419 protein-coding genes, 3 tRNA genes, 2 other RNA genes, 1 pseudogene and 1 riboswitch (1 of these 426 only partly in view) are annotated in these 443,227 nt (G+C 69.2%); of the genes and pseudogenes, 256 read left to right on the top strand and 169 right to left on the bottom strand.

Annotated elements, in window-relative coordinates; translation table 11 throughout:
- Positions 1 to 445 carry the 3' portion of a TetR/AcrR family transcriptional regulator gene (locus ACFPOE_RS09505; RefSeq protein ID WP_376849845.1) on the top strand. It extends 194 nt beyond the left edge of the window, so the window shows 445 of its 639 coding nt (coding positions 195–639); its start codon lies off the left edge, out of view; the stop codon is at positions 443 to 445.
- Between the two features lie 17 nt (positions 446 to 462).
- On the opposite strand, the gene ACFPOE_RS09500 is transcribed toward ACFPOE_RS09505, so the two are convergent.
- A tRNA-Leu gene (locus tag ACFPOE_RS09500) sits at positions 463 to 555 on the bottom strand.
- Between the two features lie 106 nt (positions 556 to 661).
- On the opposite strand from ACFPOE_RS09500, the gene ACFPOE_RS09495 reads away from it, so the two are divergent.
- Positions 662 to 1,294: a DUF6806 family protein gene (locus ACFPOE_RS09495; protein WP_376849844.1), complete on the top strand. Its 633-nt coding sequence runs from the start codon at positions 662 to 664 to the stop codon at positions 1,292 to 1,294.
- 50 nt (positions 1,295 to 1,344) lie between these two features.
- On the opposite strand, the gene murI is transcribed toward ACFPOE_RS09495, so the two are convergent.
- Positions 1,345 to 2,133, bottom strand: a complete 789-nt coding sequence (gene murI / locus ACFPOE_RS09490; RefSeq protein ID WP_376849843.1) for a glutamate racemase — start codon at positions 2,131 to 2,133, stop codon at positions 1,345 to 1,347.
- Between the two features lie 11 nt (positions 2,134 to 2,144).
- Positions 2,145 to 3,686 (bottom strand): fumarate hydratase, encoded by a 1,542-nt coding sequence (locus ACFPOE_RS09485; RefSeq protein ID WP_376849842.1) that lies wholly within the window; start codon positions 3,684 to 3,686, stop codon positions 2,145 to 2,147.
- Between the two features lie 207 nt (positions 3,687 to 3,893).
- Between ACFPOE_RS09485 and ACFPOE_RS09480 the strand changes: the two genes are divergently transcribed.
- On the top strand, positions 3,894 to 5,087 hold the full coding sequence (locus ACFPOE_RS09480) for a TIR domain-containing protein (protein ID WP_376849841.1): 1,194 nt from the start codon (positions 3,894 to 3,896) through the stop codon (positions 5,085 to 5,087).
- Between the two features lie 174 nt (positions 5,088 to 5,261).
- On the opposite strand, the gene ACFPOE_RS09475 is transcribed toward ACFPOE_RS09480, so the two are convergent.
- Both ACFPOE_RS09475 and ACFPOE_RS09470 read right to left on the bottom strand, forming a co-directional pair.
- Positions 5,262 to 5,918 carry a hypothetical protein gene (locus tag ACFPOE_RS09475; protein ID WP_376849840.1) on the bottom strand — a complete coding sequence of 219 codons (657 nt, stop codon included), beginning with the start codon at positions 5,916 to 5,918 and terminating at the stop codon, positions 5,262 to 5,264.
- Positions 5,919 to 6,599: 681 nt separating this feature from the next.
- Positions 6,600 to 8,393, bottom strand: coding sequence for a hypothetical protein (locus tag ACFPOE_RS09470; protein ID WP_376849839.1), 1,794 nt, complete (start codon positions 8,391 to 8,393; stop codon positions 6,600 to 6,602).
- A 38-nt stretch (positions 8,394 to 8,431) separates the two neighbouring features.
- Here ACFPOE_RS09470 and ACFPOE_RS09465 point away from each other — a divergent pair, with 38 nt between their 5' ends.
- From ACFPOE_RS09465 to fumC, 3 genes are all read left to right on the top strand, one after another.
- Positions 8,432 to 9,604 (top strand): methyl-accepting chemotaxis protein, encoded by a 1,173-nt coding sequence (locus ACFPOE_RS09465; RefSeq protein WP_376849838.1) that lies wholly within the window; start codon positions 8,432 to 8,434, stop codon positions 9,602 to 9,604.
- Between the two features lie 115 nt (positions 9,605 to 9,719).
- Positions 9,720 to 10,103: a BLUF domain-containing protein gene (locus tag ACFPOE_RS09460; protein WP_376849837.1), complete on the top strand. Its 384-nt coding sequence runs from the start codon at positions 9,720 to 9,722 to the stop codon at positions 10,101 to 10,103.
- Between the two features lie 282 nt (positions 10,104 to 10,385).
- Complete coding sequence (gene fumC, locus ACFPOE_RS09455; RefSeq protein WP_376849836.1) at positions 10,386 to 11,765, top strand: class II fumarate hydratase; 1,380 nt, start codon at positions 10,386 to 10,388, stop codon at positions 11,763 to 11,765.
- A 26-nt stretch (positions 11,766 to 11,791) separates the two neighbouring features.
- Here fumC and ACFPOE_RS09450 read toward each other — a convergent pair whose 3' ends face one another.
- Positions 11,792 to 12,397, bottom strand: a complete 606-nt coding sequence (locus tag ACFPOE_RS09450) for a YqhA family protein (RefSeq protein ID WP_376849835.1) — start codon at positions 12,395 to 12,397, stop codon at positions 11,792 to 11,794.
- 155 nt (positions 12,398 to 12,552) lie between these two features.
- Between ACFPOE_RS09450 and acs the strand changes: the two genes are divergently transcribed.
- Positions 12,553 to 14,538 carry an acetate--CoA ligase gene (gene acs / locus ACFPOE_RS09445; protein WP_376849834.1) on the top strand — a complete coding sequence of 662 codons (1,986 nt, stop codon included), beginning with the start codon at positions 12,553 to 12,555 and terminating at the stop codon, positions 14,536 to 14,538.
- 146 nt (positions 14,539 to 14,684) lie between these two features.
- On the opposite strand, the gene ACFPOE_RS09440 is transcribed toward acs, so the two are convergent.
- Positions 14,685 to 14,990: a c-type cytochrome gene (locus ACFPOE_RS09440; RefSeq protein ID WP_376849833.1), complete on the bottom strand. Its 306-nt coding sequence runs from the start codon at positions 14,988 to 14,990 to the stop codon at positions 14,685 to 14,687.
- Between the two features lie 105 nt (positions 14,991 to 15,095).
- Between ACFPOE_RS09440 and ACFPOE_RS09435 the strand changes: the two genes are divergently transcribed.
- Both ACFPOE_RS09435 and ACFPOE_RS09430 read left to right on the top strand, forming a co-directional pair.
- Positions 15,096 to 15,338, top strand: a complete 243-nt coding sequence (locus tag ACFPOE_RS09435) for a TIGR04438 family Trp-rich protein (RefSeq protein ID WP_376849832.1) — start codon at positions 15,096 to 15,098, stop codon at positions 15,336 to 15,338.
- A gap of 77 nt (positions 15,339 to 15,415) precedes the next feature.
- Positions 15,416 to 20,230, top strand: coding sequence for an NAD-glutamate dehydrogenase (locus ACFPOE_RS09430; RefSeq protein WP_376849831.1), 4,815 nt, complete (start codon positions 15,416 to 15,418; stop codon positions 20,228 to 20,230).
- A gap of 48 nt (positions 20,231 to 20,278) precedes the next feature.
- Here ACFPOE_RS09430 and ACFPOE_RS09425 read toward each other — a convergent pair whose 3' ends face one another.
- Positions 20,279 to 21,196 (bottom strand): LysR family transcriptional regulator, encoded by a 918-nt coding sequence (locus ACFPOE_RS09425; protein WP_376849830.1) that lies wholly within the window; start codon positions 21,194 to 21,196, stop codon positions 20,279 to 20,281.
- Positions 21,197 to 21,331: 135 nt separating this feature from the next.
- Between ACFPOE_RS09425 and ACFPOE_RS09420 the strand changes: the two genes are divergently transcribed.
- The 12 genes from ACFPOE_RS09420 to ACFPOE_RS09365 are packed head-to-tail and all read left to right on the top strand — an operon-like array spanning position 21,332 to position 34,487.
- Positions 21,332 to 23,515 (top strand): thiamine pyrophosphate-dependent enzyme, encoded by a 2,184-nt coding sequence (locus tag ACFPOE_RS09420; RefSeq protein ID WP_376849829.1) that lies wholly within the window; start codon positions 21,332 to 21,334, stop codon positions 23,513 to 23,515.
- Positions 23,512 to 25,002: an indolepyruvate oxidoreductase subunit beta family protein gene (locus tag ACFPOE_RS09415; RefSeq protein WP_376849828.1), complete on the top strand. Its 1,491-nt coding sequence runs from the start codon at positions 23,512 to 23,514 to the stop codon at positions 25,000 to 25,002. The genes ACFPOE_RS09420 and ACFPOE_RS09415 overlap by 4 nt, the downstream gene beginning before the upstream one ends.
- A gap of 34 nt (positions 25,003 to 25,036) precedes the next feature.
- Complete coding sequence (locus ACFPOE_RS09410) at positions 25,037 to 26,326, top strand: aromatic ring-hydroxylating oxygenase subunit alpha (protein WP_376849827.1); 1,290 nt, start codon at positions 25,037 to 25,039, stop codon at positions 26,324 to 26,326.
- An 11-nt stretch (positions 26,327 to 26,337) separates the two neighbouring features.
- Positions 26,338 to 27,039: an aromatic-ring-hydroxylating dioxygenase subunit beta gene (locus ACFPOE_RS09405; protein ID WP_376849826.1), complete on the top strand. Its 702-nt coding sequence runs from the start codon at positions 26,338 to 26,340 to the stop codon at positions 27,037 to 27,039.
- Between the two features lie 32 nt (positions 27,040 to 27,071).
- A complete protein-coding gene (locus tag ACFPOE_RS09400) occupies positions 27,072 to 28,274 on the top strand; it encodes an ABC transporter substrate-binding protein (RefSeq protein ID WP_376849825.1) in 1,203 nt (400 codons plus the stop codon).
- A gap of 19 nt (positions 28,275 to 28,293) precedes the next feature.
- Complete coding sequence (locus tag ACFPOE_RS09395; RefSeq protein ID WP_376849824.1) at positions 28,294 to 29,211, top strand: branched-chain amino acid ABC transporter permease; 918 nt, start codon at positions 28,294 to 28,296, stop codon at positions 29,209 to 29,211.
- On the top strand, positions 29,211 to 30,158 hold the full coding sequence (locus ACFPOE_RS09390; RefSeq protein ID WP_376849823.1) for a branched-chain amino acid ABC transporter permease: 948 nt from the start codon (positions 29,211 to 29,213) through the stop codon (positions 30,156 to 30,158). Before ACFPOE_RS09395 ends, ACFPOE_RS09390 begins: the two co-directional genes overlap by 1 nt.
- Positions 30,155 to 30,916 (top strand): ABC transporter ATP-binding protein, encoded by a 762-nt coding sequence (locus ACFPOE_RS09385; RefSeq protein WP_376849822.1) that lies wholly within the window; start codon positions 30,155 to 30,157, stop codon positions 30,914 to 30,916. Before ACFPOE_RS09390 ends, ACFPOE_RS09385 begins: the two co-directional genes overlap by 4 nt.
- A gap of 23 nt (positions 30,917 to 30,939) precedes the next feature.
- Positions 30,940 to 31,641 carry an ABC transporter ATP-binding protein gene (locus tag ACFPOE_RS09380; RefSeq protein ID WP_376850630.1) on the top strand — a complete coding sequence of 234 codons (702 nt, stop codon included), beginning with the start codon at positions 30,940 to 30,942 and terminating at the stop codon, positions 31,639 to 31,641.
- A gap of 31 nt (positions 31,642 to 31,672) precedes the next feature.
- Positions 31,673 to 32,641, top strand: coding sequence for a TRAP transporter substrate-binding protein DctP (dctP, locus tag ACFPOE_RS09375; RefSeq protein ID WP_376849821.1), 969 nt, complete (start codon positions 31,673 to 31,675; stop codon positions 32,639 to 32,641).
- Entirely contained in the window at positions 32,638 to 33,168 is a 531-nt protein-coding gene (locus ACFPOE_RS09370) for a TRAP transporter small permease (protein ID WP_376849820.1), read from the top strand. Before dctP ends, ACFPOE_RS09370 begins: the two co-directional genes overlap by 4 nt.
- The gene (locus tag ACFPOE_RS09365; RefSeq protein ID WP_376849819.1) at positions 33,165 to 34,487 is read left to right on the top strand and encodes a TRAP transporter large permease; all 1,323 of its coding nucleotides are present in this window, start codon (positions 33,165 to 33,167) and stop codon (positions 34,485 to 34,487) included. Before ACFPOE_RS09370 ends, ACFPOE_RS09365 begins: the two co-directional genes overlap by 4 nt.
- A gap of 351 nt (positions 34,488 to 34,838) precedes the next feature.
- Here ACFPOE_RS09365 and ilvD read toward each other — a convergent pair whose 3' ends face one another.
- On the bottom strand, positions 34,839 to 36,533 hold the full coding sequence (gene ilvD, locus ACFPOE_RS09360) for a dihydroxy-acid dehydratase (protein ID WP_376849818.1): 1,695 nt from the start codon (positions 36,531 to 36,533) through the stop codon (positions 34,839 to 34,841).
- A gap of 95 nt (positions 36,534 to 36,628) precedes the next feature.
- Here ilvD and ACFPOE_RS09355 point away from each other — a divergent pair, with 95 nt between their 5' ends.
- The 6 genes from ACFPOE_RS09355 (at position 36,629) to ACFPOE_RS09330 (ending at position 43,207) form a co-directional block, all read left to right on the top strand.
- Positions 36,629 to 37,561: a LysR family transcriptional regulator gene (locus tag ACFPOE_RS09355; protein ID WP_376849817.1), complete on the top strand. Its 933-nt coding sequence runs from the start codon at positions 36,629 to 36,631 to the stop codon at positions 37,559 to 37,561.
- Positions 37,562 to 37,582: 21 nt separating this feature from the next.
- Positions 37,583 to 38,395 (top strand): prolipoprotein diacylglyceryl transferase, encoded by an 813-nt coding sequence (gene lgt, locus ACFPOE_RS09350; RefSeq protein WP_376849816.1) that lies wholly within the window; start codon positions 37,583 to 37,585, stop codon positions 38,393 to 38,395.
- 115 nt (positions 38,396 to 38,510) lie between these two features.
- Positions 38,511 to 39,176, top strand: a complete 666-nt coding sequence (locus tag ACFPOE_RS09345) for a GntR family transcriptional regulator (RefSeq protein WP_376849815.1) — start codon at positions 38,511 to 38,513, stop codon at positions 39,174 to 39,176.
- A complete protein-coding gene (locus ACFPOE_RS09340; RefSeq protein WP_376849814.1) occupies positions 39,173 to 40,663 on the top strand; it encodes a malonyl-CoA decarboxylase domain-containing protein in 1,491 nt (496 codons plus the stop codon). The genes ACFPOE_RS09345 and ACFPOE_RS09340 overlap by 4 nt, the downstream gene beginning before the upstream one ends.
- Before the next feature lie 31 nt (positions 40,664 to 40,694).
- A complete protein-coding gene (locus ACFPOE_RS09335) occupies positions 40,695 to 41,681 on the top strand; it encodes a Bug family tripartite tricarboxylate transporter substrate binding protein (RefSeq protein ID WP_376849813.1) in 987 nt (328 codons plus the stop codon).
- Positions 41,681 to 43,207: a malonate--CoA ligase gene (locus ACFPOE_RS09330; protein ID WP_376849812.1), complete on the top strand. Its 1,527-nt coding sequence runs from the start codon at positions 41,681 to 41,683 to the stop codon at positions 43,205 to 43,207. Before ACFPOE_RS09335 ends, ACFPOE_RS09330 begins: the two co-directional genes overlap by 1 nt.
- Before the next feature lie 99 nt (positions 43,208 to 43,306).
- On the opposite strand, the gene ACFPOE_RS09325 is transcribed toward ACFPOE_RS09330, so the two are convergent.
- The 3 genes from ACFPOE_RS09325 to ACFPOE_RS09315 all read right to left on the bottom strand — a co-directional run bounded on the left by ACFPOE_RS09325 (position 43,307) and on the right by ACFPOE_RS09315 (position 45,949).
- The gene (locus tag ACFPOE_RS09325; RefSeq protein ID WP_376849811.1) at positions 43,307 to 43,600 is read right to left on the bottom strand and encodes a DUF4148 domain-containing protein; all 294 of its coding nucleotides are present in this window, start codon (positions 43,598 to 43,600) and stop codon (positions 43,307 to 43,309) included.
- Between the two features lie 205 nt (positions 43,601 to 43,805).
- Positions 43,806 to 44,435 carry a L,D-transpeptidase family protein gene (locus ACFPOE_RS09320; protein WP_376849810.1) on the bottom strand — a complete coding sequence of 210 codons (630 nt, stop codon included), beginning with the start codon at positions 44,433 to 44,435 and terminating at the stop codon, positions 43,806 to 43,808.
- A 242-nt stretch (positions 44,436 to 44,677) separates the two neighbouring features.
- Positions 44,678 to 45,949, bottom strand: coding sequence for an NRAMP family divalent metal transporter (locus ACFPOE_RS09315; protein WP_376849809.1), 1,272 nt, complete (start codon positions 45,947 to 45,949; stop codon positions 44,678 to 44,680).
- A 250-nt stretch (positions 45,950 to 46,199) separates the two neighbouring features.
- On the opposite strand from ACFPOE_RS09315, the gene ACFPOE_RS09310 reads away from it, so the two are divergent.
- Positions 46,200 to 46,385, top strand: a complete 186-nt coding sequence (locus ACFPOE_RS09310; RefSeq protein WP_376849808.1) for a CopG family transcriptional regulator — start codon at positions 46,200 to 46,202, stop codon at positions 46,383 to 46,385.
- A gap of 4 nt (positions 46,386 to 46,389) precedes the next feature.
- Here the strand turns inward: ACFPOE_RS09310 and ACFPOE_RS09305 are convergent, their stop codons facing one another.
- Genes ACFPOE_RS09305 through ACFPOE_RS09295 form a run of 3 tightly spaced genes read right to left on the bottom strand, consistent with a single transcriptional unit; the run spans position 46,390 to position 50,611 of the window.
- A complete protein-coding gene (locus ACFPOE_RS09305) occupies positions 46,390 to 46,839 on the bottom strand; it encodes a GNAT family N-acetyltransferase (protein ID WP_376849807.1) in 450 nt (149 codons plus the stop codon).
- Between the two features lie 20 nt (positions 46,840 to 46,859).
- Positions 46,860 to 49,922: an FAD-binding and (Fe-S)-binding domain-containing protein gene (locus ACFPOE_RS09300; protein WP_376849806.1), complete on the bottom strand. Its 3,063-nt coding sequence runs from the start codon at positions 49,920 to 49,922 to the stop codon at positions 46,860 to 46,862.
- On the bottom strand, positions 49,919 to 50,611 hold the full coding sequence (locus tag ACFPOE_RS09295; protein WP_376849805.1) for a GntR family transcriptional regulator: 693 nt from the start codon (positions 50,609 to 50,611) through the stop codon (positions 49,919 to 49,921). Before ACFPOE_RS09295 ends, ACFPOE_RS09300 begins: the two co-directional genes overlap by 4 nt.
- Positions 50,612 to 50,725: 114 nt before the next feature.
- Between ACFPOE_RS09295 and ACFPOE_RS09290 the strand changes: the two genes are divergently transcribed.
- Together ACFPOE_RS09290 and ACFPOE_RS09285 are read left to right on the top strand one after the other, a co-directional pair.
- The gene (locus ACFPOE_RS09290; RefSeq protein WP_376849804.1) at positions 50,726 to 51,955 is read left to right on the top strand and encodes a pyridoxal-phosphate-dependent aminotransferase family protein; all 1,230 of its coding nucleotides are present in this window, start codon (positions 50,726 to 50,728) and stop codon (positions 51,953 to 51,955) included.
- Between the two features lie 69 nt (positions 51,956 to 52,024).
- Positions 52,025 to 52,243, top strand: coding sequence for a hypothetical protein (locus tag ACFPOE_RS09285; protein ID WP_376849803.1), 219 nt, complete (start codon positions 52,025 to 52,027; stop codon positions 52,241 to 52,243).
- 232 nt (positions 52,244 to 52,475) lie between these two features.
- Here ACFPOE_RS09285 and fdhF read toward each other — a convergent pair whose 3' ends face one another.
- From fdhF to oxc, 6 genes are all read right to left on the bottom strand, one after another.
- Positions 52,476 to 55,307, bottom strand: coding sequence for a formate dehydrogenase subunit alpha (fdhF, locus tag ACFPOE_RS09280; RefSeq protein WP_376849802.1), 2,832 nt, complete (start codon positions 55,305 to 55,307; stop codon positions 52,476 to 52,478).
- Positions 55,308 to 55,320: 13 nt separating this feature from the next.
- A complete protein-coding gene (locus ACFPOE_RS09275) occupies positions 55,321 to 57,018 on the bottom strand; it encodes an NAD(P)H-dependent oxidoreductase subunit E (RefSeq protein WP_376849801.1) in 1,698 nt (565 codons plus the stop codon).
- A gap of 23 nt (positions 57,019 to 57,041) precedes the next feature.
- Positions 57,042 to 58,289: a formyl-CoA transferase gene (frc, locus tag ACFPOE_RS09270; RefSeq protein ID WP_376849800.1), complete on the bottom strand. Its 1,248-nt coding sequence runs from the start codon at positions 58,287 to 58,289 to the stop codon at positions 57,042 to 57,044.
- Between the two features lie 22 nt (positions 58,290 to 58,311).
- A complete protein-coding gene (locus ACFPOE_RS09265) occupies positions 58,312 to 58,764 on the bottom strand; it encodes a PAS domain-containing protein (protein ID WP_376849799.1) in 453 nt (150 codons plus the stop codon).
- A gap of 73 nt (positions 58,765 to 58,837) precedes the next feature.
- Positions 58,838 to 60,106 (bottom strand): formyl-CoA transferase, encoded by a 1,269-nt coding sequence (gene frc / locus ACFPOE_RS09260; RefSeq protein WP_376849798.1) that lies wholly within the window; start codon positions 60,104 to 60,106, stop codon positions 58,838 to 58,840.
- Between the two features lie 41 nt (positions 60,107 to 60,147).
- Positions 60,148 to 61,869 carry an oxalyl-CoA decarboxylase gene (gene oxc, locus ACFPOE_RS09255; RefSeq protein WP_376849797.1) on the bottom strand — a complete coding sequence of 574 codons (1,722 nt, stop codon included), beginning with the start codon at positions 61,867 to 61,869 and terminating at the stop codon, positions 60,148 to 60,150.
- A gap of 172 nt (positions 61,870 to 62,041) precedes the next feature.
- Here oxc and ACFPOE_RS09250 point away from each other — a divergent pair, with 172 nt between their 5' ends.
- Complete coding sequence (locus ACFPOE_RS09250; protein WP_376849796.1) at positions 62,042 to 62,656, top strand: Crp/Fnr family transcriptional regulator; 615 nt, start codon at positions 62,042 to 62,044, stop codon at positions 62,654 to 62,656.
- Positions 62,657 to 62,810: 154 nt separating this feature from the next.
- Here the strand turns inward: ACFPOE_RS09250 and oxlT are convergent, their stop codons facing one another.
- From oxlT to gcl, 8 genes are all read right to left on the bottom strand, one after another.
- The gene (gene oxlT, locus ACFPOE_RS09245) at positions 62,811 to 64,016 is read right to left on the bottom strand and encodes an oxalate/formate MFS antiporter (RefSeq protein WP_376850629.1); all 1,206 of its coding nucleotides are present in this window, start codon (positions 64,014 to 64,016) and stop codon (positions 62,811 to 62,813) included.
- 320 nt (positions 64,017 to 64,336) lie between these two features.
- A complete protein-coding gene (locus ACFPOE_RS09240) occupies positions 64,337 to 65,866 on the bottom strand; it encodes a tripartite tricarboxylate transporter permease (RefSeq protein ID WP_376849795.1) in 1,530 nt (509 codons plus the stop codon).
- 28 nt (positions 65,867 to 65,894) lie between these two features.
- The gene (locus ACFPOE_RS09235) at positions 65,895 to 66,416 is read right to left on the bottom strand and encodes a tripartite tricarboxylate transporter TctB family protein (protein WP_376849794.1); all 522 of its coding nucleotides are present in this window, start codon (positions 66,414 to 66,416) and stop codon (positions 65,895 to 65,897) included.
- Between the two features lie 111 nt (positions 66,417 to 66,527).
- The gene (locus ACFPOE_RS09230; RefSeq protein ID WP_376849793.1) at positions 66,528 to 67,538 is read right to left on the bottom strand and encodes a Bug family tripartite tricarboxylate transporter substrate binding protein; all 1,011 of its coding nucleotides are present in this window, start codon (positions 67,536 to 67,538) and stop codon (positions 66,528 to 66,530) included.
- A gap of 252 nt (positions 67,539 to 67,790) precedes the next feature.
- Positions 67,791 to 68,801 carry a 2-dehydropantoate 2-reductase gene (locus tag ACFPOE_RS09225; RefSeq protein ID WP_376849792.1) on the bottom strand — a complete coding sequence of 337 codons (1,011 nt, stop codon included), beginning with the start codon at positions 68,799 to 68,801 and terminating at the stop codon, positions 67,791 to 67,793.
- Between the two features lie 16 nt (positions 68,802 to 68,817).
- A complete protein-coding gene (locus tag ACFPOE_RS09220) occupies positions 68,818 to 69,603 on the bottom strand; it encodes a fumarylacetoacetate hydrolase family protein (RefSeq protein ID WP_376849791.1) in 786 nt (261 codons plus the stop codon).
- Entirely contained in the window at positions 69,600 to 69,860 is a 261-nt protein-coding gene (locus ACFPOE_RS09215; protein WP_376849790.1) for an HAD family hydrolase, read from the bottom strand. Before ACFPOE_RS09215 ends, ACFPOE_RS09220 begins: the two co-directional genes overlap by 4 nt.
- Positions 69,861 to 69,891: 31 nt before the next feature.
- On the bottom strand, positions 69,892 to 71,688 hold the full coding sequence (gene gcl / locus ACFPOE_RS09210; RefSeq protein ID WP_376849789.1) for a glyoxylate carboligase: 1,797 nt from the start codon (positions 71,686 to 71,688) through the stop codon (positions 69,892 to 69,894).
- A 116-nt stretch (positions 71,689 to 71,804) separates the two neighbouring features.
- Here gcl and ACFPOE_RS09205 point away from each other — a divergent pair, with 116 nt between their 5' ends.
- Positions 71,805 to 72,794, top strand: a complete 990-nt coding sequence (locus ACFPOE_RS09205) for a LysR family transcriptional regulator (protein ID WP_376849788.1) — start codon at positions 71,805 to 71,807, stop codon at positions 72,792 to 72,794.
- 105 nt (positions 72,795 to 72,899) lie between these two features.
- Here ACFPOE_RS09205 and ACFPOE_RS09200 read toward each other — a convergent pair whose 3' ends face one another.
- From ACFPOE_RS09200 to ssrS, 3 genes are all read right to left on the bottom strand, one after another.
- Complete coding sequence (locus ACFPOE_RS09200) at positions 72,900 to 73,829, bottom strand: methionyl-tRNA formyltransferase (RefSeq protein WP_376849787.1); 930 nt, start codon at positions 73,827 to 73,829, stop codon at positions 72,900 to 72,902.
- Between the two features lie 7 nt (positions 73,830 to 73,836).
- A complete protein-coding gene (locus ACFPOE_RS09195; RefSeq protein ID WP_376849786.1) occupies positions 73,837 to 74,634 on the bottom strand; it encodes a sulfite exporter TauE/SafE family protein in 798 nt (265 codons plus the stop codon).
- Between the two features lie 73 nt (positions 74,635 to 74,707).
- Positions 74,708 to 74,887: non-coding RNA, 6S RNA (ssrS, locus tag ACFPOE_RS09190), on the bottom strand.
- A 170-nt stretch (positions 74,888 to 75,057) separates the two neighbouring features.
- On the opposite strand from ssrS, the gene ACFPOE_RS09185 reads away from it, so the two are divergent.
- Genes ACFPOE_RS09185 through ACFPOE_RS09175 form a run of 3 tightly spaced genes read left to right on the top strand, consistent with a single transcriptional unit; the run spans position 75,058 to position 77,306 of the window.
- Positions 75,058 to 75,294 carry a PepSY domain-containing protein gene (locus ACFPOE_RS09185; RefSeq protein ID WP_376849785.1) on the top strand — a complete coding sequence of 79 codons (237 nt, stop codon included), beginning with the start codon at positions 75,058 to 75,060 and terminating at the stop codon, positions 75,292 to 75,294.
- A 9-nt stretch (positions 75,295 to 75,303) separates the two neighbouring features.
- Positions 75,304 to 75,975, top strand: coding sequence for a response regulator transcription factor (locus ACFPOE_RS09180; RefSeq protein ID WP_376849784.1), 672 nt, complete (start codon positions 75,304 to 75,306; stop codon positions 75,973 to 75,975).
- Positions 75,972 to 77,306, top strand: a complete 1,335-nt coding sequence (locus ACFPOE_RS09175; protein WP_376849783.1) for an ATP-binding protein — start codon at positions 75,972 to 75,974, stop codon at positions 77,304 to 77,306. Before ACFPOE_RS09180 ends, ACFPOE_RS09175 begins: the two co-directional genes overlap by 4 nt.
- A 30-nt stretch (positions 77,307 to 77,336) precedes the next feature.
- Here ACFPOE_RS09175 and ACFPOE_RS09170 read toward each other — a convergent pair whose 3' ends face one another.
- The gene (locus tag ACFPOE_RS09170) at positions 77,337 to 77,666 is read right to left on the bottom strand and encodes a cell division protein ZapA (RefSeq protein ID WP_376849782.1); all 330 of its coding nucleotides are present in this window, start codon (positions 77,664 to 77,666) and stop codon (positions 77,337 to 77,339) included.
- Entirely contained in the window at positions 77,663 to 77,866 is a 204-nt protein-coding gene (locus ACFPOE_RS09165) for a DUF904 domain-containing protein (protein WP_376849781.1), read from the bottom strand. The genes ACFPOE_RS09170 and ACFPOE_RS09165 overlap by 4 nt, the downstream gene beginning before the upstream one ends.
- Positions 77,867 to 77,901: 35 nt before the next feature.
- Positions 77,902 to 78,144: riboswitch (cobalamin riboswitch) on the top strand.
- Between the two features lie 76 nt (positions 78,145 to 78,220).
- Between ACFPOE_RS09165 and ACFPOE_RS09160 the strand changes: the two genes are divergently transcribed.
- The 13 genes from ACFPOE_RS09160 to ACFPOE_RS09100 all read left to right on the top strand — a co-directional run bounded on the left by ACFPOE_RS09160 (position 78,221) and on the right by ACFPOE_RS09100 (position 97,642).
- The gene (locus tag ACFPOE_RS09160; RefSeq protein WP_376849780.1) at positions 78,221 to 80,035 is read left to right on the top strand and encodes a TonB-dependent receptor domain-containing protein; all 1,815 of its coding nucleotides are present in this window, start codon (positions 78,221 to 78,223) and stop codon (positions 80,033 to 80,035) included.
- A 9-nt stretch (positions 80,036 to 80,044) separates the two neighbouring features.
- Positions 80,045 to 80,854 carry a cobalamin-binding protein gene (locus tag ACFPOE_RS09155; RefSeq protein ID WP_376849779.1) on the top strand — a complete coding sequence of 270 codons (810 nt, stop codon included), beginning with the start codon at positions 80,045 to 80,047 and terminating at the stop codon, positions 80,852 to 80,854.
- Entirely contained in the window at positions 80,842 to 81,708 is an 867-nt protein-coding gene (locus tag ACFPOE_RS09150; protein WP_376849778.1) for an ABC transporter substrate-binding protein, read from the top strand. The genes ACFPOE_RS09155 and ACFPOE_RS09150 overlap by 13 nt, the downstream gene beginning before the upstream one ends.
- Positions 81,705 to 82,697, top strand: coding sequence for a FecCD family ABC transporter permease (locus ACFPOE_RS09145; protein WP_376849777.1), 993 nt, complete (start codon positions 81,705 to 81,707; stop codon positions 82,695 to 82,697). Before ACFPOE_RS09150 ends, ACFPOE_RS09145 begins: the two co-directional genes overlap by 4 nt.
- Positions 82,694 to 83,476, top strand: coding sequence for an ABC transporter ATP-binding protein (locus ACFPOE_RS09140; RefSeq protein WP_376849776.1), 783 nt, complete (start codon positions 82,694 to 82,696; stop codon positions 83,474 to 83,476). Before ACFPOE_RS09145 ends, ACFPOE_RS09140 begins: the two co-directional genes overlap by 4 nt.
- On the top strand, positions 83,473 to 84,915 hold the full coding sequence (locus ACFPOE_RS09135; protein ID WP_376849775.1) for a cobyric acid synthase: 1,443 nt from the start codon (positions 83,473 to 83,475) through the stop codon (positions 84,913 to 84,915). Before ACFPOE_RS09140 ends, ACFPOE_RS09135 begins: the two co-directional genes overlap by 4 nt.
- 52 nt (positions 84,916 to 84,967) lie before the next feature.
- Positions 84,968 to 86,665 carry an alkaline phosphatase family protein gene (locus ACFPOE_RS09130; protein WP_376849774.1) on the top strand — a complete coding sequence of 566 codons (1,698 nt, stop codon included), beginning with the start codon at positions 84,968 to 84,970 and terminating at the stop codon, positions 86,663 to 86,665.
- A gap of 63 nt (positions 86,666 to 86,728) precedes the next feature.
- Complete coding sequence (locus ACFPOE_RS09125) at positions 86,729 to 87,166, top strand: universal stress protein (RefSeq protein ID WP_376849773.1); 438 nt, start codon at positions 86,729 to 86,731, stop codon at positions 87,164 to 87,166.
- 12 nt (positions 87,167 to 87,178) lie between these two features.
- Positions 87,179 to 87,820 carry a class I SAM-dependent methyltransferase gene (locus ACFPOE_RS09120; RefSeq protein WP_376849772.1) on the top strand — a complete coding sequence of 214 codons (642 nt, stop codon included), beginning with the start codon at positions 87,179 to 87,181 and terminating at the stop codon, positions 87,818 to 87,820.
- 188 nt (positions 87,821 to 88,008) lie between these two features.
- The gene (locus tag ACFPOE_RS09115; protein ID WP_376849771.1) at positions 88,009 to 89,673 is read left to right on the top strand and encodes an efflux RND transporter periplasmic adaptor subunit; all 1,665 of its coding nucleotides are present in this window, start codon (positions 88,009 to 88,011) and stop codon (positions 89,671 to 89,673) included.
- 25 nt (positions 89,674 to 89,698) lie between these two features.
- Positions 89,699 to 92,821, top strand: coding sequence for an efflux RND transporter permease subunit (locus tag ACFPOE_RS09110; protein WP_376849770.1), 3,123 nt, complete (start codon positions 89,699 to 89,701; stop codon positions 92,819 to 92,821).
- A 109-nt stretch (positions 92,822 to 92,930) separates the two neighbouring features.
- The gene (locus tag ACFPOE_RS09105) at positions 92,931 to 96,179 is read left to right on the top strand and encodes an efflux RND transporter permease subunit (protein WP_376849769.1); all 3,249 of its coding nucleotides are present in this window, start codon (positions 92,931 to 92,933) and stop codon (positions 96,177 to 96,179) included.
- A 95-nt stretch (positions 96,180 to 96,274) separates the two neighbouring features.
- Positions 96,275 to 97,642, top strand: a complete 1,368-nt coding sequence (locus ACFPOE_RS09100; protein ID WP_376849768.1) for an efflux transporter outer membrane subunit — start codon at positions 96,275 to 96,277, stop codon at positions 97,640 to 97,642.
- Between the two features lie 196 nt (positions 97,643 to 97,838).
- On the opposite strand, the gene ACFPOE_RS09095 is transcribed toward ACFPOE_RS09100, so the two are convergent.
- The 4 genes from ACFPOE_RS09095 to ACFPOE_RS09080 all read right to left on the bottom strand — a co-directional run bounded on the left by ACFPOE_RS09095 (position 97,839) and on the right by ACFPOE_RS09080 (position 100,614).
- Positions 97,839 to 98,108 (bottom strand): hypothetical protein, encoded by a 270-nt coding sequence (locus ACFPOE_RS09095; RefSeq protein ID WP_376849767.1) that lies wholly within the window; start codon positions 98,106 to 98,108, stop codon positions 97,839 to 97,841.
- 68 nt (positions 98,109 to 98,176) lie between these two features.
- Positions 98,177 to 98,821, bottom strand: coding sequence for a phosphatase PAP2 family protein (locus tag ACFPOE_RS09090; RefSeq protein WP_376849766.1), 645 nt, complete (start codon positions 98,819 to 98,821; stop codon positions 98,177 to 98,179).
- Between the two features lie 80 nt (positions 98,822 to 98,901).
- A complete protein-coding gene (gene nth / locus ACFPOE_RS09085; RefSeq protein WP_376849765.1) occupies positions 98,902 to 99,567 on the bottom strand; it encodes an endonuclease III in 666 nt (221 codons plus the stop codon).
- Positions 99,568 to 99,738: 171 nt separating this feature from the next.
- Positions 99,739 to 100,614 (bottom strand): LysR family transcriptional regulator, encoded by an 876-nt coding sequence (locus ACFPOE_RS09080; protein WP_376849764.1) that lies wholly within the window; start codon positions 100,612 to 100,614, stop codon positions 99,739 to 99,741.
- A 135-nt stretch (positions 100,615 to 100,749) separates the two neighbouring features.
- Here ACFPOE_RS09080 and ACFPOE_RS09075 point away from each other — a divergent pair, with 135 nt between their 5' ends.
- On the top strand, positions 100,750 to 102,360 hold the full coding sequence (locus tag ACFPOE_RS09075; protein ID WP_376849763.1) for a gamma-glutamyltransferase family protein: 1,611 nt from the start codon (positions 100,750 to 100,752) through the stop codon (positions 102,358 to 102,360).
- A gap of 96 nt (positions 102,361 to 102,456) precedes the next feature.
- Positions 102,457 to 103,569: an ABC transporter substrate-binding protein gene (locus tag ACFPOE_RS09070; protein WP_376849762.1), complete on the top strand. Its 1,113-nt coding sequence runs from the start codon at positions 102,457 to 102,459 to the stop codon at positions 103,567 to 103,569.
- A gap of 9 nt (positions 103,570 to 103,578) precedes the next feature.
- On the opposite strand, the gene ACFPOE_RS09065 is transcribed toward ACFPOE_RS09070, so the two are convergent.
- Genes ACFPOE_RS09065 through ACFPOE_RS09055 form a run of 3 tightly spaced genes read right to left on the bottom strand, consistent with a single transcriptional unit; the run spans position 103,579 to position 106,040 of the window.
- Entirely contained in the window at positions 103,579 to 104,397 is an 819-nt protein-coding gene (locus tag ACFPOE_RS09065) for a sugar phosphate isomerase/epimerase family protein (RefSeq protein ID WP_376849761.1), read from the bottom strand.
- Positions 104,398 to 104,399: 2 nt separating this feature from the next.
- Positions 104,400 to 105,542 carry an ABC transporter substrate-binding protein gene (locus ACFPOE_RS09060; RefSeq protein WP_376849760.1) on the bottom strand — a complete coding sequence of 381 codons (1,143 nt, stop codon included), beginning with the start codon at positions 105,540 to 105,542 and terminating at the stop codon, positions 104,400 to 104,402.
- Positions 105,543 to 105,593: 51 nt separating this feature from the next.
- Positions 105,594 to 106,040, bottom strand: coding sequence for a type II 3-dehydroquinate dehydratase (locus tag ACFPOE_RS09055; protein ID WP_376849759.1), 447 nt, complete (start codon positions 106,038 to 106,040; stop codon positions 105,594 to 105,596).
- An 80-nt stretch (positions 106,041 to 106,120) separates the two neighbouring features.
- On the opposite strand from ACFPOE_RS09055, the gene ACFPOE_RS09050 reads away from it, so the two are divergent.
- Entirely contained in the window at positions 106,121 to 106,954 is an 834-nt protein-coding gene (locus ACFPOE_RS09050) for an IclR family transcriptional regulator (protein ID WP_376849758.1), read from the top strand.
- Here ACFPOE_RS09050 and ACFPOE_RS09045 read toward each other — a convergent pair.
- On the bottom strand, positions 106,951 to 107,724 hold the full coding sequence (locus ACFPOE_RS09045) for an IclR family transcriptional regulator domain-containing protein (protein WP_376849757.1): 774 nt from the start codon (positions 107,722 to 107,724) through the stop codon (positions 106,951 to 106,953). The two genes, ACFPOE_RS09050 and ACFPOE_RS09045, sit on opposite strands and share 4 nt — an antisense overlap.
- Positions 107,725 to 107,835: 111 nt before the next feature.
- On the opposite strand from ACFPOE_RS09045, the gene ACFPOE_RS09040 reads away from it, so the two are divergent.
- The 9 genes from ACFPOE_RS09040 to ACFPOE_RS09000 are packed head-to-tail and all read left to right on the top strand — an operon-like array spanning position 107,836 to position 116,190.
- Positions 107,836 to 108,771 carry a shikimate dehydrogenase family protein gene (locus ACFPOE_RS09040; protein ID WP_376849756.1) on the top strand — a complete coding sequence of 312 codons (936 nt, stop codon included), beginning with the start codon at positions 107,836 to 107,838 and terminating at the stop codon, positions 108,769 to 108,771.
- Positions 108,768 to 109,925, top strand: coding sequence for an ABC transporter substrate-binding protein (locus ACFPOE_RS09035; RefSeq protein WP_376849755.1), 1,158 nt, complete (start codon positions 108,768 to 108,770; stop codon positions 109,923 to 109,925). The genes ACFPOE_RS09040 and ACFPOE_RS09035 overlap by 4 nt, the downstream gene beginning before the upstream one ends.
- Before the next feature lie 7 nt (positions 109,926 to 109,932).
- A complete protein-coding gene (locus ACFPOE_RS09030) occupies positions 109,933 to 110,808 on the top strand; it encodes a branched-chain amino acid ABC transporter permease (RefSeq protein ID WP_376849754.1) in 876 nt (291 codons plus the stop codon).
- A gap of 12 nt (positions 110,809 to 110,820) precedes the next feature.
- Positions 110,821 to 111,804 (top strand): branched-chain amino acid ABC transporter permease, encoded by a 984-nt coding sequence (locus tag ACFPOE_RS09025; RefSeq protein ID WP_376849753.1) that lies wholly within the window; start codon positions 110,821 to 110,823, stop codon positions 111,802 to 111,804.
- Entirely contained in the window at positions 111,801 to 112,547 is a 747-nt protein-coding gene (locus ACFPOE_RS09020) for an ABC transporter ATP-binding protein (protein WP_376849752.1), read from the top strand. The genes ACFPOE_RS09025 and ACFPOE_RS09020 overlap by 4 nt, the downstream gene beginning before the upstream one ends.
- 10 nt (positions 112,548 to 112,557) lie before the next feature.
- The gene (locus ACFPOE_RS09015) at positions 112,558 to 113,301 is read left to right on the top strand and encodes an ABC transporter ATP-binding protein (protein WP_376850628.1); all 744 of its coding nucleotides are present in this window, start codon (positions 112,558 to 112,560) and stop codon (positions 113,299 to 113,301) included.
- The gene (locus ACFPOE_RS09010; protein ID WP_376849751.1) at positions 113,301 to 114,389 is read left to right on the top strand and encodes a Gfo/Idh/MocA family protein; all 1,089 of its coding nucleotides are present in this window, start codon (positions 113,301 to 113,303) and stop codon (positions 114,387 to 114,389) included. The genes ACFPOE_RS09015 and ACFPOE_RS09010 overlap by 1 nt, the downstream gene beginning before the upstream one ends.
- The gene (locus ACFPOE_RS09005; RefSeq protein ID WP_376849750.1) at positions 114,386 to 115,270 is read left to right on the top strand and encodes a VOC family protein; all 885 of its coding nucleotides are present in this window, start codon (positions 114,386 to 114,388) and stop codon (positions 115,268 to 115,270) included. The genes ACFPOE_RS09010 and ACFPOE_RS09005 overlap by 4 nt, the downstream gene beginning before the upstream one ends.
- Before the next feature lie 5 nt (positions 115,271 to 115,275).
- Positions 115,276 to 116,190, top strand: a complete 915-nt coding sequence (locus ACFPOE_RS09000) for a sugar phosphate isomerase/epimerase family protein (protein ID WP_376849749.1) — start codon at positions 115,276 to 115,278, stop codon at positions 116,188 to 116,190.
- A gap of 3 nt (positions 116,191 to 116,193) precedes the next feature.
- Here ACFPOE_RS09000 and ACFPOE_RS08995 read toward each other — a convergent pair whose 3' ends face one another.
- From ACFPOE_RS08995 to ACFPOE_RS08970, 6 genes are read right to left on the bottom strand one after another with little or no spacing between them, the layout of a single operon-like run.
- A complete protein-coding gene (locus tag ACFPOE_RS08995) occupies positions 116,194 to 116,928 on the bottom strand; it encodes a dienelactone hydrolase family protein (protein WP_376849748.1) in 735 nt (244 codons plus the stop codon).
- 43 nt (positions 116,929 to 116,971) lie between these two features.
- Positions 116,972 to 117,970 carry a 2Fe-2S iron-sulfur cluster-binding protein gene (locus tag ACFPOE_RS08990; protein WP_376849747.1) on the bottom strand — a complete coding sequence of 333 codons (999 nt, stop codon included), beginning with the start codon at positions 117,968 to 117,970 and terminating at the stop codon, positions 116,972 to 116,974.
- 22 nt (positions 117,971 to 117,992) lie between these two features.
- The gene (locus ACFPOE_RS08985; protein ID WP_376849746.1) at positions 117,993 to 118,934 is read right to left on the bottom strand and encodes a PdxA family dehydrogenase; all 942 of its coding nucleotides are present in this window, start codon (positions 118,932 to 118,934) and stop codon (positions 117,993 to 117,995) included.
- Positions 118,931 to 119,401, bottom strand: coding sequence for an aromatic-ring-hydroxylating dioxygenase subunit beta (locus ACFPOE_RS08980; protein ID WP_465251311.1), 471 nt, complete (start codon positions 119,399 to 119,401; stop codon positions 118,931 to 118,933). Before ACFPOE_RS08980 ends, ACFPOE_RS08985 begins: the two co-directional genes overlap by 4 nt.
- Complete coding sequence (locus tag ACFPOE_RS08975; RefSeq protein WP_376849745.1) at positions 119,398 to 120,639, bottom strand: aromatic ring-hydroxylating dioxygenase subunit alpha; 1,242 nt, start codon at positions 120,637 to 120,639, stop codon at positions 119,398 to 119,400. Before ACFPOE_RS08975 ends, ACFPOE_RS08980 begins: the two co-directional genes overlap by 4 nt.
- Before the next feature lie 2 nt (positions 120,640 to 120,641).
- On the bottom strand, positions 120,642 to 121,610 hold the full coding sequence (locus tag ACFPOE_RS08970) for a Bug family tripartite tricarboxylate transporter substrate binding protein (protein ID WP_376849744.1): 969 nt from the start codon (positions 121,608 to 121,610) through the stop codon (positions 120,642 to 120,644).
- Between the two features lie 91 nt (positions 121,611 to 121,701).
- Between ACFPOE_RS08970 and ACFPOE_RS08965 the strand changes: the two genes are divergently transcribed.
- Positions 121,702 to 122,496: an IclR family transcriptional regulator domain-containing protein gene (locus tag ACFPOE_RS08965; RefSeq protein WP_376849743.1), complete on the top strand. Its 795-nt coding sequence runs from the start codon at positions 121,702 to 121,704 to the stop codon at positions 122,494 to 122,496.
- Positions 122,497 to 122,529: 33 nt separating this feature from the next.
- Here ACFPOE_RS08965 and ACFPOE_RS08960 read toward each other — a convergent pair whose 3' ends face one another.
- Both ACFPOE_RS08960 and ACFPOE_RS08955 read right to left on the bottom strand, forming a co-directional pair.
- Complete coding sequence (locus ACFPOE_RS08960; protein WP_376849742.1) at positions 122,530 to 122,766, bottom strand: hypothetical protein; 237 nt, start codon at positions 122,764 to 122,766, stop codon at positions 122,530 to 122,532.
- Positions 122,767 to 122,864: 98 nt separating this feature from the next.
- On the bottom strand, positions 122,865 to 124,202 hold the full coding sequence (locus ACFPOE_RS08955) for a YihY/virulence factor BrkB family protein (protein ID WP_376849741.1): 1,338 nt from the start codon (positions 124,200 to 124,202) through the stop codon (positions 122,865 to 122,867).
- Positions 124,203 to 124,389: 187 nt separating this feature from the next.
- On the opposite strand from ACFPOE_RS08955, the gene ACFPOE_RS08950 reads away from it, so the two are divergent.
- Positions 124,390 to 125,589 (top strand): aminotransferase-like domain-containing protein, encoded by a 1,200-nt coding sequence (locus tag ACFPOE_RS08950; protein WP_376849740.1) that lies wholly within the window; start codon positions 124,390 to 124,392, stop codon positions 125,587 to 125,589.
- Between the two features lie 101 nt (positions 125,590 to 125,690).
- On the opposite strand, the gene ACFPOE_RS08945 is transcribed toward ACFPOE_RS08950, so the two are convergent.
- Positions 125,691 to 127,046, bottom strand: a complete 1,356-nt coding sequence (locus ACFPOE_RS08945; RefSeq protein ID WP_376849739.1) for a hypothetical protein — start codon at positions 127,044 to 127,046, stop codon at positions 125,691 to 125,693.
- A gap of 25 nt (positions 127,047 to 127,071) precedes the next feature.
- Positions 127,072 to 130,407, bottom strand: a complete 3,336-nt coding sequence (locus tag ACFPOE_RS08940) for an AAA domain-containing protein (protein ID WP_376849738.1) — start codon at positions 130,405 to 130,407, stop codon at positions 127,072 to 127,074.
- A 605-nt stretch (positions 130,408 to 131,012) separates the two neighbouring features.
- On the opposite strand from ACFPOE_RS08940, the gene ACFPOE_RS08935 reads away from it, so the two are divergent.
- On the top strand, positions 131,013 to 131,738 hold the full coding sequence (locus ACFPOE_RS08935) for a class II aldolase/adducin family protein (protein WP_376849737.1): 726 nt from the start codon (positions 131,013 to 131,015) through the stop codon (positions 131,736 to 131,738).
- 16 nt (positions 131,739 to 131,754) lie between these two features.
- The gene (locus tag ACFPOE_RS08930; RefSeq protein ID WP_376849736.1) at positions 131,755 to 132,726 is read left to right on the top strand and encodes a Bug family tripartite tricarboxylate transporter substrate binding protein; all 972 of its coding nucleotides are present in this window, start codon (positions 131,755 to 131,757) and stop codon (positions 132,724 to 132,726) included.
- Between the two features lie 31 nt (positions 132,727 to 132,757).
- Here the strand turns inward: ACFPOE_RS08930 and ACFPOE_RS08925 are convergent, their stop codons facing one another.
- Positions 132,758 to 134,056, bottom strand: a complete 1,299-nt coding sequence (locus ACFPOE_RS08925; protein WP_376849735.1) for a flavin-containing monooxygenase — start codon at positions 134,054 to 134,056, stop codon at positions 132,758 to 132,760.
- Between the two features lie 219 nt (positions 134,057 to 134,275).
- Here ACFPOE_RS08925 and ACFPOE_RS08920 point away from each other — a divergent pair, with 219 nt between their 5' ends.
- Positions 134,276 to 135,220 (top strand): hypothetical protein, encoded by a 945-nt coding sequence (locus ACFPOE_RS08920; protein ID WP_376849734.1) that lies wholly within the window; start codon positions 134,276 to 134,278, stop codon positions 135,218 to 135,220.
- A gap of 84 nt (positions 135,221 to 135,304) precedes the next feature.
- On the opposite strand, the gene ACFPOE_RS08915 is transcribed toward ACFPOE_RS08920, so the two are convergent.
- Positions 135,305 to 137,398 carry a serine hydrolase domain-containing protein gene (locus ACFPOE_RS08915; protein ID WP_376849733.1) on the bottom strand — a complete coding sequence of 698 codons (2,094 nt, stop codon included), beginning with the start codon at positions 137,396 to 137,398 and terminating at the stop codon, positions 135,305 to 135,307.
- Between the two features lie 140 nt (positions 137,399 to 137,538).
- Between ACFPOE_RS08915 and ACFPOE_RS08910 the strand changes: the two genes are divergently transcribed.
- Positions 137,539 to 138,687: an NHL repeat-containing protein gene (locus ACFPOE_RS08910; RefSeq protein ID WP_376849732.1), complete on the top strand. Its 1,149-nt coding sequence runs from the start codon at positions 137,539 to 137,541 to the stop codon at positions 138,685 to 138,687.
- A 27-nt stretch (positions 138,688 to 138,714) separates the two neighbouring features.
- On the opposite strand, the gene ACFPOE_RS08905 is transcribed toward ACFPOE_RS08910, so the two are convergent.
- Positions 138,715 to 138,984: a hypothetical protein gene (locus ACFPOE_RS08905; protein ID WP_376849731.1), complete on the bottom strand. Its 270-nt coding sequence runs from the start codon at positions 138,982 to 138,984 to the stop codon at positions 138,715 to 138,717.
- Positions 138,914 to 140,497 carry a gluzincin family metallopeptidase gene (locus ACFPOE_RS08900; protein WP_376849730.1) on the bottom strand — a complete coding sequence of 528 codons (1,584 nt, stop codon included), beginning with the start codon at positions 140,495 to 140,497 and terminating at the stop codon, positions 138,914 to 138,916. The genes ACFPOE_RS08905 and ACFPOE_RS08900 overlap by 71 nt, the downstream gene beginning before the upstream one ends.
- Before the next feature lie 306 nt (positions 140,498 to 140,803).
- Between ACFPOE_RS08900 and ACFPOE_RS08895 the strand changes: the two genes are divergently transcribed.
- From ACFPOE_RS08895 to lpdA, 4 genes are read left to right on the top strand one after another with little or no spacing between them, the layout of a single operon-like run.
- Complete coding sequence (locus ACFPOE_RS08895) at positions 140,804 to 142,042, top strand: 3-methyl-2-oxobutanoate dehydrogenase (2-methylpropanoyl-transferring) subunit alpha (protein WP_376849729.1); 1,239 nt, start codon at positions 140,804 to 140,806, stop codon at positions 142,040 to 142,042.
- A gap of 2 nt (positions 142,043 to 142,044) precedes the next feature.
- Positions 142,045 to 143,121 carry an alpha-ketoacid dehydrogenase subunit beta gene (locus ACFPOE_RS08890; RefSeq protein ID WP_465251310.1) on the top strand — a complete coding sequence of 359 codons (1,077 nt, stop codon included), beginning with the start codon at positions 142,045 to 142,047 and terminating at the stop codon, positions 143,119 to 143,121.
- 1 nt (position 143,122) lies between these two features.
- Positions 143,123 to 144,433: a dihydrolipoamide acetyltransferase family protein gene (locus tag ACFPOE_RS08885; protein ID WP_376849728.1), complete on the top strand. Its 1,311-nt coding sequence runs from the start codon at positions 143,123 to 143,125 to the stop codon at positions 144,431 to 144,433.
- A 1-nt stretch (position 144,434) separates the two neighbouring features.
- On the top strand, positions 144,435 to 145,832 hold the full coding sequence (gene lpdA, locus ACFPOE_RS08880; RefSeq protein ID WP_376849727.1) for a dihydrolipoyl dehydrogenase: 1,398 nt from the start codon (positions 144,435 to 144,437) through the stop codon (positions 145,830 to 145,832).
- A gap of 20 nt (positions 145,833 to 145,852) precedes the next feature.
- Here the strand turns inward: lpdA and ACFPOE_RS08875 are convergent, their stop codons facing one another.
- The 7 genes from ACFPOE_RS08875 to ACFPOE_RS08845 all read right to left on the bottom strand — a co-directional run bounded on the left by ACFPOE_RS08875 (position 145,853) and on the right by ACFPOE_RS08845 (position 152,298).
- A complete protein-coding gene (locus ACFPOE_RS08875) occupies positions 145,853 to 146,305 on the bottom strand; it encodes a pyridoxamine 5'-phosphate oxidase family protein (protein ID WP_376849726.1) in 453 nt (150 codons plus the stop codon).
- Between the two features lie 111 nt (positions 146,306 to 146,416).
- A complete protein-coding gene (locus tag ACFPOE_RS08870) occupies positions 146,417 to 147,142 on the bottom strand; it encodes an ABC transporter ATP-binding protein (protein WP_376849725.1) in 726 nt (241 codons plus the stop codon).
- Entirely contained in the window at positions 147,139 to 147,888 is a 750-nt protein-coding gene (locus tag ACFPOE_RS08865; RefSeq protein ID WP_376849724.1) for an ABC transporter ATP-binding protein, read from the bottom strand. The genes ACFPOE_RS08870 and ACFPOE_RS08865 overlap by 4 nt, the downstream gene beginning before the upstream one ends.
- Entirely contained in the window at positions 147,885 to 148,835 is a 951-nt protein-coding gene (locus ACFPOE_RS08860; protein WP_376849723.1) for a branched-chain amino acid ABC transporter permease, read from the bottom strand. The genes ACFPOE_RS08865 and ACFPOE_RS08860 overlap by 4 nt, the downstream gene beginning before the upstream one ends.
- On the bottom strand, positions 148,832 to 149,701 hold the full coding sequence (locus tag ACFPOE_RS08855; RefSeq protein WP_376849722.1) for a branched-chain amino acid ABC transporter permease: 870 nt from the start codon (positions 149,699 to 149,701) through the stop codon (positions 148,832 to 148,834). The genes ACFPOE_RS08860 and ACFPOE_RS08855 overlap by 4 nt, the downstream gene beginning before the upstream one ends.
- Positions 149,702 to 149,714: 13 nt before the next feature.
- Positions 149,715 to 151,031, bottom strand: a complete 1,317-nt coding sequence (locus ACFPOE_RS08850; RefSeq protein ID WP_376849721.1) for an ABC transporter substrate-binding protein — start codon at positions 151,029 to 151,031, stop codon at positions 149,715 to 149,717.
- A 160-nt stretch (positions 151,032 to 151,191) separates the two neighbouring features.
- Complete coding sequence (locus tag ACFPOE_RS08845) at positions 151,192 to 152,298, bottom strand: ABC transporter substrate-binding protein (protein WP_376849720.1); 1,107 nt, start codon at positions 152,296 to 152,298, stop codon at positions 151,192 to 151,194.
- Positions 152,299 to 152,468: 170 nt separating this feature from the next.
- Between ACFPOE_RS08845 and ACFPOE_RS08840 the strand changes: the two genes are divergently transcribed.
- The 4 genes from ACFPOE_RS08840 to ACFPOE_RS08825 all read left to right on the top strand — a co-directional run bounded on the left by ACFPOE_RS08840 (position 152,469) and on the right by ACFPOE_RS08825 (position 156,448).
- The gene (locus ACFPOE_RS08840) at positions 152,469 to 153,425 is read left to right on the top strand and encodes a TAXI family TRAP transporter solute-binding subunit (protein WP_376849719.1); all 957 of its coding nucleotides are present in this window, start codon (positions 152,469 to 152,471) and stop codon (positions 153,423 to 153,425) included.
- A gap of 79 nt (positions 153,426 to 153,504) precedes the next feature.
- A complete protein-coding gene (locus tag ACFPOE_RS08835; RefSeq protein WP_376849718.1) occupies positions 153,505 to 155,604 on the top strand; it encodes a TRAP transporter permease in 2,100 nt (699 codons plus the stop codon).
- Position 155,605: 1 nt separating this feature from the next.
- Positions 155,606 to 155,995 (top strand): DUF1850 domain-containing protein, encoded by a 390-nt coding sequence (locus ACFPOE_RS08830; protein WP_376849717.1) that lies wholly within the window; start codon positions 155,606 to 155,608, stop codon positions 155,993 to 155,995.
- A gap of 69 nt (positions 155,996 to 156,064) precedes the next feature.
- Positions 156,065 to 156,448: a hypothetical protein gene (locus tag ACFPOE_RS08825; RefSeq protein ID WP_376849716.1), complete on the top strand. Its 384-nt coding sequence runs from the start codon at positions 156,065 to 156,067 to the stop codon at positions 156,446 to 156,448.
- Between the two features lie 20 nt (positions 156,449 to 156,468).
- Here the strand turns inward: ACFPOE_RS08825 and ACFPOE_RS08820 are convergent, their stop codons facing one another.
- The 3 genes from ACFPOE_RS08820 to ACFPOE_RS08810 are packed head-to-tail and all read right to left on the bottom strand — an operon-like array spanning position 156,469 to position 159,241.
- The gene (locus ACFPOE_RS08820; protein WP_376849715.1) at positions 156,469 to 158,469 is read right to left on the bottom strand and encodes a methyl-accepting chemotaxis protein; all 2,001 of its coding nucleotides are present in this window, start codon (positions 158,467 to 158,469) and stop codon (positions 156,469 to 156,471) included.
- A 23-nt stretch (positions 158,470 to 158,492) separates the two neighbouring features.
- Positions 158,493 to 158,858 carry an MHYT domain-containing protein gene (locus ACFPOE_RS08815; protein WP_376849714.1) on the bottom strand — a complete coding sequence of 122 codons (366 nt, stop codon included), beginning with the start codon at positions 158,856 to 158,858 and terminating at the stop codon, positions 158,493 to 158,495.
- Positions 158,792 to 159,241, bottom strand: a complete 450-nt coding sequence (locus tag ACFPOE_RS08810) for an MHYT domain-containing protein (RefSeq protein WP_376849713.1) — start codon at positions 159,239 to 159,241, stop codon at positions 158,792 to 158,794. Before ACFPOE_RS08810 ends, ACFPOE_RS08815 begins: the two co-directional genes overlap by 67 nt.
- A gap of 279 nt (positions 159,242 to 159,520) precedes the next feature.
- On the opposite strand from ACFPOE_RS08810, the gene ACFPOE_RS08805 reads away from it, so the two are divergent.
- Complete coding sequence (locus tag ACFPOE_RS08805; protein ID WP_376849712.1) at positions 159,521 to 160,492, top strand: Bug family tripartite tricarboxylate transporter substrate binding protein; 972 nt, start codon at positions 159,521 to 159,523, stop codon at positions 160,490 to 160,492.
- Here ACFPOE_RS08805 and ACFPOE_RS08800 read toward each other — a convergent pair.
- The 5 genes from ACFPOE_RS08800 to ACFPOE_RS08780 are packed head-to-tail and all read right to left on the bottom strand — an operon-like array spanning position 160,489 to position 167,211.
- Positions 160,489 to 161,547, bottom strand: coding sequence for an acyltransferase family protein (locus tag ACFPOE_RS08800; RefSeq protein ID WP_376849711.1), 1,059 nt, complete (start codon positions 161,545 to 161,547; stop codon positions 160,489 to 160,491). The two genes, ACFPOE_RS08805 and ACFPOE_RS08800, sit on opposite strands and share 4 nt — an antisense overlap.
- A complete protein-coding gene (locus tag ACFPOE_RS08795; protein WP_376849710.1) occupies positions 161,544 to 162,248 on the bottom strand; it encodes a GDSL-type esterase/lipase family protein in 705 nt (234 codons plus the stop codon). Before ACFPOE_RS08795 ends, ACFPOE_RS08800 begins: the two co-directional genes overlap by 4 nt.
- 56 nt (positions 162,249 to 162,304) lie before the next feature.
- On the bottom strand, positions 162,305 to 163,585 hold the full coding sequence (locus ACFPOE_RS08790; RefSeq protein ID WP_376849709.1) for a phospholipase D-like domain-containing protein: 1,281 nt from the start codon (positions 163,583 to 163,585) through the stop codon (positions 162,305 to 162,307).
- Positions 163,582 to 166,038 (bottom strand): response regulator, encoded by a 2,457-nt coding sequence (locus ACFPOE_RS08785; RefSeq protein ID WP_376849708.1) that lies wholly within the window; start codon positions 166,036 to 166,038, stop codon positions 163,582 to 163,584. Before ACFPOE_RS08785 ends, ACFPOE_RS08790 begins: the two co-directional genes overlap by 4 nt.
- 3 nt (positions 166,039 to 166,041) lie before the next feature.
- Positions 166,042 to 167,211: an acyl-CoA dehydrogenase family protein gene (locus tag ACFPOE_RS08780; protein WP_376849707.1), complete on the bottom strand. Its 1,170-nt coding sequence runs from the start codon at positions 167,209 to 167,211 to the stop codon at positions 166,042 to 166,044.
- A gap of 188 nt (positions 167,212 to 167,399) precedes the next feature.
- Between ACFPOE_RS08780 and ACFPOE_RS08775 the strand changes: the two genes are divergently transcribed.
- Positions 167,400 to 167,654 (top strand): hypothetical protein, encoded by a 255-nt coding sequence (locus tag ACFPOE_RS08775; protein WP_376849706.1) that lies wholly within the window; start codon positions 167,400 to 167,402, stop codon positions 167,652 to 167,654.
- A 29-nt stretch (positions 167,655 to 167,683) separates the two neighbouring features.
- Positions 167,684 to 168,340: a glutathione S-transferase family protein gene (locus tag ACFPOE_RS08770; protein WP_376849705.1), complete on the top strand. Its 657-nt coding sequence runs from the start codon at positions 167,684 to 167,686 to the stop codon at positions 168,338 to 168,340.
- A 109-nt stretch (positions 168,341 to 168,449) separates the two neighbouring features.
- Here the strand turns inward: ACFPOE_RS08770 and ACFPOE_RS08765 are convergent, their stop codons facing one another.
- Complete coding sequence (locus ACFPOE_RS08765; RefSeq protein ID WP_376849704.1) at positions 168,450 to 169,412, bottom strand: Bug family tripartite tricarboxylate transporter substrate binding protein; 963 nt, start codon at positions 169,410 to 169,412, stop codon at positions 168,450 to 168,452.
- Positions 169,413 to 169,498: 86 nt separating this feature from the next.
- Here ACFPOE_RS08765 and ACFPOE_RS08760 point away from each other — a divergent pair, with 86 nt between their 5' ends.
- A complete protein-coding gene (locus ACFPOE_RS08760) occupies positions 169,499 to 170,047 on the top strand; it encodes a cytochrome b (protein ID WP_376849703.1) in 549 nt (182 codons plus the stop codon).
- 80 nt (positions 170,048 to 170,127) lie between these two features.
- Positions 170,128 to 171,207, top strand: coding sequence for a zinc metalloprotease (locus ACFPOE_RS08755; protein WP_376849702.1), 1,080 nt, complete (start codon positions 170,128 to 170,130; stop codon positions 171,205 to 171,207).
- A 4-nt stretch (positions 171,208 to 171,211) separates the two neighbouring features.
- Here the strand turns inward: ACFPOE_RS08755 and ACFPOE_RS08750 are convergent, their stop codons facing one another.
- The gene (locus ACFPOE_RS08750) at positions 171,212 to 172,588 is read right to left on the bottom strand and encodes an LLM class flavin-dependent oxidoreductase (protein WP_376849701.1); all 1,377 of its coding nucleotides are present in this window, start codon (positions 172,586 to 172,588) and stop codon (positions 171,212 to 171,214) included.
- A gap of 63 nt (positions 172,589 to 172,651) precedes the next feature.
- Between ACFPOE_RS08750 and ACFPOE_RS08745 the strand changes: the two genes are divergently transcribed.
- Together ACFPOE_RS08745 and ACFPOE_RS08740 are read left to right on the top strand one after the other, a co-directional pair.
- A complete protein-coding gene (locus tag ACFPOE_RS08745; RefSeq protein ID WP_376849700.1) occupies positions 172,652 to 173,608 on the top strand; it encodes an alpha/beta fold hydrolase in 957 nt (318 codons plus the stop codon).
- Positions 173,605 to 174,801, top strand: a complete 1,197-nt coding sequence (locus ACFPOE_RS08740) for an MFS transporter (protein ID WP_376849699.1) — start codon at positions 173,605 to 173,607, stop codon at positions 174,799 to 174,801. Before ACFPOE_RS08745 ends, ACFPOE_RS08740 begins: the two co-directional genes overlap by 4 nt.
- Positions 174,802 to 174,833: 32 nt before the next feature.
- On the opposite strand, the gene ACFPOE_RS08735 is transcribed toward ACFPOE_RS08740, so the two are convergent.
- Entirely contained in the window at positions 174,834 to 175,271 is a 438-nt protein-coding gene (locus ACFPOE_RS08735) for a VOC family protein (RefSeq protein ID WP_376849698.1), read from the bottom strand.
- Between the two features lie 79 nt (positions 175,272 to 175,350).
- Entirely contained in the window at positions 175,351 to 175,929 is a 579-nt protein-coding gene (locus ACFPOE_RS08730; RefSeq protein ID WP_376849697.1) for a TMEM175 family protein, read from the bottom strand.
- Between the two features lie 61 nt (positions 175,930 to 175,990).
- On the opposite strand from ACFPOE_RS08730, the gene ACFPOE_RS08725 reads away from it, so the two are divergent.
- The 10 genes from ACFPOE_RS08725 to ACFPOE_RS08680 all read left to right on the top strand — a co-directional run bounded on the left by ACFPOE_RS08725 (position 175,991) and on the right by ACFPOE_RS08680 (position 186,561).
- On the top strand, positions 175,991 to 177,577 hold the full coding sequence (locus tag ACFPOE_RS08725) for an MFS transporter (protein WP_376849696.1): 1,587 nt from the start codon (positions 175,991 to 175,993) through the stop codon (positions 177,575 to 177,577).
- 50 nt (positions 177,578 to 177,627) lie between these two features.
- On the top strand, positions 177,628 to 179,676 hold the full coding sequence (locus ACFPOE_RS08720) for a penicillin-binding protein 1A (RefSeq protein ID WP_376849695.1): 2,049 nt from the start codon (positions 177,628 to 177,630) through the stop codon (positions 179,674 to 179,676).
- A gap of 98 nt (positions 179,677 to 179,774) precedes the next feature.
- A complete protein-coding gene (locus ACFPOE_RS08715) occupies positions 179,775 to 179,969 on the top strand; it encodes a hypothetical protein (protein WP_376849694.1) in 195 nt (64 codons plus the stop codon).
- A gap of 12 nt (positions 179,970 to 179,981) precedes the next feature.
- The gene (locus ACFPOE_RS08710) at positions 179,982 to 180,905 is read left to right on the top strand and encodes a FecR family protein (RefSeq protein ID WP_376849693.1); all 924 of its coding nucleotides are present in this window, start codon (positions 179,982 to 179,984) and stop codon (positions 180,903 to 180,905) included.
- 159 nt (positions 180,906 to 181,064) lie between these two features.
- On the top strand, positions 181,065 to 181,421 hold the full coding sequence (locus ACFPOE_RS08705; protein WP_376849692.1) for a hypothetical protein: 357 nt from the start codon (positions 181,065 to 181,067) through the stop codon (positions 181,419 to 181,421).
- Between the two features lie 90 nt (positions 181,422 to 181,511).
- Positions 181,512 to 182,330 carry a DUF6502 family protein gene (locus ACFPOE_RS08700; RefSeq protein WP_376849691.1) on the top strand — a complete coding sequence of 273 codons (819 nt, stop codon included), beginning with the start codon at positions 181,512 to 181,514 and terminating at the stop codon, positions 182,328 to 182,330.
- Between the two features lie 144 nt (positions 182,331 to 182,474).
- Entirely contained in the window at positions 182,475 to 184,169 is a 1,695-nt protein-coding gene (locus ACFPOE_RS08695) for a DUF1800 domain-containing protein (RefSeq protein WP_376849690.1), read from the top strand.
- Positions 184,170 to 184,181: 12 nt separating this feature from the next.
- Positions 184,182 to 185,579 (top strand): DUF1501 domain-containing protein, encoded by a 1,398-nt coding sequence (locus tag ACFPOE_RS08690; RefSeq protein WP_376849689.1) that lies wholly within the window; start codon positions 184,182 to 184,184, stop codon positions 185,577 to 185,579.
- Between the two features lie 42 nt (positions 185,580 to 185,621).
- Positions 185,622 to 185,990, top strand: coding sequence for a glutaredoxin domain-containing protein (locus ACFPOE_RS08685; protein WP_376849688.1), 369 nt, complete (start codon positions 185,622 to 185,624; stop codon positions 185,988 to 185,990).
- A 115-nt stretch (positions 185,991 to 186,105) separates the two neighbouring features.
- On the top strand, positions 186,106 to 186,561 hold the full coding sequence (locus tag ACFPOE_RS08680; RefSeq protein WP_376849687.1) for a hypothetical protein: 456 nt from the start codon (positions 186,106 to 186,108) through the stop codon (positions 186,559 to 186,561).
- A gap of 85 nt (positions 186,562 to 186,646) precedes the next feature.
- Here ACFPOE_RS08680 and ACFPOE_RS08675 read toward each other — a convergent pair whose 3' ends face one another.
- Positions 186,647 to 187,315, bottom strand: coding sequence for a hypothetical protein (locus tag ACFPOE_RS08675; protein ID WP_376849686.1), 669 nt, complete (start codon positions 187,313 to 187,315; stop codon positions 186,647 to 186,649).
- Between the two features lie 365 nt (positions 187,316 to 187,680).
- Here ACFPOE_RS08675 and ACFPOE_RS08670 point away from each other — a divergent pair, with 365 nt between their 5' ends.
- The 4 genes from ACFPOE_RS08670 to ACFPOE_RS08655 are packed head-to-tail and all read left to right on the top strand — an operon-like array spanning position 187,681 to position 191,262.
- Positions 187,681 to 188,475 carry a lysozyme family protein gene (locus ACFPOE_RS08670; RefSeq protein ID WP_376849685.1) on the top strand — a complete coding sequence of 265 codons (795 nt, stop codon included), beginning with the start codon at positions 187,681 to 187,683 and terminating at the stop codon, positions 188,473 to 188,475.
- A gap of 36 nt (positions 188,476 to 188,511) precedes the next feature.
- Complete coding sequence (locus ACFPOE_RS08665) at positions 188,512 to 189,195, top strand: aspartate/glutamate racemase family protein (RefSeq protein WP_376849684.1); 684 nt, start codon at positions 188,512 to 188,514, stop codon at positions 189,193 to 189,195.
- Complete coding sequence (locus tag ACFPOE_RS08660) at positions 189,185 to 190,246, top strand: Ldh family oxidoreductase (protein WP_376849683.1); 1,062 nt, start codon at positions 189,185 to 189,187, stop codon at positions 190,244 to 190,246. The genes ACFPOE_RS08665 and ACFPOE_RS08660 overlap by 11 nt, the downstream gene beginning before the upstream one ends.
- Positions 190,247 to 190,272: 26 nt before the next feature.
- Positions 190,273 to 191,262 carry a Bug family tripartite tricarboxylate transporter substrate binding protein gene (locus ACFPOE_RS08655; RefSeq protein ID WP_376849682.1) on the top strand — a complete coding sequence of 330 codons (990 nt, stop codon included), beginning with the start codon at positions 190,273 to 190,275 and terminating at the stop codon, positions 191,260 to 191,262.
- Here ACFPOE_RS08655 and ACFPOE_RS08650 read toward each other — a convergent pair.
- Positions 191,249 to 192,718, bottom strand: coding sequence for a cytochrome P450 (locus ACFPOE_RS08650; RefSeq protein WP_376849681.1), 1,470 nt, complete (start codon positions 192,716 to 192,718; stop codon positions 191,249 to 191,251). The genes ACFPOE_RS08655 and ACFPOE_RS08650 overlap by 14 nt on opposite strands.
- A 183-nt stretch (positions 192,719 to 192,901) precedes the next feature.
- On the opposite strand from ACFPOE_RS08650, the gene ACFPOE_RS08645 reads away from it, so the two are divergent.
- Positions 192,902 to 193,690 (top strand): SDR family NAD(P)-dependent oxidoreductase, encoded by a 789-nt coding sequence (locus ACFPOE_RS08645; protein ID WP_376849680.1) that lies wholly within the window; start codon positions 192,902 to 192,904, stop codon positions 193,688 to 193,690.
- A gap of 4 nt (positions 193,691 to 193,694) precedes the next feature.
- Here the strand turns inward: ACFPOE_RS08645 and ACFPOE_RS08640 are convergent, their stop codons facing one another.
- On the bottom strand, positions 193,695 to 194,516 hold the full coding sequence (locus ACFPOE_RS08640; protein WP_376849679.1) for an aldo/keto reductase: 822 nt from the start codon (positions 194,514 to 194,516) through the stop codon (positions 193,695 to 193,697).
- A 53-nt stretch (positions 194,517 to 194,569) separates the two neighbouring features.
- Between ACFPOE_RS08640 and ACFPOE_RS08635 the strand changes: the two genes are divergently transcribed.
- Positions 194,570 to 195,139, top strand: coding sequence for a putative pterin-binding protein (locus tag ACFPOE_RS08635; RefSeq protein WP_376849678.1), 570 nt, complete (start codon positions 194,570 to 194,572; stop codon positions 195,137 to 195,139).
- 16 nt (positions 195,140 to 195,155) lie between these two features.
- Here the strand turns inward: ACFPOE_RS08635 and ACFPOE_RS08630 are convergent, their stop codons facing one another.
- Entirely contained in the window at positions 195,156 to 196,028 is an 873-nt protein-coding gene (locus ACFPOE_RS08630; RefSeq protein WP_376849677.1) for an alpha/beta fold hydrolase, read from the bottom strand.
- Positions 196,029 to 196,150: 122 nt separating this feature from the next.
- Here ACFPOE_RS08630 and ACFPOE_RS08625 point away from each other — a divergent pair, with 122 nt between their 5' ends.
- The 6 genes from ACFPOE_RS08625 to ACFPOE_RS08600 all read left to right on the top strand — a co-directional run bounded on the left by ACFPOE_RS08625 (position 196,151) and on the right by ACFPOE_RS08600 (position 198,108).
- Complete coding sequence (locus ACFPOE_RS08625; protein ID WP_376849676.1) at positions 196,151 to 196,357, top strand: hypothetical protein; 207 nt, start codon at positions 196,151 to 196,153, stop codon at positions 196,355 to 196,357.
- A gap of 62 nt (positions 196,358 to 196,419) precedes the next feature.
- Positions 196,420 to 196,863 (top strand): thioredoxin TrxC, encoded by a 444-nt coding sequence (gene trxC, locus ACFPOE_RS08620; RefSeq protein WP_376849675.1) that lies wholly within the window; start codon positions 196,420 to 196,422, stop codon positions 196,861 to 196,863.
- Between the two features lie 28 nt (positions 196,864 to 196,891).
- Positions 196,892 to 197,251 carry a translation initiation factor Sui1 gene (locus tag ACFPOE_RS08615; RefSeq protein WP_376849674.1) on the top strand — a complete coding sequence of 120 codons (360 nt, stop codon included), beginning with the start codon at positions 196,892 to 196,894 and terminating at the stop codon, positions 197,249 to 197,251.
- Positions 197,252 to 197,255: 4 nt separating this feature from the next.
- Positions 197,256 to 197,465 (top strand): DUF3820 family protein, encoded by a 210-nt coding sequence (locus tag ACFPOE_RS08610; protein WP_376849673.1) that lies wholly within the window; start codon positions 197,256 to 197,258, stop codon positions 197,463 to 197,465.
- Between the two features lie 9 nt (positions 197,466 to 197,474).
- Positions 197,475 to 197,777 (top strand): hypothetical protein, encoded by a 303-nt coding sequence (locus ACFPOE_RS08605; RefSeq protein ID WP_376849672.1) that lies wholly within the window; start codon positions 197,475 to 197,477, stop codon positions 197,775 to 197,777.
- A gap of 10 nt (positions 197,778 to 197,787) precedes the next feature.
- Positions 197,788 to 198,108 (top strand): DUF6172 family protein, encoded by a 321-nt coding sequence (locus tag ACFPOE_RS08600; RefSeq protein WP_376849671.1) that lies wholly within the window; start codon positions 197,788 to 197,790, stop codon positions 198,106 to 198,108.
- 15 nt (positions 198,109 to 198,123) lie between these two features.
- Here ACFPOE_RS08600 and ACFPOE_RS08595 read toward each other — a convergent pair whose 3' ends face one another.
- Positions 198,124 to 199,362 carry a DEAD/DEAH box helicase gene (locus ACFPOE_RS08595; protein ID WP_376849670.1) on the bottom strand — a complete coding sequence of 413 codons (1,239 nt, stop codon included), beginning with the start codon at positions 199,360 to 199,362 and terminating at the stop codon, positions 198,124 to 198,126.
- A gap of 175 nt (positions 199,363 to 199,537) precedes the next feature.
- Here ACFPOE_RS08595 and ACFPOE_RS08590 point away from each other — a divergent pair, with 175 nt between their 5' ends.
- Positions 199,538 to 200,227 (top strand): transglutaminase-like domain-containing protein, encoded by a 690-nt coding sequence (locus tag ACFPOE_RS08590; RefSeq protein WP_376849669.1) that lies wholly within the window; start codon positions 199,538 to 199,540, stop codon positions 200,225 to 200,227.
- On the opposite strand, the gene ACFPOE_RS08585 is transcribed toward ACFPOE_RS08590, so the two are convergent.
- From ACFPOE_RS08585 to ACFPOE_RS08560, 6 genes are read right to left on the bottom strand one after another with little or no spacing between them, the layout of a single operon-like run.
- Positions 200,224 to 201,360 carry a fumarylacetoacetate hydrolase family protein gene (locus ACFPOE_RS08585; protein WP_376849668.1) on the bottom strand — a complete coding sequence of 379 codons (1,137 nt, stop codon included), beginning with the start codon at positions 201,358 to 201,360 and terminating at the stop codon, positions 200,224 to 200,226. The two genes, ACFPOE_RS08590 and ACFPOE_RS08585, sit on opposite strands and share 4 nt — an antisense overlap.
- Complete coding sequence (gene kce, locus ACFPOE_RS08580; protein WP_376849667.1) at positions 201,360 to 202,292, bottom strand: 3,5-dioxohexanoate:acetyl-CoA acetone transferase; 933 nt, start codon at positions 202,290 to 202,292, stop codon at positions 201,360 to 201,362. Before kce ends, ACFPOE_RS08585 begins: the two co-directional genes overlap by 1 nt.
- Before the next feature lie 24 nt (positions 202,293 to 202,316).
- Positions 202,317 to 203,066, bottom strand: coding sequence for an SDR family oxidoreductase (locus ACFPOE_RS08575; protein ID WP_376849666.1), 750 nt, complete (start codon positions 203,064 to 203,066; stop codon positions 202,317 to 202,319).
- Positions 203,067 to 203,071: 5 nt separating this feature from the next.
- Complete coding sequence (locus ACFPOE_RS08570) at positions 203,072 to 204,034, bottom strand: Bug family tripartite tricarboxylate transporter substrate binding protein (protein WP_376849665.1); 963 nt, start codon at positions 204,032 to 204,034, stop codon at positions 203,072 to 203,074.
- Positions 204,031 to 204,393: an AtuA-related protein gene (locus ACFPOE_RS08565; protein WP_376849664.1), complete on the bottom strand. Its 363-nt coding sequence runs from the start codon at positions 204,391 to 204,393 to the stop codon at positions 204,031 to 204,033. The genes ACFPOE_RS08570 and ACFPOE_RS08565 overlap by 4 nt, the downstream gene beginning before the upstream one ends.
- A gap of 11 nt (positions 204,394 to 204,404) precedes the next feature.
- Positions 204,405 to 205,751: an acyclic terpene utilization AtuA family protein gene (locus tag ACFPOE_RS08560; protein WP_376849663.1), complete on the bottom strand. Its 1,347-nt coding sequence runs from the start codon at positions 205,749 to 205,751 to the stop codon at positions 204,405 to 204,407.
- Positions 205,752 to 205,944: 193 nt separating this feature from the next.
- Between ACFPOE_RS08560 and ACFPOE_RS08555 the strand changes: the two genes are divergently transcribed.
- Together ACFPOE_RS08555 and ACFPOE_RS08550 are read left to right on the top strand one after the other, a co-directional pair.
- The gene (locus ACFPOE_RS08555; RefSeq protein ID WP_376849662.1) at positions 205,945 to 208,701 is read left to right on the top strand and encodes a response regulator; all 2,757 of its coding nucleotides are present in this window, start codon (positions 205,945 to 205,947) and stop codon (positions 208,699 to 208,701) included.
- Between the two features lie 14 nt (positions 208,702 to 208,715).
- On the top strand, positions 208,716 to 209,828 hold the full coding sequence (locus ACFPOE_RS08550; protein WP_376849661.1) for a response regulator: 1,113 nt from the start codon (positions 208,716 to 208,718) through the stop codon (positions 209,826 to 209,828).
- Positions 209,829 to 209,852: 24 nt separating this feature from the next.
- Here ACFPOE_RS08550 and msrA read toward each other — a convergent pair whose 3' ends face one another.
- The 7 genes from msrA to ACFPOE_RS08515 form a co-directional block, all read right to left on the bottom strand.
- Complete coding sequence (gene msrA, locus ACFPOE_RS08545) at positions 209,853 to 210,560, bottom strand: peptide-methionine (S)-S-oxide reductase MsrA (protein WP_376849660.1); 708 nt, start codon at positions 210,558 to 210,560, stop codon at positions 209,853 to 209,855.
- Positions 210,561 to 210,660: 100 nt separating this feature from the next.
- Positions 210,661 to 211,647 carry an LLM class flavin-dependent oxidoreductase gene (locus ACFPOE_RS08540; RefSeq protein ID WP_376849659.1) on the bottom strand — a complete coding sequence of 329 codons (987 nt, stop codon included), beginning with the start codon at positions 211,645 to 211,647 and terminating at the stop codon, positions 210,661 to 210,663.
- A 183-nt stretch (positions 211,648 to 211,830) separates the two neighbouring features.
- The gene (locus ACFPOE_RS08535; RefSeq protein ID WP_376849658.1) at positions 211,831 to 212,304 is read right to left on the bottom strand and encodes a MarR family winged helix-turn-helix transcriptional regulator; all 474 of its coding nucleotides are present in this window, start codon (positions 212,302 to 212,304) and stop codon (positions 211,831 to 211,833) included.
- The gene (locus ACFPOE_RS08530) at positions 212,304 to 213,269 is read right to left on the bottom strand and encodes a PDR/VanB family oxidoreductase (RefSeq protein ID WP_376849657.1); all 966 of its coding nucleotides are present in this window, start codon (positions 213,267 to 213,269) and stop codon (positions 212,304 to 212,306) included. Before ACFPOE_RS08530 ends, ACFPOE_RS08535 begins: the two co-directional genes overlap by 1 nt.
- A complete protein-coding gene (locus ACFPOE_RS08525; protein ID WP_376849656.1) occupies positions 213,266 to 214,330 on the bottom strand; it encodes a Rieske 2Fe-2S domain-containing protein in 1,065 nt (354 codons plus the stop codon). Before ACFPOE_RS08525 ends, ACFPOE_RS08530 begins: the two co-directional genes overlap by 4 nt.
- 83 nt (positions 214,331 to 214,413) lie before the next feature.
- Positions 214,414 to 215,634 (bottom strand): YbfB/YjiJ family MFS transporter, encoded by a 1,221-nt coding sequence (locus ACFPOE_RS08520; protein WP_376849655.1) that lies wholly within the window; start codon positions 215,632 to 215,634, stop codon positions 214,414 to 214,416.
- Entirely contained in the window at positions 215,631 to 216,227 is a 597-nt protein-coding gene (locus tag ACFPOE_RS08515; protein WP_376849654.1) for a 3'-5' exonuclease, read from the bottom strand. Before ACFPOE_RS08515 ends, ACFPOE_RS08520 begins: the two co-directional genes overlap by 4 nt.
- Positions 216,228 to 216,286: 59 nt before the next feature.
- Between ACFPOE_RS08515 and ACFPOE_RS08510 the strand changes: the two genes are divergently transcribed.
- Complete coding sequence (locus tag ACFPOE_RS08510; protein WP_376849653.1) at positions 216,287 to 216,733, top strand: DUF2721 domain-containing protein; 447 nt, start codon at positions 216,287 to 216,289, stop codon at positions 216,731 to 216,733.
- Between the two features lie 6 nt (positions 216,734 to 216,739).
- Here the strand turns inward: ACFPOE_RS08510 and ACFPOE_RS08505 are convergent, their stop codons facing one another.
- Positions 216,740 to 218,185: a dienelactone hydrolase family protein gene (locus ACFPOE_RS08505; RefSeq protein ID WP_376849652.1), complete on the bottom strand. Its 1,446-nt coding sequence runs from the start codon at positions 218,183 to 218,185 to the stop codon at positions 216,740 to 216,742.
- A 154-nt stretch (positions 218,186 to 218,339) separates the two neighbouring features.
- Here ACFPOE_RS08505 and ACFPOE_RS08500 point away from each other — a divergent pair, with 154 nt between their 5' ends.
- The 5 genes from ACFPOE_RS08500 to ACFPOE_RS08480 all read left to right on the top strand — a co-directional run bounded on the left by ACFPOE_RS08500 (position 218,340) and on the right by ACFPOE_RS08480 (position 221,043).
- Entirely contained in the window at positions 218,340 to 218,957 is a 618-nt protein-coding gene (locus tag ACFPOE_RS08500) for an FHA domain-containing protein (RefSeq protein ID WP_376849651.1), read from the top strand.
- A 124-nt stretch (positions 218,958 to 219,081) separates the two neighbouring features.
- On the top strand, positions 219,082 to 219,411 hold the full coding sequence (locus ACFPOE_RS08495) for a PilZ domain-containing protein (protein WP_376849650.1): 330 nt from the start codon (positions 219,082 to 219,084) through the stop codon (positions 219,409 to 219,411).
- Positions 219,412 to 219,514: 103 nt separating this feature from the next.
- The gene (locus ACFPOE_RS08490; RefSeq protein WP_376849649.1) at positions 219,515 to 219,841 is read left to right on the top strand and encodes a PilZ domain-containing protein; all 327 of its coding nucleotides are present in this window, start codon (positions 219,515 to 219,517) and stop codon (positions 219,839 to 219,841) included.
- Positions 219,842 to 219,900: 59 nt separating this feature from the next.
- Positions 219,901 to 220,653, top strand: coding sequence for a hypothetical protein (locus tag ACFPOE_RS08485; protein WP_376849648.1), 753 nt, complete (start codon positions 219,901 to 219,903; stop codon positions 220,651 to 220,653).
- Positions 220,654 to 220,734: 81 nt separating this feature from the next.
- A complete protein-coding gene (locus ACFPOE_RS08480; RefSeq protein ID WP_376849647.1) occupies positions 220,735 to 221,043 on the top strand; it encodes a hypothetical protein in 309 nt (102 codons plus the stop codon).
- A 6-nt stretch (positions 221,044 to 221,049) separates the two neighbouring features.
- Here ACFPOE_RS08480 and thpR read toward each other — a convergent pair whose 3' ends face one another.
- Positions 221,050 to 221,571, bottom strand: a complete 522-nt coding sequence (thpR, locus tag ACFPOE_RS08475) for an RNA 2',3'-cyclic phosphodiesterase (protein ID WP_376849646.1) — start codon at positions 221,569 to 221,571, stop codon at positions 221,050 to 221,052.
- Positions 221,572 to 221,663: 92 nt separating this feature from the next.
- Between thpR and ACFPOE_RS08470 the strand changes: the two genes are divergently transcribed.
- A complete protein-coding gene (locus ACFPOE_RS08470) occupies positions 221,664 to 222,002 on the top strand; it encodes a PilZ domain-containing protein (protein ID WP_376849645.1) in 339 nt (112 codons plus the stop codon).
- Positions 222,003 to 222,024: 22 nt separating this feature from the next.
- Here the strand turns inward: ACFPOE_RS08470 and ACFPOE_RS08465 are convergent, their stop codons facing one another.
- The gene (locus ACFPOE_RS08465) at positions 222,025 to 222,657 is read right to left on the bottom strand and encodes a CDP-alcohol phosphatidyltransferase family protein (protein ID WP_376849644.1); all 633 of its coding nucleotides are present in this window, start codon (positions 222,655 to 222,657) and stop codon (positions 222,025 to 222,027) included.
- Between the two features lie 119 nt (positions 222,658 to 222,776).
- Here ACFPOE_RS08465 and ACFPOE_RS08460 point away from each other — a divergent pair, with 119 nt between their 5' ends.
- Positions 222,777 to 223,112: a hypothetical protein gene (locus tag ACFPOE_RS08460; protein WP_376849643.1), complete on the top strand. Its 336-nt coding sequence runs from the start codon at positions 222,777 to 222,779 to the stop codon at positions 223,110 to 223,112.
- A 5-nt stretch (positions 223,113 to 223,117) separates the two neighbouring features.
- Entirely contained in the window at positions 223,118 to 224,410 is a 1,293-nt protein-coding gene (locus tag ACFPOE_RS08455) for an MFS transporter (protein WP_376849642.1), read from the top strand.
- Positions 224,411 to 224,439: 29 nt separating this feature from the next.
- On the opposite strand, the pseudogene ACFPOE_RS08450 reads toward ACFPOE_RS08455, so the two are convergent.
- Positions 224,440 to 224,625: pseudogene (locus ACFPOE_RS08450) on the bottom strand (DUF2917 domain-containing protein); the annotation flags it as partial.
- 80 nt (positions 224,626 to 224,705) lie between these two features.
- Here ACFPOE_RS08450 and ACFPOE_RS08445 point away from each other — a divergent pair.
- The gene (locus tag ACFPOE_RS08445) at positions 224,706 to 225,671 is read left to right on the top strand and encodes a LysR substrate-binding domain-containing protein (protein WP_376849641.1); all 966 of its coding nucleotides are present in this window, start codon (positions 224,706 to 224,708) and stop codon (positions 225,669 to 225,671) included.
- Between the two features lie 104 nt (positions 225,672 to 225,775).
- On the top strand, positions 225,776 to 227,488 hold the full coding sequence (locus ACFPOE_RS08440; protein ID WP_376849640.1) for a 7TM diverse intracellular signaling domain-containing protein: 1,713 nt from the start codon (positions 225,776 to 225,778) through the stop codon (positions 227,486 to 227,488).
- A 31-nt stretch (positions 227,489 to 227,519) separates the two neighbouring features.
- On the opposite strand, the gene serB is transcribed toward ACFPOE_RS08440, so the two are convergent.
- Together serB and mfd are read right to left on the bottom strand one after the other, a co-directional pair.
- Positions 227,520 to 228,233 (bottom strand): phosphoserine phosphatase SerB, encoded by a 714-nt coding sequence (serB, locus tag ACFPOE_RS08435; RefSeq protein ID WP_376849639.1) that lies wholly within the window; start codon positions 228,231 to 228,233, stop codon positions 227,520 to 227,522.
- On the bottom strand, positions 228,230 to 231,712 hold the full coding sequence (mfd, locus tag ACFPOE_RS08430; protein ID WP_376849638.1) for a transcription-repair coupling factor: 3,483 nt from the start codon (positions 231,710 to 231,712) through the stop codon (positions 228,230 to 228,232). The genes serB and mfd overlap by 4 nt, the downstream gene beginning before the upstream one ends.
- An 80-nt stretch (positions 231,713 to 231,792) precedes the next feature.
- On the opposite strand from mfd, the gene ispD reads away from it, so the two are divergent.
- Positions 231,793 to 232,488, top strand: a complete 696-nt coding sequence (gene ispD, locus ACFPOE_RS08425) for a 2-C-methyl-D-erythritol 4-phosphate cytidylyltransferase (RefSeq protein WP_376849637.1) — start codon at positions 231,793 to 231,795, stop codon at positions 232,486 to 232,488.
- Positions 232,485 to 232,961: a 2-C-methyl-D-erythritol 2,4-cyclodiphosphate synthase gene (gene ispF, locus ACFPOE_RS08420; RefSeq protein WP_376849636.1), complete on the top strand. Its 477-nt coding sequence runs from the start codon at positions 232,485 to 232,487 to the stop codon at positions 232,959 to 232,961. The genes ispD and ispF overlap by 4 nt, the downstream gene beginning before the upstream one ends.
- A gap of 4 nt (positions 232,962 to 232,965) precedes the next feature.
- On the opposite strand, the gene ACFPOE_RS08415 is transcribed toward ispF, so the two are convergent.
- On the bottom strand, positions 232,966 to 233,310 hold the full coding sequence (locus ACFPOE_RS08415; RefSeq protein WP_376849635.1) for an NIPSNAP family protein: 345 nt from the start codon (positions 233,308 to 233,310) through the stop codon (positions 232,966 to 232,968).
- Between the two features lie 69 nt (positions 233,311 to 233,379).
- Here ACFPOE_RS08415 and ACFPOE_RS08410 point away from each other — a divergent pair, with 69 nt between their 5' ends.
- Positions 233,380 to 234,057, top strand: coding sequence for an ArsR/SmtB family transcription factor (locus tag ACFPOE_RS08410; RefSeq protein ID WP_376849634.1), 678 nt, complete (start codon positions 233,380 to 233,382; stop codon positions 234,055 to 234,057).
- A gap of 94 nt (positions 234,058 to 234,151) precedes the next feature.
- Here ACFPOE_RS08410 and ACFPOE_RS08405 read toward each other — a convergent pair whose 3' ends face one another.
- Positions 234,152 to 235,534 carry a sensor histidine kinase gene (locus ACFPOE_RS08405; protein ID WP_376850625.1) on the bottom strand — a complete coding sequence of 461 codons (1,383 nt, stop codon included), beginning with the start codon at positions 235,532 to 235,534 and terminating at the stop codon, positions 234,152 to 234,154.
- A gap of 151 nt (positions 235,535 to 235,685) precedes the next feature.
- Positions 235,686 to 236,417, bottom strand: a complete 732-nt coding sequence (gene ompR, locus ACFPOE_RS08400; RefSeq protein ID WP_376849633.1) for an osmolarity response regulator transcription factor OmpR — start codon at positions 236,415 to 236,417, stop codon at positions 235,686 to 235,688.
- A 167-nt stretch (positions 236,418 to 236,584) separates the two neighbouring features.
- Here ompR and ACFPOE_RS08395 point away from each other — a divergent pair, with 167 nt between their 5' ends.
- The 3 genes from ACFPOE_RS08395 to ACFPOE_RS08385 are packed head-to-tail and all read left to right on the top strand — an operon-like array spanning position 236,585 to position 239,930.
- On the top strand, positions 236,585 to 238,021 hold the full coding sequence (locus tag ACFPOE_RS08395) for a DUF1800 domain-containing protein (RefSeq protein WP_376849632.1): 1,437 nt from the start codon (positions 236,585 to 236,587) through the stop codon (positions 238,019 to 238,021).
- A gap of 4 nt (positions 238,022 to 238,025) precedes the next feature.
- Positions 238,026 to 239,213, top strand: a complete 1,188-nt coding sequence (locus tag ACFPOE_RS08390) for a DUF1501 domain-containing protein (RefSeq protein ID WP_376849631.1) — start codon at positions 238,026 to 238,028, stop codon at positions 239,211 to 239,213.
- An 18-nt stretch (positions 239,214 to 239,231) separates the two neighbouring features.
- Complete coding sequence (locus ACFPOE_RS08385) at positions 239,232 to 239,930, top strand: SIMPL domain-containing protein (protein ID WP_376849630.1); 699 nt, start codon at positions 239,232 to 239,234, stop codon at positions 239,928 to 239,930.
- Positions 239,931 to 239,937: 7 nt separating this feature from the next.
- Here ACFPOE_RS08385 and ACFPOE_RS08380 read toward each other — a convergent pair whose 3' ends face one another.
- On the bottom strand, positions 239,938 to 240,708 hold the full coding sequence (locus tag ACFPOE_RS08380; protein ID WP_376849629.1) for a 3-hydroxybutyrate dehydrogenase: 771 nt from the start codon (positions 240,706 to 240,708) through the stop codon (positions 239,938 to 239,940).
- A gap of 78 nt (positions 240,709 to 240,786) precedes the next feature.
- Between ACFPOE_RS08380 and ACFPOE_RS08375 the strand changes: the two genes are divergently transcribed.
- The 5 genes from ACFPOE_RS08375 to rimO all read left to right on the top strand — a co-directional run bounded on the left by ACFPOE_RS08375 (position 240,787) and on the right by rimO (position 246,177).
- A complete protein-coding gene (locus ACFPOE_RS08375; protein ID WP_376849628.1) occupies positions 240,787 to 241,728 on the top strand; it encodes an alpha/beta fold hydrolase in 942 nt (313 codons plus the stop codon).
- Complete coding sequence (locus ACFPOE_RS08370; protein WP_376849627.1) at positions 241,700 to 243,901, top strand: RelA/SpoT family protein; 2,202 nt, start codon at positions 241,700 to 241,702, stop codon at positions 243,899 to 243,901. Before ACFPOE_RS08375 ends, ACFPOE_RS08370 begins: the two co-directional genes overlap by 29 nt.
- Positions 243,902 to 243,957: 56 nt before the next feature.
- Positions 243,958 to 244,034 (top strand) — tRNA-Val (locus tag ACFPOE_RS08365).
- Between the two features lie 194 nt (positions 244,035 to 244,228).
- The gene (gene phaR, locus ACFPOE_RS08360) at positions 244,229 to 244,741 is read left to right on the top strand and encodes a polyhydroxyalkanoate synthesis repressor PhaR (RefSeq protein WP_376849626.1); all 513 of its coding nucleotides are present in this window, start codon (positions 244,229 to 244,231) and stop codon (positions 244,739 to 244,741) included.
- A gap of 29 nt (positions 244,742 to 244,770) precedes the next feature.
- Positions 244,771 to 246,177 carry a 30S ribosomal protein S12 methylthiotransferase RimO gene (gene rimO, locus ACFPOE_RS08355; protein ID WP_376849625.1) on the top strand — a complete coding sequence of 469 codons (1,407 nt, stop codon included), beginning with the start codon at positions 244,771 to 244,773 and terminating at the stop codon, positions 246,175 to 246,177.
- 130 nt (positions 246,178 to 246,307) lie between these two features.
- Here the strand turns inward: rimO and ACFPOE_RS08350 are convergent.
- Positions 246,308 to 246,392, bottom strand: a tRNA-Leu gene (locus ACFPOE_RS08350).
- A gap of 55 nt (positions 246,393 to 246,447) precedes the next feature.
- On the opposite strand from ACFPOE_RS08350, the gene rnr reads away from it, so the two are divergent.
- Complete coding sequence (rnr, locus tag ACFPOE_RS08345) at positions 246,448 to 248,691, top strand: ribonuclease R (protein ID WP_376850624.1); 2,244 nt, start codon at positions 246,448 to 246,450, stop codon at positions 248,689 to 248,691.
- Positions 248,692 to 248,712: 21 nt separating this feature from the next.
- Complete coding sequence (locus ACFPOE_RS08340) at positions 248,713 to 249,477, top strand: SDR family oxidoreductase (protein ID WP_376849624.1); 765 nt, start codon at positions 248,713 to 248,715, stop codon at positions 249,475 to 249,477.
- 6 nt (positions 249,478 to 249,483) lie between these two features.
- On the opposite strand, the gene ACFPOE_RS08335 is transcribed toward ACFPOE_RS08340, so the two are convergent.
- The 3 genes from ACFPOE_RS08335 to ACFPOE_RS08325 are packed head-to-tail and all read right to left on the bottom strand — an operon-like array spanning position 249,484 to position 253,587.
- A complete protein-coding gene (locus ACFPOE_RS08335) occupies positions 249,484 to 250,920 on the bottom strand; it encodes an NAD(P)H-hydrate dehydratase (RefSeq protein WP_376849623.1) in 1,437 nt (478 codons plus the stop codon).
- 23 nt (positions 250,921 to 250,943) lie between these two features.
- Positions 250,944 to 252,215 (bottom strand): D-amino acid dehydrogenase, encoded by a 1,272-nt coding sequence (locus tag ACFPOE_RS08330; protein WP_376849622.1) that lies wholly within the window; start codon positions 252,213 to 252,215, stop codon positions 250,944 to 250,946.
- A gap of 28 nt (positions 252,216 to 252,243) precedes the next feature.
- Positions 252,244 to 253,587: an amidase gene (locus ACFPOE_RS08325; protein ID WP_376849621.1), complete on the bottom strand. Its 1,344-nt coding sequence runs from the start codon at positions 253,585 to 253,587 to the stop codon at positions 252,244 to 252,246.
- Positions 253,588 to 253,772: 185 nt separating this feature from the next.
- Between ACFPOE_RS08325 and rpsB the strand changes: the two genes are divergently transcribed.
- The 21 genes from rpsB (at position 253,773) to ACFPOE_RS08220 (ending at position 275,325) form a co-directional block, all read left to right on the top strand.
- Positions 253,773 to 254,525, top strand: a complete 753-nt coding sequence (gene rpsB, locus ACFPOE_RS08320; RefSeq protein WP_376849620.1) for a 30S ribosomal protein S2 — start codon at positions 253,773 to 253,775, stop codon at positions 254,523 to 254,525.
- A gap of 79 nt (positions 254,526 to 254,604) precedes the next feature.
- On the top strand, positions 254,605 to 255,528 hold the full coding sequence (gene tsf / locus ACFPOE_RS08315) for a translation elongation factor Ts (RefSeq protein ID WP_376849619.1): 924 nt from the start codon (positions 254,605 to 254,607) through the stop codon (positions 255,526 to 255,528).
- Positions 255,529 to 255,575: 47 nt separating this feature from the next.
- Positions 255,576 to 256,298, top strand: a complete 723-nt coding sequence (pyrH, locus tag ACFPOE_RS08310) for a UMP kinase (RefSeq protein WP_376849618.1) — start codon at positions 255,576 to 255,578, stop codon at positions 256,296 to 256,298.
- Positions 256,299 to 256,325: 27 nt separating this feature from the next.
- On the top strand, positions 256,326 to 256,886 hold the full coding sequence (frr, locus tag ACFPOE_RS08305; protein ID WP_376849617.1) for a ribosome recycling factor: 561 nt from the start codon (positions 256,326 to 256,328) through the stop codon (positions 256,884 to 256,886).
- 16 nt (positions 256,887 to 256,902) lie between these two features.
- Positions 256,903 to 257,628: a polyprenyl diphosphate synthase gene (gene uppS, locus ACFPOE_RS08300; protein WP_376849616.1), complete on the top strand. Its 726-nt coding sequence runs from the start codon at positions 256,903 to 256,905 to the stop codon at positions 257,626 to 257,628.
- Positions 257,629 to 257,665: 37 nt separating this feature from the next.
- Entirely contained in the window at positions 257,666 to 258,529 is an 864-nt protein-coding gene (locus ACFPOE_RS08295) for a phosphatidate cytidylyltransferase (protein WP_376849615.1), read from the top strand.
- Positions 258,526 to 259,716 (top strand): 1-deoxy-D-xylulose-5-phosphate reductoisomerase, encoded by a 1,191-nt coding sequence (gene ispC / locus ACFPOE_RS08290; RefSeq protein ID WP_376849614.1) that lies wholly within the window; start codon positions 258,526 to 258,528, stop codon positions 259,714 to 259,716. Before ACFPOE_RS08295 ends, ispC begins: the two co-directional genes overlap by 4 nt.
- A 10-nt stretch (positions 259,717 to 259,726) precedes the next feature.
- Positions 259,727 to 261,097, top strand: coding sequence for an RIP metalloprotease RseP (rseP, locus tag ACFPOE_RS08285; protein ID WP_376849613.1), 1,371 nt, complete (start codon positions 259,727 to 259,729; stop codon positions 261,095 to 261,097).
- A 56-nt stretch (positions 261,098 to 261,153) separates the two neighbouring features.
- Positions 261,154 to 263,451: an outer membrane protein assembly factor BamA gene (bamA, locus tag ACFPOE_RS08280; protein ID WP_376849612.1), complete on the top strand. Its 2,298-nt coding sequence runs from the start codon at positions 261,154 to 261,156 to the stop codon at positions 263,449 to 263,451.
- Positions 263,451 to 263,954 carry an OmpH/Skp family outer membrane protein gene (locus tag ACFPOE_RS08275; protein ID WP_376849611.1) on the top strand — a complete coding sequence of 168 codons (504 nt, stop codon included), beginning with the start codon at positions 263,451 to 263,453 and terminating at the stop codon, positions 263,952 to 263,954. Before bamA ends, ACFPOE_RS08275 begins: the two co-directional genes overlap by 1 nt.
- A 16-nt stretch (positions 263,955 to 263,970) precedes the next feature.
- A complete protein-coding gene (lpxD, locus tag ACFPOE_RS08270) occupies positions 263,971 to 264,936 on the top strand; it encodes a UDP-3-O-(3-hydroxymyristoyl)glucosamine N-acyltransferase (protein ID WP_376849610.1) in 966 nt (321 codons plus the stop codon).
- Between the two features lie 5 nt (positions 264,937 to 264,941).
- Entirely contained in the window at positions 264,942 to 265,379 is a 438-nt protein-coding gene (gene fabZ, locus ACFPOE_RS08265; RefSeq protein ID WP_376849609.1) for a 3-hydroxyacyl-ACP dehydratase FabZ, read from the top strand.
- Positions 265,380 to 265,387: 8 nt separating this feature from the next.
- Complete coding sequence (lpxA, locus tag ACFPOE_RS08260) at positions 265,388 to 266,182, top strand: acyl-ACP--UDP-N-acetylglucosamine O-acyltransferase (protein WP_376849608.1); 795 nt, start codon at positions 265,388 to 265,390, stop codon at positions 266,180 to 266,182.
- A 96-nt stretch (positions 266,183 to 266,278) separates the two neighbouring features.
- Complete coding sequence (gene lpxB, locus ACFPOE_RS08255) at positions 266,279 to 267,397, top strand: lipid-A-disaccharide synthase (protein WP_376849607.1); 1,119 nt, start codon at positions 266,279 to 266,281, stop codon at positions 267,395 to 267,397.
- Positions 267,369 to 268,022, top strand: coding sequence for a ribonuclease HII (gene rnhB / locus ACFPOE_RS08250; protein WP_376849606.1), 654 nt, complete (start codon positions 267,369 to 267,371; stop codon positions 268,020 to 268,022). The genes lpxB and rnhB overlap by 29 nt, the downstream gene beginning before the upstream one ends.
- The gene (locus tag ACFPOE_RS08245) at positions 268,019 to 268,795 is read left to right on the top strand and encodes a TrmH family RNA methyltransferase (RefSeq protein WP_376849605.1); all 777 of its coding nucleotides are present in this window, start codon (positions 268,019 to 268,021) and stop codon (positions 268,793 to 268,795) included. The genes rnhB and ACFPOE_RS08245 overlap by 4 nt, the downstream gene beginning before the upstream one ends.
- A gap of 238 nt (positions 268,796 to 269,033) precedes the next feature.
- Positions 269,034 to 270,215: a glutamine-hydrolyzing carbamoyl-phosphate synthase small subunit gene (gene carA, locus ACFPOE_RS08240; RefSeq protein WP_376849604.1), complete on the top strand. Its 1,182-nt coding sequence runs from the start codon at positions 269,034 to 269,036 to the stop codon at positions 270,213 to 270,215.
- Between the two features lie 3 nt (positions 270,216 to 270,218).
- Positions 270,219 to 273,455, top strand: coding sequence for a carbamoyl-phosphate synthase large subunit (gene carB, locus ACFPOE_RS08235; protein ID WP_376849603.1), 3,237 nt, complete (start codon positions 270,219 to 270,221; stop codon positions 273,453 to 273,455).
- Between the two features lie 19 nt (positions 273,456 to 273,474).
- Positions 273,475 to 274,344, top strand: coding sequence for a Kdo hydroxylase family protein (locus tag ACFPOE_RS08230; protein WP_376849602.1), 870 nt, complete (start codon positions 273,475 to 273,477; stop codon positions 274,342 to 274,344).
- 64 nt (positions 274,345 to 274,408) lie between these two features.
- Positions 274,409 to 274,885, top strand: a complete 477-nt coding sequence (gene greA, locus ACFPOE_RS08225) for a transcription elongation factor GreA (RefSeq protein WP_376849601.1) — start codon at positions 274,409 to 274,411, stop codon at positions 274,883 to 274,885.
- Complete coding sequence (locus ACFPOE_RS08220; protein WP_376849600.1) at positions 274,882 to 275,325, top strand: DUF4149 domain-containing protein; 444 nt, start codon at positions 274,882 to 274,884, stop codon at positions 275,323 to 275,325. The genes greA and ACFPOE_RS08220 overlap by 4 nt, the downstream gene beginning before the upstream one ends.
- Here the strand turns inward: ACFPOE_RS08220 and ACFPOE_RS08215 are convergent.
- Entirely contained in the window at positions 275,303 to 275,785 is a 483-nt protein-coding gene (locus ACFPOE_RS08215; protein ID WP_376849599.1) for a YhbY family RNA-binding protein, read from the bottom strand. The genes ACFPOE_RS08220 and ACFPOE_RS08215 overlap by 23 nt on opposite strands.
- A gap of 117 nt (positions 275,786 to 275,902) precedes the next feature.
- Between ACFPOE_RS08215 and ACFPOE_RS08210 the strand changes: the two genes are divergently transcribed.
- Together ACFPOE_RS08210 and ftsH are read left to right on the top strand one after the other, a co-directional pair.
- A complete protein-coding gene (locus tag ACFPOE_RS08210) occupies positions 275,903 to 276,556 on the top strand; it encodes an RlmE family RNA methyltransferase (protein WP_376849598.1) in 654 nt (217 codons plus the stop codon).
- Positions 276,557 to 276,684: 128 nt separating this feature from the next.
- Positions 276,685 to 278,601, top strand: coding sequence for an ATP-dependent zinc metalloprotease FtsH (ftsH, locus tag ACFPOE_RS08205; RefSeq protein WP_376849597.1), 1,917 nt, complete (start codon positions 276,685 to 276,687; stop codon positions 278,599 to 278,601).
- Positions 278,602 to 278,652: 51 nt separating this feature from the next.
- Here the strand turns inward: ftsH and ACFPOE_RS08200 are convergent, their stop codons facing one another.
- Positions 278,653 to 279,924 carry an NRAMP family divalent metal transporter gene (locus ACFPOE_RS08200; protein WP_376849596.1) on the bottom strand — a complete coding sequence of 424 codons (1,272 nt, stop codon included), beginning with the start codon at positions 279,922 to 279,924 and terminating at the stop codon, positions 278,653 to 278,655.
- A gap of 93 nt (positions 279,925 to 280,017) precedes the next feature.
- On the opposite strand from ACFPOE_RS08200, the gene folP reads away from it, so the two are divergent.
- From folP to ACFPOE_RS08185, 3 genes are read left to right on the top strand one after another with little or no spacing between them, the layout of a single operon-like run.
- Positions 280,018 to 280,875, top strand: coding sequence for a dihydropteroate synthase (folP, locus tag ACFPOE_RS08195; RefSeq protein ID WP_376849595.1), 858 nt, complete (start codon positions 280,018 to 280,020; stop codon positions 280,873 to 280,875).
- Positions 280,872 to 282,206: a phosphoglucosamine mutase gene (glmM, locus tag ACFPOE_RS08190; RefSeq protein WP_376849594.1), complete on the top strand. Its 1,335-nt coding sequence runs from the start codon at positions 280,872 to 280,874 to the stop codon at positions 282,204 to 282,206. The genes folP and glmM overlap by 4 nt, the downstream gene beginning before the upstream one ends.
- The gene (locus ACFPOE_RS08185) at positions 282,203 to 282,754 is read left to right on the top strand and encodes an MOSC domain-containing protein (protein WP_376849593.1); all 552 of its coding nucleotides are present in this window, start codon (positions 282,203 to 282,205) and stop codon (positions 282,752 to 282,754) included. Before glmM ends, ACFPOE_RS08185 begins: the two co-directional genes overlap by 4 nt.
- Here ACFPOE_RS08185 and ACFPOE_RS08180 read toward each other — a convergent pair.
- Positions 282,751 to 283,839, bottom strand: coding sequence for an AI-2E family transporter (locus ACFPOE_RS08180; protein ID WP_376849592.1), 1,089 nt, complete (start codon positions 283,837 to 283,839; stop codon positions 282,751 to 282,753). The two genes, ACFPOE_RS08185 and ACFPOE_RS08180, sit on opposite strands and share 4 nt — an antisense overlap.
- Between ACFPOE_RS08180 and ACFPOE_RS08175 the strand changes: the two genes are divergently transcribed.
- Genes ACFPOE_RS08175 through ACFPOE_RS08160 form a run of 4 tightly spaced genes read left to right on the top strand, consistent with a single transcriptional unit; the run spans position 283,807 to position 288,449 of the window.
- Complete coding sequence (locus tag ACFPOE_RS08175) at positions 283,807 to 284,751, top strand: UDP-2,3-diacylglucosamine diphosphatase (protein WP_376850623.1); 945 nt, start codon at positions 283,807 to 283,809, stop codon at positions 284,749 to 284,751. The two genes, ACFPOE_RS08180 and ACFPOE_RS08175, sit on opposite strands and share 33 nt — an antisense overlap.
- Positions 284,748 to 285,848, top strand: coding sequence for a glycosyltransferase family 4 protein (locus tag ACFPOE_RS08170; RefSeq protein ID WP_376849591.1), 1,101 nt, complete (start codon positions 284,748 to 284,750; stop codon positions 285,846 to 285,848). The genes ACFPOE_RS08175 and ACFPOE_RS08170 overlap by 4 nt, the downstream gene beginning before the upstream one ends.
- A 22-nt stretch (positions 285,849 to 285,870) precedes the next feature.
- Complete coding sequence (ppk1, locus tag ACFPOE_RS08165) at positions 285,871 to 287,985, top strand: polyphosphate kinase 1 (RefSeq protein WP_376849590.1); 2,115 nt, start codon at positions 285,871 to 285,873, stop codon at positions 287,983 to 287,985.
- A 2-nt stretch (positions 287,986 to 287,987) separates the two neighbouring features.
- Positions 287,988 to 288,449: a SixA phosphatase family protein gene (locus ACFPOE_RS08160; protein WP_376849589.1), complete on the top strand. Its 462-nt coding sequence runs from the start codon at positions 287,988 to 287,990 to the stop codon at positions 288,447 to 288,449.
- A 6-nt stretch (positions 288,450 to 288,455) separates the two neighbouring features.
- On the opposite strand, the gene ACFPOE_RS08155 is transcribed toward ACFPOE_RS08160, so the two are convergent.
- The 3 genes from ACFPOE_RS08155 to ACFPOE_RS08145 are packed head-to-tail and all read right to left on the bottom strand — an operon-like array spanning position 288,456 to position 290,874.
- On the bottom strand, positions 288,456 to 288,947 hold the full coding sequence (locus tag ACFPOE_RS08155; RefSeq protein WP_376849588.1) for a GFA family protein: 492 nt from the start codon (positions 288,945 to 288,947) through the stop codon (positions 288,456 to 288,458).
- Positions 288,948 to 288,962: 15 nt separating this feature from the next.
- Positions 288,963 to 289,367: a hypothetical protein gene (locus ACFPOE_RS08150; protein WP_376849587.1), complete on the bottom strand. Its 405-nt coding sequence runs from the start codon at positions 289,365 to 289,367 to the stop codon at positions 288,963 to 288,965.
- A gap of 58 nt (positions 289,368 to 289,425) precedes the next feature.
- The gene (locus tag ACFPOE_RS08145; protein ID WP_376849586.1) at positions 289,426 to 290,874 is read right to left on the bottom strand and encodes a carbohydrate porin; all 1,449 of its coding nucleotides are present in this window, start codon (positions 290,872 to 290,874) and stop codon (positions 289,426 to 289,428) included.
- Positions 290,875 to 291,138: 264 nt separating this feature from the next.
- On the opposite strand from ACFPOE_RS08145, the gene ACFPOE_RS08140 reads away from it, so the two are divergent.
- Positions 291,139 to 292,620 (top strand): CYTH and CHAD domain-containing protein, encoded by a 1,482-nt coding sequence (locus ACFPOE_RS08140; protein WP_376849585.1) that lies wholly within the window; start codon positions 291,139 to 291,141, stop codon positions 292,618 to 292,620.
- Positions 292,621 to 292,629: 9 nt separating this feature from the next.
- Here the strand turns inward: ACFPOE_RS08140 and ACFPOE_RS08135 are convergent, their stop codons facing one another.
- From ACFPOE_RS08135 to ACFPOE_RS08125, 3 genes are all read right to left on the bottom strand, one after another.
- Complete coding sequence (locus tag ACFPOE_RS08135; protein WP_376849584.1) at positions 292,630 to 294,114, bottom strand: Ppx/GppA phosphatase family protein; 1,485 nt, start codon at positions 294,112 to 294,114, stop codon at positions 292,630 to 292,632.
- A 70-nt stretch (positions 294,115 to 294,184) separates the two neighbouring features.
- Positions 294,185 to 295,270 (bottom strand): ABC transporter substrate-binding protein, encoded by a 1,086-nt coding sequence (locus tag ACFPOE_RS08130; protein ID WP_376849583.1) that lies wholly within the window; start codon positions 295,268 to 295,270, stop codon positions 294,185 to 294,187.
- A 77-nt stretch (positions 295,271 to 295,347) separates the two neighbouring features.
- Positions 295,348 to 295,824, bottom strand: coding sequence for a fasciclin domain-containing protein (locus ACFPOE_RS08125; protein WP_376849582.1), 477 nt, complete (start codon positions 295,822 to 295,824; stop codon positions 295,348 to 295,350).
- 179 nt (positions 295,825 to 296,003) lie between these two features.
- Between ACFPOE_RS08125 and pstS the strand changes: the two genes are divergently transcribed.
- The 7 genes from pstS to phoR all read left to right on the top strand — a co-directional run bounded on the left by pstS (position 296,004) and on the right by phoR (position 302,658).
- The gene (gene pstS, locus ACFPOE_RS08120) at positions 296,004 to 297,047 is read left to right on the top strand and encodes a phosphate ABC transporter substrate-binding protein PstS (RefSeq protein WP_376849581.1); all 1,044 of its coding nucleotides are present in this window, start codon (positions 296,004 to 296,006) and stop codon (positions 297,045 to 297,047) included.
- Positions 297,048 to 297,157: 110 nt separating this feature from the next.
- Positions 297,158 to 298,123 carry a phosphate ABC transporter permease subunit PstC gene (gene pstC / locus ACFPOE_RS08115; protein WP_376850622.1) on the top strand — a complete coding sequence of 322 codons (966 nt, stop codon included), beginning with the start codon at positions 297,158 to 297,160 and terminating at the stop codon, positions 298,121 to 298,123.
- 38 nt (positions 298,124 to 298,161) lie between these two features.
- Positions 298,162 to 299,028 (top strand): phosphate ABC transporter permease PstA, encoded by an 867-nt coding sequence (gene pstA / locus ACFPOE_RS08110; RefSeq protein WP_376850621.1) that lies wholly within the window; start codon positions 298,162 to 298,164, stop codon positions 299,026 to 299,028.
- 10 nt (positions 299,029 to 299,038) lie between these two features.
- On the top strand, positions 299,039 to 299,875 hold the full coding sequence (gene pstB, locus ACFPOE_RS08105) for a phosphate ABC transporter ATP-binding protein PstB (RefSeq protein ID WP_376849580.1): 837 nt from the start codon (positions 299,039 to 299,041) through the stop codon (positions 299,873 to 299,875).
- A 9-nt stretch (positions 299,876 to 299,884) separates the two neighbouring features.
- Positions 299,885 to 300,589 (top strand): phosphate signaling complex protein PhoU, encoded by a 705-nt coding sequence (gene phoU, locus ACFPOE_RS08100; RefSeq protein ID WP_376849579.1) that lies wholly within the window; start codon positions 299,885 to 299,887, stop codon positions 300,587 to 300,589.
- On the top strand, positions 300,586 to 301,293 hold the full coding sequence (gene phoB / locus ACFPOE_RS08095) for a phosphate regulon transcriptional regulator PhoB (RefSeq protein WP_376849578.1): 708 nt from the start codon (positions 300,586 to 300,588) through the stop codon (positions 301,291 to 301,293). Before phoU ends, phoB begins: the two co-directional genes overlap by 4 nt.
- 15 nt (positions 301,294 to 301,308) lie before the next feature.
- Complete coding sequence (gene phoR / locus ACFPOE_RS08090) at positions 301,309 to 302,658, top strand: phosphate regulon sensor histidine kinase PhoR (protein WP_376849577.1); 1,350 nt, start codon at positions 301,309 to 301,311, stop codon at positions 302,656 to 302,658.
- Here phoR and ACFPOE_RS08085 read toward each other — a convergent pair.
- The 5 genes from ACFPOE_RS08085 to trxA all read right to left on the bottom strand — a co-directional run bounded on the left by ACFPOE_RS08085 (position 302,612) and on the right by trxA (position 307,931).
- On the bottom strand, positions 302,612 to 303,958 hold the full coding sequence (locus ACFPOE_RS08085; protein WP_376849576.1) for an MATE family efflux transporter: 1,347 nt from the start codon (positions 303,956 to 303,958) through the stop codon (positions 302,612 to 302,614). The genes phoR and ACFPOE_RS08085 overlap by 47 nt on opposite strands.
- A gap of 12 nt (positions 303,959 to 303,970) precedes the next feature.
- The gene (locus ACFPOE_RS08080; protein ID WP_376849575.1) at positions 303,971 to 305,656 is read right to left on the bottom strand and encodes a hypothetical protein; all 1,686 of its coding nucleotides are present in this window, start codon (positions 305,654 to 305,656) and stop codon (positions 303,971 to 303,973) included.
- Positions 305,657 to 305,749: 93 nt separating this feature from the next.
- The gene (locus ACFPOE_RS08075; RefSeq protein WP_376849574.1) at positions 305,750 to 306,055 is read right to left on the bottom strand and encodes a type B 50S ribosomal protein L31; all 306 of its coding nucleotides are present in this window, start codon (positions 306,053 to 306,055) and stop codon (positions 305,750 to 305,752) included.
- A gap of 110 nt (positions 306,056 to 306,165) precedes the next feature.
- Positions 306,166 to 307,431 (bottom strand): transcription termination factor Rho, encoded by a 1,266-nt coding sequence (gene rho / locus ACFPOE_RS08070; protein WP_376849573.1) that lies wholly within the window; start codon positions 307,429 to 307,431, stop codon positions 306,166 to 306,168.
- A 164-nt stretch (positions 307,432 to 307,595) separates the two neighbouring features.
- Complete coding sequence (gene trxA, locus ACFPOE_RS08065) at positions 307,596 to 307,931, bottom strand: thioredoxin TrxA (protein WP_376849572.1); 336 nt, start codon at positions 307,929 to 307,931, stop codon at positions 307,596 to 307,598.
- A 143-nt stretch (positions 307,932 to 308,074) separates the two neighbouring features.
- Between trxA and ACFPOE_RS08060 the strand changes: the two genes are divergently transcribed.
- Genes ACFPOE_RS08060 through ACFPOE_RS08050 form a run of 3 tightly spaced genes read left to right on the top strand, consistent with a single transcriptional unit; the run spans position 308,075 to position 315,017 of the window.
- Entirely contained in the window at positions 308,075 to 310,546 is a 2,472-nt protein-coding gene (locus ACFPOE_RS08060; RefSeq protein WP_376849571.1) for a PD-(D/E)XK nuclease family protein, read from the top strand.
- Positions 310,543 to 313,794 (top strand): UvrD-helicase domain-containing protein, encoded by a 3,252-nt coding sequence (locus tag ACFPOE_RS08055; RefSeq protein WP_376849570.1) that lies wholly within the window; start codon positions 310,543 to 310,545, stop codon positions 313,792 to 313,794. The genes ACFPOE_RS08060 and ACFPOE_RS08055 overlap by 4 nt, the downstream gene beginning before the upstream one ends.
- Positions 313,791 to 315,017, top strand: a complete 1,227-nt coding sequence (locus ACFPOE_RS08050; protein ID WP_376849569.1) for a TIGR03862 family flavoprotein — start codon at positions 313,791 to 313,793, stop codon at positions 315,015 to 315,017. The genes ACFPOE_RS08055 and ACFPOE_RS08050 overlap by 4 nt, the downstream gene beginning before the upstream one ends.
- Here ACFPOE_RS08050 and ACFPOE_RS08045 read toward each other — a convergent pair.
- Entirely contained in the window at positions 315,014 to 315,676 is a 663-nt protein-coding gene (locus ACFPOE_RS08045) for a hypothetical protein (RefSeq protein WP_376849568.1), read from the bottom strand. The genes ACFPOE_RS08050 and ACFPOE_RS08045 overlap by 4 nt on opposite strands.
- Before the next feature lie 248 nt (positions 315,677 to 315,924).
- On the opposite strand from ACFPOE_RS08045, the gene ACFPOE_RS08040 reads away from it, so the two are divergent.
- The 3 genes from ACFPOE_RS08040 to ACFPOE_RS08030 all read left to right on the top strand — a co-directional run bounded on the left by ACFPOE_RS08040 (position 315,925) and on the right by ACFPOE_RS08030 (position 318,040).
- Positions 315,925 to 317,040, top strand: a complete 1,116-nt coding sequence (locus ACFPOE_RS08040; protein WP_376849567.1) for an ABC transporter substrate-binding protein — start codon at positions 315,925 to 315,927, stop codon at positions 317,038 to 317,040.
- A 144-nt stretch (positions 317,041 to 317,184) separates the two neighbouring features.
- Positions 317,185 to 317,595, top strand: a complete 411-nt coding sequence (locus ACFPOE_RS08035) for a hypothetical protein (protein ID WP_376849566.1) — start codon at positions 317,185 to 317,187, stop codon at positions 317,593 to 317,595.
- A gap of 70 nt (positions 317,596 to 317,665) precedes the next feature.
- Complete coding sequence (locus tag ACFPOE_RS08030; RefSeq protein WP_376849565.1) at positions 317,666 to 318,040, top strand: hypothetical protein; 375 nt, start codon at positions 317,666 to 317,668, stop codon at positions 318,038 to 318,040.
- Positions 318,041 to 318,056: 16 nt separating this feature from the next.
- Here ACFPOE_RS08030 and ffs read toward each other — a convergent pair.
- Positions 318,057 to 318,153: signal recognition particle sRNA small type (gene ffs / locus ACFPOE_RS08025), an RNA gene on the bottom strand.
- A gap of 88 nt (positions 318,154 to 318,241) precedes the next feature.
- On the opposite strand from ffs, the gene dnaX reads away from it, so the two are divergent.
- From dnaX to ACFPOE_RS07995, 6 genes are all read left to right on the top strand, one after another.
- A complete protein-coding gene (dnaX, locus tag ACFPOE_RS08020; RefSeq protein ID WP_376849564.1) occupies positions 318,242 to 320,101 on the top strand; it encodes a DNA polymerase III subunit gamma/tau in 1,860 nt (619 codons plus the stop codon).
- A 2-nt stretch (positions 320,102 to 320,103) separates the two neighbouring features.
- Entirely contained in the window at positions 320,104 to 320,436 is a 333-nt protein-coding gene (locus ACFPOE_RS08015; protein ID WP_376849563.1) for a YbaB/EbfC family nucleoid-associated protein, read from the top strand.
- Positions 320,437 to 320,448: 12 nt separating this feature from the next.
- Positions 320,449 to 321,039, top strand: coding sequence for a recombination mediator RecR (gene recR, locus ACFPOE_RS08010; protein ID WP_376849562.1), 591 nt, complete (start codon positions 320,449 to 320,451; stop codon positions 321,037 to 321,039).
- Positions 321,040 to 321,168: 129 nt separating this feature from the next.
- On the top strand, positions 321,169 to 322,215 hold the full coding sequence (locus tag ACFPOE_RS08005; RefSeq protein WP_376849561.1) for an ABC transporter substrate-binding protein: 1,047 nt from the start codon (positions 321,169 to 321,171) through the stop codon (positions 322,213 to 322,215).
- An 8-nt stretch (positions 322,216 to 322,223) separates the two neighbouring features.
- Positions 322,224 to 323,063: an ABC transporter ATP-binding protein gene (locus ACFPOE_RS08000; RefSeq protein ID WP_376849560.1), complete on the top strand. Its 840-nt coding sequence runs from the start codon at positions 322,224 to 322,226 to the stop codon at positions 323,061 to 323,063.
- Entirely contained in the window at positions 323,063 to 323,902 is an 840-nt protein-coding gene (locus ACFPOE_RS07995; RefSeq protein ID WP_376849559.1) for an ABC transporter permease, read from the top strand. The genes ACFPOE_RS08000 and ACFPOE_RS07995 overlap by 1 nt, the downstream gene beginning before the upstream one ends.
- Before the next feature lie 27 nt (positions 323,903 to 323,929).
- On the opposite strand, the gene ACFPOE_RS07990 is transcribed toward ACFPOE_RS07995, so the two are convergent.
- Entirely contained in the window at positions 323,930 to 325,492 is a 1,563-nt protein-coding gene (locus ACFPOE_RS07990) for a transglycosylase SLT domain-containing protein (protein ID WP_376849558.1), read from the bottom strand.
- A 228-nt stretch (positions 325,493 to 325,720) separates the two neighbouring features.
- Here ACFPOE_RS07990 and ACFPOE_RS07985 point away from each other — a divergent pair, with 228 nt between their 5' ends.
- The 7 genes from ACFPOE_RS07985 (at position 325,721) to ACFPOE_RS07955 (ending at position 334,208) form a co-directional block, all read left to right on the top strand.
- Positions 325,721 to 326,515: a class I SAM-dependent methyltransferase gene (locus ACFPOE_RS07985; protein WP_376849557.1), complete on the top strand. Its 795-nt coding sequence runs from the start codon at positions 325,721 to 325,723 to the stop codon at positions 326,513 to 326,515.
- Complete coding sequence (rnhA, locus tag ACFPOE_RS07980) at positions 326,512 to 326,964, top strand: ribonuclease HI (protein WP_376849555.1); 453 nt, start codon at positions 326,512 to 326,514, stop codon at positions 326,962 to 326,964. Before ACFPOE_RS07985 ends, rnhA begins: the two co-directional genes overlap by 4 nt.
- 162 nt (positions 326,965 to 327,126) lie before the next feature.
- Positions 327,127 to 328,305, top strand: coding sequence for an efflux RND transporter periplasmic adaptor subunit (locus tag ACFPOE_RS07975; RefSeq protein ID WP_376849553.1), 1,179 nt, complete (start codon positions 327,127 to 327,129; stop codon positions 328,303 to 328,305).
- A complete protein-coding gene (locus tag ACFPOE_RS07970; protein ID WP_376849551.1) occupies positions 328,302 to 331,433 on the top strand; it encodes an efflux RND transporter permease subunit in 3,132 nt (1,043 codons plus the stop codon). The genes ACFPOE_RS07975 and ACFPOE_RS07970 overlap by 4 nt, the downstream gene beginning before the upstream one ends.
- A gap of 25 nt (positions 331,434 to 331,458) precedes the next feature.
- Positions 331,459 to 331,728, top strand: coding sequence for a MoaD/ThiS family protein (locus ACFPOE_RS07965; RefSeq protein ID WP_376849550.1), 270 nt, complete (start codon positions 331,459 to 331,461; stop codon positions 331,726 to 331,728).
- A gap of 2 nt (positions 331,729 to 331,730) precedes the next feature.
- Positions 331,731 to 332,834, top strand: coding sequence for a WD40/YVTN/BNR-like repeat-containing protein (locus ACFPOE_RS07960; RefSeq protein ID WP_376849549.1), 1,104 nt, complete (start codon positions 331,731 to 331,733; stop codon positions 332,832 to 332,834).
- Positions 332,835 to 332,951: 117 nt separating this feature from the next.
- A complete protein-coding gene (locus ACFPOE_RS07955; protein WP_376849547.1) occupies positions 332,952 to 334,208 on the top strand; it encodes a class I SAM-dependent methyltransferase in 1,257 nt (418 codons plus the stop codon).
- 56 nt (positions 334,209 to 334,264) lie between these two features.
- Here ACFPOE_RS07955 and ppsR read toward each other — a convergent pair whose 3' ends face one another.
- Complete coding sequence (ppsR, locus tag ACFPOE_RS07950; protein WP_376849546.1) at positions 334,265 to 335,086, bottom strand: posphoenolpyruvate synthetase regulatory kinase/phosphorylase PpsR; 822 nt, start codon at positions 335,084 to 335,086, stop codon at positions 334,265 to 334,267.
- A 113-nt stretch (positions 335,087 to 335,199) separates the two neighbouring features.
- On the opposite strand from ppsR, the gene ACFPOE_RS07945 reads away from it, so the two are divergent.
- From ACFPOE_RS07945 to dnaB, 12 genes are all read left to right on the top strand, one after another.
- Positions 335,200 to 335,784: a hypothetical protein gene (locus tag ACFPOE_RS07945; RefSeq protein ID WP_376849544.1), complete on the top strand. Its 585-nt coding sequence runs from the start codon at positions 335,200 to 335,202 to the stop codon at positions 335,782 to 335,784.
- A complete protein-coding gene (locus ACFPOE_RS07940; protein WP_376849542.1) occupies positions 335,781 to 336,671 on the top strand; it encodes a hypothetical protein in 891 nt (296 codons plus the stop codon). The genes ACFPOE_RS07945 and ACFPOE_RS07940 overlap by 4 nt, the downstream gene beginning before the upstream one ends.
- 170 nt (positions 336,672 to 336,841) lie before the next feature.
- Positions 336,842 to 339,238, top strand: a complete 2,397-nt coding sequence (gene ppsA, locus ACFPOE_RS07935; protein ID WP_376849541.1) for a phosphoenolpyruvate synthase — start codon at positions 336,842 to 336,844, stop codon at positions 339,236 to 339,238.
- A gap of 89 nt (positions 339,239 to 339,327) precedes the next feature.
- Positions 339,328 to 339,588 (top strand): DUF4212 domain-containing protein, encoded by a 261-nt coding sequence (locus ACFPOE_RS07930; protein WP_376849539.1) that lies wholly within the window; start codon positions 339,328 to 339,330, stop codon positions 339,586 to 339,588.
- A complete protein-coding gene (locus tag ACFPOE_RS07925; RefSeq protein ID WP_376849538.1) occupies positions 339,581 to 341,632 on the top strand; it encodes a VC_2705 family sodium/solute symporter in 2,052 nt (683 codons plus the stop codon). The genes ACFPOE_RS07930 and ACFPOE_RS07925 overlap by 8 nt, the downstream gene beginning before the upstream one ends.
- Positions 341,633 to 341,712: 80 nt before the next feature.
- Complete coding sequence (locus ACFPOE_RS07920; RefSeq protein WP_376849537.1) at positions 341,713 to 343,410, top strand: MFS transporter; 1,698 nt, start codon at positions 341,713 to 341,715, stop codon at positions 343,408 to 343,410.
- A 149-nt stretch (positions 343,411 to 343,559) separates the two neighbouring features.
- Complete coding sequence (locus tag ACFPOE_RS07915) at positions 343,560 to 344,036, top strand: hypothetical protein (protein ID WP_376849535.1); 477 nt, start codon at positions 343,560 to 343,562, stop codon at positions 344,034 to 344,036.
- A gap of 129 nt (positions 344,037 to 344,165) precedes the next feature.
- Positions 344,166 to 344,531, top strand: a complete 366-nt coding sequence (gene rpsF, locus ACFPOE_RS07910; protein ID WP_376849533.1) for a 30S ribosomal protein S6 — start codon at positions 344,166 to 344,168, stop codon at positions 344,529 to 344,531.
- A 17-nt stretch (positions 344,532 to 344,548) separates the two neighbouring features.
- Positions 344,549 to 344,830, top strand: a complete 282-nt coding sequence (gene priB / locus ACFPOE_RS07905; RefSeq protein ID WP_376849531.1) for a primosomal replication protein N — start codon at positions 344,549 to 344,551, stop codon at positions 344,828 to 344,830.
- 22 nt (positions 344,831 to 344,852) lie between these two features.
- Positions 344,853 to 345,134: a 30S ribosomal protein S18 gene (gene rpsR, locus ACFPOE_RS07900; RefSeq protein WP_048438842.1), complete on the top strand. Its 282-nt coding sequence runs from the start codon at positions 344,853 to 344,855 to the stop codon at positions 345,132 to 345,134.
- A gap of 12 nt (positions 345,135 to 345,146) precedes the next feature.
- Complete coding sequence (gene rplI / locus ACFPOE_RS07895) at positions 345,147 to 345,599, top strand: 50S ribosomal protein L9 (protein ID WP_376849529.1); 453 nt, start codon at positions 345,147 to 345,149, stop codon at positions 345,597 to 345,599.
- A 288-nt stretch (positions 345,600 to 345,887) separates the two neighbouring features.
- Positions 345,888 to 347,303: a replicative DNA helicase gene (gene dnaB / locus ACFPOE_RS07890; RefSeq protein ID WP_376849528.1), complete on the top strand. Its 1,416-nt coding sequence runs from the start codon at positions 345,888 to 345,890 to the stop codon at positions 347,301 to 347,303.
- A gap of 228 nt (positions 347,304 to 347,531) precedes the next feature.
- Here the strand turns inward: dnaB and ACFPOE_RS07885 are convergent, their stop codons facing one another.
- From ACFPOE_RS07885 to ACFPOE_RS07875, 3 genes are all read right to left on the bottom strand, one after another.
- Positions 347,532 to 349,247, bottom strand: a complete 1,716-nt coding sequence (locus ACFPOE_RS07885) for a PhoH family protein (RefSeq protein WP_376849527.1) — start codon at positions 349,245 to 349,247, stop codon at positions 347,532 to 347,534.
- 195 nt (positions 349,248 to 349,442) lie between these two features.
- Positions 349,443 to 349,919 carry a peroxiredoxin gene (locus tag ACFPOE_RS07880; protein ID WP_376849525.1) on the bottom strand — a complete coding sequence of 159 codons (477 nt, stop codon included), beginning with the start codon at positions 349,917 to 349,919 and terminating at the stop codon, positions 349,443 to 349,445.
- A 160-nt stretch (positions 349,920 to 350,079) separates the two neighbouring features.
- Entirely contained in the window at positions 350,080 to 350,457 is a 378-nt protein-coding gene (locus tag ACFPOE_RS07875; RefSeq protein ID WP_376849523.1) for an Mth938-like domain-containing protein, read from the bottom strand.
- A 99-nt stretch (positions 350,458 to 350,556) separates the two neighbouring features.
- On the opposite strand from ACFPOE_RS07875, the gene ACFPOE_RS07870 reads away from it, so the two are divergent.
- From ACFPOE_RS07870 to ACFPOE_RS07835, 8 genes are all read left to right on the top strand, one after another.
- Positions 350,557 to 351,783, top strand: coding sequence for a pyridoxal phosphate-dependent aminotransferase (locus ACFPOE_RS07870; protein ID WP_376849521.1), 1,227 nt, complete (start codon positions 350,557 to 350,559; stop codon positions 351,781 to 351,783).
- On the top strand, positions 351,780 to 353,090 hold the full coding sequence (locus ACFPOE_RS07865) for a homoserine dehydrogenase (protein ID WP_376849520.1): 1,311 nt from the start codon (positions 351,780 to 351,782) through the stop codon (positions 353,088 to 353,090). The genes ACFPOE_RS07870 and ACFPOE_RS07865 overlap by 4 nt, the downstream gene beginning before the upstream one ends.
- Positions 353,091 to 353,170: 80 nt before the next feature.
- Entirely contained in the window at positions 353,171 to 354,676 is a 1,506-nt protein-coding gene (gene thrC, locus ACFPOE_RS07860) for a threonine synthase (RefSeq protein WP_376849519.1), read from the top strand.
- An 8-nt stretch (positions 354,677 to 354,684) separates the two neighbouring features.
- Entirely contained in the window at positions 354,685 to 355,218 is a 534-nt protein-coding gene (gene mobB / locus ACFPOE_RS07855) for a molybdopterin-guanine dinucleotide biosynthesis protein B (protein ID WP_376849517.1), read from the top strand.
- A complete protein-coding gene (locus ACFPOE_RS07850; protein ID WP_376849516.1) occupies positions 355,215 to 356,435 on the top strand; it encodes a molybdopterin molybdotransferase MoeA in 1,221 nt (406 codons plus the stop codon). Before mobB ends, ACFPOE_RS07850 begins: the two co-directional genes overlap by 4 nt.
- On the top strand, positions 356,432 to 356,683 hold the full coding sequence (locus ACFPOE_RS07845; protein ID WP_376849515.1) for a MoaD/ThiS family protein: 252 nt from the start codon (positions 356,432 to 356,434) through the stop codon (positions 356,681 to 356,683). The genes ACFPOE_RS07850 and ACFPOE_RS07845 overlap by 4 nt, the downstream gene beginning before the upstream one ends.
- Before the next feature lie 3 nt (positions 356,684 to 356,686).
- Positions 356,687 to 357,160 carry a molybdenum cofactor biosynthesis protein MoaE gene (locus ACFPOE_RS07840; RefSeq protein ID WP_376849513.1) on the top strand — a complete coding sequence of 158 codons (474 nt, stop codon included), beginning with the start codon at positions 356,687 to 356,689 and terminating at the stop codon, positions 357,158 to 357,160.
- A gap of 13 nt (positions 357,161 to 357,173) precedes the next feature.
- Positions 357,174 to 359,369 (top strand): prolyl oligopeptidase family serine peptidase, encoded by a 2,196-nt coding sequence (locus ACFPOE_RS07835; RefSeq protein WP_376849512.1) that lies wholly within the window; start codon positions 357,174 to 357,176, stop codon positions 359,367 to 359,369.
- Positions 359,370 to 359,373: 4 nt separating this feature from the next.
- Here the strand turns inward: ACFPOE_RS07835 and ACFPOE_RS07830 are convergent, their stop codons facing one another.
- Positions 359,374 to 359,862 carry a MarR family winged helix-turn-helix transcriptional regulator gene (locus ACFPOE_RS07830; protein ID WP_376849510.1) on the bottom strand — a complete coding sequence of 163 codons (489 nt, stop codon included), beginning with the start codon at positions 359,860 to 359,862 and terminating at the stop codon, positions 359,374 to 359,376.
- Between the two features lie 92 nt (positions 359,863 to 359,954).
- On the opposite strand from ACFPOE_RS07830, the gene ACFPOE_RS07825 reads away from it, so the two are divergent.
- Positions 359,955 to 360,929, top strand: a complete 975-nt coding sequence (locus ACFPOE_RS07825) for a tripartite tricarboxylate transporter substrate binding protein (protein ID WP_376849509.1) — start codon at positions 359,955 to 359,957, stop codon at positions 360,927 to 360,929.
- A 64-nt stretch (positions 360,930 to 360,993) separates the two neighbouring features.
- Positions 360,994 to 362,253, top strand: coding sequence for a flavin-dependent oxidoreductase (locus tag ACFPOE_RS07820; RefSeq protein ID WP_376849507.1), 1,260 nt, complete (start codon positions 360,994 to 360,996; stop codon positions 362,251 to 362,253).
- 77 nt (positions 362,254 to 362,330) lie between these two features.
- Here ACFPOE_RS07820 and ACFPOE_RS07815 read toward each other — a convergent pair whose 3' ends face one another.
- Complete coding sequence (locus ACFPOE_RS07815; RefSeq protein WP_376849505.1) at positions 362,331 to 362,921, bottom strand: hypothetical protein; 591 nt, start codon at positions 362,919 to 362,921, stop codon at positions 362,331 to 362,333.
- A 106-nt stretch (positions 362,922 to 363,027) separates the two neighbouring features.
- On the opposite strand from ACFPOE_RS07815, the gene clpB reads away from it, so the two are divergent.
- Both clpB and ACFPOE_RS07805 read left to right on the top strand, forming a co-directional pair.
- Entirely contained in the window at positions 363,028 to 365,661 is a 2,634-nt protein-coding gene (gene clpB, locus ACFPOE_RS07810) for an ATP-dependent chaperone ClpB (protein WP_376849504.1), read from the top strand.
- A 6-nt stretch (positions 365,662 to 365,667) separates the two neighbouring features.
- A complete protein-coding gene (locus ACFPOE_RS07805) occupies positions 365,668 to 365,949 on the top strand; it encodes a hypothetical protein (RefSeq protein WP_376849503.1) in 282 nt (93 codons plus the stop codon).
- 16 nt (positions 365,950 to 365,965) lie between these two features.
- Here ACFPOE_RS07805 and ACFPOE_RS07800 read toward each other — a convergent pair whose 3' ends face one another.
- The 3 genes from ACFPOE_RS07800 to ACFPOE_RS07790 are packed head-to-tail and all read right to left on the bottom strand — an operon-like array spanning position 365,966 to position 367,643.
- Entirely contained in the window at positions 365,966 to 366,352 is a 387-nt protein-coding gene (locus ACFPOE_RS07800; protein ID WP_376849501.1) for a cupredoxin domain-containing protein, read from the bottom strand.
- On the bottom strand, positions 366,349 to 367,248 hold the full coding sequence (locus tag ACFPOE_RS07795; protein WP_376849499.1) for a metallophosphoesterase family protein: 900 nt from the start codon (positions 367,246 to 367,248) through the stop codon (positions 366,349 to 366,351). The genes ACFPOE_RS07800 and ACFPOE_RS07795 overlap by 4 nt, the downstream gene beginning before the upstream one ends.
- Positions 367,245 to 367,643 (bottom strand): c-type cytochrome, encoded by a 399-nt coding sequence (locus ACFPOE_RS07790; RefSeq protein WP_376849497.1) that lies wholly within the window; start codon positions 367,641 to 367,643, stop codon positions 367,245 to 367,247. Before ACFPOE_RS07790 ends, ACFPOE_RS07795 begins: the two co-directional genes overlap by 4 nt.
- 121 nt (positions 367,644 to 367,764) lie before the next feature.
- On the opposite strand from ACFPOE_RS07790, the gene ACFPOE_RS07785 reads away from it, so the two are divergent.
- Positions 367,765 to 368,286 carry a sigma-70 family RNA polymerase sigma factor gene (locus tag ACFPOE_RS07785; protein WP_376849496.1) on the top strand — a complete coding sequence of 174 codons (522 nt, stop codon included), beginning with the start codon at positions 367,765 to 367,767 and terminating at the stop codon, positions 368,284 to 368,286.
- Positions 368,287 to 368,296: 10 nt separating this feature from the next.
- Positions 368,297 to 368,956, top strand: a complete 660-nt coding sequence (locus ACFPOE_RS07780; protein ID WP_376849494.1) for an anti-sigma factor family protein — start codon at positions 368,297 to 368,299, stop codon at positions 368,954 to 368,956.
- 6 nt (positions 368,957 to 368,962) lie between these two features.
- On the opposite strand, the gene ACFPOE_RS07775 is transcribed toward ACFPOE_RS07780, so the two are convergent.
- Positions 368,963 to 369,724, bottom strand: coding sequence for a TOBE domain-containing protein (locus ACFPOE_RS07775; RefSeq protein WP_376849493.1), 762 nt, complete (start codon positions 369,722 to 369,724; stop codon positions 368,963 to 368,965).
- Between the two features lie 58 nt (positions 369,725 to 369,782).
- On the opposite strand from ACFPOE_RS07775, the gene modA reads away from it, so the two are divergent.
- The 5 genes from modA to ACFPOE_RS07750 are packed head-to-tail and all read left to right on the top strand — an operon-like array spanning position 369,783 to position 374,260.
- A complete protein-coding gene (gene modA, locus ACFPOE_RS07770; protein WP_376849492.1) occupies positions 369,783 to 370,538 on the top strand; it encodes a molybdate ABC transporter substrate-binding protein in 756 nt (251 codons plus the stop codon).
- Positions 370,539 to 370,545: 7 nt separating this feature from the next.
- Positions 370,546 to 371,232 carry a molybdate ABC transporter permease subunit gene (modB, locus tag ACFPOE_RS07765; RefSeq protein ID WP_376849490.1) on the top strand — a complete coding sequence of 229 codons (687 nt, stop codon included), beginning with the start codon at positions 370,546 to 370,548 and terminating at the stop codon, positions 371,230 to 371,232.
- Positions 371,229 to 372,314 (top strand): molybdenum ABC transporter ATP-binding protein, encoded by a 1,086-nt coding sequence (gene modC, locus ACFPOE_RS07760; RefSeq protein ID WP_376849489.1) that lies wholly within the window; start codon positions 371,229 to 371,231, stop codon positions 372,312 to 372,314. The genes modB and modC overlap by 4 nt, the downstream gene beginning before the upstream one ends.
- Before the next feature lie 44 nt (positions 372,315 to 372,358).
- Positions 372,359 to 373,093 (top strand): ABC transporter substrate-binding protein, encoded by a 735-nt coding sequence (locus ACFPOE_RS07755; protein WP_376849488.1) that lies wholly within the window; start codon positions 372,359 to 372,361, stop codon positions 373,091 to 373,093.
- Between the two features lie 39 nt (positions 373,094 to 373,132).
- Complete coding sequence (locus tag ACFPOE_RS07750; protein WP_376849486.1) at positions 373,133 to 374,260, top strand: amidohydrolase family protein; 1,128 nt, start codon at positions 373,133 to 373,135, stop codon at positions 374,258 to 374,260.
- A gap of 573 nt (positions 374,261 to 374,833) precedes the next feature.
- Here the strand turns inward: ACFPOE_RS07750 and ACFPOE_RS07745 are convergent.
- Together ACFPOE_RS07745 and ACFPOE_RS07740 are read right to left on the bottom strand one after the other, a co-directional pair.
- Complete coding sequence (locus ACFPOE_RS07745; protein WP_376849484.1) at positions 374,834 to 376,384, bottom strand: class I adenylate-forming enzyme family protein; 1,551 nt, start codon at positions 376,382 to 376,384, stop codon at positions 374,834 to 374,836.
- Positions 376,385 to 376,431: 47 nt separating this feature from the next.
- Positions 376,432 to 377,022: a CBS domain-containing protein gene (locus ACFPOE_RS07740; RefSeq protein WP_376849483.1), complete on the bottom strand. Its 591-nt coding sequence runs from the start codon at positions 377,020 to 377,022 to the stop codon at positions 376,432 to 376,434.
- 99 nt (positions 377,023 to 377,121) lie between these two features.
- On the opposite strand from ACFPOE_RS07740, the gene ACFPOE_RS07735 reads away from it, so the two are divergent.
- Positions 377,122 to 377,790 (top strand): DUF1345 domain-containing protein, encoded by a 669-nt coding sequence (locus ACFPOE_RS07735; RefSeq protein WP_376849482.1) that lies wholly within the window; start codon positions 377,122 to 377,124, stop codon positions 377,788 to 377,790.
- Between the two features lie 57 nt (positions 377,791 to 377,847).
- Here ACFPOE_RS07735 and ACFPOE_RS07730 read toward each other — a convergent pair whose 3' ends face one another.
- Genes ACFPOE_RS07730 through ACFPOE_RS07720 form a run of 3 tightly spaced genes read right to left on the bottom strand, consistent with a single transcriptional unit; the run spans position 377,848 to position 383,705 of the window.
- Positions 377,848 to 379,257, bottom strand: a complete 1,410-nt coding sequence (locus ACFPOE_RS07730) for an efflux transporter outer membrane subunit (RefSeq protein WP_376849481.1) — start codon at positions 379,255 to 379,257, stop codon at positions 377,848 to 377,850.
- Positions 379,254 to 382,424 carry an efflux RND transporter permease subunit gene (locus tag ACFPOE_RS07725; protein ID WP_376849479.1) on the bottom strand — a complete coding sequence of 1,057 codons (3,171 nt, stop codon included), beginning with the start codon at positions 382,422 to 382,424 and terminating at the stop codon, positions 379,254 to 379,256. The genes ACFPOE_RS07730 and ACFPOE_RS07725 overlap by 4 nt, the downstream gene beginning before the upstream one ends.
- A gap of 12 nt (positions 382,425 to 382,436) precedes the next feature.
- Positions 382,437 to 383,705 (bottom strand): efflux RND transporter periplasmic adaptor subunit, encoded by a 1,269-nt coding sequence (locus ACFPOE_RS07720; RefSeq protein ID WP_376849478.1) that lies wholly within the window; start codon positions 383,703 to 383,705, stop codon positions 382,437 to 382,439.
- A 132-nt stretch (positions 383,706 to 383,837) separates the two neighbouring features.
- Between ACFPOE_RS07720 and ACFPOE_RS07715 the strand changes: the two genes are divergently transcribed.
- On the top strand, positions 383,838 to 384,452 hold the full coding sequence (locus ACFPOE_RS07715) for a TetR family transcriptional regulator (RefSeq protein WP_376849477.1): 615 nt from the start codon (positions 383,838 to 383,840) through the stop codon (positions 384,450 to 384,452).
- Positions 384,453 to 384,510: 58 nt separating this feature from the next.
- Entirely contained in the window at positions 384,511 to 384,864 is a 354-nt protein-coding gene (locus ACFPOE_RS07710; RefSeq protein WP_376849475.1) for a hypothetical protein, read from the top strand.
- A gap of 192 nt (positions 384,865 to 385,056) precedes the next feature.
- Here ACFPOE_RS07710 and ACFPOE_RS07705 read toward each other — a convergent pair whose 3' ends face one another.
- A complete protein-coding gene (locus tag ACFPOE_RS07705) occupies positions 385,057 to 387,744 on the bottom strand; it encodes an excinuclease ABC subunit UvrA (protein ID WP_376849474.1) in 2,688 nt (895 codons plus the stop codon).
- A 122-nt stretch (positions 387,745 to 387,866) separates the two neighbouring features.
- On the opposite strand from ACFPOE_RS07705, the gene ACFPOE_RS07700 reads away from it, so the two are divergent.
- Genes ACFPOE_RS07700 through ACFPOE_RS07690 form a run of 3 tightly spaced genes read left to right on the top strand, consistent with a single transcriptional unit; the run spans position 387,867 to position 390,134 of the window.
- A complete protein-coding gene (locus ACFPOE_RS07700) occupies positions 387,867 to 388,421 on the top strand; it encodes a phosphatase PAP2 family protein (protein ID WP_376849473.1) in 555 nt (184 codons plus the stop codon).
- Positions 388,414 to 389,325, top strand: a complete 912-nt coding sequence (locus ACFPOE_RS07695; RefSeq protein ID WP_376849471.1) for a diacylglycerol/lipid kinase family protein — start codon at positions 388,414 to 388,416, stop codon at positions 389,323 to 389,325. The genes ACFPOE_RS07700 and ACFPOE_RS07695 overlap by 8 nt, the downstream gene beginning before the upstream one ends.
- Positions 389,322 to 390,134, top strand: a complete 813-nt coding sequence (locus ACFPOE_RS07690) for a metallophosphoesterase family protein (RefSeq protein WP_376849470.1) — start codon at positions 389,322 to 389,324, stop codon at positions 390,132 to 390,134. The genes ACFPOE_RS07695 and ACFPOE_RS07690 overlap by 4 nt, the downstream gene beginning before the upstream one ends.
- Here the strand turns inward: ACFPOE_RS07690 and ACFPOE_RS07685 are convergent.
- From ACFPOE_RS07685 to ACFPOE_RS07670, 4 genes are all read right to left on the bottom strand, one after another.
- Positions 390,131 to 390,595, bottom strand: a complete 465-nt coding sequence (locus ACFPOE_RS07685) for an NUDIX hydrolase (protein ID WP_376849468.1) — start codon at positions 390,593 to 390,595, stop codon at positions 390,131 to 390,133. The genes ACFPOE_RS07690 and ACFPOE_RS07685 overlap by 4 nt on opposite strands.
- A gap of 10 nt (positions 390,596 to 390,605) precedes the next feature.
- A complete protein-coding gene (locus ACFPOE_RS07680) occupies positions 390,606 to 390,806 on the bottom strand; it encodes a hypothetical protein (RefSeq protein ID WP_376849466.1) in 201 nt (66 codons plus the stop codon).
- Positions 390,803 to 390,994, bottom strand: a complete 192-nt coding sequence (locus ACFPOE_RS07675) for a hypothetical protein (protein ID WP_376849465.1) — start codon at positions 390,992 to 390,994, stop codon at positions 390,803 to 390,805. The genes ACFPOE_RS07680 and ACFPOE_RS07675 overlap by 4 nt, the downstream gene beginning before the upstream one ends.
- 135 nt (positions 390,995 to 391,129) lie before the next feature.
- On the bottom strand, positions 391,130 to 391,981 hold the full coding sequence (locus ACFPOE_RS07670; RefSeq protein WP_376849464.1) for an AraC family transcriptional regulator: 852 nt from the start codon (positions 391,979 to 391,981) through the stop codon (positions 391,130 to 391,132).
- Positions 391,982 to 392,051: 70 nt separating this feature from the next.
- On the opposite strand from ACFPOE_RS07670, the gene ACFPOE_RS07665 reads away from it, so the two are divergent.
- From ACFPOE_RS07665 to ACFPOE_RS07650, 4 genes are all read left to right on the top strand, one after another.
- Positions 392,052 to 393,308 (top strand): MFS transporter, encoded by a 1,257-nt coding sequence (locus tag ACFPOE_RS07665; RefSeq protein WP_376849463.1) that lies wholly within the window; start codon positions 392,052 to 392,054, stop codon positions 393,306 to 393,308.
- Between the two features lie 111 nt (positions 393,309 to 393,419).
- Positions 393,420 to 395,039, top strand: a complete 1,620-nt coding sequence (locus ACFPOE_RS07660; RefSeq protein ID WP_376849462.1) for an ExeA family protein — start codon at positions 393,420 to 393,422, stop codon at positions 395,037 to 395,039.
- A 2-nt stretch (positions 395,040 to 395,041) separates the two neighbouring features.
- Positions 395,042 to 395,740, top strand: a complete 699-nt coding sequence (locus ACFPOE_RS07655) for a general secretion pathway protein GspB (protein WP_376849460.1) — start codon at positions 395,042 to 395,044, stop codon at positions 395,738 to 395,740.
- A gap of 147 nt (positions 395,741 to 395,887) precedes the next feature.
- Positions 395,888 to 396,910 carry a hypothetical protein gene (locus ACFPOE_RS07650; protein WP_376849459.1) on the top strand — a complete coding sequence of 341 codons (1,023 nt, stop codon included), beginning with the start codon at positions 395,888 to 395,890 and terminating at the stop codon, positions 396,908 to 396,910.
- Here ACFPOE_RS07650 and ACFPOE_RS07645 read toward each other — a convergent pair.
- Positions 396,907 to 397,134, bottom strand: coding sequence for a hypothetical protein (locus ACFPOE_RS07645; RefSeq protein WP_376849458.1), 228 nt, complete (start codon positions 397,132 to 397,134; stop codon positions 396,907 to 396,909). The two genes, ACFPOE_RS07650 and ACFPOE_RS07645, sit on opposite strands and share 4 nt — an antisense overlap.
- Before the next feature lie 409 nt (positions 397,135 to 397,543).
- On the opposite strand from ACFPOE_RS07645, the gene ACFPOE_RS07640 reads away from it, so the two are divergent.
- Positions 397,544 to 398,023: a DUF4431 domain-containing protein gene (locus tag ACFPOE_RS07640; protein ID WP_376849457.1), complete on the top strand. Its 480-nt coding sequence runs from the start codon at positions 397,544 to 397,546 to the stop codon at positions 398,021 to 398,023.
- A 4-nt stretch (positions 398,024 to 398,027) separates the two neighbouring features.
- Here ACFPOE_RS07640 and ACFPOE_RS07635 read toward each other — a convergent pair whose 3' ends face one another.
- The 5 genes from ACFPOE_RS07635 to ACFPOE_RS07615 all read right to left on the bottom strand — a co-directional run bounded on the left by ACFPOE_RS07635 (position 398,028) and on the right by ACFPOE_RS07615 (position 403,372).
- Positions 398,028 to 400,271 carry a xanthine dehydrogenase family protein molybdopterin-binding subunit gene (locus tag ACFPOE_RS07635; protein WP_376849455.1) on the bottom strand — a complete coding sequence of 748 codons (2,244 nt, stop codon included), beginning with the start codon at positions 400,269 to 400,271 and terminating at the stop codon, positions 398,028 to 398,030.
- Positions 400,268 to 400,759 (bottom strand): (2Fe-2S)-binding protein, encoded by a 492-nt coding sequence (locus ACFPOE_RS07630; RefSeq protein WP_376849453.1) that lies wholly within the window; start codon positions 400,757 to 400,759, stop codon positions 400,268 to 400,270. Before ACFPOE_RS07630 ends, ACFPOE_RS07635 begins: the two co-directional genes overlap by 4 nt.
- Positions 400,756 to 402,063: a c-type cytochrome gene (locus ACFPOE_RS07625; RefSeq protein WP_376849452.1), complete on the bottom strand. Its 1,308-nt coding sequence runs from the start codon at positions 402,061 to 402,063 to the stop codon at positions 400,756 to 400,758. Before ACFPOE_RS07625 ends, ACFPOE_RS07630 begins: the two co-directional genes overlap by 4 nt.
- A gap of 72 nt (positions 402,064 to 402,135) precedes the next feature.
- Complete coding sequence (locus tag ACFPOE_RS07620; RefSeq protein WP_376849450.1) at positions 402,136 to 402,933, bottom strand: alpha/beta hydrolase; 798 nt, start codon at positions 402,931 to 402,933, stop codon at positions 402,136 to 402,138.
- Positions 402,934 to 403,024: 91 nt separating this feature from the next.
- Positions 403,025 to 403,372, bottom strand: a complete 348-nt coding sequence (locus ACFPOE_RS07615; protein WP_376849449.1) for a hypothetical protein — start codon at positions 403,370 to 403,372, stop codon at positions 403,025 to 403,027.
- A gap of 139 nt (positions 403,373 to 403,511) precedes the next feature.
- Here ACFPOE_RS07615 and ACFPOE_RS07610 point away from each other — a divergent pair, with 139 nt between their 5' ends.
- Positions 403,512 to 403,775 carry a hypothetical protein gene (locus ACFPOE_RS07610; RefSeq protein WP_376849447.1) on the top strand — a complete coding sequence of 88 codons (264 nt, stop codon included), beginning with the start codon at positions 403,512 to 403,514 and terminating at the stop codon, positions 403,773 to 403,775.
- Between the two features lie 16 nt (positions 403,776 to 403,791).
- Here the strand turns inward: ACFPOE_RS07610 and ACFPOE_RS07605 are convergent, their stop codons facing one another.
- Positions 403,792 to 404,337, bottom strand: a complete 546-nt coding sequence (locus ACFPOE_RS07605) for an ABC transporter ATP-binding protein (RefSeq protein ID WP_376849446.1) — start codon at positions 404,335 to 404,337, stop codon at positions 403,792 to 403,794.
- Between the two features lie 258 nt (positions 404,338 to 404,595).
- Here ACFPOE_RS07605 and ACFPOE_RS07600 point away from each other — a divergent pair, with 258 nt between their 5' ends.
- Positions 404,596 to 405,894, top strand: coding sequence for an MATE family efflux transporter (locus ACFPOE_RS07600; protein WP_376850620.1), 1,299 nt, complete (start codon positions 404,596 to 404,598; stop codon positions 405,892 to 405,894).
- Between the two features lie 8 nt (positions 405,895 to 405,902).
- On the opposite strand, the gene ACFPOE_RS07595 is transcribed toward ACFPOE_RS07600, so the two are convergent.
- The 5 genes from ACFPOE_RS07595 to ACFPOE_RS07575 form a co-directional block, all read right to left on the bottom strand.
- Complete coding sequence (locus ACFPOE_RS07595; protein WP_376849445.1) at positions 405,903 to 406,160, bottom strand: hypothetical protein; 258 nt, start codon at positions 406,158 to 406,160, stop codon at positions 405,903 to 405,905.
- Positions 406,161 to 406,337: 177 nt separating this feature from the next.
- Positions 406,338 to 406,760, bottom strand: a complete 423-nt coding sequence (locus ACFPOE_RS07590) for a universal stress protein (RefSeq protein WP_376849443.1) — start codon at positions 406,758 to 406,760, stop codon at positions 406,338 to 406,340.
- A gap of 106 nt (positions 406,761 to 406,866) precedes the next feature.
- A complete protein-coding gene (locus tag ACFPOE_RS07585) occupies positions 406,867 to 407,460 on the bottom strand; it encodes an NAD(P)H-dependent oxidoreductase (RefSeq protein WP_376849441.1) in 594 nt (197 codons plus the stop codon).
- Positions 407,457 to 407,909, bottom strand: coding sequence for a universal stress protein (locus ACFPOE_RS07580; RefSeq protein ID WP_376849440.1), 453 nt, complete (start codon positions 407,907 to 407,909; stop codon positions 407,457 to 407,459). Before ACFPOE_RS07580 ends, ACFPOE_RS07585 begins: the two co-directional genes overlap by 4 nt.
- A 136-nt stretch (positions 407,910 to 408,045) precedes the next feature.
- Positions 408,046 to 408,864, bottom strand: coding sequence for a metal-dependent hydrolase (locus tag ACFPOE_RS07575; protein WP_376849439.1), 819 nt, complete (start codon positions 408,862 to 408,864; stop codon positions 408,046 to 408,048).
- Positions 408,865 to 408,968: 104 nt separating this feature from the next.
- On the opposite strand from ACFPOE_RS07575, the gene ACFPOE_RS07570 reads away from it, so the two are divergent.
- From ACFPOE_RS07570 to ACFPOE_RS07560, 3 genes are all read left to right on the top strand, one after another.
- Positions 408,969 to 409,556: a TetR/AcrR family transcriptional regulator gene (locus ACFPOE_RS07570; RefSeq protein WP_376849437.1), complete on the top strand. Its 588-nt coding sequence runs from the start codon at positions 408,969 to 408,971 to the stop codon at positions 409,554 to 409,556.
- 130 nt (positions 409,557 to 409,686) lie between these two features.
- Positions 409,687 to 410,190, top strand: coding sequence for a hemerythrin domain-containing protein (locus ACFPOE_RS07565; protein ID WP_376849435.1), 504 nt, complete (start codon positions 409,687 to 409,689; stop codon positions 410,188 to 410,190).
- Positions 410,187 to 411,347: a glutathione-independent formaldehyde dehydrogenase gene (locus ACFPOE_RS07560; RefSeq protein WP_376849434.1), complete on the top strand. Its 1,161-nt coding sequence runs from the start codon at positions 410,187 to 410,189 to the stop codon at positions 411,345 to 411,347. Before ACFPOE_RS07565 ends, ACFPOE_RS07560 begins: the two co-directional genes overlap by 4 nt.
- Positions 411,348 to 411,405: 58 nt before the next feature.
- On the opposite strand, the gene ACFPOE_RS07555 is transcribed toward ACFPOE_RS07560, so the two are convergent.
- A complete protein-coding gene (locus ACFPOE_RS07555) occupies positions 411,406 to 413,628 on the bottom strand; it encodes a sodium-translocating pyrophosphatase (protein WP_376849433.1) in 2,223 nt (740 codons plus the stop codon).
- A gap of 228 nt (positions 413,629 to 413,856) precedes the next feature.
- Between ACFPOE_RS07555 and ppa the strand changes: the two genes are divergently transcribed.
- The 3 genes from ppa (at position 413,857) to ACFPOE_RS07540 (ending at position 415,477) form a co-directional block, all read left to right on the top strand.
- A complete protein-coding gene (gene ppa / locus ACFPOE_RS07550; RefSeq protein ID WP_376849431.1) occupies positions 413,857 to 414,393 on the top strand; it encodes an inorganic diphosphatase in 537 nt (178 codons plus the stop codon).
- A gap of 14 nt (positions 414,394 to 414,407) precedes the next feature.
- Positions 414,408 to 415,130, top strand: coding sequence for a glutathione S-transferase (locus tag ACFPOE_RS07545; RefSeq protein WP_376849430.1), 723 nt, complete (start codon positions 414,408 to 414,410; stop codon positions 415,128 to 415,130).
- A 92-nt stretch (positions 415,131 to 415,222) separates the two neighbouring features.
- Positions 415,223 to 415,477, top strand: coding sequence for a hypothetical protein (locus tag ACFPOE_RS07540; RefSeq protein WP_376849429.1), 255 nt, complete (start codon positions 415,223 to 415,225; stop codon positions 415,475 to 415,477).
- Positions 415,478 to 415,495: 18 nt separating this feature from the next.
- Here ACFPOE_RS07540 and ACFPOE_RS07535 read toward each other — a convergent pair whose 3' ends face one another.
- A complete protein-coding gene (locus ACFPOE_RS07535) occupies positions 415,496 to 415,735 on the bottom strand; it encodes a DUF6139 family protein (RefSeq protein WP_376849428.1) in 240 nt (79 codons plus the stop codon).
- Positions 415,736 to 415,858: 123 nt separating this feature from the next.
- Between ACFPOE_RS07535 and ACFPOE_RS07530 the strand changes: the two genes are divergently transcribed.
- From ACFPOE_RS07530 to xth, 4 genes are all read left to right on the top strand, one after another.
- Positions 415,859 to 416,080, top strand: coding sequence for a hypothetical protein (locus ACFPOE_RS07530; protein ID WP_376849426.1), 222 nt, complete (start codon positions 415,859 to 415,861; stop codon positions 416,078 to 416,080).
- 204 nt (positions 416,081 to 416,284) lie between these two features.
- The gene (locus tag ACFPOE_RS07525) at positions 416,285 to 416,686 is read left to right on the top strand and encodes a hypothetical protein (RefSeq protein ID WP_376849425.1); all 402 of its coding nucleotides are present in this window, start codon (positions 416,285 to 416,287) and stop codon (positions 416,684 to 416,686) included.
- Between the two features lie 109 nt (positions 416,687 to 416,795).
- On the top strand, positions 416,796 to 417,266 hold the full coding sequence (locus ACFPOE_RS07520) for a response regulator (protein WP_376849424.1): 471 nt from the start codon (positions 416,796 to 416,798) through the stop codon (positions 417,264 to 417,266).
- Positions 417,267 to 417,300: 34 nt separating this feature from the next.
- The gene (gene xth / locus ACFPOE_RS07515; RefSeq protein ID WP_376849423.1) at positions 417,301 to 418,176 is read left to right on the top strand and encodes an exodeoxyribonuclease III; all 876 of its coding nucleotides are present in this window, start codon (positions 417,301 to 417,303) and stop codon (positions 418,174 to 418,176) included.
- Between the two features lie 4 nt (positions 418,177 to 418,180).
- Here the strand turns inward: xth and ACFPOE_RS07510 are convergent, their stop codons facing one another.
- The 3 genes from ACFPOE_RS07510 to ACFPOE_RS07500 form a co-directional block, all read right to left on the bottom strand.
- Positions 418,181 to 418,738, bottom strand: coding sequence for a DUF924 family protein (locus ACFPOE_RS07510; RefSeq protein ID WP_376849422.1), 558 nt, complete (start codon positions 418,736 to 418,738; stop codon positions 418,181 to 418,183).
- 65 nt (positions 418,739 to 418,803) lie between these two features.
- Positions 418,804 to 419,157: a hypothetical protein gene (locus ACFPOE_RS07505; protein WP_376849421.1), complete on the bottom strand. Its 354-nt coding sequence runs from the start codon at positions 419,155 to 419,157 to the stop codon at positions 418,804 to 418,806.
- 156 nt (positions 419,158 to 419,313) lie between these two features.
- Positions 419,314 to 420,231: a crotonase/enoyl-CoA hydratase family protein gene (locus ACFPOE_RS07500; protein ID WP_376849420.1), complete on the bottom strand. Its 918-nt coding sequence runs from the start codon at positions 420,229 to 420,231 to the stop codon at positions 419,314 to 419,316.
- Positions 420,232 to 420,337: 106 nt separating this feature from the next.
- On the opposite strand from ACFPOE_RS07500, the gene ACFPOE_RS07495 reads away from it, so the two are divergent.
- The 7 genes from ACFPOE_RS07495 (at position 420,338) to ACFPOE_RS07465 (ending at position 426,480) form a co-directional block, all read left to right on the top strand.
- A complete protein-coding gene (locus ACFPOE_RS07495) occupies positions 420,338 to 420,532 on the top strand; it encodes a hypothetical protein (RefSeq protein WP_376849418.1) in 195 nt (64 codons plus the stop codon).
- Positions 420,533 to 420,635: 103 nt separating this feature from the next.
- Positions 420,636 to 421,094, top strand: coding sequence for a CHRD domain-containing protein (locus tag ACFPOE_RS07490; RefSeq protein WP_376849417.1), 459 nt, complete (start codon positions 420,636 to 420,638; stop codon positions 421,092 to 421,094).
- 76 nt (positions 421,095 to 421,170) lie between these two features.
- The gene (locus ACFPOE_RS07485) at positions 421,171 to 422,760 is read left to right on the top strand and encodes an FAD-dependent oxidoreductase (RefSeq protein WP_376849415.1); all 1,590 of its coding nucleotides are present in this window, start codon (positions 421,171 to 421,173) and stop codon (positions 422,758 to 422,760) included.
- Positions 422,757 to 422,954 carry a hypothetical protein gene (locus ACFPOE_RS07480; RefSeq protein WP_376849414.1) on the top strand — a complete coding sequence of 66 codons (198 nt, stop codon included), beginning with the start codon at positions 422,757 to 422,759 and terminating at the stop codon, positions 422,952 to 422,954. The genes ACFPOE_RS07485 and ACFPOE_RS07480 overlap by 4 nt, the downstream gene beginning before the upstream one ends.
- Positions 422,941 to 423,384: a MarR family winged helix-turn-helix transcriptional regulator gene (locus ACFPOE_RS07475; protein ID WP_376849412.1), complete on the top strand. Its 444-nt coding sequence runs from the start codon at positions 422,941 to 422,943 to the stop codon at positions 423,382 to 423,384. Before ACFPOE_RS07480 ends, ACFPOE_RS07475 begins: the two co-directional genes overlap by 14 nt.
- 84 nt (positions 423,385 to 423,468) lie before the next feature.
- A complete protein-coding gene (locus ACFPOE_RS07470; protein ID WP_376849410.1) occupies positions 423,469 to 424,077 on the top strand; it encodes an SH3 domain-containing protein in 609 nt (202 codons plus the stop codon).
- Between the two features lie 75 nt (positions 424,078 to 424,152).
- Positions 424,153 to 426,480, top strand: coding sequence for a YgiQ family radical SAM protein (locus ACFPOE_RS07465; protein ID WP_376849409.1), 2,328 nt, complete (start codon positions 424,153 to 424,155; stop codon positions 426,478 to 426,480).
- Between the two features lies 1 nt (position 426,481).
- On the opposite strand, the gene ACFPOE_RS07460 is transcribed toward ACFPOE_RS07465, so the two are convergent.
- The gene (locus ACFPOE_RS07460) at positions 426,482 to 427,669 is read right to left on the bottom strand and encodes a GNAT family N-acetyltransferase (protein WP_376849408.1); all 1,188 of its coding nucleotides are present in this window, start codon (positions 427,667 to 427,669) and stop codon (positions 426,482 to 426,484) included.
- 6 nt (positions 427,670 to 427,675) lie between these two features.
- On the opposite strand from ACFPOE_RS07460, the gene ACFPOE_RS07455 reads away from it, so the two are divergent.
- Together ACFPOE_RS07455 and ACFPOE_RS07450 are read left to right on the top strand one after the other, a co-directional pair.
- Entirely contained in the window at positions 427,676 to 429,343 is a 1,668-nt protein-coding gene (locus ACFPOE_RS07455; RefSeq protein ID WP_376849407.1) for an NAD+ synthase, read from the top strand.
- An 18-nt stretch (positions 429,344 to 429,361) separates the two neighbouring features.
- Positions 429,362 to 429,700, top strand: coding sequence for a P-II family nitrogen regulator (locus tag ACFPOE_RS07450; protein WP_376849406.1), 339 nt, complete (start codon positions 429,362 to 429,364; stop codon positions 429,698 to 429,700).
- Between the two features lie 10 nt (positions 429,701 to 429,710).
- Here ACFPOE_RS07450 and ACFPOE_RS07445 read toward each other — a convergent pair whose 3' ends face one another.
- The 7 genes from ACFPOE_RS07445 to ACFPOE_RS07415 all read right to left on the bottom strand — a co-directional run bounded on the left by ACFPOE_RS07445 (position 429,711) and on the right by ACFPOE_RS07415 (position 435,091).
- The gene (locus ACFPOE_RS07445; protein ID WP_376849405.1) at positions 429,711 to 431,759 is read right to left on the bottom strand and encodes a PAS domain-containing protein; all 2,049 of its coding nucleotides are present in this window, start codon (positions 431,757 to 431,759) and stop codon (positions 429,711 to 429,713) included.
- 91 nt (positions 431,760 to 431,850) lie between these two features.
- Positions 431,851 to 432,438, bottom strand: coding sequence for an LOG family protein (locus ACFPOE_RS07440; RefSeq protein ID WP_376849403.1), 588 nt, complete (start codon positions 432,436 to 432,438; stop codon positions 431,851 to 431,853).
- Positions 432,435 to 432,839 (bottom strand): diacylglycerol kinase, encoded by a 405-nt coding sequence (locus ACFPOE_RS07435; protein WP_376849402.1) that lies wholly within the window; start codon positions 432,837 to 432,839, stop codon positions 432,435 to 432,437. Before ACFPOE_RS07435 ends, ACFPOE_RS07440 begins: the two co-directional genes overlap by 4 nt.
- A gap of 11 nt (positions 432,840 to 432,850) precedes the next feature.
- A complete protein-coding gene (locus ACFPOE_RS07430; RefSeq protein ID WP_376849401.1) occupies positions 432,851 to 433,354 on the bottom strand; it encodes an RDD family protein in 504 nt (167 codons plus the stop codon).
- On the bottom strand, positions 433,351 to 433,998 hold the full coding sequence (locus ACFPOE_RS07425; RefSeq protein WP_376849400.1) for a DUF3106 domain-containing protein: 648 nt from the start codon (positions 433,996 to 433,998) through the stop codon (positions 433,351 to 433,353). The genes ACFPOE_RS07430 and ACFPOE_RS07425 overlap by 4 nt, the downstream gene beginning before the upstream one ends.
- 95 nt (positions 433,999 to 434,093) lie before the next feature.
- Positions 434,094 to 434,528 (bottom strand): DUF3619 family protein, encoded by a 435-nt coding sequence (locus tag ACFPOE_RS07420; protein WP_376849398.1) that lies wholly within the window; start codon positions 434,526 to 434,528, stop codon positions 434,094 to 434,096.
- Complete coding sequence (locus ACFPOE_RS07415; protein ID WP_376850619.1) at positions 434,525 to 435,091, bottom strand: RNA polymerase sigma factor; 567 nt, start codon at positions 435,089 to 435,091, stop codon at positions 434,525 to 434,527. Before ACFPOE_RS07415 ends, ACFPOE_RS07420 begins: the two co-directional genes overlap by 4 nt.
- A 284-nt stretch (positions 435,092 to 435,375) precedes the next feature.
- Between ACFPOE_RS07415 and ACFPOE_RS07410 the strand changes: the two genes are divergently transcribed.
- From ACFPOE_RS07410 to ACFPOE_RS07385, 6 genes are all read left to right on the top strand, one after another.
- The gene (locus ACFPOE_RS07410) at positions 435,376 to 437,151 is read left to right on the top strand and encodes an acetolactate synthase 3 catalytic subunit (RefSeq protein WP_376849396.1); all 1,776 of its coding nucleotides are present in this window, start codon (positions 435,376 to 435,378) and stop codon (positions 437,149 to 437,151) included.
- A 115-nt stretch (positions 437,152 to 437,266) separates the two neighbouring features.
- A complete protein-coding gene (ilvN, locus tag ACFPOE_RS07405; RefSeq protein WP_376849395.1) occupies positions 437,267 to 437,758 on the top strand; it encodes an acetolactate synthase small subunit in 492 nt (163 codons plus the stop codon).
- Between the two features lie 47 nt (positions 437,759 to 437,805).
- A complete protein-coding gene (gene ilvC / locus ACFPOE_RS07400) occupies positions 437,806 to 438,822 on the top strand; it encodes a ketol-acid reductoisomerase (protein ID WP_376849394.1) in 1,017 nt (338 codons plus the stop codon).
- 104 nt (positions 438,823 to 438,926) lie between these two features.
- Positions 438,927 to 439,745 (top strand): CDP-diacylglycerol--serine O-phosphatidyltransferase, encoded by an 819-nt coding sequence (gene pssA / locus ACFPOE_RS07395; protein ID WP_376849392.1) that lies wholly within the window; start codon positions 438,927 to 438,929, stop codon positions 439,743 to 439,745.
- 208 nt (positions 439,746 to 439,953) lie between these two features.
- Positions 439,954 to 441,660, top strand: coding sequence for a 2-isopropylmalate synthase (leuA, locus tag ACFPOE_RS07390; protein WP_376849391.1), 1,707 nt, complete (start codon positions 439,954 to 439,956; stop codon positions 441,658 to 441,660).
- Positions 441,661 to 441,665: 5 nt separating this feature from the next.
- Entirely contained in the window at positions 441,666 to 443,204 is a 1,539-nt protein-coding gene (locus tag ACFPOE_RS07385) for a 2-isopropylmalate synthase (RefSeq protein WP_376849390.1), read from the top strand.
- Positions 443,205 to 443,227 lie beyond the last annotated feature (23 nt).

Genomic DNA, 443,227 nt, shown 5'->3' with positions numbered 1-443,227 from the left:
GGACGACCTGCTGCGCGCCCAGCTGCGCCACGTCTGCACGACGATGCTTCGCTCGGGCCCGGACCAGCCGGCCCTGCTGGACGCGACGCCGCTGTTCGCGCACGTCCGCGACATGCCGATGCTGTATCGCCTGGTCGCCGGCCGCGGCGCCGCGGCCCGTTCGCTGCGGGTGCTGCAGGAGGTGATGGAGGAACGCGCGGCGTCCATCCTGGCCGAGCGCCTGACCGCAGGAGCGTCCTTGTGCGCACCGTTCACGGTGCCGGTCGCCTGCCGCCTGATCGTGGCGAACCTGGCCGCGCTGCTGGCCTGGTGGACCGAGAACGGAATGAAGGAGACCGCGGGCGAGATGCAGGCGCTGTTCCGCTCGTGCGTCGGCGCGATGGTCGACCAGGCTGCGCCCGACCGGGCGATCGCTTCGGCATCGGCCCGTTGCCCGACGACATGACCGCGAACCGGGAAGGTTGGTGCGCGGGACGGGACTCGAACCCGTACGCTCCCTTTCGGGTTGGCGGCGGGTTTTAAGCCCGATGTGTCTACCAATTCCACCACCCGCGCGAGGTCCGATCATAGCGTCGGGCATTCCGGGGCCGGCCGGCCGGAATACACTCGGCTGGTGCCCGCTCGCCGCCGAAACCGGGGGCGGCCAAAGACGGAGAACCCCATGTCACGCTACAACGCCCCCTTTGAAATCCATGTCCATGGCGACGTGCCGCTGCGCGCCGACGTGACATTTGCCCAGCTGCAGGACGCGCTCAAGCCGCTGTGGAAGTACGCGGGCGCCAAGTCGCTGGCCGATGGCGCCGAGAGCGCCTACGAGGAAGAGCCCGGCATCAAGTTCGACGCCCCCGAACACCTGCTGCGGATGTGCTGGACGGTCGCCGGCGACGAGGATTTCCGCCAGTCGCTCGACGAGATGTGCATGAGCTTGAACGAACTGGCCGAGCAGGGCGCCGCCATCGAGATCACCTTCTACGACGCCGAGTTCGACGAGGACGAGGAAGGCGACGACGCCGAGTCGCGCGACGACTTCGTCATCCTGTTCGTCGGCCCGACGCCCGCCGCGATCATGCAGGTGCAGCGCGACCTGCTGGTGCAGGACGTGATCAACCTGATGGAGCGCCATTTCGACGGCTCGGAGCTGTCGGGCGTGGTGGCCGAGATCGACAAGCTGTTCAGCCAGCGCTTCGACGCGCTGGTCAACTCGCTGGAGATCGGCAAGCCGCCGCGCGGCACCGGCGGCTCCGGCAGCTCGGGCCACGGCAGCGGCGGCCGCCGGCCGCGCCACCTGCATTGAGCACGGGCTAGGCTGGAGCGCCGGTCGCGCAGGCGGACCGGGTGCTGGCCTTAGAGCCAGCGTGCCGCAGCCCGCTCCAGCGCCGCCAGCTCGCCGGTCGACTCCAGGCGCAGCGCTCCGGCGCCGGCCGGCGCCCGCAGCCCGGCTGACTCCAGCAGCCTGCGGGTCTGCCGGGCCACCGGCTGGCCGGTTTCCACCAGGTGCACGTCCGCTCCGGCCAGCTGCTGCAGCTGCGGCTGGGCGAACGGGTAGTGCGTGCAACCCAGCACCAGGGTGTCGATGGCGCCGCTGTCGGCGCCCAGGCGCCCCAGGGCCCCGGTGTATTGCGCACAGAGTTCGGCGATGCGCGGGCCGTCGTTCGTCTCGATCGCGTCGGCCAGGCCGTCGCAGGCCTGCAGCACGAACTGCGCCTGCCCCTGGAGCGCCGCCTGCAGCGCCGCGAACTTGGCGCTGGCGAGCGTGGCGCGCGTGGCCAGCACGCCGATGCGGCCGGTGCGGGTGAGGGCAAGCGCCGGCTTGAGTGCCGGCTCCACGCCGACGATGGGCAGCCCGGGCAGCTGCGCGCGCAGCACATGCACCGCTGCCGCCGTCGCGGTGTTGCAGGCGATGACCAGCGCCTTGATCGCATGCTCGTCGAGCAGGCGCTGCGCCACCGCACGGGCGCGCTCCGCCACGAAGGCGTCGTCGCGCTCGCCGTAAGGCGCGAAGCCGGCATCGGCCAGGTAGACGAAGTTCTCCGCCGGCAGCTCCGCGCGCAGCGCGCGCAGGATGCTCAGGCCACCGACGCCGCTGTCGAAGACGCCGATGGGCCGGCTGGCGGAAATGGCGTCGGAGCCCAATGTCGTCCCATTCAGGCGACGGCGACCGGGATGTTCCTGAACTCGCCGGTGGCGATCTTCTTTTTCCACTCGGCCGGGCCGGTCACATGCGCGTTCGTCCCGCCGGCGTCCACTGCAACCGTCACGGGCATGTCGGTGACGTCGAATTCGTAGATCGCTTCCATGCCGAGGTCGGCGAAGCCCAGCACCTTCGCGCTCTTGATCGCGCGGGAGATCAGGTAGGCGGAGCCACCCACAGCCATGAGGTACGCGCTCTTGTGCTGGCGGATCGATTCCACCGTTTCCGGACCGCGTTCGGCCTTGCCGATCATGGCGATCAGGCCGGTCTGGCCCAGCATCATGTCGGTGAACTTGTCCATCCGGGTCGAGGTGGTCGGTCCCGCCGGTCCCACCGCTTCCTTGCCCACCGGATCGACCGGGCCGACGTAGTAGATGACGCGGTTGGTGAAATCCACCGGCAACTTCTCGCCGCGGGCCAGCATCTCCTTGATGCGCTGGTGGGCGGCGTCGCGGCCGGTCAGCATCTTGCCGTTCAGCAGCAGCGTCTCGCCCGACTTCCAGCTGGCCACTTCGGCCGGCGTCAGCGTGTCGAGGTTGACGCGCCGGCTCTTCTTCTCGTCCGGCGCCCAGTTGACGTTCGGCCACAGGTCCAGGCTGGGCGGGTCCAGGTACACCGGGCCGGAGCCGTCCATGGTGAAGTGCGCGTGCCGGGTGGCGGCGCAGTTCGGGATCATCGCCACCGGCTTGCCGGCCGCGTGGGTGGGGTACATCCTGATCTTGACGTCCAGCACCGTGGTCAGGCCGCCCAGGCCCTGCGCACCGATGCCCAGTGCGTTGACCTTCTCGTACAGCTCGACGCGCATTTCCTCGACCTTGTTCGAGGGGCCGCGCTGCAGCAGCTCGTACATGTCGATGTCTTCCATCAGCGATTCCTTGGCCAGCAGCACGGCCTTCTCCGCCGTGCCGCCGATGCCGATGCCCAGCATGCCCGGCGGGCACCAGCCGGCGCCCATCGTCGGCACCGTCTTGAGCACCCAGTCGACGATCGAGTCCGACGGATTGAGCATCGCCAGCTTGCTCTTGTTCTCGCTGCCGCCGCCCTTGGCCGCGACGGTGATCTCCAGCTTGTCGCCGGGCACCAGCTCGGTGAAGATCACGGCCGGCGTGTTGTCTCCGGTGTTCTTGCGGGCGAACTGCGGATCGCCCACCACCGAGGCGCGCAGGGTGTTGTCCGGATGGCTGTAGCCGCGGCGCACGCCGTCGTTGATCGCGTCCTCGAAGCCGGCCGGAAAGCCCTCGAGGCGCACGTCCATGCCGACCTTGGCGAACACGTTGACGATGCCGGTGTCCTGGCAGATCGGCCGGTGGCCGGTGGCGCTCATGCGGCTGTTGGTCAGGATCTGCGCGATCGCGTCCTTGGCGGGCGCGCTCTGCTCGCGCTCGTACGCGCGCGCCAGGTGGGCGATGTAGTCGGCGGGGTGGTAGTAGCTGATGTACTGCAGCGAGGCGGCGATCGATTCGACGAGGTCGTTGTACTTGATGGTGGTTGGCATGGTCTTGAGAGGGTAGTGCAGGGGCTTGGCGGATTATCTCAAACGCTTCTCGGGCGGCATCCTTCACGCTCCGGTGGCACTTAATACGCTTGGGGCGACGCTGCACACCTGTACAAAATCTGCACAAACGCGGCACCCTTGCAGATATATTGCTCAGCTGTGCCCAGAATGGGGGGCGCAAGTGACGGCCAAACCTAAGGAGGGAACATGGCAAAAGAACAGACGAAGTCGCCCAAACAGACACCTGCCCCAAAAGCTGCAGCCAAGAAGGCAACTCCGATTCCGTCTAAAGCGCCCGACAAGCCTCGATCCTACATGTCGCAGGAGGACATTCCTGCATATGGAATCGATGACGCTCTACTTGTCGCTCGGGCTATCCTAGAGCAATACGGTGGCGATGCTTCCACGCCGTTGGATGTTGCTGCTGCGCTGGAGATGCAAACAACAAGCTCCAAGTTCCGAATGCTGTGCGGCGCGTCGATCGCCTACGGCTTGACTACGGGCGGTTACAACGCGCAGTCGATTTCGGTAACTGAACTTGCCAGAAGGATCATCGAACCGACTGAGGAGGGCGACGACCTTGTGGCCAAGCGTGAAGCCGTGCTGAAACCCAGGATCATCCGAGAGTTCCTGTCGAAGTACTCAGGGTCTCAACTGCCGCGCGAAGAGATCGGGTTCAATGTTCTTAAGGGAATGAAAGTTCCGGCAGATCGGGCTCAAGCTGTATGGGAAATGATTATCTCGACTGCAAACAGCGTGGGCTTCATTCGGATCATTAAGGACCGGAAATACGCGGACTTGGGAGGCGTGAAGCCACCGCAGACCAGCGAGCCTACGGCACCAGAGTCAAATGCTTCGGAAAAGGCGAGAGACATACCTGAACCGTTTGATGACGCAGCATCGGAAGGAGCTGTTGCTGTGCCGCCCGCGCCGGCACCTGCAACAACAGACCCGCGCAGCAGGAAAGTGTTCATCACCCACGGGAAGAACACTAGCTTCATCGAGCCAATTAAGAAGCTTCTCGGGTTTGGCGAGATGATTCCGGTGGTTTCCGTTGAGAAGCAATCTGTGGCGCAGCCGGTCCCTGATAAAGTGATGAACGACATGCGAGCCTGCGGCGCAGCGATCATCCACGTAGAGGGTGAGATGGTGCTAATCGACAAGGATGCCAAAGAGCACACGGTGATCAACCCCAACGTACTCATAGAGATCGGCGCTGCCATGGCCTTGTACGGAAGACGGTTCATCTTGTTGGTGCGGGACGGCGTCAAGCTGCCGTCAAACCTACAGGGACTGTACGAAGTGCGATACCAAGGAGATTCGCTTGACGGGAATACGACGATCAAGTTGTTGGAAGCGATTAACGAGATGAAGAGTACCCCGCCTCCAGAGCCCGCGTAAGTTCCGAACGGAGAGGTCCCCACAAATAGTTGATCCAATGTCCACAGCCCGACGTTAATCACCCCCAGCCCCCGCGCAGCCCGATGGTTCGATCCGCAGCGACCGAAGAAGAGGAGGAGGAAGAAGAGGAATAGGTGTTAGATGCAAATCATTTGATCTACTTCGTCGGACAGCCTAGTCCTGCATCATCAGCAAGAACCGGTTCAGGGCTTCGTCCGATTTGAAGGACGCGCTAACCTCGTAAGACCACAGCGGGAAGTGGGTAACGCCAGTCCCATCGTTATCCAAATTCGCCGAGTGCGTGATCTGGATTTGCTTAATGAATCCATCGCTCGTGTGCTCACGGAACCACTTCAGGGCAGCGAGGAGGGCGGGGTCGACGCGCTCCTTCTTGTTCTGCGCCTTTCCGATCAGCTCAAGCTTGTTGGGGCCCCGCTCCCACTTCAACCTGACGATGTAGTGATGGATGTAAGGGGCGCCGTTAGTCTGCACGAGCGCCTCCGGTCGCAGCTCTTCGCCTGGCCCGACGATGTCTTTGATTATTCCCTTGTCGAACCTGACTCGGAAATTGAAGCCTCCATTTGGATTGGGAGCCGCGTGCTCGATGACTCCTGTTCCCATCAAGGAGTGAACGACGCGTGAGCCGAGGCCAAGGTCCCCTTCGCCGACGAAGCGAAGCTCAACGTTTTCCGTCACGCGGAACTCAGGCTCCTTCGCTGCGGCCACGTTCTTCGCTTGCTGCACGGCGTCTTCTTCTGAATCGGCCGGCACTTGGACCGGAACTGCCTTCAACTGAACGACTTCAACCTGCCCGTCGTAGAACTTTGTCATGCTTATCGCCTTGTGTGCAGCCAGAACTATGCCATTGCTGCCCGCTTTGCTCGCTCACTTCGCAGCGCGCCTTCAGCGGCACTGGCCCAGACATTGCCCGGAACGCTTGGGCTGACGCCTTCGCTACGAGCTGCGCCGACATCGGCTCGTTGCTCACCTGAGCGCCGCTAGCACGTGCGCGAGTGACAAGAGGATGGCCGGCGCAATCAGCAGCGCAAGCGCGCACAGTTTCACAAAAGCCTTTTCCTTGGCGAAATGTTTCATGAGATCAGGCAGTTTCGTCATAGCACTCTCGCTGTACGGTGTAGCGGCACATTGGGGCAAAAAAAAAGCCGCCCTGGTGGCCGGGCGGCTTTCGTTTGGTCTGCAGTGATGCGCTTCAAGCGCTACGTTCAATGCATGCGGCGATTGTAGCGCATTGGTGCCGTCGGTGAACGCTGCTGCGCACCATCTGCACGTTGTGCAACACGCTGGCCCACGCCGCTTGTGCTGACGCTTCCACTGACTGCTGACTTAGCTGATGTACCGAATGGGTCCAACACCCATTAAAACCCCATTTTTGCCCTACCTTGCTGCGCTCCACCTGCGCGCAATCTATGTGTTACTGAACGGCTGCCGCGGCACCGGCTTGGCTGAACCGCCCAGCATGTGCAAGGGGCGCATCAGCAACTCGCAATTGCCTCAAGACCGTAAAGAAGCCAGCAGGTCTTCAGCCGATCTCGGTTTTCCGCTTGGGTTGCCGCAGATGGAGTGGTCATCAAAAGTGCTTTGAAGCAGCAAGCCCGCGTACCCAATATTTTTCGTCTCGTCCAGGTCGCGGACTGCCATCCACTCGATCGGCGCATGCAGCGTTGACGGTCCGCCTGCGCCCGAACCGGGTCGCACCACGAGTATGTACGGATGGTTGTTGCCCTTTTCGTTCCTTGTGACCATCGTCATTGCGATGGTGTATTTGCCTCTGGTGTCCACGAAGCCAAAAATGCAGCCAACCTTAACGGGCGCCAGGTCGGCGAAGAATTGCGAGCCTGAAGTCGGCGCCGGATTGGGAGTCGGTAAGGACTTTGGCCACTCCGGCAAAACAGTCCCATCAGGGATTAGGGCCTTGAACTTGTCCGCTCCTCGATCGCTGGAAAGCAAAGCGTCCTTGAAATCCTCGAGATACTCTTCATAGTAGTTATTCCACACTGCTCCCTGGTTCAGAGCCAATTCGGTTTCGCGCTGAACAACCATGTTAGGGAAATAGCTTTGCCCTTGATAGGTTTCGATTCCGGCCTTTATCTCGGGCTTCAGGCATGGCGTGTAGAAGTTAGGTTGCTGATTCCAATCACGCTGAACGCTCTGGAGGGCAGCGTCAAACAGCACGGGAACATCTACCTTTACAGCAAACGCAGCTTTTAAGTCATTGAATAACTTCGAGCATCCCGATGAACGATTCGCCTGGGATGTCGTCTGCGCCAAGGATGAGGGCGAAGCGGCATTTAATAGCTGGTTTACGGTCAGTCCAGCAATTGCGTCTGACACGCCCTTTTTGGGGAAGTTCAGAACATTGTCGACTTGTGTTTCGGTAGTGTTCGGCTTCGGCAGCATCGAATGCGGATCAAGTTGCCCGCGGTCGACCAGGACGGATCGCCTTACCTCAAAATTAAACGTCATGGTCAACAACTCATCCCCTTGAGAGCTGTCACTTCTTATTCTGGCGATGGCTTCATCAACGCGCTCCCGCCTTGGAATATAGTCTCCTGGAGCCGTGTAGCGCCGTGTCTCCGCGCGCTTCAGAATTACGGACACGCTCGGTAGCCCCGTCACGATGTCAGTCCACAACAACCTAATTGGCAGCGTTTGCTCGGTGACGCTGTTTGTGCTTAACGCGTCCAAAAGACTTTTTAAGCCGGGAGCCGTTCCGTACTTCGTCAGACCAGCTACTGTGGTTGCTGCGCCTCCGGTTGCTAGATCGCTACTCAGCGCAAGGGCAACCTGGGCGTAAGTGGTGAGCTGCTGTTTTGACTGCGCCAGACTCTTTACAGAAACGACGATACCCGGTTGCTCCCCGACAAGAGCCCCTGGGTCTTGTGTACTGCGCAGCGGGGTGTACGGCACGAGAACTATCGCAGGTTGAAAGGCCGACTTGCAGTAATTCGTTCCGTTCCAGTTGTAAACGGCGATCGGAATGTCGCGAGAGGAGTCGACATTCGAAAAACCGACAACTCGCGCCGTGATTGCTACGTCGAGCTTATTGTCAAAAAAGAGGTTGTCAAACCCGTGCGTTGCTGTAGGGCTGATGCACGTTTGCCCATTGGCATTGTCCACTTGAACTCGGACTCGAACATAGCCTTGCTCTTCCCAGTCGGCAGCGGATAGAAATGAAATCGGCACCTTAGTAGGCGGCGAGCCCTGAACCAGGGTAACCACCTGCTCGGATGCGTGTGCGAGACCGGTAGCGAGTGCGAGGAGCAGACATATTGAGGGTCTGATCATTGAAGCCTCCCGACTAAGGGGCGACTGTACCCTTTCCTATGCTCAGCGATAAACCCTGTGTTTTCCTTATGCGTCGGTTGCGCGGAGACTGTGGGGCGGCCTCGCTCATGTGGCTGCTGGCGCGATCCATCACGCGGCCCTTGAGCACGGCGCTGGCCTCGGTCGAGTGGGTCGCCACGGGCGACCTGACGCACGAAATCGAAGTGCGGTCCGGCGACGAGGTCGGCCAGCTGCTGGCTTCGCTTCGCACCATGCAGGCCAACCTGCGCTCCCTGGTGGGGGAGGTCGCGTCCGGCGCGCATGCGGTGTCCGACACCAGCGCCCAGATCGCGCAGGGGAACGTCGACCTGTCGCAACGCACCGAGGAACAGGCCAGCACACTGGAAGAGACCGCCAGCTCGATGGAGGAGCTCACCTCCACCGTCACCCAGAATGCACACAACGCGCGGCAAGCCAGCGAACTGGCGGTCGGCGCTTCCGAAGTGGCGCGCAAGGGCGGTGAGGTGGTGGGGCAGGTCGTCAGCACCATGACCGGCATCTCGGAGTCGTCCAGGAAGATCTCCGACATCATCGGCGTGATCGACGGCATCGCGTTCCAGACCAACATCCTGGCGCTGAACGCCGCGGTGGAAGCGGCCCGCGCCGGTGAACAGGGCCGCGGGTTTGCCGTGGTCGCGGCGGAGGTGCGCAACCTGGCGCAGCGCAGCGCCGCCGCCGCCAAGGAAATCAAGACGCTGATCGGCGCCTCCGTCGAACAGGTGGACGCCGGCAGCAAGCCGGTGGACAACGCCGGCAGGACGATGCAGGAGATCGTGTCGTCGGTGGGGAAGGTCAGCGACCTGATCGCGGAGATCGCCGCCGCCAGCCAGGAACAGAGTTCCGGCATCGGGCAGGTCAACACTGCCGTCAATCAGATGGACCAGGTCGTCCAGCAAAACGCGTCGCTGGTCGAGGAGGCGACGGCCGCCACCGAGTCGATGAGGGAGCAGGCTGGCTCGCTGCTGCAGATGGTCTCGCGCTTCAAGCTGGGGACCGAGCAGATCGGATACGCCACGGGGCAGGGATCACCGGCGCGGAACTCCACGATCGGCGGCGCCCCGCCGCCGATCAGGGTCTGGAAGCCTGTCAAGCCTGCGTCGGCTGTTTCGCCGGCGCTGGGAGCACCGGTGATCGGCAAGGCCTCCGCCGACCGCGAATGGAAAGAGTTCTGACGCGGGATCTCACCGGGCAGCAGCGGCAAAGCCCGCTTCGACCGCATGTCCGGACGCGCGGAATTTCTTCCATCGGCCCTGGAGCGCGTGGCTAGAATGACGCGAAGGAATCCAGGTGCCCGATCCCCTTCACAGCTTCGTCTACGCGAGTTCAGCGACCACTCTGTTCACCGACCATGAGCTGGAGGTGCTGCTGGAACAAGCGCGCGAGAACAATCGCGTGCATCAGGTCACCGGCATGCTGCTGTATTGCGACGGCAACTTCTTCCAGGCGCTCGAGGGCACGGAGCCCGCGCTGGAGGCAGTGCTTGCCCGGATCCGCCCGAGCAGCCGCCATCGCGGGCTGATCACGCTGTATTACGAGCCGATCGCGCAGCGTGAGTTCGGCGGGTGGGACATGGCATTCAGGCGCATGGACCGCGCCGAGTTCCAGCGGCTGAACATCGGCTCGACGCCGACCCGCTTGCTGCTTCGGTCCTTCCTGGAGCCCGGTCGCTGAAAGCGCGGCACCCCGGGGCCCACAGGCCCGGAACGGACGTCTTCAGTGCGCCACTGACGGCGCCGGCCGCGCACCCAGTGTCCAGCACGCGGCGCGGCTGGTGGCCGAACAGGCTGCGCACGTTGGTGCGGGGGGCGTCGTCGTATTGCAGTCGTCATCGGATGAGGGAATCGGTGGTCTGCCGGATTATTCCGGACGGGCGCCGGGGCATACACAACCCGTCCCAAGTCTGCTACGGTCGCCAAGGGCAGTCTTCGCCCTGACAGCCCAGCGGAACCCGCCATGAACACACGGATTGAACGAGATACCTTCGGCCCCATCGAGGTGCCGGCCGAGCGGCTCTGGGGCGCGCAGACCCAGCGCTCGCTGGTCAACTTCAACATCTCGGGCGAGCGCCAGCCGCCCGAGCTGATCCGGGCGCTGGCCCAGATCAAGCGCTCCTCGGCGGTGGTGAACAACCTGCTGGGCCTGCTGCCGCAGGACAAGGCGGCCGCCATCATCGCGGCGGCCGACGAGGTGATCGCCGGCCAGCACGCCGGCGAGTTCCCGCTGGTGGTCTGGCAGACCGGCTCCGGCACCCAGACCAACATGAACGTCAACGAGGTGCTGGCCAACCGCGCCAGCGAGCTGCTCGGCGGCCAGCGGGGCGAGGGCCGCCTCATCCATCCCAACGACGACGTCAACAAGAGCCAGTCGTCCAACGACGTCTTTCCCACCGCCATGCACGTGGCGGCGGTGGAGGGCTTGATGCGCAAGCTGGCGCCGGCGGTGATGAAGCTGCGGGCGACGCTGGACGCCAAGGCGCACGAGTTCAAGGACATCGTCAAGATCGGCCGCACCCACCTGCAGGACGCCACGCCGCTGACGCTGGGCCAGGAGTTTTCCGGCTACGCGGCGCAGCTGGAGCAGGGCGACCGCCACCTGCACGGCGCGCTGCCGCACCTGTGCGAGCTGGCGCTGGGCGGCACCGCGGTGGGCACGGGCCTGAACGCGCCTGCGGGCTATGCGGAGAACGTCGCGGCGGAGCTGTCGCGCCTGACCGGCCTGCCCTTCGTCAGCGCGCCGAGCAAGTTCGAGGCGATGGCCAGCTGCGACGCGCTGGTCCACGCCCATGGCGCCCTCAAGACGCTGGCCGCCAGCATGATGAAGATCGCCAACGACATCCGCTGGCTGGCCAGCGGGCCGCGCAGCGGGATCGGGGAGATCAGCATCCCCGAGAACGAGCCCGGCTCGTCGATCATGCCCGGCAAGGTCAACCCGACCCAGAGCGAGGCCGTCACCATGCTGTGCTGCCAGGTGTTCGGCAACGACGTCGCCATCAACTTCGGCGGCGCCTCGGGCAACTTCGAGCTGAACGTGTTCCGGCCGATGATCGCCCACAACTTCCTGCAGAGCGTGCGGCTGCTGGCCGACGGCATGGTCAGCTTCAACGACCACTGCGCGGTGGGCATCGTGCCGAACAGGGAGCGGATCGCCGAGCTGGTCGGCCGCTCGCTGATGCTGGTCACCGCCCTCAATCCGCACATCGGCTACGACAAGGCCGCCGAGATCGCCAAGAAGGCGCACAAGGAGGGAAGCAGCCTGCGCGAGGCGGCGCTGGCCACCGGTTACGTCAGCGGCGAGCAGTTCGACCAGTGGGTGCGGCCCGAGAAGATGGTGTGAGACGCGGTGGGGCAGACCTTCCCTGCTCAGTGGCGCCGCTCGGCGATGCCCGACATGATCTTGTCGGTGAAGGCGATGGCGATCGCCGACAGCAGGAAGGTGATGTGGATCGCCGTCTGCGCCACCAGCACGCGGTCGGTGTAGTTGTCTGCGTTGATGAAGGTCTTGAGCAGGTGGATCGACGAGATGCCGATGATGGCGGTGGCCAGCTTGACCTTGAGCACCGAGGCGTTCACATGGCTGAGCCATTCGGGCTGGTCGCGGTGCCCTTCCAGGTTCATGCGGCTGACGAAGGTCTCGTAGCCGCCCACGATCACCATGATGAGCAGGTTGGAGATCATCACCACGTCGATCAGGGCCAGCACCACGAGCATGATCACCGTCTCGTTGAGCGAGGTGATGGGCGCCGTGGTCTTGTAGCCGATGCTGGCGATCAGCGCCTGCAGGGCAGTCTGGCTGCCGAATGCCGCCTCGATCAGGTGCCACAGCTCCACCAGGAAGTGCAGCACGTACACGCCCTGCGCCGCGATCAGCCCGAGGTACAGCGGCAGCTGCAGCCAGCGGCTGGCGAAAATCAGGTTCGGCAGGGGCCGCAGCGGCGGGGCCGGCTTGAGGGTTGCTTCGTCGTTCATCAGGTTCCAGTCAGGTTTGTGCTCTGCGGCGGATTGTAGAGTCGGGCGCCGCAGCCCGCCGGATGAGGGTAGATTTGTAAGCTTCCAGCTAGTCAGTGCCTTGTAAGTGCAACGCGTGACAGTTGCCCGCAATCGACATCAGTGGAGACAACCTCATGAGCGCCATCGAATCGGTCCTGGTCGAAAACCGCGTGTTCCCGCCGCCCGAGGCAGCCGTCAAAGGCGCCCGCATTTCGGGCATGAAGGCTTACGAGGCGCTGTGCGCCGAGGCGGGCCAGGACTTCGAGGGCTTCTGGGCCCGGCTGGCCCGCGAGAACCTGGCCTGGACCAAGCCCTTCACCAGGACGCTGGACGAGTCGAACGCGCCGTTCTACAAGTGGTTCGCCGACGGCGAGCTCAACGCGTCGGCCAACTGCCTGGACAAGCACCTGGGCACGCCCGTGGAAAACAAGGACGCGATCGTCTTCGAGGCCGACGACGGCGCCGTCACGCGCATCACCTACAAGCAGCTGCTGGCGCGCGTGAGCCAGTTCGCCAATGCGCTGAAGGCGCAGGGCGTGAACAAGGGCGACCGGGTCATCATCTACATGCCGATGACGATCGAGGGCGTGGTGGCGATGCAGGCGTGCGCGCGCATCGGCGCCACCCACAGCGTGGTGTTCGGCGGCTTCTCGGCCAAGGCGCTGCACGAGCGGATCATCGATGCCGGCGCGGTCGCGGTTGTCACCGCCAACTACCAGATGCGCGGCGGCAAGGAACTGCCGCTCAAGGCCATCGTCGACGAAGCCATCGCGATGGGCGGCTGCAACACGCTCAAGCAAGTGCTCGTCTACATGCGCACCGCCACCGCCTGCAACATGGTGGCCGGGCGCGACCAGACCTTCGACGAAGCGCTCGAGGGCCAGTCCACCGAATGCGTGCCGGTGCCGGTGAACGCGGAGCATCCGCTGTTCATCCTCTACACCTCCGGCTCCACCGGCAAGCCCAAGGGCGTGCAGCATTCCACCGCCGGCTACCTGCTGTGGGCCAAGGTGACGATGGACTGGACCTTCGACATCAAGCCGTCGGACGTGTTCTGGTGCACCGCCGACATCGGCTGGGTCACCGGCCACAGCTATGTCGCCTACGGCCCGCTGGCCGCGGGCTGCACCCAGGTGGTGTTCGAAGGCGTGCCCACCTATCCGAACGCCGGCCGCTTCTGGGACATGATCCAGAAGCACAAGGTCACGGTGTTCTACACGGCGCCGACGGCGATCCGGTCGCTGATCAAGGCGGCCGAGGGCGACGAGAAGGTGCACCCGGCGCGCTACGACTTGAGCAGCCTGCGCATCCTGGGCTCGGTGGGCGAGCCGATCAATCCGGAGGCGTGGATGTGGTACCACAAGCACGTGGGCGGCGAGCGCTGCCCGATCGTGGACACCTTCTGGCAGACCGAGACCGGCGGCCACATGATCACGCCGCTGCCGGGCGCGACGCCGCTGGTGCCGGGCTCCTGCACGCTGCCGCTGCCGGGGATCATGGCGGCGATCGTCGACGAGGTCGGCAAGGACGTGCCCAACGGCTCGGGCGGCATGCTGGTGGTCAAGCGCCCTTGGCCGTCGATGATCCGCAACATCTGGGGCGACCCGGAGCGCTACAAGAAGAGCTATTTCCCGGAGGAGATGGGCGGCACCTATTACCTGGCCGGCGACGGCGCGGTGCGCAGCGAAGACCGCGGCTACTTCCGCATCACCGGCCGGATCGACGACGTGCTGAACGTGTCGGGCCACCGGCTGGGCACGATGGAGATCGAGTCGGCGCTGGTCTCGATGACGGAGCTGGTGGCGGAGGCTGCCGTGGTCGGCCGTCCCGACGACATGACGGGCGAGGCGGTGTGCGCCTTCGTCGTGCTCAAGCGCTCGCGTCCCACCGGCGAGGAGGCGCAGAAGATCGCCACGCAGTTGCGCAACTGGGTGGCCAAGGAGATCGGGCCGATCGCCAAGCCCAAGGACATCCGCTTCGGCGACAACCTGCCCAAGACCCGCAGCGGCAAGATCATGCGCCGCCTGCTGCGCTCCATCGCCAGGGGCGAGGCGATCACCCAGGACACCAGCACCCTGGAGAACCCGGCGATCCTGGAGCAGCTGGCGGAAAAGCTGTAACTGTCATGCCGGGCTTGATCCGGCATCCAGACGCCGGCGCGCCGATGGGGCCGCGTCCAGGCCGAGGTCTGGATCCCGGCTCAGGGCCGGGATGACCGCACAAAAAAAAAGCCGCTCGAAGAGCGGCCTTTCTTTTTTTGCTCAGGTCACTTCAGCGTGAGCACCCAGGCGGCGAGCTTCTTGGCTTCGGCTTCGTTCACCTGCGTGTTGGCCGGCATCGGTACCGGGCCCCAGACGCCGGAACCGCCCTTCATGATCTTGGCGGACAGCTTGTCGACAGCGTCCTTCTGGCCGGCGTACTTGGCGGCCACGTCCTTGTAGGCGGGGCCGACCAGCTTCTTGTCGATGGCGTGGCAGGCCATGCAGTTCTTGGAAGTGGCCAGGGCCAGGTCGGCGAAGGCGGGGGCTGCCAGCGTGCCGGCGGCCAGCAATACAAAAAGGGCGCGTTTCATCTTTTCCCCAATAGGTTGAGTTACATTCGTTTAACGCGATTGTAGTGACTGGCGTTGACCTTGCGTGTTGCGCGGCCGGCACCGGCCGTCATTGGAGTGTTAGAGATGCTTTTCCTCATCACCGGCATCATCCTGCTGGTTCTCTGGTACGGTGAGATCGGGCCGGTGGCCACCTGGTCCTGGTACGTCGTCTTCGCCCCCTTCGGGCTGGCTGTGCTGTGGTGGGCGTGGGCCGATGCCACCGGCTACAGCAAGCGCAAGGCGGTCGAGAAGGAAAACGCCAAGAAGAAGGCGCGCATCGACAAGAGCCGGGAAGCCATGGGCATCAGCCCGCGCAAGAAGCGCTGACCCGTCCGCCCGCCGTTGTGGTGAATTGCCCGGCGCGGGACTAGAGTTGCGCTGGGCGAACTGCCCGGAGACCGATCATGGATGCAGCCACAGACGCGCGCCGCGCCGAGCGCATTGAATCCGTCCTGGCGCTGGCCGCCGGCCGGTTGCCGGCGCAGCAGCGACCGGCGATGGAGCTGTTCGTGCGCGAGCAGTTCCGCCAGCTCGACGACGAAGACCTGGCCGAGCGCAGCGCCGAGGACCTGCTGGGGGCGCTGCTGTCGCACTGGCAGTTCGGCGCGGTGCGCGAGCAGGGCCGGGCCAAGGTCCGCGTCTCCAGCCCGGCACTGGCCGAGAACGGCTGGTCCTCGTCCCACAGCGTGGTCGAGATCGTCAACGACGACATGCCCTTCCTGGTGGACAGCGTCACCATGGAGATCAACCGCCAGGGGCTGACGCTGCACCTGATCACCCATCCGATCTACAGCGTCGGGCGCGACGCCGCCGGCCAGCTCACCTCGATCCAGCCGCGCGCCGGCGGCGCCCAGCCGGGCAACGAATCGTGGATGCTGATCGAGGTGGACCGCATGGTCGATCCGCGCCAGCGGGCCGAGCTCGCGGCCGGCCTGGAGCGGGTGCTGGCCGACGTCCGCGCGGCGGTGCAGGACTGGAAGCCGATGGTCGCGAAGCTGCACGACGCCATCGCCGAACTGGAGCAGGCACCGGCCTCGCTGCAGGGCCCCGGCCTGGCCGAGAGCCGCGCCTTCCTGCAATGGCTGGCCAACGACCACATCACGCTGCAGGGCTACCGCTGCCACGACCTGGTGCGCCAGCAGGACCAGATGGCGCTGCAACTGGTGCCGGGCAGCGGGCTGGGCGTGCTGCGCGAGACCGCCCAGGAGCAGCTCTCGGCCAGCTTCTCCGCGCTGCCGCCGCAGGCGCGGGCGCTGGCCAGCCATCCCGAGCCGGTGGTGATCGTCACCAAGGCCAACACCCGTTCCACCGTGCACCGTGCCGGCTACACCGACTACATCGGCGTCAAGCGCTACAACGCCGCCGGCGAGGTGATCGGCGAGCACCGCTTCATCGGCCTGTTCACCTCCACCGCGTACAGCGCCCGGGTGGTGGAAACGCCGCTGCTGCGCGGCAAGGTGGAAGCGATCGCCCGGCGTGCCGGCCTGCCACCCGGCGGCCACCTGGCCAAGGCGCTGCAGCACATCCTGGAAACCTTTCCGCGCGACGACCTGTTCCAGATCCCCGACGACGAGCTTTACGACACCGTGCTCGGCATCCTGGCGCTGGGCGAGCGCCAGCGGCTGCGCCTGTTCACCTGGCGCGACCCGTTCGACCGCTTCGTCTCCTGCCTGGTGTACGTGCCGCGCGATGCCTATTCGACCGACCTGCGGCTGCGGCTGCAGCGCATCCTGATTCCGGCGCTGGGCGGAACGGCCTGCGATTTCGATGTGCTGCTCACCGACACGATCCTGGCGCGCATCCACTTCACCGTGCGCACCACACCGGGCCAGGTGCCGGAGTTCGACCGCAAGGACCTGGAGCGCCGGCTGGCCCAGGCGGCGCGGCGCTGGGACGACGTGCTGCGCGACGCACTGGTCGGTGCCGAGGGCGAGGCGCGCGGCCTGGCGCTGTTCAAGCAGTGGTCCGGCGCCGTGCCGGCCGACTACCGCGAGCGGGTCACCGCCCAAGCCGCCGTGCCCGACCTGCTCAAGATGACCGGGCTGGCGCCGGCCTCGCCGCTGGCGGTGGCGCTGTACCAGCCGCTGGGCGCGGCGCCGGGCCGGCTGGGCTTCAAGGTCTACCGGCTGGGCGATCCGGTGGTGCTGTCCGACAGCCTGCCGATGCTCGAACACATGGGCGTGCGGGTGCTGGGCGAATCCAACTACCGGATCGGCGCCGGCGAGGGCACCGGCCAGATCGCGCTGCACGACTTCGAGCTGGAGGCGCCGCCGGCCGCGGACGGCGACCCGGACGCCGTGGCCCGGCTGTTCGAGGAGGCCTTCGCCCGCGTGTTTCAGGGCGAGGTGGAGAACGACGATTTCAACCGGCTGGTGCTGCTGGCCGGGCTGGCGGCCGACGAGATCGTGGTGCTGCGCGCCTACGCCAAGTACCTCAAGCAGATCGGCTTCGCGCAGTCGCAGGCCACCATCGCCTCGACGCTGGCGGCGCACCCGCGCATCGCGCGCATGCTGGTGGGCCTGTTCCGGCTGCGCTTCGACCCGGACCACCACGACGAGGAGGGCGCGCGGGCGCAGGCCAACGCGATCGGCAAGGCGCTGGAAAAGGTGAGCAACCTGTCGGAAGACCGCGTGCTGCGCCAGCTGCTGGCGCTGGTGCAGGCGACGCTGCGCACCAACTACTGGTGCACCGGCGTCGGCCACTCGGGCGCGCCCGGCCCGCGCCGCAGCTTCCTGAGCTTCAAGCTGGACAGCGCACGGGTGCCCGGGCTGCCCAAGCCGCTGCCGCTGTGCGAGATCTTCGTCTATTCGCCGCGCTTCGAAGGCATCCACCTGCGCGGCGGCAAGGTGGCGCGCGGCGGCCTGCGCTGGTCGGACCGGCCGGACGACTTCCGCACCGAGGTGCTGGGCCTGGTGAAGGCGCAGATGGTGAAGAACACCGTGATCGTGCCGGTCGGCTCCAAGGGCGGCTTCGTGCTGAAGAAGGCGCCGCCGGCCTCGGACCGCGAGGCCTTCATGAAGGAGGGCATCGCCTGCTACCAGGATTACCTGCGCGGCCTGCTGGACATCACCGACAACCTGGTGGCGGACCGGCCGGTGCCGCCGCCGCGGGTGCTGCGCATGGACGGCGACGATCCCTACCTGGTGGTGGCGGCCGACAAGGGCACGGCGACGTTCTCGGATTACGCCAACGCCATCAGCCTGGAATACGGCCACTGGCTGGGCGACGCCTTCGCCTCCGGCGGCAGCGTCGGCTACGACCACAAGGCGATGGCGATCACGGCCCGCGGCGCCTGGGAAAGCGTCAAGCGCCATTTCCGCGAAATGGGCGTGGACACCCAGGCCACCGACTTCACGGTGGTCGGCATCGGCGACATGTCGGGCGACGTGTTCGGCAACGGCATGCTGCTGTCGCCGCACATCAAACTGCTGGCGGCGTTCGACCACCGCCACATCTTCATCGACCCGGCACCCGATCCGGCCGCCAGCCTGGCCGAGCGCCGCCGGCTGTTCGCGCTGCCGCGGTCGTCGTGGGCGGACTACGAGGCCAGGCTGATCTCCGACGGCGGCGGCGTCTGGGCCCGCTCGGAAAAATCGGTCCCGATCTCGCCGCAGGCGCGCGCCGTGCTGGGCATCGTGGAGCAGCAGCTGACGCCGACCGAGCTGGTCTGCGCGCTGCTGAAGGCGCCGGTGGACCTGCTGTACAACGGCGGCATCGGCACCTACGTGAAGGCATCGGGCCAGGCCCATGCCGACGTCGGCGACCGCGCCAACGACGCCCTGCGCATCGACGGCAACCAGCTGCGCTGCAAGGTGGTGGCCGAGGGCGGCAACCTCGGCTTCACCCAGCCGGGGCGGATCGAGGCGGCGCTCAACGGCGTGCGGATCAACACCGATGCGATCGACAACTCCGCCGGCGTGGACACCTCGGACCACGAGGTCAACATCAAGATCCTGCTGGGGCTGGCCGTGGGCGACGGCGAGATGACCGAAAAGCAGCGCAACCAGCTGCTGCCGCAGATGACCGACGACGTCGCCGCGCTGGTGCTGCGCGACAACTATTTCCAGACCCAGGCGCTGTCGGTGGCCGGCCGCCAGGGCGTGGGCCTGATCGACCAGGAGGCGCGCTTCATGCGCTTCCTGGAAAAAGGCGGGCACCTGGACCGCGCAATCGAGTTCCTGCCGACCGACGGCGCGATCGCCGAGCGCAAGGGCAAGGGCCTGGGGTTGACCAGCCCCGAGCGCGCGGTGCTACTGGCGTACAGCAAGATGTGGCTGTCCGAGCAGCTGATGGCCTCGGACCTGCCCGAAGACCCGTGGATCGCCACCGCCCTGCAGCGCTACTTCCCGGCGCTGCTGCGCGAGAAGTTCGGCCCGTTGATCCCGCGCCATCCGCTGCGGCGCGAGATCATCGCCACCCATGTCCTGAACAGCATGGTCAACCGGGTCGGCTCGACCTTCGTGCACCGGCTGATGGAGATGACCAGCGCCACGCCGGCGCAGATCGTGCGCGCCTACCTGGCGACGCGCGAGGTGTTCGGCTATGTCGCGGTCTGGCAGCAGATCGAGGCGCTGGACAACAAGGTGCCGGACGCGGTGCAGTCCGAGATGATCCTGGAGCTGGACCGCCTGACCACCCGCGCCACCACGTGGTTCCTGCGTTCGCGCCGGCTGGCCGAGCCGATGGAGCACATGGTGCAGCGCTTCCGGCCGGCGGTGGACGCGCTGCGGCCGCGGCTCGAAGGCGTGGCCTCGGGATCGCGGCGCGTGGCCGGCTGGGTCGGCGCCGGCGTGCCGCCGGAACTGGCGCGCCGCATCGACGCGACCGACGGCCTGTTCACCGCGCTGGACATCGCCGAGATCGCGGACGGCACCCAGAGCGCGCTGGCGGACACGGCGCAGGTGCATTTCGGCGTCGAGCGCAGCCTGGACCTGCAGCGGCTGCGCCAGCAGATCCGCGCGCTGCCGACCGAAACCTACTGGCAGAACCTGGCGAAGGTGGCGCTGGCCGACGACCTGGCCGACCTGCAGCGCTCGGTCGCCCAGCACGTGGTCAGCCAGGGCAGCGGCGATCCGCAGCATCGGCTGCAGCAATGGGAGGAGCGCAACCGCGTCGAACTCGAGCGCGTCGGCCGCCTGCTGACCGAGCTCGCCGACGGCCCGCCGGCCGACCTGGCGATGCTGTCGGTGGCGCTGCGCGAACTGCGCAATCTCGCTTGAACCTGCAGTCATAGGGGATCGGGGACGGCTGTCTGCTCCCGCTCCCCCTTAGTGTTGCCGCCCGAACAGCTTCTGGACCAGCGCCCGCATCCACTGCTGGGCCGGGTCCTGCGCCGTGCTCGCGTGCCAGACCAGGTGCACGTCGTAGCGGGGCGCCTGCGGCAGCCGCCACATCCGCAGGTCGTAGCGCTCGCCCAGGTTGCGGGCGTACATGTCGGGGACGATCGCCAGCAGGTCGGTGGAGCCCGCCAGTTCCGGCAGCGCGCCGAAGTGCCGGGCCCGCAGCACGATCCGGTCGGCCAGCTTCATCTTCACCAGCATCTGCTCCACGCTGCTGTGGAAGGTTGCCGTCGGCGAGGCGACCACCAGCGAGGCGCCGGCCAGCTGCTGGCCCGACAGCGAGGCGCCGACCCGGCCGCTGGCGGGCCGCCAGCCCGGCGCCGTCAGCGCGACGTACTGCTCCCGGAACAGCAGCGCGGAGCGGATGCCGCGGTGCCGCGGCTGCAGGATGCCGATGGCGCAATCGATGTCGCGCGCCTCCAGCGCGGTCGCCACGTCGGCCGCCGCCACCGAGACGTTGGACAGGTGGCCGTGCGGCGCCTGGGCCCGCAGCGCCGCCGCCAGGGCGGGCAGGAACAGCATCTCGCCCAGGTCCGACAGCGACAGCTTCCAGTGCATGTCGCTGGTGGCCGCAACGAAGTCCTCCTGTCCCGTCACCAGCGCCTCCAGCGCGCGCAGCTGCGACAGCACGGCCGGCGCCACCGTCTCGCACAGGCGGGTCGGCTGCAGTCCGGCCGGCGAGCGCACGAACAGGTCGTCGTTGAAGAAGCGCCGCAGCCGCGCCAATGCGTTGCTGGTGGCCGACTGGGACAGCGCCAGCGAGCGGCCGGCGGCCGTCACCGAGCCGGTGCGGTGGATGGCCGCGAGCACGCGCAACAGGTTGAGATCGAGCTGGCGGAAGTTCATGGCGCTCCAGTGCCTGGCGGCGGCTTCAGGGTTAGTCCCGATCATTCACCACGTCAATGTAGCCCATGGATAGAAACCATTCGCCAGATGGGCGGGCGCTGCGTAAATTCGCGCCAGTGAGACACCCCAATCGCCATGGCTGAACGATCGTTTGCCTCCGAAGTCAAGCTGCTGCGGCTGGGCGAGGGCGAGCAATTCCGCGGCGAGGGCATCCTGGCCGTGACCAAGGCGCTGCTGCAATCGGGCGTCTCCTACGTGGCGGGCTACCAGGGCGCGCCGATCTCGCACCTGATGGACGTGCTGACCGACGCCAACGACATCCTGCAGGAGCTGGGTGTGCGCTTCGAGCACAGCGCCTCGGAGGCCACGGCCACCGCCACGCTCGGCGCCTCGGTCAATTACCCGTTGCGCGGCGCCGTCACCTTCAAGTCCACCGTGGGCACCAACGTCGCCTCCGATGCGCTGGCCAACCTGGCGTCGGGCGGCGTTACCGGCGGCGCGCTGCTGATCGTGGGCGAGGACTACGGCGAGGGCTCGAGCATCATGCAGGAGCGCTCCCACGCGTTCGCCATGAAGTCGCAGGTCTGGCTGCTGGACCCGCGGCCCAACCTGCCCAGCATCGTCAACGCGGTGGAGCAGGGCTTCGAGCTGTCCGAGGCCAGCAACACGCCGGTGATGCTGGAGCTGCGCATCCGCGCCTGCCACGTGCACGGCAGCTTCACCGCCAAGGCCAACAAGCGGCCGGCCTTCACGCTCAAGGACGCGATCGAGGCGCCGCTGCGCGACGTCAACCGCATCGTGCTGCCGCCGGCCAGCTACCTGCACGAGCAGGAGAAGATCTCGCGCCGCTGGCCGGCCGCGGTGAGGTTCATCCAGGAGCGCGGGCTCAACGAGTTCTTCGCGGCCGACGCCCAGGAGTTCGGCATCGTGCTGCAGGGCGGCCTCTACAACGCGGTGCTGCGGGCGCTCGAGCTGCTCGGGCTGGCAGACGCCTTCGGCAATTCGGCCATCCCGCTGTACGTGCTGAACGTCACCTATCCGCTGGTGGACGCCGAGTTCACGCGCTTTTGCGCCGGCAAGCGCGCCATCCTGCTGGTGGAAGAGGGGCAGCCCGACTTCATCGAGCAGGCCGTCAACAGCATGCTGCGCAAGGCCGACGTGCAGACCCGGGTGCACGGCAAGGACCTGCTGCCGATGGCCGGCGAATACACCGGCGCCGTGGTGGTCAAGGCCGTGGCGCGCTTCGTCGAGAGCTACGCGCCGCAACTGCTGGCCGGCCGGGAACTGCCGCTGGCGGCGCGGCCGGCACCGCTGCCTGCCTTGCCCAACGGCGATCCCAAGGTGTTCGCCATCCAGCAGGCGGCGGCCGAAGTGCAGCCGCGGCCGCCCTCGTTCTGCACCGGCTGCCCGGAGCGGCCGATCTTCACCGCCATGAAGCTGATCGAGCGCGAGCTGGGCCAGCACCACGTCAGCTGCGACATCGGCTGCCACCTGTTCTCGATCCTGCCGCCCTTCAACATCGGCGCCACCACCATGGGCTACGGCCTGGGCTGGGCCGGCGCTTCCGCCTTCAACACCCGCGAGACCGACAAGCGCACCATCTCGATCATGGGTGACGGCGGCTTCTGGCACAACGGCCTGACCAGCGGCGTCGGCAACGCGGTGTTCAACCAGACCGACAACCTGCTGCTGGTGGTGGACAACGGCTATTCGGCGGCAACCGGCGGCCAGGACCTGCCGTCGTCGCGGGCGGCGAACACGCTGCGCAACACCAACAACCCGATCGAGAAGGCCGTGCGCGGTGTCGGCGTGGACTGGGTGCGGACGGTCGACAACACCTACAGCCTGGAGCGGATGCGCGATGCGCTGCGCGACGCGCTGACGACCAAGCAGAAGGGCCCCAAGGTCATCGTGGCGCAGAGCGAATGCATGCTGAACAAGCAGCGCCGCATCAGGCCGCTGATCAAAAAGCGGATCGCCGGCGGCGAGCGGGTGGTGCGCGAGCGCTTCGGCATCGACCCCGAGACCTGCACCGGCGACCATTCCTGCATCCGGCTCTCGGGCTGCCCGTCGTTGACGGTGAAGCCCAATCCCGATCCGCTGCGGCGCGACCCCATCGCCACCGTGATCGACAGCTGCGTCGGCTGCGGCCTGTGCGGCGAGGTGGCCCATGCAGCCGTGCTGTGCCCTTCGTTCTACCGGGCCGAGATCATCAACAACCCCAGCCGCTGGGACCGCTTCAAGGCCAGGCTGCGCGGCGCCGTCATCGGATGGCTGCAGGCGCGGATCGAGCGCCGGCTGGAGGGCCTGGCGGCATGACCCCACGGGCTCAGGGCGAACGGAGTAGTGGACGCGCGATCACCATCGCGATCCTCGCCATGGGCGGCGAGGGCGGCGGCGTGCTGGCCGACTGGCTGGTGGACCTGGCCGAAAGCAACGGTTTCGTCGCCCAGACCACCTCGGTGCCCGGCGTCGCCCAGCGCACCGGCGCCACCATCTACTACCTGGAGCTGTTCCCCGCAGCCGCGATTCCCGCCGGGGCGCAGCCGGTGCTGGGGCTGAGCCCGGTGCCGGGCGAAGTCGACATCGTCATCGCCTCCGAGCTGATGGAGGCCGGCCGGGCCCTGCAGCGCGGCCTGGTGACGGCCGACCGCACGACCTTCATCGCCTCCACCCACCGCGTCTATTCGATGACCGAGCGCACCGCGATGGGCGACGGCCGGGTGGACTCGGACAAGCTGCTGGCCGGCGGCCGGGCGGCGGCGCGGCGCTTCGTCAGCGCCGACTTCGGCCTGCTGGCCGAGCGCGCCGGCAGCCTGATCGGGCCGGCCCTGTACGGTGCCCTGGCGGCGTCCGATGCCCTGCCGTTCAGCCGCGCGCAGTTCGAGGACACGGTGCGCCGCGCCGGGGTGGGCGTCAACGCCAGCCTGCAGGCCTTCGGTGCGGGATACGACGCCGCCACGCAGGCCTCGCTGCCGGCCGAACCCGAGAAGCCGGTGCCGGCGGTCGGGCCGCGGCTGGCGGCGCTGGCGCAGCGCATCGCGCTCGAATTCCCGGCGGCCGCCCGGCCGACGCTGCAGGCGGCGATCCTGCGGCTGGCGGATTACCAGGACGTCGCCTACGCGCAGCACTATCTGGAGCTGCTGCAGCCGCTGCGCGCCGCGCGCGCCGACCTGCTGGACGAGACGGCGCGCCACCTGGCGCTGTGGATGTCGTACGAAGACACCATCCGGGTGGCTGACCTCAAGACCCGCCGCTCGCGCTTCCAGCGGGTCGGCGGCGAGGTCAAGCTGGCAGGCGACCAGCAACTGGACATCAACGAGTTCATGCACCCGCGGCTGGAAGAGATCGCCGACACGCTGCCGGCGCCGGTCGGCCGCTGGCTGCTGGCCACCCGCTGGGCCCGTTCCTGCGTCGAGCCGTTCACGCGCAAGGGCCGCATCGTCCGCACCAGCTCGATCCGCGGCTACCTGCTGCTCTATGCGATTGCGTCGCTGCGCGGCATGCGGCGCCGGTCGCTGCGCTTCCAGGTGGAGCACGAGCGCATCGGCCAGTGGCTGGCGACCGTGGCCCGGCTGGCCGGCACCCATCCGGAGCTGGCGCTCGAAGTGGCCCGTTCCCAGCGCCTCATCAAGGGCTATGGCGACACCCATGCGCGCGGCTGGGGCAACTACCAGCGGCTGGTGGCCGTGCTGCCGCGGCTGCAGGCCGCGCCGCACGGCGCGCAGCAGTTGCGCGACCTGAGCCAGGCGGCGCTGGCCGACGACACCGGCCAGGCGCTTGAGAAGCTGCTGGCCGCTGCCTAACATGAACCGAACCCATGACTGACCGGAGAGCAAGATGAATGTCCAGCAACTCGTCGAACCGGACCGCGTCCACAAGAGCGTCTACACCGACCAGGCGATTTTCGATGCGGAGATGGAACGGATCTGGGAGCGCACCTGGGTCTATTGCGGCCATGAATCGCAGGTGCCCGCCCCCGGCGACTATTACGCCGTCACGATCGGGCGCCAGCCGATGATCATGGTGCGGCAGGGCGACGGCAGCATCAAGGTGATCCACAACCGCTGCCCGCACCGCGGCGTCCAGCTGGTGGGCAACCTCAAGGGCAACACCGGCAACGCCTTCGTCTGCTCGTACCACGCCTGGAGCTTCCATCTGGACGGCAAGGTGCGCGCCATCCCGCTGGCCAAGGGCTACGAGAACACGCGCATGACGCGCGACAACCCGGACTGCTCGGTCAAGCCGGCGGTGCGGGTGGACAGCTACCGCGGCTTCGTGTTCGCCAGCCTCTCGGACGAGGGGCCGCCGCTGGCCGACTTCCTGGGCGAGGCCAGGATCGCGTTCGACGACATGTGCGACCGCTCGCCGGTCGGCGAGGTGGAGGTGGTGCCGATCTGCCACCGCGTCATCCAGCATTCGAACTGGAAGTTCTTCATGGAGAACCAGCTCGATTCGCTCCATCCCTCGGTCACCCACCAGTCCACCGGCATCTCCGCCGGCCGGGTGGAAAAGCGCCTGAAGGCGGAGCAGGGCGCCGCGCCGCTGTATTACCACTACCTGTCCACCTTCGCCTCCAGCTTCGAGCAGTGGGACGCGGTGCAGACCATCAACTTCCCGCGCGGCCACGGCATCCTGAAGGCCTACATGGGCCTGCGGCCGCGCGACCCGGACACGCTGGAGCACGAGGCGCAACTGGTCAAGGCCTACGGCGCGGAGAAGGCGGAGGAATACCTCTCGCGCAGCATCCACCACGTGCTGGTCTATCCCTACCTGTCGGTGCAGTCGCCGCTGCAGCAGCTGCGCTGCCTGCGGCCGATCTCGCCGGACAAGACGCTGTCGGAGATCTGGCACTTCCGCCTCAAGGGCGCGCCCGAGGCGATCTACCGGCGCAGCCTCTGGTACTACAACCTGGTCAATTCGCCGGCGACGATGATCAACGCCGACGACCTGGAGAACTGGACCAAGGGCCAGTGGGGCCTGCAGTCCAACGGCGGCGACTGGGTCAGCTTCCACCGCTGGTACGGCGACGACCGGGAGGAAAAGGGCGTCACCTATTCCAACCACGGCACCTCCGAGGCGGTGATGCGCAACCAGTTCCGCGCCTGGACCCAGTACCTCACGGCCTGAAGGAGCACGACATGAGCAAGACAACGTCCAGCCCCGGCGCGGCGATCCCCAGCGCCGGCCCCGACTTCGAGCACCTGCTCGGCCAGGAAGTGGTGATCGAGGCGAAGGAGGGCGCCGACCGCACGGGAGCGCAGGCCGTCGAGCCGGGCCACTCGCCGCGCGCCGCGCAGGCCGGCACCGCACCGGCGGCGCGCCAGCTGCCAACGCCGGGGATGGTGCCCCGCACCGCCGCCCAGATCGAGCTGCAGCGCGAGGTGGAGCAGCTGCTCTACCTGCAGGCGGAACTGCTCGATGGCAAGCACTGGCAGGCCTGGATCGACCTGTTCGACCCGCAGGGCGTGTACTGGATGCCGGCGACGCCGGAGCAGGTGGAGTGGGAGGGATCGCCGTCGATCTTCGCCGAGGACAAGCTGCTGATGGAGATCCGCAAGGGCCGCGTCTCGCACCCCAACGCCTGGTCGCAGGCGCCGATGTGGGAGACCAACCACATCGTCAGCCACGTGGTGCTGGAATCGACCGGCGGCGGCGAGATCCACGTGCGGTCGCGCTTCCACATGATGGAGCTGCGGCGCGACACGGTGCGCCATTTCGGCGGCAGCTACCACCACCGGCTGGTGCGCGGTGCCGACGGCGCGCTGCGCATCCGGCTGCAGCGCGTCGACCTGTTCAACGGCCAGGCGCCGTTTGACTACGTGCTGCAAGTCTGGGTCTAATCCGCCGGTCCATCGAACAACGAGGAGCCACCATGAACGCGAACCGCCCCCGCCGCATCCCGGCCTTGAACAAGACCCTGCTTGGCATGGCGCTGGTGGCGCTCTGCACCGCCTCGCAGGCGGCGGACAAGGTCAAGATCGGCTTCGTCAGCACACTGTCGGGTCCGTCCTCGGCGCTGGGCGTGGACATCCGCGACGGCTTCCTGCTGTCGGTCAAGCTGCATGGCGGCAAGCTCGGCGGCCTGCCGGCGGAGGTGCTGGTCAGCGACGACCAGTTCAAGCCCGAGGTGGCGCGCCAGCTGTTCGAGCGCAACGTCAAGCGCGACCACGTGGACTTCATGACCGGCGTGGTGTTCTCCAACATCATGCTGGCGGCGCTGCCCGAGGCGATCGACAACAAGACGATCTATCTGAGCCCGAACGCGGCGCCCTCGTCGATGGCCGGCAAGGACTGCAATCCGCTGTTCTTCGCGGTGTCCTGGCCGAACGACGCCTACCACGAGGCGGCCGGCGCCTTCGCCAACCAGCGCGGGCTCAAGAGCGTGTACCTGGTGGCGCCGAACTACCAGGCCGGCAAGGATTCGCTGGCCGGCTTCAAGCGCACCTTCAAGGGCCAGGTGATCGGCGAGAACTACACCAAGCTCGGCCAGCTCGATTACGCGGCCGAACTGGCCGAGATCCGCGCCGCCAAGCCGCAGGTGCTGTACGCCTTCCTGCCGGGCGGCATGGGCATCAACTTCATCAAGCAGTTCGTCGGCGCCGGCCTGGGCAAGGAAACGATGCTGCTGCTGCCCGGCTTCAGCGCCGACCAGGACGTGATCGGCCCGGTCGGGCCCGCGATGGCCGGCCTGTTCAACACGGCCCACTGGTCGCCCGACTTCGCCAACCCGGCCAACCAGCGCTTCGTGGCCGAATTCCAGAAGGAATACAAGCGGATGCCGACGCTGTATGCATCGCAGGGCTACGACACCGCCGAATTGATCAATGCCGCCGTGCGCGACACCAAGGGCAAGCTCGAGGACCAGGAGGCGGTGCGCCGTGCGCTGCGCAGCGCGAAGTTCGACTCGGTGCGTGGCCCCTTCAGGTTCAACAAGAACCAGTACCCGATCCAGAGCTACTACGTGCGCACCATCGGCAGCGACGGCAAGGGCGGCCTGGTCAACAAGTCCTTCAACGAGCCGATCCTCAAGGACCACGGCGACGCCTATGTGCAGCAGTGCATGATGCCCAAGTGACGCGGGGCGCGGCGGCGCGATGAGCGGCCTCCTGGTCTTCGAGCAGGCGCTCAACGGCTTCCAGCTGGGGTTCATGCTGTTCCTGCTGGCGGCGGGGCTGACGCTGGTGTTCGGCGTGATGGACATGATCAACCTGGCGCACGGCTCGCTGTACATGGTCGGCGCCTTCCTGGCCGCCTGGCTGACGCGGGTCAGCGGCTCCTTCCTCCTCGGCGCGCTGGGCGCCGTGCTGCTCACCGCGCTGTTCGGCATGCTGCTGGAGTCGTCGCTGTTGCGCACGCTGTACGCGCGCGACCACCTGTCGCAGGTGCTCGCCACCTTCGCGCTGATCCTGATCCTGAACGACGGCGTGAAGATGGTGTTCGGCAACGACCTGCCGCTGTCGGTCCCGGCGGCGCTGGACGGCCCGGTGCAGATCCTGCCGGGGCTGGTGTATTCGTCCTGGCGGCTGCTGATCATCGGCGTCGGGCTGGTGATCGCGCTGCTGCTCTACCTGCTGGTGCAGAAGACGCGCATCGGCGCGCTGGTGCGGGCCGGCGCCGCCAACCGCGAGATGAGTTCCGCGATGGGCGTCAACGTCGGGCGGCTGTTCACGCTGGTGTTCGGCCTGGGCGCGGCGCTGTGCGCGGTGGCCGGCAGCCTGCTGGGGCCGCTGCTGGCGGTGCAGGTGGGGATGGGCGAGAACATCCTGATCCTGGCCTTCGTGGTGGTCGTCATCGGCGGCATCGGCTCGATCCGCGGCGCGCTGATCGGCGCCTTGCTGGTGGGCACCGTCGACACGCTGGGCCGCACGCTGCTGCAGCAGCTGCTGCGCGACGCGCTGCCGCCGCAATGGGCCAGCGCCGCCGGGCCGGCGCTGGCGTCAATCTCGGTCTACCTGCTGATGGTCGTGATGCTGGTGTTCCGTCCGCAGGGACTGTTCCCGGTGCGCAGCTGATGACCGCCGCCCGGGCCGCTGCGATCGGCGCGCTGCTGGCGGCGCTGGCGCTGCCCTGGGCGCTGCAGGCTGCCGGCGCCGACTTCTACCTGGGTGTCGCCAGCCGCATCCTGATCTACGCCGTCGCCGCCACCAGCCTGAACCTGCTGCTCGGTTACGGGGGCATGATTTCCCTGGGCCACGCGGCTTTCTTCGGCCTGGGCGCCTATGCCAGCGCGATTCTGCTGAGCGAAGGCGTGCGGTCCGCGCCGGTCCACCTGCTGGTGATCGCGGTGGCCGTGGGTGTCGTGGCGCTGGCCATCGGCGCCGTCTCGCTGCGCACCCGCGGCGTCTACTTCATCATGATCACGCTGGCTTTCGCGCAGATGCTGTTCTACCTGGCCAATTCGATGAAGGGCTATGGCGGCGACGAAGGGCTGGCAGTGCGCACCCGCGTGCTGTTGCCCGGCGGCTTCGACCTGCACCAACCCGCCACCCTCTACTACTGCGCGCTCGCCGTGCTGGTGCTGGTGATGCTGCTGCTGCACCGGTTCTCCGGGTCGCGATTCGGCCGCGCTGTGCAGGCGCTGCGCGACGACGAGGTGCGGGCCGAGGCCATCGGCCTGCCGGTGTTCGCCAGCAAGCTGGTCGTCTTCGTCGTGGCCGGCGTGCTGTGCGGCGTCGCCGGCGGCCTGAGCGCCAACCTGCAGGGCTACGTGAGCCCCAACCTGCTGCACTGGACCCAGTCCGGCACGCTGCTGGTGATGGTGATCCTGGGCGGGGTGGGCACGCTGTGGGGAGGGGTGCTGGGCGCCGTCGCCTTGCTGCTGATGCAGGAGCTGCTGTCGGCGCACACCGAGTACCACGAGTTCTGGATCGGCTGGGTGCTGCTGGCCGTCGTGCTGTTCGCGCGGCACGGGCTGGGCGGTGCGCTGGCCAGCCTGGCAGGGCGGAGGACAGCCCGATGACGCACGTGCCGCTGCTGCAGGTGACAGGCCTGAACAAGCGCTTCGGCGGCTTGCAGGCGACCGACCGGGTGGACCTGCAGGTGGCCGCCGGCGAGATCCATGCGCTGATCGGCCCCAACGGCGCCGGCAAGACCACGCTGGTGGCGCAGATCGCCGGCCAGCTGGCCAGCGACAGCGGCACCGTCCATTTCGACGGCAGCGACATCACGCGGATGGCGACGCACCTGCGCGCGCGCCGCGGGCTGGTCCGCTCGTTCCAGGTCACCCGCTTGTTCAAGAGCATGACGGTGCTGGAGCACCTGGCGCTGGCGCTGCAAGCCGCGGGCGGGCGCACGTTTTCCGCCTGGCGGCCGGTGCGGGCCGACACGGCGCTGTTCGGGCGCGCCGAAGGCTTGCTGGCGCGACTCGGCCTGGCGGACAAGAGCGGCTGGGGCATCGAGCAGCTGTCGCACGGCGAGCAGCGGGCGCTGGAGGTGGGCATGGCGCTGGCCGGCAGCCCCAAGCTGGTGTTGCTGGACGAACCGCTGGCGGGCATGGGGCTGCAGGAATCCGAAGCCATGAGCAGCCTGATCGACGGCCTGCGCGGCGAGGTCGCCGTGCTGCTGATCGAGCACGATGTCGACGCGGTGTTCCGGCTGGCCGACACGGTGTCGGTGCTGGTCAACGGCCACGTGGTGGCGAGCGGCCGGCCGGAGGATGTGCGGCGCGACTCGGCGGTCGTCGACGCCTACCTCGGCACCGGCCAGGAGGCGCAATGAACGGCGGGGCCGCTGCCGGCGAACTGCTGCAGGTGCGCGGCCTGTGTTGCGGCTACGGCCGCAGCCAGGTGCTGTTCGGGATGGACCTGGACATCGGGCCGGGCGAAATCGTCGGCCTGCTGGGGCGCAACGGCATGGGCAAGACCACGCTGGTGCGCTCGGTGATGGGACTGATCCGGCCGACCGCGGGAGAGATCGTCTTCGGCGGCCGCCCGATCGGTGCCATGGCGCCGCACCGGGTGGCGCGCCAGGGCATCGCGCTGGTGCCCGAGGGCCGCCAGGTGTTCGGCAACCTGAGCGTGCTGGAGCACCTGACGGCATTCCGCCGCGCCGGCGCCGGCGGCGCGCAGCCCTGGACTCCCGAGCGGCTGTTCGAGCTGTTTCCGCGGCTGGCCGAACGGCGCAGCCACATGGGCGGCCAGCTCTCGGGCGGCGAGCAGCAGATGCTGGCGATCGCCCGTGCGCTGGTGACCAATCCGCAGCTGCTGATCCTGGACGAAGCCACCGAAGGGCTGGCGCCGCTGGTGCGCGAGGAAGTCTGGAAGGTGCTGGCGCGGGTGCGGCAGGCTGGCCACGCCATGCTGGTGATCGACAAGTACGTGCAGCGCCTGATCGGCGTCGCCGACCGGCACGTGATCATCGAAAAGGGGCGGCCCGTGTGGAGCGGGACCTCGCAGCAGCTCGATGCGGACCGCGGCCTGTGGGCGCGGTACCTGGGGCTTTGACGATTTCTTTTTGGACACCAGGAGAAAAACCATGAATGCACGAATCCCGAAGACGATACTGGCCCTGCTGGCGGCCGCAGGGCTGTCCGGCGCCGCCTGCGCCCAGGAGGTGACGCTGCGGCTGGTCAGCGCCTTCGCCGAGAACGGCATCTACGTTCAGCGCCTGCTGCCGTGGGTGCACAAGGTCAACGCCGAGGGCAAGGGCGTGCTGCAGATCAACTTCATCGGCGGGCCCAAGGCGATCCCGCCGTTCGAGGCCGGCAACGCCGTCAAGACCGGCGTGGTGGACATGGCGCTGAACACCGGCGCGTTCTACACCAACGTGATGCCCGAGGCCGACTTCCTCAAGCTGACGCAGATCCCGGTGGCGGAGCAGCGCAGGAACGGCGCCTTCGACGCCATCAACAAGGTCTGGAACGAGAAGGCCAACATGCAATACCTGGCGCGGATGGTGGAGAACCAGCCGTTCCACATCTACACCAACAAGAAGGTCGACAAGCCGGACCTGAGCGGCCAGAAGATCCGCATCACGCCGGTGTACCGCGACTTCTTCCAGGCCCTGAACGCCAACGTCATCACCACGCCGCCGGGCGAGGTCTACACCGCGCTGGAGCGCGGCGTGGTCGACGGCTACGGCTGGCCGATCGGCGGCATCTTCGACCTGAACTGGCAGGAAAAGACCAAGTACCGGATCGACCCGGGCTTCTACGACGCCGAGGTCTCGCTGGTGATGAACCTGCCGGCCTACCGCAGGCTCACCGAACCGCAGCGCGCCTACCTGCACAAGCAGCTGCTGGCGCTGGAGGCCGAGAACGGCTTCTGGGTGAAGTACGCCAGCGACGAAGTCGCGCGCCAGGAGAAGGCCGGGATCCAGGCGATCCGCTTCGACGCTGCCACCGCCAAGGCGTTCCGCGACAAGGCCTATGACATCGGCTGGGCCAGTGCCATCAAGCAGAGTCCCGAGATCGCCGGCCGCTTCAAGACGCTGTTCTCCAAGTGATCACCTCGCTCTCCGGCATCTACGGCCGGATGCTGTCGTCGCTGGCGCTGGTGGGCTGCGCGATCCTGATGGCGATGATGTTCATCATCGTGGGTGATGTCGCACTGCGCAACCTGGCCGTCCCCGGCTGGCCGCAGGGGCTGGCCTGGAGCAACGAAATCTCCGAGCTGATGCTGTACCTGATCACGATGTGCGTGGCGCCCTGGCTGCTGCGCCAGGGCCAGCACATCCGGGTCGACATCCTGCTGCAGGCGCTGCCGCCGCGGCTGGCCTGGGCCTTCGAATGGGTGGGCGACGTGATCGGGCTGGCCTGCTGCGCCGTCATCGCCTGGTATGGCACGCAGGCCGCCTGGTCCAGCTATGTCTCCGGCGCCGTCAACATCAAGACCCTGGTCACCCCGGAATGGTGGGCGCTGGCGCCGCTGCCGGTGGTCTTCGTGCTGCTGGGCATCGAAATGCTGTTTCGCATGCTGCGCCTGCTGCGGGGCGTCCGCGGCCCCCGGCACGACGCGGTGAGCGCGTCATGAGCGGCGGCTGGGGATTCGCCGCCTGGCTGATGCTGGGCGGCTCCACCGTGCTGCTGTTCATCGGCATGCCGGTGGCCTTCACCTTCATCACCATCAACATCGTCGGCGCCTGGCTCTACATGGGCGGCGAGCCGGGGCTGGTGCAACTGGCGCGCAGCAGCGTCAGCTCGGTCACGGCGTTCTCGCTGACGCCGATCCCGCTGTTCGTGCTGATGGGAGAGGTGCTGTTCCACACCGGCCTGGCGCTCAAGGTGATCGAGGGCGTGGAGCGGCTGATCCGGCGCCTGCCCGGACGGCTGGCCGTGGTGGCCGTCGTTGCCGGAACGGTGTTCTCGGCGATCTCCGGATCCACCATCGCGACCACCGCGATGCTGGGCTCGCTGATGCTGCCGGTGATGCTCGCGCGCGGCTACCACCCGGTGCTGGCCACCGGCCCGATCATGGCCATCGGCGCGGTCGACATGCTGATCCCGCCGTCGGCGCTGACGGTGCTGCTCGGGTCGCTGTCGGGCATCTCGATCTCCAAGCTGCTGGTCGGGGGCGTGGTGCCCGGCGTGATCCTGTCGATCGCCTTCGTGGTGTGGATCATCGTGCGGGTACGCATCAGCCCCGAACTGGCGCCGAAAGACGACACCGAGGTGCAGTACAGCGGCTGGGCGCGCTGGCAGCCGTTCTTCGCCTATGTGCTGCCCACGCTGTCGATCTTCGCCGTGGTGGTCGGGGCGCTGGCCGACGGCTGGGCCACGCCGACCGAGTGCGCCGCCATCGGCGCCTTCGCCACCATGCTGCTGGCGCTGGCCTACCGCGTGCTGACCCGGGAGGCGGTGCTCAAGGCGCTCAAGGGGACGGCCGGCATCTCGGGGATGATCCTGTTCATCATCCTGGGCGCCACCACCTTCGCGCAGATCCTGTCGTTCTCCGGCGCGAGCAACGGGCTGGTGCAGTTCATCACCGGACAGGGCCTGTCGACCGCGATGATCGTGGTCGGCATGATGCTGATCCTGATCTTCCTGGGGGTGTTCGTCGACCAGGTCAGCATGATGATGATCACGCTGCCGATCTTCATGCCGATCGTGCAGTCGCTGCAGATCGACCCGGTGTGGTTCGGCGTGATGTTCCTGATCTGCATGCAGCTGGGCCTGCTGCTGCCGCCGCACGGACTGCTGCTGATGACCATGCGCGGCGTCGCCCCGCCGCAGGTGACGATGGCACACATCTTCCGCGCCGTCGTGCCCTATGTGGTCATGAGCCTGGTGCTGCTGGCGGCTGTGTTCTGGTTCCCGCCGATCGCGACCTGGTTGCCGGGGTTGATCGGGTAGCGGCTGTCATCCCGGACTTGATCCGGGATCCATCCCTTTTCCCTCCGGGTCCCTGCGTCGTTCGATCCTCCGCCCGGACGGCGAGGCCGGGGAGGGCGCAGCGCATCGGCGCGGCGGCCGGGGCTGTGCCCCGGCTGCCCTGTGTGTTCCCGATTCCATGACGCCGGTGCCGGACCGGATTTCGCAGCGAAGTCGGCGCGCCGCGCCGACCGCCGCAGTGTGAGCCCGCGTCGGGCTCTGCCTGTCGCGCCGCGCGGAGTTGCCGTGGCGGCGTTTCGACAAGCTCAACGCGACCGGGGCGGGGCGCCCGGAGAAGGATGGATCCCCGGGTCGATCCCGGGATGACAGGTGTCAGTAGTCGTCCAGCACCGCGCCCTTGGATGCGCTCGACGCATTGAAGGCGAACTTCGCCTGCACGCCGCGGGTGTAGCGGGGTTTCGGCGCGGTCCAGGCCTGGCGGCGTTTCTCGATTTCGGCGGCGGGGACGTTCAGCTCCAGCACCAGCTTGTGGGCGTCGATGGTGATCGAGTCGCCCTCGTGCACGAAGGCGATCGTGCCGCCGGCCGCCGCTTCCGGCGCGACGTGGCCGACCACCATGCCCCAGGTCCCGCCCGAAAAACGCCCGTCGGTGATCAGGCCGACGCTCTCGCCCAGGCCGGCGCCGATCAGCGCGCCGGTCGGCGCCAGCATCTCCGGCATGCCGGGCCCGCCCTTGGGGCCGAGGTAGCGCAGCACCATCACGTCGCCGGCCTTGATACGGCCGTCGAGGATCGCCTGCAGCGCCGACTGCTCGTCGTCGAACACGCGCGCCGGGCCGGTGATCACCGGGTTCTTCAGGCCGGTGATCTTGGCCACCGCGCCTTCGGGCGACAGGTTGCCCTTGAGGATCGCCAGGTGGCCCTGCTCGTACATCGGCTTGCCGATCGGGCGGATCACGTCCTGGTCGGCGCGCGGCTGGTCCGGCACGTCCTTGAGCACCTCGGCGACGGTCTGGCCGGAGATGGTGATGCAGTCGCCGTGCAGCAGGCCGGCGTTCAGCAGCATCTTCATCACCTGCGGAATGCCGCCGGCCTTGTGCAGGTCCACCGCCAGGTACTTGCCCGAGGGCTTCAGGTCGCACAGCACCGGCGTCTTCTGGCGCACGCGCTCGAAGTCGTCGATGGTCCATTCCACTTCGGCCGCGTGCGCGATCGCCAGGAAGTGCAGCACCGCATTGGTGGAGCCGCCGGTGGCCATGATCACGGCGACGGCGTTCTCGATCGACTTGCGGGTGACGATGTCGCGCGGCTTGATGTCCTTCTTGATCGCCTCGATCAGCACCTTGGCCGATTCGCGGGCCGAATTTACCTTCTCTTCATGCGGGTTGGCCATGGTGGACGAGTAGGGCAGGGAGATGCCCAGCGCCTCGAACGCGCTGGACATGGTGTTGGCCGTGTACATGCCGCCGCAGGAGCCGGTGCCGGGGATGGCGCGCATCTCGATCTCGCGCAGGTCTTCGTCGCTCAGGTTGCCGGCGGCGTTCTGGCCGACCGCCTCGAACACGCTGACGATGTTCAGCTCCTGGCCCTTGTAGTGGCCCGGCAGGATGGTGCCGCCGTACACGTAGATGGCCGGCACGTTGGCGCGCAGCATGCCCATCAGGCCGCCGGGCATGTTCTTGTCGCAGCCGCCGACCACCAGCACGCCGTCCATCCACTGGCCCTGCACGCAGGTCTCCACGCAATCGGAGATCACCTCGCGGCTGACCAGCGAGTACTTCATGCCCTCGGTGCCCATCGCCATGCCGTCGCTGATGGTCGGCGTGCCGAAGATCTGGGCGTTGCCGCCGGCTTCCTCGATGCCGGCGACTGCCGCGTCGGCCAGCTTCTGCAGCCCGCTGTTGCACGGCGTGATGGTGCTGTGGCCGTTGGCGACGCCGACCATCGGCTTCTTGAAGTCGCTTTCCTGGTAGCCCATGGCGTAATACATCGAGCGGTTCGGGGCGCGCGACTTGCCCTCGACGATGTTCTTGCTGCGGCGGTTGATCTGGATGACCTTGGTGTCCATGGCGGGCTCGGGTTGGCTGGGGAAGGCAAGCAGTATGCGCCGCGCTACTGATTCTTTCCAATCGCTTCTTTCGCTTGGTTTAATATGCGGTGCATATGACCGACCCGGTGATCGACCTGCGCCTGTGGCGCCAGTTCGTGGCGGTCGCCGAAGTGCTGCACTTCGGCCGCGCCGCCGCCGGCCTGCACATGACGCAGCCGCCCCTGACCCAGGGCATCGCGCAGCTGGAGCGCCTGCTGGGCGTGAAGCTGTTCGAGCGGACCAAGCGCAGCGTGCAGCTCACTGCCGCCGGCGCGGCGCTGCTGCCGGCGGCGCGCGACCTGCTGGCCCGTGCCCGGGCGCTGCCGGCGCAGGCGCGGGCGGCGCAGGCCGGCGAGATCGGCCGGCTGCGGCTGGGTTTCGTCTCCACCATCGGCTTCGCCCAGCTGCCGCAGTGGGTGCGCGGCTTCCGCGCCCGCTATCCGAACGTGGCGCTGGAACTGATTGAAGCGACGGGAGACGTGCAGCTGCAGGCGCTGGAACGCGGCGAGCTCGACGCCGGCTTCATGCTGCATTCGCCCGGCTTCGTGCCGCCGGGCCTGCAGCACCTGCGCGTCACGCGCGAGCCGCTGGTGCTGGCGCTGCCCGACCCGCATCCGCTGGCGGCAGCGGCCAGCCCCAGGCTGGCGCAGGTGCTGGACCAGCCGCTGGTGATCTTTCCGCGCCGCATCGTCCCTTCGCTGCACGACGCCATCCTGGGCGTCTACCGGGCCGCCGGCCGGGCGCCGCTGGTGGCGCAGGAGGCGATCCAGATGCAGACCATCGTCAACCTGGTGTCGGCCGGCCTGGGCGTGGCCTGGGTGCCCGAGAGCGTGCGCCAGTTCCAGCGCCAAGGCGTGGTGTACCGCAAGGTGAGCGCGCCGCGCGGCAATCCGGTGCCCGGCGCCGAGACCAGCCTGGTCTGGCCGCAGGCCGGGCCGGGCCCGGCGCCGGCGCTGGAACGCTTCGTCGCGTTCGTCAAGGCGGCAGGGGGCGCCGGGCCCGCCTGACAGGTGGGCACAATACCCCGCATGCTGATGTATCCAAAAATCGATCCGGTGGCCCTGCAGCTCGGGCCCTTCGCCATCCACTGGTATGGCCTGACCTACCTGGCGGCCTTCGCCCTCTTTTACTGGCTGGGAACCCGCCGGCTGCGGCATCCGCCGTTCGCCGCGATCACCGGACCGGGCGCCTGGACGCGCAAGGACGTGGAGGACATGCTGTTCTTGGGCGTGATGGGCGTGGTGATCGGCGGCCGGCTGGGCTACTGCCTGTTCTACAAGCCGGCCTACTACGCGTCCCATCCGCTGGAGATCTTCTACGTCTGGCAGGGCGGCATGAGCTTCCACGGCGGCCTGCTGGGGGTGATCGGCTCGCAGGTGTGGTTCGCGCGCTCGCGCGGCAAGCCGTTCTGGCAGGTGATGGACTTCGCGGCGCCGTGCGTGCCGCCGGGCCTGGCGGCCGGTCGGGTGGGCAACTTCATCAACGGCGAGCTGTGGGGGCGCTTCTCGGACCCCAGCCTGCCCTGGGGCATGGTGTTCCCGCAGAGCGGCTCGATGCTGCCGCGCCATCCCTCGCAGGTGTACCAGTTCCTGCTGGAGGGGCTGCTGCTGTTCGTGGTGCTGTGGCTGTATGCGCGCAAGCCCCACAAGCAGGCGCAGGTGGCGGCGATGTTCCTGATCGGCTACGGCATCCTGCGCTTCGTCGCCGAGTTCTTCCGCGAGCCGGACAGCTACCTGGGCCTGCTGGCGCTGAACATGAGCATGGGCCAGTGGCTGTGCGTGCCGATGGTGCTGGCCGGGATCGGGCTGTGGCTGGGGGCCGGCAAGCGCGCCGTGGTCTAGCCGCCACGCCCGCCCATCGATCCGCCGGTTTTGCTGGCACGCGGCCGGCAGGGGTTGCATAATTAGCCGTAATTACAGGAAATTACGGAGCCGGCCCAACAGCCCTGTCTTCCCCATGCGCGTGATCCAGAACTCCCTGCACGACGAGGTCGCGGCCCAGCTGCGGGAGCGGATCTTCGCCGGCGAGCTGTCGCCCGGCGCCTTCCTGGACGAGGTGGCGCTGTCGGCGCAGATGAAGATCTCGCGCACGCCGCTGCGGGAAGCGCTGAAGGTGCTGACCGCCGAGGGCCTGGTGCGCCACGAACCGCGGCGCGGCTGCTTCGTCAACCAGGTGACCGCGCAGGACCTGGACGAGATCTTCCCGGTGATCGCGCTGCTGGAAGGGCGCTGCGCCCACGAGGCGGCGCTGCACGCCAGCGACGCCGACCTGCTGGCGCTGCAGCTGCTGCACGACAAGCTCGGCCGCCATGCCAAGGCGCGCCGCATCAACGAGTACTACGCCGTCAACTTCGAGATCCACGAGGCCATCATCGCGCTGGCCGGCAACCGCTGGCTGGCCCAGGTGATCGGCGACCTGCGCAAGATCGTCAAGCTGGCCCGGCTGCAGCAACTGCATGCGCCGGGACGGCTGGAGCAGAGCCTGGCCGAGCACATGGCGGTGTTCGCCGCGCTCAAGGCGCGCGACGCCGAGGGCGCGGAAGTGGCCATGCGCACCCATCTCACCCGCCAGCGCACGGCGCTGCGCGACCTGGCAAGCAGCACCAAGTCGAGGTTGGCATGAACGCTGGCAGTTGGATCTTTCGCGGCGCGGGCCGGAGCCTCATGTCCATGATGCCGGCCGATGCCGGCTCGGCGCTGCAGCCGCTGCGCGCCGCGCTGGCGCAGCAGACCAGGCCGGCCGCGCCCAGGGCGGCGCCGGCGCCGGCGCCGCGTTCCACCGGCCAGCGGCTGCAGGCCACGCTGCGGCGCGACAACGAGGCGCTGTCGCCGCGGGCGCTGCGGCGCATGCTGGCGCAGCTGCAGGCCATCGTCGATCCGCACGTCAGCGAGGTGGAGGGCGGGCGCCGCGCGCAGGCGCTGGCCGATTGGTACGCCGCTGCCGCGCCGCAGGAGCGGCACGACCTCTGGCTGCTGATGAGCGAGCAGTTCGTCGCCGACCAGAAGGCCGCCAAGGTGGCGCAGGCCCAATACGCCGCCGCCGTCGGCACCGCCGACGAGGCGGTCGCCGAAGTGCGGCTGCGCCGCGCCACCGTGTCGCCGCGGCGCCGCCTGCTGCAGCGCATCAGCGTGTTTCCCGAAGGCATCCGCTTCCTGGTGGACCTGCGCGCCGAGATGCTGCCGCAGCTGAAATCCGACAAGCGGCTGCAGGCGCTGGACGTCGAGATGGAATACATGTTCTCGACCTGGTTCGACGTCGCCTTCCTGGAGCTGCGCCGCATCAGCTGGGATTCGCCGGCCTCGATGATCGAGAAGCTGATCAAGTACGAGGCGGTGCACGACATCCGCAGCTGGGACGACGTGAAGAACCGGCTGGACAGCGACCGCCGCTGCTACGGCTTCTTCCATCCGCGGCTGCCCGAGGAGCCGCTGATCTTCGTCGAGGTGGCGCTGATGGACGAAATCGCCTCCTCGATCACCCCGCTGCTGGACGAGGCCGCCGCGCCGGCCGACCTGGAAAAGGCCACCACCGCCATCTTCTATTCGATCAGCAACACCCAGACCGGCCTGCGCGGCGTGAGCTTCGGCGATTCGCTGATCAAGCGGGTGGCGGAAACGCTCAAGGACGAATTCCCGCGGCTGAAGACCTTCGCCACGCTGTCGCCGATCCCCGGCCTGCGGTCCTGGCTGCACAAGAACGCTGGCGCGATGCTGGAGCAGGCCGGCGACAAGGCCGGCGCCGAACTGGCGCGGGCCGCCGGCGCCAAGCCGCTGACGGCCGAAGCGCTGCTGGCCGCGCTGGACAAGCCGCTGGCGCTGGAGCCGAAGTCGCCGCTGCGCGCCTTCCTGACGTCCTGCGCCGCCCAGTACCTGGGCCGCGAGCTGCAGCAGGGCAAGCCGGCCGACCCGGTGGCGCGCTTCCACCTGGGCAACGGCGCGCGGATCGAGCGCCTGAACTGGGCCGGCGACCCGTCGGGCAAGGGCGTCAAGCAGTCCTACGGCCTGATGGTGAACTATCTTTACGACGTCAAGCGCCTGGACAAGCACCGGGCCCTGCTGGCGCAGGGCAAAATCCCGGTTTCGCGGGCGATCGAAGAGCTGTATTTTTGAGCCAGTCCAGCAACAACGACAGGAGACAGCGATGAGGAGTGACATCAACCGCCGCCAGGTTCTTGGCGCAGCGGCCGCGGGCGCGGCCGCATTGGCCGCCCCGGCATGGGCGCAGAGCAACTGGCCGGCCAAGCCGGTGATGCTGGTGGTGCCGTTCCCGGCCGGCGGCGGCACCGACGCCTTCGCGCGGCCGATGGCCGCGCAGTTCACCAAGCAGACCGGCAAGCAGCTGGTGATCGACAACAAGGGCGGGGCCGGCGGCACCGTCGGCGCCAGCGTCGCCTCGCGCGCCGCGCCGGACGGCTACACGCTGTTCATGGGCGCCGTGCACCACACGATCGCGCCGTCGATGTATCCCAAGCTCGATTACGACCTGGAGCGGGACTTCGTCCCGATCAGCCTGGTGGCACGGGTGCCGCAGGTGCTGGTGGTCAATCCCAAGCGGATCGACGCGCCCGATTTCAAGTCCTTCCTGGCGCTGGTGCGCAAGAACCCGGGCAAGTACAACTACGGCTCGGCCGGCAGCGGCACCTCGCACCACCTGGCCGGCGAGCTGTTCAAGCAGCAGACCAAGACCTTCATCACCCACATCCCGTACCGCGGCGCCGGCCCGGCGCTGCAGGACCTGATCTCGGGCAACGTGGACATGATGTTCGACGGCCTGGGCTCGTCGTCGGCCCACATCAAGAGCGGCCGCATCAAGGCGCTGATGATGGCGGGCAAGCAGCGCAACCCGGCCTTTCCGGACGTGCCCTGCGCCGCGGAAGTGGGCCTGCCCGATTACACCGTCACCACCTGGTACGGCATCTGGGCGCCCAAGGGCACGCCGCCGGACGTGACGGCGCGGATCGCCGACGAACTGCGCAAGGCGGTCAATTCGCCCGAGATGAAGGCGATCTGGGCCAACAACGGCGCCGATTTTCCCGACCTGAGCCAGCAGCAGTTCGGCGCGCTGGTGCACGACGAGATCAGGCGCTGGTCCGGCGTGGTCAAGGCGTCCGGCGCCACCCTGGACTGATGGCCAGCGACAACCTCTACGCCGCCCTGCGCGGCGCGTTCCCGTCCGACCTGCAGTCCGCCGCGGTGGAAACCGCGGACGGCCTGGTCTATTCGTGGAGCGACCTGGAGCGCGCCAGCGCGATGCTGGCCAACCTGCTGCAGTCGCTGGGCCTGCCCGCCGGTGCCCGGATCGCCGTGCAGGTGGAAAAATCGGTCGAGGCGATGCTGCTGTACCTGGCGACGCTGCGCGCCGGCTATGTGTTCCTGCCGTTGAACACGGCCTACCAGAGCGCCGAGATCGAGTACTTCGTCGGCGACGCCGAACCCTCGGTGGTGGTCTGCAGCGGGCGCAACTTCGGCTGGGTCAGCAAGATCGCCTTCAAGGCCGGCACCCGCCACGTCTTCACCCTGAACGAGGACCGCACCGGCTCGCTGCTGGAGCGCGCCGCGCACCACGGCGACCGGCAGCAGGTGGTGCCGCGCTCGGCCGACGACCTGGCGGCCATCCTGTACACCAGCGGAACCACCGGCCGCAGCAAGGGCGCGATGCTCACGCACGGCAACCTGCTGTCGAACGCGCGCGTGCTGAAGGACTACTGGGGCTGGCAGCCGGGCGACGTGCTGATCCACGCGCTGCCGATCTTCCACGTGCACGGCCTGTTCGTCGCCATCCATGGCGCGCTGATCAACGGCAGCAAGATGATCTGGCTGGCCAGGTTCGAGCCGAAGCTGGTGATCGCGAAGATGCGCGAGGCCACCGTGTTCATGGGCGTGCCGACGCTGTATGTGCGGATGCTGGCCGAGCCCGCGCTGACGCGGGAAGCCACCAAGACCATGCGGCTGTTCATCGCCGGCTCGGCGCCGCTGCTGCCGGAGACCTTCAACGCATGGAAGGAGCGCACCGGCCAGGCGATCCTGGAACGCTACGGCATGAGCGAGACCGTCATGCTCACGTCCAACCCGTACCACCCGGAGCAGGGCGAGCGGCGCGCCGGCACGGTGGGCTTTCCGCTGCCGGGCGTCGGCCTGCGCGTGGCAGGCGAGGACGGCAAGGAACTGCCGGCCGGCCAGATCGGCGCGATCCAGGTCCGGGGCCCGAACGTGTTCAGGGGCTACTGGCGCATGCCGGAGAAGACGCGCGAGGAGTTCACCGGCGACGGCTGGTTCAAGACTGGCGACGTCGGCAAGGTCGACGAGCGCGGCTACGTGCACATCGTCGGCCGCAGCAAGGACCTGATCATCAGCGGCGGCTACAACGTCTACCCGGCGGAGATCGAGGGCTACATCAACGAGCTGCCCGGCGTGGCCGAGAGCGCGCTGGTGGGCGTGCCGCATCCGGACTTCGGCGAGGTCGGGGTGGCGGTGGTGATCCCCAAGCCGGGCGCCAGCGTGGACGGCGACGCCGTGATCGCGCAGCTGAAAAGCCGGCTGGCGAACTTCAAGATCCCCAAGCGCTGCTTCGTGGTCGGCGAGCTGCCGCGCAACACGATGGGCAAGGTGCAGAAGAACCTGCTGCGCGAGGAGCACAAGGCGCTGTTCGCCTGAAGCGGTGAGGAAAGAAGCGTGTGCGCGGGCGGGGCGGAGGTAGTGGAGGTCAGCGTGCAGGTAAGCGAGTACTGCCCGCCTACCCGATGACCGCGGAAACTACATCGCGGCGGCTTCACCGTGGGGCACGGTCCCCGCACGCAGGGCCGCGAGGGTCTGGGCCCGGACCGCGGCCGGCGTCACGCCGGACCGGGTCACGCCGATGAAGCCCGTGCCACCGTTCGTGATGTGCGGGGCCATGTGCGCTTCGGTCGCGACTTCGGCCGCCGAGCGGGTGGAGTTGAATCTGATTCCAAATTGCGAAGTGTCGGCTTCGTCGGCATGCGCGCCGGCGGCGGACAAGAAGGCCAAGGCGATGATGGAGAGCAGCTGGGTGGCGGTACTGGTTTTCACGGAGTGAGTCCTTCATGGTGGTTGGTGGAGACCCAACCCTTACGCAGCACGCGGGACGGCCGGATGTCACGAGTTCGAGTGGACTGTGCAATCGTGCACAGTCTTCGTTCTTGGGGGCTTGCAACACCTTCGGCCCACATCAAGCCGCGGGCGTGCGGTGGCTTGGCCAATCCAACGACAGTGCACGACCGTCCACGCCAGCCACTCAGCCGGCAGGAAAGAAGTCGTTGATGGGCAGGGTATCCGGTAGGACGTAAACCACCCCGGCGCGGGCCCCGAGAACCGGCCGAACGATCTTTGCAAAGAATTCCACCGGAACTGCAACGCATCCCGCGGTGATGCGACGCCCAGCTGGGTCCGGCGACCGAAGTCGAGACATCCGGGGCACGTAGGTGCTGTCACTTGCCAGCTGATGAATGGCAAGTCCCGCGTCATAGTCGAACCAGATGATTTCTGCCGCGTGGTCCGCTGCGGGGAGAGAGTTGAAGCGCCCTGCGGGGGTCTTGCGCTGCTCCGTCGTGAGCTGAGACACCTCAAGATGGCCCACCCCTGGTTCGTCCATGTCGCCCGACGATTTTCCGACCAGAGCCGGCGACGTACCCGCCAGACGTCCCTTGCGGTCAAAGACGTAAATCTTGCCTTCCTTCTTGTCAACGATGGCAAACGCGCGGTCGCGGTTGTCCCGACGTGCGGTGACCCACTGGAGTGCACAAGCGGCGTCGCCGGTAAGGGTGGGCGCAGAGGTCGCGGTCTGACCAGCCAGGGCAAACGATGATGTGCAGCAAAGGGCAACGACTGATGCAGCTTGGCGGCGTGTGAGGAACGAGTGGGTCAAGGTCGCAGTCGACTCTGGCGGTGCGGCTGCGCGCTAGCTGAAGTCCTCCTTCGTGTTGTCGTGAAGGAGAACGGCCCGTCCTACCGGATGCAGCTGGCCGAGGCAGTCGAGGAGAACGGGAGGTGACTGAACCCGCAACCCTTCTCGCCGAGAAGGGCCGCGCGTCCCAACCCCATGTCCCTGTGGATGGGGTGGAACGCCTTCAATTGTTTCCGGACTTGGACGCCGGACGCGCTCCGGCTTTAGGTCACCAGCATCACGGCGACCGCCACCGCCATCACGCCGGTGGCGGCCCAGCCGAAGAACCGGTGCCGCCGGCTGATGGTGAGCTCGCCCATGATGCGCGGCGACTGGCCGATCCACATCATCACGACCATGATCGGCACCGAGATCACGCCGTTGACGATCGCGCTCCAGACCAGCGCCTTCATCGGGTCCAGCTCGAACACGCTCATCAGCGTTCCGATCGCGGTGGCGGCCACGATGATGATGTAGAAGCCGCGCGCTTCGTGAAAGCCGTGCGAGAGCCCGGCCTTCCAGCCGAACACCTCGCTGACCGCATAGGCGGCCGAGCCGGCCAGCACCGGCACCGCCAGCAGGCCGGTGCCGATGATGCCGAGCGCGAACAGCGCGAACGCGAATTCGCCGGCCACCGGCCGCAGCGCTTGCGCCGCCTGCGCCGAGGTCTGGATGCTGGCGACGCCGGCGTGATTGAGCGTGACGGCCGTCGCCACCACGATGCACAGCGCGACGAGGTTGGAGAACAGCATGCCCACATGCGTGTCCTCCTTGATGCGCGACAGGTGCTCCGCCGCATACGCCGGGTTGCCGCGCAGGGCGGCGGCCTCGGGCCGGCGGTGGTTCTCCTCGACTTCCTGCGACGCCTGCCAGAAGAACAGGTACGGGCTGATGGTCGTTCCCAGCACGGCGACCACCATGCTTGCGTAGTCGCCCACCTTGACGTCCGGGGGCATGAAGGCCCAGGGCTGCACGCTTTCGCGCATCGCTTCGCGCCACGGCACCTGCACCGAGAGGATGACGGCCACGTACGAGAACAGCGCCAGGGTGAGCCACTTGAGCACGCGGACGGTGCGCTCGTAGGAAAAGTAGACCTGACCCAGCACGCAGAGCGCGCCGAAGCCCACGATGTAGAGCGCCTGCGAGCCGCCCGCGAGCAGGCGCACCGCGTCGGCCATCGCGCCGATGTCGGCCGCGATGTTGATCGTGTTGGCGACCACCAGCAGGCCGATCAGCACCAGCGTCACCCAGCGCGGGCAGACCTTGGCGATGTTGGCCGCCAGCCCCTGTTCGGTGACCCAGCCGATGCGCGCCGACAGCATCTGGATGCCGATCATCAGGGGCGTCGTCAGCAGCAGGGTCCAGACCAGCCCGAAGCGGAACTGGGAGCCGGCCTGGGAATAGGTGGCGATGCCGCTCGGGTCGTCGTCGGCGGCGCCGGTGATCAGGCCGGGGCCCAGCCGCTGCGCAAAACCTGTCATCTTCGTGTTGGCCATCTCACTGCTTCCTGGGAGCTTGCAGGACGCTGACGCGCGGACGTCGACAGCTGCGGGGACCCGCATTATGGCAGCGCGCGCAGGACGGTTCCGACCCTTCCCATCGGCGCCTTCCGACAGACGACAGGGCGCTTGCGGCACTGGAGGCGGGGAAGTCTGCCGAGCCAGGTATCGGACCATTCACTACCCGGGGCGCACACCGCGGCCTGCACCATTGCGTCATCGAAACAGCGCAAGTGCAAGGGCAGGAATGGAAGACAAGGCAAGACTGGTTGTTCTCATCGACCCGGCGAACAAGGCGGCGTTCGAAGCCGCATGCTCCGCCCAGGACCTGAGTTCGTCGGAAGTCATCCGGCAATTGATCGTGGACTATCTCGCCCGCCACGGCGTGGGCCTGTCCGGCGGCGGGGACGCCGGCCTGGCGGCCGCCGAATGAGCAGCTACTTGTGCTTGAGGACGTAGCGCACGAAGCCGTCCACCGGCGTGAACTGGTCGTACAGGGCGCGGGCCGCGACGTTGTCCTGCGCCGTGACCCAGTACAGGCGGGCCCAGCCCTCGGCGCGCATCGCATTGCGCAGCCACTCCATCAGCGCCTTGCCGATGCCGCGGCCGCGGGCCGAGGGCAGCACGTACAGGTCTTCCAGGTAGCACACCGGCTGCAGCTCCCAGGTGTTCTCGTGGATCACGCAGTTGGCGAAGCCGTAGACCTGGCCTTCCACTTCGGCGACGATGCACAGCACGCCGGAATCGGGATCCAGGATGCGGCCCCAGGTGCGGGTGGTAACGGCCTCGGACACCTGGGCGCCGTAGAAGTCGCAGTAGCCCTGCCACAGCTTGCGCCAGGCGGCTTCGTCGGCGGGCAGGGCGGGTCGGATCAGGGGCTGTGCCATGGTGCCATTGTGACGCCAGCTCAAGCCGCCAGCTGACGCGCAAGCAACACCGCCGCGTGCACCGCCGGCCGGTCCGCGCCGTCCTGGATCTGGTGCCGGCAGCTGGTGCCGTCCGCCACCACGATCGCACCGGGATACTTGCGAACCGCCGGCAGCAGGTTCAGTTCCGCCATCTGCATCGACACGTCGTAATGGTCGGCTTCGTAGCCGAAGCTACCGGCCATGCCGCAGCAGCTGCTGTCGATCAGTTCGGGCTCCACGCCCGGGACCAGCCTGAGCACCTCCATTACCGGCGAGACGGCCCCGAACGCCTTCTGGTGGCAGTGCCCGTGCAGCAGGACGCGCTTGTCCAGCGGCGCCAGCCGCGCCTTCAGCGGCTCCAGCCGGCCGGCCTTCGCTTCGCGCGCCAGGAATTCCTCGAACAGCAGCGCCTGGCCGGCCACGGCCTGCGCCGCTTCGCCCAGGCCCATGGCCAGCGCCTCGTCGCGCAACGTGAGCAGGCACGACGGCTCCAGGCCGACGATGGCGACGCCCCGGCGGGCGAAGGGCAGCAGCGACTGCACCAGCTCGGCGGCCTTGGCCTTGGCCTGGTCCACCATGCCGCTGGACAGGTAGGTCCGGCCGCAGCACAGGTGCCTGCCGTCGGGCCGCTCCTTGCTTGCCACGTGCACCAGGTAACCGGCCGCCTGCAGCACCCGCAGGGCGGCCGCGGCATTGTCGGACTCGAAGTAGCCGTTGAAGGTGTCGACGAACAGCACCACGGCGTTGGCCGCGGACAGCGCCTGCGCGCGCGTCGCGCCGGCGTGGGCGGTGTTGAAGAAATGCTGCTGTTTCCACTGCGGCAGGCTGCGCCGGGCGGACAAGCCGGCCAGCCTTTCGCCCAGGCGCTTCATCAGCGGACTGGCGTTGCGCCTGTTCACGAGGCCGGCGAAGCGGGCCGCGAGGTGCGCGTAATCGGGCAGCCGTCCGACCAGCCGGTCCTTCAGCGTGAAGCCGTGCCTGGCCTTGTAGTGGTGGAGGAATTCCACCTTCATCTTGGCCATGTCGACGCCGGTGGGGCAGTCGCGCTTGCAGCCCTTGCAGCCCACGCACAGGTCCAGCGCGTCGCGCACTTCCTGGCTGGCGATGCCGTCGGCGCCCAGCTGGCCGGACAGCGCCAGGCGCAGCGTGTTGGCGCGGCCGCGCGTGAGGTGCTTCTCGTCGCGCGTCACCCGGTAGCTCGGGCACATGGTGCCGGCGTCGAACTTGCGGCAGTGGCCGTTGTTGTTGCACATCTCCACCGCCTTGGCGAAGCCGTGCGCCGGGTCGCCGCCGCTGCCGGGCGCGCCGATCTCCTCGGTGGCGGGGTTGTTCTGCACGTCCCATGGCGTCCAGTCCAGCACCGGCGCCAGCGGGATCACGCGGTAGGACGGCGGAAAGCGCATCAGGCGGGTGTCGTCCATCTTCGGCGCGTCGACGATGCGCTGCGGGCTGAGCAGGGCGGCGGGGTCGAACAGCTGCTTGATGCGGCGGAACGCCTCGTTGATCTGCGGGCCGAACTGCCACTCGATCCACTCGCCGCGGCACAGGCCGTCGCCGTGCTCGCCGCTGTAGGCGCCCTTGTGCTTGCGCACCAGCTCGGACGCCTCCTCGGCGATCGCGCGCATCTTGGCCGCGCCCTCGCGCCGCATGTCCAGGATCGGCCGCACGTGCAGCGTGCCCACCGACGCGTGGGCATACCAGGTGCCCTTGCTGCCATGCTTGCGGAACACCTGCGTCAGCGAATCGGTGTACTCGGCCAGGTGCTCCAGCGGCACCGCGCAGTCCTCGATGAAGCTGACCGGCTTGCCGTCGCCCTTGAGGCTCATCATGATGTTCAGGCCCGCCTTGCGGACTTCCCACAGGTTCTTCTGCGGCGCTTCGTCCGCCATCCTGACCACCGAGCCGGGCAGGCCGAGGTCGCCCATCAGCTCCTCCAGCTGCGCGAGCTTCGGTTCCAGCTCGGCGCGGCTGGCGCCGGAGAACTCCACCAGCAGGATCGCCGCGGGCGAACCCGTCAGCGCGGTGCGCACCACCGGCGCGAAGGCCGGGTTCTGCAGCGCCAGGTCGATCATGGTGCGGTCCACCAGTTCCACTGCCGTCAGCGTTCCGTCGCCCAGCTTGACGATGTGCTGCGCCGAATCCATCGCCTGGTAGAAGGTGGGGAAGTTCACCACGCCCAGCACCTTGGCCCGGGGCAGTTCCGCCAGCTGCAGCATGAGGGACCTGGTCAGGGCCAGCGTGCCTTCGCTGCCGATCAACAGGTGGGCCAGGTTGACCGAGCCGTCGCTGGTGTAGGGCCGCTCGCTCTGGTTGCGGAAGATGTCCAGGTTGTAGCCGGCCACGCGCCGCAGCACCTTGGGCCAGTTGGCGTCGATCTGCGGCGCCAGCTCGATCGCCATCTGCCGCACCCGCTCGCCGATCTCGCGCGCCCGGCCGCTGCTCTGCTCGAACAGCCCGAAGTCGTGCAGCTGGCCGTCGGCCGTCCAGGCCTGCGCGCCCAGCACGTTGTGCACCATGTTGCCGTAGGCGATGCTGCGGCTGCCGCAGGAGTTGTTGCCGGCCATCCCGCCCAGCGTGGCCTGCGCGCTGGTGGAGACGTCCACCGGATACCAGAGCCCGGCCTTCTTCAGCCCCAGGTTCAGGTGGTCCAGCACGATCCCGGGCTCCACCAGCGCGGTGCGCTTCTCCGCATCGAAGCTCAGGATGCTGCGCACGTGCCTGGAGTGGTCGATCACCAGGCCGGCGCCCACCGTCTGGCCGCACTGGCTGGTGCCGCCGCCGCGCGGCACGATCGGCACCTTCAGCTCGCGGCAGATGTCGATGGCGATCTTCACTTCGTCGGCATGGCGCGGCACGAACACGCCGATCGGCGTCACCTGGTAGATCGAGGCATCGGTGGAATAGCGGCCGCGGTCGGCCGGCGAGAACAGCACCTCGCCCTGCGTCTCGGTGGCCAGCCGCTGGGCCAGCCGGCCGGCCACTTCGTTGCTGGCGCCGGCCACCGCGTCGTAGGCCTGGAACGGCGCGCCGCGCGCCACCTCCAGGGGCAGCGGTGCGTTCATCGCGCCGCTCCGGCCGCCAGCTTGCTGGCGCGGCGCAACTGGTCGACGACGACGTCGCGCTTGTGGTCCAGGTGGGCCGCCAGCACCTTGCGCATCGCCGCGGGGTCGCGCTTGCCGAGCGCGTCGATCATGCGGTCGTGCTCCGCCATCGCCTGCTTCCACTTGGCCTCGTCCTGGTTGGAGCGAAAGCGCAGCGCCTGCAGCCGCGCGTTGACCTGGTTGTAGGTGGCGCTGAGCACCGGGTTCTTGGCGGCGGCGTTGATGGCGCCGTGGATCTGCGCATTGAGCCGGTAATAGGCCGGCAGGTCGCGCCGGGTGTAGGCCGCCAGCATCTCGAAATGCATGGCGCGGATCTCGGCCAGTTCGGCCTCCGTGATGCGCTGCGCCGCCAGTTCGCCCGACAGCGCTTCCAGCCCCGCCATCACCTCGAAGGTGTTGAGCACGTCGGCCTCGGTGAGTTCGACGGCGATGGCGCCGCGGTTGGGCAGCAGTTCCACCAGGCCCTCGGCCGCCAGCATCTTGATCGCTTCGCGCAGCGGCGTGCGCGAGACCTGCAGCACCTCGGCCAGCTCGCGCTCGTTGAGCTTGGCGCCCGGTGCGATGCGGTTTTCCACCAGCATCTGGCGCAGGCGCTGGGCCACCTGCTCGTGCAGGGAGGCACGCGGGATCGAGATGATGTCTGCGGTCATGCGGCGATTTTGTATGCAAAACGCTCGTCCGTCAAACCGAAGTCTCGCTTGCGGAGCCCTTGACAAATGAATTTTGTATGCAAAAATCCGTCCCATCGCCCAGGAGACCATCCGATGCTGACGCTCGACTTCCACCCCACCGGCCGCCACTTCCTGCAGATCCCCGGCCCCTCGCCGGTGCCCGATCGCATCCTGCGGGCGATGAGCCTGCCGACCATCGACCACCGCGGCCCCGAGTTCGGCGCGCTGGGTATGCGCTGCTTGTCCGGCATCCAGCAGATCTTCCAGACCAGGCACCCGGTCGTCATCTATCCGGCGTCCGGCACCGGCGCGTGGGAGGCGTCGCTGTGCAACGTGATGTCGCCGGGCGACCAGGTGCTGATGTACGAGACGGGCCACTTCGCCTCGCTGTGGATCAAGATGGCGACGCGCCTGGGCCTGAAGCCCGAGGTGCTCACGCTGCCCGGCCTGGAAGGCTGGCGCAAGGGCGTGCAGGCCGACCTGATCGAGGCGCGGCTGAAGGCCGACACCCAGCACGCGATCAGAGCCGTCTGCGTGGTGCACAACGAAACGTCCACTGGCGTCACCAGCAACATCGTGGCCGTGCGCAAGGCGATCGACGCCGCCAGGCACCCGGCGCTGCTGATGGTCGACTCGATCTCGGGCCTGGCCTCGGCCGAATACAAGCACGACGAGTGGGGCGTGGACGTGACGGTCAGCGGCTCGCAGAAGGGCCTGATGCTGCCGCCCGGCATCAGCTTCAACGCGCTGTCGCCCAAGGCGATCGAGGCCAGCAGGACCGCGAAGCTGCCCAAGGCCTTCTGGGCCTGGGACGAGATCATCGAGATGAACAAGACCGGCTACTTCCCCTACACGCCCAACACCAACCTGCTGTACGGCCTGGCCGAAGCCTGCGACATGCTGCTCGATCCGCAGCACGGCGGGCTGCCGGCGGTGTTCGCGCGCCACCAGCGCTGGGGCGAGGGCGTGCGCGCGGCGGTCAAGGCCTGGGGCCTGGAGATCCAGTGCGCCGACCCGGCCGTCTACTCGCCGGTGCTGACCGGCGTGATGATGCCCGAGGGTGTGGACGCCGACGCCGTGCGCAAGCTGATCTACGACCGCTTCGACTGCTCGCTGGGCACCGGCCTGGGCAAGGTCAAGGGCAAGATGTTCCGCATCGGCCACCTGGGCGACTGCAACGACCTGACGCTGATGGGCGCGCTGTCGGGCTGCGAGATGGGGTTGAAGCTGTCCGGCGTCAAGCTGGCCGGCTCCGGCGTCGCCGCCGCGATGGACTACTTCGCCGGCCATCCGTCGCGCATGCCGCTGCAGAAGGCGGCCTGAGCCGGGCGGCGCCAGAACCGGCAGCGTCCTACAGCCGGTGCGGGCGGGCGTGCCTAGGATGGTGAATCCATGAGCACGCCGGCCCCGCCTTCTCCCACCCTCGGTCCGGTCGACCTGAGCGAATCGGTCGCGGGCGAGGAAGACCCCGGCGCATCGCTGGACCTGCCGGTCGGCAAGCCGTCCACCGGCGGCAACGTCTGCCCGAGCTGCGGCGGCAGCGGCAAGCTCGCATCCGGCACCTGCCCGGCGTGCAAGGGTTCGGGAAGAAGCGCGGCGGCTTCTGCTTGATGACGGGATCCGGTTCGGACGAAATGGGGTCCGAGCCTAATTTCGTCGTTGCCCCGCGCGCTACCACATCGCTGCTGTCCTGAATTCGGATCCGACCCCATTTCGCGCATGCGCGGACGCGGTGGACCCCATTCGACGAAGCGGGCGGAGCATCGCGCAGCCCGGTTCCGCTTTTGAAGAGGATCCGGCTTTGCCGGTCCTCTTCACACTGATCAGCCACTGAAAAATCGCTTCAGCGATCTTTCAGTGAGTCTTCCAGCGCCTGGCCGCCGCCATAGCTCACCTGCACCGGCGGCTCACCGCCGACCTTCACGCGGATCGCGCAGTACTTGAACTCCGGGATCTTGGCGAACGGGTCCAGCGCCGAATTGGTCAGCCGGTTGATCGCAGCCTCGTAGTAGCAGAAGGGCACGAACACCGCGCCGCGCGGCGAGCTCTCGTCGGCCCGCGCATAGAGGCAGACCTCGCCCCGGCGCGACTCGATCGTGATCACGTCGCCCGGCTGGCCGCCCATCGCCGCCAGGTCCAGCGGATGCACCAGCGCCACCGGATCGGGTTCCAGCGCGTCCAGCACCGTGGCGCGGCGCGTCATGCTGCCGGTGTGCCAGTGTTCCAGCTGGCGGCCGGTGATCAGCACCATCGGGTACTCGGTGTCGGGCCGCTCGTTGGCCGGGATGATGTCGGCCGGCACGAAGCGGGCCTTGCCGTCCGCGCGCGGGAAGTCCTCCACGAACACCACCGACTGGCCGGGGTCGCCTTCCTGCACGCACGGGTAGGTGACCGAGTGCTCGCGCTCCAGCCGCTCCCAGGTGATGCCGCCGATGCTGGGCATGGTGTGGCGCATCTCGTCGAACACTTCGCTCACGTGCTTGTAGTCCCAGTCGCAATCCAGCTTGTTGGCGATCTCCTGGATGATCCACAGGTCCTGCCGGGCGTCGCCTGGCGGGTTGACGGCCTTGCGGCCCATCTGCACCAGCCGGTCGGTGTTGGTGAAGCTGCCGTCCTTTTCCGGGAAGGCGCTGGCCGGCAGGATCACGTCCGCCAGGTAGCAGGTCTCGGTCAGGAAGATGTCCTGCACCACCAGGTGGTCCAGCGCCGCCAGCGCTTCGCGCGCATGGTTGGCATCCGGGTCGGACATCGCCGGGTTCTCGCCCATCACGTACATGCCGCGGATGTCGCCGTGCTTGATGGCGTGCATCACTTCGACCACCGTCAGGCCGGGCTTGTCGTCCAGCGAGCCGGGGGCGACATGCCAGGCCTTCTCGAAATTCGCCCGCACTTCCGGGTTCGTCACGTGCTGGTAGTCCGGGAACATCATCGGGATCAGGCCGGCATCGGACGCGCCCTGCACGTTGTTCTGGCCGCGCAGCGGATGCAGGCCGGTGCCGGGCCGGCCGATCTGGCCGGTCATCAGCGCCAGCGCGATCAGGCAGCGGGCGTTGTCGGTGCCGTGCACGTGCTGCGACACGCCCATGCCCCACAGGATCATCGAGGCCTTGGAGGTGGCGTACAGGCGGGCGACGTAGCGGATCGCCTCGGCGTCGATGCCGCAGATCGGCGCCATCGCCTCGGGGCTGTAGCCTTCCACGTTCTTCTTCAGTTCCTCGTAGCCGGTGGTGCGGTCGTCGATGAAGGCCTGGTCGACCAGGCCCTCGGTGACGATCACGTTCATCATCGCGTTCAGCAGCGCCACGTCGGTGTCTGCCTTGAACTGCAGCGAGCGGTGCGCCATGCGCGCCAGCTCCGACTTGCGCGGGTCCAGCAGGATCAGCTTGGTGCCGTTGCGGATCGCGTTCTTCAGCCAGGTGGCGGCCACCGGATGGTTGACCGTCGGATTGGCGCCGATCAGGAACACCACTTCGGCCTTGGTCACGTCCATCACCGGGTTGGACACGGCGCCCGAGCCGATGCCTTCCAGCAGGGCGACGACCGACGATGCGTGGCACAGGCGCGTGCAGTGGTCCACGTTGTTGCTGCCGAAGCCGGTGCGCACCAGCTTCTGGAACAGGTAGGCCTCCTCGTTGCTGCCCTTGGCCGAGCCGAAGCCGGCCAGCGACTTCTTGCCGTATTGCTCGCGGATGGCGCGCAGCTTGCCGCCGGCGAACTCCAGCGCTTCTTCCCAGGTCGCTTCGCGGAAGATGTCCATCACCCGGTCCGGGTCCATGCTGAAGTCGCCGGTCTTGGGCGCGTCGGCGCGGCGGATCAGCGGCACCGTCAGGCGCTGCGGATGGTGGGCGTAGTCGAAGCCGTAGCGGCCCTTGACGCACAGCCGCCCGTGGTTGGCCGGGCCGTCGCGGCCCTCCACGAACAGGATCTTGTCGTCCTTGACGTTATAGGTCAGCTGGCAGCCGACGCCGCAATACGGGCAGACCGATTCCACCTGCTTGTCCGGGACTGCGAGTGCCGCGTCGCGCGCCGGCATCAGCGCGCCCGTGGGGCAGGCCTGCACGCATTCGCCGCAGGCCACGCAGGTGGATGCGCCCATCGGGTCGTCCATGTCGAACACGATCTTGGCGTCGTCACCGCGGAAGGCCAGGCCGATCACGTCGTTCATCTGCTCGTCGCGGCAGGCGCGCAGGCAGCGCGTGCACTGGATGCAGGCGTCGAGGTTCACCGCGATGGCGGGGTGCGTCAGGTCTTGCGGCGGCTGGCGGCGCGCCTCGAAGCGGGGCTTGCCGACGCCGATCCTGGCCGCCCATTCGTCCACCTCGTTGTGGCGGGTGTATTCCTTTTCCGGCATGTCCGACAGCAGCAGCTCCAGCACCAGCTTCTGCGACGCGACGGCGCGCTCGCTGTCGGTGACGACCTTCATGCCCTGCGTCGGGAAGCGGCAGCAGGACGGCGCCAGCACGCGCTCGCCGTTGATCTCCACCATGCAGGAGCGGCAGTTGCCCACCGCCTCCAGGCCTTCGGAATAGCACAGGCGCGGGATCGCGATCCCTTCGCGGTCGGCGATCTGGATCAGCGTCTCGTTGGCGCGGGCGTTCACCTCGCGGCCGTTCAATTCGAAGCTGACCACGGGCGCGTCCAGCTGCGCCAGTTCTTGTCGGGTAATCGCGTTCATTGTTGTTGCTGCCTTAGACAAGCTCGTGCGGGAAGTACTTCACCACGCAGTCCACCGGGTTCGGCGCTGCCTGGCCCAGGCCGCAGATCGATGCATCGCGCATCACCAGCGACAGGTCGGCCAGCAGCGGCAGGTTCCACCTGGGCTGTTCGATGATGGCCGATGCCTTGGCCGTGCCGACGCGGCAGGGCGTGCACTGGCCGCAGGACTCGTGCTGGAAGAAGCGCATCAGGTTGCGCGCCGCGTCGGTGGCGGTGTCCTGGTCGGAAAGCACCATCACCGCAGCCGAGCCGATGAAGCAGCCATAGGGCTGCAGCGTGTCGAAGTCCAGCGGGATCTGGTTCATCGTCGCCGGCAGGATGCCGCCCGAGGCGCCGCCGGGCAGGTAGGCGTAGAAGCTGTGGCCGTCCTGCATGCCGCCGCAGTGCTCGTCGATCAGCTGCTGGATGGTGATGCCGGCCGGCGCCAGCTTGACGCCCGGGTTCTTCACCCGCCCGGAGACCGAGAACGAGCGCAGGCCCTTGCGGCCGTTGGTGCCGTGCGAGGCGAACCACTCGCCGCCTTGCTCCAGGATCTGGCGCACCCAGTAGAGCGTCTCGAAGTTGTGCTCCAGCGTCGGCCGGCCGAACAGGCCGACCTGCGCCACATACGGAGGGCGCAGCCGCGGCATGCCGCGCTTGCCTTCGATCGATTCGATCATCGCGGACTCCTCGCCGCAGATGTAGGCGCCGGCGCCGCGCCGCAGCTCGATGGCCGGCGCGTTGGCCATGGCCGGCTCGGCGCGCAGCTTGGCCAGTTCCGCCTCCAGCAGCGCGCGGCAGCCGTGGTATTCGTCGCGCAGGTAGATGTAGATCTTCTCGATGCCGACGGCCCAGGAGGCGATCAGCATGCCTTCCAGGAAGCGGTGCGGATCGCGCTCCAGGTACACGCGGTCCTTGAAGGTGCCGGGCTCGCCCTCGTCGATGTTCACCGCCATCAGCCGCGGGCCGGCTTCGGCGCGCACGATGCGCCACTTGCGGCCGGCCGGAAAGCCGGCGCCGCCCAGGCCGCGCAGGCCGGAGTTCTCCATCTCCTTGATCACCGCCTCCACTTCGCGCTTGCCGTTCAGGCACTGCGCCAGCAGCTCGTAGCCGCCGTGCGCGCGGTATTCGGCCAGGTCGATGTATTCCTCGGGGATGTGCTTGACCGCGTGCGCCGTCACCGTCGCTTCCACCTTGTCGATGGTGGCGTTGGGCACCGGGTTCTGGCCGACCACGGCCACCGGCGCCTGCTCGCAGCGGCCGACGCAAGGCGCGCCGATCACGCGCACGTCCCGCCCGAGGATCGTCGGCAGCCGGGCCAGCAGGTCGCCGGCGCCGGCCATCTCGCAGGACAGGCTCTCGCACACGCGCACCGTCAGCGGCGCCGGCGCATCCTGGCCTTCCTTCACCACGTCGAAGTGGTGGTAGAAGCTCGCCACCTCGTACACCTCGGTCTGGGCCAGCTTCATCTCGTGCGCCAGCGCCGCCAGGTGGGCCGACGACAGGAAGCCGTACTGGTCCTGGATCCTGTGCAGGTGCTCGATCAGCAGGTCGCTCTGGCGCGACGCGTCGCCCAGCAGGCGCTGCACCTGCTCCAGCGCGATCGGGTCGACGCGGCGGCCCTTGGGCGCCTGGCGCTTGCGCTGGCGCGATGCATCCAGCACGGCGATCGGGATGATGGGATGGTTCATGACTGCTTCTGTTGTTCTCGGATTCAGATCACACGTTCGGCGCGCAGCTGCTCGATGTCCGCCGCGCTGTAGCCCAGCTGGGCCAGCACTTCGTCGGTGTGCTCGCCCAGCAGGGGCGAGCGCGTGACCTCGGTCGGGCTGTCGGACATCTTGATCGGGTTGCCAACGCTGAGGTATTTGCCGCGGGTGGGATGGTCGACCTCGACGATGGTGCCGGTCTCGCGCAGCGCGGGTTCGCGCGCGATCTCCTTCATCGACAGGATCGGGCCGCAGGGAATGTCGTACTTGTTCAGGATCTCCATGGCCTCGAACTTGGTCTTGGTCATGGTCCATTGCTCGATGCGGGCGAAGATCGGCTTGAGGTGCAGCAGCCGCGCCGACGCGGTCTTGTAGGCTTCGTCCTCGATCCACTCTTCCTCGCCGATCACCTTGCACACCGAGGGCCACACCGCTTCCTGCGTGATGAAGTAGATGTAGGCGTTGGGGTCGGTCTCCCAGCCCTTGCACTTGAGCACCGAGCCGGGCTGGCCGCCGCCGGAGGCGTTGCCGGCGCGCGGCACCGCGTCGCCGAACTTGCCGTCCGGGTACTGCGGGTATTCGTGCATGGTGTGGGTGCGCTCCAGCCGCTGCTGGTCGCGCAGCTTGACGCGGCACAGGTTCAGCACCGCGTCCTGCATCGGCGCCAGCACCTTCTGGCCGCGGCCCGTCGTGTTGCGCTGGTAGAGCGCCGCGACGATGCCCAGCGCCAGGTGCAGGCCGGTGCCGCTGTCGCCGATCTGCGCGCCCGTCACCAGCGGCGGGCCGTCGTCGAAGCCGGTGGTCGAAGCCGAGCCGCCGGCGCATTGCGCCACGTTCTCGTAGACCTTCAGGTTCTCGTAGGGGCCGGGGCCGAAGCCCTTGACGGAGGCGACGATCATGCGCGGGTTGACCGCGTGGATGTGCTCCCAGCTCATGCCCATGCGATCCAGGGCGCCGGGCGCGAAGTTCTCCACCATCACGTCGCAGGTCCGGATCAGCGCGTCCAGCACTTCCTTGCCCTTGGGCTTCTTCATGTCCAGGGTGATCGAGCGCTTGTTGTGGTTCAGCATCGTGAAATACAGGCTGTCCACGCCGGGAATGTCGCGCAGCTGGGTGCGGGTGGCGTCGCCTTCGCCGGCCCGTTCGACCTTGATCACGTCGGCGCCGAACCACGCCAGCAGCTGGGTGCAGGTGGGGCCGGACTGGACGTGGGTGAAGTCGAGGATGCGGACGCCGTCTAACGCTTTGCTCATCGGAAAATCCTGGGTTGGTCGGTCAACCGGTGATTGTCCCACCGGCCTTGGCGGCCGCCATCTCCAGCTCGGTCAGGCGCTTCTTGAGCGCCCGGTCCTCGGCGAACTTGGCCGACTCGTCGCGCACCACCGCGACGATGGAGGAGATCTTGCCGTCCGGCGAGTGCAGCAGGGCCACGGTGAACGCGATCGACAGCGTGTGGCCGTCCTTGTGCACCGCCGGCACCCGCAGCACGTCGTTGCCGTAGCGGGTGATGCCCGTTTCCATGGTCTTGTTGTAGCCGTCCCAGTGGCGCTGCTGCTGGCGCTGCGGAATGATGATGTCCAGCGACTTGCCCAGGGCCTCGGCCTCGGTGTGCCCGAACATGCGGGTCGCCGCCGGGTTCCACAGGTTGATGGCGCCCGACGGATCGGAGGCGATCACCGCGTCGCCGATGGACTCCACCAGCGCCTTGCAATCGATTGTCGTCTGCATGTTCTTCTCCAAACAAAGACGGCGCCCAATGTGAACGCCGTCTTGGGGGGGACAGGGCGTCAGGCCCCGGGGATCAGATCACTTCCTTGGCGTGCATTTCCTTGATCTGCGCGGCGCTGTAGCCCAGCTCGGCCAGCACTTCGTCCGAGTGCTCGCCCAGCAGCGGCGAGCCGGTGATCTCGGGCTTCATGTCCGAGAACTTGATCGGGCTGCCGACGGTGAGGTAGCTGCCGCGGGTCTTGTGCTTGACTTCGGTGATGGTGCCGCTGGCGCGCAGCGACTCGTCGGCCAGGATTTCCTTCATCGTCAGCACCGGCGAGCAGGGGATGTCGAACTTGCGCAGCACGTCGACGGCCTCGAACTTGGTCTTGTCCTTGAGCCAGTCCTCGATGGTGGCGAAGATCTCGTCGATGTGCGGCTGGCGGGCCTTGGGCGTGGTGTAGGCCGGGTCCGTCTTCCATTCCGGCTTGCCGATGGCGTCGCAGATCGGGCCCCAGGCGTGGCCCTGCACCGTGAAATAGATGTAGGCGTTGGGGTCCGTCTGCCAGCCCTTGCACTTCAGGATCCAGCCCGGCTGGCCGCCGCCGCCGGCGTTGCCGCCGCGCGGCACGACCTTGTCCTTGAAGTATTCCATCTCGTGCGGGTACTGCGGGTACTCTTCCAGGAAGCCCTGGCGCTCCAGGCGCTGCTGGTCGCGCAGCTTGACGCGGCACAGGTTGATCACGCTGTCCTGCATGGACACGGCGACCTTCTGGCCCTTGCCGGTCTGCTGGCGGCCGATGATGGCCGTCAGGATGCCGATGGCCAGGTGCATGCCGGTGTTGGTGTCGCCCAGGGCGGCGGCGGAGATCGTCGGCACGGCGTTGTCGCCCTTCCACCAGCCGGTGGTGGAGGCGGCGCCGCCGGCGCACTGCGCCACGTTTTCATAGACCTTCAGGTCTTCGTAGTGGTGGCCGTCGGAGAAGCCCTTGACCGATGCCAGGATCATCTTCGGGTTCAGTTCCTGGATGCGGGCCCAGGTGAAGCCCATGCGGTCCAGCGCGCCGGGACCGAAGTTTTCCACCATCACGTCCGATTCGCGGATCAGCTTCTCCAGCACTTCCTTGCCCTGCGGCTTCTTGGTGTCCAGCGTCAGCGAGCGCTTGTTGCTGTTGAGCATGGTGAAATACAGCGCGTCGACGTTCGGGATGTCCTGCAGCTGGGTGCGGGTGACGTCGCCGGAGCCGGGACGCTCCACCTTGATCACGTCGGCGCCGAACCAGGCCAGCATCTGGGTGCATGCCGGGCCGGCCTGCACGTGCGTGAAGTCGATGATCTTGATGCCGTTGAGGGGTTTGTTCATGGTGCTCTTTTCCTTCAAAAACTGGGAGTTGCGACTGCCGTTCAGGCGGTCTTCTTCTTGGCGGTGGCCGGGTTCAGGCTGGTGATGCGGCCGCTCTCGGTGCCGGCGCTCTCGTCGATGATGGCGTTGATCAGGGTCGGCTTGCCGGACTTGATGGCCTCGGTCAGCGCCTTCTCCAGTTCGGCCGGGGTGTTGGCCTGCACGCCGACGCCGCCGAAGGCCTGCATCATCATTTCGTACTTCGCGCCCTTGACGAACTGCGTGGGCGCCATGTCGGTGCCCAGCGGGTTCTTGTCGGTGCCCTTGTAGATGCCGTTGTTGTTGAAGACGATCACGCACACCGGCAGGTTGTAGCGGCAGATGGTCTCGACTTCCATGCCGGAGAAGCCGAAGGCGCTGTCGCCCTCGATCGCGATCACCGGCTTGCCGGTTTCCACGGCGGCGGCGATGGCAAAGCCCATGCCGATGCCCATGATGCCCCAGGTGCCGACGTCCAGGCGCTTGCGCGGCTCGTACATGTCCACGATCGAGCGGGCGAAGTCCAGCGTGTTGGCGCCTTCGTTGACGACGATCGCGTCCGGCCGGGCCTTGACCTGGTTGCGGATCACGTTCAGCGCGCTGTGGAAGTTCATCGGGCTGGGGTTCAGCGCCAGCGTCTCGGCCATCTTGGAGATGTTCTTGTCCTTGCGCTCGGCGATGCCCTGGGTCCACTCGGCCGGCGGCTTGGCCCAGTTGCTGCCCATGCCGGCCAGCAGCGCGGAGACGCAGGAGCCGATGTCGCCCACCAGCGGCGCGGCGATTGCCACGTTGCTGTCCATCTCGATCGGCGAGATGTCGATCTGGATGAACTTGCGGTCGGCGGCCTTGTCGCCGCCCCAGGTCTTGCCCTTGCCGTGCGACAGCAGCCAGTTCAGGCGCGCGCCCACCAGCATCACCACGTCGGCTTCGGCCAGCACGTGCGAGCGGGTGGCGGAGGCCGATTGCGCGTGCGTGTCAGGCAGCAGGCCCTTGGCCATCGACATCGGCAGGTAGGGGATGCCGCTCTTTTCGACCAGGGTGCGGATGTCGGCGTCGGCCCGCGCGTAGGCAGCGCCCTTGCCCAGGATGATCAGCGGGCGCTTGGCGCCCTTGAGCAGGTCGAGTGCGCGCTGGACGGCTTCCGGCCCGGGCAGCTGCTTGGGCGCCGCGTCGACCACCTTGATCAGCGACTTCTTGCCGGCGGCGGCGTCCATGGTCTGCGAAAACAGCTTGGCCGGCAGGTCCAGGTACACGCCGCCGGGACGGCCGGAGACGGCCGAGCGGATCGCACGCGCGATGCCCACGCCGATGTCCTGCGCGTGCAGCACGCGGTAGGCCGCCTTGCACAGGGGCTTGGCGATGGCCAGCTGGTCCATCTCTTCGTAGTCGCCCTGCTGCAGGTCGACGATCTCGCGCTCGCTCGAGCCACTGATCAAGATCATCGGGAAGCAGTTGGTGGTGGCGTTGGTCAGCGCCGTCAGGCCGTTGAGGAAGCCGGGGGCGGAAACCGTCATGCAGATGCCGGGCTTTTGCGTCAGGAAGCCGGCGGCGGCGGCGGCGTTGCCGGCATGCTGCTCGTGCCGGAAGGAAATCAAACGCATGCCCGCGGCCTGGGCCAGGCGCGTGAAATCGGTGATCGGGATGCCGGGCACTTCGTAGATGTTCTCGATGCCGTTGAGCTTCAGCGCATCGATCAGCAGGTGGAAGCCGTCGATCGTTTCGCCGGTCTGGGTGTCTGTGGTCATGATGGAAATCTCTTTCGATGAGTGAGCAACGAAGACCCGGGCGGGTCGTTTTGCACCGTCGCGTTATCATAGGAATCCGGCCCGATTCCACCCTTGACCGCGGTCAATTTTCGTTATATTCGGCGGCCCCCGAGCTTGCTGCCGTGCCGCCATCGCCTGTCGCGCCGCTTCCATGATCCCCACCTCCGTCCAGAACCATCCAGAGAGGAATGTCATCCGCGTCCAGCTGGGGCAGAACCTCGTGCTCAAGGCGATGAACTCGGGCCAGACCGCGGAACTGGAGTCCAGGCTGGTGATCCTGGATTGCCAGAAGGGCGATGCCCTGCTGACCCAGGGCGTGCACGAGATGGAGCAGTACTTCATCCTCGACGGCATCCTCAAGCGGGTGGTGACCAACCACGAGGCCAAGGAGATGATCCTGCGCTTTTCCGCGGAGCGCGACATCGAGACCAGCTACGCCGCCTGGCGGCTGGGCACGCCGACGCCCTACAGCATCGTGTGCGTCACCAAGGCGCGGGTGGCCAAGCTGCCGCTGCCGGACTGGGTGGCCTTCCTGGACCGCCACCACGGGCTCAAGCAGACCTTCGAATACGCGGTGATGGAGCACATGAGCGAAATCATGGGCCACACCATCACGCTGCACCTGCTCGACGCGCAGGGCCGCTTCAAGCGGTTCCTGCGCAAGCACCCCGAGCTGTTCGAGCGGATCCCGAAGAAGGAACTGGCCTCGTACCTGAACCTGTCGGCCGAGACGCTCAGCCGGCTGAAGCAGCGCGGGAAGATCTGACGGCGGTCGTCATCCCGGGCCCGACCCGGGATCCAGGCGCTGGAACGAAAAAACCGCCGGTCAAGGAAGAAGCTGCGCTTCCCCTTGATCGACGGTCATCGACTCGCACGCCGAGGTCTTGATGCCGGATCGAGTCCGGCATGGCGTGTCTCGCTCAGGCCGGCTTGTCCATCTGCCGGCGGCGCATCGGCCGCAGGACGAACCACGCCATCAGCGCGGCCAGGGCGTTCATGGCGCTGGCGACGATGAACACCATGTGCCAGCTGCCGGTGGCTGCGGCCAGCACGCTGGACAGCGGCACCAGCAGCGATGCAGTGCCCTTCGCGGTGTACAGCAGGCCGGCGTTGGCGGCCGCGAACTTGGTGCCGAAGGTGTCGGCGCAGGTCGAGGGGAACAGGCTGTAGATCTCGCCCCAGGCGAAGAACACGACGCCGGTGAGCACCACGAAGGCGACCGGGTGCTGGCCGAAGTTGTACAGCGCCAGGATGCCGATCGCTTCCAGCGCGAAGGCGATGAACATGGTCTGCTCGCGGCCGATCTTGTCCGACACCCAGCCGAAGAACGGGCGCGTGATGCCGTTGAGGACGCGGTCGATCGCCAGCGCGAAGGTCAGCGCCGGCAGCGCCAGGCCCATGATGCTCACCGGGATGTCGCCGATCTTGAAGTCCTTGGCGATCGGGCCGAGCTGCGCGGTGGCCATCAGGCCGCCGGCGGCGACCAGCACGAACATCAGGTACATGACCCAGAACACCGGGCTGCGCAGCACTTCGCTGGGGCTGTAGTTGCGCTTGGTCTGCTGCACGGCGGCGGTGGAGATGCCCATCGTCTTGGCGTCGGGCGCGCGGGTGAGGAACCACGAGAGCAGGAACACGATCAGGCCCTGGCCGATGCCGAAATACAGGAACGCGGCTTCGTAGCCGTTGGACTTGATGAAGGCGGCGATCGGCACGATGGTCAGCGCCGAGCCGGCGCCGAAGCCGGCGGCCGTCAGGCCCGCGGCCAGGCCGCGGCGGTCCGGGAACCACTTGAGCGCGTTGCCCACGCAGGTGCCGTACACGGCGCCGGCACCGATGCCGCCGACGGCTGCTGCGACATACAGCAGCGTCAGCGAGTCGGCGTATGAGTTGAGCACCCAGCCCAGTCCGCACAGGATGCCGCCCACCATCACCACCGGACGGGGGCCGAACTTGTCGACCAGGTAGCCCTCGATCGGCACCAGCCAGGTCTCGGTCAGCACGAAGATGGTGAAGGCAACCTGGATCGCGGCACGGCTCCAGCCGTGGCGGTCGGCGATCGGGTTGACGAACAGGGTCCAGCCGTATTGCAGGTTGGCGATCATCGCCATGCAGACGATGCCCATCACCAGCTGCGTCCAGCGATAGCCATTGGATCGCGTCACGGGGCCTGCAAACCCTGTCTCGAGGGTTGCCTCTGAAGTGCTCATGTCGGGGTGCTCCTGATGTTGCGGAAACGAGATGGGCGCGATTCTGGAAGCCCGTTCCATTTGCGTAATTGACCTAGGTCATGGAGTCGGGATAACCCGTATTTCTCCAATGAGAAGGCTGACTTCCATGGTCAGGCAGCAGCGTGAGTCGTGGTAGGGCGCGCCGTCAAAATGGACAAGCCCACCGGTGCCGCGAAGCGCCGGTGGGCTTGGTTCTCATGCGCGCTGTGGGGTCTTCAGTCGACCGGCTGCTCGGCCGCGAAGTCCGGCTTCTTCGGCGGGCGCACCGTCGCGATCAGGCGCGAGATCAGCGGCCAGAAGAGCAGCAGCAGGGCCAGCGAAGAGATGCTGCCCACCAGCCAGTTGGACCACAGCACGGACATCTCGCCCTGCGAGATCAGCATGGCCTGGCGGAACGAATCCTCGGCCTTGTCGCCGAGCACCAGCGCGAGCACCAGCGGCGCCAGCGGGTAGTCCAGCTTCTTGAACAGGTAGCCCACCACGCCGAACAGCATCATGAACCAGATGTCCAGCATCGCGCTGTGCACGGTGTAGGCGCCGATCGCACAGATCACGACGATCACCGGCGCGATGATCGAGAACGGGATGCGCAGGATCGATGCGAACAGCGGCACGGTGGTCAGCACGACGATCAGGCCGACCAGGTTGCCCAGGTACATGCTGGCGATCAGGCCCCAGACGAAGTCCTTCTGCTCGACGAACAGCAGCGGCCCCGGCTGCAGGCCCCAGATCAGCAGGCCGCCGAGCAGCACCGCCGCCGTCGGCGAGCCGGGGATGCCCAGCGCCAGCATCGGCAGCAGGGCGCTGGTGCCGGCCGCATGGGCGGCGGTCTCGGGCGCGATCACGCCTTCGAGCTGGCCGGTGCCGAACTTGGCGCCGTCCTTGGACATCTTCTTGGCCAGGCCGTAGCTCATGAACGAGGCAGGGGTAGCGCCGCCGGGCGTGATGCCCATCCAGATGCCGACCAGCGAACTGCGCACCGAGGTCATCCAGTACCTGGGCAGCTGCTTCCAGGTCTCGAACACCACCTTCGGGTTGATCTTGGCGCTCTTGCCGGAGAAGGCCAGGCCTTCTTCCATCGACAGCAGGATCTCGCCGATGCCGAACAGGCCGATCACGCCGATCAGGAAGTCGAAGCCGCGCATCAGGTCCGGGATGCCGAAGGTCAGCCGCAGCTGCCCGGTCACCGTGTCCATGCCCACCGCCGCCAGCGCGAAGCCCAGCGCCATCGACGCCAGGATCTTGAACGGCGAGCCCTTGCCCATGCCGACGAAGCTGCAGAAGGTGAGCAGGTAGACCGCGAAGAATTCGGGCGGTCCGAACTTGAGCGCGAACTTCGCCACCAGCGGCGCCAGGAAGGTGATCATCACCACGGCGACGAAGGCGCCGACGAAGGACGACGTGAAGGCGGCGGTGAGGGCGGCGCCGGCCTGCCCCTTCTGCGCCATCGGATAGCCGTCGAAGGTGGTCGCCACCGACCAGGGCTCGCCCGGGATGTTGAACAGGATCGAGGTGATCGCGCCGCCGAACAGCGCGCCCCAGTAGATGCACGAGAGCATCACGATCGCGGTGGTGGGCGACATGCTGAAGGTCAGGGGCAGCAGGATCGCCACCCCGTTGGCGCCGCCCAGGCCGGGCAGCACGCCGATCAGCACGCCGAGCACGATGCCCACGAGCATCAGCAGCAGGTTCATCGGCGTCATGATGACGCTGAAGCCGTGGAAAAGAGCGCTGAGTTCTTCCATGTGGTCCGTCGATTCTTGTCGTTGCGGCTCAGTAGCCGAGGAAGCTGATCGGGTCCCACATTCCCTTGTAGAGGGGAACCTTGAACCAGACCTCGAACATCATGAAGAACAGCACCACGACGACGACCGCCGTCGCGATGCTCTTGGTCCTGGAGTAGTTGCCCAGCACGATCATGAACAGGGCGATGTACACAAGAGAGGCCACGTACAGGCCGATCAGCTGCACCACCAGCACGTAGACCAGGGCCGGCAGCAGCACCGAGAGCACGCGCCGCAGCTGCACCCGGTCGACGAAGATCTCGCGGTTCTTCTTCTTCCCCATCAGCCCCTGCACCAGGATGCCGGCGCCGGAGATGCACAGGATCACGCCGATGTAGAAGGGGAAGTAGCCCGCGCCCGGTCCGTCGCTGGTCCAGCCCGCGCCCAGCTTCCAGCTGCCCTGGATGACGATCGCGCCGAGCAGCACGATGAGGACTGCGACCACGGATTCGACGACATAGGTGGGAACGCCGGTGCGAGGCACGTCGAGCGCTTGATCATCTGGTTCCATCGGGAACTCCTGCTGTGGGATGGAAGGCCCCCGGGCATCCGGGGGCCGGGCGGGAATGGGGGAAGGCGGCGCCCGCGGGGCGCCGCCGGGAGCGGGCCGTCGCGGCCCGGCTCACTTGGCCATGAAGCCGGCGGCCTTCATCAGCTCGCGGTGCATCTGCTCGGCCGAGCCCAGCCACTTCTCGAACGCCTCGCCGGTCATCGACGTCTGGTTGAACGCGCCCTTTTCCATGTAGTCCTTCCAGTCCGGCGTCTCGCGCACCTTCCTGAGCAGTTCCACGTAGTAGTCGTGCTGCTCCTTGGTCACGCCCGGCGGCATGAAGACGCCGCGCAGCATCGTGTATTCGGTGGGCACGCCGGCTTCCTTGCAGGTGGGGATGTCGCCCCAGGACTGGGTGCTGGTGACCTTGGCGGTGTACGGCATGCGCTTGGAGTCGAACACGCACAGGGCCTTGAGCTGGCCGGCGCGCCACTGGGCCACCGCCTCGATCGGGTTGTTGACGCTGGAGTCGATGTGCTTGCCCACCAGCTGCACGGCGACGTCGCCGCCGCCCTTGAACGGGATGAAGATGAACTTGGTGCCGGTGGCTTTCTCGATGCCGACGGTCAGGATCTGGTCTTCCTGCTTGGAGCCGGTGCCGCCCATCTTCATCTTCAGCGGCCCGGCGGCCTTGACGGCGTCCAGGTAGTCCTTGGCGGTCTTGTACGGCGTGTCGGCGTTCACCCACAGCACGAACTGGTCCAGCGCCATCATGGAGACCGGCGTCATGTCGCGCCAGTTGAACGGCACGCCGGTCGCCAGCGGCGTGGTGAACAGGTTGGAGAGCGTGACCACCAGCTTGTGCGGGTCGCCCTTGGCGCCCTTGATGTCGAGGAAGCCCTCGGCCCCTGCGCCGCCGGACTTGTTGACGACGATCATCGACTCCTTCATCAGCTTGTGCTTGACGATGATGCCCTGGATCAGCCGCGCCATCTGGTCGGCGCCGCCGCCGGTGCCGGCGGGCACCACGAACTCGACCGGCTTGGTCGGCTCCCAGGCTGCACTGGCATTGCCGGCCAGCGCCATCAGGCCGGCGGCCACTGCGAGGGCGGACAGCTTCAACTTCGCGATGCGGGTGTTCATTTCCATGGCTCCTTGTCTTCTGGTAATTCGCTCCGGCCGGCTGACCGAATCCTGACTATCAGCGCGGATGCTCTTACCAACGGGTGGAAATGGCTCTTGACGAGGGTCAAGATTACCCAATTCTGGGGAGGCTCTAGGGTTTGTCCGGATGACCTTGGTTCGCATCTGCAGGGCCAGGCTAAACCTGCCGGCAGGGCGCCGCATCGGGATATTCCTGCCTGTCAGATCTGACAGGCAGGACGGATCCGTGGCTCAGGCGCAGGCTTCGAGCCGCAGCCGGCCCTGGCCGGCGTGCATGGCGCGCGCCAGCAGCTTGACCAGCGCGTAGACCGAGTCGATGTGCGGCGTCGGCGTGCCCGTCAGGCGGCCGAGTTCGGCCACCGAGCCCACCAGCGCGTCGATCTCCGGCGCGCGGCCGGCCTCGATGTCCTGCAGCATCGAGGTCTTGTGGGCGCCCACCTTCTCGGCGCCGGCGATGCGCTTGTCCAGCGTCACGCGGAATTCGATGCCCAGCTTGTGCGCCACCTGCTGCGCCTCGCGCATCATGCTGGCCGCCAGCTCGCGCGACGGCGGGTACTGGCAGATATCGGCCAGCGTCGAATGCGACAGGCTGCTGATCGGGTTGAAGGTGAGGTTGCCCCACAGCTTGAGCCAGATCTCGGCGCGGATGTCGTCCAGCACCGGCGACTTGAAGCCGGCCGCAGCAAAGCAGGCCGCGATGCGCAACACCCTGGGGCTGCTGCTGCCGTCCAGTTCGCCCAGCGGAAAGCGGTCGCCCTCGATGTGGCGCACCACGCCGGGCGCCACCAGTTCGGACGCGGGATAGACCACGCAGCCGATCACGCGCGCCGGCGGGATGCGGCCGGCCAGCGTGCCGTCCGGGTCCACGCTGGCCAGCGTGCTGCCGGCCAGCGGCCCGCCGTGCTTGTGGAAATACCAGTAGGGGATGCCGTTCTGCATCGTCACCACCGGCGTGTCGGGGCCCAGCAGCGCCGGCAGCCGGTCGGCCACGCCGCCCAGCTGGTGGGCCTTCATCGCCAGGATCACCAGGTCCTGCGGCCCGGGAACGGCGTAATCGTCGGTGGCCTGGACGTCGGCGGCGACCTGCTCGCTGCCGTCGGCGCCGATCAGGCGGACACCGCGGGCGCGGATCGCGTCCAGGTTGGCGCCGCGCACGATGAAGCTGACCTGGTTGCCCGCCAGGGCAAGTCTGGCGCCGACATAGCCGCCGATGGCGCCGGCGCCGATGATTGCAATTTTCACGATCGCTCCAAGGAAGTTATTCGAACCGGTTGCGAAGTCTGCCGACGCCGGCAATCTCCACCTCGATCGTGCTGCCGGGCTTCATCGAGCCGACGCCGACCGAGGTGCCGCAAAGAATCAGGTCGCCCGGCTCCAGCGTCATGTCCTGCGAGATCAGGCTCACCAGCTGCGCGGCGGAAAAGCGCATGTCGCTGATCGGGTAGTCCTGCCGCAGCTCGCCGTTGAGGATGGTCTTCACCGCCAACGTGGCCGGGTCGATGCCGGTCGCGACCGCCGGCCCGAACGGGCAGAAGGTGTCGAAGCCCTTGGCCCGGGCCCACTGCGGGAAGGTGGGATCGCGGTGCAGGATGTCGGCCAGCGTCACGTCGTTGGCGCAGGTGTAGCCCAGCACGTGGTCCAGCGCGCGGGACTCGCTCACGCCGGACGCTCGCTTGCCGATCACGATGGCCAGCTCGCCCTCGAACACCACCTTGCCGTCGCAGCGCGGCTTGCGGATCACGCCGCCTGGCGCCAGCGTCGAGGTGGAGGCCTTCACCAGGTACAGCGGCTCGGCCGGGTCCGGCAGGCCGAGCCTGGCGCCGAGCGCATGGAAGTTGTTCCACAGCGCGATGATCTTGCCGGGCTCGACCGGCGCCAGCAGCTGCACATCGGCCAACGCGACGGTCCGCTCGGTCGGCAGCGCGCCGGCGAACATGTCGCCCTCGCAGACGCGCACGCGCTGCTGGTCGCGCTCCAGCGTGCCGAAGCGGATCTCGCCCTGGTCGAGGAAGCGGACCCAGTGCGCGACAGGGCCGGCCGTCACGCTGCCGCGCCGCCGAGACGGCGGGCCTTGACGGATTCCACTGCGGCCACCAGGAACTCCGGGTCGTAGGCGCGCAGCAGGTGCGGCCGCTCGGTTTCCAGGTAGCGGCGCACGCCGCAGCCGTGGCCGGCCAGCCGCTGGTAGGTGGCGGCGTCCCAGTGCCAGGGCAGGTCCAGTTCCTGGAAGGCCGCGTTGTAGGCGTGGCGCTGCGCTTCGACGGCCGGGTCGTTGGCGGCGGTGGTGGGGGTGTTGGACATGGGATCTCCTTGAACTTGAATCTGGCTGGCGTCAATCGAGCAGGCCGGCCAGCTCCAGGCCGCGCAGGCCTTCGGGATGGCGGCAGTCGATCGGCTCGAATTCGTTGACCTTGTCGATCTCGGTGCCCATCGCGATGTTGGTCACCTTCTCCAGGATCACTTCCACGACCACCGGCACGCGGTGCTCGGCGGCGAGCGCGCGGGCCTGCTTGAGCGTGGCCTGGATCTGGCCCGGCTCGGTGACGCGCAGCGCCTTGCAGCCCAGACCCTCGACCACCTTCACATGGTCCACGCCGTAGCCGCGCAGCGCATCGCCGGGCTCGCCGACGTTGATGTTGTCGAAGGCGAGCTGCACGCAGTAATCCATCTCGAAGCCGCGCTGGGCCTGGCGGATCAGGCCGAGGTACGAGTTGTTCACCAGCACGTGGATGTAGGGCAGCCTGAACTGCGCGCCGACGGCCAGCTCCTCCAGCAGGAACTGGAAGTCGTAGTCGCCGCCGATCGCCACCACCGTACGCGTCGGGTCGGACGCCACCACGCCCAGCGCCGCCGGCATCGACCAGCCCAGCGGGCCGGCCTGGCCGCAGTTGATCCACTGCCGCGGGCCGTAGATGTTCATGAACTGGCCGGCCGCGATCTGGCTCAGGCCGATGTTGCTGACGTACACGGTGTCGCGCGGGAAGGCGAGGTTCATCTCCTCGTACACGCGCTGCGGCTTGATCGGCACTTCGTCGAAATGGCTCTTGCGCAGCATCAGGCGCTTGCGCTCGGCGCAGCGGAAGGCCCAGTCGCTGCGGTCGGCGAGCTGCCCCGCGGCCTGGCGCTCGCGCGCCACCTGCACGAACAATTCGAGTGCCGCCTTCGCGTCCGACACGATGCCGAAGTCGGGCGTGAACACGCGGCCGATCTGCGTGGGCTCGATGTCGACGTGGACGAAGGTGCGGCCCTTCGTGTAGACGTCGATCGAGCCGGTGTGGCGGTTGGCCCAGCGGTTGCCGATGCCCAGCACGAAGTCGCTGGCCAGCATGGTGGCGTTGCCGTAGCGGTGGCTGGTCTGCAGGCCGACCATGCCGGCCATCAGCGGATGGTCGTCGGGGATCGCGCCCCAGGCCATCAGCGTCGGGATCACCGGGATGCCGGTGAGCTCGGCGAATTCCACCAGCAGCGCGCTGGCGTCGGCGTTGATGATGCCGCCGCCGGCCACGATCAGCGGGCGCTGCGCGCCGGCCAGCATGTCCAGCGCCTTCTCGACCTGCCTGCGGCTGGCGGCCGGCTTGTAGACCGGCAGCGGCTCGTAGCTGTCGATGTCGAACTCGATCTGCGCCATCTGAACGTCGAACGGCAGGTCCAGCAGCACCGGCCCGGGCCGGCCGGAGCGCATCAGGTGGAATGCCTGCTGCAGCGCGCCGGGCAGCTGCCCGGGCTCGCGCACGGTGCAGGCCCATTTGGTCACCGGCTTGGCGATCGATTCGATGTCCACCGCCTGGAAATCTTCCTTGTGCAGCTTGGCGCGCGGGGCCTGGCCGGTGATGCACAGGATCGGGATGCTGTCGGCGCTGGCCGAATACAGGCCGGTAATCATGTCGGTGCCGCCGGGGCCCGAGGTGCCCAGGCACAGGCCGATGTTGCCGGCCCGCGCCCGGGTGTAACCCTCGGCCATGTGGGAGGCGGCCTCCACGTGGCGGGCCAGGATGTGGGTGATCGTCTGGCGTTCTCGCATCGCCGCGTACAGCGGGTTGATCGCGGCCCCGGGGACGCCGAAGGCCTGGCCCACGCCTTCCTTCTCCAGCACCAGCACGGCGGCCATCGCGGCCTTCATCTTCGCCATCGTTGTCTCCTTCGCTACCTTCGATGGGTCCAATGTAGGCAGGCGCAACGATTAAGGATAGTGAAAGTATTTGATCATCACCATAATGTAGGAGTTATGGATCAAGATCGGCAGCCATGAAGAATGCAACCCTGCGGCAACTGAAGGTGTTCGAGGCGGTGGCGCGCAACCTGAGCTTTTCGCGCGCGGCCGAGGAGCTGCACCTCACCCAGCCCGCGGTTTCGACGCAGGTGAAGAAGCTGGAGGAGCACGCCGGGCTGCCGCTGTTCGAGCAGCTGGGCAAGAAGATCCACCTGACGCCGGCCGGAGTGGAGATGCTGCATTCGAGCCGCGTCATCATCGCGCAGTTCCAGCAGGTGGAAGAGACGATGACCCAGTTCAAGGGCGTCTCCGGCGGCACGCTGAACGTGGCGGTGATCAGCGCCGGCGACTACTTCTTTCCCAAGCTGCTGGTGCAGTTCGCCGGCCTGCATCCGGGCGTGGCGCTGAACTTCAACGTGGTCAACCGCGAGCAGCTGCTGCAGCAGCTGGCCGACAACGTCACCGACCTGGCGATCATGGTGCGGCCGCCGCTGGACCTGGACACGGTCAACGAGCCGTTCGCCCCGCATCCCTACGTGATCGTCGCGCCGGCCGGCCATCCGCTGGCGGGCCGCAAGCGCATCCCGGTGTCGCGGCTGGCGCGCGAGCCCTTCGTCGCCCGAGAAACCGGCTCGGACACCTGGAACTCGATGCTCGAAGCCTTCGGCAGCCACATGGCCGAACTGAACATCGCGATGAAGATCCGCAGCACCGAGACCATCAAGCAGGCGGTGATCGCCGGCATGGGCGTGAGCTTCCTGTCGGCCCACACCATCGTGCGCGAGCTGCAGTCGCGCAGCCTGGCGGTGCTGGACGTGCAGGGCTTTCCGATGATGGCGCACTGGTACGTGGTGCACCGCCGCCACAAGCGCCTGCCGCCGGTGGCGCAGGCCTTCCGCCAGTTCCTGCTGGAGGACTCAGCCGCGCTGATCGAGCCGACGCTGGGACCGGGATCGGGATCGGACAGCCGGACGCAGAAGACGCAGAAGCAAAGCGGAACACGCAAAAAGGAAGAAGAACGTTGAAGGATTGAATTCAACCCTTTGACGATTTCCTTCTGCGCCTTCTGCGCCTTCTGCGTTGCTTCTGCGCTTTCTGCGTCCGGCTGTCGCTTTCGGACGTCCGGGTGCCTAGGGCTTGTCGAAGACGGTGACCAGCCCGCGCAGGCGCGCGAACTCGCCGGCGTTCATCTTGGCGCCGCCCTCGGGCCGCACGCGGAGCACCTTGATCTCGCCGCCGTGGGCATCGAACACGATCGCGTCCTGGGTGATGGCGGTGATCTCGCCGGGCTTGCCGCGGATCTGGCCGTGCCGGCTGATGGTGCGCTTGCGGCTGTCGTACAGGTGGACCTTCTCGCCGGCGATGCGGGTCCAGGCGCCCGGCGCGGGGTTGCAGGCGCGGATCAGGTTGTAGATCTGGTCGACGTGGATGCCCCAGTGGATCTTCGACTCCTCGTCGTGGAACCAGCCCTCGTAGCTGGCCTGGCTCTCGTCCTGCGGCTGCTCGGTGTGCTGGCCGGCCACGACCAGCGTCGATGCCTCCAGCAGCGCCTGCACGCCCAGCGGAAACAGCTTCTTGAAATAGACGTCGCCCAGCGTCTCGTCGGGACCGATGGCGACCGTGCGCTGCAGGATCACCGGCCCTTCGTCCAGGCCGTCGGTGGGCCGGAAGATCGTCAGCCCGGTCGCGGTGGCGCCCAGCGAGATCGGCCAGTTGATCGACGACGGGCCGCGGTGCAGCGGCAGCAGCGACGGGTGGTACTGGATGGTGCCGTGGCGCGGCGTGTTGACGAACTCCTGCGAGGCGAACTGCAGCACGTAGGCCATCACGCCCAGGTCGGCGTCGAGCTCGCGCATCGCCTGCACCGCCGCTTCGTTGCGCAGGCTCTTGAGCTGGAACAGCGGCAGGCCGTGCGCCTGCGCCGCCAGCCGCACGACGTCGGGCTTCTCGCCCGGCTTTTCGGGCGCGCAGAACACGCCGGCGATGGTGTCGCCGCGGGCGATGAAGGCATCGAGCGCCGCCTTGCCGAAGTCGTGGTGTCCGATGAATGCGATTTTCATGGGTGGGTCAGCGAAACAGGAAATAGGCCGCCAGACAATACAGCACCAGCGCGAACACCCGCTTGAGCGGCCGGATGTCCATGCCGTGCGCGGTGCGCGCGCCCAGCGGCGCCATCGTCATGCTGGCCAGCGAGATCAGCACCAGGCCGGGCAGGTAGAGATAGCCCAGGCTGCCGGGCAGGTTCTGCAGGTTGCGCCCGGCCCAGACATAGCTGGCCGTGCCCGCCAGCGCCACCGGGAAGCCGAGCGCGGCGGAGGTGGCAACCGCGTTGTGGATCCTGACGTTGCACCACTGCATGAAGGGCACCGAGACGAAGGCGCCGCCCGCGCCCACCAGCGCCGACAGCACGCCGATGCCGCCGCCCACCGCCACCATGCCCGGCGTGCCGGGCAGCGTGCGGGTCGGCTCGGGCTTGCGATTGAGCAGCATCTGCGTGGCCGCGAAGGTGATGAAGACGGAGAACAGGATGCTCAGCGCGCGGGTGGGCATGGCCACCGCCACCTGCGCGCCGAGCGCGGCGCCCAGCAGGATGCCGGGCGTGAGCCGCAGCACCACCGGCCACAGCACGGCGCCGCGCTTGTGGTGGGCGCGCACCGAGCTGATCGAGGTGAAGCAGATCGTCGCCAGCGAGGTGGCCACCGCCATCTTGACGATGTGCTCGGGCGGGAAGCCCTTGGCCGCCAGCACGAAGGTGACGGCCGGGACCATCAGCATGCCGCCGCCGATGCCCAGCAGCCCCGCCAGGAAGCCTGTGGCCAGGCCGAGCAGGAGCAGTTCGGCGATCAGTCGGGGTTCGAGGAACATCGGTGGGGTTGTTGGCTGCTGCGCAACCCCGGATTGTGGCGCCTGCCGGCCGGGTGGCCGCAGGGCAGGAAAAAAGGTGTCTGCAAGTGCCACCGGACCGGCATCCTGAACCGGAGTTCAGGTGGGCTAGGTCAACCCCGCGTTGGGTTCATGTGACGCGACATGATCACGCTCGCGGGGCGATGTTCCAGGCCCGGGCTCTAAGAGCATTGGTTCAAGGAAATATAAAGCCCGGCACGCACTGCAGACACGATCGATTGTAGGCGCTCGGCGGCCGCTCGTGGGCCAAAACCGGACCCGTTGCGCGGCGAAACAAAGACGGCTTGACAGCCGGCGGCTTTGTGCGATCCGTTCAGCATCCGTTCATGGGCGCACTGGCACCATTGCCTTCTTCCATCCGGTGCAAGGGACTACCATACCGCCATGAAAACGCTGATTCACCTGCTCTGCGCCGCGCTGCTCGCGCTGGCCGCGCCGGCCTGGGCCAGCGTCGGCCGCGACGAGGCGGCCGCGGTCGCCCAAGGCACCAACGGCGGCCGCGTGCTGTCGGTCGAGAAATCCGAATCCGGCGGCCACGCCGTATGGCGCGTCAAGCTGGTCACGCCGCAGGGCGAGGTCCGCGTGATCCTGGTGGACGTCGCCACCGGCAGGCGGCTCTAGTCCGCGGCCATGCGCCTGTTGCTGGTCGAGGACGACGCGGCGCTGCGGCTCGGGCTGGCGCGCCAGCTGGAGGCCGAGGGCTACCGCGTCGACCAGGCGGCCGACGGTGCCGACGGGCTGTTCCAGGCGCGCGAATATCCGGTGGACCTGGCCATCGTCGACCTCGGCCTGCCTAAGGTGGACGGTATCACCATCGTGCAGAAGCTGCGCGCCGAAGGGCGCACGTTGCCGATCCTGGTGCTGACGGCGCGCGGCAGCTGGCAGGAGAAGGTGCGCGGCCTGGAAGCGGGCGCCGACGACTACCTGGTCAAGCCCTTCGACTACCCGGAGCTGGCCGCCCGGGTCAAGGCGCTGCTGCGGCGCGCGACCAAGTCGGCCTCCGACGTGCTTTCGTTCGGCACGCTGGCCATCGACCTGTCGGCACAGGTGGCGCGGCTGGCCGGCGAGCCGCTGGAGCTGACCGCCTTCGAGTTCCGCCTGCTCGAATACCTGGCGCGCGAGCGGGCGCGGGTGGTCAGCAAGAAGGAGCTGTCCGACTACCTCTATCCGCACGACGAGGACCGCGACAGCAACGTGCTGGAAGTGCTGATCGGCCGGCTGCGCAAGAAGCTCGATCCGGACGGCGCGCTGCAGCCGATCGAGACGCTGCGCGGGCGCGGCTACCGTTTCGCGCTCGAATGAAGCTGCACCGCTCCATCCGCGCCCGCCTGATCCTGGGCGCCGCGGCGGTGCTGCTGGCCTTTGTCACGGCGGCCGGCCTGGCGGTGCAGCGGGCCCACGCGGACAGCGTGCGCGTGTCCCATTTCGCACAGCTGCAGGGCACGGTGTACCTGCTGCTGGCCGCGGCGGAGCTGGACGCCGACGGCGCGCTGCAGATGCCCTCGGCCTTCGCCGAGCCGCGGCTGTCGCTGCCCGGATCGGGCCTGTACGCCAGCATCTACAGCACCGCGCGCAACGAGCAGTGGCAGTCGCCGTCGGCGCTGGGCGCCAACCTGCCGTTCCAGCGCGAGGCGGCAGTCGGCCAGTGGCGCTACGACACGCTGGATCGGCCCGGCGCCGGCTTCCTGGCCGCCACCTACGGCGTGCGCTGGGCCACGCAGCAGCAGCGCGAGGCGCCGCTGGTGCTGTCGGTGCTGCAGGACAAGTCGGAGTCGGACCGCGAGATCGCCGCCTTCAACCGCACGCTGTGGTCGTGGCTGGGCGGCGCCGCCTTCCTGCTGCTGTTCGCCCAGACGCTGCTGCTGGAGTGGGCGCTGGCGCCGCTGCGCCGGGTGGCGGCCGAGATCCGGCGCATCGAGAGCGGCGAGCAGTCGCGCATCGAGGGCGACTACCCGGCCGAACTCACCGGCCTCACCGGCAACCTCAACGCGCTGATCGGCCAGGAGCGGGTGCGCCAGACCCGCTACAAGGAAGCGCTCAGCTTCCTGGCGCACAGCCTGAAGACGCCGCTGGCGGTGCTGCGCACCGGCCTGGGCGAGCCGGCCGCCCTGCCGGCCATGGTGGCGCAGCAGGTGGCGCGGATGGACGACATCGTGCAGCACCAGCTCGGGCGCGCCGCCGCCAGCGGCGCCGCGCGCTTCGCGCCGCAGCTGCTGCTGGCACCGGTGCTGGCGCGCATCCGCGACTCGCTCAACAAGGTCTACGCCGACAAGGGGCTGGAGATCGGCGTCGATTGCCCGCCCGAGCTGGGCTGGCGCATCGACGAGGGCGATGCCTTCGAGCTGCTGGGCAACCTGATGGACAACGCCGCCAAATGGGCGCGGCACCGGGTGGCGGTGCGCCTGGCGCGCGACGGCGCCCGCCTGTCGATCCGGGTGGAGGACGACGGTCCCGGCTTCAGCGACGTGGAATCGATCCTGCAGCTGCACGTGCGGCTGGACGAACGGGTGTCCGGCCACGGCGTCGGGCTGGCCGTGGTCAACGAGCTGGTTGCCAGCCACGATGGCGAGTTGAAGCTGTCGCGCGGCGCCTTGGGCGGCGCCCAGGTGGAGGTCTTGCTGCCGGTGGCGTGAGTCCTGGCGTGCCAGGAGAGACGCAAAGCGCTAGAGCAGCCGGCCGTCGTCGCCGAGCGCGCCATCCAGGCGGGCCAGCAGCGCGGCCAGCACCGGGTCGCGGGCTTCGCCGGCCAGGGCGGGCTCGGAGCTGCGCGCGGCCGGCGCGAGGGCGGGGGGCGGAACCGGCGCCACATCGAACGCGAGGTTGAGCGCGGCCAGCACCGCGATGCGGTCCCTGGCCTTCACCTTGCCGGCGTCGCGGATCTTGCACATCGCGGTGTCCACCCGCTCCACCGCTTCCAGCAGCCGCCCCTGGCCGCCTTCGGGGCAGCCGAGCAGGTAGCTCTGGCCCATGATCTGGACTTCGAGTTGCTTCATGAGGCGATCGGCAGGCGTTCCAGCAGCGCGTCGACGCGGGCGCGCGCCGCGGCCAGCCGCGACTTGAGCGAGTCGCGCTCGGTGGTGAGCGCCTCCACCTGCTGCGCCAGCAGCGCGTTGGTGCGCTGCAGTTCCTCGTAGCGAACCAGCAGCCGCTCCACGCGTTCTGCAATCTGCTCGATTTGGTGTGCGCTGGACATACGGGTTCGATTGTAGGGTTTGTGACAAACCGTGGCCTTAAAATCGGCGCGTTGGTGCTCGCGGTGTGGTTCACATGCCGCAGTTCAACGGGAAGCAGGAAGGAATGCCGGTAACGGCGGACCTCACCTGCGCTGCCCCCGCAACGGTCGCGGAACGGACGGCACGACAATGCCGTCCCGCTTCCATCACACAGCCACTGGGCGCGTCGAACAGGCGCCTGGGAAGGCGATGGAAGCGCTCCGCCAGCCCGGATACCGGCCAACGACGTGGGCCGCGCCTTCCGGGGTGCGGCCTTGACGCCCAGTGCACCGGCGGGGAAGCCGGTGCGGGCATTCGATTCGTGTCTGCATCCCATGAAACATCCCGTGTTCCCCGCCCGCCTGGGCCTGCTCCCGCTGGCGTGCTTCGCCGCGTTCCCGGCCTGGCCGCAAGCCCGCACCTACGCGCTGAACGACGTGGTGGTCACCGCCACCCGCAGCGCCAGCGCGGTCGACGAGCTGGTCAGCGACGTCACCGTCATCTCGCGCGAGACCATCGAGAACTCCACCGCGCGCACCCTGCCCGAACTGCTGGCGCGCAGCGCCGGGCTTCAGTTCAGCTCCAGCGGCGGGCTGGGAAAGACCTCCAGCGTGTTCGTGCGCGGCACCGAGAACCGCCACACCATCCTGCTGGTGGACGGCGTGCGGCTGGGCTCGGCCACCACCGGCAACCCGACCTGGGACAACATCCCGCTGGACATGATCGAGCGCATCGAGGTGCTCAAGGGGCCGGCGTCGGCGCTGTACGGCAGCGAAGGCGTGGGCGGCGTGGTGCAGGTGTTCACCCGCAAGGGCAGCACCGGCTTCCACCCCAATGCATCGGCCACGGCCGGCAGCGTCGGCCACCGCCAGCTGGCGGCCGGCGCCTCGGGCGGGCAGGGCGCGCTGGGCTACTCGGTGGGCGTCCAGCGCACCCGCGAGCAGGGCTTTTCCGCCACCAACGCACGGGTGCCTTTCGGCAGCTTCAATCCCGATCCCGACGGCTTCAGCCAGGACGCGGTCAATGCGTCGCTGCAGTACCGCCTCAGCCCCGACTGGCGGATCGACGCCGGCCTGCTGCATTCGGAAGGCCGCAACGAGTTCGACGACGGCCCGGGCCGCGACGCGCGCGAGGTGGTGCGCTCGCAGGTGGCGCACGTCGGCGTGAAGGGCCGGCTGCTGCCGGCCTGGCAAAGCGAGCTGACGCTGGCCCGCAGCGAGGACGTCGACGACTCGGTGGTGGCCGCGTTTCCGGGCGAGTTCAGGACGCAGCAGCGCCAGTGGACCTGGCAGAACACGGTCGACAGCCCGCTGGGCATCGTGCTCGCCGGGCTCGAGCAGCGGCTGCAGAAGGTGGACAGCAGCACCGCATACGTGGCGACGCGGCGCACGATCAACTCCGCCTTCGCCGGCATCAACGGCAGCAGCGGCCCCCACAGCTGGCAGGCCAACCTGCGGCGCGACGACAACTCGCAGTTCGGCGCCAACACCACCGGCTTCATCGGCTACGGCCTGCGGATCGCGCCGGCCTGGCGGCTGAGCGCGTCGCACGGCACCAGCTTCGTCGCGCCCTCGTTCAACCAGCTGTACTACCCGGACTTCGGCAATCCGCTGCTGCAGCCCGAGCGCGGCCGCAACACGGACGTGGCGCTGACCTGGACGGCCCCCGGCCAGGAGGTCAGGCTGGTGCGCTTCGACAACCGGATCCGCGGCTACATGACCAGCACCACGGTGCCGACCAACATCCCGCAAAGCCGCATCGACGGCTGGACGCTGGGCTACGACGGGCGCTTCGGGCGGCTGGCGCTGCGGGCGTCGCTGGACCGGCTCGACCCGCGCAACGAGCTCACCGGCGCGCAGCTGCCGCGGCGGGCGAAGGAGCAGCTGGCGCTGGGCGCCGACTGGGAGCAGGGCGCGTGGCGCTACGGCGCCTCGCTGCTGCACGTGGGCGAGCGCTTCGACGACGTCGCCAACACCGCGCCGCTGGCGCCCTACAGCACGGTGGACGTCTATGCCGACTGGAAGTTCGCGCCGGCCTGGAGCGTGCAGGCCAAGCTGAACAACCTCACCGACAGGCAGTACGAGACCGCGCTCGGCTACAACCAGGCGCCGCGCAGCTTCTACCTGACGCTGCGCTGGCAGCCGAAGTAGAGTGGCCGGATGAGGATTGCCCACGGACCCGAACGAATCGTCTGCCTCACCGAGGAGACGACGGAGTGGCTGTACCTGCTCGGCCAGGAGGCGCGCATCGTCGGCATCTCCGGCTACACGGTGCGGCCGCGCCGGGCCCGCGAGGAAAAGCCCAGGGTGAGCGCCTTCCTCAGCGCCAGGATCGACAAGATCCTGGCGCTGCAGCCGGACTGCGTGTTCGGCTTCTCCGACCTGCAGGCCGACATCGCCGCCGACCTGATCCGCCAGGGCGTGCAGGTGACGGTGTTCAACCAGCGCAGCGTCGAGGAGATCTTGTCGGTGCTGTACCAGGTGGCGGCGATGGTGGGGCAGGCCCAGCGCGGGCTGGAGCTGCTGGAGGCGATGCGTGCGCGGCTGGCGCAGATCGAGGCCGCGGGCCGTGCGCTGCCGCGCCGGCCGCGCATCTATTTCGAGGAGTGGGACGAGCCGCCGATCAGTGCGATCCGCTGGGTCTCGCAGCTGGCCGGCATCGCCGGCGCCGACGACTGCTTTCCCGAGCTGGCGCAGATGCCGATGGGCAAGGACCGCATCGTGGCCGACGGCGCCGAGATCGTGCGCCGCAATCCCGACATCGTGGTCGGCTCCTGGTGCGGCAAGAAGTTCCGGCCGGAACAGGTCGCGGCCCGCCCCGGCTGGCAGGACGTCAACGCCGTGAAGAACGGGCAGCTGTTCGAGATCAAGTCGGCCGACATCCTGCAGCCGGGGCCGGCAGCGCTGACCGACGGTGTCGAGCAGCTGCACGAGATCGTGCTGCGATGGAGCAGAACATGCGCTGGCTGACCGCCTTGCTGCTGGCGCTGGCGCTGCAGGTCCACGCCGTGACCGTCACCGACGAGCGCGGCGTGAGTGTCACGCTGGCGCAGCCGCCGCAGCGCATCGTCACGCTGATGCCGGCGCTGGCCGAGATGGTGTGCGAGCTCGGCGCCTGCGCGCGGCTGGTCGGCGTCGACGACTACGCCAACTGGCCGGAAGCGGTGCGCAGGCTGCCGCACGTCGGCGGGCTGGAAGACGCGCGCATCGAGGCCATCGTGGCGCTGCGGCCGGACGTGGTGCTGATGCCGCTGTCGTCGCGCGCGCTGGCGCGGCTGGACGCGCTCGGCCTGAAGGTGGTGGCGCTGGAGCCCACCAGCATGGACGACGTGCGCCGGGTGCTGCTGCAGATCGGCGAGGTGCTCGGCCTGCCGCCCGAAGTCGCGCAGGCGAGCTGGCGGCGCATCGACCAGGGCGTGGAGGCCGCCGCCCGCAGCCTGCCGCCGGCGCTGCGCGGCACGCGGGTCTATTTCGAGGTGAGCAGCGGCCCCTATGCGGCCAGCGAATCGTCCTTCCTCGGCCAGGTGCTGGCGCGCGTCGGCGCGGCCAACGTGGTGCCGGGCGCGCTCGGACCCTTTCCCAAGCTCAACCCGGAATTCGTGGTGCGGGCCGATCCCGATCTGATCATGCTGTCGGACCGCAATCCGCAGTCGCTGCGGCAGCGCCCCGGCTGGGACCGCATCCGCGCCGTGCGCGAGCAGCGCATCTGCGCGTTCACGCCGCAGCAGGGCGACGTGCTGGTGCGGCCCGGGCCGCGCATGGCGCAGGGCGCGCAGCTGATGGTGCAGTGCCTGCAGGGCCGGCTGAACGGGCGCGCGCCGTGAATGGCGCCGTCCGGCGGCCGCTCGGGCTGGCGCTGTTGCTGCTGGCACTGAGCGCGGCCCTGTGCCTGCTGGGAAGCGCCGTCGGCAGCCTGGGTTTCGAGCCGCTGTGGAACCGCGCCGGCGACGCCTCCGCTGCCATCCTGTGGGAGATCCGCGTGCCGCGCACCCTGGGCGCCTGGCTGGCCGGTGCGCTGCTGGGGCTCGCCGGCGCGGTGGCGCAGGGGCTGTTCCGCAATCCGCTGGCCGATCCCTACCTGCTGGGAAGCGCCACCGGCGCGGCCTTCGGCGTCGCGGTGCTGCTGGTGCTGATCGGCGTCTCGCCGGTGGCCGCGTCCGGCTGGGGCGCGCGGATCGGGCTCACCGGCGCCGGCTTTCTGGGCGCGGTGCTGGCGGTGCTCGTGACGCTGGGCCTGGCGCGCGGCGTGCAGCAGACGCTGCGCCTGCTGCTGGCCGGCGTGGTGGTGGGCATGCTGTTCGGCGCGTTCTCGGCGCTGCTGATGTTCTGGGTGCCGGAGATCATGCGGACGATGCAGGCCTTCCTGCTCGGGACCACCGGCTTTCTCGGCTGGGCCAGCGTCGGCCTGCTGGCCGGCGTGTTCGCGCTCACGCTGCTGGTGGCCACCGGCGCCAGCCGCTCGCTGGACGCGCTGGCGCTGGGCGACACCACCGCCGCCAGCCTGGGGGTGGCGCTGGCGCCGGTGCGCGCCGTGCTGATCGCGGTGGTGGCGCTGGCCACCGGCGCGGCGGTCGCGCAGGTCGGCCTGATCGCCTTCATCGGCCTGGTGGCGCCGCACCTGGTGCGCGCCGCCGTCAAGCCCACCCACCGCTGGCTGCTGCCGCTGTCGGCGCTGGCCGGCGCCGTGCTGCTGCTGGCCGCCGACGTGCTGGCCCGCTGGCTGCTGGCGCCGCAGGAGCTGCCCGTGGGCGTGCTCACCGCAGTGCTGGGCGGCGGCTACCTGCTGTGGCTGATGCACCGGAGGCCGCTGTGAGTGCGCCGGCGTTCGCGGCGCAGGGCCTGGCGGTGCAACTGGGCGCGGCGCAGGTGCTGCACGGCATCGACCTGCAGATTCCCGCCGGCCGCTGGACCTGCATCGTCGGCCCCAACGGCGCCGGCAAGACCACGCTGCTCAAGGCGATCGCGCGGCTGCTGCCGCACGGCGGCCGGGTGCAGTTCATGGGCCGCGACCACGCGCTGTGGCGCCAGCGCGAGCTGGCGCGCCAGCTGGCCTGGCTGGGACAGAACGAAGCCGGCGCCGAAGACCTGCTGGCGCGCGACGTGGTGATGCTGGGGCGCTTGCCGCACCAGCCCTGGCTGGGCGCGGCGTCGTCCGGCGACCACGCCGCGGTGCAGGCCGCGATGCGCCAGACCCAGTGCTGGGACTGGCGCGAGCGGGCGCTGGGCAGCCTGTCCGGCGGCGAACGGCAGCGGGTGCTGCTGGCCCGCGCGCTGGCGGTGCAGGCACCGGTGCTGCTGATGGACGAGCCGCTGGCCAGCCTGGATCCGCCGCACCAGTCGGACTGGCTGCAGATCGTGCGCAGCCACGTCGCCGGCGGCGGCACCGTGGTGAGCGTGCTGCACGAGCTCACGATGGCGCTGCACGCCGACGACATGGTGATCGTGGCGGCGGGCCGGGTGGTGCACCAGGGCGCCTGCGCCGACCGCGCGACCCACCGGGCGCTGGCCGAGGTGTTCGAGGGCCGGATCGCGGTGCATGCGCTGGCCGGCCAGTGGGTGGCCCTGCCGCAGCTGCAGCGGGGCAGCGCATGACGGCGCGCTGCGTGATGGTGCTGGGCACGAGCAGCGGCGCCGGCAAGAGCCTGCTGGCCACCGCGCTGTGCCGCTGGTATGCGCGCCAGGGCTTCAAGGTGGCGCCGTTCAAGGCGCAGAACATGAGCAACAACGCGCGCGTCGTCGCCGGCGGCGAGATCGGCGCCGCACAGTACTTCCAGGCGCTGGCGGCGCAGGCCGAGCCGGACGTGCGGATGAATCCGCTGCTGCTCAAGCCGGAGAGCGACACCCACAGCCAGGTCGTGCTGCTGGGACAGGTGGACGAGGCGCTGAGCCGCCAGCCCTGGCGCGGCCGCAGCGCCAGCGTCTGGCCTGTGCTGGCGCAGTCGCTGGACGCGTTGCGCTCGGAATGCGAGGTGGTGGTGATCGAGGGCGCCGGCTCGCCGGCCGAGATCAACCTCAGGGACAGCGACGTGGTGAACATGCGCGTGGCGGCGCATGGCGATGCGCAGTGCCTGCTGGTCACCGACATCGACCGCGGCGGCGCCTTCGCCCACCTGTACGGCACCTGGGCGCTGCTGGACGCCGGCGAGCGCGGGCGCATCCGCGGCTTCGTGCTGAACAAGTTCCGCGGCGACGCGGCGCTGCTGGCGCCGGGCCCGCAGCTGCTGGAGCAACTGACCGGCGTGCCGACGGTGGCGACGCTGCCGATGTGGCGCCAGCACGGCCTGCCGGAGGAAGACGGCTTCTTTCACCCGCTGTCGCCGGCGCCCGATGCGACGCGGCAGCTCACCGTCGCCGTCATCGCGTACCCGCGCATCAGCAACCTGGACGAATTCCAGCCGCTGGCCAACATCCCCGGCGTGCAACTGCTGTGGGCGCGCACGCCGGCGCAGCTGGCGCAGGCCGACTGGATCGTGTTGCCCGGCTCCAAGCACACCAGCGGCGACCTGGCCTGGCTGCGCGCGCGCAGGCTCGATGCGGCGGTCGCACGCCATGCCGCCGCCGGCCGGCCGGTGCTGGGCATCTGCGGCGGGCTGCAGATGCTGGGCGAGGCGCTGATCGATCCGCACGGCATCGACGGCAACGGCCCGGGGCTGGGGCTGCTTCCGCTGGTGACGGTGTTCGAGGCCGGCAAGACGGTCGCGCGCACCACCGCGGTCTTCGGCCAGGTGGCCGGCGCCTGGTCGGCGCTGGCCGGCATCGCGCTGCAGGGCTACGAGATCCACCATGGCCGCACGGCGCAGCATCCGGCGATGGGGCCGGCGCTGCCGGTGATGGAGCGCGCACTCGCCTGGCAGAACGCGCAGGGCAACGTGCTGGGCGTGTACCTGCACGGCCTGTTCGAGTCGCCCGCGGTGCTGCAGGCGCTGTTCGGCGCCGGCGTGCCGACGCTGGAAACGGTGTTCGACGGCCTGGCCGATTACGCCGATCGCCACTTCGCGTCCGGGGTGCTGCGCAGGCTGTTGCAGGCCTGACGGGTCAACCCGCAATGGCGCGCGCGGCCGCAATGCATTAGCCTCGCAGCCCATGACCGACTTCCTGATCTCCCGCCGCGGCCTGGCCAGCTGGGTCGCCGCCATCCTGCTGGCCGCCTGCGGCAGCGCCCCTCCGGGCCCCGCCACGAGCACCGGCGCCAGCCCCGCGCCCGTCGCCAGCGTGGCGCCCGCCAAGGCCCGGCCCAGGCTGCTGGTGTTCCTGGTGGTGGACGGGCTGCCGCAGCGCCAGGTGCTGGCCTACCGCGACCAGCTCGCGCCGGACGGCTTCGCCCGCTTCCTGGACCACGGCGCCTGGTTTGCCGAGGCGCACTACGGCCATGCCTTCACCGTCACCGCCGCCGGCCACGCCACCATGCTGACCGGCGCCTCGCCGGACCGCACCGGCATCATCGGCAACGACTGGCGCGACCCGGCCAGCGGCACGCCGGTCTACAACACCGGCGACACCACGGCGCACTACATCGGCAATCCGACGGTGCCCTTCGACGGCACCAGCCCGCGCAACCTCAAGGTGGAATCGGTGGGCGACGTGCTGCGCCGCGCCGACCCGCGCTCCAAGGTGATCGCGATCTCGGGCAAGGACCGCGGCGCCATCCTGCCGGCCGGCAAGTCCGGCGTGGCCTACATGTACATGACCCACTCCGGCCAGTTCGCCTCCACCACCTACTACATGCAGCAGCATCCGGCGTGGGTAACGCAGTTCAATGCGCGCAAGCCGGCGGACCGCTATTTCCACACCGAATGGAAGGCGCTGCTGCCGGAGGCGGCCTATGCCAATTCGATCCCCGACAACCAGCCGTGGTTCGGCACCCGCGGCGGCCTGCCGCTGCCGATGGCCGGCGGGCCCGATGCGGCGCCGGGGCCGGCGTTCTACCGCAGCCTGCTGCCCAGCCCCTTCGCCGACGCGCTGGCGCTGGAGTTCGCCCGCGCCGCGATCGCCGGCGAAGGCCTGGGCCGCGACGACAGCCCGGACATCCTGGTGCTCAGCCTGTCGGGCCACGACTACGTCAACCACGCGTGGAGCGCCGAGTCGCGCATGTCGCACGACCATTTCCTGCAGCTGGACCGGCTGCTGCAGTCCTTCTTCCACGATCTCGATGCCGGCGTCGGCGCCGGCAACTATGTCGCGGTGCTGACGGCGGACCACGGCTTCATGCCGGCGCCGGAAGTGGCGGCCGCCAACGGCGAGCCGGCCGGCCGCCTGAACCAGGCGCAGATGGTCACGCGGCTCAACGCCGGCCTGGAAAAGCGCTTCGGCGAAGGCAAGTGGCTGCTGGGCGTGTCGGCCAGTTCGCTGCTGCTGGACAAGCGGCTGATCGCGCAGAAGAAGCTGGATGCCGACGCCGTCGCCCAGGAGCTGCGCACGCTGGCGCTGGCGCTGCCCGGGATCGGCAGCGCCTACACGCGCAGCGAGCTGCTGTCAGGCAGCCGCGCCGGCGCGCCGTTCTTCGAGGCCTCGCGCCGCTCCTGGCATCCGGACGTGTCCGGCGAGGTGCAGTACACGCTCAAGCCGTTCTGGATGTTTGGCACCAGCACCGCCACCCACGGCTCGCCGCACGAGTACGACAACCACGTGCCGCTGATGTTCTGGGGGCCGGCCTGGATGCGCGCCGGCCGTGTCGATACGCCGGTGGACATGGTGGACGTTGCCCCCACGCTGGCGGGCATGCTGGGGGTGGCGGCGCCCGTCGCGTCCGAGGGCAAACCCCTGCCGATTCCGGTTCCCTGAGGGCATGCTTTTGGCCTATGCTTCGCGGCATCGGTGCTGCCGTTCACCGCTTTGGGAGCTTCCATGTACAAGCGCATCCTGCTGGCCTATGACGGCTCGGACGCGGGCCAGCGTGCCCTGCTGGACTGCCAGGACCTGGCCCAGTGGAGCGGGTCCGAGCTGAGCCTGATCGCGGTCATGCCGTCGGCCATGAGCTTCGTCGGGCTCGAGGGCGGCGTCTACGACATCGAGCTGGAAGAGCGCGAGAAGAAGAAGTACCGCGCGGTGCTCGACGAAGGCCTGCGGCGCCTGGCCGACGGCGGCTACACCGCCAAGGGCGAACTGGTGGCCGGCGAGGCGATCGACGAGATCACCCGCTGCGCCCGCAAGATGGAAGCCGACCTGATCGTGGTCGGCCACAAGCACCTGGACAGCTGGGCCGCGCGCTGGTGGCGCGGCTCGATCTCCGGCGCGCTGATCGAGCACGCTCCCTGCAGCGTGCTGGTGGTCATCACTCCCTGAAGGCCTTGCGCCATGCGCTCCGCGGTCAGGCCGGCGGCGCGCCGCCGGGCCGCGGCGCTGGAGCAGTACCACCTGCGCGCAGCGCACTATGACGCCGAACTGGCCGCCTTCGAGCCGCTGCGCGCCGAGGCGGTGGCGCTGCTGGCGCTGCAGCCGGGCGAGCGGGTGCTGGACGTCGGTTGCGGCACCGGCCTGAGCTTCGAGCTGCTGGAACGGGGAGTGGGCGGGCGCGGCGAGGTGGTCGGCATCGAGCAGTCGCCCGACATGCTGCAGCTGGCGCGCGAGCGGGTCGCCGCCCATGGCTGGCGCAACGTGACGCTGGTGGCCGCGCCGGCCGAAGAGGCGCGGGTGCACGGCAAGATGGACGCGGCGATGTTCCACTTCACCCACGACGTGCTGCGCGCGCCCAGGGCGCTTGACAACGTGCTGGGCCACCTGAAGCCCGGGGCCCGCGTGGTGGCGGTGGGCCTGCAATGGGCGCCGCCCTGGGCCTGGCCGGCCAACCTGTTCGTGGCGCTGGCGGCGCTGTATTCCATCAGCGCCTTCGAGGGCCTGGGCCGGCCCTGGGACCTGCTGGCGCGCCGGCTGCAGCATTTCCAGCTGCACACCACGCTGCTGGGAGGCATCTACGTGGCCTCCGGCGTCGCCCGTTAGCGGCGCGACACAAAGCAGATACATCCTTCAGGCATGGTTGCCTCCTGTCTGCCCGGCTGCCGCGGCGACGGGATGTTGGCCTACAACGAAATACTGCCGCCGCGCATGGCGATCGGCCTGGACGCGGATTAGGCTCCCCGCACCGCCGGCCTGCCTTGCCGGAAGCCGACAAGAATAAAAGGACACCGATGGATCCGGAACAATCGACAGCACTCGCCACCGCCCCGGTTTCACCCCCAGCCCGCAAGCCGGTCAGCCGGCGCACCACCATCATCGGCAGCGTGATCGCGCTGGCGGTCGTGGCGGCCCTGGGCTGGCTGGCCTGGGACCTGACGCACCCCTCGGCCGGCACCGGCGGCGGCCCTGCGGGCGCGCGCGCCGGGGGCGGCGGCGGTCCGGGCGGGCCTGGCGGCCCGGGCGGGGGTGGCGGGCGCCCCGGCGGCCGGGCGCCGCCGACCACGGTGGGCATCGCGGTGGCCGCGGCCATGGACATCCCGATCGTGCTCGAGTCGCTGGGCACGGTGGTGCCGCAAGCCACCGTGCGGGTGCGCCCGCAGGTCAGCGGCGTGCTGCAGTCGCTGCTGTTCAAGGAAGGCCAGCTGGTGAAGAAGGGCGACCTGCTGGCCACCATCGACCCGCGCCAGTTCGAGATGGCGCTGCAGCAGGCGATCGGCCAGCGCCAGCGCGACCAGTCCCAGATCGAGGCCGCCAAGGTCACGCTGGCCCGCTTCCAGACCCTGCTGCAACAGGATTCGATCGCCCGCCAGGAAGTGGACACGCAGGCCGCGCTGGTCAAGCAGCTCGAAGGCACGGTGGTGATCGACCGCGCCAACGAGGGCACGGCGCGGCTGAACCTGAGCTACACGCGCATCGTCGCGCCGGTCTCCGGCCGGGTCGGCCTGCGCACGGTGGACGTGGGCAACGTGGTGAGCACCAGCGACACCAACGGCGTGGCGGTGATCACCCAGCTGGCGCCGATCGACGTCGAATTCACGGTGCCGCAGGACCAGGCGCCCGACCTGCTGCAGCGCACCGGTTCCTTCATGGAAGCCAAGGCGCTGGACCGCACCCGTTCCAACGTGCTGGACGTGGGCGTGTTCGCCTCGCTGGACAACCAGGTGGACCCGCAGACCGGCACCGTGCGCGCCAAGGCCCGCTTCAACAATGCGCGGTCCATGCTGTTCCCCAGCCAGTTCGTCAACATCCAGCTGATGGTGCGCACCATCAAGGACGCGATCGTGGTGCCGGTGTCGGCGCTGCGGCACGGCAACGACGGCGACTACGTGTTCGTGCTGAACCAGGACCGCACGGTGGCGCAACGCCCGGTCAAGGCCGGCCAGGCCACGGTGGACAAGGTGCAGATCGTCAGCGGCGTGCAGCTGGGCGAGCGGGTGGTGACCGAAGGGGCGGACCGCCTCAAGGACGGCGCCCGCGTGATCCTGCCGGGCGATGCGCCCGGCGGCAGCGGCGGCGGCGATGGTGGCGGCGGTGGCCGCGGCGGGCGGCGCCGGCAGGGGGCGTCCGCGCCCGCCGGCAACGGCCCGGCCGTTCCGGCGGCCGACGCGCCCGGCCCGAACACGGTGACGCCGGTGCCGGCGCCACGGGGGGCGGCCTCCGGCGCCGCGCCGCGCGCGGCCGCTGCCGCCGCTCCCGCCGCGCCGGGAGCGACCTTCGTCGGCCCGTCGCCCGAGCAGCGCCAGCGCTTCCTCGACCAGGTCAAGGACGACCCCGAGCAGCTGGCCCGGCGCAAGGCCTTCCTGGAGAAGATCGACCAGAAGGACCCGGCCGCGCTGGAACGCTGGCAGCGGATGATGGAGCGGCGCCAGGGCGGCGGCCAGGGCGCGGCGCAATGACGGCCGGCTGGAACCTCGCGATCGAATGAGTCCCTCCCGTCCCTTCATCCTGAGGCCGGTGGCCACCTCGCTGCTGATGGTGGCGATCGTGCTGGCCGGCATCGTCGGCTTCCGCTTCCTGCCGCTGTCGGCGCTGCCGCAGGTGGACTACCCCACCATCCAGGTGCAGACGCTCTATCCCGGCGCCAGCCCGGAGGTGATGTCGCAGACGGTCACCGCGCCGCTGGAGCGCCAGTTCGGCCAGATGCCCGGCCTGTCGCGCATGGTCTCCACCAGCGCCGCCGGCGTCTCCATCGTCACGCTGCAGTTCGGCCTCGGGCTGGCGCTGGACGTCGCCGAGCAGCAGGTGCAGGCCGCCATCAATGCGGGCGGCTCGCTGCTGCCGGCCGACCTGCCGGCGCCGCCGGTCTACGCCAAGGTCAATCCGGCCGACGCGCCGGTGCTGACGCTGGCCGTCACCTCCGATTCGCTGCCGCTGACCGAGGTGCAGAACATCGTCAACACCCGGCTGGCGCTCAAGATCAGCCAGGTGGCCGGCGTCGGGCTGGTGACGCTGTCCGGCGGCCAGCGGCCGGCGGTGCGGATCCAGGCCGACACCCGGGCGCTGGCCTCGTACGGCCTGTCGCTCAACGACCTGCGCACCGCGATCACGGCGGCCAACGCCAACGGCGCCAAGGGCAGCATCGACGGCCCCACCCGCGCCTACACGATCAATTCGAACGACCAGCTGCTGACGGCCAAGGACTACCAGAACGTGGTCGTCTCCTATCGCAACGGCGCGGCGGTGCGGCTGTCCGACGTGGCGCAGGCGGTGGAAAGCGCGGAGAACGTGCGCCTGGGCGCCTGGTCCGCGGTCGGCGGCCAGCTCAAGCCGGCCATCATCCTGAACGTGCAGCGCCAGCCCGGCGCCAACGTGATCGCCACGGTGGACGCGATCAAGGGGCGGCTGCCGGAGCTGACCTCGGGACTGCCGGCCTCGCTCAAGGTGGACGTGCTGAGCGACCGCACCACCGGCATCCGGGCCTCGGTGGAGCACGTGGAGATCGAGCTGGTGCTGGCCGTCGTGCTGGTCGTGCTGGTGATCTTCGCCTTCCTGCACAGCCCGCGCGCCACGGTGATCGCCAGCCTGTCGGTGCCCATCTCGCTGGTGGGCACCTGCGGCGCGATGTTCCTGCTCGGCTACAGCCTGAACAACCTGTCGCTGATGGCGCTGACCATCGCCACCGGCTTCGTCGTCGACGACGCGATCGTGATGATCGAGAACATCTCGCGCCACATCGAGGACGGCGAGCCGCCGATGCAGGCGGCGCTCAAGGGCGCCACCGAGATCGGCTTCACCATCATTTCGCTGACGGTCTCGCTGATCGCGGTGCTGATCCCGTTGCTGTTCATGGGCGACGTGGTGGGCCGGCTGTTCCGCGAATTCGCCGTCACGCTGGCCATCACCATCCTGATCTCCGCGGTGGTGTCGCTCACGCTGGTGCCGATGATGTCGGCCCGCTGGCTGCAGGCCCATCCCGGCGGCGAGACCGGCTTCGCCGGCAAGATGCAGCGCGGCTTCGACCGGGTGATCGCCCATTACGACACGGCGCTGACCTGGGTGCTGGCGCGCCAGCGGCTCACGCTGCTGGTGGCGCTGGGGACATTGGTGCTGACGGTGCTGCTGTACGTCCTGATCCCCAAGGGGCTGTTCCCGACCCAGAACACCGGCCAGCTGCAGGCCCGGGTGGAAGCGTCGCAGTCCGTCACCTACGCCGAGATGGCGCGGCTGCAGCAGGACGTGGCGCGCCGCATCGTCGAGGACCCGGAGGTGACGACGCTCAGCAGCTTCGTCGGCGTCGACGGCGCCAACAACACCATGCTGCACACCGGCCGCATGCTGATCAACCTGAAGGGATCGCGCGGCAGCCAGCAGGCGGTGATGGACCGGCTGCGGGCGCGGGCCCAGCGGGTGCCGGGCATCGCGCTGTACCTGCAGCCGGTGCAGGACCTGACGATCGACGCCGAGACCGGGCCGACGCAGTACCGCTTCTCGCTGGAGTCGTCCGACAACGCGGTGGTGACGCAGTGGGCGGCGCGGCTGACCGAGAAGATGCGCACGCTCAGGCAGCTGCGCACCGTGACCTCGGACGCCAGCGCCACCGGCTCGGCGATCTACGTGGACATCGACCGCGACACCGCGGCCCGGCTGAACATCACGGCGGCCAGCATCGACGACGCCCTGTACAGCGCCTTCGGCCAGCGGATCGTCTCCACCATCTTCACCGAGACCAACCAGTACCGCGTGATCCTGGAGTCGCGGCCGGACGCGCAGGCCAGCCCGGCCTCGCTGGGGATGGTGCAGCTGCGCACCGCCTCGGGCGACGCGACGCCGCTGTCGGCGGTGGCGACCATCACGCAGCGGCGCTCGCCGCTGCAGATCACCCACGTCGCGCAGTACCCGGCCACCACCATCGGCTTCGACACCACCGACGGCGTGTCGCTGGGGACGGCGGTCGACGCGATCCGGGCGGCGGCCAAGGAGATCCAGCTGCCAGCCAGCGTCACGCTGACCTTCCTGGGCGCCTCGGGCGCCTACGAATCCTCGCTGAGCAACCAGCTCTGGCTGATCCTGGCGGCGGTGGTCTGCGTCTACATCGTGCTGGGCGTGCTGTACGAGAGCTACATCCATCCGCTGACCATCCTGTCGACACTGCCCTCGGCCGGCGTCGGCGCGCTGCTGATGCTGATCATCAGCGGCAACGACCTGGGGGTGATCGGCATCATCGGCATCATCCTGCTGATCGGCATCGTCAAGAAGAACGCGATCATGATGATCGACTTCGCGATCGAGGCCGAGCGCAACGAGGGCAAGTCGGCGCTGGACGCGATCCACCAGGCGGCGCTGCTGCGCTTCCGGCCGATCCTGATGACGACGCTGGCAGCGCTGTTCGCCGCCGTGCCGCTGATGCTGGGATGGGGCGAGGGCGCCGAGCTGCGCCGGCCGCTGGGCCTGGCGATCTTCGGCGGCCTGATCGTCAGCCAGATGCTCACGCTGTTCACCACGCCGGTGATCTACCTGGGCTTCGATTCGCTGGCGCAGCGCTGGCGCCGCAAGCACCCGCCGCCGGCCGACGCGCCGCGGCTGCAAGCCAGGGGCGCGGAATGAACGGGGCTCGTCATCCCGGGCTCGACCCGGGATCCATCGGCGTCGGCGCCAATGTGTCAGGATGCCGGGCCAAGTCCGGCATGACGGTCCCTTGCCGGGCGCCGGCGCCATGAACCTGTCCAGCCCCTTCGTGCAGCGGCCGGTGGCCACCGTGCTGCTGACCATCGGCATCGCGCTGGCGGGCATCGGCGCGTTCTTCCTGCTGCCGGTGGCCTCGCTGCCGCAGGTGGACTTCCCGGTGATCTCGGTCAGCGCCTCGCTGCCCGGCGCCAGCCCCGACACCATGGCCACCAGCGTGGCGACGCCGCTGGAACGGCGCCTCGGCGTGATCGCCGGCGTCAACGAGATGACCTCCAGCAGCGGCAACGGCTCGACCCGCATCAGCCTGCAGTTCGACCTCAACCGCAACATCGACTCGGCCGCGCGCGAGGTGCAGGCCGCGATCAATGCCTCGCGCGCCGACCTGCCGGCCAACCTGCGCAGCAACCCGACCTACCGCAAGGCCAATCCGTCGGCGGCGCCGGTGCTGATCCTGGCGCTGACCTCGCCGACACGCACCGCCGGCCAGGTGTACGACGCCGTGTCGAACGTGGTGCAGCAGAAGCTGTCGCAGGTGCAGGGCGTGGGCGACGTGGAGCTGGGCGGCGGCTCGCTGCCGGCGGTGCGGGTGGACCTGATGCCGTTTGCGCTCAACAAGTACGGCATCAGCAGCGAGGACGTGCGCGCCGCGCTGCAGGCCAGCACCGCCAACCGGCCCAAGGGCGACATCGACGTGGAGGGCCAGCGGCTGCAGATCTACACCGGCAGTGGCCCCAGCGGCAGCAGCCGCACCGCCGCCGACTACAGGGGCATGGTGGTGGCCTGGCGCAACGGCGCGGCGGTCCGGCTGCAGGACGTGGCGGACGTGAGCGACGGCGTCGAGAACATCAACACGCTGGGCCTGTTCAACGGCCAGCCGGCGGTGGTGGTGCTGGTCACGCTGCAGCCGGGCGCCAACGTGATCAAGACGGTGGACGGCGTGCGCGCGCTGCTGCCGGAACTGCAGGTGGAGCTGCCCAGCGACATCAAGCTGCAGGTGGCTTCGGACCGCACCACGTCGATCCGGGCGGCGCTGCACGAGGTGGAGATCACGCTGGTGATCGCCATCGTGCTGGTGGTGCTGGTGGTCAGCGCCTTCCTGCGCAACGCGCGCGCCACCGTCATCCCGGCGGCGGCCACCATCGTCTCGCTGCTGGGCACCTTCGGCGTGATGTACCTGCTGGGCTTTTCGCTCAACAACCTGTCGCTGATGGCGCTGACGGTGGCCACCGGCTTCGTGGTGGACGACGCCATCGTGGTGCTGGAGAACACCACACGCCACATCGAGGCCGGCATGGACCGCTTCAGCGCGGCGCTGCTGGGCGCGCGCGAGGTGGGCTTCACCGTGCTGTCGATCAGCCTGTCGCTGGTGGCGGTGTTCATCCCGCTGCTGTTCATGGGCGGGCAGGTCGGGCGGCTGTTCCGCGAATTCGCCGTCACGCTGTCGGCGGCGGTGATGATCTCGCTGGTCATCTCGCTGACCACCACGCCGATGATGTGCGCCTGGCTGCTGCGGCCGGACCTGCACGTCAAGCGCCAGGGCCGGCTGGCGCGCGGCTTCGAGCGCGGCTTCGGCCTGCTGCACCGCGCCTACGAGCACAGCCTGGACTGGGCGCTGAGCGCGCGCTGGCTGGTGCTGCTGGTGCTGGTGCTGGTGGTGGGCCTGAACGGCTACCTGTTCGTCAAGGTGCCCAAGGGCTTCTTCCCGCAGCAGGACACCGGCCAGATCAACGGCGGGCTGCGGGCCGACCAGAGCATCTCGTTCCAGGCGATGCAGGACAAGCTGCGCGAGCTGGTCAACATCATCCGCGCCGATCCGGCGGTGGACACGGTGGTGGGCTTCACCGGCGGCTCGCGCGCCGGCGGCGGCTTCATGTTCATCAACCTCAAGCCGGTGTCGCAGCGCGCCAAAGGCGACAAGGGCAACGCGGTGATCGCGCGGCTGCGGCCGCAGCTGGCGCAGGTGACGGGCATCTCGATCTTCCTGAACCCGGTGCAGGACCTGCGCATGGGCGGGCGGGCCAGCAATTCCACCTACCAGTACACGCTCAAGAGCGACAACGTCAACGACCTCAAGCTGTGGGCGACGCGGCTGGCCGACGCGATGAAGCAGCAGCCCGCGCTGGTGGAGGTGGACACCGACCAGCAGGAGAACGGCGTCGAGACCTATGTGGACGTCAACAAGGACACCGCCTCGCGGCTGGGCATCAACTCGCGCGACATCGACAACGCGCTGTACAACGGCTTCGGCCAGCGCCAGGTGGCCACCATCTACGGCGAGCTGAACCAGTACAAGGTGGTGATGGGCGTGGCGCCCAAGTACACCCGCAGCCCGGAGGCGCTCAAGGACATCTACGTGCCGGCCAAGGTGCCGCCGGGCGCCGTGACGTCCGGCGCCGCCAGCACCGCCAGCACGACGAGCGCGCCGACGGCCGCGGCCACCGGCCCGATCAACCCGGCGCTGCGCGACCAGGCCACCGGCTCGCCGGTCAGCAGCTCGGCCCGCACCATGGTGCCGCTGTCGGTGCTGGCCCGCTTCGCCGAGCGGCCGACCGCCAGCGCGGTGAACCACCAGGACGCCGAGCTGGCCACCACCATCTCGTACAACCTGGCCGAGGGCGCCACGCTGGCCGACAGCCAGGACGCGGTGCGGGCGGCCGAAGCCTCGATCGGCATGCCGATCAACGTGCGCGGCAGCTTCCAGGGCACGGCGCGCGCCGCGCAGGACTCGCAGCAGGAGCAGCCGATGCTGATCCTGGCGGCGATCGTGGTGATCTACATCGTGCTGGGCATCCTGTACGAGAGCCTGGTGCATCCGATCACCGTGCTGTCGACGCTGCCCTCGGCCGGCGTCGGCGCGGTGCTGGCGCTGATGCTGTTCGGGCTGGACTTTTCCATCATGGCGCTGATCGGGCTGTTCCTGCTGATCGGCATCGTCAAGAAGAACGCCATCCTGATCATCGACTTCGCGCTGGACGCCGAGCGCTCGCGCGGGCTGTCGCCGCTGGAGGCGGTGCGCGAGGCCTGCCTGCTGCGCTTCCGCCCGATCCTGATGACCACGCTGGCCGCCGCGCTGGGCGCGCTGCCGCTGGTGATCGGCTTCGGCGAGGGCGCCGAGCTGCGCCGACCGCTGGGCATCGCCATCATCGGCGGCCTGATCGCCAGCCAGGTGCTGACGCTGCTGACCACGCCGGTGGTCTACCTGATGCTGGACAAGCTGCGCCGGCGCAGCCCGCTGGAGCGCGAACTGGGCCGGCACCACGAACCTCAAACCGCATGAACATGTTTACCGGCCGACCCACCAAATCCGTTCGCCCTGAGCTTGTCGAAGGGCTCACGTGGACTTCGACAGGCTCAGTCCGAACGGGATGGACCTTGGTCGTCGCCCTGGCCCTGGCCGGCTGCGCCGCCGTCGGCCCCCGCTACACGCCGCCGGCGGTGGATACGCCGGTGGCCTTCAAGGAAGGGCCGGGCGCCTGGGTGCCGGCGGCGCCGGCCGACACGCTGGCGCGCGGCCCCTGGTGGGAGCTGTTCGGCGACCCGGTGCTCAACGCCCTGGCGCAACGGGTGGCGCTGGACAACCAGAACGTCGCGCAGGCGGTGGCCGCCTATGCGCAGGCGCGCGCGCTGACGGCGGAACAGCGCGCCTCGCTGTTTCCCACCGTGGCACTGGACGCCGGCGCCAACCGGCGCGGCGGCGGCGGCAACACGCCAAGCGCCAGCAGCTACTCGGTGAGCATCGGCGGCAGCTGGGAGCCGGACGTGTGGGGCCGGCTGGGGCGCGGGGTCGATGCCGCGCGCCAGGGCGAGCAGGCCAGCGGGGCCGACCTGGCGGCGGCGCGCCTGTCGGCGCAAGGGGAACTGGCCGCGGATTACCTGGGCCTGCGCGGCACCGATGCGCAAGCCGCGCTGCTGCAGCAGACCATCGCCGGCTACCAGCGCAACCTGCAGATCACGCAGAACCGCTACAACGCCGGCATCGTCGCGCGTACCGACGTGCTGCAGGCGCAGACCGCGCTGGCCAACGCGCAGGCCGACGCGCTGGCGCTGCAGCGGCAGCGGGCGCAGCTGGAACACGCGATCGCGGTGCTGGTCGGCGTGGCGCCGGCCAGCTTCACGCTGCCGGCCGATCCCGGCTGGTCGGTGACGCTGGCCCCGCTGCCGCTGTCGGTGCCCTCGACGCTGCTGCAGCGCCGGCCCGACATCGCCGCGGCCGAACGGCGGGTGGCCGCCGCCAACGAGCAGATCGGCATCGCCATCGCCGGCTACTACCCCAGCCTGTCGCTCAACGGCTCGGCCGGCCTGGGCGCCGCCACCATCGGCGAGCTGTTCAGCGCCTCCAGCCTGGTGTGGTCGGTCGGCGTGTCGCTGGCGCAGACGCTGTTCAACGGCGGCCTCACCGGCGCCCGCGTGGACAGCGCCCGCGCCTCCTACGAGGCAGCGGTGGCGCGCTACCGCCAGACCGTGCTGGCCGCCTTCCAGCAGGTGGAGGACCAGCTGGTTGCGTCGCGCGTGCTGGGCGAGCAGCTGGCCTTGCGCCAGCAGGCCAGCCAGGCCGCCGACCTGGTGGAGCAGCAGGTGCTCAATCGCTACCAGGCCGGGCAGGTGAGCTACACCGAGGTCATCACCGCGCAGGCCACCGCGCTGGCGGCCCGCCGTGCGCTGGTGCAGCTGCAGTCCGACCGCCAGACCGCCGCCGTCGCGCTGATCCAGGCCCTCGGGGGTGGGTGGGCGGGGATCTAGGAAGCGGGAGCGGGAACGGGGACGAGGACGCAGAAGACGCAGAAGCAACGCAGAAGACGCAGAAGGGAAACGAAGGATGAAAACCCGCAGGGTCTTCAATCGCATTCTTCAATCCATCCTTGTCTTGTTCTGCGCTTTCTGCGTTGCTTCTGCGTCTTCTGCGTCCTTGACTCGCTCCCTCTTCCGATCCGGAGTTTCAGTGCGTCTCGCCGCCCAGCAGCGCGCTCATGCCGGCCTCGAGCGCTTCCATGCGGTCGGCGAGCTGCGGCGCGGCCTGCTTGGACAGCTTCATGTACTGGCGGAAGGTGGCGAGCAGCGCGGTGCGCTCGGGGTTGTGCAGCAGCACGGTGGCGAGCGCGGCCTGCATGACGTGAACCTGCGCCGCGAGGGCGAGCTGGTTGTCCATCAGCCCGGCGATGTTCTGGCTGTGCAGTTCGAGTGTTTGCTGGAATTGGCTGTTGTCCATGGTGGGCCTGGCTGGTTCGGTCATCCACTGTAGCGGCAAGCGGCGCGCGCCGGCGCCGGCCGCGTCGTTCAGGCGGCGACCGCCGGCCGGCTGGCGAACAGCGAGGGCAGGGCGTGGACCGCCCAGGCGATCGCCCAGCAGATCCAGGCGGTCCACAGCGTGTGGCTCATGTAGTGGGCGCCGCGCAGCTGCTGCGACAACCCCAGCACGGTGCCGGCCAGCAGCGCGCCGGCCAGCCAGCGCCGAGCGATGGCCGGCGACTGTCCGCGCCAGGCGAAGTAACCGGCGACGAACACGAAGCCGGCGCTGGCGTGGCCGGCCGGAAAGCAGTGGCCGTTGCCGCCGTCCAGAACGCCCCAGGCCCAGTGCGAGATGTGGATGGCGCCGCCGCCGAATTCCTTCAGGTCCCAGGGACAGCTGGTCGTGCTGTTCATCTTCAGCAGGTTCACCGCCAGCAGGCCGAGCCAGATGGCGGCCGCCCACTGCACCCGGACCGCGGTCGGCAGGCGCTGCTGGCCGAGCGTCGGCCACATCGTGCCCAGCGTGATCCAGCCGGCCAGCAGCCAGGCGACGGGCAACACGCCGTCGTGCAGCACGCGGGTCAGCAGCCAGTGCTCCTGCAGCGGAAAGCCCTGCGGCCCGGCCAGCAGCCGCGCGGCCGGCAGGTCCAGCCCGCCCAGGTCCCAGGCCAGCAGCGCCAGCAGGGCGAGCATGGTCCACAGCGCGACCCTGCGGCTGGATCCGGATGGAGGGGAGAGGGCGACGGGGAGCACGAGGCCGCCATCCTACGCGCTCAGGATGAGCTGGACCTGACCGTGGCGCCCGGCGGCGGCGTCTTGGGCTGGTAGTCGCAGTACTGGATCACGGCGCATTCCCAGCAGCGCGGCGTGCGCGCCACGCACACGTAGCGGCCATGCAGGATCAGCCAGTGGTGGGCGTCGGCCAGGTACTCCTTTGGCACGCGCTTCATCAGGCCCATCTCGACCTCGTAGGGGTCCTTGCCCGGCGCCAGCCCGGTGCGGTTGGCGACGCGGAAGATGTGCGTGTCCACCGCCATGGTCTCCTCGCCGAAGGCCACGTTCAGCACCACGTTGGCGGTCTTGCGGCCGACCCCGGGCAGCTTCTCCAGTTCCTCTCGCGTGCGGGGCACTTCGCCGCCGTGCCGCTGCACCAGGATGCGGCAGGCCTCGATCAGGTGCTTGGCCTTCATGTGGTACAGGCCGATGGTCTTGATGTAGCTTTCCAGGCCCTCGACGCCCAGGTCCAGGATCGCCTGCGGCGTGTTCGCCACCGCAAACAGCCGGCGCGTCGCCTTGTTGACGCCCACGTCGGTGGCCTGCGCCGACAGCAGCACCGCCGCCAGCAGCTCGAACACCGTGGTGAATTCCAGCTCCGTGGTCGGCAGCGGATTGGCCGCGCGCAGGGTCGCGAAGAACGGTTCGATGAATTCTTTTTTCATGGGTCTCTCTAAAGCAGGGACAGGACGCAGAAGGCGGAGAAGCAACGCAGAAGACGCAGAAAAGACAAATGAAGGACGAACGCCGGCGGTGCCTTGAACCATGTCATGTTTTTTTCCTGCCTTCCTTCTGCGATTTCTGCGTTGCGTGTTCTGCGTCCTTGTCCCCCGTGTTCAATTCTGCAGCCTGCCCTGGAACTCCCGGATCACCGCACCGACGAGCGCCGCGTGGGGCGAGTCGCGGGTCTGCACCAGGGCGATCTGGCGGGCCTCGGCCTGCGCGATCTCGACGATGCGCAGCCGGGCGTCGGCCTGCCAGCGGCTGTCGCGCAGGTGCGGCAGGATCGCCAGGCCCAGGCCCGAGCGCACCAGCTCCACGATGCTCTCGATCGCGTTGAGCTCCAGGAACTCCTGCGGCCTGGCGCGCAGCTTGCGCAGCGTGCGCTCCACCAGCTGGCCGGTGTGCTGGCTGCGGTCGAAGCGGATGAAGGGATGGCGCTGCAGCAGCGCGCGCGGCGCGGCGTGCTCGATGCTGCGGCCGGCCAGCAGCACCATCGGCTCGGTATAAAGCGCGGTCCAGGCCAGCGCCGGCCGCGCCGGGCCGGGCTCGCGCACCACGATCGCCGCGTCGAGCGCGCCCGATTCGACGTCGGCCAGCAGGTCGATCGACTTGGCGGCGCTCACGTGCAGCTCCAGCCCCGGATGCCTGGCCTTGAGCGCCAGCGTCGCCTGGATCAGCGGCCGCACCGCCGACACCACCGCGCCCAGGTGCACCGTGCCCGCCATCGGCTCGGCCGCCGGCGACGAGGCCAGCAGCTGGTCGTACATCGCCACCAGCTTGCGCACCGCCGGCAGCAGCTCGCGGCCGGCGTCGTTCAGCGCCACCGCCTTGCCCTGGCGCTCGAACAGCGGCCGGCGCAGCTCCGCCTCCAGCGTGCGCATCTGCAGGCCCACGGCCGCCTGCGTCAGCGCCACCCGCGGCGCGGCGGCCGCGAACGAGCCTTCGCTGGCGACGGCGATGAAGGTCCTCAACAGGCGGATGCTGCTCACGGCGCTTCCTTGTGAAAGAAAGCCTTGAGTGTAAGTAAAGCAATCCTCGCTTTTGCTTTGGTGAGGATGTTTCGATAATGGAACCAGCCAATCCGTTCGGGCTGAGCTCAGGGCGAACGGCCACTGAAAGACCCCATGAAATTCGACTTCCACAACCCCTATCCCTCCACCCGCATCCCGGTGCTGGCGCGCAACGTGGTGTCCACCTCGCATCCGCTGGCGGCGCAGGCCGGCCTGCGGATGATGGCCAAGGGCGGCAATGCGGTGGACGGCGCGATCGCCGCGGCGGCGGCGATGACGATCTGCGAGCCGGTCAGCAACGGCCTGGGCAGCGACGCCTTCGCCATCCTGTGGGACGGCAAGGAGCTGCACGGCCTCAACTCCTCCGGACCGGCGCCGGCGAGCTGGACGCCGGAGTACTTCCGCAAGAAGTACGGCAACGATGCGCAGAAGCTGCCGGTGCGCGGCTTCGACTCCGTCACCGTGCCCGGCGCGGTGGCCAGCTGGGTGGCGCTGTCCGAGCGCTTCGGCAAGCTGCCGTTCGCCGACCTGCTGGAGCCGGCCATCGAGATCGCCGAGCGCGGCTACCTGCTGCCGGTGGTCGTGCAGCAGAAGTGGGCCGACGCCACGCCGCTGCTGAAGGACCTGCCGGGCTGGGCCCAGGCCTTCCTGCCCTGGGGCCGCGCGCCCGAGGTCGGCGAGCTGTTCCAGTTCAAGGCGGCGGCGCGCGGCCTGCGCGCCATCGCGCAGAGCAAGGGCCAGGCCTTCTACGGCGGCGAGATCGCCCAGGCCGTCGAGCAGTTCTCCGCGGCCAACGGCGGCAGCATCACGGCGCGCGACTTCGCCGGCTTCAAGCCCGAGTGGGTCAAGCCGATCGGGCGCGACTACCGCGGCTACACGCTGCACGAGATCCCGCCCAACGGCCAGGGCATCGCCGCGCTGATGGCGCTGGGCATCCTGGAGAAGTTCGATCTGACCGGCATGGCGGTGGACGGCGCCGACTGCCAGCACCTGCAGATCGAGGCGATGAAGCTGGCCTTCGCCGACGTCTACAAGTTCGTCGCCGAGCGCAAGGCGATGGATGTCACCACCGAGCAGCTGCTGGACGACGGCTACCTGGCCTCGCGGGCGCGCCTGATCGACCTGAAGAAGGCGCAGGACTTCGGCGCCGGCAACCCGGTCAAGGGCGGCACCATCTACCTCACGGCGGCCGACGAGGACGGCATGATGATCAGCTTCATCCAGAGCAACTACATGGGCTTCGGCTCCGGTTGCGTGGAGCCGCAGTTCGGCATCAGCCTGCAGAACCGCGGCCACGGCTTCAGCCTGCAGCCGGGCGCCAACCAGGTGGCGCCGGGCAAGCGGCCGTTCCACACCATCATTCCGGCCTTCCTGACGCAGGGCGGCCAGCCGGTGATGAGTTTCGGCGTGATGGGCGGCAACATGCAGCCGCAGGGCCACATGCAGACGCTGGTGCGGATGCTCGATTACCGCCAGAGCCCGCAGGCCGCCTGCGACGCGCCGCGCTGGCGCTTCAACCAGGGGCTGGCGCTGAACGTGGAGCGCCAGATGGATCCCGGAACTGTCCGGGAGCTGACGGCGCGCGGCCACCAGCTGGAAGTGATCAGCGACAGCTACCAGGATTTCGGCGCCGGCCAGTTCATCTGGCGCGCCGGCAATCCCAAGGTGGAGGGCTACATCGCGGCCAGCGACCCGCGCCGCGACGGGCTCGCCGCCGGCTTCTGAACCATGGGCGCAGGCCGCGCCCTAAGGAATCCGACGATTGCCAGCCCGCCCGCCAGCGCTTCTAATGGGCGCTTTGTGTCAGTCCTCGGAGTTTTCATGAAGTTAAGGAATATCGCGCTGGTGGCCGCGCTGGCTGCCATCGGTGCGGCCCAGGCCCAGGGTGACAAGTGGGTCATCGGCCAGTCGGCGCCGCTCACCGGCGGCAACGCCAAGTTCGGGCAGGACATCCGCGCCGGCGCCAACGCCTGGTTCGCGCACGTCAACAGCAAGGGCGGCGTGCAGGGCAGGGCCATCGAGCTGCTGACGCTGGACGACAAGAACGACCGCAAGACCGCCGGCGAGAACGCCGCCACGCTGCTGAAGAACCCCGACGTGCTGGCGCTGTACGGCTTCGCTTCCGCCACCCTGAGCCTGGACGCGCTGCCGCTGGCCGAGAAGAGCGGCACCGCCTTCTTCGGCCCGTTCTCCGGCGCCAATCCCGTGCGCACCAACAGCCCGGTGCTCTTCACCGTCCGCGCCTCCTACGGCGAGGAGATGGAGAAGATGCTCAATTTCTGGACCAGCCTGGGCCTGACCCGCGTCTCGGTCATCTACTACGACGACGAGGTGGGCAAGCAGAACCTGGAAGTGGTGACGCAGTACCTCAAGAAGAGCAACCTGGCGCCGCAGGCCATGCCGATCAAGCGCAATGCGCCGATCACCAAGGCCGACATCCAGAAGCTGCTGTCGCAGAACCCGCAGTTCCTGCTGAACACCACGCTGTCCGGGGCCGCCGCCCAGATCCAGAAGGAACTGGTCGGCATGGGCAAGATCATTCCCACCTCCAGCCTGTCGTTCGTCGGCGCGGACCAGTACATCGCCGCCGCCGGCCCTGCGAGTGCCGGCGTCTCGATCGCGCAGGTGGTGCCCAGCCCCACGGCGCAGATCCCGGCGGTGCGCGAATGCGCGCAGGCGCTGGAGGCGGCCGGCGTCAAGAGCGCCATGAACACCACCCACCTGGAGGCATGCTTCGGCGCCAAGGTGCTGACCGAGGGCATCCGCCGCGCCAGGAAGCCGGTCACGCGGCAGTCGCTGCTGGACGCGCTGGCCAACCTGGGCGCCTACGACCTGGGCGGCTACAAGATCACCTTCGGCAACGGCATGCAGCATGGCAGCAAGTTCGTCGAACTGGCGATGGTGACGCGCGAGGGAAAACTCAGCACGCGCTGAGCCGCCGCTTCATTCGCCGGCTTGGGCGAGCACCCGCCGCGTCGCGGCCAGCGCGCGGCGTGCGCGTTCGGTCGCGCCCACCGTGCGCGCCAGCGCCAGCGTCGGCACTTCCAGGCTGAGCGGGATGCCCGCCGGCATCGCCCGCAGCAGCGCCACCAGGTCCAGCCCGCCCTCGCCGGGGAACAGGCGCTCGCCGCGGGCCTCGGCCAGGATCGCCGCCATCGTCGGCGGCAGCGCCGCCGGCACGTCGCAGAACTGCATCATGCGCAGCCGCCCCGGCGCGACGGCGGCCAGGTCGGCGATGCGGCTGCCCGAGCGGCTCAGGTGGAACGGATCGACCAGCACGCCGGCGTCGGCGCGGCCGCTGCGCTGCGCGATGCGCGCGGCCTGCTGCAGGTCCCTGGCGTCGGTCCACGGCATGAACTCCAGCCCGGCGCCCAGGCCGTAGCCGGCCGCCAGCTCGCACAGGGCCGCGAAGCTGTCGGCCAGCCGCGCTTCGTCCGGATCGTTGCCGGCCACCAGCAGCTCGCGGGCGCCGAGCCGGGCGGCGGTGGCGATGGCGGCCTCGTAGTCGGCCGCGCGGGTGTCGGGCCGCAGCCGGAAGATCTCCGCATCCAGCACCTTGATGCCGGTGTCCGCCAGCCGGCGCTCGAGCTCGCGCAGCAGCGGCGTGTCGCCCACGATGTCCCACTGCGGCTCGGTGGGCGTCGCCGGCAGCAGCCGGATGCCGACGTGGCTGTAGCCCGCGTCGAAGGCGCAGGTCACCATCTCCGGCGGCGCCAGTTCCAGCACCGTGAGGGCGGCCAGGGAAATGGGCCGGCTGGGCATCGCTACTTCGCGGACATGGCCGGCAGCGTCGCGACCACGCGCTGCTTGCCCTGGTCGATGCGGATCAGGAAGCTCTCGCGGTCGAGGTCGCCGTTGCGGTCGAACGAGACGTCCATCAGCACGCCCGGATGCTGGGCGGCCGAGATCTTCGCGCCGTGCAGCGCCTCCGACAGCGCCCTGGAATCGAACTTGCCGATCTTCTCCGTCATGGCCTTGACGACGTACACGCTGATGTAGCCCTTCAGGCCGTTGTGGTCGCTCTTGTACTTGTATTCGCGCTGGAACTTCTCGTCGAAGGCCTTGATGCGCGGCTCCGGCGCGTCCACCGTCAGGCCGACGTGGCCCAGCATGCCGTTGGCGGCGTCGCCGGCCAGCTCGATGGTCTTCTGGCTGACCGCGGTGGTCTCGCCGATGATCGGCCTGGCATAGCCCTGCTTGCGCAGTTCGCGCAGGGCGCGCGCGGATTCTTCCTCCAGCGTGTAGAGGAACAGCGCGTCGGCGCCGGCCTGGTTGACCTTGAGCACCGCCGCCGAGAAATCGATCTGGCCGGGCTCGGTGGCGACGTCCACGGCTACCTTGATGCCCTCGGCCTCCAGCGCCTTGAGCATGGCGTCGTGGCCGCCCTTGCCGTAGTCGTTGTTGGTGTACATGACGGCGACGGTTTTCGCCTTGACGCTGTCCTTGATGTAGCGCGCCACCTTCGGCATCGAGGTCAGCTGCGTGAACGAGGAGCGGAACACGTACGGATTGCCCTTCTGCGTGATGGCTGCGGCTTCGCCGCCGGTGAAATTGGTCACTCCGGCGCGCTGCGTTTCGGACATTGTGACCAGCATCGAGCCGGAATGCACCGGCCCCAGCACCACATAGGCGCCGTCGTCGACCGCCTTCTGCGCCAGGCCCTTGGCGACGCCGGGGTTGGTCTGCGTGTCCACTGGCTGGTAGTCGATCGGGCGGCCGAGGATGCCGCCGGCGGCGTTGATCTCCTTGACGGCCAGCTTGACGCCGTTGTTGAAGTTGGTGCCGGGCGTGGCGCCGCCGCCGGACAGTTCCATGATGCCGGCGAACCTGACGGCCGGCGCCTGGGCCGAGGCGGCCAGGGCGGCGGTGGCGAGCGCGGTGCAGGCGAGCAGCTGGGTGATGGTCATGCGAATGTCTCCTTCGGAAGTGATTGATGACTGGAAAGGGAAAGCGGCGCCTCAGGCCGCCGGCGCGAGCGCCTGCGCGACGGCGCGCACCGCCAGCAGGTAGCCGCCGGCGCCGAGGCCGCAGATCACGCCGGTGGCCGCCTGCGACACCAGCGAATGCCGGTAGGGCTCGGGGCGCTGGTGGATGTTGGTGATGTGGACCTCGATCAGCGGCTTGCGGATCAGCTTGAGCGCGTCCAGCACCGGGACCGAGCGGAACGAGAAGCCGGCCGGGTTGATGATCAGGGCGGCGTCCTGCTCGAACGCCTCCTGGATCCAGTCCACCAGCACGCCCTCGTGGTTGGTCTGGCGGAAGTCGCAGGCCAGCCCGAGCTCGCGCGCCAGCGCCTCGGTGCGTTCCTGCACCTGCGCCAGCGTGGTGGTGCCGTACAGGTGCGGCTCGCGCCGTCCCAGCATGTTCAGGTTGGAGCCGTTGAGAACGTAGAGCGGATGGGGCATCGGGTAGTCCTGTGGCTGCGTCGGGGCCGATTGTGGAAAGCCCGGTGGCGGGGCGTTCCGGACTGGAATATCGTTCCGGCATGCGAAACGACGACGCCGGCGCCACAGCGGCCCATCCCTTGACGACCATGCTCGATCGCGGCCTGGGCATCCTCGAATACATGGCGGCGCAGCCCGGCGGCCTGCCGCTGGCCCACATCGCCGATGCCGTCGACATTCCGCGCAGCGCCTGCCACCGGCTGCTGGCGCAGCTGAAGTCGCGCGGCTACGTGCGGCAGGTGCGGCCGCAGGGCGACTATGTGCTGACGACCCGGCTGGTGGCGCTGGGGCTGGGCTTCCTCAGCGGGTCGGGCATCGTCGACGTCGCCCAGCCGCTGATCGAGCGGCTGGCGGAACGCTCGGGCGAGCTGGTGCGGCTGTCGATCGTGGACGAGGACCGGCTGACCTGGGTCGCCAAGGCCGAGGGCGGCCGCAAGGGCTTCCGCTACGACCCGGACATGGGCATGGACGCGCGCCTGTCCTGCACGTCCTCGGGCCATGCCTGGCTGCTGACGCTGTCGGACGAACGCGCGGTGGCGCTGGTGGCCCGGCAGGGCTTCGGCCCGCCGCAGCAGTACGGGCCGAAGGCGCCGACCACCGTCAAGGCCCTGCTCGGCTTCCTGCACGCCGCGCGGGTGCGGGGCTACGCGATGATCGACGAGGTGTTCGCGCCCGGCATGTCAGCGGTCGCGGCGCCGGTGCGGCGCGCCGGCGCGCCCGCCATCGGCGTCATCAGCATCGCGGGTCCGCGCCGGCGCCTCACCGCGGCCCGCATCCAGGCGCTGGCGCCGGCGCTGCTGGCGGCGGCCGCCGAACTGGCGCTGGAGATCAACGCCTCCGGCCTGTTCTCGCGCACGCCGCTGGGCAAGGGCTAGAGCAGCGGCCGCAGCGCCTGCGCCGCCTCGCGCAGCAGCGGCAGCAGCTGCTCCACCATCTGCTCGCCGGTGTAGGCCTGCATCTGCAGCGTCATGCCGAGCGCGCCCTGGCAGTTGCCGCGCCGGTCCTTCAGCGCCAGCGCGATGCCGCGCAGCCCGGCGTCCAGCTGCTGGTCGGTGGTCCAGTAATCGAGCGCGCGGGCGGCCAGCACGTTGGCGCGGAAGGCCGCCGGGTCGGTGACGCTGTGGGCGGTGAAGCCGGTGAACTCGTGCTCGGCGATCCATTCGTCCAGCAGCTCGTCGCTGAAGGTGGAGAGCACCGCGGTGCCGGGCGTCACCACGTGGGCCGGCACCCGCACCCCGACCTGGTAGCCGATCGACACGTAGCGCGGCGGATTGCTGCGCGCCACGTAGACCATCTCGTGGCCGTCCAGCACGCTCATGTTGACGGTCTCGCCGCTCTGCATCGAGATGCGCTGGATGAAGGGCTGCACCAGCCGCGGCAGCCGGGCCGCGCCCAGGTAGCTCTGGCCCAGGCGCAGCACCCGCGGCGCCAGCCAGAACGACTTGCCGTCGGTGGCCGCATAGCCGAAGTGGCACAGGCTCAGGAGGAAGCGGCGCGCCGCGGTGCGCGAGATGCCGGTCAATGCGGCGGCCTCGCTGGCCGTCAGCCGCGGATGGTCGTCGTCGAAGGCCTCGATCACCTTCAGGCCCTTGCCCAGGCCTTCGATCAGGTCCTTCGGGTCGATCTCGAAGGGAGGCTCGCTCATAAGGGGAAACCCGGCAAACACGCGGTAGTCGCGCGGTGTGAGCGATCATCGCGCACCGGGGCCACAAATGGCTTGAGGGAAACCCCCGGGGTGCCTATCGTTGCCCCCGACATGACAACAGCATCCCTTTCCGCCGGCGCTGCGGCCGCACTTCCGATCACGGGCACCACCCGCGTCTTCCTGATCCTGGGCGACCCGGTCAGCCAGGTGCGCGCGCCCGAGATGTTCAACCACCTGTTCCGCACCCACGGCATCGATGCGGTGCTGGCGCCGGCCCATGTGCGGCCGGCCGACCTGGAGCGCTTCGTGCGCAACGTCACCGCCGCCGGCAACATCGACGGCCTCTGGCTGGCGATCCCGCACAAGACCGCGATGGTGGAGCTGCTGGACCGCTGCGACCGGCTGGGCCGCGCCGCCGGCGCCGTCAACGCCGCCCGCCGCAATCCGGATGGCTCGCTGGAAGGCGCGCTGTTCGACGGCATCGGCTTCGTCAAGGCGCTGGACCACTTCGGCATCCCCTGCGCCGGCCGCGACGCGCTGGTGGTGGGCGTCGGCGGCGGCGGCGTGGCCATCGCCGCCTCGCTGTGCGAGCGCGGCGTGCGCCGGCTGGCGCTGTACGACAACGTGCCCGGCCGCACCGCCACGGTTGCTTCGCGGCTGCAGGCGGAGTTCGGCGTCGAGGTGGTGGCGCTGGACGCCGCCGACCCGGCCGGCTTCGACATCGTCGTCAATTCCACGCCGCTGGGCCTGCGCCCCGGCGACCCGCTGCCCTTCGACGTGGCGCGCTGCGAAGGGCACGCCGCCGTGATCGACATCCTGATGAAGAACCAGCCGACGCCGCTGCTGCAGGCCTGCCGCGCGCGCGGCCTGGCCTGCCATCCCGGCTACGAGATGCTGATCCAGCAGATCCCCGAGTACCTTGCCTTCTTCGGCTACCAGGCGCTGGCGCGCCGGGTGCAGGCCGATGCCACCGACCTGCGCGCGCTGCTGGCGCCGCAACAGCCCCCCGTCACCCTCGCTTCAACGTTCCAGGAGACAACACCATGACCATGATCCGCCAATCCCTGACCGCGGCCGTCGCCGCGCTCGCCCTCGTCGCCGGCGCGGCCCACGCGCAGGCGACGATCAAGATCGCCAGCCTGCAGGAGCTGTCCGGCACCGGTGCCACCGTCGGCACCAACTTCAAGAACGGCATGGACCTCGCCATCAAGGAGATCAACGCCGCCGGCGGCATCCTGGGCAAGAAGATCGAGGTCACCCACTACGACACGCAGAGCAATCCCGGCGTCGCCAAGGGCCTGGCCCAGAAGGCGGTCGACGACGACGTGCTGGCGGTGTTCGGCCCCGGCTTCTCCGGCTCGATGATCGTCAGCATGAACGAGACCCGGCGCGCCAAGATCCCCAACTTCACCGGCGCCGAGGCGGCCTCCATCACCACCCAGGGCAACCCCTACGTCTACCGCACCAGCTTCGGCCAGGCCACCTCGATGCCCAAGGTGGCGCGCTACATCGCGCAGAACCTCAAGGCCAAGACGGTGGCGGTGATCTACGTCAACAACGACTTCGGCAAGGGCGGCAGCGACATGGTGACCAAGTCGCTGGCCGACCTGGGCGTCAAGGTGGTGGCCAACATCTCCACCGACCCGGGCAAGCTGGACTTCGCCGCGCCGGTGCTGCAGGCCAAGCAGAGCAACGCCGACGTGATCTTCGTCTACACCAACGAGGAAGAGGCGGCGCGCGCGCTGCGCGAGCTGCGCAAGCAGGGCGTGAACAAGCCGATCGTCGGCGAGACCGTGCTGACCAGCCAGAAGGTGATCGAGCTGGCCGGCGACGCCGCCAACGGCGCCGTGGCCCACATCGGGCTGTCGGTGGACGCGCCGGTGCCGTCGATGCGGGCCTTCCGCGCCAAGTTCGAGCGCGATTACCACTACATCCCGGACCACAACGGCATCAAGGGCTACACCGGCGTCTACATCATGAAGGCGGCGCTGGAGAAGGCCGGCAAGATCGACCGCGCCGCGCTGGCCAAGGCGATGAAGGGCCTGACCATCAGCGCCGCCAAGGAGCCGGGCGTGCTGATGGACGTCAGCTTCGACGACAAGGGCGACATCGACCGCGAGAGCTTCCTGGTGGAAGTCAAGAACGGCAAGCAGGAAGTCAAGGCAGTGCTGCCGGCACTGGGCAGCAAGAAGGGCGGCTGAGGCGACCATGACGGACCTGGTCCAACTGCTGCTGTCCGGCATGGCCACCGGCGCCATCTACGCGCTGGCGGCGCTGGGCTTCACGCTGCTGTGGCAGGCCAGCGGCACCATCAACTTCGCGCAAGGCGAGTTCGTGATGCTGCCGGCCTTCATGATGCTGGCCTTCAACACCATGGGCCTGCCGCTGCTGGTCAGCTTCGCCTTCACCTGCGCCATCGCGGTGCTGGTGCTGGGCTGGGGCTTCAAGCGCGGCATCGCCGATCCGCTACTACGTTTCGGCATGATGCCGGTGGTGGTGGCGACGCTGGGCCTGTCGATCGCCATCCGCAACGGCGTGCGGGCCGGCTACAGCGCCGAGGCCCATCCCTTTCCCAGCCTGTTCGGCGACACGCTGATCCGCGTGGCCGGCGTCACCGTGACCTCGGGCGACATCGGCACCCTGCTGGCGGCGCTGCTGCTGGTGCTGGGCACCCAGGCATGGCTGTCGCGCACCGTCACCGGCCGCGCGATGCAGGCGGTGGCGCAGAACACCGAGAGCGCCACCGTGCTGGGCATCAACGTGCCGCGCATGGTGTTCTACACCTTCGCCATCAACGCCGTGCTGGCCTGCGCCGCGGCGCTGCTGGTCACGCCCACCTACCTGGCCAAGTTCGACATGGGCGAGGGGCTGGCGACCAAGGCCTTCTTCGCCGCGATCATCGGCGGCTTCAACAACTCGCGCGGCGCGCTGCTGGGCGGCATCATCGTCGGCGTCAGCGAGAACCTGGCCGCGCACTACGTGTCGGCGGCCTACAAGGACGCGGTGGCGCTGGTCATCTTCATGCTGGTCATCCTGTTCAAGCCGCAAGGGCTGCTGGGCCAGAAAATCGAACGCAAGGTCTGAGGGCAGCCCGCCATGAAAAAATCGACGCTGTTCCTCCTCGCGCTCGGCCTGCTGCTGCTGGCCGTGCCGCCCTTCCTCAAGAACTACGGCATCTACCTGCTGAGCACCTGGCTGGTCTACGTGATCGCCAACATGGGGCTGAACCTGACGGTCGGCTACGCCGGCCAGAAGTCGCTGGGCCACGCCGCCTTCTTCGGCATCGGCGCCTACACGGTGGCGATCCTGATGCAGCACGGCATCAGCTTCTGGATCGGGCTGCCGGTGGCGGTGCTGGGCTGCTTCCTGATCGGGCTGGCGCTGGGCTTTCCGGCGCTGCGGGTGCAGACCATCTACCTGGCGTTCGCGACGCTGGGCTTCAACACCGCCGTCTGGCTGGTGCTGCGCAACGAGGAGTCGCTGACCGGCGGCACCTTCGGCATCAACAACATCGGCCGGCCCGAGCTGTTCGGCCTCTCGCTGGAAGGCTCGCTGGCCTATTACTACTTCGTGCTCGGCGTGACGGTGCTGCTGTCGGCGCTGATGTGGAAGCTGCTGGCCTCGCCCTGGGGCAAGGCCTTCACCGCGCTGCGCGACAACCCGATCCGGGCCGAGTCGCTGGGCATCCGGATCCAGGCCTACACGCTGCTGTCGTTCGCCTTCGGCGCGGTGTACGCGGGCATCGCCGGTGCGCTGTTCGCCTCGCTGGTGCAGTTCATCGAGCCGGCGCCGTTCGCGGTGGGCACCTCGTTCATGATGTACCTGATGGTGGTGGTCGGCGGCCCGGGCTACTTCTTCGGCCCGCTGCTGGGCTCCGCCGTCGGCGTGCTGCTGCCCGAGTGGCTGCGCTTCGCGCAGGCCTGGTACCTGTTCGTGTTCGGCAGCGCGGTGGTGCTGCTGATGCTGTGGCTGCCCGACGGCCTGCTCAGCATCCCGGACCGCGTGCGCGCCCGCCGGCTGGCACGCGAAGCGTCCGCGGCCCGCGCCGCGTCCGCGGCGGCCGTGGGAGTGCAGGCATGACCGCGCCGGTGCTCAAGGTCAGCGACCTGAAGAAGTCCTACGGCGCCATCCACGCCGTGGCGGGCGTGTCCTTCGAGGTGCTGCCCGGCGAGATCTTCGGCGTGATCGGCCCCAACGGCTCGGGCAAGACCACGATGTTCAACAGCGTGCTGGGCCAGATCACGCCCGACGCCGGCCGCATCGAGCTCAATGGCCAGGACATCACGCGCCTCTCACCCGTGGAGCTGAACCAGCGCGGCGTCGGCCGCACCTTCCAGACCCTGCAGGTGTTCGGCAAGATGAGCGTGCGCGACAACCTGATCGTCGCCGCGCAGGAACACCAGGGCAGCATGTTCGGCCGCATGTTCGCGCCCGGCGATTCGGGCCTGGGCGCCCGGGCCGACGCGCTGATCGACCAGTTCCGCATCCGCCACGTGGCCGACAAGAAGGCCGGCGAGCTGAGCTACGGCCAGCAAAAGCTGGTGGACATCGCGATGGCCTTCATGAGCGAGCCCGACCTGGTGCTGCTGGACGAGCCCTGCGCCGGCGTCAATCCGAGCCTGGTCGGCGGCATCAGCACGCTGCTCAAGGAACTGAACAAGACCCGCAAGGGCTCGTTCGTGGTGATCGAGCACAACATGGACTTCGTGATGGACCTGTGCCACCGCATCCTGGTGATGGTGGAGGGCAAGGTGATGGCGCTGGGCACGCCGGCCGAGATCCGGTCCAACAAGCAGGTGCTGGACGCCTACCTGGGAGCCTGAGATGACGACCATGGACGACACCTGCATCGAATTCGACAACGTGCTCGCCGGCTACGGCGACTTCATGATCCTGAACAACCTGAGCTTCAAGGCCAGGCGCGGCAAGATCACGCTGCTGCTGGGACCCAACGGCGCCGGCAAGTCCACCGTCCTCAAGACGCTGTTCGGCCTGCTCAAGGTGCGCCAGGGCCGGATCCGGCTGGACGGCCAGGACATCACCGGCGCCGGCGCCAAGGAGCTGCTGGTGCAGCACGGCGTGGCCTTCGTGCCGCAGGGCCGCAACCTGTTCGGCCAGCTGACGGTCTGGGAGAACCTGGAGCTGGGCGGCATCACGCTGGGCATGAAGACCACCCACGCCCGCATCCCCGAGGTGCTGGAGCTGTTCCCGCGGGTCAAGGAGCGGCTGCACAGCCGCGCCTCGGCGCTGTCGGGCGGCGAGCAGAAGCAGCTGGAGGTGGGGCGCGCGCTGCTGCTGCGGCCCAAGGTGATCCTGATCGACGAGCCCTCGATCGGCCTGAGCCCGCTGGTGGTGGCCGACGTGTTCCGGCTGCTGCGGCGGCTGGCCGACGAGGGCACCACCGTGCTGATGGTGGAGCAGAACGTCAAGAGCGCGCTGAAGATGGCGGACGAGGCGATCGCGCTCGAATCGGGCCGGCTGGTGCTGCAAAAGCCCGCGGGCGACCTGCTGTCGGACCCGAACATCGAACGGCTGTTCCTGGGCGGCGCGCACGCCGGCGCCGCGCAGCCCGCCTGATGGCCCGCCGTGCGCCGCTGCGGCTGGCGGTCGCCGGGCTCGGCGCCATCGGCCGCGCGCACGTGCAGCGCGTGCTGGCCAGCGGCGACTGCACGCTGGTGGCCGTCACCGATCCCGCGCCCGCCGCGCAGGCGGCAGCGCGCGAGGCCGGCGTCCCCCTGTTCGAGCAACTGGAAGCGATGCTGGATGCCAGCAAGCCGGACGGCGTGATCCTGGCAACCCCCACCCCGCTGCACGTGGCGGGGGCGCTGGCCTGCATCGCCCGCGGCATCCCGGTGCTGGTGGAAAAGCCGGTGGCCGACACGCAGGAAGGCGCCCAGCGCCTGGCGCAGGCGGAGGCGGCCAGCCGGGTGCCGGTGCTGGTGGGCCACCACCGGCGCTACAGCCCGGCGCTGGAGGCGGCGCGCGCCGTGATCGACGGCGGCCGGCTCGGCCGGCTCACCGCCTTCCAGGGCAGCGCCACCTTCCGCAAGCCGGACGCGTATTTCACGGAGGCGCCGTGGCGCTGCCGGCGCGGCGGCGGCCCGATCCTGGTGAACCTGGTGCACGAGGTCGACAACATGCGCGCGCTGATGGGCGAGATCGTGCAGGTCCGCGCGCTGGCGTCCAACGCCGCCCGCGGCTTCGAGGTGGAAGACACGGCCGCGGTGGCGCTGCGCTTTGCCGGCGGCGCGCTCGGCACCTTCCTGGTCAGCGACTGCGCCGCCGGGCCGCGCAGCTGGGAGCAGACCAGCGGCGAGAACCAGGCCTACGACCGCGACCCCGACGAAGACTGCTACGTGATCGGCGGCGATCGCGGCTCGCTGGGCGTGCCGACCATGCGGCTGCGCACCTACGACGGCGAGGCATCGTGGCAGCGGCCGCTGCGCACCCAGCGCCTGCCGGTGACGCGGGCCGATCCGCTGGTGCGCCAGCTGGAGCATTTCTGCGCCGTGATCCGCGGGCTGGACGCGCCGCGGGTCAGCGCCCAGGACGCGGGCCGCACGCTGCGCGCCACGCTGGCGGTGGCCGAATCCGCCGCCCAGGGCGGCGCCGCCGTCGCCATCGACCCGGCCGGGTCCAACCATTTCGACAGGAGCACGCCATGACCGACCCCCAGATCGAGGACCGCGAGGCGATCGGCGAGCAGCCCAACCCGGTGGCGCTGGCCGGCATCGAGTTCGTGGAGTACGCCACCAGCAAGCCGCAGGCGCTGGGCCAGGTGCTGGAGAGCATCGGCTTCCAGCCGGTGGCGCGGCACCGCTCGCGCGAGGTGCTGCTGTACCGGCAGGGCGGCATGAACATCATCGTCAACGCCCACGGCAACGGCCAGCCGCGCGCCGGCGCGCTGTCGGAGACGCCGGTGCTGTCGGCGCTCGCGCTGCGCGTGCGCGACGCCGGCGCCGCCTACCGGCGCGCGCTGGAGCGCGGCGCCTGGGCGGTGCCGGTCAACGTGGAGCCGATGGAGCTGCACATCCCGGCGATCCACGGCGTCGGCAGCAGCCGCATCTACTTCGTCGACCGCTGGCGCGAGTTCTCGATCTACGACGTGGACTTCGTGCCGATCCCCACCGTGGAGCGCAATCCGCCCGCCGTCGCCGGCATGGACTGGTTCGGCCTGGTGCAGTACATCGGCAACGAACGCACCGAGAACTGGACCGACTTCTACCGCGAGCTGTTCGGCTTCACCCAGGTGCCCGACGAGCAGCGCTTCGGCATCCTGCCCAAGGGCCGGGTGCTGCGCAGCCCCTGCGGCACCTTCTACCTGCAGCTGATCGAGCCGGAGGCGGGCATCGTCGACGTGGAGGGCGAGGAGTCGCTGGCGCGGGTGGCCTTCGGCACGCCGGACGTGCTGGCCGCGGTGGCGCAGCTGCGCGCGCGCGGCGTGGACTTCTTCGAGTCGGGCAAGGTCCACAGCGACACCCGCGGCGCGCTGATGAAGCCGGCGCTGTTCGGCCTGACCTTCGAGCTGGTCCACACGCAGGGGTGAGCGCCATGAACAGCAGCATCCATGACGGCGGCAACACCAGCGACTTCGGCATCGACACCATCTCCTTCGGCGGCCCGCTGGGCGCCAAGCTGAAGGCGGCGCGCGAGGCCGGCTTCACCCAGGTGATGCTGGGCGCGCGCGACGTGGTCGGCCATCCCGACGGCTACGAGGCGGCGGTGGAGGAGGTGCGCGCCAGCGGCCTGCGCGTCACCGGCATGCAGGTGATGCGCGACTTCGAGGGCCTGAGCGGCCACCTGCACGACTACAAGGTGGACGTGGCCAAGTCGATGCTGGAGGTGACGGCGGCGGTCGGCGCCAAGGTGCTGCTGGTCTGCTCGTCGACCTCCACCCACGCCAGCACCGACCTGGACGCGATGGCGCGCGACCTGCGCAAGCTGGCGATGCTGGCGGTGCCGCTGGGCGTGAACGTGGCCTACGAGGCGCTGTCCTGGGGCCGCACCGTCAACGTCTTCCCGCAGGCCTGGGACCTGGTGCTGCGCGCCGACATGTTCAACCTGGGCATCGGGCTGGATTCGTTCCATGCCTTCGCCGCCAAGACCCCGGCCGAGGAGATCGACCAGCTCGATCCGGACAAGATCTTCCTGGTGCAGCTGGCCGACTTCATGTGGCAGGAGATCCCGTCGGTGGAGGAGCGCATCACCACGGCGCGCCATTTCCGCGTGTTTCCGGGCGAGGGCGTGCACAGCGCGCAGGTGGCGGACTGGGTGACGCGGCTGCACGCGCTGGGCTACCGGGGCGACTACAGCTTCGAGGTGTTCAACGACGACTACCAGCAGATGCCGGCGCGGGCGGTGGCGGCGCGGGCGCGCAAGAGCGCGCTGTGGCTGGGCGAGGAGGTGCTGCAGCGCTCGGTGCCGCTGCCCAATGCGATGACGCTGCGGCGCCGGGCCGGCGCCTGAGGGCTACTGCGGCAGGGTGCGGCGGAACAGGTCGAACAGCCGCTCCCAGTGGCGCTCGGCCCCGGCGCGGTCGTAGATGCCGGCGCGCAGCGGAAAGACGAAGCCGTGCTCGGTGCCGGGATACCACTCGATGCGGTGCGGCGTTCCCGCCGCCTGCAATGCCTGCTGCAGCACGGCGATCGTTTCCGGCGGCGCCCACCTGTCGGTCTGGGCGCAGGCGAAGTAGCTTTCGCACTTGATCTTCGGCGCCATCAGGTGCGGCGAATCGGGCTTGTCGGTGACCAGCTGCGCGCCGTGGATGGAGGCGATCGACTTGATGCGCTGCGGGAAGGCCGCCGCCGCCGCCATCACGAAGGGCCCGCTCATGCAGTAGCCCACCGCGCCGACGCGCGCGCCGTCCGCTTCCGGCTGGGCGTCGATGTGGCGCAGCATCGCCTCGGTGTCCTGGGTGACGAGCGCGTTGGTCAGCGAATGCATGTGGTCGAACATCACCGCCAGCGCCGGCTCGGTGCGTTCCTTGAGCCAGTAGTCGTGGCTGCGGCGGTAGTAGAGGTTGGGCAGCACCACGTAGTAGCCGACCGAGGCCAGCCGCCGCGCCATGTCGTGCAATTCCTCGCGCTTGCCCGGCGCGTCCATGTAGAACAGGACGACCGGATGCGGCCCGTGTTCTTCCGGGTGGACCACGAAGCTGTTCATCGCCCCGGCGCGCGTGGTGATGTCGATGTGTTTTTCGATCATGCCGGTATTGTGGACGGCAGCGTCGATCCGGCAAAGAGGCCAGTCAGGTCGCTGCCGGTCCGGGCACGAACACGTCGCTGAAGAAGTGCCTGGGATCCAGGCCGCGCTCCTGCACGCAAGCCTTCTTCACGGCAGCCACCATCGGCGGGGCGCCGCAGCAGTAGACCTCGTGGCCGTCCAGGCTCGGGAAATTCGCCCGCACCGCGTCATCGACGCGTCCATGGAAGCCTGCCAGCGCCTGCGCATCCGCGGCGTCTTCCACCGCCGCAATGAATGTGAAGCCGGGGAGCAGCTTCTTCCAGCGCTCCACCGCAGTCATCAGGTACAGGCCGCCCGCATTGCGGCCGCCCCAGACCAGGGTCACCGGACGCCCGACGCCCTTCTTCACCAGGTCGTCCAGCAGCGACTTCACCGGCGCGAAGCCGGTGCCGCCCACCACGCACAGCATCGGCGCCGACGTTTCTTCCTTCAGCTCGAAGTTGCCGAAGGGCAGTTCCACCTTGAGCAGGTCGCCGCTCTTGAGCGTGGGCACGATCTGCGTGAACTGCCCGCCCGCCACGTGGCGCACGTGCAGCTGCAGCGTGTCGCTCTCGTGCGGCGGATTGGCCATCGAGTACGAGCGGCGGCTGCCGTCCGGCAATTCCACCTGCAGGTACTGGCCGGCCCTGAATTTGGCGCGCTGGCCGGCGGGCAGCCGCAGTTGCAGCACGCTGACGTCGTCGGCAGCCAGCGTATTGCGGAACACCTTGGCGCTGAAGGTCTTGCGCGCAGCCGGATCGACGCGGTGCCACGCGGCCGGCACGATCGCCAGGTCGGAGGCCGGCAGGCACTGGCAGAACAACACCTGGCCCGCACCGGCGACGTCGCTGGGCGGGCATTTCACCTGGCCGGACTCGATGCCGCCAGCGCAGTTGCCGCACACGCCCTTGCGGCAGGAGTAAGGCATCTCGATGCCGGCCTTGAGCGCGGCGTCCAGCAGGTTCTCGCCCTCGCCGCAGGAAAAATGCAGGTCGGTGCCGGCGATGCGAACGTCGTAAGCCATGGGGAAACTTCGGTGGGTCGGTTCAGGAAGGGATGCCGGCGACCAGGCGCAGGCTGCGCAGCAGGGCGTCGGGTCTGGCCACGCCCCGGCCGGCGATGTCCATCGCGCTGCCGTGGCCGGTGCTGGCCAGCAGCACGCTGGCGCCGATCGACAGCGCGCTGGCCGCCTGCGGCGCCAGCAGCTTGACCGGGATGTGGCCCTGGTCGTGCAGCATCGCCACATAGAGGTCGTGCTTGCGCCCGGCCAGCAGCACGTCGGCGCCTGCGGGCCCGTCCACGCGCACGCCCAGCGCGCGCAACTGCCGCACCGCCGGCCCGACCAGGTCCTCGTCCTCGGGGCCGAACAGCCGCCCTTCGGACGCATGGGGGTTGATGCCGAACAGCGCCAACGCCGGATCGGGCAGGCCGAGCAACGCGCACGCGCGCACGCCCGCCTGCGTGGCGGCCACGATCAGTCCGGGCGTGATGCGCGCCAGCGCCGTCGCCACCGATTCGTGCAGCGTCACGTGCACGATCCGCAGGCCGCCGCCCACCAGCATCAGGAACACGCTGTCCTGCGGCTGGCCGCAGACCCTTGCCAGCAGCGACGGATAGCCGTTGAACGCGATGCCGGCCTGGCTGATGGCCGTCTCGTGGTGCGGGCCGGCCACCACCGCGTCGAACTCGCCGGCCTCGCAGGCGAGGATGGCCGCAGTGGCGCAGGCGACCGCGCTGGCCCCGGCCTGCGCGTTGACTTCGCCGGGCACGGCGGCGGCGGCCGGCAACTGGCCGGCCGGCCGCAGGTCCAGGCGCGCCAGCACGTGCTCCAGGCCGATCGATCTCGCCGCCCGCTGCAGCACCTCCGGCGGCCCGAAGACCGCGAGCTTCATCCTGTTCTCGCCGTCCAGCGCCTCCAGCGCCCGCAGCACGATCTCCGGACCGATGCCGTTCGGGTCGCCGGCGGACAGCGCGATCCTGCGGGTCACAGCGGCAGCGCCATCAGCGTGTCGGTGACCGTGCTGTCGCAGATGGCGGTGCGTTCGGCCAGCAGCAGCCTGCCGTCCTGCAGCACGTAGCGGTCCCGGTACTCGCCGGTGGCGAACAGCATGGTCTCGCCGGTGGCCATGATCCGCGCCACCATGAACGGGGTGCGGGCGCTGGCGCTGCCGCTGTCAGCCTGCTCGATCAGCGGGATGCCCAGCAGGTGGCGGTAGCGCTGGCGTTCGTAGATGTTGGCCTGGCGCAGCGCGGCGATGCGGTCTTCCAGCATCGCGCGCGAGTCGGCATAGACGATGCCGGCGGCCAGGCCGTCGCGCTCGTTCTCCACGTGGGTGATGCGGTACAGGCAGTCCTCGGTGAAGAAAGAAGGCCATTGCTCCAGCGCGTCGCTGTCGATGGCGCGGGCGTATTGCGCGTTGAACGCGCACAGTTGCAGCAGGTCGATCATGCTCATTCGCCCATGTGCCGACGGTAGGCTTTCCAGAAGCCGCGCACCGAGGCTTCGGTGGCACGGCCCTCGCTGGAGGATGCGCCGTCCCCGCCCATTTCCACGACCGCTTCCATGCCGTGGGCGCCGGCGATGCCGCGCTGCACGAAGCCGCCGACCGCGCCGTCTTCCATCGAGATGAAGCCCGCCGGGCCGACCAGGTTCAACTGCTTCAGGCGCACGGTGCGCTGGGCCGGCGTGTCGTCGCTGTAGCCGATATAGGTCCAGTTCAGCTCGGTGCGCTCGGCGCCCTTGGGCAGCACCTGGCGCACCGCCAGGCAGTTCTGGATCTGCTGCAGCACGAAGCCGGGGAACACCGACAGGATCTGCAGCGTCACGCCGTCGTTGTATTCCTCGAAGCCCGAGAGCACGGTCTGGTCCTTCAGGCGGTAGCGGTTGTCGTCCGAGCGCAGGCCCTGCTCCTTGTACGAGGTGTCGCTGGTGGCGGCCGCCGCCTTGTCCACCATCGAGTAGCTCACGTGGTGCCCGCCCGAGGCGTCGACGATCAGCCCGCCCTTCTGCGACAGCCGGTTCAGTTCGAAGGTGGTGAAGAACAGGTGCAGCAGGCTGGCGTGGTAGCTGTCCTTGACGTTCTCCACGTACAGCTTCCAATTGTTCGGCAGCGCCTGGGTGAAGCGGCCGATCACCTCCACCGGCTTGTGCAGCACGCGCTCGATGCGCTGGCAGATCTCGTCGCCCAGGTACTCCTCGATGCCCGGCACCTCCTCGCTGAAGCTGCCGAACACCAGCCCGCAATAGACCGCGACCCGCAGCTTGCGCGGACCGTGGTCCTGCTTGCAGAAGCTCTTGCCCATGCCGCCCTGGCCCCTGACGCCGGCCTCGAAGGCGACGCCGGTCAGGTCGCCCTGGCGGTTGTAGCTCCACGCGTGGTACACGCACTGGAAGCCGCCGTCGGTGTGGCCCGACTTCTCCAGCGCGATCAGCGCGCCGCGGTGGGCGCAGCGGTTCTCGAAGGCGTAGACCTCGCCGTCGTCGTCCTTGACCACCACCACCGGCGTTTCGCCGGCGAAGGTGGTGCGGTAGCTGCCGCCCTCGGGCAGTTCGGCGTCCAGGCACAGGTAGTTCCAGGTTTCGCCCCGGAAGATCCTCTCCTGCTCCTTCGCGGCCAGCGCCGCGTCGCTGTACACGTCGTACGGGATGCGCGTCAGGCCCGGGCCAGCCCAGTGGATGGTCTGCTCCTGCATCGTCACTCCAGCGTCACGTTGGCGCTCTTGATCACCTTGTTCCACTTGTCCGACTCGCGCCTGATGAAGGCGCCGGTCTGCTCGGGCGACCAGCCGCGCGGCTCGGCGCCCTGTTCGGTGAACTTCTGCTTGACGTCCGGCAGGGCCAGGACGGCGGCCACGGCCTTGTACATGGCGGTGACGACGGCGGCCGGCGTGCCGGGCGGCGCGACGATGGAGAAGAAGGTGACGGCCTCCATCGGCACCCTGGATTCAAGGAGCGTCGGCACCTGGGGCAGGGCCGCCGAGCGGTGTTCGTCGGCCACGGCCAGGATGCGCAGCTTGTTGTTGTTGTGGAACTGGGCCGACGAGCTGATGTTGTCGAAGAACACGTCCACGTTGCCGCCGACCAGGTCCACCAGCGCCGGCGCGGTGCCCTTGTACGGGATGTGGACCATCTTCGTTCCCGTCACTTCCATGAACAGGCTGGCCGTGAGGTGCGAGGTGGAGCCGTTGCCCTGCGAGGCGTAGCTGACCTTGTCGGGATTGGCCCTGAGGTACGCCACCAGCTCGGCGACGTTCTTCACCGGCAGCTTGTTGCTCACGGCGAGCACGTTGGGCACGGTGGCCAGCACCGTCACCGGCACCCACTTGGTCGGGTCGAAGGGCAGCGACTTGTACAGGTGGTTGTTGATCGCGATCGGGCCGGGCGGCGAGACCAGGAAGGTGGTGCCGTCCGCATCCGCATGGGCCACCAGGTCGGCGCCGATGTTGCCGCCGGCGCCGGTGCGGTTGTCCACGATGACGCCGCCGGGGTAGCTGCTGCGCAGCTTCTCCGCGACGATGCGCGGCAGGATGTCGGCGGTGCCGCCGGCGGGGAAGGGCACGATGAAGCGGATCGGCTTGCTGCCCTGGGCGATGGCGAGCCGGCTGCCGGCGGCCAGCGCGGCCCCCAGGGCCAGGACGGAGCGCCGCGTGGTGGTGATGGTCATGAGTGTCATTCGATTGGAAGCAGGGCGCGAGTGTGGGCTGCGCCTTGATCGGGGTCAATGAATTCGCACTTATAGTTCGCATATCGAACTCTTGGGCCAGATCATGTCGATGGCGGGCGAACCGGATACAGCGCGGGAAGAGAAGGAATACGTGATGGGCCTGGAGAAGGGCCTGGCCGTCGTGGAGGCCTTCGGCATCGCCAGGGGCCCGCTGACCCTGAGCCAGGCCGCGGAGATCACCGGCCACACCAAGGCAGCGGTGCGCCGCAGCTTGCTGACGCTGTGCAAGCTCGGCTACGCGACCCAGGACGGCCGGCAGTTCCGGCTGGCGCCGCGGTCGCTGCGGCTGGGACACGCCTATGTGGCGTCGGATCCGCTGACCAAGGTGGCGCAGCCGATCCTGGAGATGACGAGCGAACGCACCAAGGAGTCGGCCTCGATCGCGGTGCTGGACGCGCAGGATTCGGTGTTCGTGGCGCGGTCCACCCACCGCCGCAGCCTGTCCAGCGGTCTGGGCATCGGCGTGCGGCTGCCCGCCTATGCCAGCGCCACCGGCCGGGTGCTGCTGGCGGAGCAGCCCGTGGCGCAGGTGGAGTTCATGCTCAATCGCATGTCGCGCCCGGCGCTGACGCCGCGCACGCGCACCGGCATGCGCGAGATCCTGAGGGAAATCGCGCTGGTGCGCACGCGCGGCTATGCGATCAGCGACGAGGAGCTGGAGCTGGGCCTGCGCTCGGTCGCAGTGCCGATCCGCAACGGCCGCGGCGAGCTGGTCGCCGCGATGAGCCTGTCGGTTGCCACCAGCAGGATGACGCGGGACCAGCTGGTGGACAAGCTGGTGCCGGAACTGGATGCAGCGCGCCGCACGTTCGCGGCGCTGCTCTGAGCGGCCCCGGCGCGAGCCGGGGCCGGCCGGTGCTTACTTCTTGACGGCGGTGGACGTGTCGACGCGCTGCTCTTCGGCGGCGCGCTTGCTGGCGCGGTGGTGGCCCACTGCGCAGCCGATGGCGGCGCCGGCCAGGCCGTGGTGGCCGATGAAATGGCCGCCGACGCCGCCGACGGCAGCGCCCTTCAGGCAACCCTTGGCTTGGGCGGGAGCAGCCACCATGGCGAGGGCGGCGAACATGGACAGAACGGCGACTTGGGTCTTGAACATTTGGAATCTCCCGAGGATGTGTTGTGGAAGGCTCCGAGCATCCACGGGATTGCACGGCCCGCAGGTCAGCCATGCGAGCCAGCCGCTGTAGGAGCGGTCTACCTTCGCCTGACCCGCGGCGTCAGGCGGCGGCTGTTGAACGAGACCGAGATGCGCTGGTCGACGCGCTTCTGGTACTTCGACACGGCGGCGTCGAGCAGGGCGATCGCAGCCAGCGAGACCAGCTGCGTGATGATGGCCTTCTTGGTGGTCTCCATCTCCATGTCGATCGCCTTCTGGCCGATGGGCGCCACCGGCACCGCGACCACCGGCGTGCCGCCGGCGGAACTGGCCATCACCGGCTTGCCGACGTCGACCGACTGCGCGGCAGCCGACCCGGCCACGGACCCCTTGCCCGCGACCACCGACTGCTTGGCCGCCAGCGCCCCGGCCGGCGACTGCACCGCCGCCGCCGACTGTGCCGCGCCCGCCAGCTCCACCTGCTGGCCCGGCGGCGCCTGCGTGCCCGGCACCGACGGCCCCGTCTTGGGCACTTCCACCGGCTTGCCCTCGACGGCGGTCTGCTCGGTTTTCTGCATCGCCTTGGCGCCGGCCAGCGAGCCGTGCTCGTCGGCGTACACCTTGGTGAACTCCGCGCCCAGCAGGAAGATCTGCGCCGCGTAATACACCCAGGCCAGCAGCACCACCAGCGAGCCGGCGGCGGCGAACGATTCCGTCAGGCTGCCCTTGCCCAGGTACAGGCCGATCAGCAGCTTGCCCGCCTCGAACAGCACCGCCGTCACGCCGGCGCCCATCCAGACGTCGCGCCAGGCGATGTGGGTGGAGGGCATCAGCTTGAAGATCATCGCGAACAGCAGCGTGGCGATGGACAGCGAGATCAGCGCATTGAGCGCCTGCAGCATCAGCTCCCAGCCCTGCACCACGCTGCCGGCCCAGGTGCCCAGGGCGGCGAGGCCGGCGCTGACCGACAGCGAGACCATCAGCAGGAAGGCCACGCCCAGGATCAGCCCGAACGACACCAGCCGGGTGCGCAGCAGCGCCACGATGCCGCTGGGCCGGGCCGCCGGCGGCACGTGCCAGATGCGGTCCAGCGCGCTCTGCAGCTCGGCGAACACCGTGGTGGCGCCCACTAGCAGGATGACGGCGCTGATCAGGCTGGCCACCAGCCCGCGGTGGGTGTCGCTGGCCGCGGCCACCAGGCCCTGCACCACCTGGGCGCCGTCCTTGCCGATCAGCCCGCTGAGCTGGCCGACGATCTGGCCGGTGACGGCCTCGCGCCCGAACACCGCGCCCGCCACCGCGATCACGATCACCAGCAGCGGCGCCAGCGAGAACACGGTGTAGTACGAGATCGCCGCGCCCATGCTGGGCGCGAAGTCGTCGATCCAGGCTGCGCCGGCCTTGCGGAAGAGGGAGAAGATGTTCTTGGCGTGCATGTCGATCGTTTCTGGCAGGAGCTGCCATTCTGAACGGATTCGCCCGCCGCGAGGGCCGCCGCGCCCGCGCCGTGAAACGGGGTCGGATCCGAATTCGGGACAATAGCGATTCCGGAGCCGGCAGCTCCACTTCGAAATTCGGCTCCGACCCCGTTTCTCCGCCCGCCAACCGCTCGCAGACACCACCATGCCCCTCCAATTCGCCACCCGCCTGAACAACGTCGAAACCTCCGCCATCCGCGAGCTGTTCAAGCTGCTGGGCAAGCCCGGCATCATCTCCTTCGCCGGCGGCTTCCCGGACAGCGCGATGTTCGACGTCGCCGGCATCAAGGCCGCCGCCGACGCGGCCCTGACGGAGGAACCCGGCGGCGCGCTGCAATACGGCGCCACCGAAGGCTACGAGCCGCTGCGCCAGCAGCTGGCGGCCTTCATGGGCACCAAGGGCGTGGAGGTGGCGCCGGACGGCCTGATCGTCACCACCGGCAGCCAGCAGGCGCTGGACCTGCTGGGCAAGACGATGATCAGCCCGGGCGACAAGGTGATCGTGGAGGGCCCGACCTTCCTGGCCACCATCCAGTGCTTCCGCCTCTACGGCGCCGAGCTGGTGAGCGCGCCCATCGACGCGCATGGCGTCGACACCGAGCAACTGGAACAGCTGATCGTCGAACACAAGCCCAAGTTCGTGTACCTGATCCCCACCTTCGGCAACCCGAGCGGCGCGCTGCTGTCACTGGAGCGGCGCAGGAAGGTCCTCGAACTGGCGGTCAAGTACCAGACCCTGATCGTGGAAGACGATCCTTACGGCGACCTGTATTTCGACCCCGCGTCCCCACCCCCCCGTTCTGTCCTGAGCCTGTCGAAGGACCTGCCTGGCAGCCGCGAATGGATCGCCCACTGCGGTTCAATGAGCAAGGTGCTCAGCCCCGGCCTGCGGGTGGGCTGGATGATCGCGCAGCCCGAGCTGCTGGCCAAGGCCACGATGTGCAAGCAGTTCAGCGACGCCCACACCAGCACCTTCGCCCAGGCCACCGCCGCGCAGTACCTGAAGGCCGGCCGCATGCCCGCCACGCTGGCCAACGTGCGCAAGGTGTACGGCGAGCGCGCCCGTGTGATGGGCGCCGCGCTCACGCGCGAATTGGGCGACGCCGTGGAATTCACCCAGCCGCAAGGCGGCCTGTTCTTCTGGGCCCGGCTGACGGGCAAGGGCGGGAAGGTGAAGGATGCGGGGGAGTTCGCCAAGCGCGCGATCGAGCAGGGCGTGGCGTTCGTGCCCGGCGCGCCGTTCTATGCGAAGGATCCGGATGTCAGCACGTTCCGCCTCAGCTTTGCGACGGCGGATGTGGGGAAGATCGAGGAGGGGGTGGGGAGGTTGGGGAAGGCGGCTTGACGACGCAAGCCGGGCCGGAGAAGCGAAAATTTGTTGCCGCTTGGGCGAGAATTAGAATTCATCGCTGGTGGCGAATTGCTTTCACAGGTTAGGAGAATGGGTCACTCCGAGGACTGCGCCAACTTCTTGCCCCTTTTTGCAACTGGAATGCCTGATCCGGTTGCAAGACTCTTGAGGAGGCCAGTGGGGTCCAGGGGTTTCGTTATGAGCGCGCCAAAAAATGAGTCGAATCCACCAATCGAAGTTGCGAAACTCTTTGTCTTTCCCGCTACCCCGAAAGCACCGTCACATACAAACCCGCACCATTCGCTGCTAGTCGGCAGTGTTTCGACCTTTGCGCCCTGTTCTATGAGATGGCCTAGAACTCTGTTTGGTGCCAATCTCTCGTCTGTTGCAGAAGTGTGAAGTACCACGCGGACACCGCGACGAAGGGCGAGCAAAATCGCATCCATAGCTGAGACATCGAACAGGGACTCGGATGTGGCGGGGCAGGCGACAACAATTTCTGATCTAGAGGAGACCAGGGCTCTTCCAAAGGCAGCCTGCGCTTCAGACAGTCCGACCCACGCCGACCTTTTAACCAGCGGTGCAGTACCATTCATCAGTAGCTGCTCTGCAAGTGTCGAGTTTTCGTTAGCGGAAAATGCCACATACGTACTTAGCGCGTTGCGTATAACGCTGGTTTCGATGAATTTTATCCCCTTCAACTGGGGGCAGTGCTGGATGATCGTTCGCTTAACCAACTGATCATGACGGGCTACTACTGCCTTTAGTTGTAAGAGTGCTGGATGAGACGCATAACGTTGCGCGAGTTCTTGATCTGCCACACCGTCGATGCAAATCTGAGGCAGCGCTTGCACTCCTCTCCTTAAGAGTAAAACACCGGGCTTAAACAGGGCGTTGGCTCGAACGATGCGGCCCAATTTCGCAACTTCTAAGACGCGTGGCATCGCATTTCTATTCTGCAAGATGGCTAGCTTAACGTTGGGGAAGTCCAATTCATCAACGCGCGGCGGCCTCGTGGGTACTGCTGGCAACGGCAAGCATCCATGAGGCAGGCGCCGCTTCGGCATCAGGTCCCCAGGTGCGATTTCGATTCGACGCGTAGATCCATGAACATAGCAGCCCGCATCACGAATAACCGTGCGGGTTAGGTTGTCAGTCATTAGCGCCCGGATACCCCTGTCTAACAGCTTCAGTTTTAGGGGCGCCGCATCAGGGGTAACGAAAAGTTCGTCCACCAACTCCTGCGTTTGACTCGCGATCTCCGCCTCAGCAACGCCAAGGAGACCGGAGATCGAGTGAATGCTGTCTACGCCAATACTGATCGAGCGAAGAATGAAGTCTTTCAGCGCGCCCAAGTCACGTCGCTCCACACAGACCGTAGTCAGTCGCAAAAAGAAATACGGGATGGCAATCGACAGGGCGGCGGCTGGGGGTTCATCATCGTCTGCCATGTGAGCGGCGACAGTACGAACTAACTCATTGGCCCGCATATCGAGTCTCGCAGGTTTTGGGGTTGGCTTCCATGTGATCGATTACCCTCTTGAAGGGATTCTCGCCAGGAACTCCGTAACAAAAGGATTGGTCGCCGACGATCACTAGAAGATCCTGCGGACGGGAAAGTGCCACGTTTAGCCTCTTTACGCTTCGAAGAAATCCAAGGTAGTCACGGGTGTTGCTGAGGGTGGCCGAAAATATGCAGACTGACGCCTCTCGTCCTTGGAATGAGTCGACTGTGGCCACTTCCACATCAAGGGCAGAGAGGTGGCCTCGCGGTATGCGTCTATCAAGAGCATTGGCTTGAGCAGCGTAGCCTGCAATTACTGCAACCGACAGTTTCGGGGCCGTGCGATCGCATTGCCTTTGCAGATCATTGAGGAGGTCCAATATGACTTGCTGTTCTTTTGGGTTGACGAAGCTGTGGCCCTGAGGCAGGTCCCGTGCCCCAGTGGTGTCTAGCCAAACCACTGGCTTAGGGAACCGCTTCTTGATCCACTCCGGCCGCTCGCTGTCTGGCCGATCGTTGATAAGGGAGCGGCCATAAAACGAGACACTGATCAGTTCTCCAATTGATTTGCACATCCGATGTTGGTGGGTCAACTCCTTGACGCACGATGCCGGCAGCCTTGGAAGTAAGTAGTCAAGCAGTGTTTCCTTAACCTCCGACTCCGAATACCCTTCAGTTTCAACGCCATCCCAAAAGGGAGGCAATTGCTTTGGGTCGCCGACGATCAGGGCGCGTGCGCTGCGTACTAGGGGGACTAAAGCTTCTGTAGCGGAGGCCTTCGATGCCTCATCAATGATGCAGAGGTCGAAGCGAGCGGTGGAAAATGCATCATTGCTCGCCAATCCGACGCAGGTTCCGGCGACGACTGAGGCGGATCGCATGACGACCTCTTCGAACTGCTTCAACTGACCGAGCAAGTCCAGCCATGCGACTTGGAGAGCAACAACCCGTCGGAACTCTGTCCACTTCGAATCATTGCGCTGCAGAACTGATATGTACTCGCCAAGCTCAACTGCTGAGAAGTTTGACAGCAACAGTCCGTCAGGTCCCCGCAATCTCAACTCCTCTCGGAGTAGCAGCACCCGTTCGTTCGAGCGACTAATCTGTTCTTGCAGTTCGGCTGCCGTGACGGTAGCCGCAGTAGCAGTTTCAATCTTCTGCGTTTCGTCCGCTTTTGCTTCTACTGCGGCTGATTGAGCGGCGTCGAGCTCACTTCCAATCCTTGCAAGATCTCGAGCCAATGTCGCCTGATGCTGGTAGGTTTGCAATAGTGCCTCGGCGCGTACTAGCAATTCGACCTCTGTTGAATCAATCCCGAGCGCAACTCCAGCAGTGAGGGAGTGAGTGCGCGCCCGCCTGGCGGTTGATTCGCACCATTCGGCAAGGCAGTTTTGCAACAGTGTTGGGCGCACCGCAGGGGAAACTTTGTCTTCGTCCACCCTTGCGATGCGCACAATTTCGCCGGGCAAGTGGCCCATTGATAGCAGTTTCTCGACCACATGATCAATAGCGATGTGGGTCTGCGCAGCCACTAACACCCGGGCTCCGGGTTGCTCGGCAAGGTACTGCGAAACAATGGCAGTAATCAGCCGAGTCTTGCCCGTACCAGGTGGTCCCTGAACGACCATCAACTCTGGTGCGCCGAGAGCGGCGTCGAGCACTTCAGCCTTGTCTGGACTTAAATCATCTCTGTTCGGTCTGCCGCTTTGTTCGGGCGCTCTAGCAGCCGCTGGTGTAAGTATTAATCGTTTGAGGGAGGGCGATACTGCGTTGTCATCACGCAGAGTTTTCAGCGCGTCTTCTTGTCTCTCGAGCGCTCGTCGTTGTGCTGCCGTGTCGGCTTGCAGTCTTCCAGAAGTTGGTGGCTGTCCCCTCACTGCGCCAAATGGACGAAGAATGACCCTGCCAAGAGCCAAGGTCACGAATTCAAATACGATTACGCCACTTGTTCCTCGTATGACTCTGCGCTCGCCCGGTAGGAGGCCGTGTTCCTCGTCGACGATTACCGAGAACTCTCCACCATCCCACTTGCCGTCTTCATATTGAAGTTCTGGCAAAAAGCGAAGCGCTCGAGTGCGGGCGATGAGTACATCCTGCAGCATGTTCAGGAATCGCTCTTCATCCTTGCGTCGCTGCTCCTCATCGTCGCGTTCCTTCTGCGATGACAAGAACCGTTGGATGAATTCAAGACTTCCACGCGATGCGGTGGGATCAACACCGGACGCAACTCGCTCAGCAAAGCGAACCGATATGCTGGTGCCGACCGCAGAGGCTGGGCGTTGGACGGCGGGCCAGACGTCCTTGATCATTAGCCAAGGCGATTCTTCGGACGCACGCGTCGCGCGGACGCAAAGCGTATTGCCGGTGAATTCCCAATCCCCTTCGGGCAAGAGAAAGACCTGAGAGGAGAAGTTGAAGTCATTGAGCAGTCTGGCTATTTGCTCATCCGGCGCTCCTTCGACTAGGTCAGGAAGTTTCTCATGCACCTTCGGGGCGAGGTCGACACCGATAGTCCTTTCATAGATTGGATCTGTACCGCGAGCTTTGTGATAGTCATCTAGCTCCCACAGAAGTTCTGTTGCCGTGCCTGGACGCTTGTCATCACCTAGGCATCGAAGTAACAGGTCGGTGGGGGCGACTGCGGAAAGCTTGCTAGCCGCAATTCTGAGTTCTTCGGATGTCTTAAAGGTCAACCGCCCGGTGAGCGCGCCAACGGCTATCGCGGCCCACGAATAGATATCCCGAGATTCATTCGGATTAGAACCTGTTGATTCACTTGGCGTCCATGGCGAAGAGCTGGCTCGGGCGAAGGTCAAACCTAGGCCGATACCGTCAGCAGCTTTGGCAATTCCAAAGTCTGTGATCTTGGGGACGCCCTTCTTGTCTAGCATCACGTTCCAGGGCTTGAGGTCGCGATGAGCGAAGCCGCGCCCATGCGCGTACCTGATACCTTCAAGGATGGGGCGGCCTAGCAACTCGTAGAACGCGTTCCAATTTGTGGGACCGTATGCATCAATGCGTTCGGCAAGTGTCTCCTCCAGCCACTCTAGTACGAGGAACCTCTCCACGCCATCCGTTCCAACTCCTAAGAGTTTGACGATATTGGGATGGTCCATTCGTTCAAGCGCGTGAAGTTCACGGTTAAAGCTCTCCACTGCCTCATCGCGAAAGTCGCCCGGCTTCCGCCCCTTCAGAGCGACGAGGATGTCTTCGTCCTTGATCGTGGCTTTTTGAACCCGAGCCATTCCGCCGTCCTTTGTTACGGAAGAGAGTTCAAAATCGCTCATGGAAAAGGCGCGCGGGCTCATGCGGTTCTTCTTAATCGTTTGGTCCCTGAGACTAGCACCATGACTAGTCTATTGCGCCAGGGCGTCGTCAGTCAGTACCGCTCCATTGACCTCTCGAGCCCTCTTTCCCTCTGGAGGGCTTGCGAGCGCGTTGCTGCATTCGCAATGCTCTTATCGGGACGACGACCCGGCCCTGACTTAGCAAGGCTCGGCAGAACCGGTAGGCTAGCGGCCCATTTCGCCCGAGCCTTCCCCAGTTCAGATTAGGGAACGTTCTTCTTGACTAACGAGTGGTTTTTGACGCGGTGCGCGTGGGGGCGGCAGCGCGCGGTGCATGTCTTTAGGCGGGCAGCGAATCCTTACGGCACCGAATAAGCCACCTCATCCCCCGTCTCCATCGCCAACCTCCTGAACTGCTCCTCTCACTTCCACTCCTCAAAACTCCCCGGATCGCGCGGCGGAAGGTAGGTGACCAAGTCGAAGTAGCGCGCCCGCATGTTTGCGCCGATCGCGGCGTTCTGCTGCGCCGGCGTCATGCCGCTGGTCCGCATGCGAGACGGCGCTGGACGCTGTGGGCAGGCCGCGGTAGTCTCCCGCGGCATCCCACGCATCTTCCGGATCACCCCATGCCCATCATCCCCCCCGCCCCCGACCTCGTCGACCGCCTGGTCTACGCCAACCGCATCCTGTACGACCAGAACATCGTCGACGGGCTGGGGCACGCCAGCGTGCGCCACGAGAGCGAGCCAGGCGCCTTCCTGCTGTCGTGCAATCGCGCCCCGGGCCTGGTGCGGCGGCGGGACATCACGGTCTACGACTTCGACGGCAACACGCTGTCGGACCAGCAGGAGCGGCCCTACCTGGAGCGCTTCATCCACGCCGAGATCTACCGGGCCCGGCCCGACGTGATGGCGGTGGTGCACAGCCATTCGCAAAGCGTGATCCCGTTCGCCATCACCGGCCACGCCCTCAAGCCGGTGTTCCACATGTCCGGCTTCCTGGGCGAAGGCTCGGCGCAGTTCGAGATCCGCGAGGCCGGCGGCAACACTGACATGCTGATCCGCAGTTCCTACCTGGGCCAGGCGCTGGCCAAGTCGCTGGGCCGGCACAGCTGCGTGCTGATGCGCGGCCACGGCTCCACGGTGGTCGGCACCTCGCTGGAACAGGCCGTGTACCGCGCGATCTACGCCGAGGTCAACGCCAGGCTGCAGCTGGCCGCCAGCGGGCTCGGCGAGATCACCTTCCTGAACAAGGAGGAAGCGCAGCTCTCCTCCGACATGAACGACGGGCAGATCCCGCGCTCGTGGAACCTGTGGATCAAGCGGCTCGGTGCGGTCGACCTGGACGAGTGACGGCATGATGCAGCCCATGCGATTCAAGCTCTTCTCCATCGCCGCCGGCGCCCTTGCGATGCTGCTGGCCGCCGGCGCCGCGCAGGCAGACGGCTATCCGTCCCGTTCCGTGCGCATCGTCGTGCCTTATGCCACCGGCGGCGGCTCCGACATCCTGGCGCGCCAGATCGGCGCCGGCCTGCAGCACCTGTGGGGCCAGAGCGTGCTGGTGGAGAACCGGGCCGGCGCGTCCGGCAACATCGGCAGCGCGGAGGTGGTGCGCGCGCCGGCCGACGGCTACACGCTGCTGCTGCAGAACAGCACCATGGTCACCAACCTCGGCCTCACCGGCAAGCTGCCCTACGACGCCGAGAAGGACCTGACGCCGATCATGCTGCTGGGCGTCACGCCGATCGCGCTGGTGGCGCATCCGTCGCTCAACGCGGGCAGCGTCAGGGAACTGGTGGCCGTCGGCAAGGCCAAGCCCGATGCATTGAGCTACGGCTCCTGCGGCATCGGCACGCCGCAGCACTTCGTGATGGAGCTGGTCAAGCAGCAGGCCGGCGTGGCCGCCACGCACGCGGGCTACAAGGGCTGCGCGCCGGCCGTCACCGACGTGCTGGGCGGCCAGATTCCGCTGGCCGTGGTCAGCGCCAACCTGGTGGTGCCCTATGCGCGGACCGGCCGGCTGCGGGTGATCGGCATTTCCACGGCCCATCGCTACGGCCTGCTGCCCGACGCCGCCACCTTCGAGGAGCAGGGGCTCAAGCCCTTCGACTTCTCGATCTGGTACGCGCTGATGGGGCCGCGCAACCTGCCGCCGGCGGTGGTCGCCAAGGTGGTGGCGGACGTGTCGGCCATCCTGGCCCAGCCGGCGGTGGTGGCCAACCTGTCCAGCGCCGGCGTCGAGCCGTACAAGGGCACGGGCGAGGAGCTGGCCCGCCTGATCAAGGCAGACACCAGGCGCTACACCGAGCTGGCCCGCAGCGCGAACATCAAGGCGGAGTAGCGCCGGCTGGCGGCGCGGATCCGCGACGCCGCTACGGCATCGGATACGGCTCCGCGTCCGGCGTTTCCATCGCCAGCTTCCTGAACTGCTCCTGCCACTCGCCCGGCACGAAGCTGGCCGGATCGCGCGGGCCCAGGTAGTTCACCAGGTCGAAGTGATTCAGCCGGTGCGGCACGACCTCCATGTCCAGCCTCGCCGTGCCCTTGATGTGCGACATGATCGTGCGCGCCATCAGCGCATAGGCCCAGGGCGCGGCGCCGATGCCGTCCAGGCCCACGCCCGGGAAGTACAGGTTGGGCGCATCCAGGCTGCGCAGGCCGCCGCCGCAGCGCGCGCCCAGCTCGTTGACGCTCCTGATCGCGGCCAGGGGCGGCACGGCGAAGGACGACAGGTCCGCCGCGTAGCCGGTGCCCCACAGCAGCACGTCGATGCCATCGAGCTTCGTCTCGCCGTCGGCCAGCAGCACCGTGTTGCCGTCGATGGCGGCGACGCGGCCCGGGTGCCGCTCCAGCGCCGCGAAGTGCTCCAGCATGCGCGCCCGGCCGGGGATCAGCTGGTCGTGCAGCACGTCCAGCGGCCGCTGCGGCAGGATGTCGGTGATGCCGAACTTCTCGTAGCGCGCCCGCATGTCGGCGCCGATGGCGGCGTTCTGCTGCGCCGCCGTCATGCCGCTGGCCTGCATGCGCGCATAGGGGCGCACCGTGCCGGCGATCGCCTTGGGCTTGCGCGTGGGCGTGAACCAGCGCTGGCTGCGATACACCCACACGATGCGGCGCGCGCCTTGCTCCAGGCACTGGTCCAGCAGGTCCAGCGCCGAGGCGCCGGCGCCCACCACCAGCACCGCCTGGCCGGCCAGCTCCGACGGCTCGCGCAGTTGGCTCGAATGCCGCTCGCGTACGCGGCTGGCGTGGCGCTCCACCTCGGAGACGACGGGTTTGTTGTGCGCGCCGGTGGCGGCCACCAGATGCCGGGCGCGGACAGTGCCGGCCGCCGTCTGCAGTTCCCAGCCCTGGTCGGCCGGCCGCGCCTGCAGCACTCTGGTCCCCAGCCGGATGCCGTCGGCCAGGCCGAAGCGCGTCACCCAGGCCTCGATGTTGGCCAGGACCTGCGGCTGCATCGGGCCGGCCAGCGGGATGTCGCCCAGCGCCCAGTCGGCGGTGCTGATCTGGATGTCCTGCCACGCCGGCAACTGGCGCCACAGCCCGCCCACGCCCTCCTGCGCCTCGAACACCGCGGCGTCGAGGCCGGCGCGCCGCGCGTAATGCAGGTGCACCACGCCGGCGATGCCGGCGCCGATGATGGCCACGTCCAGCGGGCGGTTGGTCGGCATGTGTCGCTCCTCGTGCAGGGTGTGCGTCCGGGTCGAGGGCATGATGGCGGCCGCCGGCAACCGGGTCAATGCGGTGTGCTGCGCGATGCCGATGGCGTCCTGCCATCTGACTAGCGCTTGGCGGCTACTCTCTTTGGCGCACACGTATTCCCTAGCCGGCGCTTCGCGGTTTTGCCCGTTTCGCTCCTTACATTCGTAGCTCAACTATAAGGAGTGAGCATGAGGAGGATTGAATGCGGCAAGCTGCTGCGGATCGCGCGCGTGCTGTTCGGCGCCGCGGCGGTCGTTTCGCTGACGGCGTGCGCGTCGTTCGAGTTCACCAAGGCGGCGCCGGCGCACACGCAGGCCGTCACGCTGAAGTCGTCGGGCGAAGAGATTTCCGGCTGGAACGACCTGCCGATCGGCGTGTACCGCGTGCCTGACAGCCACGTGGTCATCACCGGCCACCAGAAGGGGCAGGGCGCGGCCCTGCTGTTCGGCCTGGTGGGCGTGGCCGTGGCCCACGCCGCCAACGCCAGCGCCGGCGCCACCGCGGTGCAGGACGTGGAGAGCAAGCTGCGCATCAAGCTCGATGCGCCGATGGAGAAGGCGATGGCCGAGGTCGCCGCCGCTCCGGAATATTCGAAGCACCTCACGCGGGCCGCGGGCAAGGGCAACGCGCAGATGGAGCTGACGCCGGCGCTGATCCTGACCTTCGTCAACGACACGCTGGTGCGGCCGTACGTCATCCTGCGCGCGAACATGAAGGCCAACGGCGCCAATCCGGCCTGGTCCACGCGCTACATCGCCTCGCCCGGGCAGGCGCGGCCGCTGGTGGGCCCCGGCGGCTGGCTGGAAGGCGACGGCAGCAGGCTGCGCGCTGCGGTGGACACCAACATGCGGCTGGCGATGCGCGCCATGGCGTCCGACCTGGCGAAGCCGGCAGCGCGCGACGACAAGGCGATGACGATGGTGCAGGCCAACTTTCCGTTCGTGAAGCCGCGCTTCCAGACGCTCGGCTACCGCCTCAGCGAAGACGACAACTACCTCACGTTCGTGCCGAAGCTGGGCGACGTGATGGTGTTCGCCGGCGTCAACGTGTTCGAGAAGTCCGCAATCACCTTCCGCCCGGCGCAGAAGGACGACGCCGTGTTCAAGGTGCTCGAAGAGCCGGTGGCGAAGTAACCGGGCGATGCCTGATCCAGCGGCGGGGGCGATTGGTCGCCCACGCTGCTGCAGGCGGCCTGAGGCTGTGGGTCAGGGCACCGCTCAAGCGACCGTCACGCCAACCCCCGCCCCCGGCGCGCCGTAGACCAGCAGGTAGGCGGCGTCGCCGCTCCCCGGCAGGGCCGAGCTGCCGCTGCCCTTGCCGGCGGCGCGCTGCGTCAGGTCCGCGTCGAGCACTTTCCACGAGACGCTGTTCGCCACCGAGACGGTGCCGCTCGCGGGCAGGCGGAACCACTCGCCGTAGCCTTCGGCGCCGATCGTGGCGGTGTGGCTGCCGGCCGCCAGGGCCGGCACCGTCGCCTGCGGCCTGGACAGCGCGCTGCCGAGGCGCAGCCACTCCTGGCCGTTGCGCATGTCGACCACCACGTCGTTCAGGTCCGTGCCGGCCAGGATCGGGATCTTCAGGCACATGCGCGCCCGCGTGTCGTCGCCGCTGGGGTCGACGATCTGGCCCCGGTCGGTGACGACGTAGCCCGGCAGGTCGGGCACGGCGTGCAGGCCGACGCTCAGGGGCTGCTCGATGGCCAGCGGGTGCTCGTTCACCGTCAGCCAGGTGCGGCCGGCGCGGGCCTGCCATGCGGCGGACAGCGGGGCCTGCGGCGCCATCGCCTGGCCGTACAGCAGGTCTTCCTCGACATGGCCGTAGCCCGGCGTCGACCGCATGACGAGGTAGCGCCGGCCGTCGGCCGTGATCGTGTGCCAGGCGAGGTGCGGCGCGGCATCGGCGGACCAGGTGCCGTCGGCGCGCAGCTTCAGGCCGGCACTGCGTTGCCGCCACTGCCCCTGGTCGTCCACCAGCATCGCCAGCGTGCGGTCGGGCTGCGCGTCGATGCGCAGCAGCATGTCGTGCCGGCCGTACCAGCCGGCGATGGCCGCCATGTCGGCGGCGGTCGGCGTGCGCTCCGGCAGCGGTGTGTTGGGCAGCAGCGCCGGCATCCCGGCGATGCGGCCCCGGTCCGCCAGCGCGTGCAGCAGGATCGTTTCGGCCACGCCCGCGGCGTTGTAGCTGGTGGACGTGGCGGTGATGAACACGGCCATCTGCTCCTGCGGCGCGACGAACAGCTCGCTGCCGTAGAACACCGAGCCGCCGTTCTTGTGCCACGTCGTCACGCCGACGGCCTGCAGCCCGCCCTGCGTCACGCCGTCCCAGCCCAGCCCGAAGCGCATGGAAGGAACCGGGTTGAAGGGCAGCGACGCGGTCTGGTCGCGGGCCATCTCGGCCACCGCGCCCGGCGACAGGATGCGCTGGCCGTCGAGCTCGCCGCCGTTGATCAGCATCATCGCCACCCGCGCCATGTCGCTGGGCGTCGAATACAGGCCGCCGCCGCCGTAGCAGTTCAGCACCTCCAGCGGCTGCTTGACGTCGTCGCGGTAGCCGGGCGCGTACGAGCCGACCGGGAACACCGTCAGGGTGAAGCCGCTGTGCTCCATGCGCAGCGGCGTGAGGATCTCGTCCTGGACGAACTGCACGTAGGGCTTGCCGGTGGCGGCGGCCACCACCAGTTCGGCGATCGCGAAGCCGTCGTTGCAGTACACCGCCATCTCGCCCGGCGCGTGCTTCAGGCGCGCGGTGGCGAGCGTCTGCTCGGTCTGCCGCGCGTAGCCGGCCATCGGCACCTCGGTGGTGGAGTTGCGGTATTCGGTGCCGGGGAATCCCGAGGAGTGGTTCAGCAGCATGCGCACGGTGATCCGCGCGGAGTCGGGCGAGGCCATGCGGAAGTCGCTCACGTACTGCGTGAGCGGCGCGTCCAGCTCCACCAGCTGCCGGTCGACCAGGACCATCGTCGCGATGGTCGAGATCATCTTGCTGACCGAGCCGATGCCGAACATGGTGTCGGTGGTGGGCGGCTGTTGCGTGGCCTTGTCGATCACGCCGAACGCCTCGGCCCAGACCACCTGGCCGCGGTCGACCAGGGCCACCGAGGCCGAGGGCCCGTGGTGCTCGGCCAGCGCCTTGAGGATCGCGGCCCGGCCTTGGCTCCTGGTGCTGCTGTAGTCGGTCGGGGCGGCGCCACCTCCGCCGCAACCGTACAGCAGGCCGGGCGCCAGCAGGCCCGCGCCGGCCAGCGACAGCAGCTCACGGCGGGTCGGGGAGAAGGTGGAACTGCCTGTGTGGGGTGTGCGGATGGAGGGCATGCGCCGACGTTAGCGGCGGATGGCGCTGCCGATTTTGATCTGGCGCAAGATTGCCTGCGTCACGCCGCTTTCGCCGCCGGTGGCGCACCGGACCTGCTCGTCCTAAACTGCGCCACCGGCCCCGCCGGCAGGAGACGACAATGAAGAAGGCCTGCGTTCCCGCTGCGCTCCCTCGCATGCTCCCGGCGCTGTTCGCGGCGCTGTTGCTCGCGGCCTGCTCGCAGCTGCCGCCGCCCGCCACGGGCAGCGCCGCCCCAGACTTCCAGGTGGACCCGAAGTGGCCGCTGCCGCTGCCGGAGCAGGGCGGCGTGCAGCAGCTGTTCGGCCAGGTGGCGGGCATCGCGGTCGATCCGCGCAACGGCCACGTGTGGGCGATCCACCGACCGGCCTCGCTGCTGCCGGACGAGTTCGACACCAAGGCGGCGAAGCCGGTGACGCACCGCTGCTGCCTGCCGATGCCGGCGGTGGCGGAGTTCGATCGCGACGGCAGGCTGCTGCGCTCCTGGAACCCGGGCGGCAGCGGCTTCGACTGGCCGAAGGTCGAGCACGGCATCTACATCGACGACGACGGCTACGTCTGGCTGGCGGGCAACGCGGTGGGCGACAACCAGATCCTCAAGTTCACGCAGGACGGCAGGTTCCTGATGCAGATCGGCCATGCCGGGCCGACCGAGGGCAGCAACAGCCCGACGCAGCTCGGGCAGCCGGCCAACATGATCGTCTCCAGGGGCGAGCTGTTCGTGGCCGACGGCTACGGCAACCGGCGCGTGGTGGTGTTCGACGCCGCCACCGGCGCCTACAAGCGCCACTGGGGCGCGTACGGCGGCCGCCCCAGCGACGACAAGCTGCCGGCCTACGACCCGGCGCAGCCGGCCGCGCGCCAGTTCGGCAACCCGGTGCACTGCGTGCGCATGTCGCACGACGAGCTGCTGTACGTCTGCGACCGCACCAACAACCGCATCCAGGTGTTCACCCGCGCCGGCGAGTTCCGCACCGAGTTCCGCGTCGAGCCGCTGACACTGGCCAACGGCTCGGTCTGGGACATGGTGCTGTCGCACGACCCGGCGCAGACCTACATGTATGTGGCCGACGGCGCCAACGGCCGCATCTACGTGCTGCGCCGCGCCGACGGCGTGCAGGTCGGCCAGTTCGGCCGCACCGGCCGGATGGCCGGCGAGTTCAAGTGGATCCACAACCTCGCCATCGACGCCGAGGGCAATCTCTACACCTCGGAGGTGGGCTACGGGCGAAGGATCCAGAAGTTCGTGCGGGGCGGCGGCGGCTTCTGAGGACGCGCCGCGCCACGCGCCGGCGATCTACTTCATCGAGAAGCGCTTGCGCTTCAAGACCGGCGCGCCGTCGGCGCCCTTGCCGACGATCTCGTGGGTGGCGCCCGCCGGCAGCGGCTGGCCGGCCGGCACCGCCTCGCCGCGGCTGACCAAGCCCTCGACGAACTTGGCCTTGGCCGCCGCGGCGGCGCCCGGGGCCGGCGGCGGCAGCCCGGCGGCCACCGACTTAGCCGCCGGCGTCTTGCGGCCGGCGGGTTTGGCTGCTGCGGTCTTGGTCTTGGGCTTCTTGCTCGCCATTGGATTCGGTCCCGGTTGCACGCGGGAATCTTAGTCCGATCGGCCGGCCGCAGCCACAGTGGAACAGCCTGCGGGTCAGCTTCAGGCCGCCGGGCGCCTTGGTCAGCACGTGGGTCTTGCGCAGCTGCTCGCGCGGCGTGCTGTCGGTGATGCTGGCCTTGCGGGTGCCCGAGTCGGAATCGACGCGGTCGTGCGCGAACAGCTGCTTGACGAAGCGGTGGGTGGCCTGCTCCACCTTGTCCGGGCCGCCGTACTGGTGGATCAGGCTGGCGGCGGCGGTCTGGAAGGGCTTGCGCTCCACCGGTGCCATCACGATGACGGTCTTGTCCTCCAGCCCGAAGGCCTGCGCGTTGAAGGTCACCTTCTGGAACTGCGTGGTCGGGCGCCTCGCCATGGCGGCGCGCGCGACCACCGCGGCCGGCGCGGCCTTCGCCACCGGAGCGGCGGCGAGCGACTGGACCGCCGTCTTGGGCAGGATCCGGCGCTTGACGAAGGTGGCCACCAGCGCAGCGCGGTACTTGCCGGCGAAGCGCGAGGTGTCCGCATCCACCATGTGCGCCGCCACCTGCGCGAAGTAGTCCGGCTGCACCGGCGCCGCCGCCGTCGCATCCGACAGCAGGTACGCCATGTCGGTGGCCACCGAGGCCAGCACGGCGTCGGTCGGCGCCTTCGAGCGGATGTTGAGCATGCCCGACAGGATTTCGTAGAAGGCGCCGGTGAAGACGCGCGAGAAGGAATGCACCTCGGCCGACAGGGCGGTGGCGGGAGCGCTGTCCGGCAGGGTCTGCGGGTCCACGTACTTGAAGGCGTTGTAGGCGTTGCGCAGGCAGTCCTTGTCCACCGCCGGCTTGTCGACCTTGCGGATGCCCTCGCCCAGCTGCTCGGCGCAGCGCGACAACGGCGAGGGCTTGTAGTCCTTCAGGGGCTTGAGCGCGACGGCCCGCACGCTGGGCAGTTGCAGCGCGGAGAGGATCGCGCTCATGTCGCCGAAGGATTCGTGGAAGGCGCCGGCCTCGATGAACGGGGCGTCCCACAACTGCGGCCGGTGCGCGTCCAGGCAGGCGTGGCCCATCTCGTGGCACACCACGTCGGGGCTCTCGCCGGAGTAGTAGGTGGTCTTGCCCACGGCTTCGTGGAAGAACGCCAGTTCGCTGCGGTCGTAATACGCGTTGAGGTCCGTGCCCTTGTCCAGGCTGACGCCCAGCACCGCGCCCGGCTGCCAGCGGCTGAGGCCCAGCAGCGGTGCCCAGAAATCGCCGCCGCGCCGCAGCGCCTCGGCGGCGGTCCAGTAGCGAAAGCCTGGCGTGCCGCCCGGGTAAACCTGCGGCGGGATGGCCGTTCCCTTGATCTTGAACTTGAGCGCGCCCTTGGCCAGGTTGGGAACGGGGCGCGGAATCGGCGGCAAGCCGGAGAGGGGATCGTCCTGCCAGGCGGAGATGACCGCTGCCGCGGCGGCCTTGCGGGCCGGCCGCTTGGCCGTGGTCTTTTTCGCTGCTGGTTTGGTTCTTGGCATGGTGGCCTCCAGAGGTGAGTGGGCCGGGGGGATGGCGCCCCGTCCGGCGCCGTGTAGATTGGACAATGGCCCGCTGGCGTGCATCCCCCATTTGGGTGGACTTGAACGCTCCGGCGCCCGGCTGTCAAGGGCGGGAAGGTCGTGGCGGCGGCGCGCATGATCCCGCCGCAAGGCCGGGAAGACACCAGCCCAACGGCAGCCTCTTTGCACCTACACTCGCCTTGCCAGCAACCGCCCGGCTACCCGCCGCCAGTGGTCCGATTCTTTCGACAACCGCCGACACAATCGGCGTGGAGTGAGACAAGCATGAGCCAACAGCAAGCCGCACTGCGCCTGCACGTGCCGGAGCCCTCGGGCCGCCCGGGCTGCGAAACAGACTTTTCCTATCTCCATCTCTCGCCCGCCGGCGCCGTGCGGCGCCCGCCGGTGGAGAGCGCGCCCTTCGACACCGCCGACCTGGCCTTCGGCCTGATCCGCGTGCTGGACGAGCAGGGCAACGCGGTGGGCCCATGGGCGCCGCAGGTGGAACCGGCGCGCTTGCGCAAGGGCCTGCGCGCGATGATGAAGACGCGCACCTTCGATTCCCGCATGCTGATCGCGCAGCGCCAGCGCAAGCTCTCGTTCTACATGCAGAGCCTGGGGGAGGAGGCGATCGGCACGGCCCAGGCCCAGGCGCTGCAGCCGGGCGACATGTGCTTCCCCACCTACCGCCAGCAGAGCCTGCTGCTGTCGCGCGACGACGTGCCGATGGTGGAGCTGATCTGCCAGCTCATGAGCAATGCGCGCGATCCGCTCAAGGGCCGCCAGCTGCCGGTGATGTATTCGTACAAGCGGGCCGGCTTCTTCTCGATCTCGGGCAACCTCGCCACCCAGTTCATCCAGGCCGTGGGCTGGGCCATGGCCTCGGCGATCAAGGGCGACACCAAGATCGCGTCGGCCTGGATCGGCGACGGCGCCACGGCGGAGGCGGACTTCCACACGGCGCTCACCTTCGCCCACGTGTACCGGGCGCCGGTGATCCTGAACGTGGTCAACAACCAGTGGGCCATCTCCACCTTCCAGGCCATCGCCGGCGGGGAAGCGACGACTTTCGCGGCGCGCGGCGTCGGCTGCGGCATCGCCTCGCTGCGGGTGGACGGCAACGACTTCCTGGCCGTGTACGCCGCGTCGATGTGGGCGGCCGAACGGGCGCGCAGCAACCTCGGCCCGACGCTGATCGAATGGGTGACGTACCGGGGCGGCCCGCACTCCACCTCCGACGATCCGTCCAAGTACCGGCCGGCCGACGACTGGCAGCGCTTCCCGCTGGGCGACCCGATCGCGCGGCTGAAGCAGCACCTGATCGGCATCGGCGAATGGTCCGACGCCCAGCACGCGCAGGCGCAGCAGGAGCTGGAGGCGGAGGTGATCGCCGCGCAGAAGGAAGCGGAGACCTACGGCACGCTGCTGGACGGCCACATCGCCAGCCCGGCGACCATGTTCGAGGATGTCTACAAGGACATGCCGGAACACCTGCGCGTGCAGCGCCAGCAACTGGGAGTGTGAGCATGACCACCGATACCAAGGAAGCGGAAGCGGGCGCGGCGGCGTCCTCCGATCCGCGCGGCAAGACCGTGCCGATGACGATGATCCAGGCGCTGCGCTCGGCGCTGGACGTGATGATGGCGCGCGACGACAACGTGGTGGTCTACGGCCAGGACGTGGGCTACTTCGGCGGCGTGTTCAGGGTGACGGAGGGCCTGCAGGCCAAGTACGGCAAGTCGCGCTGCTTCGACGCGCCGATCTCCGAAGGCGGCATCGTCGGCACCGCGGTCGGCATGGGCGCCTACGGGCTGCGTCCCGTGGTCGAGATCCAGTTCGCCGATTACTTCTATCCGGCCTCTGACCAGATCGTGTCGGAGGCGGCGCGGCTGCGCTCGCGCTCGGCCGGCGACTTCACCGCGCCCATCACCATCCGCATGCCCTGCGGCGGCGGCATCTACGGCGGCCAGACCCACAGCCAGAGCCCGGAGGCGCTGTTCACCCACGTCTGCGGCATTCGCACCGTGATGCCCAGCAATCCGTACGACGCCAAGGGCCTGCTGATCGCGTCGATCGAGAACGATGACCCGGTGATCTTCCTGGAGCCCAAGCGCCTGTACAACGGCCCCTTCGACGGCCACCACGACAAGCCGGTGGTGCCGTGGTCGCAGCACCCGATGGGCGAAGTGCCCGAGGGCTACTACACGGTGCCGCTGGAGTCGGCCAAGGTGTTCCGCCCCGGCAAGGACGTGACCGTGATCACCTACGGCACCATGGTCTGGGTGGCCGACTGCGCGGCGCGCGAGCAGGGCATCGACGCCGAGATCATCGACCTGCGCTCGATCTGGCCGCTGGACCTGAAGACGCTGGTCGATTCCGTCCAGAAGACGCGGCGCTGCGTGGTCGTGCATGAGGCGACGCGCACCAGCGGCTTCGGCGCCGAGCTGGTGGCGCTGGTGCAGGAGCACTGCTTCTACCACCTGGAGGCGCCGATCGAGCGCGTCACCGGCTGGGACACGCCCTATCCGCACGCCCAGGAATGGGCCTACTTCCCCGGCCCCGAGCGGGTCGGCGCGGCGCTGCGCCGCACGATGGAGGCATGAGATGGCCGACTACATCATCAAGGTGCCGGACATCGGCGAAGGCATCGCCGAAGTGGAGCTGGTCGCCTGGCACGTGAAGGTGGGCGACACGGTGCGCGAGGACCAGGGCCTGGCCGACGTGATGACCGACAAGGCGGCGGTGGAGGTTCCCTCGCCGGTGGCCGGCAAGGTGCTGGCCCTCGGCGGCGAGATCGGCAAGATGATCGCCGTCGGCGCCGAACTGATCCGGCTGGAGGTGGAGGGCGCGGGCAATGTGAAGGCCGGTGCGCCGGCTGCTCCCGCGCGGCAGGCGCCGGCGGCGGCCGCGCCGCAACCGGCGCCCGCTGCGCCACCTGCGCGCGTGGCGCCCGAGCCCGAGCCGGCGACGACGCAGGCCGCCGCCGCCCAGGCCGCGCCGCTGCGCGCCAGCCTGGCGCCGATGCGCGCGCCCGGCGACAAGCCGATCGCCTCGCCGGCGGTGCGCCGCCGCGCCTGGGAGCTGGGCATCGAGCTGCAGTACGTGCACGGCAGCGGCCCGGCCGGCCGCATCGTGCACGAAGACCTGGACGTCTACCTGGCCTCGCGCGGCCAGCCGGCGCAGCGCCAGGGCGGCACCGCCTACGCGCAACGTGATGGGGAAGAAGCCATTCCGGTCATCGGCCTGCGCCGCAAGATCGCGCAGAAGATGCAGGAGGCCAAGCGCCGCATCCCGCACTTCACCTACGTGGAGGAAGTGGACGTCACGGAACTGGAGGCGCTGCGCGGCCAGCTGAACGCGAAGTTCGCGGCGGGCAAGGGCAAGCTCACGCTGCTGCCCTTCATCGCCCGCGCCTTGGTGCTGGCGGTGCGCGACTTCCCGCAGATGAACGCGCGCTTCGACGACGACGCCGGCGTGGTCACGCGCTACGCCGCGGTGCACCTGGGTATCGCGACGCAGACCGAGCCGGGCCTGATGGTGCCGGTGCTGCGCCACGCCGAGACGCTGGACCTGTGGGCGACCGCCGCCACGATCGCCCAGCTGGCCGAGGCGGCGCGCAGCGGCAAGGGCACGCGCGAACAGCTTTCCGGTTCCACCATCACCATCACCAGCCTGGGCGCGCTGGGCGGCATCGTCAGCACGCCGGTGATCAACCATCCCGAGGTGGCCATCATCGGCGTCAACCGCCTCGCGCTGCGGCCGATGATCCGCGACGGCGCGGTGGTGGCGCGGCAGATGATGAACCTGTCGTCCTCCTTCGACCACCGCGTGGTCGACGGCCTGCACGCGGCGCAGTTCATCCAGGCGATCCGCGGCCTGCTGGAGTCGCCGGCCATGCTGTTCGTGGAGCCCTGATTTGAAAACCCAATCGACAACGCTGCTGGTGATCGGCGGCGGCCCCGGCGGCTACGTGGCCGCCATCCGCGCCGGCCAGCTCGGCATCCCCACCGTGCTGGTGGAGTGCGGAGCGCTGGGCGGCACCTGCCTGAACATCGGCTGCATCCCGTCCAAGGCGCTGATCCACGCGGCCGACGAATTCGAGAAGGCGCGTCACTACGCCGACGGCTCGGCGCTCGGCATCCATGTCGAGGCGCCGCGGATCGACATCGCCCAGACCGTGCGCTGGAAAGACGCCATCGTGGCGCGCCTGACCGGCGGCGTCGGCGCGCTGCTGCGCAAGCGCGGCGTGCAGGTGGTGCAGGGCTGGGCCACGCTGGTCGACGGCAAGACGGTGGACGTGGTGACGGCGCAGGGCGAGCCGCTGCGCATCCAGTGCGAGCACCTGCTGCTGGCGACCGGCTCGCTGCCGGTGGAACTGCCCTTCATGCCCTTCGGCGGCACGGTGATCTCGTCGACCGAGGCGCTGGCGCCCAGCGAGCTGCCGCGCCGGTTGGTGGTGGTCGGCGCCGGCTACATCGGGCTGGAGATGGGCATCGCCTACCGCAAGCTCGGCGCCGAGGTGGCGGTGGTGGAGGCCCTGCCGCGCGTGCTGCCGGCCTACGACGACGAGGAGCTGACCCGGCCGGTGCTGGGCTCGCTCAAGCGGCTGGGCGTGGTGCTGCATCTGGGCTGCACCGTGCAGGGGCTGGACCCGGCGGGCGCGGTGCGGGTGCGCAGCGCCAGCGCCGACGAATTCGCGCTGCCGGCCGACAAGGTGCTGGTGGCCGTGGGCCGGCGCCCGCGCACCGAAGGCTTCGGGCTGGAGTCGCTGCGGCTGGACCTGGCGGGCCGCGCCGTCCGCGTCGACGACCAGTGCCGCACGTCGATGCGCAACGTCTGGGCAATCGGCGACATCGCCGGCGAGCCGATGCTGGCGCACCGCGCGATGGCGCAGGGCGAGCTGGTGGCCGAAGTGATCGCCGGCCACAAGCGGCATTTCGCGCCGGCGGCGATCCCTGCGATCTGCTTCACCGATCCGGAGGTGGTGACGGTGGGCCTGTCGCCCGACCAGGCGCAGGCCGCCGGCATCGAGTGCACGGTCGCTTCCTTCCCGTTCTCGGCCAACGGCCGCGCCATGACCATCGAGTCGAACGACGGCTTCGTGCGCGTGGTGGCACGGCGCGACAACCACCTGATCGTCGGCTGGCAGGCCGTCGGCCGCGCCGTCTCCGAGCTGAGCACGGCGTTCTCGCAGTCGATCGAGATGGGCGCGCGGCTGGAGGACATCGCCGGCACCATCCACGCCCACCCGACGCTGGGCGAGGCGGTGCAGGAGGCGGCGCTGCGCGCGCTGGGGCAGGCGCTGCACATCTAGCCGCGGCGAGGCGTGCCGCCTCAGCACTCGACCAGGTCGGTGTGGCCGAAGCCCCTGGTGTAGTCGAGCACCGAGATGACCGTCGGCGTGACGCGGAAGATGCGCACCTCCTCCGCCGTCGGCATCTTCATCGGCAGCGGCGGCGCGTCGGGATATTTCAGCGGCAGCATGGCCAGCACCTTCTGCGCTTCGGCCGGGTCTTGCACCGCCTGCGCGCGCGCCGCCATCGACAGGCCGGTGATCGCCATGAGGTCGGGCGTATCGTGGTCGATGGTCAGTGACAGCCGGTCGTCGCGCGCCAGGTTCTTCGCCTTCTGGCTCTCCAGCCCGCAAAAGAAGTACAGCGTCAGGCCGTCGTTCACGTAGCCGACGGTGGTGGCCTGCGGCCAGCCGTCGGGCCGCAGCGTGGCCACCGTCATGATCCGGTGCTGGTCCAGCAGTGCCAGGATCTTCTGCTTGAGCTTGTCGTCCATGGGTCGCCTCCAGGGCGCCGACCGGGCGCCGCTGCAGGAAATTCTGGGCTGCCGCGGGCGCGTGGATTTGACCGAGGTCAAGGCGGCGCCACCGGACGCGCGCGCCGCGCTCTACGAGTCGATCGCGTCCCAGCTCTCGGCGCTGGCGCCGGCAAGCGCGCGCACCCGCTCCTCGTCGCGGCCGAACTCGGCGGCCGGGCCCTCGTAGGCGATGGCGCCGTTTTCCAGCACGTAGGCCCGGTCGGCGATCTCCACCGCGGCGCGCACGTTCTGTTCCACCAGCAGCACGGACATGCCCTGCTTGCGCATCTGCGCGATCACCTCGAACACCTGCTTGACGATCAGCGGCGCCAGCCCCTGCGACGGCTCGTCCAGCATCAGCAGCTTCGGGTTGAGCAGCAGCGCGCGGGCGATCGACAGCATCTCCTGCTCGCCGCCCGACAGCTGCCGGCCCTTGCTGGCGCGGCGCTCCTGCAGGCGGGGGAACAGCTCGTAGACGCGGGCGATGGTCCAGGGCCCGGGGCGCTCGAGCGGCACCCGCAGGTTCTCGTCCACGCTGAGGTTGGCGAACACGCGCCGGCCCTCGGGCACGAAGCCGACGCCCAGCGCCGCGACGCGGTAAGGCGACCATTTGGTGGTGTCCTGGCCCAGCACCCGGATGCTGCCCTCGCGCGCCGGGGTCAGGCCCATCAGGCTGCGCATGGTGGTGGTCTTGCCGGCGCCGTTGCGCCCGAGCAGCGTCACGATCTCGCCCTCGCGCACCTCCAGGCCGACGCCGTGCAGGATGTGGCTCTTGCCGTAAAAGGTATGCAGGCCGCTGGCTTCGAGCACGTTCATTCGGTCTTCCCCAGGTAGGCGGCCTGCACGCGCTCGTCCTTGGCGATCTCGTCGGCCGTGCCTTCGGCCAGCATCGCGCCTTCGGCCAGCACCATGATGCGGTCGGCCAGGTGGAAGACGACGCGCATGTCGTGCTCGATCAGCACGATGCTCAGCTTGCCGTCGCGGTGCAGCCGGCGCACCAGGCGCGTGATGTCGTAGGTCTCCTGGTCGCCCATGCCGGCGGTGGGTTCGTCCAGCAGCAGCAGGCGCGGTCGCAGCGCGATCGACATCATGATCTCGGTGGCGCGCTGGTCGCCGTGCGCCAGCTCGCTGGCCAGCCGGTCGGCCTTGCCGGTGAGGCCGCCCATCTCCAGCAGCTCGTCGACGCGCGTGCGGATGGTGGCGTCCTGCGCGCGCCCCAGCCAGGGCCGCAGCCGCAGTCCCAGCGCCACCTCCACCGGGATGCGCAGGTTCTCCCGCACGCTCAGCTCGGGGAAGATCTCGGTGATCTGGAAGGTGCGCGCCATGCCGCCGGCCACCCGCCGGTCCGCCGGCCAGGCGGTGATGTCGCGGCCGTCGAACTCGATCGTGCCCGCCGTGGGCGGGAAGAAGCCGCTGATCAGGTTGAAGAAGGTGGTCTTGCCGGCGCCGTTGGGGCCGATCACCGCGCGCAGCTCGCCCGGTTCGACGGTCATCGACACGTCGTTCACCGCCACCAGGCTGCCGAAGGTCCGCGTGACGTTGTTGACGCGCAGCAGGCTCACGCTTGCACCTTGCGCTTGATCATTCCCAGCACGCCGCGCGGGAAGAAGGACACCACCAGCACGAAGAACAGGCCGATCACCGACATCCAGTTCTCGGTGTGGCTGGACACGTAGTCCTGCAGCACCACGAAGATCGCGGCACCGACCAGCGGCCCCCAGAACGAGCGCATGCCGCCCAGCACGGCCATGATCACGAAGTTGCCCGACAGCGTCCAGTGCAGCGAGCGCGGGTCGGTGAAGTTGCTCAGGAGCGCGTACAGCGCGCCGGCCAGGCTGGCGAAGGCGCCCGAGATCACGAACGACAGCCAGATGTGGCGCTCCACCGGGATGCCCAGGAAGCGCGCGCGCCGCTCGTTCTCGCGGATGGCGATCAGCGTGCGCCCCAGCGGCGAGCGCAGCAGCCATGCCATGATGCCCACCGCACCGGCGAAGAAGACCAGCGCCATGTAGTAGAAGGCCTTGTCGTTGCCCAGGATGTCGATGGTGGTGAAGCCCAGGTCCAGCGGCTGCCGGTGCCAGCCGGTGAGGCCGTCGTCGCCGCCGGTCACCGAGTTCCAGCGGAACGCGATGAAGTAGAAGACCTGGCCGAAGGCGATGGTCACCATCGCGAAGTAGACGCCGCGCAGCTTGGCGATCAGCGCGCCGATGATGGCCGCGGCCAGCGTGCCGGTCAGCACGCCCATCAGGATCGCCAGCGGCGTGCTGGGCGCCCAGAACTTGAGCACCATCGCCGCGCCGTAGGCGCCCAGCCCGAAGTAGGCGGCGTGGCCGAAGGACAGCACGCCGGTGAAGCCGAGCAGGAAGTTCAGCGCCATCGCCGCCAGCCCCAGCACGATGACGCGCGCCGCCAGCTCGGTGTAGCCGCCCATCGCGTTCATCCAGTACGGCATGGTCAGCAGCAGCACCCAGATCAGGGCGGTGCCGGCCCGGTGGTCGAGCGCCTTCATTGCGTTCTGCCTTCCTCGCCGAGCAGGCCGCGCGGGCGCACCAGCAGCACCAGGCCCATCATCACGTACATCACCGCCTCGGTGGCGGAGGGAAAGAACATGGTGGTGACGCCCGAGGCCACGCCGATCAGCAGGCCGCCCAGCAGCGTGCCGGGCAGGCTGCCGAGGCCGCCGACGATGATGGCGACGAAGCTGGGCATGATCAGCGAGGTGCCGATGGTGGGCTGCAGCCCCAGCATGCCGGCGGCCAGCACGCCGGCCAGTCCCGCCAGGTAGATGCCGAGCCCGAAGTTCAGGTTGCGCAGCACGCCAATGTTCACGCCCAGCACCGACACCGTCTCCAGGTCGAGCGTGCCGGCGCGGATGCGCATTCCCAGCCGCGTGCGGTTCAGGATCAGGAACAGCGCCGCCACCACCACCGCGACCAGCGCCACCATGAACAGGCGGTAGCCGGTGAGGAAGAAGTATTCGGCCGACAGCGGCGTCGTCAGCCAGGCCGGGATCGGATAGGGCAGGCTCTGCGCGCCCCAGATGTAGCGCGTGCCGTCTTCCAGGATGTAGGCCAGCCCGAAGGTGAGCAGCAGGCTGTACAGCGGGTCGCGCCCGTACAACCGGCGGATCAGCACCCGCTCCACCGCGATGCCGATCAGCGCCGTCAGCAGCGGCGCCACCACCAGCGCGCCCCAGAAGCCGATCGTCGGCATCAGCATGTACGCGAGGTACGCGCCGATGGCGAGAAAGCCGCCGTGGGCGAAGTTGATGACTCCGCTCAGGTTCAGGATCAGCGACAGGCCGAGCGCCATCAGCGCGTAGAAGGCGCCGACGATCAGCCCGTTGAAGACGTTGAAGAGAAGCAGCTGACTCATCGGGCCAGCGCGCTCATGCCGGCCAGGTCATCTTGCAGCCCGACTCCTCCAGGGTGCCGGCGGCGTCGATGCCCTTGACCACCTGCGTCACCTTGAACAGGTCGTCCGGCGCGCTGCCCTGGGACTGGGCATGGCCGACGTAGAGGTTCGGGATCAGCTGGTTCTGGCCGGCGCGGAAGAACGCGCCGTCGGGCATCAGCGCCACCTCCGGCGGCAGCTTCATCCCCTGCAGCGCCTTGGCCATCTTGACCGCCTCCAGCGACTTCGCGCCGTTGGCGGCCAGCGCGCAGGTCCAGGTCGAGACGAAGCCCATCCAGGTGCGCGCCGTCGGCACGCGGCCGGTCTTCTTCTTGATGGCGGCGACGAATTCGGCCACGTGGGGCACGCCCGGCTGGTTCCAGTACCACTCGAACACCCAGGTGCCGATGCGCGCCTCCGGCGGCAGGCCTTCCAGGGCCTCCAGCTCCTGCTGGCCGCCGGCCAGGTGGAAGCGCTTGTCCAGCCCGAACTGCACCGCCTGCTTGAGCGCGTTGATCATGTCGTCGCCCTGCGTGAGGAACACGATCACGTCGGGCTTGGCGGCCTGCGCCTTGATCAGGTAGGCCGAGAAGTCGGTCGTGCCCAGCGGCGTCAGGTCGGCACCGACCTTGGTGCCGCCGGCCTTGGCGCAGGCCTTCTCCAGGCCGGACTGCAGCGTGTGGCCGAAGGCGTAGTCGGGGGTGATGTAGTACCACTTCTTGCCGGCGTCCCTGATCAGCGCCGGCGTGACCGCGTTGGCTTCCATCTGCGTGGTGTTGCACACGCGAAAGACGTTCCAGTGGCAGCTGGTGCCGGTGACCGCGTCGGTGTGGCCGCCGGGCACGACGTGCAGCACGCCCTTTTCGTTGCTGACCTGCGCCATCGCCAGCGCGAGCGCCGAGTTGACGTTGCCCAGCAGGAAGTTGACCTTGTCGCGCTCGATCAGCTTGCGCGCCTTCTGCACCGCGGTGCCGGCGTCGCCGCTGGTGGAATCCTCCACCAGCAGTTCCACCGGCCGTCCCAGGATGCCGCCCTTGGCATTGATCTGCTCCAGCGCCAGCTGGCAGCCGGCAAGCTCGTTCTTGCCGACCGCCGCATAGGTGCCGGTCAGGGGGTTGTCCAGCCCGATCTTCACCGCGTCGGCCGCGCGGGCCGTGATGATGAACGGCGAGGCGACCTGCAACAGGCTGGCGCCGGCCGCCACCTGCACGATGGTGCGCCGGCGCAGCGACACGGCGGTGGTGGCGTCGGCCGCGGCCGGGGCGTCAGGAGCGTGCTGGTTGCCAGCTGCGAAGTCATCGGTCTCGTTCATGTTGGTCTCCACAAATGAATGTTGTCGATCGACGCCCGGAACTCTCAACCTGCACCACAACGACTGCCCGTTCGCGCGCCAGGGGCAGATAGTGGACCTCTGCAGTGACGCCGCGAAGCTAGGGCAAACGAGCGTCAGTCGAAAGGATTACTTTACTGCTTCAGCGGATGAACTTGTTGTTGGCACCGACGATGGACATCTCGACGAAGTTCGAGCCCGAATGGTCCTCTGGCGTATAGGAGATTTCGATCCCCCCGAGGTCGTACCCGCGGATGCCTTCCAGCGCCTTCACGACCGACTGGCGGGTCGGCTTCGGTCCGGCCCGTCGCAGCGCCTCCACCAGCACCTTGGCGCCGCAGTAGCCTTCCAGGAAGATCGGCGACAAGTCCGTCTGCCCGGTGGCCTTGGCCAGCTCCCGCGCTTCCCTGACCACGCTGTAACTGCTCTCCGACGGGAACACCTGCGACACGATCACGCCGCGGCCCTGGTCGCCAGCCAGCTTGATGAAACCGGAGGAAGCGTTGTTCGAGAGCGTGATCACCTGGATCCTGGAGCCGGTGGCGCGCAGGACCTTGATGCCCTCGGACACGGCGGCGGAGGTTCCCACCCACAGGACCGCTTGCGGGTTGGACTGCAGGACGTCCTTGACGATCCGGGGCAGGTCGGGCTTCGCGCGGTCGGCCTTGACGACCGCCGTCGGGTTGAGCTTGACCGCCGCGAAGCCCTTGCGGGCGCCCTCGAGAATGTCCTGGCCGAACGAATCGTCCACATAGATCACCGCAATGCGATCGATGCCCACCGTGTTGAGGTGGGCGATGGCCTTGACAGCCTCCAGCTGGTGGCTGGCGCGGATGTTGAAGATGTATTTGTTGACCGGCTGGCGCAGCAGCATGGCGCCCGAGGCCGGGGCCACCAGCGCGACGCCGTACTGGGCCAGCAGCGGCATGATGGCCTCGGCATGGGGCGTGCCGCGGTCCATGAACAGCGCCACCACGTTCTTTTCCTTGATCAGGATGCCGGCATTGACGGCGGACAGCGCGGGATCGAAGCGGTCGTCCAGCGCGATGAGCTCGATCTTCTCGCCGCGGATTCCGCCCTTGGCGTTCACGCTGTCGAAGTAGAGCTTGGCGCCTGCGGCAGCGTCCTTGGCCGAGGCCGCAATGGGTCCGGTCAGGCCGACCGTCTGGCCGATGAGGATCTGTGCGCGGGCCGCACACGCCATGCAGAGCAGTGCTGCCGTCACGAGGCAGATCTTGCGGAACTTCAAATCGATTCTCCCAGGATTCGCGGGCAGTGTAGGTTCGCCCGGCCAGCCGCGCCCAATAGGACATTCCGACGGTTCGTATAACTTTTTGTGATGGGTCGTCGGGCGCATCTGCGCGCTGGCCCGGCAATCAGCCCGGCTTATACTCGCGCCGAACTAACCGAGGAGACGCGATGTCGTTGAGTACCCTGCGCAAGGTTGTCGTTCCCTGCTGTCTTGCACTGTTGCTGGCCGGCAGCGCCCACGCGGCGGAGTTCATCAGCATCCTCACCGGCGGCACCAGCGGCGTGTATTACCCGCTGGGCGTCGCGCTGTCCCAGATCTACACCAAGGCCATCCCGGACGCCAAGTCCTCGGTGCAGGCGACCAAGGCGTCGGCGGAAAACCTCAACCTGCTGCAGTCCGGCCGCGGCGAGATCGCCTTCACGCTCGGCGACGCGCTGTCCGACGCCTGGAAGGGCAACGAGGACGCCGGCTTCAAGACGCCGCTGAAGAAGCTGCGCGGCGTCGCCGGCATCTATTCCAACTACATCCAGATCGTGGCCAGCGCCGACTCGGGCATCAAGACCCTGGCCGACCTCCGGGGCAAGCGCGTCTCGGTCGGGGCCCCCAAGTCGGGTACCGAGATCAACGCCCGCGCCATCCTCAAGGGCGCCGGCCTGAGCTACAAGGACCTGGGCAAGGTCGAATACCTGCCCTTCGGCGAATCGGTGGAGCTGATGAAGAACCGGCAGATCGACGCCACGCTGATCTCGGCCGGCCTGGGCGTCTCCGCCATCCGCGACCTGGCGACCTCGGTGAAGATGGTCGTGGTGCCGATCCCGGCCGACGTGGTGGCCAAGGTCAACGACCCGGCCTACATCGCCGGCGTCATTCCGGCCAACACCTACGACGGCCAGACGGCCGCCGTCGCCACCGTGGCGATCGAGAACTTCCTCGTGACCCACCAGGGCGTGTCGACCGACACGGTCTACAAGATGACCAAGTCCCTGTACGAGAACCTGGACCAGATGGTGGCGGCCCACGCCGCGGCCAAGGCGATCAAGCGGGAGGAGGGGCCCAAGCACATGCCGCTGCCGCTGCACCCCGGCGCGGAAAAGTACTACCGCGAGATCGGCCTGATCAAGTAGGCCGCCGCCTCGACCGCACCGAAGCCGCGCCGGCCCGCTGCCACCGCGGCTTTTTTGTCGACTTCCTTCCCGGACCGCCATGACCGACGCCGCCAAGCCACCGCCACCCAGCCTGTTCGACCATCCCGCGCCGAGCGAGGAATTCCAGGAGCACGGCCACACCCGCAACCTGGGCGGCTGGCCGCTGAAGGCGGTGACGTGGGCCGCCATCCTGTTTTCCGCCTACCAGCTGATGGTGGCCGGCTTCTCGCCCCTGTCCAGCCTGGTCACGCGGGCGGTGCACGTGGGCTTCCTGCTGCTGATCACCTTCCTGCTGTATCCGGTGGTGCAGCGCGCCAGGCCGGCGACGCGCATCCCCTGGTACGACTGGCTGCTGGCGGCGGCCGGCTTCGCGCTGGCGTTCTACCACTGGGTGTTCGAGGCCGACCTGATCCAGCGTTCGGGCGACCCGACGATGGTGGACCTGGCCGTCGGCGCCATCGTCATCGTGCTGGTGTTCGAGGCGGCGCGGCGCATCCTCGGGCTGGCGCTGCCCATCGTCTGCGGGCTGTTCCTGCTGTATGGCCTGTTCGGGCAGTACCTGCCCGGCGACCTGGCCCACCGCGGCTACACGCTGGCGCAGATCGTGGACCAGCTGGGCTTCGGCACCGAAGGCATCTACGGCATTCCGACGCTGGTCTCGGCCACCTACATCTTCCTGTTCATCCTGTTCGGCTCCTTCCTCGAGCACGCCGGGATGATCCGCCTGTTCAACAGCGTGGCGCTGGGCTTCGTCGGCCACGCGCAGGGCGGGCCGGCCAAGGTGGCCGTGATCTCGTCCGGCTTCATGGGCATGATCTCGGGCTCGGGCGTCGCCAACGTGCTGACCATCGGCCAGTTCACCATTCCGCTGATGAAGCGCTTCGGCTATTCGTCGGTGTTCGCCGGCGCGGTCGAAGCCACCTCCTCGATGGGCGGGCAGATCATGCCGCCGGTGATGGGGGCGGTGGCCTTCATCATGGCCGAGACGCTCAACGTGCCCTATGCGGACATCGTCAAGGCCGCCGTGATCCCGGCCTTCCTCTACTACTTCACCGCCTTCGCCATGGTGCACCTGGAGGCCGGCCGCCTGAAGCTGCTGGGCATCCCCAAGGACCAGTGCCCCAACCCCTGGCACGCGATCCGCGACAACTGGTACCTGATCCTGCCGCTGGCGGCGCTGGTGGTGATGCTGTTCGAGGGCTTCACGCCGATGTTCGCCGGCATGATGGGGCTGGCGCTGACGGCCATCCTGATCCTGGGCAGCGCCATCGCGGCGCGCATTTCGCAGACGGCGTTCCGGGTGGTGTTCTGGTTCGCGATGGGCCTGGCCGCCGCCTCCTTCGCCAAGTGGGGGATCCAGCCGGTGATGGCGGTGATCGCGGCGCTGGCGATCGGCAACCTGTTCGTGCATGGCGGCAGGAAGACGCTGCACACCATGAAGATGAGCCTGGTGGACGGCGCCAGGCAGGCGCTGCCGGTGGGCGTGGCCTGCGCCGTGGTCGGCGTCATCATCGGCGTCCTCACGCTGACCGGCGCGGCCTCCAGCTTCGCCGGCTACATCCTGACCATCGGCCAGAAGAGCCTGTTCGCCTCGCTGTTCCTGACCATGGTCGTCTGCCTGATCCTGGGCATGGGCATCCCCACCATCCCCAACTACATCATCACCAGTTCGATCGCCGCGCCGGCGCTGCTCAAGCTCGGCGTGCCGCTGATCGTCTCGCACATGTTCGTGTTCTATTTCGGCATCATGGCCGACCTGACGCCGCCGGTGGCGCTGGCCGCCTTCGCCGCCGCCTCGATCGCCCGCGCCTCGCCGATGCGGATCGGCTTCAAGGCGACGCAGATCGCGGTGGCCGGCTTCGTCGTGCCCTACATGGCGATCTACGATCCGGCGCTGATGCTGCAGGGGCAATGGACCGTGCTCGCAGTCGCCTATGTCGCCTTCAAGGCGGTGCTGGCCATCAGCCTGTGGGCCGTGATGACGATCGGCTACCTGTGGCAGCCGGTCAACTGGCTGGGGCGGCTGTTCGCGTTCGCCGCCGCCGCCTTGCTGGTGGCCGCCGTTCCCTTCACCGACGAAATCGGCTTTGCCATGGCGGCGGTGTTCGTGCTCTGGCAATGGTTCCGCAACCGGCTGCCGCCGCCGCTGGCGGCCTGAGATGAGCGGGCTGTGCCTGGCCGCGGGACTGCTGGCCGCGAGCCTGCCGCTGTCTTCTTTCACGCTGGCGTGGACCCATTCGATCGAGAAGATCCGCTGGGAAGAGGACTACCGCATCGTCGGCACGCGGCTGGTGCTCGAGGAAGCGCGCATCCTGGGCAGCGGCGCCGGCATGGAGCCGCCGCCCGACGCCCGGCTGGACCGCCGCGGCGTCTGGCACTACCGCCCGCCGCTGGCGCCGCTGCAACGGCTGCGCCTGAGCCACTCGCCCTACGCCGGCAACTACGAGATCTGCAGCGCCGGTTCCTGCCGGCCGCTGGGCGCGATCCTGGCGCCGCTGCCGGAGTTCGCCACGGTGGAAGTCGCGGCGTGCGGGCCTGCCGCGAATTGACCGGTTCCGTTCAGCTTTCGTTCATCGCAGCCCGCGCAAGATGGCTTCACCTTCAACAAGGAGCCATCCATGAACTCTCCGATCCGTGCCAGATTCATCGCCGCCGCCGCCCTTGCACTGGGCGGGCTGGGCGCGATGTCCGCCGCGCAGGCGCGCAGCGACGTGTCCTTCTTCGTCGGCGTGCAGTCGCCCGTGTACATGGAGCCGGCGCCGGTCTACGTGCAGCCGCAGCCGGTGTACGTGCAGCCGCAGCCGGTCTACGTGCAGCCGCAGCAAACCTATGTGCAGCCGCGCACCGTGTATGTCTCTCCCCCTGCCTATGTGCAGGACAGCCAGCCGGTGTACTACAACGGCTACGCATTCGAGCGCAACCGCCGCCATGAAGAATGGCGCCGCTGGCAGTGGCGCCATCGCTTCGACCGCGACCACCACCACGGCCGCGACTGGGACTGAACGCGCGCGGAGGCCGAAACTCAGCGCGCCAGCGCCGGCCGGGCCGGCAGGCGAGCAAGGCGGGCGGCCGGTGCCCTGGCCGCCTGCCTGGCCGGAAGCTGCGGCGCCTGGGCCACCGTGCCCAGCTTGAAGCGCGAGACGGTCTGCAGCAGCGCCGCGGCCTGGTCCTTCATGGACTCGGCGGCGGCGGTGGCTTCTTCCACCAGTGTGGCGTTCTGCTGCACCACGTGATCCATCTGGGTCACCGCGGTGTTGACCTGCGCGATGCCCGAGCTCTGCTCCTGGCTGGCCGCCGCGATCTCCGCGATCAGGTCGGTCACCTGCCTGACCGCACCCACGATTTCTTCCATCGTCAGGCCGGCGGCGTCCACCAGCCGGGTGCCGGCCTCCACCTTGTCGGCCGAATCGCTGATCAGGCCCTTGATCTCCTTGGCCGCTGCGGCGCTGCGCTGCGCCAGGCTGCGCACCTCGGCAGCCACCACGGCAAAGCCGCGTCCCTGCTCGCCGGCGCGGGCCGCCTCCACCGCGGCATTGAGCGCCAGGATGTTGGTCTGGAAGGCGATGCCGTCGATCACGCCGATGATGTCGGCGATCTTCCTGGACGACTCGGAAATCCCGGTCATGGTGGAGACCACCTGGCCCACCGCCTGGCCGCCCTTGCGCGCTACTTCCGACGCGCCGACGGCCAGCTGGCTGGCCTGGCGTGCGGTCTGCGCGTTCTGCGACACGGTCGCCGTCAGCTGCTCCAGCGAGCTGGCGGTTTCTTCCAGCATGCTGGCCTGTTCCTCGGTGCGCTGCGACAGGTCCGTGTTGCCCTGTGCGATCTGCGCGCTGGTGTCCGACACGGTGTGGGCCCCGGCGGACACTTCCGCCACCAGCGTGCGCAGGTTCTGCGTCATGCCCGCCAGCGCCGCCATCAGCTGGCCGGTCTCGTGGCGCCCGCTTCCTTCCACCTGCACCGTGAGGTCGCCGCCGGCGACGCGCTGCGCGATCGCGACGGCGTCGATGATCGGCCGCGTGATCGAGCGGGCGATCGCCACGCCGAAGTAGCCCATCGCCAGGAACAGCAGCCCCATCGCGGCCAGCGCCGCGAGCAGGGCCGCATTCTGGCTGGCGGCACGGGCGTCCAGCATCTTCTGCAGCTGCGCCATCGCCAGGTCGGCCAGGCCGAACTGCGCGTCGATGGCCCGGCCCATGGCCCGGTCGAAGTCGTCGGCCGAGGTGGTGCCGCCGGCGCGGACCGTCTCCGCCGACAGCAGGGCCAGCGCCCTGGCCGTCTCGTCCTGGCTGGCCTGGGCGGCGCTGCCCAGCGCTGCCTTGAGCGGCGCGCTGCTGGCCAGCGAGCTGGCCAGCGCCTCGGCCAGGTGCCGCTGCAGGCTGCGCGCCGACTGGCCCAGCGCCAGCACCGCGACCTGGTCGGCCGCTTCGGCCTGCTGCCCGCCGAAATAGGCGTCGCCGCGCAGGCGTGCCTGGGCGAACGCTTCGGTCAGCTGGGGCAGGTACACCAGCGATGCGCTGATCAGGTGGTGCGACTCGGCATCGGCGTCCAGCTTCAGGCTGTAGTAGTCGCTCAGCTGGTCCAGCAGGTTCAGTTCGCTCGCCAGCAGCGCGGCATGCCCGGCCTGTTGCTTGGCCGCGGCATCGGTGCCTGCGCCGGCGCCGGCCTTCAGCTCGGCCCACTGGGTGGCGGCCTGCACCCACTTGGCTTGCAGCCCCTGGTCCTGCACCCCGGCATGCACCAGCACGCTGAGCTGTTCGTAGTCCCGGTCGGCCTGCGCCTGCGTGGCCGCCTGCGCCTCCCGCTTCGACGTGCCGGCCAGGGCGGCGTGCTGCCCGGTGCCATGGATGACGCGCAGCAGCTGGCGGGCCGGTTCGATGCCGGCCTGCTCGTCCTGGATCACGGCCAGCAACCCGCTGGCCTGGCGCAGGTAGAACACGAAGGGCACCAGGAACAGCAGGGCGCCGACAAAGCCAAGAAGGGCGAACTTTTCGCCCAGGCCGAAATTGCGTAGGACAGACATGGTTTCCTTCGGTGAGGGCGGGGTCAGGCCGGTGCCGGCGCCGGGGCGCTGCGCTGGACCAGCTGCTGGACGGCGAGCAGGGCGGCGATGCCCAGGGCCAGGGTGATCACCAGCGCCGGCAGGTCGAGCGCGCTGATCACGCCGAAGCCGCGCGGCAGCTTGCTGCGGTAGGCGGTGGTGCAGATCAGGTCGGCGGCGGCCATGCCGGTGTAGTGCATCGCGCAGACGGCCACGCCCATCAGCAGCGCCGCGCCGCCGCGCGCCAGCCAGGTGTTGGTGTTGAAGGCCAGCCAGAGCGCGGCGATGGCCGCCACGATGGCGATCAGCACCGACAGGCCGACCAGACCGATCGACCAGTCGAAGCGGCCGCCGAAGCGCATGCCGTACATGCCAGGTAGTGCATCACGCAGACGCCCAGGCCCAGGATGGTGCCGGCCGTGACGACGCGCGTCAGCGTGGTGTTGCCGGCGACGAAATACAGGGCCAGCGACGTGGCGGCCACGGCGGCCAGCAGCGAGACCAGCGTTTCGGTCATCGAGTAGCCGATCGCCAGGTCGGCCCTGAGCGCCAGGATGCCGACGAAGTGCATCGACCAGACGCCGATGCCGCCCAGCGCCGCGCCGGCGGCCACCACGTTGGCGCCGTGGATCGAGCCGTCCGGGCGGACGATGCGGCGCGCCGCCGACAGCGCGATGAAGGATCCGATCACCGCGATGAGGAACGACAGGCCGACATAGGTCGTGTCAAGGCCGGCGGTGACGACTGAGTTCATTGGGCTGCTCCGAGGAGTTGTATTGCAAGTGGTTACCTGGGGTAACAATTGCTTACTCTAACGTGCTTCCTCCTCCGAATGGGGGTAGATCGGGCGCCGGCCGCCGTCATATCCCCAAACCGTGAACCTCTTCACAGCGCGACCTGGCGACCCGATGCCTGGGTAGAGGGCAGGCGCAGCAGCGCTTGCACTTTCTTCGTAGCGGGCCGCTGGCGACAACCCTGATTGACGCCTGACGGGTCGGTCCGTAGCCTCGTGCGCTTCCAACCAGGAGACTTCATGCGGCTGTTGCAGAAAATCGTGTCGGTCCTCGTGCTGCTGTGCGGCGCCGTCGCCGGCCCCGCGCTGGCGCAGGCGGACTACCCGAACCGGCCGATCCACTGGATCGTGGGCTACCCGCCCGGCGGCACCACCGACCTGCTGGCGCGCCTGATGGGGCAGTACCTGTCGACCCGGCTCGGCCAGCAGGTGGTGATCGACAACCGCGCCGGCGGCGGCAACAACATCGGCACCGAGATGGCGGTGCGCGCGCCGGCCGACGGCTACACCCTGTTCCTGGTCAATCCGGCCAACGCCATCAACGCCACGCTGTACCAGAAGCTGCCGTTCAACTTCCTGGAGGACCTGGTGCCGGTGGCCGGCATCGTGCGGGTGCCCAACGTGATGACGGTGACGAAGAACTTCCCGGCCCGCAACATCGCCGAGTTCATCGCCTACGGCAAGGCCAATCCGGGCAAGATCAACATGGCCTCGTCGGGCTCGGGCACCTCGGTGCACCTGTCGGGCGAGCTGTTCAAGTTCATGACCGGCGTCAACATGAAGCACATTCCCTACAAGGGGGCCGGGCCGGCCATCACCGACCTGCTGGGCGGCCAGGTGGACGTGCTGTTCGACAACATGCCGTCGATCATCGGCCACATCCGCGCCGGCACCGTGCGCGCGCTGGGCGTCACCAGCGCGCAGCGCTCGCCGGCGTTGCCGGACGTGCCGGCGGTGGGCGAGGTGGTGCCCGGCTACGAAGCCAGCGCCTGGTTCGGCGCCGCCGCACCCAAGGGCACGCCGCCGGCGGTCATCGCGCGCTTGAACCGCGAGTTCAACGCGGCGCTGGCCGACCCGGTGATGAGGGCCAAGCTCGCCGACCTGGGCGGCGTGCCGATCGCCGGCACGCCCGAGGAGTTCTGGGCCATCCACCGGATGGAGACCGAGAAGTGGGCCAAGATCGTCCAGTTCTCGGGCGCGAAGGCTGACTAGGGCGCGCCGGGAACGAGCCGCGCCGCGCGCCGGCCCGCGGCCCCGCGCCGGATCACCCGGCGCCAGCGTTCCACCGGCTGGTCGATCAGCAGGTAGAACAGCAGCGAGCAGGCCAGCACGCCGGCGAACATGGCGCCGAAGTAGCCGGCGCCCTGGCGCGCGCCCTGCATGTCGAAGCTGGCCAGCCCGTGGAACAGCCAGGCGCTGAGCACCACGCACACGGCCCAGTGCAGCAGGAACATCGGGTAGGCGATCTTGCCCAGCACCGCGGCGATGCGCGCCGGCCAGCCGGCGCGGGCGCCCGGATGCTGCACCAGGTACAGCAGGATCACCGCGAACGGCAGCACGCTGCCGGCCAGGTTGGCCTTGTCCAGGTCCGCCTGCTCGAGCGAGGGAACGAGGTACACGTGCGCCAGGTACGCGGCGCACGCCAGCAGGAACAGCGGCAGGCCGATGCGCACCGCGTCGCGGTAGAAATACGCGACCGAGCCGAGCGCGAAGACGAAGCCGTTGCCGACCGCGCTGCCGTAGAACGCGAAGGGCAGCACCCCGGCCGCGCACAGCAGGCCCAGCGGCAGGCTGAGCGCGCACAGCGCGATGCTGGCGCGCCTGGAGCGGGCCGTCACCAGCCCGATCACCAGGTAGAAGTACAGCTCGGTGCCCAGCGTCCAGGTGGCGGGCAGCACCCGCACGCCGCTGTCGATCAGCCCGAACATGTCGAACTGGTCGCGCCATTCGCCAGCCGTCTGCGGCCAGCGCATGTAGCTGTTGATGTGAGACGCCGCGTCGGGATAGACGGCGATGGCCAGCAGGCCGAGGCCGAGCGCCGCCAGGTATTGCGGATAGATCCGCAGCGAGCGGTTCAGCAGGAAGCTCCAGGTGCGCCCGGGCGGCCGGTACACCTCCTGCACGATCTGCGTGATCAGATAGCCGCTGGTGAAGAAGAAGCCCAGCACCGCCACCGGCCCCGCGCCCGGCGCCGCCGCATTCCACAAGTGGAAGAGGACGACGTTGAAGGCGAGGAAGAACCGCACCAGGTTCAGGCCGGCGTTCATCGCTGCGGGTCCCGGCGCCGGCCTTGCGCCGGCATGAACGGTGCGATCGCGCGCTGCCAGCGCCGGTAGCCCTCGCCGTTGAGGTGGATGCCGTCGATGGTGTATTCGGTCATGAGCTGGCCTTGCGGCGCCAGCAGCGGCCGCAGGTCGACGAAGCGCACGCGCGCCGAGGCCAATGTCGCCAGCCTGGCATCGAGCGCCGCGATCCTGCCGTTGAGGGCGGCGCAGGACTTCCACTGCCCCTTGGCCTCGTTGCAGGGCAGGGTGGACTGCACCACCACCTGCACGCCGGCCTGCTGCAGCCGCGCGACCAGGTTCCGGTAGTCGGCGAACACCGCATCTACCTCGCGCTTGCCGTCGGCGAAGTCGTTGATGCCCAGCATGATGAAGGCCAGCCGCGGGCGCAGCGCCAGGATGGTGTCCAGCCGCGCCAGCACGCCGTCGACCGTGTCGCCGTCGATGCCGCGGTTGGCGATGCTGCGCCCGGGAAACAGCTCCGCCCATTCGGCGCCGTCGGTGAGCGAGTCGCCCACCATGACGACCTCCGCATGGCGCTGCAGCGTCGCGAACAGGGAAGTGCGCTCGCGCCAGTAGGAGGAGCGCTGCGGCGCCGCTGGCGCATCCGCCGCGGCCACGCCCGTTGCGACGGCAGCCAGCAGCAGCAGCGCCGGCAGCGCGCGGGCGGATCTAGACAGGACCATGCCCCATTGTTGCGGAAGCCGCGCTGGAGGGTCCGCGACGCCCCAGGCGCCGCGCCTCACAGCAGGTTGTGGATCAGGTAGTACACGCTGGCGCGGGACCGCTCGAACCAGTTGCGCGTCTGCCATTGCTCCAGCGTGATCTCGGTGGCGCGGGCGACGTAGCGCTCGAACACGTCGTTGATCTGCCGGGTGATGCCGCGGTCGCAGATGCCCAGCGTGATCTCGTCGTTGGTGTCGAAGGAGCGGTCGTCGAAGTTGGTCGAGCCGACCGCGCACCACACGTCGTCCACGGTCATCGCCTTCTGGTGCAGCAGCGTGTGCGGGTACTCGAACAGCCGCACGCCGCTCTTGAGCAGCTGCTCGAAGTTGCGGTGCCCGGCGTGCTGCACCATCGGGTTGTCGGAGCCGCTGGTGGAGGGCATCAGCACGCGCACGTCGACGCCGCGCTTGACGGCCTCGCCCAGCGCCTTCACGGCTTCCACCTTCGGGATGAAATAGGGGTTCTGGATCCACAGCTTCTCGCGCGCCAGGCAGATGACGGTGTGGTGCAGGATCTTGACCGCCGGCGCCGAGTTCTCCGGCTTGGCGTAGGCGGCGTGCACGGTGATGTCGCCGGCCGGCTCCAGCGCCGGGAACTCGTTGTCGCCGGCAAACAGCTCGCCGGTCTCGCCGGCCCAGTTCTCGCTGAAGGCCGCCTGGATGCTGTGCACGATGGGGCCGTGCAGGCGCACGCTGACGTCGGCGAAGTGCTTGCCGTCCTCGGCGTCGCCCAGCCACTCGTCGACCACGCAGTGGCCGCCGACGAAGGCCTCGCGGCCGTCGACCACCACCAGCTTGCGGTGGTCGCGGTCGTTGAGCACGCCCACGGTGTAGATCGAGCGCTTGTGGAAGAACTCCACCCGGCAGCCGGCCTCGCGCATCTGGCGCACGGCTTCCTTGCCGGCCTTCTGCGAGCCCTGCGCGTCCAGCATCACCCGCACCTTGATGCCGGCGCGGGCGCGCTCGGCCAGCGTGTCGGCCATGCGCTGGCCGAGCTTGCCTTCCTTCCACAGGAAGGTCTCGAAGTTGACGCTCTGCCTGGCGGCCTGGATGCTGGCCACCAGCACGTCCCAGAAGGCGCCGTTGATCAGCACTTCCACCGAATTGCCGTGGGTGGGGGTGCTCAGGGTCAGCCCGGCCAGCGTGGGCACCAGGTCCTTGATCGAGGCCTTGCAGTCCACCTTCAGCCTGGGGCTGCGGTGCCGGCGGATCGACCAGATCACCAGCACCAGCAGGGCGACGATGCCCAGGAAGACCAGCAGGATGAGGGAGGGTGTGTCCTGGAGCGATTCGATCATGGCCTGCCTGTGCTTTCCCCGGTGATGCGGCGGCCGGTGATTTCCGACAGCAGCCGTTCCAGCTCCTCGACCCCGTAGGGCTTGGCCAGCCGCCAGCAGCGCAGGCCGGCCGGCACCTCGGCGTGCGCGCCGTAGCCGGAGACGAAGACGATCTTCAGCGCCGGGTCGGCGGCCGCCGCCTCCAGTGCCAGTTCGGTGCCGGAGCGTCCCGGCAGCCGGATGTCCGTCAGCAGCACGTCGATGCCGCCGGCGCGCAGCAGCGGCAGCGCCTCTTCGGCGCTGGCGCAGCCGCGCACGTCGTAACCCAGCATGCCGATCATGTCCTGCGTCGCTTCGCGGGCGTCGGGGTCGTCTTCCACCAGCAGCAGGCGGGGCGGCCCGGCCCGGGACGGCGCCGCGGCAGGGGCGAGCATCTGCCGCACCTTGCGCGCCAGGTCTTCCTGCCGGTAGGGTTTGCTGAGCAGCTCCACGCCGGGGTCGAGCCGCCCGCCGTGGACGATCGCGTTGTGGGTGTAGCCCGAGGTGAACAGGACGGCGAGCCGTGGCAGCAGCAGCTTGGCGCGGGCCGCCAGTTCGGGGCTGCGCAGCGGGCCGGGCATCACGACGTCGGTGAACAGCAGGTCCACGTGGACGCCGCTTTCGATCAGCGCCAGTGCGGCCTGGGCGTCGTTGGCGCGCAGCACCTTGTAGCCCAGCGCTGCCAGCATCTGGACCACGGCCGCCTGCACCGCCACGTCGTCTTCCACCACCAGGATGGTCTCGCTGCCGCCGCTGACGGCGCCGGTGGCCGCCGGCGGCAGCACCGCCTCCGCGTCGTCGCTGCGCGGCAGGTACAGCTTGATGCTGGTGCCGCTCCCGGGTTCGCTGTAGATGCGGATGTGGCCTGCGCTCTGCTTGGCGAAGCCGTACGCCATGCTCAGGCCCAGCCCGGTGCCGACGCCCTCCGGCTTGGTGGTGAAGAAGGGGTCGAAGGCCTGGGCCAGAACATCGGCCGTCATGCCGGTGCCGGTGTCGCTGACGGCCAGCATCACGTACGGGCCGGGCAGGACGTCGCCGGCTGCGCGCGCGTAGTGTTCGTCGAGCGTCGCATTGGCGGTCTCGATGGTCAGCCGCCCGCCCTGCGGCATCGCGTCGCGGGCGTTGATCGCCAGGTTGAGGATCACGTTCTCCAGCTGGCCCGGGTCGGCCAGCGTGTTCCACAGGTCGTCGTCCAGCACCGCGCGGATCTCGATGGCCTCGCCCAGCGCGCGGCGCAGCATGTCGCCCATCTCGCGCACGCGGCGGTTGATGTTCATCGGCAGCGAGCGCAGCGGCTGGCGCCTTGCGAACGCCAGCAGCTGGCCGGACAGCCGGGCGCCGCGCTCCACCGCGCCGGCGGCGGCGCGCAGCAGCCGCTCCGCCTGCGGGTCCGGGCCCAGCCCGGCCTGCAGCAGGTGCAGGTTGCTGCCGATGATCTGCAGCACGTTGTTGAAGTCGTGGGCCACGCCGCCGGTGAGCTTGCCCATGGCATCGAGTTTCTGCGCCTGCAGCAGGGCCCGCTGGCTGTCCTCGAGCTCGCGGGTGCGCTCGGCCACCAGCTGGGTCAGGCTCTGGTTGCGCTGCTTGAGTTCGTCCTGCGCGCGCCGCTGCTGCGTGACGTCGCGCGCGATCAGCGAGATGCCGCCGTCGCCGTCGCCGGCCACCGGCGCCATCAGCAGTTCCAGGATCGACGGCCGGCCGTGCAGCACGTGCTCCTGGTCGACCGTGACGGTGCTGGCGCCGCCCTCGATGCTGTCCACCGCGGCGTCCAGCGCCGGCGACCAGAACGGCAGCGCGCTGGCCGCCTGTCCGAGCAGCGTCGCCGCGCGGGCCTGCAGCAGTGTCTCCGCCCCGGAGCTCATGAACAGCAGCCGGCGCCGGCTGTCCAGCCCCAGCACCGCGGCCTGGGCCAGCCGCAGGAAGTTCGACAGGTGGTGGTCCGACGCGACCAGTCGCTGGTATTCGCGGGCATTGACCGTGCGCGTCAGGCTGACCTGCGCGTTGGCCGCAGCCAGCGTGGTGCGCAGCTGCAGCCGCTGGCGGTTGCCGGCCAGGGCCTGGCGGGTCGCCCGCGCCAGCCGTCCTGCTTCCAGTTCGGTCAGCGCCCAGTGCCGCCCGAGCATCGGCGCCGGGCCCAGCGCGTGCCGGAGCGCCTCGATGGCATGGGGGTGGCTGGCCAGCAGCAGGTGGGCCTGTGGCCAGTGCGCGCGCAGGCGGCGCGCCAGCCGCAGTGGATCGGCCACGGAGGGCAGCAGCACCACGACCGCCGGGGCGTCTTGCGGCTGCGTTGCGCCGCCCAGCCCTGCGGCCGCCGCGGCTTCGCCGATGCGCGACGCCTGGGGCGCCATCTCGCGCAGGAATTCCTGCGCGACGCGCGTTTCATCCGCGTCGGCTGTCGTCTCCGCGCCCACCAGCAGGATCGTGTCGGGCCTCATCCGCTACAGCAACGGCACGCCGAGCAGGGACCGGCCGGTCCACAGCTTGAGCAGGTCGGTGGTGGGGGACATGACGTGGCTGGCGCGGGCATCGCGCAGCATCTGGGCGACGCGGCTGTTCTCGCGGTAGGCCATGCCGCCGCACAGGGTCATCGCCTCGTTGGCCAGCAGCACCGCGGTGTCGGCGGCATCGGCCTTGCATGCCAGCAGGTAGGGCAGAGCGTCCGGATGGCCGGCGTCGCCGCGCGCCGCCGCCTCGCGCAGCAGGCCGCGCGATTTCTCCAGCGCCACCCACATGGCGGCGAAGCGCACCTGCAGCGACTCGATGTCCGCCAGCGATTCGCCCGAGTGGGCGTAGCGGCGCATGCGCAGGTGCGCCTCGGTCGCTTCCAGCGCCGACTGCGCCACGCCCAGGTAGGTGCCGGCCATCGCCATCAGGAAGAACGGCGCGATCACTTCGAACACGTACCAGACCTGGTCGCCCTGTTCGCCCAGCAGGTTGCGGCGCGGCACCCGCGTGCCCTCCAGCCGCAGGCCGCGCGACGAGTTGCCGCGCATGCCGAAGCCGGCCCACGGCTCCTGCCACTGCAGGCCGGGAGCGTCGGCGTCCAGCACCAGGCAGCTGAAGTCGCCGCCCGGCGCCGCCGCGCCGTCCTGCTGCGCCGCGGTGGAGATCACGTACGAGTCGGCGTGCGAGCCGTTGGTGACGAACTGCTTGGTGCCGTCGACGATGAAGTCGTCGCCGTCGGCCGCCAGCCGCGTCGCCGGCAGGAAGAAATGGGCGCCGCTGCCGCTTTCGGACAGCGCCAGCGTGGTGATGTGGCGGCCCTGGGCGATGGCGCGCAGGTAGTGCTGCTGCTGGTAGCCGGTGGCCTTGGCCGCGATCACGGCGGTGCCGACGCAATGCATGCCGAAGCACAGCGCCGACGACGGGCAGGCGCGGCCGATGGTTTCGGTGATGGCTGCCAGCGTCTGCAGGCCCTGGCCATGGCCGCCGAGCGCGGTGGGCACGTGCAGCCCCATCAGCCCGGCCTGCGCGAGCGCGGCCATCGAATGCGCGGGCCACATGCACTGCGCGTCCACCTGCGCCGCCATCGGCTCGATGGAGGTCTGCGTCACCTGGCGGGCCAGGGCCTGGAGCGAATCGACGGTGGGAGAAAAATGGTGGTCCATGCGGGTCGTCTGAAAGGTCGGAGGCGACCGGCAACGGGGGAGGGAGTACTGCCTGAAATTATTGCAGTCCTTCGTGTAGGAGGGAGCCGCCAGTTGCCGTGGGCGCGGCGCCGGGGCCGCGGCAAATTGCCCGGAATGGCCCGCCATGCGCCAGCGGGTGCAGGGGCGCGGCGGCGGTACCATGGCGCATGGCCCAGACCACCATCACCACCGACGCCTACAAGCTGTTCCCGTCGCCGCGCAACGTGCACCGGGTGGTGTTCGAACATGAAGTGTTCGTGCCGCAGCCCTATGCGCTGATCGACCTGCCCAGCTTCCACCTGAAGGGCCGTTCCAGCCTGTTCGCCGCCCACCGGCTGGCGGACGGCAAGAACGGCCAGCTGGTCACCTTCGAGCTGGAAGCGGACGCGCAGAAGTTCGCCCGCCTGTTCGTGCCCGATTGACCGACGACGACAACCCCGAGGAAACGCCCATGACCATCACTCTGCACGGCTCGCCGATCTCCAACTACTACAACAAGGTGAAGCTGGCGCTGCTGGAAAAGGGCGTGCCGTTCGAGGAGGCGCACGCCGGAACGCCCGGCGCCGGCAGCGCCGATCCGGCGGTGCTGGCGGCTTCGCCGCTGGCCAAGATCCCGTTCCTGAGCACCGAGCAGGGGCCGCTGTGCGAGAGCCAGCCGATCCTGGACTACATCGAGGCGCGCTGGCCGCAGCCGCCCTTGCTGCCGGCCGACGCCTATGCGGCGGCCAAGGTGCGCGAGCTGGCCACCTTCATCGACTGGCACCTCGAGATGACGGCGCGCCAGCTTTACGGCAGCGCGTTCTTCGGCGCCCCGCCGCTGAAGGACGAGCGCAAGGCGTCGATCCGCAAGCAGCTGGCGGCCGCCATCGATGCGTTCAGGCGGCTGGCGAAGTTCGCGCCCTTCGTCGCCGGCGACACCTTCACCCAGGCCGATTGCGCCGCCTTCGCCAGCCTGCCGCTGGTGGGCATGGCCACCAGGGCGGCCTACGGCGAAGACCTGCTGCTGGCCGCCGGCGTCGACTACAAGGCGTACGTCAAGATGATCGGCGAACGGCCGTCGGCGCAGAAGGTGGTCGCGGACCGGAAGGCGGCGCAGCAGCGGCTGTAGCGCCAGCGGCGCAAGCTGGTCCTGTCGCTCGCCGGATCCGCGCGGCGCGGCAGGCGGTGCCCGGCGCGGGTCACGCTGCGGCGGCCGGCGCGGCGCGCCACGCCAGGCCTCATTCGAACTTGACGTTGTTCTCTTTCACCACCTGGTTGAAGCCGTCGTACTGCTTGCGGAAGAACGCGGCGAACTGGGGGGAGCTCATGCCGTAGCCGTCGAAGCCCTGCTGCGCGAGCTGCAACTTGACCTCCGGCGTTTCCAGCGCGGCCTGCAGCGCGGTGCTGAGGCGATCGCGCACCGCCGGCGGCAGGCCGGAGGGCCCGAAGAAGCCGGCCCAGGGCAGGATGGTGAGGTTGCCCAGCCCGAGCTCCTTGCCGGTCGGCACGTTCGGCAGCAGCTGGCTGCGCTCGGACTGCAGCACCATCAGCGCCTTGGCCCGGCCGTCCTTGACGAAGGCCGGCGCGGTGGTGCCGGTGGTGAAGATCATGTGGATGCGGCCGCCCACCAGGTCCGTCAGGGCCGGCACGTCGCCCTTGTAGCGCGCATTGACCACCTTGCGCTTGCCCACCAGCTGGATCATCGCCAGTTCGGCGGCGCTGTTGCTCGACGCCGAGTTGTACTTGCCCGGGTTGGCGTCCAGCAGCTCCAGCAGTTCCTTCACGCTGTTGACCGGCAGCGTCGCCGGCACCAGCAGGAACACCGAGAAGTTGCCGGCCGAACTCAGGGGCGTGAAATCGCGGAACGGGTCGAACGGCGGATTCGGCCGCAGCGACGGCACGGCGACCATCGTGGTGTTGGTCCCCATCAGCAGGGTGTGGCCGTCGGCCGGCGCGTGCAGCACCTCGTTGGCCGCGATGATGCCGTCGGCCCCCGGCCGGTTGTCCACGATCACCTGCTGCCCCAGCTGCTTGGCCAGCGCGGTCGCCATGACGCGGGTCAGCACGTCGGCCGCGCCGCCCGCGGGAAAGCCCACCACCAGCCGCAGCGGCTTGCTCGGGAAGGGGGCGGGCGCGGGCTGCGCCAGGGCGGCCGTGGCCAGGGTAGCGGCGCTCAGCGCCAGGATCTGTCGTCTTTGCATCGTTTGGTCTCCGTTGTCTCGTGCGGCCATTGTCCCCCGGTCGGGCAGCCTACAGGGCAGGCGTGCCGATGCGCTAGATTGCTGCCATGACACCAAACCGCTGCGCAAGTCCCGCCGCCTGGCGCTACGGCCGCCCGGCCATCGTCCTGCACTGGCTGCTGGCCGCCCTGATCGTCCTCATGGTCGCCCTGGGCTGGTCCATGATGACCATCGAGCACGGGCCGCAGGGTCCCTGGTACTTCGACCTGCACCGCTCGATCGGGCTGGTGGTGTTCGCGCTGGTGCTGCTGCGCATCGTGTGGCGCCTGTTCCACCGGCCGGCGCCGCTGCCGGCCGGCCTGCCGCGCTGGCAGGTGGCGCTGTCTTCCGTCACGCAGGGCCTGCTCTACGCCTGCATGGTGGTCATGCCGGTCACGGGCTATCTCGGCTCGGCGTACAGCAAGGCCGGCGTGCGCTTCTTCGGCCTGCCGCTGCCGGCATGGGCCACGCCGGCGCGCGCCACCGCACACCAGCTGTTCGAGATCCACTCCATCACCGTGTGGGTGCTGGTGGGCCTGGTGGCGCTGCACGCCGCCGGCGGCCTCAAGCACCTGCTGGTGGACCGCGACGGCGTGTTCCAGCGGATGTGGGCCTGAATTCCTTCGACTGAGGGTGGAAATTCCGCCCGCCGCGCTCTAGAGTTGCTGGCATCCCATGCGACCTGAAGGAGCTTTCGATGGCGCGCATCATCCCGCCGGCGGGGCCGGCCCGCCGCTATTGTTCGCAGCCGATCCAGCGGCCGCGCGAGTTCGATCCAGCCGTCTCGGCCAACCGCGCGTCGGCCATCATCACCTTCGGCAAGAAGTGGGTGAACGGCACGGACCTGACGTATTACTGCTTCAAGCCCGGCGACAGCGGGCCGGCCTCCTGGCAGGGCGAGGATGGCGACCTCGAGGCGGTGCGCACCGCCTTCCAGAAGTGGTTCTCGCTGGGCATCGGCATCTCGTTTCGCGAGGTGGCGCGGCCGGCTGACGCCACCGTGCGCATCGGTTTCGATCCCGGCGACGGCTCCTGGTCGCTGGTCGGCCGCGACGTGCTGCAGGCCAGGGACCCGGGCGAGCGGACGATGAACTTCGGCTGGCCGCTGACCACGCCGTACGGCAGGGACACGGCGCTGCACGAGATCGGCCACACGCTGGGCCTGGAGCACGAGCACCAGAATCCGTTCGCCGGCATCGTCTGGGACGAAGAGGCGGTCAGGAGCTATTTCCGCGGCCCGCCCAACAACTGGGGCGACGCGCAGATCGCGCACAACATCCTGGACAAGATCCCGGTCAAGTCGGTCAAGGGCAGCGAATGGGACCCGGACTCGGTGATGGAATACGAATTCGAGCCCGGCCTGGTCAAGGAGCCGGCCGAGTATTACCAGGCCGGCATCAAGCCGGCCGGCGGCCTGTCGGCGCTGGACCAGGCCTGGATGCGCGATTCCTATCCGCGCACGCCGGCGCAGCTCCCGCTGCTGGAAGTGGCCACCTCGCAGAAGCTGGCGCTGGGCAAGGGCGAGACGCGGGTGTTCGCCTTCAACCCGGACCGCACCCGCACCTACCAGATCGGCACCTTCGGCACCTCGGACACGGTGCTGGTCCTGTTCGAGGTGACGCCGGCCGGCAACGTGCAGATCGCCGGCGACGACGACGGCGGCGAAGACCGCAATGCGCTGATCTCGATGCGGCTGCAGGCCGGGCGCAACTACCAGGTCGGCATCCGGCTGTACCACGCGGACCTGCCGGACGAAACCTCGGTGATGGTCTGGTGAGTCGTCATCCCGGGCGCGGCCCGGGATTCACGCGCTGCCGCGCCGCCGGATGCGTCCCCGGCAAGCGGTCGCGCCCGAACAGCTTGCCCCGCAGCGTGCCCGCCGCATAGGCCGTCTTGTAGGCGCCGCGCTCCTGCAGCCGCGGCACCACCAGCGCGATGAAGTCGTCGAAGCATTCCGGCACCACGGTGCGCGCCAGGTTGAAGCCGTCGACGCCGGCCTGCTCGCTCCAGTCGACCAGCTTGTCCGCGATGGCGTCGGCGGAACCGACCCACGGCGGCTGCCGGCTGCCCAGCACCATCTGCTCCAGCAGCTTGCGCCGGGTCCACTGCGGGCCGGCGGCGCGCGTCATCGCCTCCACGTTGGAGACGATCGCCTGGCTCTTGCCGGTGTCGACCGGCTCGTCGATGTCGTACCTGGAGAAGTCGATGCCCAGCGACGCGGCCGCGTGCACCAGCGCCGCCTCGGAGCTGGCGTAGCGCTGGTACTCGGCGAACTTCTCCTGCGCCTGCGCGTCGCTGCGGCCGGTGACGATGGTGGCGCCCAGGAACACCTGGACGTCGTCCGCCGCGCGCCCTTGCTCCATTGCCTGGCTGCGGATGCCGTGCACGATCTTCTGCACCGCCGGCTGGCTCTGGCCATTGAGGAACACGCACTCCGCATGGGTGGCGGCGAAGCGCGAGCCGCGGGCCGAGGAGCCGGCCTGGTACAGCACCGGCGTGCGCTGCGGCGAGGGCTCGCTCAGGTGCATCGCATCCACCCGGTACTGCTTGCCGTGGTGATGGACGACATGGACCCTGGCGGGATCGGCATAGACGCCGCGGTCGCGATCGCGCAGCACGGCGCCGTCTTCCCAGCTGCCTTCCCACAACTGGTAGACCAGCGCCATGTATTCGTCCGCCAGGTCGTAGCGGTCGTCGTGCGCCGGCTGGCCGGTCAGGCCGACTGCGCGCGCGGCGCTGTCCAGATAGCCGGTGACGATGTTCCAGCCGATCCGCCCGCCGGTGAGGTGGTCCAGCGTCGACATGCGGCGGGCGAAGGCGTACGGCGGCTCGTAGGTCAGATTGGCGGTGACGCCGAAGCCCAGGTGGGTGGTGGCCGCCGCCATCGCCGGGATCAGCAGCATCGGGTCGTTCACCGGCACCTGCACCGCACCACGAACCGCTGCATCGGGGCTGCCGCCCAGCACGTCGTACACGCCCAGCACGTCGGCGAAGAAGATGCCGTCGAACAGCCCGGCTTCCAGCCTCCTGGCGTAGTCGGTCCAGTAGTGGATGTCGCGGTAGCGCGCCGACTGGTCGCGCGGATGGGTCCACAGCCCCTGCTGGATGTGGCCCACGCAGTTCATGTCGAAGGCGTTGATGCGGATTTCGCGTGGCATGGTGTCTCCCCCTGCAGGGCATCTTAGGCCGCTCGGTAGAATCGAAAACAAGAAATCCATTTCATGACCGCCAGCACCCACACCCGTTTGCCCGGCACGCCGGATCCGATGCACTTCTGGACCGGCCATGGCGGCATCCGGCTGGCCGGCGATTCGTGGGGCGACCCGCGGGGGCCGCTGGTGATCCTGCAGCACGGCGGCGGCCAGACCCGCCACGCCTGGAAGGGCGCCGGCGAGACGCTGGGTGCGGCCGGCTACCACGCGGTGGCCTTCGATGCGCGCGGCCACGGCGACAGCGACTGGGCACCCGACGGCCTGTACGGCCAGGACGTGATGGTGCGCGACCTCGAGTGCATGGTGGCGGCGCTGGGCCACCAGCGGCCGGTGCTGGTCGGCGCCTCCATGGGCGGGGGCACCAGCCTGGTGGCGGTCGGCGAGCAGCATGTGGACGCCACCGCGCTGGTGCTGGTGGACATCGCGCCGAAGATCGAGGCCGAGGGCGTGGCCAACATCCAGGCCTTCATGACGCTCAAGCCGGATGGATTCGATTCGCTGGAAGACGTGGCGGCCGCGATCCAGACCTACCAGCCGCACCGCAAGCGCAAGAACAACCTGGACGGCCTGGCCAAGAACGTGCGCCTGGGCGACGACGGCAAGTACCACTGGCACTGGGACCCGCGCTTTCGCACCGGCACCCGCAACCTGGGCCAGCGCACGGCGCGGCTGGAGGCCTGCGCGCGCAACCTGCACCTGCCCACGCTGCTGGTGCGCGGCGGCCTGTCTGACCTGCTGAGCGAGGAGGGCGCGCAAGACTTCCTGCGGCTGTGCCCGACGGCGGAATACGTCAGCGTCACCGGCGCCGGCCACATGGTGGCGGGCGACCGCAACGACATCTTCGCCACCGCGGTGATCGAGTTCCTGGGACGCGCGGTGCCGGTCGGCGGCCAGCCGGTGCAGCCGCCGCAACCCGTCACGCCGGTGGGCGAGGGCAGCGGCGAGGACATCGTCGACGTGCCTTGAGCGCGCCCGCCGTGACGGCCGAGGCGGTTCCGCGCCGCATCCTGCCGGTGATCGTGCTGGCGCAATTCGCCGGCACCTCGCTGTGGTTCGCGGTCAATGCGGTGATGCCCGACCTGCAGCAGGCCTGGGGCCTGCCGGCCACCGCCGTCGGCACGCTGACCTCCGCGGTGCAGCTGGGCTTCGTCGCCGGCACGCTGGTGTTCGCGCTGCTGCTGGTGGCGGACCGCTTCGCGCCGGCCAGGGTGTTCCTGGTGTGTTCGCTGCTGGGCGCGCTGGCCAATGCGGCGATCCTGCTGGCCGACGGCAGCGTCGGCGTGCTGCTGGCGCTGCGCTTCGTGGTCGGCTTCCTGCTGGCCGGCATCTATCCGGTCGGGATGAAGATCGCGGCGCTGTGGTACCGCGGGCGGCTCGGCGCGGTGCTGGGGGTGCTGATCGGCGCGCTGGTGCTGGGCACGGCGCTGCCCCATGGCCTGCGCGCGCTGGCCGCGAGCGGGGCGATCGGGCAGCTGCCGTGGCAGGCCGTGGTGCTGGCGGTGTCGGCGCTGGCCGCGCTCGGCGGCATCGCCACCTGGCTGCTGGTGCCGCCGCGCGACCCCGTCGCCGGGGCCGCCCGCATCACGCCGCGCGCGCTGGTCCTGATCTGGTCGGACCGCAAGCTGCGCGCCTCGGTGTTCGGCTACTTCGGCCACATGTGGGAGCTGTATGCCTTCATCGTGCTGGTGCCGCTGATCGTGGCCAGCCGGCTGGCCGGCAGCGCCGCAGTCAGCGCCGCGGCGTTCTGGGCGATCGCTGCCGGCTTCGCCGGTTGCATCGGCGGCGGCCTGGCGGCGCGGCGCTTCGGCAGCGCGCGGGTGGCGCAGCTGCAGCTCGCCACCAGCTGCGCCTGCTGTCTGGTATCGCCGCTGATGTTGTCGGCGCCGCTGCCGCTGTTCTTCGGCTGGCTGCTGTTGTGGGGCGCGACGGTGGCCGGCGATTCGCCGCAGTTCTCCACGCTCACCGCGCAGAACGCGCCGCACCAGGTGGTGGGCAGCGTGCTCACCTTCAGCAACTGCATCGGTTTCGCGATCTCGGTGGTGAGCATCCAGCTGTTCGTCGCCGCGGCGCAGGCCTGGCCGCTGGCGGCGGTGCTGCCCTGGCTGGCCGCCGGGCCGCTACTGGGGCTGTGGATGATGCGGCCGCTGCTGCGGGCCTGAGGCCCGGATCCCGGGCCGGGCCCGGGGTGGCTTCACTTGGCGAACAGCGAGTCCAGGTTGGCGAAGGCCTTGATCTCGATGGCGTTGCCCGACGGATCGAGGAAGAACATCGTGGCCTGCTCGCCCGGCTCGCCCTTGAAGCGGATGTAGGGCTCGATCACGAACCGCGTGCCGGCGGCCTGCAGCCGGTCGGCCAGCTGCTGCCATTGCGCCAGGTTGAGCACCGCGCCGAAATGCCGCACCGGCACGTCGTGGTCGTCCACCTTGCTGGAGCCGGCGCGGCGGCTGCATTCGTCGGGCGCCAGGTGCGCCACGATCTGGTGGCCGTAGAAGTTGAAGTCCACCCATTCGCTGGAGCTGCGGCCCTCGGGGCAGCCGAGCAGCTCGCCGTAGAAGGCGCGGGCGGCGGCGATGTCGTGCACGGGAAAGGCGAGATGGAAGGGCGGCATCGCGGCGGTGGAGGGCAGCATGGAAGGAATGGGGGTTGCGTGTTGAAGGAAGGAAGCAGGGTATTTTGCCGTCAGAAGCGCAGGGCGATGCCAAGCTGTTTCATTGGGCGATCCGTTTCTCGATGCGCGGGTCCGGCACCAGCCAGACCAGCGCCACTGCCACGAAGAAGGCCAGCCCGGCCCAGGGCGCGACCAGCCAGGCCGCCAGCAGGCCCAGCAGGTACATCAGGAGCGAGGCCTTGCCCTTGACGTCGCCGCTGACGGCGCGGGCCAGCGGCGAATCGTGGCCCTGGTGGCGGATCAGGCAGGCCTGCAGCACCGTGTAGGCGACGGCGCAAAGCAGCAGGTTGGCGCCGTACAGGATGGTCGGGCCCTGCCCGAAGTGGTTCTCGCCCATCCAGCCGGTGGTGAAGGGCACCAGCGACAGCCAGAACAGCAGGTGCAGGTTGGCCCACAGCACCTTGCCGTTGATGGTGTGGGTCAGCTGCAGCATGTGATGGTGGTTGTTCCAGTAGATGCCGATGTAGACGAAGCTCAGGACGTAGCTGAGGAACACCGGCCACAGCGGCTCCAGCGCGGCCAGCCCCAGGCCGTGCGGCACCTTCAGCTCCAGCACCATGATCGTGATCAGCACGGCGATCACGCCGTCGCTGAAGGCTTCCAGCCGGTGTTTTTCCATGGCCGCATTCTGACCGGTCATGCCGGCCCGGGGGCTGGATGCCAGTCGTCAATAATCCACCATGACCGCCGCCGTCTCGCATTCGCTCTGGAGTCCCCTGCGGATTCCCGCGTTCCGCGGCCTGTGGTGCAGCAGCGCGATCTACTTCATCGGCAACGCGATGCAGGCGATGGCGGCCTCCTGGCTGATGGTGGAGCTGACCGGCTCGTCGTTCCTGGCGGCGCTGGTGCAGACGGCGGTGTTCCTGCCGATGTTCCTGCTGTCGCTGCCCTCGGGCGTGCTGGCCGACACCACCGACCGGCGCCGGCTGATCCTGTCGGCGCTGTGCGTGCAGGCCGCCACCGTCATCATCCTGGCGGTGCTGCTGCTGGCCGGCCTGGCCGGCCCCGGCATGCTGCTGTTCTTCACCTTCGTGGCGGGCTGCTGCACCGCGCTGTTTTCGCCGGCCTGGAATTCGACGGTGGCCGACACGGTGCCGCGCGAGGACATGCCGCAGGCCATCACGGCGATGTCGATCGCCTGGAACACGGCGCGCGCACTCGGTCCGGCGCTGGCCGGCGTGGTGTTTGCCGCCTGGGGCGCCGGCTGGGTGTTCGCGCTGGCGGTGGCCAGCTCGCTGGTGATGATGCAGGCGATCCGGGTCTGGCCGCCGCGCCCGCATCCGCAATCGCGGCTGCCGGCCGAGCGGCTGTGGGGCGGCACGCTCAGCGGGCTGCGCTTCGCCCGCCACAACAAGATCGTGCTGGCGCAGTTGCTGCGCACCATGGCCTACAGCGGATCCGGATCGGCCCTGTGGGCGCTGCTGCCGGTGATCGGCCTGCGCCAGCTCGGACTGGGCGCGGCCGGTTTCGGCCTGCTGATGGCGTGCCTGGGGACCGGCGCCGTCGCCGCCGGCCTGGTGCTGGGCCGGGTGCGGGCCAGGATGGGGCTGGAGGCGCTGGTCAGCACCAGCTGCGTCGTGTTCGCCCTGGTGATGGCGGTGGCGGCGCTGGTGCGCATCCCGATCCTCGTCTACGCCGCGCTGGTGATCGGCGGCGCCGCCTGGATGGCGGTGATGTCCACCTTCAACACCGCCACCCAGACCAGCGCGCCGCCGTGGGTGCGCTCGCGCGCCGCGGCGCTGCACACGCTCAGCGCGCTCGGCTCGTTCGCGATCGGCTCGGCGTTCTGGGGCGCGGTCTCGGGCATCGCCGGCCTGCCGGTGACGCTGTGCATCGCCGCCGTCAGCATGGCCGGCGGCGTGCTGCTGGCGCGGCCGTTCCCGCTGCGCATGGGCGACAAGCAGGAGGTGACGCCCGGCACGCCGTGGGAGGAGCTGTTCATCCTGGCCGAGCCCGACCCCGAAGCCGGCCCGGTGGCGGTGGAGATCGCCTACCGCATCCGGGAGGGCGACGCCACCGCCTTCCTCGACGCCGTGACACAGCTGCGGGCGCCGCGCCGGCGCGACGGCGCCACCTTCTGGCGGATCTACCGCGACCTGGCGGATTCCTCGCGCTTCGTTGAGCGCTTCATCGTCACCTCGTGGGCCGACTACCTGCACCAGCGCGCCCGCGCCACCGTGGCCGACCAGGCGCTGGAGCTGCGGGTGCGTGAATTCCTGGCGCCCGGCGAAACGGTGACGATGCAACATTACATCGCGGAACGCTGAGTGGGCCCCGTCCTACGCCGGCTCCTGCCCCTTGGCCCTAGGCTCGCCGCATGAAAGAGGCTCTCCGGCGCATCGCGCTCCAGGCCGACGACCTGGCCCGCCGGGGCGTCGCCCTCATCCGACGCTACCCGGTGCGCGCCGCGCTGGCGCTGCCGGCGCTGCTGCTCGCCTACGTGCTGGTGCTGATCCCGCTCACCCCCAGCATCAGCGACCTGCGCAAGGCCAAGACCGAGGCGCCGGCGGTGGTGATGTCGTCCGACGGCGTGGCGCTGGCGGAATTCAAGCGCATCAACCGCCAGTGGGTGAAGCTGCGCGACATCTCGCCGGCGGTGATCGACGCGCTGATCGCGACCGAGGACCGGCGTTTCTACCAGCACCACGGCATCGACCTGCGGCGCGTCGCCTCCGCGCTGTGGAGCACGCTGCGCGGCGACCTGCAGGGCGGCTCCACCATCACGCAGCAGCTGGCGCGCAACATGTACCCGGAGGAGATCGGCCGCTCCGCCACGCTCAACCGCAAGGCCAAGGAAGCGGTGACGGCGCTGAAGATCGAGGCGGTCTACACCAAGGACGAGATCCTGGAGACCTACCTGAACACGGTTCCGTTCCTCTACAACGCGTTCGGCATCGAGATGGCGGCGCGCACCTATTTCGACAAGTCGGCGCACGAGCTCGATGCGCTGCAAAGCGCCACCCTGATCGGCATGCTCAAGGGCACCAGCTACTACAACCCGGTGACCAACCCCGAGCGCGCGCTGCAGCGGCGCAACCTGGTGCTGGCGCAGATGGTGGCCTTCGGCAAGCTGCCGGCCGACCGGCTGCAAGCGCTGTCGGCGCGGCCGCTGGGCGTCGATTTCGAACGCCAGGCCGAGCCGGTCGGGCCGGCACCGCACGTGGCGGCGCAGCTGCGCAAGTGGCTGATCGAATGGGCCGACCGGCGCGGCTACAACATCTATTCCGACGCGCTGGTGGTGCGCACCACGCTCAACTCGCGCATGCAGAAGGCGGCCAACCAGGCGGTGGCCCGGCAGCTGGCGCGACTGCAGCCGCTGGCCGACGCGCGCCGCCGCAAGGGCCAGGAGCGCCAGCTGCTGCAATCGGGCTTCCTGGCGCTGGACCCGCGCGACGGCCGCATCCTGGCCTGGGTCGGCAGCCGCGATTTCGCCCAGGAGCAGTTCGACCACGTGGGGCAGGCGCGGCGCCAGCCCGGTTCCACCTTCAAGCCCTTCGTCTACGGCGCGGCGTTCGTGCAGGGCTTCTCGCCCGACAGCACCTTCGTCGACCGGCCGGTGACGATCCGCTTCGAGGGCGGCGGCGTCTGGTCGCCCACCGACGCGACGCCGCCCACCGGCCAGACCATGACGCTGCGGGAGGGCCTGAGCTTCTCGAAGAACACGATCACGGCGCAGCTGATGGAGCGGGTCGGCCCGCAGCGGGTGGCGCAGCTGGCGCAATCGATGGGCATCCGCCAGAGCCGGCTGGAGCTGGTGCCGTCGCTGGCGCTGGGCACCAGCCCGGTCACGCTCAAGGAGATGGTCGCGGCCTACGGCACCATCGCCAACGGCGGCAGCTACATCGAGCCGGTGCTGGTGACGCGCGTCGAGGGCCGCGGCGGCAAGGTGCTGGAGGAGTTCGCGCCCCCGCGCCGCGAGCAAGGCATGCCGCACGCGCAGGCGCTGACGCTGGTGGATGCGATGCGAGGCGTGATCGACCAGGGCACCGGCAGCGCGATCCGCACGCGCTACGGCATCCAGGCCGACGTCGCCGGCAAGACCGGCACCACCCAGGACAACAGCGACGGCTGGTTCATCCTGATGCATCCGCAGCTGGTCGCCGGCGCCTGGGTCGGCTTCAACGACAACCGCGTCACCATGGCCGATTCGTGGGGGCAGGGCGCGCACAGCGCCTTGCCGATGGTGGGCGACTTCTTCCAGCAGTCGCTGCGCGGACGCTGGATCGACCCGCGTGCGGAGTTCGCCATCCCGCGCCCGCACTACCTGCCGCCGCCGACGGCGCAGCCGCATCCGATGCGGCCGCAGGACGCGCTGGGCGGGATCATCAACAACATCTTCGGGCGGCTGTTCCGGCAGCTGCAGTGAAGCGCACCAGGCAGAAACGTTTTCGGGTGTAACCGTCGTCGTCAGCGGCGAAACGGCTGGCACAATCCGCAGCGTCACGGAGGGCAACGATCTTGTTGATGCAGGCGATGGTGTTTATCGCGGCGGCGACGCTTTGCGTCTACCTGCTGCGTTCGGTATGGCGGATGCTGGTGGAGGTGCCCGATGCCGACCAGGTGTGGACGCACGACGTGGTGGACGAATTCCTCACCCGCTCGGTCAGTGCGCTGCTGGTGGCCAACAGCGGGCTGTTCCTGGTGGCGATGGTCCGCTAGCGGCCGCGGCGTATGTTCCTCTTCAGCCGGCGTTCCCTCCTGTCCGCGGCCGCTACTGTCGGCGGCCTGGCCCTGGCCCGTCGCGGCATGGCGCAGGTCGGCTCGGGTGGCACCGGTATCAGCCCGGCGGCGTCGATCGGCACGGCTGACCTTGTGACGGGCGCGGTGACGCTGTACCGCGACGGCCAGCCGCCGGTTCCGCTGGAGAGCGGCGCCAGCCTGCAGCAGGGTGACCAGGTAGAGACCGGCGCAGGCGCGGAAGTCCATCTCGCGTTCGGCGACGGCGGCTACCTGGCCTTGCGCGCCGACTCCAACCTCAAGATCAACCGCTATGTCGTCACCGGCGAAGCGACCGACATCGCCGCCATGACCCTGGTCAGGGGCGCGCTGCGCTCGGTTACCGGCTGGATCGGCAAGCTCGACCCGCAGCGCTACCGGATCTTCGCCGGCGCAGCCACCATCAGCGTGCGCGGCACCGACCACGAGGTGGTGCTGGTGCAGCCCCAGGGCGGACTGCCGGATGCCGAGCCCGGCGTGCACGACCGAGTCAACGAAGGCGCCACCGTGCTGCGCAGCGCCGGCAGCGCGGTGGACGTGGCGCAGGGCGCGGCGGGCTACGCGCCGCGCGGCGCCGCGCCCCGCTTGAACGCCTCCGTGCCGGCGTTCTTCGATCGGCTGCGCACGCCGCAGGATGCGCGCGTCGAGACGCAGGCCCGCGAGGCGCAGCGGCGCATCGAGGGACGGCTGCGCCAGCTCGGACGGCTCGGCGCGGGCGAGCGTTTCGAGCAGTACCGCGAACGGCTGCAGGCCCGGCGGCGTGGCCGCGCTGCGCCGGTGGCCAACCCGCTGCCGCTGTCGCGCGAGCAGCGGCGCGCGGCTCGCGAGCAGCGCCGCCGCGCCCGCGCCGGCAAGCAGCCGCCGCCGGCGCAACGCTGACCGGCGGTCCGCCAGGGCCGGCGCTTTTCCCGCTTCACGAATCTTTACCTCCTGACGGTCGGCGCACGCGCCTGCCCGGTCGTTCAATTAGCATGGGAATATTTCCCATGAATGGTCAACCGGCATGTCGCCGGCGCCAGACGCCTCAGGAGCACATTCATGTCGACACGGTCCCAATCAGCCGTCAGCCTGCTGACCCTTGCTCTCGCTCTCGCAGCGGCCGCCATTCCGGTGCTTGCGCGTGCGGCCACCGGCCAGGACAGCGCCTTCGCCAGCACCCACCCGCGCCGCGAGCAGGTCAACGAGCGGCTGGCCAGTCAGAACCGGCGCATCAAGGCCAAGGTCGCGGCCGGCGATCTCACGGGCAAGCAGGCTGCGAAGCTGCATCGTGACGACCGCAACATCCGGCGCGAGGAGCGCCTGATGGCCTCGCAGAACCGCGGCCACATCACCAAGGCCGAACAGGGCGTCCTGAACCGGCAGGAAAACGCCGTCGGCAGCCAGATCGGCAGGTAGGACCGCCGGGCACTGCGGTTTCCTGCGGCGGCGGGCCGCACTTCATGGGAAAATATCCCTTGGCGGGGGCGCGACGCTCCGGCCAAGCCCATGAAAAAAGCCGCCGCCGACCTGCTGCTCGAGCAATCGCAGCCCCTGCTGATGCCGTGGGTGGAACTGCTCCTGCGCCAGGGTGTTACCTATCCGCAGCTGGCCGCCACGCTCAAGCAGGTCTTCTTCGACGCGGCGCAGGCCGAGCTGCGGCGCACCGGCCAGCGCCAGACCGATTCGGCCATCAGCGTCCTGTCCGGCCTGCACCGCAAGGAGGTGCGCGCGCTGGGCTCGGCCGGGCCCCGCGCCGCCGGGCCCGCGGTGCCGCTGTCTTCGCAGATCGTCACCCGTTGGCTGGCCGATGCGCGCTACCGCGACCGGCGCAACAAGCCGCGCGACCTGCCGCGCCACGGGCCGGGCGACTCGTTCGAGTCGCTGGCCAGTTCCCTGTCCAAGGATGTCCACCCGCGCACGGCGCTGGAGGAGCTGGTGCGGCTCGGGGCGGTCACGCTGCAGGGCGACATGGTCTGCATCAACGGCGCCGCCTTCGTTCCCAAGCAGGGCTTTGCCGACATGGTGGCATTGCTGTGCGCCAGCGTCGCCGACCACATCGCCGCCGGCGCGCACAACCTGGAGGCCCCGGACGCCGGGCCGCGCTTCCTCGAGCAGAGCGTCTTTGCCGCCAGCCTGACGCCGGAGTCGGCACGGCGGCTTGGCGAGCTGGCGCGAGAAATCTGGGCCGTGGCGTTCCAGCGCATGGTCGCCGAGGCCAGCGCCCGCGTGGACCATGATCGCGAGCGGCCGGACGCGACGCACCGCGCGCGTTTCGGCGTGTTCTTCTACGCCGACACCGACCCCCAGGCGCCGGACGGGGCCTGAGCGCCGGGCCCCGGCGGTACACGTTTCTTTACACCGGCCCCGGTCGGCGCTTGTGATTTCCGCGCCGTTATGTGAATATGGGAAAAATACCCATTTCATGACGGAACGGCATCCCGCCGGCACCGGCACCTCGAGGAGCGCTTCATGCTGAGAGACTCGGAAATCGCAGTGGCGGACAACCCGCCGGCAGAACCGCAGCCGGAGCCGGCGCCGCTGGCGGCGGCGGCCGCATTGACGGCGCTGCTGGCCGCATGCGGTGGCGGTGGCGGTGGCGACGCGCCGGGCCCGGCGCCCGCACCCGTCCCGGCGCCTGCGCCGCCGCCCGTTGGGGCGGCCGAGGCTGCGCGCTTCTTGGCGCAGGCCACGCCCGGCGCCGGCAAGGGGGAGATCCTGGCCGTGCAGGCCGGCGGCTTCGCGGCCTGGATCGAAGCGCAGTTCGCGCTGCCGCAAAGCCAGTCGCACTACGACTGGCTCGCGGCCCACGGCTACAACGACGAGAAATACCGCAACAACGCCACCGGCCTGGACAACACGATCTGGCGCAAGCTCATCGCCAGTCCCGACGGCCTGCGCCAGCGCGTGACGCTGGCCCTGTCGGAGATCTGCGTGGTGTCGGTGCTGGGCGTGAGCACGCCCTGGCGCCAGTTCGCGGTCGCCAACTACCTCGACCTGCTGGAGAACAACGCCTTCGGCAACTATCGGACGCTGCTCAGGCAGATTTCCCTGAGCACTGCGATGGGCTACTACCTGACCTTTCGGGGCAACGCCAAGGCCAACCCGGCAACCGGCAGCGAGCCCGACGAGAACTATGCGCGCGAGCTGATGCAACTAATGACGCTGGGCCTGTACAAGCTCAACGCCGACGGCACGCCGCAGGCCAGCGAAACCTACGGCCAGGCCGACGTCAGCGGGCTGGCGCGGGTTTTCACCGGCTGGGATCTCGATGTGAGCGGGCTGGCCAGCCCGTTGCCGCCGGACGTGCACCGGCGGCCGATGGCGCAGGTGGCGAGCCGCTACGAGAGCGGCAGCAAGAGCTTCCTGGGCACCACTATCGCCGCCGCAACGGCGGCGCCGGCGGCGCTCGACGCCGCGCTCGACACGCTGTTCGGCCATCCCAACCTGCCACCCTTCATCGGCCGCCAGATGATCCAGCGACTGGTCACCAGCAATCCGTCGCCCGCTTATGTCGCCCGGGTCGCCGCCGCCTTCGCGGACAACGGCGCCGGCGTGCGCGGCGACATGAAAGCGCTGGTCCGCGCGATCTTGCTGGATGCCGAGGCGCGGGACCTGGTCACGGCCAGCGCGCCCTCGTTCGGAAAGCTGCGCGAACCGGTGACGCGCTTCCTGAACTGGGCCCGCGCCTTCGGCGCGGCGTCGGCCGGTGACACATGGAGCGTCAACGACCTGAGCGACCCGGCTACCAAGCTCGGGCAGAGCCCGATGCGCTCGCCCTCGGTCTTCAACTTCTTCCGGCCCGGCTATGTTCCGCCGAACAGCGCCATCGCCGCCGGCGGCCTGGCGGCGCCGGAGTTCCAGATCACGACCGAGTCGTCGGTGGCGGGATACGTCAACTTCATGCAACTGGCGGTCAGCGGCGCCGGCATCGGCGACGTGAAGAGCGGCTACCCGACCCTGCTGCCGCTGGCGGCGGACTCGCGCGCGCTGCTGGCCGAACTGAATCTGGTGCTGGCAGCCAACCAGCTGTCGGCGACGACGCTGGCGACACTGGCGGCGGCGCTCGACTCGGTCGCTGCCGGCAGCGACAGCGGCAAGCTCAATCGCATCTGGGCGGCGCTGACGCTGGTGCTGGCATCGCCCGAATACATCGTGCAGAAATAACAGGAGCGCAGCATGAACCACTTTCCGACCCTCCGGCCCGACAACGCCGGCCGCCGCGCCTTCCTGCGCCGCGGCGCCGCGCTCTCGCTGGCCGCGGGCGCGACCCCGTGGGCGCTGAGCCTCGCGGCCATGGGGGAGGCCGCGGCCGCCACTGCCACCGACTACAAGGCGCTGGTGTGCGTCTTCCTGTACGGCGGCAACGACCAGTCCAACACCCTCGTGCCTTACGACAGTGCGAGCTACCGCGCCTACCAGTCCCTGCGCAGCAACATCGCGCTCGATCGCAATGCGCTCACCGGCACGGTGCTGAACCCGGCGACTCCGCTGGCCGATGGCCGCCAGTACGCGCTGGCGCCCGGCCTGGCGCCGCTGCTGCCGCTGTTCGACGGCGGCAAGCTGTCGGTGGTGCTGAACGTCGGCACGCTGGTGCGGCCCACCACCAAGGCGCAGTACGCCGCCGGCTCGGTGCAGCTGCCGCCCAAGCTGTTCTCGCACAACGACCAGCAGTCCTTCTGGCAGGCGTCGTCGCCCGAAGGCGCGACCTCTGGCTGGGGTGGGCGCATGGGCGACCTCTACGCGTCGGGCAACGGCAACGCCACCTTCACCTGCGTCAGCGTCGCCGGCAACGCGGTGTTCATGTCCGGCCGTAGCGCGGTGCAGTACCAGGTCACGCCCAGCGGCTCGGTGCCGGTGGCAGGCATCAAGAGCCCGCTGTTCGGCTCGGCCGCCTGCTCGCAGGCGCTGCAGGCGCTGATGACGCAGCCGCGCACCCACCTGTTCGAGAGCGAATACACGCGGGTCACCGGCCGCTCGATCGCGGCCAACGACCAGCTCACGGCGGCACTGTCCGGCGTCAACGTCTCGACGCCGTTCCCGGCCGGCAACAGCCTGGGCGACCAGCTCAAGATGGTGGCGCGGATGATCGCGGCGCGCGGCGCCACCGGCGCCAAGCGCCAGGTGTTCTTCGTCTCGCTCGGCGGCTTCGACACCCATGACGGCCTGGCCACCGCGCATCCGGTGCTGATGGCCAGCGTCGGCAGCGCGCTGGCGGCGTTCTACCAGTCGACGGTGGAACTCGGCGTCGCCGACCAGGTAACCACCTTCACCGGCTCCGACTTCGGCCGCACGCTGGTGAGCAACACCGACGGTTCGGACCACGGCTGGGGCAACATGCAGTTTGTGCTGGGCGGCGGGGTGTTGGGCAAGTCCTTCGTCGGCAGTGCGCCGGTGCCCGCGAGCAATGGGCCGGATGATGTCGGGCAGGGGCGCCTGCTGCCGTCGCTGGCAGTCGAACAGTACGCCGCGACGCTCGCCGGCTGGTTCGGCGTTTCGGCGACCGACCAGGCCGGGGTGCTGCCGAACCTGGGCAACTTCAGCGCGCGCAACCTGGGATTCATGGCGCCGGCCTGAACGGCTGTGCTACTGTCCGGCGCTATCTCACCCGGAGTTTCCATGCCGCGCCCCATCCTCGACGACGACCACATCCATCCCGCCATCCGCGCCAAGGTCGCCGGCCACCAGCAGGCGATCGTGCAGGAGGTGATGGCGGCGGTCCGCGACAACCCGGTGGTGGTGGTCGGCATGGCCCAGAACCCGTTCCCGAAGAAGGCCCGCGCCGCGCTGGAAGCGGCCGGCCAGCCCTGCAAGTACCTCGAGTACGGCAGCTACCTGAGCCGGTGGCGCGAGCGCAATGCACTCAAGCTGTGGACCGGCTGGCCCACCTTCCCGATGGTGTTCGTCAAGGGCACTCTGGTGGGCGGCTACAGCGAGCTCAAGGCGCTGATCGACAGCGGCGAACTGAAACGCATGGTCGCAGGCTGATACGCTGCTGCCCAGCCGTGCAGGAGCGATCCCACGGCTGGTCGGTGCGCCTTCCCACCCCGCGTGCCCGGCGGCTGCGGGACGCTTGGCTCCTGTCCTTTCAAGGAGTTCAAGCATGATCAACAAGACATTTGCAGTCGCCGTGCTCGCCGCGGCAGCGGCCGGGGCCCTGGTCCCGATGGCTGCCAGCGCCGACACCTACACCATCGTCAGGGTCGCGCCGCCGGCCCCCATCGTGGAGACGGTGCCCGCAGCGCGCCACGGCTGGGTCTGGGCGCCGGGCTATTACGACTACCGCGACAACCAGTACGTCTGGGTGCAGGGCCACTGGATGCGCGAGCGCCCGGGCCACGAGTGGCGCGAGGCGCGCTGGGTCGAAATGGGCAATGGCCAATGGCGCCGCGTGGGCGGCAACTGGGAGCGGGGTCCGTACGGCGACCGCGACCACGACGGCATCCCGAACCGCTATGACCACTACCGCAACCACGCCCGCGGCCCGTATGGCGACCGTGACGGCGACGGGGTCCTGAACAAGGACGACCGCTACCCGAACAACCCCAATCGCAGCTGACCGGCGGCGCCATGAAAAATCCCGGCGCTCGGCCGGGATGATCTGGAAAGGGGCCGCAACGGCCCCTTATTCTTGGGGCCGCGGCTCAGCGGCCGTCGCCGTCGGCGTCGCCCGGCAGCGCCCGTTCGACGCGGTGCCAGCCGGCGCTCGCTGCATGCCTGGCTTCGTCCCAGGTCAGGCGCGAGGACCCTTTCATCGTGTCCCAGTCGTTGCGGAATGCCGGCTCGTATTGCTCGAAGGTGCCGCCGTCATACCTGGCCCGGCTGGCCCAGCCCATGCGATAGGCCGGCTGGTAGTCCTCGTAGGTGAAGCCGGGGCGGTAGTAAGTTTCGTGGACGTGGGCGCCGCGCCAGTAGGCGTCTTCCTCGTCGTGGTTGACCGCGTGGGCGACGCCCTTGCCGGCCGCACCGCCGGCCAGCGCGCCGACCGCTGCGCCCACGGCCGCACCGACCGGTCCGCCCACCGTCGCACCCACCGCAGCGCCGCCGAGCGCGCCGCCGCCGGCGCCCAGGCCCTTGCCCAGGTTGTGGTCATGCTGGACGTCGGTCGGTTCCGGATTGGCCATCTCCGCCACGCCGCGCCCGGCCAGGCCGCCCGCGATCGCGCCGATCACCGCCCCCACTGCCGCGCCCGCGGGCCCGCCCGCGGCGCCGATGGTGGCGCCCGCCACCGCACCGCCTGCCGCCCCGACGCCGGTGCCCACCGGGTGGTCGCCGTGCTCGTGGTCCAGATCCGATTTTTCCTTGGCTGCCATGGGGTTCTCCTTTGAATGATTGAAGGGATGTCCCATGGTCTTGCCGGCACGCCAGGCCCATCGTCGGACAGCCGACGCCGGCCGCGTAGGAACCGGCCCGCAAGGGCCGAACGCCTGAGCTTGCGGCATCGAATGCTGGCTCTGCAGGGCGCGAGATTATGGGGCTCAGGCTGATACATCCGCGACTTTTACATTTTGGACGCAATGCCAGGGTCGGCTGCCAGCCCGCGCCGGTGCTGGCTTTCCGAACCATCAGCCAGAAACGCGCTGCCTCAGCAAGACGCCAAATTGCAACACCGGTGAACTTCAAAGCTGTAGGACCGCTCCTTAGGGGCTGTAAGAAAGGGACTACAACGATGATGAAGTTGAGCTGGATCGCAACCGCCACCATTGCCTGCACGCTCGCCCTGGGCCTCGAAGTCGTGGCCGTCACCGGCTGGATGCGCCCGCACCCCACGCCGGCCGCAGCCGCCGTTCAGGCCCAGCTGCCGGCCAATCCTGCGGTTGCGGTCGAGACGCCGGCGCAACCCGCGGTTGCCGTCACCGCCGACGCCACCACCCGTCAGGAAGACAGCTACTACGCCCAGCTGCGCTCCAAGATCCATTGGGTCGAAACCCGCATCGGCAGCGACAAGCTGCTCACGCCCGACGACAGCTCCCGCATGCTGCTGGCCAAGTCGGCCGCCGAACGCGCCAACCTGCAGGAAGTGGGCCTGAGCTTCAAGGACGTGTACGGCATCATCAACGCCGAGACCTCCTGGATCCCGCGCATGGGCGCCAGCAAGGACGGCACGCCCAACCTGGGGCTGGCGCAGTTCGAGCCGGCCACCGCGCGCGCCCTGGGCCTGCGCAACCCCAACGACCCGGTGGAAGCGATCCACGTCGCCGCGCTGCACATGAAGGAAGCGGCCGAGTGGAGCGCCAACCGCATCGCCGGCCTCAAGCTCGGCGCCGGCGAGCGGGCCCAGAAGCTGCGCGAAGGCGTCTCGATCTTCTACAACCTGTCGACCAAGGGCCGCAACCGCTGGAACGGCAAGAACACCGCCAAGCTGCCGATCGAAACGCAACTGCACATCCGCAATGCCCGCAGCGGCGCGCTGTTCGCGGCCGAACTCGAAGCCAAGCAGCCGGCTGCCGGCATCCTGCTGGCCGGCGGCTGAAGCGGCTGCCCGCCGGGGGCACCGTATGATCCGGCGATGCAGATTCCGCCCCCCCGCATCGCCCTGATCCACGCGACGGCCCTGGCCGTCGACCCCATCGCCGCCGCGTTCGAGCGCCACTGGCCGCAGGCGCAGCGCATGAACCTGCTGGACGACAGCCTGTCGGTGGACCGCGGCAAGAGCGGCCAGCTGACCGATTCGATGGTCCAGCGCTTCATCGACCTGGCCACTTATGCCAAGGGAACGGGCTGCAATGCCATCCTGTTCACCTGTTCGGCCTTCGGCCCGGCCATCGAGGCCGCCGCCTGCGCCGTGCAGCTGCCGACGCTCAAGCCGAACGAGGCGATGTTCGCGCAGGCGCTGGCGCTCTGCCCCGCCGCCGGCGGCAAGCTGGGCCTGATCGCCACCTTCCAGGCCTCGATCGCGTCGATGTCGGGCGAACTGCTGCAGATGGCGCAGGAGCGGGGCATCCCGATCGAACTGCGCAGCGCCTTCGTCCCCGATGCGATGCAGGACCTGGCCGAAGGCCGGGCCGACGAGCATCACCGCAAGGTCGCCGCCGCGGCGCAGCAGCTGGCCGGTTGCGACGTCGTGATGCTGGCGCAATTCTCGATGGCGGATGCGCAGCCGGCGGTGCAACAGGCACTGGCCTGCCCGGTCCTGAGCAGCCCCGACTGCGCGGTGCTCGCGCTGAAGAAGGAAGTGGCCGATGGCGCCTGAAACCCGCGTTCCGCTGGCGCAGCTGCGCGAGTTCATCACCATTGCAATGACGCGCCTGGGGCTGCCGCCGCAGGACGCCGCCACCGTCGGCGCCCTGATGGCGGAAGCCGAACTGCAGGGCTCCGACGGCCACGGCGCGATCCGGCTGCTGCCCTATGCGCGGCGCATCCGCGCCGGCGGCATCAACCTGCATCCGGACATCAAGATCGTGCAGGAGCGGCCCGGCATGGCGCTGCTCGATGGCGACAACGGCATGGGCCACCTGGTGATGAAGAAGGCCGCCGAGATCGCGATCGAGAAGGCGCGCACCTGCGGCGTGGCGTGGGTCGGCTCGCGCCTGAGCAACCACGCCGGCCCGGCCTCGCTGTACGCGCGCATGCCGATGGCGCACGACATGATCGGCATGTACTTCGCGGTGGGCAACGCCAACCACCTGCCGCCCTGGGGCGGGCTGGACATGCTGCTGTCGACCAACCCGATCGCGGTGGCGGTGCCGGGCGGCGAGGAGCCGCCGGTGGTGCTGGACATGGCCACCACCGTGGCTGCGTATGGCAAGGTCAAGGCCAAGGCGCAGCGCGGCGAGCAGATGCCGATCGGCTGGATGATCGACCGGCTTGGCCAGCCGCTGACCGATCCGAAGCGCGCCGAAGAAGGCTTCCTGATGCCGATCGGCGGCTACAAGGGCTACGGCCTGGCGCTGATCGTCGGCCTGCTGGCCGGCACGCTCAACGGCGCCGCCATGGGCAGCGAGGTGATCGACTTCAACAAGGACGACACCAGCACCACCAACACCGGCCAGGCGATCCTGGCGATCGACCTGAGCGCCTTCGGCGACGTCGCCGCCTTCAAGGCGCGCGTCGACAAGCTGGTGCGCGAGATGCGCGCTAGCGAGCGCATGCCGGGGGTCGAGCGCATCTGGCTGCCCGGCGAACAGAGCCACGACCGGCGCGCGGCCAACGAGCGCGACGGCATCCCGATCGGCCCGGCGCTGCTGCAGACGCTGGACCGGTTTGCGCAGGACATGGGCATGGCCCGCCTGCAGGACACCTGAAGACAACGACCTCCCGGAGACCAAGCATGACCATGACGATCCGCCGCCGCCACCTTGCCGCGCTGCTGTGCACCTTGCTGGGCTGCGGCCTGGCCGCGGCCCAGCCGATGGCCTCGGGCTACCCGAACAAGCCGATCCGCATGATCGTGCCGCTGGCGGCCGGCAGCGCGGTCGACGCCGCCGCCCGCATCGTGGCGCAGAAGATGGGCCAGAACATGGGCCAGAGCTTCGTGATCGAGAACCAGCCCGGGGCGGCCGGCCTGATCGGCGCCGGCGTGGTGGCCAAGGCGGCGCCGGACGGCTACACCATCGGCGGCTTCAACGACTCGATCATGACCATGCTGCCCCACCTGCAGCCGAAGATGCCGTGGGACATCCTGAAGGACTTCGAGCCGATCGCGCTGGTCGCCACGGTGGAATGGGGCCTGGTGGTGAATGCCGACAGCCCCGTGCGCAGCGCCGCCGACCTGATCGCCGCCGCCCGCAGCGCGCCGGGCAAGATCAACTACGGCACCGGCGGCAACGGCAGCCCGCAGCACATCGCGATGGCCCTGTTTGCTTCCCAGGCCAAGGTGCAGATGACGCACGTGCCGTACAAGGGCGCGACCCAGGCCGCCATGGGCGTGGCCGGCAAGGAAGTGGATGCGGCCTTCCAGGGCATCGCCACCGTCAACTCGCTGGTCAAGGCCGGCAAGCTGCGGCTGGTGGGCGTCACCACGCCGCGCCGCATGCCGCAGTTCCCGGACGTGCCGACGGTGTCGGAGTCGGGCCTGCCGGGCTTCGAATTCAATTCTTGGTTCGCCATGATGGCGCCGGCCGGCACGCCGCGGCCGATCCTGCAATACCTCAGCGCCGAAGTGGCCAAGGCGCTGGCCGATCCGGAAGTGCGCGAGAAGCTCATCGCCCAGGGCCTGACGCCGCGCGGCACCTCGCCCGACGACCTCGGCAAGGCGATGCGGGTGCAGTTCACCCGCTACGGCGACCTGATCAAGCAGAACGGCATCACGGTGGAGTGACGGCCGGGTCGTCGCTGGACGCCGCCCGCAGCCGCATCGACAGCCCCACCGGATACATCGTCAGCGCGAGCCGTTCCTGCGGCTCCTCGCCGTCGGGCGTGGAGACCTCGGCGATCTCGAAGTTGGCCAGCAGCATCGCCGCGACCATCTTGATCTCGGCCAGCGCCAGGTAGCGGCCGGGGCAGATGCGCGGGCCGGCGCCGAAGGGCATGACCACGCGCTTGGACGATCCCAGCGAATGGGCGGCGGCGCCGGCGCCCTCGAGCCAGCGCTGCGGATCGAATTGCAGCGGAGCTTCGAAATTCTTCGCGTCCAGCGCGCCGGGCCGCATCAGGCAGATCACCAGCGTGCCGGCGGGCACCTCGATGCCGGCCACCACCGCGTCCTTGCGCGCCTCGCACCCGATCAGCGGCGCCACCGGCTTGAGCCGCATCGCTTCGTAGGCGCAGGCTTCGATGTAATCCAGCCGCGCGAGCTCGTCGATGCTGCGCGCGCAGGTGCGGCCGCCGAGCACCGCTTTCGCTTCCTCGCTGGCCCGCCGCAACGCGTCCGGATTGCGCTGCAGCAGCCAGATCAGCCAGGCCAGCGTGTTGGCGGTGGTGTCTTCGCCGGCCAGCAGCATGGTCAGCACGTTGCCGGACACGTCGCCCTCGCTGATGCCGCTGTTGTCGCGGTCGCGCGCCGCCAGCATCGCCTGGATCAGGTTCACCGGCCGCTCGCGCAGCGCGGGCTGTTCGTCCAGCTGGCGCGCGGCGCGGGCGATGAAGCCGCGCACCGCGGACTGCAGGGCCTGCAGGTGGCCGGGGATGGCCCGGTCTTCCTTGTTCGGGAAGTACTTCCAGACCGGAAAGGGCGCGAACATGCGCTTGAACAGGGCGGGCAGGATGTGGTTCAGGTGCTGCTGGATCGCCTGGTCCTGCTGCGCATCGATGGTGTTGATGTCCTCGCCGAAGGCCAGCGCCGCGGTCACGTCCACCGTGTAGCGCATCAGGTCGGCCTGCAGGTCGATCGCGGTGCCGGCGGCCGCCGCCCGCCCCCAGTGGCGCGCGAAGCGCTCCGTCACCTCGATCAGGGTCGGGAAGAAGGCCTTGATGTGGGTCGGATCCAGCCCGGCCAGCACCATCGGCCGCTGCCGCCGCCAGGTTTCTCCGCTGGCCGAGAACAGGCCCAGGAAACCAAACTCGCGCGAGAGCTGTTCCAGCCGGCTGGAACGGCGGAAGGTGTCGGGCCGGTCGCGCAGCACCGTGGCCACCACCTCCGGATTGGACACCACCACCACCCGCAGCGACACCAGCTTGAAGGTGTAGGCCTCGCCGTAGCGCGCCGCCCATTGCTCCAGTCCGGCGTGCATGCGGTTGCGGTCCATCTGCAGCGCGCTGCCGACGATGGGCAGGCTGGGCGGGCCGGGCAGGTCCGCGATCGTCCTGTTGGCAACGGGTTGCGTGGTCGCGTCCATGTGATGTCCCTGTGTTTTGCGTAGCGACGTTACGACAGCCGCGCCACGATTACAAGGCATTGCACGGCGCCGATGGCCTTTCGGCGGCCCTTTGGTGAGAATGAAGCTTCCACAAGAGGAGATGAGTCCGATGGCCCGAACGATGACCGGCCGCAGGCCTGCGGTGGCGGCCGGCGAGATTGCATGACGCAGCGCAAGGCCGCCATCGTCACGGGATCCGCCACCGGCGTCGGTGCAGCCACCGCACTGGCGCTGGCGCAAAGGGGCTACGACGTCCTGATCAACTACTCGCGCAGCGAGGCCGAGGCCAAGCAGTCGCAGGCCGCCTGCCGCGAAGCCGGCGCCGACACGCTGCTGCTGCGCGGCGACGTCGCCGTCGATGCCGATTGCCGGCAGCTCGCGCACGCGGCGATGGACCGCTGGAAGCGGATCGACGCGCTGGTCAACAACGCCGGCATCACCAGCTTCGACGGCGCCGCCAACTGGGACGCGCTGGACGCCGCCACCTTCCAGCACATCGTCGGCGTCAACGCGATCGGCACCTTCCAGATGGTGCGCGCCTGCGCGCCCCACCTGAAGGCCAGCAACGGCGCCATCGTCAACGTGTCGTCGATCGCCGGCGCGCTCGGCATCGGCTCCTCGATCGCCTACATCGCGTCCAAGGGCGCGATCAACGCGATGACCCTGCACCTGGCGCGCGAGATGGCGCCGCAGGTGCGGGTGAATGCGGTGTGCCCGGGCCTGATCACCTCGCGCTGGTTCGTGGACGGCATCGGCCAGGAGGGCTACGCCAAGGTGAAGGCCGGCTACGAGCGCGGCACGCCGCTGGGCCAGGCCTGCACGCCGGAAGACGTGGCCGAAGCCGTGCTGTGGCTGGTGGACGGCGCGCGCACCGTCACCGGGGAGCTGGTGCTGCTCGATTCGGGCCTGCACCTGGGCGGCCTGCAGGCTGCCGTCCCCGGCCGGGACTGAAGCCTCAGAACCCCAGCCCCGCCAGCTTGTCGCTCCAGAACTGCGGCGCGGGAATGACGCCGGTGCCGGCGGCAGCGTTGTCCTCCATGTGCGCCGGATTCGAGGTGCCCGGAATGACGCAGGTCACGGCCGGCTGCGACAGCACGAACTTGAGCAGCACTTGGTTCCAGCTCGCGCAGCCGATCTCCGCGGCCCACGCCGGCAGCGGCCTCCCGCGCAAGGCGCGCAGCTCGCTGCCGCCGCCGAACGGCAGGTTCACCAGCACCGCGACGCCGCGCTCCTGTGCCAATGGCAGCAGCCGCTTCTCGGCGTTGCGGGCGGCGAGCGAATAGTTCAACTGCACGAAGTCCAGCGGCGTCGTGCGCAGCACGTCCTCCAGTTGCGGATGGGCGGACTCGGTGTAATGGGTGACGCCGATGGACGAGATGCGGCCCTGGTCCTTCCATTGCCGCATGGTCTCCAGGTGGGTGCGCCAGTCGACCAGGTTGTGCACCTGCATCAGGTCGATGCGGTCGGTGCGCAGCAGGTTCATGGAGCGCTCCATCGATTCGATGCCGGCCCGCTTGCCGGTGGTCCAGACCTTGGTGGCCAGGAAGGCACGGGCGCGCGAGCCGGCCTGGTCCAGCAGCTGCCCGACTACCTGTTCGGCCGAGCCGTACATTGGCGAGCTGTCGATCACGCGGCCGCCGGCGCCGAACAGTTGGTCCAGCACCGCTGCCCGCTGCGGCAGTGCGGCCGGGTTGCTGCCGACGTCGAAGCCGATCCAGGTGCCGCAGCCGACCACCGGCAAGGCGGCGCCGCTGGCGGGAATGGTCCGGGTGTGCATGGCGCGATTCTGCAATGGTGTCTATCATTTTCGGTTTCGCCGAGGAGGATCCCATGCACAAACGCCACTTCCTGGCCGCCGCTGCCCTGGGCGCGCTGGCCCTTCGATCGACCGCGCAGGTGGCCGGGCTGGCATCGCCGGCGCTGCTCACCGTGACGGGCGCCATCGGCAAGCCCAACCGCGGACCGCTGGACCCGGTGCGCGACCAGATGATGGCCAAGCAGAAGCTGGCGTTCGACAAGGCCCGGGCGTTCGACTTCGGCATGCTGGCCGCGATGCCGGCGGTGGCCATCCACCCCACGCTGGAATACGACAGCCAGCCGCACGAACTGCGCGGGCCGCTGCTGGCCGACGTGCTGGCCGCCTCGGGCGCTGCGGCCGAGGGCAGGCTGGCGATGCGCGCGGTGGACGGCTATTCGCCGACGCTGTCGATCGCCGACGCCCTGCGCTATCGCTTCATCGTCGCCACCCACCTGGACGGCCAGACCATGCCGCTGGGCGGCCTGGGGCCGCTGTGGGCGGTCTATGACGCCGACCGCTTCCCCGACATGGCGGCCAAGCCGATGAGCGACCGTTTCGCCAGCTGCCCGTGGGCGCTGTTCCACATCGACGTGCAGGCCTAGCCGGCCCGCCCGTGCTTCAGAGCTCGGTGTCCAGCTCCGCCGGCTCGGTGGCGGCCCAGCGCTCCCCGAGCAGGCGGGCCAGAACATCGGTCACTTCCTGCGGCGCGCTCATGTGCGGGCAGTGGCCGGTGGCGCGCAGGTGGATCAGCTCGCTGCCGCGGATCGATTCGTGCATGTACTCGCCCACCACCTCCGGCACCATGTTGTCTTCCGTGCATTGCAGTACGGTGGTCGGGGTGCTGAGCAGCGGCAGGTCGGCCCGGTGGTCGCTGCGAAAGCACAGCCGGGCGAAGCGCCTGGCGACGTCGGGGTCGATCCGGTTGAAGCCCGATTCCAGCTCCCAGGCCAGCTCGGGCCGGTCCGGGTTGCCGACGATCAGCGGCGCGACCTGGTGCGTCCAGTGCCGGTAGTTGGCCTCCAGGGCTTCCAGCAGGGTGTCCAGGTCTTCGCGCTCGAATCCGCCCAGGTAGCTGCCGTCGTTGAGGTGGCAGGGCGAGGGGGCGACCAGCACCAGATGGCGGAAGGCGGCCGGCCAGCGCACCGCTGCCAGCACGCCGATGATCGCGCCGACCGAGTGGCCGACCAGCACCGCGTCCTGCGCCCCGGCGGCGTCGCACACCTCCAGCAGGTCGTCCGCATAGCCCTGCAGGCTGGCGTAGCGGATGGCATTGGCGGCCGAGAGATCGGAGCGGCCGATGCCCACGTGGTCGAACAGCACGATGCGGTGCTCGGCGGCGAAGTGGGGGGCGACCGAGCGCCAGACGCCCTGGTCGCAGCCGAAGCCGTTGACGAAGACGAGCGCGGGCCGGCCACGGTCGTGGCCTTGCACCACGACGTTGTTGCGGCGCAGGACGGCCGCCTGCGCTGGCGTTGGGGGGGCCGGACTCAATCCATTCCTTAAGAGGGCTCCATGAGAATGCTAGCTGCGCCAAGGCACGCGGGCCTAAGCCATCTCCCTAGGACCGGCCGCCGGGCGAGCGGTGCAGCCGCGGCGCCGACAGCAGCGCCAGGTTGTCGACCACCGCCGAATCCAGTTCGCGCCAGCGGCCGGCCAGCCCGGCGGCGGCCAGCGCCGCCTGCAGATGCTGCAGGTCCTTGACGGCGGGCGCGACCTTGATCTGGGCGATCGCCGCCGTCGTATTGCCGCCCTTGACCAGGGCCAGGACCTTGTTGGACCATTCGTTCGCTCGCGCCATCGTGCTTCCTGTCTCCCGATGAGCCAATGTACACAAGGCCGGGGGCCTTGCAAACGGGGCCGGCGCCCCGAATTGCCTGAAATCATGAGCGAATCCCTGCAGATCGTCTGCCCGCACTGCCAAACCACCAACCGGGTCCGGTCCGACCAGCTGGCCAGCGCGCCCGATTGCGGCAGCTGCAAGAAGGCCCTGTTCGACGGCCATCCGGCGGCGCTGGACGAGGCGGCCTTCGACAAGCACATCGGCCGCAACCAGATCCCGGTGCTGGTCGACTTCTGGGCGCCGTGGTGCGGCCCGTGCCGGATGATGGCGCCGGCCTACGAGAAGGCTGCCGCGCAGCTGGAGCCGCAGATGCGGGTGGCCAAGGTCAACACCGAGGAGGCGCAGAACCTGGGCGCCCGCTTCAACATCCGCAGCATCCCGACGCTGGCGCTGTTCGTCGGCGGCCGCGAGGTGGCGCGCCAGCCCGGCGCCATGACCAACCCGGCCGACATCGTGCGCTGGGCCCGCTCGCAGCTGCCCGGTTAAGCTTGCGCCCCATGAAGACGGGGCAACGATGAAGAACAGGGCGACCGCCGGCGGGCTGGTCTATTCCACCGACGCCGGCCGCATGTGCCCCGTTTGCCGCAATCCGGTGGCGCAGTGCAGCTGCGGCCAGGCGTTCGTGCCCAAGGGCGACGGCGTGGTGCGGGTCTCGCGCGAAACCAAGGGCCGCGGCGGCAAGGCTGTGACGGTGGTCAAGGGCGTCGCCCTGGCCGCCGAGCAGCTGGCCGATCTCGGCAAGCAGCTGCGCACCGCCTGTGGCTGCGGCGGCACCGTCAAGGACGGCGTGATCGAGGTGCAGGGCGACCATGCCGACCGCGTGGTGGAACTGCTCAAGGCGCGCGGCCACGGCGCCAAGCGCGCCGGCGGCTGAGGCCATGGACTCGGATTCGCTGCAAAAGCTGGTGACGATGGAAATGCCCTACGGCAAGTACAAGGGGCGCGTGCTGGCCGACCTGCCCGGCAACTACCTGAACTGGTTCGCGCGCGAAGGCTTTCCCTCCGGCGAACTGGGCCGGCTGCTGGCCCTGATGCACGAGATCGACCACAACGGCCTGTCGCAGTTGCTGGCGCCGCTGCGCAGGTGACAATCGGGCATGTCCTATTCCCTCAAGCTCTATGACGCCGACGGCGTGTCGCAGCTCCAGCACCAGCAGGCGGAGCAGCGCTTCCGCCAGGCGCTGGAAGGCGCGCTCGGCGACGAGAGCCTGGTCGCCCCGGTGTATGCGGCTTACCTGCGCATCGTCGGCGCCTACGGCGACAGCCCGGACCCCGAGAGCCTGAGCGACGCCGAGCGCGCCGTGTTCGAGCAATGGCAGGCGGCGGAATCCGCCGCCGTGGCCGCCGCCTTCGGGCCCAACCGCTACATGGGCGACGCCATGTACGAAATCGCCTTCTGATCGCCACACCATGAAAAAGACATTCCAGCTCCAGGCCGAGGGCAAGCATCCCGACCGCCTGCTCGACGCCATCAAGCACGAGCTGCGCAAGTACGTGAAGCGCGAGCGCCGGCGCGAGCTGCCGGCCGGGGCCGACTACTGGGACTTCGACTGCCGCTTCGGCGCCAGCGAGGCCGCGGCGCAGCCGGCCCACCTGTCCACGCTGATCGGCCTGGTCGACGGCGTGGCGCGCGACGGCGGCAGCCAGTTCTACATCGAGATCCTGGCCCGGCCGGCGCAGCGCAAGGGCAAGCCGGCCGAGGCCGGCGCCGCGCAGGACAGCGAGCTCTAGCCGCCGTCGCCGCCCTCAGCTGCTCTTGGCGGCTGCCCGCAGCTTGTCCTTCTTGCTGGGGCGCTTGCCCTTGACGCCGCCGCCGCCGGGGCTCTCGGGCACGGCGGCTTCGGCCGGCTCGAAGCCTTCGATCACCTCGCGCGGCAGGCTCAGGCCCTGGCGCTTCTCGATCAGCCGCATGTGGGCCTCGGAGCCGGCGCTGACGAAGCTCACCGCCAGCCCGGGCTCGCCGGCGCGGCCGGTGCGGCCGATCCGGTGCACGTAGTCGACGGCCGAGCGCGGCAGGTCGTAGTTGATCACCACCGGCAGCTGCGCGATGTCGATGCCGCGCGCCGCCAGGTCGGTGGTCACCACCACGTCCCATTGCCCGTTCTTGAATTCGGCCAGCACCTTGGTGCGCGCGCCCTGGCTCAGGTCGCCATGGAACGGCGTCGCAAAGATGCCGTTCTTGTGCAGCTTCCACGCCACGTGTTCGGCCGCGTACTTGGTGGCGACGAACACCAGCACGCGCGACCAGTCGCTTTCATGCTGCTTGAGCAGGTGCCGCAGCAGCTCGGTGCGCTTGATGGCATCGACCGCGATCACGCGCTGCACGATGGCCGGTTCGTTGGCGGCCGTGGCTTCCACTTCCACCCGCACCGGGTCGCGCAGCAGGGTGCCGGCCAGCGCCTGCACCTCGGGGGGAAAGGTGGCGGAGAAGAACAGGTTCTGCCGCCCGGCCGGCAGCAGGGCGAGCACGCGGTTGAGTTCTTCCGAGAAGCCCAGGTCCAGCAGCCGGTCCGCTTCGTCCAGCACCAGCGTGTCGACGGCCGACAGCTTGAGCGCGTTCTGCTCCAGCAGGTCCAGCAGCCGGCCCGGCGTCGCCACCACGATGTCGGCGCCGCCGCGCAGGCTCATCATCTGCGGATTGATCGACACGCCGCCGAACACCACAGCGATCTTCAGCCGCTGCGGCAGCGCACTGCCCAGGCTGCGCAGCACCTCGCCCACCTGCGCCGCCAGTTCGCGCGTCGGCACCAGCACCAGCGCGCGCACCCGGCGCGGCGTGTGCTGGGCTCCCTGCTGCAGCTTCTGCAGCAAGGGCAGGCCGAAGGCGCCCGTCTTGCCGGAGCCGGTCTGCGCGCAGGCCAGCAGGTCGGCGCCGCGCAGGATGACGGGAATCGCCTGCGCCTGGACCGGCGTGGGCGTGCTGAAGCCGAGTTCGGCCGCGGCGCGGGCGAGGTCGGGGGAGAGACCGAGTGAGGTGAATGGCATGGGGGACTTCGGGCCAGTTTAACGGCGCGGCTATCCATTGACGGTGATTCCCGAACGGCGACCTTGCTTGGCCGACGGCATCCGCGTCCGGACGGTCTGGATCCGGGGTCGCGCCCGGGATGACACGCGCGGGCCCCGGGGATGACAGGCATTTGGCATTTGCTATGGTTGCGCCATGACCGATCCCTCTCCCGACCTTTGCCTGGCGGCCACGCCGCTGGTGGACAGCGACCATCCCGCCGTGCAGGCCTTCGCGCGGCAGCATGCAAGCGGCGGCAACGACCGCGAACGCGCGGTGGCCCTGTATTACGCGGTACGTGACCGCTTTCGCTACGACCCGTACCGGATCGACCTGGGTCCCGACGGCATGCGCGGCAGCTCGGTGCTGGCGCTGGGCTACGGCTGGTGCGTGCCCAAGGCGGCGCTGCTGGCAGCGGCCTGCCGCGCCAGCGGCATCCCGGCCCGCCTGGGCTACGCCGACGTGCGCAACCACCTGTCGACCGAAAAGATGCGCGCCACCATGGGCACCGACGTCTTCATCTGGCACGGCTACACCGACATCTGGATCGACGGCGGCTGGCGCAAGGCGACGCCGGCCTTCAACGTCGAACTGTGCGAACGCTTCGGCCTGCATCCGCTGGAGTTCGACGGCCAGAGCGATTCGATCTACCACCCGTTCGACCGCAGCGGCAACAAGCACATGGAATACGTGGCGCAGCGCGGCGCCTTCCTGGAGATGCCGCTGCAGCAGATCGTCGACGATTTCCGCCAGGTCTATCCCGGCTGGCTGGCCTCCGGGCGCAGCCAGAGCGCGCTGACGTCGGGCGACTTCCTCGCCGACGTCGAGCGCGAAACGCAGCGCTAGCCGAGCAGGCCGCGGGCCGACAGGTTGGCGAACAGCTCGCGCAACCCGAAGGTCCATGGCGCGATCCGGTCGCTGGTGTTGACCGTGTTCTCCAGCGCCCCGAGCTTGGCGCTGGAGATGCGCACCACGTCGCCCAGCTTGTGGGTGAAGCCGCCGCCCGGGTTGTCGCGGTCCTGGGTGGGCGCGAACATCGTGCCCAGGAACAGCACGAAGCCGTCCGGGTACTGGTGGTTGCCGTTCAGCGTCTGCGCCACCAGGTCCAGCGGGTCGCGGCTGATCTTGGCCAGCGAGCTGTCGCCGCGCATCACGAAGCCGTCGGTGCCGTGCACCTCCAGGTTCACCGTGCACTGGCGCACGTCGTCGATCGTGTAGCTGGCGTCGAACAGCCGGATGAACGGACCGATGGCGCAGGAGGCGTTGTTGTCCTTGGCCTTGGACAGCAGCAGCGCGCTGCGGCCCTCGAAATCGCGCAGGTTGACGTCGTTGCCCAGCGTCGCGCCCTTGACTTCGCCGCGGCTGTTGACGGCCAGCACCACTTCCGGCTCCGGGTTGTTCCAGGACGAGCCGGGGTGGATGCCGATCTCGGCGCCGGCGCCGACCGCGGACAGCACCGGTGCTTTGGTGAACACTTCCGCGTCCGGGCCGATGCCCACCTCCAGGTACTGCGACCACAGGTTCTGCTGGATCAGCAGGTCCTTGAGCTTCATCGCCTGGTCCGAGCCGGGCACCAGGCCGGCCAGCGAGCCGCCCAGCAGGTCCAGCACGCGGACGCGGACCGCCTCGGCCTGGCCCGGATCGCCCTTGGCCTGCTCCTCGATCACCCGCTCCAGCAGGCTTTCGGCGAAGGTCACGCCGGCCGCCTTGATCACCTGCAGGTCGCAGGGCGCGAGCCACTGCACGGTGTCGACGCTGCCGATGGCGCGGCCGGGCGTGGCGCAGACCGCGCCGGCGGGATCGGGCAGTTCCAGCAGGCCGCTCATGGTGGCGAACCGCTGCGACAGGTCGAACACGCCGTCCTTGCGGATGGCCACCACGCCGGGGCCGGCGATGGTGCCGGGCGCTGCGGGAATCCAGGCGCGGCCGACCAGCGTGCCGGCGGTGCCGTCGTCGGGCAGGGTCATGCGGGCGGCCATCAGAACCCCACCTCGTTGCGGCCCTTGAGCCTGAGCAGCGTGCGCGCTTCGTCCGGCGTGGCGATCTCCAGGCCCAGCGCTTCCAGCATCCTGCGGGCGCGCAGCACCTGGTCCGCGTTGGTCTTTGCCAGATTGCCGGGCCCGTCCCAGAGCGAATCCTCCAGCCCGACGCGCACGTTGCCGCCCTGGGCCGCCGACATGGCGGCGATGGGCATCTGGGCCCGGCCGGCGCCCAGCACCGACCACACGTAATCCTTGCCGAACAGCCGGTCCGCCGTCCGTTTCAGATGCGAGACGTCGTCGGCGTGGGTGCCGATGCCGCCCAGGATGCCGAACACCGTCTGCACGAACAGCGGCGGCGTCGCCAGCTTGCGGTCCAGGAAGTGCGCCAGGTTGTACAGGTGCGCCGTGTCGTAGCACTCGAACTCGAACTTCGTCCCGTTGTCGGTGCCGGCCTTCAGGATGAACTCGATGTCGGCGAAGGTGTTCTTGAACACCAGGTCCCTGGTGCCGGCCAGGTACTTGCGTTCCCAGTCGTGCTGGAATTCCTTGTAGCGCTCCAGCACCGGGAACAGGCCGAAGTTCATCGAGCCCATGTTGAGCGATGCCACCTCGGGCTTGAGCTGCAGCGCCGGCTGCATGCGCTCTTCCACCGTCATGGTCGGTGCGCCGCCGGTGGTGAGGTTGATCACCACGTTGCTGCGGGCCTTGATGTCCGGCACGAACGCGCGGAAGGCCGCCGGCGTCTGGTCGGGCCGGCCGTCCTGCGGGTTGCGCGCGTGCAGGTGGACGATGGCCGCTCCTGCTTCGGCGGCGCCCACCGCGGCGTCCGCGATCTGCTGCGCCGTGACCGGCAGGTAGGGCGACATCGACGGCGTGTGGATCGAGCCGGTGACGGCGCAGGTGATGATGACTTTTCGGCTCTGGGCCATTCGGACTCCTTGGATGATTGAGATTCAGCGGCCGCCGGCGACGTCGACCACGGTGCCGTGGACATAGGACGCGGCCTCCGACGCCAGCCAGAGTGCAACCTGCGCCACTTCGGCGGCGCTGCCGGCGCGGCCCAGCGGCACCGCCGTCCGCGCCATCTGCTCCATTTTGGCGATGCCGCCGTGCACCTCGTGCATGTCGGTGGAGATCAGGCCCGGTCGGATCGCATTGACGCGGATGCCTTCCGTTCCCACCTCCTTGGCCAGCGCCAGGTTGAAGCTGTCGATCGCGCCCTTCGAGGCCGCGTAGGCGGCGCCGCCCCCCAGGCCGCCGAGGCGCGCCGCGACCGAGGACATGTTGACGATCGCGCCGCCCCGGCCGCCGTGCGCCGTCGACATCCGGCGCACCGCCTCGCGCGAGCAGAAGTACATGCTGAACACGTTGGCGCGGAACATGTCTGCGACGTTGCTCTCGTCGACCGCGTCGACGCGGAAGTTGGCCAGCACCCCGGCGTTGTTCACCAGCACGTCGAGCTGGCCGAAGGCGGCGTCCAGTTCCGCGAACATGCGCTCGACCTGGGCGAGCTGCCCGACATCGGCCTGCAGCGCAACTGCCTCTGCGCCGCCGTCGCGGATTTGCTGGACCACGGCGTGGGCGGCGGCTTCGCTGCGCAGGTAGTTCACGCCCACGCGGTAGCCCGACTGCCCGGCCAGCAGCGCGATCGCCGCGCCGATGCCGCGGCTGGCGCCGGTGACCAGCATCACTTTCTTGCCCATCGCGTTCACTCCGGCTGGATGTTGGCTTCGCGCGCCAGCCGGGTCCACTTGACGACCTCGGTGCCGATGAAGGCCTTGAGCTGCTCCGGCGCCATCGGCATGGGCGTCAGGCCGATGCCGGCGAGCTTGTCCTTCATCTCGGGCGCCTTCAGCGCCTGGGTGGTGGCGGCATTGAGCTTGTCGACCACCTCCCTGGGCATGCCGGCCGGCCCGACGATGCCGAACCAGGCCGTGATGTCGAAGCCGGGCAGCACCTCGGCGATCGCCGGCACGTCGGCCATCAGCGGCGTGCGCTTTCGCGAGGTGACGCCCAGCGCCCGCATGTTGCCGCCCTTGACCTGGGCCAGCGCGTTGCCGACGTCGGCGAAGGTGTAGTCGAGCGTCCCGCCCAGCACGTCGTTGACCGCCAGCGGGATGCCCTTGTATGGAACCAGCAGCGTCTGCGTGCCGGCCAGCTTGTCCAGCGTCGCGATGCTGATCTGCGAGCTGGAGGAGCCATAGCCGGCGCTGACCTTGCCCGGATGGGTCTTGATGTAGGCCACCAGCTCCTTCACGTTCTTCACCGGAAAGCCCGACTTGACCAGCAGCACCAGCACCGTTTCGCCGGTGCCGGCGATCGGGGTGAAGTCCTTGTTGGGGTCGTAGGGGATGTTCTTGAGCAGGGCGACATTGGAGGCGAGCGCCGAGTTCGACGAGAACAGCAGCGTGTAGCCGTCGGGCGCCGAACGGATCACTTCCATCGCCGCGATCGAGCCGCCGGCGCCCGGCTTGTTCTCGATCACCACCGGCTGGCCGAGCGACGCGCTCAGCTGCTGGCCGATCACGCGGGCCGCCATGTCGGTGGCGGCGCCGGCCGGGAAGGGCACCAGCATGCGGATCGGCTTGCTGGGGAAGGCCTGGGCGGACGCGCCGGTGGCGGCGCAAGCCAGCGCCAGCCCTGCGGCCGCGAGAAATGTCGATCTCTTCATGTCGTTTCCTTTGGTTTTGCGATTTGTGAGGCGTGGACTGCCGGCACCTGCACCGGCAGCGTCAACAGGTGGAAGGACAGCGCCTTGCCGTGCATGTCGAGGTTGAGCGAATCGTTGACGCCGCCGTCCAGCACGTCGTCCAGCACGAAGTTCATCGCGCCTAGCTTGGGCAGCAGGTAGCGCACGACTTTCGTCGGCGCCCGGTGGGCGAAATGCTTCGCGACCCGTTCCTCGGTGACTTGGTCGACCAGCAGCTGCCAGTCGGCGGCGTCGTAGGCGATCAGGCTGATGTTGACGCGGTTGCCCTTGTCGCCGGTGCGCGCGTGGGCGAGCCGGTACAGGGTTGTGGTGGTCGGCATGGCGAATCCCTTCAGGCGGCGGCCATGGAAAACCAGGCCGGCAGCTGGTCGCGCGCGATCAGGCAGGACTGGGTGGACAGCCGCTGGCGCTTGGCCACCCGCACGCCGCCGCCGCCGGCCGGGCCGCCGGTCCACAGCGCCGTGAGCTCGCGCAGCAGGCGGTCCACCGTCGCCAGCTCCTGGTGCTTGCCAGCGACGCGCAGGCGGATGTCGGTCGCCGCGCCGGTGGGCGCGGCCCGCAGCATGCGGCCGCCGTCGTCGCCCAGGATGCTGGTCACGCCGATCAGGTCGAAGCGCAGCGCCATGTAGGCGCCCATGCGCTTTTGCATCACGTCCATCGCCAGCCGGGCGCGCGCCTGCGCGTTCGGTCCGGCATAGGAAATCTCGCCCTCGCCGAACCAGCCGCCGTCGAAGAACACGTTGGCCTTGAGCGTGGCCGTGCGCGGATGGCCGCGCACGCCGGACAGGCGCACGCGGTCCAGCCCGACCTGCTCGACCGTGGCCTGCGTGATGTCGGCCACCACGTCGGGCGTGATGTACGCGGCTGGATCGTGCAGTTCGTACAGCAGCTGTTCCTTTACCGTGCGCTCGTCGACCAGGCCGCCGGTGCGGCTGGCCTTGCTGACGATGCAGTTGCCGTCGGCCGCGATCTCGGCGATCGGAAAGCCCACGTCCTCCAGCCCCGGAACGTCCTTCAGGCCCGGGTCGGCGAAGTAGCCGCCCGAGACCTGGGCGCCGCATTCCAGCAGGTGGCCCGCCATGGTGGCGCCGGCCAGCGCATTCCAGTCGTCGGGACTCCAGCCGAAATGCGCCATCGCCGGCCCGACGGTGAGCGACGGGTCGGCCACCCGGCCGGTGACCACCACCTGCGCGCCGGCGCGGATCGCCTGCGCGATCTCGAAGGCGCCCTGGTAGGCATTGGCGCAGACGAAGCGCGCCTCGTCGAAGCCGGCGCCCAGGTGCTGGCGCAGGATCGGGCGGGTCTGGCTGCCCGAAAGATCGTCGCCCTTGACCACCGCGATGCGCGGCGGCGGCAGTTTCAGCTCGACAGCAAGCCGGTGGATCACGCCGGCCGCGGCCTCCGGATTGGCGGCGCCGAAGTTGCCGACGATGGTGATGCCGTGGGCCAGGCAGTCGGCCAGCACCGGGCGCAGCTCCAGTTCGAGCAAGGGTTCGTAGCCGGCCTGCGGATTGGCGCGCCGCGCCAGCTGCTGGGTGGCCAGCGTGCGCTCGGCGAGGTTTTCGAAGATCAGCGCCGCCGGCCCGCCGCGTTCGATCAGCGTGCGCACCACGGGCGGCGCCGCGTCGACGCGGTCCCCCGAAAAGCCCGCGCCGCAACCTACCGCCAGTGTCTCCATGTCGTTCCTTCGTTCGAGCCGGTGACTTTGCACCAGCAGCAGCAGGATGTAAACGCGGCTGTGACGTCGCGCACGGATGGTGTGCATCGGCGACGACACCGGGCCGCATCTGCGGACTTATCCCTTATCCTTCGCGCACGGCTGGGCCAGAGACCTTGCCACCCGGCCCGTAAAGCTCGAAAGTCCAGCCTCCATGACGTCGAACGCCCCGAATCCCGCCAGCGACCGAAAATTCCAGGCCCTGGCGCAGTGTTCGCCGTTCGGGATCTTCCACACCGATGGCACCGGCAGCGTCGTTTATACCAACGACGCGTGGCAGGAGATGTCGGGGCAGGACGCGGCGCAGACGCTGGGCTTCGGCTGGAGCGCCGTGGTGCACCCCGAGGACCGGGAACGGGTGCTGGCGCAATGGCAGGGCGCCGCCGTCGGCGGCGGCAAGGACTTCGCCACCAGCTACCGGATCGTGCGTCCGGACGGCTCGGTGCGCCACCTGCAGGTCAAGGCCCGGGCGCTGGACGGCGACGATGCAGGCTATGTCGGCGTGGCGCTGGACATCAGCCAGCAGATCGAGGCGGCCGAGCAGCTGCGCGAGAACAACGAGCTGCTGCAGGCCATGATCGCCCACATTCCCTGCGGCATCAGCGTGTTCGACCGCAACCTGAAGCTGCAGGTCGGCAACCCGCTGTTCCGCCAGCTGCTGGAGCTGCCGGACCACCTGTTCGAGGGCGAGCCGGATTTCCGCAGCCTCAACATGTACACCGCGCGCCGGCTGGCGCCGGACGATCCGCAGGCCGAGGTGGATCGCCGGCTGCAGGCTGCGCTGCACCCGCAGCAACGGGTGCACGAGCTCAATCGCGCCAACGGCCAGGTGCTGGAAGTGCGGCGCGCCCTGATGCCTGCCGGCGGCTTCGTCACCACCTACACCGACGTCACGGCCAACAAGAAGACGCTGCAGTCGCTGCGCGAGGCCAAGGAAGAAGCGGAGCAGGCGGCGCTGGCCAAGTCGGCCTTCCTGGCCACCATGAGCCACGAAATTCGCACGCCCATGAACGGCGTCATCGGCATGACCAGCCTGCTGCTGGACACGCCGCTGACCGAGGAGCAGCGCGAGTTCACCGAGGTGATCCGCCAGAGCGGCGAGGGCCTGCTGGTGGTGATCAACGACATCCTGGATTACTCCAAGATCGAGTCCGGCAACATGGACCTGGAGTGGCTGCCGTTCGACCTGCAGGAGACGCTGGAGAGCAGCATCGAACTGCTGGCCCTGAAGGCGCAGGAAAAGAAGCTGGACCTGCTGTACCTGATCGAGCCCGACGTGCCGCAGTGGATCTACGGCGACCTGGCGCGGCTGCGCCAGGTGCTGGTCAACCTGATCTCCAATGCCCTGAAGTTCACCGACCAGGGCGAGGTGTTCGTCTCGGTGCGCAACTCGCGGCAACCGGCGGCCGGTGCGCCGCGTTCGGTGCTGCTGGAGGTCTGCGTCAAGGACACCGGCATCGGCATTCCCGCCGACAAGCTCGACCGGCTGTTCCAGGCCTTCAGCCAGGTGGATTCGAGCACCGCCCGCCGCTTCGGCGGCACCGGGCTGGGGCTGGCCATCTCGCGCCGGCTGGTCGAGGCCATGGGCGGCAGGATGTGGGTGGAAAGCGAGGCCGGCGTCGGCGCGCGCTTCTATTTCAGCCTGCTGACCGAGGCCGCGCTGCCGGTGGAAAACGGCAACGCCGTGCCGCGGCCGGAACTGCGCGGCAAGCGTGCCCTGCTGGTGGACGACAACGTCACCAACCTGCGCATCCTCAGCCTGCAGTCCGGGCGCTGGGGCATGACGCACCGCGCCTGCGAGAGCCCGTGGGCGGCGCTGGCGGCGCTGGAGGCGGGCGAGCATTTCGACGTCGTCATCACCGACATGCACATGCCGGAGATGGACGGCGCCGCCTTCGCCCGCAAGGTCAAGGCCCTGCGCCCGGGCATGCCGATCGTGCTGCTGTCGTCGGTGAGCATGCGCCAGACGCCGGACGCGCAGCTGTTCGCCAGCGTGCTGACCAAGCCGGCGCGCCAGCTCGCGCTGTTCGACGCGCTGGTGGCGGCGCTGCCGGCCAGCCAGCCGGTGCAGCGCACGGCCGGCGCGCGGGTGTCCCAGTTCGACAGCTCGCTGGCCGAGCGCATGCCGCTGCGCATCCTGCTGGCCGAGGACAACGAGGTCAACCGCAAGGTGGCGCTGCGCATGCTCAAGGGCTTCGGCTACAACGCCGACGTCGCCGGCAACGGGCTGGAGGTGCTGGAGGCGCTGCAGCGCCAGCGTTACGACCTGGTGCTGATGGACATCCAGATGCCCGAACTCGACGGGCTGGAGGCAACCCGCCGGATCGTGCGCGACGTGCCGTCCAACATCCGGCCGCGCATCATCGCGATGAGCGCCAACGCGCTGCGCGAGGACGCCGAGGCGGCGGTGCACGCCGGCGTCGACGACTACGTGGTCAAGCCGATCTCGGTGCCGATGCTGCGGGCGGCGCTGGAGCGCAGCGGCGAGCTGGCCGCCCAGCGCAAGGGCCAGTCGCAGCCGGCGCCGCTGGCGCCGACGCCGGCGGATATGCTGTGCGACATGCTTGACGACGAACACCTGCGCAGCTTCATCGACCTGGACCCGAGCGGCGAGTTCGTCGCCGGACTGGTGAAATCGTTCGCGGGCAACTCGCGCCAGTCGCTGGCGCAGATGCGCCAGGCGGTGGCGCAGAACAAGGCGGCGGAGGCGGGCGGGCTGGCGCACCAGCTCAAGGGCACCAGCAGCACGCTGGGCATCCGCCAAATGACGCGGCTGTGCGCCGCGATCGAGGACATGGCCGCGCGTGGAGAACTGGTGGGTGCGGCGGCGGTGGTCGACCAGTGCGAGCGCGAATTCCAGGCCGGCCTTGCCGCGCTCGACGTGTTCATGGCCCGGCACAGCCAGGGCTGAGGCAAAGCGCAGCCATGGCCCTTGTGATCGCCATCGACGATACCGAGGAGATCCGCAAGCTCATGACCTTCGTCCTGTCCAAGGACGGCCACAAGGTGATGGAGGCCAAGGACGGCATGGTCGGCCTGGCGCTGGTCAAGCTGCACCGGCCGGACCTGGTGGTCAGCGACGTGCAGATGCCCGGAATGAACGGCTTCGACCTGGTGCAGGCGCTGCGCCAGGACCCGAACATCGCGGCCACGCCGGTGATCCTGCTGACGTCCCTGAGCGACCGCGCCGACATGCGCCAGGGCATGATCTCCGGCGCCGACGACTACATCACCAAGCCCTTCACGCCCAAGGAGCTGAGCGACGCGGCGGCGGCGGCGCTGGCCAAGCGCGGCATCCGCGACGAGCGCCAGAAGAAGATCGTCACCGAGCTGCTGCTGGACCAGAAGAAGCGGCTCACCGGCTTGTACGAGCGCCGGCTCTCGCGCGAGCTGCAGCAGCGCTGGCCCATCAACGGCGACGGATCGGAGCAGGACGAGCGCTTCGACAGCGCCATCGCGCTGTTCGCCGACATCGTGGGCTACGCCGCCCTGGCCGAAAAGCTCAGCGCCGACGAACTGAGCGAGGTGGTCAAGCGCTTCTACGGCGGCGCCGGCGACACGCTGTACCTGTTCGGGGCGCGGCACCTGCATTTCGTCGGCGAGGGTGTGTTGGCCCTGTTCGCGGTGGACAACGACACGCAGTCGGTCGGCCACGGCCAGCGCGCGGTGCGGGCGGCGCTGGGCCTGCACGACACAGCGTGCGCGCTCAGCCGCTTCCTGCAGCAGCGCTATGCGGGCCGCGACCTGCCCGAGTTCCGCGTCACCGTCGGCCTGCACGCCGGCCCGGTGACGCTGGCCAAGCTGCGCGACCCGATCACGGGCGCTTCGGCGCAGACCTTGCCGGTGGGCGAAACGGTGGGCCTGGCGATCCGGCTGCAGCAGCAGGCGGATTCGCTGGGCTGGGTGGTGCTGGCCACGCAGGATGCGCTGGAGGATGTCGCCGACACCGTCACCACCCGCGCCACTGCGTCGATCGAAGTCGCCGGCCGCAGCCGGAACGTGCAGGTGCACGAGGTGACCGCGATCAAGGCCCGCTAGGCGCGGCCGCCGCAACGCTGCGGCTCAGGCCGTCCGCTGCGCCGACACCAGCACCGGCGACTCTCGGTATTGCGACGCGAACAGGCGCTGGAGGTTGGCGACCTTGGGCGCGTCGAAGCGCGCGATGTAGGGCGACCCGGGATTGCGGGTGGCGTAATCCTGGTGGTAGGCCTCGGCCGGGAAAAAGGCCGGCAGCGGCACCAGCTGCGTCACGATCTTCGCCGCCAAGACTTTCGCGGCGTCCAGCTGCGCGATGTAGCGCGCGGCCACCTCCTTCTGCGCCGGGCTGCGGAAGAACACCACCGAGCGGTATTGCGTGCCGGTGTCCGGGCCCTGGCGGTCGCGCTGGGTCGGGTCGTGCACCACGGAAAAGAAGATCTGCAGCAGCCTGCCGTAGGACAACTGGCCGGGGTCGAAGCTGACCTCCACCGATTCCGCATGGCCGGTGCTGCCGGAACTCACGCTGCCGTAATCGGCTCGCTTCGGGTCGCCGCCGGCATAGCCCGAGACCGCATTGAGCACGCCCCGGGTGTGCTGGTAGACGGCCTGCACACCCCAGAAGCAGCCGCCGGCCAGCACCGCGCTGTCGCGGGCCGCGGGGTTGGGCGGATCGAAGGCCGGCGGCGGCAGCGCGACGGCCTGTTGCGGCGAACCGCCGGCGAGCGCGGCCCAGCCGGCGAGCAGCGTGGCGCCGGAGCCCAGGGCCAGGATGGTGTTGCGTCGTGTCGGCATCCGCACTCCTTGTCGGTGAACCATTGTGAACCGGTCAAAGCGGCGCGCAAGTGGAGCGCGCGGTCAGCTTCCGATGCGCGGCCCTCAACCCGAACCGCAACTAGAGCGACTCGCGGATCCCGGCGGTCAGCTCGTAGGAGCGCCGCCGGTGGTGATGGTCGAACATCTGCGAGGTGATCATCAGTTCGTCGGCGCCGGTGCGTGCGATGAAGTCGGCGATGCGCTGCCGCACGACCGGCGGCGAGCCGATGGCGGTGCAGGCCAGCACGCCATCGAGCATGTGGCGCGCCGCCGGGTCCAGGTTCTCCAGGTAGCCGGGAACCGGCGGCGGCAGTTGCACCGGGCGGCCGCTGCGCAGCGCGACAAAGGCCTGCTGCATCGAGGTGGCCAGCAGCGCGGCCTCGTCGTCGCTGTCGGCGGCGAACACGTTGTAGCCCAGCATCACGTAGGGCTTGGCCAGCTGCGCCGAGGGCTTGAAGGTCTCGCGGTAGAGCGCGATCGCCTCCATCATCTGCGCCGGCGCGAAGTGCGAGGCGAAGGCGTAGGGCAAGCCCAGCATCGCGGCCAGCTGCGCGCCGAACAGGCTGGAACCCAGGATCCACACCGGCACCTTGGTGCCCTTGCCGGGGACGGCGCGGACCCGCTGGCGCGGTTCGTCCGACAGGAAATCCATCAGCTCCACCACGTCCTGCGGGAACTGGTCCGCATCGGACTCCAGGTTGCGGCGCAGCGCCCGCGCCGTCAGCTGGTCCGAGCCGGGCGCACGCCCCAGGCCCATGTCGATGCGCCCCGGATAGAGAGACTCCAGCGTGCCGAACTGTTCCGCGATCACCAGCGGCGAGTGGTTCGGCAGCATGATGCCGCCGGCGCCGACACGGATCTTCTGCGTCTTGCCGGCCACGTGGCCGATCAGCACCGAGGTCGCGGCGCTGGCGATGCCCGGCATGCCATGGTGTTCAGCCAGCCAGTAGCGCTGGTAGTTCCAGCGCTCCGCGTGCTGGGCCAGGTCGACCATGTTGCTGAAGGACTGGGCGGCGCTGCTGCCCTGCGGAATCGGTGCGAGGTCGAGGACGGAAAAGGGGATCATCTCTTTTAGCTTGGGGTATTCCACGGAACGGCAAGAGAAGGAAATCGGGGACAAGGACGCAGAAGACGCAGAAGTCGCAGAAAGACCCGGATCAAGGTTTGATTCCATTCCTCCTCTGTCTCTTTTGCGTTTTCTGCGTTGCTTCTGCGCTTTCTGCGTCCGGCTGTCCGATTTCGCTTTGCCTCAGCGCCGCGGAGCCGCCCGGCCGTCGTCGTTGAGGTGCACGAACTTCTGCAGCAGGCGGACGAACTCGGCCTGCTCGTTCTTGTCCATGTCGGCCAGCATGGTGCGGCACATCCGGTTCATGCCCGGCACCAGCCGCGCCAGCAGCGCTTCGCCCTCGTCGGTGAGCACCAGGCGGCGCTGGCCGCGCGGCAGCACCTCGCGCACGATCAGGCCCTTGGCTTCCAGCCGCACCGCCACGTCGGCGGTCGACGAGGTGTCCAGCGCGATCTCCTGCGCCAGCGTCACCTGGTCGATGCCCGGCTTGTCCTGCAGCGCCCGCAGTACCGCGTACTGCACCGGCGTCACTTCCCGGCCCAGGGTCTCGTGGAACAGCGCCACCGCGATCTGGTGGGCGCGCCGGATCAGGTGGCCGGGCTGCTCGTGCAGCTCGATCGACGCAGCAAGGGCCGGCGCCTTTGCCATGGCCGGCATCAGAGGTCCAGCACCAGCAGCGGCGACTTCGAGCGCGAGCAGCAGGGCGTGAACTGGTCGTTCTTGGCCTGCTCCTCGGGCGTGAAGTACAGGTCGCGATGGTCCGGCTCGCCTTCCAGCACCCGCGTGATGCAGGTGCCGCAGACACCTTGCTCGCAGGAGGTGAGGATCTCCACGCCGGCCTTGGACAGCGCCTGCACCACGGTCTGGTCCTTCGGGATCCGGACCACCTTGCCGGAGCTGGCCAGCCGCACCTCGAAGCTGCCGTCGTCGGCCTTGGCGGTCACCTCGGCGCCGAAGTATTCGTAGTGGATCTGCTCCTGCGGCCAGCCGCTGGCGCGTGCCGTGGCCAGCACCGCGTCCATGAAGCCCTTGGGCCCGCAGACGTAAAGGTGGGTGCCGGCCTTCGGCGCCGCCAGCAGCGCCGGCAGGTCCAGCTTCTGCGCCGCGTCGCCGTCGTCGAAATGGAACTGCACCTTCGGCGCAAAGGCCGATTTGCCGATGCGCTCGAAGAAGGCGGTGCGCTCGCGCGAGCGGGTGGCGTAGTGCATCTCGAAGGACGCGCCGGCGATCGCCAGCCGCTCCGCCATGCACAGGATCGGCGTCACCCCGATGCCGCCGGCCAGCAGCAGGCTGTGCGAGGCCTCGTGCGCCAGCGGGAAATGGTTGCGCGGCGCGCTGATGGTGAGCGTGTCGCCCTCCTTGACCAACTCGTGCATCGCCCTGGAGCCGCCACGGGTGGCCGGGTCCTTGAGCACGCCGATCAGGTAGCGGTGGCTCTCCTGCGGGTCGTTGCACAGCGAATACTGGCGGGTCAGCCCGCCGGGCAGCTGCACGTCCACGTGCGAGCCGGCGGAGAACGCGGGCAGGGGCTTGCCGCTGACGTCCACCAGCTCGAAGGTGCAGATGTCCAGCGCTTCCTGCACCTTGCGCTCCACGCGCACGCTGAGGCTGGCCGGGTTCATGGCGTCTCGCCCTCGGCCACCGCGATCGGGATCACGCGCTTCTCGGCGGCCAGCAGGCGGTCGATGACGCGCCGGGACTGCACGCCGCCCGAGTCGATGTTGAGCATCAGCAGCTTGCGCTCGGGATGGGCCAGCAGGTTCTGCTGCTGGCGCTCCAGCATCTCCAGGTCCTCGGAGAAGATCTTGCCCTGGCCTTCGCGGATGCTGGCGGTGAGCGCCTTGTCCTTCGGGTTGAAGTTGCGCGCCATGCCCCAGAAGTACCAGATCGAGGTCTCGGTCTCGGGCGTGATGAAGTCCACCACGATGCTCGAGGCCTTCACGCTCGGGTCGGCGTCGTAGCCGCCCTTGCCGGCGTGGGCCACGCCCACTTCGATCAGCACGTGGCTGGGCGGGGTGAAGCGGCAGATCTGCCAGCGGTCCACCGGCACGTCGTCTGCCAGGTTGTTGCCGCGCAGCGCCATGCGCCAGAACGGCGGCGCCATGATGTTGCTCATGTGGCGGCTGGTCACCACCATGTCGCCCTCGGTCTTGGTGGTGGTGGGGGTCTCGTCGATTTCCTTCTGGCCGATCGAGGTGGAGTGCACGTAGGTCTCGTGCGTCAGGTCCATCAGGTTGTCGATCATCAGCCGGTAGTCGCAGTTGATGTGGTACAGCCCGCCGCCGTAGGCCCAGTCCTGGCTCTCGGCCCATTCCAGGTGGTGCAGCTTGGCCGGATCGGCCTGCTCGGCGTCGCCGGGCCAGACCCAGATGAAGCCGTAGCGCTCGATCACCGGAAACGCGCGGATCGCCGGGAAGCCGCGCACCCGCTGGCCCGGCATCGCCACGGTCTTGCCGTCGCAGCCCATCTCCAGCCCGTGGTAGCCGCACACCAGCTTGCCTTCCTGCACCGTGCCCAGCGACAGCGGCGCGCCGCGGTGCGGGCAGAAGTCCTCCAGCGCGGTCGCCTTGTTGTCCGGCCCGCGGTAGAGGACCATCGCCTCGCCGCAGATCCGGCGGCCGAGCGGCTTGCTGTCGATTTCGTCGGGCATGCACGCGACGTACCAGGCGTTCTTGGGAAACATGGGTTTGCCTCTGTTGTTCGGGATGACGATCAGTATACTGATCGTAAGGCCCGCCGGGGGCGATTTGCCCCACCGGCGGTCGGTTATTGCGGGAGCGGGGCGGCCGGATGGCGCCGCGCCATCCACAGGTAGAGCAGGGCGCCCAGCACCAGCGCCGCGCCGGCGATTTCCAGGGAGCGGGTAAAGCCCACGCCCGGGGTGGAGCTGCGGCTGAGCATCGCTGCCGCCAGCGGCGGCCCGACGATCTGGCCGACGCCGTACATCGCCGTCAGCAGCCCCATCGTGCTGGCCGCCTGCTGCGGCCGCAACAGCCGCACTTCCTGCATCGCAAAGAAGGTGATGGCGGTGAAGGGCAGGCCCAGCAGCAGGCTGCCGATGACGAAGCCGGCCAGCGTCGGGCTGACCAGCGAGGCGGCCACTCCGCCTGCCTGGATCAGATAGCAGGCCGCCAGCATCAGCAGGCGGTTGGCGCTGGAGGGCACGCGCGACGCCCCCAGGGCGCCCAGCACCACGCCGAGGCCGAAGATCGGCCAGAACAGATCGAGCCAGTGGGACCCCGGCAGCGCCTGCCGCGCGATCACCGGCAGGAAGGTGGCGGTGATGATGTAGCCGAAGCCGGCCAGGCCATAGGCCAGGGTCAGCAGGCCGATGCCGTCGCGGCGCGGCGCGACGGCGGCTGCGGTGGCAACGACAGGGCCCGCCGCGGTCGACGGCTGCAGCTCATTGCGCGCATCGAACACCGGCCAGACCAGCGCCGTCAGGATGGCCGCCAGCACGCCGAAGATCAGCCAGCCGTCCGCCGCCGGCCAGCGCAGCGCCACCATGCCGCTGGCGGCCAGGCCGCTGAGCACGATGCCGCCGCCGGGGCCGGTGTAGATCAGGGCGCCCATCTCCGGCACGCCGCGCAGCGCCAGCTGCGACAGGCACCAGCCCGAGGTGTAGACGAACACGAAGGCGCTGGCGACGCCGGCGGCGAAGCGCAGCAGCGGCCAGGCGGCCGGCAGCTGCAGCGCCATGCCGAGCGTGAGCAGCGCAGTGGCGATCAGTCCGGCGCGCACCGCCAGCGGCGGCCGCGGCGGCGGCGGTCTGCCCAGCCGGCGCCAGATCCAGGGCTGGAAGGTGCACAGCAGGGCGCCCACCAGGTAGCCCAGGTAATTGGCGCTGGCCAGCCAGCTGGCGCGCGGCAGGTCCAGCACGCCGTCGGCCAGCATCATCGGCAGCAAGGGCGTGAAGGCGAAGCGGCCGATGCCCATCGCCACGGCCAGCGAGACCAGGCCCGCGGCCGCGATGCGCCACGGCTTCATTGCAGGCCCAGGCCGTCGTAGACGCGGATCGCGGCCCAGGCGTCGTTGGCGGCGTAGACCAGCTGCGCCGGCGTCAGGCGCGGATTGGACCAGTTGGAAGTCGCCGCCTTCTTGGACTTGATGTAGCGCCGGTTGAACAGCACCGCCACCGCGCCCTTGACGCCCATGTCCTTGCGGTAGCCGCGTTCGCGGAACACGGCATTGAGTTCCAGCACGCCGGCCGGCTCCACGCCCAGCTTGCTCACGATCCGCCTGGTGTCGTCGCCCAGTCCGAAGCCGGCCTTGAGCAAGCCGGGCAGCGCCAGCAGTTCGGCGGCGATGGCGCGGCATTCGAGGTCATGCAGCTGGAAGATCCAGGCCCGCTCGCGGGTGGCGAGCTGCACGATGTGCGGTCCTTCGGACACCTGGTCCTTGAAGAAGGTCGGCTTGGATTCGGTGTCGAAGCCCAGCACGCCGGCCGCCGCCAGTTCGGCCGCGGCCTCGCGCGCGTGGCCGGCGCTGGAAACCAGCTCGATGCGGTCCAGGCCGAGTTGCTCGAAGGGTTCGAGCAGCGCGATCTGCTCCTTGCTGGGAGTGGGGTGGGTGCTGTGCATGGGTCGGAGCGCAGGATAACCGCTTGCGCCGGGCGGCGCCGGCGCGGCAATAATCGGCCATGGCATTCCCGCTCGACCCCGGCTCGGTCACCCATGGCATCCAGCTGGCGGTCGCGCCGGTGTTCCTGCTGACGGCCGTCTCCGGGATGATCGGCGCGGTCGCCGGCCGGCTGGCCCGCATCATCGACCGCGCCCGCGTGGTGGAGGACCGGGCGCGCGGCTCGGCCGATGCCGACCTGCTGCGGCGCGCCGCCGACGAACTGGCCGAACTGCGCACCCGAGGCCGGCTGGCCAACGCCTGCATCGCGCTGCTGACCGCGTGCGCGTTCCTGATCGGCGTGACCATCATCGTGCTGTTCCTGGGCGAGACCACCGATTCCCAGGTCGGGCGTTACGCGGTGACCAGCTTCCTGCTGGGCGTGGTGAGCTTCCTGCTGGCGCTGCTGTGCTTCCTGGGCGAAACGATCCTGGCCACCAGGCTGCTCAACTTCCACATGCTGCGGTGAAGCGCCCTAGTACGGCAGCACGAAGCCGTTGCGCCCGGCGCTGATGCGCAGCGCGGTCGGCTGGCCGTCGATCTCCTGCGCGCTGACGGCGACGCTGGCGCCGGGCACCAGCAGGCTGCGGTCGCCGGGGCGGAAGGTGACCACGGGCGCGCCCGGCGGCACCACGATGACCTGCTCGCCGTCCTTGTAGCGCAGCCGCAGCTTGCGGCCCTCGGGCGCGGCCACCATGTCGGCCACGGTGGCGTTGGTCATGGTGCTCTGCGGCGCGTAGTCGAACGGCCGGAAGCCTTCGCCGGTGCCGCGCGCCGACTCGGGAAAGACGGTGACCGCGATCGCCCGCTGCGAGCCATCGGGCTGCGGCATCCCGCCCACCCCGATGAAGCTGCCCGGCTTGATCTCGGCCAGTTCGATCGGATAGGTCTCGGAGATCGCCAGATTGGGCGGCAGCACCAGTTCCACCACTTCGCCGCTGCGCTCGCGCACGGTCACGCTCGATGACGTGACGGCGGTGATGGTGCCGCGCAGCCGCACGGTGGGCCCGGCGCCGGCCGTGGGCGCCGCCTGCAGCCGCTGGCGAAAGAAGGTCACCGTGCGATCCCAGGCCAGCCTGGCCGCCGGCGCATCGAAGCGCGGCGTGGTGTCGTTGTTGAAGCCGTGCTGCGTGCCCGGGTAGCGGTAGGCCACATAGCGCACGCCCGCCGCCTTCAGCGCCGCCTCATAGGCCGGCCAGGCGGCGTTGATGCGTTCGTCGATGTCGGCCTGCTGCACCAGCAGCGGCGCCCGGACCTTCGCCGCTTCCGACGGATCGGGCGTGTTGCCGTAGAAGGGCACGGCGGCGGCCAGCTGCGGCAGCTGCGTGGCCAGCCAGTGGACGATGCCACCGCCGTAGCAAAAGCCGATGGCGCCGAGCTTGCCGTTGCTGTCGGCGCGGGCATCCAGCCACAGGCTGGCAGCGCGGAAATCTTCCCGCGCCCGGGCCTGGTCCAGCCTGGCGAACAGCTCGCGCGCCTTGTCCTCGTCGCCCGGGTAGCCGCCCAATGGCGTCAGCGCATCGGGTGCGAATGCCATGAAGCCGTCCAGCGCCAGCCGGCGGGCGATGTCCTCGATGTGGGGATTGAGGCCGCGGTTCTCGTGGATCACCACGATCGAAGGCAGCTTCGTCGCGCCCGCGCTCGCGGGCCGCACCAGGTAACCCTTGACCTTGCCGCTGCCGGTGGGCGAGTCGTAGGTGATCCATTCGATCTTCAGCCGCGGATCGTCCCTGGACACCACCTGGCCGGCGGCGAAATCCGGGCTGAGCGCGGCCAGCAGGCCGGCGGCGCTGAGGCCGGCCTTGGCGAATTTCTGGGCCTTGTCCAGGAACCCGCGCCGGTCGAGATTGCCGTGCACATAGGCATCGAAAAGAATCAGCAGGTCCTGGTCGAAATCGCTGGCGCTGAGGCGAGGTGGCATGGCGGTTCCCTTGAAAGAAGGCGCAGCATAAGTCAGCACGCGGACCTGCACTGGCGGCATGGTCGCATCGCCGCCGCAGTTGCAAGCGCCGGCGACCCGCTTGCCCGGATGAGGAGGCGGAACTACCATCGCCGGGAACAACCAGGAGTCCGGCGTGCCGCAACTCATCGCAACCGTCGAAGGCGTGGAAATCAAGCACGTCTACCTGACCAAGGACCGGACCACGCTGGGCCGCAAGCCCGGCAACGACATCGTGCTGGACAACCTGGTGGTCAGCGGCAACCATTGCGCGTTCGAGCTCAAGGGCCTGGCCGACGTCTACATCGAGGACCTGGGCAGCACCAACGGCACCTTCGTCAACAACCGGCGGGTCAAGGAGCGCCAGCTGCTGCACGACGGCGACACCATCGCCATCGGCCACTTCCGGATCCAGTTCCTGACGGCCTCGGGCGATTCCGGCTTCGGCCAGACCACGGCCTTCGATTCGATGATGGGCGCGGCGCCGCTGCACGCCAGCTTCCAGGTTCTGAACGGGTCGTCGAGCGGACTGGAGGTGCCGGTGGTCAAGGCGGTCACCACCTTCGGCAAGCCGGGCGTGACGGTGGTGGCCGTGTCGCACCGCCGCAATGGCTTTTTCGTCGCCCATCTCGACGGCGAGACCGTGCCCACCCTCAACGGCCAGCCCCTCAAGGCCGACCCGGTGCTGCTGGCGGACGGCGACGTGCTGGACCTGGCCGGCACGCGGATGGCGTTCCAGTTGCGAGAGCAATAGGAAGGACGCGGGCGCGGACGGCGTGCCGTCCGACAGGCCGGCAATCTCGCCGTCCTACGAGCCCGCCGTTGCGCCTGCATAAGCATCGAGCGATGCCGCGCTTGGCCGCGGCGAGGAGTCGCCCATGGCATCCGAGTCCCTGACCGCAATCCCGCCGTTGGCTGCCAGCAATGCCAGCGACCAGCGGGCCGCGGCGCGCTTCGGCGTCGGCATGCCCTACACGGTGGACGGCCATGAGGGGCAGACCCGTGACCTGAGTGCCACCGGGCTGAGCTTCGAGAGCGACACCGACTACCCGGTCGGCTCCCTGGTGGACCTGACCTTGCGCTACGGCCTGGACGGCCACAACTTTCCGATGGCCTGCCAGGTGGAAGTGGTCAGGGTGGAGCCCTGCGGCCCGCGCTTCATGGTGGCCGCGCGCTGGTGCCAGCCCTTCGACCAGCCTGACGAGTGAGAAAGCAGGGCAGGCAATCTGTGTCGGCTGTCCTACAGCATCCGCAACGTTGAGCCACTACCGTGATCGCACCTGCCGCACCGACGGCGCACCGGAGCTTCCCATGCAGCAGCACACCCATCCCAGCCAGGCCACCGACGCGGTCCTGATCCACCCGCGCTCGGGCGACCGCTTCGGCATCGCCCTGGCCGTCACGATGGACGACGGCGAGGGTGAAACGCTGGACATCAGCGAAACCGGCATCCTGTACGAAACGTCCGTCGAATCGCAGCCGCAGGTCGGCGCGAAGGTCGCCATGACGCTGGAATACTCGGTCGATGGCCACGATTACCGCACCCGTTGCGAAGCGGAGGTGGTGCGGGTGGAGCGGGTTGGCAACCGCGTCAACGTCGCCACCCGGCTGCTGTCGCCGCTGCAATCCGCGCAGTAAGGCCGGTTCCGGCTGCCGCAGCCGGCCGCGATCCGGGGGGAATCGCGCACAATGATGGCATGCAACTGATCAAGAAGATGTTTGGCCGGGCCCCTGGGACCAGCCCGGCACCCGGATCCGAATCGGCGCAGTTCCAGGAAACGGACAGCAACAGCGAGTCGGGCTCGCGCAATGCACCGCGCCGCGAGCTGGTCCAGGTGGTGCTGCGCGACTCGATGCGGCGCCACGGCATTCCCTCGGCCTGGATCGACTGCCGCATCCTGTCGGTGATCACGCGCACCCAGCGCACCGGCATGCATGTGCAGTTCATCGTGCGCGACGGCATCGACCGCCTGCTGACCTACGTGCCGGCCTTCCAGACCAGCTTCATGGAGGAGATCGCCAGGTTCGATCCGCGGGTGGACGACTGGCTGTTCAGCGTGTCGTGGCAGTTCCTTCACTTCAATGCCAAGGTCGCCAGCCTGATGCCGGATCCCGCGGTGTGGGCCGGCACCACCGCCGGCGCGCCGCTGCAGGGCCAGGTGCCGGCAGCAACCGGTCCGGCGCCCTTGCAGCCGGTTGCCGCGACGCCCGCGCCCACCCCGTCGCCGACGCCCCGTCCGACCCGGGCGCCGGCGGCTGTCGCTCCCGCCGTGGCCGCTGCGCCCCCCGCCGACCAGGACGTGATGGACGACCTGCAGGCCTTGTACGCCATCCGCGACGCCGCGCTGCGCCAGGGCCGGGCCGACCCGGCGCCCGGGCCGGCCGGCGAGAAGGACTTCGAATCGACGCACCCGGGCGAGGATCCCGCGGCCCCGCCCAAGCGCTGGTGAAGCGCCGGTAGGACGCGCCTGGGCCGGTTTTCCCGTTCGCGCCTACCTTGCAACCGGCCCGGGCGGCCCAATGTGGGAGGCATGAACAATCCAGTCACCCTCAACCAGAATCTGGTGCTGCTGGCCCGCGTTCTCGAGCGGCTGGACCACAGTGCGCAGAGCGTCGACGCCGAGCAATACCGTTCGGTCGTGAACCATCTTTCCAGCGAGCTGGCGATCGCCCCGCAAGACGCCGGCCTGCAGGCCGTGCTGCAGGCGTGCCCTGCGGCAGCCGAGTTGTACGAGAACCTCAATTACCAGCACGCCGGCCTGTGCCGCGCGGAACTGGACGTCGCGATGGCGTCCGAAGCCGCCGCCCGCAACGCGATCGCCAAGGCCCGCGGCCGTTGAGCGTCTTCAGTTGAAGCGCCGCAGCGCGCGGTAGCCCTGGCCGGCGGCCGACTCCACCAGCGCGAAGCCGCCGTCCACTTTCCACTCCATTGCCGGTCCCTGCGCCGGCACCTCTGCCCTGGCAGCCTTGCGCGCCAGCGTCACGTGCGGGCGGAACGGCCGCTCCTCCACCGGCAACCCCAGCCGTCGCAGCACGTCGGCCAGCCGGGCGTGCAAGCGCTCCAGCGGCGCGGGCGCGGCAAGCGGGCACACCACCGCGATTCCGCCCGGCCAGAGCTGCGCAATGCCGAACGTCAGCGTGAAGGGTTCCGTGGCCGGCCTTTCAGCGAGCGCCGCAATCAGCGCGTCGCGCCGGTCGGCGGCAACCGGGCCCAGGAAATGCAGGGTGAGATGCAGGTTCTCGGTCCGCGTCGGCGCGGCACCGGCTGGAAGCGTCCAGTGGTCGCGCCATTGCGCCAGGGCCTGGCGCGATGCGTCGTCCGGCCACAGCGCCAGGAACAAGCGGGGCGCGGGTGCCGGAATTGCCATGTCCGATTGTGTCCCACAGCGGCGTCCGTCGCCGTCCTACGAACTTTGCAGCACCGCACTTTTACCGTGGAGGTCCATCCACCGGAGGTTCCATGCCCAGTCCCACCCGCCGCGTCGAAGACCCCGACCACCGGGCCGCTGCGCGGTTCGACACCGCCATGACTGTCGACGTGTCAGGCCACAAGGCAGAGGCGCACAACATCAGCGCCACCGGTGTCTATTTCGAAACCGACGTCGACATGCCGCTGGGCTCGCTGGTCAACCTCAGCGTGCAGTTCACCCATGGCGGGCGCAAGCACTGGGTCTCCTGCGAAGGCAAGGTGGTGCGCGTCACCCACGCCGACGGCCATCATGGGGTGGGTGCCCAGCTGACGACGCCCTTCTTCTCGCCCGAGGAAGAGAAGATCGTCGCCCGGCCCGCCAAGCGCTGACAGGCCGCGGGCGAGGCAGTGGCTACAGCTTGGGGATGTGCAGCGTCTTGCTGATCATCAGGCTGCCCGACAGCACGAACACCAGCGACATCAGGTGCAGCTGCCACGGGCCGATGGCATAGGCGCCGCCCCATAGCGCGTCGCCGATCGCGCCGCGCCAGGCCGCCAGCGCCAGCAGGCCGGTGATGACCACGCTGGTCGGGATCGGCGTCCCCTCGAAATACTTCACCTTGTCGGTGCCGGCGGAGAGCGTCTCGGCCGTCACGTTGTAGCGGGCCAACCGGCTGACGCCGCAGCAGACGAAGTAGATCAATGCGGCCGCGTCCCAGCCGCCATTGAGCCCGGCGGCGAAGCCGAGTGCGGCGGGCGCCACGCCGAAGGAGATCACGTCGGACAGCGAATCCAGTTCCCGGCCCAGCGCCGAGTGCTGGTGCCGTGCGCGTGCGATGCGCCCGTCCAGCACGTCGAAGACGAAGGCGGCGGGCGCCAGCGCGGCGGCGGCGAAGAAATGGAACGGCAGCGCGCTCTTCATGTACAGCATCGCGAAGAACACCGCCCCGACCCCGCAGGCCGCGTTGCCCAGCGTGAAGAAGTCGGCCAGGTGGAAGCCCCGGAGCATCGAAAAGTGGCGTGGCGCGGGCACGGCTGGCTGCATGGTGTTCTTCCCCTATGGTTGTCCCTGCACCATATGCATGAGTTGGGGCAGGGCTTGTGGGACCGCAGGCGGCCTGCCTGTCGGCGCCGTCCGACGCCGGCCCGGCCACAATGGCGGCCATGGCAACCCGGGAGCGCCGCCACCACTATCACGTCTACGTGGTCGAACTCGCCGACCAGGTCTGGAACGTCGGCCGCTTCCGCCGTGCCAATCCGGACTACCAGCTGGGCAAGCCCTTCGTCTACGTCGGCATGACCGGGCTCGACCCGGACGTGCGCTTCGACAAGCACAAGGCCGGCATCCAGGCCAACTCCTATGTGCGCGATTACGGCTTGCGGCTGCTGCCCGGCCTGTACGCGATGTACAACCCCATGCCTTACGACGCCGCGCGCGACATGGAAGTGGAGCTGGGGATCGCGCTGCGCGAGGCCGGCTACGGCGTGTGGCAAGCTTAGCGGCCATGACCCGCTCAGCCGCCACCGCCCACGACATCGAATCGCCTTACGCCTGGCTGCGGCTGGCGGTTTCGCTGCTGCTGATGACCATCGGCGGCTCCGGCATGTATTCCGTCACAGTGGTGCTGCCGCGGATCCAGGCCGACTTCGGCGTGGACCGCGGCGCCGCGTCGCTGCCCTATACGCTGACGATGGTCGGCTTCGGCATCGGCGGGATCCTGATGGGCCGCCTGTCGGACCGCTTCGGCGTGGCAGTGCCGGTCGGGCTGGGCGCCCTCGGCCTGGGCGCCGGGTTCATCGCCGCCGCCTCGGCCAGTTCGCTCTGGCAATTCAACCTGGCCCAGGGCGTCCTGATCGGGCTGCTCGGCACGTCGGCCACCTTCGCCCCGCTGGTGGCCGACACCTCCCAATGGTTCGACCGCCGGCGCGGCATGGCAGTGGCGGTCTGCATGAGCGGCAATTACGTGGCCGGTGCGGTCTGGCCGCCGGTGATGCAGCACTTCATCGACAGCGTGGGCTGGCGCGCCACCTATTGGGGGATCGGTGTGTTCTGCGTGCTGTCGGTGCTGCCGCTGGCGCTGGTCCTGCGGCGCCGGCCGCCGCCGCAGCCGCAGACGATGCCGGTGCCGGTGCCGCTGCCGGCCGCCGTCCGGGGCCGGGCCGCGCCGGCCGGCAGCGGCCAGGCGCTGGTGCTGGGCATGCCGGCCGGCATGGTGCAGGCGCTGCTGTGCGTGGCCGGCGTCTCCTGCTGCGTGGCGATGTCGATGCCGCAGGTCCACATCGTCGCCTACTGCGGCGACCTGGGCTTCGGCGCGGCGCGCGGCGCCGAGATGCTGTCGGTGATGCTGGGGATGGGCGTGGTCAGCCGGCTGGTGTCCGGCTGGATCTCGGACCGCATCGGCGGCCTGCGCACGCTGCTGCTCGGCTCGGTGCTGCAGGGCGTGGCGCTGCTCCTCTTCCTGCCCTTCGACGGGCTGGCGTCGCTCTACGTGGTCTCGGCGCTGTTCGGCCTGTTCCAGGGGGGCATCGTGCCGGCCTATGCGCTGATCGTGCGCGAGTACTTCCCGCCGGAGCAGGCCGGTGCCCGGGTCGGCACCGTGCTGATGGCCACCCTGTTCGGGATGGCGCTCGGTGGCTGGATGTCGGGCGCGGTGTTCGACCTCACCGGCTCCTATCGCGCCGCCTTCCTCAACGGCATCGGCTGGAACCTGCTGAACCTCTCCATCGTGTCCTTCCTGCTGCTGCGGGCCAGGCTGCTCCAGACCGGCGCGGGACTGCGCTCGGTCGGCGCCACATAAAGGCGCGAGGGCTGCAGCGCGTAGACGATGGCGCGCCGGTGCTCGCTGGTGCTGAATTCGCCGCCCGCTTCGATGATGTAGTCGCGCTGGTCGTTGTCCAGCGTGATCCAGAGCTGGCCCTCGCGGCAGCTCAGGCGCAGCTGTGCAGCGTCCGCCACCGCATACAGCGCCCGGGCGGCGAGATCCAGTTCGAACGGCTTCGTGCTGGCCTTCATGTTCTTTCCTTCACATTCTTGAGTGGAATGAATATAGTCAGCCACCTGCACTGTCTCAAACGTTCAATTGGAATCACTGCATGCATGAGCGGAATGTGAAGGGCGACATTGCCAAGGCCGGGATCGGGCGCGGCGATTTGCCCCCGCTGGACCTGCTGCGCAGCTTCGAGGCGGCCGCGCGCCACCTCAGCTTCACCGTCGCGGCGCGGGAGTTGTTCCTGACCCAGTCCGCTGTCAGCCGGCAGATCCAGCAGGTGGAAGCGCGGCTGGGCGTGCCGCTGTTCGAGCGCAGGCACCGCGCGCTGGAACTCACCCCCGCCGGCCAGGTGCTGCATCGCGCGGTGAGCGACGCGCTGCAACGGCTGCGGGATGCCACCGCCCTCATCCGGTCGTCCGTGCAGCCGCGCCAGGTCGCCATGACCTGCACGCCCGGCTTTGCGTCGTTCTGGCTGATCCCCCGGCTGGCCCGCTTCACGGCCGACCACCCGGAGGTGGACGTCCGGATTTCGGCCACGGTGGACCTGCTGGACCTGGGGCGCAGCCCGGTCGACCTGGCGGTGCGCTTTTGCTCCACCCGCGACGGCCAGGGCCCGCCGCTGTTCGAGGAGGTGGTGGTCCCGGTCTGCTCCCCGGGGCTGGCCCGGGGCGGGGCCGCGCCGCTGGCCAGGCCGGCCGACCTGGCCGGCCATACGCTGCTGACGGTGGAGATGCCGCAGGGCATGGCGCCGACGGTGGACTGGGAACCCTGGCTGCAGGCCCTGGGCCTGGGCGACCTGCGGATGAAGAACATGCTGCGCTTTACCCATTATTCGGATGCAATCGCGGCGGCGGTGGCCGGCCAGGGCGTGGCCATCGGCCGCCTGCCGCTGCTGGCCGAGCTGCTGGGCGACGGCCGGCTGGTCACCCCCTTTGGCGGCGGGGCAGCATCCGAACGCGGCTATTTCGTGATGCTGACACCCAGGGGCGCGGAAAACCCTGATGCCCAGGACTTCGCCCGCTGGCTGCGGACGGAGGCAGAATCGGCTGGAAACAACTTGCTACAGTAAGCCGTGAACGTTAGTCTCCATCCATGCGCCGGCGACTGTTGAGCCTGACCCGAGCGCCGCTGCAACCTGCTGTTGCAAAGAGCGGTCTGGCCGCCGCATGGCGCATGCGCCTGGGCTGCTGGCTCGGCTGCGCCCTCGCACTGGTGCTGGCCCTCGGCTGGCCCGCGGCCAGCTTCGCCGGCGACGTCGCGATCGGCAACAACGGCAGCTACTCGCTGTCGCGGGAATTCAGCTTCCTGGAGGACGCGGACGCCAAGCTGGACTTCGAGCAGGTCCGGCAACAGGACCAGCAGGGCCGCTTCGCCGCGCTGCCCTCGGACAGCCCGGGCCCCAACTTCGGCATCACCAGTGCGGCGATCTGGCTGAAGGTGACGCTGCGTCCGGCCGCCGACGCGCCGGCCAACTGGCTGCTGGAAGTGGCCTATGCGCCCCTGGGCACGGTGGAGCTGTTCGCGCCGGATGCCACCGGGGCTTATGCCAAGCAGAGCGCCGGCGTCTTCCGGCCTTTCGCCACCCGCGTCATCCCGCACCGCAACCACGTCCTGCCCGTGACCCTGCGGCCAGGGATGGCAAGCACGCTGTACCTGCACGTCCGCTCCGAAGGGTCGGTCACCGTTCCGGCCACGCTGTGGCAGCCGGCGGCCCTGTGGAACCACGACCAGCTGGCCTACGGCGCATTCGGCCTGTACTTCGGCCTGCTGATCGGCCTGTTCATCTACAACCTGCTGCTGTACGTGTCGGTGCGCGACAAGGTCTACCTGGTGTATGTTGGCTATGTGGCGGGCATGGCGCTGTTCCAGGTGACGCTGACCGGCCTGGGCAACCAGTTCCTGTGGCCCGACCTGGTCTGGTGGAACAGCCGCTCGCCGCCGGCCGGCACCGTGATGGTGGCCACCTTCGGGCTGCTGTTCGCCCGCACCTTCCTGCTCAGCGCGGCGCGCACGCCGCTGCTGGACAAGTTCATCCTGGCGCAGGTGGGCGGCTACATGGTGTCGCTGGTGGTGCTGCTGGCGTATTCGTACACGCTGGCCAGCTACCTGACCACCGGCCTGGTGCTGGTGAGCGTGACCACGCTGATGGTGGCGGGTATCTTCGGCGTGCGGCACGGCCATCCGGGTGCCCGGAATTTCCTGATCGCCTGGGCGGTGCTGCTGCTCAGCGTCGTGCTGCAGGCGCTGCACAACATCGGTACGCTGCCGTCCAACGTGCTGACCTCCAACGCGGTGCTGTTCGGCTCGGCGCTGGAAATGCTGCTGCTGTCGTTTGCGCTGGCCGACCGGATCAACGTCGCGCGCCGCTTCAAGGAACAGGCCCAGGTCCGGCTGGCCGCCGAACGGGCCTTGATCCAGGCGATGAGCGTGTCGCACGAACAGCTCAAGACCACGCTGGAGGAGCGCGAGGCGATCATCGACAACTCGATCGTCGGCATCGCCTTCCTCACGCCGCAGGGCCGCATGCGCTGGGCCAACCCGCGGATGCTGGACATCCTGGGCGCGCGCGGGCGCGACATCGAATCGATGGAGCCGTTCTACCTGTCGCGCGACCAGTACCTGGAGATCGGCCGCGCGGTGGCCGAGCGGGTCAAGCGCGGGCGCGTCTACGAGACCGAGATCCGGATCCGGCGGCTGGACGGCCGCGAGATCTGGATCGCGCTGTCCGGCAAGGGCGTGGTGCTCGAAGGCCGGGTGCGCGGCACGGTGTGGGTGATCGTCGACATCACGCGGCGCAAGGAGCTGGAGGAAGAATTGCACGAGGCCCTGACCGCGGCGCAAAAGGCGCGCGAATTCGCCGCAACGACGCCCGAGGGAGACGAGTAGGGGAGCGCCGCCTCGCTGCCGGCCGGCGGTCCTAGCGCAGCACTTCCAGCAGCCGGTCCAGGCCGCCGCTGTTGATCGCCACCATCGCCTGCTCGCGCACCTTCGGTTTGGCGTGATAGGCCGCCGACAGGCCGGCCTCGCCCATCATCGGCAGGTCGTTGGCACCGTCGCCCATCGCGATCGCCTGCCTGGGTGAAATGCCCATGCGCTCGCAGGTTTCCAGCAGCATCCTGCGCTTCTCGTCGCCGTCGCAGATGTCGCCCCAGGGCTGGTCCACCATCTTGCCGGTGAGCTTCCCGTCTTCGACGGCGAGCACGTTGGACCGGGTGAAGTCGATGCCCAGCCGGTCGCGGATCCGGTCGGTGAAGAAGGTGAAGCCGCCGGACACCAGCAGCACCTTCATGCCGGCCGCCTGGCAGGCCGCGACCAGCCGGTCCGCCCCGGGATTGAGCTGCAGCCGGTTGGCATAGACGTCCTGCAGATGCTGCACGCTTACCCCCTTCAGCAGCGCCACCCGCTGGCGCAGGCTGGCCTTGTAGTCGGCGATCTCGCCGCGCATGGCGGCTTCGGTGATCGCCGCCACTTCCTCCTTGCGGCCGGCGGCTGCCGCGATCTCGTCCACGCATTCGATGTTGATCAGGGTCGAGTCCATGTCGAACGCGATCAGCCGGAAGTCCGCCAGCGCCAGCGGCGGGGTGAAGCGCTGGATCACCAGGCCGGGGGAGATTTCCTTGGGAGACGTCATGGTGTGATTCCTGCCGGTTCGGCAATCCGGGGCTGGCCGAGCGAGCGCAGCACGTCGCGCACCATCTGGGCGCGGTCCTTCGGATCGGGCAGTTCGCGCTCGATCCGCAGCTTCTCGTTGCCGGCCAGCTTGATGTGCTTGTTCTTCTGCACCAGCTCGATGATCCGCATCGGTTCGATCGGCGCGTCCTTGCGGAAGGTGATGTGGATGACGCCGGGCGCCGCGTCGACCTTGACCACGCCGTAGGGCCGGGCCAGCACCCGCAGGCGGTGCACGTCGATCAGCGTCTGCGCCTGCGGCGGCGGCTTGCCGAAGCGGTCCACGATCTCCTCCAGCAGGGTGTCGATCTGGTCCGTGGTCTTGGCGGTGGCGAGCTTCTTGTAGAACGACAGCCGCAGGTGGACGTCGCCGCAATAGGTTTCAGGCAGCAGCGCAGGTGCGTGCAGGTTGATGTCGGTGGTGATCGACAAGGGCGACAGCAAGTCCGGTTCCTTGCCTTCCTTCAGCGACCTGACAGCCTCCGACAGCATCTCGTTGTAAAGCTGGAAGCCCACCTCCAGCATGTTGCCGCTCTGGTTCTCGCCCAGCACCTCGCCGGCGCCGCGGATCTCCAGGTCGTGCATCGCCAGGTAGAAGCCCGAGCCCAGTTCCTCCATCTGCTGGATCGCGTCCAGCCGCTGCGAGGCCTGCTTGGTCAGGCTCTCCTTGTCCGGCACCATCAGGTAGGCATAGGCCTGGTGGTGGCTGCGGCCGACCCGGCCGCGCAGCTGGTGCAGCTGCGCCAGGCCGAACTTGTCGGCGCGGCTGATGACGATGGTGTTGGCAGTGGGCACGTCGATGCCGGTCTCGATGATGGTGGAGCACAGCAGCACGTTGTACTTCTGGGCCACGAAGTCGCGCATCACGCGCTCCAGCTCGCGCTCGGGCATCTGGCCGTGGGCCACCGCGATGCGCGCCTCGGGCAGCAGTTCTTCCAGCCGCAGCCGCCGGTTCTCGATGGTCTCCACCTCGTTGTGGAGGAAATAGACCTGGCCGCCGCGCTTCAACTCGCGCAGCACCGCCTCGCGGATCACGCCGTTGCCCTCGTTGCGCACGAAGGTCTTGATCGCCAGCCGTCGCTGCGGCGCGGTGGCGATCACCGACAGGTCGCGCAGGCCTTCCAGCGCCATGCCCAGCGTGCGCGGGATCGGCGTGGCCGTCAGCGTGAGCACGTCCACCTCGGCCCGCATCGCCTTCATCGCTTCCTTGTGGCGCACGCCGAAGCGGTGCTCCTCGTCGATGATCAGCAGGCCCAGGTTCTTGAACTTGGTCGATTCCGACAGCAGCTTGTGGGTGCCCACCACGATGTCGACGCTGCCGTCGGCCAGGCCCTTGAGCGTGGCCGCCACTTCCTTGCCGGAACGGAAGCGCGACACCTCGGCCACCTTCACCGGCCACTTGCTGAAGCGGTCCACCAGCGTCTGGTAATGCTGCTCGGCCAGCAGCGTGGTCGGGGCCAGAAAGGCCACCTGCTTGCCGCCGGTGATGGCGATGAATGCGGCGCGCAGCGCCACTTCCGTCTTGCCGAAGCCGACGTCGCCGCACACCAGCCGGTCCATCGGCCGCGGCGAGATCATGTCGTGGATCACCGCGTGGATGGCGGCGTTCTGGTCGGCCGTCTCCTCGAAGCCGAAGTCGGTGGCGAAGCTTTCGTAATCGGTGGCCGAATAGCGGAACGCGTGGCCCTCGCGCAGCGCGCGGCGGGCGTAGATGTTGAGCAGTTCGGCGGCGGTGTCCCGCACCTGTTCGGCGGCGCGGCGCTTGGCCTTTTCCCACTGGCCGGAGCCCAGCTTGTGCAGCGGCGCCTCGTCGGCACTGACGCCGGTATAGCGGCTGATCTGGTGCAGCTGGCTGACCGGCACGTACAGCGTGGCCTTGTCGGCGTATTCCAGGTGCAGCATCTCCTGCAGGATCGGGGTGCCGTCCGCATTCCTGCCCAGCCCCAGGTCCATATTGATCAGGCCCCGGTAGCGGCCGATGCCGTGCTGGGAGTGCACCACGGGGTCGCCCACATTGAGCTCCGACAGGTCCTTGATCAGGGCCTCGACGTCGCTGACCTGCTCCTGCTTCTTGCGCCGGCGGGTGGTCGGGCCGGCGGCGAACAGCTCGGTCTCGGTGACGAAATCGATGCCGCGTTCCAGCCAGGCGAAGCCCGCGTTCAGCGGCGCGGTGGCGATGCCCAGCTTCTCGTCGCTGGCCTCGAACTCCTCCAGCGATTCGAAGGCCGGCGGCGCCAGGTGGCTGGCGCGCAGGAAGTCCAGCAGGCTTTCGCGCCGGCCGTCGCTCTCGGCCAGCACCAGCACCCGGTTGCCGGTGGTGCGCAGGTGATGCTGGAAGCGGGCCAGCGGCTCTTCGGCGCCGCGCACGACCGACATCTCGGGCAGCTTCTGGAACAGGGCGCTGTCCGCGACATCGTCCACGCCGGTCCGGATCGCCAGCTGCGAGCGTTCGTTGGCCTTTGCGTAGAACTGCTCGCTCGACAGGAACAGCGCCTGCGGCGGCAGCACCGGCCGCTCGGAGTCGCCCTGCACCAGCCGGTAGCGTTCCCTGGTGTCCTGCCAGAAGTGCTGGAAGGCCGGCTCGAGGTCGCCGTGCAGCACCACCGTGGCCTGCTCGCCCAGATAGTCGAACACCGTGGCCGTCTCCTCGAAGAACAGCGGCAGGTAGTACTCGATGCCGGCGGTGGCCACGCCGTTGCCCATGTCCTTGTAGATCCGGCTCTTGGTCGGATCGCCCTCCAGCAGTTCGCGCCAGCGGCTGCGAAAGCGGGCCCGGGCATCGTCGTCCATCGGGAACTCGCGGCCGGGCAGCAGCCGCACCTCGGGCACCGGATAGAGGCTGCGCTGGCTGTCGGGGTCGAAGGTGCGGATCGAGTCGATCTCGTCGTCGAACAGGTCCACCCGGTACGGCACCGGCGAGCCCATCGGGAACAGGTCGATCAGGCCGCCGCGCACCGCGTACTCGCCGGGGCTGACCACCTGCGTGACGTGGCTGTAGCCGGCCAGGGTGAGCTGGGCCTTCAGCTTCGCTTCCTCCAGCTTCTGCTTGACCTGGAAGTGAAAGGTGTAGCCGGCCAGGAACTGCGGCGGCGCCACGCGGTACAAAGCAGTGGTGGCCGGCACGATCACCACGTCGGCCTCGCCCTGCGAGATGCGCCACAGCGTGGCCAGCCGTTCGCTGATCAGGTCCTGGTGCGGAGAGAAGGTGTCGTACGGCAGCGTTTCCCAGTCAGGGAACAGGCAGGTGCGCAGGTCCGGCGCGAAGAAGGCGAGTTCGTCGAGCAGGCGCTGGGCATCGGTGGCGTCGGCCGTGACGATGGCGGTGAGCCGGCCGGCGGCCTTTTCGCGCAACGCCAGCTGACCCAGCAGCAGGGCGTCGGCGGAGCCGGGCGGGCGGGGCAGGGTGTAGCGTTTGCCGGGAGAAAGTTTCGGTAAGTCCATCGAGTGCCGCAAAAAATAGCAACACCCCGCGCCTGAACAGGGCGGGGTGGTGAGCTCGATTCTAGAATGGCGACAAACCCATGAGTGTCAATGTGTCCAATACCCGATTTTTCGCGCTGATCCCCTGCGCCGGCAACGGCAGCCGCGCCGGCACCACCGGACCCAAGCAGTACGAGCCGATCGCGGGCCGGCCGATGGTGATGCACACGCTGGCGGCGTTTGCCGCCGTCAAGCGCATCGCCAGGACGCTGGTGGTGGTGGCGCAGGGCGACGGCTTCTTCACGCGCAACTTCGCGCCGGTGACGGCGGCGGCTTGCGGCGGCGAGACCCGCGCCATCAGCGTCGTCAACGGCCTGCACGAACTGCGCAAGGTCGGCGCCGATGGCCGCGACTGGGTGCTGGTGCACGACGCGGCCCGCTGCCTGATCACGCCGCAGCTGATCGACGGCCTGATCGATGCCTGCCAGGAGGACGACGTCGGCGGCCTGCTGGCGCAGAAGCTGGTGGACACGCTCAAGACCGAGCGCGGCGGCCGCGTGGCCGAAACACTCAGCCGCGAAGACAAGTGGCTGGCGCAGACACCGCAGATGTTCCGCATCGGCCGGCTGATCGAGGCCATGGAGCAGGCCGGCGACTCGGTGACCGACGAAGCCAGCGCGATGGAGGCGCTCGGCCAGCGGCCGCTGCTGGTGCCGGGCGGGCCGCAGAACTTCAAGGTCACCTACCCGGACGATTTCGCGCTGGCCGAGGCGGTGCTCAAGGGCCGGCAGCGGTGACGCGGCTGCGTATCGGCGAAGGCTGGGACATCCACGCCCTGGTGCCGGGGCGCGCTCTGGTGATCGGCGGCGTGGAGATCGCGTTCGAGCGCGGGCTGCTGGGCCACTCGGACGCCGACGTGCTGCTGCACGCGATCACGGACGCGCTGCTGGGCGCGGCGGGGCTGGGCGACATCGGGCGCCATTTCCCCGACACGGACGAACGCTTCAAGGGTGCCGATTCCATGGTGCTGCTGGCGGAGGCGGCGCGCCGGGTGCGCGAGCAGGGCCACCAGATCGGCAACATCGACAGCACCGTGATCGCGCAGGCGCCGCGCCTGGCGCCGCACATCGAGGCCATGCGCAACGGCATCGCCGCGGCGCTGGACCTGGCGCCCGCGCAGGTCAACGTGAAGGCCAAGACCGCCGAGAAGCTCGGCCCGGTGGGCGAGGGCGCGGCAATCGAGGCCCGGGCGATCGTGCTGCTGGTCTGAGCGATCAGCCGGCGGCCGGCTGCTGCGCGGCAATGCCCAGCGTGCCGGCGACGCCTTCGCAGAAGGTGCGCTCCTCGCGCAGGATGAATTTCTTCTGCTGCGCGAAGGCAAAGTTCTCGCGGCCGGCCGGATCGCTGCGCAGGCGCGTGCGATAGGCCTCGTAGGCCGCCAGCGAGTCGAAGCCGATCAGGCCCCAGGCGACGTCGTTGGTTCCTTCGTGCGGCAGGAAATACCCCAGCAGGTGGCCGCCGCAGGCCGGGATGATGCGGCCCCAGTTCTCGGCGTAGCTGCGGAAGGCGTCGCGCTGGAACGGGTCGATCTGGTAGCGGATGAAACAGGTGATTTGCATGGTGTCTCCAGGGCAGGCACGCCACGATAGCGTGTTGCCATGCGTTGATGGTTCGCCTACGATCGAACCATGAAAGACGGTCCCAGCATCGCCCGCGTCGCCGCGCTGATCGGCGACCACGCACGCGCCGAGGTGCTCACGGCCCTGATGGCCGACCGCGCATTGACCGCGACCGAACTGGCGGGCATTGCCGGCGTCACCAAGCAGACCATCAGTGCCCACCTGGCCAAGCTGCTGGACGCGGGGCTGCTCGCCGTCGACCGGCAGGGCCGGCACCGCTATTTCCGGCTGGCGGACCAGGACGTGGCCGGCCTGCTGGAATCCCTGATGGGCGTGGCGTTCCGCACCGGCGCCGTGCGCCTGCGGTCCAGCCCGCGCGAGCCGGCGCTGCGCAAGGCGCGGGTCTGCTACGACCACCTTGCCGGCGAGCTCGGCGTGCTGGCGTACGAGTCGCTGCTCGCGCAGCGGGTGCTGAGCGCGGGAGCGGATGGATTGCGCCTGACGCCCAAGGGAGAGGGCTGGTTTTCCGCCCTCGGCATCGACGCCCCGGCGCTGGCCTCGCAGCGGCGGGCCTTCTGCCGGCCCTGCCTGGATTGGGGCGAGCGGCGCCACCACCTGGGCGGGGCGCTGGGCGCGGCGCTGCTCGCACGCATCGACGAACTGGGCTGGGCCCGGCGCCGCAAGGACTCGCGCGTGATGGCGTTCACGCCGCCGGGCGAGCAGGCGTTCCGTTCGCTGTTCCGGTGAACCCGCGGCCCGGCTCGGGCCGCGCCGCGATCAACGGGAACCGCCCGGCGTGGAACGCCCGCTGGAACAAGACCGTCGAAAAGTAAGCTGCCGCTCAGTGCACGGATTCCGAGGCGCGGTTCGGCTCCGCCTCGGTTCCGTTGTTGGAAGCCTTTGGCTTCTGCAGCTTGATGTGGGCGGCCAGGCCGCCCGAGGTGGTGTTGGCCAGCGCGAAGATGCCGCCCATCCGTTGCACCGTCTTGTCGACGATCGCCAGCCCCAGGCCGGCGCCGGTGGCGGCCGTGCGGGCCGCGTCGCCGCGGAAGAACGGCTTGATCAGGTTGGGCAGCGCCTCCGGCGCGACGCCCATGCCGTGGTCGCGCACCTTCAGCAGCACCCATTCGTTGCGTGACTTGGCGTTGATGTCCACCACCGCGATGCCGGTCTCCGGCGTCTTGCCGTAGCGGCGCGCGTTTTCCAGCAGGTTGGAGATCACGCGGGCCAGTTCCACCTCGTCGGCCAGCACGTACAGGCCCTTGGCGATGTCCAGGTTGATCCGCATGTCGCCCTGGTCCTGCACGGCGTAGAGGCAGGCCTCGATCACGTCGTTGAGCAGCACCGGCTTGAGTTCGGCGTGGTCCGGCCGCGCGTAGTCCAGGAACTTGTCGATGATGGCGTCGAGCTGGTCGATGTCGGCCGCCATGTGGTCGCGCGCGTCCTGGTCGGCCACGCTCATCTCGGTTTCCAGCCGCAACCGCGCCAGCGGCGTGCGCAGGTCGTGCGAGATGCCGGCCAGCATCACGGCGCGGTCCTGCTCGATCTTGGCCAGCTGCTGCGCCATCCGGTTGAAGCCGATGTTGACCTCGCGGATCTCGCTGGTCACCGCCTTCTCGTCGAGGCGGCTGGCATCGAAGTCGCCGTCGCGCACCCGGCTGGCGGCAAACGAGAGCTGCTTGAGCGGCCGGTTGATCAGCCGGGCGATCAGCGCGGCGCCCGCCAGCGACAGGCCGGCCGCCGTGATCAGCCAGATCAGCCAGGTGCGGCTGCCGACCGAGGTGAAGCGCGCCTTGTCCAGCCGGATCCAGTAGCGGTCCGCGTCGATGCCGAAGCCGACCCACAGCCCCGAGATGCCGTTGACGCTGGCCGCCACGACCGTGCCCGGCCCGAGCCGGCTCACCAGCTCGTCGACGATCTTGGTGTCCAGGCCGCCCGAATCGAAGCTGACGAAGTGGTCGTTGGGCTCGCGCGGGGAAATGCGCACGTCTTCCTGGTCGACCAGGGCCTTGATCAGCGAGACCCGCTGGATGGAATCGGAATGGATCAGCGCGGCGCGGCTGAGGTTCACCAGCGAGGCGATCTGCTGGGCCGTCTGCACCGCTCGCGGCTCGAATTCGAGCGCCCGGAAGGTCTGGAGCCAGGCGACGATGCTGCCGATCAGCAGCAGGGACAGCAGGAAGAAGGTACGCCAGAACAGCGACAGGCCCACGCGGGGCCGCATCTCCAGCGGCGCCGGTGCCGTTTCCAGCGGCGCCGGGCCGGTCGCGTCGATGCTGGTCGTGACGGCGCGGATCAAACCTGTCCCCTGCTCATGTGCTTGCCCCTGCCTCTTGATGAATCGCGGGGGCCGGGGCCGCCGGACGCTTCAGGTCTTAACCCGCTCCGTCCGGCACGAACACATAGCCGACACCCCACACGGTCTGAATATAACGCGGTGCAGCGGCATCCACCTCGACCAGCTTGCGCAGGCGCGACACCTGGACGTCCAGGCTGCGGTCGAAAGGTTCGAATTCGCGGCCGCGGGCCAGCTGGGCCAGCTTCTCGCGCGACAGCGGCTGGCGCGGATGGCGCACCAGTGCCTTGAGCATGGCGAATTCGCCGGTGGTCAGGGGCAGTTCCTCGCCGTTCTTGCGCAGGGTGCGGGCCCCCAGGTCGAACGCGAAGGGACCGAAGTTCACCACCTCGTTGTCGCTGGAGGGCGCGCCGGGTGCCTCCTGGGCCGGGCGGCGGCGCAGCACTGCATGGACGCGAGCCAGCAGTTCGCGCGGGTTGAACGGCTTGCCGAGGTAGTCGTCGGCACCGACTTCCAGGCCGACGATGCGGTCCACGTCCTCGCCCTTGGCGGTCAGCATGATGATCGGCGTGCGGTCGTTGGCCGCGCGCAGGCGCCGGCAGATCGACAGGCCGTCTTCGCCCGGCATCATCAGGTCCAGCACGATCAGGTCGGCCGTTTCCCGCAGCATCAGGCGATTCAGCGCCTTGCCGTCCTCGGCCAGGATGACTTCGAAGCCTTCCTGGGTGAGGTAGCGGCGCAGCAGGTCGCGGATGCGGGCGTCGTCGTCGACCACCAGGATCTTGTCGGTTTTGGCTGCAGCTTGGTTCATGTCACTCCCAACGTGTATTTGTAACAGAGCCGATTCTGCAGGGCTCGCAGCCCATCGTGCGGGTTTTTCCCGATAGGCTGACCTATTGTTACAAATGTTGCCCCGCAGCGCATCCCTTCACGCGGGTGACCGTACGGGAGCGGGCCCCGCCGCGTCCAATTGCTGGCATGAAAGCTCTTTTTGTTGCGTTTTGCCGGCGGCTGCTGGCGGCGGCGCTGTTCGGCTGCGCCTGTTTGGCGGCCCAGGCGGCCCCGCAGCGGCTCGACCAAGCGCAGGCCAGACACCTGCTGCTGAGGTCAGGCTTCGCGCCCACCCAGGCCGAAGTGGACCGCCTGGTGGGGCAGGGCGCGGTCCAGGCGGTGGACGGGATCATTGCGGCGGCCCGGACGGCTGCGTCCCGCAATCCGCCGCCGGCTTTCGTCGACGCGCCGCCGCCCAGCCCGCCACGGCTGCTGGACACCCGCGAGCAACGGCAGGCGTGGCGCCAGCAGCAGCTGCGCGAAGGACAGGACCTGAAGGCCTGGTGGATGAGCGAGATGGTCGCCAGCCCGACCCCGCTGGCGGAGCGGATGACGCTGTTCTGGCACGGCCACTTCGCCACCTCGCAGCAGAAGGTGGTGCGTTCGCAGGCCATGTGGCGCCAGCACCAGTTGCTGCGGGCCCAGGCCCTGGGCAATTTCGCCGGCTTGCTCCATGCCGTGGCAAGGGACCCGGCCATGCTCGCGTACCTGGACGGCGCCAGCAGCCGCAAGGAGGCGCCCAACGAGAACTTCGCCCGCGAAGTGATGGAGCTGTTCGCGCTGGGCGAGGCGTCGCAGGGCGGCGGCTACAGCGAGCAGGACGTGCGGGAGGCGGCGCGGGCTTTCACCGGCTGGAGCGTGGAGCGCGACGACTTCGCCTTCCGCCTGCGGCCGGCCTTCCACGACGGCGGCACCAAGACCGTGTTCGGCCGCAGCGGCGCCTTCGACGGCGACGCGGTGATCGACCTGATGCTGCAGCAGCCGGCCGCGGCGCGCTTCATCACGGCCAAGCTGTGGAAGGAGTTCGTCTCGCCGGCGCCGCAGGGCCCCGAGTTCGAGGCCATCGCCGACCGCTTTCGCGCCAGCGGCTATGACATCTCCACCGTGCTGCACGACCTGCTGCTGTCGGATGCGTTCTGGGCCACGGAGAACCGCGGCGCCCTGATCAAGTCGCCGGTGGAACTGGTGGTCGGCGCGGTGCGGCAGTTCGGGCTGCAGCCGCCCGACCCGCTGCCGCTGGTGCGCAAGTCGGCCCAGCTCGGGCAGAACCTGCTGCTGCCGCCCAACGTGAAGGGCTGGCCGGGATACACCGACTGGATCGACGCGACCCGCCTGCTGGAGCGCAAGCACTTCGCCGAGCAATTGTTCCGCGCCGCCGGCGCCATGCAGGACCCGCCGCCGTGGGCCGAGCGCTTCCTGGCCGGCTACGGCGGCCACGCGGACCGCGAGCCGGACGCGGCGCTGCAGGTCCGCCTGGCCGCCGCCATGCTGCCGCTGGCGCCGACCCAACCGGTGCCGGCCGGCACGGTGGGCGTGGCCTGGCTGCGCGCCCTGATGCTCGACCCCGCCTACCAACTGAAATGAGCCAATGAAACGCCGCCAACTGCTTCATCTGGGCGCCGGAATGACCGGCGCCGCGCTGCTCGGGGCCCACCTGCCGGGCCTGGCGCAGGCGCTGGACCGGCGCGCCGCCGCGGCCAGCGACCGGATCCTGATCCTGGTGGAACTCAAAGGCGGCAACGACGGGCTCAACACCGTCATCCCCTTTGCCGACCCCCTGTATGCGCAACTGCGGCCCACCCTGGCCATTGCGCCCGGCGACGTGCTGCGCCTGGACGCGGCCACCGGCCTGCATCCGGAGCTCAGGCCGCTGCTCGCGCTCTGGGAGAAGGACGAGCTGGCGATCGTGCAGGGCGTCGGCTATCCGCAGCCCAACCTGTCGCACTTCCGCTCGATCGAGATCTGGGACACGGCCTCCGGCTCGGGCGAGTACCTGGGCGACGGCTGGCTGGCCCGCGGGATGAAGGCCGGCCTGGCTGCAAGCGCATCGTTCACCGCCGAAGGCGTGCGCATCGGCAGCAGCGATTTCGGCCCGCTGGCCGGCGCCCGTGCGGTGTCCCTGAACAACCCCGAAGCTTTCGTGCAGGAGGCGCGCCTGGCGTCGCCGCAGCCGGCGCACGGCAACCCGGCGCTGCAGTACCTGCTGCGGGTGGAGGCCGACGTGAGCCACGCCGCCCAGGGCCTGCGCGCCGAGCGCCATGCCTTTGCCACCGCCTTTCCGGCCGGCGCGTTCGGCAACGGCGTGCAGGCGGCGGCGCAGGTCGTCGCCTCGCAACGCGGCCGCGGCGGCGTTCCGGTGATCACGCTGACGCTCGGCAGCTTCGACACCCACCAGAACCAGGCCGGCCAGCACGCCAACCTGCTGCGGCAACTGGCCGAGGGCCTGGTCGCGTTGCGCGCGGCGCTGACGGAACTCGGCGCCTGGGATCGCACCGTGGTGATGACCTTTTCCGAGTTCGGCCGCCGCCCGCGCCAGAACCAGAGCAACGGCACCGACCACGGCACGGCGGCGCCGCACTTCATCGCCGGCGGCGCCGTGCGCGGCGGCCTGTACGGCCAGGGCGCCGACCTGTCGCGGCTGGACGGGGCGCAGAATCTGGTGTTCACGACCGACTTCCGCCAGCTCTATGCGTCGATTGCGCGCGACTGGTGGGGCGTGAACCCCGAGAGCGTCGTCCGCGGCCGCTTCGAGCCGCTGCGCTTCCTGAAAACCTGAGCCCGCATCGCGAGATCCATGAACCCGAACAAACTGATTGCCGCCGCCCTTCTGTCGATCTGCGCGCTGGGCGCGATGGCCCAGGGCGTGCCGCCGCCGCAGAACGTGCTGCAGCTGTCCGCCAGCGGCACGGTGGAGGTCCAGCAGGACCTGCTGTCGCTCACCCTCACCACCAGCCGCGAAGGCCCCGACGCGGCAACGGTGCAGAACCAGCTGAAGGCCGCGCTCGAGGCGGCGCTGACGGAAGCTAGGAAGGCCGCGCTGCCCGGCCAGCTGGACCTGCGCACCGGCAACTTCAGCCTGTATCCGCGCTACACGCGCGACCAGAAGATCAGCGGCTGGAGCGGCAGCGCGGAGCTGGTGCTGGAAGGGCGCGACTTCCCGCGCATCACGGCCACCGCCGGCAGGATCCAGACCATGACCATGGGCGGCGTCGGCTTCGGCCTGAGCCGGGAGCAGCGCGCCAGGGTGGAAGGAGAAGCCCAGGCGATGGCGATCGAGCGCTTCAAGGCCAAGGCGACGGAGCTGGCGCGCGGCTTCGGTTTTTCCGGCTACACGCTGCGCGAAGTGGCGGTCAACAGCAACGACCAGGGCTATCCGCGGCCGCGCATGATGGCGATGGAGATGAAGGCCGCGCAGGCCGACGCACCGGTGCCCGTCGAGGCCGGCAAGAGTTCGGTGGTCGTCACCGTCTCCGGCTCGGTGCAGTTGCGCTAGCTGCCGCTCACTGGGCGGTCCAGCCGCCGTCCATGGTCCAGGCCACGCCGCGCACGTTCTTCGCCGCGTCGGAGCAGAAGAACACCGCCAGCTCGCCCAGTTCGTCGGGCGTGGTGAACTGCAGCGAGGGCTCCTTTTCTCCCAGCAGCTCGCGCTTGGCCTGCTCCACCGAAATGCCTTCGCGCTTGGCGCGGTCGTCGATCTGCTTTTGCACCAGAGGCGTCAGCACCCAGCCCGGGCAGATCGCATTGCAGGTGACGCCGGTGGTCGCGGTCTCCAGCGCCACCGACTTGGTGAAGCCGACCAGGCCGTGCTTGGAGGCGACGTAGGCCGACTTCTGCGGCGAGGCGACCAGGCCGTGGGCCGAGGCCACGTTGATGATGCGGCCCCAGTTGGCGGCGCGCATCGCGGGGATGGCGAGGCGGGTGGTGTGGAAGGCGCTGCTCAGGTTGATCGCGATGATGGCGTCCCACCTGTCCAGCGGGAACTCCTCGACGCTGGCCACGTGCTGGATGCCGGCGTTGTTCACCAGGATGTCGACCTGGCCAAAGGTGGCGGCGGCGAACTTCATCATGTCCGCGATCTCGGCCGGCCTGCTCATGTCGGCGCCGTGGTAGGCGGTCTTGGCGCCGAGCGCCTCGATCTGCGCCTTCGGGCCGTCGACGTCGCCGAAGCCGTTGACGACGATGTTGGCGCCCTGGCGCGCGAGCGCCCTGGCGATGCCCAGGCCGATGCCACTGGTCGAGCCTGTCACGAGTGCGGTCTTGCCTTTGAGCATGCGGGTCTCCGGTCTTGAATTAGGATGGCGTGGACACAAGAAAAATGCAGCCGCACAGTATGCTGCGGATTGATTTCCATGACCGACCCTACGCTGAACTACGTACAGTGCCCCGACGCCTCGGGCGGCCACCGCATGGCCTTCTGGCAGTGGGGCGATGCCGCTGCGCCGCACGTGGTGGTCTGCGTCCACGGGCTGTCCAGGCAGGGCCGCGACTTCGATGTGCTGGCGCAGGCGCTGGTGGTGCGCGCCGGCGGCGCATTGCGCGTCGTCTGTCCTGACGTGGTCGGGCGCGGCCGCAGCGACTGGCTCAAGGACCCCATGGGCTATCAGTTGCCCAACTACGCGGGGGACATGCTGGCCATGCTCGCCCAACTCAACCAGCAGGCGCCGGTGGCGCTGCTCGACTGGGTCGGCACCAGCATGGGCGGGCTGATCGGCATGGCGATCGCCGGCACGCCGGGCCTGCCCTTGCCGGCGCCGGTGCGGCGGCTGGTGCTCAACGACGTCGGACCGGCGATCCAGTGGCAGGCGCTGGCGCGCATCGGCACTTACCTTGGCAATACCGGCAAGTTCGATTCCGTGCAGCAGGCCGCCGACGCGATGTGGGCCATCTCCACCAGCTTCGGCCCCCACACGCCGCAGCAATGGCTGGCGCTGTCGCAGGCCATGGTCAAGCCGCTCCCCGAGGGCGGTTACACGCTGCACTACGACCCGGCGATCGCGCTGCCGTTTCGCACCATCACCGAAGCGTCCGCCGCCCAGGGCGAGGCCGCTCTCTGGCAGCTGTACGACAACATCAAGGCGCAGACGCTGCTGACCCGCGGCGCGCAGTCGGACCTGCTGTCGCGGTCGACGGCGCTGGCCATGACCGGGCGCGGCCCGAAGCCGGCGCTGGTGGAATTCGCCGGCGTCGGCCACGCGCCGACTTTCGTGTCCGACGACCAGGTGGAGGCGGTCGCCGCCTTCCTGCTGCAACCTCCTTCTCCCGATGAAAAGCCTGGCAGCAGAAGCCCCTGAAGGCGGCCAGGTCCCGGAGCTGATCGCCGCGACCGAGCAGTCGTTGCCGGTGCAGGCCGGTGCGCTGGCGCGGGCGCGCGCCTTCGCCGAACCCTTCATCACCGGCGAAACGCTGGACACGGGCGAGAACACGCTCGAGCACGCCGATGCCGTGGCGCAGATCCTCAAGTCGATGGGCGGCTCGGAGGCGATGCAGGCCGCCAGCTACCTGGTGTACGCCAGCAGCCACCTGACCAAGCCGCAGGAGGTGATCGCCAAGGCCTTCGGCGAGAACTACGCCACCCTGGCACTGGAGACCACCAAGCTGGTCAAGGTGCAGCAGCAGACCCGCGAGGCGGAGGACGCCGGCAATCCGGTCGACGACCCGAAGCTGCAGACCGAGAACGTGCGCAAGATGCTGCTGGCCTTCTCGCGCGACCTGCGGGTGGTGATGCTGCGGCTGGCCTCGCGGCTGCAGACGCTGCGCTTCCACGCGGCCCGCAAGACGGTGGCGCCGCCCTCGGTCGCGCGCGAGGCGCTGCACGTGTTCGCGCCGCTGGCCAACCGGCTGGGCATCTGGCAGGTCAAGTGGGAGATGGAGGACCTGGCCTTCCGCTTCCTGGAGCCGGACACGTACAAGCAGGTCGCGCGGCTGCTGGACCAGAAGCGCACCGAGCGCGAGGGCTACGTGGAGCAGCTGCGCTCGCGGCTGGAGGGCGAGCTGAAGGCGCAGGGCATCGATGCCCACGTGCACGGCCGGCCCAAGCACATCTACAGCATCGTCAGGAAGATGCGCGGCAAGTCGCTGGACTTCGACCAGGTGTTCGACGTGCGGGCGCTGCGGGTCATCGTGCCGGACGTCAAGGACTGCTACGCCGCGCTGGCGTGGGTGCACGACCGCTTCGACGCCATCGATTCCGAATTCGACGACTACATCGCCCGGCCCAAGCCCAATGGCTACCAGTCGCTGCACACGGTGGTGCGCGACGGCGAAGGGCGGCCGATCGAGATCCAGATCCGCACCCAGGCCATGCACGACCACGCCGAGCACGGCGTGGCGGCGCACTGGGCCTACAAGGAGGCGGGCAGCAAGGGCTACGGCGGCGTGTCGGCCAGCGGCGCCTACGATGCCAAGATCGCGGTGCTGCGCCAGCTGCTGGCGTGGGAGCGCGACCTGGCCGGCTCCGGCCAGGGCCTGTTCGAGGACCGCATCTATGTGCTGACGCCCGACGCCGCGATCGTGGAATTGCCGCAGGGCGCAACGCCGGTGGACTTCGCCTACACGCTGCACACCAGCCTGGGCCACCGCTGCCGCGGCGCCCGCATCGACGGCGTGATGGTGCCGCTGAACACGCCGCTGCAGAACGGCCAGACGGTGGAGATCACCGCGGCCAAGGAGGGCGGGCCGTCGCGCGACTGGCTCAACGCCGACCTCGGCTTCCTGGCCAGCCACCGGGCCAAGGCCAAGGTGCGGGCGTGGTTCAACGAGCAGATCCGGCACGAGACGGTCGCCCGCGGGCGCGAGGCGGTGGAGAAGCTGCTGCAGCGCGAGGGCAAGACCTCGGTCAAGCTGGAAGACCTGGCCTCCCGCCTGGGGTTCAAGTCGGCCGACGACCTGTTCGGCGTGGTGGGCAAGGACGAATTCTCGCTGCGCAACATCGAGACGCTGCTGCGGCCGGCCGAGGCGCCGGCGGCGCCCGAGGAATTCCTGCTGAAGAAGCCGCGCCAGCCGGAGAAGGCGCACAAGGGCGGGGTGCTGGTGGTGGGCATCGATTCGCTGATGACGCAGCTGGCGCGCTGCTGCAAGCCGGCGCCGCCCGACGCGATCGGCGGCTTCGTCACGCGCGGCAAGGGCGTGAGCATCCACCGGGCCGACTGCAGCAACTTCCGGGAGCTGGCGGCGCGCCACGCCGAACGCGTGATCGCGGTGGAGTGGGGCAAGGCCAGGGGCGAGGGCGCCGCGGTCTATCCGGTGGATGTCTCGGTGGAGGCCGCAGACCGCCAGGGCCTGCTGCGCGACATCTCGGAAGTGTTCGCCAAGGAGAAGATGAACGTGATCGGCGTGCAGACGCAGTCCGTGAAGGGCACGGCCTGGATGACGTTCACGGTGGAAGTGGCCGATTCGGCCCGGCTGGCCAAGGTCTTGCTGGTGGTGGCCGAAGTGCGCGGCGTGCGTTCGGCGCGCCGGCGCTGATCCGCGGCAAAGCCGCCGCCGGCCTCTGCTATAATCGAAGGCTTCGGACAGACTTTAGGCGCGTAGCTCAGCTGGTTAGAGCACCACCTTGACATGGTGGGGGTCGTTGGTTCGAGTCCAATCGCGCCTACCAATTTCGACAGCCCCGTTTCTCATTCGAGGAGCGGGGCTTTTTCCTTTTGGCGGCTAGCCCGGCGCTGCCGAACCGCGGCCCGCCGCGTAAGGGTTAAACCCCGGACCCGGGGCGGTCCCCGTCCCTAGAATGTGCTGCACTGCAATACCCATACGCGGCGGGCCACGAGCCACGCGGCGACCAGGAGCCCCCCAGTGCAAAGCAAGAAAGCCCCCGCGGCCAAGCCGGCGCAGCGCGTCATCAAGAAGTACCCCAACCGCAGGCTCTACGACACCGACACGTCCACCTACATCACGCTGGCGGAAGTCAAGCACCTGGTGATGGACAGCGAGCCCTTCGTGGTGCGGGATGCCAAGACCAACGAGGACCTGACGCGCAGCATCCTGCTGCAGATCATTCTGGAAGAGGAAGCGGGCGGCGCACCGATGTTCAGCGAGGTCGCGCTGGCCAACATCATCCGCTTCTACGGCCACTCGGCGCAGGGCTTCATGGGCACCTACCTCGAGAAGAACGTCCAGGCCTTCACCGACATCCAGGCCAAGCTGGCCGAGCAGTCCAAGACGGTGTCGCCCGAGATGTGGGCGCAGTTCATGAGCATGCAGAACCCGCTGATGGCCGGGATGATGGGCAACTACGTCGAGCAGTCCAAGTCCATGTTCGACAAGGTGCAGGAGCAGATGCTCGGGGCATTCGGGCTCAAACGCTAAGGCTTTCGTTTAGCGGGGACAATGCGGGGATGAGCGAAGTCCTGTCCCCTGCCACCAAAATCCCCAAAATCGGTTTCGTCAGCCTCGGTTGCCCGAAGGCGCTGACCGATTCCGAGCTGATCCTCACGCAGCTGAGCGCCGAGGGCTACCAGACCTCCAAGACCTTCGAGGGCGCCGACCTCGTCATCGTCAACACCTGCGGCTTCATCGACGACGCTGTCAAGGAAAGCCTGGACACCATCGGCGAAGCGCTGGCCGGCAACGGCCGCGTGATCGTCACCGGTTGCCTGGGCGCCAAGGCGGGAGACGACGGCGGCAACCTGGTGCGGCAGATGCACCCCTCGGTGCTGGCCGTGACCGGCCCTCATGCGACGCAGGAGGTGATGGATGCGGTCCACGCCAACCTGCCCAAGCCGCACGACCCCTTCATCGACCTGCTGCCGGATCCCGCGCGCAACTCGTTCGGGGTGGCCGGCATCAAGCTGACGCCGCGCCACTACGCCTACCTGAAGATCAGCGAGGGCTGCAACCACCGCTGCACCTTCTGCATCATTCCGTCGATGCGCGGCGACCTGGTGTCGCGGCCGATCGGCGACGTGCTCAAGGAAGCGCAGGCGCTGTTCGAGGGCGGCGTGAAGGAACTGCTGGTGGTCAGCCAGGACACCTCGGCCTACGGCGTCGACGTCAAGTACCGCACCGGCTTCTATGAGGGCAGGCCGATCCGCACCCGCATGCTGGAGCTGGTGCAGGCGCTGGGCGAGATCGCCGAGCCCTACGGCGCCTGGGTGCGCTTGCATTACGTCTATCCATACCCATCTGTCGATGAAGTGATTCCGCTGATGGCGACGGGCAAGGTCCTGCCTTACCTGGACGTGCCGCTGCAGCACAGCCACCCGGACGTGCTGCGCCGCATGAAGCGGCCGGCCAGCGGCGAGAAGAACCTGGAGCGCATCCAGCGCTGGCGCGACACCTGTCCGCAGATCGTCGTGCGCAGCACCTTCATCGCCGGCTTTCCGGGCGAAACCGAAGCGGAATTCCAGCACCTGCTGGACTTCGTGCGCGAGGCGCAGATCGACCGCGCAGGCTGCTTTGCCTACAGCCCGGTCAAGGGCGCCGCCGCCAACGACATTCCCGGCATGCTGGCGCAGGAAGTGCGCGAGGAGCGCCGGGCCCGCTTCATGGCCGTGGCCGAACAGGTCTCGGCCGACAAGCTGCGCCAGCGCATCGGCGCGACCATGCAGGTGCTGGTGGATTCCGCGCCCGCGCTGGGCCGCAAGGGCGGCGTGGGCCGCTCCTATGCCGACGCGCCGGAGATCGACGGCACGGTGCGCCTGCTGCCGCCGGAGAAGATCAGCAAGCAGCTCAAGGTCGGCGAATTCACGCGCGCGCGGATCGTCGACACGCAGGGCCACGACCTCGTGGCCGTGCCGATCTGATGTTGCGCCAAGGTTTGCGTGGCCACGCCGGCGAAAAGCCGGCGACCGGCCAAAGAAAAAGCCGCCATTCGAAGGCGGCTTTCACGTGTGCTTGCACACAAAACAAAGCCGGCAAAGCCGGCTTTATGATTGGTGCCCAGGAAGGGACTCGAACCCCCACGATGTTACTCGCTAGTACCTGAAACTAGTGCGTCTACCAATTCCGCCACCTGGGCATTTCAGGAAAGAAAAGGATTCTATATCAAAAATATCGGACACATCAGCAGCGGGCTGCTCGATGAAATCGAAGGCGTCATAAACGGCCATCGCGACGGCCACGGATACGTGGTGCGCGACGACGGCGAAGGCGACATTTACCTGCCGCCCAACGAGATGCGCGCAGTGCTGCACAAGGACCGCGTGAAGGCGCGGATCGTGCGCCACGACCGCAAGGGCCGGGCCGAAGGCCGCGTCGTCGAGATCGTCGAACGGCCGCCGCAACCCATCATCGGGCGGCTGCTGCACGAGAGTGGCGTCTGGCTGGTGGCGCCGGAAGACAAGCGCTATGGCCAGGACGTGCTGATCCCCAAGGGCGCAACCGCGCTCGCCAAGGCGGGACAGGTCGTGGTGGTGGAACTGACCGAGCCGCCCAGCCTGTACGGCCAGCCGGTGGGCCGGGTGAAGGAAGTGCTGGGCGAGATCGACGACCCCGGCATGGAGATCGAGATCGCGGTGCGCAAGTACGGCGTGCCGCACGAATTCTCGGACGCCTGCATCGCGCTGGCCCGCACGCTGCCTGACAAGGTGCGGCCGCAGGACAAGAAGCATCGCGTCGACCTCACCGACGTGCCGCTGGTGACCATCGACGGCGAGGACGCGCGCGACTTCGACGACGCGGTCTACTGCGAGCCGGCCAAGGTCGGGCGCGGCAAGGGCTGGCGCCTGCTGGTGGCGATCGCCGACGTCAGCAACTACGTGGAGACCGGCAGCGCGATCGACATCGACGCCTACGAACGCGCCACCAGCGTGTACTTCCCGCGCCGGGTCATCCCGATGCTGCCGGAGAAGCTGTCCAACGGGCTCTGTTCCCTGAACCCCGAGGTGGAGCGGCTGTGCATGGTCTGCGACATGCTGATCAACAGCGGCGGCGAGATCTACGCCTACCAGTTCTATCCGGCCGTGATGTGGAGCCATGCGCGCTTCACGTACACGGAGGTGGCTGCGATCCTCGCCAACACGCGCGGGCCGGAGGCGATCCGCCGCAAGGACCGCGTCGCCGACCTGGAGAACCTGTCGGACGTCTACCGCGCGCTGCTCAAGGCGCGCCAGGCGCGCGGGGCAGTGGACTTCGAGACCACCGAAACGCAGATCATCTGCGACGACAGCGGCCGCATCGAGCAGATCGTGCCGCGCACCCGCAACGAGGCGCACCGCCTGATCGAGGAATCGATGCTGGCGGCCAACGTCTGCAGCGCCGACTACATCCAGGAAAGCAAGCACCCGGGCCTGTACCGCGTGCATGAAGGCCCGACGCCCGAGAAGGTGGAGCTGCTGCGCAACTACCTCAAGGCGATCGGCGTCGGAGTCACCGTCAGCGAGGACCCGGCGCCGGGCGAATTCCAGCGCGTGGCCGAGGCCACCAAGGAGCGGCCGGACGCGCTGCAGATCCACAGCATGCTGCTGCGCTCGATGTCGCAGGCGATCTACACGCCGATCAACAGCGGCCACTTCGGCCTGGCCTACGACGCCTATACGCACTTCACCAGCCCGATCCGGCGCTACCCGGACCTGCTGGTGCACCGCGTGATCAAGGCCATCCTGTCCAACGAGCGCTACCAGCTGCCGGTGCTGCCGACCCCCGGCGAGGCGCACGAGAAGCTGGCGCGCCGGCTCGCGGCCCGGGTCCGCGCCCCGACCAACAAGCTGAAGAAGCCGGTGCAGCCGCCCAGCCGCGAAGTGCAGGCCTGGGAGGCGGCGGGCCTGCATTGCAGCGCCAACGAGCGGCGGGCCGACGAGGCCAGCCGCGACGTCGAGGCCTGGCTCAAGTGCAAGTACATGCGCGAGCACCTCGGCGAGGAATACGGCGGCGTCGTCACCTCGGCGACGACCTTCGGCATCTTCGTCACGCTCGACGCGATGTACGTCGAGGGCCTGGTGCACATCACGGAACTGGGCGGCGAGTACTTCAAGTTCGACGAGGCGCGCCAGGAATTGCGCGGCGAGCGCACCGGCATCCGCTATGCGATCGGCACACGGGTGCGGGTGCAGGTCAGCCGCGTCGACCTGGATGGCCGCAAGATCGACTTCCGCCTGGTGCGCGAGGGCGAGGAGCTGGTCAACCGCGCGATGAAGGACAAGGGCGTCCCCGCTGCTGCCGGCAACGGCGTGCCGGCGAAGGCATCGGTCAAGCGTGCTGCCCGCAAGACGGCGCCGGCGACCGGTGAGCGGGCGCGCTCGCCGATCCAGGCGCTCAAGTCCGCGGTCAAGAAGGCCGCCACCACCAAGAGCAAGAGCGGGCGCAAGAGCCGGCGATAGCAGGACAACGAGGAAAGACACATGGCTGACAACAACAACAAGGGCAGGATCGCGATCGTCACCGGCGGCGGTTCGGGCATCGGCAAGGCCGCGGCGCTGGCGCTGCTGGGCGACGGCTGGAGCGTCGCGCTGGCCGGCCGCCGTGCCGACGCGCTGCAACAGGTCGCGACCGAATCCGGCGCCGGGGCGCGGGCGCTGGCAGTGCCCACCGACGTCACCGATCCGGCCTCGGTCAAGGCGCTGTTCGAGGCGACGGTGCAAGCCTTCGGCCGGGTCGACCTGGTGTTCAACAACGCCGGCATGGGCCTGGGCGGCGCGGCGCTGGAAGACATCGCGATCGAGGACTGGAAGCGGGTGGTGGACACCAACCTGAACGGGATGTTCTATTGCATCCAGCAGGCCTTCCGCACGATGAAGGCGCAGCAGCCGATGGGCGGACGCATCATCAACAACGGCTCGATCTCGGCCCATGCGCCGCGCCCGGGCTCGATCGCCTACACCGCGACCAAGCATGCGGTGACGGGCCTGACCAAGACGGCTGCGCTCGACGGCCGCAAGTACGACATCGCCGTCGGCCAGATCGACATCGGCAACGCGATGACCGACCTGGCGGCGCGGATGGCCAAGGGCGTGCCGCAGGCCAACGGCGAGATCAAGCCGGAGCCGCTGATGGACGCCGCGATCGTCGGCACCTCGGTGCTGTACATGGCCAACCTGCCGCTGGAGGCCAATGTGCTGTTCCACACGGTGATGGCCACCAAGATGCCCTTCGTGGGCCGCGGCTGACGGCCCTCAGGCCCGGCGCGCCAGTTCTCCGGCGGTGAGCGGCTCGCCGTCCGGCCAGCGGTCGGCGCAGGCGCCGTGCGCATGCACGGCCTCGCTCGCGGCGCGCATCGCGTCCCGTCCCTGCGCCAGGCGCGCGGCAACCATCCCTGCCAGCACGTCGCCGGTGCCTGCGGTGGCCAGCCTTGCGTTGCCGGTGAAATTGACCAACGGAACCTCGCCCGGGCCGGCGGTGATGCTGCCCGAACCCTTGAGCACCGCGACGCACGAGAAGCGCTGCGCAAGTTCGCGCGCCGCCGCCAACCGGTCCGCCTGGACCTGGGCGGCGGAGCTGCCCAGCAGGCGCGCCGCCTCCAGCGGATGCGGCGTGATGACGGTGGCGCGGCCGCGGCCGGCCCGCGCCTTCAGTTGCAGCTGCAGTTGCGGGTCGGCGGCGACCGCGTTCAATGCGTCGGCGTCCAGCACCAGGGCGCGCGCGGTTGACAGCACCTTGGGCAGCGCGGCGCGCACCGCTTCGCCGCCGCCGCAGCCGCATGCGACGCTCATCGCGCCCAGGTCCAGCGAATCCCAGGGCCGCAGCATCAGTTCCGGCTGGGCGCTGTCCACCTTCAGCGTGTCGGCGTCCAGCAGGCCGACGAAGACGCGGCCGGCGCCGCCGTGCAGCGCCGCCGACCCGGCCAGCAGCGCCGCGCCGGCCATGCCCGGCGCGCCCCCGATCACAGCCACATCGCCGTAGCTGCCCTTGTGCGATGCGTGCAGCCGCGTCGATGCCGCGGCGGGCGATGACAGCCATGCGGTCGGTGCGCCGTCCCCCGTGCCGGGCAAGAGGCCGAGTTCGTCGAACCAGATCGCCCCCGCTGCGTCGCGTCCGTGGGCCGTGAACAGGCCGCGCTTGAGCGTGAGCAGGCTCAGCGTGTGGGTGGCGCGGACGGCGGCGCCGTTGCCCGTGTCTGCATCGAGGCCCGATGGCACGTCGACCGCGAGCACGGACTGGCCGCCTGAATTCAGGGCGGCGATCCACTCGGCCATCCGGCCTTGCGGCGAGCGCGCGCCGCCGATGCCCAGCAGCGCATCGATGGCGAAGTCCCAGTCCGGCGGCGGCGCAGCGCCGAAGGCGACACCGGCCTGCCGGGCCCGCTGCAGCGACGCCAGCGCATCGGCCGGCGCCTTGCCCTCGTCTCCCAGCCATGTCAGCTGGGGCGCCTTGCCCCAGCGCTGCAGGTGCATCGCCGCTTCCAGGCCGTCGCCGCCGTTGTTGCCGGGACCGCAGGCGATCCAGATCCGCCGGGCGTGGGGTGCGAGAGCGAGCGCCAGCCGCGCCACCGCCAGGCCGGCGCGCTCCATCAGCGTGTGCGGGGGCAGCGCTGCCGCCGCGGCCTGTTCGATCTGCCGCGTCGTGGCGATGTCGTGCAGCGGCCAGCGGCGGTCGGGTCGAATCGGGTGCATGGCCCGATTCTGGCAGGGCGTCCTCAGGCCGCCAACCGCTCGATGCCCAGGCCCTCGAGGTCCACTTCGGGGGTGCGGCCCCTCATCAGGTCGGCGACCGCGCGGGCACTGCCGCAGGACAGCGCCCAGCCGCTGGAGCCGTGCCCCAGGTTGATCCAGACGCCGGGAATGCCGGTGGCGCCCAGCACCGGCGGTCCGTCGGGCAGCATCGGGCGCGCGCCTTTCCACTCCTGCACGGCGGCGCCGGTGTTGGAGATCTGGGCGGCGCCCGGAAACCAGTCGTGCAGCACCTTGTACAGCGTCTGGATCGCGGCCGCGTGCTTGCTGGTCGGCGAGCCGCCGATCTCGGCGCTGCCGGCCACCCGCACTCGGTTGCCCAGGCGCGAGATCGCGACCTTGTAGCGCTCGTCCATCAGGGCGCTGCGCGGGGCATTCAGCGGCTCGCGGATCGGGGCGCTGATCGAGTAGCCGTGCACCGCCGCCAGCGGCAGCTTCAGTCCCAGCGGGCGCAGCAGCAGCGCCGAATCGAGCGCGCCGCAGACCACGACGGCGTCGAAGCGCTGCTGGCGCGGTTGGCCGCCGTCGGATCCAATGGTCAAGGTGCAGGGCTGCGCCGGGTCCAGCGGCGCGACGGTGCTGTTGAATTCGAAGTTCACGCCCAGGCGCTGGGCCTGGCCCTTGAGCAGCAGCGCGAACTGGCGGCAGTTGCCGACCTCGTCGTCCGGCAGGTGCACGGCGCCGAGGAACTGCGTGTCCGGGTTGAGGGCCGGCTCCAGTGTCCGGGCCTGGGCGGCGTCGATCTCGCGGAACGGCACGCCGGCGTCGCGCAGCACCTGCAGGCCGGGCTGCACCAGCTTGCTGTCCTTTTCCGAGCGCAGCAGCACCAGGTAGCCGGTGCTGCGGTCGTATTCCAGCTTCAGGTCCTCGGTGAGCTGGTGCAGCCGCGAGCGGCTGTAGAAGGCCAGCCGCTGCATCCGCGCGCGGTTGGCCAGGTAGCTCTCCAGCTTGCAGGCGCGCCGCCATTTCCACATCCAGCCGATCTCCGCCGACGTCAGCGGCAGGGACACCCGCACCGGCGCGTGGCGGCTGAACAGGTAGCGCGCCACCTTGGCCGGCATGCCGGGCGCGGCCCAGGGCGTGACGGCTCCCGGTGCGATCACGCCGGCGTTGGCGAAACTGGTTTCCTCGGCGACGGCGCCGCGGCGCTCGAAGACTGTGACCTGGTGACCATCGGCGGCCAGCTCGTAGGCTGTGGTCACGCCGATGATGCCGGCGCCCACGACGGCGAGGTTCATCGACGTCTTTCTGCTGCGATGGCGGTGTTCATTGATCCCTTGATGCTGGTGCGAGTGCGGCTTCGGCCTGCTGCGCGATGTTCAGGATCGTATCGTCGTGCAGGGCGCCGTGCCAAAGCATCAGGCCCACCGGCAACTCGCCGGCGGCCTGGCAGGGAATCGAGATCGCGCAGCCGTCCAGCACGTTGACGACGCTGGTGTTGCGAAGCAGCAGGGGGTTGACGCGCATGAACTCGGCGTCGCGCTCGCTGCCGGGGGCGAGGCCGGCGATCAGGGGGGCGACCATCGGCACCGTGGGCGACAGCAGCGCGTCGAAGCCGCGCATCGCCTGCTCCATCCGCGCGATCCACGCGCGCCGCGCCACCACCAGGTCGAGATACTCCCAGGCCTTCATGGCCGCGCCCTTCTCGATCCGGAACCGCACCCGCGGGTCGTAGCGCTCGCCATCCCTGGCCAGCAGCTTGCGGTGCCAGGCATAGCTTTCGGCGGCGGAAAAGCCGCCGCCGGCCAGCACGGTGGCCACGTCCCGGATCTCGGGGAGTTCGATCTGCGAGATCGCCGCGCCGGCCGCGCGCAGCGCCTGCAGGCTGCGTTCGAAGGCGCGGGCGACGGTCGGATCCAGCCCGTCGAGCATCAGCGTGGCCGGCACGGCCAGCCGGTAGCTCGACAGGGGCGCGTTGCTGCGGGTGAGCGGCCGCGCCGACAGGATCTCGTGCGCCAGCATCGCGTCGCGCACCGACCGGGTCATCGCGCAGACCGTGTCCAGCGTGGTCGACAGCGGCAGGGCGCCGTCCAGCGGCACCAGGCTGGCGGTGCACTTGAAGCCGACGATGCCGTTGAGGGCCGCCGGGATCCGGATCGAGCCGCCGGTGTCCGAGCCCAGCCCGATGAAGGCCGCGCCGGTGGCGACCGACACCGCCGCGCCCGAGGAGGAGCCGCCGGGAATGCGCGGCTGCTTCGGGTCGGCCGCGTTGGCCGGCGTGCCGAAGTGCGGATTGATGCCGACGCCCGAGTACGCGAACTCGCTCATGTTGGTGCGGCCGATGACGACGCCGCCGGCCGCCCTCAGCCGGGCGACGGCGGGGCAGTCCCGGGTCGCCGGCGGCGCGTCGGCCAGCACCACCGAGCCGGCGGCGGTGGTCTCCCCGGCGGCGTCGAACAGGTCCTTGATCGACACGGCCAGCCCGGCCAGCGGGCGGGCGGCGTTGGCGCCGTCGGCGGCCTCGGCCCGGGCCGCCTCGAAGCGGGTCTTGAGGAACACGTGCTCGCAGGCCGGCGACTGCGCGATGGCGATGGCTTGTTCGATCTCGGCGGGGGCGCCGGCCAGGCCCGCGCGCAGGCGTTCCCGGGTGGTGTGGAGGTCGGCATGCATGGGGGAGGCGGCCTCTTTCCTGCTATAATCTTTGGGTTTTGCTGGTAGCGCGAGCTGCTTGCGAAACAGGCGCCGCGAATCCGTCGCGACGCCATTCCCAAACCGGCCCACCAAGGTGTTGCTGCCGCCTCAAGGCGAAAGCGATTTCGGGCTGGATTTTAGACCCAACCTTCGGAGTCAATCTCATGTCAGTATCCATGCGCGAAATGCTGGAAGCAGGTGTCCATTTCGGCCACCAGACCCGCTTCTGGAACCCCAAGATGGCCCCGTTCATCTTCGGCCACCGCAACAAGATCCACATCATCAACCTGGAAAAATCGCTGCCGATGTTCCAGGACGCGATGAAGTTCGCCAAGCAGCTGTCCGCCAACCGCGGCACCATCCTGCTGGTGGGCACCAAGCGCCAGGCCCGCGACACCATCGCCGCCGAAGCCAAGCGCGCCGGCGTGCCTTACGTCAACCAGCGCTGGCTCGGCGGCATGCTGACCAACTTCAAGACGGTCAAGACCTCGATCAAGCGCCTGAAGGACATGAAGGCCCAGCAGGAAGCCGGCCTGGAAGCGATGAGCAAGAAGGAGCAGTTGATGTTCGCCCGCGAGATGGAGAAGCTCGAGAAGGACATCGGCGGCATCCAGGACATGACGACGCTGCCGGACGCGATCTTCGTGATCGACGTGGGCTTCCACAAGATCGCCGTGTCCGAAGCCAAGAAGCTGGGCATTCCGCTGGTCGGCGTGGTGGACTCCAACCACTCGCCCGAAGGCATCGACTACGTGATCCCGGGCAACGACGACTCGTCCAAGGCGGTCACGCTGTACGCCCGCGGCATCGCCGACGCGATCCTGGAAGGCCGTTCCAGCGCCCAGAGCGACGTGGTCAAGGCGGTCAAGGAAGGCGGCGATGAATTCGTCGAAGTCAACGAAGGCGCCGCTGCCTGAGAGCCCGGCCCAAGCCGAAGAAGGGGCTCTGGTAGCCCCTTTTTTCTAACTGAATTGAACTGAACGATACGAGGACAAAATGGCTGCAATCACCGCTAGCATGGTCGCCGAACTGCGCGCCAAGACCGACGCGCCGATGATGGAATGCAAGAAGGCCCTGACCGAGGCCGAGGGCAATTTCGAGAAGGCCGAAGAGCTGCTGCGCATCAAGCTGGGCAACAAGGCCGGCAAGGCCGCCTCGCGCATCACCGCCGAAGGCGTGGTCACCGCGTCCATCAACGGCACGACCGGCGCGCTGCTTGAAACCAACTGCGAAACCGACTTCGTCACCAAGAACGACAGCTTCCTGGCGATGTGCCAGGCCGCCGCCGACCTGATCGCGAAGAACAACCCCGCCGACATCGCTGCGCTGGGCGCGCTCCCGTACAGCCAGGACAGCTTCGGCCCCACGCTGGAAGACGTGCGCAAGGGCCTGATCGGCAAGATCGGCGAGAACATGACCTTCCGCCGCTTCAAGCGCTTCGAAGGCGCCAGCAAGCTGGCCGCCTACCTGCACGGCACCCGCATCGGCGTGGTCGTGGAGTTCGACGGCGACGAAGCCGCCGCCAAGGACGTGGCGATGCACGTGGCCGCCATGAAGCCGGTCGCGCTCACCAGCGCCGACGTGCCGGCCGACGTGATCGCCAAGGAGCGTGCCGTTGCCACCGGCAAGGCCGACGAGGACCGCAAGGTGGCCGAGGCCGCCGGCAAGCCGGCGCAGTCGGCCGAGATCGTCGCCAAGCGCATCGAGGGCGGCGTGCAGAAATTCCTCAAGGAAGTCTCGCTGTTCAACCAGCCGTTCGTGAAGAACGACAAGCAGACCGTGGAGCAGATGCTCAAGGCGGCCGGCACCACCGTGAAAGGCTTCACGCTTTACGTGGTCGGCGAAGGCATCGAGAAGAAGGTCGACGACTTCGCGGCCGAGGTGGCAGCGCAGGTTGCCGCCGCCAAGCAGGCGGCCTGAGCATCACCAAGGTCATTAAACTCACGCCAAACCCAAGGAGCCGTCCCATGTCAGAAGCCCGCGCAGCCCACAAGCGAATCTTGTTGAAGCTGTCGGGGGAGTCGCTGATGGGGGACGACGCCTTCGGCATCAACCGCGGCACCATCGTGCGGATCGTCGGCGAGGTCGCCGAGGTGGTGAACATGGGCGTGGAAGTGGCCATCGTCATCGGCGGCGGCAACATCTTCCGCGGCGTGGCGGGCGGTTCGGTCGGGATGGACCGGGCCACCGCCGACTACATGGGGATGCTGGCCACCGTGATGAATGCGCTCGCCCTGGGCGACGCGATGAACAAGCAGGGCCTGACGGCCCGCGTGATGTCGGCCATCGGCATCGAGCAGGTGGTCGAGCCCTACGTGCGGCCCAAGGCGCTGCAATACCTCGAAGAGGGCAAGGTCGTGATCTTTGCCGCCGGCACCGGCAACCCGTTCTTCACCACCGACACCGCCGCTGCGCTGCGCGGTGCGGAGATCGGCGCCGAGCTGGTGCTCAAGGCGACCAAGGTGGACGGCGTCTACACGGCCGATCCCAAGCTCGATCCGGCGGCCACCCGCTACAACAAGATCACCTTCGACGACGCCATGGCGCAGAATCTGGGCATCATGGACGCCACGGCCTTTGCGCTGTGCCGCGACCAGAAGCTGCCGATCAAGGTGTTCTCGATCTTCAAGCACGGTGCCCTCAAGCGAGTGGTGCTGGGCGAGGACGAAGGCACCCTGGTGTATGCATAAGAAGCCTGCGATTCAGGAGAAAGCCAGATGACGCTAGCTGAAATCAAGAAGACCACGGAAGCCAAGATGGACCAGTCCATCGCCGCTTTCCAGCACAACCTGACCAAGATCCGCACCGGCCGCGCCAATCCCGGCCTGCTGGACACGGTGCACGTGGATTACTACGGCTCCTCGGTGCCGATCAGCCAGGTCGCCAACGTGTCGCTGCTCGATGCCCGCACGATCAGCGTCCAGCCCTGGGAAAAGGGCATGGGCGCCAAGATCGAGAAGGCCATCCGCGAGAGCGACCTGGGCCTGAACCCGGCCTCGATGGGCGACCTGATCCGGGTGCCGATGCCGCCGATGAGCGAGGAGCGCCGCAAGGAGATGACCAAGCTGGTGCGCCATGAAGGCGAAGCGGCCAAGATCGCCGTGCGCAACCTGCGCCGCGACGCCAACGAGGCGGTCAAGAAGCTGGTGAAGGAAAAGCTGGCCTCGGAAGACGAGCAGAAGCGCGCCGAAGCCGACATCCAGAAGGTGACGGACAAGCACGTCATCGCGATCGACCAGATGGTGGCCAGCAAGGAACAGGAAATCCTCGCGGTCTGACCGCGCCGATCCCCCGATGAACGCCAGCGCGGTTCCCCACCACATCGCCATCGTCATGGACGGCAACGGCCGCTGGGCCACCAAGCGCTACCTGCCGCGCGTGGCCGGCCACAAGAAGGGCGTCGACGCGATGCGGGCCTGCGTGCGCCACTGCGGCGAGCGCGGCGTGCGGGTGCTGACGGTGTTCGCGTTTTCCTCCGAGAACTGGAACCGGCCGCCCGAGGAAGTCTCCGGGCTGATGGAGCTGCTGGCCGTCGCCTTGTCGCGCGAGGTGCCGCAGCTGCATGCAGAGGGCGTGCGCATCCATTTCGTCGGCAATCGCGCCGCGCTGTCGGACAAGGTGCGCGCCGGCCTGTTGCAGGCCGAGACGGCCACCGCCGGCAACACCCGGCTGATCTTCAACATCTGCTTCAACTATGGCGGCCGCTGGGATATCGCCCAGGCCGCGGCCGGACTGGCGCAAAGGGGCGAGGCCATCACCGAGGCCAGCCTGGACCGCGCCATGGCGCTGGCCCATGTGCCCGACCCTGACCTGCTGATCCGCACCGGCGGCGAGCAGCGCCTGAGCAATTTCCTGCTGTGGCAGGCGGCGTATGCGGAGCTGTACTTCAGCGACAAGCTCTGGCCCGACTTCGACGAAGCGGCGATCGACGAGGCCATCGCCAACTACGCCGCGCGCGAGCGGCGCTTCGGCAGGACATCCGAACAAATCGCCCCTGGCAGCAGCAAGAAGGTCGCGTGACGGCCTGTCCCATGACCGTGGCCTGACCGCGTCCTCCATGCTCAAGCAACGCATCATCACCGCGCTCGTGCTGCTGGCCATCCTGCTGCCGGCCCTGTTCTATCCGTCGCCGGTCCCGTTCGCAGCGGTGACGCTCGTGCTGATCGCGGCCGGCGCCTGGGAGTGGGGCCGCCTGAACGGGCTGCCGCAAGCCGGCGCGCTCGTCACCGGCCTGGCCTGCCTGCTGCTGTGCGCGGCCTCGTGGCAGGCCGGCCTGATCGGGCAGCGCCTGCCGCTGCTGTGGAGCGTGGCCGGCGCGGCCTGGGTGCTGGCCGGCGGCTGGCTGCTGCGCGGCGGCGTTGCCGGCTGGCCGCGGATCCACCAGGCGGTCCGGCTGGTGGCCGGCGTGCTGGCGCTCTGGGTGGCGTGGCTGGCGGTGGCGCAGGCCCGTGCCATCGGCGTGAACTTCCTGCTCTCGATCCTGGTGCTGGTCTGGGTGGCCGACGTGTTCGCCTATTTCGCCGGCCGCAGCTTCGGCCTGAAGTTCACCAAGAACAAGCTGGCGCCGGCGATCAGCCCGGGCAAGAGCTGGGAAGGCGTCTGGGGCGGCATGCTCGGGGTGGTGGTGCTGGGCGTGTGCTGGGTGCTGGCCGACGCGAAGCTGTCGGCACCGGTGCCTAGCCTGTACAGCCGGCTGGCGGCCCATGGCTGGTGGCTGCTGCTGATCGGCGTGGTCTTCCTGGCCGCGATGAGCGTGGTCGGCGACCTGGTGGAATCGCTGATCAAGCGCAGCGCCGGCGCCAAGGATTCGAGCAACCTGCTGCCCGGCCACGGCGGCGTGCTCGACCGCGTCGATGCCCTGTTGCCGACGCTGCCGCTGGCGATGATGCTCACCTCGCTGGCCTCGTCGCTCGCGCCATGAAGCAGCGCGTCGCCGTCCTGGGCTCCACCGGCTCGGTGGGGGCCAATACGCTGGACGTGATTGCGCGCCATCCGGACCGCTTCGAGGTGGTTGCGCTCAGCGCTTCCACCCAGGTCGACCTGATGCTGCAGCAGATCGCGGCCTTCCGTCCGCGCTATGCCGTGATGGCCGACGAAGCGGCGGGCCGCGAGCTGGCCGACAAGGTGGAGGCCAACCGGCTGGGCACGCAGGTGCTGTCGGGCCAGGCCGCCATCGAGATGGTCGCGTCGCACGAACTGGTCGATACGGTGATGGCCGCCATCGTCGGCGCCGCCGGCCTGGCTTCCTGCCTGGCAGCGGCTCGCGCCGGCAAGCGGCTGCTGCTGGCCAACAAGGAGGCGCTGGTGGTGGGCGGCGAGTTCTTCATGGACACCGTGCGCGAGGGCGGGGCCGTGCTGCTGCCGATCGACAGCGAGCATTCGGCGATCTTCCAGTCGCTGCCGCAAGACCCGTCGACCTGGGATGCCCGGGTGGAGAAGATCATCCTCACGGCTTCGGGCGGGCCGTTCCGCACCCGGGCGCCCGAGACGCTGCGCAACGTCACGCCGCAGGAGGCCTGCGCCCATCCCAACTGGGTGATGGGCCGCAAGATCTCGGTGGACTCGGCCACCATGATGAACAAGGCGCTGGAGGTGATCGAGGCGCGCCACCTGTTCGGCCTGCAGCCCGAGCGGCTGGAGGTGGTGATCCATCCGCAGAGCGTGATCCATTCGATGGTCCAGTACCGCGACAGCTCGGTGGTGGCTCAGCTGGGGACGCCCGACATGCGCGTGCCCATCGCCTACGGCCTGGCCTGGCCGGAACGGGTCGCCTCCGGCGCGCAGGCGCTGGATTTCTCCACCCTGGCAGACATGAGCTTCGAATCCTTCGACAGCCGCGGCCATCGCCAGCGCTTCCCCGGGCTGCTGCTGGCCTGGGAGGCATTGCGGGCGGCGCCCGGAACCACCGCGGTGCTCAATGCCGCCAACGAGGTGGCGGTGAGCGCCTTCCTGGACAGCGAGATCCGCTTCGACCAGATCCATTCGGTGAATCTCGCAACTTTGGAGGCGTTCGCCCCCTCCAAGCCCGGTGGGCTGGCGGACCTGCTGGCGCTGGACGCGCAAGCGCGCGCCGCGGCGCGGCAAGCCATCGGCCGGATGCGCCCGTGAAGGAATCCAGATGCTGACCATCCTCGCTTTCGTCGTTGCCCTGGGGCTGCTGATCGCCGTCCACGAATACGGGCATTACCGCGTGGCGGTGGCCTGCGGCGTGAAGGTGCTGCGCTTCTCGGTCGGGTTCGGCAAGGCGCTTTACCGCTGGCAGCCGAAGAAGCAGCGGCCCGGGCAGTCGACCGAATTCGTGATCGGCGCCTTCCCGGTCGGCGGCTACGTCAAGATGCTCGACGAGCGCGAAGGGCCGGTCGCGCCGCACGAGCGGCATCTGGCCTTCAACACCCAGCCGCTGCGCTCGCGGGCGGCGATCGTCGCCGCCGGCCCGCTGGCCAACCTGCTGCTGGCCGTGCTGCTGTATTCGGCGGTCAACTGGTACGGCGTGCAGGAACCCAAGCCGATCCTGGCCAGCCCGGTGGCGGGATCGATCGCCCAGCAGGCCGGATTGCAGGGCGGGGAAACCGTGACGCAAGCCGGCTTCGAGGGCGAGCCGCTGCACAGCGTGGACTCGTTCGAGGAGCTGCGCTGGCTGCTGACCCGCGGCGCGCTGGACGGCCACGACGTGCGGCTGCTGGTGAGCGCCCGCCAGGGCGGCGGCCGCGACGTGCTGCTGCCGCTGAGCGGACTGCAGGCCAGCGACGCCGACGCCCAGCTGTTTCGCAAGATCGGCATCCTCGGGCCGTACACGCCGCCGGTGATCGGCGAGGTGGTGGCGGGCGGTGCCGGCGCGAAGGCCGGCCTGCGCAAGGGCGACCTGGTGCTGGCGGTCGGCGGCAAACCGGTGGTGGACGGCCAGCAGCTGCGCGAGGTGATCCGCGCCAGCGTCGACGGCACCCGGGCGGTCAGCGCTGCGTGGCGGCTGCAGCGCGGCGAGCGGGTGCTGGAGCTGCCGGTGGCGCCGCAGCCGGTGCGCGAAGGCGCGGCGTCGGTGGGCCGCATCGGCGCTTTCGTCGGCGCGCCGCCGGCCTTCGTCACCGTGCGCTACGGCCCGCTCGACGGCCTGTCCAAGGGCGCGGAGCGGACCTGGGAGGTGTCGGTGCTGACGCTGCGCATGATGGGCCGCATGGTGATCGGCCAGGCCTCGCTGAAGAACCTGAGCGGGCCGCTGACCATCGCCGACTACGCGGGCAAGTCCGCCAGCCTGGGGCTGACGCAGTACCTCGTGTTCCTCGCCCTGATCAGCGTCAGCCTCGGCGTGCTGAACCTGCTGCCGCTGCCCGTCCTCGATGGCGGGCACCTGATGTATTATCTTTGGGAGGGAGTCACGGGCAAGAGTGTCTCCGATGCCTGGATGGAGCGCCTCCAGCGCGGCGGCGTGGCGGTGTTGCTGGTGATGATGTCGATCGCGCTGTTCAACGACGTGACCCGTCTCTTCGGTTAATTTACCCGGTCCAACAAAACCGTCCCACCGAACGATGGTGCGGGCCAAGCTGATTCATGAAAAAACAATTCCAGCGCTTTCGCGTGCGTTCCCTGTCGGCAGTGGTGGCCCTGGCCTTCGTGGCCAATGCGGCGTGGGCAGTAGACCCGTTCACGGTCAAGGACATCCGGGTCGAGGGCCTGCAGCGGGTGGAGCCGGGCACGGTGTTCGCCTCGCTGCCGTTCCGGGTCGGCGAGCAGTACAACGACGAGAAAGGCCTGGCCGCCATCCGTGCGCTGTTCGCGCTCGGCCTGTTCAAGGACGTGCGGCTGGAGACGGTGGGCGACGTGCTGGTGGTGATCGTCGAGGAGCGGCCGACGGTGGCCGACGTGGAGTTCGTCGGCGCCCGTGAGTTCGACAAGGACGCCCTGAAGAAGGCGCTGCGCGAGATCGGCCTGACCGAGGGCCGGCCCTACGACCAGAGCCTGGCCGACCGCGCCGAGCAGGAGCTCAAGCGCCAGTACATCAACAAGAGCCTGTACGGCGCGGAGGTGGTGACCACGGTGACGCCGATCGAGCGCAACCGCGTCAACCTGACCTTCACCGTGACCGAAGGCGAGCCCGCCAAGATCAAGGAAATCCACATCGTCGGCAACAAGGCCTTCAGCGAATCGACGCTCAAGGGCCTGTTCGACCTGGACACCGGCGGCATGCTGAGCTTCTACACGAAGTCGGACCGCTACTCGCGCACCAAGCTCAATGCCGACCTGGAAACGCTGCGCTCGTATTACCTGTCGCGCGGCTTCCTCGAATTCCGCATCGATTCGACCCAGGTGGCGATCTCGCCCGACAAGCAGACCATCTCGATCACGGTCAACGTGAGCGAAGGCGAGCGCTTCGCCGTCTCCGGCGTCAGGCTGGAAGGCAACTACCTGGGCAAGCAGGACGAATTCAAGACGCTGGTGACGATCCGCCCCGGCGAGCCGTACAACGCGGACCAGGTGGCGCAGACGACCAAGGCCTTCACCGATTACTTCGGCCGCTTCGGCTATGCCTTCGCCCAGGTGGAGGCGCGCCCGGAAGTGGACCGCGTCAACAACCGCGTGGCCTTCGTGATCGTGGCGGACCCGTCGCGCCGCGCCTACGTGCGCCGCATCAACATCGGCGGCAACAACCGCACCCGCGACGAAGTCATCCGGCGCGAGTTCCGCCAGTTCGAATCGTCGTGGTACGACGGCGACCGGATCAAGCTGTCGCGCGACCGCATCGACCGGCTCGGCTACTTCAAGGAAGTCAACGTCGAGACCAGCGACGTGCCGGGCGCGCCCGACCAGGTGGACCTGAACGTCTCGGTGGTGGAGAAGCCCACCGGCAGCCTGCAGGTGGGCGCGGGCTTTTCCAGCGCCGAGAAGCTGGCGCTGTCGTTCAGCGTCAAGCAGGAAAACGCCTTCGGCACCGGCAACTACCTGGGCGTCGAAGTCAACACCAGCAAGTACAACCGAACGCTGTCGTTGAGCACGGTGAACCCGTACTTCACGCCGGATGGCATCTCGCGCACGCTGGACGCCTATTACCGCAGTTCCAAACCCTACGAAGACCAGGGCGGCAACTACGAGCTGGTGACCACCGGCGCCAGCGTGCGCTTCGGCGTCCCGTTCAGCGAAGTGGACACGGTGTTCTTCGGCGCCGGGCTGGAGCGCACGCAGATCAAGCCGGGCACCAACATCCCGGCGGCCTATCTGGCCTACGCTGCGCGCGTGGGCTTCACCAGCCAGGCGCTGCCGCTGACGGTCGGCTGGGCACGGGACGACCGCGACAGCGCGCTGGCCCCCACCAGCGGCCGCTTCCAGCGGCTGGGCACGGAGTGGGGCATCGCCGGCGACGCGCGCTACCTGCGCGCCAATTACCAGGTCCAGCAGTACGTCCCGCTGAGCAAGCAGTTCACCCTGGCGCTCAACGGCGAAGCCGGCTGGGGCAAGGGGCTGTCCGGGCTGCCGTATCCGGTGTTCAAGAACTTCTATTCCGGCGGCCTCGGTTCGGTGCGCGGCTTCGAGCAGGGCACGCTGGGGCCGCGGGACGTCACCGGTTCGGTGATCGGCGGCCCCAAGAAGTTCACGCTCAATGCCGAGGTGCTCACGCCGTTCCCCGGCGCCGGCAACGACAAGTCGCTGCGGCTGTTCGGTTTCGTCGACGCCGGCAACGTGTACGGCGAGAACGAAAAGGTCACGCTGTCGACTTTCCGCTCGTCCGTGGGCTTCGGCGTCAGCTGGATCTCGCCGATCGGCCCCTTGCGTCTCGCGGTGGCCCACCCCATTCGCAAGTTCGCTGGCGATAGAATCCAGAAATTGCAATTCCAGATCGGAACGTCTTTCTAATGAAGCATCTTCTCCGTCAATGGCTGCTGGTCCTCGTGGGCCTGGTGGCCTTCGCGGCGCACGCCGACGAATTCCGTGTCGGCTTCGTCAACACCGACCGGATCTTCAGGGAGGCGAACACCGCCAAGGCGGCGCAGGCCAAGCTGGAGCAGGAATTCTCGCGCCGCGAGAAGGAACTCAACGACATCGGCAACAACCTCAAGTCGCTCTCGGACAAGTTCGAGCGCGAGGCGCCGACGCTGTCGGAGGCGCAGCGCGCCCAGCGCCAGAAGCAGCTGGTGGACCAGGACCGCGAATTCCAGCGCAAGCGCCGCGAGTTCCAGGAAGACCTCAACGCCCGCAAGAACGAGGAGCTGCAGCAGGTGCTGGAGCGCGCCAACAAGGTGGTCAAGCAGGTCGCCGAGGCCGAGAAGTACGACGTGGTGCTGCAGGAAGCCGTCTACATCAATCCCAAGCACGACATCACTGACAAGGTGATCAAGGCGCTGAACGCGTCCAAGTGATGCTGGCCGGCACAACGTGGCGCTGCGTCTAGCCGCTATCGTTGCAGCCCTGGGCGGGGAGCTTCACGGCGACCCGGCCCTGCTGGTCGAAGGCCTGGCCCCGCTGGAGCAGGCCGGGCCCGGCCAGCTGTCCTTCCTGAGCAATCCGCGCTACCAGCCGCAACTGGCGGCCTCGCGCGCGGGCTGCGTCATCGTGGCGCCCTCGATGCTGGCCGCCGCGCAGGCCCGCGGCGCCTGCATCGTCGCCCCGGACCCCTATCTTTATTTCGCCCGGCTGACCCAGCTGTGGAAGAAGCAGTCGGCGCCGCCGGCCGGTCCGGCCATCCATCCCAGCGCGGTGATCGATGCCGCGGCGGTGATCGATCCGGCCGCCAGCATCGGCGCCCTGTGCGTGATCGAACGCGGCGCGCGCATCGGCGCGGGGACGCGGCTGGCGCCGCGCGTGACGGTGGGCGAGAACTGCGTCGTCGGCGAGCGCTGCGTGCTGCATCCGGGCGTCGTGATCGGGGCCGACGGCTTCGGCTTCGCGCCCAACGCCGGCGCCTGGGAAAAGATCGAGCAGCTCGGCGCGGTGCGCATCGGCAACGACGTGGAGATCGGCGCCAACACCTGCATCGACCGCGGCGCCCTGGCCGACACGGTGATCGAGGACGGCGTCAAGCTGGACAACCTGATCCAGATCGGCCACAACGTGCGCATCGGCCGCCACACGGCCATCGCCGGCTGCGTCGGCGTGGCCGGCAGCGCCACCATCGGCGCGCATTGCACCATCGGCGGCGGCGCCGGCATCCTGGGCCACCTCACGATCGCCGACAACGTGCACATTTCGGCGCTGTCCAACGTCACCCGCTCGATCTCGCGGCCCGGCCACTACACCGGATTCTTTCCCATCGACGACAATGCAGCCTGGGAAAAAAATGCGGCGACGCTCAAGCAGCTGCACGGCCTGCGCGAACGCCTCAAGGCCCTGGAGAAGAAATAGCCACGATGGACATCCACGAAATCCTCACCCTGCTGCCGCACCGCTATCCGTTCCTGATGGTGGACCGCGTGCTTTCGATCGACAAGGGCAAGAGCATCAAGGCGCTCAAGAACGTCACGATCAACGAGCCCTTCTTCACCGGCCACTTTCCGCGCCGGCCGGTGATGCCCGGCGTGCTGATGCTGGAGGCGATGGCGCAGGCCGCCGCCCTGCTGTCGTTCCACATGATGGACGCCCGGCCCGACGAGAAGAGCATCTATTACTTCGCCGGCATCGACGGCGCGCGCTTCAAGCGGCCGGTGGAGCCGGGCGACCAGCTGATCATGGACGTGACGCTGGAGCGGGCCAAGTCCGGCATCTACAAGTTCAAGGGCATCACCCGTGTCGGCACCGAAGTGGCTTGCGAAGCCGAGCTGATGTGCACCATGCGGACCATCGCCTGAGCCGGGCCATGGCTCTGATCCACCCCACGGCGATCGTGGACCCCGGCGCGCAGATCGATGATTCCGTCAGCATCGGCCCCTACACCCTGATCGGCCCGCACGTGAAGATCGGCGCCGGCACCACCGTCGGCCCGCACTGCGTGATCGAGGGCCGCACCACCATCGGCCGCGACAACCGCATCTTCCAGTTCAATTCGCTCGGCGCGATCCCGCAAGACAAGAAGTACGCCGGCGAGCCGTGCGAGCTGGTGATCGGCAACCGCAACACCATCCGCGAGTTCTCCACCTTCAACATCGGTTCGCCCGGCGGCGGCGGCGTGACCAGCGTCGGCGACGACAACTGGCTGATGGCCTACGTGCACCTGGCGCACGACTGCAAGGTGGGCAACCAGACCATCTTCGCCAACAATTCGCAGCTGGCCGGCCACGTGGAGGTGGGCGACTGGGTGATCCTGGGCGGCTTCACCATCGTGCACCAGTTCGTGCGCATCGGCGCCCACGCGATGTCGGCGATGAACGCGGTGCTGCTGGCGGACCAGCCGCCCTTCGTCATGAGCCAGGGCCAGCCGGCCCAGGCCCGCTCGATGAACTACGAGGGCCTGCGCCGGCGCGGCTTCTCGGCCGAGCGGATCGCCGCCGTCAAGGCCATGCACAAGGCGCTTTACCGTGACGGCCTGACGCTGGAGCAGTCGCGCGAGCGCATCGCCGCCCTGGCGCGCGAGACGCCCGAGGCCGCCCCCGACGTCGCTCTGATGCTGGACTTCCTGGCCAGGGTCTCGCCCCAGCGCGGCATCGTGCGATGACGCCGCGGTGAGCGCCGCCGGGCCGCCCCAAGGCGCGAAAGCCCCCTCGGGGGCAGCGCAGGACACGAAGTGACAAGCGTGGGGGCAACATTTGCAATGGTCGCGGGCGAGGCGTCCGGCGACCTGCTGGCGGGGCTGCTGCTCGATGGCATGAAGCAGCGCTGGCCGCAGCTGCAGGCCCACGGCATCGGCGGGCCGCAGATGGCGGCGCGCGGCTTCCAGGCCTGGTGGCCGCAGGACAAGCTGGCCGTCCGCGGCTACGTGGAGGTGCTGCGCCATTACCGCGAGATCGTCGGCATCCGCAGCCAGTTGCGCGAGCGCCTGCTGCGCGAGCCGCCCAGCGCCTTCATCGGCGTCGATGCGCCGGATTTCAACCTCGACCTGGAAGCGGCGTTGCGGCAGCGGGGCATTCCCACCATCCACTTCGTCTGCCCGTCGATCTGGGCCTGGCGGCCGCAGCGGGTGGAAAAGATGCGGCAGGCCTGCGACCACGTGTTGTGCCTCTTTCCCTTCGAGCCGGCGCTGTTGCAGCAGCACGGGATCGCCGCCACCTACGTCGGCCATCCGCTGGCCAGCGTGATTCCGCTGGAGGCCGACAAGGCGGGCGCGCGCCGGGCGCTGGGCCTGGCGGACGGCGACGAGGTGGTCGCGATCCTGCCGGGCAGCCGGCGCTCGGAGATCCACTACATGGCGCCGCGCTTCTTCGCCGCCGCGCTGCAGATCCGGCAGGCCCGCCCGGGCGTGCGCTTCGTCACGCCGGCCGCGCCCGGCCTGAAGGCGGCCATCGAGCAGGCGGCGCGGGCTGCCGGCCTGGCCGACGGACTGCAGGTGCTCGATGGGCAGTCGCATACCGCGCTGGCCGCCTGCGACGTCACGCTGATCGCCAGCGGCACCGCCACCCTGGAAGCCGCGCTGTTCAAGCGGCCGATGGTGATCGGCTACGCGGTGAGCTGGCTGACCGCCAGGCTGATGCGGCGCCAGCACCTGCAGCCGTGGATCGGCCTGCCCAACATCCTGTGCGGCGAGTTCGTGGTGCCGGAATTGTTGCAGGAGGACGCCACGCCGGAAAAACTCTCGCGGGCGGTCTTGGATTGGCTGGCCGCTCCTGCGAGAATCAGCGCCGTACAACACCGATTCCAGGCGCTGCAGCACGAGCTGCGGCGCGACACCCGCGCGCTAGCCACCGATGCCATCGAAAAAGTTATCCGGACCTGAGCAGAAGAAGCTCGCGTGGGACCCCGTCGGCCTGATGGCGGGCGTCGACGAGGCCGGGCGCGGCCCGCTGGCCGGTCCGGTGGTCGCCGCCGCGGTGATCCTGGACGACGGCAAGCGCATCCGCGGGCTGGCGGACTCCAAGATCCTGACTCCGCTGCAACGCGACAAGCTGTACGACCTGATCCGCGAAAAGGCGCTGTGCTGCTCGGTGGCGCAGGCCTCGGTCGAGGAGATCGACGAACTGAACATCCTGCACGCCACCATGCTGGCGATGAAGCGCGCGGTCGAAGGCCTGCGGCTCAAGCCGGCCAAGGTGCTGGTGGACGGCAACCGCCTGCCCACCATCGACGTGCTGGCCGAAGCGGTGATCGGCGGCGACGCCAAGATCAAGTCGATCTCCGCCGCCTCCATCCTGGCCAAGGTGCACCGCGACCGCCTGTGCCAGCAGCTGGACGAGGAGTTCCCGCATTACGGTTTCGCCGCCCACAAGGGCTACGGCACGCCCGAGCACCTGGAAGCGCTGCGCGTGCACGGCGCCTGCCGCCACCACCGCAAGTTCTTCGGGCCGGTGGCCGCCACCTTCATGACGCCGGACGGTCAGCTGATCGAACTGCGCGCGTCGTGAGCTCTCCCGACCCGCAGCTGATCAGCTCGCGCGAGAACCCGCTGCTCAAGGAGCTGCGGCGGCTGGCGCAGGACAGCACGGCCTACCGCAAGCAGCAGCGGGTCTGGATCGAGGGCGACCACCTGTGCCGCGCCGCCCTGGCCAGGGGCGTCCGGCCGGCGCTGGCGGTGTTCGCCGAATCGGCCTGGCCGCAGGCCCGCACTGAGTGGGCGACGGCCGCCGCCAAGACCGTGCTGGTGGCGGATGCGCTGTTCGCCGGCATCAGCGGCCTGGAGTCGCCGGCCACCATGGCCTTCGCCATCGACCTGCCGGCCGCGCCGGCGCTGGATCCGCTGGCCGCCAGCGTCATCCTGGACCGGGTGCAGGACGCCGGCAACGTCGGCGCCATCCTGCGCAGCGCCGGCGCCTTCGGCTTCCGGCAGGTGATCGCCCTGAAGGGCACGGCGGCGCTGTGGAGTCCCAAGGTGCTGCGCGCCGGCATGGGCGCGCACTTCGGCCTGCGGCTGCTGGAGTCGCTGGAGCCAGCGGCGCTGGACGCGCTGGCGGTGCCGATCCTGGTGACCAGCTCCCACCACGGCGAATTCCTGCACCAGGCCGGGCTGCCGTGGCCCTGCGCCTGGGCCCTGGGCCACGAAGGGCAGGGCGTCGGCGACGAGGTCGGCTCGCGCGCCAGCCTGGCCGTGCGCATCGCCCAGCCCGGAGGCGAGGAGTCGCTCAACGTCTCCTGCGCCGCTGCCATCTGCCTGCACGCCAGCGCCACGTCCCACGCCTGAGTGGGTCCGCGGCAGGGACGGTGTTTTTGAACGCAGAGGGGGCAAAGGGGCGCAGAAGCCGCAGAAGGGTTTTCAGTCCGGGCGGTGGGCAGGCCGGCAGCTCGGCCGGTTATAATCAAGGGCTTTCCCGCAAACCCCCGTACGCCTAGCGCACTCCAGCCTCTCCCTGACAAAAGAAGCAATCAAGAGCCCGCTCTTGAGCGCGTTTGGGCGTACCCGTAATCATCCGGAGAACCCAGTGCTCTTGTCTCAACAGGGAACCGCCCCTCCCGCCATCCTGGCGCTCGCAGACGGCACGGTCTTTCTTGGCATTTCGATCGGCGCCACCGGCACCACCACCGGCGAAGTCGTGTTCAACACGGCGATCACCGGTTACCAGGAAATCCTCACCGACCCGAGCTACCGCGGCCAGATCGTGACGCTCACCTATCCGCACATCGGCAACTACGGCGTCAACGAGGAAGACATCGAGGCCGCCAAGGTCCACGCTGCCGGCCTCGTGATCCGCGACCTGCCGCTGGTGGCGTCCAACTTCCGCTCGCACATGACGCTGCACCAGTACCTGGTGCGCGAGAACACGGTGGCGATCGCCAACATCGACACCCGCAAGCTGACCCGCATCCTGCGCACCAAGGGCGCCCAGGGCGGCGCCATCCTGGCGCTGGCCGCCGGCACGGAAATCACCCCGGCGCTGGTGGACAAGGCGGTGGCCGCGGCCCGCGCCACGCCCTCGATGGCCGGCCTCGACCTGGCCAAGGAGGTGTCGGTGCGCCAGCCCTACGACTGGACCCAGACCGAATGGGCGCTGGGCGAGGGCTACGGCCAGCTGCAGACCCCCAGGTACCACGTGGTCGCCTTCGACTACGGCGTCAAGAACAACATCCTGCGCATGCTGGCCGAGCGCGGCTGCCGCGTGACGGTGGTGCCGGCCCAGACCACGGCGGCGCAGGTCAAGGCGATGGAGCCGGACGGCGTGTTCCTGAGCAACGGCCCGGGCGACCCGGAGCCCTGCGACTACGCGATCGAGGCGACCCGCGACCTGATCGAGGCTGGCTATCCCACCTTCGGCATCTGCCTGGGCCACCAGATCATGGCGCTGGCCTCCGGGGCGAAGACCTTCAAGATGAAGTTCGGCCACCATGGCGCCAACCACCCGGTCAAGGACCTGGACAACAACCGCGTCAGCATCACCAGCCAGAACCACGGCTTCGCGGTCGACGAAAAGACGCTGCCGGCCAACCTGCGGCCGACGCACATCTCGCTGTTCGACGGCACGCTGCAGGGCCTGGCGCGCACTGACAAGCCCGCATTCTGCTTCCAGGGCCATCCGGAAGCCTCGCCCGGACCGCACGACATCGGCTACCTGTTCGACCGCTTCACCGGGTTGATGGACCAGGCCGCAGCAGACAAGAAGAAGTAAGCCATGCCTAAACGCCAAGACCTCAAGAGCATCCTCATCATCGGCGCCGGCCCGATCGTCATCGGCCAGGCCTGCGAATTCGACTACTCCGGCGTGCAGGCCTGCAAGGCGCTGCGCGAGGAGGGCTACAAGGTCATCCTGATCAACAGCAACCCGGCGACGATCATGACGGACCCGGCCACCGCCGACGTCACCTACATCGAGCCGATCACCTGGCAGACGGTGGAAAAGATCATCGCCAAGGAAAGGCCGGACGCCATCCTGCCGACCATGGGCGGGCAGACCGCGCTCAATTGCGCGCTGGACCTGTGGCACCACGGCGTGCTGCACAAGTACAAGTGCGAGCTGATCGGCGCCACGCCGGAAGCGATCGACAAGGCCGAGGACCGCCTGAAGTTCAAGGAGGCGATGACGCGCATCGGCCTGGGCTCGGCGCGCTCGGGCATCGCCCACAACATGGACGAGGCCTGGTCGGTGCAGAAGACCGTGGGCTTTCCCACCGTGATCCGCCCCAGCTTCACGCTCGGCGGCACCGGCGGCGGCATCGCCTACAACTCCGAGGAGTTCGAGACCATCTGCAAGCGCGGCCTGGAAGCCTCGCCGACCAGCGAACTGCTGATCGAGGAATCGCTGCTGGGATGGAAAGAGTTCGAGATGGAAGTGGTGCGCGACAAGGCGGACAACTGCATCATCATCTGCTCGATCGAGAACCTGGACCCGATGGGCGTGCACACCGGCGACTCGATCACGGTCGCGCCGGCGCAGACCCTGACGGACAAGGAGTACCAGATCATGCGCAACGCCTCGATCGCGGTGCTGCGCGAGATCGGCGTCGACACCGGCGGCTCGAACGTGCAGTTCTCGATCAATCCGGTGGACGGCCGGATGATCGTGATCGAGATGAACCCGCGCGTCTCGCGGTCGTCCGCGCTGGCGTCCAAGGCCACCGGTTTTCCGATCGCCAAGGTCGCGGCCAAGCTGGCCGTCGGCTACACGCTGGACGAACTGCGCAACGAGATCACCGGCGGCGCAACCCCCGCGTCGTTCGAGCCCAGCATCGACTACGTGGTCACCAAGATCCCGCGTTTCGCCTTCGAGAAATTCCCGCAGGCCGATTCGCGCCTGACCACCCAGATGAAGTCGGTGGGCGAGGTGATGGCGATGGGCCGCACCTTCCAGGAATCGTTCCAGAAGGCGCTGCGCGGGCTGGAAGTGGGCGTCGACGGCCTGAACGAGAAAACCCAGGACCGCGAGGTGCTGGAAAAGGAACTGGGCGCGCCCGGTCCCGAGCGGATCTGGTACGTCGGCGACGCCTTCGCAATGGGCCTGTCGGTCGACGAGGTCTACGACCTGACCAAGATCGACAAGTGGTTCCTGGTGCAGATCGAGGAGATCGTCAAGATCGAGCTCGAGCTGGAGAAGATGTCGCTGGACCAGGTCGACAAGGCCACCCTGCTGCTGCTCAAGCAGAAGGGCTTCTCCGACCGCCGGCTGGCCAGGCAGCTCAAGACCACCGACAAGGTGATCCGCGAGAAGCGGCGCGCGCTGGGCGTGCGGCCGGTCTACAAGCGGGTGGACACCTGCGCCGCGGAGTTCTCGACCAACACCGCCTACATGTACTCGACCTACGAGGAAGAGGACGAATCGGAGCCGACCGACCGCAAGAAGATCATGGTGCTGGGCGGCGGGCCCAACCGGATCGGCCAGGGCATCGAGTTCGATTACTGCTGCGTGCACGCGGCCCTCGCCATGCGCGAAGACGGCTACGAGACCATCATGGTCAACTGCAATCCGGAGACCGTCTCCACCGATTACGACACCTCCGACCGCCTGTACTTCGAGCCGGTGACGCTGGAAGACGTGCTGGAGATCGTCGACAGGGAGAAGCCGCTGGGCGTGATCGTCCAGTACGGCGGCCAGACGCCGCTGAAGCTCGCGCTGGACCTGGAGGCGGAAGGCGTGCCCATCATCGGCACCTCGCCCGACATGATCGACGCCGCGGAAGACCGCGAGCGCTTCCAGAAGCTGCTGCACGAACTGGGGCTGCGCCAGCCGCCGAATGCGACGGCGCGCACCGAGGCGGAGGCCCTGGAGAAGGCGGCCGCGCTGGGCTATCCGCTGGTGGTGCGCCCCAGCTACGTGCTGGGCGGCCGGGCGATGGAGATCGTCCACGAGCAGCGCGACCTGGAGCGCTACATGCGCGAGGCAGTGAAGGTCTCCAACGACTCGCCGGTGCTGCTGGACCGGTTCCTGAACGACGCGGTGGAATGCGACGTGGACTGCATCTCGGACGGCACGGCCACCTTCATCGGCGGCGTGATGGAGCACATCGAGCAGGCCGGCGTCCACTCGGGCGACTCGGCCTGTTCGCTGCCGCCGTATTCGCTGAGCAAGGAAACGATCGACGAAATGAAGCGCCAGACCGCACTGATGGCCAAGGGCCTGAACGTGATCGGGCTGATGAACGTGCAGTTCGCGATCCAGGAGAAGGACGGCAAGGACGTGATCTTCGTGCTGGAGGTCAATCCCCGCGCCTCGCGCACCGTGCCGTACGTGTCCAAGGCGACCGGCGTGCAGCTGGCCAAGGTGGCGGCGCGCTGCATGGTCGGCCAGAGCCTGGCCTCGCAGGGCATCACCGAGGAGGTGAACCCGCCGTACTTCAGCGTCAAGGAGGCGGTGTTCCCCTTCGTCAAGTTCCCTGGCGTGGACACCATCCTGGGCCCGGAGATGAAGTCCACCGGCGAGGTGATGGGCGTGGGCAAGACCTTCGGCGAGGCCTTCGTCAAGAGCCAGGTCGGCGCCGGCACCAAGCTGCCGCGGCCGACCGACGCGGTCAGGAAGGTGTTCCTGAGCGTGAAGAACAACGACAAGCCGCGCGCGATCGAGGTCGCGCGCCAGCTGGCCGACATGGGCTTCGACCTGGTGGCGACCAAGGGCACGGCGGCAGCGATCTGCGCCGCCGGCATTGCCTGCGTGATGGTCAACAAGGTCACCGAGGGCCGGCCGCACATCGTCGACATGATCAAGAACAACGAGATCGCGCTGGTCATCAACACGGTCGAGGAACGCCGCAACGCGATCACCGACTCGCGCCAGATCCGCACGTCGGCCCTGCTGGCGCGCGTCACCACCTTCACCACCATCTTCGGCGCCGAAGCGGCGGTGGAAGGCATGAAGCACATGGACAACCTGGGCGTCGTCTCGCTGCAGGAGCTGCACGCGCAGCTGCGCGCAGCCTGAAGGGGCAGGGGAGCTGACCGTGCAAACCCGGCTCCTCACGCTCGAGAGCGCCGACTGGGCCGCGCCCGGCTCCGACCCGGCCTGGATCGAGGCGGTGGAGGACGGCCAGGTGCTGTATTTCCCGCGGCTTTCCTTTGCGCTGTCGCCGGGCGAGCAGGCGCTGCTCGGCCCGGCGCTGCTGCAGCCGGGCGTGCGCAACATCAGCCTGGACGCCGCCGGCCAGCTCAAGGGCGTGGCCGGCGAGGCGCCGGTGCAGGCGCAGGCCCGGGCCCTGATAGAGCGCTTTGCCGCGCAGTCCCTGCAGCTGGTGCACACGCTCTTTCCCAAGTACCAGGGCCAGCTGCGGCTGGCGCCGACCAGCCTGCGTCCGGTGGGCGTCTCCAACCGCAGGCAGTCGTGGCGCGCCGACGACCGCCGCCTGCACGTCGATGCGTTTCCGTCGCGGCCCAACCGCGGCGAGCGCATCCTGCGCGTGTTCTCCAACATCAACCCGCACGGCCAGCCGCGGGTCTGGCGGATCGGCGAGCCGTTCGGCGACGTGGCGCGCCGCTTCCTGCCGGTCGCGCGGCGCTATTCGCCGCTGCAGGCCCGGCTGCTGCGGGCGCTGGGCGTGACCAAGTCGCTGCGCAGCGAATACGACCACCTGATGCTGCAGCTGCACGACCTGATGAAGGCCGACGCCGGCTACCAGGCGGAGGCGCCGCAGCAGACCATGGAGTTCCCCCCGGGCAGCACCTGGGTCTGCTTTTCCGACCAGACGGTGCACGCGGCGATGTCCGGCCAGCACATGATCGAGCGCACGTTCCACCTGCCGGTGGCCAGCCAATACAATCGGGAAGCGAGCCCGCTCGCGATCCTGACCCGCCTCGCGGGCCATCCGCTGATCTAGCGGCGGCCAGAATTCCCGGCCGGACGACGCTGTCCGGCCTTTCCTTTTTTTGAAGACTTCAGACATGGCGACCATTCCCATCACCAAGCGCGGCGCGGAAAAGCTCAAGGCCGAACTGCATGAACTCAAGACCGTGCAGCGGCCCTGGGTGATCAACGCCATCGCCGAGGCGCGCGCCCAGGGCGACCTGTCGGAAAACGCCGAATACGAAGCGGCCAAGGACCGGCAGGGCTTCATCGAAGGCCGGATCCAGGAGGTGGAGAGCAAGCTGTCGGCGGCGCAGATCATCGACCCGTCGGCGGTGGATGCCGAGGGCCGGGTCGTGTTCGGCGCCACGGTGCAGCTGGAAGAGGAGGAATCGGGCGAGAAGGTGACCTACCAGATCGTCGGCGAGGACGAGGCCGACCTGAAAAAGGGCCTGGTCAACATCTCCAGCCCGATCGCCCGCGCCCTGATCGGCAAGGAAGTGGGCGACACCGCCGAAGTGCAGGCGCCCGGCGGCCTCAAGCGCTACGAAATCGTGGCAGTGAGCTACGTGTGAGCCTGCAGCGCCTGCCGTCCGGTCTCGCGCTGCTGGCGGCGGCGCTGTGGTGGGGCAGCCTGACGGTCACGGGGTTCGTCACCGTGCCGCTGCTCTTCACCCACCTGCCCACGCCGGCCATCGCCGGCAACATGGCGGCCCGGCTGTTCGCGGCCCAGACCTGGATCGCGCTGGGCTGCGGCATCCTGCTGCTGGCCATCGCACGGGGCCGGGATTCCGAAGCCAGGATCGACTGGGGCGGCGGCGCCATGGCCTTCATCGCCGGCGGCATGCTGCTGGCGCTGCTGTCCGAATTCGCGGTGGCGCCGCGGATCGTCGCGCGCGACAACCTGCCGCTGTGGCACGCAGTCGGCAGCGGGATGTACCTGCTGCAATGGGTGTGCGCCGGAGTGACGCTGTGGAAGCTGGGCAGCCGCCTCAGGTCTGCCGGCCCTTCTTGATCGACTTCTGCTTGGGCGCCTTGGCGCGCCGCACCTGGCCGCCCGGCGTCAGCCGCTGGTTGCCCAGCACCCGCAGCGTCTTGACTTCCGGTCGCTGGCCGGCCTGCTTGCTGTACTTGAGCACCTTGAACTCGCGCGGGCCCGGCATCCGGTCCTCGTCGTCGCTGGCCGCCTTGGCCTTGGGCGGCTTGGGCCGCCACAGCACCAGCAGCTTGCCGATGTGCTGGATCGGCGCAGCGCCCAGGTCGTCGGCGAGCGACTGGTACATGGCCTCGCGCTGCACCCGGTCGTCGCCGTGGACGCGGACCTTGATCAGCCCGTGGGCGCTCAGCGCGGCGTCGATTTCCTTGCGCACGTTGTCCGTGAGGCCGTCGTTGCCGATCATCACGACCGGGTCGAGATGGTGGGCTTCGGCGCGGTGGACTTTGCGCTGTTGCACTGTCAGTTGGATTTGGGGCATGGGGGGATTATCCCGCCTGGAGCCGGGAGCGGACAGCCGGACGCAGAGGACGCAGAAGTGCGTCACTTCTGCGTCCTCTGCGTCCGGCATCCGTCTTGGCCCAGAATCGGCATCCAGATGAAAAAGAGCAGCAAAGTCAACCGCGCGTGGATCAACGACCACGTCAACGACCCCTACGTGAAGCAGGCCCAGAAGGAGGGCTATCGGGCCCGGGCGGCCTACAAGCTCAAGGAGATCGACGAGACGCTGGGCCTGATCAAGCCCGGCCAGCTGGTGGTGGACCTGGGCTCGGCGCCGGGCGCCTGGAGCCAGTACCTGCGCCGCAAGCTGTCGCCCAGGGGCGCCGCCCAGGGCGAACTCAACGGCACCATCCTGGCGATCGACATCCTGCCGATGGAGCCGGTGGAGGGCGTGCAGTTCCTGCAGGGCGACTTCACCGAACCCGGCCCGCTGGCCCAGCTGGAGGCGCTGCTGGCCGGGCGCAAGGCGGACATGGTGGTCTCGGACATGGCGCCCAACCTGTCGGGCATCGACTCGGCCGACATGGCACGGATCTCCCACCTGGTGGAACTGGCGGTGGACTTTTCGCTGGCGCACATGAAGCCGCAGGGGGCGCTGGTGGTCAAGCTGTTCCACGGCAGCGGCTACAGCCAGCTTGTCAAGCTCTTCAAGGAGACCTTCAAGGTGGTCAAGCCGATCAAACCGAAGGCGTCGCGCGACAAATCCTCCGAGACATTCCTCGTGGGCATGGGGCTGAAGGCGCCGAGGTAAAGCCTGTGACATTCGTCAAGATGTCCCTGCGTTTCCGGGGGGCGGCGTCGCCAAAATACATCATTGCATAGCTTGAAACGCCTAGAATGGGGCGCAAGTAGCTCGAGTACCCTCCCCGGAGACAGACGTTGAACAATCAGTGGTTTTCTAAAATTGCCGTGTGGCTGGTGATCGCCCTCGTGCTCTTCACGGTCTTCAAGCAGTTCGACACCCGCGGCGCCGCCGGCGCCAGCGTGATGGGCTACTCGGACTTCCTGGAAGAGGTGCGCGGCAAGCGGATCAAGAACGCGATCATCCAGGAAGGGCAGGGCGGCACCGAGATCATCGCCGTCACCAATGACGACCGCAAGGTCCGCACCACCGCCACCTACCTGGACCGCGGCCTGGTCGGCGACCTGATCAACAACGGCGTGAAGTTCGACGTCAAGCCGCGCGAAGAGGGCTCGCTGCTGATGACGCTGCTGGTCAGCTGGGGACCGATGCTGCTGCTGATCGGCGTCTGGATCTACTTCATGCGCCAGATGCAGGGCGGCGGCAAGGGCGGGGCCTTCAGCTTCGGCAAGAGCAAGGCCCGGATGCTCGACGAGAACAACAACACCGTGACGTTCGCGGATGTCGCCGGCTGCGACGAGGCCAAGGAAGAAGTCAAGGAAGTCGTGGATTTCCTGAAGGACCCGCAGAAATTCCAGAAGCTGGGCGGGCGCATTCCGCGCGGCCTGCTGCTGGTCGGCCCCCCGGGCACCGGCAAGACGCTGCTGGCCAAGGGCATCGCGGGTGAAGCCAAGGTGCCGTTCTTCTCGATCTCCGGTTCGGACTTCGTCGAGATGTTCGTCGGCGTGGGCGCGGCCCGCGTGCGCGACATGTTCGAGAACGCCAAGAAGAACGCGCCCTGCATCATCTTCATCGACGAAATCGACGCCGTCGGCCGCCAGCGTGGCGCCGGCCTGGGCGGCGGCAACGACGAGCGCGAGCAGACCCTCAACCAGATGCTGGTCGAGATGGACGGCTTCGAGACCAACCTGGGCGTGATCGTGGTCGCGGCCACCAACCGCCCGGACATCCTGGACGCCGCCCTGCTGCGTCCGGGCCGCTTCGACCGCCAGGTCTACGTGCAGCTGCCGGACATCCGCGGCCGCGAGCAGATCCTGAACGTGCACATGCGCAAGGTGCCGATCGGCCAGGACGTGAACGCCAGTGTGATCGCCCGTGGCACGCCCGGCATGTCCGGCGCCGACCTGGCCAACCTGTGCAACGAAGCCGCCCTGATGGCCGCCCGCCGCAATGCCCGCGTCGTCGAGATGCAGGACTTCGAGAAGGCCAAGGACAAGATCTTCATGGGCCCCGAGCGCAAGTCCATGGTGATGCCGGAAGAAGAGCGCCGCAACACCGCGTACCACGAGTCCGGCCACGCGCTGATCGGCAAGCTGCTGCCCAAGACCGACCCGGTGCACAAGGTCACCATCATCCCGCGCGGCCGCGCGCTGGGCGTGACCATGAGCCTGCCGGCCCAGGACCGCTACAGCTACGACAGCGAATACATGCTGAACCAGATCAGCATGCTGTTCGGCGGCCGGATCGCCGAGGAAGTGTTCATGAACCAGATGACCACCGGCGCGTCCAATGACTTCGAGCGCGCCACCCAGCTGGCCCGCGACATGGTGATGCGCTACGGCATGACGGATGCCCTGGGCCCGATGGTGTACGCCGAGAACGAGGGCGAAGTGTTCCTGGGCCGCTCGGTGACCAAGACCACCAACATGAGCGAGCAGACCATGCAGAAGGTGGACGCCGAGGTGCGCCGCATCATCGACGAGCAGTACAACCTGGCCCGTCGCCTGATCGAGGACAACAAGGACAAGATGCACGCGATGGCCAAGGCGCTGCTGGAATGGGAAACCATCGACAGCGAGCAGCTGGACGACATCATGGCCGGCAAGGAGCCGCGCCCGCCCAAGGACTGGACGCCGCGCACGCCTCCGTCGGGCAGCGGCGGCGGCTCCGGCGGCAGCACGGTGGCGCCGGAGCCGGCGCCGACGGCGGCCTGAGCGGCCTGCCGGCGACAACAAGGGGCCTCGCGGCCCCTTTTTTCATGGGCGCTACATGGTCACCAGCATCGCCGCGACCGCAATCGCCATCAGGGCGGTGCCGGCCCAGCCCAGCCAGCGCAGCCGGGTGCTGACGACGAAATCGCCCATCACCTTGCGGTTGCTGGCCATCAGCATCATCACCGCCATGATCGGCACGGCGATCACGCCGTTCATCACCGCGCTCCAGAACAGCGCCTTGATCGGGTCGATGCCGGTGAAGCCCAGCGCCATGCCGATCACGGTGGACAGGGCGATGATCGAATAGAAGCCCTTGGCGCGGCTGGGCGGCAGCTCCAGCCCGCGCTTCCAGTGGAAGGCGCCTGCCATCGCATAGGCGGCCGAGCCGGCCAGCACCGGGATGGCGAGAAAGCCGGTGCCGATGATGCCCAGGCTGAAGAGGGCGAAGGCCAGCTGGCCGGCCACGGGCTTGAGCGCCGAGGCGGCCTGGGCCGAGGTCTGGATGTCGGTGACGCCGTGGGCGTGCAGCGTCAGGGCGGTGGTCAGGATGATGAAGAACGCCACCAGGTTGGAAAACGCCATCCCGATCACGGTGTCCACCTGGATGCGGCGGAAACTGGCGCCCGCCTGCTTCGGCGCCTCGATCAGGGGCAGGGCGCCGGGCGTGGCCTGCTGCTCCTCCACTTCCTGCGAGGCCTGCCAGAAGAACAGGTAGGGGCTGATGGTGGTGCCGAACACCGCCACCATCGTGGTGACGTATTGCGCGTTCCAGGCGATGTGCGGCCAGAAGGTCGCGGCCAGCACCTGCGCCCACGGGATCTGGACCGTGAACACCACGCCGACATACGCCAGCAGCGCCAGCGTCAGCCACTTCAGCCAGGGCACGTAGCGGGTGTACGGGACGAACACCTGCAGCAGCAGCGAGACCGTCCCGAACAGCAGGGTGTAGAGATGGACCGGCCCGCCGGCCAGCAGCCGGGCCGCCTCGCCCATGGCCGAGACGTCGGCGGCGATGTTGATGGTGTTGGCCACCACCAGCAGCAGCACCACGCCATAGAGCAGCCAGCGCGGATAGTGGCGCCGGATGTTGCCGGCCAGGCCGTGCCCGGTGACGCGGCCGATGCGGGCGCTGACCACCTGGATCGCCACCATCAGCGGCCAGGTGAGCAGCACCGTCCACAGCATGCTCAGGCCGAACTGGGCGCCGGCCTGGGAATAGGTGGCGATGCCGCTGGGATCGTCGTCGGCGGCGCCGGTGATCAGGCCGGGGCCGAGCTTGCGCACCCAGGAGCGCTCCGGTTCGTCGATGGTGTCTGCTGGCAAGAAAATGTCCGTGTTCGGGGAGTCTGGCCGGATTGGAGCACGCCGCGCCTGACCGCAGCCCCGCCGCGCCGGACCATGCGGGACAATCGCCGCATGCATTGGCAAACAGCGCGCTTTTCGATCGACCTGGCCCGGCCCAGGCTGATGGGCATCGTCAATGTCACGCCCGATTCGTTCTATGACGGCGGCCTGCATGCGGGCACGCGCGCCGCGCTGGCGCATTGCGAGCGGCTGCTTGCCGAGGGCGCCGACATCCTGGACATCGGCGGCGAATCCAGCCGCCCCGGCTCGCCGCCGGTGCCGCTGGACGAGGAACTGGCCCGGGTGCTGCCGGTGCTGCGGGAGGCGGTGAAACTGGGCGTGCCGATCTCGGTGGACAGCTACAAGCCGCAGACGATGCGGGCGGCGCTGGCCGAGGGCGCCGACATCGTCAACGACATCCGGGCGCTGCGGCAGCCCGGCGCGCTGGAAGCGGTCGCGGCCCATCCGGCTTGCGGCGTCTGCCTGATGCACATGCACGGCGACCCGCAGACCATGCAGCGCTCGCCGCTGGCGGGCGACGCCGTGCCGCAGGTGCACGAGTTTCTCCGGCAGCAGACGGCCCTGCTGCTGGCCGCCGGCGTCGCCCGGGCCCGGATCGCCTGGGACCCGGGCATCGGCTTCGGCAAGACGCCGCCGCAGAACTTCGCGCTGCTGGCGCGCCAGCGCGAGCTGCTCGCGGACGGCTATCCGCTGCTGGCGGCGTGGTCGCGCAAGTCCTCGCTGGGCGCCGTCACCGGCCTGCCGGTGGAGGAGCGGCTCGCGCCCAGCATCGCCGCGGCGCTGCTGGCCGTGGAGCGCGGCGCGCGCATCGTGCGCGTCCACGACGTCAGGGAAACGGCGGCGGCCCTGAAGGTCTGGGCCGCCGCTACAATTTTTTCAACAACAGACCAGCCAGGCAGTCCCCCATGAGCAGAACCTATTTCGGCACCGACGGCATCCGCGGCACGGTCGGCCAGCCCCCCATCACCCCCGACTTCGTGCTCAAGCTGGCGCACGCGGTCGGCCGGGTGCTGAAGAAGACCATCGACCGACCCACGGTGCTGATCGGCAAGGACACCCGCATCTCCGGCTACATGCTGGAAAGCGCGCTGGAATCGGGCTTCAACTCCGCCGGCGTCGACGTGGTGCTGCTGGGCCCGTTGCCGACGCCGGGCGTCGCCTACCTCACGCGGGCCCAGCGCGCCGACCTGGGCGTCGTCATCAGCGCCAGCCACAACCCGTTCGCCGACAACGGCATCAAGTTCTTCAGCGCCACCGGCACCAAGCTGTCCGACGACTGGGAGCTCGAAGTGGAGGCGGAAGTGGCCAAGCCGCCGGTCTGGGCCGACTCGGCCAACCTGGGCAAGACCCGGCGGCTGGACGACGCGGCCGGCCGCTACATCGAGTTCTGCAAGAGCACCTTCGCCCACAACCTCACGCTCAAGGGCGTGAGCATGGTGATCGACGCCGCCCACGGGGCGGCGTACCACATCGCGCCCAAGGTGTTCCACGAGCTCGGCGCCGAGATCGCCTGCATCGGCTGCTCGCCCGACGGCCTGAACATCAACGACCACATCGGCGCCACCCATCCGCAGACCCTGGTCGATACCGTGAAGATGCACATGGCCGATTTCGGCGTGGCGCTGGACGGCGACGCCGACCGGCTGCAGATCGTCGATTCGGCCGGGCGCCTCTACAACGGCGACGAGCTGCTGTACCTGATGGTGTGCGAGCGGCTGGACCGCGGCGAGAAGGTCCCCGGCGCGGTCGGCACGCTGATGACCAACATGGCGGTGGAGCTGGCGCTGCGCGAGCGCGGGGTCGAGTTCGTGCGGGCCAAGGTCGGCGACCGCTACGTGCTGGAGGAGCTGGAAAAGCGCGGCTGGCTGCTGGGCGGCGAGGGCTCGGGCCACCTGCTGGCGCTGGACAAGCACACCACCGGCGACGGGCTGATCAGCGCGCTGCAGGTGCTGCAGGCCACGGTGCGCAGCGGCAAGTCGCTGTCGCAGCTGCTCAAGAACGTCACGCTGTTCCCGCAGACCCTGATCAACGTCAAGCTCGCCCCCGGCCAGGACTTCAGGAAGAACACCCAGCTGGCCAGCGAAAGCCAGCGCATCGAGGCGGAGCTGGGCGCTTCCGGCCGCATCCTGATCCGGCCCAGCGGCACCGAGCCGGTGGTGCGCGTGATGGTGGAGGCGCGCGACGCCAAGCAGGCGCGCAGCAGCGCCGAGCGGCTGGCCGAAGCGGTGAGGGCCGGTTGACGGCGCCGCCGGCCAGCGTGGTCGCGGTCCACCGCAGCGGCAGCCACAGCTTCAGCAAGTTCGCCGAAGACGCCGTCACCCTGGTGCCGGGCATCGGCGTGCAGGGCGACGCCCATTCGGGCACGACGGTGCAACACCGCTCGCGGGTGGCGCGCGATCCCAGCCAGCCCAACCTGCGCCAGGTCCACCTGCTGCATGCGGAGCTGTTCGACGAACTGATGGAGGCCGGCTTTCCGGTCTGGCCCGGCGAGCTGGGCGAGAACCTCACCACCCGCGGCGTCGACCTGCTGGCCCTGGCCACGGGAACCAGGCTGCACCTGGGCGAGAGCGCGGTGGTCGAAGTGACCGGGCTGCGCAACCCCTGTTCGCAGATCGACAAGTTCCAGCGCGGGCTCACCGCCGCGGTGCTGGACCGCGATGCGGCCGGCAACCTGGTGCGCAAGGCGGGCGTGATGGCCGTGGTGCTCGCCGGCGGCCAGGTGCGGCCGGGCGACGTCATCCGCATCGAAGCGCCGGCCGGACCCTTGCGGGCGCTGGAACCGGTCTAGCCGGCAGGGCCGGCGGCGCCGTCCTCGCGCTCGGCCTTGGCGAAGATGTCCCAGGCGGCGACGAACATCGCCGCGATCACCGGGCCGATGACGAAGCCGTTGAGGCCGAAGATCGCCATCCCGCCCAGCGTGGAAAACAGCACCAGGTAGTCCGGCAGCTGGGTGTCCTTGCCCACCAGCACCGGCCGCAGCAGGTTGTCCACCAGGCCGATCACCAGCACGCCCCAGGCGATCAGGCCGAAGCCCTGCCACAGCGAACCCGTGACCAGCAACCAGATGGCCACCGGCAGCCAGACGATGGCGGCGCCGATCGCCGGCAGCAGCGACAGCATCGCCATCACCGCGCCCCACAGCATCGCACCCGGAACGCCCAGGAAGCCCAGCGCCAGGCCGCCCAGCGCGCCCTGGATCAGCGCCACCAGGATGTTGCCTTTGACGGTGGCCCGCACGACGGTCACGAACTTGTCGAACAGTTGCCGCTTGCGATGCCGCTGCAGCGGCATCGCCTCCACGATGCTGGACGACAGCGCCGGTCCGTCGCGCAGCAGGAAGAACAGCAGGTACAGCATCAGGAAGAAGCTGACCAGGAAGTCGAAGGTGGTCTGGCCGATGCTCAGGGCCTGCGCCGTCAGCGCCTGGCCGCTTTGCGACAGGCTGGCCACGAACCGGCGCTGCGCCTGCGTCACGTCCAGCAGGCCGAAGCGCTCGGCCAGCTGGCGCAGCCAGGCCGGCAGGCTGTCGACGATCTGCTGGAAGTACTGCGCCGGGTTGAGCTCGCCCGACTTGACCCGGCCGTAGATCGCCGCGGCTTCCTGCGTCACCGACACCGTCAGCAGCACCAGCGGCAGGATCGCCACCACCAGCGTGATGCCCAGCGTCGCCAGCGCCGCCAGGGTGGCGCGCTGCGGGCCGAAGCGCCGCAGCAGCCGGCGGTGCAGCGGCAGGAACACGATGGCGATGAAGATCGCCCACCAGATCGCGCCGTTGAACGGCCAGATGATCAGGCCGAAGGCGACCGTCACCAGCACCAGCAGCGCCAGGAACACCTTGTTCTGCAGTTCGGGGGAGTTCAGCGGCGTCGGCATGGGCCGAGCATAGCCGGTGACGCGCGCGTGACGGGCCACGGACCGTCATCCGGTTGCCATCAAGCTGTCACATGGCGCGCCCAGACTCGGTTCCATGGACGGCTACGAGAACACCCACTGATGCGCTACCGCGCCATCTTCATCTCCGACCTGCACCTGGGAACCCCCGGCTGCCAGGCGCGGGAACTGCTCGACTTCCTCAAGGCCTGCGACAGCGATTACCTCTACCTGGTCGGCGACATCGTCGACGGCTGGCAGCTGCGGCGCCGCTGGCACTGGCCGCAGGCGCACAACGACGTGGTGCAGAAGCTGCTGCGGCGCGCCCGCAAGGGCTGCGAAGTGGTGTACGTGCCGGGCAACCACGACGAGTTCGCGCGCCAGTACTGCGGCCACCATTTCGGCGGCATCGAGGTGCGCCGGGAAGCGGTGCACCTGACCGCCGACGGCCGCCGGCTGTGGGTGGTGCACGGCGACGATTTCGACGGCGTGATCCAGTGCGCCAAGTGGCTGGCCTACCTGGGCGACAACCTCTACGAGTTCACGCTCAGGCTCAATCGCCATCTCAACCGGCTGCGCGGCCGGCTGGGGCTGCCGTACTGGTCGCTCTCGGCCTATCTCAAGCACAAGGTCAAGAAGGCGCTGAACTACGTCGCCGATTTCGAGGCCGCCGTCGCCGCCGAGGCCCGCCGGCGCGGCCACCACGGCGTGGTCTGCGGCCACATCCACCGCGCCGAGATGCGCGAGATCGGCGGCACCCTGTACTGCAACGACGGCGACTGGGTGGAAAGCCGCACGGCCCTGGCCGAGCACTTCGACGGCCGGCTCGAACTGCTGCACTGGATGCCGGGCGGCGAGGCGCCGTCGGCGCAGGGCGAGGCGCCGGAACTCGGGCTGGAACTGGAGGCGGCGTGAAGATCGCCCTGGTGACCGACGCCTGGCAACCCCAGGTCAACGGCGTCGTGACCACCCTGGTGGAACTGGTGCGGGAACTGGAGCAGGCCGGCCACCGGCTGGAAGTGATCCACCCCCATCTGTTTCGCACCCGGCCCTGTCCGGGCTACGACGGCATCGATCTGGCGGTCGCCCCGGCGCTCGAGCTGGCGCGCCGGCTGGATGCGTTCCAGCCCGACGCGATCCACCTGGCCACCGAAGGCCCGCTGGGCTGGTCCGGGCGCCGTTATTGCCTGCAGCGCCGGCTGGCCTTCACCACCGCCTTCCACACGCGCTTTCCGGAGATCCTGCACGCGGCACTGCGCGTCCCGCTGTCCTGGGGCTATGCGCTGTTCCGGCATTTCCACCGGCCGTCGGCCGGCGTGCTGGTGCCGACTCAGGGCGTGCTGGAGATGCTGCAGCGGCGCGGCTTTCGCAACCTCAGGCCCTGGACCCATGGCGTCGATACCGCGCTGTTCAGGTTCCACCCGCAGCCGCGCAACGACGCACCGCACGGCAGCCTGCGCCGGCCGGTCGCGCTGTTCGTCGGGCGGGTGTCTTACGAGAAGAACATCGACGCCTTCCTGGCGCTGGAGTTGCCCGGCAGCAAGGTGGTCTGCGGTGTCGGGCCGGTGCTGGACACGCTCAGGAAGCGCTATCCCCAGGTGCACTGGCTCGGGTTGCTGCCGCGCGACGAACTGGCGAAGGTGTACGCGGCGGCCGACCTGTTCGTCTTTCCCAGCCGGTCAGAGACCTTCGGGCTGGTGATGGCCGAGGCCATGGCCTGCGGCACGCCGGTGGCCGCGTACCCGGTGGACGGGCCGCTGGAGGTGCTGGGGCGGCGGGACCTGGACGGCGGCGGCCGCCTGGGCGGCGCGCTGCACGAGGACCTGCGGCTGGCCTGCTTCCGGGCGCTGGCCGTGCCGCGCGAGCACGCGCGGCTGCGGGCGCTGGACTTCAGCTGGCGCCGGGCCGGCGAGCTGTTCGCGGGCCATCTGGTGCCGGCCCGGCCGCGGCCGGCCGGTGCCGGGCGCGCCGACCCGCTGGTGCCGGCCCCAAAACCGTCGTCGAGCGCGTGATACTGTGGGCGAACTCCCCGTCATGGAATTGTCACCACGCACCGCGCCCACCACCGCGCCGCAACCGGCCGCCGACGGCCCGCTGCGGTTCCTGGACCGCGACCACAGCATCCTGGCCTTCCAGGAGCGGGTGCTGGACTGGGCTCATCGGCGCGACGTGCCGCTGCTGGAGCGGCTGCGCTACCTGTGCATCGTCTCGTCCAACCTGGACGAGTTCTTCGAGGTGCGGGCCGCACCGCACCTGACCGCGGTCCAGAACGGCGACCACAAGGGCCTGTACACCATCGAAACCTTCGAGGCGCTGTCGCAGGCGGCCCACAAGCTGGTCGACAAGCAGTACGCGCTGTTCAACGAGGAGCTGACGCCGGCCTTCGTCAAGGCCGGCATCGAGATCGTCTCCCACGGCGACCGCAACGCCGCCCAGCGCGCCTGGGTCGCCGAGTATTTCGAGCGCGAGGTCCGGCCGCTGCTGATCCCGGTCGGGCTGGATCCGGCCCATCCCTTTCCGCAGGTGGCCAACAAGTCGCTGAACTTCATCGTCCGCCTGGGCGGCAAGGATGCGTTCGGGCGCGAGAACGAGATCGCCATCGTCAAGGTGCCGCGCGTGCTGCCGCGCGTGATCCGGATGCCGGCCAAGGTGTCGGGCAAGAAGGCGCTGTTCGTCTCGCTGTCCAGCGTGATCCGGGCCCACCTGGACAGCCTGTTCAGCGGGCGCGAGGTCGGCCAGTTCTCGCAGTTCCGCGTCACCCGCCACTCGGACCTGGCGGTGGACGAGGACGACGTGCGCAACCTGCGCACCGCCCTGCGCCTGGGCCTGCAGCACCGGCACTACGGCCAGGCCACGCGCCTCGAAGTCTCCTCGGGCTGCTCCGATTACCTGGCCAGCTTCCTGCTGCAGCAGTTCAACCTGCCGCCGGCGGCGCTGTACCGGGTGCACGGCCCGGTCAACCTGGTGCGGCTGCAGCAGCTGATCGACCTGGTGGACGCGCCGCAGCTGCTGTTCCCGCCCTACAAGCCGTCCTGGCCGGTGGAGCTGGTGCGCGGCCAGTCCTTCTTCGAGCAACTGCAGCGGCGCGAAGTGCTGATGCATCACCCTTACGAAAGCTATGACGCCGTGCTGGAGTTCCTGCGCGAGGCGGTGCAGGACGCCAACGTGCTGGCGATCAAGCAGACCATCTACCGCACCGGCGCCGATTCGACGCTGATGGACCTGCTGCGCGAGGGCGTGCGCCGCGGCAAGGAAGTGACCGTGGTGGTGGAGCTGCAGGCCCGCTTCGACGAGGAAGCCAACATCAACTGGTCGGAGATGCTGGAGTCGATCGGCGCCCAGGTGGTCTACGGCGTGCTGGGCTTGAAGACGCACGCCAAGATGCTGCTGGTGACGCGGCGCGAGGGCCGGGAGCTGCGCCGCTACGCCCACCTGGGAACCGGCAACTACAACGCCCGCACCGCGCGCCTGTACACCGACCTGAGCTTCCTCACGGCGGATCCCTTGCTCACCGCCGACCTTGAGAACGTGTTCCTGCAGCTGGCCAGCCAGAGCAAGCTGCCGCGCCTGAACCTGGCGCTGGTGGCGCCGTTCCAGCTGCACCGCAAGCTGATCGAGAAGATCGACGTGCTGGGCGAGGCGGCCTCGCGCGGGATCGAGACCCGGGTGGTGCTGAAGATGAACGCGCTGACCGACGAGGCGCTGATGCTGGCGCTGCTGCGCGCCGGCCGGCACGGCGCCAGGATCGACCTGATCGTGCGCGGCGCCTGCATGCTGCCGGCCCGGGTGCCGGGCGTCTCGGACAACATCCGCGTGCGCTCCATCGTCGGCCGCTTCCTGGAACATTCGCGCGTGTTCTACCTGCGCTGCGGCAGCACCGAGGAGCTGTACCTGTCCAGCGCCGACTGGATGAACCGCAACATGCTGCGCCGCATCGAGCTGGCCTGGCCGGTGAACGAGCCGCGGCTGCGCCAGCGGATCATCGACGAATGCCTGGTGGCCTGCCTGCACGACGACCGCGACGCCTGGGACCTGATGGCCGACGGCAGCTACAAGCGGGTCAAGGGCGCGGGCGACCCCAAGGGCCATGGCGCGCAGGCGGCCCTGATGGCCCGCTATGCGGCGCGCGACAACACCGAAGGAGCCTGACCGTGGACCTGATCCTGTGGCGCCATGCCGAAGCCGAAGACCCGTACGATGGCCAGAGCGACCTGCAGCGCGCGCTCACCCCGCGCGGCGAGAAGCAGGCGGCCCGCATGGCCGTGTGGCTGGACCGGCACCTGCCGGACAGCGCGCGCATCCTGTGCAGCCCGGCGCTGCGCTGCGAGCAGACCGTGCTGCCGCTGGGCCGCAAGTACAAGCTGAGCGAGGCACTGGCGCCGGACATGGGCGTCGACAAGCTGCTGGAGGGCGCGGACTGGCCGCACTCCCGGCCGGCGGTGCTGGTGGTCGGCCACCAGCCGACGCTGGGGCAGGCGGTGGCGCGGCTGATCGGCGTGAGCAACGGCGACTTCCCGATCCGCAAGGGCGCCGTGTGGTGGCTGCGCAGCCGCGAGCGCGACGGCCACCAGCAGACCGTGGTGCTGTCGGTGCAGTCGCCCGACCTGGTCTAGCGCCGGCTATTGCTGCTGCTGCGCCTGCAGGCGGGCGCGGCGCTCCAGGCTGGCGGCCGGCCAGTGCTCGGAAGCCCGGTAATACTCGGCAACGGCGGGCGTGCCGGGCGGCAGCAGCACCCACGGCTGCTTGGTCGAGGTGAAGATGTGGATGTCCGGCGGCAGCCGGCCGGCCTCGTCCAGCGTGCCGACGCGCACGAAGCGCACGGCGGCGCCGGCGCCGGCGTAGTTGCTCCAGACCGCCACCTTGCAGTGGGGGCAGCGCGCAATCTGCTGGCCCTTGCCGCTGGCCGAGGGCGTGTCCACCACCTCGACTTCCCCCGCCAGCAGCTGCACGCGGTCGGACTCGACCATCGCGTTGAGCGCGAAGGCCGAGCCGCTTTCGCGCTGGCACCAGGTGCAATGGCAGCAATGGACGAACAGCGGCGGACCATGCAGCTGGTAGCGCACGTGGCGGCAGCTGCAGCCGCCGTCCAGGACCGCCGGTGCCTCGTCCATCGCTGCCTCCCGCCCTTATTCCTTCGACGGCCTGCCGGTCTTGATCGGCGGCACGGCGGCCAGGGCGGCCGTGAATGCCGCATCGCTCATGGCGGCGAGCGCCTTGATGCCGGCGCGCAGCAGCTCGCTCTTCTTGGCGGCGGTGCCGTGCATGCCGGCGCGCAGCTTCAGGTCCTGCAGCACGGTGAACTCGGCCTTGGGAATGGTGAAGCTGTCGCGCACCAGCTTGGGCTTCTTCGGCTTGTCGGCTTTCGGCGCCTCCGCCGGCCTGGCCGGCAGCGGCCGGGCCGAGGCGGCCGGGGCGGGGGAGGCGGCGGGCCGTGGCGCGGCCTTCGCGCGCGGCCTGGCCGCGGCCGGCTTCTTCGGCGCGGGCTTGCGCACCGGGATCACGGACTTGCTGGTTTTCTTGCTGGTTGCCATGGACGCCCTGCGGAAGTTAAACGGTATATACAGTTTATCCCGGTCGCGGCGCAGGCTCCTAGAAGGTCATGGTGGTGCGCAGGCCGACGGCGGTGGCATTGGGAATACGCTGCTTGCGGGCAGCGTCCGCGGGATCGACCGCCCCGGCTGCGGGCCTGATGGTGTACTGGAGCACCCCCTGCAGCAGCCAAGAGGGCGCCAGCTGGTACACGTAGGTCGCCTCCAGCAGGGTTTCATGGCTGCGCACGGGAATGCGGGTGTTGTTGAACGCGTTGAGGTCCCGGTCAAGTGCGAGCGCATCCTGGCTGAGCTTGAGAAAGGCCACGCCGACGCCCAGCACGTCATGGGGCCGTGCCGCGAACGGCGCGGTCACGGTCAGGCCCGCGTCGGCGGAGAAGCTCACCAGGTTGCGGTCCGACGGCGCGGCCATGGCGCGCAGGAAAACGTTCACGGCCCCGGGACCAGCTTGCGCGCGCCACAGCATCCGGTCGGCCGTGGCATACAGGCTGAAGTTGCCCCGGTGCTGGGCCGGGCCTGCATTGCTAGCCGGGTCCGCCTGGGACAGGCCCTGGGCATCGCGGCGCTGGTCGGCAAACGACTTGCTGTGGTGCCACACGCCGAGCTTGTAGGTCGCGGGCAATCCAGTCGCACCTTGCGTCTCGCCGGGCGCTGCCTGGTTGACAGCGTACTGGTACTCGGCGATGGCGAGGGTGCCGCCGTGCAGGCTGAATGTGGTTCCGCGCGGATTGGCGACCTGTGCATCCTGGCTGCTGGAATTGGCCGCATCGCCGGCGAACACGCCCGCCAGGAGGGTGGATGTCTCCGACAGCTGTGCGCGCACGCGCACGCCCAGGCTGGCCAGCGGGTACACCCCGCCGCTGGCGGGAAGGTCCACCGAGGGCAGCGCGGGCCAACCGAAGTAAGCCGCGGCAAACGGCGCGGCGCCGCCGTTGATCATGAATTCCTGGTCGATGCTCTGCTGGCCGACCTTGATGTCAAGCGAGCCGCTGACCTGGTGGCGGTACCACAGCTCCCAGAGCCGGGTCGCCCTGCGGGCCTCCAGGTTGCTCGCAGTGTGAAAGCTGCCCACGTATTCCGGCGTGAATTCGCGGCCATGGATCTGCAAGGCGCTGGCAAACAAGGTGCCGCCGTGCCAGGCGCCCGCCTGTTCGGTGTCCATGGTCAGATTCAATGTCGTGAGGCCACGGTAGGCCTGCCCCTGGCGAAGGCCGCCGCGCAGCACCCCGGTCACCTCGCTGGCTTCGGTCAGTCCCAGCACCGTGCCGTGGCGAGCCAACGCGGGGCGCAAGCCGCCCATGTCGCCCAGCAGGCCGCGCGGCAGGTCGCCCTCGCTCGCTGCCCCGCCGTCGGCATCCGGGCGGGCGGGTTCCGCCGCACCGGCATAGCTGCCGAATCCTGCCGCCGATGCGACCAAGGCGGCACCGGCAAGCCGGGCGAAGGTCCGCAGGCCCGTCAGGTCGTGGATGTCGGGTCTGCGCTGGTTCACGGTTCGCACTTTCCTTGTAGGAGCGGCCAGCGGCACATCGACGACGCCGGCACGCTGCCGGCGCTGGTCGGCGCCCAGGTTGCGGCGAGTCTACGCTGCTGTCCCGCCTGGCCCGGAGGCCAGCGGGCCGGAAAGCCCGGCGCGCAGACGTCGCCTTGCGGTTCGCTGTGGGCTTTATCGGTTTTCTGACGCAGCATGGAGGGTCTGCGGATGCACTGAAGTCCATCGGGAGACGACAGGCCCATCAACCGGAGCGGATCGACGATGACCGAATTCGAACTGAAGCTGGAAGTGCCGCCCGAGCGGCTGCAGCCGCTGGCCGCCGCGCTGCGCCAGGGGCCGGCCAGGCGCGAGCGCCTGCGCGCCACCTATTTCGACACGCCGGACGGCGCGCTGGCCCGCCACGGCATCGTCGTGCGGATGCGCCAGGAAGGCCGCAAGTGGGTGCAGACCGCCAAGGCGCCCGGCCGCGGGCCGCTGGAGCGGCAGGAGCACAACGCCCCGGTGGCGCCGGACGCAGCGGCAATGATTCCGGCGGTGGACCTCGCGCGCCACGCCGGCACGCCGGCGGGGCAGGCGATCCGCCGCGCGCTCCGGCTCAAGCCGCAGGCCGCCTTTCCGCCGCTGGTGGCCCTGTACGAAACCGACGTGACGCGCCTGTCCGTGACGGTTGCGCGCGGCGCATCCCAGATCGAACTGGCGCTGGACGAAGGCCGCATCGTCGCCGGCGCGCACTCCGTGCCGGTGCGCGAGCTGGAGCTGGAACTGCAGCAGGGCGCGCCCGCCGATGTGGTGCAACTGGCGCGCGAAGGCTGCGCGCTGCACGGCCTGTGGCTGAGCACCATCAGCAAGTCGGCGAAAGGCCAGCGGCTGGCGGGCACGACGGCACGGCCGGTTGCCACCGTGCAGCCGCCCGCGGTCGGGCCGCGCGCCGGCGGGCAGGAACTGGTGGCGGCGGTGTTGTCGTCCTGCCTGGGCCAGGTGCTGGAGTACGCCAGCGAAGTCGCCGGCGGCAGCACCGATGCCGAACACATCCACCAGCTGCGGGTGGGCATCCGCCGCCTGCGCACCGCGCTGCGCGAGCTGGCCGGCCTGGCCCAGGGCATCGATCCCGGCTGGGAAGCGCCGCTGGTGGCGGCGTTCCGGGTGCTGGGACGGCACCGCGACCAGGGCCACCTGGCGCGCACCGTCGAGCCGCTGATGGAAGGCGCCGGCGGCCCGGCGGTTGCGCCGCAGGCGCTGCAGCCGCAGGTGCCCGATCCCGGCGCGGCGGTGCGCGCACCGGCGTTCCAGGATGCGCTGCTGGGGCTGCTGGCCTTCGTGCACGGCGGCGCCGCCGGCGCCGGTCCGGACCACGATGCCACCAGGAAGCGCGTGCGCAAGGCGCTGGCCGGCCTGCATGCCCGGGTGCTCAAGGATGGCCGCCGCTTCGCCAGCCTGGACGAGGCGCGCCAGCACCGCGCGCGCAAGCGCGCCAAGCGCCTGCGCTACCTGGCCGAGTTCGCCGCGCCGCTGTTTGCGCCGGCCAGGAGCCAGGCCTTTGCCGACCGCCTCAAGCCGGTGCAGGACGCGCTGGGGCTGTACAACGACGAACTGATGGCGCTGCACGCCTACCGGTCGCTGGCCGCCACCGAGCCGCGCGCCTGGTTTGCCGCCGGCTGGCTGAGCGCGCGGCGCGAGCCCAATGCACAGGCCTGCCAGCGGGCGATCCAGGATTTCGGCCGGGCCCGGCCGTTCTGGGACTGACGGCCCGGCTCACGCCAGCGCCAGGATCCACGGCGTCTTCTGCCAGGCGATCACTTCCTCGCGCAGCAGGTAGGCCGACTGCGGCCAGGCCTGCGGCCAGTCGGCGCGCAGGGCGAGCGTGATCACGTGGCCGTCGGCGCGCAGCTGCACGCCCTTGAGGTCGGGATCGCGCCGCGCGTGGCACAGGATCACCGCCAGCCGCAGGCACAGCAGCTGGTGCACGAACAGGTCGTCCTCGAAGTCGGCGTCCAGCTTGCGCAGCTTGCCCCGGTGGCCCAGCACCAGCAGGCTCAGCCGGTGCAGTTCGGGCTGCGCGAACCCGGGCGCGTCGGCGTTGTCCAGGATGTAGGCACCGTGCTTGTGGTAATCGCTGTGCGAGATCTGGCTGCCGATCTCGTGCAGCTGCGCGGCCCAGCCCAGCTCGCCCTGCTGGCGATCGAGTTCGGCGGCGTCGCTGCCGCTGCGCAGCTGGCGCAGCAGCTGGCCGGCGACCCGGCCCACGCGTGCCGCCTGCGCCGGATCGGCGCCGAACTTGCCGGCCAGCCGCTGCACGGTAGTGGACCGGATGTCGGTCTCGCTGTGTTCCCGGTCCAGCAGGTCGAACAGCGCGCCATGGCGCAGCGCACCCTCGGCGGCGTGCAGCACGTCGATCTCCAGCAGGTCGAAGGTGGCCTGCAGCACGCTCAGGCCGCCGCCGATCACCGCCCGGCGGTCGTCCTTGATGCCATCGAGCTTGAGCTTGTCGGCGCTGCGGGCGGCCAGCAGCCGCTCGTGCAGCCACTGCAGCCCGGCACGGTCGATCAGCCCGGCCGGCCGGCCGGCGGCGCCCAGCACGTCGGCCACCGCGCCGATGGTGCCGGAGGCGCCGTAGGCCACGTCCCAGTCGCTGCGCCGGTAGGCGCCCAGCGCTTCGTCCAGCACCGCCTTGGCCGCGACCTCGGCCCGGGCGAAGGCGCCTTCGGTGAACTGGCCTTCGGGGAAATGCTTCATCGACCAGGCGACGCTGCCCACCCGGTAGCTCTCGGTGGTGCCGGCGGTGAAATGCTGGCCCAGGATCAGTTCGGTGGAGCGGCCGCCGATGTCCACCACCAGCCGGCGCTCGTCCGACTGCGGCAGCAGGTGGGCCACGCCCTGGTAGATCAGCCGCGCTTCCTCGCGGCCGGAGATGACGTCGATCGGAAAGCCCAGGATGGCATGGGCGCGCTCCAGGAACTCGTCGCGGTTGCGCGCCTCGCGCAGCGTCTGGGTGGCGACCGCACGCACCTGGTTGCGCTTGAAGCCGGCCAGCCGCTCGCCGAAGCGCGCCAGGCAGTCCCAGCCGCGCTGCATCGCCTCGCGCGTGAGGTTGCGCTCCTCGTCCAGGCCGTTGCCCTGGCGCACCGTCTCCTTGAGGTATTCGGTGCGGTGGATCTGCCCGTGGTCGAAGCGGCCGATCTCGAGGCGGTAGCTGTTCGATCCGAGGTCGACGGCGGCAAGCAGGGTTCCGTTTTGCATCAGGCTGGTTCGGCGGGGGCGTGGTCCAGCATAGCATCGGGCCCGCCGCCATTGGGCCGGCCGGCGCACCTCAACCGACGACACGCCCGTCCGCTGTCAGCATGCTCTGGGTGACGTAGCCGGCGCTGCGGCGGCTGCCGTCGAAGGCGACTCGGTAGCCGCCCAGGTCCAGCGCGGCGAGCTTCTGGAACGCGGCCAGCGCGCTGGCGCGGGTGACGGCGCCGTCGATGCCGGCCAGCACTTCGGCGGTGTAGCGGGCGGCGATGAAGCCGGCCAGGCTCAGCGCCGTCGGCTGCTCGTCGAACAGCCGCGCCAGCACCTCGCGGTAACGCCGCACGATCGGCACCGAGGACGCCGTCACCATCGGCACCACCTGGGTCGCGATCACCGGCGTGGCCCGGGCGCCGCCCATCTGCAGCACGGTCTGCAGGTTGACGTCGGCCAGCGCCACCACGTAGCGCTGGCGCGCCTGCCGGTCCAGCCCCTGGGTGAACTGCACCAGTTCCGGGGTGCCGCCGATGAACAGCAGCACGGCCGGCGTGGCCTGGTCCATCTGCTGGCCCAGCTGCGCCAGCGGCAGGTCGCCGGGATAGCTGCGCAGGCCGAGCCTGAGGCCGGCGGCGATGCGGGCGGCGTCCTCGCGGTACAGCGCGTGTTCGCGGCGGGATGCGAACACCGCGCCGACTTCGCGCACGCCGGTGGCCGAGAGCGACTTCAGCGCGTGGGCGATCTGCTCGCGGCGCGCCGCGAAGATTGGAAAAGTGCGCTCGTCGATCTCCTGCATCGAGTTCTGCAGCCAGGGCGCGACGTGGGCGATCGCCAGCGCTTCCTGCCGCAGCAGCGCCGCCAGCTGGGTGGCCGCCGGGTCGCTGACGGTGCCGGACAGCGCGATGCAGGCGGGGTTGTCGCGCACCGAGCGCAACACCGCCTGCAGGCTGGCCGGCGTTCCGTCCACCTCGAGCACGAGGTGCTGGATCGGCCGGCCGCGCAGGCCGCCGCCGGCGTTGACGTCCTGCCAGGCGGCGCGCGAGCCGACCAGGAAGTCCCGCGAGACGTCCTGCTGCTCGTTGGACAGGTCGACGACCTGGGCCACCACCAGGGGGTGGGCCTGGGCGTGCCCGGGCTGGCACCAGGCCGCGCGGGTGGTGGCGAGCACGGCAGCGGCAGCGGATTTCAGGACCGTTCTCCGGCGCAGGCCTGCATGGGTTCGGCGCATCGGGTGCAATCCGGGGCTCAGCGGCGCGGCGGCATCAGCACGCGGTCGATCGCGTAGACCACGCCGTTGCTGGCGATGACTTCGTGGCCCTGGGCCAGCGCGTCTTCCACGGTGACGAAGTCGCCGGTGCGCGCCAGCGCGACCTCGGCGCCGTTGGCGGTCCTCGCATTGACGGTCTTGATGTCGGCGGGCACCATCCGGGCAGGAAGCACGTGGTAGCTCAGCACCGCCTTCAGGCGGGCCGGGTCCTTCAGTTCGGCCATGGTCGCGGCCGGCACTCCGGCGAAGGCCTCGTTGGTCGGGGCGAAGACCGTGTAAGGGCCGGCGCCGCGCAGCATGTCGGCCAGCCCGGCTTGCTGCACCAGGGCGTTGAGCGTGCTCAGCTGCGGGTCGCGGGCCAGCGTGTCGGCCACCGACAGCGGGGCGGACGGCGTGGCGCAGCCGGCCAGCAGTGCCAGCAGCGAAGCGGCAAGAAGGAAGCGGCGATTGGACATTGGGTTTTCTCCTGGAGTAGTTGGCCCGCCCGAGGCTAGGGCGCAGCCGTGTCAACCGCATGACAACCCCGCGGTCCGGGCGTCGCCCGCCGCCGGCGGCCGGCCGAGGCAGTGTCATCCCCCTGTCACACAAGCTTCGTAGAGTCGTGGCAGTCCACTCCAACCAGAGGTAACCCTCCATGAACAAGACTTTCCGCATCGCCGCCTTGTCGCTTGCCGGCTTCTCGGCCCTGTCCTTCGCCGCCGCTGCCGGCGCCCAGGAAGTCACCGGCGCCGGCGCCAGCTTCCCGGCACCGCTGTATTCCAAGTGGGCCTCCGACTACAACAAGGCCACCGGCGTCAGGATCAACTACCAGTCGGTCGGCTCCGGTGCCGGCATCAAGCAGATCGACAGCAAGACCGTCGACTTCGGCGCCTCCGACATGCCGCAGAAGGACGAGGACCTGGCCAAGAAGGGCCAGATGCAGTTCCCCACCGTCATCGGCGGCGTCATCCCGGTGGTCAACATCAAGGGCATCGGCCCCGGCCAGCTCAAGCTCAACGGCCAGGTGCTGGGCGACATCTACCTGGGCAAGATCACCAAGTGGAGCGACGCTGCCATCAAGGCGATCAACCCCGGCCTGGCACTGCCGGACGCGGCAATCTCGCCGGTGCGCCGCGCCGACGGCTCGGGCACGACCTTCATCTTCACCAACTACCTGAGCAAGGTGAACCCGGAGTGGAAGTCCAAGGTGGGTGAGGGCACCGCCGTGAACTGGCCCACGGGCGCCGGCGGCAAGGGCAACGAGGGCGTCGCCGCCTTCGTCGCGCGGCTGCCCAACTCGATCGGCTACGTGGAATACGCGTACGTCAAGCAGAACAAGATGACCTATGCCCAGATGCAGAATGCGGCCGGCAAGTTCGTCTCGCCCGAAGACCGGGCGTTCAAGGCGGCCGCCGCCGGCGCGCAGTGGAACAAGAGCTTCTACCAGATCCTCACCGACCAGCCGGGCGCCGAGTCCTGGCCCATCACCGGCGCGACATTCATCCTGATGCACAAGGTGCAGGACAAGCCGGCCCAGGCCGCGGCGACGCTGAAGTTCTTCCAGTGGGCCTACCAGCAGGGCGACAAGACCGCCGCCGAGCTTGACTACGTCGCGATGCCGGCGGTGGTCAAGACCCAGATCGAGAAGGCCTGGGGCGAGATCAAGGACGGCTCCGGCAAGGCCGTGGCCATCAAGTAAGCGGCAGCGGATCCGCTCCGAACCGACGGGAAGGGCCGCCTGTGTCCTCTACACTTCCGGCCCATGAGGCCTCGTTCGACCTGTCGCGTTCGCTCTCGCCGGAGCGCGCGATGAGCATGCCGCCGGCTGCCCATCCCCTGCGCACCTCCGCCATCGCCGACCGCCTGTTCGGATGGGCGGCCCGCGGCGCCGCGCTGCTCACGCTCGGGATGCTGGCCGCCATCCTGCTGTCGCTGCTGGTCGGGGCCTGGCCGGCGATCGAGAAGTACGGGCTGGGCTTCCTCACCAACAGCGTCTGGGACCCGGTGAGCGAGGAGTTCGGCGGCCTGGTGATGATCTACGGCACCCTGGCCACCTCGCTGATCGCGCTGGTGATCGCGGTGCCGGTCAGCTTCGGCATCGCCCTGTTCCTGACCGAACTGTCGCCGGCCTGGCTCAAGCGCCCGCTGGGGACGGCGATCGAGCTGCTGGCGGCCATCCCGTCGATCGTGTACGGCATGTGGGGCCTGCTGGTGTTCGGGCCCATCCTGGCCACTTACGTGCAGCAGCCGCTGCAGAGCCTGTTCGCCGGCGTGCCCTACCTCGGCGCGCTGGTGTCGGGCCCGCCGGTGGGCATCGGCATCCTCTCGGCCGGGATCATCCTGGCCATCATGATCATTCCCTTCATCGCCTCGGTGATGCGCGACGTGTTCGACGTCACCCCGCCGATGCTCAAGGAGTCGGCCTACGCGCTGGGCTCCACCACCTGGGAAGTGGTGTCGCAGGTGGTGCTGCCCTATACCAAGGCCGGCGTGATCGGCGGCATCATGCTGGGCCTGGGCCGGGCGCTGGGCGAGACCATGGCCGTCACCTTCGTGATCGGCAACTTCAACCAGCTCGATTCGCTGTCGCTGTTCCAGGCCGCCAACAGCATCACCTCCGCCCTGGCCAACGAGTTCGCCGAAGCCGGCGAGGGCCTGCACCAGGCCGCGCTGATCTACCTGGGCCTGGTGCTGTTCTTCATCACCTTCGTCGTGCTGTCGCTGTCCAAGCTGCTGCTGGCGCGGCTGCGCCGCCATGAGGGGGCCAAGTCGTGAGCGCCGCACCGGCCACCCCCGGGGGCACCGGCGAGCGCCTGCTGCGCAAGGCCGACGCCGCCCGCGGCCGCGAGCTGAAGTACGCGGTGCGCAAGCGCGTGAACCTGGTCGCCCTGACGCTGTCGCTGCTGGCGATGGTGTTCGGCATCTTCTGGCTGGTCTGGATCCTGTGGGACACAGTGCGGCTGGGGCTGGGCGGGTTGACCTGGGCCACGCTGACGCAGATGACGCCACCGCCCAACGAGGCCGGCGGCATCGCCAACGCGATCTACGGATCCTTCCTGATGGTGGCGTTGGCCACCTTCGTCGCCACGCCGGTCGGCATCATGGCCGGCATCTACCTGGCCGAATACGACCTCAAGGGCTGGCTGGGCTCGCTGACCCGCTTCGTCAACGACATCCTGCTGTCGGCGCCGTCCATCGTCATCGGCCTGTTCGTCTACACGGTGGTGGTGGCCCGCTTCAAGTCGTTCTCCGGCTGGGCCGGCATCGCCGCGCTGGCCCTGATCGTGGTGCCGGTGGTGATCCGCACCACCGAGAACATGCTGATGCTGGTGCCGGCCGGCCTGCGCGAGGCGGCCTACGCCCTGGGCGCCCCCAAGTGGAAGGTGATCATGAGCATCACCCTGCGCGCCGCCCGGGCCGGCGTGGTGACCGGCGTGCTGCTGGCGGTCGCCCGCATCTCGGGCGAGACGGCGCCGCTGCTCTTCACCTCGCTGAGCAACCAGTTCTGGACCTCCAGCCTGTCCGGGCCGGTGGCCAGCCTGCCGGTGACCATCTTCAAGTTCGCCATGAGCCCGTACGAGAACTGGCAGCAGCTGGCCTGGGCCGGCGTGTTCCTGATCACCATCGCGGTGCTCGGGCTGAACATCCTCGCGCGGGTGCTGACCCGCAGCAAGATCTGACAAGGCAAGAATGAACACCGCCACCCTGGCTGCAGCGCCCGTCGCGCCCGTCGCAAGCCCCGGCATGTCCGCCGTCGCTGCCGCCGGCGCCGCCGCGCCGAAGATCGCGATCCGCGACCTCAATTTCTATTACGGCAAGTTCCACGCCCTCAAGAACATCAACCTGGACATCCCCGAGCACAAGGTCACCGCCTTCATCGGCCCGTCCGGCTGCGGCAAGTCGACGCTGCTGCGCACCTTCAACCGCATGTTCGAGCTGTATCCGGAACAGCGGGCCGAGGGCGAGATCGTGCTGGACGGCGAGAACCTGCTGGCTTCCAAGCGCGACGTCGCGCTGATCCGGGCCCGCATCGGCATGGTGTTCCAGAAGCCGACGCCGTTCCCGATGTCGATCTACGACAACATCGCCTTCGGCGTGCGCCTGTTCGAGAACCTCAGCGCCACCGACATGGACGAGCGGGTCGAGTGGGCGCTGCGCAAGGCGGCGCTGTGGGGCGAAGTGCGCGACAAGATGAAGCAGAGCGGCGCCGGCCTGTCCGGCGGCCAGCAGCAGCGCCTGTGCATCGCCCGCGGCATCGCCATCAAGCCCGAGGTGCTGCTGCTGGACGAACCCTGTTCGGCGCTGGACCCGATCTCCACCGCCAGGATCGAGGAGCTGATCGGCGAGCTCAAGCACGACTACACCGTGGTGATCGTCACCCACAACATGCAGCAGGCGGCGCGGGTCAGTGACTACACTGCCTACATGTACCTGGGCGACCTGGTGGAAGTGGGGGAGACCGAACAGATCTTCTTCAAGCCCAAGCGCAAGGAAACCGAGGACTACATCACGGGCCGATTCGGTTGAGGAGATTTCATGCCTGACAAACACCTCTCCACCCAGTTCGACAGCGAACTCAACGGCGTGTCCTCGCGCGTGATGGAGCTGGGCGGGCTGGTCGAATCGCAGATCCGCAGCGCGATCTATGCCTTCACCCAGTTCAACGCCGAAGCCGCCGACGAAGTGTTCGAGATCGAGGAGCGGGTCAACCGGATGGAGATCGACATCGACCGCGAGCTGTCGTCGATCATCGCCCGGCGCCAGCCGACGGCGCGCGACCTGCGGCTGCTGATCGCCATCTCCAAGACCACCGCCAACCTGGAGCGGGTCGGCGACGAAACCACGCGGATCGCCCGCATGGTCCGCAACATCGTCGACAAGAGCGGCGCCGGCCGCACGCTGCCTTCGTCGGAGCTGCGGGTGGCGGCCGACCTGGCGTCGGCGCTGCTGCGCAAGGCGCTGGACGCCTTCGCGCGGCTGGACACCGCCGCCGCGGTCGCGATCCTGAAGGAGGACGACGCCATCGACCGGGAGTTCGACGGCTTCGTGCGCAAGCTGATCACCTACATGATGGAAGACCCGCGCACCATCTCCGCCAGCCTGGACCTGCTGTTCCTGGCCAAGGCGATCGAGCGCATCGGCGACCACGCCAAGAACATCGGCGAGCTGATCATCTACGTCGTCAAGGGCGCCGACGTGCGCCATTCGTCGATGGAAGACATCGAATCAGCGGTGAGATGAAGCACCAGCCCCGGGTCCTGATCGTCGAGGACGAACCGTCGATCGCCGAACTGGTGTCGGTCAACCTGCGCCACAACGGCTTCGCGCCGGTGTGGGCGGAAGACGGCATCGCGGCGCAGCGCGAGCTCGATGCGGTGCTGCCCGACGCCATCCTGCTGGACTGGATGCTGCCGGGCCAGAGCGGCCTGGCGCTGGCGCGCAAGTGGCGCGCCGACAGCCGCACCAGGGCGATCCCGATCCTGATGCTGACGGCCCGCGGCGACGAGCCGGACAAGGTGGCGGGGCTCGACGCCGGCGCCGACGACTACATCACCAAGCCGTTCTCCACCCAGGAGCTGCTGGCGCGCATCCGCGCCGTGCTGCGGCGGCGGGCGCCGGAACAGGGCTCGGAGACGGTGACCATCGGCGAGCTGGCGCTGGACGCCGCCACCCACCGGGTCAACTGGCGCGGCCGGCCGCTGAAGGTCGGGCCCACCGAGTTCAAGCTGCTGCACTTCCTGATGAAGCACCCGGAGCGCGTCCACAGCCGCTCGCAGCTGCTGGACAAGGTCTGGGGCGACCACGTGTTCATCGAGGAGCGCACCGTCGACGTCCACGTCAAGCGGCTGCGCGAATCGCTGGGGCCGGCCGCCGGCGCGCTGGAGACGGTGCGCGGCGCCGGCTATCGCCTGACGGCGCAGGTCGGCAGCGCGGCGCCGAGCTGAGCGCGCCGGCGTTCCATGCTGTTTCGCATCTCGCTGTTCGTGGCCATCCAGCTGGCCGGCACGCTGGCGGGATGGTGGGCGGGCGGCCTGGCCGGCGCGCTCGCGGGCCTGGCCATCGCATCGACGCTGTGGTTCCTGCTGGACCTGTGGCGCGGGCTGAAGGTGGCGCTCTGGCTGCGCGACGGCGGCGCCGGCCCGGAGCTGCGCATGCGCGGCCTGTGGGGCGAGGTCGCCGACCGGGCCCGCCGGGCGCTGCGCTCGCGCGAGCAGCTGGCGCTGGACAGCCAGCGCCGGCTGCAGGACTTCCTGGCCGCGATCCAGGCCTCGCCCAACGGCGTGGTGCTGCTGGACCCCGACGGCCGGATCGAATGGTGCAACCAGACCGCCGCCGCGCAGCTGGGCATCGATGCCCACCGCGACATGCTGCAGCTGATCGGCAACCTGGTGCGCGATCCCTCGTTCGCGGCCTATTACGCGGCGAAGGACTACCGGCGCGACATCGTCGTCACCGGACGCGAGAGCACGTCGGTGCGGCCGGTGCGGATCTCGGTGCAGCTGCATCCCTACGGCGAGGGCCGCCAGCTGCTGCTGACGCGCGACATCACGGCGCTGGAGCAGGCCGATGCGATGCGGCGCGATTTCGTCGCCAACGTCTCGCACGAGATCCGCACGCCGCTGACCGTGCTCACCGGCTTCGTCGAGACCATGCAGACGCTGCCGCTGTCGCGTGACGAGCAGCTGCGCTACCTGGACCTGATGGGGCGCCAGGCCCACCGCATGCAGACGCTGGTGAGCGACCTGCTGACGCTGTCGCGGCTGGAGGGCAGCCCGCCGCCGCCGGCCGGCGACTGGACGCCGGTCGCGGCCCTGCTGGCGCAGTGCGAGCAGGAAGCCAGGGCGCTGGGCGGCACGCTGGGCAAGCAGCAGGAGCTGCGCTTCGCCGACACCGACGCGCAGCTGGCCGGTGCCCAGAGCGAGCTGCACAGCGCGCTGTCCAACCTGGTGAGCAACGCGGTGCGCTACACCGGGCCGGGCGGCGCGATCGACGTCGGCTGGCAGCCGCTGCCGGATGGCCGCGCCGTCTTCTCGGTGCGCGACACCGGTCCGGGCATCGCGCCCGAGCACGTGCCGCGGCTGACCGAGCGCTTCTACCGGATCGACCGCAGCCGCTCGCGCGAGACCGGCGGCACCGGGCTGGGCCTGGCGATCGTTAAGCACGTGGTGCAACGGCACGGCGCCGAGCTCAAGATCGAGAGCGCGCCCGGCGCCGGCTCCACCTTCTCGATCGTGTTCCCCGCCGCGCGGGTGCGTATGTCCGCTAGGCCTGCCGCTGCGCCCGCCGCACCGCTCGCCACAGAATCGTGAGCAGGATCGGCGCCAGCAGCAGCAGCGCCAGCGTGCTGGCCTGCCAGAAGGCCAGCGGGGAATTCTGCGGCGGCAGCGGGCCGATGCCGCGGTAGGCCAGCAGGTAGCCGCCCGACAGCCCGACGCCCCACAGCAGCACGCAGTAAGCAACCAGCGGCGCGATGGCGACCCGGTAGCAGCGCAGCACGAACACGAACACCGCCTGCGCGGCGTCGCCCAGGTGGAACACCGCCAGCCAGGCCAGCAGGGTCGCTGCCAGCGCGGCGACTTCCGGCGTCTTTGCATACACGCTGGCGATGCCGTGGCGGGCCAAGAGCGTCGTCGTGGCCAGGCCCAGCGAGAGCGCGGCCGCCAGCCGGAAGCCGGTGCGGATCGCCGCCCGCGCGCGGCTGTGGTCGCCCTGGCCCAGCCAGTAGCTGACCCGCGCGCTGGTCGCGATCGCGATCGACAGCGGCGTCATGTACAGCACCGCCGCCAGATTGGAGGCCACCTGGTGGGCGGCCGAGGCCAGCGTGCCCTGGCGCGCGATGAACAGCGCCATCAGCGTGAACGAGGTGACCTCCACCATGATCGCTAGCCCGCCGGGAATGCCCAGCCGCGCGAACTGGCCGATTGCGCGCCAGTCGGGGCGCTCCAGCCGGCGCCAGATCGCGTAGGGCTCGTATAGCGGCTGGCTGCGGATCAGCCAGAGCGCCAGCAGGATGAACAGCCAGTTGACCACCACCGTCGCCCAGGCGCAGCCGACCGCGCCGCGCGCCTGCAGGCCCAGCCCGCCGAAGGCGAACCAGATCGACAGCGGAATCTTCACCAGCAGCGAGCCGGTCTGCAGCCAGGTCACGAGCAGCGGCTTGCCCAGGCTCTGGTTGAGCGTGCTGTACATGCGAAACAGCAGGGCGGCGGGCAGCGCCAGCACCAGCACCGCCAGGTACTCGCGCACCTCGCCCTGCAGCGCCGGCGGCACCTGCGTCCACCGCAGCAGCGGCCCGGGAAAGAACAGCGCGGTGACGCCCACCACCATCGTCAGCCCGGACAGGTACAGCGCCTGGCGCACCGAGCGGCCGACGTCGTGGCCGCGGCCGGCGCCGTGCAGCTCGGCCCAGGTCGGCAGCAGCGCCTGCAGCACGCCCATCAGGCCGACGAAGATGCTCACATAGACGGCCGAGCCGACCGAGAGCGCGGCCAGCGCCTGCTCCGAATAGCGGCCGGCCACGATGGTGTCGGTGACGCCGAAGGCCATCACCGCCAGCTGGCCCACCAGCACGGTGCCCGCGTGGCGGGCGATGGTCCGCAGTTCCGACACCCGGCGTCGTCCCTATCTCGCCGCCCGGCGGTAAAGCACGAGGTTGTCGGCGCTGTCGGAGGGCCGGGTGAAGATGGAGACGGCTTCCCATTGGCGCATGTCCACCACCAGCTCCGCCGAATGTTGCGCGTCGGCGTCCACCAGCAGCCAGGGGCAGGTGGCCGGCCGCGACGCCGGCCGCAGCGTCATGCCGCCGTGGTAGCGCAGCGCCGACAGCTGGGCCTGGCTCAGGCCGTGCACTTCGACGCAGCCCGGCCGGTCGATCAGCGCCGCCACGTTGTGCACCAGCGGCGCGTAGCTGCGGCCGTAGTCCAGCGCCGGCAGCCACAGCGTCATCAGCAGCAGCCAGCACAGCGCGGCGCCGCCGGCCGGCAGCACCAGGCTCTTCCAGATCACCGCGCGATGGCGGCCGGCCCGCCACTTGACCAGCCAGGCCCAGGCCAGCGTGGCGGCCAGCGCGGCGACGAAGGCCAGCAGCGAGAAGCTGGGCACGAAGCCTGGCGCCAGCCGCGCCACGTTGGCGGCCGGCCGCGGCGGGAAGCCGGTCTGCATCGCCACCCACACCACCCAGATGATCAGCGCGCAGCCGCTGAAGAACAGCAGCGTGAACCAGTCGATCAGCGCCGCCACGCTCCGCTTGAGCGTGGGCAGCGCGAAGGCCGCCAGCGTCGCCAGCGCAGGCAGTCCCAGCAGCAATGCGCGGTCCGCCGTGGCGGTCAGCAGCGCCGCCCCCAGCGACACCAGCAGGAACCACAGCGGCACCGCCACGTGCCGGCTGGTCAGCTGGCGCCGCCAGCGCCACAGCGTCCACAGCGCCAGCGGCCAGGCCGGCCACGGGAACCAGACCAGGAATTTCAGCAGGCCGCGCCAGTCGCGGTGCGCGGCTGCCGGGTCGATCCGCCAGCGCCACAGGTCCAGGCCCCAGGCCAGCGCCGTCGCCGCCAGCGTCGCGCCTGCAATCAGGCCCACGCCCAGCAGCTTGCGCTCGCGCGCCTTCTCGTCCTGCGGCCGGTCGAGCAGCCCGATGGCGATGCTGCCGGCGCCGAACCACAGTGCCATCCACGGCGCGCCGCTGAGCGAGAGGCCGGCCAGCCCGGCGACGACCGCCAGCCCGGCGACCGCGCTGCGAAAGGGCAGCGCAGCGACGCCGAACATGGCGATCGCGGCGAAGCCCAGCTGGGCCAGCGCCGGCGTGGTTTCGTGGGAGAGCTGCGCCAGCCCCAGGCTGGCGATCAGCGCCAGCAGCCCGCCGTCGGCGATCGCGCGCGCGTAATCGGTGGGCGCCGCCTCGCCGCCGAAGGCAAATGCCAGCGGCTGGGCCTGCGGGCTGCGGGCCAGGAAGTAGACGGCCTGCCAGGTCGCCAGCAGGGTCAGCGTCAGCAGCAGGATGAAAGGGATGCGGGCCGCGAAATCGGGCGCCACCCAGCCCGGGGCCGCCTGCATGGCCCAGGCGCCCAGCCAGTAGGGCAGCAGGCCGTCGAACTCGGGTGCCTGGCCCAGCAGCCGGGGCGAGAGCCAGGAGGTGGCGCCGTGCGCCAGTTCCGCCATGTAGCCGAAGGCGGCGATGTCGGCGTTCTTCCAGGGCTCGCGGCCGATGAAGCCCGGCAGCACATAGGCCAGGCAGAACAGCAGCAGCGCAATGCGCGGCAGCCGCCGCACGGCACTCTGGGCAACGATGGCTGGAGTCGGCTGGTTCACTGCGGACGGATTATGGGACGGGCCGGTTCGCCTAACGAAAAGGGGCAGCACGGTTGCCCGGGCTGCCCCTTGTGGGGTGCTGGAATGCGCCGCTTATTTGGCTGCGGTCTTCTCTTCGGCCTTGGCCGGCTCTTCGGCCTTGGCGCCGGCGGGCTTGCCGAACTTCTTGAAGAACTTGTCGACCCGGCCGCCCATGTCGTTGACCGACTTCTGGGTGCCCGTGTAGAACGGGTGCGATTCGCTCGACGTGTCCAGCTTGAACATCGGCAGTTCCTTGCCGTCGTCGGTCTTGCCCATTTCCTTGGTGTTCACGCAGGAGCGGGTGACGAACTTGAAGCCGTTGGACAGGTCAACGAACAGCACGTCGCGGTAGTTGGGGTGAATGCCTTCTTTGGCCATGATGAATCCTTGAGGTGTCAGGACGGGAGCCGGTCCGGACTATTCCGGGCTACTTTCCGCAAGTTAGCCCGCGATTATAGCTGGAACCCAGGATCGGACTGCGTTGGGCTTCAGCCGCCGCGCCGCATCATGTCGAAGAACTCGACGTTGGTCTTGGTGGCCTTCATCGACTTGAGCACCATTTCCATCGCCTCGATCTCGTCCATGTTGTACATGAACTGGCGCAGGATCCGGGTCTTCTGCAGGATCTCGGGCGCGAGCAGCAACTCCTCGCGCCTGGTGCCCGAGCGGTTGAGCTGGATCGAGGGGAACACGCGCTTTTCGTACAGCCGGCGGTCCAGGTGGATTTCCGAGTTGCCGGTGCCCTTGAACTCCTCGAAGATCACTTCGTCCATCCGGCTGCCGGTGTCCACCAGCGCAGTGGCGATGATGGTGAGCGAGCCGCCTTCTTCGACGTTGCGGGCCGCGCCCAGGAAGCGCTTGGGGCGCTGCAGCGCGTTGGAGTCCACGCCGCCGGTCAGCACCTTGCCCGACGACGGCACGACGTTGTTGTAGGCGCGGGCCAGGCGGGTGATCGAGTCCAGCAGGATCACCACGTCCTTCTTCAGTTCCACCAGGCGCTTGGCGCGCTCGATCACCATCTCGGCGACGTGCACGTGGCGGGCGGCCGGCTCGTCGAAGGTGGACGCGATCACTTCGGCCTTCACCGAACGCTGCATCTCGGTCACTTCTTCCGGCCGCTCGTCCACCAGCAGCACCATCATGTAGCTGTCCGGGTAGTTGGCGGCGATGGCGTGCGCCATGTGCTGCATCATCACCGTCTTGCCGCTCTTGGGCGGCGCCACCAGCAGGGCGCGCTGGCCCTTGCCGATCGGCGCGATGATGTCGATCACCCGGCTGGTGATGTTCTCTTCGCCCTTGAAGTTGTCGCGCTCGAGCTTCATCTGCTCCTTGGGGAACAGCGGCGTCAGGTTCTCGAACATCACCTTGTGCTTGTTCTGCTCGGGCGGGCCGTCGTTGACCTTGTCCAGCTTGGTGAGAGCGAAGTAGCGCTCGCCGTCCTTGGGCGTGCGCACTTCGCCTTCGATCATGTCGCCGGTGTGCAGGTTGAAGCGCCGCACCTGGCTGGGCGAGATGTAGATGTCGTCGGTGGACGCGGTGTAGCTGGTGTCCGGGCTGCGCAGGAAGCCGAAGCCGTCGGGCAGGATTTCCAGCACGCCGTCGGCGAACACCTGTTCGCCGGCGCGGGCCCGCTTCTTGATGATCGCGAACATCAGTTCCTGCTTGCGCATGCGGCCGGTGTTTTCGATCTCAAGCTCTTCGGCTTGCTTCAGGACTTCAGACACGTGCAGTGCCTTGAGTTCGTTTAAGTGCATGGAGGTACCCCTTGCGGAGTTCTTGTTGGATGGGGGAGGTTTTGGGTGGGGCGAGAACTGCCCCACCAACCGGGAACTCGAACCGGGCGCCGCAATGCGACCGGTGAACAGGGACGATTATGGCAGGAAAAACAACGCCCGCGTGGCGGGCGTGGGGGAGAAGCTCAGGCGGCCAGTTGCTGGTCGATGAAGGCGGTCAGCTGGGCCTTGCTCATGGCACCGACCTTGGTGGCGGCCAGTTCGCCGTTCTTGAACAGCATCAGCGTCGGGATGCCGCGGATGCCGAACTTGGCCGGCACCTCGCGGTTCTCGTCCACGTTCATCTTGGCGATCTGCAGCTTGTCCTTGTAGGTGCCGGAGACCTCGTCCAGGATCGGAGCGATCATCTTGCAGGGGCCGCACCACTCGGCCCAGTAGTCGACCAGCACCGGCTTGTCGGCCTTCAGGACGTCGGCGTCGAAAGAACTGTCGGACACATGCTTGATCAGGTCGCTGGCCATGGTGGGGATTCCTTTGAGGGCGGGGCGGTACAGTCTGGGAATTGTGACAGAAACAGAGTCCCCGCATCGGCCGGGGACGGGCTCCTTCCCCTATGAATGCAATAGCGCAAACGCATGAGGCCGCGGCCGTCCTGCGGGCGTCGATGCGCAGCCTGCGCGCCCTGATCGACGCGCGCGGCGCCCATCCGGCCCGCACCGTGGTGCTGGTTCCGTACGCCCAGCTGATGCCGCTGGCGGCGAAGGCGTGGGCCGCCGAGGTGCCGGCAGGCTTCGCGCCGCGCTTCGAGACCACCATGAACTGGGCCGGCGCCGGCGGCTTCGCGCCCGCCGGCGACGACCTCGGCTTCGACATGGGCCGCGACCTGCTGACGGCCCACTCGCTGCTGCAGCGCGCCGGCCTGCAGCAGCAGGCTGAATTGCTGTCGGGCCGGCTGGTGGAAGCGGCATGGCAACTCGGCGGCGTGGCTGCCGCCGTGCCGCCGGCGCAGCGCGCGGACTGGGCCGCGCAGGCGCGGCCGCTGGTGTCGGCGGGCTTCGACGGTCCGGTGCTGGCGCTGGAAGCGGCGGTGGCGCGCATCGCCATCGAATGGGCCGCGGCCTCGGCCTACGCAACCGACAGCCTGCTGCAGCAGGACCTGGCGTCGACGCTGGACCTGCTGGTGGTGCTGGAAGGCCTGCAGGCCGAGCCGGTGGCGGACACGCTGCGGCAACTGGCTGGAGACAAGGCCGTCTCGCTGCCGCTGGACGTGCCCGCACCGCCCGGCGCCGTGACCCTGCATTGCGCCGCCGACCCGGCCGACGAGGCGGAGCAGGCGGCGGCCTGCGTGATGCGGCAGATCGACGCCGGCCGCGTGCCGGTGGCGCTGGCCGCCACCGACCGCGTCCTCACCCGCCAAATCCGCGCCATGCTGGATGCGCGCGGCGTGGCCATCCGCGACGAGACCGGCTGGAAGCTGTCCACCACCCGCGCCGCCGCCCACCTGATGGCGGCGCTGCGCGCCTGCGCCTGGAACGCCTCGAGCGACGCGGTGCTCGACTGGCTGAAGAACTGCCCGGCGCTCCCTGCTTCGGCCGTGCTCGCGCTGGAGCGGCGCGTGCGGCGCGCCGGCGTGCGCGACTGGTCCGCCTTGCGCGAGGCGGACCTGGGCGACAGCCGGACGCTGCACGACCTGGCGGCCCGCATCGCGCAGTGGCAGCAGCAGTTGCAGGGCAGCCGGTCCCTGCCCAAATGGCTGTCGGCCCTGCGCGAATTGCTGCAGGCCACCGGCCAATGGACGCTGCTGGAAGGCGACGCCGCCGGCGACAAGCTGGTCGCGGCGCTGCGCCTGAGCCAGGTGGCGCAGGGCGAGTTCGAGCAGCTGCCGCAGGCGGCGCGCCGGCTGGACCTGGCCGGCTTCAGCGCCTGGGTCAACGACACGCTGGAGGCCGCGAGCTTCGTGCCGGAATCGCGGCGCAAGGAGGAGGTGGTGATCCTGCCGTTCAACCAGCTGCTGGCGCGTCCGTTCGCGGCGCTGGTGCTGCCCGGTTGCGACGAGGTGCGGCTGCCGGTCTCGCCGGAGCCGCCGGGCCAGTGGACCCCGGCGCAGCGCGAGGCGCTGGCCATGCCCTCCCGCGAAAGCCTGGAGCAGGCGGTGCGGGCCGGCTGGCGCTGCGCCCTGCAGGCGCCGTTTTGCGACGTGCTGTGGCGCGCCAGCGATGACAGCGGCGAGACGCTGCTGCCCAGTGCGCTGGTGCTGGCCCTGCAACTGGAGGCGCAGATGCTGGAGGGCAGCGATCCGCGCGAGCAGCGCACGCTGCAGGCCGCCCCGACCGAGCCGCCGCACGCCAACGGCGCGGCCCTGCCGGTGGCCGAGATCTCCGCCAGCGCGTACGAGGACCTGCGGCGCTGCCCGTACCGCTTCTTCGCCCTGCGCCAGCTCGGATTGAAGGAGCAGGACGAGCTCGACGCCGAGATCGACAAGCGCGACTTCGGCAACTGGCTGCATGCGGTGCTGGCGGCCTTCCACGAGACCCTGCGCGACAGCCCCGAGCCCGCAGGGACGGGCCGGACCGGCCTGATGGACATCTGCGCCGACGAGGTGACGCGCGAGATGCGGCTGGAGGACGGCGAGTTCCTGCCCTTCGCCGCGGCCTGGCCGCAGGTGCGCGACGGCTACCTGGCCTGGCTGGAGCAGCACGAGGCCAGCGGCGCCGGCTTCGCCAGTTCCGAGAGCTCGCACCGCGTGCCGCTGGGTCCGCTGACGCTGGTGGGGCGGATCGACCGCATCGACGTGCTGGCCGACGGCACCCGGCTGGTGGTCGACTACAAGACCGAGGCGCTGGACAAGAGCAAGCGCCGCGTCGCGGTGCCGGGCGAGGACACGCAGCTGGCGTTCTATGGCGCGCTGCTGGAGGACGACCGGCTGGAGGCGGCCTATCTCAACGTCGGCGAGCGCTCCGGCACCGCGCGGGTCGGCCACGACGGCGTCACGCAGACGCGCGACGAACTCATCGCCGGCCTGCTGCAGGACATGGAGCGGATCGGGCGCGGCGAACCGATGGCGGCACTGGGCGAAGGCACGGCCTGCGACTTCTGCAACGCACGCGGCCTGTGCCGCCGGGATTTCTGGAAATGAGCGCTTTCGCCTACGAGCGCAACGGCAGCCGCATCGGCCGCGAACGGTTCTACGCGATCGCCTGCGATCCGCGCCGCAGCGTCGCGGTCGAGGCTTGCGCCGGCGCCGGCAAGACCTGGATGCTGGTTTCGCGCATCCTGCGGGCGCTGCTGGCGGGCGCGCAGCCGCAGGAGATCCTGGCCATCACCTTCACCCGCAAGGCCGCCGGCGAGATGCGCCAGCGGCTGCACGACTGGCTGCAGGAGTTTTCCACTGCATCGCCCGAGCGGCTGGCGCAGGCGCTGCTGGAGCGCGGGGTCGATCCCAAGGACGTGCCGCAGCAGGCCGACGCGCTCCAGGGCCTGTACCGGCGCACGCTGGCGGCGGGCCGGCCGGTGCAGATCCGCACCTTCCACAGCTGGTTCGCCGCGCTGCTGCGCAACGCGCCGCTGGCGGTGCTGGAGCACCTGGGCCTGCCGGCCAGCTACGAGCTGCTGGAGGACGACAAGGAAGCGGTGGAGCGGGTCTGGCGGCGCTTTCACGGCGCGGTCGCGGCCGATGCCGATGCCCGCCAGGACTTCGAGGCCAGCGTGCGCGCGCACGGGCGCTTCAGCACCCAGAAGGCCTTGCTGGCCGCGCTGGCCAAGCGGGTGGAACTGTCGCTGGCCGATGCGCACGACGTGGTGGAGGCGTCGGTCAAGCCCTGGGGCGAGCAGTTCCCTGAGTTCGCCGGATGGAGCGAGCCGTGCGAGCTGCTGGCGGCGGCGAACGCGCACACCCGCGCCTTCCTGGCCGCGGCCAGGGCGCTCGGCCAGGCCAGCGCGCCCAGCTTCGCCGCCAAGGGCGAGGAACTGGAACGGGCCTTGAGCGGCCGCGACGTCGACGCCGTGCTGGCCGCGCTGCTCACGCTCAAGGGCGACGCGCGCAAGTTCAGCGACAAGCTGGCCGGCGTCGAGCAGGTGCGGCTGGCACAGGAACTGGCGACGCGGCTGGCGGCGGCCTGCCGCCAGCACCAGGCCTGGCTGCACCACCAGCGCATGGCGCGGCTGGCGCGGCTGCTGGTGGACCAGTTCGCGGCCCTCAAGCGCGAGCGCGGCTGGGTCGACATGAACGACGTCGAGCGCGCGGCCCTCACCATGCTGGCCGACCCGGTGCTGTCGGGATGGGTGCAGGAGCGGCTCGATGCCCGCGTGAAGCACCTGCTGATCGACGAATTCCAGGACACCAATCCGCTGCAATGGCAGGCCCTGCATGCGTGGCTGTCCGGCTATGCCGGTGCCGGCGGCGATGCACCGGGCGTGTTCATCGTCGGCGATCCCAAGCAGAGCATCTACCGCTTCCGCCGGGCCGAGCCGCAGGTGTTCAGGGCGGCGCAGGAATTCGTTGCGGACGCGCTGGGCGGCGACCGCCTCAGCTGCGACCACACGCACCGCAACGCGCCCGCCATCATGGAAACCGTCAATGCGGTGATGGGCGCGGCGCAGGCGCAGGGCATGTACGACGGCTTCCGGCCGCACACCACGGCGTCGACCCAGAGCGGTTCGGTGGTGCGCCTGCCGCAGGTTCCGCGCGAGGGGCCCGACTCCGTTCAGGCTGAGCCGGTCGAAGCGGGGCGAACGGATGTCGGATGGCGCGACAGCCTCACGACGCCGCGCGAGCTGGCCGAGGAAAAACTGGTCACCCTCGAATGCCGGCAGGCGGCCGCCTGGATTGCGCAGCAGATCGCGCAAGGGTTGCTGCCGCAGCAGGTGATGGTGCTGGCCCGGCGCCGCGACCGGCTCGCCGCCATGGAAGAACAGCTGCGGCTGCTGCACATCCCGGCGCAGCAGCCGGAAAAGACCGACCTGTGCGAGGCGCCCGAGGTGCAGGACCTGACGGCGCTGCTCGACGCGCTGGTCTCGCCGACGCACGACCTGTCGCTGGCGCGCGCGCTGAAGTCGCCGCTGTTCGGCATCACCGACGACGAACTGGTGCAGCTGGCGCTGCTGGCCCGGACCGCGGCCGACGAGGGCCGGCCGCGCCCCTGGTTCGAGCTGCTGCAGGATCCGCGGCTGGGCGTGCCGGCCCTGGGCGATGCGTCGGTGAAGCTGCTGCGCTGGAAGGCGCTGCTGGACCGGCTGCCGCCGCACGACGCGCTGGACGCGATCTACCACCAGGGCGACGTGCTGGCGCGCTTCGCGCAGGCGGCGCCGGCGGCGCTGCGCAACAAGGTGCTGGCCAACCTGCGTGCCCTGCCCGGTGCGGCCCTGCAAGTGGACGGCGCGCGCTACGCCACGCCCTATGCACTGGTGCGCGCATTGAAGGCCGGTGGCATCCGCGCACCGGCCACCAGCCGCGCCGACGCGGTGAGCCTGCTGACGGTGCACGGCGCCAAGGGGCTGGAAGCGCCGGTGGTGCTGCTGCTGGACACCGATGCGCCGGCCACCCGCGCCGAGACCATGGGCGTGATCGTCGAGTGGCCGGGCGAGGCGCCGGCGCCCTGGCGCTTCGCCTTCATCGCCAGCGAAACCCGGCCGCCGCCCTGCAGCGCCGAGGCGCTGGAGGTGGAGAAGGCGGCGCGCCAGCGCGAGGAGCTCAACGCGCTGTACGTGGCGATGACCCGGGCCCGCCGGCAGCTGGTGCTGTCCTCGGTGCAGCCGCATGTGGCGGCCGAGGGCAGCTGGTGGCAGCGGCTGCTGCCGTATTGCGAGGCGCTGGCGGCGCCGCCGCCGGCAATGCCGCTTCAGGCCGCCGCCGAGCGCGGCCCGTTCACCCTGCCGGTGGTGCCGATGAAGGCCGCCACGCCGGCGGCCGACGAGCCCGCGGCGCCGGCGCCGGATTCGCCCGAATCGCGCTTCGGCCAGGCGGTGCACCAGCTGCTGGAACGCTGGCGCCCCGGCAGCGAGATGTTTGCGGCGGCGCAGCTGCGGCGGGCCGCGCGCGACTTCGGCCTGGACGAGGGCCAGCTGCAGGAGGCGGCGGCGATGGCGCGCCGCATCCTGCAGGGCGAGGGCGCCTGGGCCTGGCGGTCCGAGGTGGTGGACTGGCAGGGCAACGAGGTCGCCCTGGTGCATGAAGGCGAGAGCCTGCGGCTGGACCGGCTGGTGCGCCGGCGCGACAACGGCCAGTGGTGGGTGTTCGACTACAAGTCGCGCGGCCAGGCGCACCAGCAGCCCGAGCTGCTGGCGCAATTGCGCCGCTACCGGCAGGCGGTGCAGGCGGCGAACGCCGGCGCCACCGTGAAGGCGGCCTTTCTCACCGGACAGGGCCGGCTGGTGGAGGTCGAATGAGCGCCGCCAATGTCGCAATCATCGGCGCCGGGCCGGCCGGCCTGATGGCCGCCGAAGCTGCGGCCCAGGGCGGCGCCCAGGTCGACGTCTATGACGGCATGCCGTCGGCCGGCCGCAAGTTCCTGCTGGCCGGGCGCGGCGGCCTGAACCTCACGCACTCGGAGCCGTTCGAGCCGTTCGCGTCGCGCTTCGGCGAGCGCCGCGCGCAGGTGGAGCCCTGGCTGCGGGCCTTCGGCCCCGAGCAGCTGCGCGCCTGGGCGCAGCAGCTGGGGGTGAGCACCTTCGTCGGCAGCTCGGGCCGGGTGTTTCCGTCCGAAATGAAGGCGGCGCCACTGCTGCGCGCGTGGCTGCATCGCCTGCGTGCGGCGGGCGTGCGCTTGCACATGCGGCATCGCTGGACCGGCTGGACCGACGCCGGCGCGCTGCGGTTCTCGACCCCGGAGGGCGAACACCACACCACGCCCGATGCGCTGGTGCTGGCGCTGGGCGGCGCCAGCTGGCCGCGGCTGGGGTCGGACGGCAGCTGGCAGGCCTTGCTGGCGCAGCGCGGCGTGCAGCTGGCGCCGCTGGCGCCGGCCAATTGCGGCTTCGACGTGCAGGGCGGCTGGAGCGAGCACTTCGCCAGCCGCTTCGCCGGCCAGCCCTTCAAGTCGGTGGCGATCCGCTTCTCCGACGCCAGCGGGCGAAGCTTCGAGCGCAAGGGCGAGTTCGTCGCCACCGCCGGCGGCGTCGAAGGCAGCCTGGTGTACGCCGCATCGGCCCTGCTGCGCGACGAGATCGCGCGCAGCGGCCATGCGACCTTCTCTCTGGACCTGCTGCCGGCCCGCAGCGCGGTCGACGTCGCGGCGCAGGTGAGCCATCCGCGCGGCGCCCGCTCGCTGTCCAGCCACCTCAAGAGCCGGCTGGGGATCGAGGGCATCAAGATGGCCCTGCTGCACGAGCTGTTGCCCAAAGAGGTGCTGGCGCAGCCGCAACGGCTGGCCGCCGCGATCAAGAACCTGCCGGTGACGCTCAGCGCGGCGCGGCCGATCGACGAGGCGATCAGCAGCGCCGGTGGCGTGCGCTTCGACAGCCTGGACGCCGACCTGATGCTGCGCGAGCTGCCCGGCGTGTTCTGCGCCGGCGAGATGCTCGATTGGGAGGCGCCGACCGGCGGCTACCTGCTGACGGCCTGCATGGCCAGCGGCCGCACGGCCGGGACCGCGGCGGCGCGGCGCGGCTAGAACTGGTTGCGGTAGTACACCATCGGCCGGCCCATGCTGCGCTTGACCGTGATGCGGGCGCCGCCATCGAGCTGCATGCCGACGAAGCCGCGCTCGGCCACCAGCGGCGAGTGCGCGCCCGACAGCTGCATTTCCACCCGGGCGCCGTAGCCGGCGTCGCGCGACTGGATCATCGCCAGCGCGTCGTTCGGGCGGTTCATCTCGCGCCAGGCCGTGATGTCGACGCGGCGGTTGTTGTCGATGATGTAGCGGTATTGCAGGCCGAGGTTGACTCCGGCCGTGCCTTCCGTGCTGCCGGCATTGAAGCCGTAGCGCGACGGCGCCAGCCCGGTCACGCCCATCGTCACGCCGAAGGCGGAGCGGCCCGGCGACAGCAAGGCCATGTCCAGCCGCTGCTGGGTGCGGCTGCTGCCGTCGAAGTTGTCGAAGCGCGGCAGGTTGGAAGCGCTGATCTCGATGGTGGAGCCGGTGGCCGGCGCCGGGCTGCCCGCTGCCGCCAGCGGCGCGGGCGTCAGGCTGGCGGTCTGCGACACCCAGTCGGCCGGCTCGGCGGCACAGGCGGCGCCGATGGCTGCCAGCAGGCCGCACAGGCAGGCCTGGGCCAGCCGCGCGGGGCGTCGCGATAGTCCTCGAGCTTCACTGGGCGATGCTGTCTTCATGGCGCACTCCAACGATGTGACTGAAGTCTGGTCGGGCGGTGTCAGAAGGTTTGTGGGACGTTGCCGACCGTTACCGTGGGAGCCAGCCGGTGCCGGCATGCGCGAAGCGGCAGTTCGTGCGAAAGGTCACGCCGATTGCCCCTCGCAGAGGCGTTGCGCCGATGCCGAATCGGCGTGCGCCGGCGGATCAATCAATCGACAATGCCCTGGCGCGGACCTACCATTCGTTACGTCTGAGGGAGATAACAATGACATCGAAAGTCCTCGTGCGCGGCCTGGTCCTGTCGGGCCTGCTGCTTGCCGGTGCCGTCCACGCCCAGATCCTGATCGGGCAGACCGCCGGGTTCACGGGCACCGTTGCTGCGGGCGTGAAGGAGACCACCGACGGCGCCAAGCTCTACATCGACTCCGTCAATGCCAAGGGCGGGGTGCACGGACAGAAGATCGAGCTGATCCAGATGGACGACAAGTTCGACCCCAAGCTGGCCGCGGAGAATGCCAGGACCCTGATCGTCGACAAGCAGGTGCTGGCGCTGTTCCTGAACCGCGGCACTCCGCACACCGAAGCGATCAACCCCCTGCTGGAGCAGTACGGCGTGCCGCTGATCGCTCCTTCCACCGGCGCCATGGTGTTTCACCAGCCGGTGAAAAAGTTCATCTTCAACGTGCGCGCCACCTACCAGCGCGAGGCCGAAAAGGCGGTGGAGCACCTGCTGACCATGGGTGTCCGGCGCATTGCCGTGGTGCACACCGACGACTCCTTCGGCCTGGACGGCTTGCAGGGCGCGATGCGCGGCCTGAGCAAGGCGCATCTGCAGCCGGTGGTGGTGATCAAGACCGACCGCAGCAAGCCCGACTTCAACGCCCTGCCGGCGCCGATCGCCAAGGCGCAGACGCAGGCCATCATCTGGGTCGGCTCCGGCACCCATGTGGTCGACGGCATCAAGGCGCTGCGCGCGGCCGGACCGGTGCCGCAGGTGGTCACGCTGTCGAACAACGCCTCCTCGGGCTTCGTCAAGTCGCTGGGGGCGAATGCGCGCGGCGTGATCGTCACCCAGGTGTTCCCGTCGGAGCGCTCGATCGCCTTCCCGATGGTCAAGGAGGCGCTGGCGCTGGCCAATGCCAAGCCGGGCACCGCGCTGTCGCCCGCGATGCTGGAGGGCTATGCCGCCGCCAAGGTGCTGGTCGAGGGCCTGCAGCGCGCCGGCCGCAACCCGACGCGCGAGAAGCTGCGCGCGGCGCTGGAAGGGATCAAGAGCTTCAACCTGGGCGGCCTGGAAATCGGCTACGGTCCGGACGACCACACGGGGCTGGACTTCGTCGACCTGTCGATCGTGGGGGCCGACGGCCGCTTCATGCGCTAGCCCGGCCGGGGCCCGAGCCGGCTGGCCGCTTGGCGGCAAGCGCCCAGCAGCTGCCTGGACGACACTGAGACACGTGGACCGCCTGAACCAAGACCAAATGCCGACGCAACCCGGGCCGCGCGGGGCGCTGGAATCGGCGCAGCCGTGAAGGCCGTGCCGTACCGGTGGCGTTGCCTGGCCTGCGGCAGCGGCAACGCCGCATCGAGCCAGCAGTGTGAGCGCTGCGGCTGCCCGGCCCGGCCGCGGATGGTGCAGATCGAGCGCTGCGCACGGCTGGTGGCGCTGCGCTCCGACAAGGTCTTTGCCCCGGCGGACGCCGACCTGGCGGCCGCGGCGCGCGCGCCGTCGCCGCAGCGCACCGCGTGGACGGTGCTGGCGGTGCTGGCCTCGTGGGCGGTGCTCGCGGTGGTGATCCGGCTGTCGATGGCGCCGGTTGCGGGCAGCCGGGTCGGCGGCTGGCTGCTCGGCGCGATGATGGTCGCCGTCGCGGTGCTCGCGCCCCTGAGTTGCGTGATCGTTTACCGCGCTGCGCGTGGCGCGCAAGCCGAAAGCTAGCGCCGGGGCCTTGCCTGCCGCGCGGCTCCTGGGCTATCGTGGCCGGCATCCTTCCAAGCGGAGTTCCAACATGCTCTTTCTCGCAGGCGGCTTTCTGCTGGCGCTCGGCCTGTTTTCCGGCCTGGTGCTGCTGCTGGCGCCGCTCGGCGTCCTGGCCGCCGATCCCAACCTGGTGCTGTGGCTGATGTTCCCCCTGCTGTGCCTGGTGGGCTTCGCGGTGCTGGGCATGCGGGCCTCCGCCCAGGAGATGCGCACGATCTCGCTGGCCGCTTCGGCGCTGCTGCTGCTGCTGGCGCTGGCCTCGGTGGCGGTGATCGTGCTGGGGGCCGCCTCGGTGATCGTGCCGCCCGAGGATGCGGCGTCGCTGTGGTTCGTGATGGGCGTGGGCGCCGTGCTGGGCCTGTTGGGCGCCGCGTCCTTCGGTCGCCAGCCCAGCCAGGCATGACCGGACGCGTAATTGGGTTGACGAGCCTTACCCCCGGCACTGGCTCCACAGTTAGGGCTGCTTGGTTCCCCACCTGACCCGGTTGGCCGCTTCACCATGCGGGGAGGCCCGTCAGCCGCTATTGTAGGGGACGCGCAAAGGCCCCATGGGCGCGCGGCCCGCAAAAAAGCGGCAGTGGCCGGCCCCGTAGAATCGACGCCGATGTCCTATCTCGTGCTCGCCCGCAAGTACCGGCCCAAGACCTTCCTGCAGATGGTCGGCCAGGAGCACGTGGTGCAGGCCCTGACCAACGCGCTCACGCGCCAGCGGCTGCACCATGCCTACCTGTTCACCGGCACGCGCGGCGTCGGCAAGACCACCGTGTCGCGCATCCTGGCCAAGTCGCTCAACTGCCAGGGGCCGGACGGGCAGGGCGGCATCACTGCCGCGCCCTGCGGCGTGTGCCAGGCCTGCATCGACATCGACAGTGGCCGCTTCGTCGATTACACCGAGCTGGACGCCGCATCGAACCGCGGCGTCGACGAAGTGCAGCAGTTGCTGGAACAAGCCGTCTACAAGCCGGTGCAGGGCCGCTTCAAGGTCTTCATGATCGATGAAGTGCACATGCTCACCGGCCACGCGTTCAACGCGATGCTCAAGACGCTGGAAGAGCCGCCGGAATACCTCAAGTTCGTGCTGGCCACCACCGATCCGCAGAAGGTGCCCGTCACCGTCCTGTCGCGCTGCCTGCAGTTCAACCTGCGGCCGATGGCGCCGGAGACGGTGCGCGAGCACCTCGAGCACGTGCTGGCCGACGAAGGGGTGGAGGCCGAGACGCCGGCCCTGCGGCTGCTGGCGCGCGCGGCCCGCGGGTCGATGCGCGACGCGCTGTCGCTGACCGACCAGGCGATCGCCTTTGGCAGCGGCAAGCTGGAGGAAGCGGCGGTGCGCCAGATGCTGGGCAGCGTCGACACCAGCCACGTGTTCCGACTGATCGAGGCGCTGGCCCAGGGCGACGGCCGCACCGTGGTCCAGACCTCGGAGACGCTGCGCCTGCACGGGCTGAGCGCGGCCTCGACGCTGGAGGAAATGAGTTCGGTGCTGCAGCGCATGGCAGTGGTGCAGGCGGTCCCCGATGGCGGCGATGGCGCCGACCCGGACGCGGCCGAGATCGCGCGGCTGGCCGCGCTGCTGCCGGCCGACGAAACGCAGCTGCTGTACAGCATGTGCCTGCACGGCCGCGGCGAGCTGGGGCTGGCGCCCGACGAATACGCGGCGCTGACGATGGTGCTGCTGCGGCTGCTGGCCTTCAAGCCCGCGCAGGAGCCTGCCGGGCGGCCGCAGGCGGAAAAAAAAACTCTGAATGAAGCGCCGGCGGCGATAGCCGCTGTCGCGCCGGTCGCTGCTCCGGTCGTTGCCGCGACTGCCGTGCCTGCTGCGCCGCGCACCGCAGCCCTGGCGCCGCCGGTCCCCGCCCGCGCCGCGGTCCCTGCCGCCGCCGCGCCCGCCGGCCGCGTGCTGCCGGTGGTCGATCCGCCGCGCGGCCCGCCGCGGCGGCCGGCCGACGCCCCGCGCGACGCCGAGTCGCACCAGGTGGTGGGCGTGCCGGTGCGGGTGCAGGCCGAATCGCCGCGCGACGCGGGCGCGGCCCGTCCCTCGGCGCCGCTGGTGCTCACCGAGGAGGGCGACTTCTGGTACGCCACGGTGCAGCAGCTGGTGGCGCAGCAGGCCGTGGTGGCGCTGGTGCGCGAGCTGGCGCTGCAGTCGCAGCTGCTGGCGCGCGACACCGGCCACTGGATGCTGCGGGTGGAGCGCGAATCGCTCAACCAGCCGGCCAGCCGCGAGCGGCTGCGCGCGGCGCTGGCGGCGGCCGGCCACGAGGTCAACCTCGGCGTCGAGGTCGGCACCGTCACCGACAGCCCGGCACGCCGCAACGCCGCCGCCGCCGCCGAGCGCCAGCGGGCCGCCGAGGAGATCATCCTCAACGATCCCTTCGTGCAGGCGACGAAGCAGGATTTCCCGACAGGCTGGAAAATCATCAGCATCCAGCCCCGATCGACCAACCCCAACCAACAGGAATAGCCATGTTCAACAAGGGACAGCTCGCCGGCCTCATGAAGCAGGCACAGGCCATGCAGGACAACCTCAAGAAGGCGCAGGAGGAACTCGCCTTCGTCGAAGTCACCGGGGAGTCGGGCGCCGGGCTGGTCAAGGTGACGATGACCTGCAAGCACGACGTCAAGCGCATCACCATCGACCCCAGCCTGCTGGCCGACGACAAGGACATGCTGGAAGACCTGGTGGCGGCCGCGTTCAACGCCGCCGTGCGCAAGGCCGAAGAGACCTCGCAGGAAAAGATGGGCAAGCTCACGCAGGGCATGCCCGGGCTGCCGGGCGGCATGAAGTTCCCGTTCTAGTCGATCGCTGCATTGGCCGACACCCATTCGCTCGAGGCGCTGGTCCAGGCGCTGCGCAAGCTGCCCGGCGTCGGCGTGAAGTCAGCTTCGCGCATGGCATTCCACCTGCTGCAGCATGACCGCCCCGGCGCGATGCTGCTGTCGCAGGCGCTGCAGCAGGCGGCCACCAACATCCGCCACTGCAGCCTGTGCCACACCTTCACCGAGAACGAGGTCTGCGCCACCTGCCTGGATCCGCAGCGTGACCACAGCAAGCTGTGCGTGGTGGAAACGCCGGCCGACCAGGCGGCGGTGGAGCGCACGTCGGCCTACCGCGGCCTGTATTTCGTGCTGATGGGCAAGCTCAGCCCGCTGGACGGCATCGGGCCCAACGAGATCGGGCTGGCCAAGCTGTTCGAGCGCGCCACCCGCGGCGACGTGCAGGAGGTGATCCTGGCGACCAACTTCACCGCCGAGGGCGAGGCGACGGCGCACGTGATCGGCGAGGCGCTCAAGGCCCGCGGGCTGCGCGTGACGCGGCTGGCGCGCGGCGTGCCGGCCGGCAGCGAACTGGAATACGTGGACCTTGGCACCATCGCCCATGCGTTCGTCGACCGCCGCTAGCGGTCGCCGGACAAGCGCCTCATCCCTTACGTGAAAACCCGCACGGGATGTTCCCGATGCAGGGGCCACTGCTGCGCGCTACGCTTTGCGAATAGCGCCACAGAGAGGCGCCACAGAGAGGATTTCCCAGTGAAAAACATCGCCATCAGCCGCCGTGCATTCAACTCGGTGGCGCTGCTCGCAGCCGCCGGACTGGGCGCGCCGTCGGTGTGGTCCCAGGGCAAGCTGGAGAAGACCAAGGTCTCCATCGCCGTCGGCGGCAAGGCCGCGTTCTACTACCTGCCGCTGACGATCTCCGAGCAGCTGGGCTACTTCAAGGCGGAGGGCCTGGACGTCGAGATCTCGGACTTCGCCGGCGGCTCGCGCGCGCTGCAGGCGCTGGTGGGCGGCTCGGCCGACGTGGTGAGCGGTGCCTACGAGCACACCATCAACATGCAGAGCAAGAACCAGTACATCGAGTCCTTCGTGCTGATGGGGCGGGCGCCGCAGATCGCGATGGGCGTTTCCACCAAGGCGATGCCCGGCTACAGGGACGTGGCGGACCTGCGCGGCAAGAAGATCGGCGTGTCGGCGCCGGGTTCCTCCACCAACATGGTGGCCAACCTGGTGCTCTCGCGCGCCGGCCTCAAGCCCAGCGACGTGAGCTTCGTGGGCGTCGGCACCGCGGCCGGCGCGCTGACCGCGCTGCGCTCGGGGCAGATCGACGCCATGAGCAACACCGACCCGGTGATGACGATGCTGGAGCAGAAGGGCGAGGTCAAGATCATCAGCGACACGCGCACGCTCAAGGGCACGCAGGAAGTGTTCGGCGGGCCGATGCCGGCGGCCTGCTTCTATGCGCATGCCGAGTTCGTGCAGAAGAACCCCAACACCTGCCAGGCGCTGGCCAACGCCATCGTGCACGGCCTGAAGTGGCTGCAGACGGCGGGCCCCAGCGACATCATCAAGACGGTGCCGGAAAGCTACCTGCTGGGCGACCGCGCGCTGTACCTGGCCTCCTTCAACAAGGTGCGCGAGGCGATCTCGCTGGACGGCATCCTGCCCGAGGAAGGCACGCGCACCGCGCTCAAGGCGCTGGCCAGCTTCGATCCGTCGGTCAAGGCCGACAAGATCGTGCTGTCCAAGACCTACACCAACGACTTCGCGCGCCGGGCCAAGGAACGGTTCAAGGCCTAAGGCCGGTCGTGGCCGACCACGCCCTCGAGTTCGAGCGCATCAGCGTCACCTTCCGCGCGCGGGAGGGCGGCGGGCAGCGCTATACCGCGGTCGCGGACACCACCCTTCATGTGCGCGCCGGGGAATTCGTCTCGGTGGTCGGACCCACCGGCTGCGGCAAGTCCACGCTGCTGAACATCGCAGCCGGTCTGCTCGAACCGTCGTCGGGCGAGGTGAAGGTGTTCGGCCAGCCGCTGCGCGGCATCAACCGCCGCGCCGGCTACATGTTCCAGAGCGAAGCGCTGATGCCGTGGCGCAGCGCCATCGACAACGTGATGGTCGGCCTGCAGTACCGCGGCGTGGCCGACGCGCAGGCGCGGCGCGAGGCGCAGGCCTGGCTGGAGCGGGTCGGGCTGGGCGGCTTCGAGGACCGCTATCCGCACCACCTCTCGGGCGGCATGCGCAAGCGCACGGCGCTGGCCCAGGTGCTGGCGCTGGACCCGGACATCATCCTGATGGACGAACCGTTCAGCGCGCTCGACATCCAGACCCGCCAGCTGATGGAAAACGAGGTGCTCGCGCTCTGGGCCGCCAGGAAGAAGGCGGTGCTGTTCATCACGCACGACCTGGACGAGGCGATCGCGATGAGCGACCGGGTGGTGGTGCTGTCGGCCGGCCCCGGCACGCGGCCGATCGGCGAATTCGAGATCGACCTGCCGCGCCCGCGCGACGTCGCCGAGGTGCGCAGCGATCCGCGCTTCGTGCAGCTGCATTCTCAGATCTGGGCGGTGCTGCGCGACGAAGTGCTCAAGGGCTACGCCCAGCAGTTGAACAAGCCTGTCCTGGGCGCCGTCGAAGGGGCTGCGTGATGGCAGGCACGCTGCGGCCCAACGCCGGCAACCTGCGCTACTGGCAGGCCGGCCTGCTGCTGGTGCTGCTGGCGGCCTGGCAGCTGCTGTCGCGCAACGAGCAGACCGCGTTCTTCCTGGGCGAGCCGGTCAAGGTGGCCGGGCGCATCTGGTCGTGGTTCATGCCCTTCGGCTTCGGCGAGAGCACGCTGTTCCCCGACGGCCTGCCGGGCCGCGCCGACATCTACGCCCACCTGGGCATCACGCTGCTGGAGACGGTGCTGGCGTTCGCGATCGGCACCGTGCTGGGCCTGGTGTTCGGCCTCTGGCTGGCGCTGGCGCCCACCGCCAGCAGCATCCTGGATCCGTACATCAAGGCCGCCAACTCGATGCCGCGGGTGATCCTGGCGCCGATCTTCTCGCTGTGGTTCGGGCTGGGCATGTGGAGCAAGGTGGCGCTGGCGGTGACGCTGGTGTTCTTCATCGTGTTCTTCAACGTCTACCAGGGCGTCAAGGAGGTCAGCCCGGTGGTGCTGGCCAACGCCCGCATGCTGGGCGCCAGCCACCGGCAGCTGCTGCGCACCGTGTACCTGCCCAGCGCCACCAGCTGGGTGTTCTCCAGCCTGCACACCTCGGTCGGCCTGGCATTCGTCGGCGCCGTGGTCGGCGAGTACCTGGGCTCGGCCCGCGGCGTCGGCTACCTGATCCTGCAGGCGGAGGGCACCTTCGACGTCAACACCGTGTTCGCCGGCATCGTGGTGCTGACGGCGTTCGCGCTGGTGCTGGACGGCCTGGTCGGCCGGATCGAGAAGCGGCTGATGAAGTGGCAGCCGCGCTCGGGCGAGACCGAGAAGCTCTGAGCGGGAAAGGGCCCGGGCGAGGCGCCTTCAGCGGCGCTTGGCCGGCAGTGCGTGCTTGCGCGCCGGCACCTTGACCGAGGCACGGCCCTGCGCCACCGGCTTGACCGCGCGCGCCGGAATCCGCACCGTGGCGCCGCGGCCGACGCTGCGCACCACCGTATGCGCCCGCACCGGCAGGAACAGCACCACCTGCTGGCCCGGCTTGAAGACCGCGCTGGCCAGGACGTTGTTCCAGCTTGCCACCTCGCCCGGCTGGACGCGGTAGCGCCTGGCGACGCTGGCGACCGTCTCGCGGCGGCCGGCGCGCACCGTGGTGCGGCGGGTGACGATCTCCGGGGCCAGGTTCAGCTGGCCGTGGTCCGCCACCTGGCTGGTCACGTCGTTCTGCTGTTGCGGCGTGCGCGGCACGATCAGCACCGAGCCGCCCTTGATCAACATCCGCGGCGGGATGGTGTTGGCGGTGCGCAGTTCGTTCTCGGTCATGCCGGTGCGGCGGGCGGCCTCGGCCACCGTCATGGTGGCCGGCGCGCTCCAGGCGGTCCAGCTGGCGAACTGGCCCTTGGTGTAGGCGTCGAAGTTGCGCTCGAACACCTGGGCGTTGTCCCACGGCAGCAGGATCTCGGGCGTGCCGGCCGCCAGGATCACCGGCCGCTTCATCGACGGATTGAGCGCCTTGAAGTCCTCCAGCTGCACGTTGGCCAGCCGCGCCGCCAGTTCGACGTCGATGTCGCGCGTCACCCGCACGCTCTGGAAGTAGGGGTGGTTCTCCACCAGCGGCAGCTCGGTGTTGTAGTTCTGCGGGTGGGCGATGATGTTCTTCACCGCCTGCAGCTTGGGCACGTAGTAGCGCGTCTCGTTGGGCATGTTCAGGTCGGCGTAGGTGGTGCCCAGGCCCAGCTTCTGGTTGCGGGCGATCGCCCGGCCGACGCTGCCTTCGCCCCAGTTGTAGGCCGCCAGCGCCAGGTGCCAGTCGCCGAACATGCCGTACAGCTTCTGCAGGTAGTCCAGCGCCGCCCGGGTGGAGGCCAGCACGTCGCGCCGGTCGTCGCGGAACACGTTCTGCTTGAGCTCGAAGAAGGTGCCGGTGGCCGGCATGAACTGCCACATGCCGGCGGCGCGCGCGCTGGAGACGGCCTGCGGGTTGAAGGCGCTCTCGATGAAGGGCAGCAGCGCCAGTTCGGAGGGCATGTTGCGCCGCTCCAGTTCCTCGACGATGTGGAACAGGTACTTGCTGGAGCGCTCGGTCATGCGCTGGATGTAGTCCGGCCGCGAGGTGTACCACTGCTCCTGCTGGCGCACCAGGTCGCCTTCCAGGTCGTTCATCTTGAAGCCGCGCCGGATCCGGTCCCACAGGTCGGCCGGCACCTGCATGCCGGCGACGTCCTGCGAGGACGCCAGGTCCGCCGGGGTGATCGGCTGCAGCGGGCCGCCGGGAATGACGGGGGTGAGCGGCGCGGCGTGCACCGGGCCGGCCGCAGCCACCGGGCCGGCGCCGGGCCGGGCGGCCGCATCCGTGGTGGCCGTCTTGGGCGCGGTGACGCAACCGGACAGGCACAAAAGCAGGATCGCGGCGATGGGGTACAGCTTCATCGGGTCTCGTTCTCGGTTGTGGTCCTGGCGTAGTGGACCAGATTGGCGAGGCCGTGGACGGCCGCAGTTGCAAAGTTCCGTTGCAGCATTCCCGATCCGGGCCTATCGCACGCCGGCGTGCCGCAGAGGCCCGGGAGGTGCGTGACTAGAATCGCTCCAAGTTGCAGGCCGGGATGCTGCAAGGGCCACAAGTCGTTGTCCTGGAACGCAGGCAGCGGGATTAACTTCATGAGCGACCCGATTATAGGAATGCAGCAATGGTTTGAAACCCCGCCCGGGCAGTACCTGCTGGCGTGGGAGCGCTCGGAGTTCGAGCGTGCCGTGGCCGACATCTTCGGCTACCACGCGCTGCAGCTCGGGGTGCCCGAGATCGACGCGCTGCAGGCCAACCGGATGCCGCACAAGTGGCTGGCGCTGCCCAGGCCGCTGGACGAGGGCGCGGCCGGTGCCATCCGGCCGGCGCTGGTCACCGATTTCGCGGCGCTGCCCTTCGAGGAGAACAGCCTGGACCTGGTGGTGCTGCCGCATTCGCTGGAGCTCAATCCCGACCCGCATGCGACCCTGCGCGAGGTGGAGCGGGTGCTGGTGCCCGAAGGCCGGGTGGTGATCTGCTGCCTCAATCCGGCCAGCCTGTGGGGCCTGAAGCAGCGCCGCGCCCACCTGTATCGCAGCCTGGGCGCCGGCGAGCTGTACCTGCCGGGCGCCGGCGAATTCATCGGCCACTGGCGGCTGCGCGACTGGCTGCGGCTGCTCAATTTCGAGGTGGAGTCGGCCAGCTTCGGCTGCTACCGGCCGGCGATGCGGACCCAGAAATGGCTGGACCGCTACGGCTGGATCGACGGCGTCGGCGAGCGCTGGTGGCCGATCTTCGGGGCCGCGTACTTCCTGGTGGCGGTCAAGCGGGTGCGCGGCGTCAAACTGATCGGCAAGGCCTGGCGGCCGGCCGCCGGCATCGCCACCGCACCCGTGCCTCTGGCCAACCGCACCCATCGCGCCGCGGCGCAAGAAAGAAAGAGTCCGTGAATCCTGTCGAGATCTATACCGATGGCGCCTGCAAGGGCAACCCCGGCCCGGGTGGCTGGGGCGTGCTGCTCAAGTCCGGCGGCACCGAGAAGGAGCTGTTCGGCGGCGAGCTGGCCACCACCAACAACCGGATGGAACTGCTGGCCGTGATCCGGGCGCTGGAGGCGCTCAAGCGGCCCTGCGCCGTGACGCTGTTCCTGGACAGCCAGTACGTGCTCAAGGGCATCACCGAATGGCTGCCCGGATGGAAGGCCAAGGGCTGGCGCACCGCCGCCAAGCAGCCGGTCAAGAACGTCGAGCTGTGGAAGGAACTGGACGCGCTGGTCAGCCAGGGCGGCCACACCATCGACTGGCGCTGGGTGCGCGGGCACAACGGCGACGCCGGCAACGAACGGGCCGACGCGCTGGCCAATCTGGGCGTCGAGGCGGCGCTGTCGCAGCGCGCCTGAGCGCCTGTGTAAAGCCTGCGTAAAACGTGCCCGTCGGGGGCCGCGGAATGCCGCCGGTACGTGGGATTGCGCATGGCGCCGGGCATGGCTGCTGCTACATTGGCAGGTTAGTTTGCGCCAGCGCCGCGCCGCCCTTTCCACCCTCGTCGGACCCGTCTTTTCATGGCATCGAAAGCAATCTACACCGCGGTCGCTGTGGTCGCCGTTGCGGCACTGTCGGCAGCGGCTTGGTGGTCGGTCCGCACGCCCGCCAGCGCCGCCGATGAACGGCCGGGCGCCGCGGCCGGCGCGCGCGCCGCATCGGGCGCCGGCGGCCCGCCGACGCTGGTGACGGTGGCCACCGTGGTGCGCCAGGACGTGCCGGTGGTGGTTGAGGTCAACGCCACCGTGGTGTCCCTCAACAGCGTGGAGGTGCGGCCCCAGGTCAGCAACAAGGTCGACAAGGTCCACGTCAAGGAAGGCCAGTTCGTGCGCGCCGGCGAACCGCTGTTCACGCTGGACGACCGCGCCGACCGGGCCAACCTGGACAAGGCCCGGGCCCAGCAGATGCGCGACGAGGCGCTGCTGGCCGACCTGGAACGCCAGTACCGCCGCAGCCAGGAGCTGCTGGCGCAGAACTTCATCTCCAAGAGCGCGGCCGACAACACGCTCAGCCAGGTGGAGGCGCAGCGCGCCGCCATCGCCGCCGACCGGGCCGCCATCCAGGCCGCGCAGGTCGCCCTCAGCTACGACAGCATCCGTGCCCCGATCTCGGGACGCATCGGCACCATCGCGGTGTTCGCCGGCAGCCTGGCCCAGCCCGGCGTGCCGATGGTCACGGTGACGCAGCTCGACCCGATCGCGGTGAGCTTCCCGGTGCCCGAGGGCAAGCTGCAGGACCTGCTGGCGGCGGCCCGGGTCCGCGCGCCGGTCATGGCCACCGTCCCGGGCACGGCCGCGCCGCTGCGGGGCGTGCTCAGCTTCGTCGACAACACGGTGGACGTGCAGGCCGGCACCGTGCGGGCCAAGGCGCAGTTCGACAACGCCTCGCAGGCGCTGTGGCCGGGCCAGTACGTCACCGCGAAGGTCACCGTCCGCGTCATCAAGGACGCGACGCTGGTGCCCCAGGCGGCGGTGATCACCGCCGCCAACGGCCGCATCGTCTACGTGGTGGCCAAGGACGACACGGTGCAGCCGCGCAAGGTGGAGATCGAATACCCGTTCGGCGACCAGGCCGTGCTGCGCGGCGTCGAGGCGGGCGACCGGGTAGTGGTCGAAGGCAAGCAGAACCTGCGGCCCGGCGCGCGCGTGCGCGTGGAGCGCAGCGGCAAAGCGGAGCCGGCCAAAAAAGACCCGACATGAACATCTCGGAACTGTGCATCCGCCGCCCGGTGATGACGGTGCTGTTCAGCGCCGCCATCGTGCTGGCGGGCATCTTCGCCTACCTCAAGATCCCGGTGGCGGCGCTTCCCAGCTACAACACGCCGGTGATCAGCGTCAACGCGCAGCTGCCCGGCGCCAGCCCCGACACCATGGCCGCCTCGGTCGCGCTGCCGCTGGAAAAGCAGTTCTCCACCATCGCCGGGCTGAAGCTGATCAGCTCCACCAACACGCTGGGCAACACCCAGATCACGCTGGAATTCGAGTCCACGCGCGACATCGACGCCGCCGCGGTCGACGTGCAGGCGGCCCTGCTGCGGGCCCAGCGCCAGCTGCCGGCGGAGCTGACGCAGCTGCCGTCCTACCGCAAGGTGAACCCGGCCGACGCGCCGGTGCTGTTCATCGCCCTGAACTCGCCCTCGATGGGGCTGTCGGAGCTCAACGACTTCGCCGAGGGCCTGATCGCGCCGACCCTGTCCACCATCGACGGCGTGGCCCAGGTCAATGTCAACGGCCAGAAGCGCTTCGCCGTGCGGATCCGCGCCAACTCGGACCTGCTCAACGCCCGCGGCATCACGCTCGAGGAGCTGGCCGCGGCGGTCAAGGCGGCCAATTCCAACACCCCGATCGGCGTGCTGGACGGGCCGCGCCAGACGCTGACCATCCAGGCCAACGCCCAGATGAAGAACGCCAGCGAGTTCGCCGACATCATCGTGGCCTCGCGCAACGGCGCCCCGGTGCGCCTGAGCGAAGTGGCCACGGTGGAGGACAGCTACGAATCGGTCAAGACCTCGGCCAGCTACAACGGCGAGCGCTCGATCCTGCTGGCGGTGCAGCGCCAGCCCAACGCCAACACGGTGCAGGTGGTGGACGCGGTGCGCAAGCTGCTGCCGCTGTTCCGGGCCCAGCTGCCGCACTCGATCAACATCAACATGGTCAACGACCGCTCGCTGTCGATCCGCGCGGCCATCCACGACGTCAACCTGACGCTGGCGCTGACCGTGCTGCTGGTGGTGCTGGTGATCTACCTGTTCCTGCACCGCGTGATGGCCACGCTGATCCCGGCGGTGACGATGCCGATCTCGCTGATCGGCGCGGTCGCGCTGCTGTACGCCTTCGGCTACAGCCTGGACAACGTCTCGCTGCTGGGGATCACGCTGGCCGTGGGGCTGGTGGTGGACGACGCGATCGTGGTGCTGGAGAACATCGTGCGCCACATCGAGGAGGGCCTGCAGCCGCTGCAGGCCGCGCTGGTCGGCGCGCGCGAGATGGGCTTCACCATCGTCTCGATCTCGGTGTCGCTGGTGGCGGTGTTCATCCCGATCTTCTTCATGCCGGGCGTGATCGGCCTGCTGTTCCACGAGTTCGCGGTGGTGGTGGCGCTGGCGGTGCTGGTGTCGGCGGCGGTGTCGCTGACGCTGGTGCCGATGATGGCCAGCCGCTTCCTCAAGAGCGAAGGGCCGGCCGGGCAGGTGCACCGCGTGCCGGGCGGGCTGGTCGGGCGCGTGTTCGAGGCCCTGTTCCGGGCCGTGCACGGCTTCTACATGCGCACGCTGGACTGGACCCTGGGGCACCGCCGCGTCATGCTGGTGGTGGCGCTGTCGACCTTCGTGCTGACCGGCCTGCTGGCGGTCACCATCCCCAAGGGCTTCTTCCCGGAGGAGGACATCGGCCAGATCCAGGTGACCACCGAGGCGTCGGAAGACGTCTCGTTCCCGGCCATGCTGGCGCTGCAGGACCGGGTGGCCGCGACGCTGCGCGCCGACCCCAACGTCGCCGACGTGACGTCCTTTATCGGCGCCGGCGGCAACGGCACGCTCAACACCGGGCGCATGTTCGTGGTGCTCAAGCCGCGCGGCGAGCGCGCCAGGATGCCGGCGGTGATGGAGTCGCTGCGCAAGGCCTCGCGCACCATCCCGGGCGTGGCGGTCTACATGCGGCCGATCCAGAACCTGCAGCTGGGCGGGCGCCAGAGCAAGAGCCGCTACCAGTATTCGCTGCAGAGCGTCAGCGCCGACGCGCTCAACGACTGGTCCAACCGGCTGATGGAGCGGATGCGGGCCGACCCGGCCTTCCGCGACGTCACCAGCGACTCGCAGAACAAGGGGCTGCAGGCCTCGCTGAAGATCGACCGCGACAAGGCCAACCTGCTGGGCGTGCAGGTGGGCGACGTGCGCAATGCGCTGTACGACGCATTCGGCGAGCGCCAGGTCTCCACCATCTACAGCGCCGCCAACAGCTACCTGGTGATCCTGGAGGCGATGGATGCGGACCGGCGCTTCGAGGAGAGCCTGGGCAAGATCAACCTGCGCAGCAAGACCGGCGCCATGGTGCCGCTGTCGGCCTTCGCCACCGTCAGCCGCACCGTCGGGCCGACCGCGGTGAACCACCAGGGCCAGCTGCAGGCCATCACCATCGCCTTCAACCTGGCGCCGGACACCCCGCTGGGCGACGCCACCCGCAAGATCGACGCCTTCTCGCGCGAGCTGAAGCTGCCGGCTTCCATCATCACCAGCTACGGCGGCGACGCGGCGGTGTTCCAGGACTCGCAGTCCAGCCAGGCAATGCTGATCATCATGGCGGTGCTGGTGATCTACGTGCTGCTGGGCGTGCTGTACGAGAGCTACATCCACCCGCTCACCATCCTGGCCGGGCTGCCGTCGGCGGCGGTGGGCGCGCTGCTGACGCTGCGGCTGTTCAACGTCGACCTGACGCTGATCGCCACCATCGGCATCCTGATGCTGATCGGCATCGTCAAGAAGAACGCGATCATGATGATCGACTTCGCCCTCGACGCCCAGCGCACCCGGGGCATGACGCCGCCCGAGGCGATCCGCGAGGCCTGCCGGCTGCGCTTCCGGCCGATCCTGATGACCACCATGGCGGCCCTGATGGGCGCGCTGCCGATGGCGTTCGGCCTGGGCACCGGCGCCGAACTGCGCCAGCCGCTGGGGCTGGCGGTGGCCGGCGGCCTGATCTTCTCGCAGGTCATCACGCTGTACATCACGCCGGCGATCTACCTGGCGCTGGACCGCTTCAGCGGCACCGGCCCGCTGCAGGACCTGAACCTGATCGGCCGCCGCGCCGGGCCCGAGCTGGTCGCCAAGTAGGCGCCGCGAAGGCACAATCCGGGTCATGGCCCTGGTCGAATTCGCCCCGGCGCTGACCCGCCACGTCGCCTGCCCGCCGCGCGAGCTGCCGGCGGCCACGCTGCGGCTGGCGCTGGAGGGTGCGTTCGAGGCGGCGCCGGCGCTGCGTTCCTATGTGCTGGACGAGCAGGGCGCGGTGCGCAAGCATGTCGCCGTGTTCGTCAATGCCAGGATGATCCCCAGCCGCAGCGAGCTGGACCTCCCGCTGGCGCCCGCGGACAAGGTGATGGTGATCCAGGCGCTGACAGGAGGTTAGCCGTGGCTGCTTCATCCCAGACGCTCTGCATCGGAACCCGCAAGGGCCTGTTCACCGCATCCCGCGCCGCCAGCGGCCACGGCTGGCGCCTGGGCGCTCCCCATTTCCCGGGCGAACCGGTGACGCAGTTCGCCGCCGATCCGGCCGCCGGCGCCTGGTACGCCGCGCTGCGCATGGGCCACTTCGGCATCAAGCTGCGCAAGAGCGTCGACGGCGGCTCGAGCTGGCAGGAAGTGGCGGCGCCGGCCTTCCCCGTCAAGCCCGCGGACGGCCCGTGGAAGGACGATCCGACCCCCTGGGCGGTCGACATGGTGTGGGCGCTGGAAGCGGCGCCAGGAAGGCTGTGGGCCGGTTGCCTGCCGGCCGGCCTGTTCAGCTCGGACGACGGCGGCGCCAGCTGGCAGCTGGCCGACAGCCTGTGGCGGCGGCCGGAACGCCTGGAGTGGCTGGGCGGCGGCTACGACCACGCCGGCATCCATACGATCCTGGTCGATCCGCGCGACAGCGCCCACGTCACCATCGCCATCTCCTGCGGCGGCGTCTGGCAGACGCGCGACGGCGGCGAGAGCTGGCACAGCACCTCCAGCGGCATGGACGCCGGCGCCTACATGCCGCCCGAGCGCCGCTACGACCCCAACATCCAGGACGTGCACCGGATCGACCACTGCCGCGCGCAGCCGGACGTGCTCTGGTGCCAGCACCACTGCGGGCTGTACCGCTCGGTGGACGGCGGGATGCACTGGCAGGCGATTGCGGCGCCGGCGCCCTCGGGCTTCGGCTTTCCGGTGGTCGCACATCCGGGCGACCCGCAGCGGGCCTGGTTCGCGCCGGCGCACTCCGATGCGCGCCGCATGCCGGTGGACGGCCGGCTGGTGGTCAACGAAACGCGCGACGGCGGGGCGAGTTTCGAGGCGCACGGCTACGGCCTGCCGCCGCGCGATGCGTATCACCTGATCTACCGCCACGCCCTGGCGGTCGCCGAGGACGGCCAGACCCTGGCGATGGGCTCCACCACCGGCGGACTGTGGATCAGCGACGACGCCGATGCCTCCTGGCATTGCGTCTCGCGCGACCTGCCGCCGATCGCGGTGCTGCGCTGGGTCTGATGCCACTCGCGCCGGTCGCGCCCGGGGCGGCCAAGTAGACTCACGACCGGTCCTGCGCGCGACCTGCCGTCTGCGATCCCGCCGGTTCGCAAGCCCTGCAGGCCACCCCCTCAAGACATGACCAAGAACAAGAACAAGAAGATCCACCTCAGCGACCTCCAGGGCCACGCAGACGAACTGTGCGCCGATCCGCGCTTTCGGGCGGCGGTGCGGCGCCACCTGACGCGCGCGGACGATGGAAGCGAACTCAAGCTGGCCATTCACCCGAACGACCAGATGCTGACCCATTCGCTGCATCACCTGCGCAGCGCCGGCGCAGCGCTGAGCCAGTACTACGGGGTCGCCCTGCAGCAGCAGCGCGCCGCCGAACAGGTCATCGACCTGCTCGTTCCCGACCGCACCCGGATCAAGGTGCTGGACTTCGCCTGCGGTTACGGCAGGCTGCTGCGATTCCTGTCGCGGTCGGTGGCGCCGGCGCAGATCTGGGCGTCGGACATCCAGCACGAGGCAGTCGACTACGTGACCGAGCAATTCGGGGTCCATGGCATCTATTCGACGGTGGAGCCCGCCGAGTTCCGTCCGGACATGAAGTTCGACCTGATCTGGGTCGCCTCGCTGTTTTCGCACCTGCCGGCGGACCTGTTCGAGCAGTGGCTCGCGACGCTGGCCGGACTGCTGACGCCCGAAGGCATGCTTTGCTTCAGCGTCCACGACGAAGCCCTGCTGCCGCCGGGCCGGTCCATGCCGGCCGAGGGCATCCTGTTTGCCGGCCACAGCGAGAACAATGCGCTGGGACGGGCGACCTATGGCACGACCCATGTGACCGAAGCTTATGTCGCCGGCGTGGTCCAGCGGGTGCTGGGCCCGGGGCATCGTCACTACCGCGTCAAGCGCGGGCTGGCATACCAGCAGGATCTCTACGTCGTCTGCAGGGATGCCCGGCGCGACCTCGGCGCCCTGGATTCGTTCCGGTGGGGCCCGTGGGGCTGGGTCGACTTTCGCGGGCAGACCGACTCGGGCCGACTGCACCTGTCAGGCTGGGCGGCATCGGTCGACCAGGGCGGAATGGAAGGGGTCGCCGTCGACGACGGCCTCGCGCAGACGCAATGCCCGACCGTGATCGACCGCCCCGACGTGGAGAAGGTCTACGAGGATCCACGGCTGCGCAAGGTCGGCTGGGAGACGGTGTCCACCGGACGCAGCGACGCCGGCGACACCTTCCTGGAAGTTTCGGCCGTCGCGGCCAATGGGGAGCGCGCGCTTCTCTACGCCGGTCCCGCCGTCGAGCCGAAGCTGGTCTGGAGGTGGTTCGGACTGGAACTCGTGGGGCACTTGCTGAGCGACATCCTGTTCCGGCTGCGCGCCCGCTTCTGACCGGACCCCTGGGCGCCCTGGCGTCCGCGATTCGCAAGGGGCGCCGGCCACCTCTTTCAATACTCCAGCCGCTCCGGCCTGATCTCCTGCAGGATGGTGGTGGCGATCTCCTCGATCGACTTGGTGGTGGTGGACAGCCAGCGGATGCCCGAGCGCCGCATCATCGCCTCGGCCTCCGCCACTTCCATCCGGCAGTTTTCCAGCGAGGCGTACTTCGAATTGGGCCGCCGCTCGTTGCGGATCTCGGTCAGCCGCTCGGGCGCGATCGTCAGGCCGAAGATCTTCTTGCGGTGCGGCTCCAGCGCCGGCGGCAGCTGCCGGCGCTCGAAGTCCTCCGGGATCAAAGGATAGTTGGCGGCCTTGAGCCCGTACTGCATCGCCAGGTAGAGCGAGGTCGGCGTCTTGCCGCTGCGGCTCACGCCCACCAGGATCACGTCCGCCTGCTCCAGGTCGCGGTTGCTCTGGCCGTCGTCGTGCGCCAGGCTGAAGTTGATCGCCTCGATCCGGTCGTGGTACTGCTGGCTCTTGCTGACGTCCGAGAAGCGGCCGACCCGGTGGTTGGACTTGATGCCCAGCTCGATCTCCAGCGGCCGCACGAAGGTGCCGAACATGTCCAGCAGCATGCCCTTGCAGCCTTCCTCGATGACCCGCACGATGTCCACGTTCACCAGGGTGGTGAAGACCACCGGCTTGCGGCCCTCGACCTCCGCGGTGTGGTTTATTTGCCGCACCACCTGATGGGCCTTGTCGACGCTGTCCACGAAGGGCAGGCGCACGTGGCGTGGCTTGAATTCGAACTGCGCCAGGATGGCGTTGCCGAAGGTCTCGGCCGTGATGCCGGTGCCGTCCGACACGAAGAAAACGGTGCGGGTGTGCATTTTGGATTTGGCTGCTGAGCTTTACTGCGTAAGAATGTTGTTACACCTGAACAACGCCTGACGGCATCGGAGGAAGCGTGGTGAACAACAGGAATGATCGTTGGAACGTCGCCATGATGCGCCTGCTCGCGCTCGCATTGTTGCTCGGCGCGCTGGCCGGCTGCAGCCGCAAGACCGAGATCAACGAAGTGGTGGCGTCGGTGGAGGCCACCTCGCTGCAACTGGACAAGATGATCGCCAGCGCCAAGGAGCGCAAGGGCAAGGACCCCGCCTTCGCCGAGATGCCGATGGCCACCGAGCCCTTCGTGGTCAAGTTCAAGAGCGGCAGCCACAAGGTGCTGTGGACGCTGGAGGGCCAGCAGGCCAGGACCGGCCCGATCGACGCCACCATCGTCGCCACCCTGGGCGACGGCTCCGGCGGCCGCGTGCTGGGTTGCCGGCTGCCCTCCACCAGGGAATTCCCGGCCGGCGCCGCCAAGATGGAATGCGAAAGCGCGCCGTTCCGGGTGGAGCAGGACAAGACCTTCATCCTGCAGACCGGCCTGGGCAAGGCGGAAGGCTTCACGCCGACCCGCTTCAGCGCCCAGGTGGCGGCGGTGCCGGTCAGGGTGGGCTGGGGCGGCTGGTTCACCGCGATGATCTATGCGATGGTCGGCGCGGTGATGCTGGTGCTCTGGTTCGTGTTCTTCAAGCGGTGAGGCCCGGCCGCGTCCTGGCCACGCGCCGCGCCGGCTGGCTGCTGGCCTGCGCGCTGTCCGCCGCACTGGCGGGCGCCGCGGGCTGGCGGCTCTGGCACTTCTGGCAGACCGCCTGGAGCATGCCGCTGGCCGCGTCCCTGAGCGAGATCCACTTCCCGGCCCAGGTGTTCAACGAAGGCGGCGCGCTGGAGCGGCCCTACAACAAGGCGGCGGTGGGCCTGAGCCTGCTGGCCTTCCTGGCCACGCTGATCACCGCGTTGCTGCGGCGCGGCGTCGACGGCCGGCCGCGCGCCATCATCACCCTGGTCGGCGGCGGCTGCGTCGCGATGATGCTGCTCACGGCCTGGGCCATGCAGTCGGACTCGCAGGTCAACGGCGGCATCCGCAAGCTGGCCGACGACGGCAACTTCGCCGAGCTGGAGCGCATCGCCCGGCGCCGGCCCGAGCTGCCCTATGGCCGCTACATCGGCGCCCAGGCCCTGGTGCTGGCCGGCAAGGGCGAACAACTGCAGCGCGACTACGGCCCCTGGCTGCAGGACTGGGGCCGCCGCGCCGCCCGCGAAGGCTATGTCGGCCCGGGCATGACCGGCCGCGAGCTGCCTTACTGGGAAGGGATGAGTGCGTCGCCCAGGGTGATGCGCGCGCTGGAGCTGCTGGCCTTCGGCCACGGCACCAGCGTGTTTTCCAGCGAATACGAGGCGCGCGTGCAGCGCGACACGCTGGTGGCCCGGCGCCAGGGCCTGCCGGTCGGCCTGGGCTTCGCGCTGTTCGCCGGCCTGGCCGCCATGGCGGCCCTGCGGGCCCGGGAGCTGGGGCGCCGCATCCAGGAGTTCGAACGGCGCCGGGCCATGTTCGAGGCCGACAGCACCCAACCCGCCGGAATCTGAGCGGCGCCGCCGCCCGGGCGGCGGGCGGGCCTAAAATGGCCGCAACCCCCCATTTCCATGAACCGCCCGGCCCGCCACCAAGCACAAGAAGAAAGCGCCGGCCCGCGCCTGTTCATTCGCGTCCCGCCCTGGCCGGACGCCGCACCGCTTTCAACTTCCGGAGCTTCCCCATGTCTGCACTGTTCGAACCGACCGCCCTGGTCGTTCCGTTTGAAAACCTGAGAATGAGCGATGTCGAGGCGGTCGGCGGCAAGAACGCCAGCCTCGGCGAGATGATCTCCCAGCTGCCCCAGGGCGTGCGCGTGCCCACCGGCTTCGCCACCACCGCCCACGCGTTCCGCCAGTTCCTCGCCCACGGCGGCCTGGCCGACCGGATCCGGACGCGCCTCACCACCCTGGACACCGAGGACGTGCGTGCGCTGTCGGTGGCCGGCGCCGAGATCCGCGGCTGGATCGAGGCCCAGCCCTTTCCGGCCGACCTGGAGCAGCGCATCCGTGCCGCCTTCAAGGCGCTGGAAGCCGGCAACGCCAAGGCCAGCTTCGCCGTGCGCTCGTCCGCCACGGCCGAAGACCTGCCCGATGCGTCGTTCGCCGGCCAGCAGGAGACCTTCCTGAACGTGGTGGGCATCGAGGACGTGCTGCACAAGATGCGCGAGGTGTTCGCGTCCCTGTACAACGACCGCGCCATCAGCTACCGCGTCCACAAGGGCTTTGCCCATGCCGACGTGGCGCTGTCGGCCGGGGTGCAGCGCATGGTGCGCAGCGACCTGGGCGCGGCCGGCGTGATGTTCACCATCGACACCGAATCGGGCTTCGACCAGGTGGTGTTCATCACCTCCAGCTATGGCCTGGGCGAGACGGTGGTGCAGGGCGCGGTGAACCCGGACGAGTTCTACGTCCACAAGCCGATGCTCCAGGCCGGCAAGCGCGCCGTGATCCGGCGCAACCTGGGCTCCAAGCTGATCCAGATGGTATTCACCAGCGCCGACGAGAAGAAGAACGGCGGCGGCAAGCTGGTCAAGACCGTGGACGTGCCGCTGGAGCAGCGCAACCGCTACAGCCTGACCGATGCCGAAGTGGAGCAGCTGGCGAAATACGCGCTGGTGATCGAGGAGCATTACCAGCGGCCGATGGACATCGAGTGGGGCAAGGACGGCTCCGACGGCCAGATCTACATCCTGCAGGCCCGGCCCGAAACCGTGAAGAGCCAGCAGAAGGGCAAGGCCGAACTGCGCTACAAGTTGAAGGGCAAGGGCAGCGTGCTGGTCGAGGGCAGGGCGATCGGCCAGAAGATCGGCACCGGCCCGGTGCGTCTGGTGCACAGCCTGGCCGAAATGGACAAGGTGCAGGCCGGCGACATCCTGGTCACCGACATGACCGACCCGAACTGGGAGCCGGTGATGAAGCGCGCCAGCGCCATCGTCACCAACCGCGGCGGGCGCACCTGCCACGCCGCCATCATCGCGCGCGAACTGGGCATCCCGGCGGTGGTCGGCTGCGGCGACGCCACCGAGAAGCTCAAGGACGGCACGCTGGTCACCGTCAGCTGCGCCGAGGGCGACACCGGCTTCATCTACGACGGCCTGCTGGAGACCGAGGTCAGCGAGGTGGTGCGCGGCGACATGCCGCCGATCAAGACCAAGATCACGATGAACATCGGCAACCCGCAGCTGGCCTTCGACTTCTGCCAGTTGCCCAACCACGGGGTCGGGCTGGCGCGGCTGGAGTTCATCATCAACAACAACATCGGCGTCCATCCCAAGGCGGTGCTGGACTACCCGAACGTCGACGCCGACCTGAAGAAGGCGGTGGAGTCGGTGGCGCGCGGCCATGCCTCGCCCAAGGCCTTCTACGTCGACAAGGTGGCCGAGGGCGTGGCCACCATCGCGGCGGCGTTCTGGCCCAAGCCGGTGATCGTGCGGCTGTCGGACTTCAAGTCCAACGAATACCGCAAGCTGATCGGCGGCTCGCGCTACGAGCCGGAAGAAGAGAACCCGATGCTGGGCTTTCGCGGCGCGTCGCGCTACATCAGCGAGGACTTCCGCGAGGCCTTCGCGATGGAGTGCGAGGCGATCCGGCGCGTGCGCGACGAAATGGGCCTGGTCAACGTGCAGGTGATGGTGCCCTTCGTGCGCACCCTCGGCCAGGCCGACCGCGTGACGCAGCTGCTGGCGCAGCAGGGCCTGAAGCGCGGCGAGAAGGACCTCAAGGTCATCATGATGTGCGAGGTGCCGAGCAACGCCATTCTGGCCGACGAGTTCCTGGAGTACTTCGACGGCTTCTCGATCGGCTCCAACGACCTGACCCAGCTGACGCTGGGGCTGGACCGCGACTCCGGGCTGGAGCTGCTGGCGGCCGACTTCGACGAGCGCGATCCGGCCGTCAAGGCCATGCTGTCGCGCGCCATCAAGGCCTGCACCAGCAAGGGCAAGTACGTCGGCATCTGCGGCCAGGGCCCGAGCGACCATCCGGACTTCGCGCAGTGGCTGGTGGACGAGGGGATCGAATCGATCTCGCTGAACCCGGACAGCGTGATCGCCACCTGGAAGCAGCTGGCCGGCGGCTGATGTCTTGATCCCGGCTCGGGCCGGGAGGACGTCCTCTAGTCAGGAAAGCCCTAGCTGAGCCGTCCGCGGCCGGTGCGATGATGCGCGCCATGGTCGACCCCAAGGCACTGGAGAAACACGACCCGCGCGTGCTCGCGCTCAAGGCCGGCCTGCTGGCCGTCTGGGTGGCGATCAGCTTCGGGTGCTGCTATTTCGCCCGCGAGCTGTCGTTCATGGTGGTCGGCTGGCCCTTCAGCTACTGGATGGCGGCCCAGGGCGCGGTGCTGGGCTTCATCGCCATCGTCGTGGTCTATGCAACGGTGATGCGCCGGCTGGCGCCGGAGGATTCGCTGGAGCCGCCGGATGCGTGACGCGCCGCAGTACGCGGCCTACAAGCGGCGGCTCTATCGCATCCTGGGCGGCTACGTGGTCGGCCTGCTGCTGTTCCTGCTGCTGCTGGCGTGGGCCGAGCGCCGGGGCATGTCGCGCTTCTGGCTCGGCCCGATCTTCATGTTCTCCACCGTCATGGTGTATGCCGGCATCGGCATCTACGGGCGCACCACCGATCCGGAGGAGTACTACGTCGCCGGCCGCCGCATCCCGCCCGTGTTCAACGGCATGGCCGCCGCCGCCGACTGGATGAGCGCGGCCTCGTTCATCAGCCTGGCCGGCGGCCTGTACCTGCAGGGCTTCGGAGGCACCGCGGCCCAGCCCGGCGGCCTGGCCTACGTGCTGGGCTGGACCGGCGGCTTCTGCCTGGTGGCGCTGCTGATCGCGCCGCACCTGCGCAAGCTCAATCTCTACACCGTGCCCGACTACTTCAGCGTGCGCTTCGGCGGCCGCTGGCCGCGGATGATCGCGGCGTTCTCCGCGGTGGTCTGTTCCTTTACCTACGTGGTGGCGCAGATCTACGGCATCGGGCTGATCGCTTCGCGCCTGACCGGGGTGCAGTTCGAGATCGGCATCCTGCTGGGGCTGGGCGGCGTGCTGCTGTGCTCCTTCCTGGGCGGCATGAAGGCGATCACCTGGACCCAGGTGGCGCAGTACGTCATCCTGCTGCTGGCCTTCCTGATTCCGGTGTCCTGGCTGGCCTACAAGCAGCTGGGCAACCCGCTGGCGCCGATCGTGTACGGCACGCAGCTGCAGAAGATCGCGCAGCTGGAACGCAAGCTGGCCGACGACCCGGCGGAGCGCGAAGTGGCTGCGATCTACCTCCAGCGCGCCCGCGACTATGAAGCCCGGCTGCGCGACATCGAGGGCTCGCTGCAGCGCGAACGGTCTGCCGCGCAGGCCCGGGTCCGGACCCTGAAGGCGCAGGGCGCCGATTCGGCGCTGGTGGTGCAGGCCAGCCGGGCGCTGGCGGCGCTGCCGCGCGACGCGGCCGGCGCGCGCGAGGCCTGGACCCGCGCCATGCAGGAGAGCTTCGAGCGCGCCGGCCCGCTGGGCGGCGTCCCGCCGCACAGCCAGGCCTTTGCCGGCGACCCGCAGGGCACGCCGGCCGAGCGCGAGCTGTTCGACACTTCACGGCGCAATTTCTTGGCGCTGATGTTCTGCCTGATGGTCGGCACCGCCGGCCTGCCGCACCTGCTGACCCGCTACTACACCACGCCCACGGTCGCCGAAGCGCGCTCGTCGGTGGCCTGGTCGCTGCTGTTCATCGCGCTGGTGTACCTGAGCGCGCCGGCGCTGGCGGTGCTGGTCAAGTACGAGGTGATGCACAACCTGGTGGGCAGCAGCTTCGATGCGCTGCCCGGATGGATCGCGCAGTGGGCCAAGGTCGACCCCTCGCTGATCCAGGTGGCCGACGTCAACGGCGACCGCATCCTGCAGTGGGGCGAGATTCACCTGGGCGCCGACATGATCATGCTGGCGACACCGGAGCTCGGCGGGCTGCCCTACGTGGTGTCCGCCCTGGTCGCGGCCGGCGGCCTGGCGGCGGCGCTGTCCACCGCCGACGGCCTGCTGCTGACGATCAGCAACGCGCTGGTGCGCGACGTCTACTGCCACGAGATCAACCATCGCGTGACGCCCGAGCAGCGGGTGATCCTGTCCAAGTTCGCGCTGATGGCAGTAGCGCTGGTGGCGGCGCTGGTGGCGTCGTTCAAGCCGGCGGACATCCTGCCGCTGGTGTCGGCCTCGTTCTCGCTGGCCGCCTCGGCGCTGGTGCCGGTGATGGTGCTGGGCATCTTCTGGCCCCGCACCACGCCGGCCGGCGCCGTGGCCGGGATGCTCGGCGGGCTGGGCGTCACGGTGTATTACATGGTGGCCAACGCGTCCGCGTTCCGGACCTGGGCCGGGCTGCCGGCCGGCGGCGACCTGTGGTTCGCGATCCAGCCGATCTCGGCCGGCGTGTTCGGCGTGCCGGCCGGATTCGCGCTGGCGGTGGCCGTGAGCCTGCTCGGGCGCCGGCACTAGGGTTAGCCCTAGATTGCCTGTCAGCGTGTTGTCAGAAGCAGTTCCAACACTGCCCCCACCGACAACCACAGGAGACGGGCATGGCGACGACCACAGGCGACATGATGGCAGGAGGAGCGGCCAAGGGCATGACCAGGGAGGAGCGCAAGGTGATCTTCGCGTCCTCGCTGGGGACGGTGTTCGAGTGGTACGACTTCTACCTGTACGGCTCGCTGGCGGCGATCATCGCGCGCCAGTTCTTCTCCGGCCTGGACCCGACATCGGCCTACATCTTCGCGCTGCTGGCGTTCGCCGCCGGCTTCCTGGTGCGGCCGTTCGGCGCGATCTTCTTCGGCCGCCTCGGCGACATGATCGGGCGCAAGTACACCTTCCTGGTGACCATCCTGATCATGGGCGCATCGACCTTCATCGTCGGCCTGCTTCCCAGCTACGCGTCGATCGGCATGGCGGCGCCGGTGATCCTGATCGGCCTGCGCCTGCTGCAGGGCCTGGCCCTGGGCGGCGAATACGGCGGTGCGGCCACCTATGTCGCAGAGCACGCGCCGCACGGCAAGCGGGGCGCCTACACCTCCTGGATCCAGACCACCGCGACGCTGGGCCTGTTCCTGTCGCTGCTGGTGATCCTGGGCGTGCGCAACTCGCTGGCCGAGAAGGACTTCCTGGACTGGGGCTGGCGCATTCCGTTCCTGGTCTCGATCCTGCTGCTGGCGGTCTCGGTCTGGATCCGGCTGAGCCTGAGCGAATCGCCCGCCTTCCAGAAGATGAAGTCCGAGGGCAAGACTTCCAAGTCGCCGCTGAAGGAATCCTTCGGTGAGTGGAAGAACCTCAAGATCGTGATCCTGGCGCTGCTGGGGCTGACAGCCGGCCAGGCCGTCGTCTGGTACACCGGCCAGTTCTATGCGCTGTTCTTCATCACGACGATCGCCAAGGTGGACAACACCACCGCCAACCTGTTCATCGCCGCCTCGCTGCTGATCGGCACGCCCTTCTTCATCCTGTTCGGGGCGCTGTCGGACAAGATCGGCCGCAAGCCGATCATCATGGCCGGCTGCCTGATCGCGGCGCTGACGTACTTCACGGTGTTTCCGCTGCTGCTGGAGTACGCCAACCCGGCGCTGAAGGAAGCCCAGCTCAAGAGCCATGTCACCGTGACGGCCGACCCGAACGAATGCTCGTTCCAGGGCAGCCCGATCGCGCGCGACATCGATTTCCGCACCTCCTGCGACATCGCCAAGCGCACGCTGACCCAGGCCTACATCCCGTACGAGAACAAGGTCGGCGCCCCCGGCACCCCGGCCACCATCACGCTGGGCGACAAGGTGCTGACGGCCCCGGCTGCGACGCTGAACGAGCAGCGCCACGGCTTCTCGGCCGACAGCGCCAAGGCGATCGGCGACTTCCGCAAGGGCCTGACCGACGCCGCCAAGTCCGCCGGCCTGACGGCCGCGGCCGATCCGGCCAAGATGAACAAGCCGATGGTGCTGCTGCTGCTGGTGTTCCTGGTGGTGCTGGTGACCATGGTGTACGGCCCGATCGCGGCGATGCTGGTGGAGCTGTTCCCGACGCGGATCCGCTACACGTCGATGAGCCTGCCGTACCACATCGGCAACGGCTGGTTCGGCGGGCTGCTGCCGACCACGGCGTTTGCCATGACCGCGGCCACCGGCGACATCTATTACGGCCTGTGGTATCCGGTGGTCGTGGCCGCCGTGACCTTCGTGATCGGGATGTTGTTCATCCGCGAAACCAAGGACGTGGACATCTACGCCCGCGACTGATTGCGTTGCGGCAAAGCCACCAAAGCCCGCCCCCGGCGGGCTTTTTTTGTAGTCCTTTCTGGTTATTGGAAAGACCCTCTTACCGAGCCCAACCATCCGCCCCAGACTCGTGCGCACGACCCAACGTTGTAGGAGTGACCGTGATCCTGGTGAAGACTGAGACCGGCTTGCGGGTGATGAAGGACCGATCGGTGGCGCTGAGTCCCAGGCAGCGGTCGGCCTTCATCCTGTTCGACGGCAAGCGCACGCTGGACGACGTGCTGGACGCGACGGCCGCCATCGGCATCGACCGGGCCGACATCGAGCAGCTGGTGGCCATCGGCCTGCTGTCCGACCCCGAGGTTCGCGCTGGGCTGCCGAGCCCGCAGTCCTATCCGGACACCATGCCGGCGGCGCTGGTGGACCTGCCGGAGCACAGCTCGCGGCCGCCGCAGCAGCGCTATGCCGACGCCTATCCGATCGCCATCCAGCTGACCGCCGCCATGGGGCTCAAGGGCTTTCGCCTGAACCTGGCAGTGGAGGGCGCCTGCAGCTACGAGCAACTGGCGGCGCTGGCTCCCCGGATCCGCGAGGCGGTGGGGCCGGACAAGTTCCTGCCGCTGGCGCTGGCGCTGCACGACGCCTGAGGGGGTTTGGGGCAGGGTTCTCCCGGGCGGGCTATAATCGCTGGCTTTGCCCTTGCCGCACCGCTAGTAGACGCAGCGGGCGGCTGCCATCCAAGCCCCGGGTTCCGGGGCCATCCACAAGGAGAATCCATGCGTCACTACGAAATCATCCTGCTGATCCATCCGGACCAGAGCGAGCAGGTTCCGGCCATGCTGGAACGCTACAAGACCATGATCACCGCCGGCGGCGGCAAGATCCATCGGGTCGAGGACTGGGGACGGCGCCAGCTGGCCTACCAGATCAACAAGCTGGCCAAGGCCCACTACCTGTGCGTCAACATCGAGGCCGAACAGCCCGTGATGGCCGAACTGGAGCACGCCTTCCGCTTCAACGACGCCGTCCTGCGCCACCTGACGGTGGTCAAGAAGAAGGCCGACACCGGCCCGTCGTCCATGATGAAGACGGTCGAGCGCGAAGAAGCGCGCAAGGCCCAGCAGGCGGAGTACCAGTCCTAAGCGGCTGAACGCCGGGAGTGAACCAGGTCGTCCTGACCGCCTGTATCGCCGAGGCCAGCGCCTTGCGGTACACGCCAGCCGGACTGCCCGCCCTGGATTTCAGGCTCGAACACGAGTCGGAGATCGAGGAGGCGGGGCAGAAGAGGCAGGTCAAGGTGGCGGTCAAGGCAGTGGCCTTCGGTTCCCTCGCGGAAACGCTGGTGCGGCAGCCGATCGGCAGCCCCTGGCGCTTCAGCGGTTTCCTGGCGACGCCCCGCAACGGCAAGCACCCCGTGCTCCACGTTCAAAGTTTTTCGTAATTCATTTTTCGAGAGGTCCCAAATGGCCACGTTCAAGAAATTCAACAAGGACAAGCGTCCGAAGCGCAACACCCAGTCGCTGCTGTTCAAGCGCAAGCGCTTCTGCCGCTTCACCGTCGCCGGCGTCGAGGAAATCGACTACAAGGACGTCGACACCCTGCGCGACTTCATTGCCGAAAACGGCAAGATCATCCCGGCCCGCCTGACCGGCACCCGCGCGATCTACCAGCGCCAGCTCAACACCGCCATCAAGCGTGCCCGCTTCCTGGCCCTGGTCCCGTACAGCGACCAGCACCGCATCTAAGGAGCGAACAACATGCAAGTCATTCTCCTGGACAAGGTCATCAACGTTGGCGGCCTCGGCGAGATCGTCAAGGTCAAGGACGGCTACGCCCGCAACTTCCTGATCCCGCAAAAGCTGGCCCGCCGCGCGACCGAAGCCAACAAGGCCGAATTCGAAGCCAAGCGCGCCGAACTGGAAAAGGCCGCTGCCGCCAAGCTGGCCGACATGCAAAAGCAGGGCGAGAAGCTCGCCGGCACCACCGTCAAGCTGAGCCAGAAGGCCGGCGTCGACGGCCGCCTGTTCGGCTCGGTCACCAACTCCGACATCGCCGAGGAACTGACCAAGCAGGGCTACCCGGTGGTCAAGTCGCAGGTGCGCATGCCCAACGGCCCGATCAAGACCGTCGGCGAAAGCTCGGTCAGCGTGCAGCTGCACACCGACGTGGTGGTCGACATCAACGTTTCGGTGCTGGGCGAGACGGCTTAAGCTGCTTTCCCGGCCGGCCGTTTCCGAACAGCCGGTCGATCAAGAAGGAGGTCCGCCGCGGCCTCGCACTCCGGAAGCCGCCTGCGGGCGGCTTTTTCTTTGGGTCGGCACACAAGGTGGTGGTCGGTCGGCGCGGAGCCGGCCCGCCTCCTTGATCGACCGGTCTTCGGACCTGGCCATCAACAGCCTTAGGTCCTGCACCCACTGCATTTACAGCAGTTATCCACACCCTTGTCCCGTGACTGCCCGCCCCCCGCGGCGTAGCATCGTGGTTGACCCGAGGAGCCCATGTCCGCCGTATTCACGTCCATCGACGACGACTTTTCCACCCCGCGCGACCGCCAGATCGCCCAGCTGCGCATCCCGCCGCATTCCATCGAAGCCGAATCCAGCGTGCTGGGCGGCCTGCTGCTGGACAACAATGCCTGGGACCGGGTCGGCGACCTGCTGGTCGACAGTGACTTCTACCGCTACGAGCACCGGCTGATCTACGCCTCCATCGGCGGGCTGGTCAACGCCAGCCGGCCGGCCGACGTCATCACCGTCTACGAGCAGCTGCAGGGCCTGGGCAAGGCGGAGGAGATCGGCGGGCTGGCCTACCTCAATTCGCTGGCGCAGTACGTGCCCAGCGCCAGCAACATCCGCCGCTACGCGGAGATCGTGCGCGAGCGCTCGATCCTGCGCAAGCTGGTCAGCGCCAGCGACGAGATCGCCACCGCCGCCTTCAACACCAACGGCAAGGCGGTCGACAAGATCCTGGACGAGGCGGAGCAGAAGATCTTCAACATCGGCGAGGAAGGCTCGCGGATGAAGCAGGGCTTCCAGGGCATGGACTCGCTGGTGGTGCAGTTGCTGGACCGGGTCCAGGAGATGGCCGACAACCCGAACGACATCACGGGCGTGCCCACCGGCTTCTACGACCTGGACCGCATGACCTCGGGCTTCCAGCCGGGCGACATGATCGTGCTGGCGGCGCGGCCCTCGATGGGCAAGACCGCGCTGGCCATCAACATCGCCGAACACGTGGCGCTCAACGAAGGCCTGCCGGTGGCGGTGTTCTCGATGGAAATGGGCGCCTCGCAACTGGCCGTTCGCATCGTCGGCTCGATCGGCCGCATCGACCAGGGCCACCTGCGCACCGGCAAGCTGACCGACGACGAATGGCCGCGGCTGACCGAGGCGATCGAGAAGCTGCGCACCGTCTCGCTGCACATCGACGAGACGCCGGGCCTGACGACTAGCGAGCTGCGTGCCAATGCGCGGCGGCTGGCGCGCCAGTGCGGCAAGCTCGGCCTGATCGTGGTGGACTACCTGCAGCTGATGAGCGTCTCCAGCAGCATGAACGACGAGAACCGCGCCACGGCAGTCGGCGAGATCTCGCGCGGCCTGAAGATGCTGGCCAAGGAGCTGCAGTGCCCGGTGATCGCGCTGTCGCAGCTGTCGCGCGGCGTGGAGTCGCGCACCGACAAGCGCCCGATGATGAGCGACCTGCGCGAGTCCGGCGCGATCGAGCAGGACGCCGACGTGATCATGTTCATCTACCGCGACGACTACTACAACAAGGACTCCAAGGAGCCCGGCGTCGCCGAGATCATCATCAGCAAGCAGCGAAACGGCCCCACCGGCACCGTCAAGCTGGCGTTCCTCAAGCCGATCACCAAGTTCGAGAGCCTGGCGGGCGGTGGCGGCGGCTCGGATTTCTAGCGGCCTGACCGGCTCGGGTTCTTCCAAGACGGTCGATCCAACGGGAGGCGCCGGGTTTGCGGCCTGGCGATTCTGCGTCCGCGAATCGTCGTCATGGCGGACCCGATCCGGCATCCAGACCATCGAATGCAAATGCCGTCGATCAAGAAGGCAAGCGCTGACCCCCGTTGATGGACGGTATTGGTTTTCAGGTGTCTGGGTCCCGGGTCAAGCCCGGGACGCCACCCGCTACAGCACTTCGCTGGCGAAGTCGGCCAGCCGCGAGCGCTCGCCCCTGGCCAGGGTGATGTGGCCGCTGTGCGGCCAGCCCTTGAACTTGTCGACCGCGAAGGTCAGGCCGGACGAACCTTCGGTGAGGTAAGGCGTGTCGATCTGCGCCAGGTTGCCCATGCAGACGATCTTGGTGCCGGGGCCGGCCCGCGTCACCAGCGTCTTCATCTGCTTGGGCGTCAGGTTCTGCGCCTCGTCGATGATCACGTACTTGTTCAGGAAGGTGCGGCCGCGCATGAAGTTCATGCTCTTGATCTTGATCCGGCTGCGGATCAGCTCGTTGGTCGCGGCGCGGCCCCATTCGCCGGCGCTGGTCTCGGTCTTGGCCAGCACCTCGAGGTTGTCGTCCAGCGCGCCCATCCACGGGCCCATCTTTTCCTCCTCGGTGCCGGGCAGGAAGCCGATGTCCTCGCCCACGCTCACCGTGGCGCGGGTCATGATGATCTCGGTGTAGCGGCGGTCGTCCAGCACCTGCGTGAGGCCCGCGGCCAGCGCCATCAGCGTCTTGCCGGTGCCTGCCGTGCCGGTGAGCGTGACGAAGTCCACTTCCGGGTCCAGCAGCAGGTTCATCGCGAAGTTCTGCTCGCGGTTGCGGGTGGTCACGCCCCACACCGCGTTCTTCAGGTGGCCGTAGTCCTTCAGGGTCTTGAGCACCGCGGTCTTGGCCCGGATCTCCGTCACCCGCGCATACAGGCTGGGCTCGCCGGGCGACTCGAAATAGACGAACTGGTTGATCAGCAGGCTGGGCACCACCGGGCCGGTGATGCGGTAATAGGTGTGGTGGCCGGCCTGCCAGCTCTCGATGGTCTTGCCGTGCTTGGCCCAGAAGTCCGGCGGCAGCGCCATCGCGCCCGAGTACAGCAGGTCCAGGTCGTCGATGGTCTTGTCGTTCTGGTAGTCGTCGGTGGCCAGGCCCAGCGCGCGGGCCTTGACCCGCATGTTGATGTCCTTGGACACCAGCACCACCTCGCGCGGCGCGAACTGCTGGCCCAGCGAATGGACGACGGCCAGGATCTGGTTGTCGGCCTTGCCCTGCGGCAGGTTCAGCGGCAGCTGGTTGTCCAGCGGCGTGGTCTGGAAGAACAGGCAGCCGCCGGCTTCCGGGTGGCCGGTGGAGTTGAGCTTGAGCCCGCCCGTGATGTCCGCTCCCTGGGCGCCGGCCAGCGCGTCCAGCGAGCGGCTGGCCTGGCGGGCGTTGCGCGCCACCTCGGTCATGCCCTTCTTGTGGCCGTCCAGTTCCTCCAGCACGATCATCGGCAGGAAGATGTCGTGTTCCTCGAAGCGGAACAGGCTCATCGGGTCGTGCATCAGCACGTTGGTGTCCAGCACGAACAGCTTGCTCGGGCCGGTGGAGCGGACCTTCCTGGGCCTGGCGGCAGGCTGTGCGGGCGGCGGGGCGACGGCGCGCTTCTTCAGCGCGACCGGCTCGGCGATGTCTTCCAGCACCTCGATGTCGTCGAAGGAGTCGGCCTGCTCCGCTTCGGAGGCCTCCAGCGCCACGCCGCCGGAGCGCGGCTCGAAGTCCAGGCCGGCCTGCGGCTTCTCAGCGGCCGCGCGGGCCGGCGGCTGCGCCTCCGTTTTTCGAGCGGCCTTGTGCGTGGTTCGGGCCGGAGCATCGTAGGCTTCCGGCGAGAGCAGGGCGGCGCGCTTGGAGGGGGCGGGGGGCAGTGGCATGGGGCGGGGGGCCTTCGGATAGGGAAGTCGACAAACAAAAAAGCCGCCAGGAAGGCCGGGCGGCTTGATCGGGTTCAGCGGTGATGACGCTCGGCGTCGCGGTCAACTGCATGAATTCATTATGCACATCTGCCGTGACCCTACAAACCGGCCGTGTGAGCTGTTGCTACAAAACGTCACGGCCCGCGGGCGCGATCAGGCGGCCTTTTTCTGCGCCTTCACGGCCTTGAGCACTTCGTCCACATGGCCCGGCACCTTCAGGCCGCGCCATTCCTGCTTGAGCACGCCGTCGGCGCCGATCAGGAAGGTGCTGCGCTCGATGCCCTTGACCTTCTTGCCGTACATGATCTTGTTCTTGACCACGCCGAACATGTGGCACATCTTTTCCTCGGTGTCCGCAATCAGCTCGAACGGCAGTTCCAGCTTGGTCTTGAATTCGTCGTGCGACTTCATGTTGTCGCGCGAGACGCCGAACACCTGGGCGCCGGCCTTGACGAAATCCTTGTACTTGTCGCGGAACTGCATGGCCTCGGTGGTGCAGCCCGGGGTGTTGTCCTTCGGGTAGAAGTACAGCACCAGCACTGCGCCGTTGTGCGAGGTATTGGTGACCCTGATTCCGCCGGTGGCGTTCGCTTCGAATTCGGGGATGGGTTTGTTGACAACGATCGCCATGGGTTTTGTACTCGGTGTGACAGTGTTTCGTTGCTGATCGGGGCCGGAGGCCAGCCCGCTGCAACCCCTGATTTTACCCGAAAAGAGCTACCCGCCCCGTGCCCGGTCCAAAGAGCCCACGGCATGCATGCCGGCGCGCGCGTCGCGCCAGCCTTGGGTTTCAGGCCGCAGGCTCGAGCAACAGCGCTGCCGCAACGCTGCGGCCCTCCTGCGCCAGGATGTTGTACGTGCGGCAGGCCGCAGCGGTATCCATGGTCTCGATGCCGATCCGCCGGGCCAGCAGCGGCTGCAGCCACGCGGCCTTCGGAAAGCGGATGCGCGAGCCGCTGCCGAAGATCACCACCTCGGCGTCGAGCTGCGCCAGCTGCGCGAAGTGCTCGGGGCCGAGGTCCTCGAAGCGGCTGGACGGCCATTCGATCCGGTCGCCCTTGCTGCTGACGATGACGCTGTGGGTGATCTTCTCGCCGTTGACGCCGACCCAGCCGGGGCCGTAGCCGCTGATCGATTGCACGTCGGATTTGTCGGGTTGCAGCTTCATGTTGCGCGGTGCCGGCTCCAATGTTGCACTGCGGGGAACGCGCAGCGAAGTATGGTCAAATTATAGGTTTCCCGAGTCGAAAACCACCCCGGAGGGGCTTTGAAAACCGTCCAGAAATCGGCCAAGCTGGCCAACGTGCTCTATGACATCCGCGGCCCCATCATGGATGCGGCGCGCCAGATGGAGGAAGAGGGCCACAAGATCATCCGCCTGAACATCGGCAACCTCGCCGTGTTCGGCTTCGACGCGCCCGAAGAGATCCAGCAGGACATGATCCACAACCTGGGCAACGCCTCGGGCTATTCGGACAGCAAGGGGATCTTCGCGGCGCGCAAGGCGGTGATGCACGAAACCCAGAAGCAGGGCATCGCCGGCGTCACGATGGACGACATCTACCTGGGCAACGGCGCCAGCGAACTGATCGCGATGTCCACCAACGCCCTGCTCAACGACGGCGACGAGCTGCTGCTGCCGGCGCCGGACTATCCGCTGTGGACCGCGGCCACCAGCCTGTCGGGCGGCACGCCGGTGCACTACCTGTGCGACGAAGCCAACGGCTGGATGCCCGACCTGGACGACATCCGCCGCAAGATCACGCCGCGCACCAAGGGCATCGTCGTCATCAACCCGAACAACCCGACCGGCGCGCTGTATTCGGACGAACTGCTCAAGGCCATCGTCGCCATCGCGCGCGAGCACGGCCTGGTGATCCTGGCCGACGAGGTCTATGACAAGGTGCTGTACGACGGCGTCAAGCACACCGCGATCGCCAGCCTGTCGGAGGACGTCCTCACGCTCACCTTCAATTCGCTGTCCAAGAGCTACCGCTCATGCGGCTACCGCGCCGGCTGGGTGGTGGTCTCCGGCGACAAGAAGCCGGCCGCCGACTACATCGAGGGCCTGACCATGCTCTCGAACATGCGGCTGTGCGCCAACGTGCCGGGCCAGTACGCGATCCAGACCGCGCTGGGCGGCTACCAGAGCATCCACGAGCTGGTGGGCGAGGGCGGGCGCCTGCGCCGCCAGCGCGACCTGGCCTACGAGCTGATCACCGCCATTCCCGGCGTCAGCTGCGTCAAGCCGCAGGCGGCCCTTTATATGTTCCCCCGGCTCGACCCGAAGATCTACCCGATCCAGGACGACCGCCAGTTCTTCCTCGAACTGCTGCAGGAGACGCGGGTGATGCTGGTGCAGGGCACCGGCTTCAACTGGGCCTCGCCCGACCATTTCCGCATCGTGTTCCTGCCGCACGAGGACGACCTGCGCGAGGCGATCGCACGGATCGCCAGATTCCTGGCCAGCTACAGAAAACGCACTTCCCTATGAAAGCAATCCAGGTCGGCCTGCTGGGCATCGGCACCGTCGGCAGCGGCGTCTACAACGTCCTCAAGCGCAACCAGCACGAGATCCTGCGCCGCGCCGGTCGCGGCATCGAGATCACCATGGTCGCGGACCTGGACACCGCGCGTGCCCAGTCCCTGGTCGGGCCGGGGGTCCGGGTGGTCGACGATGCCCGCGCCATCATCGCCAATCCGGACATCGACATCGTGGTGGAGCTGATCGGCGGCTACGGCATCGCCCGCCAGCTGGTGATGGAGGCGATCGAGGCCGGCAAGCACGTGGTCACCGCCAACAAGGCGCTGCTCGCAGTGCACGGCACGGAGATCTTCGCCGCGGCGCACCGCAAGGGCGTGATGGTGGCCTTCGAGGCGGCGGTGGCCGGCGGCATTCCCATCATCAAGGCGCTGCGCGAGGGCCTGACGGCCAACAGCATCGAATGGATCGCCGGCATCATCAACGGCACCACCAACTTCATCCTGTCGGAGATGCGCGACAAGGGACTGGACTTCGACGTCGCCCTGAAGGACGCGCAGCGGCTGGGCTATGCGGAAGCGGACCCGACCTTCGACATCGAGGGCGTGGACGCGGCGCACAAGGCCACCATCATGTCGGCCATCGCCTTCGGCATCCCGGTCCAGTTCGACAAGGCCTACGTGGAAGGCATCACCAGGCTGGCGGCGCAGGACATCAAGTACGCCGAGCAGCTGGGTTACCGCATCAAGCTGCTGGGCATCACCAAGCGGACGGCCAAGGGCATCGAGCTGCGCGTCCATCCCGCCCTGGTGCCGAGCAAGCGGCTGATCGCCAACGTGGAGGGCGCGATGAACGCGGTGATGGTGCAGGGCGACGCCGTCGGCACCACGCTCTATTACGGCAAGGGCGCGGGCAGCGAGCCCACGGCCAGCGCGGTGATCGCCGACCTGGTGGACGTGACGCGGCTGCACACCGTGGACGCAGCGCACCGCGTCCCGCACCTGGCGTTCCAGCCCGATGCAATGAGCGACGCGCCGGTGCTGCCGATGACCGAGGTGGTGACCAGCTACTACCTGCGCCTGCGGGTGGCCGACGAAGCCGGCGTGCTGGCCAAGGTGACGGGGCTGCTGGCGGCGGCCGGCATCAGCGTGGACGCCATGCTGCAGCGCGAGGCCGGCGAGGGCGAGAAGCAGACCGACCTGATCATCCTGACCCACAGCGTGCGCGAAGGCACCATGAACGACGTGATCGCCCAGATGCAGGGCCTGGCCACGGTGCTGGCCCCGATCACCCGCATCCGCAAGGAAGAACTGGCCTGAATGACTATGAGCCCCCACGTTCACTGCGTTCCCTGCCCCCCGAGGTGGCGCTCATCGGCCGTCGGGCGGCCGTGCGGCCAATGATCTACGTCTCCACCCGCGGCCATGCGGACCGCAAGCATTTCTGCGAGATCCTGCTGGAAGGCCTGGCGCCCGACGGCGGGCTGTACCTGCCGGAGCACTATCCGCAAGTGGACGCCGCCACGCTGGAGAAGTGGCGCGAGTTGCCCTATGCCGACCTGGCCTTCGAGATCCTGTCGCTGTACATCGACGACATCCCGGCCGCCGACCTGAGGGCGGTCTGCCGCAAGGCCTACACCGAAGAGGTGTTCGGCACGAAGGAGATCGTTCCGCTGAAGATGCTCGAGAAATCCGTTCGCCCTGAGCCTGTCGAAGGGCACGCGGGGGCTTCGACAAGCTCAGCCCGAACGGTCGATGCGAACGCGCCGCTCTATCTCGAAGGCCTGTCCAACGGCCCGACCCTGGCCTTCAAGGACATGGCGATGCAGCTGCTGGGCAACCTGTTCGAGTACGAACTGGCGCGCCGCGGCGAGGAACTGAACATCCTGGGCGCCACCTCGGGCGATACCGGCAGCGCCGCCGAATACGCGATGCGCGGCAAGCGGGGCGTGCGCGTCTTCATGACCTCGCCCAACGGCCGCATGAGCCCGTTCCAGCAGGCCCAGATGTTCAGCCTGCAGGACGCCAACATCCACAACCTGGCGCTGGACGGCGTGTTCGACGACTGCCAGGACATCGTCAAGGCGGTGTCGAACGACCTGGCGTTCAAGCGCAAGTACCGCATCGGCACCGTCAACTCGATCAACTGGGCGCGGCTGGTGGCACAGGTCGTGTACTACTTCGCCGGCTATTTTCAGGCGACGGGGCCTTCGACCGGCTCGGGCCGGGCGGAAACCGTCAGCTTCACCGTCCCCTCGGGCAACTTCGGCAACATCTGCGCCGGCCACGTGGCGCGCATGATGGGGCTGCCGATCGAGCGGCTGGTGCTGGCCACCAACGAGAACGACGTGCTCGACGAGTTCTTCCGCACCGGCGTGTACCGGGTGCGGGCGGCCGCCGACACGCATGAAACCTCCAGTCCGTCGATGGACATTTCCAAGGCCAGCAACTTCGAGCGCTTCGTGTTCGACCTGCTGGGCCGCGACGGCGCGCGCGTCAAGTCGCTGTTCGGCGAACAGCTCGCCAGGGAGGGCAAGTTCGACCTGAGCCAGGACCCGGCCTTCCGGCAGGCGCGCGAGCGCTTCGGCTTCGTCAGCGGCAAGAGCACCCATGCGGACCGTCTGGCCACCATCCGCGACACGGCGCAGCGCTTCGGCGTGGTCATCGACACCCACACGGCCGACGGCCTGAAGGTGGCGCGCGAGCAGCGCCAGCCGGGCGTGCCGATGATCGTGCTGGAGACGGCGCTGCCGATCAAGTTCGCCGCCACCATCGTCGAGGCGCTGGGCCGCGAGCCGGAGCGGCCGGCGAAGTTCCTGGGGCTGGAGCAGCTGCCCCGCCGCGTCACCGTGCTGGCCCCGGATGTCGAGGCCGTGAAGGCCTTCATCGCCAGCCACTGCGGCTGAAGGCGCGGATGAAAGTCGTCGGCTTCGCCGGTTACTCCGGCTCGGGCAAGACCACCCTGGTGGAGCGCCTGATCCCCGCCCTCAAGCTGATGGGCCTGCGGGTGTCGGTGGTCAAGCACGCCCACCACGAGTTCGACATCGACCATCCGGGCAAGGACACCTTCCGGCACCGGCAGGCCGGCGCCTTCGAGGTGATCGTGGCCTCGGACCGGCGGCTGGCGCTGATGCGCGAGTTCGAGCGGCCGGCGCGCATGAACGTCCACCATCTGCTGGCCGAGCTCTACGACGGCGTCGACTGGGTGCTGGTGGAAGGTTTCAAGGACAGCAACCTGTCCAAGATGGAGGTCTGGCGGGCGTCGGCCGGCATGCCGGCGCGCTATCCGGACGACGACTTCGTCGTCGCCATCGCCACCGATTCGCCGGGTGCGCTGCCGCAACCCACCCTGCGCCCGGTGCTGGATTTGAACGATCCGGACGGCATCGCCCGCTGGCTGGCCGACAATGGCCACCGGTTCGACTACGACCCGGAGATGTACACATGACAAGGCCTGGCCTCACGGCGCTGGACGACGCGCTGGCCGAGTTGCTTGCCCACGCGCTGCCGCTGGCGGGCCATGAAACGGTCTCGACCTTCGAGGCCGACGGCCGCGTGCTGGCGCAGGACTGCGTGTCCGCGCTGCAGGTGCCGCCGCAGGACAACAGCTCGATGGACGGCTATGCGGTGCGCAGCGTCGAGATCGCCGACGAGGGCGTGGTGATGCCGGTCAGCCAGCGCATCGCCGCCGGCGCCCAGCCCGAGCCGCTGGTGCCCGGCAGCGCGGCCCGCATCTTCACCGGCGCGCAGGTGCCGCCCGGCGCCGATGCCATCGTGATGCAGGAAGACACCGAACCAGCCGGCGAACAGATCGTCCGCATCAACCGCGTGCCGGCACCCGGCCAGTGGATCCGCCGCGCCGGCGAGGACGTGACGCGCGGCGCCGTCGTGTTGTCGCGCGGCCAGCGGCTGGGCCCGGCCGACATCGGCCTGGCAGCCAACATCGGGCTGGACCGGCTGCTGGTGGCCCGCCGTCCGCGCGTCGCGCTGTTCTCCACCGGCGACGAGCTGGTGATGCCCGGCGCCGTGCCGCCCGAGCAGATGAAGCCGGGCACCATCTACAACTCCAACCGCTTCTTCCTGCGCGCGCTGCTGCAGCGCCTGGGCTGCGAGCTGACCGACCTGGGCGTGGTGCCGGACCGCCGCGACGCCACCATCGAGGCGCTGCGCGGCGCCTCGATGGACCATGACCTGGTCCTCACCAGCGGCGGCGTGTCGGTCGGCGAGGAAGACCACATCAAGCCGGCGGTGGAGGCGCTGGGCCGGCTGTCCATGTGGCAGATCGCGATGAAGCCGGGCAAGCCCTTTGCCTATGGCAAGGTCGGCGCTTCCCATTTCATCGGCCTGCCGGGCAACCCGGTGTCCAGCTTCGTCACCTTCGTGCTGCTGGTGCGGCCCTTCGTGCTCAAGCTGCAGGGCGCGACGCGGTTGCAGCCCACGGGCATGGCGATGACGGCGCACTTCGAATGCCGCGGCGACCGCCGCCGCGAATTCCTGCGGGTGCGGCGCAACGCCGAGGGCGGGCTGGACCTGTTCCCCAACCAGAGCTCGGGCGTGCTGACCTCGGCCAGCTGGGCCGACGGCCTGGTGGACAACCCGGCGGGCCGGGCCATCGCCCGCGGCGACACGGTGCGCTTCCTGGCGCTGGCGGAGCTGCTGCAATGAAGGTCAATGTGAAGTACTTCGCCTCGATCCGCGAAGCGCTGGGCCGCGGCACCGAAACGGTGGACACGCGCGCTGCCAGCGTCGGCGCCCTGCGCGACGAACTGATCGCCCGTGGCGGCCCGCACGCCGCCAGCCTGGCGCGCGGCAAGGCGGTGCGCGCCGCGCTCGACCAGGTGATGAGCAACGAAGACGCAGCGCTGGCCGAGGGCTGCGAGGTCGCGTTCTTTCCGCCGGTGACCGGGGGATAGGCGATGGCGGCGCGCGTCTCGATCCGCGAAGCCGACTTCGACGTCGCGCAGGAGATCGCCGCGCTGCGGGCCGGCGATGCCGGCGTCGGCGCGGTCTGCAGCTTCGTCGGCACCGTGCGCGACCGCAGCGGCGGCGTGTCCGTCAGCACGATGGAGCTGGAGCACTATCCCGGCATGACCGAAAAGGCGATCGAGGCGATGATCGACGAGGCGCACCGCCGCTTCGACATCTGCGGCGCGCGGGTCGTGCACCGGGTCGGCCTGCTGCAGCCGGGTGACCAGATCGTGCTGGTGGCGGTCACCTCCGCCCACCGCGGCGAAAGCTTCCAGGCCTGCGAATTCCTGATGGACTACCTCAAGACCCAGGCGCCGTTCTGGAAAAAGGAGCAGACGCCCGCGGGCGCGCAATGGGTGGACGCCCGGGTCAGCGACGACGCCGCGCTGGCCCGCTGGGGGATAACATCGCAGAACCGTTGATGGGGAGTCGACCTTGACCAATCATGCAATGCGCCGCCGGGGCGCATTTTTCATTCTGGCGCTGGCGGCGGCGCTGCCGCTGGCCGCGGCGGCCGAGAGCGTCGGACCGCCGGTGGCGCCGGTGCGCGACCAGGTGGATAGCTGGCACGGCGTCGCGGTCCACGATCCGTACCGCTACATGGAGAACCTGGCCGACCCGCAGGTGAAGGCGTGGATCGGCGAGCAGGGCGCCTACGCGCGCAGCCTGCTCGATCGCATCGAGGGCCGCGCGCAGATCGAGCAGCGCCTGGCCCAGCTGGAGCAGGGCCTGGGCGACCGCCGCTACGGCATCACCCGCACCGCCGGCGGCCGGCTGTTCTACCTGTTGCGCGAACGCAGCGGCCGGCAGGTGAAGCTGGCGATGCGCGACGGCCTCGGCGGCAAGGAGAAGATCCTGGTCGATCCCGAGGTGCAGGCGCAGCGCACCGGCGTGCCCCATGCGATCAACTGGTTCGTGCCTTCGCTGGACGGCCGGCACCTCGCCTACGGCCTGTCGGCCGGGGGTTCCGAGGACGCCTCGCTGTATGTACTGGACGTCGCCAGCGGCCGCCAGGTGGGCCAGCCGGTGGCGCGGGTGCCGGATGGCGGCGTCAGCTGGTTGCCGGACAACCGCACCATCGCCTTCAACCAGCTGCGCCAGCTCAATGCCGAAGACGCGGCCAGCGAAACCTACCTGGACAGCGCCGTGATGCTGCTGCGGCTGGGCGACGCGCCGCAGCAGGCGCGCGCCGTGTTCGGCGCTGCCGTCACGCGCGACCTCGGGCTGCAGCGGCTGGACAACGGACGCCTGCTGTTCGATCCGGGCAGCCCCTGGGTGGTCGCGGCCACCAACGACACGACGCAGCAGGAAGGCTCGGTGTTCGTCGCCCGCGTCGACCAGCTCACCGCCGGCGGCGCGGTGCCGTGGCGCCGGCTCGCCGGCTTCGACGACCATCTGCTGGAGATCGAGCTGCGCGGCAACGACCTGTACTACCGCACCAAGGTGGACGCGCCGCGCTTTCGCATCATGAAGCTGGACCTGCGCCGGCCCGACCTGCGCACGGCCACACCGGTGGCGGAGCCGCCGGCCGACGGCCTGATCGAAGGCTTCGTGATCGGCAAGGACCGGCTGCTGGCGCGGGTGCGCCGCGGCGCCACCATCGGCCTGCGCGCTTACGCCCCCGGCAACAGCGCCGGCCAGGCCATCGCGCTGCCTTTTCCCGGCGCGGCCGGCATCGCCGAGGACCCGGCCCACGCGCACGCCGATTTCATCGTGTCGCTGGCCGGCTGGACCCAGCCGGGGCGCGGCTTCCTGCTGCGCGGCGGCAGGCTGTCGCCGCTGGCCCAGTTCGACACCGCCGCGCCCGCCGGCCTGCCGGAGGTGGTGGTGCAGGACGTGACGGTGCGCAGCCACGACGGCGTGCTGGTGCCGATGACCATCCTGCACCGCAAGGGCCTGCGGCGCGACGGCAGCAACCCCACCCTGCTGCTCGGCTACGGCTCGTACGGCATCAGCGAGACGGCGGGCTTCCGGGTCGGCAACATCGCCTGGCTGGAAAACGGCGGCGTGGTGGCGGTGGCCAACGTGCGCGGCAGCGGCGTCTACGGGGATGCCTGGCGGATGGCCGGGACCCGCCTGGACAAGCCCAACACCTGGAAGGACGCAATCGCCTGCGGCCAGTACCTGGTCGACCAGGGCTACGCGTCGCCTGCGACGCTCGGGATCATGAGCGGCAGCGCCGGCGGCGTGTTCGCCGGCCGCGCCATCACCGATGCGCCGCAGCTGTTTGCCGCCGCCGTGATCCACGTGGGCATGCTGGACGCGATCCGCGCGGAGGACACGGCCAACGGCATCACCAACATCTCGGAATTCGGCACCGTGAAGGACCCGGCCGGCTTCAAGGGCCTGCTGGAGATGAGCACCTACCACCAGATCAGGGACGGCACGGCCTATCCGGCGGTGCTGTTCGTGCACGGCCTGAACGATCCGCGGGTGGATGCGTGGAACAGCGCCAAGACCACGGCCCGCCTGCAGGCCGCCAGCAGCAGCGGCAAGCCGGTGCTGTTTCGCGTCGATGCCCAGGCCGGCCACGGCATCGGCAGCACGCCGGCGCAGCAGCGCTCGGTCAGCGCGGACACCTACAGCTTCCTGCTGTGGCAGATGAACAAGCGGCACCTGGCCGCCAGGTGAAGCCTCAGGGCGGCGGGGGCGGCACGAAGGCGGCGCGGGCGTCGCCTTCCAGCTCGCCGGTGAGCTGCTGCAGCAACTGCAGCAGCTGCGCCTGCTGCTGCGGATCCAGCGGCGCCAGCAGCCGCTTGTAGGCCGCCTCGGCCGGCTTTTGCGCCTGCGCCAGCAGCTGCTCGCCGCTGGCGGTCAGGGCGGCGCAGACGTTGCGCTTGTTGTCGGGCGCCGGGGTGCGCGCCACCAGGCCCCGGTTTTCCAGCCCGCGCAGCACCCGCAGCACCGTCACCTTGTCGAAGCCCAGGGCCCGCGCCAGGCTGGACTGCCCCAGCCCGGGCTGGACGCTGAGCACGGTGAGCACGCCGAACTGGGCGGGGGTGAGGCCGACCTCGCGGCATTCGTCCTCGAACACCGCGGCGGAGATCTGGTGGGCCCTTCGCAGCAGGAAACCGGGCCTCGTGTACAGGCGCGACAGGCTCGGCAGGATCGGATCAGGGGGCAAGGTGGCTCAGCCGTGCGTTTAGGGAATCCATGGATTGTGCCTGGGCCTCCAGCGCCGATAATAGTTAGCATGCCAACACTGAGGATTTTTCCATGCTTCAGCTGATCCGTCGGACAGCCATCCTGGCCGTCGCCGCCCTCGCCGTGGCGGGCGCCGCCGCCCAGTCCACCGCGCCGTCCGCCGTGCCGCTGCGCCTGATCGTCCCTTTCACGCCGGGCACCGGCATCGACCTGATCGCCCGCACCGTCGCGCCCAGGCTGGGCGAACGCCTGGGCCGCCCGGTGGTGGTGGAGAACCGCGCCGGCGCCTCCGGCAACATCGGCACCGAGGCAGTGGTGCGCGCCAAACCTGACGGCCAGACCCTGCTGGTGAGCGTCAGCACGCTGGTCATGAACGCCAGCCTCTATCCCACGCTGCCCTTCGACCCGGTGAAGGACCTGGTGCCGGTGTCCCTCACCAGCTGGGGCCAGCTGCTCCTGGTGGCCAATCCCAAGACCGGCTTCCACTCGGCGGCCGACCTGATCCGGGCGGCCAAGGCCAACCCCGGCCGCATCAACTACGCGTCGCCCGGCGTCGGCACGCCGCACCACCTGTCGATGGAGCTGTTCAAGGCCACCAACCACGTGTTCCTGACGCACATTCCTTACCGCGGCACGGCCGGTGCCGTCACCGACCTGCTGGGCGGCCAAGTGGACGCGATGTTCCTGCCGATCCACGTCGCGCTGCCCTACGTGAAGGCGGGCCGGCTGGTGGCGCTGGGCGTGGGCAGCGACAAGCGCCATCCGCTGCTGCCCGACGTGCCCACGCTGGCCGAGGCGCGGGCCGGCAAGATCAACGTGGACATGTGGTACGGCGTGTTCGCCCCGCCGGGCAGCTCGCCCGAATTCGTCGCCCGGCTCAACCGCGAGCTGCGCGAGATCCTGGCGCTGCCCGAGATCCGCACCGCCTTCACCACCCAGGGCATGGATCCGGCCAGCAGCACGCCGGCGCAGTTCCAGCAGCTGGTGGCGCAGGACGCCAGGCGCTGGGCGGCCCTGATCCGGTCCCAGCACATCACCGCGGACTGACCATGGCACCCGCGCGCATCACTTCGTGCCATCTTCGGGGCGCCCGTCGAAAGCCCGACGCACCATGAACATCGCAATCGTCGGCGGCGGCATCGGCGGCCTGGCACTGGCGCTGGGGCTGCACCAGCGCGGCCTGTCCTGCGACGTCTACGAATCCGTGCCCGAGGTCAAGGAGATCGGCGTCGGCATTACGCTGCTGCCGCACGCGATGACCGAACTGGCGGCGCTGGGGCTGCAGCAGGAGCTCGAGGCCGAGGGCATCGAAAACCTGGAGAGCGTGTTTTTCAACCGCTACGGCCAGTTCATCTACCGCGAACCGCGCGGCCGCCACGCCGGCTACCAGGTGCCCGAGGTCGGCATCCACCGCGGCAAGCTGCACCGCGCGCTGCTGGCGGCGGCGCGCCAGCGGCTGGGCTTCGACCACGTGCACCTGAACCACCGCGGCACCGGCATCGAGCAGGACGAGCAGGGCGCCACCATCGCCTTCCAGAGCGCGGCCGGCGAGCCGCTGCCGCCGGTGCGCGCCGACGTGGTGGTCGCCTGCGACGGCGTCAATTCGGCGCTGCGCCGGCAGTTCTATCCCGGCGAACAGGTGGCCTTCGCCGGCATCAACACCTGGCGCGGCGTGACGGTGCACAAGCCGATCCTCACCGGCAAGAGCTACATCCGGATCGGTTCGATCGAGACCGGCAAGATGGTGATCTACCCGATCGCCGACAACGTGGACGGCCAGGGCAACCAGCTGGTCAACTGGGTGGCGGAGATCCAGCGCGAGGGCGCGCCCATGAACGACTGGAACCGCGCTGGCGACGCCGCCGATTTCATCGATGTGGTCAAGGACTGGCGCTTCGACTGGCTGGACGTGCCGGCGCTGATCCGCGGCGCCTCGCAGGCCTTCGAATACCCGATGGTGGACAAGGACCCGGTGGCGCGCTGGACCTTCGGCCGCCTGACGCTGCTGGGCGACGCCGCCCATCCCATGTACCCGCGCGGCTCCAATGGGTCGGCCCAGGCGCTGGTCGATGCCCGGACGCTGGCCGACCAGCTGGCCATGGGCGGCGATCCGCGCCAGGCGCTGGCCCGCTACGAGGCGCTGCGCCTGGGCCCGACCTCCAGGGTGGTGCAGACCAACCGCACCGTGCCGCCCGACTTCATCATCATGAAGGCCGACGAGCTCAGCGGCGGCCGTCCGATCGAGGGTGGCATCGACAGCCTGATCAGCCAGGACCAGCTGCGCGCCATCTCCGACGCCTACAAGGACGTCGCCGGCTTCTCGCTGGATGCGATGAATGCGGGGACGAGGACGCAGAAGACGCAGAAGTAACGCAGAAAACGCAAGAAGGATTCGGGAAGATCCTTCAGGTTTTTCCCTCGGCGTGTTCTGCGTCCGGCTGTCCGCATTCAGTTCAAGTAGCGCGGCCGGTTCAAGCGCGAGGCTGCATCCGGATGGGTCGGGTCTTCGGCCGAAGCGGGCCCGGGATCGAAGGGCTCGCGCCACCTGGACTGGCCCAGGGCCTGCTCCAGCAGGTGCAGCAGGCCCTGCATCAGGCGCGGCTCCATCTCCATCTGGAAGCGGCGCGGCTGGCCCTGGCCCGCCTTTGGTGGCGTGTTCTCGTTGAAGCTCAGGCGCAGGCGGCCGTTGGGCAGCGGCGCGGCGTCCACGTCCGTCACCAGCAGCGGCTCCTCGCCCAGCGGCAGCTTGGCCTGCTCTTCCTTGTAGGGCGTCTCGAAGTCCGCGTGCTGCAGGAACTCCTGCTTGCGGAAATCGGCCAGCATGGTCTTGAGCTCGTCGCTGGCCGTCTCCAGCGAGCTGCCGGCCGCTTCCAGCCGCAGCAGGTGGCCGGTCATCAGCTTGCTCAGCAGCGGCCACAGGCCCAGCATCAGCCGGCGCGTCAGCCACAGGCGCATTTCCTCGCCCGCCGTGGTGTTGATGCGGGCCAGGATCCGGTCCTCGTCGGGGAGGTAAGTGACGGACAGCTGGTGGATGTTCATTGCGCCGGACTTGATTCTAGTCAGCCAGGCCGAGCCGGCGCGGCGTAGAGTGCCCTTGAAAACCCGGGGGCAAGCCAAACCTGTTCTGGAGAATGGAGCACAAACGATGCGATTGGACAAACTCACCACCAAATTCCAGGAAGCGCTCGGCGAGGCGCAGACGCTGGCCCTGGGCAACGACCACGCCTACATCGAGCCGCCGCACCTGCTGGTGGCCATGCTGCGCCAGGAAGACGGGCCACGAGCCCTGCTGCAGCGCGCCGGCGTCAACGTGCCGGGCCTGCTGGCCAGCGCCGAGACGCTGATGCACAAGCTGCCGACCGTGCAGGGCCAGGAACAGGTCCAGGTCGGGCGCGACCTGGTGTCGCTGCTGCAGGCGGCCGAGAAGGAGGCGATCAAGCGCGGCGACCAGTTCGTCGCCGGCGAGCTGTTCCTGCTGGCCGTGGCCGACAGCAGGCATGACATCGGCACCGTCGCCCGCGAGAACGGACTGAGCCGCAAGTCGCTGGAATCGGCGATCGACGCGGTGCGCGGCGGCCAGAACGTGGACAGCGCGGACGCCGAAGGCCAGCGCGAGTCGCTCAAGAAATACTGCATGGACCTGACCGAGCGCGCCCGCCAGGGCAAGCTCGATCCGGTGATCGGCCGCGACGAGGAGATCCGCCGCGCCATCCAGGTGCTGCAGCGGCGCACCAAGAACAACCCGGTGCTGATCGGCGAGCCCGGCGTCGGCAAGACCGCCATCGTCGAGGGCCTGGCCCAGCGCATCATCGCCGGCGAAGTGCCGGAGACGCTGAAGAACAAGCGCGTGCTGTCGCTGGACATGGCCAGCCTGCTGGCCGGCGCCAAGTACCGCGGCGAGTTCGAGGAGCGGCTGAAGAACGTGCTCAACGAGCTGTCCAAGGACCAGGGCCAGACCATCCTGTTCATCGACGAACTGCACACCATGGTCGGCGCCGGCAAGGCCGAGGGCGCGATGGACGCCGGCAACATGCTCAAGCCGGCGCTGGCGCGCGGCGAGCTGCATTGCGTGGGCGCCACCACCCTGGACGAATACCGCAAGTACATCGAGAAGGACGCGGCGCTGGAGCGCCGGTTCCAGAAGGTGATGGTCGACGAGCCGAGCGTGGAGGCCACCATCGCCATCCTGCGCGGGCTGCAGGAAAAATACGAGGTCCACCATGGCGTGGAGATCACCGACCCGGCGATCGTCGCTGCCGCCGAGCTCTCGCACCGCTACATCACGGACCGCTTCCTGCCGGACAAGGCGATCGACCTGATCGACGAGGCGGCATCCAAGATCAAGATCGAGATCGACTCCAAGCCGGAGGCGATCGACCGGCTGGACCGCCGGATGATCCAGCTGCAGATCGAGCGCGAAGCCATCCGCAAGGAAAAGGACGAAGCGTCCAGGAAGCGCATGACGCTGATCGAGGAAGAGATCGGCCGGCTGGGCAAGGAGATCGCCGACCTGGAGGAGATCTGGAAGGCCGAGAAGGCCCAGGCCCAGGGCAGCGCCCAGATCAAGGAAGAGATCGACAAGCTGCGCCGGCAGATCGAGGAATCGACGCGCAAGGGCGACTTCAACAAGGTCGCCGAGCTGCAGTACGGCCGGCTGCCGGAGCTGGAAAGCAAGCTCAAGGCGGCCCAGGACGTGGAGTCGGGCAAGGCCAAGAGCGCCAAGGACGGCGGCCGCCCGCAGCTGCTGCGCACCATGGTCGGGGCCGAGGAGATCGCCGAGGTGGTGGCGCGCGCCACCGGCATCCCGGTGTCCAAGCTGATGCAGGGCGACCGCGAGAAGCTGCTGCAGATGGAGGACAAGCTGCACAGCCGCGTGGTCGGCCAGCATGAAGCGATCGCCGCGGTGTCCAACGCCATCCGGCGTTCGCGCTCGGGGCTGTCGGACCCGAACCGGCCGACCGGCTCCTTCCTGTTCCTGGGCCCGACCGGCGTGGGCAAGACCGAGCTGTGCAAGGCACTGGCCAACTTCCTGTTCGACAGCGAAGACCACCTGATCCGCATCGACATGAGCGAGTTCATGGAGAAGCACTCGGTGGCCCGGCTGATCGGCGCGCCGCCGGGCTATGTCGGGTACGAGGAGGGCGGCTACCTGACGGAAGCGGTGCGCCGCAAGCCCTACAGCGTCATCCTGCTCGATGAAGTCGAGAAGGCGCACCACGACGTCTTCAACGTGCTGCTGCAGGTGCTGGACGACGGCCGCCTGACCGATGGCCAGGGCCGCACCGTGGACTTCAAGAACACGGTGATCGTGATGACCAGCAACATCGGCTCGCACATGATCCAGGCCATGGTCGGCAAGCCCTACGAGGACGTGAAGGAAGCGGTGTGGGGCGAGCTCAAGGACCACTTCCGCCCCGAGTTCCTGAACCGGATCGACGAGACGGTGGTGTTCCATTCGCTCGACGCCAAGGACATCGAACGGATCGCGGCGATCCAGCTGCGGATCCTGGAGCAGCGCCTGGCCAAGATGGACCTGACGCTGAACGTGTCGCCGGCGGCGCTGGAGGAACTGGCCAAGGTCGGCTTCGACCCGGTGTTCGGCGCGCGGCCGCTCAAGCGCGCGATCCAGCAGCGGATCGAGAACCCGCTGTCCAAGCTGATCCTGGAAGGGCGCTTCCCGCCCAAGAGCGCGATTCCGGTGGACGTGGACCCGGTACGCGAGCCCGGCGTCTTCCACTTCGGCGAGGCCAAGGCCCTGCCGGAAGCGGCGCCGGCGTAAGCGGGCATGCAGGGCCTGCTCACCTTCCTGGTCCGGCTGGTGCTGCTGGCGGCCGGCCTCGTGTTCGCCGCCAGCCTGGCGGTGGTCGTCGCGCTGGCGCTCACGCTGTGGAGCGTCCGCTATGCGTGGGCCCGGCTGACCGGGCGGGCGGTCAGCCCGTTCGTGGTCCACGTCCGGGCCCGGCGCGGCTTCGAGAACATGACGCGCCGCCCGGCCGCGGTGCGGCCGGCGCCGGAGATCGGCGACATCATCGACGTCGAGGCCAAGCCGCCGCGCAACCCGGGTTGAGCCGCGGGCCGGCGGTTCAGGCCGTCACCAGCATGCGGCCGCTCATCTCCTCGTGCTTGTCGCCGCAGAAGTTGTCGCACAGGAAGTCGTAGCTGCCGGGCTTGTCCACCGTGAAGCGCACTCGCGTCACGGTGCCGGGCGGCAGGTCGGCCCGCAGCTTCAGGTCGGGCAGGTTGAAGCCGTGCACGAAGTCCAGCGCGGTGAACTCCAGCACCACCGGCCGGCCGGCCTTCACCTCGAACTGCGCCGGCGTGTAGTGGAAGCGCTGGGCCACCAGCTTGACCACCTGCGGTTCTTCCGCTTGCGCCGCTGCCCGCCGTCCGAGCAATGCCAGCGCCGGCAGCGCGGCCAGCGCCAGTCCCTGCGCGATCCATGCGCGGCGTCCGACTGCCGGCGCGCTCATGCCCGCGTGACCCCGAATTCCTGGATCTTGTACAGGGCCGTCTCCGGTTCGGCCTGCACCTCGCGAAAGCCCAGCCCGCGGTTCGGGTGCTCCGGGTCCCAGGGCAGCGGCGTGCGCTGCGGCTGGCTGCCCGGCGCCGGCAGCGGGAAGATCAGCGACCTGGCCGAGTGGTGCGCGATGTGGCCCGTCATGTGGTGGTTCTCCTGGTGGATGTGGCCATAGAACACGGTGACCTTCGGGTACTGCAGCAGGATGTCGATGGCCTGCTGGCCGTCGCGCGTGGCCCAGTCCCACTTCGGTTCCAGGTCGAACAGCGGCCGGTGCGCCAGCACCACGATCGGGCTGTCCTTGGGCCGCGCGTCCAGGTCGGCCTTCATCCAGGCCAGCTGCTCGTCGCCGAGGCGCGCGCCGGCATCGGAGACGTTGTCCACCGCGATGAAGTGCACGCCCTTGTGGTCGAAGGAGTAGTGGGTCTCGCCGAAGAACTCCTGGTAGGCCGCGCCGCGGTCCAGCGCCGCATCGTGTTCGCCGGGCAGGAAGTACACCGGCTGGACCTTGAGCGCGGAGACGATCTCGCGAAAGCCGGCCAGCCGGCGGCGCCGCTCGGCCGGGTCGTCGGTGCTGTGCGTCAGGTCGCCGGTGAAGACGATGAACTCCGGCGGCGTCTCCAGCGCATTGACCGTGGCCACCGCCTTGCGCAACGTGTTGGCGGCGTCCGGATTGGGCGGCCCCGCGAAGCCCCAGTGGGCATCGGACAGCTGCACGAAATAGAAGTCGTCGTAGGCTGCGGCCCCCGCGGGCAGCGACGCACCGGCCGCGCAGCCGGCCAGTCCCGACAGGTATACGGCGCCGCCGCCCAGGGCGACGAGCTTCATCAGTTCACGGCGATTGGTCATTTGGGTTCTCCTGAGGTGGTTGGCACGGAACGCCGGCGGCCGGCCTGCAGCAGCCAGGCGACGATGTCGGCGCGCTCCTGCGGGTCGGGGATGGAAAAAAACATCTTCTGGCCCGGGATGAATTGCTCCGGCCCGCTCAGCCACCGGGTCAGGCTGGCTTCGTCCCAGACCACGGTGGAGTTCTTCAGGGCAGGCGAATAGCTGTAGCCGGGCGCGGTGCCGGCGCGCCGGCCGATCAGGTCCTTGTGGGCCGGGCCGACGCCGTTGTAGTCGATGGAATGGCAGGCGGCGCAGCGCAGCGCATAGAGCTGCTGGCCGCGGGCGGCGTCGCCTGCGGCCCGGGCATGCGCCGCAACGATTGCCAGCGCGGCGCCAAGCAGGATGGTGGTCTTCATGCCGTGGATACCGGTGCGCGGCGCGCCATATTCCCCGCGCAAAAAGAAATCCTTGATTCGCCGCCGGACGGGAATAAATTCAGGACCGGGCCGGTATGCACCAGGCCCGAGGCACGATCCCTTGAACGACCAATACAGCCGATTCGAAACCGAGGTGCTGCCCTGCCTGGACGCGGCCTACAGCCTCGCGCGCTGGCTGGTGCGCGACGAGCACGCGGCCGAGGACGTGGTGCAGGACGCCTACCTGCGGGCGTGGCGCTATTTCGGCAGCTTCCACGGCGGCGACGCGCGGCCCTGGCTGCTGGGGATCGTGCGCAACTGCTGCTATTCGTGGTTCGCGCAGCAGAAACGCTCGCGCGAGGTGGAGTGCGACGTCGACGACGCCGACGGCCCCAGCCTGGACGGCCAGCAGCGGGTGGAGACGCCGGAGACGGTGCTGCTGCGCAAGCTGGAGCGGGCCCAGGTCAGCGCCGCGATCGGCCGGCTGCCGGTGCCGTTCCGCGAAGTGCTGGTGCTGCGCGAGATCGAGGAACTGAGCTACGACGACATCGCCCGGGTGCTGGCGATTCCCCGGGGCACGGTGATGTCGCGGCTGTCGCGTGCCCGCCGGCTGCTGTACCACGACCTGGGCGACCAGCGATGAGGCCAAGCCGATGAGCACCGAACCCATGCCCGACCTGCCGCCCGAACTGAAGGTGCACCTGACGCGCTACCAGGCACCGCCGGGCCTGAAGCGGCGCATCGGCTACCTGCTGGAGCAGCAGGCCACCGCCCCGGCGCCGGCGAGCACCGCGCGCAGCGCCTGGTGGCGCTGGTTCCCGCTGGCCGCGAGCTTCGCCTGCGGCGCGCTGCTGGCCGTGTCCCTGATGGCGTCCCTCGATGCCGCGCGCGATGCCGACCAGGTCGAGCAGCAGGTCGTCGCAGGCCACCTGCGTTCGCTGATGGCGGGCCACCTGACCGACGTCGCCTCTTCGGACCGGCACACGGTCAAGCCCTGGTTCACCGGCAAGCTCGATTACGCGCCGCCGGTGATCGACCTGGCCGACGAGGGCTTCCCGCTGATCGGCGGCCGGCTCGATTACCTGCAGCAGCGCCCCGTCGCCGCGCTGGTGTACCGCAAGGGCGGCCACACGATCAACGTGTTCGTGCTGCCGGCCCCGGCCGCGGCGCCCGCCGCGACGCTGCACGCGGTTCGGCAGGGCTGGCAGCTGGCCAGCTGGAGCCAGGGCGGCATGCGCTTCTGGGCGGTCTCGGACGTGGGGCGCGACGAGCTCGCGGCCTTCGTGGCGGCGATGCAGTCGGCGCGCTCCTAGCGTCCTTCAGGCCGCCAGCGCGATCACCACCGCGGTTTCGTCGACGCTGGCCATCGCGGCCGAGCGCGGCTTCAGGCCGTGGCCGGAACCGGCGAACCCCACCAGCTGCAGGCCGGCATCGAGCGCCAGCGCCACCTCGCCACCGCCGGCCGCGCGGGAGGCGCGCGTCACGCTGCCGCGCAGCAGGTTGCGGCCGGCAGCACGCGCGATCGTCGCGCCGACGTGGACGGCCGTCGCCTTGCACAGGGCCAGCACCGGCAGCCCGGGCGCCAGCGCCAGCAGCTGCGCGCTCTCGCGCGTGATGCGGGCCGCCAGCATGCCGCCGTCGGCCAGCGCCAGTTCCACCCGCACCATCCCGCCGGCGGTCTTCATCGCCTTGACGCTGCACGGCAGCTGGTTGCGCATGCTGGTGCGCATGCCCAGCGCCGCGGCGACGGCGGCCGCGGCGGCGCCCCTGCGCCCGTCCAGCCGCGCCAGCGCCTGCTCGCGGGCGCGCGCCATCTCGTCGGCGGCCTGCAGCAGCTGGCGGCCGGCCGGCGTCAGGCGGGCGCCGCCGCCGCCGGCGCCGTCCACCGCGATGGCCACCTGCGGGCTGCCGGCCAGGTTGCCAAGGGTGTCGATGGCCTGCCAGGCGGCCTTGTAGCTGACGCCGGCCGCCCGCGCCGCCTCGGAGATCGAGCCGGCCTGGCCGATCCGGCGCAGGATGTCGATGCGCTTGTCCGCGGCCTCGTGGCCGAGCGCCCCGGCCAGCTTCAGCGGTGTCGTCATGGCCCGATTGTGCCGCCGCCCCTATACTTTCGCTATTCCATTCCAGAATAGCGCTGCGATGCCCCATCCTGCCAGGCTCCTCGCCCTCGCGGTCCTCGTCGCGGCCGCGCTGACGGATACCCGCGCCGCCGAAGTGCAGGTGGCGGTCGCGTCCAACTTCAGCGCGCCGATGCGCAGGATCGCCGCCGCCTTCGAGGCGCAGACCGGCCACCGGGCGCTGCTGTCCTTCGGCGCCACCGGCGCGTTCTACGCCCAGATCCGCAACGGCGCGCCGTTCCAGCTGCTGCTGGCCGCCGACCAGGAGACGCCGGCGCGGCTGGAGCACGAGGGCGCCGCGGTGGCCGGCACCCGCTTCACCTATGCCACCGGCCGGCTGGTGCTGTGGAGCGCGCAACCGGGCGTGGTGGACGACAAGGGCGAGGTGCTGCGCCAGCCCGGCGAGGGCCGCATCGCTGTCGCCAATCCCAGGCTCGCACCCTACGGCGCGGCCGCCGTCCAGGCGCTGTCCGCGCTCGGCCTGCTGCAGTCGCTGCAGCCGCGGCTGGTGCAGGGCGAGAACATCGCGCAGGCCTACCAGTTCGTCGCCACCGGCAATGCGAGGCTGGGCTTCGTTGCGCTGTCGCAGGTGATGGAGGCGGGCCGCATCGCCACCGGGTCGGCCTGGGTGGTGCCGGACAGCCTGCACGCGCCGATCCGCCAGGACGCGGTGCTGCTGGCCGCCGGCAAGGACAACCTGGCTGCCGCGGCGCTGGTTGCGTACCTCAAGGGCGCGAAGGCGCAGGCCGTGATCCGCTCCTACGGCTACCAGCCCTGAGCCGCCGATGCCGCAATTCAAGGCCGACGACCTGGCCGCCATCCGCCTGACGCTGCAGCTGGCCAGCCTGGCGACCGTGGTGCTGCTGCTGCTGGCGACGCCGCTCGCGTGGTGGCTGGCGCGCACGCAATCGCGCTGGCGGGCGCCGGTCGGCGCGGTGGTTGCCCTGCCGCTGGTGCTGCCGCCGACGGTGCTGGGCTTCTACCTGCTGGTCACGCTCGGTCCGCACGGCCCCGGCGGCCAGCTGACCCAGGCGCTGGGTCTGGGCACCTTGCCCTTCACCTTCGGCGGCCTGCTGCTCGGCTCGGTGGTCTATTCGCTGCCGTTCGCGGTGCAGCCGCTGCAGCACGCGTTCGAGGGCGTCGGCGCGCGGCCGATGGAAGTGGCGGCGACGCTGCGGGCCCGGCCGCTGGACGCTTTCCTGACGGTGGCGCTGCCGCTGGCGCGGCCCGGCTTCGTCACCGCCGCCATCCTGAGCTTCGCCCACACGGTGGGCGAGTTCGGCGTGGTGCTGATGATGGGCGGCAACATCCCGGGCCGAACCCGCGTCGTGTCCACCCAGATCTACGGCCACGTGGAGGCGCTGGAGTACGCGCAGGCGCACTGGCTGGCCGGCGGCATGCTGGCGTTCTCGTTCGCCGTGCTGCTGCTGCTGTCGCTGGCCAACCGCCGCAACCCGCGGGTGCTCGCATGAGCGCGGACGGCGGCGCGATCCGGCTGGCGCTGGCGCGCGGCGACTTCGCGCTGAAGGTGGACCTGGCGCTGCCGCCGCGCGGCATCACCGCGGTGTTCGGGCCCTCGGGCTCGGGCAAGACCACGCTGCTGCGCTGCGTCGCCGGGCTGGAACGGGCCCGCGATGCGCTGGTGCAGGTCGCCGGCGAAGTGTGGCAGGACGATGCGCACGGCGTCTTCGTTGCGACCTGGCGCCGGCCGCTGGGCTATGTGTTCCAGGAGGCCAGCCTGTTCGACCATCTGGACGTGCGCGGCAACCTGCATTACGGCCTGCGGCGCAGCGGCGGAGCGCAGCAGGCGATTGCGCTCGACGGCGCGATTGAGCTGCTCGGCATCGGGGCGCTGCTGCAGCGGCGCACCGGCCAGCTGTCCGGCGGCGAGCGCCAGCGGGTGGCGATCGCGCGCGCGCTCGCCACCCAGCCGCGGCTGCTGCTGCTGGACGAGCCGCTGGCCTCGCTGGACCTGGCGCGCCGGCGCGAGATCGTGCCCTGGCTGGAGCGGCTGCGCGACGAGTTGCACATCCCGATGCTGTACGTCACCCACTCGGCCGACGAGGTGGCGCGGCTGGCGGACACGCTGGTGGTGCTGGAGCGGGGCAGCGTCGCCGCCTGCGGCCCCACGGCCGGCGTGCTGGCCGGCATCGCGGCGCCGGTGCTGCTGGGGGAGGAAGCCGGCGCGCTGCTGGAAGGAACGGTCGGCGAACGCGATGCCCGCTGGCAGCTGGCCCGGGTCGACTTCGACGGCGGCGGCCTGTGGCTGAGGGACAGCGGCGCCGCGATCGGCACTGCGCTGCGGCTGCGGGTGCTGGCGCGCGACGTCAGCATCGCCACCGAGGAGCCGCGCAACACCAGCATCCAGAACCTGCTGCCGGCCGTGGTGCGCGCCATCGCGCAGGACGCCCATCCGTCCCAGGCGCTGGTGCAGCTGGCCTGCGGCGGCTCCATCCTGCTGTCGCGGGTCACGGCGCGGGCGGTGGACGCGCTGGCCCTGCAGCCCGGCACGCCGGTGTGGGCGCAGGTGAAGTCGGTGGCGCTGGTGGAGTAGCGGGCCGTCGGCGCAATAATCGCGCGACCGCTCCAAGGACTGCAATGACCGTCACTCCCTCCCTCGTCGCGCAGTTCGCGCCCACCGGCGTGCTGCGCGCCTCGCTCAACCTGGGCAACGCGGTGCTGGCCCACAGCAAGACCGCCAGCGAGAAGCCGGCCGGCGTGACCATCGACCTGTCGAAAGAACTCGCGCGCGAGCTGGGCGTGCCGGTCGAATTCCTGCAGTTCCAGACCGCGGCCAAGTCGGTGGAGGCATTGGGCAACGGCGCGGCCGACGTCGGCTTCATGGCCATCGATCCGCTGCGGGCCGACAGGATCCAGTTCACCGCCGCCTATGTCCAGATCGAGGGCGCCTACCTGGTGCCGCAGGATTCGCCGATCAAGGCCAACGAGCAGGTGGACCGCGCCGGCACCACGATCGTGGTTGGGGCCGGCAGCGCCTATGCGCTCTACCTGGCGCGCGCCATCCAGCACGCCACGCTGCTGCAGGTGCCGACCTCGGAAGCGGTGGTGGCCGCCATGCTCGAGGGCGGGCATCCGGTGGCGGCCGGCGTGCGCCAGCAGCTGGAGGCGGACGCGAGGCGCATCGCCGGCGTGCGCGTGCTGGACGGCCGCTTCATGGTGATCCACCAGGCGATGGCGATGCCGAAGGACCGCGGCGCCCAGGCCCACGCCTATCTGGCCGACTTCGTCGAACGGATGAAGCGCAGCGGCTTCGTCGCCGACGCGCTGGCGCGGCACGGCATCGATGGCGCCAGGGTAGCCGAACCGGCCTGAGGCCGTTAAGCTGCGCGGACAACTACGACGGAGACATCCATGGAGCAATCGACAACGCTGCAGTCGGCCCGCTGGCGCCATTGCGCATCCTGTGACGCACCGGCCGGCCCCGGCATGAGCCGGCGCCGCCTGCTGCTCGGCGCGGCGGCCGGTGCCGCCACGCTGGCCGGCTGCGCCGCCGGCCCGGCGCCGACGGCGGCCGCTCCCGCCGCGGCGCTGGACCTGTCGCAGGCGGCGGGCCGGATCGACGTGCACCACCACCTCTCGCCGCCGCCGTGGCTGGCGCTGATGCGCAGCCGCGGCATCGACGGGCCGGCATTGAACTGGTCGGTGGAGAAGTCGCTGGCCGACATGGACCGGGCCGGCATCGCCACCTCCATGCTGTCCATCACCCAGCCTGGCGTGGTGCTCCCCGGGCTCGACCAGGCCGCCGGCCGCCGGCTGGCGCGCGAAAGCAACGAGTACGGCGCCAGGCTGGTGGCCGACCACCGCGGCCGCTTCGGCCAGTTCGCCGCCATCCCGATGTACGACGTCGAAGGCGCGCACCGCGAGATCGCCTATGCGCTGGACGTGCTCAAGGCCGACGGCATCGGCCTGCTCACCAGCTATGGCGACAAGTGGCTGGGCGACCCGGTGTTCTTCCCGGTGATGGAGGAGCTCAACCGGCGCAAGGCGGTGGTCTACACCCATCCGACCACGGCCGACTGCTGCGCCAAGCTGCAGCCGAACGTGCAGCCGGTGATGATCGAGTTCGGCACCGACACCACCCGTGCCATCGCCTCGGTCCTGTTCAACGGCAATGCCGCGCGCTTCCGCGACATCCGCTGGATCTTCTCGCATGCGGGCGGAACGATGCCGTTCCTGATCGAACGCTTCGTGCGCAACCCGATCCTGGTTCCCAGCAGCGCGCCGCTGTTTCCCCAGGGCGTGGCGGCCGAACTGCGGCGCTTCTACTACGACACTGCGCAGGTCGCCAACCCGGCGGCGATGTCGGCGCTGACCAAGGTCGTGCCGGTGTCGCAGATCGTGCTGGGAACCGACTTCCCGTACCGCACCGCGATCGACCACGTGAAGGGCTTGCGCGACTGCGGCGTGTTCGACGCCGCGGACCTGCGCAGGATCGAGCGGGACAACGCGCTGGGGCTGCTGCCTCGGCTGCGCGCGTAGCGCTGGCTGTCATGCCGGGCTCGACCCGGCATCCAGACGTCGCCTCGCGCGGATGTTTGATTGGCACGGCCGGCGGCCGGGACGGGGTGTTCTCCGGGCACGCTCGCGGGCGTCTTCCCATGGACGCTGCCGCTACCGCGTCAAGCAGGTCAATGAGGCCCAGAAGGTGTAGCGACCGCGAATGGCCCTGCGCCCACCCCATCCCGACCACCGGCCTTGAACGAGTTGGTCTTGTAGCAGCAAGCAATCCTATGTTCGGCGGAGGCGCCTCAACGAGGACCCGACGACGTACTCCAAGGCGACACGATCGGACCGTTGCTCAAGTCCGCACGGCAACTGCGTCCGGAAAATAGCGGCATGCGACGGAGAATCTCAATGCCTCGATTCGACTTCTTCAAAGACCATCCGCTGGTAAGGCTTGCAGCATTGGCATTGATCGTTACCCCACCGAGTCTTCGAGGATTGGCTGCCCTTCTCAGAGTCTGGAAAGGTTGACCCCGATTTATCGCTCCGTTACCTGCCACGCTCTTCCCCCTCGCAGCGCAGCGTCGATCGTTGGGGCGCTCCTATCTGTCAGGCGTCTGATGACCGCTGCCACTGCTCGCGCAACTGCCGCTTGAGCACCTTGCCGATCTCGCTCCTTGGCAGCTCGGTGGTGAAGCGCAGGCCCGACAGGCGCTGCGTCTTGCCGACCCGCGCGTTGAGCCAGGCGCGGATCTGCTCGGGGCTTTCGGCGGCGCCGGCCGCGGGCACGACATAGGCCACCGGCGTCTCGCCCCATTCGTCGGACGGCACGCCGATCACCGCGGCGTCGGCCACCGCCGCGTGCTCGCGCAGGACCGCTTCCAGGTCGCTCGGATAGATGTTGAAGCCGCCGCTGATCACCATGTCCTTGCGCCGGTCCATCAGCGTCAGGAAGCCGTCCGCGTCGAAGCGGCCGACGTCGCCGGTGCGGATGAAGCGATTGCCCTGCGCGTCGTGCCACTCGGCCTCGCGCGTCTTGGCCGGCTGCCTGTGGTACGCCGTCATCATGGCGCCGGAGCGGCCCACCACCTCGCCGGTCTCGCCGGGCGGCAGCTCGCGCCCGTCCTCGTCGATGGTGCGGATGTCGTGGCCCTCGGCCGGCCGGCCCACCGTGTGCAGCTTGTGCGCAAACGTGTGCGCCTCCAGGACGCAGGTGCCGCCGCCCTCGGTCATGCCGTAGAACTCCACCAGCCCGCCCGGCCAGCGATCGAGCACCTGCTGCTTGAGCGCGGCGTGGAACGGCGCGCTGGTGCAGAACTTCATGTGGAAGGCCGACAGGTTGTAGTCGTCGAAATCCTCGCGTGCCAGGATGCGCTGGTATTGCACCGGCACCAGCATCGTGTGCGTCACCCGGTGCCGCTCGGCCAGCGCCAGCCAGGCCCCGGCGTCGAACTTCGGCGGCGCCAGCACCACCGTGCCGCCGCGCGCCAGCGTCGGGAAGAAGCAGACCAGCGTGGTGTTGGAACACAGCGAGGTGGCGATCAGCGTCACTGCCTGCGGCCCGTAGCCATAGCTCTCGGCCCGCGCCACGTGGCCCCAGCGCATGCCATGGGGCTGCACGATGCCCTTGGGCGTGCCGGTGGTGCCGGAGGAATAGATGATGTTGAACGGAGCCTCGGGCGTCACCGTCACTGCGCGCGGCCTGCTGCCGGCGGGCAGCAGCCAGTCCTGCAGGCGGGGCCTGGCCGAGCCGTCCATGAAGATGCGCCGCGCCCCGGTCGCGAAGGCCGGCACGGCGCCGTCGACGAAGAAATGGCGGGCCCCGCAATCGGCCACCATGGTCGCCAGCTGCTGCGGCGAGGAATGGGTGGACAGCGGCGCCACCGCAGCGCCGGCCCGCAGGCCGCCGACGAACACCGCCACGTATTCGAGCGAGTTGGCCGCGCAGATGGCGATCGATTCGCCGGGCCGCAGGCCGTCGCGCTGCAGCGAGGCGGCGATGCGGTCGGCCATCGCATGGAGCTGGCCCCAGGTGACGCTGCGCTCGCCCTCGACCAGCGCGGTGCCCGAAGGCCGCTCGGCGGCGTGGCGGCCGACCAGGTCGGCGATCGCCTGGAACGGCGGCAGGGGGGAAGGAGAAGGAGAAGGAGTCTTGGTCATCGCGTCGTTGCCTCGACAGGCAATGTACGCGATGACGCCCGGCGCAATCAGCCGGAAACCAGCGCGGCCTCGATCTCGGCGAAGGAGCTGGCCGCTTCCGGCAGCTGCAGCGGCAGTCCGAGCTGGCGTGCGATCTGCGATAGCGAGAAGATGCCGCGCACCAGCACCTGGCCGTTGGGGCCGGTCTGCGTCACCAGCGCGTGCTGGCGCCTGGCGTGCTGCAGCTGCGCGACGACGTTGCCCACCCGCGCCGCCTGCACCGCCTTCCACTCGAAGGCGTCGAGGCGCGAGACGGGCGTCATGACGTCGGACACCAGCAGCTCGGAATGGCGGATGCGGCGCTCGCGCACCACGTTCATCGGCTTCTCGCCCAGGATGTCGGTGGCGGTGATCAGGCCGGCCAGCTTGCCGTCGCCGTCCAGCGCCAGCAGCATGCGCACGCCGCGCTGCTGCATCATCGCGTGCGCCGCATCCATGGTCGCCTGCGGCTCGATCACCACCGCGCTGACCTGCGTCAGGTCCGTCATCACCCGCATCGCCGGCGAGTCCAGCGTGTATTGCAGCGCGGTCGGGTCCGGTTCGCAGAGCCGGGCGGTGCCGGAGAACGCATGCGTGGGCAAGGCGGTGTAGTGGTCCATGGAAGCTCCTGACGCGATTGGTTTTTTAGCGGACGCGCACTGACGAGAGACTGACCGGTGTCGCGGTGCGCCGGGGCCTGTTAGGCTCCGCGCAAGTCCATGAGTTCATTTTTTCTCCGCCTCAGCCATCTCGGCAAGCACCGCCCGCGCCTGCTGGCCGCCGGCGTATGGGGCACGGCGGTGTTCCTGCTGCTGCCCTCGGACTGGACCCTGGCGTCGCGCGTGCTGGTGGCCTGGAACCTGGCAGTCTGGCCTTACCTGGGCTCGCTGGCCTGGCTGATGCTGCCCAGCAGCGCCGAGCGGGTGCGCGAGATCGCCAAGCAGGAGGACGCCAGCAGCGCGGGCCTGATGGTCGTGATGTCCGGTGCGGCCGTGCTGAGCCTGGTGGCGATCGTGGCGGAGCTCGCGCACGGCCTGAAGGCCGGCGAGGGGCAGTGGTTCGTCTACGGCATCACGCTGCTGACGGTGCTGGGCTCGTGGCTGCTGCTGGGGGCGCTCTACACCTTCCATTACGCCCACATGTACTACTCGGCACCGCAGGACACTTTGCCGCTGCGCTTTCCCGAAGGGCTGCAGACGCCGTCGTACCTGGACTTCACCTATTTCGCCTTCACCATCGCCACGGCGGCTCAGACCTCGGACGTCGAGGTCCTCACCACGCCGATGCGGGCGGCCGTGATCGCGCAGTCGGTGCTGAGCTTCTTCTACAACTTCGCGATCCTCGGCCTGTCGATCAACATCGCCGCCGGGCTGGCCGGCGGGAAATGATTGGCGTCATCCCGGCCCTGAGCCGGATGACAGCCACGCTGGCGCGACGGGCGCGACTTACGGCCGCGGCGCGTCTGCCGTGCCGTCCGTCCAGCCGCCGCCCAGCGCCTTGTACAGGGCCACCTGGCTCTGCAGCTGGGCCAGCCGGGTCTGCACCAGCGCCTGCTGCGCCGCGAACAGCGAGCGCTGCGCGTCCAGCAGGTCCAGGTAGCTGGCCACGCCGTTGCTGTAGCGCAGGTCCGACAGCTTCAGCCGCGCGCTCTCGGCGGCCGTCACGGCGCGCTGGGCCTGCAACTGGTCGGCCAGCGTGGTGCGGCCGGCCAGCGCATCCGCCACTTCGCGGAAGGCGGTCTGGATCGACTTCTCGTACTGCGCGATCGCGATGTCGCGGCCGACGGTGGCCGACTGCAGGCCGGCCTGGTTGCGGCCGGCGTCGAAGATCGGCAGCAGCAGCGAGGGCGCCAGCGAGAAGGCCCAGCTGCCGCTCTTGAACAGGCCGGTCAGCTCGTTGCTGGCGCTGCCGGCCGTCGCCGACAGCGCGATGCGCGGGAAGAACGCCGCGCGCGCCGCCCCGATGTTGGCGTTGGCCGCCTTCAGGAGTTGCTCGGACTGGCGGATGTCGGGCCGCCGTACCAGCAGGTCCGAGGGCATGCCGGCCGGCACGTCGGGCAGCGTGACGGCGTCGATGCCGGCGCTGGCCTGCAGCGAGGGCGGCAGCGGCTGGCCGATCAGCAGCACCAGCGCGTTCTCGTCCAGCGCGCGCTGGCGCTGCAGCTGCGCCAGCGTGACCCGGGCCGACTCGGTCAGCGATTCGGCTTGCCGGTAATCCAGCTCGGAGGTGACGCCGTTGTCGAAGCGCAGCTTGGCCAGCTTGAGCGATTCCTGCCGGGTGGACAGCGTCTGGCGGGTGATCGCCAGCAGGTCCTCGTCCGCCACCAGCGACAGCCAGCTGTTGGCCACCGCCGCCACCAGGCTGGTCTGCGCGGCCTTGCGGCCTTCCTCGGTGGCCAGGTACTGCGCCAGCGCGGCGTCGCTCAGGCTGGCGATGCGACCGAAGAAATCGATCTCCCAGGAACTCAGGGCCAGGCCGGCCGAGAAGGTATTCGCCAGATGGCCGCTGGCGTTCGGCGCGCGCGAGGCGCTCAGCTGCGCGCCCACGGTGGGCAGAAGGTCGGCGCGGCGGATCTGGTACTGCGCGCGCGCCTGCTCGATCGCCAGCACGGCGACGCGCAGGTCGCGGTTGCCGCGCAACGCCAGCGCGATCAGCTCGCGCAGCTTCGGGTCGGTGAAGAAGCTTTGCCAGTCGATGTCGGCGGCGGCGGGCGTGCCTTCGGTGCTCGCGTCCTGCGGCCAGGTGGCGGCCACCGGCGCCGCGGGCCGCTCGTACCTGGGCGCCATCGAGGTGCAGGCCGCCAGCAGGGCGGCGGCGGCCAGCGCGGCGATGCGGGGCTGGAAGGGCAACTTCATACCTGGTCTCCTGCCGACGCGCCGGGCGGCAATTCGCGGTCCAGCTCGTGGGCGTGGATCTTGCGCTGGCGCTCGCTGTCCTTGAAATAGCCGCGCACGATCACGAAGAAGATCGGCACGAAGAAGATCGCCAGCCCGGTGCCGGTGATCATGCCGCCGATCACGCCGGTGCCGATCGCGCGCTGGCTGGCCGAGCCCGCGCCCGAGGCCAGCGCCAGCGGCAGCACGCCCAGGCCGAAGGCCATCGAGGTCATCACGATCGGGCGGAAGCGCAGGTGGGCGGCGGCCAGCGCCGATTCGATCACGCTCTTGCCCTGCGCCTGCAGGTCCTTGGCGAACTCGATGATCAGGATCGCGTTCTTGGCCGACAGGCCGATGATGGTGATCAGGCCGACCTGGAAGTACACGTCGTTCGAGTACTTGCGCAGCAGCGTCGCCAGCAGCACGCCCAGCACTCCCAGCGGCACCACCAGGATGACGGCCAGCGGGATCGACCAGCTTTCATAGAGCGCCGCCAGGCACAGGAACACCGCCAGGATGGCGAAGCCGTACAGGATCATGGCCTGCGAGCCGGCCAGCTTTTCCTCGCGCGACTGGCCGGTCCACTCGTAGCCGAAGCCCTGCGGCAGCTGCGCGGCCAGCTTTTCCATCTCCGCCATCGCGGCGCCGGTGCTGTAGCCGGGCGCCGGCGCGCCGGAGATGCGCATCGCCGGATAGCCGTTGTAGCGCACCGTCTGCATCGCGCCGTTGATCCAGCGGGTGGTGGCGAAGGACGACAGCGGCACCGGCTTGCCCTGGTTGTTGGTGGCGTTGAGCTGCAGCACGTCGTCCGGCTGCATCCGCGCCGGCGCGTCGGCCTGCACCAGCACCCGCTGCAGCCGGCCCCGGTTGGGGAAGTCGTTGATGTAGGCCGAGCCCAGCGAGGTGGACAGCGTGGTGTTGATGGCGTCGAAGGAAACGCCCAGCGCCGCCGCCTTGTCGCGGTCGATGTCGATCTGCAGCTGCGGCGCGTCCTCCAGGCCGTCGGGCCGCACCTGGGCGACGATCTTGCTCTGGCCTGCCAGGCCCAGCAGCTGGTTGCGCGCGGCCACCAGCGCGTCGTGGCCGGCGCCGCCGCGGTCCTGCAGCCGGAAGGTGAAGCCGGACGCCGTGCCCAGCTCCGGGATCGGCGGCGGGCTGAGCGGGAAGATGAAGGCGTCGCGGATCTGCGAGAGCGCACCGAAGGCGCGCCCGGCGATCGCCTCGGCCGACTGGCTGGGGTCCTTGCGCAGGTTCCAGTCCTTCAGCGTCACGAAGGCCAGGCCGGCGTTCTGGCCCTGGCCCGAGAAGCTGAAGCCCAGCACGCCGACCATGCTCTGCACGTCGGGCTGCTTGAGGATGTAGCTTTCCACCTGCTCCATCACCTTGCGGGTGCGCTCCTGGGTGGCGCCCGGCGGCAGCTGCACGTTGATCAGCATCGTCCCCTGGTCCTCGTTGGGCAGGAACGATGTCGGCAACCGGGTGTAGACCAGCGCCACCACGGCGATGACTGCGGCGTAGATCGCCAGGTAGCGCACGGCGCGCCGCAGCACGCGCGCGACCACGCTTTCGTAGCCCTTGGCGGTGCGCGAGAAGCCGCGGTTGAACCAGCCGAAGAAGCCCTTCTTCTCGTGGTGGTGGCCGGCCTCCACCGGCTTGAGCAGCGTGGCGCACAGGGCCGGCGTCAGCGACAGCGCCATGAAGGCGGAGAAGCTGATCGAGGCCACCATCACGGCGGCGAACTGGCGGTAGATGTTGCCGGTCGAGCCGGCGAAGAACGCCAGCGGCACGAACACCGAGATCAGCACCACCGTCACGCCGACGATGGCGCCCTGGATCTGGCCCATTGCCTTGCGCGTCGCTTCGCGCGGCGGCAGGCCTTCCTCGCTCATGATGCGCTCGACGTTCTCCACCACCACGATGGCGTCGTCCACCACGATGCCGATCACCAGCACCATGCCGAACATGGTCAGCACGTTGATCGAGAAGCCCAGCGCCATCAGCGCGCCGAAGGTGCCCAGCAGCGCGATAGGGACGACCAATGTCGGGATGATGGTGTAGCGCCAGTTCTGCAGGAACAGGAACATCACCAGGAACACCAGCGCCACCGCCTCCAGCAGCGTCTCCACCACCTGGCGGATCGAGATGCTGACGAAGCGCGAGCTGTCGTACGGGATTTCCCACTTCACGCCGGGCGGGAAGAACTTGGACAGCTCCTGCATCCGCGTGCGAACGGCCTGGGCGGTGGCCAGTGCGTTGCCGGTGGGCGCGAGCTGCACGCCGATGCCGGTGGAGGGCTTGCCGTTCAGGCGCGCCGAGGTGGCGTAGTTCTGGGCGCCCAGCTCCACCCGGGCCACGTCGCGCAGCCGCACGGTGGAGCCGTCGGTGTTGGCGCGCAGCGCGATGTTGCGGAACTGCTCCACGGTGGTGAGCTGGCCCGGCACCACGACCGTGGCTGCCACGCCCTGGCCGGGGATGTTGGGCAGCTCGCCGATCGAGCCGGCGGAGACCTGCGCGTTCTGTGCCCGGATGGCGCCGTTCACTTCGGCCGGCGACAGGCCGAAGCTGAGCAGCTTGGCCGGGTCGATCCAGATCCGCATCGCCTGTTCGGTGCCGAACAGCTGCGCCTGGCCGACGCCCGGGATGCGCTGGATCTCGGGCAGCACCGAGCGCGAGGCGTAGTCGCCCAGCGCCGTCGGCGTGAAGGCCGGGTCGTCCGAGGACAGGATGGTGAACAGCAGGAAGTTCGAGCGCGACTTGTCCACCCGCACGCCCTGCTGCGTCACCGCCGCCGGCAGCCGCGGCGTGGCGCGGGCCAGCCGGTTCTGCACGTCGACCTGCGCCAGGTCGGGGTTGGTGCCCTGCTGGAAGCTGAGCGTGATGTTGCCCGAGCCGTTGGCCTGGCTGACCGACTCCATGTAGATCAGGCCCGGCGAGCCGTTCATCTCCTGCTCGATCACGCTGATCACGCTCTCTTCCAGCGTCTGCGCCGAGGCGCCGGGATAGCTGGCCGACACGATGATGGCGGGCGGCGCCACCGGCGGGTACTGCGAGACCGGCAGCTGCGTGATCGACACGCCGCCCAGCACGATGATGAACAGCGCGATCACCCAGGCGAAGATCGGCCTGTCGATGAAGAATTTGGCCATGCGGCGCGCTCCTTACTTCGCTGCCGCGGGGGCGGAAGCTGAGGAGGCAGCGGGGCGGGCGGCAGAGGCGGCGGGCGCCGCGCCGGCGGCGGGCGCGCCCATGGCGGGCGGGCTGCCCGGGCGCCACGGCACCGGCTTGACGGTGGCGCCGGGACGCAGCTTCTGGAAGCCGTCCACCATCACCATCTCGCCGGCCTTCAGGCCGTCCAGGATCACCCACTGGCCGTTCTGCTCGCTGCCGACCTTGACCGGCCGCGGGCCCACCTTGCCGTCGGGCGTCACCACCATCACGCTGTCGCCCTGGCCGGAGCGGGTGACGGCCTGCTGCGGCAGCAGGATGGCGTTGCTGGCCTTGGCCTGTTCCAGCTGCACCCGCACGTACATGCCGGGCAGCAGCACGGCGCCGGGATTGGGCACCTCGGCGCGCAGCGTCACCTGGCCGCTGGTGGGATCGACGCTCAGGTCGGAGAACAGCAGGCGGCCGGCGCGCGAGTGCGCCGTGCCGTCTTCCAGCAGGATCTTCACGCTGGCGGCGTCGGCGCCGGCGCGCTTGAGGCGGCCGGCGTCCAGCGAGCGGCGCAGGTTCAGCACGTCGGTGGCCGACTGGGTGAAGTTGACGTACATCGGATCGATCTGCTGGATCATCGCCAGCGGCGTCGCCTCGCCCTGGCCGACCAGCGCGCCTTCGGTGACCAGCGCGCGGCCGATGCGCCCGGAGATCGGCGCGGTCACGGTGGCGTAGCCCAGGTTGATGCCGGCGGTCTGCACCGCGGCGCGGGCCGAGGCGACGTCGGCCTCGGCGGTCTTCTGTGCCGCCACCGCGTTGGCGTAATCCTGCTTGCTGATGGCATTGGCTTCCACCAGCGGCTTGTAGCGCTCGGCCAGCATGGTGGCCTGCGCCGCGTTGGCCTGGGCCTTGGCCAGCGCCGCCTGCGAGCTCGAATAGGTGGCGGCGTAGGGCGCCGGGTCGATCTTGAACAGCGGCTGGCCGGCCCGCACGTCCGAGCCCTCGCGGAACAACCGCTGCAGCACGATGCCGGCAGCCCGGGCCCGCACCTGCGCCACCCGCGAGGCCTCCAGCCGCCCCGGCAGCTCGGTGACCAGCCCGATTTCCGACGGCGTCACGGTCAGGACGCCGACCTCGGCCGGCGGCATGCCGCCGGGCGGACCGGACTGCGCCGCCTGCTTGTCGCCGCAGGCGGCGAGCGCCAGCAGCAGGGCGGCGGCCGCCAGGGCGCGGGGCAGGGGGTGCGACGGGGCGAACGTGGTCGAAACGGCCATGAAAATTCCTATCCGGCGGCGCGGGCGCAGGTCCGCGGCCTAAGCATGTGGTGGGGGCATTGCAGTATACATTCGCCAGTGAATGTATATTAGGGCGTGCCCAGTCGGGCCGCAGATTGTAGAACCGCACGCATGGTCCGCCGCACCAAGGAAGACGCCCTCGCCACCCGCGCCAGCCTGCTGGACGCGGCGGAGTGCCTGTTCCAGGCCAAGGGCGTGTCGCGCACCTCCCTGAACGACATCGCGCTGGCCGCCGGCACCACGCGCGGCGCGATCTACTGGCATTTCAAGGACAAGGCGGACCTGTTCAACGCCATGATGGCGCGGGTGACGCTGCCGCTGGAAAACGCCTTCCAGCGGCCCGCCGCCGACCAGGACCCGCTGCCGGGCCTGCGCGAATGCGTGCTGCGCGGCCTGCGCGCGACCGCCGGCGACGCCCAGACGCGGCGGGTGTTCGAGGTGGCCACCCAGAAGGTGGAATACGTCGACGAGATGGGGGCGGTGCGATCGCGCCATGTGGCCATCCGCCAGCAATTCCTGGACCAGATGCAGCACGCGCTGCGCAGCAGCGCGCGCCGGCGCGGCGTGCGGCTGGCGATCCCGGTGGCGGCCGCCGCCCATGGGCTGCACGCCCTGGTCGACGGCCTGATCCAGAACTGGCTGCTCGATCCGGCCGCCTTCGACCTGGTGCGCACCGGCGAACAGGCGATGGACAGCTACCTGGCGGGGCTGGGCCTGTCGCCCTGATCACCCGCTGGAACCGGTTTTGCCTTAGGCTGTCGGCTCCGAAACGCCGATAACGCCCATGAACCTGATCGTCTCCACCCGCACCGAAACGAAGCACCTGCGCTTCGAGGTCGTCGGCCGCTGGCAGTACGGCGACGCCCTGCAGCTCGCCTACCTGGTGAAGGCGGCGCAGTCTCGGGCCGCGCTGGACCGGTTCCTGATCGACCTGCGGCGTGTCACGAGCGAACCGGACAGCACCGAGAAATTCATGATCTGCGACCGCCTGGTGCGCGTGTTCCAGCCGCCGGTGCGCGTGGCGCTGGTCGGCGACGCCACCCTGATCGACAGCGACGCCGTGACGGTGGCCGCCGATGCGCCGACCATCGCGGTGTTCGCGCGCGAAGGCGATGCGCTGACCTGGCTGATGGCGTGAACGATTGCACGCCGCGCGCACCGCAATGTGAAGCGCACGTGAAGCACAAGAGAAAAGTCCCCCGCCGCTTGCGCGGCAGGGGACAAGAAGGCCGGTGAAGAAACCTGAGAAAGAGCCGGCCCGGTGGGTTGGAGGTCAGGTTCGTGAGCAGGGTTCCCACCGTTACATCCGCAGCGGCGCGGACCCGGCGCGTTACTCCGCGGGCACCAGGTCGCCGGCATCGACAGCGCCGGAGGCAGGAATTTTTTCACTTGTTTGCGCCGGCGCGGCGAGCACTTCGGCGAGATAGGGCGCGGTGCGGCTGCGCCGCTCGCGCGCCAGCATCGCCGGCGTGCCGCAGGCCACGATGCGTCCGCCTTCCGCGCCCGCGCCCGGGCCCATGTCGATCACCCAGTCGCTGTGCGCCACCACGTGCATCTCGTGTTCCACCACGATCACCGTGTTGCCCGCGGCCACCAGGCCATCGAGCTGCGCCAGCAGCCGTTCGACGTCGGCCGGATGCAGGCCGGTGGTGGGTTCGTCCAGCACATAGAGCGTGTCGCCGCGCTGGGTTCGCTGCAATTCGGTGGCCAGCTTGATCCGTTGCGCTTCCCCGCCCGAGAGTTCGGTGGCGGGCTGGCCCAGGCGCAGGTAGCCCAGGCCGATGTCGCGCAACACCAGCAGCGGGCGCAGCACCGCGGGGTGGGCGGCGAAGAACTCGCAGGCGCCGTCCACCGTCAGCGCCAGCACTTCGGCGATGTTCTTGCCCTCCAGCGTGATCTCCAGCGTCTGCGGGTTGTAGCGCGCGCCGTGGCAGGCCGGGCAGGGCGCATAGACGCTGGGCAGGAACAGCAGCTCGACGCTGACGAAGCCTTCTCCTTCGCAGGTCTCGCAGCGGCCCTTGGCCACGTTGAAGGAGAAGCGGCCGGCGTCGTAGCGCCGCCGCCTCGCCGCCGGCGTGGCCGCGAACAGCTTGCGCACCGCGTCGAACAGGCCGGTGTAGGTGGCCAGGTTGGAGCGCGGGGTGCGCCCGATCGGCTTCTGGTCGACGCAGACCAGCCGCCGCACGCCGTCCATGCCGGCGACGATGCGCCCGCCGGTGGTTTCGGGCGCTTCCGCCAGCAGCGGATCGACTTCTTCCTCGGCCTCCTGCTGCTGGCCCAGGTGCTCGCCCACCAGCTCCAGCAGCGCCTGGCTGACCAGGCTGGACTTGCCGGAGCCCGACACCCCGGTGACGCAGGTGAAACAGCCCAGCGGAAAGGCCGCGTCCAGCTCCTTGAGGTTGTTGCGCGTGACGCCTTGCAGCTTGAGCCAGCGCGCCGGCTCGCGCGGCGCTGTCTGCCGCGCGGGCGGCGGGTTGAACAGGTAGCGGCGCGTCTGCGACGCCTGCACCGACGCCAGGCCGGCCGGCGGTCCGCTGTAAAGCACTTCGCCGCCCAGTTCGCCGGCGGCCGGGCCGACGTCGACCAGCCAGTCGGCCTGGCGCATCACCGCCAGGTCGTGCTCCACCACGAACAGGCTGTTGCCCGCGGCCTTCAGGCGCTGCAGCGCCTCCAGCAGCGCCTCGCCGTCGGCCGGATGCAGGCCGGCCGAGGGTTCGTCCAGCACGTAGACCACGCCGAACAGGTGCGAGCCCAGTTGCGTGGCCAGCCGCAGGCGCTGCAGCTCGCCGGGCGAGAGCGTCGGCGTGCTGCGGTCCAGCGACAGGTAGCCCAGTCCAAGCTCGGTCAATGTCTTGACGCGTCCCAGCAGGTCCTGCGCGATGCGCTGCGCCGCCAGCTGTTTTTCCTGCGACAGGTTGCCGGTGCGCCGCACGTCGGGCGCCGCCTTGTGGGCGGAACCGCCGGCCGCGACCCGGCGTTCGGTGTCCTGGCGCGCCTCCTCGCGGCTGAGGGTCGCGCGCGCGTGCATCTCGGCCGCCCCCAGCTTGCGCTGCGCCGCCGGCCGCAGCACCTCGGCCAGTTCCTGCAGCGGCAGCTGCGACAGCTGCGCGATGTCCAGGCCGGCGAAGGTCACCGACAGCGCCTCGCGCTTGAGCCGCTTGCCCTCGCACACCGGGCAGGTGCCGCCGGCCATGTAGCGCGAGACCCGCTTCTTCATCAGCGCGCTCTGCGAGGTGGCGAAGGTCTGCATCACGTACTTGCGCGCGCCGGTGAAGGTGCCCATGTAGCTGGGGTCCAGCTTCTGCTTGAGCGCGCGGCGGGTCTCGGCCGGCGTGAAGCCGGCGTAGACCGCAACGGTGGGCTGCTCCTCGGTGAACAAGATCCAGTCGCGGTCCTTCCTGGGCAGCTCGCGCCACGGCTTGTCGACGTCGTAGCCCAGGGTCACCAGGATGTCGCGCAGGTTCTGGCCGTGCCAGGCCGGCGGCCAGGCGGCGATGGCGCGCTCGCGGATCGACAGCGAATCGTCCGGCACCATGGTCTGCTCGGTCACCTCGTAGACCCGGCCCAGGCCGTGGCAGTGCGGGCAGGCGCCTTGCGGCGTGTTGGGCGAGAAGTCCTCCGCGTACAGCATCGGCTGCCTGGGCGGATAGCTGCCGGCGCGCGAGTACAGCATCCGCACCAGGCTGGAGATGGTCGTGACGCTGCCGACCGAGGAGCGGGCGCTGGGCGTGCCGCGCTGCTGCTGCAGGGCGACCGCCGGCGGCAGGCCCTCGATGGAATCGACCTCCGGCACGCCGGCCTGGTCGATCAGGCGCCTTGCATATGGCGCGACCGACTCCAAGTAACGGCGTTGGGCCTCCGCGTACAGCGTGCCGAAGGCGAGCGAGGACTTGCCCGAGCCGGAGACGCCGGTGAAGACCACCAGCGCATCGCGCGGGACGTCGACGTCCACGTCCTTGAGGTTGTGTTCGCGGGCGCCGCGCACCCGCACCATGCCATCGTTGTTGGAAGCAGCCATCCGGTCCACGCTAGCACCCAGGCGCCGGCGCGCTGTCGGCGCGCGGCCCGCGTCGACGGAGAATTCGGCTGACATCGGCCGGCCTCCACACCAGCTAGGCTAGCCGCCAAGGAGCATATTGCTTGATCGACCTTCCCCTGAGCGCCTGGTTCCACGCGAACCAGATCCCGCTGGCCACCAAGCTGATGCTGTTGGTCAGCTTGTGGCACAGCACCATCGGCATCCTGACCATGAGCGCCGTGCTGGGCCTGGTGCTGTATCGCTACGGCAGGACCTGGTGGCTGCTGGCGCTGGCGCTCGCCGTGCCGGGCGGCATGCTGCTGAACGTGCTGGTCAAGAACCTGGTGCAGCGGCCGCGACCGCACTTCGCCGACGCGGTGCTGACGCTGCCCACCTACAGCTTTCCCAGCGGCCACACCGCCGGCGCTGCGCTGTTCTACGGCTTCCTCACGGCGCTGGTGTTCGCCCATCCGGGCGCCCGCCGCTGGCGCTGGGCGATGGCCGTGGCCGCGGTGGCGATGGTGCTGCTAGTCGGGCTGTCGCGCATCTACCTGGGGCTGCATTACTTCACCGACGTGGCGGGCGCGATCGTCGAGGCGGTGCTCTGGCTGGCGCTGTGCCTGGCGGGCGTGCGGGCCTTGTGGCGGCGGCGCGGCGGGGAGGCGGCCCATGGCTGATCGCATTCCCGTCATCGTCAACGCGACGGCCGGCAACGGCTCCAATCCGGCCTGGGCCGACGGCCTGCAGGAGAACTTCGCCGCCGCCGGCCTGCAGGTGGATCTCAAGGTGATGCAACAGGGTTCGGAGATCGCGCCGGCAGTTGCCGCCGCGGTCAAGCAGGGCGCCAGGCTGGTGGTCGCCGGCGGCGGCGACGGCACCGTCAGCGCGGTGGCCGCGGGGCTGGCCGGCACCGGCGTCGCGCTCGGCGTGCTGCCGATGGGCACGCTCAACCACTTCGCCAAGGACCTGGGCATCCCGCTGGAGCAGCAGCCGGCGATCGCGGTGATCGCCGCCGGCCGCCAGCTGGAAGTGGACGTCGGCGAGGTCAACGGCCGCGTCTTCATCAACAATTCCAGCCTGGGCCTGTACCCGGACATCGTGCGCGACCGCGAGCAGCGCCAGCGCCGCCTCGGCCAGAGCAAGTGGCGCGCGCTGCTGGAGGCCAGCATCACGGCCGCGCGCCGCTATCCGGTGCTGACGGTGCAGGTGGAGGTCGACGGCCAGACGCTGACCCGCCGCACCCCCTTCGTGTTCATCGGCAACAACCAGTACACGATGGAAGGCTTCGAGATCGGCGAGCGCTCGGCGCTGAACTGCGGCGAGCTCTCGCTGTACCTCACCCACCGGATGGGCCGCTTCGGCCTGCTGCGGCTGGCCGTGATGGCGCTGCTGCACCGGCTGGACCAGGCCCGCGATTTCGACATGCTGACCGCGCGCGACTTCATGGTGAAGACCGGCCACCGCCGGCTGCGGGTGGCGACCGACGGCGAGGTCACGGTGATGGAGGCGCCGCTGCGCTACCGGATCCGGCCGGCTGCGCTGCGGGTGATGGTGCCGGCGCCGCAGGAACAGGCCCCATGAAAACCATCGTCCACCTGTCCGACATCCACTTCGGCCGCACCGACGACGCCGTGGTGGCCGCGATCGTGCCGCTGGTGCACCGGCTCGAGCCCAACGTGGTGGTGGTCTCCGGCGACCTGACGCAGCGCGCCAAGCCGCACCAGTTCCGCGCCGCGCGCCGCTTCCTGGACGACCTGCCCAAGCCGCAGGTGGTGGTGCCGGGCAACCACGACGTGCCGCTGTACAACCTGTTCCAGCGCTTCCTGCAGCCGCTGACCAAGTACCGGCGCTTCATCACCCGCGACCTGGAGCCGTTCTACTGCGACGACGAGATCGCCGTCGGCGGCATCAACACCGCCCGCTCGCTCACCTTCAAGGACGGCCGGGTCAACGAAGGCCAGATGCGGCGCCTGCACGCGCGGCTGGCGCCGCTGGCCGACAGCATCACCAAGATCGTGGTGACGCACCATCCGTTCGACCTGCCCGCCGGCTTCGACGAAGAGCACCTGGTGGGCCGAGCCGGCGAGGCGATGGAAGTGTTCCTGCGGGCCGGCGCCGACGTGCTGCTGGCCGGCCACCTGCACACCAGCCACATCGCCAGCACCGCGGTGCGCTACCCGGTGGCCGGCCGCGCCGCGCTGGTGGTGCAGGCCGGCACCGCCACCTCCACCCGGGGCCGCGGGGAGCACAACTCCTTCAACCGGATCCGCTCGCACGGCGACCTGCTGCACGTCGATCGCTGGACCTGGGACCCGGAGCGCGGTGCCTTCCACGAGGCCGCCAGCGAGGCCTTCGCCTGGAGCGAGGCCGGCTGGAAGGCAGCGGGCTAATCGCCCAGCGCCGCCGCCAGCCGCTCCAGGAAAGGCAGCTGCGCGGGCAGCAGCTTGGCCCGGGCGTCGTCCAGCCCGTACCAGGCGATGCGGTCCACTTCCGGGAACTGCCGCAGCCGGCCGGAGCGCGGCGGCCACTCCATCTCGAACAGGTTGCTGTGCAGATCGTCCGGGTCCAGGTCGCCCTCGAAGCACCAGGCCGAGACGCGCTTGCCGCTCTTTTGCCGCACATCGCCCAGCGCGGCGAACGGCGGCGTCGGCTCGCAGCCGGTTTCCTCGCGGAACTCGCGCCGGGCGCAGGCCAGGCCGTCCTCGCCTTCCTCGAACTCGCCCTTGGGCAGCGTCCACGCGCCGGTGTCCTTGCTGCGCCAGTAAGGGCCGCCGGGATGGGCGAGCAACACTTCCACCGGCCGCCCTGGGCGGCGGCGGTACATCAGCAGGCCCGCGCTGTGTCTGGTCACGGAGGGCAGATTACTCCTTGGCTGCCTCGCCGTCCGGGCGCGAGCCGGCGGGCGTCGCCGTCGGCTCGCTCGGCTGGTCCACCCGCAGCTGGCGCTTGCGCAGCATCGCTTCCAGCGCGCTGCCGGCTCCTTCGCCGCTGGCGCCGGCGCCGGTGCCGTCGGCACGGCCCTGGGGCTGCGGGGCGCCCGGTGGGGACTTGCCGGCGCTCATTGCCCGTGCCCCGCGGCGTCGTCGGCCTCGCCGGCCTGGTGGCGCTTGCGGTCCTTCTGCGAAATCATCTGGCGCAGCGCGCTGGCCGCCCCTTCGCCGCTGTGGCCGCCGCCGTCCTGTTGCTCGCCGTGCCCCTGCGACTCGTCGTTCGGGTGCTCGCGGTCTTCCTTGCTGTCTTGCGGACCCATGGTCCCTCCGTTGAACGTCTCTGCCGGACGCGGCCCCCATGGCCTGGCCCGACCGATGCATTGGACAAAGCGGCGGCAGCCTCAACAGTCGGAATGCGGCGAAGGCCGCTGTAGGAATTTTTCCAGACCGGCGCGCTAGGGCTGCCGGCGCTGGAAGGCGCCCGGCGGCTGGCCCAGCGCCGCCTTGAACATCGCCGTGAAGGCGCTGTCGCTGGCGTAGCCGCTGGCGGCTGCGACGTGGCTGACCGCCATGCCCTGCGCCAGCAGCGGCAGGGCGTGTGCCAGCACGGCCTGCTGGCGCCACTGCCGGTAGCTCATGCCCAGCTCGATGCGGAACAGGCGGGCCAGGGTGCGTTCGCTGGCGCCGGCCTCGCCGGCCCAGCCGGCCAGCGTGGCCCGTTGCGCCGGCGCGCGCAGCACCGCCTCGCACAGCGCCCGCAGCCGCTTGTCGCCGGCCTGCGCATGCGGCATGGGCACGCCCAGTTCCATGGTGGCGGCGCCGGCGATCTCGTCCAGCACCAGGCCCGTGAGCCTCTCCTCGCGCGGCGCCGGCAGCGGCCGGGCGCCGGCCAGGTCCAGCGCGCCGACCAGTTCGCGCAGCAGCGGCGACACCACGATCATGCGGCAGCGTTGCCAGCCGGCCGGGGCCACCGAGGCGTCGATGTACAGCGTGCGGAATTCGGCTGCCTGCAGCACGTGGACCGAGTGCAGCGCGCCGGGCGCGATCCAGACGGCGCGCGAGGGCGGCACGATGTAGGTGACCTCGTCGCCGCCACCCCCGCCCTGCGCCGCCGTCACCTGCACGATGCCGCTGGCGCAGTACGCCAGCTGCGCCCAGGGATGGCGGTGCGGCTCGAAATGGCTGTCCACCGGCAGGGCGCGCGAGCGCAGCCGCAGCGGCCGGCGGGCGTCCGGCCGGAACGGGTCGGTGTCGCCCAGCGGCATGCTGCGCAGCCGGGAGCGGGACGGGGCGGGCAGGGATGGCATGGCCGGATTTCGCCGAATTCTGTCGTTTCGTCGCGTTTCAGAACCAGGACCCGATACTACGATAGCGCCCATGAGCACTGCCACTGCCACCGCCACTGCGTCCGCGCCGGCCGCCATCGCGCCGCTGCGCCAGGACGCCGGCGTGATCGGGCTGGTGGGGCTGGCGCACATGATCAGCCACTTCAGCCAGCTGCTGCTGGCGCCGCTGTTTCCCTGGCTGAAGGCCGACCTCAACGCCAGCTATACCGAGCTGGGCTTCCTGATGACGGTGTTCTTCGTCGTGTCCTGCAGCGTGCAGGCCGCCTCGGGCTTCCTGGTCGACCGCATGGGGCCGCGGCCGATCCTGTTCGGCGGGCTGGCGCTGGTGGGGCTGGCGGCCTTCGGCTTCGCCCTCAGCCCGAATTATTGGGCGATGGCGGCCTGCTCGGTGCTGGCCGGCATCGGCAACGGCGTGTTCCACCCGGTCGACTACACGCTGCTCAATCGCAAGGTCAGCGCGCCGCGCCTGGGCCATGCCTACAGCTTCCACGGCATCACCGGCAGCCTGGGCTGGGCACTGGCGCCGGCGCTGCTGGTGCCGCTGGCGATCGCCTTCGGCTGGCGCACCGCGCTGGCCGGCGCCGGCACCCTGGCCTATGGCGTGCTGTTCGTGCTGTGGCTCAATCGCCGCCGGCTGACGCTGCCGGCGGCCACCGTGCCGGCGCCCGCCAGGGCCGGCGCGCACCCAGCCGAGGGCAGCTTCGACTTCCTGCGCATCCCGGCGGTCTGGATGTGCTTTTTCTTTTTCTTCTTCTACGCCGTGGTGCTCAGCGTGATCCAGGCCTTCGCGCCGGAGGCGGCGCGCCAGCTGCACGGCGTGCCGGTGGCGCTGGCCGGGATGTGCCTGACGGTCTACATGGTGTGCAGCGCCGGCGGCATGGTGCTGGGCGGCTTCCTGGCGGCCGACCCGAAGCGCTGCGAAAAGGTGGTGGCGGCCGGCTTCGGCGTCGCCGCGCTGATCGCGCTGTCGATCGGGTTCGGACCGGTCCCCGCGCTGGCGGTGCCGGCGCTGTTCGGCGCCATGGGCTTTGCCAGCGGCATCGCCGCGCCCTCGCGCGACCTGCTGGTCAAGCGCTCCAGCCCCGAGAACGCCACCGGGCGGGTGTACGGCGTGGTCTATTCCGGCCTGGACATCGGCCAGGCGCTGTCGCCGCTGCTGTTCGGCACGCTGATGGACCACCACCAGTACCAGGGCGTGTGGCTCGGGCTGGTGGTCTTCCAGTCGATCCTGATCGCCAGCGCCTTCAACGTCAGGCGCGTGCGGCGCACCGTGCTCGCTCCTGCATGAAGCAAAATATGAGGTTGTCGGCCCTGCCTGATTGAGCTGTCTGCTTCCGCGTGTTCTGCGCCAGTTCTGCGTGTTCTGCGTCCTTGGCCCCGCATTCGGTATCCTCCCCCCATGTATGCGTCGTATTTCGGGCTGAAGCAGGAGCCGTTCTCCATCGCGCCCGACCCGCGGCTGCTGTTCATGAGCGAACGGCACCGGGAGGCGCTGGCGCACCTGCTGTATGGCGTCGGCGGGGGCGGCGGCTTCGTGCTGCTGACGGGCGAGATCGGCACCGGCAAGACCACGGTCTGCCAGCTGTTCCTGGAACAGGTGCCGGCGCACTGCAACGTCGCCTACATCTTCAATCCCAAGCTGACGGTGACGGAGCTGCTGCAGTCGGTGTGCGAGGAGTTCCGCATCGCGCTGGCGCCGCAGGACCGGGCCCGCACGGTCAAGGATTACCTCGACCCGCTCAACGCCTTCCTGCTGCGCGAGCACGCGGCCGGCCGCAACAGCGTGCTGATCATCGACGAGGCGCAGAACCTGTCGGCCGACGTGCTGGAGCAGCTGCGGTTGCTGACCAACCTGGAGACGCGCGAGCGCAAGCTGCTGCAGATCGTGCTGATCGGCCAGCCCGAGCTGCGCAGCATGCTGGCCCGCCCGGAGCTGGAGCAGCTGGCGCAGCGCGTGATCGCGCGCTACCACCTGCAGGCGCTGAGCGAGGCGGAGACGGCGCAATACGTGCAGCACCGGCTGGAAGTGGCGGGGCTGACGCAGGCCCTGCCGTTCGAGCAGCGCGCGCTGCGTCGCATCCACGCCATCGCGCGCGGGGTGCCGCGCCGCATCAACCTGCTGTGCGACCGCGCGCTGCTCGGCGCCTTCGCCGGCGGCCGGCCCATGGTGGACCGCGCGATCGTCGACCAGGCCGCGGTCGAAGTGTTCGGCGAGCAGCCGCGGCCGGCGCTGGCCGGATGGCTGCGGCCTGCAGCCGTGCTGGCGCTGGCAGTGGCCGCCGGCGCCGGGCTCTGGATGCTGCTGGCGGGCGACCGCGCTGCGCCGGCGCGGCCCGCACTGGCCGCGGCGCCAGCGCCTGCGCCGGCTGTTGCGCCGGTCGCTTCTGCTCCCCAGCCGCCTGCCGCCCCAGCGCGCACAGCGGCCGCCGCGGCGCCGGCGCTGCTGTCCGACCAGGAACAGGCCTGGCGCGAGCTGGCGCGGGCCTGGAAGCTGGCGCCGGGCGAGGGCGACGCCTGCACCGCGCTGTCACGCGAGCAGGTCCAGTGCTTCAGCCGGCCGATGACCCTGGCGCTGATCCGCCAGCTCGGCCGGCCCGGCTTCGTCACGCTCGACGCGCAGACCGGCAGGCCGTCCTATGCGCTGCTGACGGCGCTGACCGCCGACAGCGCCACGCTGCGGGCCGGCGACGGCGAGCAGACCGTGACGCTGCCGGCGCTGGCGGCGCGCTGGCGCGGCGAGTTTTCCACCCTGTGGCGGGCGGCGTCCGGCTACAAGGGCCGCATTGCCGACCGCGACAGCGGGCCGCCGCTGGACTGGCTGGCCGGCACGCTGTCGGCAGTGGACGGCGCGCCGGCGCCGGCCGGCAAGCCCAGCCTGGATGCAGCGCTGAAGGCGCGCGTGCTGGCCTTCCAGCTGGCGCAGGGCCTGCCGGCCGACGGCCGCCCCGGCCCCATGACCTTCATGCAGCTCAATCGCGTGGCCGGCGTCGAGGAGCCGAAACTGCAGACGGCGCCCTGACCATGTCCTACATCCTCGACGCCCTGCGCAAGGCCGACGCCCAGCGCTCCCGCGATCCCGCACTGGGCATCCATGCGCAGCCTGCCCTCGTGGGCGCCGCTTCCGCCGGCGTCGATCGCCGGCGCCAGCGATGGCTCGCCGGCGCAGGGGCGGTGCTGGTGCTGGCACTCGGCCTGTGGTGGTGGCTGGCACCCGCGACGGCACCCGAGCCGGCGCCGGCTCCCATGCCGGCGTCCGCGCTGCCGGTGGCACCAGCTGCCGCGCCCGTGCCCGCGCCCATCGCTCCCGCGACCGTGCTGCTGCCGCCGCCGCCCGAGCCGGTGGCAGTGCCGGCACCGAGGGCACCTGTGGCCGTCGCTGCTGCGCCGGCCGTGGCGAAGGCAGCGTCGGCACCCGCGGTTGCGGCTGCCGCGGCGCCGGCATCTGCAGCTGCTGCCGCATCGGCTCCGGCACCCGCAGCTGCGGCGGCGGAGCGCACCTACAGCCTGGCCGAGCTGCCGGCCGACGTGCAGCAGGCGCTGCCCAAGTTCAGCGTCAGCGGCGGCGTCTATTCCGGCAACGTGGCGCAGCGCATGCTGGTGGTCAACGGCCAGGTGTTCAACGAGGGCAGCGAGATCGCCCCGGGCGTGGTGCTGGAGCAGATCCGGCCGCGGGTGGCGCTGCTGAAATTCCGCGGGCTGCGGATCTCGCAGCCGTACTGAGCCTGCGGCGAACGATGCGGCGCCTTGCCGCTGGTTGCCGACCCGGCGGCCCGGCAAGCACGCCGGCGGCCCGGATTCCTGTGATTTATTCACCAGAATATTCGGGATGAATCGATAGCATCGCGGCAGCCAGAACGAGGAGCCGGGGTGACGACGGAATGCGCGCGCAGCGCCGGCACCAAAGCCGGACCGACCAGGGAACGCTATCTTGCCGATGCCAGGCAGGCGCTGGGCATCGGCGAGACCCGCAAGGGCAGGCGCATGGCGCGCCAGGTGCTGGCCGCCAGCGTCGACGCCGCCGACGTGGCGATGCAGGCCCAGGCGGCGCTGGTCCTGAGCCAGGCCCACGTGCTGGAGTCGCGCTTCCGGCTGGCGCACGAGACGAGCGCGCAGGCCCGCAAGCTGTTCCAGCAGGCGGGCCACGGTGCCGGCGTCGCGGAGGCGCTGGCGATCCACAGCTACGCCGCCAGCGCGCTGGGCTTGGACGGGCCGGCGCTGCAGGCCGCCTGCGACGCCATGTCGCTGCAGACCGACGCGTCGGCGCTGGCGCAGGCGCGGGGCCTCAATTACATGGGGCTGGCCGCGACCTGGACCCGGGATTTCGCCACTGCCCGCAAGGCGCTGGAGGCATCGATCTGGTACACCCGCCAGGCCGGCGACGGCGCGGCCGCCTTCCAGCCGCTGATCAACCTGTGCTTCAGCGAAGTGCTGCAGATCGTCGAGCGCGAGCGCCTGCACCAGGGGCCGGCCGACCTGGCCGAACTGGAACGGCGGGTCTGCCAGGCCCGGGCGGCGGCCGACAGCGGGCCGTCCGTCGCTGTCCATCCGGCGACGCGCGACATCGGCCTGCTGCTGCTGGATTTCGCCGGCTGCTTCATCGCCAGCCGGCGCGGCCGCACCGAGGATGCCGACGCCTGCTACCTCGCCTGCCTGGAAAAGGCGTCGCGCTTTCCCCGCACCAGCTGGGTCCAGGCGGTGCTCTGGTGGGCGCGGGTGGAGCGCGCCGTGTGCTACGGCGACATCGAGGCCTCGGTCAGCTCGCTGCACGCGATGGCCGCGGTCGCCCGGGCCGGCGAGCACGCGCAGCTGCACGCGCTGGCCAAGACGCTGGAAGCGACCCTGCGGCCGCCGCTGAACCAGTGGGACAGCAGCCGCGTCGGACTGAACTAGGGCGAGCCGTCCGGCGGGGCGGCCGGCCACAGGAAGACGCGCTGCGCGCCATGCTGGCCGAAATCATCCTCCTGCGCCTGCAGCAGGCCGAAGTCGGCCAGCGCGAACAGCACGTCCGCGGCGCTGCAGCGGCTGCCGTCCGCCAGGCTCAGGGTCAGGCGGTAGGCCGGCGCGGCGGCCGCCACGACCTCCGAGACAGCCACCAGCTCGGCGCCCGCGTGCACCCACGTCTCGCCGCTGCCGCCGGCTTGTGGCGCCCGCGCCCAACCCGCGCCGTCTGGGCGCCGGGGCAGGATGGTGTTGGTTGTCAGGTCGGGTCTCCGGGAGCTCGGACTGCTGGACTCCTTGGCGCGCAGTCTCCCGGCCGGGAGCGGCGGCGTCGTCCTCCGATCTGGGGGCGACTGCGCGGCCCGGGACGTGTTTGCCCGTAGCGGTTACCCTTGCCGGCGCGCAGCAGCGCGGAAAGCGACAACGGCATGGCATGGGAAACGATCGAATTCTGGTTTTACCGGGTGGGCGGCTACGTGCTGCTGAACCTGGTCGACGAGCCCGCCTGGCTGGCGCTGATGTTCTGCTGAGGGGAACGGGCGGGTGGTAGATTCATCCTCCCGTCCGCGCTGCCGCCTCGCCTTCATGTCCGATTCCTGCCCCGACCTCTCTGCCTTGCCGCCCGATGCGCGAACGAGCGTGCGGCGCCTGCGCGTGGCGCGTGGCCGCGCGCTTGCGCTGGTGCTGGGCATTGCCGGTTTGCTGGCCGCGACGCCGGCCGCGGCGGAGTGTTTCCGCTATGGGCCGGCGCCGGTGACCATGACCGGCATCCTGGAGCGCCACACCGAGCCGGAGCGCCCCGGCGGCGGCGCCCCGCAGACCGATTACTTCCTGCGGCTGCGTTCCGCCGTCTGTGCCGTGGCCGGACCGTCGGACGCCCCCGGCGCGCAGGCGCGCAAGGGCGTGTGGCTGGTGCAGCTCGTGCCAAGGGCCGGCGCGCCGGACACGCTGGCCCCGCGCCTGGAGCACACCGTGCGGGTGCGCGGCCGCCTCCTCAGTTCGTCGACGGAGCGCCACCACGCGCCGCTGCTGCTGGAGGTGGAGGGCCTGGACGAGGGCGGCTGAGCGCTCAGGCGAGCAGCGCCGCCCGCACCCGTTCCCGCGACAAGGGCAGTTGCCGGATCCGCACGCCGGTGGCGTCGGCCAGCGCGTTGGCGATCAGCGCCGAGGTCGGCCCCTGCGCCGCCTCGCCGGTGCCCAGGAAGGGCAGGCCGGGACGGCCGACGATGTGCACCTCGATCGCCTGCGGCACCTGCGCAAAGCGCAGGATCGGATAGCCGCCCCAGTCGCGGCTGGTGACGCGGGTTCGATCGAACGTCACCTCCTCGCTCAGCGTCCAGCTGGACGACTGCACGATGCCGCCCTCGATCTGGTTGCGGATGCCGTCGGGATTGACCGCCTCGCCGCTGTCCACCGCGCAGACCACCCGCAGCAGCTTCACCTCGCCGGTGTCGCGCCGCACTTCCACCTCGCAGGCCATCGCCGCATAGGCGGCCAGGTTCTTGTAGCGCGCGAAGGCGAAGCCGCGGCCGTGGCCGGCGCGGCGCTGGTAGGCGTTCCAGCCGAAGCGATCGGCCGCCAGCCGGATCACTTCCTGCGCCCGCGGATCGTCCAGGTGCTTGAGCCGGAACGCCACCGGATCGGCGCCCGCCGCGCGCGCCAGTTCGTCCATGAAGCTCTCGATCGAGAACACGTTCATGTACGCGCCCAGGCCGCGCAGCGCCGACACCCGCAGCGGCATCTCGGGCAGGAAGTGGTGCGTCACCCTGGCGTTGGGCAGCGTGTAGAGCGGGATCGCGTTGCGGTCGCCGGCGCCTTCGGGCTGGGCGCCTGGCTTGGGCGGCGAGGGCGCGAAGGGCGTGGCGAGATGGCGCGCTGCCAGCAGGTCGCCGGCGGCGCCGGGCCGCGCATTGTGGGTGTTGCTCCACACGCCGTAGTCCCACTGCGCGATGCGGCCGGCGGCGTCCAGCGAAGCGGTGACGCCCGTGACCATCGGCGGGCCGAACGGCTCCCACGTGTGTTCGTCCTCGCGCATCCACTGCACCCGCACCGGCTTGCCTGGCAGGGCGCGCGCCAGCAGCGCGGCGTCCGCCGCCACGTCGTCGGCGGCGTTGTGGCCGTAGCAGCCGGAGCCCTCGGTGTGGATGCAGCGGATGCTTGCTTCCGGCTGCGCCAGCAGTTCGGCCAGCGCCCTGCGCAGCGGGAACACGCCCTGCGAATGGGTCCACACCGTGTACGCGCCGTCAGTGAACTGGGCGACCGCGCAGGAGGGGCCGATCGACGCGTGCAGCTGGTAGGGCCGCAGGTAGCCGGCCGAGTGCTGCTTGTCGCCGGCGGCGGCCTGCGAGCCGCGGTCGAGGATCACGATGTCCTGCGAGGCCAGGCCGCGGACGAAGGGATAGAGCCCGGCCTGCGCCGGCAGCGTCTCGCGCTCGTCCCACTGCGCCGCGGCCGCCAGTGCACGCAGGGCGACGATCGACTGGTATTCCTTCTGCGCGATGACGGCCACGAAGCTGCCGTCGCGCACCACCTTCAGCACGCCCGGCAGCTTCTCCACCGCGGCGGCGTCCAGGCTGCGGAGGGTGGCCGCCGGGCTCGGCGGCCGCAGCACCCGCGCATGCACCATGCCGGGCAGCCGCAGGTCCTGCACATAGGCGACGCCGCCTGCCACCTTGGCCGGGATGTCCAGCCGCGGCATCGGCTTGCCGACGATGGTGTGCTGCGCCGGGTCGCGCAGCACCGGCTGCGGTTGCGCCTGCACGTGCAGCAGCTCGCCGCTGACCAGCTCGCCGTAGGACACGCCGGCGCCGCCCGCGGCCTTCACCACACCGTCCTGCACCACCAGCTGGTCGGCCGGCACATTGAGCCGCTGCGCCGCCAGTCCCACCAGCAGCGCGCGCACCTGCGCCGCCGCATGGCGGATGGCGGTGCCGCTGTCCTGCATCGAATGGCTGCCGGCGGTGTAGCCCTCGTCCGCGGTCTGCGCGGTGTCCGCCATCACCATGCCGATTCGCTGCGGCTCCACCTGCAGTTCCTCCGCCGCCACCTGCAGCAGCGCGGTCTTGATGCCCTGGCCGAGTTCGGCCTTGCCGCTGAAGACCGTGACCTTGCCGCCGGCGTCGATGCGGATCCAGCCGTCCAGGAAGGGCTGCTTCTTCAGGCTGGCCGGCAGCGCGGGCAGCGCAGGCGCCGTGGCCGGCGCGTCGGCGGCCCAGCCGCTGGGGCGCCATGCGAAGGCCAGCACCAGCGCGCCGCCGCCGGCGAGCACGGAGCGCCGGCGGATGCCTGCGCCGATGGCGGTGGGCGCTTTCATCGCACGGCTCCACTGGCGTTCGCGCCGGCGGAGTGCAGCGTGTCGGCGGCGCGCCGCACGGCCCGCAGGATCCGCATGTGGGTGCCGCAGCGGCACAGGTTGATCGCCATGTGGCTGCGGATCTGCGCATCGGTGGGCGAGGGGATGTGCTCCAGCAGCGCCTGGGCCCGCATGATCATGCCGGCGATGCAATAGCCGCATTGCGCCGCCTGTTCGTCGATGAAGGCCTGCTGCAGCGGCCCGGGTTTGTCGGGCGTCCCCAGGCCCTCGACGGTGCGGACCGGTCGCGCGCCGACCATGGCCACCGGCGTCAGGCAGGACAGCGCGGCCTCGCCGCCGACCAGCACGGTGCAGGCGCCGCACTGCCCGAGGCCGCAGCCGAACTTGGCGCCGTTGAGCGCGAAGTCGTCGCGCAGCACATAGAGCAATGGCGTCGCCGGGTGGGCGTCGGTCTGGCGGGTCTGGCCGTTCAGGTTCAGGGAGATCATGGGCTGGGCTTTCTGCTGTCCTGCACCGCCTGCGCCAGGTCCAGCCACGGCGGCTGGGCGGCGGCCACCTGGCGCAACCAGGCGGCCAGGGCGGCGATCTGGTCGTCGCTCAGCTCGCCGTCGAAGGCGGGCATCCAGCGGCCTGGCTGGCCGGGCGGCGGCTGGATGCCGTCGCGCACGATGTGGACCAGGTTGCGGGGGTCGGGCAGATAGAGTGCGATCGCCAGCGGCATGCGCAGTCCGCTGGCCGAGGAGAGCTGGCGCCCGAGGTCATGGCAGCTGGCGCAGCTGCTGGCAAAGACGCCGGCGCCCAGCGCCAGCTGCGCGTCGCCGGCCGGCGTGGGCAAGGCCACCGACGGCTGCGATGCGCGTTGGCGGCTGGCGCTCTCGCGCGCCTGCTGCTGCGGCGTCGGCGCGCCCATCAGCGATTGCACGTAGACCGCGATGGCGTGCACGTCTTCAACGGGCGCGTGCGACAGGCTGTGCACCACGTCCTGCATCGGCCCGGCGGTGATCGCATGGTCCGCGACGAGCCCGGTCTGCAGGTAGGCGGCCAGCGCCTCGGCGCTCCAGGGCACGGGCGACGGCGAATGGACGTTCAGGGCGGTCGCGTGCCAGCCCTCGGCCTCGCCGCCGTCAAAGGCGGCGTCGCGCCGTTCCGCGCCCAGCTGGTTGCGCGGCGAATGGCAGGCTGCACAGTGGGCCAGCGCGTCGACAAGGTAAGCCCCGCGGTTCCAGTCGGCGCTCTGGCTGGCCTGCGGCGGCCGCGGTCCCTTGTCGAGGTACAGCAGGTTCCAGCCGGCGATCAGCGGCCGGAACTGCAGCGGGAACACCAGCTTGTTGGCCGGCGGCACGAAGCGTACCGGGTCGCGCGTCATCACGAAGGTATAGAGCGCCGCGATGTCCTGGTCTTGCAGCCGGGTGAAGTGGTCATACGGAAAGGCCGGATAGAGCAGATGGCCGTCGCGCGAGACGCCCTCGCGCAGCGCGCGCCGGAATGCGTCCTCGCTCCAGCCGCCGATGCCGGTTTCCGGGTCGGGCGTGATGTTGCTGCCGTAGATGGTGCCGAAGGGCGTCTTCAGCGCCGTGCCGCCGGCAAACGGTGGTCCCTCGGGCGCGGTGTGGCAGCTGGCGCAGTTGCCGATGGCGGCCAGCTGCTCGCCCTGGCGCAGCAGGCCCGGCTCGAAGGCGCTGCGCGGCGCCGGCGCGGACTGCGCGATCGACGGCCGCCAGGCCAGCGCGGCGAGCGCGGCCAGTGCGACCAGCAGCAACGCCAGCAGTCCCTTGATGGAGCGATGTTTCACCGTCGCAAGCATAGGAGGCCGGCGGGCGGCCGTGGTGCGTTCCGCAGCGGGTCGATGCAACAAATGGTGTGTTTACAGGCCCTTGTCCTTGAGCCACGCCAGCACGGCGGAGGCGACGTCGCGCCAGCCGCTGTCCAGGATCAGGGAATGGCCGCGGCCCTCGAACTGCTTGAGTTCGGTCACGGCCAGCGAGTCCCGGTACAGCTTGAAGGTGGCCTGCGTCGTCACGTCCGGCACCGTGTGGTCGGCGGTGCCCGAGACCAGCAGCAGCGGGCCGCGGTTGGCATTGGCGGTGTTCACCTTGGACGCCGCGTGCGGGTTGAAGTTGGCCAGCGCCACTTCGAACAGCGGGCGCGCCGGCGACGGGATGGTCCACTGCTGGTAGAGCGCATCCGATTCGGCCGGCGTCAGCGTGTTGCCGAAGCCGTAGCGGAATTCGTCCTGCGTCAGCGACACCGACCGGTGCAGGTTGAGCGGGTTGCGCAGCGCCGGCAGCGCCGAGCGGATCTGCGCCAGCGGCAGCGGCAGCACGCCCTTGATCTGCGCCGGGTCGATCGCGACCGCGCCGGCACCGAAGCCTTCTCCCAGCAGCTTCTCGGCCAGCAGCCCGCCGAAGGAGTGGCCGACCAGGACGGGCGCGCCGGGCAGCGCGTCGACGATCGCGCGGAAGTGCGCCATCAGGTCGTCGATGCTCTTGTCGGCGACCCGCCCCGGGAACTCGCGGGCGTCGGCGACGGTGGCTGGCTCGCCCGGCCAGCCCGGCGCCACCGGCTCGTAGCCGGCCTCGCGGAACAACTCCATCCACTGGCCCCAGGTGCTGGCGTGCAGCCAGAGTCCGTGGATGAACACCACCGGTGTGCGTCCTGCCATGGCCGGCTCCCGTGAAGTTGAAGTGACCCAGGCATGCTAGTGCGCCGGCGCGCGGGTTCAAGCGCAGCCGCCGGACGGTCTTGCTGCGCGGCTACTTCATGACTTCGAAGGCGCCGTGCACCGGCATCCAGGTCTTGTCGTTGGACGCGATGCCGGTGATCGAGCCGTTCTGCGAGTTGAGCACCACCGTCAGCGTGAAGCCGGAGCTGGCGAGATACGACACCAGCCGGATGCCGGAGGCGATCTCCTCGTCGGCGAACCTGGGTCGATCCGCCCTGGGATCGGGCGCCTTGCCGCCCGCCTTGGCGGCGTCATGCCACTGGACCGTGCCGTCCGGGTGGAACACGTGCTCGTGGACCGTGCCCTTGGTCGGGCCGTCCTTCCATGCGAACCGGACGGTCTTGCCTGCCACGCCCGAGGCGAGATTGGTGCTGCTCATGGCCTGCTCCTGGAAGCCTGGTGGGAGCAGGATTTTGCTCCGGCGCCGGCGCCAATAGGTCACAGGACCATTGCTCAGCATTCACCGGATTGCCAGGGGCCGGGTGCCTAGACTGATCGTGCATCGCAAAGGAGTTGGCATGAAGAAGGCGTTTGGGCATCTGGCCGCCGCGCTCATGTTCGGCGCGGTCTGGCCCTTCGTGGTCGGCGGCCCGCAAGGCCTGCCGACGCTGCTGCGGGGCGCCGGCCAGGCGCTGGCGCCCGGCCGCGACCTGGCGACGATCGTGCTGCTGCTGGTGATGGCGGTGGCGCAGTGCCTGGCCGTGGTCGGCCTCAGGGCGCTGCTGCGGCCGCTCGGGCGGGCGCTGGTGAAGGCCATCTCGCCGCTGCTGCCGTTGCCCTAGCCGGCGCGGGCCGCGGTCAGAACGACGAAGCGAGGCCGTGCTTGCCGTCGAGTGCGACCACGAACTGCAGCATCAGCGCCGACGTCCCCAGCAGCGACAGCTCCGCCGAGATGCCAGGCGTGACGCGGTAGCCGATGGCAGGCACGATCGCCGGCGCGATGCCGTGCCAGTTGACCGGCACCTTGTCCTGGTAGGGCGGCTTGTAGCCGTAGATCAGGCCGGCCGACCAGTTCCAGTAGACCCGCTGCAGCCCGAACGGCTCGTCGTAGCGGCGTCCCGCGTACAGGTAGGCGGAGGGCTGGCCGAACGAATTCCTGAAATACGCCCCGCCCCACAGCCAGCCGCTGTCGCGCACGCTGGTCAGCCCCAGCAGGCTCACGTGCGAATGCGGCTGGCGCGAGAAGTGGTAGGTGTAGGGGCTGGCCTGGAGCTCCAGCGTCGTGTGGCCGGGCGCGAACAACGAGGTCCAGCCCTCTTCGTCGGCGTGGGCGGATGACGGCGGCAGCAGGCCGACCAGCAGGGCGGCGGCGCCCACAAGCAACGGGCGTCGCGGTGAATTCATTGCTTTACTTCGTGCTTGGTTGGATCGATGGGAGGAAGGGAGCGGGGCAGCGGGGATGGGATGGCGTCTGCATTTCACCCGGCCATTTTATGGGTGCATCGGGTGCCGCCGGGCCCGCATCTGGCAGGCGCTGGCCATCGGGTACGCTTCGCACCCATGTCAAATCAACCCTCCGTCGCCGCGCACGCCCGCGGCAAGCAGCCGGCCACCCTCGACAACCGCCCGCTGTGGCGGGTGTTCCTGGTGTTCCTCGGCCCGATGGTCCTGTCCAACATCCTGCAGTCTTTGTCCGGGACCATCAACAACGTGTTCGTCGGCCAGATGCTGGGAACCAAGGCGCTGGCCGCGGTCTCGGGCATGTTCCCGATCGTGTTCTTCTTCATCTCGCTGGTGATCGGCGTCGGCGCCGGCGCCTCGGTGCTGATCGGGCAGGCGTGGGGCGCGCGCGAGCCGCACAAGGTCAAGGTGATCGCCGGCACCGCGATCTCGCTGGGCCTGGGCGTCGGCCTGCTGGTGGCGGTGTTCGGCGGCATGTTCACCGAGGCCATGCTGCGCGCGCTCGGCACGCCGCCCGACGTGCTGCCGATCGCGATCGGCTATGCGCGCACCATGATGCTGGCCATGCCCGGCCTGCTGGTGTTCATCCTGGTGACGCAGCTGATGCGGGGCGTGGGCGACACGCTCACGCCGCTTTACGCGCTGCTGATCTCCACCGCGATGTCGTGCGTGCTGACGCCGGCCTTCATCCGGGGCTGGGGCGGGCTGCCGCAACTTGGCGTGACCAGCGCGGCCGCCGCCTCCATCATCTCGTTCATCACGGCGCTGCTGTTCCTGGCGTGGATCATGCGGCGCCGCCGCCATCCGCTGGCACCGGACCGCGAACTGCTGCGCGCGCTCTGGCTGGATCCGGCGGTGCTCAAGCTGGTGGTGAAGATCGGGCTGCCGACCGGCGTCCAGATGATCGTGGTCTCGCTGGCCGAGATCGTGCTGCTGGCGCTGGTGAACCGCTTCGGCTCGGACGCGACCGCCGCCTATGGCGCCGTCAATCAGGTGGTCAACTACGTGCAGTTCCCGGCGCTGTCGATCGCCATCACGGCCTCGATCCTGGGCGCGCAGTCGATCGGCGCCGGTCGCAGCGACCGGCTGGGCGCGATCGCCTGGACCGGCCTGAAGCTGAACGTGGTGATCACCGGCGCGCTGGTGCTGGTGGGCTACCTGTTTTCGCGCCACCTGATCAGCGCCTTCGTCACCAGCGAACCGGTGGTGGAGGTGGCGCAGACGCTGCTGCACATCATGCTCTGGAGCTGCGTCATCTTCGGCTTCCAGGCGGTGCTGGGCGGGGTGATGCGCGCCAGCGGCGCGGTGATGGTGCCCACGGCCATCGCGATCTTCTGCATCGCGGCGATCGAGGTGCCGTCCGCCTGGCTGCTCAGCGGCCGCTACGGGCTGGACGGCGTCTGGATGGCCTATCCGATCACCTTCGTCTCGATGCTGGTGCTGCAGTCCGCGTATTACCGCTTCGTCTGGAGCAAGAAGAAGATCAAGCGGCTGGTCTGACGGAGGGCTCAGCCCCAGGTCGAGTCGCCGCTGCTGGAGCGGGGCGTCTTGATCGACAGCAACGCATATTGCGCGGCCAGCAGCAGGCGTTCGGATTCGTTCTTGAGCGAGAGCAGGTCGCGTTGCAGTTGCGCCAGCGGCGCATCGCGGGTGGCGTCGTGCGCCTGCAGGGCCGCTTCGAGCTGCTTGATGCGGTCCTGGACGGCCTTCCACTCGGCGAAGCTCTCCTGCACGCGTTTCATCGTCTCGACCCGCTGATTCTCCATGGCGCGCTCCTGTCGGTGCGCTTTCACGGTGGGGGAGATCAGGCCTGGGCCTGAGCGTCAGTTAGTTGCACGAGAGAAGCTGACCGCCCATGCGGACATTGGGCGGCACCACCGGTGGCGCGGGCGTCATCGGACGCCGCTTGCGGCGGTAGGAAGAGGCGCTGCGGCGGCGCGCCCTTATTTGACCAGCAGCACCGGCAGGTCGCTGTCCACGACCACCCGCTGGGCGACGCTGCCCAGCAGCGCACGCGCCAGCACGCCGTGGCCGTGGGTGCCCATCACGATCATGCCGGCCTTCTCGGTGTGCGCCGCCTTGATGATCTCCTCGGCCGCGGGGCCGACGACCCACGAGGAGCGGAAGCGCAGCGGGTGCCGCGCCATGAAGGTCTTGATCGGCTCCAGCACCTTGCCGGCTTCTTCCTTGTGGTAGTCGTGCACCGCGTCGGCGCCGGCCAGCGCGATCACGCGCGGCGGCATCGGCGGCTGGACGTTCAGCACCACCACCTCGCCGTCGGCGCCGATCAGTTCGCCGTTGGTGACCAGGAAGGCCAGCGCCTTCTTGGTGTATTCGCTGCCGTCGGCGGCAAACAGGACTTTCATGCGGTTCTCCTTGAAGATGGACCAGCTTATGCCGCTGGCCATGGCGGCCACTTGAGGCAGGTCAACCGCCGCGCTCGGGCCGCGTCCGGCACGGCGATGGCAAGCCTCAGCCTGCGCTGCGGCCGAGCCGCCGCAACTTGGCCAGCCAGCTGTCGGCGTCGCCGGGGCGCAAGTTGCCGACCATGCCGATCAGCGTTTCGTTCACCGGCGCGATGCCGACGAAGCCCAGCACGTTGCGTTCCAGCGACTTCACGCTGTGGGCGCGGAAGTACCAGCGGTAGACCAGCGCCGGCATGCCCATGGTGACCACCACGCGGGCCGAGCGCCCGGTCAGCCCCTTGTGCGCGAAGGGGGCGCCGCCTTGCTGGCGCCCGAACGCGAAGCCCGGACGCGCCACCTGTTCCAGGAAGCCCTTGAGCAGCGCCGGCATGGCGCCCATCCAGAGCGGGAAGAACAGCACCAGGTGGTCGGCCCAGCGGATGTCGTCCTGCGCCTGCTGCAGGCCCTCGGGCAGCGGACCGGCCTCCCACTCCTGCTGGCTGCGCAGCAAGGGGAAGGCCAGTTGCGCGACCGGCACCCGGCGCACCTCGTGGCCGCCTTCCTGCGCGCCGGCGGCGTAGGCGTCGGCCAGCGCATGGCCCAGGTGGCGGGCGGCCGGGTCGGGATGGCCCTGGATCAGCAGGACGTGCCTGGCAGTCAACCCCCGGCTTCCGCGGCGTCGCCGCGGATCACCAGCACCGGCACCGGCGCGATGCGGATCACCTGTTCGGCGCCGCTGCCCATCAGCACGCGGCCGAGGCCGCGGCGGCCGTGGGTGCCGACCACCACCAGGTCCGCTTCCCAGGCCTGGGCGGCGTCGGCTACCGTCTGGCCGAGCCGCTGGCCGGGCTGGTCGACCAGCTGCTGGTCGGCCGGCACCCCGGCCGCCTTGGCGACGTCCAGCGCATCGGCGAGCACCTTGTTGGCCGTTTCGCGCGCGACCTTGATCACCTCGCCGCTGTACTCGAAGCCGCTCAGGTAGGCGAGCTCGTCCAGCGAGTGCAGCACGCGCACGCGGCCGCCGCTGTCGCGCGCCAGTTGCAGGGCGGCCGTCAAGGCCTTGTTGGAGGTGGCACTGCCGTCCACCGGAACGAGAATGCGCTTGTACATGGATGGCTCCTGAAGTTGGGGAAGGTGCGATCGAGTTTGCCGCGCACCGGCGCCCCCGCTTTGATGCATGTCAAGCGGAGTCGCCGGGGCGGATCAGCCTCTTCCCGGGGCAGGAGACCGGGCCGCAATGGCGGATTCAGGCGCCCACGGGCGTGTAGCGGTCGCTGTAATCGGCCAGCCAGCGCCGCGAGGGCTCGCTGTCGTGCTGGCTCGGATGGAAATCGCGGCGCTTGTAGTCGCGCCAGGGCTGATAGGTCTGGCGGATCAGGCCGCGCTTGCCGAACAGGTAGCTGGCCGCGCTGGTCCAGGTGCTCCACTTCCACAGCGTGCCGTCGTGCCGCAGGTTGTTCACCGTCTGGCGCAGCGTGTCCACCAGGAAGATGGTGGTGATGCGGCGGAACCACTTGATGCGCCATTCGTGGCTGCCACCGACCGCCTGGTACAGGTCGAAGGCAGTGGACTTGTGTTCCGATTCCTCGGCGCTGTGCCACAGCCACAGGGTGGACAGGCGCTGGTCGCTGCTGGCGAGCAGGTCGGCGTTGCGCAGCATCCAGTCGGCCAGGATGGCGGTGAAGTGTTCGTTGGCGGCAGTGATCCCGAGCAGGTGGCGCGCATCCTGGCCTTCCATCAGCTTGAGCCGCTGGCGCGCACGCGGCTCCCAGTCGTTGACCAGGCCCTGCCGTTCGAGCTGGGCGTTGAACAGCGCGTGCAGGCGGCGGTGCGTGGCTTCCTGGCCGACGAAGCCCTGCACCTCCGCCCGGAACCGCTCCTGCAGCTCGGGCGGCAGCAGGCGGAAACCGGCCCGCACCGAGTCGATGAAGAACTGTTCGCCGACCGGAAAGCTCATGGACAGCGCGTTGAACAACGCGCTGCGGAAGGCGTCGCCGCCGCACCAGTGGCGCTCGAACGGTTGCTCCAGGTCGATCAACAGGCGGCGGACGACGAGTTCGGACATGGGTGTTTTCGCTGGAAAGGGGAGCTTGGTACGAAGGCGTACCGCGAATGAGAATGATGGGGCTGGCCTGTGGTACTGTCAAGTACCAACCCGCCTTCCCGCCCATGTCCACGGCCGACCGTCCCGAACCCGCGCACCGCAGCCGCCTGCTGGAAGGCATCGCCTGCGCGGTGGCGGCCAAGGGGTATGCCGACACCACGATCGCCGACATCGTGCGCGAGGCCGGCGTGTCGCGCCGTACCTTCTACGAATACTTCGCCACCAAGGCCGAGTGCTTCATCGCCCTGTACGAAGCGGCCAACCGCAACACGCTGGCGGTGCTGCGCCAGGCGCTCGATCCGGCGCACCAGTGGCAGACGCAGCTGGATCGCGCGCTCGTCGCCTACCTGGGCAGCATGGCCCAGAACCCCGCGCTGCTGCGCAGCCTGTCGATCGGCATCCTGGGCCTGGGCGACGAGGGCATCGCCGCCCGCCGGCGGGTGAACCAGGCGCTGTGCCGCTTCATGCTGCAGGTCGTCAACGCGGGCACCGGGCACCCGCGCAAGACGCCGTTGACGCAGGAGATGGCGCTGGCGGTGATCGGCGGCATCAACGAACTGGTGCTGCAGGCCATCGAACAGGGCAGGGCCGGGCAGCTGGAGCAACTGGCCGGGCCGGCAGGCGAACTGGTGCGGGCGGTCACCAGGGCCTGAGGCTCGTGGCTCGGCTTCACGCGGTCCTACGGCGCGCTGCAGGACAGTCCCACAGGATCGTCGGCGACCGGCGCCTAGATTGGCTGCTCGCGTCCGAATCCGGATGCGACCCCAAACCCAGGAGCGATCAATGACCCAGGCCGTAGCCTATGAAGACGCGGTGGACCTGCTGGATGCAGACCACAAAGGCGTCAAGGCGCTGTTCATCAAGTTCAATGCACTGTGCGACGACGACGCACCAGCCGAAGAAAAACAACCAGTGGCCGACAAGATCTGCAAGGAGCTGACCGTCCATGCGCAGATCGAAGAGGAAATCTTCTATCCCGCCGTCCGTGCAGCGGTCGGCGACGACGCCCTGATGGACGAAGCGCTGCAGGAGCACGCCGACGCAAAGGCCGCCATCGCCGACATCCAGGGCATGAGCGCCGGCGACAAGGGCTTCGACGACAAGGTCAAGGCTCTCGGCAAGGCGATCGACGAGCACGTGCTGGAAGAGCGCGAGCAGATCTTCCTGCAGGCGCGGCTGTCGGCGCTGGACCTGCGCGGCATGGCCGTGGCCCTGTTCGAGCGCAAGAAGCAGCTGCAGGGCGCCAGGCCCGCCGCCGCGGCCAAAAAGAAGAAGGTGGCTGCATGAGAGCCCTCGTCTACAACGGCCCCCGCGACGTGCAGGTGGTCGACATGCCGGACGCGCAGATCGAGCGCGCCACCGACGTGCTGGTGAAAATCACCAGCACCAACATCTGCGGCTCGGACCTGCACATGTACGAAGGCCGCACCGACATGGAGCCCGGCCGCATCCTGGGCCACGAGAACCTCGGCGAGGTGATCGAGGTCGGCGCGGCAGTGGACCGCGTGAAGGTCGGCGACCGCGTGTGCCTGCCGTTCAACATCGGCTGCGGCTTCTGCGCCAACTGCGAGAAGGGCCTGAGCGGCTTCTGCCTGACCTGCAACCCGGGCATGGCCGGCGCGGCCTACGGCTTCGCCGGCATGGGCCCCTACAGCGGCGGCCAGGCCGAATACCTGCGGGTGCCCTATGGCGACTTCAACTGCCTGGTGCTGCCGCGCGACTCGCAGGAAAAGGAAAGCGACTACGTGATGCTGTCGGACATCTTTCCGACCGGCTACCACGCGACCGAGCTGGCCGGCGTGCAGCCGGGCGACAACGTCGTCATCTACGGCGCCGGACCGGTCGGCCTGATGGCCGCATGCTCCGCCACGCTGCGCGGAGCCGCGATGGTGATGGTGGTGGACACGCACAAGGACCGGCTGACGCTGGCCGAGAAGCTGGGCGCCATCGCGATCGACGACACCGAGGGCAACGGCGTCGAGCAGGTGATGGAGCTGACCGGCGGGCAGGGGGCGGACCGCGGCTGCGAATGCGTCGGCTACCAGTGCTGCAACATGCACCACGAGGAAGTCCCCAACCTGACGATGAACAACCTGGTCGCCACGGTGAAGGCCACCGGCCGGATCGGCGTGGTCGGCGTGTTCGTGCCCGAAGACCCGAACTCCCCCGATAAGCTGCAGCGGCGCGGCCAGCTGGCCTTCGACTTCGGCGCGTTCTGGAACAAGGGCCAGAGCATGGGCACCGGCCAGGCCAACGTGAAGGCCTACAACCGGTTCCTGAGCCGCCTGATCGAGAAGGACAAGGTCAAGCCTTCGTGGATCGTCTCCCACGAACTGCCGCTGGAACAGGCGCCGGAGGCCTACCAGAACTTCGACCAGCGCAAGAACGGCTGGACCAAGGTGGTGCTCAAGCCGGGCATGGACAAGCCCAAGCGCTCGAAGTAGCCAGCCAGCAAAAGAAAAAGCCCGCCGGAGCGGGCTTTTTTTCCGGTTGCAGCCGGCCTTACTTGGCCGGGGTCGATGCCGGTGTTCCCGTCGGCACGGCCGCCGCGCCGGCGGGCAGTTGCTGGTTGGGCGCCGGCAGGTTCGGGGCCGTGGGCGTCGTCGCCGGGGCGCTCACCGCTGCCGCCAGCGGCGCCGCATGGTTGTCCACCACCTCGCCGCCATGGAACCTCACCACCAGCGGCACGATCAGCAACGCCACGATGTTGATGATCTTGATCAGCGGATTGACGGCCGGGCCGGCCGTGTCCTTGTAAGGATCGCCCACGGTGTCGCCGGTCACGGCGGCCTTGTGCGCCTCCGAGCCCTTGCCGCCGTGGTTGCCGTCCTCGATGTACTTCTTGGCGTTGTCCCAGGCGCCGCCGCCGGTGCACATGGAGATGGCGACGAACAGGCCGGTCACGATGGTTCCCATCAGCAGGCCGCCGAGCGCCTTCGGTCCCAGGATCAGGCCGACCAGGATCGGCACCACCACCGGCAGCAGCGACGGGATGATCATTTCCTTGATCGCCGCCGTGGTCAGCATGTCGACGGCGCGGCCGTACTCGGGTTTGGCCGTGCCTTCCATGATGCCGGCGATGTCGCGGAACTGCCGCCGCACTTCGACGACCACCGCCCCGGCGGCGCGGCCGACGGCCTCCATCGCCATCGCGCCGAACAGGTAGGGAATCATGCCGCCGATGAACAGGCCGACGATCACCATCGGGTCGCTCAGGTTGAAGCTGATCGCCTGGCCCAGCCCCTCGAGCTTGTGGGTGTAATCGGCAAACAGCACCAGCGCGGCCAGGCCGGCCGAGCCGATCGCGTAGCCCTTGGTCACCGCCTTGGTCGTGTTGCCCACGGCGTCCAGCGGGTCGGTGATGTCGCGCACGCTGGACGGCAGGTCCGCCATCTCGGCGATGCCGCCGGCGTTGTCGGTGATCGGGCCGTAGGCGTCCAGCGCCACCACGATGCCGGCCATGCTCAGCATGGAGGTGGCGGCGATGGCGATGCCGTACAGGCCGGCCAGTTCGTACGACGCGATGATCGCGACGCAGACGCACAGCACCGGCCAGGCGGTGGAACGCATCGACACGCCCAGGCCGGCGATGATGTTGGTGCCGTGGCCGGTGGTGGAGGCCTGCGCGATGTGGCGGACCGGGGCGTACTGCGTGCCCGTGTAGTACTCGGTGATCCAGACCAGCGCGCCGGTCAGCACCAGGCCGACGGCGCAGGCGCCGAACAGGCGCATCTGGGTGCCGCTGGCCGTCACCGCGTTGTCGGGCATCAGCCAGGTGGTGACGAAGTAGAACGCGATCAGCGACAGGATGCCCGCCACCGCGAGGCCGCGGTACAGCGCCGGCATCACGTTGGTCATGCCGGGCCTGGCCTTGACGAAGAAGCAGCCGATGATCGACGCGATGATCGACACCGCGCCCAGCGCCAGCGGGTACATCACGGCGGCGGTCGGCGCCGAGCCGATCAGCAGCGCGCCCAGCACCATGGTGGCGATCAGCGTCACCGCATAGGTCTCGAACAGGTCGGCCGCCATGCCGGCGCAGTCGCCGACGTTGTCGCCCACGTTGTCGGCGATCACCGCCGGATTGCGCGGGTCGTCCTCGGGGATGCCGGCTTCCACCTTGCCCACCAGGTCGGCGCCGACGTCGGCGCCCTTGGTGAAGATGCCGCCGCCCAGCCGAGCGAAGATCGAGATCAGCGAGGAGCCGAAGGCGAAGCCGATCAGCGGGTTGAGCAGCGCCGCCAGGCTCTTGTCCGGCGTCAGCACGCCGTTGCCGGCCAGGAACCAGTAGAAGCCGGTCACGCCCAGCAGGCCCAGGCCCACCACCAGCATGCCGGTGATGGCGCCGCCGCGGAAGGCGACGTCCAGCGCCGGGCCGATGCCGCGGGTGGCCGCCTGCGCGGTGCGCACGTTGGCGCGCACCGAGACGTTCATGCCGATGAAGCCGCAGGCGCCGGACAGCACCGCCCCGATGACGAAGCCGATCGCGGTCTGGCCGTCCAGGAAGATGGCGATCAGGATCGCCAGCACGACGCCGACGATGGCGATGGTCTTGTATTGGCGGGCCAGGTAGGCTGCCGCGCCGGTCTGGATCGCCGCGGCGATCTCCTGCATGCGGGCGTTGCCGGGGTCCTGCGCCAGGATCCAGCCGCGCGCCCAGAAGCCATAAGCCACGGCTGCGAAGCCGCAGACGAGCGCCAGTATCAGCGCCGAGTTGCCTGTCATTGAGGTTTCTCCTTCCGTTGTTTTCGCTTGGAGGGGGCAACGCTGCGGAGCCCCCGCTGCGTTGCTTCCTCGTTGCTCCCAGCGGGCGGAGACGATTGGCCAACCGGCGCAATATAAGCGCAAAGGCGTGACAGATTCGCGGCAAGGCGGCGAAAGCGAGTCCGCCGAAAGTAAAATCAGGGTTAGTCCTAGGTCTCCCCCGTTCCACCTTCCCTATCCCAAAGAATTATGTCCCTCGACAAAGTCTCCTCCGGCAAGCACGTCCCCGAGTCCTTCAACGTGATCATCGAGATCCCGATGAACGCCGACCCGGTCAAATACGAAGTGGACAAGGAGTCGGGCGCGATCTTCGTGGACCGCTTCATGAGCACGTCCATGCACTACCCGACCAACTACGGCTACGTGCCCAAGACCATCAGCGGCGACGGCGACCCGGTCGACGTGCTGGTGATCACGCCGGTGCCGCTGATCCCGGGTGTGGTGGTGACTTGCCGCCCGATCGGCATCCTGAAGATGGAAGACGAAGCCGGCATGGACGGCAAGGTGCTGGCCGTGCCGACCGACAAGATCCTGTCGATCTACACCCAGTGGCAGAAGCCCGAGGACCTGAACCCGATGCGGCTGAAGACCATCGCCCATTTCTTCGAGCACTACAAGGACCTGGAAGAGGGCAAGTGGGTCAAGATCCTGGGCTGGGAAGGGCCCGAGTCGGCGCGCCAGGAGATCATGGACGGCATCGCCAACTACAACAAGCAGCACGGCTGAGAGCGCAGTTCGCGATGTCGTACCAGCTGCACTACTGGCCGGGCATCCAGGGCCGCGGCGAGTTCGTCCGGCTGGCGCTGGAGGCGGCGGGCGCGCCCTATGTCGACGTGGCGCGCGGCGACATGGAGGCGATGCTGCGCTACCTGGACGACGACTCGGTGCAGCGGCCGCCGTTCGCGCCGCCCTTCCTGGTCGACGGCAAGAAGGTGATCGGCCAGACAGCCGCGATCCTGCTGTACCTGGGCCCGCGGCTGGGCCTGGTCGGCAAGAGCGAGGCCGACCAGCTGTGGACCCACCAGATCCAGCTCACCGTCGCCGACCTGGTGACCGAGGTGCACGACACCCATCACCCGATCGCCAGCTCGCTCTATTACGAAGACCAGCAGCCCGAGGCCAAGCGGCGCGCGCAGGACCTGCTGAAGAACCGGGTGCCCAAGTTCCTGGCCTGGTTCGAGGCGATCCTGGAGCGCAGTCCGCGCAACGCCGGCAAGGAGGTCCCGCACCTCGTCGGCGCCAGGCTCTCCTATGTGGACCTGTCGCTGTTCCAGCTGGTGGAGGGGCTCTCGTACGCCTTCCCCAAGGCGGCGGCGCGCGCGCTCAGGAAGGCGCCGCGGGTGCTGGCCTTGCACCAGGGCGTGCCGCGCAACCGGCGGCTGGCGGCCTACCTGGCCAGCGAGCGGCGCCTTCTGTTCAACGAGCAGGGCATCTTCCGGCGCTATCCGGAACTCGATCGCTGAGCGCGCGGGCGCGGCGTTTTCAGCCAATGGCCTACACGGCGCGGGCGCCGGCTCAGGCACGATGGCGGCAAATTCAATCCGGGAGTCCCGCGATGCGCATGCTTTTCCTGATCCTGGCCCTGGCCGGCGGCGCGGCCGTGGCGCAGATCCCGCCTGCCGTGCCCGAGCCGACGCCGCCGATGGTGCCGACGATCCGGCCACCCGTTGGCGCCGCATCGCGCGCCGCCCGCAACGAGGACTTCGCCCGCGAGCGCGCCCTGCGCGCCGCCGAGAAGGCCGAGGACCGCGCCGATGCGCAGGCCAGGCAGAAGGAAACGGCCCGCAAGCTGCGGCGCATGGAGCGCTGACGCGCTCCGGAAGGCTGCTTATTCGGGCAGCTGGTGCAGCACGCCGGTGATGGCGTAGCCCTTTTCGCTGATCTGGCGCTGCGGGTCGTCGATGCCCAGCTCTTCCCAGGCCGACTCGGACTCGTCGAAGTCGACGCCGCGCTGCTCGCTGACCCAGTCGACATTGGTGGCCTCCTCCGGGATCACGCGGCCTTCGGGCACGACCAGGTAAGAGAGCTTGTGTTCGGGTTCGGGCCGGCGATAGATGTCCACGCGCATGGGAAGTCCTTTGTTGGGTTGAAGGGCAGTTATCGCCTGCCGTCCGGATGGCCGGTGTAGGACGGCACCTGCTTTGGCCCGGATTCGCTCCCGGGGCAGGCCGCCCTGGTGCATGCTGGCGCCATGGCAACCAATCGCAAAGACACCAATCCCGGCCACGCCCCCGGCGGCCAGGCCCCGACAAGCTCCGTTCCCGCCATCAGCGACATCGGCGAGAACAGCGCCAGCGGCATCATCGAGGCGCCGCAGCAACCCAAGCGCGACAAGCTGGACCCGCACGACTTCGCCGACGGTGGCGGTGGCGGCGGCGGCGAGGCGTTCAGCCGCAAGAAGACCAAGCGCTAGCAGGCTGCGCGCCGCGACTGTCGGGCCGTGCAGTCTGCCGCCGTCGCCGGCGGAGGTCCAAGCATCACAAGGCCTGCACATGCCCTCCGACACGCTGCCGGGTGGACCGTCCTACGCGCGGCCCGCAGTCGCCCGGCGACCATTGTTTCCAGACGGAGCCGGCGCGGGGCCGGTTCCGGGAAGCACCGTTGGGAGAACAAGCAGATGGCTTTCGCAGATGCAGGCGGATACGAGCTCGAGGCGCTGGCCGCCGAGCCGCAGGAGGCAGCGTTGCGCCAGTATTCGGCGCAGGTGGAGGACCTGTACTGGGCCCGCAACTACTGGAAGGAACCGTACTTCCGCGCCGACTACGACTACGAGGATTACGCACCGGCGTTCTGCGTGGGCTACAGCGGCTGCGCCCAATACGGCGGCCGCTTCGAAGACGCCGAGAAGTCGCTGTGCGCCAATTTCGTGCGGATCAAGGGCGACTCGCGGCTGACCTGGGAGGAGGCGATCGAGCCGATCCGCTCGGCCTGGACCCGGGTGGAGGCACGCTCCGCGGTGGCGGCGGAAAACGAACTGGGCCGCCTGCTTGATCGCGCCAAGGATCGCTGCATCGCCTGACCGCGACAAGCATGAACTGACGGTGCCGTCCTACAGCGCGCCGACGGTCCCTGCGACACATTGCTGGGAAGCAGGCGACCGGGTGCGCCTGGCGATCGAGGACGAATCAATGTTTCGAGGTTTCGTGGTGGAGGACAACGCGCCGGTGCGGGCCGCGCTCGTCGAAGGCCTGGCCGAACTGGCCGGGGTCACGACGGTCGGCTATGCCGGTGACGAGCGCACCGCCGTGTCGTGGCTGACCGATTCGGCCAACGACTGGGACCTGGCGATCGTCGACCTGCACCTGGGCACCGGCGGCTCCGGCTACGGCGTGCTGCAGGCGCTGACGCGGCGCCAGCCGCATCAGCGGGTGGTGGTCTGGACGGCGAGCGCGGATCCGCTGCAGAAGAGCCGGTGCCTGGTGCTCGGCGTCGACCGGGTGTTCGACCGCGCCACCGAAAACAACCAGCTGATGGATTACTGCATGGAGCAGTCGGAGGCGCAGGCCCGCGCGGCCAGCGCATCGGGCCGCTTCCCCGCGGAACAGCCCCGCAGGGCAGCGCAGCGGGGATCGTTCGCCGCCTCGCTGTTCGGGGGTTGAAGCCCCTCGCCACGGGCGAGCGCGCGGGCCGCCCATGAAGATCGCCACCTACAACGTCAACGGCATCAAGTCGCGCCTGCCCCGGCTGCTGGAGTGGCTGGAGCGCGAGCGGCCCGACGTGGTCTGCCTGCAGGAACTCAAGGCCCTGGACACGGGCTTTCCGCAGGCCGAACTGCAGCAGGCCGGCTACCACGCCCTGTGGAAGGGGCAGCGCTCCTGGAACGGCGTGGCGATCCTGGCCCGGGGCGCGCCGCCGGTGGAGATCCGCCGGGAACTGCCCGGCGATCCCGCGGACGACCACAGCCGCTATCTCGAGGCGGCGGTGGACGGCATCGTGGTCGCCTGCCTGTACCTGCCCAACGGCAATCCGCAGCCCGGCCCCAAGTTCGACTACAAGCTGGCGTGGTTCGACCGCCTGATCGAACACGCGGCCGGCCTGTACCAGTCCGGGCATCCGGTCGTGATGGCGGGCGACTACAACGTGGTGCCGACCGACTTCGACATCTACAACCCCAAGTCCTGGCGCAAGGACGCGCTGCTGCAGCCGGAAAGCCGCGAACGCTACCAGCGCTTGCTGCAGCAGGGGTGGATCGACTCGATCCGCCGCCTGCATCCGGACGCGCAGGTCTACACCTTCTGGGACTATTTCCGCCAGCACTGGCAGCGCAATTCGGGACTGCGGATCGACCACCTGCTGCTGAACGCGCAACTGGCACCGGCGTTGCAGGCGGCGGGCGTCGATGCCTGGGTGCGTGGCCAGGAAGGCGCCAGCGACCACGCCCCGACCTGGGTGGAGCTGGACCTGGCGAAAACCGGCAAGGCCGCAGCGAAGAAAGCGTCCGCGCCCAAGGCCGCAGCGAAGAAGCCGGCCGTGCGCAAGGCTGCGGCCGCCAAGACGCCACGCGCCTGACGGGCTAGCCGGCGAATCCGCCCTGGTCGAGAAAGGCCTGCTCGGCCGGCGTGGTGCTGCGGCCCAGGATCGCGTTGCGGTGCGGAAAGCGGCCGAAGCGCTCGACGATGTCGCGGTGCATGAGCGCGTAGCGGTGCGGATCTGCCCCCAGCGGCTCGGTCAGCAGCACGGATTGCTGCTGGTCCTCCAGTGCTTCGGAATGCATCAGCGGCAGGTAGAAGAAGTTGCGCAGGTCGGCCTCGACCTGCTGGTCCTGGCCGGCCGCGATCGCCTGCCGGGCGATCCGCAATGCGCGGGCGTCGCTGGCGAACATCCGCTCGGTGCCGCGGAACGCGTTGCGCGGAAACTGGTCCAGCAGGATCAGCAGCGCCAGGGCACCGTCGGCCCGGCCGGCCCAGCCGTCCAGGTCGCCACGCGCAGCCGCCTCGTGGCCGTTGATGAAGCGCTCGCGAAATTCGGCATCGAACGCGGGATCCTTCTTGAACCACTTGGCAGGACCCGCCTGCCGCCAGAAGGCGAGGACTTGGTTGGGCTCGGGATGAGCCGGCTGGGCGTCGATCATCTTGCGATCTTCCAACAAAAAAGCGGGCCCGCGTTCGCGGCCCGCCTTGTTGCTGCGCGAGGCGCTCAGCGCTTGTCGTTCTGCTTGCCCTTGCCGGCGCCCTGGTCCTGCTGGCCTGCGCGGCTCTGGCTGGCCGACTGGCTGGTGCCGCGGGTGCTGTCGTCGTCCTGGTCCTGGTCCTGGCCGCTGGCCTGGCCGCGGCCCTGGCCCTGCTGCTGCTGGGAATCGCGCTCCTGCCGGCCTTCCATGCCCGAGGCCGATTCCTCGTTGCGCTGGCCGCGGTCGCTGCCCTGCTGGGCCTGGGCCGAGGACGCCTGGTCCTGCTGGTCGCGGCGCTGGCCGCTGCCCTGGGTGCTGCTGTCACCCGACTGGCTGCCGGACTGCTTGCCCTGATTGCCCTGGTTGTTCTGCTGCGCCATCTGTCTCTCCTAGCTAAGAGTGGATGCGGCCGGCGGTATTGCTGGCCACGGAACCAATCTAGGCATCCGGCCGGCCGGGGACTGTCGGACAGAAAGCGGCGCCGGCCGTAGGACCGTGCCTGAGCCGTTTACAGCTTGATGCGGCACCGTCGCGCTTCAAGGCTTCGGCTTTTCCGCCTGGGCACGCGCCTCCATCTCGCGCACCAGCGCCCGGGCTTCGTCGCCCTCGGGAATCGGCTTGCCGCTGTCGCGCCACTGCACTGCGGCCTTGAATCCCTCGGCCTGCGCATAGCGGCGGAACCACATGCCCTCCGGGTTGTGGCGGGTGATGCCGTCGAACACCGTCGCCAGCTGCTGGCTCTGCTCCAGGCCCATCGCCAGCATCACCTGGTTGACCACCATCTTGTGCATGGCCAGGTGGCTGCGCGGCACGCCGGCGATGCGCGCCGCCAGCTTCAGCGTCGCGGCCTCCAGTTCGGCGGCCGGGACGCACTCGTTGGCCAGCCCCCACTGGGCGGCGGTGCGGCCGTCGATGGTGTCGCCGGTGAACATCAGCTGCTTGGCGCGCGCCGGGCCGAGGCGGTAGGTCCACATCGCCGTGGTGGGGCAGCCCCACACGCGGGTGGGCATGTAGCCGATGCGCGCGTCGTCGGCCATCAGCAGCAGGTCGCAGCACAGCGCGATGTCGCTGCCGCCGGCGGCGGCATGGCCGTGGACCTTGGCGATGGTCGGCTTGGGGCTGCGCCACAGGCTCATGAAGTCCTCGGTGTTGCGCTTCATGAAGGCGTAGTCCTGCATCGGATCCCAGGGCTGGCGCTCCTGCTGGCAGGGGTGGTCGATCTCACCCTGGCCGAACTGGGTCAGGTCGTAGCCGCCGCAAAAGCCCTTGCCCGCCCCCTCCACCACGATCACGTGGATCTCCTCGTTCGCATTGGCCCACTCGACGGCGGCGCGGAGCTCCCCGGGCGTCTGGTCGTTGATGGCATTGAGCTTCTCCGGCCGGTCCAACAGCAGCCGGGCGATGCGCGGATGGCCGGGATCGGGCTCGATCCGCAGGGTGGTGAAGGTCGGCATGTTGTCTCCAATGTCCAGTGGCGCGGCCAGTTTATCGGGGCCGGTCCTACAGCCGCCGGCCGCGCCAGCGCCTAAAGTGGGGTGAACAAGACGGACAGGACCAGACATGAGCAATACCAGCATCGGCCGCGGCCCGGCGTCGGGCGGCAACGAAAACCACGACGGCGACCCCACCCACACCACGCTGGGCGAGGCGGTCCAGCAGGAGCCGCCGGCCGGCAGCACGGTGCCGGAGCTCAATCCTGCTGCGCCTTCCGGCGCCGAAGGGAGCCCGCGCGACGACAAGACCGCGCCGAGCTGAAGGGTTCGCCGCGGCGGGCGGGTTGTCGGGCGCGTCCTACAGACACGCCGCGGGCGCCGTACTCACAATGGCTGCCGATCCAGGGCCCAACAGGAGAACGACCATGCTGAACCGCCACACCTTCCTGCGCACCGCGCTTGCCGCCGGCCTCGTCACGCTGACGCTGGCCGGCTGCGGCCAGATGCGCCCCTCGCAGAAGATCCAGATCTTCGAGACCACCATGAGCGGATCGCAGGAAGTGCCGCCCAACACCTCCAGCGGCAGCGGCATGGCCGAAGTGCAGTTCAACGAGAACGCCAACCGGCTCACCTGGAAGATCACCTACACCGGCCTGACCGGCCCGGCCAGCGCCGGCCACATCCACGGTCCGGCGCCGATGGGGCAGAACGCCGGCGTCGTCGTGCCGTTCCCGGGCGACCTCAACGCCCAGCCGGTGACCGGCGAGGCGACCCTGACGCCGGCGCAGTACGCCGACCTGGCGGCCGGCCTGTACTACGTCAACCTGCATTCGGCGCGCTTCCCGGGCGGCGAGATCCGCGGCCAGCTGCGCCGGCGCATGTAACGTTCCCCGTGGGCGCTCCGATGGTTGCGCCCGCAACCAGTTTGCGATATCGTTGCGTCCGCAACCAGATATCGCCATGCCTGCCGACACCGCCTTTCCCGACCGCGTCCCCGTCCTGATCGCCGGCGGGGGGCCGGTCGGCCTCACGCTGGCCGCGCTGCTGGCGCGCCAGGGCATCGCCAGCCTGGTGGTGGAGGCGGACGAAGGCTATTGCAGCGGCAGCCGCGCCATCTGCATGTCGCGCCGCTCGCAGGAAATCCTCGGCTGGGCCGGCGCCGCCGATGCGCTGGTGGCCAAGGGCCTGCCCTGGACCGGCGGGCGCAGCTACTGGCGCGACACCGAGGTGCTGCACTTCCAGATGCCGTCGGAGCCGACCCAGCGCTTCGCGCCGATGCTCAACATCCAGCAGTTCTACGTCGAGGAGTTCGTCCACCAGGCGATGCAGGGCCAGCCGGCGCTGGCCGACGTGCGCTGGTCCAGCCGGGTGGAGGCGGTGCGCGAGGAGGGCGACGGCGTGGTCGCGCAGGTCCGCACGGCGCAGGGCGTGCAGGAGGTGCGCTGCGACTACCTGGTGGCCTGCGACGGCGGCCGCAGCACCGTGCGCGAGCAGCTCGGGCTGCAGCTGGAAGGCACGCAGTACGAGGGCCGCTACGTCATCGTCGACATCGTGCAGAAGACCAGGCGGCCGGTCGAGCGGCTGGCCTGGTTCGACCCGCCGTCCAACCCCGGCTCCACGCTGCTGATGCACCGGCAGCCGGACGACGTCTGGCGGATCGACTACCAGGTGCGCGACGACGAGGACCCGGCCGAGGCGATCAAGCCGGAAAACGTGCTGCCGCGGGTGCAGAGCCACCTGGCCATGATCGGCGAGCACGAGCCGTGGGAAGCGCTGTGGATCTCGATCTACAACGCCAAGTGCCTGACGCTGGCCGGCTACCGCCACGGCCGCGTGCTGTTCGCCGGCGACGCCGCCCACCTGGTGCCGATCTTCGGCGTGCGGGGGCTCAACTCCGGCCTGGACGACGCCGGCAACCTGGCGTGGAAGCTGGCCGCCGTGCTGCGCGGCGAGGCGCAGCAGGGGCTGCTCGATTCCTATTCGGTGGAGCGGGTGCAGGCGGCGCGCGAGAACATCGCCTACGGCGCCAAGAGCACCGAGTTCATGGCGCCGCCCGACTTCGCCTTCCGGCTGCTGCGCGAAGCGACGCTGCGGCTGGCGGTGGCCGACGAGAAGGTGCGTCCGCTGATCAACCCGCGGCAGTCGGCGCCGGTTTCATACCAGTCGTCGCCGCTGAACGTACCGCAGGCGGGCGACTGGACGAGCGGGCTGGCCGCGCCCGGCCAGCCTGCGCCCGAGGCCTTGCTGGAGGGCGCGCGCGGTCCCTTCCACCTGAGCCAGGCCTTCGGCAAGGACTTCGTCTGCCTGGTGTTCTGCGACGCCGCGCTGCCCGAGGCGGTGGCCGAACTGTCGCAGGCCGGCATCGGCGTGCTGGACATCCCGGCCGAAGCCGACGTGCACGGGCAGGCGCGCCAGCGCTACGGCCTGGATGGCGCCGCCGCGCAGGCGCTGGTGCTGGTGCGGCCCGACGGCTACGTGATGGGCCGCTGGCGCGGCATCGATCCGGCCCCGGTGCTGGCCGCGCTGGAACAGAAGGGAATCACGCCATGACCGATGCCGACCTGGACCGCAGCTACAGCGCGCTGGCGGCGGCGCTGGCCGACGCGGGCGAGGGGGCAGCGCCGCTGTTGCTGTCGATGCTCTGCCTGTCGCTGATGGCGCGCGCCGGCAGCGCCGACGAGGTGCTGCCGCTGATCGCACGGGCGCGGGCGCAGCTGGCCGGGGACGCCGATGGCAGCCGCTGAACCGCCGGCCCTGGACCGCTTCCTGAGCTACCGGTTGCACCAGGTCGGCAAGCTCACCGACCGCGTCAGCAGCGACGCCTATGCGAGCGAGTTCGGCCTGCCGGTCGGCGAGGCGCGCTGCCTGGCAGCCATCGGGCATTTCGATGCGCTGTCGGTGGTGGAGCTGGCGGCGCGGGCCAACCTGCACAAGGGGCCGGCCAGCCGCGCCGCCCAGGCGCTGGTCGAGCGGGGGCTGGTCAGCAAGCAGGCCAATGCAGCCGACGGCCGCGGCGTGCTGCTGGCGCTGACACCGGCCGGGCGCCGGCTGTGGCGGCGCGTGATGGAGCTGATCGCCCGCCGCAACGAAGAGATCTTCGGCTGCCTCAGCAGCAGCGAGCGCAGGCAGCTCGGCGCCATGCTGGACCGGTTGATCGAACACGCCGGCGCCTGAGCCCAGGCCCGCGCGGGCCCCGCGCTTGACGCGGATCAAGCGGCCCGGCCGGACCGCTTGCTAGATTGGCGCAGGAGGTTCTCCATGACGCAGTTGTTCCGATCGTCGATCGCCGCGTTGGCCCTGACCGTGCTGGCCGGCGCTGCCCAGGCGCAGGGCTGGCTGGCTTTCGCCGCCAAGGACATCCACCTGCGGGCCGGGCCGGCCCGCGACTACCCGGTGGTTGCGATCGTGCCCGCCGGCGTCGAATTGCAGGTCCAGGGCTGCCTGCCCAACTACAGCTGGTGCGACGTGCTGGCCGGGCCCAATCGCGGCTGGGTCTATGCGGGGAACATCAGCTACCCGTACCAGGGCGCGCGCGTTCCGGTGCTCACCTACGGCGCCGTGATCGGCATCGGCGTGCTGGGCTTCGTCATCAACGACTACTGGCACGACTATTACCGCGGGCGGCCCTGGTACGGCGACCGCGACCGCTGGATCCATCGCCCGCACCTGCGGCCGGCGCCACTGCCGCGGCCGTTCCCGCCGCCGCACGGTGTCCGTCCCGAGCATCCCAGGCTGCCGCAGCCGGCGGCACCGATCGGCGCCCATCCGCCCCTGGGCGCGCCGCACCGTCCCGGGCCGCCGCCCCGTGCGCCGGGGCCGGCCCGGGCTCCGGGCCACGAGCCGCGCGGCGACCGCCCGCAGCGATAAGGGCGGTCAATACCCACAAGCGGGCCATTCGGGGTCCCCAGCGCCTAAAATGGCGGGTTCCCCCCAAAGAGCCCGATGAACGCCCCAGTCGACGTTTCCTTTTTCGCGCGCGCCGCCAAGCCGCTCACCAGCTACCGCAAGTACTGGGCGAGCCGCTTCGGCACGGCGCCGTTCCTGCCGATGAGCCGCAAGGAGATGGACGCGCTTGGCTGGGACAGCTGCGACATCATCGTCGTCACCGGCGACGCCTACGTCGACCATCCGAGCTTCGGCATGGCTGTCATCGGCCGGGTGCTGGAAGCGCAGGGCTTCCGGGTGGGCATCATCGCCCAGCCGGATTGGCAGAGCGCCGACCCGTTCAAGGCGCTGGGCAAGCCGAACCTGTTCTTCGGCGTCACCGCCGGCAACATGGATTCGATGATCAACCGCTACACGGCGGACCGCAAGATCCGCAGCGACGACGCCTACACGCCGGGCGACGTCGGCGGCAAGCGGCCCGACCGCGCGGCCATCGTCTACAGCCAGCGCTGCCGCGAGGCGTACAAGGACGTGCCGATCGTGCTGGGCGGCATCGAGGGCAGCCTGCGCCGGATCGCGCACTACGACTACTGGTCCGACAAGGTGCGCCGTTCGATCGTCACCGACTCCAAGTGCGACCTGCTGCTGTACGGCAACGCGGAGCGGGCCATCGTCGAGATCGCCCACCGCCTTGCGGCCAAGGAGCCGGTCCACGAGATCACCGACGTGCGCGGCACCGCATTCTTCCAGCGCGCCAAGCCGGAAGGCTGGTTCCAGATCGATTCGACCGAGGTCGACCAGCCGGGGCGGGTGGAAGACCACATCAATCCGTACCAGACCACCTCCGAGCAGGCGCAGGCGCAGGGCACGACCTGTTCGAAAGAGGATTCGACCGTTCGGGCTGAGCTTGTCGAAGCCGGGGCGAGCCCTTCGACAGGCTCCCGAACGGTGGAGATTCCGCTGACCTTCGTGCCCAATCCCAAGGTCAAGCTCAAGGTGCCGCCGCGCGACCGCACCGTGATCCGGCTGCCGTCGTACGAGCAGGTCAAGAGCGATCCGGTGCTCTATGCCCACGCCAACCGCGTGCTGCACCTGGAAACCAACCCCGGCAACGCGCGGGCGCTGGTGCAGGCGCACGGCGATCGCGACGTCTGGCTGAACCCGCCGCCGATTCCGCTGACGACCGCGGAGATGGACCACGTGTTCGGCCTGCCCTATGCGCGCAGCCCGCACCCGGCCTACGCCGACGAGAACGGCAGCCACGAGCACGCGACCAAGATCCCGGCCTGGGAGATGATCCGCTTCAGCGTGAACATCATGCGCGGCTGCTTCGGCGGCTGCACCTTCTGCTCGATCACCGAGCACGAGGGCCGGATCATCCAGAGCCGCAGCGAAGATTCGGTCATCCGCGAGATCGAGGAGATCCGCGACAAGATCCCGGCCTTCACCGGCGTGATCTCCGACCTGGGCGGGCCGACCGCCAACATGTACCGCATCGGCTGCAAGAGCCCGGAGATCGAGTCCGCCTGCCGCAAGCCCAGCTGCGTCTATCCGGGCATCTGCTCGAACCTCAACACCGACCACAGCGCGCTGATCCACATGTACCGCCGCGCGCGGGCATTGAAGGGCGTCAAGAAGATCCTGATCGGCTCGGGCCTGCGCTACGACCTGGCGGTGCAGTCGCCCGAATACGTCAAGGAACTGGTGCAGCACCACGTCGGCGGCTACCTGAAGATCGCGCCCGAGCACACCGAGCAGGGGCCGCTGACCCGGATGATGAAGCCCGGCATCGGCAGCTACGACAAGTTCAAGGCGATGTTCGAGAAGTACAGCGCCGAGGCCGGCAAGAAGCAGTACCTGATCCCGTACTTCATCGCGGCGCATCCGGGCACCAGCGACGAGGACATGATGAACCTCGCGCTGTGGCTCAAGAAGAACGGCTTTCGCGCCGACCAGGTGCAGACCTTCTATCCCAGCCCGATGGCCACCGCCACCGCGATGTACCACAGCGGCCGCAACACGCTGCGCAAGGTGCGGCGCGAGGCGACGCCGGAGGACAGCGTCGACATCGTGCGCGGCGAGAAGCGGCGCCGGCTGCACAAGGCCTTCCTGCGCTACCACGACGCCAACAACTGGCCGCTGCTGCGCGAGGCGCTCAAGGCGATGGGCCGGGCCGACCTGATCGGCAACGGCAAGCACCACCTGATCCCGACCTTCCAGCCGCTCACCGATGGCGGCTACACCAGCGCGCGCCGCAAGAACTCCACCGCGGCGCCGGTGGCCCTGAAGCCGTCGAGCCCGGTCAAGGGCCGGATGCTGACGCAGCACACCGGCCTGCCGCCGCGCGTCACCGGCAGCGCCAAGCCGCCGCGCAAGGCGCGCTGACTCAGGCCTCGCTGCGCCGGAACGGGCTGCGCTCGTCGAGGTGCTCGAGGTAGTTCTCGATCCCCTTGCCTTCTTTCTCGAGGAAGCGCTCCACCGCATCGGCGAAGGCCGGGTGCGCCAGCCAGTGGCAGCTGGTCGTCTTCACCGGCATCAGCGCCCGCGCCATCTTGTGCTCGCCCTGGGCGCCGCCCTCGAAGCGGCCGAAGCCGTTCTCGATGCACCATTGCAGCGGCTGGTAGTAGCAGGCCTCGAAGTGCAGGCAGTCCACCCGCTCCAGCGCGCCCCAGTAGCGCCCGTACGCGGCCGGGCTTGCTCCCGGCGACGGCGCCGAATCGAGCGCGATCAGGCTGGTGGCCAATGGCTTGCCGGCGCGCTCGGCCACGAACAAGAGCCAGTTCTCCGGCATGGTGCTGGCCATGCGACGGAAGAAATCGCGGGTGAGGTAGGGCGCGTTGCCGTGCTCGTAATAGGTCCGCTCGTAGCAGCGGTAGAAGAAGTTCCAGTCCTTCTCGCTGATCGCGGCGCCGCGGCTGTGGCGGAATGTCACGCCGGCCTCGGCCACCTTGCGCCGCTCCTGCCGGATCTTCTTGCGCTTTTCCTGCGCCAGGCTGGCCAGGAAATCGTCGAACGTGGTCCAGGGCGTGTCAGCAGCCTGGGTCCAGTGGAACTGCACGGTGTGGCGCAGCATCAGCCCGGCCGCCTCGCACGCGGCAACGTCGTCCGGCGCGGCGAACAGCAGGTGGAACGACGACTGCTTCTCCTGCGCGCACCAGCCGAGGACCGCCTGGAGCAGGGCCAGCCGGGCCGGCGCATCGACCGCCAGCAGGCGCGAACCGGGCACCGGCGTGAACGGCACCGCCGCCAGCGCCTTCGGGTAGTACGCCAGCCCGTGCTGCTCGTAGGCGTTGGCCCACGCCCAGTCGAACACGTACTCGCCATAGGAATGCGCCTTGCGGTAAAGCGCGCACGCAGCCTGCAGCTGGTCGCCGCGCCAGAGTGTGACGAAGCGCGGAGTCCAGCCGGTCTTCGGCCGCGCGCTCTCGCTCTGGTCCAGCGCCGCCAGGTATTCGTGGCGCATGAAGGGCGTCGGCGCCTGCTGCGCCGCCAGCAGCCGGTTCCACTGGTCGGCGCCGATGTCCAGCGGCGAGTTCAACACCCGGGTGACATAATCGTTCGAGCTTCTTTTCACTGCGCCATGGCCCTCAAACTCTGTATTGCCCAACTCAATTTCCTGGTCGGCGACATGCCGGGCAATGCGCAGAAGATCATCGCCGCGGCGCGCACGGCCTACGCGCAGGGAGCCCGGCTGGTGCTCACGCCCGAACTGTCGATCTGCGGCTATGCGGCCGAGGACCTGTTCCTGCGGCCGGCCTTCATCGCGGCCTGTGATGATGCCGTGAAAACGGTGGCCCGCGAGCTGGCCGGGTTAAAGGACCTGCACGTGGTGGTGGGCCATCCCACCGGCGGCGACATCCGCAGCAAGTCGGTGGCCGTGCAGCGGCGCTTCAATGCAGCCAGCGTCATCGGCAACGGCAAGATCCTGGAAACCTATGCCAAGCGCGAACTGCCCAACTACCAGGTGTTCGACGAGCGCCGCTATTTCACGCCGGGGCAGGGCGTGTGCGTGTTCCAGGTGGAAGGCGTCAACGTCGGCCTGCTGATCTGCGAAGACGCGTGGTTCGACGAGCCGGCGCAGCTGGCCAAGGAGGCCGGGGCCGAACTGCTGGCGGTGATCAATGCCTCGCCCTTCCATGCCGGCAAGGGCGGCGAGCGCATTGCGCGCATGGCGGCGCGCGCCCTATCGGTCGGCCTGCCGCTGGCCTACGCCCACCTGGTGGGCGGGCAGGACGAAGTGGTGTTCGACGGCGGCTCCTTCGCCGTCAATGCCGACGGCGCGCTGGCGGGCCGCGCGCCCGAGTTCCGGGAAGACCTGTTCTGCCTGCAGGTGGAAGGCGGCGGCGCCAGGCCGCTGCGCCTGAGCGGCCACATCACGCCCGACCGCGCACTGGAGGCGGACCTGTGGGACGCGCTGGTGCTGGGCGTGCGCGACTACGTCGGCAAGAACGGCTTTCCCGGCGTGATCCTGGGCCTGTCGGGCGGCATCGACTCGGCGCTGGTGCTGGCGATCGCGGTCGACGCCCTGGGGCGCGACAAGGTGCGGGCCCTGATGATGCCTTCGCCTTACACGGCCGACATCTCCTGGATCGACGCGCGCGACATGGCGGCACGGCTGGGCGTGCGCTACGACGAGATTTCCATCGTGCCCGAGTTCGAGGCCTTCAAGCGCTCGCTGGCCGGCGAGTTCCAGGGGCTGGCCGAGGACACCACCGAGGAGAACATCCAGGCCCGCATCCGCGGCGTGATCCTGATGGCGCTGTCCAACAAGTTCGGCTCCATCGTGCTGACCACCGGCAACAAGAGCGAGATGGCCACCGGCTACTGCACGCTGTACGGCGACATGGCCGGCGGCTTCGCCGTCATCAAGGACGTGCTCAAGACGGTGGTGTTCCGGCTGGCGAGATGGCGCAACATCCACGATCCGTACGGCACCGGCAGCAACCCGATTCCGGAGCGCATCATCACGCGCCCGCCGAGCGCGGAGCTGCGGCCCGACCAGACCGACCAGGACAGCCTGCCGCCCTACGAGATCCTGGACGCGATCCTGCAGCGCTACATGGAGGACGACCAGGGCGTGGAGCAGATCGTGGCCGAGGGCTTCGAGCGCGCGGTGGTGGAACGCGTCGCCAGGCTGATCCGGATCAATGAATACAAGCGCCGACAGGCGCCGGTGGGCATCCGCGTCACCCACCGCAGCTTCGGGAAAGACTGGAGATACCCGATCACTGGTAAATTCGGTCCCTGAGACTCGACAGGAAACACCATGAAACAGATCACCGCCATCGTCAAGCCGTTCAAGCTGGAGGAAGTGCGCGAGGCCCTGGCCGAATGCGGCGTCACCGGGCTGACCGTGACGGAAGTCAAGGGTTTCGGCCGCCAGAAGGGCCACACCGAGCTGTACCGGGGCGCCGAGTACGTGGTCGACTTCCTGCCCAAGGTGAAGGTGGAAGTGGTGGTGAAGGACGACGACGTCGAGCGCTGCGTCGACGAGATCGTCCGCGCGGCCCGCACCGGCAAGATCGGCGACGGCAAGATCTTCGTCACCAGCGTGGAGCGGGTGGTGCGCATCCGCACCGGCGAGACCGACGAATCGGCGGTCTGAGCGCGCCGGCTCAGGGGGCGGGGAACTCGCCCAGCGTGAAGTAGAAGGTCGCTCCTTCGCCGGGTGCGGCGCAGGCCCAGACCCGGCCGCCGTGCCGGGTCACGATCCGCCACACATTGGCCAGCCCCACCCCGGTGCCCGGGAACTCGGCCTGCGAGTGCATCCGCTGGAAGGCGCCGAACAGCTTGCCGGCGTATTCCATGTCGAAGCCGACCCCGTTGTCCCGGACGAAGAAGACGGTTTCGCCGTCCTTGCCCGGTTCGCTGCCGACGCTGATCAGCGCGTCGCTGCGGTTCCCGCTGAATTTCCAGGCGTTGCCCACCAGGTTGTCCAGCACCAGTTGCAGCAGCCGCGGATCGCCGCGCGCCGGCAGCGACGGCTGCACGTCCAGCGTCGCCGACCCGGGCTGCTGCGCGCCCAGGTTGTCGAAAGCCGTGCGCGCCATCGGCGCCAGGTCCACCTCTTCCCAGCGCAATTCCGCCTGCGACAGCTGCGCCAGCGCCAGCAGCGCGTCGATCATCTCGTGGGTCTGGCGCAGGCCGGCGCGCATCCGGTCCAGGTAGTGCCGGCAGCGGTCGCTGGTGCCCGGGCCGGCCGCCAGTTCGTGCTCCAGCGCCTGGCTGAAGCCGCCGATGGCCGCCAGGGGCGCCCGCAGGTCGTGCGCCACCGAGTAGGAAAAGGCCCCCAGTTCGTGGTTCGCCACCTCGAGCTGGGACGTGCGCTCGCGCACCCGCTGCTCCAGCCGCGCGTTGAGCTCGGTGATTTCCACCCGCGAACGGCGCCGCTCGGTCACGTCGCGAAAGTAGATCGTCAGGCCGCCCTGGGGCGAGGGATAGACGCGCAGCTCCAGCCAGGCCTGCAGCGGCTCGAAGAACTCCTCGAATTCCACCGTCCGCCGCTGCGCCAGCGCCGCCCGGTATTGCGTCTCGAAAGCCGTCCCGCGCCCCTGCGGAAATTCTTTCCCAATGGCAGCGCCCACCAGCTGCGCGCGCGGGCGCTGCAGCACGCGCTCGGCCTCGCGGTTGACGAAGGTGATGGTCCAGTCGCGGTCCACCGTCACGATCGCGTCGGTGATGCTGTCCAGCGTGGTGCCCAGGCGCTCGGCCAGCTGCGTGATTTCGATCCCGCTCTGCTCCAGCCGGGCCAGGGTCGCCCGTTCCTGGGTGACGTCATGCGACACGCTCAACACCGAGCCGACACTGCCGTCGTGCGAGCGCAGCGGAACCAGGTGGATGTCGAGCCAGCGCACGTCGCCTTGCGCGCCGACGACACGCATCTGGGCGCTGCCGCCGGTGCCGCCGGCCGCCCCGGCGAGCATCTCCCGGTAGCCCGCCAGGTCGTCCGGATGCACGAACTGGTCCACCGGCCGGCCGATCACCGCCTCCGCCGTCGTCGCCTGCAGCGTGCGCAAGCCCGCCGGATTGACCGCCAGCAGCCGGCCGTCGGTGGAAATGGTGGCAACGCACTGCGGCTCGTTGTCGATCACCGCGCGCAGCCGCGACTCGCTCTCGCGCAGCGCCCGGTTGTTGCGGCGCGATTCGGTGGCGAAGGAGAAGTTGTCGGCCAGCGTGCTGAGCAGGGCCAGCTCCTGTTCGTCGAAATACACCGGGACCGCGGCGTAGACCACGAAGATGCCGATCGGCTTGCCCTGGATCGTCAGCGGCACCGCCGCGCAGCTGCGGTAGCCGCGCGCCAGCGCTTCCTTGCGCGACGCGAAGTATTGCAGGTCGCTGGCGATGTCGTTGCACACCGCCGGCCGGCCGCTGCGGAAGGCGAGCCCGCCCGGCCCCAGGCCCTGCGGCCGGTCGATCGAGGCGTGGACCGGCGCCAGGTCCAGGTAGCCGTCATCCTTGCCCCAGCGCGCGGCCACCGACAGGATGTCGCTGCCTTCGTGCGCCAGGCCGACCCAGGCCATCATCAGGCCGCCTTTTTCCACCGCGATCCGGCACGCCTCCTCGAACAGGCGTCCTTCCTCGGGGATGCGCACAATCGCTTCGTTGATGCCGCTGGCGACGGCATACAGGCGGCTGAGCCGCCCGGCTTTCTCCTGCGCTGTCATTGAAGTTGGGTCTGCCGCATGGCACGCGCGGCGGCATCTTTCTGCTCGTCAGTATAGGGACGCCGACCGCCCGCCGGGCGCCGCCAGGTTCTCAGATCTCACGCAGGTCGGCCAGCCCGGAACTATTTCCGCTGTTTTGGGCCAGCTGGGCCAGCAGTGCGGCGGGATCGCTGTCCACGCGCAACAGGCCCATCTGCCATTCGTTCATGAATCCATGGGCCACGCTGGAACGCAGGAAGGTCAGCAGCGGCCCGAAATAGCCCTGGGCATCGAGCAGCCCGATCGGCTTGTCGTGGTAGCCCAGCTGGCGCCAGGTCCACACCTCGAACAGTTCCTCGAAGGTGCCGATTCCGCCGGGCAGCGCCAGGAAGGCGTCGGCCCGTTCGGCCATCATCCGCTTGCGGTCGTGCATCGTGTCCACCACGTGCAGCTCGGTGCAATCGAGTTTGGCGAATTCCCGCTCCACCAGCGCCTTGGGAATGACGCCGACCACCCGGCCGCCGCTCTCCAGCGTGGCGTCCGCCACCACCCCCATCAGGCCGTTGTTGCCACCGCCGTAGACCAGCTGGGCCTGGTTGCTGCCGATCCAGTGGCCGACGGCGCGGGCCGCCTCGACGAAGGCCGGCGTTTCGCCGGTGCGCGAGCCGCAGTAGACGCAGACGGAGAAGGGCTGCTTCATGGGCCGAACCGCGTCCACAGGGCCGCCAGCCAGATGGCGCCGCACAGCAGGGCGCTGAGCAGCACCGCGGCGCTGCCGATGTCCTTGGCGCGCTTGGACAGCGCATGCCATTCCGGGCCGATGCGGTCGACCGCCGCCTCGATGCCGGTGTTGAGCAGTTCCACCACCATCACGATCACCACCGAGCCGGCCAGCAGCGCCGCTTCCACCCAGCTGCGGGCCAGCCACACGCTGGCCGGCAGCAGCACGATGGCGGCGATCACTTCCAGCCGGAAAGCCGCCTCGGTCCAGGCGCTGCGCAGGCCCGACAGCGAGTGGCCGACCGCATGCCAGAGGCGGACCAGCCCGACCCGCTGCTTCTGGGCCTGGGTGTCCGGCAGGTCTTGGGGTGGGATCGACATGGATGCGATTGTCATTTGCCCGCGGTCGGCGCCGGGATCAGGCGGGTGCCCGCCAGTTCGTCGTGCCAGAACTGGCGCTGCGGATGGAAGTTGCTGGCCAGCGCCAGCAGCGCGATCCAGCCCAGGAGCGCGCCGAACATGCCGCCGGCCGACATTTTCATCGGGGCGACGACGGCCAGCGGCGGCAGCACCCAGAGCCAGCAGCAGGCGTAGCGGAACAGCGCCCGCAGCTGGCCGAGCGGCCGGCCATGACGGTCGACCACGCGGATGCCCCAGGTCTTCATCGCCAGCGTCTGCCCGCGCACCCAGCACCAGACGAAGTAGATGCCCAGCACCACCACGATGAACGCAAGGAACAGCGGGCGGCGCTCGTCCATTCCGCTGCGCATGCCGGCCGGGATGCTGAACAACAGGCCGGCGCCGACCGCGATGCCGAACACCAGGGTGCTTTCGTAGAGCATGCATGCAAGCCGGCGCACCAGCGTCGGCGCCATCAGCGAATCCGTCGGGCTCAATTGCTGGCGGCAGGTTGGGCCGGCGGGACCGGCTGGGGCAGCAGCGTGTTGTGGTCCACCTGATTGGGTGCCGCCGCGATGCGGGGTGGCTTGGCGTCCCCAGTGCGGGGCACGATGGCCAGCTTCTGGGACGGCACCGGTTTCACGGCGGCGGCCGTGGCGGGCGGCTTGGCGGCCGAAGCGGCGCCGGCGGCTAGCTTGCGCTTCTCCTCGGGCGGGAGCGCCTTGTACTCCTCCCACTTGGCCTTCTTGTCGTCGGCCGACAGTTGCTTGCTCTCGGCGAAGTTCAACCGGGCCTGGATCCGCTGCTGCGGGCTGAGCGCGACCCACTCGGTCATCCGGCTGTAAAGCTTGGCCTGCTCCGACTGCGGCAGCCGGGCGTAGCGCTGCGAGATCACCAGCCACTTGCGCTTCTGGGCTTCGCTGATGGTCGGCCAGATGGTCGCCAGCGGTGCCAGCGCCTGTTGCTGGGGCGGCGTCAGCTCCGTCCAGAGCGGGCTGGTGGGGGATCTGGCGCTGCGCAGGGCGGCGGACGACGGGCGGGCGGCGGAGGCCGAGCGGGCCGGGCCGGCGCCCATCGCGCCGGTGCCGTCGGCCGGCAACGGCCCCTGCGCATGGCCGGGACCGGCGGCGGCCAACGCCACCAGGCAGCAGACGACGGCCAGAAGCGAAACGCCCGTCGGAAGCGGCTCAGGCCTGGGGACGGGCGTTGCGAAGGGAACGCGCATGGGGGCGGGCGTTATTCGGTGCCGCTGGTCTTGAGGAATTGCGTGAACCCCGGATCGGCATAGGCGGCCGGCGGCAGGTCGTCGGTCAGGATGGCGGCGTCCACTTCCGCCACCTCGCTGGCGCGCCGCTCGTTCTGCACCACGTGGATCGTCACCAGGCCGACGGCCAGTACCAGCAGCGGCAGCGCCGAAGCGATGCGGTTCCACCAGCTGACGCCTTCGTCGCCGAAGCCGAGCGTGGCGGTGCCGCCGCCGGAAGCGGCAACTACCGGGGCCGGCTGGGCCGAGACCAGCTTGCGCTTGGCCATGGCCTGCGTGCGGGCGGCCCGCAGCCGTTCGGTGATGTCGTAAGGCAGCTCGGCCGTTCCAAGCGTCAGGCGGGCAGCAACCTGCCGGCCGAACCCATCCTGGGCCCGGGAAGCGTTTTGGTGTTGCGTGGTGTTCATAATTGTATTCCCTTTGCCTTCAGTGCTTTACTGAGGGCCTGGACGGCCCGGGAGCAGTGCGTCTTGACACTGCCTTCCGAGCAACCCATGGCCGCCGCCGTTTCGGCCACGTCCATATCCTCCCAATAACGCATCAGGAAGGCTTCGCGTTGACGGCCCGGCAATTCCTGGATCTCCGCCTCGATTTCACGCAAGACCTGGGCCCGGCGTGTCGAGTCCTCGGCACTCTCCACCTGCTGTGAGCTGTCGGATGAGGCATAAGTTTCCAGCAAATCGAAATCCCCGTCGTCCGAGCCCGATTCGAAGTCGCTCATGTTGGAAAACAGGGCGTTGCGGGTCTTCTGGCGCCGGAACCAGTCCAGCGTGCAGTTCGACAGGATCCGCTGGAACAGCATCGGCAGCTCGTTGGGCGGCTTGTCGCCGTAGTGCTCGGCCAGCTTCATCATGCTGTCCTGCACGATGTCCAGCGCCGCCTCCTCGTCCCTGACGTGATAAACCGAGCGCTTGAAGGCCCGCTTTTCGACGCTTTTGAGGAAATCGGAGAGTTCTCGTTCGGTTGCCAAGGAATCGGGGCCCGAGGGATCGGGCCTGTTTTGTCTCGTTTTGGGGGCCGCTGGGCGCGCGATGCGGCCCGGCAACCGGAAATTATCGCATCGCGGCGCCCTGGTACTCGCGATCGGTTTGCTGCAGTGCGATAATCCGCCTGCAAGTCAAAAGGCAAACGAGCCCCGGTCCGGCGTGCGATAGGCGCGTCCATGGTCTGGGTTCTAAGTCCCGACACAGCTTCACGAGAGCGTGTGAAGGGGCACCCTAGGTTTTTCGTCAGAGAAATTCGCAAAGGTTGATCATGGAAATCTCCAAAGCCGAACTCACGTCGGCTGCCGCTGCCTCGGGCGCGGCATCCCAGGAACTTCGCGGTTCCGAAATCCTCGTCAAGGCACTGCAGGCCGAAAACGTCAAGTACGTCTGGGGCTACCCCGGCGGCGCCGTCCTGCACATCTACGACGCGTTCTACAAGCAGGACACCATCCAGCACGTGCTGGTCAGGCACGAGCAGGCCGCCGTCCATGCGGCGGACGGCTATGCCCGCGCCACCGGCGACGTCGGCGTGGCGCTGGTCACCTCCGGCCCCGGCGTCACCAATGCCGTCACCGGCATCGCCACCGCCTACATGGACAGCATCCCGATGGTGATCATCACCGGCCAGGTGCCGGTCGCCGCCATCGGCCTGGATGCGTTCCAGGAATGCGACACCGTCGGCATCACCCGCCCGATCGTCAAGCACAACTTCCTGGTCAAGGACGTGCGGGACATGGCGGACGTGATGAAGAAGGCCTTCCACATCGCCCGCAGCGGCCGCCCCGGCCCGGTGGTGGTGGACGTCCCCAAGGACGTGTCGTTCAACAAGACCACCTACACCGGCTATCCGGACAAGGTGGAAATGCGCTCCTACAACCCGGTGCGCAAGGGCCACGGCGGCCAGATCCGCAAGGCGCTGCAGTTGCTGCTGGCCGCCAAGCGCCCGTACATCTACACCGGTGGCGGCGTGATCCTGGGCAACGCGACCCAGGAGCTGCGCACGCTGGTCGACCTGCTGGGCTGTCCGGTCACCAATACGCTGATGGGCCTGGGCGCCTATCCGGCCAGCGACCGCAAGTTCCTGGGCATGCTGGGCATGCACGGCACCATCGAGGCCAACAACGCGATGCAGAACTGCGACGTGCTGCTGGCGGTTGGGGCGCGCTTCGACGACCGGGTGATCGGCAACCCCAAGCACTTCGCGCAGAACGAACGCAAGATCATCCACATCGACATCGATCCGTCGAGCATCTCCAAGCGCGTGAAGGTGGACATCCCGATCGTCGGCGACACCAAGGACGTGCTGACCGAGCTGATCGGGATGGTGCGCGAATCGAGCGCCCGGCCGGATCCGGCGGCGCTGGCGGCCTGGTGGGAAACGATCGAGACCTGGCGCAAGAAGGATTGCCTGCGCTACGACCGCGCCAACACGGAGGTGATCAAGCCGCAGTACGTGGTCGAAACCCTGTGGAACATGACCAAGGACGCGGACGCCTACGTCACCTCCGACGTCGGCCAGCACCAGATGTGGGCGGCGCAGTATTACCGCTTCGACGAGCCGCGCCGCTGGATCAATTCCGGCGGCCTGGGCACCATGGGCGTGGGCATTCCGTATGCGATGGGCATCAAGCTGGCCAAGCCGGACAGCGAGGTGTTCTGCATCACCGGCGAAGGCTCGGTGCAGATGTGCATCCAGGAGCTGTCGACCTGCCTGCAGTACAACACGCCGATCAAGATCGTCTCGCTGAACAACCGCTACCTCGGCATGGTGCGCCAGTGGCAGGAGATCGATTACGAGGGCCGCTACAGCCACAGCTACATGGACGCGCTGCCCAACTTCGTCAAGCTGGCCGAAGCCTATGGCCACGTCGGCATGCTGATCGAGAACCCGCGCGACGTCGAGCCGGCCCTGCGCGAGGCGCGGAAGCTCAAGGACCGCACGGTGTTCATGGACTTCCGCACCGACCCGACCGAGAACGTGTTCCCGATGGTCAAGGCCGGCAAGGGCATCACCGAGATGCTGCTGGGATCCGAAGACCTGTAAGCCCAAGGACAGGGCCCGGTCACGGGCCTTGTTTCCACCCCGTTACTAATCTATTGGCTGCCAAGCCGTCCGGTTACCGCCGGGCGGGGAGGGCACCGAAAAGAGGAATGACCCAATGAAACACATCATCGCAGTGCTGCTGGAAAATGAACCCGGCGCGCTTTCCCGTGTCGTCGGCCTGTTCTCGGCCCGTGGCTACAACATCGAATCGCTGACCGTGGCGCCGACGGAGGACCCGTCGCTGTCGCGCATGACCATCCAGACCGCCGGCTCGGACGAGGTGATCGAGCAGATCACCAAGCACCTGAACCGGCTGATCGAGGTGGTCAAGGTGGTGGACCTCACCGAAGGGGCCTACACCGAGCGCGAACTCATGATGGTCAAGGTGCGCGCCGTCGGCAAGGAGCGCGAGGAGATGAAGCGCATGGCCGACATCTTCCGCGGCCGCATCATCGACGTCACCGAGAAAAGCTACACCATCGAGCTGACCGGCGACCAGAGCAAGAACGACGCGTTCCTGGAGGCGATCGACCGCGGCGCCATCCTCGAGACGGTCCGCACCGGCTCCAGCGGCATCGGCCGCGGCGAACGGGTGCTGCGCGTCTGACGTCTTCCGCATTTCTTCCATCCCAACCAATTTCAACAGGAGTGACCATGAAGGTTTATTACGACAAGGACTGCGACCTGAGCCTGATCAAGGGCAAGACAGTCGCGATCATCGGCTACGGTTCGCAGGGCCACGCCCACGCCCAGAACCTCAACGACAGCGGCGTCAAGGTCGTCGTCGGCCTGCGCAAGGGCGGCGCGTCCTGGCCCAAGGTCGAGAAGGCCGGCCTGAAGGTGGCCGAAGTGGCCGACGCGGTCAAGTCTGCCGACGTCGTGATGATCCTGTTGCCCGACGAGCAGATCGCCGAGGTCTACAAGAAGGACGTCGAGCCCAACATCAAGCCGGGCGCCTCGCTGGTGTTCGCCCACGGCTTCAACGTGCATTACGGCTTCGTCACGCCGCGCGCCGACCTGGACGTCTGGATGGTGGCGCCCAAGGCCCCCGGCCACACCGTGCGCGGTACGTACACGCAAGGCGGCGGCGTGCCCCACCTGGTGGCGGTGCATCAGGACAAGAGCGGCAAGGCCCGTGACCTGGCCCTGAGCTACGCGATGGCCAACGGCGGCGGCAAGGCCGGCATCATCGAGACCAACTTCCGCGAAGAGACCGAGACCGACCTGTTCGGCGAGCAGGCCGTGCTGTGCGGCGGCACCGTGGAACTGATCAAGGCCGGCTTCGAGACGCTGGTGGAAGCCGGCTACGCGCCCGAAATGGCGTACTTCGAATGCCTGCACGAGCTCAAGCTGATCGTCGACATGATCTATGAAGGCGGCATCGCCAACATGAATTACTCGATCTCGAACAACGCCGAGTACGGCGAGTACGTGTCCGGCCCGCGCGTCATCACCGACGAGACCAAGAAGGTGATGAAGCAGATCCTCAAGGACATCCAGACCGGCGAATACGCCAAGAACTTCATCCTGGAAAACCGCGCCGGCGCCCCGACCCTGCTGTCGCGCCGCCGTCTGATGGCCGAGCACCAGATCGAGACCGTGGGCGAAACCCTGCGGGCGATGATGCCCTGGATCAAGAAGAACAAGCTGGTCGACCAGACCAAGAACTGAGCTTGCCGGGCGGCCTGCGGGCCGCGCGCGAGCCCATCCCCATGACAGCGGGGATCGACCAAGCCGCCTGCGGGCGGCTTTGTTTTTGCTCTTACACTTCGCCCATGCACGACGGTTCCGATTCACAGCCTGGCGACGTCCACGACGGCATCGTCGTGCGCAAGCGCCGCAAGGGCATCTACATCCTGCCCAACCTGTTCACGCTGGCGGCGCTGTTCGGCGGTTTCTACGCGGTGGTGATGGCAATGAACGGCCGCTTCGATCTGGCCGCGTACGGCGTCTTCAGCGCCATGGTGCTGGACAGCCTGGACGGCCGCGTCGCCCGCATGACCAACACGCAGAGCGCGTTCGGCGAACAGATGGATTCGCTGTCCGACATGGTGTCCTTCGGCGCGGCGCCGGCCCTGATCGCCTACGAATGGGCCCTCAAGGGCCTCGGACGCTGGGGCTGGGTGGCGGCCTTCGTCTATTGCGCCTGCGCAGCGCTGCGGCTGGCGCGCTTCAACGTCAACACCACGGTGGTCGACAAGCGCTATTTCCAGGGCCTGCCGTCGCCCGCGGCCGCGGCCCTGGTCGCCGGCTTCATCTGGGTGATGCACGACATTGGCGTCAAGGGCTACGAAGTGCAGTGGGTGATGTTCGCGGTCGCGCTGTTCGCCGGCTTGACGATGGTCACCAACGTGCCGTTCTACAGCTTCAAGGACGTGCAGATGAAGAAGACCGTTCCCTTCGCCGTGATCGTGCTGATCGCACTGGGCATCGCCGTCATCAACATCGACCCGCCGATCGTGCTGTTCGCCGTGTTCGTCGTCTACGGCCTGTCCGGCTACGGCGTCTACGGGTGGCGCCGCGCCAAGGGCCAGCGCACCAGCGTGATCAGCACGTCCACCGACGAGCCTGAAGAGAGCGGCCTGCATCGGTGAAAGCCCGGCCCCTGCCCGGGCACGGCGCCCGCGCGGCGCTTGTGCTACATTGCTTCTCATGAACCGAATTTCGCTGGCGCTACTGCTATCTCCCCACGGGCGGAGACGGTAGCGTTCGCGCAACCCTGATCAACGGCCCGTTTGCACCTGCAGCGGGCCGTTTTGTTTTGGGGCTGCAGGTTTCACCGAACCTTGAGAGAAACCCATCATGTTGAAACAAGCAGCCAGCAAGTACCGCGCCTTCCCCCCGGTGCGCCTGACCGACCGGACCTGGCCCGACGCGGTGCTGACCCGTCCGCCGGTGTGGTGCAGCGTGGATCTGCGCGACGGCAACCAGGCCCTGATCGAACCGATGGACATTCCCCGCAAGCTGCGCATGTTCCAGGCGCTGGTGGCCATTGGCTTCAAGGAGATCGAGGTCGGCTTTCCGTCGGCGTCGCAGGTTGAATTCGACTTCGTGCGCAAGCTGATCGACGACAACCTGGTGCCCGAGGACGTGACGATCCAGGTGCTGACGCAGGCGCGCGAGCCGCTGATCCGGCGCACCTTCGAGGCGCTGGAGGGCGCCAGGCGGGTGATCGTCCACCTGTACAACGCCACCGCGCCGGTGATGCGCCGGGTGGTGCTGGGCCTGGACGAAGACGGCATCGTGGAGCTGGCCACCAGCCAGGCGCGCCTGTTCGTCGAACTGGCGGCGCAGCGGCCGCAGACGCAATGGACCTTCCAGTACTCGCCGGAGATGTTCTCCGGCACCGAACTGGCCTTCTCCAAGCGGGTGGTCGATGCGGTCACCGGCGTCTGGCAGCCGACTCCCGGGCGCAAGTGCATCGTCAACCTGCCGTCGACGGTGGAACATTCCACTCCCAACATCTTTGCCGACATGATCGAGTGGATGCACCGCAACCTGGCGCGCCGCGATTGCATCGTGCTGTCGGTCCACCCGCACAACGACCGCGGCACCGGGACGGCGGCCGGGGAGTTGGCGGTGATGGCGGGCGCCGACCGGCTCGAAGGCTGCCTGTTCGGCAACGGCGAGCGCACCGGCAACCTCGACCTGGTGAACGTCGCCCTGAACCTGTACAGCCAGGGGGTCGACCCGGGCCTGGACTTCTCGGACATCGACGAGGTCCGCCGCACCGTGGAGCACTGCAACCAGCTGCCGGTGCACCCGCGCCATCCTTATGCCGGCGACCTGGTCTACACCTCGTTCTCCGGCTCGCACCAGGATGCGATCAAGAAGGCGTTCGCCGCCCGCAAGGAAGGCGACATCTGGGACATGCCCTATCTGCCGCTCGACCCCAAGGACCTGGGCCGCAGCTACGAAGCGGTGATCCGCGTCAACAGCCAGTCGGGCAAGGGCGGCATCTCGTACCTGCTCGAAAGCGAATACGGCTTGGAGCTGCCGCGCCGCCTGCAGATCGAGTTCAGCCAGGTGGTGCAGACCGTGATGGACGCCACCGGCAAGGAACTGACGGCGCAGGACCTGTTCCAGCTGTTCGAGCGGGAGTACGGCGTGCGCAGCACGCCGGCGCCGACGCACCAGGTGCTGGAGGAGGCCAAGGGCGCCAGCGGTCCGGTGGTCAAGCTGGCCGCCGACGTGGTGCTCGGCTCGCGCAACCTGAGCATCCAGGGCGCCGGCACGGGGCCGATCGACGCCTTCGTCGCCGGCCTGGCGCAGGCGACCGGCGAGAACCTGCGGGTGCTGGACTACCACGAGCACGCGATCGGCTCGGGCGCCAACGCCCAGGCCGTCGCCTACCTCGAACTGCGGGTCGGCCAGCAGACGCTGTTCGGCGTCGGCATCGACGCCAACATCGTCTCCGCATCGCTCAAGGCCATCGTGTCCGGCCTGCAGCGGGCGCAGGCCAGCCGGGCCGCCGCATCCTCGGCCCTTTCCCCCAGCGACCAGGAATGAACGCCATGGCAGACCAACTGATCATCTTCGACACCACCCTGCGCGACGGCGAGCAATCGCCAGGCGCCTCGATGACCAAGGACGAGAAGCTGCGGATCGCCCGCCAGCTCGAGCGGCTGAAGGTCGACGTGATCGAGGCCGGCTTTGCGGCCAGCTCCAACGGCGATTTCGAGGCGGTGCAGCTGATTGCCGGCGCCATCAAGGATTCGACGATCTGCTCGCTGTCGCGGGCCAACGACCGGGACATTTCCCGGGCCGCCGAGGCGCTCAAGGGCGCCAGCCGCGCGCGCATCCACACCTTCATCGCCACGTCGGCGCTGCACATGGAAAAGAAGCTGCGCATGACGCCGGAGCAGGTGCTGGAGCAGTCCAGGCAGTCGGTGCGCTTTGCCCGCAACCTGTGCGACGACATCGAGTTCTCGCCCGAGGACGGCTACCGCAGCGACATGGACTTCCTGTGCCGGGTGCTGGAAACCGTCATCGCCGAAGGCGCGACCACCATCAACGTGCCCGACACGGTCGGCTACGCGGTGCCGGAGCTGTACGGGCAATTCATCCGGACGCTGCGCGAGCGGGTGCCCAACTCCGACAAGGCGATCTGGTCGGTGCACTGCCACAACGACCTGGGGATGGCGGTGGCCAACTCGCTGGCCGGCGTCAAGATCGGCGGCGCGCGCCAGGTGGAGTGCACCATCAACGGCCTGGGCGAGCGGGCCGGCAACTGCTCGCTGGAGGAGATCGTGATGGCCGTGAAGACCCGCAAGGACTATTACGGGCTGGACGTCAACATCGACACCAAGCACATCCTGGCCGCCAGCCGGATGGTCAGCCAGACCACCGGCTTCGTGGTGCAGCCGAACAAGGCCGTGGTGGGCGCCAACGCCTTCGCCCATGCCAGCGGCATCCACCAGGACGGCGTGCTCAAGGCGCGCGACACCTACGAGATCATGCGGGCCGAGGACGTGGGCTGGAGCACCAACAAGATCGTGCTGGGCAAGCTGTCAGGCCGCAACGCCTTCAAGCAGCGCCTGCAGGACCTGGGCGTGGCACTCGAGAGCGAAGGCGACGTCAACACCGCCTTCGCGCGCTTCAAGGAGCTGGCCGACCGCAAGAGCGAGATCTTCGACGAGGACATCCTGGCCCTGGTCAGCGATGAAAGCGTCACCCACGACAAGGAGCAGTTCGGCTTCGTGTCGCTGTCCCAGCACAGCGAGACCGGCGAGCGTCCCCACGCCAGCGTGGTGTTCACGGTCGAGGGGAAGGAAGTGCGCGGCGAATCGGACGGCAACGGCCCGGTGGATGCCTCGCTCAAGGCGATCGAGTCGCATGTGCACAGCGGCGCCGAAATGGTGTTGTATTCGGTCAACGCGATCAGCGGGTCGACCGAAAGCCAGGGGGAGGTGACGGTGCGCCTGCAGAACTCGGGACGGGTGGTCAACGGCGTGGGAGCCGACCCTGACATCGTGGTTGCCTCCGCAAAGGCGTACCTCAGTGCGCTCAACAAGTTACAGAGCAAGGCCGACCGGGTGGCGGCCCAGGGTTAGCAATTATTTCGGTCATTTATGCG

Origin of the sequence: Caenimonas terrae (assembly GCF_042655405.1) — a bacterium.
Taxonomy (GTDB): domain Bacteria; phylum Pseudomonadota; class Gammaproteobacteria; order Burkholderiales; family Burkholderiaceae_C; genus Ramlibacter; species Ramlibacter terrae_A.
The sequence above is the reverse complement of the archived record's forward strand: the minus strand, read 5'-3'. Positions and strand labels throughout refer to the sequence as shown.

Excerpts from the sequence above, each read along its gene's own strand:
- ACFPOE_RS08510 (WP_376849653.1), top strand. The coding sequence starts at position 216,287 with ATGGCATTCCCGCTCGACCCCGGCTCGGTCACCCATGGCATCCAGCTG.
- modA (WP_376849492.1), top strand. The coding sequence starts at position 369,783 with ATGCCCCATCCTGCCAGGCTCCTCGCCCTCGCGGTCCTCGTCGCGGCC.
- ACFPOE_RS09110 (WP_376849770.1), top strand. The coding sequence starts at position 89,699 with ATGAGTCCCTCCCGTCCCTTCATCCTGAGGCCGGTGGCCACCTCGCTG.
- ACFPOE_RS07755 (WP_376849488.1), top strand. The coding sequence starts at position 372,359 with ATGACCGTCACTCCCTCCCTCGTCGCGCAGTTCGCGCCCACCGGCGTG.
- thrC (WP_376849519.1), top strand. The coding sequence starts at position 353,171 with ATGATCTACGTCTCCACCCGCGGCCATGCGGACCGCAAGCATTTCTGC.
- ACFPOE_RS07690 (WP_376849470.1), top strand. The coding sequence starts at position 389,322 with ATGAAAACCATCGTCCACCTGTCCGACATCCACTTCGGCCGCACCGAC.
- ACFPOE_RS07740 (WP_376849483.1), bottom strand. The coding sequence starts at position 377,022 with ATGGACCACTACACCGCCTTGCCCACGCATGCGTTCTCCGGCACCGCC.
- ACFPOE_RS09495 (WP_376849844.1), top strand. The coding sequence starts at position 662 with ATGTCACGCTACAACGCCCCCTTTGAAATCCATGTCCATGGCGACGTG.
- ACFPOE_RS08515 (WP_376849654.1), bottom strand. The coding sequence starts at position 216,227 with ATGCACAGCACCCACCCCACTCCCAGCAAGGAGCAGATCGCGCTGCTC.
- ACFPOE_RS09200 (WP_376849787.1), bottom strand. The coding sequence starts at position 73,829 with ATGAAAATCGCATTCATCGGACACCACGACTTCGGCAAGGCGGCGCTC.
- ACFPOE_RS07530 (WP_376849426.1), top strand. The coding sequence starts at position 415,859 with ATGGCAACCAATCGCAAAGACACCAATCCCGGCCACGCCCCCGGCGGC.
- ACFPOE_RS07440 (WP_376849403.1), bottom strand. The coding sequence starts at position 432,438 with ATGAAGCAGCCCTTCTCCGTCTGCGTCTACTGCGGCTCGCGCACCGGC.
- clpB (WP_376849504.1), top strand. The coding sequence starts at position 363,028 with ATGCGATTGGACAAACTCACCACCAAATTCCAGGAAGCGCTCGGCGAG.
- ilvN (WP_376849395.1), top strand. The coding sequence starts at position 437,267 with ATGAAACACATCATCGCAGTGCTGCTGGAAAATGAACCCGGCGCGCTT.
- ACFPOE_RS09130 (WP_376849774.1), top strand. The coding sequence starts at position 84,968 with ATGACCGACTTCCTGATCTCCCGCCGCGGCCTGGCCAGCTGGGTCGCC.
- ACFPOE_RS08295 (WP_376849615.1), top strand. The coding sequence starts at position 257,666 with ATGCTCAAGCAACGCATCATCACCGCGCTCGTGCTGCTGGCCATCCTG.
- ACFPOE_RS09300 (WP_376849806.1), bottom strand. The coding sequence starts at position 49,922 with ATGAACGCACCGCTGCCCCTGGAGGTGGCGCGCGGCGCGCCGTTCCAG.
- ACFPOE_RS07560 (WP_376849434.1), top strand. The coding sequence starts at position 410,187 with ATGAGAGCCCTCGTCTACAACGGCCCCCGCGACGTGCAGGTGGTCGAC.
- ACFPOE_RS09075 (WP_376849763.1), top strand. The coding sequence starts at position 100,750 with ATGAAATTCGACTTCCACAACCCCTATCCCTCCACCCGCATCCCGGTG.
- ACFPOE_RS08940 (WP_376849738.1), bottom strand. The coding sequence starts at position 130,407 with ATGAGCCCGCGCGCCTTTTCCATGAGCGATTTTGAACTCTCTTCCGTA.
- ACFPOE_RS09440 (WP_376849833.1), bottom strand. The coding sequence starts at position 14,990 with ATGAAACGCGCCCTTTTTGTATTGCTGGCCGCCGGCACGCTGGCAGCC.
- ACFPOE_RS07535 (WP_376849428.1), bottom strand. The coding sequence starts at position 415,735 with ATGCGCGTGGACATCTATCGCCGGCCCGAACCCGAACACAAGCTCTCT.
- ACFPOE_RS08730 (WP_376849697.1), bottom strand. The coding sequence starts at position 175,929 with ATGGAAAAACACCGGCTGGAAGCCTTCAGCGACGGCGTGATCGCCGTG.
- ACFPOE_RS08575 (WP_376849666.1), bottom strand. The coding sequence starts at position 203,066 with ATGGGCAAGAAAGTGATGCTGGTCACCGGCGCCAGCCGCGGCATCGGC.
- ACFPOE_RS07510 (WP_376849422.1), bottom strand. The coding sequence starts at position 418,738 with ATGATCGACGCCCAGCCGGCTCATCCCGAGCCCAACCAAGTCCTCGCC.
- ACFPOE_RS07825 (WP_376849509.1), top strand. The coding sequence starts at position 359,955 with ATGCTTCAGCTGATCCGTCGGACAGCCATCCTGGCCGTCGCCGCCCTC.
- fdhF (WP_376849802.1), bottom strand. The coding sequence starts at position 55,307 with ATGAACGCGATTACCCGACAAGAACTGGCGCAGCTGGACGCGCCCGTG.
- ACFPOE_RS08605 (WP_376849672.1), top strand. The coding sequence starts at position 197,475 with ATGTCCTATTCCCTCAAGCTCTATGACGCCGACGGCGTGTCGCAGCTC.
- ACFPOE_RS08330 (WP_376849622.1), bottom strand. The coding sequence starts at position 252,215 with ATGAACCTCGCCGTCGTGGGCGCCGGCATCATCGGCGTGACCACAGCC.
- ACFPOE_RS07975 (WP_376849553.1), top strand. The coding sequence starts at position 327,127 with ATGGCATCGAAAGCAATCTACACCGCGGTCGCTGTGGTCGCCGTTGCG.
- ACFPOE_RS07995 (WP_376849559.1), top strand. The coding sequence starts at position 323,063 with ATGGCAGGCACGCTGCGGCCCAACGCCGGCAACCTGCGCTACTGGCAG.
- thpR (WP_376849646.1), bottom strand. The coding sequence starts at position 221,571 with ATGGCAATTCCGGCACCCGCGCCCCGCTTGTTCCTGGCGCTGTGGCCG.
- frr (WP_376849617.1), top strand. The coding sequence starts at position 256,326 with ATGACGCTAGCTGAAATCAAGAAGACCACGGAAGCCAAGATGGACCAG.
- ACFPOE_RS08155 (WP_376849588.1), bottom strand. The coding sequence starts at position 288,947 with ATGGACGAGGCACCGGCGGTCCTGGACGGCGGCTGCAGCTGCCGCCAC.
- ACFPOE_RS07640 (WP_376849457.1), top strand. The coding sequence starts at position 397,544 with ATGTCCGATTCCTGCCCCGACCTCTCTGCCTTGCCGCCCGATGCGCGA.
- oxlT (WP_376850629.1), bottom strand. The coding sequence starts at position 64,016 with ATGGGCATCGTCTGCATGGCGATGATCGCCAACCTGCAATACGGCTGG.
- ACFPOE_RS08855 (WP_376849722.1), bottom strand. The coding sequence starts at position 149,701 with ATGAGTCAGCTGCTTCTCTTCAACGTCTTCAACGGGCTGATCGTCGGC.
- ACFPOE_RS07820 (WP_376849507.1), top strand. The coding sequence starts at position 360,994 with ATGAACATCGCAATCGTCGGCGGCGGCATCGGCGGCCTGGCACTGGCG.
- ACFPOE_RS09205 (WP_376849788.1), top strand. The coding sequence starts at position 71,805 with ATGAAGAATGCAACCCTGCGGCAACTGAAGGTGTTCGAGGCGGTGGCG.
- pstS (WP_376849581.1), top strand. The coding sequence starts at position 296,004 with ATGAACAAGACTTTCCGCATCGCCGCCTTGTCGCTTGCCGGCTTCTCG.
- ACFPOE_RS07475 (WP_376849412.1), top strand. The coding sequence starts at position 422,941 with ATGGCAGCCGCTGAACCGCCGGCCCTGGACCGCTTCCTGAGCTACCGG.
- ACFPOE_RS09355 (WP_376849817.1), top strand. The coding sequence starts at position 36,629 with ATGACCGACCCGGTGATCGACCTGCGCCTGTGGCGCCAGTTCGTGGCG.
- ACFPOE_RS08655 (WP_376849682.1), top strand. The coding sequence starts at position 190,273 with ATGACCATGACGATCCGCCGCCGCCACCTTGCCGCGCTGCTGTGCACC.
- ACFPOE_RS07695 (WP_376849471.1), top strand. The coding sequence starts at position 388,414 with ATGGCTGATCGCATTCCCGTCATCGTCAACGCGACGGCCGGCAACGGC.
- ACFPOE_RS09035 (WP_376849755.1), top strand. The coding sequence starts at position 108,768 with ATGACCATGATCCGCCAATCCCTGACCGCGGCCGTCGCCGCGCTCGCC.
- ACFPOE_RS08875 (WP_376849726.1), bottom strand. The coding sequence starts at position 146,305 with ATGGACGACAAGCTCAAGCAGAAGATCCTGGCACTGCTGGACCAGCAC.
- ACFPOE_RS08045 (WP_376849568.1), bottom strand. The coding sequence starts at position 315,676 with ATGAAGACAGCATCGCCCAGTGAAGCTCGAGGACTATCGCGACGCCCC.
- ACFPOE_RS08960 (WP_376849742.1), bottom strand. The coding sequence starts at position 122,766 with ATGTTCAAGACCCAAGTCGCCGTTCTGTCCATGTTCGCCGCCCTCGCC.
- ACFPOE_RS08775 (WP_376849706.1), top strand. The coding sequence starts at position 167,400 with ATGGCCCAGACCACCATCACCACCGACGCCTACAAGCTGTTCCCGTCG.
- ACFPOE_RS07630 (WP_376849453.1), bottom strand. The coding sequence starts at position 400,759 with ATGATCTCCCTGAACCTGAACGGCCAGACCCGCCAGACCGACGCCCAC.
- ACFPOE_RS07880 (WP_376849525.1), bottom strand. The coding sequence starts at position 349,919 with ATGGCGATCGTTGTCAACAAACCCATCCCCGAATTCGAAGCGAACGCC.
- ACFPOE_RS07875 (WP_376849523.1), bottom strand. The coding sequence starts at position 350,457 with ATGAAGCTGCAACCCGACAAATCCGACGTGCAATCGATCAGCGGCTAC.
- ACFPOE_RS08805 (WP_376849712.1), top strand. The coding sequence starts at position 159,521 with ATGCGGCTGTTGCAGAAAATCGTGTCGGTCCTCGTGCTGCTGTGCGGC.
- ACFPOE_RS07655 (WP_376849460.1), top strand. The coding sequence starts at position 395,042 with ATGTCCTACATCCTCGACGCCCTGCGCAAGGCCGACGCCCAGCGCTCC.
- ACFPOE_RS09000 (WP_376849749.1), top strand. The coding sequence starts at position 115,276 with ATGAACAGCAGCATCCATGACGGCGGCAACACCAGCGACTTCGGCATC.
- ACFPOE_RS08835 (WP_376849718.1), top strand. The coding sequence starts at position 153,505 with ATGACCGACGCCGCCAAGCCACCGCCACCCAGCCTGTTCGACCATCCC.
- ACFPOE_RS07540 (WP_376849429.1), top strand. The coding sequence starts at position 415,223 with ATGCGCATGCTTTTCCTGATCCTGGCCCTGGCCGGCGGCGCGGCCGTG.
- ACFPOE_RS09165 (WP_376849781.1), bottom strand. The coding sequence starts at position 77,866 with ATGTCCAGCGCACACCAAATCGAGCAGATTGCAGAACGCGTGGAGCGG.
- ACFPOE_RS07885 (WP_376849527.1), bottom strand. The coding sequence starts at position 349,247 with ATGCCACTGCCCCCCGCCCCCTCCAAGCGCGCCGCCCTGCTCTCGCCG.
- ACFPOE_RS08465 (WP_376849644.1), bottom strand. The coding sequence starts at position 222,657 with ATGCAGCCAGCCGTGCCCGCGCCACGCCACTTTTCGATGCTCCGGGGC.
- ACFPOE_RS09105 (WP_376849769.1), top strand. The coding sequence starts at position 92,931 with ATGAACCTGTCCAGCCCCTTCGTGCAGCGGCCGGTGGCCACCGTGCTG.
- ACFPOE_RS07815 (WP_376849505.1), bottom strand. The coding sequence starts at position 362,921 with ATGAACATCCACCAGCTGTCCGTCACTTACCTCCCCGACGAGGACCGG.
- ilvD (WP_376849818.1), bottom strand. The coding sequence starts at position 36,533 with ATGGACACCAAGGTCATCCAGATCAACCGCCGCAGCAAGAACATCGTC.
- ACFPOE_RS08635 (WP_376849678.1), top strand. The coding sequence starts at position 194,570 with ATGCACAAACGCCACTTCCTGGCCGCCGCTGCCCTGGGCGCGCTGGCC.
- ACFPOE_RS09335 (WP_376849813.1), top strand. The coding sequence starts at position 40,695 with ATGAGGAGTGACATCAACCGCCGCCAGGTTCTTGGCGCAGCGGCCGCG.
- ACFPOE_RS08030 (WP_376849565.1), top strand. The coding sequence starts at position 317,666 with ATGCTCTTTCTCGCAGGCGGCTTTCTGCTGGCGCTCGGCCTGTTTTCC.
- ACFPOE_RS08790 (WP_376849709.1), bottom strand. The coding sequence starts at position 163,585 with ATGATCGAATCGCTCCAGGACACACCCTCCCTCATCCTGCTGGTCTTC.
- pyrH (WP_376849618.1), top strand. The coding sequence starts at position 255,576 with ATGTCAGAAGCCCGCGCAGCCCACAAGCGAATCTTGTTGAAGCTGTCG.
- ACFPOE_RS08820 (WP_376849715.1), bottom strand. The coding sequence starts at position 158,469 with ATGTCTGTCCTACGCAATTTCGGCCTGGGCGAAAAGTTCGCCCTTCTT.
- ACFPOE_RS09405 (WP_376849826.1), top strand. The coding sequence starts at position 26,338 with ATGAGCAAGACAACGTCCAGCCCCGGCGCGGCGATCCCCAGCGCCGGC.
- greA (WP_376849601.1), top strand. The coding sequence starts at position 274,409 with ATGGCGACCATTCCCATCACCAAGCGCGGCGCGGAAAAGCTCAAGGCC.
- msrA (WP_376849660.1), bottom strand. The coding sequence starts at position 210,560 with ATGCCGACACGACGCAACACCATCCTGGCCCTGGGCTCCGGCGCCACG.
- ACFPOE_RS09450 (WP_376849835.1), bottom strand. The coding sequence starts at position 12,397 with ATGAACGACGAAGCAACCCTCAAGCCGGCCCCGCCGCTGCGGCCCCTG.
- ACFPOE_RS08015 (WP_376849563.1), top strand. The coding sequence starts at position 320,104 with ATGTTCAACAAGGGACAGCTCGCCGGCCTCATGAAGCAGGCACAGGCC.
- pssA (WP_376849392.1), top strand. The coding sequence starts at position 438,927 with ATGCACGACGGTTCCGATTCACAGCCTGGCGACGTCCACGACGGCATC.
- ACFPOE_RS08325 (WP_376849621.1), bottom strand. The coding sequence starts at position 253,587 with ATGCATGCCGACCTCCACACCACCCGGGAACGCCTGCGCGCGGGCCTG.
- ACFPOE_RS07450 (WP_376849406.1), top strand. The coding sequence starts at position 429,362 with ATGAAACAGATCACCGCCATCGTCAAGCCGTTCAAGCTGGAGGAAGTG.
- ACFPOE_RS08275 (WP_376849611.1), top strand. The coding sequence starts at position 263,451 with ATGAAGCATCTTCTCCGTCAATGGCTGCTGGTCCTCGTGGGCCTGGTG.
- frc (WP_376849798.1), bottom strand. The coding sequence starts at position 60,106 with ATGAACAAACCCCTCAACGGCATCAAGATCATCGACTTCACGCACGTG.
- ACFPOE_RS09215 (WP_376849790.1), bottom strand. The coding sequence starts at position 69,860 with ATGTCCAACACCCCCACCACCGCCGCCAACGACCCGGCCGTCGAAGCG.
- ACFPOE_RS07930 (WP_376849539.1), top strand. The coding sequence starts at position 339,328 with ATGGTCGACCCCAAGGCACTGGAGAAACACGACCCGCGCGTGCTCGCG.
- ACFPOE_RS07970 (WP_376849551.1), top strand. The coding sequence starts at position 328,302 with ATGAACATCTCGGAACTGTGCATCCGCCGCCCGGTGATGACGGTGCTG.
- ACFPOE_RS07575 (WP_376849439.1), bottom strand. The coding sequence starts at position 408,864 with ATGTCCGAACTCGTCGTCCGCCGCCTGTTGATCGACCTGGAGCAACCG.
- ACFPOE_RS09485 (WP_376849842.1), bottom strand. The coding sequence starts at position 3,686 with ATGCCAACCACCATCAAGTACAACGACCTCGTCGAATCGATCGCCGCC.
- serB (WP_376849639.1), bottom strand. The coding sequence starts at position 228,233 with ATGACGTCTCCCAAGGAAATCTCCCCCGGCCTGGTGATCCAGCGCTTC.
- ACFPOE_RS08705 (WP_376849692.1), top strand. The coding sequence starts at position 181,065 with ATGTCGACACGGTCCCAATCAGCCGTCAGCCTGCTGACCCTTGCTCTC.
- ACFPOE_RS08695 (WP_376849690.1), top strand. The coding sequence starts at position 182,475 with ATGCTGAGAGACTCGGAAATCGCAGTGGCGGACAACCCGCCGGCAGAA.
- ACFPOE_RS07505 (WP_376849421.1), bottom strand. The coding sequence starts at position 419,157 with ATGGCGCAGCAGAACAACCAGGGCAATCAGGGCAAGCAGTCCGGCAGC.
- ACFPOE_RS08555 (WP_376849662.1), top strand. The coding sequence starts at position 205,945 with ATGACGTCGAACGCCCCGAATCCCGCCAGCGACCGAAAATTCCAGGCC.
- ACFPOE_RS08415 (WP_376849635.1), bottom strand. The coding sequence starts at position 233,310 with ATGCAAATCACCTGTTTCATCCGCTACCAGATCGACCCGTTCCAGCGC.
- modC (WP_376849489.1), top strand. The coding sequence starts at position 371,229 with ATGAGCGCGGACGGCGGCGCGATCCGGCTGGCGCTGGCGCGCGGCGAC.
- ACFPOE_RS08780 (WP_376849707.1), bottom strand. The coding sequence starts at position 167,211 with ATGGACCACCATTTTTCTCCCACCGTCGATTCGCTCCAGGCCCTGGCC.
- ACFPOE_RS07600 (WP_376850620.1), top strand. The coding sequence starts at position 404,596 with ATGGTCCTGTCCAACATCCTGCAGTCTTTGTCCGGGACCATCAACAAC.
- ACFPOE_RS08825 (WP_376849716.1), top strand. The coding sequence starts at position 156,065 with ATGAACTCTCCGATCCGTGCCAGATTCATCGCCGCCGCCGCCCTTGCA.
- ACFPOE_RS09400 (WP_376849825.1), top strand. The coding sequence starts at position 27,072 with ATGAACGCGAACCGCCCCCGCCGCATCCCGGCCTTGAACAAGACCCTG.
- ACFPOE_RS07665 (WP_376849463.1), top strand. The coding sequence starts at position 392,052 with ATGAGCACTGCCACTGCCACCGCCACTGCGTCCGCGCCGGCCGCCATC.
- ACFPOE_RS09295 (WP_376849805.1), bottom strand. The coding sequence starts at position 50,611 with ATGACCGCAGACATCATCTCGATCCCGCGTGCCTCCCTGCACGAGCAG.
- mfd (WP_376849638.1), bottom strand. The coding sequence starts at position 231,712 with ATGGACTTACCGAAACTTTCTCCCGGCAAACGCTACACCCTGCCCCGC.
- ACFPOE_RS07595 (WP_376849445.1), bottom strand. The coding sequence starts at position 406,160 with ATGGAGAATCAGCGGGTCGAGACGATGAAACGCGTGCAGGAGAGCTTC.
- rpsF (WP_376849533.1), top strand. The coding sequence starts at position 344,166 with ATGCGTCACTACGAAATCATCCTGCTGATCCATCCGGACCAGAGCGAG.
- ACFPOE_RS08795 (WP_376849710.1), bottom strand. The coding sequence starts at position 162,248 with ATGGTCCTGTCTAGATCCGCCCGCGCGCTGCCGGCGCTGCTGCTGCTG.
- ACFPOE_RS08710 (WP_376849693.1), top strand. The coding sequence starts at position 179,982 with ATGTTCCTCTTCAGCCGGCGTTCCCTCCTGTCCGCGGCCGCTACTGTC.
- ACFPOE_RS09150 (WP_376849778.1), top strand. The coding sequence starts at position 80,842 with ATGCGCTGGCTGACCGCCTTGCTGCTGGCGCTGGCGCTGCAGGTCCAC.
- ACFPOE_RS09115 (WP_376849771.1), top strand. The coding sequence starts at position 88,009 with ATGGATCCGGAACAATCGACAGCACTCGCCACCGCCCCGGTTTCACCC.
- ACFPOE_RS07385 (WP_376849390.1), top strand. The coding sequence starts at position 441,666 with ATGGCAGACCAACTGATCATCTTCGACACCACCCTGCGCGACGGCGAG.
- ACFPOE_RS09065 (WP_376849761.1), bottom strand. The coding sequence starts at position 104,397 with ATGCCCAGCCGGCCCATTTCCCTGGCCGCCCTCACGGTGCTGGAACTG.
- acs (WP_376849834.1), top strand. The coding sequence starts at position 12,553 with ATGAGCGCCATCGAATCGGTCCTGGTCGAAAACCGCGTGTTCCCGCCG.
- ACFPOE_RS09070 (WP_376849762.1), top strand. The coding sequence starts at position 102,457 with ATGAAGTTAAGGAATATCGCGCTGGTGGCCGCGCTGGCTGCCATCGGT.
- ACFPOE_RS08680 (WP_376849687.1), top strand. The coding sequence starts at position 186,106 with ATGATCAACAAGACATTTGCAGTCGCCGTGCTCGCCGCGGCAGCGGCC.
- ACFPOE_RS08715 (WP_376849694.1), top strand. The coding sequence starts at position 179,775 with ATGCAGGCGATGGTGTTTATCGCGGCGGCGACGCTTTGCGTCTACCTG.
- ACFPOE_RS08525 (WP_376849656.1), bottom strand. The coding sequence starts at position 214,330 with ATGTTTCCCAAGAACGCCTGGTACGTCGCGTGCATGCCCGACGAAATC.
- bamA (WP_376849612.1), top strand. The coding sequence starts at position 261,154 with ATGAAAAAACAATTCCAGCGCTTTCGCGTGCGTTCCCTGTCGGCAGTG.
- ACFPOE_RS08460 (WP_376849643.1), top strand. The coding sequence starts at position 222,777 with ATGGCAACCCGGGAGCGCCGCCACCACTATCACGTCTACGTGGTCGAA.
- ACFPOE_RS08210 (WP_376849598.1), top strand. The coding sequence starts at position 275,903 with ATGAAAAAGAGCAGCAAAGTCAACCGCGCGTGGATCAACGACCACGTC.
- ACFPOE_RS07410 (WP_376849396.1), top strand. The coding sequence starts at position 435,376 with ATGGAAATCTCCAAAGCCGAACTCACGTCGGCTGCCGCTGCCTCGGGC.
- ppsR (WP_376849546.1), bottom strand. The coding sequence starts at position 335,086 with ATGCACACCCGCACCGTTTTCTTCGTGTCGGACGGCACCGGCATCACG.
- ACFPOE_RS09045 (WP_376849757.1), bottom strand. The coding sequence starts at position 107,724 with ATGAGCGAGCCTCCCTTCGAGATCGACCCGAAGGACCTGATCGAAGGC.
- ACFPOE_RS09340 (WP_376849814.1), top strand. The coding sequence starts at position 39,173 with ATGAACGCTGGCAGTTGGATCTTTCGCGGCGCGGGCCGGAGCCTCATG.
- ACFPOE_RS09345 (WP_376849815.1), top strand. The coding sequence starts at position 38,511 with ATGCGCGTGATCCAGAACTCCCTGCACGACGAGGTCGCGGCCCAGCTG.
- carB (WP_376849603.1), top strand. The coding sequence starts at position 270,219 with ATGCCTAAACGCCAAGACCTCAAGAGCATCCTCATCATCGGCGCCGGC.
- ilvC (WP_376849394.1), top strand. The coding sequence starts at position 437,806 with ATGAAGGTTTATTACGACAAGGACTGCGACCTGAGCCTGATCAAGGGC.
- ACFPOE_RS09025 (WP_376849753.1), top strand. The coding sequence starts at position 110,821 with ATGAAAAAATCGACGCTGTTCCTCCTCGCGCTCGGCCTGCTGCTGCTG.
- ACFPOE_RS07705 (WP_376849474.1), bottom strand. The coding sequence starts at position 387,744 with ATGGCTGCTTCCAACAACGATGGCATGGTGCGGGTGCGCGGCGCCCGC.
- frc (WP_376849800.1), bottom strand. The coding sequence starts at position 58,289 with ATGAGCAAAGCGTTAGACGGCGTCCGCATCCTCGACTTCACCCACGTC.
- ACFPOE_RS08055 (WP_376849570.1), top strand. The coding sequence starts at position 310,543 with ATGAGCGCTTTCGCCTACGAGCGCAACGGCAGCCGCATCGGCCGCGAA.
- ACFPOE_RS07735 (WP_376849482.1), top strand. The coding sequence starts at position 377,122 with ATGAGTTCATTTTTTCTCCGCCTCAGCCATCTCGGCAAGCACCGCCCG.
- ACFPOE_RS08445 (WP_376849641.1), top strand. The coding sequence starts at position 224,706 with ATGCATGAGCGGAATGTGAAGGGCGACATTGCCAAGGCCGGGATCGGG.
- ACFPOE_RS08700 (WP_376849691.1), top strand. The coding sequence starts at position 181,512 with ATGAAAAAAGCCGCCGCCGACCTGCTGCTCGAGCAATCGCAGCCCCTG.
- ACFPOE_RS08040 (WP_376849567.1), top strand. The coding sequence starts at position 315,925 with ATGACATCGAAAGTCCTCGTGCGCGGCCTGGTCCTGTCGGGCCTGCTG.
- ACFPOE_RS07420 (WP_376849398.1), bottom strand. The coding sequence starts at position 434,528 with ATGAACACCACGCAACACCAAAACGCTTCCCGGGCCCAGGATGGGTTC.
- ACFPOE_RS09330 (WP_376849812.1), top strand. The coding sequence starts at position 41,681 with ATGGCCAGCGACAACCTCTACGCCGCCCTGCGCGGCGCGTTCCCGTCC.
- ACFPOE_RS07610 (WP_376849447.1), top strand. The coding sequence starts at position 403,512 with ATGAAGAAGGCGTTTGGGCATCTGGCCGCCGCGCTCATGTTCGGCGCG.
- trxA (WP_376849572.1), bottom strand. The coding sequence starts at position 307,931 with ATGGCCAGCGACCTGATCAAGCATGTGTCCGACAGTTCTTTCGACGCC.
- ACFPOE_RS07845 (WP_376849515.1), top strand. The coding sequence starts at position 356,432 with ATGAAGGTCAATGTGAAGTACTTCGCCTCGATCCGCGAAGCGCTGGGC.
- folP (WP_376849595.1), top strand. The coding sequence starts at position 280,018 with ATGCATTGGCAAACAGCGCGCTTTTCGATCGACCTGGCCCGGCCCAGG.
- ACFPOE_RS07545 (WP_376849430.1), top strand. The coding sequence starts at position 414,408 with ATGTCGTACCAGCTGCACTACTGGCCGGGCATCCAGGGCCGCGGCGAG.
- ACFPOE_RS08615 (WP_376849674.1), top strand. The coding sequence starts at position 196,892 with ATGAAGAACAGGGCGACCGCCGGCGGGCTGGTCTATTCCACCGACGCC.
- ACFPOE_RS08895 (WP_376849729.1), top strand. The coding sequence starts at position 140,804 with ATGAGCCAACAGCAAGCCGCACTGCGCCTGCACGTGCCGGAGCCCTCG.
- ACFPOE_RS09395 (WP_376849824.1), top strand. The coding sequence starts at position 28,294 with ATGAGCGGCCTCCTGGTCTTCGAGCAGGCGCTCAACGGCTTCCAGCTG.
- ACFPOE_RS09235 (WP_376849794.1), bottom strand. The coding sequence starts at position 66,416 with ATGGAACCAGATGATCAAGCGCTCGACGTGCCTCGCACCGGCGTTCCC.
- ACFPOE_RS09480 (WP_376849841.1), top strand. The coding sequence starts at position 3,894 with ATGGCAAAAGAACAGACGAAGTCGCCCAAACAGACACCTGCCCCAAAA.
- pstC (WP_376850622.1), top strand. The coding sequence starts at position 297,158 with ATGAGCATGCCGCCGGCTGCCCATCCCCTGCGCACCTCCGCCATCGCC.
- ACFPOE_RS09090 (WP_376849766.1), bottom strand. The coding sequence starts at position 98,821 with ATGCTCGCCCTGCTGGCGCTGCTGGCCTGGGACCTGGGCGGGCTGGAC.
- ACFPOE_RS08570 (WP_376849665.1), bottom strand. The coding sequence starts at position 204,034 with ATGAAGAGATCGACATTTCTCGCGGCCGCAGGGCTGGCGCTGGCTTGC.
- ACFPOE_RS07730 (WP_376849481.1), bottom strand. The coding sequence starts at position 379,257 with ATGAAGTTGCCCTTCCAGCCCCGCATCGCCGCGCTGGCCGCCGCCGCC.
- ACFPOE_RS09120 (WP_376849772.1), top strand. The coding sequence starts at position 87,179 with ATGCGCTCCGCGGTCAGGCCGGCGGCGCGCCGCCGGGCCGCGGCGCTG.
- ACFPOE_RS09030 (WP_376849754.1), top strand. The coding sequence starts at position 109,933 with ATGACGGACCTGGTCCAACTGCTGCTGTCCGGCATGGCCACCGGCGCC.
- ACFPOE_RS08990 (WP_376849747.1), bottom strand. The coding sequence starts at position 117,970 with ATGGCTTACGACGTTCGCATCGCCGGCACCGACCTGCATTTTTCCTGC.
- ACFPOE_RS08690 (WP_376849689.1), top strand. The coding sequence starts at position 184,182 with ATGAACCACTTTCCGACCCTCCGGCCCGACAACGCCGGCCGCCGCGCC.
- ACFPOE_RS07465 (WP_376849409.1), top strand. The coding sequence starts at position 424,153 with ATGAACGCCCCAGTCGACGTTTCCTTTTTCGCGCGCGCCGCCAAGCCG.
- phoU (WP_376849579.1), top strand. The coding sequence starts at position 299,885 with ATGCCTGACAAACACCTCTCCACCCAGTTCGACAGCGAACTCAACGGC.
- ACFPOE_RS09265 (WP_376849799.1), bottom strand. The coding sequence starts at position 58,764 with ATGCAGACGACAATCGATTGCAAGGCGCTGGTGGAGTCCATCGGCGAC.
- pstB (WP_376849580.1), top strand. The coding sequence starts at position 299,039 with ATGAACACCGCCACCCTGGCTGCAGCGCCCGTCGCGCCCGTCGCAAGC.
- ACFPOE_RS09010 (WP_376849751.1), top strand. The coding sequence starts at position 113,301 with ATGGCCCGCCGTGCGCCGCTGCGGCTGGCGGTCGCCGGGCTCGGCGCC.
- ACFPOE_RS08395 (WP_376849632.1), top strand. The coding sequence starts at position 236,585 with ATGAAAGCTCTTTTTGTTGCGTTTTGCCGGCGGCTGCTGGCGGCGGCG.
- ACFPOE_RS07945 (WP_376849544.1), top strand. The coding sequence starts at position 335,200 with ATGATGCGCCTGCTCGCGCTCGCATTGTTGCTCGGCGCGCTGGCCGGC.
- ACFPOE_RS09060 (WP_376849760.1), bottom strand. The coding sequence starts at position 105,542 with ATGACCATCACCCAGCTGCTCGCCTGCACCGCGCTCGCCACCGCCGCC.
- ACFPOE_RS07570 (WP_376849437.1), top strand. The coding sequence starts at position 408,969 with ATGTCCACGGCCGACCGTCCCGAACCCGCGCACCGCAGCCGCCTGCTG.
- ACFPOE_RS08375 (WP_376849628.1), top strand. The coding sequence starts at position 240,787 with ATGACCGACCCTACGCTGAACTACGTACAGTGCCCCGACGCCTCGGGC.
- ACFPOE_RS08505 (WP_376849652.1), bottom strand. The coding sequence starts at position 218,185 with ATGCCACCTCGCCTCAGCGCCAGCGATTTCGACCAGGACCTGCTGATT.
- ppk1 (WP_376849590.1), top strand. The coding sequence starts at position 285,871 with ATGGAATTGTCACCACGCACCGCGCCCACCACCGCGCCGCAACCGGCC.
- ACFPOE_RS08950 (WP_376849740.1), top strand. The coding sequence starts at position 124,390 with ATGCCCCTCCAATTCGCCACCCGCCTGAACAACGTCGAAACCTCCGCC.
- ACFPOE_RS08815 (WP_376849714.1), bottom strand. The coding sequence starts at position 158,858 with ATGTACGGCATGCGCTTCGGCGGCCGCTTCGACTGGTCGATCGGTCTG.
- ACFPOE_RS08455 (WP_376849642.1), top strand. The coding sequence starts at position 223,118 with ATGACCCGCTCAGCCGCCACCGCCCACGACATCGAATCGCCTTACGCC.
- ACFPOE_RS09095 (WP_376849767.1), bottom strand. The coding sequence starts at position 98,108 with ATGGACAACAGCCAATTCCAGCAAACACTCGAACTGCACAGCCAGAAC.
- ACFPOE_RS08600 (WP_376849671.1), top strand. The coding sequence starts at position 197,788 with ATGAAAAAGACATTCCAGCTCCAGGCCGAGGGCAAGCATCCCGACCGC.
- ACFPOE_RS07555 (WP_376849433.1), bottom strand. The coding sequence starts at position 413,628 with ATGACAGGCAACTCGGCGCTGATACTGGCGCTCGTCTGCGGCTTCGCA.
- ACFPOE_RS09155 (WP_376849779.1), top strand. The coding sequence starts at position 80,045 with ATGAGGATTGCCCACGGACCCGAACGAATCGTCTGCCTCACCGAGGAG.
- ACFPOE_RS08945 (WP_376849739.1), bottom strand. The coding sequence starts at position 127,046 with ATGGCAGACGATGATGAACCCCCAGCCGCCGCCCTGTCGATTGCCATC.
- ACFPOE_RS08925 (WP_376849735.1), bottom strand. The coding sequence starts at position 134,056 with ATGCCGACCAACCGCCCGCTGGACGTGGCCATCATCGGCGCCGGCATC.
- ACFPOE_RS08520 (WP_376849655.1), bottom strand. The coding sequence starts at position 215,634 with ATGAAGCCGTGGCGCATCGCGGCCGCGGGCCTGGTCTCGCTGGCCGTG.
- ACFPOE_RS08755 (WP_376849702.1), top strand. The coding sequence starts at position 170,128 with ATGGCGCGCATCATCCCGCCGGCGGGGCCGGCCCGCCGCTATTGTTCG.
- ACFPOE_RS08665 (WP_376849684.1), top strand. The coding sequence starts at position 188,512 with ATGCAGATTCCGCCCCCCCGCATCGCCCTGATCCACGCGACGGCCCTG.
- ACFPOE_RS08535 (WP_376849658.1), bottom strand. The coding sequence starts at position 212,304 with ATGCCGGCCATGGCAAAGGCGCCGGCCCTTGCTGCGTCGATCGAGCTG.
- ACFPOE_RS08765 (WP_376849704.1), bottom strand. The coding sequence starts at position 169,412 with ATGCAAAGACGACAGATCCTGGCGCTGAGCGCCGCTACCCTGGCCACG.
- ACFPOE_RS08135 (WP_376849584.1), bottom strand. The coding sequence starts at position 294,114 with ATGCAAAACGGAACCCTGCTTGCCGCCGTCGACCTCGGATCGAACAGC.
- ACFPOE_RS09290 (WP_376849804.1), top strand. The coding sequence starts at position 50,726 with ATGCTGACGCTCGACTTCCACCCCACCGGCCGCCACTTCCTGCAGATC.
- ACFPOE_RS09250 (WP_376849796.1), top strand. The coding sequence starts at position 62,042 with ATGATCCCCACCTCCGTCCAGAACCATCCAGAGAGGAATGTCATCCGC.
- ACFPOE_RS08410 (WP_376849634.1), top strand. The coding sequence starts at position 233,380 with ATGAAAGACGGTCCCAGCATCGCCCGCGTCGCCGCGCTGATCGGCGAC.
- ACFPOE_RS08745 (WP_376849700.1), top strand. The coding sequence starts at position 172,652 with ATGACCGCCAGCACCCACACCCGTTTGCCCGGCACGCCGGATCCGATG.
- ACFPOE_RS08915 (WP_376849733.1), bottom strand. The coding sequence starts at position 137,398 with ATGCCCTCCATCCGCACACCCCACACAGGCAGTTCCACCTTCTCCCCG.
- ACFPOE_RS08810 (WP_376849713.1), bottom strand. The coding sequence starts at position 159,241 with ATGAACTCAGTCGTCACCGCCGGCCTTGACACGACCTATGTCGGCCTG.
- ACFPOE_RS07840 (WP_376849513.1), top strand. The coding sequence starts at position 356,687 with ATGGCGGCGCGCGTCTCGATCCGCGAAGCCGACTTCGACGTCGCGCAG.
- dnaX (WP_376849564.1), top strand. The coding sequence starts at position 318,242 with ATGTCCTATCTCGTGCTCGCCCGCAAGTACCGGCCCAAGACCTTCCTG.
- ACFPOE_RS07745 (WP_376849484.1), bottom strand. The coding sequence starts at position 376,384 with ATGACCAAGACTCCTTCTCCTTCTCCTTCCCCCCTGCCGCCGTTCCAG.
- ACFPOE_RS08885 (WP_376849728.1), top strand. The coding sequence starts at position 143,123 with ATGGCCGACTACATCATCAAGGTGCCGGACATCGGCGAAGGCATCGCC.
- kce (WP_376849667.1), bottom strand. The coding sequence starts at position 202,292 with ATGGCCCAGAGCCGAAAAGTCATCATCACCTGCGCCGTCACCGGCTCG.
- ACFPOE_RS08920 (WP_376849734.1), top strand. The coding sequence starts at position 134,276 with ATGAGGAGGATTGAATGCGGCAAGCTGCTGCGGATCGCGCGCGTGCTG.
- trxC (WP_376849675.1), top strand. The coding sequence starts at position 196,420 with ATGAGCGAATCCCTGCAGATCGTCTGCCCGCACTGCCAAACCACCAAC.
- ACFPOE_RS08645 (WP_376849680.1), top strand. The coding sequence starts at position 192,902 with ATGACGCAGCGCAAGGCCGCCATCGTCACGGGATCCGCCACCGGCGTC.
- ACFPOE_RS07800 (WP_376849501.1), bottom strand. The coding sequence starts at position 366,352 with ATGAGCGCGCCGGCAGTCGGACGCCGCGCATGGATCGCGCAGGGACTG.
- ACFPOE_RS08770 (WP_376849705.1), top strand. The coding sequence starts at position 167,684 with ATGACCATCACTCTGCACGGCTCGCCGATCTCCAACTACTACAACAAG.
- rimO (WP_376849625.1), top strand. The coding sequence starts at position 244,771 with ATGAGCGAAGTCCTGTCCCCTGCCACCAAAATCCCCAAAATCGGTTTC.
- ACFPOE_RS08490 (WP_376849649.1), top strand. The coding sequence starts at position 219,515 with ATGCAGCAGCACACCCATCCCAGCCAGGCCACCGACGCGGTCCTGATC.
- ACFPOE_RS07605 (WP_376849446.1), bottom strand. The coding sequence starts at position 404,337 with ATGAATTCACCGCGACGCCCGTTGCTTGTGGGCGCCGCCGCCCTGCTG.
- ACFPOE_RS07660 (WP_376849462.1), top strand. The coding sequence starts at position 393,420 with ATGTATGCGTCGTATTTCGGGCTGAAGCAGGAGCCGTTCTCCATCGCG.
- ACFPOE_RS09430 (WP_376849831.1), top strand. The coding sequence starts at position 15,416 with ATGGATGCAGCCACAGACGCGCGCCGCGCCGAGCGCATTGAATCCGTC.
- ACFPOE_RS08150 (WP_376849587.1), bottom strand. The coding sequence starts at position 289,367 with ATGGCAACCAGCAAGAAAACCAGCAAGTCCGTGATCCCGGTGCGCAAG.
- ACFPOE_RS07470 (WP_376849410.1), top strand. The coding sequence starts at position 423,469 with ATGACGCAGTTGTTCCGATCGTCGATCGCCGCGTTGGCCCTGACCGTG.
- ACFPOE_RS09315 (WP_376849809.1), bottom strand. The coding sequence starts at position 45,949 with ATGGCCAACACGAAGATGACAGGTTTTGCGCAGCGGCTGGGCCCCGGC.
- ACFPOE_RS07675 (WP_376849465.1), bottom strand. The coding sequence starts at position 390,994 with ATGGGTCCGCAAGACAGCAAGGAAGACCGCGAGCACCCGAACGACGAG.
- uppS (WP_376849616.1), top strand. The coding sequence starts at position 256,903 with ATGAACGCCAGCGCGGTTCCCCACCACATCGCCATCGTCATGGACGGC.
- ACFPOE_RS08890 (WP_465251310.1), top strand. The coding sequence starts at position 142,045 with ATGACCACCGATACCAAGGAAGCGGAAGCGGGCGCGGCGGCGTCCTCC.
- ACFPOE_RS07520 (WP_376849424.1), top strand. The coding sequence starts at position 416,796 with ATGTTTCGAGGTTTCGTGGTGGAGGACAACGCGCCGGTGCGGGCCGCG.
- ACFPOE_RS09040 (WP_376849756.1), top strand. The coding sequence starts at position 107,836 with ATGACAACAGCATCCCTTTCCGCCGGCGCTGCGGCCGCACTTCCGATC.
- ACFPOE_RS09275 (WP_376849801.1), bottom strand. The coding sequence starts at position 57,018 with ATGAACCATCCCATCATCCCGATCGCCGTGCTGGATGCATCGCGCCAG.
- ACFPOE_RS09125 (WP_376849773.1), top strand. The coding sequence starts at position 86,729 with ATGTACAAGCGCATCCTGCTGGCCTATGACGGCTCGGACGCGGGCCAG.
- lpxB (WP_376849607.1), top strand. The coding sequence starts at position 266,279 with ATGGTCGCGGGCGAGGCGTCCGGCGACCTGCTGGCGGGGCTGCTGCTC.
- ACFPOE_RS08530 (WP_376849657.1), bottom strand. The coding sequence starts at position 213,269 with ATGAACCCGGCCAGCCTCAGCGTGCGCGTGGAGCGCAAGGTGCAGGAA.
- ACFPOE_RS07965 (WP_376849550.1), top strand. The coding sequence starts at position 331,459 with ATGGCCCTGGTCGAATTCGCCCCGGCGCTGACCCGCCACGTCGCCTGC.
- ACFPOE_RS09470 (WP_376849839.1), bottom strand. The coding sequence starts at position 8,393 with ATGATCAGACCCTCAATATGTCTGCTCCTCGCACTCGCTACCGGTCTC.
- ACFPOE_RS08480 (WP_376849647.1), top strand. The coding sequence starts at position 220,735 with ATGAACAATCCAGTCACCCTCAACCAGAATCTGGTGCTGCTGGCCCGC.
- ACFPOE_RS07955 (WP_376849547.1), top strand. The coding sequence starts at position 332,952 with ATGACCAAGAACAAGAACAAGAAGATCCACCTCAGCGACCTCCAGGGC.
- ACFPOE_RS08335 (WP_376849623.1), bottom strand. The coding sequence starts at position 250,920 with ATGCACCCGATTCGACCCGACCGCCGCTGGCCGCTGCACGACATCGCC.
- ACFPOE_RS08800 (WP_376849711.1), bottom strand. The coding sequence starts at position 161,547 with ATGAACGCCGGCCTGAACCTGGTGCGGTTCTTCCTCGCCTTCAACGTC.
- ACFPOE_RS08650 (WP_376849681.1), bottom strand. The coding sequence starts at position 192,718 with ATGGACGCGACCACGCAACCCGTTGCCAACAGGACGATCGCGGACCTG.
- ACFPOE_RS08785 (WP_376849708.1), bottom strand. The coding sequence starts at position 166,038 with ATGAGGCCCGACACGATCCTGCTGGTGGGCGCGGAGACGACAGCCGAC.
- ACFPOE_RS07565 (WP_376849435.1), top strand. The coding sequence starts at position 409,687 with ATGACCCAGGCCGTAGCCTATGAAGACGCGGTGGACCTGCTGGATGCA.
- rplI (WP_376849529.1), top strand. The coding sequence starts at position 345,147 with ATGCAAGTCATTCTCCTGGACAAGGTCATCAACGTTGGCGGCCTCGGC.
- ACFPOE_RS09410 (WP_376849827.1), top strand. The coding sequence starts at position 25,037 with ATGAATGTCCAGCAACTCGTCGAACCGGACCGCGTCCACAAGAGCGTC.
- ACFPOE_RS08380 (WP_376849629.1), bottom strand. The coding sequence starts at position 240,708 with ATGCTCAAAGGCAAGACCGCACTCGTGACAGGCTCGACCAGTGGCATC.
- ACFPOE_RS08585 (WP_376849668.1), bottom strand. The coding sequence starts at position 201,360 with ATGGCCGCCCGCATGACCCTGCCCGACGACGGCACCGCCGGCACGCTG.
- ACFPOE_RS07445 (WP_376849405.1), bottom strand. The coding sequence starts at position 431,759 with ATGACAGCGCAGGAGAAAGCCGGGCGGCTCAGCCGCCTGTATGCCGTC.
- ACFPOE_RS09365 (WP_376849819.1), top strand. The coding sequence starts at position 33,165 with ATGAGCGGCGGCTGGGGATTCGCCGCCTGGCTGATGCTGGGCGGCTCC.
- ACFPOE_RS08125 (WP_376849582.1), bottom strand. The coding sequence starts at position 295,824 with ATGTCCAATCGCCGCTTCCTTCTTGCCGCTTCGCTGCTGGCACTGCTG.
- ACFPOE_RS08870 (WP_376849725.1), bottom strand. The coding sequence starts at position 147,142 with ATGAACGTGCTCGAAGCCAGCGGCCTGCATACCTTTTACGGCAAGAGC.
- dctP (WP_376849821.1), top strand. The coding sequence starts at position 31,673 with ATGAATGCACGAATCCCGAAGACGATACTGGCCCTGCTGGCGGCCGCA.
- ACFPOE_RS07725 (WP_376849479.1), bottom strand. The coding sequence starts at position 382,424 with ATGGCCAAATTCTTCATCGACAGGCCGATCTTCGCCTGGGTGATCGCG.
- mobB (WP_376849517.1), top strand. The coding sequence starts at position 354,685 with ATGAAAGTCGTCGGCTTCGCCGGTTACTCCGGCTCGGGCAAGACCACC.
- ACFPOE_RS07490 (WP_376849417.1), top strand. The coding sequence starts at position 420,636 with ATGCTGAACCGCCACACCTTCCTGCGCACCGCGCTTGCCGCCGGCCTC.
- ACFPOE_RS08075 (WP_376849574.1), bottom strand. The coding sequence starts at position 306,055 with ATGGCCAAAGAAGGCATTCACCCCAACTACCGCGACGTGCTGTTCGTT.
- rpsR (WP_048438842.1), top strand. The coding sequence starts at position 344,853 with ATGGCCACGTTCAAGAAATTCAACAAGGACAAGCGTCCGAAGCGCAAC.
- ACFPOE_RS07500 (WP_376849420.1), bottom strand. The coding sequence starts at position 420,231 with ATGCCGACCTTCACCACCCTGCGGATCGAGCCCGATCCCGGCCATCCG.
- ACFPOE_RS07710 (WP_376849475.1), top strand. The coding sequence starts at position 384,511 with ATGAACCTGATCGTCTCCACCCGCACCGAAACGAAGCACCTGCGCTTC.
- ACFPOE_RS08905 (WP_376849731.1), bottom strand. The coding sequence starts at position 138,984 with ATGGCGAGCAAGAAGCCCAAGACCAAGACCGCAGCAGCCAAACCCGCC.
- xth (WP_376849423.1), top strand. The coding sequence starts at position 417,301 with ATGAAGATCGCCACCTACAACGTCAACGGCATCAAGTCGCGCCTGCCC.
- modB (WP_376849490.1), top strand. The coding sequence starts at position 370,546 with ATGCCGCAATTCAAGGCCGACGACCTGGCCGCCATCCGCCTGACGCTG.
- ACFPOE_RS07680 (WP_376849466.1), bottom strand. The coding sequence starts at position 390,806 with ATGAGCGCCGGCAAGTCCCCACCGGGCGCCCCGCAGCCCCAGGGCCGT.
- ACFPOE_RS08470 (WP_376849645.1), top strand. The coding sequence starts at position 221,664 with ATGCCCAGTCCCACCCGCCGCGTCGAAGACCCCGACCACCGGGCCGCT.
- ACFPOE_RS09435 (WP_376849832.1), top strand. The coding sequence starts at position 15,096 with ATGCTTTTCCTCATCACCGGCATCATCCTGCTGGTTCTCTGGTACGGT.
- ACFPOE_RS08595 (WP_376849670.1), bottom strand. The coding sequence starts at position 199,362 with ATGCCATTCACCTCACTCGGTCTCTCCCCCGACCTCGCCCGCGCCGCG.
- ACFPOE_RS07850 (WP_376849516.1), top strand. The coding sequence starts at position 355,215 with ATGACAAGGCCTGGCCTCACGGCGCTGGACGACGCGCTGGCCGAGTTG.
- ACFPOE_RS08540 (WP_376849659.1), bottom strand. The coding sequence starts at position 211,647 with ATGATCCCCTTTTCCGTCCTCGACCTCGCACCGATTCCGCAGGGCAGC.
- ACFPOE_RS07780 (WP_376849494.1), top strand. The coding sequence starts at position 368,297 with ATGAGCACCGAACCCATGCCCGACCTGCCGCCCGAACTGAAGGTGCAC.
- ACFPOE_RS07790 (WP_376849497.1), bottom strand. The coding sequence starts at position 367,643 with ATGAAGACCACCATCCTGCTTGGCGCCGCGCTGGCAATCGTTGCGGCG.
- ACFPOE_RS07480 (WP_376849414.1), top strand. The coding sequence starts at position 422,757 with ATGACCGATGCCGACCTGGACCGCAGCTACAGCGCGCTGGCGGCGGCG.
- ACFPOE_RS07775 (WP_376849493.1), bottom strand. The coding sequence starts at position 369,724 with ATGACGACACCGCTGAAGCTGGCCGGGGCGCTCGGCCACGAGGCCGCG.
- ACFPOE_RS07985 (WP_376849557.1), top strand. The coding sequence starts at position 325,721 with ATGAGCGACCCGATTATAGGAATGCAGCAATGGTTTGAAACCCCGCCC.
- ACFPOE_RS09050 (WP_376849758.1), top strand. The coding sequence starts at position 106,121 with ATGCGAAACGACGACGCCGGCGCCACAGCGGCCCATCCCTTGACGACC.
- ACFPOE_RS09425 (WP_376849830.1), bottom strand. The coding sequence starts at position 21,196 with ATGAACTTCCGCCAGCTCGATCTCAACCTGTTGCGCGTGCTCGCGGCC.
- ACFPOE_RS07635 (WP_376849455.1), bottom strand. The coding sequence starts at position 400,271 with ATGAAAGCGCCCACCGCCATCGGCGCAGGCATCCGCCGGCGCTCCGTG.
- ACFPOE_RS08760 (WP_376849703.1), top strand. The coding sequence starts at position 169,499 with ATGACACCAAACCGCTGCGCAAGTCCCGCCGCCTGGCGCTACGGCCGC.
- ACFPOE_RS08930 (WP_376849736.1), top strand. The coding sequence starts at position 131,755 with ATGCGATTCAAGCTCTTCTCCATCGCCGCCGGCGCCCTTGCGATGCTG.
- ACFPOE_RS08860 (WP_376849723.1), bottom strand. The coding sequence starts at position 148,835 with ATGAAGGCGCTCGACCACCGGGCCGGCACCGCCCTGATCTGGGTGCTG.
- rpsB (WP_376849620.1), top strand. The coding sequence starts at position 253,773 with ATGTCAGTATCCATGCGCGAAATGCTGGAAGCAGGTGTCCATTTCGGC.
- ACFPOE_RS07620 (WP_376849450.1), bottom strand. The coding sequence starts at position 402,933 with ATGGCAGGACGCACACCGGTGGTGTTCATCCACGGACTCTGGCTGCAC.
- rho (WP_376849573.1), bottom strand. The coding sequence starts at position 307,431 with ATGCACTTAAACGAACTCAAGGCACTGCACGTGTCTGAAGTCCTGAAG.
- ACFPOE_RS08980 (WP_465251311.1), bottom strand. The coding sequence starts at position 119,401 with ATGAGCATGATCGACCTGCTGCAACTGTGCGCGTTCAACGCGCAATAC.
- ACFPOE_RS08850 (WP_376849721.1), bottom strand. The coding sequence starts at position 151,031 with ATGAACGAGACCGATGACTTCGCAGCTGGCAACCAGCACGCTCCTGAC.
- lgt (WP_376849816.1), top strand. The coding sequence starts at position 37,583 with ATGCTGATGTATCCAAAAATCGATCCGGTGGCCCTGCAGCTCGGGCCC.
- ompR (WP_376849633.1), bottom strand. The coding sequence starts at position 236,417 with ATGAACCAAGCTGCAGCCAAAACCGACAAGATCCTGGTGGTCGACGAC.
- ACFPOE_RS07920 (WP_376849537.1), top strand. The coding sequence starts at position 341,713 with ATGGCGACGACCACAGGCGACATGATGGCAGGAGGAGCGGCCAAGGGC.
- ACFPOE_RS09185 (WP_376849785.1), top strand. The coding sequence starts at position 75,058 with ATGAAAACGCTGATTCACCTGCTCTGCGCCGCGCTGCTCGCGCTGGCC.
- ACFPOE_RS07580 (WP_376849440.1), bottom strand. The coding sequence starts at position 407,909 with ATGTACAAGCGCATTCTCGTTCCGGTGGACGGCAGTGCCACCTCCAAC.
- ACFPOE_RS07750 (WP_376849486.1), top strand. The coding sequence starts at position 373,133 with ATGGAGCAATCGACAACGCTGCAGTCGGCCCGCTGGCGCCATTGCGCA.
- ACFPOE_RS09195 (WP_376849786.1), bottom strand. The coding sequence starts at position 74,634 with ATGTTCCTCGAACCCCGACTGATCGCCGAACTGCTCCTGCTCGGCCTG.
- phoR (WP_376849577.1), top strand. The coding sequence starts at position 301,309 with ATGCTGTTTCGCATCTCGCTGTTCGTGGCCATCCAGCTGGCCGGCACG.
- ACFPOE_RS08565 (WP_376849664.1), bottom strand. The coding sequence starts at position 204,393 with ATGCCGACCACCACAACCCTGTACCGGCTCGCCCACGCGCGCACCGGC.
- ACFPOE_RS08995 (WP_376849748.1), bottom strand. The coding sequence starts at position 116,928 with ATGATCGAAAAACACATCGACATCACCACGCGCGCCGGGGCGATGAAC.
- ACFPOE_RS08550 (WP_376849661.1), top strand. The coding sequence starts at position 208,716 with ATGGCCCTTGTGATCGCCATCGACGATACCGAGGAGATCCGCAAGCTC.
- fumC (WP_376849836.1), top strand. The coding sequence starts at position 10,386 with ATGAACACACGGATTGAACGAGATACCTTCGGCCCCATCGAGGTGCCG.
- ACFPOE_RS07435 (WP_376849402.1), bottom strand. The coding sequence starts at position 432,839 with ATGTCGATCCCACCCCAAGACCTGCCGGACACCCAGGCCCAGAAGCAG.
- ACFPOE_RS08340 (WP_376849624.1), top strand. The coding sequence starts at position 248,713 with ATGGCTGACAACAACAACAAGGGCAGGATCGCGATCGTCACCGGCGGC.
- ACFPOE_RS07590 (WP_376849443.1), bottom strand. The coding sequence starts at position 406,760 with ATGAAAGTCCTGTTTGCCGCCGACGGCAGCGAATACACCAAGAAGGCG.
- ACFPOE_RS07925 (WP_376849538.1), top strand. The coding sequence starts at position 339,581 with ATGCGTGACGCGCCGCAGTACGCGGCCTACAAGCGGCGGCTCTATCGC.
- tsf (WP_376849619.1), top strand. The coding sequence starts at position 254,605 with ATGGCTGCAATCACCGCTAGCATGGTCGCCGAACTGCGCGCCAAGACC.
- ppa (WP_376849431.1), top strand. The coding sequence starts at position 413,857 with ATGTCCCTCGACAAAGTCTCCTCCGGCAAGCACGTCCCCGAGTCCTTC.
- rseP (WP_376849613.1), top strand. The coding sequence starts at position 259,727 with ATGCTGACCATCCTCGCTTTCGTCGTTGCCCTGGGGCTGCTGATCGCC.
- rnhB (WP_376849606.1), top strand. The coding sequence starts at position 267,369 with ATGCCATCGAAAAAGTTATCCGGACCTGAGCAGAAGAAGCTCGCGTGG.
- ACFPOE_RS09420 (WP_376849829.1), top strand. The coding sequence starts at position 21,332 with ATGGCTGAACGATCGTTTGCCTCCGAAGTCAAGCTGCTGCGGCTGGGC.
- ACFPOE_RS09020 (WP_376849752.1), top strand. The coding sequence starts at position 111,801 with ATGACCGCGCCGGTGCTCAAGGTCAGCGACCTGAAGAAGTCCTACGGC.
- ACFPOE_RS08050 (WP_376849569.1), top strand. The coding sequence starts at position 313,791 with ATGAGCGCCGCCAATGTCGCAATCATCGGCGCCGGGCCGGCCGGCCTG.
- ppsA (WP_376849541.1), top strand. The coding sequence starts at position 336,842 with ATGTCTGCACTGTTCGAACCGACCGCCCTGGTCGTTCCGTTTGAAAAC.
- ACFPOE_RS09390 (WP_376849823.1), top strand. The coding sequence starts at position 29,211 with ATGACCGCCGCCCGGGCCGCTGCGATCGGCGCGCTGCTGGCGGCGCTG.
- ispD (WP_376849637.1), top strand. The coding sequence starts at position 231,793 with ATGAGTGTCAATGTGTCCAATACCCGATTTTTCGCGCTGATCCCCTGC.
- ACFPOE_RS07670 (WP_376849464.1), bottom strand. The coding sequence starts at position 391,981 with ATGCCATCCCTGCCCGCCCCGTCCCGCTCCCGGCTGCGCAGCATGCCG.
- oxc (WP_376849797.1), bottom strand. The coding sequence starts at position 61,869 with ATGACCACAGACACCCAGACCGGCGAAACGATCGACGGCTTCCACCTG.
- ACFPOE_RS08750 (WP_376849701.1), bottom strand. The coding sequence starts at position 172,588 with ATGCCACGCGAAATCCGCATCAACGCCTTCGACATGAACTGCGTGGGC.
- ACFPOE_RS08140 (WP_376849585.1), top strand. The coding sequence starts at position 291,139 with ATGACCGAATTCGAACTGAAGCTGGAAGTGCCGCCCGAGCGGCTGCAG.
- ACFPOE_RS08685 (WP_376849688.1), top strand. The coding sequence starts at position 185,622 with ATGCCGCGCCCCATCCTCGACGACGACCACATCCATCCCGCCATCCGC.
- ACFPOE_RS07495 (WP_376849418.1), top strand. The coding sequence starts at position 420,338 with ATGAGCAATACCAGCATCGGCCGCGGCCCGGCGTCGGGCGGCAACGAA.
- ACFPOE_RS07990 (WP_376849558.1), bottom strand. The coding sequence starts at position 325,492 with ATGAAGCTGTACCCCATCGCCGCGATCCTGCTTTTGTGCCTGTCCGGT.
- nth (WP_376849765.1), bottom strand. The coding sequence starts at position 99,567 with ATGAAAAAAGAATTCATCGAACCGTTCTTCGCGACCCTGCGCGCGGCC.
- ACFPOE_RS09230 (WP_376849793.1), bottom strand. The coding sequence starts at position 67,538 with ATGAACACCCGCATCGCGAAGTTGAAGCTGTCCGCCCTCGCAGTGGCC.
- ACFPOE_RS08910 (WP_376849732.1), top strand. The coding sequence starts at position 137,539 with ATGAAGAAGGCCTGCGTTCCCGCTGCGCTCCCTCGCATGCTCCCGGCG.
- ACFPOE_RS07485 (WP_376849415.1), top strand. The coding sequence starts at position 421,171 with ATGCCTGCCGACACCGCCTTTCCCGACCGCGTCCCCGTCCTGATCGCC.
- ACFPOE_RS09005 (WP_376849750.1), top strand. The coding sequence starts at position 114,386 with ATGACCGACCCCCAGATCGAGGACCGCGAGGCGATCGGCGAGCAGCCC.
- ACFPOE_RS08830 (WP_376849717.1), top strand. The coding sequence starts at position 155,606 with ATGAGCGGGCTGTGCCTGGCCGCGGGACTGCTGGCCGCGAGCCTGCCG.
- ACFPOE_RS07455 (WP_376849407.1), top strand. The coding sequence starts at position 427,676 with ATGGCCCTCAAACTCTGTATTGCCCAACTCAATTTCCTGGTCGGCGAC.
- lpxA (WP_376849608.1), top strand. The coding sequence starts at position 265,388 with ATGGCTCTGATCCACCCCACGGCGATCGTGGACCCCGGCGCGCAGATC.
- gcl (WP_376849789.1), bottom strand. The coding sequence starts at position 71,688 with ATGGCGAAGATGAAGGCCGCGATGGCCGCCGTGCTGGTGCTGGAGAAG.
- ACFPOE_RS09160 (WP_376849780.1), top strand. The coding sequence starts at position 78,221 with ATGAAACATCCCGTGTTCCCCGCCCGCCTGGGCCTGCTCCCGCTGGCG.
- ACFPOE_RS08385 (WP_376849630.1), top strand. The coding sequence starts at position 239,232 with ATGAACCCGAACAAACTGATTGCCGCCGCCCTTCTGTCGATCTGCGCG.
- glmM (WP_376849594.1), top strand. The coding sequence starts at position 280,872 with ATGAGCAGAACCTATTTCGGCACCGACGGCATCCGCGGCACGGTCGGC.
- ACFPOE_RS08180 (WP_376849592.1), bottom strand. The coding sequence starts at position 283,839 with ATGCCGACGCCGCTGAACTCCCCCGAACTGCAGAACAAGGTGTTCCTG.
- ACFPOE_RS08660 (WP_376849683.1), top strand. The coding sequence starts at position 189,185 with ATGGCGCCTGAAACCCGCGTTCCGCTGGCGCAGCTGCGCGAGTTCATC.
- ACFPOE_RS09465 (WP_376849838.1), top strand. The coding sequence starts at position 8,432 with ATGCTCAGCGATAAACCCTGTGTTTTCCTTATGCGTCGGTTGCGCGGA.
- ACFPOE_RS07865 (WP_376849520.1), top strand. The coding sequence starts at position 351,780 with ATGAAAGCAATCCAGGTCGGCCTGCTGGGCATCGGCACCGTCGGCAGC.
- ACFPOE_RS08675 (WP_376849686.1), bottom strand. The coding sequence starts at position 187,315 with ATGGCAGCCAAGGAAAAATCGGATCTGGACCACGAGCACGGCGACCAC.
- ACFPOE_RS08370 (WP_376849627.1), top strand. The coding sequence starts at position 241,700 with ATGAAAAGCCTGGCAGCAGAAGCCCCTGAAGGCGGCCAGGTCCCGGAG.
- ACFPOE_RS08390 (WP_376849631.1), top strand. The coding sequence starts at position 238,026 with ATGAAACGCCGCCAACTGCTTCATCTGGGCGCCGGAATGACCGGCGCC.
- ACFPOE_RS08485 (WP_376849648.1), top strand. The coding sequence starts at position 219,901 with ATGCAACTGATCAAGAAGATGTTTGGCCGGGCCCCTGGGACCAGCCCG.
- ispC (WP_376849614.1), top strand. The coding sequence starts at position 258,526 with ATGAAGCAGCGCGTCGCCGTCCTGGGCTCCACCGGCTCGGTGGGGGCC.
- ACFPOE_RS08935 (WP_376849737.1), top strand. The coding sequence starts at position 131,013 with ATGCCCATCATCCCCCCCGCCCCCGACCTCGTCGACCGCCTGGTCTAC.
- ACFPOE_RS08405 (WP_376850625.1), bottom strand. The coding sequence starts at position 235,534 with ATGCGGCCCCGCGTGGGCCTGTCGCTGTTCTGGCGTACCTTCTTCCTG.
- ACFPOE_RS09285 (WP_376849803.1), top strand. The coding sequence starts at position 52,025 with ATGAGCACGCCGGCCCCGCCTTCTCCCACCCTCGGTCCGGTCGACCTG.
- ACFPOE_RS08975 (WP_376849745.1), bottom strand. The coding sequence starts at position 120,639 with ATGCAGGAGCAGACCATCCACTGGGCTGGCCCGGGCCTGACGCGCATC.
- ACFPOE_RS08495 (WP_376849650.1), top strand. The coding sequence starts at position 219,082 with ATGGCATCCGAGTCCCTGACCGCAATCCCGCCGTTGGCTGCCAGCAAT.
- ACFPOE_RS08725 (WP_376849696.1), top strand. The coding sequence starts at position 175,991 with ATGACCGCCGCCGTCTCGCATTCGCTCTGGAGTCCCCTGCGGATTCCC.
- ACFPOE_RS08215 (WP_376849599.1), bottom strand. The coding sequence starts at position 275,785 with ATGCCCCAAATCCAACTGACAGTGCAACAGCGCAAAGTCCACCGCGCC.
- ACFPOE_RS08955 (WP_376849741.1), bottom strand. The coding sequence starts at position 124,202 with ATGCACGCCAAGAACATCTTCTCCCTCTTCCGCAAGGCCGGCGCAGCC.
- ACFPOE_RS08060 (WP_376849571.1), top strand. The coding sequence starts at position 308,075 with ATGCGCAGCCTGCGCGCCCTGATCGACGCGCGCGGCGCCCATCCGGCC.
- ACFPOE_RS09310 (WP_376849808.1), top strand. The coding sequence starts at position 46,200 with ATGGAAGACAAGGCAAGACTGGTTGTTCTCATCGACCCGGCGAACAAG.
- ACFPOE_RS07615 (WP_376849449.1), bottom strand. The coding sequence starts at position 403,372 with ATGAGCAGCACCAATCTCGCCTCGGGCGTGGCAGGCAAGACCGTCCGG.
- ACFPOE_RS07715 (WP_376849477.1), top strand. The coding sequence starts at position 383,838 with ATGGTCCGCCGCACCAAGGAAGACGCCCTCGCCACCCGCGCCAGCCTG.
- ACFPOE_RS09475 (WP_376849840.1), bottom strand. The coding sequence starts at position 5,918 with ATGACAAAGTTCTACGACGGGCAGGTTGAAGTCGTTCAGTTGAAGGCA.
- ACFPOE_RS08640 (WP_376849679.1), bottom strand. The coding sequence starts at position 194,516 with ATGCACACCCGGACCATTCCCGCCAGCGGCGCCGCCTTGCCGGTGGTC.
- ACFPOE_RS08720 (WP_376849695.1), top strand. The coding sequence starts at position 177,628 with ATGAAAGAGGCTCTCCGGCGCATCGCGCTCCAGGCCGACGACCTGGCC.
- ACFPOE_RS09240 (WP_376849795.1), bottom strand. The coding sequence starts at position 65,866 with ATGGAAGAACTCAGCGCTCTTTTCCACGGCTTCAGCGTCATCATGACG.
- ACFPOE_RS09175 (WP_376849783.1), top strand. The coding sequence starts at position 75,972 with ATGAAGCTGCACCGCTCCATCCGCGCCCGCCTGATCCTGGGCGCCGCG.
- ACFPOE_RS08590 (WP_376849669.1), top strand. The coding sequence starts at position 199,538 with ATGACCGATCCCTCTCCCGACCTTTGCCTGGCGGCCACGCCGCTGGTG.
- ACFPOE_RS08900 (WP_376849730.1), bottom strand. The coding sequence starts at position 140,497 with ATGCCAAGAACCAAACCAGCAGCGAAAAAGACCACGGCCAAGCGGCCG.
- ACFPOE_RS09415 (WP_376849828.1), top strand. The coding sequence starts at position 23,512 with ATGACCCCACGGGCTCAGGGCGAACGGAGTAGTGGACGCGCGATCACC.
- ACFPOE_RS09135 (WP_376849775.1), top strand. The coding sequence starts at position 83,473 with ATGACGGCGCGCTGCGTGATGGTGCTGGGCACGAGCAGCGGCGCCGGC.
- ACFPOE_RS07795 (WP_376849499.1), bottom strand. The coding sequence starts at position 367,248 with ATGACCAATCGCCGTGAACTGATGAAGCTCGTCGCCCTGGGCGGCGGC.
- ACFPOE_RS08840 (WP_376849719.1), top strand. The coding sequence starts at position 152,469 with ATGTCGTTGAGTACCCTGCGCAAGGTTGTCGTTCCCTGCTGTCTTGCA.
- ACFPOE_RS08610 (WP_376849673.1), top strand. The coding sequence starts at position 197,256 with ATGGACTCGGATTCGCTGCAAAAGCTGGTGACGATGGAAATGCCCTAC.
- ACFPOE_RS07805 (WP_376849503.1), top strand. The coding sequence starts at position 365,668 with ATGCAGGGCCTGCTCACCTTCCTGGTCCGGCTGGTGCTGCTGGCGGCC.
- fabZ (WP_376849609.1), top strand. The coding sequence starts at position 264,942 with ATGGACATCCACGAAATCCTCACCCTGCTGCCGCACCGCTATCCGTTC.
- phoB (WP_376849578.1), top strand. The coding sequence starts at position 300,586 with ATGAAGCACCAGCCCCGGGTCCTGATCGTCGAGGACGAACCGTCGATC.
- ACFPOE_RS09385 (WP_376849822.1), top strand. The coding sequence starts at position 30,155 with ATGACGCACGTGCCGCTGCTGCAGGTGACAGGCCTGAACAAGCGCTTC.
- ACFPOE_RS09305 (WP_376849807.1), bottom strand. The coding sequence starts at position 46,839 with ATGGCACAGCCCCTGATCCGACCCGCCCTGCCCGCCGACGAAGCCGCC.
- ACFPOE_RS09170 (WP_376849782.1), bottom strand. The coding sequence starts at position 77,666 with ATGAAGCAACTCGAAGTCCAGATCATGGGCCAGAGCTACCTGCTCGGC.
- ACFPOE_RS08440 (WP_376849640.1), top strand. The coding sequence starts at position 225,776 with ATGCGCCTGGGCTGCTGGCTCGGCTGCGCCCTCGCACTGGTGCTGGCC.
- leuA (WP_376849391.1), top strand. The coding sequence starts at position 439,954 with ATGTTGAAACAAGCAGCCAGCAAGTACCGCGCCTTCCCCCCGGTGCGC.
- ACFPOE_RS07720 (WP_376849478.1), bottom strand. The coding sequence starts at position 383,705 with ATGGCCGTTTCGACCACGTTCGCCCCGTCGCACCCCCTGCCCCGCGCC.
- dnaB (WP_376849528.1), top strand. The coding sequence starts at position 345,888 with ATGTCCGCCGTATTCACGTCCATCGACGACGACTTTTCCACCCCGCGC.
- ACFPOE_RS08970 (WP_376849744.1), bottom strand. The coding sequence starts at position 121,610 with ATGACCATCACCACCACGCGGCGCTCCGTCCTGGCCCTGGGGGCCGCG.
- ACFPOE_RS09015 (WP_376850628.1), top strand. The coding sequence starts at position 112,558 with ATGGACGACACCTGCATCGAATTCGACAACGTGCTCGCCGGCTACGGC.
- ACFPOE_RS09180 (WP_376849784.1), top strand. The coding sequence starts at position 75,304 with ATGCGCCTGTTGCTGGTCGAGGACGACGCGGCGCTGCGGCTCGGGCTG.
- ACFPOE_RS07525 (WP_376849425.1), top strand. The coding sequence starts at position 416,285 with ATGGCTTTCGCAGATGCAGGCGGATACGAGCTCGAGGCGCTGGCCGCC.
- ACFPOE_RS09055 (WP_376849759.1), bottom strand. The coding sequence starts at position 106,040 with ATGCCCCATCCGCTCTACGTTCTCAACGGCTCCAACCTGAACATGCTG.
- ACFPOE_RS08735 (WP_376849698.1), bottom strand. The coding sequence starts at position 175,271 with ATGCTGCCCTCCACCGCCGCGATGCCGCCCTTCCATCTCGCCTTTCCC.
- ACFPOE_RS08560 (WP_376849663.1), bottom strand. The coding sequence starts at position 205,751 with ATGGAGACACTGGCGGTAGGTTGCGGCGCGGGCTTTTCGGGGGACCGC.